415 protein-coding genes, 4 tRNA genes, 1 other RNA gene, 9 pseudogenes, 1 CRISPR repeat array and 2 riboswitches (1 of these 432 running past the window's edge) are annotated in these 454100 nt (G+C 73.1%); of the genes and pseudogenes, 207 read left to right on the top strand and 222 right to left on the bottom strand.

What is annotated here, in order from left to right; all coding sequences use genetic code 11:
• Positions 1-82 carry the 3' portion of a DUF7691 family protein gene (locus tag J7W19_RS07855; RefSeq protein ID WP_004949738.1) on the top strand. Its footprint begins 575 nt before the window's first position, so 82 of the gene's 657 nt are visible here — the last part of the coding sequence; the start codon falls outside the window, past its left edge; its stop codon occupies positions 80-82.
• A gap of 294 nt (positions 83-376) precedes the next feature.
• Here the strand turns inward: J7W19_RS07855 and J7W19_RS07860 are convergent, their stop codons facing one another.
• Positions 377-2377 (bottom strand): flavin monoamine oxidase family protein, encoded by a 2001-nt coding sequence (locus J7W19_RS07860; protein ID WP_004949736.1) that lies wholly within the window; start codon positions 2375-2377, stop codon positions 377-379.
• Positions 2378-2583: 206 nt separating this feature from the next.
• Between J7W19_RS07860 and J7W19_RS07865 the strand changes: the two genes are divergently transcribed.
• Both J7W19_RS07865 and J7W19_RS07870 read left to right on the top strand, forming a co-directional pair.
• Positions 2584-3825: a helix-turn-helix transcriptional regulator gene (locus tag J7W19_RS07865; protein WP_004949734.1), complete on the top strand. Its 1242-nt coding sequence runs from the start codon at positions 2584-2586 to the stop codon at positions 3823-3825.
• Between the two features lie 125 nt (positions 3826-3950).
• Complete coding sequence (locus tag J7W19_RS07870; RefSeq protein ID WP_004949732.1) at positions 3951-4352, top strand: hypothetical protein; 402 nt, start codon at positions 3951-3953, stop codon at positions 4350-4352.
• Between the two features lie 310 nt (positions 4353-4662).
• Positions 4663-5179: direct repeats of the CRISPR family, unit length 28 nt; unit sequence GGGCCACCCCCGCGTGCGCGGGGAGCAC.
• A gap of 109 nt (positions 5180-5288) precedes the next feature.
• Here the strand turns inward: J7W19_RS07870 and J7W19_RS07875 are convergent.
• The 15 genes from J7W19_RS07875 to hisI form a co-directional block, all read right to left on the bottom strand.
• The gene (locus J7W19_RS07875) at positions 5289-5858 is read right to left on the bottom strand and encodes an AMIN-like domain-containing (lipo)protein (protein WP_004949731.1); all 570 of its coding nucleotides are present in this window, start codon (positions 5856-5858) and stop codon (positions 5289-5291) included.
• Between the two features lie 181 nt (positions 5859-6039).
• Entirely contained in the window at positions 6040-7500 is a 1461-nt protein-coding gene (locus J7W19_RS07880) for a glutamate synthase subunit beta (protein WP_004949729.1), read from the bottom strand.
• Positions 7493-12031 carry a glutamate synthase large subunit gene (gene gltB, locus J7W19_RS07885; protein ID WP_004949727.1) on the bottom strand — a complete coding sequence of 1513 codons (4539 nt, stop codon included), beginning with the start codon at positions 12029-12031 and terminating at the stop codon, positions 7493-7495. Before gltB ends, J7W19_RS07880 begins: the two co-directional genes overlap by 8 nt.
• Before the next feature lie 294 nt (positions 12032-12325).
• Complete coding sequence (locus J7W19_RS07890; RefSeq protein ID WP_004949726.1) at positions 12326-13057, bottom strand: VIT1/CCC1 transporter family protein; 732 nt, start codon at positions 13055-13057, stop codon at positions 12326-12328.
• A 375-nt stretch (positions 13058-13432) separates the two neighbouring features.
• Complete coding sequence (gene lgt, locus J7W19_RS07895; RefSeq protein ID WP_004949723.1) at positions 13433-14362, bottom strand: prolipoprotein diacylglyceryl transferase; 930 nt, start codon at positions 14360-14362, stop codon at positions 13433-13435.
• A 108-nt stretch (positions 14363-14470) separates the two neighbouring features.
• Positions 14471-15259 (bottom strand): thioredoxin domain-containing protein, encoded by a 789-nt coding sequence (locus J7W19_RS07900; RefSeq protein WP_004949722.1) that lies wholly within the window; start codon positions 15257-15259, stop codon positions 14471-14473.
• 127 nt (positions 15260-15386) lie between these two features.
• Complete coding sequence (trpA, locus tag J7W19_RS07905) at positions 15387-16205, bottom strand: tryptophan synthase subunit alpha (protein WP_004949719.1); 819 nt, start codon at positions 16203-16205, stop codon at positions 15387-15389.
• Positions 16202-17485, bottom strand: a complete 1284-nt coding sequence (gene trpB / locus J7W19_RS07910) for a tryptophan synthase subunit beta (protein WP_004949717.1) — start codon at positions 17483-17485, stop codon at positions 16202-16204. The genes trpA and trpB overlap by 4 nt, the downstream gene beginning before the upstream one ends.
• 72 nt (positions 17486-17557) lie before the next feature.
• Entirely contained in the window at positions 17558-17707 is a 150-nt protein-coding gene (gene trpM / locus J7W19_RS33775) for a tryptophan biosynthesis modulator TrpM (protein ID WP_411848829.1), read from the bottom strand.
• Between the two features lie 7 nt (positions 17708-17714).
• Positions 17715-18524, bottom strand: coding sequence for an indole-3-glycerol phosphate synthase TrpC (gene trpC, locus J7W19_RS07915; protein WP_004949715.1), 810 nt, complete (start codon positions 18522-18524; stop codon positions 17715-17717).
• A 136-nt stretch (positions 18525-18660) separates the two neighbouring features.
• Positions 18661-19182, bottom strand: coding sequence for a DUF2752 domain-containing protein (locus J7W19_RS07920; RefSeq protein WP_004949713.1), 522 nt, complete (start codon positions 19180-19182; stop codon positions 18661-18663).
• 126 nt (positions 19183-19308) lie between these two features.
• A complete protein-coding gene (locus J7W19_RS07925; RefSeq protein WP_004949711.1) occupies positions 19309-19551 on the bottom strand; it encodes an HGxxPAAW family protein in 243 nt (80 codons plus the stop codon).
• Positions 19552-19694: 143 nt separating this feature from the next.
• Entirely contained in the window at positions 19695-20345 is a 651-nt protein-coding gene (locus J7W19_RS07930) for a TIGR02234 family membrane protein (RefSeq protein ID WP_004949709.1), read from the bottom strand.
• A gap of 43 nt (positions 20346-20388) precedes the next feature.
• Positions 20389-21939: an anthranilate synthase component I gene (locus J7W19_RS07935; RefSeq protein WP_004949706.1), complete on the bottom strand. Its 1551-nt coding sequence runs from the start codon at positions 21937-21939 to the stop codon at positions 20389-20391.
• Between the two features lie 11 nt (positions 21940-21950).
• Positions 21951-22376 (bottom strand): phosphoribosyl-AMP cyclohydrolase, encoded by a 426-nt coding sequence (gene hisI, locus J7W19_RS07940; RefSeq protein WP_004949704.1) that lies wholly within the window; start codon positions 22374-22376, stop codon positions 21951-21953.
• 64 nt (positions 22377-22440) lie between these two features.
• On the opposite strand from hisI, the gene J7W19_RS07945 reads away from it, so the two are divergent.
• Both J7W19_RS07945 and J7W19_RS07950 read left to right on the top strand, forming a co-directional pair.
• The gene (locus J7W19_RS07945; protein WP_158688806.1) at positions 22441-23352 is read left to right on the top strand and encodes a hypothetical protein; all 912 of its coding nucleotides are present in this window, start codon (positions 22441-22443) and stop codon (positions 23350-23352) included.
• 53 nt (positions 23353-23405) lie between these two features.
• Complete coding sequence (locus tag J7W19_RS07950; protein WP_004949698.1) at positions 23406-24038, top strand: TIGR03085 family metal-binding protein; 633 nt, start codon at positions 23406-23408, stop codon at positions 24036-24038.
• A gap of 207 nt (positions 24039-24245) precedes the next feature.
• On the opposite strand, the gene hisF is transcribed toward J7W19_RS07950, so the two are convergent.
• The 8 genes from hisF to hisD are packed head-to-tail and all read right to left on the bottom strand — an operon-like array spanning position 24246 to position 29938.
• Positions 24246-25001 (bottom strand): imidazole glycerol phosphate synthase subunit HisF, encoded by a 756-nt coding sequence (gene hisF / locus J7W19_RS07955; RefSeq protein ID WP_004955311.1) that lies wholly within the window; start codon positions 24999-25001, stop codon positions 24246-24248.
• Positions 24998-25402: a RidA family protein gene (locus J7W19_RS07960; RefSeq protein WP_040892702.1), complete on the bottom strand. Its 405-nt coding sequence runs from the start codon at positions 25400-25402 to the stop codon at positions 24998-25000. The genes hisF and J7W19_RS07960 overlap by 4 nt, the downstream gene beginning before the upstream one ends.
• On the bottom strand, positions 25399-26124 hold the full coding sequence (gene priA, locus J7W19_RS07965; RefSeq protein WP_004955317.1) for a bifunctional 1-(5-phosphoribosyl)-5-((5-phosphoribosylamino)methylideneamino)imidazole-4-carboxamide isomerase/phosphoribosylanthranilate isomerase PriA: 726 nt from the start codon (positions 26122-26124) through the stop codon (positions 25399-25401). The genes J7W19_RS07960 and priA overlap by 4 nt, the downstream gene beginning before the upstream one ends.
• On the bottom strand, positions 26121-26759 hold the full coding sequence (gene hisH, locus J7W19_RS07970; RefSeq protein ID WP_152264295.1) for an imidazole glycerol phosphate synthase subunit HisH: 639 nt from the start codon (positions 26757-26759) through the stop codon (positions 26121-26123). The genes priA and hisH overlap by 4 nt, the downstream gene beginning before the upstream one ends.
• The gene (locus tag J7W19_RS07975; protein ID WP_004955321.1) at positions 26756-26923 is read right to left on the bottom strand and encodes a hypothetical protein; all 168 of its coding nucleotides are present in this window, start codon (positions 26921-26923) and stop codon (positions 26756-26758) included. The genes hisH and J7W19_RS07975 overlap by 4 nt, the downstream gene beginning before the upstream one ends.
• The gene (gene hisB / locus J7W19_RS07980; protein ID WP_004955323.1) at positions 26920-27516 is read right to left on the bottom strand and encodes an imidazoleglycerol-phosphate dehydratase HisB; all 597 of its coding nucleotides are present in this window, start codon (positions 27514-27516) and stop codon (positions 26920-26922) included. Before hisB ends, J7W19_RS07975 begins: the two co-directional genes overlap by 4 nt.
• Entirely contained in the window at positions 27513-28616 is a 1104-nt protein-coding gene (locus tag J7W19_RS07985) for a histidinol-phosphate transaminase (RefSeq protein WP_004955325.1), read from the bottom strand. The genes hisB and J7W19_RS07985 overlap by 4 nt, the downstream gene beginning before the upstream one ends.
• The gene (hisD, locus tag J7W19_RS07990) at positions 28613-29938 is read right to left on the bottom strand and encodes a histidinol dehydrogenase (protein ID WP_004955326.1); all 1326 of its coding nucleotides are present in this window, start codon (positions 29936-29938) and stop codon (positions 28613-28615) included. The genes J7W19_RS07985 and hisD overlap by 4 nt, the downstream gene beginning before the upstream one ends.
• A 254-nt stretch (positions 29939-30192) precedes the next feature.
• Here hisD and J7W19_RS07995 point away from each other — a divergent pair, with 254 nt between their 5' ends.
• The 3 genes from J7W19_RS07995 to ybaK all read left to right on the top strand — a co-directional run bounded on the left by J7W19_RS07995 (position 30193) and on the right by ybaK (position 33142).
• Complete coding sequence (locus J7W19_RS07995) at positions 30193-31794, top strand: hypothetical protein (RefSeq protein WP_004955328.1); 1602 nt, start codon at positions 30193-30195, stop codon at positions 31792-31794.
• A gap of 73 nt (positions 31795-31867) precedes the next feature.
• Positions 31868-32605 (top strand): LON peptidase substrate-binding domain-containing protein, encoded by a 738-nt coding sequence (locus tag J7W19_RS08000; protein ID WP_004955331.1) that lies wholly within the window; start codon positions 31868-31870, stop codon positions 32603-32605.
• A 27-nt stretch (positions 32606-32632) separates the two neighbouring features.
• Positions 32633-33142, top strand: a complete 510-nt coding sequence (gene ybaK, locus J7W19_RS08005; RefSeq protein ID WP_004955334.1) for a Cys-tRNA(Pro) deacylase — start codon at positions 32633-32635, stop codon at positions 33140-33142.
• A gap of 386 nt (positions 33143-33528) precedes the next feature.
• On the opposite strand, the gene J7W19_RS08010 is transcribed toward ybaK, so the two are convergent.
• The 4 genes from J7W19_RS08010 to J7W19_RS08025 all read right to left on the bottom strand — a co-directional run bounded on the left by J7W19_RS08010 (position 33529) and on the right by J7W19_RS08025 (position 37691).
• Positions 33529-34152 carry a hypothetical protein gene (locus J7W19_RS08010; RefSeq protein ID WP_004953660.1) on the bottom strand — a complete coding sequence of 208 codons (624 nt, stop codon included), beginning with the start codon at positions 34150-34152 and terminating at the stop codon, positions 33529-33531.
• Positions 34153-34229: 77 nt separating this feature from the next.
• Positions 34230-35066 (bottom strand): ABC transporter permease, encoded by an 837-nt coding sequence (locus J7W19_RS08015; protein ID WP_040892353.1) that lies wholly within the window; start codon positions 35064-35066, stop codon positions 34230-34232.
• A 67-nt stretch (positions 35067-35133) separates the two neighbouring features.
• Entirely contained in the window at positions 35134-36105 is a 972-nt protein-coding gene (locus tag J7W19_RS08020) for an ABC transporter ATP-binding protein (protein WP_040892354.1), read from the bottom strand.
• Positions 36106-36410: 305 nt separating this feature from the next.
• Entirely contained in the window at positions 36411-37691 is a 1281-nt protein-coding gene (locus J7W19_RS08025) for an NYN domain-containing protein (RefSeq protein ID WP_004953652.1), read from the bottom strand.
• A 283-nt stretch (positions 37692-37974) separates the two neighbouring features.
• Between J7W19_RS08025 and J7W19_RS08030 the strand changes: the two genes are divergently transcribed.
• Positions 37975-38136, top strand: coding sequence for a hypothetical protein (locus J7W19_RS08030; protein WP_004953650.1), 162 nt, complete (start codon positions 37975-37977; stop codon positions 38134-38136).
• A 108-nt stretch (positions 38137-38244) separates the two neighbouring features.
• Here the strand turns inward: J7W19_RS08030 and dnaE are convergent, their stop codons facing one another.
• A complete protein-coding gene (dnaE, locus tag J7W19_RS08035) occupies positions 38245-41784 on the bottom strand; it encodes a DNA polymerase III subunit alpha (RefSeq protein WP_004953648.1) in 3540 nt (1179 codons plus the stop codon).
• Between the two features lie 215 nt (positions 41785-41999).
• On the opposite strand from dnaE, the gene J7W19_RS08040 reads away from it, so the two are divergent.
• The 5 genes from J7W19_RS08040 to J7W19_RS08060 all read left to right on the top strand — a co-directional run bounded on the left by J7W19_RS08040 (position 42000) and on the right by J7W19_RS08060 (position 47714).
• Positions 42000-42722 carry a hypothetical protein gene (locus tag J7W19_RS08040; protein WP_004953645.1) on the top strand — a complete coding sequence of 241 codons (723 nt, stop codon included), beginning with the start codon at positions 42000-42002 and terminating at the stop codon, positions 42720-42722.
• 39 nt (positions 42723-42761) lie between these two features.
• Positions 42762-43595: a thioredoxin domain-containing protein gene (locus tag J7W19_RS08045; protein WP_004953642.1), complete on the top strand. Its 834-nt coding sequence runs from the start codon at positions 42762-42764 to the stop codon at positions 43593-43595.
• Between the two features lie 66 nt (positions 43596-43661).
• On the top strand, positions 43662-44339 hold the full coding sequence (locus J7W19_RS08050) for a hypothetical protein (RefSeq protein ID WP_040892351.1): 678 nt from the start codon (positions 43662-43664) through the stop codon (positions 44337-44339).
• 42 nt (positions 44340-44381) lie between these two features.
• Positions 44382-45215: a thioredoxin domain-containing protein gene (locus tag J7W19_RS08055; RefSeq protein WP_004953638.1), complete on the top strand. Its 834-nt coding sequence runs from the start codon at positions 44382-44384 to the stop codon at positions 45213-45215.
• An 840-nt stretch (positions 45216-46055) separates the two neighbouring features.
• Positions 46056-47714 carry an alkaline phosphatase D family protein gene (locus J7W19_RS08060; protein WP_004953636.1) on the top strand — a complete coding sequence of 553 codons (1659 nt, stop codon included), beginning with the start codon at positions 46056-46058 and terminating at the stop codon, positions 47712-47714.
• Positions 47715-47798: 84 nt separating this feature from the next.
• Here the strand turns inward: J7W19_RS08060 and J7W19_RS08065 are convergent, their stop codons facing one another.
• Entirely contained in the window at positions 47799-48380 is a 582-nt protein-coding gene (locus J7W19_RS08065; protein WP_004954846.1) for a dienelactone hydrolase family protein, read from the bottom strand.
• Between the two features lie 105 nt (positions 48381-48485).
• On the opposite strand from J7W19_RS08065, the gene J7W19_RS08070 reads away from it, so the two are divergent.
• On the top strand, positions 48486-49589 hold the full coding sequence (locus tag J7W19_RS08070; RefSeq protein WP_004954849.1) for a mechanosensitive ion channel family protein: 1104 nt from the start codon (positions 48486-48488) through the stop codon (positions 49587-49589).
• Between the two features lie 24 nt (positions 49590-49613).
• Here the strand turns inward: J7W19_RS08070 and J7W19_RS08075 are convergent, their stop codons facing one another.
• From J7W19_RS08075 to J7W19_RS33430, 5 genes are all read right to left on the bottom strand, one after another.
• A complete protein-coding gene (locus tag J7W19_RS08075; protein ID WP_004954850.1) occupies positions 49614-51206 on the bottom strand; it encodes a Na+/H+ antiporter in 1593 nt (530 codons plus the stop codon).
• A 114-nt stretch (positions 51207-51320) separates the two neighbouring features.
• A complete protein-coding gene (locus J7W19_RS08080) occupies positions 51321-51803 on the bottom strand; it encodes a GNAT family N-acetyltransferase (protein ID WP_004954853.1) in 483 nt (160 codons plus the stop codon).
• Positions 51800-52741, bottom strand: a complete 942-nt coding sequence (locus tag J7W19_RS08085; RefSeq protein WP_004954855.1) for an RluA family pseudouridine synthase — start codon at positions 52739-52741, stop codon at positions 51800-51802. The genes J7W19_RS08080 and J7W19_RS08085 overlap by 4 nt, the downstream gene beginning before the upstream one ends.
• A gap of 69 nt (positions 52742-52810) precedes the next feature.
• Positions 52811-53392 carry a signal peptidase II gene (gene lspA / locus J7W19_RS08090; protein ID WP_004954859.1) on the bottom strand — a complete coding sequence of 194 codons (582 nt, stop codon included), beginning with the start codon at positions 53390-53392 and terminating at the stop codon, positions 52811-52813.
• 126 nt (positions 53393-53518) lie between these two features.
• Complete coding sequence (locus J7W19_RS33430) at positions 53519-55198, bottom strand: TraR/DksA family transcriptional regulator (RefSeq protein WP_078588274.1); 1680 nt, start codon at positions 55196-55198, stop codon at positions 53519-53521.
• 594 nt (positions 55199-55792) lie between these two features.
• Between J7W19_RS33430 and ileS the strand changes: the two genes are divergently transcribed.
• Entirely contained in the window at positions 55793-58939 is a 3147-nt protein-coding gene (ileS, locus tag J7W19_RS08100; RefSeq protein ID WP_004954867.1) for an isoleucine--tRNA ligase, read from the top strand.
• A 412-nt stretch (positions 58940-59351) separates the two neighbouring features.
• Here the strand turns inward: ileS and J7W19_RS08105 are convergent, their stop codons facing one another.
• The 16 genes from J7W19_RS08105 to rsmH form a co-directional block, all read right to left on the bottom strand.
• The gene (locus tag J7W19_RS08105; RefSeq protein WP_004955826.1) at positions 59352-60548 is read right to left on the bottom strand and encodes a DivIVA domain-containing protein; all 1197 of its coding nucleotides are present in this window, start codon (positions 60546-60548) and stop codon (positions 59352-59354) included.
• Positions 60549-60609: 61 nt separating this feature from the next.
• Positions 60610-60894 carry a YggT family protein gene (locus J7W19_RS08110; protein WP_004955828.1) on the bottom strand — a complete coding sequence of 95 codons (285 nt, stop codon included), beginning with the start codon at positions 60892-60894 and terminating at the stop codon, positions 60610-60612.
• 72 nt (positions 60895-60966) lie between these two features.
• Positions 60967-61578 carry a cell division protein SepF gene (locus J7W19_RS08115; protein ID WP_004955830.1) on the bottom strand — a complete coding sequence of 204 codons (612 nt, stop codon included), beginning with the start codon at positions 61576-61578 and terminating at the stop codon, positions 60967-60969.
• A 118-nt stretch (positions 61579-61696) separates the two neighbouring features.
• Positions 61697-62428, bottom strand: coding sequence for a YggS family pyridoxal phosphate-dependent enzyme (locus J7W19_RS08120; RefSeq protein ID WP_004955831.1), 732 nt, complete (start codon positions 62426-62428; stop codon positions 61697-61699).
• On the bottom strand, positions 62425-63177 hold the full coding sequence (gene pgeF / locus J7W19_RS08125; RefSeq protein WP_004955833.1) for a peptidoglycan editing factor PgeF: 753 nt from the start codon (positions 63175-63177) through the stop codon (positions 62425-62427). Before pgeF ends, J7W19_RS08120 begins: the two co-directional genes overlap by 4 nt.
• Positions 63178-63239: 62 nt before the next feature.
• Complete coding sequence (ftsZ, locus tag J7W19_RS08130) at positions 63240-64478, bottom strand: cell division protein FtsZ (RefSeq protein WP_004955836.1); 1239 nt, start codon at positions 64476-64478, stop codon at positions 63240-63242.
• Positions 64479-64718: 240 nt separating this feature from the next.
• Positions 64719-65609 carry a cell division protein FtsQ/DivIB gene (locus tag J7W19_RS08135; RefSeq protein WP_210455309.1) on the bottom strand — a complete coding sequence of 297 codons (891 nt, stop codon included), beginning with the start codon at positions 65607-65609 and terminating at the stop codon, positions 64719-64721.
• A gap of 24 nt (positions 65610-65633) precedes the next feature.
• On the bottom strand, positions 65634-66725 hold the full coding sequence (gene murG / locus J7W19_RS08140) for an undecaprenyldiphospho-muramoylpentapeptide beta-N-acetylglucosaminyltransferase (RefSeq protein ID WP_004952663.1): 1092 nt from the start codon (positions 66723-66725) through the stop codon (positions 65634-65636).
• 6 nt (positions 66726-66731) lie between these two features.
• Entirely contained in the window at positions 66732-68141 is a 1410-nt protein-coding gene (ftsW, locus tag J7W19_RS08145) for a putative lipid II flippase FtsW (RefSeq protein WP_004952661.1), read from the bottom strand.
• 58 nt (positions 68142-68199) lie between these two features.
• Entirely contained in the window at positions 68200-69666 is a 1467-nt protein-coding gene (gene murD / locus J7W19_RS08150; RefSeq protein ID WP_051072736.1) for a UDP-N-acetylmuramoyl-L-alanine--D-glutamate ligase, read from the bottom strand.
• Complete coding sequence (mraY, locus tag J7W19_RS08155; protein WP_004952655.1) at positions 69648-70712, bottom strand: phospho-N-acetylmuramoyl-pentapeptide-transferase; 1065 nt, start codon at positions 70710-70712, stop codon at positions 69648-69650. Before mraY ends, murD begins: the two co-directional genes overlap by 19 nt.
• Positions 70709-72133: a UDP-N-acetylmuramoyl-tripeptide--D-alanyl-D-alanine ligase gene (locus J7W19_RS08160; protein WP_004952652.1), complete on the bottom strand. Its 1425-nt coding sequence runs from the start codon at positions 72131-72133 to the stop codon at positions 70709-70711. Before J7W19_RS08160 ends, mraY begins: the two co-directional genes overlap by 4 nt.
• 65 nt (positions 72134-72198) lie before the next feature.
• Positions 72199-73932: a UDP-N-acetylmuramoyl-L-alanyl-D-glutamate--2,6-diaminopimelate ligase gene (locus tag J7W19_RS08165; protein WP_078588235.1), complete on the bottom strand. Its 1734-nt coding sequence runs from the start codon at positions 73930-73932 to the stop codon at positions 72199-72201.
• 37 nt (positions 73933-73969) lie between these two features.
• A complete protein-coding gene (locus J7W19_RS08170; protein ID WP_004952648.1) occupies positions 73970-75874 on the bottom strand; it encodes a peptidoglycan D,D-transpeptidase FtsI family protein in 1905 nt (634 codons plus the stop codon).
• A 4-nt stretch (positions 75875-75878) separates the two neighbouring features.
• Positions 75879-76463: an FtsB family cell division protein gene (locus J7W19_RS32805; RefSeq protein WP_004952645.1), complete on the bottom strand. Its 585-nt coding sequence runs from the start codon at positions 76461-76463 to the stop codon at positions 75879-75881.
• Positions 76460-77428 carry a 16S rRNA (cytosine(1402)-N(4))-methyltransferase RsmH gene (gene rsmH, locus J7W19_RS08180; protein ID WP_004952641.1) on the bottom strand — a complete coding sequence of 323 codons (969 nt, stop codon included), beginning with the start codon at positions 77426-77428 and terminating at the stop codon, positions 76460-76462. The genes J7W19_RS32805 and rsmH overlap by 4 nt, the downstream gene beginning before the upstream one ends.
• A gap of 425 nt (positions 77429-77853) precedes the next feature.
• On the opposite strand from rsmH, the gene J7W19_RS08185 reads away from it, so the two are divergent.
• The 4 genes from J7W19_RS08185 to J7W19_RS08200 all read left to right on the top strand — a co-directional run bounded on the left by J7W19_RS08185 (position 77854) and on the right by J7W19_RS08200 (position 83645).
• Entirely contained in the window at positions 77854-78405 is a 552-nt protein-coding gene (locus J7W19_RS08185) for a beta-class carbonic anhydrase (RefSeq protein ID WP_004952639.1), read from the top strand.
• 176 nt (positions 78406-78581) lie between these two features.
• Complete coding sequence (locus J7W19_RS08190) at positions 78582-79586, top strand: AAA family ATPase (RefSeq protein ID WP_004952635.1); 1005 nt, start codon at positions 78582-78584, stop codon at positions 79584-79586.
• Positions 79583-80974, top strand: a complete 1392-nt coding sequence (locus J7W19_RS08195; RefSeq protein ID WP_004952633.1) for a DUF58 domain-containing protein — start codon at positions 79583-79585, stop codon at positions 80972-80974. Before J7W19_RS08190 ends, J7W19_RS08195 begins: the two co-directional genes overlap by 4 nt.
• A gap of 316 nt (positions 80975-81290) precedes the next feature.
• Positions 81291-83645 (top strand): transglutaminaseTgpA domain-containing protein, encoded by a 2355-nt coding sequence (locus J7W19_RS08200; protein WP_004952630.1) that lies wholly within the window; start codon positions 81291-81293, stop codon positions 83643-83645.
• Positions 83646-83895: 250 nt separating this feature from the next.
• On the opposite strand, the gene J7W19_RS08205 is transcribed toward J7W19_RS08200, so the two are convergent.
• From J7W19_RS08205 to J7W19_RS08215, 3 genes are all read right to left on the bottom strand, one after another.
• The gene (locus J7W19_RS08205; RefSeq protein WP_004946555.1) at positions 83896-84309 is read right to left on the bottom strand and encodes a DUF3040 domain-containing protein; all 414 of its coding nucleotides are present in this window, start codon (positions 84307-84309) and stop codon (positions 83896-83898) included.
• Between the two features lie 246 nt (positions 84310-84555).
• Positions 84556-85362 carry a methyltransferase gene (locus J7W19_RS08210; RefSeq protein WP_004946557.1) on the bottom strand — a complete coding sequence of 269 codons (807 nt, stop codon included), beginning with the start codon at positions 85360-85362 and terminating at the stop codon, positions 84556-84558.
• Positions 85363-85498: 136 nt separating this feature from the next.
• Entirely contained in the window at positions 85499-86020 is a 522-nt protein-coding gene (locus tag J7W19_RS08215; protein WP_004946558.1) for an SAV_6107 family HEPN domain-containing protein, read from the bottom strand.
• A 228-nt stretch (positions 86021-86248) separates the two neighbouring features.
• On the opposite strand from J7W19_RS08215, the gene J7W19_RS08220 reads away from it, so the two are divergent.
• The 5 genes from J7W19_RS08220 (at position 86249) to J7W19_RS08240 (ending at position 92076) form a co-directional block, all read left to right on the top strand.
• A complete protein-coding gene (locus J7W19_RS08220; protein ID WP_004946561.1) occupies positions 86249-86977 on the top strand; it encodes an ATP-binding cassette domain-containing protein in 729 nt (242 codons plus the stop codon).
• Positions 86949-89084: a YhgE/Pip domain-containing protein gene (locus J7W19_RS08225; protein WP_004946565.1), complete on the top strand. Its 2136-nt coding sequence runs from the start codon at positions 86949-86951 to the stop codon at positions 89082-89084. The genes J7W19_RS08220 and J7W19_RS08225 overlap by 29 nt, the downstream gene beginning before the upstream one ends.
• A 62-nt stretch (positions 89085-89146) precedes the next feature.
• A complete protein-coding gene (locus J7W19_RS08230) occupies positions 89147-89761 on the top strand; it encodes a TetR/AcrR family transcriptional regulator (RefSeq protein WP_004946568.1) in 615 nt (204 codons plus the stop codon).
• Between the two features lie 193 nt (positions 89762-89954).
• Positions 89955-90566 (top strand): DUF4126 domain-containing protein, encoded by a 612-nt coding sequence (locus J7W19_RS08235; RefSeq protein WP_004946572.1) that lies wholly within the window; start codon positions 89955-89957, stop codon positions 90564-90566.
• Positions 90567-90615: 49 nt separating this feature from the next.
• On the top strand, positions 90616-92076 hold the full coding sequence (locus J7W19_RS08240) for a phytoene desaturase family protein (RefSeq protein ID WP_040890320.1): 1461 nt from the start codon (positions 90616-90618) through the stop codon (positions 92074-92076).
• 216 nt (positions 92077-92292) lie between these two features.
• On the opposite strand, the gene J7W19_RS08245 is transcribed toward J7W19_RS08240, so the two are convergent.
• Both J7W19_RS08245 and metF read right to left on the bottom strand, forming a co-directional pair.
• The gene (locus tag J7W19_RS08245; RefSeq protein ID WP_004946578.1) at positions 92293-93171 is read right to left on the bottom strand and encodes a hypothetical protein; all 879 of its coding nucleotides are present in this window, start codon (positions 93169-93171) and stop codon (positions 92293-92295) included.
• Positions 93172-93211: 40 nt separating this feature from the next.
• Positions 93212-94129, bottom strand: coding sequence for a methylenetetrahydrofolate reductase [NAD(P)H] (gene metF, locus J7W19_RS08250; RefSeq protein WP_051072631.1), 918 nt, complete (start codon positions 94127-94129; stop codon positions 93212-93214).
• A gap of 476 nt (positions 94130-94605) precedes the next feature.
• Here metF and J7W19_RS08255 point away from each other — a divergent pair, with 476 nt between their 5' ends.
• Genes J7W19_RS08255 through J7W19_RS08275 form a run of 6 tightly spaced genes read left to right on the top strand, consistent with a single transcriptional unit; the run spans position 94606 to position 99153 of the window.
• Positions 94606-94716, top strand: coding sequence for a keywimysin-related RiPP (locus J7W19_RS08255; RefSeq protein ID WP_106429645.1), 111 nt, complete (start codon positions 94606-94608; stop codon positions 94714-94716).
• A gap of 24 nt (positions 94717-94740) precedes the next feature.
• Positions 94741-95817 (top strand): asparagine synthase-related protein, encoded by a 1077-nt coding sequence (locus tag J7W19_RS33630; protein WP_275450989.1) that lies wholly within the window; start codon positions 94741-94743, stop codon positions 95815-95817.
• Between the two features lie 5 nt (positions 95818-95822).
• Complete coding sequence (locus J7W19_RS33635) at positions 95823-96614, top strand: asparagine synthase-related protein (RefSeq protein ID WP_275450990.1); 792 nt, start codon at positions 95823-95825, stop codon at positions 96612-96614.
• Positions 96615-96671: 57 nt separating this feature from the next.
• Complete coding sequence (locus J7W19_RS08265) at positions 96672-96926, top strand: lasso peptide biosynthesis PqqD family chaperone (protein ID WP_004946593.1); 255 nt, start codon at positions 96672-96674, stop codon at positions 96924-96926.
• The gene (locus J7W19_RS08270; RefSeq protein ID WP_004946594.1) at positions 96923-97369 is read left to right on the top strand and encodes a lasso peptide biosynthesis B2 protein; all 447 of its coding nucleotides are present in this window, start codon (positions 96923-96925) and stop codon (positions 97367-97369) included. The genes J7W19_RS08265 and J7W19_RS08270 overlap by 4 nt, the downstream gene beginning before the upstream one ends.
• Positions 97366-99153 (top strand): ABC transporter ATP-binding protein, encoded by a 1788-nt coding sequence (locus J7W19_RS08275; RefSeq protein ID WP_004946595.1) that lies wholly within the window; start codon positions 97366-97368, stop codon positions 99151-99153. Before J7W19_RS08270 ends, J7W19_RS08275 begins: the two co-directional genes overlap by 4 nt.
• Positions 99154-99170: 17 nt before the next feature.
• On the opposite strand, the gene J7W19_RS08280 is transcribed toward J7W19_RS08275, so the two are convergent.
• The 4 genes from J7W19_RS08280 to J7W19_RS08295 all read right to left on the bottom strand — a co-directional run bounded on the left by J7W19_RS08280 (position 99171) and on the right by J7W19_RS08295 (position 102177).
• Complete coding sequence (locus J7W19_RS08280) at positions 99171-99650, bottom strand: hypothetical protein (protein ID WP_004946599.1); 480 nt, start codon at positions 99648-99650, stop codon at positions 99171-99173.
• Positions 99651-99720: 70 nt separating this feature from the next.
• Positions 99721-100398 (bottom strand): thiamine phosphate synthase, encoded by a 678-nt coding sequence (thiE, locus tag J7W19_RS08285; RefSeq protein ID WP_004946602.1) that lies wholly within the window; start codon positions 100396-100398, stop codon positions 99721-99723.
• Positions 100399-100476: 78 nt separating this feature from the next.
• On the bottom strand, positions 100477-100842 hold the full coding sequence (locus tag J7W19_RS08290; RefSeq protein WP_004946605.1) for an Rv2175c family DNA-binding protein: 366 nt from the start codon (positions 100840-100842) through the stop codon (positions 100477-100479).
• Between the two features lie 165 nt (positions 100843-101007).
• Positions 101008-102177: an NAD(P)/FAD-dependent oxidoreductase gene (locus J7W19_RS08295; RefSeq protein WP_233478246.1), complete on the bottom strand. Its 1170-nt coding sequence runs from the start codon at positions 102175-102177 to the stop codon at positions 101008-101010.
• A gap of 245 nt (positions 102178-102422) precedes the next feature.
• Positions 102423-102535: riboswitch (TPP riboswitch) on the top strand.
• Here J7W19_RS08295 and thiO point away from each other — a divergent pair.
• The 5 genes from thiO (at position 102533) to J7W19_RS08320 (ending at position 107889) form a co-directional block, all read left to right on the top strand.
• Positions 102533-103729 (top strand): glycine oxidase ThiO, encoded by a 1197-nt coding sequence (thiO, locus tag J7W19_RS08300; RefSeq protein ID WP_004946610.1) that lies wholly within the window; start codon positions 102533-102535, stop codon positions 103727-103729. (Overlaps the previous riboswitch by 3 nt.)
• Complete coding sequence (gene thiS / locus J7W19_RS08305) at positions 103726-103947, top strand: sulfur carrier protein ThiS (protein WP_004946612.1); 222 nt, start codon at positions 103726-103728, stop codon at positions 103945-103947. The genes thiO and thiS overlap by 4 nt, the downstream gene beginning before the upstream one ends.
• A gap of 1 nt (position 103948) precedes the next feature.
• A complete protein-coding gene (locus tag J7W19_RS08310; protein WP_004946614.1) occupies positions 103949-104752 on the top strand; it encodes a thiazole synthase in 804 nt (267 codons plus the stop codon).
• A 294-nt stretch (positions 104753-105046) separates the two neighbouring features.
• Positions 105047-107011, top strand: coding sequence for a Stk1 family PASTA domain-containing Ser/Thr kinase (gene pknB / locus J7W19_RS08315; protein ID WP_004946616.1), 1965 nt, complete (start codon positions 105047-105049; stop codon positions 107009-107011).
• The gene (locus tag J7W19_RS08320) at positions 107011-107889 is read left to right on the top strand and encodes a deoxyribonuclease IV (protein ID WP_004946618.1); all 879 of its coding nucleotides are present in this window, start codon (positions 107011-107013) and stop codon (positions 107887-107889) included. Before pknB ends, J7W19_RS08320 begins: the two co-directional genes overlap by 1 nt.
• Positions 107890-108122: 233 nt before the next feature.
• Here the strand turns inward: J7W19_RS08320 and J7W19_RS08325 are convergent, their stop codons facing one another.
• The gene (locus J7W19_RS08325; RefSeq protein ID WP_004949496.1) at positions 108123-108755 is read right to left on the bottom strand and encodes a sulfite oxidase-like oxidoreductase; all 633 of its coding nucleotides are present in this window, start codon (positions 108753-108755) and stop codon (positions 108123-108125) included.
• 155 nt (positions 108756-108910) lie between these two features.
• Between J7W19_RS08325 and bfr the strand changes: the two genes are divergently transcribed.
• On the top strand, positions 108911-109402 hold the full coding sequence (bfr, locus tag J7W19_RS08330; RefSeq protein WP_004949494.1) for a bacterioferritin: 492 nt from the start codon (positions 108911-108913) through the stop codon (positions 109400-109402).
• Positions 109403-109426: 24 nt separating this feature from the next.
• Here bfr and J7W19_RS08335 read toward each other — a convergent pair whose 3' ends face one another.
• Together J7W19_RS08335 and J7W19_RS08340 are read right to left on the bottom strand one after the other, a co-directional pair.
• The gene (locus tag J7W19_RS08335; protein ID WP_004949490.1) at positions 109427-109726 is read right to left on the bottom strand and encodes a (2Fe-2S)-binding protein; all 300 of its coding nucleotides are present in this window, start codon (positions 109724-109726) and stop codon (positions 109427-109429) included.
• A 171-nt stretch (positions 109727-109897) separates the two neighbouring features.
• The gene (locus tag J7W19_RS08340; protein WP_004949488.1) at positions 109898-111247 is read right to left on the bottom strand and encodes a class II 3-deoxy-7-phosphoheptulonate synthase; all 1350 of its coding nucleotides are present in this window, start codon (positions 111245-111247) and stop codon (positions 109898-109900) included.
• A gap of 101 nt (positions 111248-111348) precedes the next feature.
• Here J7W19_RS08340 and J7W19_RS33780 point away from each other — a divergent pair, with 101 nt between their 5' ends.
• On the top strand, positions 111349-111405 hold the full coding sequence (locus J7W19_RS33780) for a trp operon leader peptide (RefSeq protein WP_223766914.1): 57 nt from the start codon (positions 111349-111351) through the stop codon (positions 111403-111405).
• A gap of 96 nt (positions 111406-111501) precedes the next feature.
• Positions 111502-113463 carry a phenazine-specific anthranilate synthase component I gene (locus J7W19_RS08350; RefSeq protein WP_004949486.1) on the top strand — a complete coding sequence of 654 codons (1962 nt, stop codon included), beginning with the start codon at positions 111502-111504 and terminating at the stop codon, positions 113461-113463.
• A 171-nt stretch (positions 113464-113634) separates the two neighbouring features.
• Here the strand turns inward: J7W19_RS08350 and J7W19_RS08355 are convergent, their stop codons facing one another.
• The 4 genes from J7W19_RS08355 to J7W19_RS08370 all read right to left on the bottom strand — a co-directional run bounded on the left by J7W19_RS08355 (position 113635) and on the right by J7W19_RS08370 (position 117503).
• Entirely contained in the window at positions 113635-114669 is a 1035-nt protein-coding gene (locus J7W19_RS08355; protein ID WP_004949483.1) for a 6-phosphofructokinase, read from the bottom strand.
• 55 nt (positions 114670-114724) lie between these two features.
• On the bottom strand, positions 114725-115414 hold the full coding sequence (locus J7W19_RS08360) for a response regulator (RefSeq protein ID WP_004949480.1): 690 nt from the start codon (positions 115412-115414) through the stop codon (positions 114725-114727).
• Entirely contained in the window at positions 115414-116658 is a 1245-nt protein-coding gene (gene macS, locus J7W19_RS08365) for a MacS family sensor histidine kinase (RefSeq protein WP_004949477.1), read from the bottom strand. The genes J7W19_RS08360 and macS overlap by 1 nt, the downstream gene beginning before the upstream one ends.
• A 74-nt stretch (positions 116659-116732) precedes the next feature.
• The gene (locus tag J7W19_RS08370; protein ID WP_004949475.1) at positions 116733-117503 is read right to left on the bottom strand and encodes a lysophospholipid acyltransferase family protein; all 771 of its coding nucleotides are present in this window, start codon (positions 117501-117503) and stop codon (positions 116733-116735) included.
• 159 nt (positions 117504-117662) lie between these two features.
• On the opposite strand from J7W19_RS08370, the gene J7W19_RS08375 reads away from it, so the two are divergent.
• The gene (locus J7W19_RS08375; protein WP_004949471.1) at positions 117663-118460 is read left to right on the top strand and encodes an alpha/beta hydrolase; all 798 of its coding nucleotides are present in this window, start codon (positions 117663-117665) and stop codon (positions 118458-118460) included.
• On the top strand, positions 118453-118992 hold the full coding sequence (locus J7W19_RS08380; RefSeq protein WP_004949469.1) for a hypothetical protein: 540 nt from the start codon (positions 118453-118455) through the stop codon (positions 118990-118992). The genes J7W19_RS08375 and J7W19_RS08380 overlap by 8 nt, the downstream gene beginning before the upstream one ends.
• A 171-nt stretch (positions 118993-119163) precedes the next feature.
• Here the strand turns inward: J7W19_RS08380 and J7W19_RS08385 are convergent, their stop codons facing one another.
• The 6 genes from J7W19_RS08385 to J7W19_RS08410 all read right to left on the bottom strand — a co-directional run bounded on the left by J7W19_RS08385 (position 119164) and on the right by J7W19_RS08410 (position 124261).
• Entirely contained in the window at positions 119164-119916 is a 753-nt protein-coding gene (locus J7W19_RS08385) for an endonuclease/exonuclease/phosphatase family protein (protein ID WP_004949467.1), read from the bottom strand.
• Between the two features lie 89 nt (positions 119917-120005).
• On the bottom strand, positions 120006-120947 hold the full coding sequence (locus tag J7W19_RS08390; RefSeq protein ID WP_004949465.1) for an ROK family glucokinase: 942 nt from the start codon (positions 120945-120947) through the stop codon (positions 120006-120008).
• 115 nt (positions 120948-121062) lie between these two features.
• The gene (locus tag J7W19_RS08395; protein ID WP_004949462.1) at positions 121063-121551 is read right to left on the bottom strand and encodes a DUF5304 family protein; all 489 of its coding nucleotides are present in this window, start codon (positions 121549-121551) and stop codon (positions 121063-121065) included.
• Between the two features lie 124 nt (positions 121552-121675).
• Positions 121676-122911: an ArsA family ATPase gene (locus J7W19_RS08400; protein ID WP_004949459.1), complete on the bottom strand. Its 1236-nt coding sequence runs from the start codon at positions 122909-122911 to the stop codon at positions 121676-121678.
• A 35-nt stretch (positions 122912-122946) separates the two neighbouring features.
• Positions 122947-123396 (bottom strand): SRPBCC family protein, encoded by a 450-nt coding sequence (locus tag J7W19_RS08405; protein WP_004949456.1) that lies wholly within the window; start codon positions 123394-123396, stop codon positions 122947-122949.
• An 85-nt stretch (positions 123397-123481) separates the two neighbouring features.
• Positions 123482-124261, bottom strand: a complete 780-nt coding sequence (locus tag J7W19_RS08410; RefSeq protein WP_078588142.1) for a metallophosphoesterase family protein — start codon at positions 124259-124261, stop codon at positions 123482-123484.
• A 278-nt stretch (positions 124262-124539) separates the two neighbouring features.
• Here J7W19_RS08410 and J7W19_RS08415 point away from each other — a divergent pair, with 278 nt between their 5' ends.
• Positions 124540-126336 (top strand): AMP-dependent synthetase/ligase, encoded by a 1797-nt coding sequence (locus tag J7W19_RS08415; protein ID WP_004949451.1) that lies wholly within the window; start codon positions 124540-124542, stop codon positions 126334-126336.
• A gap of 210 nt (positions 126337-126546) precedes the next feature.
• Here J7W19_RS08415 and J7W19_RS08420 read toward each other — a convergent pair whose 3' ends face one another.
• Complete coding sequence (locus J7W19_RS08420) at positions 126547-127893, bottom strand: glycosyltransferase family 87 protein (RefSeq protein WP_004949449.1); 1347 nt, start codon at positions 127891-127893, stop codon at positions 126547-126549.
• Between the two features lie 306 nt (positions 127894-128199).
• Between J7W19_RS08420 and J7W19_RS08425 the strand changes: the two genes are divergently transcribed.
• Together J7W19_RS08425 and J7W19_RS08430 are read left to right on the top strand one after the other, a co-directional pair.
• Positions 128200-129342 (top strand): glycosyltransferase family 4 protein, encoded by a 1143-nt coding sequence (locus J7W19_RS08425; protein ID WP_004949446.1) that lies wholly within the window; start codon positions 128200-128202, stop codon positions 129340-129342.
• A gap of 157 nt (positions 129343-129499) precedes the next feature.
• Positions 129500-130405, top strand: a complete 906-nt coding sequence (locus J7W19_RS08430) for a hypothetical protein (RefSeq protein ID WP_004949444.1) — start codon at positions 129500-129502, stop codon at positions 130403-130405.
• Positions 130406-130428: 23 nt separating this feature from the next.
• Here J7W19_RS08430 and J7W19_RS08435 read toward each other — a convergent pair whose 3' ends face one another.
• Positions 130429-130668: a hypothetical protein gene (locus J7W19_RS08435; RefSeq protein ID WP_004949443.1), complete on the bottom strand. Its 240-nt coding sequence runs from the start codon at positions 130666-130668 to the stop codon at positions 130429-130431.
• The gene (locus J7W19_RS08440; RefSeq protein ID WP_004949440.1) at positions 130665-130907 is read right to left on the bottom strand and encodes a hypothetical protein; all 243 of its coding nucleotides are present in this window, start codon (positions 130905-130907) and stop codon (positions 130665-130667) included. The genes J7W19_RS08435 and J7W19_RS08440 overlap by 4 nt, the downstream gene beginning before the upstream one ends.
• Positions 130908-131040: 133 nt before the next feature.
• Between J7W19_RS08440 and J7W19_RS08445 the strand changes: the two genes are divergently transcribed.
• From J7W19_RS08445 to J7W19_RS08455, 3 genes and pseudogenes are all read left to right on the top strand, one after another.
• Entirely contained in the window at positions 131041-131985 is a 945-nt protein-coding gene (locus J7W19_RS08445; RefSeq protein WP_004949437.1) for a helix-turn-helix domain-containing protein, read from the top strand.
• Positions 131948-132061: pseudogene (locus J7W19_RS33640) on the top strand (DUF397 domain-containing protein); the annotation flags it as partial. The gene J7W19_RS08445 and the pseudogene J7W19_RS33640, both read left to right, overlap by 38 nt.
• A gap of 11 nt (positions 132062-132072) precedes the next feature.
• Positions 132073-132279 (top strand): DUF397 domain-containing protein, encoded by a 207-nt coding sequence (locus tag J7W19_RS08455; protein WP_004949435.1) that lies wholly within the window; start codon positions 132073-132075, stop codon positions 132277-132279.
• Here J7W19_RS08455 and J7W19_RS08460 read toward each other — a convergent pair.
• The gene (locus J7W19_RS08460; RefSeq protein ID WP_004949433.1) at positions 132270-133376 is read right to left on the bottom strand and encodes a type III polyketide synthase; all 1107 of its coding nucleotides are present in this window, start codon (positions 133374-133376) and stop codon (positions 132270-132272) included. The genes J7W19_RS08455 and J7W19_RS08460 overlap by 10 nt on opposite strands.
• A gap of 214 nt (positions 133377-133590) precedes the next feature.
• On the opposite strand from J7W19_RS08460, the gene J7W19_RS08465 reads away from it, so the two are divergent.
• Positions 133591-134142: a hypothetical protein gene (locus J7W19_RS08465; protein ID WP_004949431.1), complete on the top strand. Its 552-nt coding sequence runs from the start codon at positions 133591-133593 to the stop codon at positions 134140-134142.
• Between the two features lie 106 nt (positions 134143-134248).
• Here J7W19_RS08465 and J7W19_RS08470 read toward each other — a convergent pair whose 3' ends face one another.
• The 4 genes from J7W19_RS08470 to J7W19_RS08485 form a co-directional block, all read right to left on the bottom strand.
• Complete coding sequence (locus J7W19_RS08470) at positions 134249-135514, bottom strand: hypothetical protein (protein ID WP_004949429.1); 1266 nt, start codon at positions 135512-135514, stop codon at positions 134249-134251.
• Between the two features lie 94 nt (positions 135515-135608).
• Positions 135609-136733 carry a C40 family peptidase gene (locus J7W19_RS08475; RefSeq protein ID WP_004949427.1) on the bottom strand — a complete coding sequence of 375 codons (1125 nt, stop codon included), beginning with the start codon at positions 136731-136733 and terminating at the stop codon, positions 135609-135611.
• A 318-nt stretch (positions 136734-137051) separates the two neighbouring features.
• Positions 137052-138164: a C40 family peptidase gene (locus tag J7W19_RS08480; protein WP_040891207.1), complete on the bottom strand. Its 1113-nt coding sequence runs from the start codon at positions 138162-138164 to the stop codon at positions 137052-137054.
• 314 nt (positions 138165-138478) lie between these two features.
• Positions 138479-139849, bottom strand: a complete 1371-nt coding sequence (locus J7W19_RS08485; RefSeq protein WP_086025262.1) for an NYN domain-containing protein — start codon at positions 139847-139849, stop codon at positions 138479-138481.
• A 320-nt stretch (positions 139850-140169) separates the two neighbouring features.
• Between J7W19_RS08485 and J7W19_RS08490 the strand changes: the two genes are divergently transcribed.
• Entirely contained in the window at positions 140170-140901 is a 732-nt protein-coding gene (locus J7W19_RS08490) for a rhomboid family intramembrane serine protease (RefSeq protein ID WP_040891205.1), read from the top strand.
• Positions 140898-141179, top strand: coding sequence for an Lrp/AsnC family transcriptional regulator (locus J7W19_RS08495; protein WP_004949419.1), 282 nt, complete (start codon positions 140898-140900; stop codon positions 141177-141179). Before J7W19_RS08490 ends, J7W19_RS08495 begins: the two co-directional genes overlap by 4 nt.
• Positions 141180-141435: 256 nt before the next feature.
• On the opposite strand, the gene J7W19_RS08500 is transcribed toward J7W19_RS08495, so the two are convergent.
• The 6 genes from J7W19_RS08500 to ctaE all read right to left on the bottom strand — a co-directional run bounded on the left by J7W19_RS08500 (position 141436) and on the right by ctaE (position 148543).
• Positions 141436-142746 carry an aminotransferase class V-fold PLP-dependent enzyme gene (locus J7W19_RS08500; RefSeq protein WP_004956447.1) on the bottom strand — a complete coding sequence of 437 codons (1311 nt, stop codon included), beginning with the start codon at positions 142744-142746 and terminating at the stop codon, positions 141436-141438.
• 155 nt (positions 142747-142901) lie between these two features.
• Positions 142902-143019: riboswitch (SAM riboswitch) on the bottom strand.
• A 114-nt stretch (positions 143020-143133) separates the two neighbouring features.
• Positions 143134-144201, bottom strand: a complete 1068-nt coding sequence (gene trpD, locus J7W19_RS08505; RefSeq protein ID WP_152264353.1) for an anthranilate phosphoribosyltransferase — start codon at positions 144199-144201, stop codon at positions 143134-143136.
• Positions 144202-144355: 154 nt separating this feature from the next.
• Entirely contained in the window at positions 144356-145996 is a 1641-nt protein-coding gene (gene qcrB / locus J7W19_RS08510; protein ID WP_004954076.1) for a cytochrome bc1 complex cytochrome b subunit, read from the bottom strand.
• Positions 145993-147048, bottom strand: coding sequence for a cytochrome bc1 complex Rieske iron-sulfur subunit (gene qcrA / locus J7W19_RS08515; protein ID WP_040892440.1), 1056 nt, complete (start codon positions 147046-147048; stop codon positions 145993-145995). The genes qcrB and qcrA overlap by 4 nt, the downstream gene beginning before the upstream one ends.
• Positions 147045-147854 carry a cytochrome bc1 complex diheme cytochrome c subunit gene (gene qcrC / locus J7W19_RS08520; protein ID WP_004954080.1) on the bottom strand — a complete coding sequence of 270 codons (810 nt, stop codon included), beginning with the start codon at positions 147852-147854 and terminating at the stop codon, positions 147045-147047. The genes qcrA and qcrC overlap by 4 nt, the downstream gene beginning before the upstream one ends.
• A gap of 68 nt (positions 147855-147922) precedes the next feature.
• Positions 147923-148543, bottom strand: coding sequence for an aa3-type cytochrome oxidase subunit III (ctaE, locus tag J7W19_RS08525; RefSeq protein ID WP_004954082.1), 621 nt, complete (start codon positions 148541-148543; stop codon positions 147923-147925).
• Between the two features lie 330 nt (positions 148544-148873).
• Between ctaE and J7W19_RS08530 the strand changes: the two genes are divergently transcribed.
• Complete coding sequence (locus tag J7W19_RS08530) at positions 148874-149287, top strand: hypothetical protein (RefSeq protein WP_004954085.1); 414 nt, start codon at positions 148874-148876, stop codon at positions 149285-149287.
• Position 149288: 1 nt separating this feature from the next.
• On the opposite strand, the gene J7W19_RS08535 is transcribed toward J7W19_RS08530, so the two are convergent.
• From J7W19_RS08535 to ctaC, 4 genes are all read right to left on the bottom strand, one after another.
• Positions 149289-150533: a L,D-transpeptidase gene (locus J7W19_RS08535; RefSeq protein ID WP_040892442.1), complete on the bottom strand. Its 1245-nt coding sequence runs from the start codon at positions 150531-150533 to the stop codon at positions 149289-149291.
• Positions 150534-150659: 126 nt separating this feature from the next.
• Positions 150660-151058, bottom strand: coding sequence for a cytochrome c oxidase subunit 4 (locus J7W19_RS08540; RefSeq protein ID WP_004954088.1), 399 nt, complete (start codon positions 151056-151058; stop codon positions 150660-150662).
• Positions 151055-152776 (bottom strand): aa3-type cytochrome oxidase subunit I, encoded by a 1722-nt coding sequence (gene ctaD, locus J7W19_RS08545; RefSeq protein WP_004954090.1) that lies wholly within the window; start codon positions 152774-152776, stop codon positions 151055-151057. Before ctaD ends, J7W19_RS08540 begins: the two co-directional genes overlap by 4 nt.
• Positions 152773-153738 carry an aa3-type cytochrome oxidase subunit II gene (gene ctaC, locus J7W19_RS08550; RefSeq protein WP_004954092.1) on the bottom strand — a complete coding sequence of 322 codons (966 nt, stop codon included), beginning with the start codon at positions 153736-153738 and terminating at the stop codon, positions 152773-152775. The genes ctaD and ctaC overlap by 4 nt, the downstream gene beginning before the upstream one ends.
• Before the next feature lie 263 nt (positions 153739-154001).
• On the opposite strand from ctaC, the gene J7W19_RS08555 reads away from it, so the two are divergent.
• On the top strand, positions 154002-155384 hold the full coding sequence (locus J7W19_RS08555; RefSeq protein ID WP_004954094.1) for a cysteine desulfurase/sulfurtransferase TusA family protein: 1383 nt from the start codon (positions 154002-154004) through the stop codon (positions 155382-155384).
• 252 nt (positions 155385-155636) lie between these two features.
• Here the strand turns inward: J7W19_RS08555 and J7W19_RS08560 are convergent, their stop codons facing one another.
• Positions 155637-156614: a carbohydrate kinase family protein gene (locus J7W19_RS08560; protein ID WP_004954097.1), complete on the bottom strand. Its 978-nt coding sequence runs from the start codon at positions 156612-156614 to the stop codon at positions 155637-155639.
• Between the two features lie 193 nt (positions 156615-156807).
• Between J7W19_RS08560 and J7W19_RS08565 the strand changes: the two genes are divergently transcribed.
• Complete coding sequence (locus tag J7W19_RS08565) at positions 156808-157044, top strand: hypothetical protein (RefSeq protein ID WP_152264358.1); 237 nt, start codon at positions 156808-156810, stop codon at positions 157042-157044.
• A gap of 122 nt (positions 157045-157166) precedes the next feature.
• Positions 157167-158693 (top strand): hypothetical protein, encoded by a 1527-nt coding sequence (locus tag J7W19_RS08570; protein ID WP_004946542.1) that lies wholly within the window; start codon positions 157167-157169, stop codon positions 158691-158693.
• A 117-nt stretch (positions 158694-158810) separates the two neighbouring features.
• On the opposite strand, the gene erpA is transcribed toward J7W19_RS08570, so the two are convergent.
• Positions 158811-159167 carry an iron-sulfur cluster insertion protein ErpA gene (gene erpA, locus J7W19_RS08575; RefSeq protein ID WP_004946545.1) on the bottom strand — a complete coding sequence of 119 codons (357 nt, stop codon included), beginning with the start codon at positions 159165-159167 and terminating at the stop codon, positions 158811-158813.
• A 253-nt stretch (positions 159168-159420) separates the two neighbouring features.
• Between erpA and nadA the strand changes: the two genes are divergently transcribed.
• Positions 159421-160608 (top strand): quinolinate synthase NadA, encoded by a 1188-nt coding sequence (nadA, locus tag J7W19_RS08580; protein WP_004946549.1) that lies wholly within the window; start codon positions 159421-159423, stop codon positions 160606-160608.
• Positions 160609-160770: 162 nt separating this feature from the next.
• Here the strand turns inward: nadA and J7W19_RS08585 are convergent, their stop codons facing one another.
• The 4 genes from J7W19_RS08585 to J7W19_RS08600 form a co-directional block, all read right to left on the bottom strand.
• A complete protein-coding gene (locus tag J7W19_RS08585; RefSeq protein WP_004946551.1) occupies positions 160771-161469 on the bottom strand; it encodes a response regulator in 699 nt (232 codons plus the stop codon).
• 5 nt (positions 161470-161474) lie between these two features.
• The gene (locus J7W19_RS08590; RefSeq protein WP_004946553.1) at positions 161475-162734 is read right to left on the bottom strand and encodes a sensor histidine kinase; all 1260 of its coding nucleotides are present in this window, start codon (positions 162732-162734) and stop codon (positions 161475-161477) included.
• Positions 162735-162998: 264 nt separating this feature from the next.
• Positions 162999-163277 carry a PspA-associated protein PspAA gene (gene pspAA / locus J7W19_RS08595; RefSeq protein WP_004943206.1) on the bottom strand — a complete coding sequence of 93 codons (279 nt, stop codon included), beginning with the start codon at positions 163275-163277 and terminating at the stop codon, positions 162999-163001.
• Positions 163278-163305: 28 nt separating this feature from the next.
• On the bottom strand, positions 163306-164091 hold the full coding sequence (locus tag J7W19_RS08600; RefSeq protein ID WP_040889344.1) for a PspA/IM30 family protein: 786 nt from the start codon (positions 164089-164091) through the stop codon (positions 163306-163308).
• Positions 164092-164415: 324 nt separating this feature from the next.
• Here J7W19_RS08600 and J7W19_RS08605 point away from each other — a divergent pair, with 324 nt between their 5' ends.
• Both J7W19_RS08605 and J7W19_RS08610 read left to right on the top strand, forming a co-directional pair.
• Positions 164416-165021, top strand: coding sequence for a DUF3043 domain-containing protein (locus tag J7W19_RS08605; protein ID WP_004943201.1), 606 nt, complete (start codon positions 164416-164418; stop codon positions 165019-165021).
• Positions 165022-165476: 455 nt separating this feature from the next.
• The gene (locus tag J7W19_RS08610; protein WP_040889351.1) at positions 165477-166178 is read left to right on the top strand and encodes a class I SAM-dependent methyltransferase; all 702 of its coding nucleotides are present in this window, start codon (positions 165477-165479) and stop codon (positions 166176-166178) included.
• Between the two features lie 97 nt (positions 166179-166275).
• Here J7W19_RS08610 and J7W19_RS08615 read toward each other — a convergent pair whose 3' ends face one another.
• Complete coding sequence (locus tag J7W19_RS08615; protein ID WP_004943195.1) at positions 166276-166491, bottom strand: hypothetical protein; 216 nt, start codon at positions 166489-166491, stop codon at positions 166276-166278.
• 127 nt (positions 166492-166618) lie between these two features.
• Between J7W19_RS08615 and J7W19_RS08620 the strand changes: the two genes are divergently transcribed.
• From J7W19_RS08620 to J7W19_RS08635, 4 genes are all read left to right on the top strand, one after another.
• Positions 166619-167815, top strand: a complete 1197-nt coding sequence (locus tag J7W19_RS08620) for a bifunctional adenosylcobinamide kinase/adenosylcobinamide-phosphate guanylyltransferase (protein ID WP_004943192.1) — start codon at positions 166619-166621, stop codon at positions 167813-167815.
• Between the two features lie 264 nt (positions 167816-168079).
• On the top strand, positions 168080-169126 hold the full coding sequence (gene cobT / locus J7W19_RS08625) for a nicotinate-nucleotide--dimethylbenzimidazole phosphoribosyltransferase (protein WP_004943190.1): 1047 nt from the start codon (positions 168080-168082) through the stop codon (positions 169124-169126).
• 137 nt (positions 169127-169263) lie between these two features.
• On the top strand, positions 169264-171015 hold the full coding sequence (locus J7W19_RS08630; protein ID WP_040889343.1) for a phosphatidylglycerol lysyltransferase domain-containing protein: 1752 nt from the start codon (positions 169264-169266) through the stop codon (positions 171013-171015).
• On the top strand, positions 171012-171743 hold the full coding sequence (locus tag J7W19_RS08635) for a hypothetical protein (RefSeq protein WP_004943181.1): 732 nt from the start codon (positions 171012-171014) through the stop codon (positions 171741-171743). Before J7W19_RS08630 ends, J7W19_RS08635 begins: the two co-directional genes overlap by 4 nt.
• On the opposite strand, the gene J7W19_RS08640 is transcribed toward J7W19_RS08635, so the two are convergent.
• Positions 171710-172447 carry a hypothetical protein gene (locus J7W19_RS08640; RefSeq protein ID WP_152264361.1) on the bottom strand — a complete coding sequence of 246 codons (738 nt, stop codon included), beginning with the start codon at positions 172445-172447 and terminating at the stop codon, positions 171710-171712. The genes J7W19_RS08635 and J7W19_RS08640 overlap by 34 nt on opposite strands.
• Positions 172448-172579: 132 nt before the next feature.
• On the opposite strand from J7W19_RS08640, the gene J7W19_RS08645 reads away from it, so the two are divergent.
• The 6 genes from J7W19_RS08645 to J7W19_RS08670 all read left to right on the top strand — a co-directional run bounded on the left by J7W19_RS08645 (position 172580) and on the right by J7W19_RS08670 (position 180533).
• A complete protein-coding gene (locus J7W19_RS08645; RefSeq protein WP_004955786.1) occupies positions 172580-173386 on the top strand; it encodes an adenosylcobinamide-GDP ribazoletransferase in 807 nt (268 codons plus the stop codon).
• Positions 173387-173535: 149 nt separating this feature from the next.
• On the top strand, positions 173536-175062 hold the full coding sequence (locus J7W19_RS08650; RefSeq protein WP_004955785.1) for a leucyl aminopeptidase: 1527 nt from the start codon (positions 173536-173538) through the stop codon (positions 175060-175062).
• A 326-nt stretch (positions 175063-175388) separates the two neighbouring features.
• Entirely contained in the window at positions 175389-176777 is a 1389-nt protein-coding gene (gene lpdA / locus J7W19_RS08655) for a dihydrolipoyl dehydrogenase (protein ID WP_004955782.1), read from the top strand.
• 48 nt (positions 176778-176825) lie between these two features.
• Complete coding sequence (sucB, locus tag J7W19_RS08660) at positions 176826-178598, top strand: 2-oxoglutarate dehydrogenase, E2 component, dihydrolipoamide succinyltransferase (protein WP_040892782.1); 1773 nt, start codon at positions 176826-176828, stop codon at positions 178596-178598.
• A 116-nt stretch (positions 178599-178714) separates the two neighbouring features.
• Complete coding sequence (locus tag J7W19_RS08665) at positions 178715-179347, top strand: GntR family transcriptional regulator (RefSeq protein ID WP_004956427.1); 633 nt, start codon at positions 178715-178717, stop codon at positions 179345-179347.
• A gap of 202 nt (positions 179348-179549) precedes the next feature.
• On the top strand, positions 179550-180533 hold the full coding sequence (locus J7W19_RS08670) for a helix-turn-helix transcriptional regulator (RefSeq protein WP_004956428.1): 984 nt from the start codon (positions 179550-179552) through the stop codon (positions 180531-180533).
• A 235-nt stretch (positions 180534-180768) separates the two neighbouring features.
• Here J7W19_RS08670 and J7W19_RS08675 read toward each other — a convergent pair whose 3' ends face one another.
• Positions 180769-181698 (bottom strand): SDR family oxidoreductase, encoded by a 930-nt coding sequence (locus J7W19_RS08675; protein ID WP_004955048.1) that lies wholly within the window; start codon positions 181696-181698, stop codon positions 180769-180771.
• Positions 181699-181854: 156 nt separating this feature from the next.
• Between J7W19_RS08675 and J7W19_RS08680 the strand changes: the two genes are divergently transcribed.
• From J7W19_RS08680 to J7W19_RS08690, 3 genes are all read left to right on the top strand, one after another.
• Complete coding sequence (locus tag J7W19_RS08680) at positions 181855-182373, top strand: DUF4240 domain-containing protein (RefSeq protein ID WP_004955051.1); 519 nt, start codon at positions 181855-181857, stop codon at positions 182371-182373.
• Positions 182374-182456: 83 nt separating this feature from the next.
• Positions 182457-183371 (top strand): TIGR01777 family oxidoreductase, encoded by a 915-nt coding sequence (locus J7W19_RS08685; RefSeq protein WP_004955055.1) that lies wholly within the window; start codon positions 182457-182459, stop codon positions 183369-183371.
• A 168-nt stretch (positions 183372-183539) separates the two neighbouring features.
• Positions 183540-184880 carry an NAD(P)/FAD-dependent oxidoreductase gene (locus tag J7W19_RS08690; protein WP_004955056.1) on the top strand — a complete coding sequence of 447 codons (1341 nt, stop codon included), beginning with the start codon at positions 183540-183542 and terminating at the stop codon, positions 184878-184880.
• Positions 184881-185046: 166 nt separating this feature from the next.
• Here the strand turns inward: J7W19_RS08690 and J7W19_RS08695 are convergent, their stop codons facing one another.
• Positions 185047-186582: a hypothetical protein gene (locus J7W19_RS08695; protein WP_004955059.1), complete on the bottom strand. Its 1536-nt coding sequence runs from the start codon at positions 186580-186582 to the stop codon at positions 185047-185049.
• Between the two features lie 300 nt (positions 186583-186882).
• Here J7W19_RS08695 and lipB point away from each other — a divergent pair, with 300 nt between their 5' ends.
• The 4 genes from lipB to J7W19_RS08715 all read left to right on the top strand — a co-directional run bounded on the left by lipB (position 186883) and on the right by J7W19_RS08715 (position 190278).
• A complete protein-coding gene (lipB, locus tag J7W19_RS08700; RefSeq protein ID WP_004955061.1) occupies positions 186883-187665 on the top strand; it encodes a lipoyl(octanoyl) transferase LipB in 783 nt (260 codons plus the stop codon).
• A gap of 206 nt (positions 187666-187871) precedes the next feature.
• Entirely contained in the window at positions 187872-188810 is a 939-nt protein-coding gene (gene lipA / locus J7W19_RS08705; RefSeq protein ID WP_004955063.1) for a lipoyl synthase, read from the top strand.
• 448 nt (positions 188811-189258) lie between these two features.
• Positions 189259-189519, top strand: a complete 261-nt coding sequence (locus J7W19_RS08710) for an SCO2195 family GlnR-regulated protein (RefSeq protein ID WP_004955066.1) — start codon at positions 189259-189261, stop codon at positions 189517-189519.
• 78 nt (positions 189520-189597) lie between these two features.
• Positions 189598-190278 (top strand): DUF4191 domain-containing protein, encoded by a 681-nt coding sequence (locus J7W19_RS08715; protein ID WP_004955068.1) that lies wholly within the window; start codon positions 189598-189600, stop codon positions 190276-190278.
• Between the two features lie 108 nt (positions 190279-190386).
• Here the strand turns inward: J7W19_RS08715 and J7W19_RS08720 are convergent, their stop codons facing one another.
• Complete coding sequence (locus J7W19_RS08720) at positions 190387-190854, bottom strand: RDD family protein (protein ID WP_078588021.1); 468 nt, start codon at positions 190852-190854, stop codon at positions 190387-190389.
• Positions 190855-191052: 198 nt separating this feature from the next.
• On the opposite strand from J7W19_RS08720, the gene glnA (J7W19_RS08725) reads away from it, so the two are divergent.
• Together glnA (J7W19_RS08725) and J7W19_RS08730 are read left to right on the top strand one after the other, a co-directional pair.
• A complete protein-coding gene (gene glnA, locus J7W19_RS08725) occupies positions 191053-192462 on the top strand; it encodes a type I glutamate--ammonia ligase (protein ID WP_004944775.1) in 1410 nt (469 codons plus the stop codon).
• Positions 192463-192714: 252 nt separating this feature from the next.
• A complete protein-coding gene (locus J7W19_RS08730; protein WP_004944773.1) occupies positions 192715-193263 on the top strand; it encodes a PH domain-containing protein in 549 nt (182 codons plus the stop codon).
• 218 nt (positions 193264-193481) lie between these two features.
• On the opposite strand, the gene J7W19_RS08735 is transcribed toward J7W19_RS08730, so the two are convergent.
• The 4 genes from J7W19_RS08735 to J7W19_RS08750 all read right to left on the bottom strand — a co-directional run bounded on the left by J7W19_RS08735 (position 193482) and on the right by J7W19_RS08750 (position 197882).
• Positions 193482-194867: a phosphatase PAP2 family protein gene (locus J7W19_RS08735; RefSeq protein WP_040889753.1), complete on the bottom strand. Its 1386-nt coding sequence runs from the start codon at positions 194865-194867 to the stop codon at positions 193482-193484.
• 194 nt (positions 194868-195061) lie between these two features.
• Positions 195062-195808 (bottom strand): transglycosylase SLT domain-containing protein, encoded by a 747-nt coding sequence (locus J7W19_RS08740; protein WP_210455312.1) that lies wholly within the window; start codon positions 195806-195808, stop codon positions 195062-195064.
• 330 nt (positions 195809-196138) lie between these two features.
• Positions 196139-197098, bottom strand: coding sequence for an NADP-dependent oxidoreductase (locus J7W19_RS08745; RefSeq protein WP_004955913.1), 960 nt, complete (start codon positions 197096-197098; stop codon positions 196139-196141).
• Between the two features lie 13 nt (positions 197099-197111).
• Positions 197112-197882, bottom strand: coding sequence for an SDR family NAD(P)-dependent oxidoreductase (locus J7W19_RS08750; RefSeq protein ID WP_004955911.1), 771 nt, complete (start codon positions 197880-197882; stop codon positions 197112-197114).
• A gap of 204 nt (positions 197883-198086) precedes the next feature.
• Between J7W19_RS08750 and J7W19_RS08755 the strand changes: the two genes are divergently transcribed.
• From J7W19_RS08755 to J7W19_RS08765, 3 genes are all read left to right on the top strand, one after another.
• On the top strand, positions 198087-199040 hold the full coding sequence (locus J7W19_RS08755) for a phosphatase PAP2 family protein (protein ID WP_004955909.1): 954 nt from the start codon (positions 198087-198089) through the stop codon (positions 199038-199040).
• A gap of 86 nt (positions 199041-199126) precedes the next feature.
• Positions 199127-200179 carry a S66 family peptidase gene (locus J7W19_RS08760; protein ID WP_004955907.1) on the top strand — a complete coding sequence of 351 codons (1053 nt, stop codon included), beginning with the start codon at positions 199127-199129 and terminating at the stop codon, positions 200177-200179.
• Between the two features lie 370 nt (positions 200180-200549).
• Positions 200550-201200, top strand: a complete 651-nt coding sequence (locus tag J7W19_RS08765; RefSeq protein ID WP_004955906.1) for a winged helix-turn-helix domain-containing protein — start codon at positions 200550-200552, stop codon at positions 201198-201200.
• Here J7W19_RS08765 and J7W19_RS08770 read toward each other — a convergent pair.
• A complete protein-coding gene (locus J7W19_RS08770) occupies positions 201170-203431 on the bottom strand; it encodes an MMPL family transporter (protein WP_210455314.1) in 2262 nt (753 codons plus the stop codon). The two genes, J7W19_RS08765 and J7W19_RS08770, sit on opposite strands and share 31 nt — an antisense overlap.
• Positions 203432-203645: 214 nt before the next feature.
• Here J7W19_RS08770 and J7W19_RS08775 point away from each other — a divergent pair, with 214 nt between their 5' ends.
• From J7W19_RS08775 to J7W19_RS08800, 6 genes are all read left to right on the top strand, one after another.
• Positions 203646-204911: a sensor histidine kinase gene (locus tag J7W19_RS08775; RefSeq protein WP_040892641.1), complete on the top strand. Its 1266-nt coding sequence runs from the start codon at positions 203646-203648 to the stop codon at positions 204909-204911.
• Positions 204912-205039: 128 nt separating this feature from the next.
• The gene (locus J7W19_RS08780; protein ID WP_004954998.1) at positions 205040-205468 is read left to right on the top strand and encodes a cupin domain-containing protein; all 429 of its coding nucleotides are present in this window, start codon (positions 205040-205042) and stop codon (positions 205466-205468) included.
• Between the two features lie 86 nt (positions 205469-205554).
• A complete protein-coding gene (locus J7W19_RS08785; protein ID WP_004954995.1) occupies positions 205555-206202 on the top strand; it encodes a LuxR C-terminal-related transcriptional regulator in 648 nt (215 codons plus the stop codon).
• 409 nt (positions 206203-206611) lie between these two features.
• Positions 206612-207106 carry a hypothetical protein gene (locus J7W19_RS08790; RefSeq protein WP_004954993.1) on the top strand — a complete coding sequence of 165 codons (495 nt, stop codon included), beginning with the start codon at positions 206612-206614 and terminating at the stop codon, positions 207104-207106.
• 291 nt (positions 207107-207397) lie between these two features.
• Positions 207398-208192 (top strand): tyrosine-protein phosphatase, encoded by a 795-nt coding sequence (locus tag J7W19_RS08795; protein WP_004954990.1) that lies wholly within the window; start codon positions 207398-207400, stop codon positions 208190-208192.
• Between the two features lie 463 nt (positions 208193-208655).
• Positions 208656-210644 carry a hypothetical protein gene (locus J7W19_RS08800; protein ID WP_004954988.1) on the top strand — a complete coding sequence of 663 codons (1989 nt, stop codon included), beginning with the start codon at positions 208656-208658 and terminating at the stop codon, positions 210642-210644.
• Between the two features lie 25 nt (positions 210645-210669).
• Here J7W19_RS08800 and J7W19_RS08805 read toward each other — a convergent pair whose 3' ends face one another.
• Positions 210670-211329 (bottom strand): TetR/AcrR family transcriptional regulator, encoded by a 660-nt coding sequence (locus tag J7W19_RS08805; protein WP_040892640.1) that lies wholly within the window; start codon positions 211327-211329, stop codon positions 210670-210672.
• A 168-nt stretch (positions 211330-211497) separates the two neighbouring features.
• A pseudogene (locus J7W19_RS08810) lies at positions 211498-212853 on the bottom strand (alpha-amylase); the annotation flags it as partial.
• Positions 212854-213131: 278 nt separating this feature from the next.
• On the opposite strand from J7W19_RS08810, the gene J7W19_RS08815 reads away from it, so the two are divergent.
• The 6 genes from J7W19_RS08815 (at position 213132) to J7W19_RS08840 (ending at position 220351) form a co-directional block, all read left to right on the top strand.
• A complete protein-coding gene (locus J7W19_RS08815) occupies positions 213132-214436 on the top strand; it encodes an extracellular solute-binding protein (protein WP_004956000.1) in 1305 nt (434 codons plus the stop codon).
• Positions 214437-214527: 91 nt separating this feature from the next.
• Positions 214528-215409, top strand: a complete 882-nt coding sequence (locus J7W19_RS08820) for a carbohydrate ABC transporter permease (protein ID WP_078588296.1) — start codon at positions 214528-214530, stop codon at positions 215407-215409.
• Positions 215406-216251, top strand: a complete 846-nt coding sequence (locus J7W19_RS08825) for a sugar ABC transporter permease (protein ID WP_004955996.1) — start codon at positions 215406-215408, stop codon at positions 216249-216251. Before J7W19_RS08820 ends, J7W19_RS08825 begins: the two co-directional genes overlap by 4 nt.
• A 271-nt stretch (positions 216252-216522) precedes the next feature.
• Positions 216523-218166, top strand: a complete 1644-nt coding sequence (locus tag J7W19_RS08830; protein ID WP_004938576.1) for a glycoside hydrolase family 13 protein — start codon at positions 216523-216525, stop codon at positions 218164-218166.
• 148 nt (positions 218167-218314) lie between these two features.
• Positions 218315-219460, top strand: coding sequence for a LacI family DNA-binding transcriptional regulator (locus J7W19_RS08835; protein WP_004938579.1), 1146 nt, complete (start codon positions 218315-218317; stop codon positions 219458-219460).
• Positions 219461-219502: 42 nt separating this feature from the next.
• Positions 219503-220351, top strand: coding sequence for a phosphatase PAP2 family protein (locus J7W19_RS08840; protein ID WP_040887515.1), 849 nt, complete (start codon positions 219503-219505; stop codon positions 220349-220351).
• A gap of 203 nt (positions 220352-220554) precedes the next feature.
• Here J7W19_RS08840 and J7W19_RS08845 read toward each other — a convergent pair whose 3' ends face one another.
• Positions 220555-223611, bottom strand: a complete 3057-nt coding sequence (locus J7W19_RS08845; RefSeq protein WP_040887517.1) for a bifunctional [glutamine synthetase] adenylyltransferase/[glutamine synthetase]-adenylyl-L-tyrosine phosphorylase — start codon at positions 223609-223611, stop codon at positions 220555-220557.
• Between the two features lie 203 nt (positions 223612-223814).
• On the opposite strand from J7W19_RS08845, the gene J7W19_RS08850 reads away from it, so the two are divergent.
• On the top strand, positions 223815-224654 hold the full coding sequence (locus J7W19_RS08850; protein WP_004938588.1) for a DUF5753 domain-containing protein: 840 nt from the start codon (positions 223815-223817) through the stop codon (positions 224652-224654).
• A 256-nt stretch (positions 224655-224910) separates the two neighbouring features.
• On the opposite strand, the pseudogene J7W19_RS08855 reads toward J7W19_RS08850, so the two are convergent.
• Together J7W19_RS08855 and J7W19_RS08860 are read right to left on the bottom strand one after the other, a co-directional pair.
• Positions 224911-225114: pseudogene (locus J7W19_RS08855) on the bottom strand (glutamine synthetase); the annotation flags it as partial.
• Between the two features lie 40 nt (positions 225115-225154).
• Complete coding sequence (locus J7W19_RS08860; RefSeq protein WP_004938594.1) at positions 225155-226444, bottom strand: helix-turn-helix transcriptional regulator; 1290 nt, start codon at positions 226442-226444, stop codon at positions 225155-225157.
• 192 nt (positions 226445-226636) lie between these two features.
• Between J7W19_RS08860 and J7W19_RS08865 the strand changes: the two genes are divergently transcribed.
• Together J7W19_RS08865 and J7W19_RS08870 are read left to right on the top strand one after the other, a co-directional pair.
• Positions 226637-227083, top strand: a complete 447-nt coding sequence (locus J7W19_RS08865) for a glycine-rich domain-containing protein (protein ID WP_004938598.1) — start codon at positions 226637-226639, stop codon at positions 227081-227083.
• A 153-nt stretch (positions 227084-227236) separates the two neighbouring features.
• Positions 227237-227908 (top strand): class I SAM-dependent methyltransferase, encoded by a 672-nt coding sequence (locus tag J7W19_RS08870; RefSeq protein ID WP_004938601.1) that lies wholly within the window; start codon positions 227237-227239, stop codon positions 227906-227908.
• 416 nt (positions 227909-228324) lie between these two features.
• On the opposite strand, the gene glnA (J7W19_RS08875) is transcribed toward J7W19_RS08870, so the two are convergent.
• Entirely contained in the window at positions 228325-229686 is a 1362-nt protein-coding gene (gene glnA / locus J7W19_RS08875) for a type I glutamate--ammonia ligase (RefSeq protein WP_004938603.1), read from the bottom strand.
• A 331-nt stretch (positions 229687-230017) separates the two neighbouring features.
• Here glnA (J7W19_RS08875) and J7W19_RS08880 point away from each other — a divergent pair, with 331 nt between their 5' ends.
• The gene (locus J7W19_RS08880; RefSeq protein ID WP_004938606.1) at positions 230018-230863 is read left to right on the top strand and encodes a helix-turn-helix transcriptional regulator; all 846 of its coding nucleotides are present in this window, start codon (positions 230018-230020) and stop codon (positions 230861-230863) included.
• Here J7W19_RS08880 and J7W19_RS08885 read toward each other — a convergent pair.
• Positions 230841-231194 (bottom strand): MerR family transcriptional regulator, encoded by a 354-nt coding sequence (locus J7W19_RS08885; RefSeq protein ID WP_004938609.1) that lies wholly within the window; start codon positions 231192-231194, stop codon positions 230841-230843. The two genes, J7W19_RS08880 and J7W19_RS08885, sit on opposite strands and share 23 nt — an antisense overlap.
• Positions 231195-231268: 74 nt before the next feature.
• Between J7W19_RS08885 and J7W19_RS08890 the strand changes: the two genes are divergently transcribed.
• The 3 genes and pseudogenes from J7W19_RS08890 to J7W19_RS33785 form a co-directional block, all read left to right on the top strand.
• Entirely contained in the window at positions 231269-232195 is a 927-nt protein-coding gene (locus J7W19_RS08890; protein WP_004938630.1) for an aldo/keto reductase, read from the top strand.
• Entirely contained in the window at positions 232192-232614 is a 423-nt protein-coding gene (locus J7W19_RS08895) for a nitroreductase/quinone reductase family protein (RefSeq protein WP_004938632.1), read from the top strand. Before J7W19_RS08890 ends, J7W19_RS08895 begins: the two co-directional genes overlap by 4 nt.
• Before the next feature lie 10 nt (positions 232615-232624).
• A pseudogene (locus J7W19_RS33785) lies at positions 232625-232813 on the top strand (TetR/AcrR family transcriptional regulator); the annotation flags it as partial.
• A gap of 101 nt (positions 232814-232914) precedes the next feature.
• On the opposite strand, the gene J7W19_RS08905 reads toward J7W19_RS33785, so the two are convergent.
• From J7W19_RS08905 to J7W19_RS08930, 6 genes are all read right to left on the bottom strand, one after another.
• Positions 232915-233313: a cupin domain-containing protein gene (locus J7W19_RS08905; RefSeq protein ID WP_004938636.1), complete on the bottom strand. Its 399-nt coding sequence runs from the start codon at positions 233311-233313 to the stop codon at positions 232915-232917.
• A gap of 22 nt (positions 233314-233335) precedes the next feature.
• Positions 233336-234559 carry a glycosyltransferase gene (locus tag J7W19_RS08910; RefSeq protein WP_004938638.1) on the bottom strand — a complete coding sequence of 408 codons (1224 nt, stop codon included), beginning with the start codon at positions 234557-234559 and terminating at the stop codon, positions 233336-233338.
• On the bottom strand, positions 234556-235344 hold the full coding sequence (locus J7W19_RS08915; RefSeq protein ID WP_004938640.1) for a MerR family transcriptional regulator: 789 nt from the start codon (positions 235342-235344) through the stop codon (positions 234556-234558). Before J7W19_RS08915 ends, J7W19_RS08910 begins: the two co-directional genes overlap by 4 nt.
• An 80-nt stretch (positions 235345-235424) precedes the next feature.
• On the bottom strand, positions 235425-236051 hold the full coding sequence (locus J7W19_RS33440; RefSeq protein WP_040887519.1) for a hypothetical protein: 627 nt from the start codon (positions 236049-236051) through the stop codon (positions 235425-235427).
• Between the two features lie 19 nt (positions 236052-236070).
• A complete protein-coding gene (locus J7W19_RS08925; RefSeq protein ID WP_233478080.1) occupies positions 236071-236823 on the bottom strand; it encodes a hypothetical protein in 753 nt (250 codons plus the stop codon).
• 269 nt (positions 236824-237092) lie between these two features.
• Complete coding sequence (locus J7W19_RS08930) at positions 237093-237551, bottom strand: NUDIX domain-containing protein (protein WP_004938647.1); 459 nt, start codon at positions 237549-237551, stop codon at positions 237093-237095.
• A gap of 326 nt (positions 237552-237877) precedes the next feature.
• Here J7W19_RS08930 and J7W19_RS08935 point away from each other — a divergent pair, with 326 nt between their 5' ends.
• Both J7W19_RS08935 and J7W19_RS08940 read left to right on the top strand, forming a co-directional pair.
• Complete coding sequence (locus J7W19_RS08935; RefSeq protein ID WP_004938648.1) at positions 237878-239140, top strand: hypothetical protein; 1263 nt, start codon at positions 237878-237880, stop codon at positions 239138-239140.
• Positions 239137-239691, top strand: a complete 555-nt coding sequence (locus tag J7W19_RS08940; RefSeq protein WP_004938649.1) for a GNAT family N-acetyltransferase — start codon at positions 239137-239139, stop codon at positions 239689-239691. Before J7W19_RS08935 ends, J7W19_RS08940 begins: the two co-directional genes overlap by 4 nt.
• Positions 239692-239723: 32 nt before the next feature.
• Here the strand turns inward: J7W19_RS08940 and J7W19_RS08945 are convergent, their stop codons facing one another.
• Complete coding sequence (locus J7W19_RS08945) at positions 239724-240626, bottom strand: alpha/beta fold hydrolase (RefSeq protein ID WP_004938651.1); 903 nt, start codon at positions 240624-240626, stop codon at positions 239724-239726.
• A 112-nt stretch (positions 240627-240738) separates the two neighbouring features.
• On the bottom strand, positions 240739-242223 hold the full coding sequence (locus tag J7W19_RS08950; protein ID WP_004938652.1) for an APC family permease: 1485 nt from the start codon (positions 242221-242223) through the stop codon (positions 240739-240741).
• Between the two features lie 182 nt (positions 242224-242405).
• On the opposite strand from J7W19_RS08950, the gene J7W19_RS08955 reads away from it, so the two are divergent.
• The 3 genes from J7W19_RS08955 (at position 242406) to J7W19_RS08965 (ending at position 246836) form a co-directional block, all read left to right on the top strand.
• A complete protein-coding gene (locus tag J7W19_RS08955; RefSeq protein WP_078587613.1) occupies positions 242406-243281 on the top strand; it encodes a hypothetical protein in 876 nt (291 codons plus the stop codon).
• Between the two features lie 123 nt (positions 243282-243404).
• Positions 243405-245009 carry a multicopper oxidase family protein gene (locus tag J7W19_RS08960; protein ID WP_004938656.1) on the top strand — a complete coding sequence of 535 codons (1605 nt, stop codon included), beginning with the start codon at positions 243405-243407 and terminating at the stop codon, positions 245007-245009.
• Positions 245010-245081: 72 nt separating this feature from the next.
• On the top strand, positions 245082-246836 hold the full coding sequence (locus tag J7W19_RS08965; RefSeq protein WP_004938657.1) for an NAD+ synthase: 1755 nt from the start codon (positions 245082-245084) through the stop codon (positions 246834-246836).
• On the opposite strand, the gene J7W19_RS08970 is transcribed toward J7W19_RS08965, so the two are convergent.
• The 3 genes from J7W19_RS08970 to J7W19_RS08980 all read right to left on the bottom strand — a co-directional run bounded on the left by J7W19_RS08970 (position 246808) and on the right by J7W19_RS08980 (position 247738).
• Complete coding sequence (locus tag J7W19_RS08970; protein ID WP_004938659.1) at positions 246808-247041, bottom strand: DUF2277 domain-containing protein; 234 nt, start codon at positions 247039-247041, stop codon at positions 246808-246810. The two genes, J7W19_RS08965 and J7W19_RS08970, sit on opposite strands and share 29 nt — an antisense overlap.
• A 297-nt stretch (positions 247042-247338) precedes the next feature.
• A complete protein-coding gene (locus J7W19_RS08975) occupies positions 247339-247560 on the bottom strand; it encodes a hypothetical protein (RefSeq protein WP_004938672.1) in 222 nt (73 codons plus the stop codon).
• Complete coding sequence (locus J7W19_RS08980) at positions 247553-247738, bottom strand: hypothetical protein (protein ID WP_004938674.1); 186 nt, start codon at positions 247736-247738, stop codon at positions 247553-247555. The genes J7W19_RS08975 and J7W19_RS08980 overlap by 8 nt, the downstream gene beginning before the upstream one ends.
• A gap of 151 nt (positions 247739-247889) precedes the next feature.
• Between J7W19_RS08980 and J7W19_RS08985 the strand changes: the two genes are divergently transcribed.
• Positions 247890-248717, top strand: a complete 828-nt coding sequence (locus J7W19_RS08985) for a helix-turn-helix domain-containing protein (protein WP_040887521.1) — start codon at positions 247890-247892, stop codon at positions 248715-248717.
• The gene (locus J7W19_RS08990) at positions 248714-248929 is read left to right on the top strand and encodes a DUF397 domain-containing protein (protein WP_004938685.1); all 216 of its coding nucleotides are present in this window, start codon (positions 248714-248716) and stop codon (positions 248927-248929) included. The genes J7W19_RS08985 and J7W19_RS08990 overlap by 4 nt, the downstream gene beginning before the upstream one ends.
• A 27-nt stretch (positions 248930-248956) precedes the next feature.
• On the opposite strand, the gene J7W19_RS08995 is transcribed toward J7W19_RS08990, so the two are convergent.
• From J7W19_RS08995 to J7W19_RS09010, 4 genes are all read right to left on the bottom strand, one after another.
• On the bottom strand, positions 248957-249508 hold the full coding sequence (locus tag J7W19_RS08995) for a hypothetical protein (RefSeq protein WP_004938698.1): 552 nt from the start codon (positions 249506-249508) through the stop codon (positions 248957-248959).
• Between the two features lie 271 nt (positions 249509-249779).
• Positions 249780-250805, bottom strand: coding sequence for an endonuclease/exonuclease/phosphatase family protein (locus J7W19_RS09000; protein WP_004938701.1), 1026 nt, complete (start codon positions 250803-250805; stop codon positions 249780-249782).
• A gap of 210 nt (positions 250806-251015) precedes the next feature.
• A complete protein-coding gene (locus J7W19_RS09005) occupies positions 251016-251633 on the bottom strand; it encodes a TetR/AcrR family transcriptional regulator C-terminal ligand-binding domain-containing protein (RefSeq protein WP_004938705.1) in 618 nt (205 codons plus the stop codon).
• Entirely contained in the window at positions 251630-253246 is a 1617-nt protein-coding gene (locus J7W19_RS09010; RefSeq protein ID WP_040887523.1) for an MFS transporter, read from the bottom strand. Before J7W19_RS09010 ends, J7W19_RS09005 begins: the two co-directional genes overlap by 4 nt.
• Before the next feature lie 208 nt (positions 253247-253454).
• On the opposite strand from J7W19_RS09010, the gene panB reads away from it, so the two are divergent.
• The 3 genes from panB to J7W19_RS09025 all read left to right on the top strand — a co-directional run bounded on the left by panB (position 253455) and on the right by J7W19_RS09025 (position 256309).
• Positions 253455-254342, top strand: a complete 888-nt coding sequence (gene panB, locus J7W19_RS09015; RefSeq protein ID WP_004938712.1) for a 3-methyl-2-oxobutanoate hydroxymethyltransferase — start codon at positions 253455-253457, stop codon at positions 254340-254342.
• A 111-nt stretch (positions 254343-254453) separates the two neighbouring features.
• Positions 254454-255488, top strand: a complete 1035-nt coding sequence (locus J7W19_RS09020; RefSeq protein ID WP_004938713.1) for an ATP-binding cassette domain-containing protein — start codon at positions 254454-254456, stop codon at positions 255486-255488.
• Positions 255485-256309, top strand: a complete 825-nt coding sequence (locus tag J7W19_RS09025; protein WP_004938716.1) for an ABC transporter permease — start codon at positions 255485-255487, stop codon at positions 256307-256309. Before J7W19_RS09020 ends, J7W19_RS09025 begins: the two co-directional genes overlap by 4 nt.
• 198 nt (positions 256310-256507) lie before the next feature.
• Here J7W19_RS09025 and J7W19_RS09030 read toward each other — a convergent pair whose 3' ends face one another.
• Entirely contained in the window at positions 256508-260380 is a 3873-nt protein-coding gene (locus J7W19_RS09030; RefSeq protein ID WP_004938720.1) for an AfsR/SARP family transcriptional regulator, read from the bottom strand.
• Between the two features lie 127 nt (positions 260381-260507).
• Between J7W19_RS09030 and J7W19_RS09035 the strand changes: the two genes are divergently transcribed.
• Positions 260508-261329: a site-2 protease family protein gene (locus tag J7W19_RS09035; protein WP_004938725.1), complete on the top strand. Its 822-nt coding sequence runs from the start codon at positions 260508-260510 to the stop codon at positions 261327-261329.
• A 22-nt stretch (positions 261330-261351) separates the two neighbouring features.
• Here the strand turns inward: J7W19_RS09035 and J7W19_RS09040 are convergent, their stop codons facing one another.
• On the bottom strand, positions 261352-261549 hold the full coding sequence (locus J7W19_RS09040; protein ID WP_040887525.1) for a hypothetical protein: 198 nt from the start codon (positions 261547-261549) through the stop codon (positions 261352-261354).
• Positions 261550-261696: 147 nt separating this feature from the next.
• A complete protein-coding gene (gene npdG / locus J7W19_RS09045) occupies positions 261697-262401 on the bottom strand; it encodes an NADPH-dependent F420 reductase (protein ID WP_040887527.1) in 705 nt (234 codons plus the stop codon).
• A 420-nt stretch (positions 262402-262821) separates the two neighbouring features.
• Between npdG and J7W19_RS09050 the strand changes: the two genes are divergently transcribed.
• Positions 262822-263472: a hypothetical protein gene (locus tag J7W19_RS09050; protein ID WP_004938737.1), complete on the top strand. Its 651-nt coding sequence runs from the start codon at positions 262822-262824 to the stop codon at positions 263470-263472.
• Between the two features lie 336 nt (positions 263473-263808).
• A complete protein-coding gene (locus tag J7W19_RS09055; RefSeq protein WP_004938740.1) occupies positions 263809-265170 on the top strand; it encodes an MFS transporter in 1362 nt (453 codons plus the stop codon).
• Positions 265171-265203: 33 nt separating this feature from the next.
• On the opposite strand, the gene J7W19_RS09060 is transcribed toward J7W19_RS09055, so the two are convergent.
• Positions 265204-265623, bottom strand: coding sequence for an SRPBCC family protein (locus J7W19_RS09060; protein WP_004938743.1), 420 nt, complete (start codon positions 265621-265623; stop codon positions 265204-265206).
• Positions 265624-265923: 300 nt separating this feature from the next.
• Positions 265924-266160 carry a hypothetical protein gene (locus J7W19_RS09065; RefSeq protein ID WP_004938746.1) on the bottom strand — a complete coding sequence of 79 codons (237 nt, stop codon included), beginning with the start codon at positions 266158-266160 and terminating at the stop codon, positions 265924-265926.
• Positions 266161-266257: 97 nt separating this feature from the next.
• Here J7W19_RS09065 and map point away from each other — a divergent pair, with 97 nt between their 5' ends.
• The 3 genes from map to J7W19_RS09080 all read left to right on the top strand — a co-directional run bounded on the left by map (position 266258) and on the right by J7W19_RS09080 (position 268969).
• Positions 266258-267115 (top strand): type I methionyl aminopeptidase, encoded by an 858-nt coding sequence (map, locus tag J7W19_RS09070; protein ID WP_004938748.1) that lies wholly within the window; start codon positions 266258-266260, stop codon positions 267113-267115.
• 548 nt (positions 267116-267663) lie between these two features.
• Positions 267664-268029, top strand: a complete 366-nt coding sequence (locus J7W19_RS09075; protein ID WP_004938756.1) for a beta/gamma crystallin domain-containing protein — start codon at positions 267664-267666, stop codon at positions 268027-268029.
• 268 nt (positions 268030-268297) lie between these two features.
• Positions 268298-268969: a biliverdin-producing heme oxygenase gene (locus J7W19_RS09080; protein ID WP_004938758.1), complete on the top strand. Its 672-nt coding sequence runs from the start codon at positions 268298-268300 to the stop codon at positions 268967-268969.
• Between the two features lie 32 nt (positions 268970-269001).
• Here the strand turns inward: J7W19_RS09080 and J7W19_RS09085 are convergent, their stop codons facing one another.
• Positions 269002-269571 carry a PH domain-containing protein gene (locus J7W19_RS09085; protein ID WP_004938762.1) on the bottom strand — a complete coding sequence of 190 codons (570 nt, stop codon included), beginning with the start codon at positions 269569-269571 and terminating at the stop codon, positions 269002-269004.
• A gap of 495 nt (positions 269572-270066) precedes the next feature.
• Between J7W19_RS09085 and J7W19_RS09090 the strand changes: the two genes are divergently transcribed.
• The gene (locus tag J7W19_RS09090; RefSeq protein WP_051072450.1) at positions 270067-271176 is read left to right on the top strand and encodes a PucR family transcriptional regulator; all 1110 of its coding nucleotides are present in this window, start codon (positions 270067-270069) and stop codon (positions 271174-271176) included.
• Positions 271177-271398: 222 nt separating this feature from the next.
• Here J7W19_RS09090 and J7W19_RS09095 read toward each other — a convergent pair whose 3' ends face one another.
• Positions 271399-272061 (bottom strand): PhzF family phenazine biosynthesis protein, encoded by a 663-nt coding sequence (locus J7W19_RS09095; RefSeq protein ID WP_040887586.1) that lies wholly within the window; start codon positions 272059-272061, stop codon positions 271399-271401.
• 169 nt (positions 272062-272230) lie between these two features.
• On the opposite strand from J7W19_RS09095, the gene J7W19_RS09100 reads away from it, so the two are divergent.
• Positions 272231-273337, top strand: coding sequence for a hypothetical protein (locus J7W19_RS09100; protein WP_004938773.1), 1107 nt, complete (start codon positions 272231-272233; stop codon positions 273335-273337).
• Positions 273338-273439: 102 nt separating this feature from the next.
• Entirely contained in the window at positions 273440-273913 is a 474-nt protein-coding gene (locus tag J7W19_RS09105) for a hypothetical protein (RefSeq protein WP_004938776.1), read from the top strand.
• Between the two features lie 5 nt (positions 273914-273918).
• Here J7W19_RS09105 and J7W19_RS09110 read toward each other — a convergent pair whose 3' ends face one another.
• Positions 273919-274482 carry an HdeD family acid-resistance protein gene (locus J7W19_RS09110; protein ID WP_063825735.1) on the bottom strand — a complete coding sequence of 188 codons (564 nt, stop codon included), beginning with the start codon at positions 274480-274482 and terminating at the stop codon, positions 273919-273921.
• A 267-nt stretch (positions 274483-274749) separates the two neighbouring features.
• On the bottom strand, positions 274750-275706 hold the full coding sequence (locus J7W19_RS09115; RefSeq protein ID WP_004938782.1) for an oxidoreductase: 957 nt from the start codon (positions 275704-275706) through the stop codon (positions 274750-274752).
• A gap of 80 nt (positions 275707-275786) precedes the next feature.
• On the opposite strand from J7W19_RS09115, the gene J7W19_RS09120 reads away from it, so the two are divergent.
• Positions 275787-276431, top strand: coding sequence for an acyl-CoA-like ligand-binding transcription factor (locus J7W19_RS09120; protein WP_004938786.1), 645 nt, complete (start codon positions 275787-275789; stop codon positions 276429-276431).
• A 56-nt stretch (positions 276432-276487) separates the two neighbouring features.
• Here the strand turns inward: J7W19_RS09120 and J7W19_RS33790 are convergent.
• Positions 276488-276742 (bottom strand): annotated as a pseudogene (locus J7W19_RS33790) (DUF6255 family natural product biosynthesis protein); the annotation flags it as partial.
• The gene (locus J7W19_RS09125; protein WP_051072451.1) at positions 276715-277554 is read right to left on the bottom strand and encodes an ATP-binding protein; all 840 of its coding nucleotides are present in this window, start codon (positions 277552-277554) and stop codon (positions 276715-276717) included. The gene J7W19_RS09125 and the pseudogene J7W19_RS33790, both read right to left, overlap by 28 nt.
• Before the next feature lie 199 nt (positions 277555-277753).
• Between J7W19_RS09125 and J7W19_RS09130 the strand changes: the two genes are divergently transcribed.
• Together J7W19_RS09130 and J7W19_RS09135 are read left to right on the top strand one after the other, a co-directional pair.
• Positions 277754-278608 (top strand): helix-turn-helix domain-containing protein, encoded by an 855-nt coding sequence (locus tag J7W19_RS09130; RefSeq protein WP_004938792.1) that lies wholly within the window; start codon positions 277754-277756, stop codon positions 278606-278608.
• Between the two features lie 78 nt (positions 278609-278686).
• Positions 278687-278905, top strand: coding sequence for a DUF397 domain-containing protein (locus tag J7W19_RS09135; protein ID WP_063825737.1), 219 nt, complete (start codon positions 278687-278689; stop codon positions 278903-278905).
• A 60-nt stretch (positions 278906-278965) separates the two neighbouring features.
• Here J7W19_RS09135 and J7W19_RS09140 read toward each other — a convergent pair whose 3' ends face one another.
• Both J7W19_RS09140 and J7W19_RS09145 read right to left on the bottom strand, forming a co-directional pair.
• Positions 278966-279439 carry a GNAT family N-acetyltransferase gene (locus J7W19_RS09140; RefSeq protein ID WP_004938798.1) on the bottom strand — a complete coding sequence of 158 codons (474 nt, stop codon included), beginning with the start codon at positions 279437-279439 and terminating at the stop codon, positions 278966-278968.
• A 180-nt stretch (positions 279440-279619) separates the two neighbouring features.
• Positions 279620-280495: a sigma-70 family RNA polymerase sigma factor gene (locus tag J7W19_RS09145; RefSeq protein ID WP_004938800.1), complete on the bottom strand. Its 876-nt coding sequence runs from the start codon at positions 280493-280495 to the stop codon at positions 279620-279622.
• 86 nt (positions 280496-280581) lie between these two features.
• On the opposite strand from J7W19_RS09145, the gene J7W19_RS09150 reads away from it, so the two are divergent.
• Entirely contained in the window at positions 280582-281040 is a 459-nt protein-coding gene (locus J7W19_RS09150; protein WP_004938804.1) for a carboxymuconolactone decarboxylase family protein, read from the top strand.
• A gap of 162 nt (positions 281041-281202) precedes the next feature.
• Here the strand turns inward: J7W19_RS09150 and J7W19_RS09155 are convergent, their stop codons facing one another.
• The 3 genes from J7W19_RS09155 to J7W19_RS09165 all read right to left on the bottom strand — a co-directional run bounded on the left by J7W19_RS09155 (position 281203) and on the right by J7W19_RS09165 (position 283033).
• Positions 281203-281967: a class I SAM-dependent methyltransferase gene (locus J7W19_RS09155; RefSeq protein ID WP_004938805.1), complete on the bottom strand. Its 765-nt coding sequence runs from the start codon at positions 281965-281967 to the stop codon at positions 281203-281205.
• Positions 281968-282244: 277 nt separating this feature from the next.
• Positions 282245-282595, bottom strand: coding sequence for a hypothetical protein (locus J7W19_RS09160; protein WP_004938808.1), 351 nt, complete (start codon positions 282593-282595; stop codon positions 282245-282247).
• A gap of 246 nt (positions 282596-282841) precedes the next feature.
• Positions 282842-283033 (bottom strand): hypothetical protein, encoded by a 192-nt coding sequence (locus tag J7W19_RS09165; protein WP_004938811.1) that lies wholly within the window; start codon positions 283031-283033, stop codon positions 282842-282844.
• Positions 283034-283222: 189 nt separating this feature from the next.
• On the opposite strand from J7W19_RS09165, the gene J7W19_RS09170 reads away from it, so the two are divergent.
• The 3 genes from J7W19_RS09170 (at position 283223) to J7W19_RS09180 (ending at position 284945) form a co-directional block, all read left to right on the top strand.
• Entirely contained in the window at positions 283223-283738 is a 516-nt protein-coding gene (locus tag J7W19_RS09170; protein WP_158688716.1) for a hypothetical protein, read from the top strand.
• A 146-nt stretch (positions 283739-283884) separates the two neighbouring features.
• Positions 283885-284295, top strand: a complete 411-nt coding sequence (locus tag J7W19_RS09175; protein WP_004938814.1) for an Imm10 family immunity protein — start codon at positions 283885-283887, stop codon at positions 284293-284295.
• A gap of 254 nt (positions 284296-284549) precedes the next feature.
• Positions 284550-284945, top strand: a complete 396-nt coding sequence (locus tag J7W19_RS09180) for a spore germination protein GerW family protein (RefSeq protein ID WP_004938818.1) — start codon at positions 284550-284552, stop codon at positions 284943-284945.
• Positions 284946-284983: 38 nt separating this feature from the next.
• On the opposite strand, the gene J7W19_RS09185 is transcribed toward J7W19_RS09180, so the two are convergent.
• Positions 284984-285751: an HAD hydrolase family protein gene (locus J7W19_RS09185; protein ID WP_004938820.1), complete on the bottom strand. Its 768-nt coding sequence runs from the start codon at positions 285749-285751 to the stop codon at positions 284984-284986.
• Positions 285752-286331: 580 nt separating this feature from the next.
• Between J7W19_RS09185 and J7W19_RS09190 the strand changes: the two genes are divergently transcribed.
• The 3 genes from J7W19_RS09190 to J7W19_RS09200 all read left to right on the top strand — a co-directional run bounded on the left by J7W19_RS09190 (position 286332) and on the right by J7W19_RS09200 (position 292259).
• The gene (locus J7W19_RS09190) at positions 286332-286730 is read left to right on the top strand and encodes a CU044_2847 family protein (RefSeq protein ID WP_004938823.1); all 399 of its coding nucleotides are present in this window, start codon (positions 286332-286334) and stop codon (positions 286728-286730) included.
• A 32-nt stretch (positions 286731-286762) separates the two neighbouring features.
• On the top strand, positions 286763-291109 hold the full coding sequence (locus J7W19_RS09195) for a serine protease (RefSeq protein WP_004938827.1): 4347 nt from the start codon (positions 286763-286765) through the stop codon (positions 291107-291109).
• A 139-nt stretch (positions 291110-291248) separates the two neighbouring features.
• Positions 291249-292259 (top strand): alpha/beta hydrolase fold domain-containing protein, encoded by a 1011-nt coding sequence (locus tag J7W19_RS09200; RefSeq protein WP_004938830.1) that lies wholly within the window; start codon positions 291249-291251, stop codon positions 292257-292259.
• 40 nt (positions 292260-292299) lie between these two features.
• Here J7W19_RS09200 and J7W19_RS09205 read toward each other — a convergent pair whose 3' ends face one another.
• The gene (locus J7W19_RS09205; RefSeq protein ID WP_004938832.1) at positions 292300-293544 is read right to left on the bottom strand and encodes an MFS transporter; all 1245 of its coding nucleotides are present in this window, start codon (positions 293542-293544) and stop codon (positions 292300-292302) included.
• Positions 293545-293680: 136 nt separating this feature from the next.
• Between J7W19_RS09205 and J7W19_RS09210 the strand changes: the two genes are divergently transcribed.
• Together J7W19_RS09210 and J7W19_RS09215 are read left to right on the top strand one after the other, a co-directional pair.
• On the top strand, positions 293681-294616 hold the full coding sequence (locus J7W19_RS09210; RefSeq protein ID WP_004938835.1) for a LysR family transcriptional regulator: 936 nt from the start codon (positions 293681-293683) through the stop codon (positions 294614-294616).
• Positions 294617-294839: 223 nt separating this feature from the next.
• The gene (locus tag J7W19_RS09215) at positions 294840-295229 is read left to right on the top strand and encodes a VOC family protein (RefSeq protein ID WP_004938839.1); all 390 of its coding nucleotides are present in this window, start codon (positions 294840-294842) and stop codon (positions 295227-295229) included.
• 171 nt (positions 295230-295400) lie between these two features.
• Here the strand turns inward: J7W19_RS09215 and J7W19_RS09220 are convergent, their stop codons facing one another.
• Positions 295401-296375 (bottom strand): GlxA family transcriptional regulator, encoded by a 975-nt coding sequence (locus J7W19_RS09220; RefSeq protein WP_004938842.1) that lies wholly within the window; start codon positions 296373-296375, stop codon positions 295401-295403.
• A gap of 99 nt (positions 296376-296474) precedes the next feature.
• Between J7W19_RS09220 and J7W19_RS09225 the strand changes: the two genes are divergently transcribed.
• A complete protein-coding gene (locus tag J7W19_RS09225) occupies positions 296475-297506 on the top strand; it encodes an NADP-dependent oxidoreductase (protein WP_004938845.1) in 1032 nt (343 codons plus the stop codon).
• Positions 297507-297623: 117 nt separating this feature from the next.
• On the top strand, positions 297624-299033 hold the full coding sequence (locus J7W19_RS09230) for an MFS transporter (RefSeq protein WP_004938849.1): 1410 nt from the start codon (positions 297624-297626) through the stop codon (positions 299031-299033).
• Between the two features lie 167 nt (positions 299034-299200).
• Here the strand turns inward: J7W19_RS09230 and J7W19_RS09235 are convergent, their stop codons facing one another.
• Positions 299201-299554: a beta/gamma crystallin domain-containing protein gene (locus J7W19_RS09235; protein ID WP_040887532.1), complete on the bottom strand. Its 354-nt coding sequence runs from the start codon at positions 299552-299554 to the stop codon at positions 299201-299203.
• Between the two features lie 423 nt (positions 299555-299977).
• Between J7W19_RS09235 and J7W19_RS09240 the strand changes: the two genes are divergently transcribed.
• Positions 299978-300307 carry a hypothetical protein gene (locus J7W19_RS09240; protein WP_004938857.1) on the top strand — a complete coding sequence of 110 codons (330 nt, stop codon included), beginning with the start codon at positions 299978-299980 and terminating at the stop codon, positions 300305-300307.
• Positions 300308-300373: 66 nt separating this feature from the next.
• Here the strand turns inward: J7W19_RS09240 and J7W19_RS09245 are convergent, their stop codons facing one another.
• The 3 genes from J7W19_RS09245 to J7W19_RS09255 form a co-directional block, all read right to left on the bottom strand.
• Complete coding sequence (locus tag J7W19_RS09245; protein WP_106429489.1) at positions 300374-300754, bottom strand: hypothetical protein; 381 nt, start codon at positions 300752-300754, stop codon at positions 300374-300376.
• 192 nt (positions 300755-300946) lie between these two features.
• Positions 300947-301777, bottom strand: a complete 831-nt coding sequence (gene nadE, locus J7W19_RS09250; RefSeq protein WP_004938865.1) for an ammonia-dependent NAD(+) synthetase — start codon at positions 301775-301777, stop codon at positions 300947-300949.
• A gap of 130 nt (positions 301778-301907) precedes the next feature.
• The gene (locus J7W19_RS09255) at positions 301908-303884 is read right to left on the bottom strand and encodes an HtaA domain-containing protein (protein WP_004938868.1); all 1977 of its coding nucleotides are present in this window, start codon (positions 303882-303884) and stop codon (positions 301908-301910) included.
• 631 nt (positions 303885-304515) lie between these two features.
• Between J7W19_RS09255 and efeO the strand changes: the two genes are divergently transcribed.
• The 4 genes from efeO (at position 304516) to J7W19_RS09275 (ending at position 309100) form a co-directional block, all read left to right on the top strand.
• Positions 304516-305652, top strand: a complete 1137-nt coding sequence (gene efeO, locus J7W19_RS09260) for an iron uptake system protein EfeO (protein WP_004938870.1) — start codon at positions 304516-304518, stop codon at positions 305650-305652.
• Positions 305653-305781: 129 nt separating this feature from the next.
• Positions 305782-307143 carry an iron uptake transporter deferrochelatase/peroxidase subunit gene (gene efeB / locus J7W19_RS09265; RefSeq protein ID WP_078587625.1) on the top strand — a complete coding sequence of 454 codons (1362 nt, stop codon included), beginning with the start codon at positions 305782-305784 and terminating at the stop codon, positions 307141-307143.
• Between the two features lie 27 nt (positions 307144-307170).
• Positions 307171-308220: an iron uptake transporter permease EfeU gene (efeU, locus tag J7W19_RS09270; RefSeq protein WP_004938877.1), complete on the top strand. Its 1050-nt coding sequence runs from the start codon at positions 307171-307173 to the stop codon at positions 308218-308220.
• On the top strand, positions 308123-309100 hold the full coding sequence (locus J7W19_RS09275) for a hypothetical protein (protein WP_004938882.1): 978 nt from the start codon (positions 308123-308125) through the stop codon (positions 309098-309100). Before efeU ends, J7W19_RS09275 begins: the two co-directional genes overlap by 98 nt.
• 174 nt (positions 309101-309274) lie before the next feature.
• On the opposite strand, the gene J7W19_RS09280 is transcribed toward J7W19_RS09275, so the two are convergent.
• On the bottom strand, positions 309275-310006 hold the full coding sequence (locus J7W19_RS09280) for a bifunctional DNA primase/polymerase (protein WP_004938886.1): 732 nt from the start codon (positions 310004-310006) through the stop codon (positions 309275-309277).
• Between the two features lie 152 nt (positions 310007-310158).
• Complete coding sequence (locus tag J7W19_RS09285; protein ID WP_004938887.1) at positions 310159-310764, bottom strand: TetR/AcrR family transcriptional regulator; 606 nt, start codon at positions 310762-310764, stop codon at positions 310159-310161.
• A 159-nt stretch (positions 310765-310923) separates the two neighbouring features.
• Between J7W19_RS09285 and J7W19_RS09290 the strand changes: the two genes are divergently transcribed.
• A complete protein-coding gene (locus J7W19_RS09290) occupies positions 310924-311100 on the top strand; it encodes a DUF6243 family protein (protein WP_154080459.1) in 177 nt (58 codons plus the stop codon).
• Positions 311101-311258: 158 nt separating this feature from the next.
• Positions 311259-312038, top strand: coding sequence for a dimethylargininase (ddaH, locus tag J7W19_RS09295; RefSeq protein WP_004938893.1), 780 nt, complete (start codon positions 311259-311261; stop codon positions 312036-312038).
• Between the two features lie 150 nt (positions 312039-312188).
• Here the strand turns inward: ddaH and J7W19_RS09300 are convergent, their stop codons facing one another.
• Together J7W19_RS09300 and J7W19_RS09305 are read right to left on the bottom strand one after the other, a co-directional pair.
• Positions 312189-313217: a small ribosomal subunit Rsm22 family protein gene (locus J7W19_RS09300; protein ID WP_004955262.1), complete on the bottom strand. Its 1029-nt coding sequence runs from the start codon at positions 313215-313217 to the stop codon at positions 312189-312191.
• 142 nt (positions 313218-313359) lie between these two features.
• A complete protein-coding gene (locus tag J7W19_RS09305) occupies positions 313360-314697 on the bottom strand; it encodes a multidrug effflux MFS transporter (protein ID WP_004955259.1) in 1338 nt (445 codons plus the stop codon).
• Positions 314698-314956: 259 nt separating this feature from the next.
• Here J7W19_RS09305 and J7W19_RS09310 point away from each other — a divergent pair, with 259 nt between their 5' ends.
• The 3 genes from J7W19_RS09310 (at position 314957) to J7W19_RS09320 (ending at position 317301) form a co-directional block, all read left to right on the top strand.
• Positions 314957-315595 carry a hypothetical protein gene (locus tag J7W19_RS09310; RefSeq protein ID WP_004955255.1) on the top strand — a complete coding sequence of 213 codons (639 nt, stop codon included), beginning with the start codon at positions 314957-314959 and terminating at the stop codon, positions 315593-315595.
• 207 nt (positions 315596-315802) lie between these two features.
• Positions 315803-316228 carry a hypothetical protein gene (locus J7W19_RS09315; protein WP_004955252.1) on the top strand — a complete coding sequence of 142 codons (426 nt, stop codon included), beginning with the start codon at positions 315803-315805 and terminating at the stop codon, positions 316226-316228.
• A gap of 155 nt (positions 316229-316383) precedes the next feature.
• Positions 316384-317301: a PhzF family phenazine biosynthesis protein gene (locus tag J7W19_RS09320; protein ID WP_004955250.1), complete on the top strand. Its 918-nt coding sequence runs from the start codon at positions 316384-316386 to the stop codon at positions 317299-317301.
• Between the two features lie 239 nt (positions 317302-317540).
• Here J7W19_RS09320 and J7W19_RS09325 read toward each other — a convergent pair.
• Positions 317541-317687: pseudogene (locus J7W19_RS09325) on the bottom strand (DUF1330 domain-containing protein); the annotation flags it as partial.
• Positions 317688-317751: 64 nt separating this feature from the next.
• On the bottom strand, positions 317752-318684 hold the full coding sequence (locus J7W19_RS09330) for a CPBP family intramembrane glutamic endopeptidase (protein ID WP_233478083.1): 933 nt from the start codon (positions 318682-318684) through the stop codon (positions 317752-317754).
• A 201-nt stretch (positions 318685-318885) separates the two neighbouring features.
• On the opposite strand from J7W19_RS09330, the gene J7W19_RS09335 reads away from it, so the two are divergent.
• Positions 318886-319365 (top strand): DUF3592 domain-containing protein, encoded by a 480-nt coding sequence (locus J7W19_RS09335; protein ID WP_004955245.1) that lies wholly within the window; start codon positions 318886-318888, stop codon positions 319363-319365.
• Here J7W19_RS09335 and J7W19_RS09340 read toward each other — a convergent pair.
• Positions 319352-320386: a zinc-dependent alcohol dehydrogenase family protein gene (locus J7W19_RS09340; protein ID WP_004955242.1), complete on the bottom strand. Its 1035-nt coding sequence runs from the start codon at positions 320384-320386 to the stop codon at positions 319352-319354. The genes J7W19_RS09335 and J7W19_RS09340 overlap by 14 nt on opposite strands.
• Before the next feature lie 112 nt (positions 320387-320498).
• Here J7W19_RS09340 and J7W19_RS09345 point away from each other — a divergent pair, with 112 nt between their 5' ends.
• Positions 320499-321218: a TetR/AcrR family transcriptional regulator gene (locus J7W19_RS09345; RefSeq protein ID WP_004955238.1), complete on the top strand. Its 720-nt coding sequence runs from the start codon at positions 320499-320501 to the stop codon at positions 321216-321218.
• A 187-nt stretch (positions 321219-321405) separates the two neighbouring features.
• Here J7W19_RS09345 and J7W19_RS09350 read toward each other — a convergent pair whose 3' ends face one another.
• Both J7W19_RS09350 and J7W19_RS09355 read right to left on the bottom strand, forming a co-directional pair.
• Positions 321406-322065 (bottom strand): MFS transporter, encoded by a 660-nt coding sequence (locus tag J7W19_RS09350; RefSeq protein WP_051072793.1) that lies wholly within the window; start codon positions 322063-322065, stop codon positions 321406-321408.
• Positions 322066-322242: 177 nt separating this feature from the next.
• On the bottom strand, positions 322243-322677 hold the full coding sequence (locus tag J7W19_RS09355) for a phosphatase domain-containing protein (RefSeq protein WP_004956201.1): 435 nt from the start codon (positions 322675-322677) through the stop codon (positions 322243-322245).
• A gap of 1115 nt (positions 322678-323792) precedes the next feature.
• Here J7W19_RS09355 and J7W19_RS09360 point away from each other — a divergent pair.
• On the top strand, positions 323793-324359 hold the full coding sequence (locus tag J7W19_RS09360) for a CbrC family protein (protein ID WP_004956198.1): 567 nt from the start codon (positions 323793-323795) through the stop codon (positions 324357-324359).
• A 618-nt stretch (positions 324360-324977) separates the two neighbouring features.
• Here the strand turns inward: J7W19_RS09360 and J7W19_RS33445 are convergent.
• Together J7W19_RS33445 and J7W19_RS09370 are read right to left on the bottom strand one after the other, a co-directional pair.
• Complete coding sequence (locus J7W19_RS33445; RefSeq protein WP_210455316.1) at positions 324978-329420, bottom strand: hypothetical protein; 4443 nt, start codon at positions 329418-329420, stop codon at positions 324978-324980.
• A gap of 4 nt (positions 329421-329424) precedes the next feature.
• The gene (locus tag J7W19_RS09370; protein WP_004951250.1) at positions 329425-333405 is read right to left on the bottom strand and encodes a hypothetical protein; all 3981 of its coding nucleotides are present in this window, start codon (positions 333403-333405) and stop codon (positions 329425-329427) included.
• A 239-nt stretch (positions 333406-333644) separates the two neighbouring features.
• Between J7W19_RS09370 and J7W19_RS09375 the strand changes: the two genes are divergently transcribed.
• On the top strand, positions 333645-333980 hold the full coding sequence (locus J7W19_RS09375) for a hypothetical protein (RefSeq protein WP_004951252.1): 336 nt from the start codon (positions 333645-333647) through the stop codon (positions 333978-333980).
• A 77-nt stretch (positions 333981-334057) separates the two neighbouring features.
• On the opposite strand, the gene yaaA is transcribed toward J7W19_RS09375, so the two are convergent.
• The gene (gene yaaA / locus J7W19_RS09380; protein WP_004951258.1) at positions 334058-334855 is read right to left on the bottom strand and encodes a peroxide stress protein YaaA; all 798 of its coding nucleotides are present in this window, start codon (positions 334853-334855) and stop codon (positions 334058-334060) included.
• 112 nt (positions 334856-334967) lie between these two features.
• Here yaaA and J7W19_RS09385 point away from each other — a divergent pair, with 112 nt between their 5' ends.
• The 6 genes from J7W19_RS09385 (at position 334968) to J7W19_RS09405 (ending at position 339124) form a co-directional block, all read left to right on the top strand.
• Positions 334968-336434 (top strand): RNB domain-containing ribonuclease, encoded by a 1467-nt coding sequence (locus J7W19_RS09385; protein WP_040891735.1) that lies wholly within the window; start codon positions 334968-334970, stop codon positions 336432-336434.
• A 55-nt stretch (positions 336435-336489) separates the two neighbouring features.
• An RNA gene (rnpB, locus tag J7W19_RS09390) (RNase P RNA component class A) lies at positions 336490-336893 on the top strand.
• 304 nt (positions 336894-337197) lie between these two features.
• Positions 337198-337404 carry a hypothetical protein gene (locus J7W19_RS32830; RefSeq protein ID WP_004951262.1) on the top strand — a complete coding sequence of 69 codons (207 nt, stop codon included), beginning with the start codon at positions 337198-337200 and terminating at the stop codon, positions 337402-337404.
• Positions 337388-337915 (top strand): DUF6879 family protein, encoded by a 528-nt coding sequence (locus J7W19_RS09395; RefSeq protein ID WP_004951263.1) that lies wholly within the window; start codon positions 337388-337390, stop codon positions 337913-337915. Before J7W19_RS32830 ends, J7W19_RS09395 begins: the two co-directional genes overlap by 17 nt.
• Positions 337899-338732, top strand: coding sequence for a helix-turn-helix domain-containing protein (locus tag J7W19_RS09400; protein WP_040891738.1), 834 nt, complete (start codon positions 337899-337901; stop codon positions 338730-338732). The genes J7W19_RS09395 and J7W19_RS09400 overlap by 17 nt, the downstream gene beginning before the upstream one ends.
• Before the next feature lie 62 nt (positions 338733-338794).
• The gene (locus J7W19_RS09405) at positions 338795-339124 is read left to right on the top strand and encodes a hypothetical protein (RefSeq protein ID WP_004951268.1); all 330 of its coding nucleotides are present in this window, start codon (positions 338795-338797) and stop codon (positions 339122-339124) included.
• 28 nt (positions 339125-339152) lie between these two features.
• Here the strand turns inward: J7W19_RS09405 and J7W19_RS09410 are convergent, their stop codons facing one another.
• A complete protein-coding gene (locus J7W19_RS09410) occupies positions 339153-339914 on the bottom strand; it encodes an alpha/beta fold hydrolase (RefSeq protein ID WP_004951270.1) in 762 nt (253 codons plus the stop codon).
• Between the two features lie 182 nt (positions 339915-340096).
• Here J7W19_RS09410 and J7W19_RS32835 point away from each other — a divergent pair, with 182 nt between their 5' ends.
• Positions 340097-340657, top strand: coding sequence for a hypothetical protein (locus J7W19_RS32835; protein WP_004951272.1), 561 nt, complete (start codon positions 340097-340099; stop codon positions 340655-340657).
• Here the strand turns inward: J7W19_RS32835 and J7W19_RS09420 are convergent.
• The 4 genes from J7W19_RS09420 to J7W19_RS09435 all read right to left on the bottom strand — a co-directional run bounded on the left by J7W19_RS09420 (position 340600) and on the right by J7W19_RS09435 (position 344669).
• Entirely contained in the window at positions 340600-341826 is a 1227-nt protein-coding gene (locus J7W19_RS09420; RefSeq protein WP_004951275.1) for a bifunctional RNase H/acid phosphatase, read from the bottom strand. The two genes, J7W19_RS32835 and J7W19_RS09420, sit on opposite strands and share 58 nt — an antisense overlap.
• Before the next feature lie 7 nt (positions 341827-341833).
• Positions 341834-342577, bottom strand: a complete 744-nt coding sequence (locus J7W19_RS09425; protein WP_040891741.1) for a zinc ribbon domain-containing protein — start codon at positions 342575-342577, stop codon at positions 341834-341836.
• A 13-nt stretch (positions 342578-342590) separates the two neighbouring features.
• The gene (locus tag J7W19_RS09430) at positions 342591-343445 is read right to left on the bottom strand and encodes a Nif3-like dinuclear metal center hexameric protein (protein ID WP_004951281.1); all 855 of its coding nucleotides are present in this window, start codon (positions 343443-343445) and stop codon (positions 342591-342593) included.
• Between the two features lie 186 nt (positions 343446-343631).
• On the bottom strand, positions 343632-344669 hold the full coding sequence (locus tag J7W19_RS09435; protein ID WP_004951283.1) for an ABC transporter substrate-binding protein: 1038 nt from the start codon (positions 344667-344669) through the stop codon (positions 343632-343634).
• A 255-nt stretch (positions 344670-344924) separates the two neighbouring features.
• On the opposite strand from J7W19_RS09435, the gene J7W19_RS09440 reads away from it, so the two are divergent.
• Together J7W19_RS09440 and J7W19_RS09445 are read left to right on the top strand one after the other, a co-directional pair.
• On the top strand, positions 344925-346097 hold the full coding sequence (locus tag J7W19_RS09440; RefSeq protein ID WP_040891743.1) for a hypothetical protein: 1173 nt from the start codon (positions 344925-344927) through the stop codon (positions 346095-346097).
• 572 nt (positions 346098-346669) lie between these two features.
• Positions 346670-346828: a hypothetical protein gene (locus J7W19_RS09445; RefSeq protein WP_004951288.1), complete on the top strand. Its 159-nt coding sequence runs from the start codon at positions 346670-346672 to the stop codon at positions 346826-346828.
• A gap of 157 nt (positions 346829-346985) precedes the next feature.
• On the opposite strand, the gene J7W19_RS09450 is transcribed toward J7W19_RS09445, so the two are convergent.
• The gene (locus J7W19_RS09450) at positions 346986-347852 is read right to left on the bottom strand and encodes a MaoC/PaaZ C-terminal domain-containing protein (RefSeq protein ID WP_004951292.1); all 867 of its coding nucleotides are present in this window, start codon (positions 347850-347852) and stop codon (positions 346986-346988) included.
• Positions 347853-348120: 268 nt separating this feature from the next.
• Between J7W19_RS09450 and J7W19_RS09455 the strand changes: the two genes are divergently transcribed.
• The 5 genes from J7W19_RS09455 (at position 348121) to J7W19_RS09475 (ending at position 353018) form a co-directional block, all read left to right on the top strand.
• The gene (locus J7W19_RS09455; protein WP_004951295.1) at positions 348121-349374 is read left to right on the top strand and encodes a sensor histidine kinase; all 1254 of its coding nucleotides are present in this window, start codon (positions 348121-348123) and stop codon (positions 349372-349374) included.
• A complete protein-coding gene (locus J7W19_RS09460; protein ID WP_004951297.1) occupies positions 349371-349976 on the top strand; it encodes a response regulator transcription factor in 606 nt (201 codons plus the stop codon). Before J7W19_RS09455 ends, J7W19_RS09460 begins: the two co-directional genes overlap by 4 nt.
• Before the next feature lie 334 nt (positions 349977-350310).
• Positions 350311-350907 (top strand): class I SAM-dependent methyltransferase, encoded by a 597-nt coding sequence (locus tag J7W19_RS09465; protein WP_004953117.1) that lies wholly within the window; start codon positions 350311-350313, stop codon positions 350905-350907.
• A 23-nt stretch (positions 350908-350930) separates the two neighbouring features.
• Complete coding sequence (locus J7W19_RS09470) at positions 350931-351944, top strand: N-acetylmuramoyl-L-alanine amidase (protein ID WP_004953116.1); 1014 nt, start codon at positions 350931-350933, stop codon at positions 351942-351944.
• Positions 351945-352145: 201 nt separating this feature from the next.
• On the top strand, positions 352146-353018 hold the full coding sequence (locus J7W19_RS09475) for a hypothetical protein (protein ID WP_201768262.1): 873 nt from the start codon (positions 352146-352148) through the stop codon (positions 353016-353018).
• A gap of 76 nt (positions 353019-353094) precedes the next feature.
• Here J7W19_RS09475 and J7W19_RS09480 read toward each other — a convergent pair whose 3' ends face one another.
• The 5 genes from J7W19_RS09480 to J7W19_RS09500 form a co-directional block, all read right to left on the bottom strand.
• Positions 353095-354585: a M1 family metallopeptidase gene (locus J7W19_RS09480; RefSeq protein ID WP_004953112.1), complete on the bottom strand. Its 1491-nt coding sequence runs from the start codon at positions 354583-354585 to the stop codon at positions 353095-353097.
• Between the two features lie 67 nt (positions 354586-354652).
• Positions 354653-355201 carry a hypothetical protein gene (locus tag J7W19_RS09485; protein WP_004953110.1) on the bottom strand — a complete coding sequence of 183 codons (549 nt, stop codon included), beginning with the start codon at positions 355199-355201 and terminating at the stop codon, positions 354653-354655.
• A 260-nt stretch (positions 355202-355461) separates the two neighbouring features.
• Positions 355462-356559 (bottom strand): prenyltransferase/squalene oxidase repeat-containing protein, encoded by a 1098-nt coding sequence (locus J7W19_RS09490; protein ID WP_004953108.1) that lies wholly within the window; start codon positions 356557-356559, stop codon positions 355462-355464.
• The gene (locus J7W19_RS09495; protein ID WP_004953106.1) at positions 356556-357347 is read right to left on the bottom strand and encodes a class I SAM-dependent methyltransferase; all 792 of its coding nucleotides are present in this window, start codon (positions 357345-357347) and stop codon (positions 356556-356558) included. Before J7W19_RS09495 ends, J7W19_RS09490 begins: the two co-directional genes overlap by 4 nt.
• Before the next feature lie 413 nt (positions 357348-357760).
• On the bottom strand, positions 357761-359137 hold the full coding sequence (locus J7W19_RS09500; protein ID WP_004953104.1) for a glycosyltransferase family 4 protein: 1377 nt from the start codon (positions 359135-359137) through the stop codon (positions 357761-357763).
• Between the two features lie 364 nt (positions 359138-359501).
• On the opposite strand from J7W19_RS09500, the gene J7W19_RS09505 reads away from it, so the two are divergent.
• The 6 genes and pseudogenes from J7W19_RS09505 to J7W19_RS09530 form a co-directional block, all read left to right on the top strand.
• Positions 359502-360116 (top strand): TetR family transcriptional regulator, encoded by a 615-nt coding sequence (locus J7W19_RS09505; RefSeq protein WP_004953102.1) that lies wholly within the window; start codon positions 359502-359504, stop codon positions 360114-360116.
• Positions 360117-360296: 180 nt separating this feature from the next.
• Positions 360297-361595, top strand: coding sequence for a prenyltransferase/squalene oxidase repeat-containing protein (locus J7W19_RS09510; RefSeq protein WP_078588244.1), 1299 nt, complete (start codon positions 360297-360299; stop codon positions 361593-361595).
• On the top strand, positions 361592-362272 hold the full coding sequence (locus tag J7W19_RS09515; protein WP_004953098.1) for an SCO2322 family protein: 681 nt from the start codon (positions 361592-361594) through the stop codon (positions 362270-362272). The genes J7W19_RS09510 and J7W19_RS09515 overlap by 4 nt, the downstream gene beginning before the upstream one ends.
• Positions 362242-363325 (top strand): annotated as a pseudogene (locus J7W19_RS09520) (CbiQ family ECF transporter T component); the annotation flags it as partial. The gene J7W19_RS09515 and the pseudogene J7W19_RS09520, both read left to right, overlap by 31 nt.
• 412 nt (positions 363326-363737) lie before the next feature.
• Positions 363738-365858, top strand: a complete 2121-nt coding sequence (locus tag J7W19_RS09525; protein ID WP_004953095.1) for an ABC transporter ATP-binding protein — start codon at positions 363738-363740, stop codon at positions 365856-365858.
• A pseudogene (locus J7W19_RS09530) lies at positions 365855-366694 on the top strand (ECF transporter S component); the annotation flags it as partial. The gene J7W19_RS09525 and the pseudogene J7W19_RS09530, both read left to right, overlap by 4 nt.
• 801 nt (positions 366695-367495) lie before the next feature.
• Here J7W19_RS09530 and J7W19_RS09535 read toward each other — a convergent pair.
• Positions 367496-368008 carry a GNAT family N-acetyltransferase gene (locus J7W19_RS09535; protein ID WP_004952571.1) on the bottom strand — a complete coding sequence of 171 codons (513 nt, stop codon included), beginning with the start codon at positions 368006-368008 and terminating at the stop codon, positions 367496-367498.
• 242 nt (positions 368009-368250) lie between these two features.
• On the opposite strand from J7W19_RS09535, the gene J7W19_RS09540 reads away from it, so the two are divergent.
• Entirely contained in the window at positions 368251-368670 is a 420-nt protein-coding gene (locus J7W19_RS09540) for an aggregation-promoting factor C-terminal-like domain-containing protein (protein WP_004952568.1), read from the top strand.
• A gap of 269 nt (positions 368671-368939) precedes the next feature.
• Here the strand turns inward: J7W19_RS09540 and J7W19_RS09545 are convergent, their stop codons facing one another.
• The 3 genes from J7W19_RS09545 to J7W19_RS09555 form a co-directional block, all read right to left on the bottom strand.
• Positions 368940-369365 carry an ankyrin repeat domain-containing protein gene (locus J7W19_RS09545; RefSeq protein WP_040892104.1) on the bottom strand — a complete coding sequence of 142 codons (426 nt, stop codon included), beginning with the start codon at positions 369363-369365 and terminating at the stop codon, positions 368940-368942.
• A gap of 61 nt (positions 369366-369426) precedes the next feature.
• Entirely contained in the window at positions 369427-369789 is a 363-nt protein-coding gene (locus J7W19_RS09550; protein WP_004952563.1) for a DUF6086 family protein, read from the bottom strand.
• Entirely contained in the window at positions 369786-373589 is a 3804-nt protein-coding gene (locus J7W19_RS09555; protein WP_158688829.1) for a hypothetical protein, read from the bottom strand. Before J7W19_RS09555 ends, J7W19_RS09550 begins: the two co-directional genes overlap by 4 nt.
• Positions 373590-374060: 471 nt before the next feature.
• Between J7W19_RS09555 and J7W19_RS09560 the strand changes: the two genes are divergently transcribed.
• From J7W19_RS09560 to J7W19_RS09575, 4 genes are all read left to right on the top strand, one after another.
• Positions 374061-374771, top strand: coding sequence for a LuxR C-terminal-related transcriptional regulator (locus J7W19_RS09560; protein WP_004952557.1), 711 nt, complete (start codon positions 374061-374063; stop codon positions 374769-374771).
• A gap of 269 nt (positions 374772-375040) precedes the next feature.
• The gene (locus J7W19_RS09565) at positions 375041-375673 is read left to right on the top strand and encodes a DUF6230 family protein (protein ID WP_040892088.1); all 633 of its coding nucleotides are present in this window, start codon (positions 375041-375043) and stop codon (positions 375671-375673) included.
• A 1-nt stretch (position 375674) separates the two neighbouring features.
• Positions 375675-376241: a DUF6114 domain-containing protein gene (locus J7W19_RS32840; protein WP_004952551.1), complete on the top strand. Its 567-nt coding sequence runs from the start codon at positions 375675-375677 to the stop codon at positions 376239-376241.
• Positions 376238-376966, top strand: a complete 729-nt coding sequence (locus J7W19_RS09575) for a hypothetical protein (protein ID WP_004952548.1) — start codon at positions 376238-376240, stop codon at positions 376964-376966. Before J7W19_RS32840 ends, J7W19_RS09575 begins: the two co-directional genes overlap by 4 nt.
• Positions 376967-377068: 102 nt before the next feature.
• On the opposite strand, the pseudogene J7W19_RS09580 reads toward J7W19_RS09575, so the two are convergent.
• Both J7W19_RS09580 and J7W19_RS09585 read right to left on the bottom strand, forming a co-directional pair.
• Positions 377069-377511 (bottom strand): annotated as a pseudogene (locus tag J7W19_RS09580) (nuclear transport factor 2 family protein).
• A 267-nt stretch (positions 377512-377778) separates the two neighbouring features.
• Positions 377779-379809, bottom strand: a complete 2031-nt coding sequence (locus J7W19_RS09585) for a bifunctional glycosyltransferase 87/phosphatase PAP2 family protein (RefSeq protein ID WP_004952543.1) — start codon at positions 379807-379809, stop codon at positions 377779-377781.
• Positions 379810-380302: 493 nt separating this feature from the next.
• Between J7W19_RS09585 and J7W19_RS09590 the strand changes: the two genes are divergently transcribed.
• Positions 380303-380872, top strand: coding sequence for a GNAT family N-acetyltransferase (locus J7W19_RS09590; protein ID WP_004952540.1), 570 nt, complete (start codon positions 380303-380305; stop codon positions 380870-380872).
• A 9-nt stretch (positions 380873-380881) separates the two neighbouring features.
• Here the strand turns inward: J7W19_RS09590 and J7W19_RS09595 are convergent, their stop codons facing one another.
• The 3 genes from J7W19_RS09595 to J7W19_RS09605 all read right to left on the bottom strand — a co-directional run bounded on the left by J7W19_RS09595 (position 380882) and on the right by J7W19_RS09605 (position 385296).
• The gene (locus J7W19_RS09595) at positions 380882-382993 is read right to left on the bottom strand and encodes an MFS transporter (protein WP_004952538.1); all 2112 of its coding nucleotides are present in this window, start codon (positions 382991-382993) and stop codon (positions 380882-380884) included.
• A 268-nt stretch (positions 382994-383261) separates the two neighbouring features.
• Positions 383262-384485, bottom strand: a complete 1224-nt coding sequence (locus J7W19_RS09600; protein WP_004952535.1) for an alpha/beta hydrolase family protein — start codon at positions 384483-384485, stop codon at positions 383262-383264.
• A gap of 265 nt (positions 384486-384750) precedes the next feature.
• On the bottom strand, positions 384751-385296 hold the full coding sequence (locus tag J7W19_RS09605) for a GNAT family N-acetyltransferase (RefSeq protein ID WP_004951885.1): 546 nt from the start codon (positions 385294-385296) through the stop codon (positions 384751-384753).
• 159 nt (positions 385297-385455) lie between these two features.
• On the opposite strand from J7W19_RS09605, the gene J7W19_RS09610 reads away from it, so the two are divergent.
• The gene (locus J7W19_RS09610) at positions 385456-386163 is read left to right on the top strand and encodes a hypothetical protein (RefSeq protein ID WP_004951882.1); all 708 of its coding nucleotides are present in this window, start codon (positions 385456-385458) and stop codon (positions 386161-386163) included.
• A 30-nt stretch (positions 386164-386193) separates the two neighbouring features.
• Positions 386194-386871 carry an HAD-IA family hydrolase gene (locus J7W19_RS09615; RefSeq protein ID WP_004951879.1) on the top strand — a complete coding sequence of 226 codons (678 nt, stop codon included), beginning with the start codon at positions 386194-386196 and terminating at the stop codon, positions 386869-386871.
• Positions 386872-387117: 246 nt separating this feature from the next.
• Here the strand turns inward: J7W19_RS09615 and J7W19_RS09620 are convergent, their stop codons facing one another.
• The 3 genes from J7W19_RS09620 to J7W19_RS09630 all read right to left on the bottom strand — a co-directional run bounded on the left by J7W19_RS09620 (position 387118) and on the right by J7W19_RS09630 (position 389372).
• The gene (locus tag J7W19_RS09620; RefSeq protein WP_004951877.1) at positions 387118-387591 is read right to left on the bottom strand and encodes a carboxymuconolactone decarboxylase family protein; all 474 of its coding nucleotides are present in this window, start codon (positions 387589-387591) and stop codon (positions 387118-387120) included.
• 125 nt (positions 387592-387716) lie between these two features.
• Positions 387717-388517, bottom strand: a complete 801-nt coding sequence (locus tag J7W19_RS09625) for a hypothetical protein (RefSeq protein ID WP_004951874.1) — start codon at positions 388515-388517, stop codon at positions 387717-387719.
• Positions 388518-388613: 96 nt separating this feature from the next.
• Entirely contained in the window at positions 388614-389372 is a 759-nt protein-coding gene (locus tag J7W19_RS09630) for a GntR family transcriptional regulator (protein ID WP_004951870.1), read from the bottom strand.
• A 358-nt stretch (positions 389373-389730) separates the two neighbouring features.
• On the opposite strand from J7W19_RS09630, the gene J7W19_RS09635 reads away from it, so the two are divergent.
• Complete coding sequence (locus tag J7W19_RS09635) at positions 389731-390024, top strand: DUF6255 family natural product biosynthesis protein (RefSeq protein ID WP_004951867.1); 294 nt, start codon at positions 389731-389733, stop codon at positions 390022-390024.
• 32 nt (positions 390025-390056) lie between these two features.
• On the opposite strand, the gene J7W19_RS09640 is transcribed toward J7W19_RS09635, so the two are convergent.
• Positions 390057-390638, bottom strand: coding sequence for a TMEM165/GDT1 family protein (locus J7W19_RS09640; protein WP_004951864.1), 582 nt, complete (start codon positions 390636-390638; stop codon positions 390057-390059).
• A 494-nt stretch (positions 390639-391132) separates the two neighbouring features.
• Here J7W19_RS09640 and J7W19_RS09645 point away from each other — a divergent pair, with 494 nt between their 5' ends.
• Both J7W19_RS09645 and J7W19_RS09650 read left to right on the top strand, forming a co-directional pair.
• Positions 391133-391603 (top strand): DoxX family protein, encoded by a 471-nt coding sequence (locus tag J7W19_RS09645; RefSeq protein WP_004951860.1) that lies wholly within the window; start codon positions 391133-391135, stop codon positions 391601-391603.
• Positions 391604-391790: 187 nt separating this feature from the next.
• The gene (locus tag J7W19_RS09650; RefSeq protein ID WP_040891890.1) at positions 391791-392423 is read left to right on the top strand and encodes a DedA family protein; all 633 of its coding nucleotides are present in this window, start codon (positions 391791-391793) and stop codon (positions 392421-392423) included.
• A 124-nt stretch (positions 392424-392547) separates the two neighbouring features.
• Here the strand turns inward: J7W19_RS09650 and snpA are convergent, their stop codons facing one another.
• The gene (gene snpA, locus J7W19_RS09655) at positions 392548-393249 is read right to left on the bottom strand and encodes a snapalysin (RefSeq protein ID WP_004951853.1); all 702 of its coding nucleotides are present in this window, start codon (positions 393247-393249) and stop codon (positions 392548-392550) included.
• 417 nt (positions 393250-393666) lie between these two features.
• Between snpA and J7W19_RS09660 the strand changes: the two genes are divergently transcribed.
• Complete coding sequence (locus J7W19_RS09660; RefSeq protein WP_051072725.1) at positions 393667-394794, top strand: LysR family transcriptional regulator; 1128 nt, start codon at positions 393667-393669, stop codon at positions 394792-394794.
• 475 nt (positions 394795-395269) lie between these two features.
• Here the strand turns inward: J7W19_RS09660 and J7W19_RS09665 are convergent, their stop codons facing one another.
• On the bottom strand, positions 395270-395695 hold the full coding sequence (locus J7W19_RS09665; RefSeq protein ID WP_004951847.1) for a hypothetical protein: 426 nt from the start codon (positions 395693-395695) through the stop codon (positions 395270-395272).
• Positions 395696-395980: 285 nt separating this feature from the next.
• On the opposite strand from J7W19_RS09665, the gene J7W19_RS09670 reads away from it, so the two are divergent.
• Positions 395981-397213, top strand: a complete 1233-nt coding sequence (locus tag J7W19_RS09670; protein WP_004951844.1) for a serine hydrolase domain-containing protein — start codon at positions 395981-395983, stop codon at positions 397211-397213.
• A gap of 36 nt (positions 397214-397249) precedes the next feature.
• Here J7W19_RS09670 and J7W19_RS09675 read toward each other — a convergent pair whose 3' ends face one another.
• From J7W19_RS09675 to J7W19_RS09695, 5 genes are all read right to left on the bottom strand, one after another.
• Positions 397250-397930, bottom strand: a complete 681-nt coding sequence (locus J7W19_RS09675; protein WP_004951840.1) for a histidine phosphatase family protein — start codon at positions 397928-397930, stop codon at positions 397250-397252.
• A gap of 231 nt (positions 397931-398161) precedes the next feature.
• The gene (locus J7W19_RS09680) at positions 398162-399301 is read right to left on the bottom strand and encodes a gluconolaconase (RefSeq protein ID WP_210455319.1); all 1140 of its coding nucleotides are present in this window, start codon (positions 399299-399301) and stop codon (positions 398162-398164) included.
• A 255-nt stretch (positions 399302-399556) separates the two neighbouring features.
• Positions 399557-399781, bottom strand: a complete 225-nt coding sequence (locus J7W19_RS09685; RefSeq protein WP_004951834.1) for a hypothetical protein — start codon at positions 399779-399781, stop codon at positions 399557-399559.
• A 175-nt stretch (positions 399782-399956) separates the two neighbouring features.
• The gene (locus J7W19_RS09690; protein ID WP_004951831.1) at positions 399957-400139 is read right to left on the bottom strand and encodes a hypothetical protein; all 183 of its coding nucleotides are present in this window, start codon (positions 400137-400139) and stop codon (positions 399957-399959) included.
• A 115-nt stretch (positions 400140-400254) separates the two neighbouring features.
• Positions 400255-400944, bottom strand: a complete 690-nt coding sequence (locus tag J7W19_RS09695; protein WP_004951827.1) for a hypothetical protein — start codon at positions 400942-400944, stop codon at positions 400255-400257.
• A gap of 126 nt (positions 400945-401070) precedes the next feature.
• On the opposite strand from J7W19_RS09695, the gene J7W19_RS09700 reads away from it, so the two are divergent.
• The gene (locus tag J7W19_RS09700; RefSeq protein WP_004951824.1) at positions 401071-402150 is read left to right on the top strand and encodes a hypothetical protein; all 1080 of its coding nucleotides are present in this window, start codon (positions 401071-401073) and stop codon (positions 402148-402150) included.
• An 88-nt stretch (positions 402151-402238) separates the two neighbouring features.
• Here J7W19_RS09700 and J7W19_RS09705 read toward each other — a convergent pair whose 3' ends face one another.
• Entirely contained in the window at positions 402239-402433 is a 195-nt protein-coding gene (locus tag J7W19_RS09705; RefSeq protein WP_004951821.1) for a hypothetical protein, read from the bottom strand.
• A gap of 207 nt (positions 402434-402640) precedes the next feature.
• On the opposite strand from J7W19_RS09705, the gene J7W19_RS09710 reads away from it, so the two are divergent.
• Positions 402641-403471, top strand: a complete 831-nt coding sequence (locus J7W19_RS09710) for a S1 family peptidase (protein ID WP_004951817.1) — start codon at positions 402641-402643, stop codon at positions 403469-403471.
• Between the two features lie 111 nt (positions 403472-403582).
• On the opposite strand, the gene J7W19_RS09715 is transcribed toward J7W19_RS09710, so the two are convergent.
• Positions 403583-403654: transfer RNA gene (locus J7W19_RS09715), tRNA-Val, on the bottom strand.
• Positions 403655-403897: 243 nt separating this feature from the next.
• Here J7W19_RS09715 and J7W19_RS09720 point away from each other — a divergent pair.
• From J7W19_RS09720 to J7W19_RS09735, 4 genes are all read left to right on the top strand, one after another.
• Positions 403898-404680: a DUF4097 family beta strand repeat-containing protein gene (locus J7W19_RS09720; RefSeq protein WP_004951815.1), complete on the top strand. Its 783-nt coding sequence runs from the start codon at positions 403898-403900 to the stop codon at positions 404678-404680.
• A gap of 277 nt (positions 404681-404957) precedes the next feature.
• The gene (locus J7W19_RS09725; protein ID WP_040891894.1) at positions 404958-406352 is read left to right on the top strand and encodes a hypothetical protein; all 1395 of its coding nucleotides are present in this window, start codon (positions 404958-404960) and stop codon (positions 406350-406352) included.
• A gap of 683 nt (positions 406353-407035) precedes the next feature.
• Positions 407036-408238 carry an IS110 family RNA-guided transposase gene (locus J7W19_RS09730; protein WP_004956478.1) on the top strand — a complete coding sequence of 401 codons (1203 nt, stop codon included), beginning with the start codon at positions 407036-407038 and terminating at the stop codon, positions 408236-408238.
• Positions 408239-408353: 115 nt separating this feature from the next.
• Positions 408354-408587 (top strand): FmdB family zinc ribbon protein, encoded by a 234-nt coding sequence (locus J7W19_RS09735; RefSeq protein WP_004946697.1) that lies wholly within the window; start codon positions 408354-408356, stop codon positions 408585-408587.
• Between the two features lie 96 nt (positions 408588-408683).
• Here J7W19_RS09735 and J7W19_RS09740 read toward each other — a convergent pair whose 3' ends face one another.
• The 4 genes from J7W19_RS09740 to J7W19_RS09755 all read right to left on the bottom strand — a co-directional run bounded on the left by J7W19_RS09740 (position 408684) and on the right by J7W19_RS09755 (position 414086).
• Entirely contained in the window at positions 408684-409349 is a 666-nt protein-coding gene (locus J7W19_RS09740) for an O-methyltransferase (protein WP_004946699.1), read from the bottom strand.
• Between the two features lie 209 nt (positions 409350-409558).
• Positions 409559-410365: a hypothetical protein gene (locus tag J7W19_RS09745; protein ID WP_004946703.1), complete on the bottom strand. Its 807-nt coding sequence runs from the start codon at positions 410363-410365 to the stop codon at positions 409559-409561.
• A gap of 26 nt (positions 410366-410391) precedes the next feature.
• A complete protein-coding gene (locus J7W19_RS09750) occupies positions 410392-412869 on the bottom strand; it encodes a phosphoribosyltransferase (RefSeq protein WP_004946707.1) in 2478 nt (825 codons plus the stop codon).
• On the bottom strand, positions 412869-414086 hold the full coding sequence (locus tag J7W19_RS09755; RefSeq protein ID WP_051072633.1) for an HpcH/HpaI aldolase/citrate lyase family protein: 1218 nt from the start codon (positions 414084-414086) through the stop codon (positions 412869-412871). Before J7W19_RS09755 ends, J7W19_RS09750 begins: the two co-directional genes overlap by 1 nt.
• Positions 414087-414353: 267 nt before the next feature.
• Between J7W19_RS09755 and J7W19_RS09760 the strand changes: the two genes are divergently transcribed.
• Complete coding sequence (locus J7W19_RS09760) at positions 414354-415442, top strand: TerD family protein (RefSeq protein ID WP_004946710.1); 1089 nt, start codon at positions 414354-414356, stop codon at positions 415440-415442.
• 81 nt (positions 415443-415523) lie between these two features.
• Here the strand turns inward: J7W19_RS09760 and J7W19_RS09765 are convergent, their stop codons facing one another.
• The 6 genes from J7W19_RS09765 to J7W19_RS09790 all read right to left on the bottom strand — a co-directional run bounded on the left by J7W19_RS09765 (position 415524) and on the right by J7W19_RS09790 (position 420154).
• Positions 415524-416258 (bottom strand): TerD family protein, encoded by a 735-nt coding sequence (locus tag J7W19_RS09765; RefSeq protein WP_004946715.1) that lies wholly within the window; start codon positions 416256-416258, stop codon positions 415524-415526.
• Between the two features lie 123 nt (positions 416259-416381).
• Positions 416382-417518 carry a DUF475 domain-containing protein gene (locus tag J7W19_RS09770; protein WP_004946720.1) on the bottom strand — a complete coding sequence of 379 codons (1137 nt, stop codon included), beginning with the start codon at positions 417516-417518 and terminating at the stop codon, positions 416382-416384.
• Between the two features lie 185 nt (positions 417519-417703).
• Entirely contained in the window at positions 417704-418279 is a 576-nt protein-coding gene (locus J7W19_RS09775) for a TerD family protein (protein ID WP_004946723.1), read from the bottom strand.
• A 144-nt stretch (positions 418280-418423) separates the two neighbouring features.
• Entirely contained in the window at positions 418424-418999 is a 576-nt protein-coding gene (locus J7W19_RS09780; protein ID WP_004946728.1) for a TerD family protein, read from the bottom strand.
• Between the two features lie 115 nt (positions 419000-419114).
• Positions 419115-419573 carry a peroxiredoxin gene (locus tag J7W19_RS09785; RefSeq protein ID WP_004946731.1) on the bottom strand — a complete coding sequence of 153 codons (459 nt, stop codon included), beginning with the start codon at positions 419571-419573 and terminating at the stop codon, positions 419115-419117.
• Between the two features lie 152 nt (positions 419574-419725).
• Complete coding sequence (locus J7W19_RS09790) at positions 419726-420154, bottom strand: DUF3052 domain-containing protein (RefSeq protein WP_004946734.1); 429 nt, start codon at positions 420152-420154, stop codon at positions 419726-419728.
• A 470-nt stretch (positions 420155-420624) separates the two neighbouring features.
• On the opposite strand from J7W19_RS09790, the gene aceE reads away from it, so the two are divergent.
• Positions 420625-423357 (top strand): pyruvate dehydrogenase (acetyl-transferring), homodimeric type, encoded by a 2733-nt coding sequence (gene aceE / locus J7W19_RS09795; RefSeq protein WP_004946736.1) that lies wholly within the window; start codon positions 420625-420627, stop codon positions 423355-423357.
• A 101-nt stretch (positions 423358-423458) separates the two neighbouring features.
• Here aceE and J7W19_RS09800 read toward each other — a convergent pair whose 3' ends face one another.
• A complete protein-coding gene (locus J7W19_RS09800; RefSeq protein WP_040890347.1) occupies positions 423459-425054 on the bottom strand; it encodes an MFS transporter in 1596 nt (531 codons plus the stop codon).
• A gap of 116 nt (positions 425055-425170) precedes the next feature.
• On the opposite strand from J7W19_RS09800, the gene J7W19_RS09805 reads away from it, so the two are divergent.
• The 5 genes from J7W19_RS09805 (at position 425171) to J7W19_RS09825 (ending at position 430324) form a co-directional block, all read left to right on the top strand.
• Entirely contained in the window at positions 425171-425857 is a 687-nt protein-coding gene (locus J7W19_RS09805; RefSeq protein WP_004946741.1) for a TetR family transcriptional regulator, read from the top strand.
• A gap of 153 nt (positions 425858-426010) precedes the next feature.
• Positions 426011-427240, top strand: a complete 1230-nt coding sequence (locus J7W19_RS09810; RefSeq protein WP_004946745.1) for an alpha/beta hydrolase — start codon at positions 426011-426013, stop codon at positions 427238-427240.
• A 62-nt stretch (positions 427241-427302) separates the two neighbouring features.
• Positions 427303-428172: a DUF4429 domain-containing protein gene (locus tag J7W19_RS09815; RefSeq protein ID WP_004946746.1), complete on the top strand. Its 870-nt coding sequence runs from the start codon at positions 427303-427305 to the stop codon at positions 428170-428172.
• 236 nt (positions 428173-428408) lie between these two features.
• Positions 428409-429650, top strand: a complete 1242-nt coding sequence (locus tag J7W19_RS09820) for a sensor histidine kinase (RefSeq protein ID WP_004946751.1) — start codon at positions 428409-428411, stop codon at positions 429648-429650.
• The gene (locus J7W19_RS09825; protein WP_004946755.1) at positions 429647-430324 is read left to right on the top strand and encodes a response regulator; all 678 of its coding nucleotides are present in this window, start codon (positions 429647-429649) and stop codon (positions 430322-430324) included. The genes J7W19_RS09820 and J7W19_RS09825 overlap by 4 nt, the downstream gene beginning before the upstream one ends.
• Here the strand turns inward: J7W19_RS09825 and J7W19_RS09830 are convergent.
• Positions 430288-430761 carry a MerR family transcriptional regulator gene (locus tag J7W19_RS09830; RefSeq protein WP_004946758.1) on the bottom strand — a complete coding sequence of 158 codons (474 nt, stop codon included), beginning with the start codon at positions 430759-430761 and terminating at the stop codon, positions 430288-430290. The genes J7W19_RS09825 and J7W19_RS09830 overlap by 37 nt on opposite strands.
• A 140-nt stretch (positions 430762-430901) precedes the next feature.
• Between J7W19_RS09830 and J7W19_RS09835 the strand changes: the two genes are divergently transcribed.
• A complete protein-coding gene (locus tag J7W19_RS09835) occupies positions 430902-431729 on the top strand; it encodes a serine hydrolase domain-containing protein (protein WP_004946761.1) in 828 nt (275 codons plus the stop codon).
• Positions 431730-431802: 73 nt separating this feature from the next.
• On the opposite strand, the gene J7W19_RS09840 is transcribed toward J7W19_RS09835, so the two are convergent.
• A complete protein-coding gene (locus J7W19_RS09840; RefSeq protein ID WP_004946763.1) occupies positions 431803-432573 on the bottom strand; it encodes a pirin family protein in 771 nt (256 codons plus the stop codon).
• A gap of 57 nt (positions 432574-432630) precedes the next feature.
• On the opposite strand from J7W19_RS09840, the gene J7W19_RS09845 reads away from it, so the two are divergent.
• The 5 genes from J7W19_RS09845 (at position 432631) to fabF (ending at position 437568) form a co-directional block, all read left to right on the top strand.
• Positions 432631-433806: a PucR family transcriptional regulator gene (locus J7W19_RS09845; protein WP_004946766.1), complete on the top strand. Its 1176-nt coding sequence runs from the start codon at positions 432631-432633 to the stop codon at positions 433804-433806.
• 98 nt (positions 433807-433904) lie between these two features.
• Positions 433905-434852 carry an ACP S-malonyltransferase gene (locus tag J7W19_RS09850; protein WP_004946768.1) on the top strand — a complete coding sequence of 316 codons (948 nt, stop codon included), beginning with the start codon at positions 433905-433907 and terminating at the stop codon, positions 434850-434852.
• A gap of 12 nt (positions 434853-434864) precedes the next feature.
• Positions 434865-435881 (top strand): ketoacyl-ACP synthase III, encoded by a 1017-nt coding sequence (locus J7W19_RS09855; RefSeq protein WP_004946770.1) that lies wholly within the window; start codon positions 434865-434867, stop codon positions 435879-435881.
• 108 nt (positions 435882-435989) lie between these two features.
• Positions 435990-436238, top strand: a complete 249-nt coding sequence (locus J7W19_RS09860) for an acyl carrier protein (RefSeq protein ID WP_004946773.1) — start codon at positions 435990-435992, stop codon at positions 436236-436238.
• Positions 436239-436305: 67 nt separating this feature from the next.
• Positions 436306-437568: a beta-ketoacyl-ACP synthase II gene (fabF, locus tag J7W19_RS09865; RefSeq protein ID WP_004946776.1), complete on the top strand. Its 1263-nt coding sequence runs from the start codon at positions 436306-436308 to the stop codon at positions 437566-437568.
• 60 nt (positions 437569-437628) lie between these two features.
• On the opposite strand, the gene J7W19_RS09870 is transcribed toward fabF, so the two are convergent.
• Both J7W19_RS09870 and J7W19_RS09875 read right to left on the bottom strand, forming a co-directional pair.
• Positions 437629-438519 (bottom strand): NAD(P)-dependent oxidoreductase, encoded by an 891-nt coding sequence (locus tag J7W19_RS09870; protein ID WP_004946778.1) that lies wholly within the window; start codon positions 438517-438519, stop codon positions 437629-437631.
• A gap of 46 nt (positions 438520-438565) precedes the next feature.
• Positions 438566-439060 carry a DUF3145 domain-containing protein gene (locus J7W19_RS09875; protein ID WP_004946784.1) on the bottom strand — a complete coding sequence of 165 codons (495 nt, stop codon included), beginning with the start codon at positions 439058-439060 and terminating at the stop codon, positions 438566-438568.
• 320 nt (positions 439061-439380) lie between these two features.
• Between J7W19_RS09875 and J7W19_RS09880 the strand changes: the two genes are divergently transcribed.
• Positions 439381-440274, top strand: coding sequence for an SGNH/GDSL hydrolase family protein (locus J7W19_RS09880; RefSeq protein WP_004946786.1), 894 nt, complete (start codon positions 439381-439383; stop codon positions 440272-440274).
• A 127-nt stretch (positions 440275-440401) separates the two neighbouring features.
• Here J7W19_RS09880 and J7W19_RS09885 read toward each other — a convergent pair whose 3' ends face one another.
• Complete coding sequence (locus tag J7W19_RS09885; protein WP_004946788.1) at positions 440402-441205, bottom strand: MgtC/SapB family protein; 804 nt, start codon at positions 441203-441205, stop codon at positions 440402-440404.
• 109 nt (positions 441206-441314) lie between these two features.
• Between J7W19_RS09885 and J7W19_RS09890 the strand changes: the two genes are divergently transcribed.
• Both J7W19_RS09890 and J7W19_RS09895 read left to right on the top strand, forming a co-directional pair.
• Positions 441315-442610 (top strand): pyroglutamyl-peptidase I, encoded by a 1296-nt coding sequence (locus J7W19_RS09890; RefSeq protein ID WP_004946792.1) that lies wholly within the window; start codon positions 441315-441317, stop codon positions 442608-442610.
• 10 nt (positions 442611-442620) lie between these two features.
• Entirely contained in the window at positions 442621-443358 is a 738-nt protein-coding gene (locus J7W19_RS09895; protein ID WP_004946796.1) for a carbon-nitrogen hydrolase family protein, read from the top strand.
• A gap of 25 nt (positions 443359-443383) precedes the next feature.
• Here the strand turns inward: J7W19_RS09895 and J7W19_RS09900 are convergent, their stop codons facing one another.
• Positions 443384-443812 carry an organic hydroperoxide resistance protein gene (locus tag J7W19_RS09900; protein ID WP_004946798.1) on the bottom strand — a complete coding sequence of 143 codons (429 nt, stop codon included), beginning with the start codon at positions 443810-443812 and terminating at the stop codon, positions 443384-443386.
• Between the two features lie 29 nt (positions 443813-443841).
• Positions 443842-444864, bottom strand: a complete 1023-nt coding sequence (locus tag J7W19_RS09905) for an NADP-dependent oxidoreductase (RefSeq protein WP_004946801.1) — start codon at positions 444862-444864, stop codon at positions 443842-443844.
• Between the two features lie 87 nt (positions 444865-444951).
• On the opposite strand from J7W19_RS09905, the gene J7W19_RS09910 reads away from it, so the two are divergent.
• The 4 genes from J7W19_RS09910 to J7W19_RS09925 all read left to right on the top strand — a co-directional run bounded on the left by J7W19_RS09910 (position 444952) and on the right by J7W19_RS09925 (position 447522).
• The gene (locus J7W19_RS09910; protein WP_004946803.1) at positions 444952-445416 is read left to right on the top strand and encodes a MarR family winged helix-turn-helix transcriptional regulator; all 465 of its coding nucleotides are present in this window, start codon (positions 444952-444954) and stop codon (positions 445414-445416) included.
• Positions 445417-445463: 47 nt separating this feature from the next.
• Positions 445464-446042, top strand: a complete 579-nt coding sequence (locus tag J7W19_RS09915) for a hypothetical protein (RefSeq protein ID WP_004946806.1) — start codon at positions 445464-445466, stop codon at positions 446040-446042.
• A 124-nt stretch (positions 446043-446166) separates the two neighbouring features.
• Complete coding sequence (locus J7W19_RS09920) at positions 446167-446769, top strand: sortase domain-containing protein (protein WP_004946811.1); 603 nt, start codon at positions 446167-446169, stop codon at positions 446767-446769.
• Between the two features lie 24 nt (positions 446770-446793).
• Complete coding sequence (locus J7W19_RS09925; RefSeq protein ID WP_004946812.1) at positions 446794-447522, top strand: YoaK family protein; 729 nt, start codon at positions 446794-446796, stop codon at positions 447520-447522.
• Here the strand turns inward: J7W19_RS09925 and J7W19_RS09930 are convergent.
• The 3 genes from J7W19_RS09930 to trxA all read right to left on the bottom strand — a co-directional run bounded on the left by J7W19_RS09930 (position 447497) and on the right by trxA (position 449049).
• On the bottom strand, positions 447497-447922 hold the full coding sequence (locus tag J7W19_RS09930) for an OsmC family protein (RefSeq protein WP_004946818.1): 426 nt from the start codon (positions 447920-447922) through the stop codon (positions 447497-447499). The two genes, J7W19_RS09925 and J7W19_RS09930, sit on opposite strands and share 26 nt — an antisense overlap.
• 109 nt (positions 447923-448031) lie before the next feature.
• Positions 448032-448670, bottom strand: coding sequence for a histidine phosphatase family protein (locus tag J7W19_RS09935; RefSeq protein ID WP_004946822.1), 639 nt, complete (start codon positions 448668-448670; stop codon positions 448032-448034).
• The gene (gene trxA / locus J7W19_RS09940; protein WP_004946825.1) at positions 448663-449049 is read right to left on the bottom strand and encodes a thioredoxin; all 387 of its coding nucleotides are present in this window, start codon (positions 449047-449049) and stop codon (positions 448663-448665) included. The genes J7W19_RS09935 and trxA overlap by 8 nt, the downstream gene beginning before the upstream one ends.
• Before the next feature lie 179 nt (positions 449050-449228).
• Between trxA and J7W19_RS09945 the strand changes: the two genes are divergently transcribed.
• The gene (locus tag J7W19_RS09945; RefSeq protein WP_004946827.1) at positions 449229-450281 is read left to right on the top strand and encodes a DUF1259 domain-containing protein; all 1053 of its coding nucleotides are present in this window, start codon (positions 449229-449231) and stop codon (positions 450279-450281) included.
• Between the two features lie 100 nt (positions 450282-450381).
• Here the strand turns inward: J7W19_RS09945 and J7W19_RS09950 are convergent.
• The 3 genes from J7W19_RS09950 to J7W19_RS09960 form a co-directional block, all read right to left on the bottom strand.
• Positions 450382-450455: transfer RNA gene (locus tag J7W19_RS09950), tRNA-Ile, on the bottom strand.
• Positions 450456-450648: 193 nt separating this feature from the next.
• Positions 450649-450724 (bottom strand) — tRNA-Asn (locus J7W19_RS09955).
• 5 nt (positions 450725-450729) lie between these two features.
• A tRNA-Asn gene (locus tag J7W19_RS09960) sits at positions 450730-450802 on the bottom strand.
• A gap of 207 nt (positions 450803-451009) precedes the next feature.
• Between J7W19_RS09960 and J7W19_RS09965 the strand changes: the two genes are divergently transcribed.
• Positions 451010-451297: a hypothetical protein gene (locus J7W19_RS09965; protein ID WP_004946830.1), complete on the top strand. Its 288-nt coding sequence runs from the start codon at positions 451010-451012 to the stop codon at positions 451295-451297.
• Positions 451298-451339: 42 nt separating this feature from the next.
• The gene (locus J7W19_RS09970) at positions 451340-452770 is read left to right on the top strand and encodes an FGGY family carbohydrate kinase (RefSeq protein WP_004946834.1); all 1431 of its coding nucleotides are present in this window, start codon (positions 451340-451342) and stop codon (positions 452768-452770) included.
• Positions 452771-452772: 2 nt separating this feature from the next.
• Here J7W19_RS09970 and J7W19_RS09975 read toward each other — a convergent pair whose 3' ends face one another.
• A complete protein-coding gene (locus J7W19_RS09975) occupies positions 452773-453912 on the bottom strand; it encodes an RNA polymerase sigma factor (protein WP_004946837.1) in 1140 nt (379 codons plus the stop codon).
• Between the last annotated feature and the right edge of the window lie 188 nt (positions 453913-454100).

Below are 454100 nucleotides of genomic sequence, written 5' to 3' on the forward strand. Positions count from 1 at the left end.
AGAACACGACAACTGGATATGGGCCCGTGAGCGGCTCGACTGGTACACCCAGGACACCCTCTTCTTCTCCATCAAGGGCTGATCCAGGGTGCGTTCGACCGGGGGCGTGCCGTCGCTGCTGACGAGCAGGGCGTCGTAGGGGTACCGGCGGGGCTTGGGGTACGACGGCCCGTACGGTTTCCGTACAGTTTCCGCGTCCGGGCAGAGCAGCCACAGGGCGTTGCCCCGGGCGTCGACGGTGGTCGCCAGGACGGTCCCGGCGTCGTACGGGCCGGGCAGCGTCGCGTGCGGGCGGAGGGCGGTGTTCCGCAAGAACTCACCTCGGGGGCGGCGGGCGGCAGGGGCTGCCGTGATCCCAGCCGCCCGCGCCCCCCCTTCAGGCGAGGTGCGCCTCCAGCGCCGCCCGGACGCCGGATTCGACGGCGCCCTCGATCCAGGACGGTTTGACGGATGTGTGGTCCCCCGCGAAGTGCAGCGGGCCCTCGGGTTCCCGAATGGCGCCGAGCAGTTCCGTGTGCTGGCCGGGCAGGAGGACGGACGCCTCGCCGTACGCGTACGGGTCGCGCAGCCAGCTCTGGGTGCGGCCGGCGCCGGTGTAGAAGACCTCGACGCGCTGTCCGTAGACCTGTTGCAGCCCGCAGAGGGCGTGCGGGTAGCGGGCCTCGTCGTCGAGGGAGTCCCAGCGCGAGGCGTCGTCGGCCCAGCAGTAGACGGCGAGGACGACGCCGCCCTCGCTGCCGGGTACGGGATGGGAGGGGTTGAACATGAACCGGTTGGGGTTGTCGGAGACCGACCCGCCGCCCACGATGTGCGCCGCCTCGGGCTGGTCGCGCCCCTCCCAGTAGTTGGCGGCGTAGTGGGCGCGCTGGGCCTGGCTGATGTGGCCGTGCGGGACGGAGGGGTGGGTGCCGAGGAGACTGCCGTCGGCGGGCGCCTTGCCGTCCCGGTACGCGGCGTACAGCCCCGGCCGCACGTCCTCCAGCTCCCGCTTCCAGTCCTCCTCGGTGAACTCCCACCAGCGCCGGCTGAATTCGAGCAGCACCTTGGTGGCGCTGTCGTAGTGCAGCTCGGTGACGGCGCGCCGTTTGCCGTACGACATCAGCGGGCTGACCTGCACGTGGCGCAGCCCCGTGAACGGCACGGTGACGATCGCGAGGTCGCCGGTGAACTGCTCGCGGACGACCTTGCCGTCCCGGCCCTCCGACACGGTGTCGATCCACACGTGCGGGCCGCCCTCGCGGACGTGTGTCGCCCGGTCGGCTCCCGTCCGGTCCGGCGACCAGTACTCGATGCGCGTCGCCCGCCGGTCGAGCCGCAGCACGTCGTCGACCTTCTTCAACAGCGCGTCGGGCAGCGACGCGGTGCCGCCGACCAGCTCCCAGAACGCCGTGTCCGGGCTGATCAGCGACTGGCTGATGAAGCTGTGCACGAACGACAGCGGCAGCCGGGACGTGAGATTCTCCAGCGTCCCGACGAGATCGAGGGTGCGCTCGTCGAACCCGGCCTCCTCCGTGAGGAACCGGTACATCGACCAGTCACCGTACTTCTGGATGACCCGGGCCCACCCCTTCACCCGCTCGGGCATCGGCTTGTCGACCCGCTTACCGTCGGCCCCGGCAGTGCTGAACTCGTCGCGGACGGGGTCGAGCACGCGCCGCAGGATGACGGACGACGGCGTGTCCCACAGCTCCCGGGGAACGCCGAACGACCGGTTGACCTTCCGAGGATCCTTGACGTAGTCGGCACGCCGTACCCGCACCCCGTTGACGTGCAGCCAGGCATGATTGACGGGCTTGCCCTGCCCGTCCACGTCCACGAGGTAGAAGGGCCGGCGCTTCACCCCGAGCCCGTCGATCAGGCTCATCACGAGCGGGTGACTGCCCGGGATGCGCATGGCCCCGGCCTCGGCGTACTGCCGGGGGTCCGCGAACGGCTGCACCGCGTGCTCGTGCCCACCCTTACGGAACGTCTTGATCCGCCCGCCGACCCGGTTCCCGTTGGCCTCCAGCAGCGTCACGTGGTGCCCGGCCCGCTTCAGCAGCCAAGCCGCCACCAGCCCGGCCGGCCCGGCGCCCACGACGAGCACCTTCCGCCCCGCCTTCTTCCCGGTGCGCGGCAGCCCGTCGTCAAGGATCTTCTTGTACTCGGGGACCAGCGGCCGGTCGTGCTCGTCGACCACGAGCAGGGCTCTTGCCACTTCCAAGCACGTGTCCCAGTCGGCGGTGGACTTGGCGGGCACGGCGGCTTCCGCCGGTACGGCGGCGGGCACACCGAGCGCGGCGACGGCAGCGGTGGCCGCACCGGCGGCGACGGCGAACTGTCGTCGCGAGACGGCCGGTTGGCCGTCGGGGGCGTCAAGGGCGGGGAGTTCATCCATGCGTCCTGCATAGGGCTCGCCGCAAGGGATATGACCGTCTGATCAACACCCCTCACCTGAACGTGCGAGCGCACAGGCGCCCGCCACCCTCCCGCGCGCCCCGCGAGTGCAACTTGTCTTTGCCATAGGGGGTTTGCGGGCCTCGGCCGCGACCTTGCGCGGCACGCGGCACCCCCTACGCTGACGCTGGGAAGGATGGTGAGCCCATGTCCTCAGGTCTGGCCGACAACGTGAGGAAGTACCGGCGTGCTGCCGGTCTGAGCCAGGAGGGCTTGGCCGAGTCGGCCGACCTCTCGCTGAGCACGGTGCGCAAGGTGGAACAGGGCGGGGACGCCCGCGTCGAGACGCTGCACGCCATGGCCCGCGCGCTGGGCGTGACCACGTCCGCCCTCTTCGCGACGGAGGCGCCGAAACCCGTGCTCGGCCCGTCGGACGAGGCGAACCGGCGCTACCTGCTGGAGTTGCGCAAGGCGCTGATGCCCGCCGTCGGCCTGACGGTCCGGGCACCCGGACCGGCCGAAGCCGGCGAGCTCTCGGCACTGCGCCGAGGCGTCCAGGAAGGACACGCGCTGTACTGGGCGGACCAGTACGGAGCGGTGGCGAAGCGCCTCCCGAAGCTGCTGCGGAGCTCCGAGGCGGCGGTCGCCTGCCTGGAGGGCGAGGAGCAGCGCCAGGCCGTGGAGGTGCGGTGCCATACGCTCCTGCTCACCGGCAAGTACCTCACGCAGGTGCGGCAGTACGACATGGCCTACCACGCTCTCGTGGAAGCGATTCGCATCGCCCGCGAGGACGACAGGACGCAGCTCGCGGCGACGGGCGTCGTGGGGCTGTGCTGGCTCCTGCTGCGGCAGGACCGCTTCGACGAGTGCGAGGAGCTCGCGGCGCTCACGGCGCAGGAAATCGAGCCGCGCATGTCGGAGGCGTCTCCGGCCCGCCTCGCCGTGTGGGGCGAACTCTGGCTCCGCGTGGCATCGGCGTCCATCCGCAACAACCGGCCCGACGTGGCCCGGGAGGCCCGCCGGATGGCCGGCACGGCCTCCAGCGCGCTGGGCTCCGAGAGGATGTCGTTCCCCGATCACTGGGCCGGATTCGGTCCCGTGACCACGGAGGTGAAGGCAGTGGAGGACCTCTCCCTGATGGGTGACGCGCGCGGCGTCCTCCGCCGGACCGACGAGGGCGTCCTCAGCTCCCGGGCCGCCGCCCACCTCGGCAGGCCCGACCCCGCCAACTGGGGCCGCCACCGCCTGGACGTGGCCCGCGCCCACGTCCTGCTCAAGTCCCACCAGGACGCGATGAACGAGTTGACGCAGCTCCGCCGCGCGTCGGGCGCCTGGCTGACCCACCAGCCCATGGCCCGCTACATCATGAGCGACATCCTCAAGACCCGTAAGCGCACGCTCACCCAGGACATGCGCGACATGGCCGCCCACCTGGGGGTCGCCGGGTAACCACCACGGAACGGAGTACATCCCGCGGCTCCTTCCGCGAAGTGCCCCGCCAGACCCATGGTGCCGGGGACGAGCCGCCCATACGGTCCCCTCGTCGATCCGGACGCGACGAGAAAGGACCGCAGGTGACACACAGGACCGACGAGGAACGGCAACGACGCCATGCCCTCGCCGACGCCGCATACGGGCACACGACCGCCCGGGTCCTGCCCTGGACGACGGAGGACGCGAAACCGTGCCTCCTGCTCACGGACACCCGGTCGGGGCACGTGTCCCGACTGGCCGACGGCGTGGAGTCGCTCCGCCTCGCCGCAGCCGCGGACCTTCTGGCACACGCCCAGGAGATCCTGGACGACCCGTCGGCCCCGGAGGCCGAACTCCGCTGCGCAGCAGCCCTCTTGTGTGAATGTCTGCGCGACGCCCTGGAGGTAGCGGAAAGCCGCGGCTCCCGCTTGCGGCCCCCGCCCACCACATCGACCCCCGAGCCCGCACGAGAGCACACCGACTCGGGGAGCCCCGCATGCTGATGCCCCGCCCCCACGTCCCCCTCCGCCCCTTGATCCCCCTCCCCCACTCCTCCGGCCCACGAGCGATGCCCGCCCCGGTCCCGGGCTGCCAGGTCTGCGCCCACCTGGACACCAAACGCCGCCCGGAAGCGAACCCGGATGACCCGGGCCGGGCCGTACGCCTGTCGGGGGCGTATTTGGCCCACCACCAGCTGCGGCACCCGTGAAAGTTCACCATCGGGCCACCTCGCGTGCGCGGAATCGTGACGGTATCCCGCCCCCGCTTGCGCGGTAGCACCGCACCTCAACCGGCACCACCGGGTCCGCCCACGGGCCACCCCCGCGTGCGCGGGGAACACGTCGCCGCGGACGTCCTGATGCTGAGGCTCATCGGGCCACCCCCGCGTGCGCGGGGAGCACACGGACACCGACGCGGATTTCGTCCGGGAGTCCGGGCCATCCCCCGCGTGCGCGGGGAGCACCACGTTGTCCTCCACGAACATGGTCGTGGTCTCGGGCCACCCCCGCGTGCGCGGGGAGCACCGACGCTATCAGCGGGCCGACCACCACCGGCGGGGGCCACCCCCGCGTGCGCGGGGAGCACACCGAATCGTCCGAGGTCGACGGCTCGGCGTGGGGGCCACCCCCGCGTGCGCGGGGAGCACGAGGCCCGCTCGCCGATCCACTCCAGGTGACCGGGGCCACCCCCGCGTGCGCGGGGAGCACGGCCGCTCACCGCTGAAAACAATGTCGCTGACCGGGCCACCCCCGCGTGCGCGGGGAGCACACCGACATCGCGGTCGTCGGCATGGCGGGGCGCGGGCCACCCCCGCGTGCGCGGGGAGCACACTTCGCCACCTGCGGTTTTACCCGGGCTGACCCGGATTTTCATTCACTTCCCGAGAGTCCGGCGAAGCCGCCACAGCACCCACCCCGTCGCGCCCACCACACCCCACCTCACCAGCTATGCGCCACATCCACCACCAACTTGTCCCCCACCTGCTCCACCTTGAACGGCAGCCGGGCCCGTACCCCCACAGCCACCTGAGTCTGCCCCTCAAAACTCGCGCCGAACTTCGTGTCCTGGAAGGTGCGGTAGCCGGTGAGGTCGACGCCCGGCAGCGGCTGGCGGCCGCGGCCAGGGTAAGTGCGCTGCCCCGTGCTCGCGTCGTAGCTCGGGGCGTTGACGTACACCTGAAGGATCGCGCCGCCCTTGACCGGTATCAGGTCGCCCGAGCCGTCCTGGCGGAACTCGTTCACGTACCCGACCCGGTACCCCAGCCCGGACGCCGCGCTTCCCAGGTCGAAGACGATGCGGTCGTAACACTCGTGGCTGCCGGTGCGGATGTTCTTCAGCGCACGGTACTCGTGCCCCTCCGACGACTTGTCCGCGCTGCCCCAGCCCGTCGGGCACGCAGGCCCGGCGGTGGTCCCGGCAGGCGCCGCGTTCGCCATTCCCGCCGTGCCGGTCAGGCCGATGCCCGCCGCCAGCACCAGGACCGTGGCCGCTGTCGTCAGCCGTCGCATGTCGTGCCTCCCATGAGAGCCGTTGTCGATCAGACACATGCGATACGACCACCGCACAACGCACCGACGCCAGCACCGGCACCCCTTTCGGCCACGGCCCACCGCCAACTCGGCGTAAACGCGACGTCCGTGCCCCCGGCCGACATCGGGAGCACGGACGTCACGATCAGCAACAAGCGCCTCAGACCGCCAGCGCCCGGTCCGTAGGCCGGATCGGCGCCGGCAGCGTGCTCGCCCCCGTCAGGTAGCGGTCGACGGCGCGTGCCGCCGAGCGGCCCTCCGCGATCGCCCAGACGATCAGCGACTGGCCACGCCCCGCGTCGCCGGCCACGAAGACGCCCGGCACGTTCGTCGCGTACGAGCCGTCACGGGCGATGTTCCCGCGCTCGTCCAAGGCCAGGCCGAGCTGGTCCACGAGACCATTCGCGCGGTCCGTCCCCGTGAAGCCCATCGCCAGCGTCACCAGCTGCGCCGGGATACGACGCTCGGTCCCCGGCTTCTGCTCCAGCCTGCCGTCCTTGAACTCCACCTCCACCAGGTGCAGCCACTGGACGTGACCGTCCTCGTCGCCCTCGAAGTGGGTCGTGGACACGGAGTAGACCCGCTCCCCGCCCTCCTCGTGCGCCGAGGTGACCTTGTACAGCATCGGGAACGTCGGCCACGGCTGCCCCGCCGACCGCTCCTCCCCCGGCCGCGGCATGATCTCCAGCTGCGTCACCGACAGGGCGCCCTGCCGGTGGGCGGTCCCGACACAGTCCGCACCCGTGTCACCCCCGCCGATCACCACCACGTGCTTGCCCTCCGCCGTGATGGTGGGCGCCACGTAGTCGCCCTCCTGCACCTTGTTGGCGACCGGCAGGTACTCCATCGCGAAGTGGATCCCGCGCAACTCCCGCCCGGGAACCGGCAGATCGCGCGACGTCGTCGCTCCCGCCGCCACGACGACCGCGTCGTACCTCCCGCGCAGCTTCGCCGCGTCGACGTCGCGCCCGATCTCGACCTCCGTGCGGAACTTCGTCCCCTCGGCCCGCATCTGCTCGATGCGCCGGTTGATGTGCCGCTTCTCCATCTTGAACTCGGGGATGCCATACCGCAGCAGTCCGCCGATCCGGTCCGCGCGCTCGTACACCGCGACCGTGTGACCCGCCCGGGTCAACTGCTGGGCTGCCGCGAGCCCGGCCGGGCCGGAGCCGATGACGGCGACCGTCTTGCCCGACAACCGCTCCGGCGGCTGCGGGGTGACGTCACCGGCCTCCCACGCCTTGTCGACGATCGTCACCTCGACGTTCTTGATGGTGACGGGCTGCTGGTTGATGCCCAGTACACACGCCGACTCGCACGGCGCCGGGCACAACCGCCCCGTGAACTCGGGGAAGTTGTTCGTCGCATGCAGCCGCTCGCTCGCCGCCCGCCAGTCGCCGCGCCACGCGTAGTCGTTCCACTCGGGGATGAGGTTCCCCAGCGGACAGCCGTTGTGGCAGAACGGAATGCCGCAGTCCATGCACCGGCCGGCCTGCTTGCTGATGATCGGCAGCAGCGCCCCGGGGACGTACACCTCGTTCCAGTCGCGGACGCGCTCCTCGACGGGACGGGTGCGGGCGACCTCGCGCCCGGTGGTCAGGAAGCCCTTCGGATCAGCCATGGGTCGCCGCCTCCATCATCTTCTCGTGGGTCTCGGTCTCGGAGAGACCGGCTCGCTCGGCGGCGTCCTTGGCGGCGAGCACTGCCTGGTACGTGGGCGGGACGACCTTGCGGAAGCGCGCCACCGCCGCGTCCCAGTCGGCGAGGAGGCCGGCCGCGACAGTGGATCCCGTCTCCTCCTGGTGGCGGCGCACCACGCCGTGCAGCCACCGCGCGTCGGCGGCGTCCAAAGCCCCGACCGCACCGGCCAGTTCCTTGTTGACGTTGCGCGGGTCGAGGTCGACGACGTAGGCGACACCACCCGACATGCCGGCCGCGAAGTTCCGTCCCGTCGGCCCGAGGACGACGGCCCGTCCGCCCGTCATGTACTCGCAGCCGTGGTCGCCGACGCCCTCCGACACGACGACCGCACCCGAGTTGCGGACGCAGAACCGCTCCCCGACCGCGCCCCGCAGGAACATCTCCCCGCCCGTGGCGCCATAGGCGAGCGTGTTGCCGGCGATGGTGGAGTACTCGGCGAGGTGGTCGGCGGCCCGGTCCGGCCGGACGACGATCCGGCCGCCGGACAGCCCCTTGCCGACGTAGTCGTTGGCGTCGCCCTCCAGCCGCAGGGTGACGCCGCGCGGCAGGAAGGCGCCGAACGACTGCCCGGCGGAACCGGTGAACGTGATGTCGATGGTGTCGTCGGGCAGCCCGGCGCCGCCGTACCGCTTGGTCACCTCGTGGCCGAGCATGGTGCCGACGGTCCGGTTGATGTTGCGGACGGGCACCTGGGCGCGCACCGGCTGCGCCTCCTCGGCGCCCACCGTGTCCAGCGCGTCGGCGGCCAGCTTGATCAGCTGGTTGTCGAGCGCCTTGGCCAGGCCGTGGTCCTGCGGGACGGCGTGGTGCCGGACGGCGCCCGCGGGCAGTTCGGGGACGTGGAACAGCGGGGCGAGGTCCAGCCCCTGCGCCTTCCAGTGGTCCACGGCCCGCCCGGTGTCGAGGAGTTCGGCGTGCCCGACGGCCTCCTCCAGCGTCCGGAAGCCCAGCTCGGCGAGCAGCTCCCGCACCTCCTCCGCGATGAACTCGAAGAAGTTGACGACGAACTCGGCCTTGCCCGCGAACCGTTCGCGCAGCACCGGGTTCTGCGTGGCGATGCCGACCGGGCAGGTGTCCAGGTGGCAGACGCGCATCATGACGCACCCGGAGACGACGAGCGGCGCGGTCGCGAAGCCGAACTCCTCCGCCCCGAGCAGCGCCGCGATGACGACGTCCCGCCCGGTCTTCAGCTGCCCGTCGGCCTGGACGACGATCCGGTCGCGCAACCCGTTGAGCAGCAGCGTCTGCTGGGCTTCGGCGAGGCCGAGTTCCCAGGGGCCGCCCGCGTGCTTGAGCGACGTCAGTGGCGAGGCGCCCGTCCCCCCGTCGTGTCCGGAGATCAGGACGACATCGGCGTGCGCCTTGGACACGCCCGCCGCGACCGTCCCGACGCCCACTTCCGACACCAGCTTCACATGGATGCGGGCGGCCGGGTTGGCGTTCTTCAGGTCGTGGATGAGCTGGGCGAGGTCCTCGATGGAGTAGATGTCGTGGTGCGGCGGCGGGGAGATGAGGCCGACGCCCGGCGTCGAGTGCCGCGTCTTCGCGACCCACGGGTACACCTTGTGGCCGGGCAGCTGGCCGCCCTCGCCGGGCTTGGCGCCCTGCGCCATCTTGATCTGGATGTCGTCGGCGTTGACCAGGTACTCGCTGGTCACCCCGAACCGCCCGGACGCGACCTGCTTGATGGCGCTGCGCCGCGCCGGGTCGTACAGCCGCTCCGGGTCCTCGCCGCCCTCGCCGGTGTTGGACTTGCCGCCCAGCCGGTTCATGGCGATAGCCAGCGTCTCGTGGGCCTCCTGGGAGATGGACCCGTACGACATCGCGCCGGTCGAGAACCGCTTGACGATCTCGCTCACCGGCTCGACCTCGTCCAGCGGCACGGGCTTCCGGTCGCTCGCGAACGCGAACAGCCCGCGGAGCGTCATCAGCCGCTCCGACTGCTCGTTCACCCGGTCGGTGTACTGCTTGAAGATGTCGTAGCGCCGGGTGCGGGTGGCGTGCTGGAGCCGGAAGACGGTGTCCGGGTCGAACAGGTGCGGCTCGCCCTCCCGCCGCCACTGGTACTCGCCGCCGATCTCCAGCCGCCGGTGGGTGGCGGGGACGCCGGTGGCGGGGTACGCCTTGGCGTGCCGGGCGGCGACCTCGCGGGCGATCACGTCCAGGCCGACCCCACCGATCTTGGTGGGGGTGCCGTGGAAGTAGGTGTCGACGAACGCCTCGTCGAGCCCGACGGCCTCGAAGACCTGGGCGCCGCGGTAGGAGGCGACGGTGGAGATGCCCATCTTGGACATCACCTTGAGCACGCCCTTGCCCAGTGCCTTGATGAGGTTGCGGATGGCGTCCTCGGGCGCGATGCCGCTGAGGAACGTGCCGGCGCGGACCAGGTCCTCGACGGACTCCATGGCGAGGTACGGGTTGACGGCCGCCGCGCCGTAACCGATGAGCAGCGCGACGTGGTGCACCTCGCGGACGTCCCCGGCCTCGACCAGCAGGCCCACGTGGGTGCGCTGCTTGGTGCGGATGAGGTGGTGGTGGATGGCCGAGGTGAGCAGCAGTGACGGGATGGGGGCGTGTTCGGCGTCGGAGTGCCGGTCGGAGAGGACGATCAGCCGGGCGCCGCCGGCGATGGCCGCGTCGGCCTCCGCGCACATCGCCTCCAGCCGCGCGGCCAGCGCCTCGCCGCCGCCGGAGACCCGGTACAGACCGGACAGGGTGGCGGCCTTGAGGCCGGGCAGGTCGCCGTCGGCGTTGATGTGGATGAGCTTGGCCAGCTCGTCGTTGTCGATGACGGGGAACGGCAGGGTGACGCTGCGACAGGACGCGGCCGTCGGCTCCAGCAGGTTGCCCTGCGGGCCGAGCGAGGAGACCAGCGAGGTGACCAGCTCTTCCCGGATGGCGTCCAGCGGCGGGTTGGTGACCTGGGCGAACAGCTGGGTGAAGTAGTCGAAGAGCAGCCGCGGGCGCGCGGAGAGCGCGGCGATCGGCGAGTCCGTGCCCATCGAACCGATCGGCTCCGCACCGGAGCCGGCCATCGGCGCGAGGATGACGCGCAGTTCCTCCTCCGTGTAGCCGAAGGTCTGCTGGCGGCGGGTGACGGAGGCGTGGGTGTGCACGATGTGCTCGCGCTCGGGGAGGTCCTTGAGCTCGATCAGCCCGGCCTCCAGCCACTCCTGGTACGGCTGCTCGGCGGCGAGGCCGGCCTTGATCTCGTCGTCCTCGATGATGCGGTGGCCGGCCGTGTCGACCAGGAACATCTTCCCCGGCTGGAGGCGGCCCTTGCGGACGACCCGGGCGGGGTCGATGTCCAGGACGCCGACCTCGGAGGAGAGGACGACCAGCCCGTCGTCGGTGACCCAGTACCGGCCGGGACGCAGCCCGTTGCGGTCGAGAACGGCGCCGACGAGGGTGCCGTCGGTGAAGGTGACGCAGGCCGGTCCGTCCCAGGGCTCCATCAGCGTGGAGTGGTACTGGTAGAAGGCGCGCCGGGCCGGGTCCATGGAGGCGTGGTGCTCCCATGCCTCGGGGATCATCATCAGCACGCTGTGCGGCAGCGAACGCCCGCCCAGGTGCAGCAGTTCCAGCACCTCGTCGAAGGAGGCGGAGTCGGACGCGTCCGGGGTGCAGACCGGGAACGTCCGCTCCAGGCTGCCTTCCGTCCCGAACAGCCCGGACGCCAGCTGCGATTCGCGGGCGCGCATCCAGTTGCGGTTGCCGTTGACGGTGTTGATCTCACCGTTGTGGGCGACGAACCGGTACGGGTGGGCGAGCGGCCAGCTGGGGAACGTGTTGGTGGAGAAGCGGGAGTGGACCAGCGCGATGGCCGTGGCGAACCGGCGGTCGGACAGGTCCGGGAAGAAGGGCTCCAACTGGCCGGTGGTCAGCATGCCCTTGTAGACGATCGTGCGGGCGGAGAGCGACGGGAAGTAGACGCCGGCCTCGCGCTCGGCGCGCTTGCGCAGTACGAACGCCTTGCGGTCGAGGGCGATCCCGCTGCTCTCTCCGTCGGCCACGAACAGCTGCCGGAACTCCGGCATGGTGGCGCGGGCCGCGCTGCCGAGCAGCTCGGGGGCGACGGGGACGGTACGCCAGCCGAGGACGGTCAGTCCTTCCTCGGCGGCGATCGTCTCGATGCGCGAGACGCCCTCGCCCCCGGTGGGCAGGAACGCGATGCCGACGGCGTACGCGCCCGGCTCCGGGAGGGCGAAGTCCACGGCCTCGCGGAGGAAGGCGTCCGGGACCTGGAGCAGGATGCCGGCGCCGTCGCCCGAGTCCGGCTCGGAGCCGGTGGCGCCGCGGTGCTCCAGGTTGCGCAGGACGGTGAGCGCCTGTTCCACCAGGGCGTGGCTCGCCTCGCCGGTCAGTGTCGCGACAAAGCCGACGCCGCAGGCGTCGTGCTCATGGCGGGGGTCGTACATCCCCTGCTGAGCGGGGTGGGATGCAGAACGCATCGGCGCTCCCGTCGTCTTGGCAGTCATGGCGGTGCATGTGCCGAGGGACGACGCTGGCCCTCCGCGAAATTTGGTGCAGGTTACATGATGACCCGCTTCTCGCACAGTGGAAGATGGATTCCACTATGTGGACAACACGGCAGGTTTGACGAGATCCACGAGGGTGGAGCGCACACTGCGCGGGCCGCACTGCCCACGGGCGCTTGTGAAGATGTGCCCTGTTGCCGAAGGGTTGAAACCGCGCGGAAACCCGCTCGTGACGCGTGTTCGTTATGCGGTGACCCGCATAGAGCATCACCCGACAGCGGTCCCGAAGGCAATACCCAGGAGATACGTCACACCGGCCGCCGCCCCGCCCAGCAGCAGCTGCCGCAGCCCGCTGAACCACCAGCTGCGCGCCGTCACCCGGGCGACGACCGCACCGCACGCGAACAGCCCCAGCAGCGCCAGCAGCACCGCGGGCCACAGCTGCGTGGCGCCCAGCAGATACGGGAGGACGGGCAGCAGCGCGCCCAGCGCGAACGAGCCGAACGAGGCGAGGGCCGCCGTCATCGGCGAGGGCAGGTCGGAGGGGTCGATGCCCAGCTCCTCCCGGGCGTGGATCTCCAGCGCCTGCTCCGGGTCCTTCGACAGCTGCCGCGCCACCTCCCGCGCGAGCGCCGGCTCCACTCCGCGCGACTCGTAGAGCGCGGCCAGCTCCTCCAGCTCGTCGGTCGGGTGTTTCCGCAGCTCACGCCGCTCGATGTCCAGCTCCGCGAGGACCAGCTCACGCTGCGACGCGACGGAGGTGTACTCCCCCACCGCCATCGAGAACGCGCCCGCCGCGAGCCCGGCGAGCCCCGTGATCACCAGCGTCTTCGAGGACGCCTCCCCGCCCGCGACGCCCGTCAGCAGCGCGAGGTTCGACACGAGCCCGTCCATGGCCCCGAACACGGCCGGGCGCAGCCAGCCGCCGTTCACATCGCGGTGCGTGTGGTTGTCGCGGTGGGCTATGTGCGTCGCCGCGGCGGTGTCGAGGACGGCCATGGTGAGTTGCTCCTTCGCCGGGGGGGCGGGCCTTGCGCCCTGATCCCTACCGGTTCGAAGGTACGCGCGAGTGGCATGTCCGCGCTAGCAAGGAAGGCCGAACTTACCTCGCTGACCTGCGGGTTTGTGCCTGGCCCCGGTCCCGCCCTTTCGCCGTTTCCTGGGGCTGCCGCCCCAGACCCCCTTTTCGCGGCTCCGCCGCTCGTCCTCAAACGCCGGACGGGCTGAAGTGTGCGCCCGGGCGCGAAATCCAGCCCGTCCGGCGTTTGAGGACAACCGCGCGGAGCGCGGTTTCAGGGGGTGCGGGGGCCGGCCCCCGCAAGAAACGGGAAGGGGCGGGACAGGGGCAACCCCCATCCCGCCCCAGCCCACCGCTCAGAGCTTCTTGGCCGTCTCAGGCCCACCCGCAGACTTCGGAGCATCCGCCGGCTTCGCCGGAGAAGCGTCCTTCACGTCCGAACCGGACTCGTCCGGCGCCGCGTCGGAGACGCCCGGCTCCACCACGGCCTCCCGCCCGGGAACCTTCCGAGCGGAGACGACCATGTACACCACCGCCGCGATGAACACCAGGATCGACGTCCACCCGTTGAGCCGCAGCCCCAGCACATGATGCGCGTCGTCCACCCGCAGGTACTCCGTCCAGAAGCGCCCCACCGTGTAAGCCGCGACGTACAGCGCGAACGCCCGCCCGTGCCCCAGCTTGAAGCGCCGGTCGGCCCAGATCACCAGGGCTGCGACGCCGAGGCACCACAGCGACTCGTACAGGAACGTCGGGTGGTACGTACCCGCGACCCGCCCGATCCCGGGGTCCGCGTCGATCTTCAGCGCCCACGGCAGATCCGTCGGCTTCCCGTAGAGCTCCTGGTTGAACCAGTTGCCCCACCGGCCGATCGCCTGGGCCACCGCGATGCCGGGGGCGACGGCGTCCGCCCAGGCGGGCAGCGGGATGCCGCGCCGGCGGCAGCCGATCCAGGCGCCGACCGCACCCAGCGCCACCGCGCCCCAGATGCCGAGCCCGCCCTCCCAGATCTTGAAGGAGTCGACCCAGTTCCGGCCCTCGCCGAAGTACAGCTCGTAGTCGGTGATCACGTGGTAGAGCCGGCCGCCGACGAGGCCGAAGGGCACGGCCCAGACGGCGATGTCGGCGACGGTCCCGGCCCGGCCGCCGCGCGCGACCCAGCGTCGGTTGCCGAGCCAGACGGCGGCGAAGACGCCGATGATGATGCAGAAGGCATAGCCGCGCAGCGGGACCGGCCCCAGGTGGAGGACGCCGGTCGACGGGCTGGGAATGTATGCGAGATTCATGGCACCACCGACGCTACCCTGCCGGGGCGCGCGACCGGCAACCCACCCGGGACAACAGCTGCGTAACGGGCCCCGTGCCCCGCACGCAGCGCGAGCCCCCGAACCGCCTCAGTGCTTCTTCTTGGCGGCGGCCACCACCATCTCCCGCAGCTTCGCCGGGGTCAGCGGATGCGCGGGGTCCCCGTAGACGCTCTTCCCGTCGAGCAGCACCGTCGGGGTCGCCTTGTAGGCGCCCTTCCGGAACGCCTCGTGCGCCTGCTTCACCCAGCTGTCGTGCGTGCCGTCGTCCACGCACTTCTGGAAACCGGGGGTGTTCAGCCCGGGCACCTGCCCGGCCAGCTCGTACAGCCGGGAGGTCTCGGCGAAGGCGTCCTTCGTCTCGGGCGGCTGGTTCTTGTAGAGGACGTCGTGGAACGCGGCGAACTTGCCGACGTCCTGCGCGCACGCCGCCGCGTTGGCGGCCCGGAGCGAGCCCGTGCCGCCCAGGTTCCGGTCGATGAGGGTGACGATGTGGTACTCGGTCTTGAGCTTGCCCTCCTGTTCCAGGTCACGCACGGTCTCCCGGTACGCGTTCTCGAACAGGCCGCAGGCCGGGCAGCGGAAGTCCTCGTAGACGGTGAGGGTGGCCTTGGCGGCCTTCTTGCCGACCGGGATGGTGGAGCCGTCCTTGCCGAGGGCCCCCTGCGGCGGCAGCGGCGGGCCGGCCGCCTCGTCCTTCTTCTCCCCGCCCGTGTTCGCGACCACGGCCGCGACCCCGGCGCCGGTCCCCAGCACCCCCACCACCGCCAGCCCCGCGATCAACGCCCGTTTGCGCTTGGCGCGGGCGGCGTCCTTCTCGCGCTGTTCCTGCAGCCGCTCGCGGGCGCTGCGCTTTCCCTCGCTGTGCTTCTCGTTCACGTCCCCGTACAACGAACCGGGGGTGCGCCCCAGCGCACCCCCGGTCCCAGGTTCCTTCGAACGGATTACCCGGCCTGGTCCGTCCCGGGATCACGCCCCAGGACCACGCCCAGGGCCGCGCCCGGGGTCAGCCCCGCTTGCGGACGCCGTCCGCCAGCTCCCCGGCCAGTTCCCGCACCGCCGCCAGCCCGGCCGCCTCGTCCGGGGCGTCCAGCAGCCGCTTGACGAACGCCGAGCCGACGATCACCCCGTCCGCGAACCCGGCGACCTCGGCGGCCTGCGCCGCGTCGGAGACGCCGAGCCCGACGCAGACGGGCAGCGCGGTGCCGGTGGCGCGGGTGCGCTCGACCAGTTCCTTGGCCTGGGCGCCGACGGACGCGCGGGTTCCGGTGACGCCCATCAGCGAGGCCGCGTAGACGAAGCCGCTGCCCGCCGCGGTGATCGTGGCGAGCCGCTCGTCCTTGCTGCTCGGCGCGACGACGAAGACCGTCGCCAGCCCGTGCTTGCCCGCGTGCTCGCGCCACAGGTCCGACTCCTGCACGGGCAGGTCGGGCAGGATGCAGCCGGCGCCGCCCGCCTCGGCCAGCTCGGCGGTGAAGCGCTCCACGCCGTAGCGGTCGATGGGGTTCCAGTACGTCATGACGAGCACGGGCTTGCCGGTGGCCGCGTGGGCCTCCCGGACCGTCCGCATGACGTCCGCGATCCGGACGCCGCCCTTCAGGGCGATGTCGTCGGCGGTCTGGATGACGGGGCCGTCGAGGACGGGGTCGCTGTGCGGCAGCCCCACCTCCACCACGTCCGCGCCGCCGTCGAAGACGGCCTTGATCGCCGCGATGCCGCCGTCCACGGTCGGGAAGCCGGCCGGGAGGTAGGCGATGAGCGCGGCGCGGTCCTCGGCCTTCGCGGCGGCGAGGGTGTCGGCCAACAGCTGTACGTTCCCGCTCACTTGGCGTCCCCCTCGATCTCTGCGGTGTCGGTGCGGTCGGCGGCCACCTCGGCGTCGGTGTCGTAGAGGCCGAAGTAGCGGGCGGCGGTGTCCATGTCCTTGTCGCCGCGGCCGGACAGGTTGACGACGATCAGGCCGTCCTCGCCCAGTTCCCGGCCGACCTCCAGGGCCCCGGCGAGCGCGTGGGCGCTCTCGATGGCCGGGATGATGCCCTCGGTGCGGGACAGCAGGCGCAGCGCCCGCATCGCGGCGTCGTCGGTGACCGCGCGGTACTCGCCGCGGCCGGAGTCCTTGAGGTAGGCGTGCTCCGGTCCGACGCCGGGGTAGTCCAGGCCGGCCGAGATGGAGTACGGCTCGGTGATCTGCCCCTCGTCGTCCTGGAGGACGTAGGACCGGGAGCCGTGCAGGATGCCCGGTTCGCCCGCGGTCAGGGTGGCCGCGTGCTCGCCGGTCTCGACGCCGTGCCCGGCCGGCTCGCAGCCGATGAGCCGGACGCCCGCGTCGGGGATGAACGCGTGGAACAGGCCGATGGCGTTGGAGCCGCCGCCGACGCAGGCGACGGCCGCGTCGGGCAGCCGCCCGGCGCGCTCCAGGATCTGCCGGCGGGCCTCGACGCCGATGACCCGGTGGAAGTCGCGGACCATGGCGGGGAAGGGGTGCGGCCCGGCGACCGTACCGAAGAGGTAGTGCGTGTGGTCGACGTTGGCGACCCAGTCGCGGAACGCCTCGTTGATGGCGTCCTTCAGGGTGCGGCTGCCGGACTTGACGGCGATGACCTCGGCGCCGAGCATCCGCATCCGGGCGACGTTGAGGGCCTGCCGCTCGGTGTCGACCTCGCCCATGTAGATGGTGCAGTCGAGGCCGAAGAGGGCGCAGGCGGTGGCCGTGGCGACGCCGTGCTGGCCGGCGCCGGTCTCCGCGATGACGCGCGTCTTGCCCATCCGCTGGGTGAGCAGGGCCTGGCCCAGCACGTTGTTGATCTTGTGGGAACCGGTGTGGTTGAGGTCCTCGCGCTTGAGAAACACCCGGGCGCCGCCCGCGTGTTCGGCGAACCGCGGCACCTCGGTGAGGGAGCTGGGCCGCCCGGTGTAATTGACCATCAGGTCGTCGAGCTCGGCGGCGAACGACGGGTCGGACTTGGCCTTCTCGTAGGCGACGGCGACCTCGTCCACGGCGGCGACCAACGCCTCGGGGATGAAGGTGCCGCCGAAGGCGCCGAAGTAGCCCGCCGCGCTGGGCACCTGGCCCGCGGGGTCGGGAACGAAGAACTCAGAGGACACGGAGGTACTCCTGTGACAGATGAGGCGGCGGGCAGGGGGAAGGCACCCCGCGCTCGCCGAAGGGACCGACTGCTACGGAGCGGTCCCGCGCCATCGGCGCCCGTTGATCTGTCCGGGCTCGCACCCGATGTGGTAGCGGACGCGGCGTCCGCGCACCCGCCGCGCGGGCGCGCGGCAGCCCCGGGGGCGGCACCCCCGGGCCAGGCGCGCGTACGCGGTCATGCCGTCCTCAGCTCCTGCCGTGCCGCAGGGCCGGGTGGGCGCCGGCGGCGACCAGGTCGGCGACGGCCGCCTTGGGGTCGCGGCCGGTCACCAGGGACTCGCCGACGAGCACCGCGTCGGCGCCGTCGTTGGCGTAGGCGATGAGGTCGTGCGGGCCGCGCACACCGGACTCGGCGATCTTGACGATGCCGTCCGGGATCTCGGGGGCGACCCGGGCGAAGGTGCCGCGGTCGACCTCCAGCGTCCTCAGGTCGCGCGCGTTGACGCCGATGACGCGGGCGCCGGCGGCCACCGCCCGCTCGACCTCCTCCTCGTCGTGCACCTCGACCAGCGGGGTGAGCCCGATGGACTCGGCCCGCTCGATCAGGGAGACCAGGGCCTCCTGCTCCAGGGCGGCGACGATCAGCAGCGCGAGGTCGGCGCCGTAGGCGCGAGCCTCCCACAGCTGGTAGGCGGTGACGATGAAGTCCTTGCGCAGGACCGGGATGTCGACCTTGGCGCGGACGGCCTCCAGGTCGGCGAGCGAGCCGCCGAAGCGGCGCTGCTCGGTCAGCACACTGATGACGGAGGCACCACCGGCCTCGTAGTCGGCGGCCAGCCCGGCGGGGTCGGCGATGGCGGCCAGCGCGCCCTTGGACGGGCTGGAGCGCTTGACCTCGCAGATCACGGCGACGTTCTCACCGCGGAGGGCGGCGGCGCCGTCCCTGGCCTGCGGGGCCTTCGCGGCCCGCTCCTTGAGCTCGTCGAGGCTGACGCGCGCCTGCCGCTCCGCGAGGTCGGCACGGACTCCGTCGATGATCTCGTCGAGCACACTCACGCGAGCGGCCCCCTTCCGGGCTCGGATGATCTGGGCTGATGCGGTTCGTACTCGTCCCACCAGCACACTGTGATGGTACTTGCCGCCGGCCGCGGGTCGCGCATCCGGTTGACGGCGGCGTCGCGGGCGCCGGGTGTCACGGCGTGAGGAAGTCCCCGCAGGGCAGGTTCCGCACCACGGTGAACGCCAGCACCAGCAGGCCGACCCCCCACCAGTGCGCCGGCCGCAGGGCCAGCGGCATCCCGCCGTCGCGGCGCACCGCGCGGACGCACCAGACCGCCCAGAGGACGGCGAAGACGGCGTAGCCCGGGACGGCGAGGGCGTTGGCGCGCAGGGCGGCGGCGAGGTCGCCGTGCAGCAGGGCGTGCAGCCCGCGCAGGCCGCCGCAGGCGGGGCAGAGCAGGCCGGTGTGGCGCAGCAGCGGGCAGACGGGGTAGTGGCCGGGCTCGTTCGGGTCCACCGCCGCGACCAGGGCCGCCGCCGCGCCGAGCCCGGCGGCGACGCCCAGCGGCGCGCCCAGCCGGCGGAGAGACGGGCGGCGGGGGGACGGACGGCGGACGGGCGGCGCGGCGTCCCGGCCGGGGGCGAAGCCGGGCCGCCGGCCTGGTCCCGGGCCTGATCCCGGACGCGGCCCCGGACCGGAAGCGGGCTCCCTCACGCCGCCAGTGTCCGCCGGAACGCGCGAAGGCGCGGCTCGGGACGCCCGTACGGATGATCAGGACGATCGGTACGGGTTCCGGGCCGCGCCTTCGCGCGAGGGCGGTACGGGTACGGGGACCGCCGGTCAGCCGTTCTGCGGCTGCGCCTCGGCCTTGGGCCGCGAGCCCATCTTGGGGGCCTGGCCGAGGCCCATGAGGCGCATGATGCCGCCGACGACCGCGCCGAGCAGGATGACGCCGACACCGGCCCAGAAACCGACCGGCTTGGCCATCACGATGAACGCGCTGGCGACGCAGAAGCCGATGAAGGAAATGATGACACCGGTCCAGGCGGCCGGGGTCTGTCCGTGGTGTACCTGACCCGACATGACTTGACTCCTCGTTGCTGGGGGTCGCCGAATCGCGCCTGCGGGCGGCGCATGACCCTCGCGGTCATTGTCCCTGACGGCCCGTGACCGTCTCGACGTGGGGTGGGCGTGGGCGAGCGGGCTCCGGGACCGCCCGGCGGCGGCTACCGGGGCGCGGTGTCGCCGGTGGGGTCCTCCCCCCGGTCGAGGGCCTTCCAGATCTCCTCGGGCCGCTCGGGGTCCGGCGCGCGGCGCGGCCGACGGGGGCGCGGGCTGCCGTCGCGCTCGTACCGGCCGCCCATGGCGGGCCAGTGCCGGCCGTAGCGCAGCGCGAGCAGCCCGGCGAGCAGCAGCAGGACGCCGCCGGCCAGGGCCACCCACGGCCAGGGGGTGTGGCTGACGTGCTCGACGGCGGCGCTGGACAGGCCGGTGGTCCTGGCGGCCTTCTCCTCCAGGGCCCCCGTGTCGGAGGCGCCGGTGACGGAGCCCACGACGACGCCCGCGCCGCAGAGCGCCAGCACCGCGGCGACCAGCGTCCGGCCGGCCCGGCGCACGGCGAAGACGGCGACGAGCGCGGCCAGGCCGACGATGGCGAGGGCACCGGGCAGGCCGGTGACGTCCTGGCCGGTGGCCTGCTCGCGGGCCGCGTCGCGGACGCCCGCCGCCGTGCCCTCGACCCAGGTCCGGCCGCCGGCGAGCAGCACGAGCGCGGCGCCGGCCGCCGTGAGGAACAGGGCGGCGCCGACGCTGCGCCGGGCGCTCCGGCCGGGGGCGGGCTCGGTGCGGGTGCGGGGGTGGGGTACGGCTGCGCTCACGCTTCCACTATCCCCTGCGCCGGTGCGGGCCGCGCAGCCGGGGTCACGCCGGTGCCCCCGGGCGGGTGAGCCGGGCGGCGCCGTGCACGGCCCGCAGTACGGCGGCGGCCTTGTTGCGGCACTCGGTGTCCTCGGCGACCGGGTCGGAGTCGGCGACGACGCCCGCGCCCGCCTGGACGTAGGCGGTGCCGTCCCGCAGGACGGCGGTGCGGATGGCGATGGCGGTGTCGGAGTCCCCGGCGAAGTCCAGGTAGCCGACGCAGCCGCCGTACAGGCCGCGGCGGGACGGTTCGAGCTCCTCGATGATCTGCATGGCCCGGGGCTTGGGCGCGCCGGAGAGGGTGCCGGCCGGGAAGCAGGCGGTGAGCACGTCGAACGCCGTCCGGCCGGGCGCGAGACGGCCGGTGACGGTGGAGACGATGTGCATGACGTGGCTGTAGCGCTCGATCGACATGAAGTCGACGACCTCGACGCTGCCCGGCTCGCAGACCCGGCCCAGGTCGTTGCGGCCGAGGTCGACGAGCATCAGGTGCTCGGCGCGCTCCTTGGGGTCGGCGAGGAGTTCCTCGGCGAGGGCGGCGTCGGCCTGCGGGGTGGCGCCGCGCGGGCGGGTGCCCGCGATGGGGTGGACCATGGCCCGCCCGTCCTCGACCTTCACCAGCGCCTCGGGGCTGGAGCCGACGACCTGGAAGCCGTCGAACTGGAAGAGGTACATGTACGGGCTGGGGTTGGTCGCCCGCAGCACCCGGTAGACGTCCAGCGCGGACGCCTCGCACGGCGTCTCGAACCGCTGCGAGGGCACCACCTGGAACGCCTCGCCCGCCCGGATGCGCTCCTTGATGTCCTCGACGGCCGCCTGGTAGTCGGCGCCGCCCCAGCGGGCGGTGAACTCCGGCAGTTCGGCGGAGGGCAGCACGGTGGGGTGCGTGGGGACGGGCCGGTGCAGATCGGCGGTCATCGCGTCGAGGCGGGCGACGGCGTCCGCGTACGCCTCGTCGACGCCCGTCTCCAGGTCGTTGTGGTTGATCGCGTTGGCGATCAGCAGGACCGTGCCGTTCCAGTGGTCGAGGACGGCGAGGTCCGAGGTGAGCAGCATGGTGAGCTCGGGCAGCCCGAGGCCGTCGCCCTCCCCGTGCCGGTCGCCGATCTTCTCCAGGCGGCGGACGACGTCGTAGCCCAGGTAGCCGACCATGCCGCCGGTGAAGGGCGGCAGCCCGGCGCCCTCGATGAGGTCGCGCGGGGTGTGCAGCGCCTCGACGGTCGCCCGCAGGGTGCGCAGCGGGTCGCCGTCGGTGGGGACGCCGACGGGCGGGGTGCCCAGCCAGTGGGTCTCGCCGTCCCGCGCCGTGAGGGTGGCGGCGCTGCGCACGCCGATGAACGAGTAGCGCGACCAGCTCCGGCCCTGTTCCGCGGACTCCAGCAGGAACGTGCCCGGCCGCTCGGCGGCGAGCTTGCGGTAGAGGGCGACGGGGGTGTCGCCGTCGGCCAGGAAGCGCCGGGTGACCGGGATGACCCGGCGGTCCTTGGCCAGCGCGCGGAAGGTGTCGGCGTCGGGGATCTGAGCGGGCCCCGGAGCGATGGAGGTGGCAGCCATGGCAGCGGAGCCTACTGGCCCAGCGGCAGGTCTCCGGCGTCGAAACAGGTGCGCGTCCCGGTGTGGCACGCCGGACCGGTCTGGTCGACCTTGACGAGGAGGGTGTCGCCGTCGCAGTCCAGGGCCACGGACTTGACGTGCTGGACGTGGCCGGAGGTGTCGCCCTTGACCCAGTACTCGCTCCGGCTGCGGCTCCAGTAGGTGCACCGGCCGGTGGTGAGGGTGCGGTGCAGCGCCTCGTCGTCCATCCAGCCGAGCATCAGCACCTCGCCGGTGTCGTACTGCTGGGCGACGGCCGGCACCAGGCCCTCGGCGGTGCGCTTGAGGCGCGCGGCGACGGCGGGATCGAGCGCGGTGCTGCCGGGGACGGCGGGGCGGGAGGAGCGAGAGGAGCCGGTGGGGCCGGACTCGGAACTGGAAAGGGGCTTGCCGGTCATGGAGCCATTGTGCCGCTCTTGGACCGGTCGCATGGATGTCCGAGGGATACGGCATGCTTCCGTCATGACATCACCGCCTCCTCCCCCTCCCTCCAACCCGCCGCAGCCGCCCGGGGGCGGCGGCGGCTTCGGACCGCCGTCGGGCTTCGGGCCGCCGCCCGAGCAGCCCCCGCCCTACGGCGACGGACAGCAGGGCCCCGGCGGGCAGCCCCCGTACGGCGGGCAGCCGCCCTACGGCGGGCAGCCGCCCTACGGCGGCCAGTCCCCGTACGGGCAGGGCCCGCAGCCGTACGGCCAGAACCAGCCGCCCGGATACGGCCCTTACGGAGCGCAGCCCGGCATGAATCCGCCGCCCTCGGGGGGCGGCGGAGCGAAGGTCGCCGGCATCGTGGTGTGCGCGGTGCTGGTGCTCGGCCTGATCGTGGGCGGCGTCATCTTCGCCACCAAGGACTCGGGTGGCGACGACAAACCGTCCGCGAAGGGCTCGTCCTCCCCCAGCACCTCGTCGAGCGAGGCCCCGACGTACAGACCGTCGCCGCTGCCGACGCTCCCGCACATACCCCTGCCCCCGACGAGTTCCGCCGAGCCGTCGCCCTCCGGCTCGTCGTCGATCGTGGTCCCCATGGTCGTCGTCAAGCCCGGCGAGTGCTTCGACCACCCGGCGATGACCCCGTCCGTCACCCGCGTCGAGAAGAAGTCCTGCGACGGCAGCCACGACGGCGAGGCGATCACCAACCGGACGCTGAGCAACGGCCTGCTGACCGAGTCGGAGATCCAGGAGAAGGCCCGCGGCCTGTGCAAGCCGGACGCCGAGCGGCGGCTGCGCGCCGTGAACGACGGCCGCCTGTACTACTACTTCGCCCTCTACCCCAACGAGCGGACGTACCTGCTGACCGGTGAGCGCCGGGTCACCTGCTGGATCGCCCGCAGCGACAAGCCGGGCGGCGCCAAGCTGACCGCCCCCCTGCCCGAGTAGCCGGCGGGCGCGGCGCCATGGCACGGCGGCGGCGCCGACCGTAGGCTGCCGCCATGTCGACCCACGCACAGCGCGAACGCCTGCTTCTCGCGGATCTGTTGGAGACCGCGGGTCCGAACGCCCCGACGCTCTGCCAGGGGTGGAGCGCCCGCGATCTCGCGGCCCACGTCGTGGTGCGCGAACGCCGCTCGGACGCCGCGGCGGGCGCCCTGTTCAAACCACTGGCCGCCCGCCTGGAACGGGTCCAGGCCGAGTTCGCCGCCAAGCCCTACGAGGAGCTGATCCAGCTCATCCGGACCGGGCCGCCGCGCACCTCGCCGTTCGCCCTCAAGCAGATCGACGAGGCGGCGAACACGGTCGAGTTCTACGTCCACACCGAGGACGTGCGCCGCGCCCAGCCCGACTGGACGCCGCGCGAACTCGATCCCGTCTTCGCCGACGCGCTCTGGGCCCGCCTGGAGAAGATGGCCCGCGTCCTGGGCCGCAAGGCGCCCGTCGGCGTCGTCCTCCGCCGCCCGGACGGCCGCACGGCGGTGGGGAACCGGGGCGTTCCCGTGGTGACGGTCACCGGTGAGCCCGGTGAGCTGACCCTCTTCGCCTTCGGACGGCAGTCCGCCGCGCGGGTGGAGCTGGAGGGCGACGAGGTCGCCAAGGCGAAGCTGCTGGCGGCGCGTCTGGGGTTGTGAGAGTGCCCCAGTCCCGCCCTTTCACCGTTTCTTGCGGGGGCAAGCCCCCGCACCCCCTGAAACCGCGCTCCGCGCGGTTGTCCTCAAACGCCGGACGGGCTGAATATCAGCCCGTCCGGCGCTTGAGGACGAGCGGCGAAGCCGCGAAAGGGGGGTCTGGGGGCGCAGCCCCCAGGAAACGGCGAAAGGGCGGGACCGGGGCAAACCTCACCGCACGGGATGCCCCGCATCCCGCAACGCCCCCTTGACCTCCCCGATCCGCAGATCACCGAAGTGGAAGACGGAAGCCGCGAGCACCGCGTCAGCGCCCGCGGCCACCGCAGGAGCGAAATCGGCAAGCTTGCCCGCGCCCCCACTGGCGATGACCGGCACGGACACATGCCGCCGCACAGCGGCGATCATCTCCGTGTCGTACCCGTCCTTCGTCCCGTCGGCGTCCATCGAGTTGAGCAGGATCTCCCCCGCCCCCAGCTCCGCCGCCCGATGCGCCCACTCGACCGCGTCGAGCCCGGTCCCCCGCCGCCCACCATGGGTGGTGACCTCGAAGGACCCGGACGGAGTCCGCCGCGCGTCGACGGACAGCACGAGGACCTGCCGCCCGAAGCGCTCGGCGATCTCCCGTACGAGGTCCGGCCGCTCGATGGCGGCGGTGTTCACACCCACCTTGTCGGCCCCGGCCCGCAGCAGCTTGTCGACGTCGTCGGCGGTCCGCACGCCGCCGCCCACGGTCAGCGGGATGAAGACCTGCTCGGCGGTCCGCCGGACCACGTCGTACGTGGTCTCGCGGTTGCCGGAAGAGGCGGTGATGTCGAGGAAGGTGAGCTCGTCGGCGCCCTCCCGCCCGTACACGCGGGCCATCTCGACGGGGTCGCCCGCGTCGCGCAGGTTCTGGAAGTTGACCCCCTTGACGACGCGGCCGTTGTCCACGTCCAGGCAGGGGATGACTCGGACCGCGAGGGTCACGCCGATGCTCCTCTGAATGCTTCTACTTCTACTTCGACCAGGACGCGCGAGTCGACGAAGCCGGACACCACGACCATGGTCGCGGCGGGCCGGATCCCGTCGAAGAGCTCCTTGTGGGCGCGGCCGACCGCGTCCACGTCCCGCGCGTGGGTCAGGTACATCCGGGTGCGGACGACGGACTCGGGGCCGAGGCCGAACTCCTCCAGCGCGGCGAGGGCGTTGGAGAAGGCCGCCCGGGCCTGCTCGTACGGGTCGCCCTCGCCGACCAGGACGCCGTCCACCAGCGGCATGGTCCCGGCGACGTGCACCCGGTCCCCGGCCGCCACGGCGCGCGCGAAGCCGATCGTCGCTTCCCAGGGACTGTCTGTCTGTACGCGTCGCGGGGCCGGGGTCTCACTCATACGGACACTGCCTCCAGGGCCTCTTCCAAGGTGAACGCCTTCGCGTAGAGGGCCTTGCCCACGATCGCGCCTTCGACACCCTCCGGTACCAGACTGGCGATGGCCCGCAGGTCGTCAAGGGAGGAGACGCCGCCGGAGGCGACGACGGGCTTGTCGGTGGCGGCGCAGACGTTCTTCAGCAGTTCCAGGTTGGGGCCCTGGAGGGTGCCGTCCTTGGCGATGTCGGTGACGACGTAGCGGGCGCAGCCCTCGGAGTCGAGGCGGGCCAGCGTCTCGTAGAGGTCGCCGCCGTCGCGCGTCCAGCCGCGTCCGCGCAGCGTGGTGCCGCGCACGTCGAGGCCGACGGCGATCTTGTCGCCGTGCTCGGCGATGACGCGGGCCACCCACTCGGGGGTCTCCAGCGCGGCGGTGCCCAGGTTGACGCGGGTGCAGCCGGTGGCGAGGGCGGCGGCCAGCGAGGCGTCGTCGCGGATGCCGCCGGAGAGCTCGACCTTGATGTCCATGGCCCGGACGACCTCGGCGATCTGTGCCCGGTTGTCACCGGTGCCGAACGCCGCGTCCAGGTCGACGAGGTGGAGCCACTCGGCACCGGCCTGCTGCCAGGCCCGCGCGGCGGCCAGCGGGTCGCCGTACGAGGTCTCGGAGCCCGACTCGCCATGGACGAGGCGCACGGCCTGGCCGTCGCGGACGTCGACGGCGGGGAGGAGTTCGAGCGTGGTCACAGGGTTCCGATCCAGTTGGTGAGGAGCTGGGATCCGGCGTCGCCGGACTTCTCGGGGTGGAACTGGGTGGCCCACAGGGGCCCGTTCTCGACGGCCGCGACGAACGGCTCGCCGTGCTCGGCCCAGGTCACCAGGGGCGGCTTGATGGCCTCGTTGGTGACTTCGAGGCTCCAGTCGCGGACGGCGTAGGAGTGCACGAAGTAGTAGCGGGTGTCCGCGTCGAGGCCGGCGAAGAGGGCGGAGCCCTCGGCGGGGGTGACGGTGTTCCACCCCATGTGCGGCACGACCGGGGCCTTGAGCGGCTCGACCGTGCCGGGCCACTCGTCCAGGCCGTCGGTCTCGACGCCGTGCTCGACGCCCCGGGCGAAGAGGACCTGCATGCCGACGCAGATGCCCATCACGGGCCGGCCGCCGGACAGCCGCCGGTCGACGATCCAGTCGCCGCGCGCCGCGCGCAGCCCGCTCATGCAGGCGGCGAACGCGCCGACGCCGGGGACGAGGAGGCCGTCGGCGTTCATGGCCCGGTCGAAGTCCCGGGTGATCTCGACGTCGGCGCCGACGTGCGCGAGGGCCCGCTCGGCCGACCGGACGTTGCCGAACCCGTAGTCGAAGACGACGACTTTCTTGGCGCTCATGACCACAGGCTTTCGATCCGCATCACACCGGCGGTCAGCGCCATCGCGGCACCGATGCCGAGCAGCACGATGACGCCCTTGGGCATCCCCTGCTTGGCGAAGGAGATGATCCCGCCGACCAGGAAGAGCCCGACCAGGATCAGGGCGGTGGACATGCCGTTCACAGCGCCCCCTTGGTGGACGGGAGGATCCCGGCCGCGCGCGGGTCGCGCTCGCACGCGTACCGCAGCGCCCGCGCCAGCGCCTTGAACTGGCACTCCACGATGTGGTGCGCGTTGCGCCCGTACGGCACGTGGACGTGCAGCGCGATCTGCGCCTGGGCGACGAAGGACTCCAGTATGTGCCGGGTCATCGTCGTGTCGTAGGTGCCGATCATCGGCGCGATGTTCTCGGGCTCGGTGTGCACCAGGTACGGGCGGCCGGAGAGGTCGACGGTCACCTGGGCCAGCGACTCGTCCAGCGGGACCGTGCAGTTGCCGAACCGGTAGATGCCCACCTTGTCGCCGAGCGCCTGCCGGAAGGCGGCGCCCAGCGCGAGGGCGGTGTCCTCGATGGTGTGGTGGGTGTCGATGTGCAGGTCGCCGTCGGTCTTGACGGTGAGGTCGAACAGCCCGTGCCGGCCGAGCTGGTCGAGCATGTGGTCGTAGAAGCCGACGCCCGTCGACACGTCGACCTGCCCGGTCCCGTCGAGGTCTATCTCGACCAGGACGGACGTCTCCTTGGTGGTCCGCTCGACGCGACCCACGCGGTGGTTCATCGGTTCTCCTTCATGACGGCGCGCACCGCGTCCAGGAACGCGTCGTTCTCCTCGGGGGTGCCCGCGGTGACCCGCAGCCGGCCGGGCACGCCGTTGTCCCGGACCAGGACGCCCCGGTCGAGAATGGCCTGCCAGGCGGCGTGGGCGTCCTCGAACACCCCGAACTGGACGAAGTTCGCGTCGGACGCGGTGACCTCGCAGCCCATCGCCCGCAGCTCGGTGACCAGGCGGTCGCGTTCGGACTTCAGCCGCTCGACGTAGCCGAGCAGGGTGTCGGTGTGCTCCAGCGCCGCGAGGGCGGTCGCCTGGGTGACGGACGAGAGGTGGTACGGCAGCCGGACGAGCTGCACGGCGTCCACCACCGCCGGGTCGGCGGCGAGGTAGCCCAGCCGCAGCCCGGCCGCGCCGAACGCCTTGGACATCGTCCGCGAGACGACCAGGTGCGGCCGGCCCGCGAGCAGCGGCAGCAGCGACGGGTGGTGGCTGAACTCGCCGTACGCCTCGTCGACGACGACCATCGACGGCTTGGCCGCCTGCGCGGCGTCGTACAGCCGCAGCACGGTCTCCGCGTCGACGGCGGTGCCGGTGGGGTTGTTGGGCGAGCAGACGAAGACCACGTCGGGGCGGTGCTCGGCGATGGCCTCGACCGCCGCGTCCACGTCGATGGTGAAGTCGTCCCGGCGCGGCCCGGCGAGCCAGCCGGTGCCGGTGCCCCGGGAGATCAGCGCGTGCATCGAGTACGAGGGCTCGAAGCCCATCGCCGTGCGGCCGGGCCCGCCGAAGGTCTGCAGCAGCTGCTGGAGCACCTCGTTGGAGCCGTTGGCCGCCCACACGTTGGCGCACGCGACCTCGTGCCCGCCGGTGCGGCTGAGGTACGCGGCCAGGGCGGTGCGCAGCTCGACCGCGTCCCGGTCGGGGTAGCGGTTGAGGTCCCGGGCGGCCTCGGCGACGCGCTCGGCGATCCGGGCGACCAGGGCCTCGGGCAGCGGGTAGGGGTTCTCGTTGGTGTTCAGCCGGACGGGGACGTCGAGCTGCGGCGCGCCGTACGGGGACTTGCCGCGCAGTTCGTCCCGGATGGGGAGTTCGTCGATGCCGGTCACGCGCTCTTACCGGGAACCTTCCAGTCGAACCTCGCCTTGAGCGCCGCGCCGTGCGCCGGCAGGTCCTCCGCCTCCGCCAGCGTCACCACGTGGTGGGTGACGTCGGCGAGCGCGTCGCGGCTGTAGTCGACGACGTGGATGCCGCGCAGGAAGGACTGCACGGACAGGCCGGAGGAGTGGCAGGCGCAGCCGCCGGTGGGCAGGACGTGGTTGGAGCCGGCGCAGTAGTCGCCGAGCGAGACGGGCGCGTACGGGCCGACGAAGACCGCGCCGGCGTTGCGGACCCGGGCGGCGACGGCGGAGGCGTCGGCGGTCTGGATCTCCAGGTGCTCGGCGGCGTAGGCGTCGACGACCTTGAGGCCCGCCTCGATGTCGTCGACGAGGACGATGCCGGACTGCCGGCCGGCCAGCGCCTCGGTGATCCGCTCCGCGTGCTTGGTCGCCGCGACCTGGGTCTTCAGCTCGGCCTCGACGGCCTCGGCGAGCGCCTCGGAGGGCGTGACGAGGACGGCGGCGGCCAGCGTGTCGTGCTCGGCCTGGCTGATCAGGTCGGCGGCGACGTGCGCCGCGTCGGCGGTGTCGTCGGCCAGGATCGCGATCTCGGTCGGGCCGGCCTCGGCGTCGATGCCGATCCGGCCCTTGAGCAGCCGCTTGGCGGCGGCGACCCAGATGTTGCCGGGGCCGGTGACGAGCTGGGCGGGCCGGCACTCGTCGGTGCCGTAGGCGAACATGGCGATCGCCTGCGCGCCGCCGGCCGCGTACACCTCGTCCACGCCGAGCAGGGCGCAGGCGGCGAGGATGGTCGGGTGCGGCAGGCCGTCGAACGCGGCCTGCGGCGGCGAGGAGACGGCGAGCGAGGAGACGCCGGCCTCCTGCGCGGGCACGACGTTCATCACGACGGACGAGGGGTAGACGGCGTTGCCGCCCGGCACGTACAGGCCGACGCGCTCGACGGGCACCCAGCGCTCGGTGACCGTGCCGCCGGGGACGACGGTGACGGTCTTGTCGGTGCGGCGCTGCTCGCGGTGGACGAGGCGGGCGCGGCGGATGGACTCCTCCAGGGCGGCGCGGACCGCCGGGTCCAGCTCCGCCAGGGCGCGCTCGATCGCCTCGGGCGCGACGCGCACCCGGTCGATGGTGACGCCGTCGAACTTCTCCGCGTAGTCGATCAGTGCCGCCGTCCCGCGATGATGCACGTCCTCGCAGATGGGCCGCACCTTCTCCAGGGCGGCCTCGACGTCGAGTTCGGCTCGGGGCAGCAGGTCGCGGTCGATGACGCCGTCGGTGACGGCTCCGCCGCGCAGATCGATTCGGGAGATCACATGGCCAATTGTCTCAGACCCGTCCCGCCGCACGGCTCTCCGTACCACCCAGTGATACGCCGGCCGGGAATGGATCTTCACTCCACGGCACCCGCCGCCCGGGCCCGGCCGGGGTGCTTGACGGACGCCCGTCAAAGTCGTCGCACGCTGCGTGTTCAAGGGGTCACCCACCGGGAATCGAGCCAGTACGCGGGGCCGACGCCACGGGGGTGACAGGCGCCGGGCGCCGCCCGAGCGTGAGAAGGGAGGGGACCGTGACCGCGTCACCCGACGGAGATCCGCCCCTTGGCCTGGAGCTCACCCCCGCCGAACTGGGCATGTGGCGGGCGTTCCGCTCCGGCACCACCCATGACCTGCGCACCCCGCACCCGGAGCGGAACGACCCCGAGGGCCCGTACACCTGGGGCCCCGAACGCAGCGTGCGGGCCCAGGTGATCGCGCTGCTGCTGCTCGACGGCCCGCCCGCGTTACCCGGCCGGGTGCCGGCCCTCAAGCTCAACGGTGTGCAGATCACCGGGCTGCTGGACCTGTCCGGCGGCACGGTCGTCCCCTACGTGGAGTTGCAGAACTGCCGCTTCGAGCAGCAGGTGCTGCTGCCCGAGTGCCGGTTCACCACCCTGCGGCTGGTCGGCTGCACCCTGCCCCGGCTGGAGGCCGCCCGGCTGCACACCGAGGGCGACCTGCACCTGCCGCGCTGCGTCGTCCGGCGCGGGATCCGGCTCAGCGACGCCCGGGTCGGCACCGACCTGCTGCTCAACCAGGCCGTGGTCCGCCGCGACCGGCGCGGGGTGTGCATCGCCGCCGACGGCCTCACCGTCGGCCAGGACCTCCAGGCGGAGCTGGCCCGGGCGTACGGGGAGCTGAGCCTGCGCGGCGCGAAGATAGGCGCCTCGCTCAGCCTGCGCGGCACCACCCTCAGCAACCCCTTCGGGCGGCGGGCGCTCAACGCCCCGCAGCTCACCGTCGAACGCACCGTCTACCTCACCCCCGCCGCCGAGGACGGCCCGGTGGTGTCCGGTGCCACGCCCCCGTACGGGATCTCCCCGACCGGTCCCGTGTACGGGACGCGGCTGCGGAACTTCAGCTGCGAGGGCGGGCTGCGGCTGGACGACGGGCGGTTCGGGGACGCGCTCGACCTCAGCGGGGCGCGGCTGGCGCTCTCCGACGGCCAGGAGGTCTCGCTGCGCCGCATCCAGACGCCGGAGCTGCGCTTCCTCGGGCAGCGCCCCGAACACGGGCGGGTGGTGCTGTCGGGCGCCCGGGTCGTCAACCTCGTCGACCGGTGGGAGAGCTGGCCGGGGCCGGGCGGGCTGGTGATGGCCGGGTTCTCGTACGAGACGCTGATACCGCACGGCTCGTTCCCGCTGCCCCGGCGGCTGGAGTGGGTGTCCGCCGCGACGCCGGAGTACGCGCCCGAGCCCTACGAGTGCCTGGCCGCCTCGCTGCGGGACAGTGGCGAGGACACCGACGCCCGGGCGGTGCTGCTCGCCAAGCAGCGGCGGCGCCGCGAGACGCTGCCGCTCGCCGGGAAGGCGTGGGGGTACCTCCAGGACTGGACGGTGGCCTACGGCTACCGCCCCGGGCGGGCGGCGCTCTGGATGGCCGTGCTGTGGGCCCTGGGCACCCTGTGGTTCGCCCGGCATCCGCTGCCGCCGGTCAAGCCCGAGGAGTCGCCCACCTGGAACGCCGCGCTCTACACCCTCGACCTGCTGCTGCCCGTCGTCGACCTCGGCCAGGGCCAGGCGTGGAAGACCGAGGGGGCCGGGCAGTGGCTGGCCACGGCGCTGGTGCTGATCGGCTGGGTGCTGGCGACGACGGTCGCGGCGGGTGCGTCGCGGCTGCTGCGGCGGCAGTGACGGAGGCCGGGGGCCGGGCGGCGGGAAGCCGGGAGAAGCGCCGCCACCCCCGCAGGGCCTAGGCTTACCGGCTGTGACCACCGCGCGCCTCCCGATCTTCCCCCTCAACTCGGTGCTGTTCCCGGGCCTCGTCCTGCCTCTGAACGTCTTCGAGCAGCGGTACCGCGCGATGATGCGCCACCTCGCGGAACTGCCCGACGACGCCCCGCGCCGGTTCGGCGTCGTGGCCATCCGCGACGGCTTCGAGGTGGCGCACAGCGCCCCCGGCCTGCCGGACGGGACCCGTCCGGAACCGGGCCCGGCGACGGGCTTCGGCCCGGACCCGCTGGCCGCGTTCCACACCGTCGGCTGCGTGGCGGACGCCGCGACGTTGCGAGAGCGCCCGGACGGCACGTACGAGGTGCTGGCCACCGGGACGACCCGGTTCCGGCTGCTGTCGGTCGACGCCTCCGGCCCGTTCCTCACCGGGGAGACGGAGGAGCTGGAGGAACGTCCCGGCGAGGGGGCCGGAGCGCTGGCCTCCGGGGTGCTGCGGGCCTTCCGCGCCTACCAGAAGCGGCTGGCGGGGGCCAGCGAACGGACCCTGGCCGGCCGGCAGGACATCCCCGAGGAGCCGTCCGTGCTCTCGTACCTGGTCGCCTCGGCCGCCATGCTCGACGTCCCCGCCAAGCAACGGCTCCTCCAGGCCCCCGACACCGCGTCCCGGCTGGCGGACGAACTGCGGCTGCTGCGCACCGAGACGGCCTTGATCGGTAAGCTCCCCTCGCTGCCCGCGGTGGACTTCACCCGGCGGCCGACGAGTCCCAACTGACCCCCAACCGAGCGGAGGCGACGGGCTGTGGCGAAGAAGGCCGCGGGGAAGGCCGCGGGCAAGTCGGGTGGCACCCCCGCCATAGTCGCCCTGGAAAAGGCCGGCGCCCGGTTCTCCCTGCACGCCTACACCCACGACCCCGCGTCGGCGTCCTACGGCGAGGAGGCCGCCGACGCCCTGGGCGTGGACCCCGCCCGCGTCTTCAAGACCCTGGTCGCGGAGGTGGACGGCGCTTTGACGGTCGCCGTCGTCCCCGTCAGCGGTTCCCTCGACCTCAAGGCCCTCGCCGCGGCGCTCGGCGGCAAGCGCGCCGCGATGGCCGACCCGGCGGCGGCGGAACGCGCCACGGGGTACGTCCGCGGCGGCATCTCACCGCTGGGCCAACGGAAGCGGCTGCCTACGGCGGTCGACGCGTCCGCTCTCGCGCATCCCACGATTCATGTGTCGGCGGGCCGGCGGGGGCTGGAGGTGGAGCTGGAGCCGGGGGTGTTGGTGGAGTTGACCGGGGCGAAGGTGGCGGAGATCGCGCGGGGGTGAGGGTGGGTGGGGGGTGCCCCGGTCCCGCCCTTTCACCGTTTCCTGGGAGCTACGCCCCCAGACCCCCTTATCGCGGCTCCGCCGCTCGTCCTCAAACTCCCCCAGAGGGGGCACCCCCAACGGGCTGAGTTCAGCCCGTCCGGCGTTTGAGGACAACCGCGCGGAGCGCGGTTTCGGGGGTGCGGGGGCTCGCCCCCGCAAGAAACGGTGAAAGGGCGGGACCGGGGCAACTCCCCCTAGACGCCGACGCCCCACCGCGCTACGACAGAAGCGCGACGCGTCACCGACCCGCTCCCGAAAGGGCCCGCATGTCCAAGCGCACCCGCAAGCGCAAGTGGCGTCTCAAGAAGAACCGAGCGAACCACGGCCGCCGGCCGGCCTGAAGCTCAGCGAGAGGACCCCCCGGACCGGGCACCCGCCTCCCACGGCGGGCCCGGCTCCGGATCCCGCGGCCCGAACGCCGCGGTAAGCAGCAGGTGGACGGCCATCGCCGCGATCGGAAACGCCAGCAGCATCCCCTTCGCCCCCAACCGCAACGGCGCGTCGAAGACGATCCCCTTGCCGACGGACCGCGCGTGGGCCGCCACATCCGAGGCCGGCCCCATATAGACCCCCAGCCGCCAGGCGAGCACCGACGCCAGCAGGGAGCCCACCGCCAGGGCGGCGACGAGGCCGATCCCGCCGGTCCGCCGGAAGAGGAACACCAGGCCCCCGGCCACCGCACCGAACCCCAGGCCCAGCAGGGCGAACGTGCCGTCGGCGCCGATCGCCTGCTCGCCCTCCGAGTTCTTCAGGAACACCGCGTGGCCGTCGGAGATCAGCGGCACGTGCGGCGCCAGCCACACCCACAGCAGCCCGAACAGCGCCCCGGAGAGGGTCACGGCCGCGGCCACGACGCCCGCGGCGGGCAGTTCGGCGCGCACCGCGTCGAGGAGGGCGGCCCGGCCGCCGCGGCTCTCGTAGGAGGTGCGGGGCGTCGGCTGGTCGTCGGGGGTCAGTGGTGCGGTCACCCCGACATCGTGCCAGGTCGAGGCGGCGCCGTCGGCGGCAGGACGGGCAGCGCGGCGCGTCCTCCGGTCGCGGCCCGTCACCGTACGGCCGCCCGGCGGTACGCCCAGGTGGCGACGGCCAGCGAGACCACGCCGACGGCCGCGCAGACGCCGAGGTCGGCGGCGACCCGCAGCCAGTCGGGGTGCGCGTCGAAACTGCGGGCGAACGCCTCCACGCCGTAGGTGGACGGCAGCAGGTCGCGGGCGAGGGCGATCGGCGCGGGCATGTGCGAGGCGGGCAGCACGCCGAGCAGCAGCGCCGCCGACATCCCGAGCTGCCCCAGGAGCGTCGCGAGTTCCTGCCGGGGCGCGAGCAGCCCGAGGGCGGCGCCCAGCCCGGCCAGCGCGGCCCCGGACAGCGGGATGACGCCCGCCAGCACCCACAGATGGGCCAGCGGCAGCTTGAACAGCACGCTCCCGACGACGGCGGTGACGGCCGTCCCGGGCACGGTGAACGAGGCGTAGGCGCCCGCCGCCCCCAGCACGACCGCGGCGGGCGGCACCGGCAGCGTCGCGTAGTGGTCGAGCCCGCCGCTGGCGCGCAACTGCCCGAAGTACTGGGCCAGCAGGTTCAGCGCGACGAACGCGACCACCAGCACGCTGGAGCCGGCCACGACGGCCCGCGCCTCGTCGCCGCCGTCCACGACCCCGCGCATCAGGATCATGATGCCGACGGACTGGAACGTCGCCACGAACAGCAGCGGGATCCGCGCCACCCGGGCGCGGGAGAGCTGCGCCCGGTAGACGGCCGACAGCGCGGGCAGCAGCCGCGCGCGCGGCGCCAGCGGCGCGGGCTCCCCGCCCACGGGCCGGGGCCGGACCGCACCCCGCTCCCGTACCTTCCCGGACACCGCTTCTGCGGACACAGCACTCACGCGGAACGACTCCTGTTCGGTACGGGCGGTACGGGCCGCACGGCGGCGGACGTTCTGCGGGCCCTCGTCACCCCTTCACCAGACCTTCCGCACGGCCGCCCAGCGCGAGGTACACATCCTCCAGGCTGGGCGTGGCGAGCGTGAAATCGTCGAGCGCGGCGAACGCGGGGCCGCCGGTGACGGCGGCGACGGCCGCCCGCGCCTCGGCGTGGCCGAGCCGCAGCGACCAGCGGCGGCCGGTCTCGGTGGCGATGTCGCGGAGCGCCGCGACCTCGGGGACGTCGAGCGGCGGCACGTCGCGCCAGACGAGGTCGAGCCGCACCTCGTCCGCGACGAGTTCCTTGAGCCCGGCCGGGGTGTCGCAGGCGATGATCCGCCCGCGCTCCAGCACGGCGACCCGGTCCAGGACGGTCTCGGCCTCGATGACGTTGTGGGTGACGAGCAGGACGGTCGCGCCGCGCTCGGCGCGCCGCCGGTCGACGGCGGCCCAGACGGCGCGCCGGGCGACCGGGTCCATGCCCGTGGTCGGCTCGTCCAGGACCAGCAGCGGGCGGTCGCCGACCAGGGTGGCGGCGAAGCAGGCGAGGCGGCGCTGGCCGCCGGAGAGCTTCTTCAGCGGCCGCGCGGCGAGCGGCCCCAGCCCGAGCTCGTCGAGCACCGCGTCCCGCTCGGCCCGCGCCGCCCTCAGCCCCAGCCCGCGCAGCCGCCCGGTCGTCTCGGCGGCCAGCGCCACCGTCAGCTCGTCGAGCGCGCTCGACTGCTGCCCGAGGTAGCCGACGAGCCGCGCCGCGCGGTCCGGATACCGCACGAGGTCGTGCCCCAGCATCTCGACGCTGCCCCGGTCGGGGCGGAGGAGGCCGGTGAGCTGACGGACGAGGGTGGTCTTGCCGGCGCCGTTGGGCCCGAGCAGCCCGAAGATCTCGCCGCGGTGGACGTCGAGGTCGATGCCGTCGCTGGCGCGGACCTCCTGTTCGGCCGGCCTTCCGCGACGACCGCGAGCGGCGGCGTACGTCTTCACCAGACCGCGCACGGAGCACACCACCGGCTCTCCGGCGTGCCCTGCCGCCTGCTTCACGCCCATCCTCACGAGCTATGAGGGTACGCGTACGGCGGGCGACGGCTGCGACGGGGGTGCAGGGGGTGTTGCCCCGGTCCCGCCCTTTCACCGTTTCCTGGGGGCTGCGCCCCCAGACCCCCCTTTCGCGGCTTCGCCGCTCGTCCTCAAACGCCGGACGGGCTGATATAGCCCGTCCGGCGTTTGAGGACAGCGCCCGCAGGGCGCTTCGGGGGTGCGGGGGCGGAGCCCCTGCAAGAAACGGCGAAAGGGCGGGACCGGGGCACCCCCTAATCACCCGCAGGCGCATGCTCCGCCGCCGTCCGCGCATCGATCTCGCGCCAGAACCCGGCGCGAATCGCATACCGATCCCGCTCATCGATCTGATCGTCCTTGTGCGCCAGCAGCCCGAACCGCGCCGCGTACCGCAGCAACTCCCCATCGATCCGATGCGGAATCCGCGGGTACTCCGTCGACAGATGCTGGAGGTGCACGGAGTCGGTGATCCGCTCGGTCCACCGCCGGGCGAACACCTGACCGACCTCGAAGGGGTCGCCCCCCACCGTGGTGATGTCCTCCTCCCGGTCGGCCCACCGCTGCTCCGCACTGGTGAGCTGGGCGAGCGTCGGCAGCGCGGCGATCTCGGGAGGCTCCCCGGAGCCGCCGCCGGACCCCCGGTCGACCAGCCCCCGGTCGGAGGACCAGCGCAGGGTCGCGTTGGGGTGCCCGAGGGCGGGCGGCGCCGACACGGCCGCCCCGGCGGCGGGCCCCTTGCCGAGGACGGCGAGGTCCTTGGGCGTGGGCACGGTCCGGGTGCCGGCGGCCTCCCCCCGCTCGCCGGCGGCTGCGGCGGCGGGCACGGGCGCGGGCCGCACCCCGTTCCGTACGGGCTCCCGCCCCTCGGCGGCCGTGGCCGGGGCCCCCACCCGCTCCCCCGCCGAACCGCTCTCGGGCAGCGGCGCGGAGAGGATCGCCGCGATCTCCGGCTCGGCGGTGGGCGCGGGCGCGCAGGGCCCGGTGAGCTCGCGGGCGCGGACGGCGCGGGTGATCCACGTACGGTCGAGGACGCGGCGCTCGTCGGCCTCGGCGACGAGGTCCTCGGACTGGTTGTAGTCGCCGTCGGCGGCCTGGACGGCCCAGAGGTGGACGGCGACGCCGTGTTCCTTGGCGGACATCAGGCCGGGCAGCAGATCGCCGTCGCCGGTGACCAGGACGATGTCGGAGCAGGCCCGGTTGCGGGCGAGTTCGGTGAGTTCGGCGTGCATGGCCGCGTCGACGCCCTTCTGGGCCCAGCGGCCGTCGGTGCGGGTGAGGGCGCCGAGCCGGACAGTGACCCGGGGCATCACGCGCAGCCGCCGGTGCTCGGGCTGGGGCACCCGGTCGGGTGCGCCGTCGAACCAGTAGATCCGCAGCAGGGGGCGTTGGGTGTCGTCCTCGGCGCGTTCGCGCAGGCCCTGGATGAGGGTGGTGTGGTCGACGGTGATGCGGGACCGGGCGGGCTCCCCGGCCAGCAGGCTGGCGGCGGCGCCCAGCAGGTACCCGGCGTCCACCAGGACGACGCAGCGGTCCACGGTGCACCTTCTCTCCGTATGTCCAGCATGTCCGGCATGTCGAGTGATGCGGTCGCCCCCGGCACGGCAGTGCCCCGGTTGTCACACGGCTTTCCCAGGAGTCTGCCCGACCGCACGGGGGTTATCAGTCCGAACTGGATCATCGGCGTGGCGGATACGGGGTGCGGCCGAGAAGTACCCCTGTCACACATGGTTATGGACCGAAATGCGGGTTTCGTCCGCGCGTGCCAGGGTGTTGTGCGGAGACACCGGGGGGCATCCGGAGTGGAGGCGAACAACGGCCATGGCCAAGAACAAGAAGCAGGACCGGAGTCAGCAGAAGGCGGCGCAGGCCGAGCGCGGCCAGCAGCAGGCGCAGAAATCGTCCATGGAGGCCCAGTCGACGCGGGTGACGCCGGCGGACGTCGCCCACAAGAGCCGCCAGAAGCGTTTCGGCCACAACTGACCGGCGCCCCGACGCACGTGAGGGCGCGCCCGCGGGAAGCGGGCGCGCCCTCCGTCGCGTACGACCGTCAGCCGTCGTGTACGACCCTCAGCCCTTCGCGTACGACCCTCAGCCCGCCAGGCAGGACGGCCCGAGGAGCTGCTTCAGGTCGCCGAACAGGGCGGGGTCGGGATTGACCCGGTGCCGGTCCAGCCGCAGCACGGTGGTCTTCCGCGCGCCCTGGAGCTTGATGCGCACCTCGGTGGAGCCGCGGTGGTGGGTGAGCACCTGGCCGAGCCGTTCGACCAGCGGCGGGGTGACCTTCACCGTCGGGATGGAGATGATCACGGGGGCGTTCGTCCCCGCGTTGGACAGGTCGGGGACCATCAGCTCCATGGCGACCAGCCGCGGGATGTCCTCCCGCTTGTCCAGCCGGCCCTTGACGAAGACGACGGCGTCCTCGACGAGCTGGGTGGAGACCAGCTGGTAGGTGGCGGGGAAGAACATGCAGTCGATGGAACCGGCCAGGTCCTCGACGGTGGCGATGGCCCAGGCGTTGCCCTGCTTGGTCATCTTCCGCTGGAGGCCGGAGATGATGCCGCCGATGGTGACGATCGCGCCGTCGGAGTAGTCGCCGCCGGTGAGCTGGCTGATCCCGGCGTCGGCCTTGTCGTTGAGGACGTGCTCGATGCCGAAGAGCGGGTGGTCGGAGACGTAGAGGCCGAGCATCTCGCGCTCCTGCGCGAGGAGGTACGACTTCTCCCACTCGACGTCGGAGAACTCCACGTCCAGCCCGAAGCCGGGCTCGCCGCTCTCCTCCTCGCCCATGCCGCCGAAGAGGTCGAACTGCCCCTCGGCCTCCTTGCGCTTGACCTGCACCACGTTGTCGATCATCGGCTCGTAGTGCGCGGTGAGGCCCTTGCGGGTGTGCCCCATCTCGTCGAACGCACCGGCCTTGATCAGCGATTCGACGGTGCGCTTGTTGCAGACGACCGCCTCGACCTTGTCCAGGAAGTCGGGGAACGAGGTGTACTTCCCCTTGGACTTGCGGCAGCGGATGATCGAGTCGACGACGTTGGCACCGACGTTCCGGACGGCGGTGAGGCCGAAGAGGATCACGTCGTCACCCTGGGCGGCGAAGTTGGCCTCGGACTCGTTGACGTTCGGCGGGAGCACCTTGATGCCCATGCGGCGGCACTCGTTGAGGTACGTCGCGGACTTGTCCTTGTCGTCCTTGACGGAGGTGAGCAGCGCCGCCATGTACTCGGCCGGGTGGTTGGCCTTGAGGTAGGCGGTCCAGTAGGACACCAGGCCGTACGCGGCGGAGTGCGCCTTGTTGAACGCGTAGCCGGCGAACGGGACCAGCACGTCCCAGAGCGCCTGGATGGCCTCGTCGGAGTAGCCCTTCTCCCGCGCGCCCTTCTGGAAGAGGACGAAGTTCTTCGCCAGTTCCTCGGGCTTCTTCTTGCCCATGACGCGGCGGAGGATGTCGGCCTCGCCGAGCGAGTACCCGGCGATGATCTGGGCGGCCTTCTGCACCTGCTCCTGGTAGACGATCAGGCCGTAGGTGACCGCCAGCACCTCCTGGAGCGGCTCCTCCAGCTCCGGGTGGATCGGGGTGATCTCCTGCTGGCCGTTCTTCCGGAGCGCGTAGTTGGTGTGCGAGTTCATGCCCATCGGGCCCGGCCGGTACAGGGCGGACACGGCGGAGATGTCTTCGAAGTTGTCGGGCTTCATCAGCCGCAGCAGGGACCGCATGGGCCCGCCGTCGAACTGGAAGACGCCGAGGGTGTCACCGCGCTGGAGCAGCTCGAAGGTCGTGGGGTCGTCGAGCGGGAGGCTCAGGAGATCGATGTCGATCCCCTTGTTGGCCTTCACCATCTTGACGGCGTCGTCCATGATCGTCAGGTTGCGCAGGCCCAGGAAGTCCATCTTCAGCAGGCCGAGCGACTCACAGCTCGGGTAGTCCCACTGGGTGATGGTGACGCCGTCGGAGTGCCTGACCCAGACCGGGACGTGGTCGGTGATCGTCTCGCTGGACATGATCACGCCGGCCGCGTGCACACCCATCTGGCGGACCAGGCCCTCGACGCCCATCGCGGTGTCGATGACCTTCTTGACGTCCGGCTCGTTCTCGTACATCGCCCGGACCTCGCCCGCCTCGCTGTAGCGGGGGTGGTTGGGGTCGGTGATGCCGGAGAGCGGGATGCCCTTGCCGAGCACGTCGGCGGGCATGGCCTTGGTGATGCGGTCGCCCATGGCGTACGGGTAGCCGAGGACGCGGGCCGAGTCCTTGATCGCGTTCTTGGCCTTGATGGTGCCGTAGGTGCCGATCATGGCGACCTTGTCGGCGCCGTACTTCTCGGTGACGTACCGGATCACCTCGGAGCGCCGACGCTCGTCGAAGTCGATGTCGACATCGGGCATCGAGATGCGCTCGGGGTTGAGGAACCGCTCGAAGATCAGGCCGTGCGGGATGGGGTCGAGGTCGGTGATGCCCAGGGCGTACGCGACGATCGAGCCGGCCGCGGAGCCACGGCCGGGGCCGACGGCGATGCCCTGCTTCTTGGCCCACATGATGAAGTCGGCGACCACGAGGAAGTAGCCCGGGAAGCCCATCGAGATGATCGTGTCCATCTCGTACTCGACCTGCTTCATGCGGTCCTCGGGGATGCCGCCCGGGAAGCGGCGGTGCATGCCCCGCATGGTCTCCTCGCGGAACCAGGTGACCTCGGTGTAGCCCTCGGGGATGTCGAACTTGGGCATGAGGTTCTTGGCCTTGAACATGCCCTCGGTGTTGATCTGCTCCGCGACCAGGCGGGTGTTGGCGCAGCCCTCCTGCCAGGCGTCCGAGGAGTCGATGGCGTACATCTCCTCCGTGGACTTCAGGTAGTAGCCCGAGCCGTCGAACCGGAAGCGGTCCGGGTCGGAGAGGTTCTTGCCGGTCTGAATGCAGAGCAGGGCGTCGTGGGCCGCGGCCTCGTGCGCGTACGTGTAGTGGGAGTCGTTGGTGACCAGCGGGGGGATACCGAGCTTCTTGCCGATCTCCAGCAGGCCGTCGCGGACCCGGCGCTCGATCTCGATGCCGTGGTCCATCAGCTCCAGGAAGTACCGGCCCTCGCCGAAGATGTCCTTGTAGTCCGACGCGGCCTTGATGGCCTCGTCGAACTGGCCGAGGCGGAGCCGGGTCTGCACCTCGCCCGAGGGGCAGCCGGTGGAGGCGATCAGGCCCTCGGACCACTGGGAGATGGTCTCCTTGTCCATCCGCGGCCACTTGGTCAGCCAGCCCTCGGCGTACGCGTCGGAGGACAGCCGGAAGAGGTTGTGCAGGCCGGTGACGTCCGCCGCCCAGATCGTCTTGTGCGTGTAACCACCCGAACCGGACACGTCGTCGCGCTTCTGGTGCGGCTGGCCCCACTGGATGCGCCGCTTGTTCCGCCGGGACTCGGGCGCGACGTACGCCTCGATGCCGATGATCGGCGTGATCTCGGCCTTCTTCGCCTGGTGGAAGAAGTCGTAGGCGCCGTGCAGGTTGCCGTGGTCGGACATGGCGATGTGCGTCATGCCCATGTCCTTGCAGGCGGCGAACATGTCCTTCAGCCGCGCGGCGCCGTCCAGCAGCGAGTACTGGGTGTGGACGTGCAGGTGCGTGAAGGGCGGCTTGCTCACGGTGGAGGACCTCCGGCGGAACGGATGGGGGCGGGTGAGGAACACAGGGAACGGGGGACTCGGCAGTCTTGAAGGTTACCGGCCCGCCTCGGACGCCACGGCGGGCCCGGGGAGCCACCCGCGCCCCGAGCGACACCCCGAACGGACATTCGAGAGCCACCCGCGTGAATCGCCCTTTAGGCAGCGCTTACCGCAGAACGTGCCAGACTCGCCATATGGACATATCGGCGGCACCGGCACGGGCCCTGCGAGCGGCCCTGTTCACGGCGCTGTGCGTGCTGCTGTCCACGTCCTCCCACGTCCTGCTGTCCGGCCGGCGGCTCCCCGTGACCGTCGTGGTCGCGGTCGCGGCGGGCGTCTACGCCGCGGCCTGGGCGCTGTACGGGCGCGGGCGGGGGGACGGCCGGGGAAGGGGGTACGGGCGCGAGCGGAGGTACGGCCGCGAAAGGGCGTACGGCCGGGGCAGGGCGTACGGCCGCGAAAAGGGATACGTGCGCACCGCCGCCCTCCTCGTCCCCCTGGAGCTGGCCGCCTCCACCGCCTTCACCACAGGCCAGCACACCTGCTACGACCCCGCCGACCGCCCCCTGCCCGGCGCCCTCAGCCTGATCTGCGGCGGGGGCGGGGTGGGCGGCCCGCTGGCCCGGGTCGCCGGCCCCGGCACCGCCCCCTGGCTGCTGCTCGCCGGGCACCTCGCGGCCGGTCTGCTGGCCGCCGCCTGGCTCGCGCGCGGCGAGGCGGCGTTCGGCCGGCTGGTACGCGCCGCCGGCGCCGCCGCCTTCCGCCCGCTGCGCCTGGCCACGGCCCGCACCACCCCCGCCGCGCGGGTGCCCGCTCCCGCGCGCCCCGTCCCGTACGTCCACCGCCCGGGCGCACGCCCCCTGCTCCTCCACTCCGTCATCCGCCGCGGCCCCCCGGTCCAGGCCGCCCCCGCCTGACCGGAAACCCCCCGCAGCCACACACGGAGAAGCAGCATCATGAGCAAGCGCAACAACTGGGAGAACAAGCAGTCCGCCCGCGAGCGGCTGCGCGCCGAACGCGAGCAGCAGGCGAAGAAGGACCGGACCCGCCGCCAGCTCCTCGTCGGCGGCGCGACCGTCGGCGTCCTGGCCGTCGCGGCCGGCATCGTCGTGGCCGTGACGCAGCTCGGCGGCGACGGCAAGGACTCCGCGTGGGAGGCCGCCGCCAAGAAGACCCTCGTCAAACCGGCCAACACCGCGGGCGACAAGGGCACCGAGATCGTGATCGGCGACAAGAACGCCAAGCACACCCTGGAGATCTACCAGGACATGCGCTGCCCGGTCTGCTCGGTCTTCGAGCAGAACGTCGGCGACACCGTCGACAAGGACGTCAAAGCCGGCACCTTCAAGGTCAGGTACCACATCGGCGCCTTCCTCGACCGCGGCCTGGGCGGCACCGGCGCCAAGAACGCGCTCAGCGCCGTCGGCGCGGCCCTCGACGTCAGCCCCGAGGCGTTCTCCGCCTACAACAAGGCCCTCTACTCCAAGGCCAACCACCCCGTGGAGACCAAGGACGCCTTCGCGAACGACGACACCCTGCTGAAGATCGCGCAGCAGGTGCCGGCCCTGAAGGGCAACGCCAAGTTCGAGAAGAACGTCAAGGACGGCACCTTCGACAAGTGGGCGCTGGAGATGTCCGACGAGTTCGACAGCCACAAGGACGTGACGGGGACGCCGACGCTCAAGCTGGACGGCGAGAAACTGACGGTGGACACCCCCCAGGGCAAGGGCGCTCCGATGACCGCCGAGCAGTTCCGGCAGGCGGTCGACGCGCGGCTCAAGCAGGGCTGAACCCCCGCGGGATGATGCCGAATCTTGACACGACAATTACGGCGTGTCATGGCACACTTCCCGGTTATGAAGGGGACGGGAGTTCGGTTGCGGGCGCTGCGCGCCGCGCTGTTCACCGCCGTGTGCGTCACCCTGTCGGCCGCCTCCCACGTCCTCCTCTCCCGGATGCCGCTCCCGGTCCCGACGGTCGCCGCCCTGTCGGCCGCCTTCTTCGCCCTGGCCTACGCCCTGGCCGGCCGTGAGCGCGGCTACGGGCACATAGCCGCCCTCCTCGTCCCGCTGGAGCTGGCCGCCGACACGGTCTTCACCACCGGCCAGCACGCCTGCTACGGCGCGGCGGGCGGCCCGGTCGCCGGCCCGCTCCGCTCGATGGGCATCGACCTGGTCTGCCGCGGCGGCGACGTCGGCACCCCCCTCGCCCACCTCACGGCGGGCCAGAGCCCACCACCGGAGGCCCTGGACTCGGCACTCCCGTGGCTGCTGCTGGCCTGCCACATCGCCGTGGGCCTGCTGGCCGCGGCCTGGCTGCGCCGCGGCGAGGTGGCCGTGGCCCGGCTACTGGGCGCGGCGGCCGCGGCCGCCTTCCGCCCCCTGCTGCTGGTGGCCGCCGCGCTGGGCGCCGCCCCGCGGCCCCGCCCCCGCGGCCTCCAGCCCGCCCGGGACACCCTCCCGGCCCCGGCGCTGCCCCTGCTCGTCCACTCCGTCGTACGGCGCGGACCGCCCCGCTCCCCGGCTCTCGCCTGAGCAACGCGGTCCCCACCCCCGTACTTCCACGGAGCAGACATCATGAGCAACCGGAACAACGCCCAGAACAAGCAGGCCGCCCGCGAGCGGCTGCGCGCCGAGCGCGAGCGCCAGGCCAAGAAGGACAAGACCAAGCGCCAACTCGTCGTCGCGGGCTCCCTCGTCGTCGTCCTGGCCATCGCCGGCGGCGTCGGGTTCGCCGTCAGCAAGATGAACGACAGCGAGGACGGCCAGTGGAAGGCCGCCGCCGACAAGACGCTCGTCAAGCCGGCCAACACCGCGGGCGAGAACGGCACCGAGGTCGTCCTCGGCGACAAGAACGCCAAGGAGACCCTCACGGTCTACGAGGACCCGCGCTGCCCGGTCTGCGCCACCTTCGAGCAGAACTCGGGGAAGAAGCTGCGCCAGGACGTCAAGGACGGCCGCTACAAGGTGCGCTTCGTTCTGGCCAACTTCATCGACGACGTCCCCGCGATCAAGGGCACCGGTTCCAAGAACGCCGTGAGCGCCCTCGGCGCCGCCCTCAACGTGAGCCCGGAGGCGTTCTTCGACTACAAGGAGACCCTGTACTCCACGGCCAACCACCCGGAGGAGACGGACGACGCCTTCGCCGACGACCAGAAGCTCCTCGACCTCGCCCAGCAGGTGCCCGCCCTCAAGGGCAACAAGAAGTTCGAGAACAGCGTCAAGGACCACACCTTCGACCGCTGGGCCCTGGAGATCGGCAAGCTGATGGGTGAGGACGGGATCAAGGGCACCCCCGCGCTGGTCCACAACAAGAAGCAGCTGTACGTGCCCGGTTCGGAGAACCCCCCGCTCAAGGAGCAGGACTTCACTGCGGTGATCGACGCGGAATTCGGCGCGAAGAAGAAGTAGCACGCCTGCGGGTGGACACGATCGGAGCGTCCACCCGCATCGCCGGCGGCACCAGTGGAAAACACGTGCGGGTGGGCACGACCTCCATGGCCGAGCCCACCCGCAACGCAAAGGTTTTCAACGCTCTCACGAACTCACGGAAACCGTATCGACCTCAAGGGCGAATTCAGGAACCGCAGTACATCGTCACAGTCGAACGGTCACCCCGGGGCGACACCTGAAGCCACTCCGCCCACCTCTGACCGTCCCGGTAGACCCACTGCAGCCAGGAGTACTTCCACCCGTCCGGCTTGACTTCGCTGATCGGACTGCACCAGCCATTGGTCGGCATGGCGCTGGCGGAAGGCGCCACGGCCACTCCGACGCCTGCGGCAAGCAAAGTCGCGAATGCCCCACCTATTACCCGACGACGCAGCGATGTTTTCACAACGCCCCCTTTTTCTCGAACGTTTTCCCCAACGCCGCACACACTAAGGGGATTTCCACCTCGGAACACGGGTGGCCCTGGTAACAGCCGATTGCCTTCGAAGAACATGACGGACTGCCGGCCGGCACCTTGACGCCGCCGTTCTCCTCCCCGGATCCGTCGGCCCGCACGGCCGGGCCGGATGACCGCGGAGCCGTCCGCCTCTTGTGCCACCTCCGGCCGGTACGACGCCCGCCGCCCGGGCGGACGGCCCGCCGTCCACCCCGTGGATCAGCGCGGAATTCGACGTGAAGACGAAGTGGCCACGCAGGGAGGGACGGACGAACTCCTGACGAGACGTCCGCTCATGCGTGCGAACGGCGTTAAAGTTATCGCCCGTGAACCCACGTCCCCCGATATCCCGCCGTGCAGCCGTGACCGGTGCGGCGGCCACCGCCGCGCTGCTGCCCCTCGCCGTCGCCCCGGCCGCCCGGGCGGCCACCGCCGCTCCCGCCGCGGCCCGTGCCGAGACGGCGACGGCCCCCGCCTTCCTGCACGGCGTCGCCTCCGGCGACCCGCTGCCCGACGGCATCCTGCTGTGGACCCGGGTCACCCCGGTCCCGGAGGCCGTCCCCGGTTCCGGGCTGGGCCCGGCCGTCCAGGTGAGCTGGCAGGTCGCCGAGGACGCCGGGTTCGGCCGGGTCGTCGCCTCCGGCACGGTCACCGCGTCCGCCGCCGGCGACCACACGGTCAAGGCGGACGTGCGCGGACTGCGCCCCGGCACCGACTACTTCTTCCGGTTCACCGTCACCGGCGGTCCGGACACCGGCGGCTCGGCCGAGGTCCACTCCCCCACCGGCCGGACGCGCACCGCGCCCGCCCCCGACACCCAGGCGGACGGCCTCCGCTTCGGCGTGGTCTCCTGCGCCAACTGGGAGTCTGGCCACTTCTCCGCCTACCGCCACCTCGCCGCCCGCCGCGACCTCGACGCGGTGCTGCACCTCGGCGACTACCTCTACGAGTACAAGTCGGGCGAGTACCCGGCAGCCAAGTACGTCGTGCGCCCGCACGAGCCCAGACACGAGATCGTCACGCTCGCCGACTACCGCACCCGGCACGGCCGTTACAAGACCGACCCGGACCTCCAGGCCCTGCACGCGGCGCTGCCGTTCGTCGCCATCTGGGACGACCACGAGTTCGCCGACAACGCCTGGTCCGGCGGCGCCGTCAACCACACGCCGGGCGCCGAGGGCACCTGGGCCGACCGCGTCGCGGCGGCCAAGAAGGCGTACTTCGAGTGGATGCCGGTACGCCCCTCCATCGAGGGCACCACCTACCGTCGGCTCCGCTTCGGCCGCCTCGCCGACCTGCACCTGCTGGACCTGCGCTCGTTCCGCTCGGAGCAGGTCAAGGCGGGCAGCGGCGCGGTCGACGACCCCTCCCGCACCCTCACCGGCCGCGCCCAGCTCGACTGGCTGAAGGACGGCCTGGCCGCCTCCGACACCACCTGGCGGCTCGTCGGCAACCCGGTGATGATGTCCCCGCTGGCGTTCGGCGCCATGCCGGCCCACCTCCTCAAGCCGCTCGCCAAGCTGCTGGGCCTGCCCGAGGAGGGCATCGCCGCCAACACCGACCAGTGGGACGGCTACACCCACGACCGCCGTGAACTCCTCGGCCACCTCACCGGCCACGGCATCCGCAACACCGTCTTCCTCACCGGTGACATCCACATGGCGTGGGCCAACGACGTCCCGGAGACGGCCGCGACGTACCCCGTCTCCCGCTCCGTGGCCACCGAGTTCGTCGTCACCTCGGTCACCGCCGACAACCTCGACGACACCCTCCACGTCCTCCCCCACACGGTCTCCCTCCCGGCCGTCGCCGCCATCAAGGCCGCCAACCGGCACGTGAAGTGGGTCGACATGGACTCCCACGGCTACGGCGTCCTCGACATCACCGCCGAGCGCGCGCAGATGGACTACTACGTCCTCTCCGACAAGCGCGACCCGAAGGCGACGTCGTCGTGGGAACGGTCGTACCGCACGCTGTCCGGGAGCCAGCGGGTGGAACGGGTGAAGGCACCGGTGCGCTGAGCGCGGTTTCGGGGGTGCGGGGGCTCCGCCCCCGCAAGAAACGGTGAATGGGGGTGCCCCCTCTGGGGGAGGGGCAGGGGCCTCCTACAGCTCCGACAGGAACGCGAGCGCCACCCGCCAAGCCCGCTCCGACGCCTCCGCGTCGAAATCGTCCAGGTCCGGGTCCGTGAACAAGTGCCCCGCCCCCTGATACCGGTGCACCTCCACCTCCGCCCCCGCCCGCCCCATCCGCAGATACCAGGCGTTCAGCCAGTCATGCGGCTCGAACGGATCCGGATCCGCCACATGCAGCTGCACCGGCAGCTCGTCCACCGCCGCGTCCTCCGCCAGATCCGACGTCCCGTGGAAGAGCAGCAGCCCCCGCGCCTTCTCGTCCCCCAGCGCCAGGTTCTGCGCGATCGACCCGCCCAGTGAGAACCCCGCGTACACGAGCCCCCGCTCGGAAAGCGGCGCCACCGCCGTGATCGCCCGCCGCAGCAGCTCCTCCCGCCCGATCTCGTCCTTGATGGCCATGCCGTCCTCGACGGTGTCCGCCGTCCGCCCGTCGTAGAGGTCGGGCACGTGCACCTCGTACCCCGCGCCGCGCAGCCGCTCGGCGGCCGCGTGTACGGCCGGTCGCAGACCGTAGGCCGAATGGAACAGGACGATCGTGGTAGGAGACGGCACCGGAGTCACTTCCTTGCAGGGCTGGATCGCGTGGCCTCCATCGTGCCAGCTACGGTCGAAAGGAGGAGCGCGCGCCCGGCAGGACGCCGGAAGGAGCTGGTGCTCATGGAGGACGTACTGCGGCCTCTAGCGGTCCTCGGCGCCGCCCTGGTCATCACCGTCGTGGTGGGCTGGGCCGCCGACAAAACGGTTCGCCGGATCGCCGAACGGCATCCGGAAGCCCCCTTGTGGCGCCTGCTGCGCCGCTGCCGGATGCCCCTGCGACTGGTGCTGTGCACGGCCCTGCTGCGCGGCGGCTACGAGTCGGCCGAGCTGTCCGAGAAGCACGAGGCCCTGCTGACCAGGCTGCTCACCCTGGTACTCATCGGGGCCTGCGCCTGGCTCGCGACCCGGGTGGCCACGGCCGTCGTCGAGTCGGCGTACGCGCGCTACGCCGCCGGCAGCCGCGACCCGGCCCGGATGCGCCGGGTCCGCACCCAGGTGACGCTGATCCGCCGCATCGTCACGGCGGCCGTCTGCGTCGTCGCGGTGGCGGCGATGCTGCTGACCTTCCCCGGCATGCGGACGGTCGGCACGTCCGTCCTCGCCTCCGCCGGTCTGATCGGCATCGTCGCCGGTGTGGCCGCCCAGTCCACGCTCGGCAACCTCTTCGCGGGGCTGCAGATAGCGTTCGGCGACATGGTGCGCATCGGCGACACCGTGGTGGTGAACGGCGAGTGGGGCACGGTCGAGGAGATAACCCTCACCTACCTGGTGGTCACCACCTGGGACGAACGCCGCATCACCATGCCGGTCTCGTACTTCACCAGCCGCCCCTTCGAGAACTGGTCGCGCGGCAATCCCCGGATGACCGGCACCGTCTTCTTCCACCTGGACCACTCCGCCCCCATCGACCTCATGCGGGAACGGCTGCACGAGGTGGTGAAGGGAGCCCGGGAGTGGGACGGCCGGGCCTGGAGCCTCGTCGTCACGGACACCACCCCCACCACCATCCAGGTACGGGCCCTGGTGACCGCCAAGGACTCCGACGACATCTGGACGCTCCGCTGCGTCGTCCGCGAGCAGCTGATCGAGTGGCTGCGCCGGAAGCACCCGTACGCGCTGCCGCGCATCAGCACCGCGCCCGCGCCGGGCCCGGCCGAGACCCCGGACCGCCGGCAGACACCGCCCACGTCGGGCGACATCGGCCCGGGCCCGGGCCCGGTCTGAGGACCCGCCGGCCGCGAGACCGGGTCACATCCCCCGCAACGACCTCATGTCCAGCTGCCGCAACACCCGGTCCACCACCTCCGGATCCATCCACGGCTCGCTCCGCGCGTCGAGCACCGCGTGCCGCGCCGCCGAGAGCAGCTCGGCCTGGATGCGCTGGATGGTGCGCAGCCGCTGGACCCGCTGCGTGTGCGCCTCGCGGCGCTCCTCGTCGACCATCTCGGGGCTGATGCGGGCGCCGACGTCGTAGGCGCGCCGGTGGAGCATCTCCCGCAGGTCCTCGGAGAGCTCCTCCTCCTGTTCGATCTCCAGCAGCCGGTGCCGGGCCGCCTTGGCGGCGCGGATGGCGAGCTGCCGCTCCAGCTCCCGGGTCCAGTCGGTGTCCGCGCGCACGCCGAGCAGCTCGACCAGCCAGGGCAGCGTCAGCCCCTGGACGACGAGGGTGCCGATGATGACGGCGAAGGCGATGAAGAGGATCTCGTCCCGGGCCGGGAAGGCCGACTTGTCCTGCGTGGTCAGCGGAATGGCCAGGGCGAGCGCCGCCGAGGCCACACCGCGCATCCCGGACCACCACATCACCAGGGTCTCCCGCCAGCTGGTGAGGATCTCCTCGTCGACGTCGCGGCCCTTGTGCAGCCGCTTGGCCAGCCAGGCGGCGGGCAGCAGCCACGCCAGCCGTACGACGATCACGACGGCGAGGACGGCGCCCCCGATGCCGAGCATCTCGGCCCAGCGGCCCGAGGCGGTTTCGACGGCGTTGTGCAGTTCGAGGCCGACGAGGCCGAAGGCGACGCCGGTGACGAGGGTGTCGACGACCTCCCAGAAGGTGTGCCCGGCCAGCCGCCCCAGGACGTCGTCCGCGTCGCTCGCGAACTCGGCGAGGAAGAGCGCGGTGGTCAGCACCGCGAGCACCCCGGAGCCCTTGAACTCCTCCGCGAGGACGTACGAGACGAACGGCACCAGCAGCGTGAGCCCGATCTGGAGGGTCGCGTCGCCGAGGACGTCCATCAGCCGCTTGGCCCCCCAGCCGAGCAGCAGGCCGACGGCGAGCGCCACCACGGCGGAGAACACCAGTTCGCCGATGGCCCGCGGCACCGAGAAGCTGCCGCTGACGGCCGCGGCGACGGCCACGTGGTAGAGCACGATGGCGGTCACGTCGTTGAAGAGGCCCTCGCCCTCCAGGATCGACACCAGGCGGCGCGGCAGCCCTATCGAGCCGGCGACGGCCGTGGCGGCGACGGGGTCGGGCGGGGCGACGAGCGCGCCCAGGGCCACGGCCGCGGCGAGCGAGATCCCCGGCACGATCGCGTGGGCCACGGCCGCGACGGCCGAGGTGGTGACGAAGACCAGCGCGACGGCGAGCAGGAAGATCGGCCGCTTGTTGGCCGCGAACTGCCGCCAGGAGGTGCGCTGCGCGGACGCGTAGAGCAGGGGCGGCAGGACCAGCGGGAGGATGAACTCCGGCGGGACGTCGATGTTCGGTACGAACGGCAGCAGGGCGAGGACGATGCCGCCCAGCGTCATCAGCACCGGGGAGGGCAGGCCGAGCCGGTCACCCAGCGGCACCGTGACGAGCGCCCCGAGCAGCAGCACGAACAGCAGGGCCAGCTGGTCCACGAGTGCCCTCCGGGGCGCATGGGGGAACAGTCGTTCACCCCAGCGTGCCATGAAGCGGCTCGTCAGGCGGCCCCGGGGGTCCCGCGGCGGCCCGCGCGGAGAACGGCGCGGAGGTCAGAGCGCCTTGCTCATCGCCCGGTGCGGAATCCCGCTGCCCTCGTCGAACTCCGGCCCGTACGCCGCGTACCCCAGCCGCTCGTAGAAGCCCAGCGCGTGCGTCTGCGCCTCCAGGTAGACGCGGGTGAGCCCCAGCCGCCTGGCCTCCTCCTCCACGGCCCGGACCAGGGTGGCGCCCAGCCCGGTGCCGCGCGCGGCCCGGCCCACGGCCAGCCGGCCGAGGACGGCCGTGAGGTCGTCCGCCACGCCCGCGTGGGCGTACTTCCGGCGGGCGGGCTCGCCGTGCAGGAAGCGGACGGTGCCGACGGGTCCGGACGGGCCCGTGGCCAGCAGGTGGACGGCGTGGACGTCATAGGCGTCCAGCTCCTCCGCCTCGGGGATGTTCTGCTCCCCCACGAACACCTCGCGGCGCACCGCGAAGCAGTCCTCCAGCTCCCCCGGCCCGGCGACGACCCGCACCTGGGCGGGGATGCCGCTCACGAACTCTCGGCGCGCACGGTCTCCAGGGCACGCCGCAGGTCCTCGGGGTACTCGCTGGCGAACTCCACCCAGCGCCCGTCCGCCGGGTGCTCGAAGCCGAGCCGGACGGCGTGCAGCCACTGGCGGGTGAGCTTCAGCCGCTTGGCGAGCGTCGGGTCGGCGCCGTACGTCAGGTCGCCGACGCAGGGGTGCCGGTGCGCGGACATGTGCACGCGGATCTGGTGGGTGCGGCCGGTCTCCAGCTTCACGTCGAGGAGGCTGGCGGCGCGGAACGCCTCGATGAGGTCGTAGTGGGTCACGGAGGGCTTGCCCTCGGCGGTCACGGCCCACTTGTAGTCGTGGTTGGGGTGCCGGCCGATGGGCGCGTCGATGGTGCCGCTCATCGGGTCCGGGTGGCCCTGGACGAGCGTGTGGTACCGCTTGTCGACCGTGCGCTCGCGGAACTGCTGCTTGAGCAGGGTGTAGGCGCGCTCGGACTTGGCGACGACCATCAGCCCCGAGGTGCCGACGTCCAGCCGGTGCACGATGCCCTGGCGCTCGGCCGCGCCCGAGGTGGAGATCCGGTAGCCGGCGGCGGCCAGGCCGCCGATGACGGTGGGGCCGGTCCAGCCGGGGCTGGGGTGCGCGGCGACGCCGACCGGCTTGACGACGACGACGATGTCCTCGTCGTCGTGGACGATCTCCATGCCCTCGACGGGCTCCGCGACGATCCGCACCGGCGCGGGCGGCGCGGGCATCTCGACCTCCAGCCAGGCGCCGCCGCTGACGCGGTCGGACTTGCCGGCCTCGGCCCCGTCCAGCTGGACCTTGCCCGCGGCGGCGAGCTCGGCCGCCTTGGTGCGGGAGAACCCGAACATACGTGCGATGGCGGCGTCGACGCGCTCGCCCTCCAGGCCGTCGGGTACGGGCAGGGCGCGGATCTCGGGAATCGTGCTCACCCGTCGAGTATGCCGGACGGGTGAGCCGGCGCCGTACGACAGCCCTCGGGCGGACCCTCGGCGCCGGGCTCAGTCCTGGTGAACGGTCCCGTCCGGATCCAGCCCCCGGAAGGACAGGATCACGATCAGGAAACCGCCGCAGACGATCGCCGAGTCGGCGAGGTTGAAGACGGCGAAGTGGGCGGGGGCGATGAAGTCCACCACCCCGCCCTCGAACCCGCCGGGCGAGCGGAACAGCCGGTCGGTGAGGTTGCCCAGCGCGCCGCCCAGCAGCAGGCCCAGCGCGATCGCCCAGGGCAGGCTGTACAGCTTCCGCGCGATCCGGGCGATCACCAGGATCACCGCCGAGGCGATGATCGTGAAGACGATGGTCATCGTTTCCCCGAGGCTGAACGCGGCCCCGCGGTTGCGGATCACGTCCAACTGCAGCCAGGTGCCGAACACCTCGATCGGATCGTGGTGCTCCAGCTTCGCCACCACGAGCATCTTGCTGGACAGGTCGAGGAGATAGGCGAACGCGGCGACCGAGAACAGCGCCACGAGCCGGCGCCCGCCCCGTGCCGCGCCGCCGTCGCCGCCCGTCGTCCCGCCGGTCACGTCGGTGCCCTCCGGCGTACCGGTGGGCCGTCCGGCCTGCTCCGCCTCTGTCACGTGAGTCCTTCGCTTCCGCGCGTCACCCACCACCGGTCATGGCAGTGCCGCGCACCGCTGTGTCTGATGGGCTCCGGGTGCACTGCCCGGATGAGGACGAGGGTACGGCACACCACCCGCGCCGGGTCAGCGACGTTCCTGGCGCTGCTTGCACTCGACACACAGCGTGGCCCGGGGAAACGCCTGCATCCTGGCCTTGCCGATCGGCCTGCCGCAGCTCTCGCAGAGGCCGTACGTACCGGCGTCCAACCGGACGAGCGCCCGCTCGGTCTGGTCGAGCATCTCGCGGGCGTTGGCGGCGAGGGCGAGCTCGTGCTCGCGCGCGATGTTCTTCGTCCCGGTGTCGGCCTGGTCGTCCCCCGCACCGTCCCCGGAGTCCCGCATCAGCCCGCTGACCGCCTCCTCCGCCGACCGGATCTCCGCCCGCAGCCGCGCCACCTCGCTCTCCAGCACGGCCCGCGCCTCGTCCACCTCCGCCCGCGACCAGGGTTCCTCCCCCGGCCGCACGGCCAGCTCGCCGGGCGCGGCGGCGCCGTCCGCCCGCGCCCCCGGCACCTTCGCCGCGTCCGGCACCTCGCCCACGGTCTTCTTCGCAGCCACGGTTCCGACTCCCGTCTCCTCGCTGGTACCCGCCGGCGCGTCCCCCGCGACGACGATGCCCTCTCCCACGGCCCCCGCCTTCACCGGAGCGGCCTTCCGCGCCTCGGCCGGGGCGGGCCGCCCCGACAACCGCGTCCGATGCGGCGACGCGACGCTCTTCGCGGGCACGCCCTCCCCGACCCCACGCTCCCGCGCACCACCCGCCGCCTCGGCCGCCGACGCCTTCGCAGCGGGCGCCTTCGCGGGCGAAGATCCGGCCTTCTCGGCGGAGGCCACGGCCTTCTTCCCCGCCGCGGCCTTCCCGCCGACGCCGGCCCACGCGGCGGACGCCGCTCCCTTCCCCGACGCTTCCTCGGCCGGAGGAACGGCTTTCTTCCCGACGGCCCCCTTGGCCACCGCGGCGGACGTCGCCGCGCCGCCGGACGCCCGCTCGGCCGGAGGCGCGGCCCTCTTCCCTGCGGCTCCCATGGCCGCCGCGGCGGATCTCGCCCCGTCGCCGGACGCCCGCTCGGCCGGAGGAACGGCCCTCTTCCCCGCGGCCTTCCCGGCCGTCCCCTCCCCGGCCGTGCCCGTGCCGGAGGCCGCCTTCTTCGCCGCCGCCTTGCGGGCCGGGGGCGCGGATTCCCCGGCCGAAGCCTTCTTCGCCGGAGGCGTCGCCTTCTTGGCCGCCTTCTTGGCCGCCCCCTCCGCCGCCTTCTTCGTGGCCGCGGTCTTCGCTGCCGCCTTCTTGGTCGCGGACTTCTTCGCGGCGGTCTTCTTCGCAGCGGTACTCCCGGCCGGCCCCGCCTTGGCGGCAGCCTTCTTCGCCGCCGCCCGCTCCGAAGGGGCTCCCGCTCCGGCCCCGGCCTTCACCGTCTTCTTCCCAGCGGCGGACTCGGCTGTGGTCACCTTCGCGGCGGCCTTCTTCCCCACTGTCTTCCCCACTGTCTTCCCCGCTGTCTTCACCGCCGCCCCCTCCTCCGGCGCCGTCCCGGCCGCCCGCTTCACGGGAGCCGTCTTGGCGGGCGCAGCCGCCGCCTTCCCCGCCGCGCCCCGGGCCGCCGCCTGCTCGGGCCCCGGCGCACCCTTGGCGGTGGCCTTCGAGGCCGTCTTCTTGGCGGGCGCCTTCCCGGCCGGGCCCGTCTTCACCGGAGCCCGCCTCGCCGCGGCCTTCTTCGCCGGAGCGGCTTTCGCCGCGGCCTTCTTCGTCCCGGCCGCTCCCGCCATCACAGCCGCCCCCTACGCCGAACGGACCGCACCCGGCGGGCCCCACCCCGTCCCACCCGGCCGGCAGGCCCCCGCGCCGCGGTCCCTGTCGAGGACATCTCCGCCATGACCGCGACCCCTTCACATTTTATGATCTTGCGCGCGAATCGTGCGGGAACGATAAATCGGCTCGGAGCACGCGGCAACGGGGCACGCCGGTGCCGACCCGTGTGCCCCGCGCCCGGCCCTGTAACCCGCGGGGCGCGTCCCACCCGGCGCGGGACGGAATATCCGGTCGGCCCGCCCCGCCCGCGCCCCGTACACTGGGCGCAGCGAAAGGCGTGGATGGGACGAGTAGCGCCGCACGCAGCCACCAGCGATCCGGGGACGGTGCGAGCCCGGAGGTGTGCGCGGTGTGAAGATCACCCCGGAGCCGCCGGAGGAAAGCCAGGGCATGCGGCACGCCCCGGGCGAGTAGAACCGGCATCGCGACCCCAATGAGGGGGCCACGGGCACCTGCCCGCGGCCAAGGAGGGTGGTACCGCGGGAGTACGGACAACGGCTCTCGTCCCTCCGACGGACAGCGCACAACCGTCCAGCCGGAGGTAGCCACCGATGAGTCCCGCGCCCCAGTACCGCTCCGTACCCGCCCAGGTCGACCTGCCCGCGCTCGAGCGCGCCGTGCTCGACTTCTGGCAGGAGCAGAAGATCTTCGCCCGCACCCTGGCCCAGTCCGAGGGCCGGCCCGAGTGGGTCTTCTACGAGGGCCCGCCGACCGCCAACGGCATGCCGGGCGCGCACCACATCGAGGCCCGCGTCTTCAAGGACGTCTTCCCCCGCTTCCGCACCATGCAGGGCTACCACGTGGGCCGCAAGGCCGGCTGGGACTGCCACGGCCTGCCCGTCGAGCTCGCCGTCGAGAAGGAGCTGGGCTTCTCCGGCAAGCAGGACATCGAGGCGTACGGCATCGCCGAGTTCAACGCCAAGTGCCGCGAGTCCGTGACCCGGCACACCGACGCGTTCAGCGAGCTCACCACCCGCATGGGCTACTGGGTGGACCTGGACGACGCCTACCGCACCATGGACCCGGACTACGTCCAGTCCGTCTGGTGGTCGCTGAAGGAGATCTTCGACAAGGGCCTGCTGGTCCAGGACCACCGCGTGGCCCCCTGGTGCCCCCGCTGCGGCACCGGCCTGTCCGACCACGAGCTGGCGCAGGGCTACGAGACGGTCGTCGACCCGTCCGTCTTCGTCCGCTTCCCGCTCACCTCCGGCCCGCTCGCCGGCGAGGCCGCCCTGCTCGTCTGGACGACGACGCCGTGGACGCTGGTCTCCAACACGGCCGCCGCCGCGCACCCGGACGTCACCTACGTCGTCGCGACGGACGGCACCGAGAAGCTGGTCGTCGCCGAGCCGCTGCTGGAGAAGGCCCTCGGCGAGGGCTGGACGGCCACGGACCAGCGCTTCACCGGCCGCGAGATGGAGCGCTGGACGTACCGCCGCCCGTTCGACCTGGTCGAGTTCCCGGACGCCGCCCACTACGTCGTCAACGCCGAGTACGTGACGACGGAGGACGGCACCGGCATCGTCCACCAGGCCCCGGCCTTCGGTGAGGACGACCTCCGCACCTGCCGCGCCTACGGCCTGCCGGTGGTCAACCCGGTCCGCGCCGACGGCACGTTCGAGGAGGACCTGCCGCTCGTCGGCGGCCAGTTCTTCAAGAAGGCCGACGAGGCCCTCACCGCCGACCTCGACGCGCGCGGCCTCCTCTTCAAGCACGTGGCGTACGAGCACAGCTACCCGCACTGCTGGCGCTGCCACACCGCGCTCCTCTACTACGCGCAGCCGTCCTGGTACATCCGCACCACGGCGGTCAAGGACAGGCTGCTCGCGGAGAACGAGAAGACCAACTGGTTCCCGGACTCGGTCAAGCACGGCCGCTTCGGCGACTGGCTGAACAACAACATCGACTGGGCGCTCTCCCGCAACCGCTACTGGGGCACCCCGCTGCCCATCTGGCGCTGCGAGGACGACCACCTCACCTGCGTCGGCTCCCTCGCCGAGCTCACCGAGCTCACCGGCACCGACCAGAGCGGCCTCGACCCGCACCGCCCGTACATCGACGACGTCACCTTCCCCTGCACCGCCGAGGGCTGCGCGCACACCGCCGTCCGGGTGCCGGAGGTCATCGACGCCTGGTACGACTCGGGCTCCATGCCGTTCGCCCAGTGGGGCTACCCGTACAAGAACAAGGAGCTCTTCGAGAAGCGCTACCCGGCGCAGTTCATCTCGGAGGCCATCGACCAGACCCGCGGCTGGTTCTACACCCTGATGGCCGTCGGCACGCTCGTCTTCGACAAGTCGTCGTACGAGAACGTCGTCTGCCTGGGCCACATCCTCGCCGAGGACGGCCGGAAGATGTCCAAGCACCTGGGCAACATCCTCCAGCCGATCCCCCTGATGGACCAGCACGGCGCGGACGCGGTCCGCTGGTTCATGGCGGCCGGCGGCTCCCCGTGGGCGGCCCGCCGCGTGGGCCACGGCACGATCCAGGAGGTCGTCCGCAAGACGCTCCTCACCTACTGGAACACGGTCGCCTTCCAGGCCCTCTACGCCCGTACCGCCGGCTGGGCCCCGTCGGCCGCCGACCCGGCCCCGGCCGACCGCCCGCTGCTGGACCGCTGGCTGCTCGGCGAGCTCAACACGCTCACCGACCAGGTCACGCAGGCCCTGGAGGCGTACGACACCCAGCGCGCCGGCAAGCTGCTGTCCGCGTTCGTCGACGACCTGTCCAACTGGTACGTCCGCCGTTCGCGCCGCCGCTTCTGGCAGGGCGACGCGGCCGCGCTGCGCACCCTGCACGAGGTCGTCGAGACGGTCACCCGCCTGATGGCCCCGCTCGTCCCCTTCATCACCGAGCGCGTCTGGCAGGACCTGGTCGTCCCGGTCGACCCTGAGGCCCCGGAGTCGGTGCACCTGTCCACCTGGCCGGTCGTGGACACGTCCCTCATCGACCCGGAGCTGTCGCGCCAGATGCTCCTGGTCCGCCGCCTGGTCGAACTGGGCCGCGCCACGCGCGCCGAGTCCGGCGTCAAGACGCGCCAGCCGCTGTCCCGCGCGCTCGTCGCGGCGGCCGGCTTCGAGACGCTCGGCGAGGAGCTGCGCGCCCAGATCGCCGAAGAACTCAACGTCTCCTCCCTCGCCTCCCTCTCCGAGGTGGGCGGCTCCCTGGTCGACACCACCGCGAAGGCCAACTTCCGCGCCCTCGGCAAGCGGTTCGGCAAGGGCGTCCAGGCCGTGGCCAAGGCGATCGCCGCGGCGGACGCGGCGGCGCTCTCCCTGGCCCTGCGCGAGGGCAACGCGTCGGTGGAGGTCGACGGCGAGACCGTCGCCCTCACCCCCGACGAGGTGATCATCACCGAGACGCCGCGCGAGGGCTGGTCCGTCGCCTCCGACTCCGGCGCCACGGTCGCCCTCGACCTGGAGATCACCCCGGAGCTGCGGCGCGCGGGCCTGGCCCGCGACGCGATCCGCCTGATCCAGGAGGCCCGCAAGAACTCCGGCTTGGACGTGGCCGACCGTATCGCCCTGCGCTGGCACTCGGATGACGAGGAGGTCCGGACGGCCCTGACCGACCACGCCTCCCTCATCGCGGACGAGGTCCTGGCGACGGACTTCGCTTCCGGCGAGGCGGACGCTTCGTACGGCGCCCCGTTCACGGACGAGCCCCTGTCCCTGACCTTCCGCCTGCGCAAGGCGTAGTCAGTCCCCAGCCCCGCCCCTTCCCGTTTCTTGCGGGGAGGGGCCCCGCACCCCCCGAAACCGCGCTCCGCGCGGTTGTCCTCAATCGCCGGACGGGCTATATCAGCCCGTCCGGCGATTGAGGACGAGCGGCGAAGCCGCGACAAGCGGGGTCTGGGGCGGCAGCCCCAGGAAACGGCGAAAGGGCGGGACCGGGGCCCCACCCTCTCAACCAAAGCGAACGCGCCGGAGCGGGACGGAATCGAACCGCCGTCATCCTAGATGCCATCGAGGCGTTCCACCTACTGAACTACACACCCCGGCGCTGCCGATCAGCATACAAGCACACGACAACGGGCCGGGCCCCGGGGATATCCCCGGGGCCCGGCCCGTTGGTGATTGTCCGACGACACCCGCTACCGGGCGCAGCCCGTCAGTTGTCGTCCTCGTCGATGAGGAACCCACGCATCGGCGAAGGCGCCTGCATCGGCTGCGGCCCCTGCGGCCGCACCGGAGCCATCGGCTGCGTCATCGCGGGCGACATCTGCTGCTGCCCGCCGTACGACGGGTTGCCCGACGACTGGCCGTGGCCGCCGCCCATGGACGAGTTGCCGCCCATGCTGTGACCGCCCATGCCCGCACCGGCCGATGCCATGGACCCGCTCATCGAGGGGGCCGGCGGCAGCGACGGGGCGCCGGTGGCGCGCGGCGGGGCGAGCGAGTCGTCCGCCTGGTTCTCCAGCTGGCGCAGCTGGCTCTCCAGGTAGGACTTCAGCCGCGTGCGGTACTCGCGTTCGAAGCCGCGCAGGTCCTCGACCTTGCGCTCCAGCGTGGCGCGGGCGGACTCCAGGGAGCCCATGGCCACGCGGTGCTTCTCCTGCGCGTCCCGCTCCAGCGCGTCGGCCTTGGCGCGGGCGTCCCGCTCCAGGCCCTCGGCGCGGCTGCGGGCCTCGCCGACGATCTTGTTGGCCTCGGAGCGGGCCTCCGCGATCGCCTGATCGGCCGTCTGCTGCGCGAGCGAGAGCACACGCGCGGCGCTGTCGCCGCCCGGGCCCTGACCCGGCTGGGGCATCTGGGGGCCGGGGCCGCCCATCGGACCGCCCTGACCCATCGGACCGGGACCGCCCTGCCCCATCGGACCGCCCTGACCCATCGGGCCGGGGCCGCCCTGACCCATGGGACCGCCCATGGGTCCACCCATCGGGCCGCCCTGGCCCATGGGGTTCTGTCCCATGGGACCCGCGCCGTGCGGGCCCTGGGGACCGTGGCCGTGTCCGCCCGGCCCGGCCGGCAGCTGCGGGGCACCGCCCGGAAGCTGCGGCGGGCCGCCCATCTGCTGCTGGTTCGGCGGCACCGGCTGCGGGCCGGATATGGCGGCGGGCACCGGAGCCCCGGGACCTGGTCGTTGGTCCTGCGGCTCGGGCTTGCGCATGTTCTGCTGCTGGTTCTGCGCCGCGGCTCGGGTCGCTGCCGCCAGCTTGGCGCGCAGGTCCTCGTTCTCCCGGAGCAGGCGGGTCAGTTCTGCCTCGACCTCGTCGAGAAAGGCATCGACCTCGTCCTCGTCATAGCCTTCTCGCAGACGGACGGTCGTGAACTGCTTGTTCCGCACGTCCTCGGGGCTCAGCGGCATCTCTTCTTCACCTCAACGTAGTCGTCGGCAATCGGCAAGACCGTATCGTTCACAGCCGCGTTCACAGCCGCTCCACGACGGTGATCAGGATGTAGACGATGATCATCAGTACGAAGAAGGACAGGTCGAGCGCCACGCCCCCGAGACGCAGCGGCGGGATGAACCGCCGCAGAAGCTTGAGTGGCGGATCGGTGACAGTGTAGGTGGCCTCAAGGACGACCACCATCGCCTTACCGGGTTGCCACGAGCGGGCGAACTGGAAGACGTAATCCATCACCAATCGGAAGATGAGCACGATGAGGAAGACGTACAGCGCGATGTAGACCACCTGCCGTGCGATGTCCATCCTCGCGCTTCCCTCTCCCCTTGTGCCCGGCCTATTGACCGTCTCTCACCGGCATTGCCTGATTGTGCGTCTCTAGCTCTGGTTGAAGAACCCGCCCTCTGCGATGCGGGCCTTGTCCTCCGCCGTGACATCGACGTTAGCAGGAGACAGCAGGAACACCTTCTGCGTCACCCGTTCGATGCTGCCGTGGAGGCCGAAGACCAGACCCGCGGCGAAGTCGACAAGTCGCTTCGCGTCGGTGTCGTCCATCTCGGTCAGATTCATGATCACCGGGGTGCCTTCACGGAAGTGTTCCCCGATGGTACGGGCCTCGTTGTAGGTCCGAGGGTGCAATGTCGTGATGCGGTAAGGCTCCCGCTCGGACACGACTTTGGGCATGATCACCGGTGCGTTCTTCTCCAGGGAGTGGCGTTCGGGTGTGATGGACGACACGGGGGCGATTCGGGCGGGTCGTCCCGTTTCCGCTGTCAGCGGAGCCGGTTCGCGCTGCGCCGGGGGCTGGGCGACCCGTACCGGTTCGTCCGGTTGCGTCTGCTGAGCCTGGTGTTGCTGGTGCTGCTGCCGGCGCCGGTCGGGCTCCGGCTCGGGCTCGAACTCGTCATCGGGATCGAATCCCCGGCCGTCGTACCCATCGTCCTCCACGAGGCCGAGGTAGACCGCCATCTTGCGCATCGCGCCGGCCATTCTCTGCGTCCTCCGCTCTGTGGTGGATCGGCTCCTCAACGGCGCTGGATCCACTTGGTCCGCCCGCCTTTTGACGGGAATGACCATATTTTGTGCTGTGGTCCGACTCTTGGCGACGTTACCCGAGGCCGGGTCGGTCTCCGAGTACCGCTGTGCCGACGCGTACATGTGTCGCACCCGCCGCCACGGCGTCCTCCAGATCCGCGCTCATTCCCGCGGACACCATGTTCGCAGCCGGATGCGCCGCGCGCAGGTCCGTTGCGATTTCCCGCAGCCGCTCGAAGGCCGCCCGGGGCCGGCCCGCGTACGGTCCGGCCAGCGGAGCGACCGTCATCAGCCCCGCCGGGCGCAGCCCCTCGGCCTCGGCCAGGGCGTCGGCGAGGGCCGCCACCCCGTCCGGCGCGACGCCGCCGCGGCCGGCGCCGTCGCCCGTCTCCGCGTCCAGGGCCACCTGGATCAGACAGCCGATTTCCCGTCCGGGGCCCCGGCCTTTCCGTACCGCGGCGGCGGAAAGCGCGGTGACCAGCCTCATCCGGTCAATGGAGTGCACCACGTCGGCATAATTCACCACGCTTTTCACTTTGTTTGTCTGCAATTGACCGACGAAGTGCCAGGTGAGCGGCAGATCCGCGCATTCCGCGGCTTTCGGCGCCGCGTCCTGGTCGCGGTTCTCGGCGACGTGACGGACCCCCAGTTCCGCGAGCAGCCGGACGTCGCTCGCGGGATAGGTCTTGGTGACCACGATCAGGGTGACCTCGTCACGCTTTCGGCCCGCCGCCGTACAGGCGTCGGCGATACGTTCCTCCACCCGGGCGAGGTTGTCGGCCAATTGCGTCCTGCGGTCCGTCATCGACCGGACTCCCCTTCCCCGGCGCGGTCGTCGCCGAGCCACACATAACTGGCGAGCCGCCCGGTCACGCGGTCGCGCCGGTAGGAGAAGTGGTCCGCCGATTCCATCGTGCAAACGTCCGACTGCCCCGCGAGGCTGACGCCCATTCGGGCGAGTTGCGCCCGGACGCCCGCGGCCACGTCCACGGCCGGGGTGCCCCACCGGGTGGTGGCCCACGCCTCGGGCACCGCCGCGGTGACGTCGGCCCGCATGGCCTCCGGCACCTCGTAGCAGCCGCCGCACACCGACGGGCCGATCCAGGCGAGTGTCCGGGCCGGGTCGGCGCCGAGTCCGGTCATCGCCTCGACCACCGCGGGCACCACCCCGGCGACCAGGCCGGGCCGGCCGGCGTGGGCCGCGCCCGCGATCCCGGCGACCGGGTCGGCCAGCAGGACGGGGGTGCAGTCGGCGGTGAGCACCGCCAGGGCGAGCCCCCGGCGGTCCGTCACCACCGCGTCCACCGCGGGGATCTCGTCGTCGGGGCCCCACGGTCCGTCGACCACGGCCACGTCCCGGCCGTGCACCTGGTGCATCCAGACGACCGCCGCCGGGTCGATGCCCAGCGCACGGGCCGCCCGCTCGCGGTTGGCCCGGACCGCGGCCGGGTCGTCGCCGACCGCGCCGCCCAGGTTGAGCTCCGCATACGGAGCGGCGCTCACCCCGCCCCACCGGTCGGTGAAGGCGAAGTGCGCGCCGCTCGCGTGTGCCACGTGTGGCCGTCCCCGGGTGTCCGGGGCCGGGTTTCCTATCACCGGGGTCACGTCCTGCCCGGTCACTTCAGGAAGTCGGGAACGTCCAGTTCCTCGGCGGTCGAGTCCTGGTACGGACGGGCCGGCGGCACCTGCGGGGAGGCGACCGGGGGCGGCGGGACCTCGGCGACCGGCACCGGGTCCGGGACCGGCTCCTCGGTCCGCGGGGTCACGTTGCCGAGCCCGCCGAACGAGGGGCGGACCGGCTCGGCCGGCCGCTCGGTACGGCTCACGGCCGGCGCCGGCGCGGCGGGGGTCTCCTCGCGGCCGTAGGAGGAGCCGAGCACCTTGTCGCGGCTGCCCTTGGCCGGCGGCTGGCCGCCGTCGAAGCCGGCGGCGATGACGGTGACGCGAACCTCGTCGCCGAGGGCGTCGTCGATGACGGCGCCGAAGATGATGTTCGCCTCGGGGTGGGCCGCCTCGCTGACCAGCTGGGCCGCCTCGTTGATCTCGAAGAGACCGAGGTCGGAGCCGCCGGAGATGGAGAGCAGGACGCCGCGGGCGCCGTCGATGGACGCCTCCAGCAGCGGCGAGGAGATGGCCATCTCGGCCGCGGCCACCGCGCGGTCGTCGCCGCGCGCCGAGCCGATGCCCATCAGGGCGGAACCGGCCTCCGACATCACGGACTTGACGTCCGCGAAGTCCAGGTTGATGAGGCCGGGGGTGGTGATGAGGTCGGTGATGCCCTGGACGCCCGACAGCAGCACCTGGTCCGCCGACTTGAACGCGTCGAGCACGCTCACCTGGCGGTCGGAGATGGACAGCAGCCGGTCGTTCGGGATGACGATGAGGGTGTCGACCTCGTCGCGGAGGCTGGCGATGCCGTCCTCGGCCTGGTTGGCCCGGCGGCGGCCCTCGAAGGTGAACGGGCGGGTGACCACACCGATCGTCAGGGCGCCCAGCGAGCGGGCGATGTTGGCGACGACGGGCGCGCCGCCGGTGCCGGTGCCGCCGCCCTCGCCCGCGGTGACGAAGACCATGTCGGCCCCCTTGAGGACCTCCTCGATCTCCTCGCGGTGGTCCTCGGCGGCCTTGCGGCCGACGTCCGGGTTCGCGCCGGCGCCGAGACCCCGGGTGAGCTCCCGGCCGACGTCGAGCTTGACGTCGGCGTCGCTCATCAGCAGGGCCTGTGCATCGGTGTTGATCGCGATGAACTCGACGCCCTTGAGACCGACCTCGATCATCCGGTTGATGGCGTTGACGCCACCGCCGCCGATACCGACGACCTTGATGACTGCGAGGTAGTTCTGCGGTGCTGCCACGTCGAAGGCCTCTCGCCTCGAGTTACGTATGCCTGGGGGACGGTTCGCAATGCCAACCCGAACCCTAACGTTGAAGTTTAGGGTTACCCGTGCCACTGTTCCCTGGGTTCTCGGAACAGGACACTAAGTCGACAAGTGGCGCGTGTTCAACGAACACGCCGAACCTCCCGTTTTTCTTTTCACCCTATGTGATCACCCATAGGCGTAGCCAACCAGGGTGCTGCCGGCCACCGGCCGCCGTCAACTCCCCGACGCCGCAGGGGCGCCCGGGGCGCTCACGTCGAAGTGGTCCGCCCCGCGCGCCGCCTTCATCAGGGCGGTGAGCGAACGGGCCTTCGCGTCACCCCGTTCGCCACTGCCCCAGACGACGGTCCGACCACCCGTCAGCTCCATGATGATCGAATCGTATGAGCGTACCCGGATCACGCGGGTGTCGCGGCGGACGTCGGCCGGGAGCGCGGCGGCGGCGCGCACGCCCTCGCGTTCGAGACGGGGGCGCCCGAAGCGGCGGGTGCTCGGGGCGTCCGCCGGGGCCTCCATCACCAGCCGCGGCACCTTGGCGGGCGGCCGGTCGACTGTGGCGAACCGCACTCCGGAGCCGTCGATCTCGACGAACTTGCCGTCCTTCTCGACGATGGCGCGCGGCTGGCGCTCCGTCACCTCGACGGCGACGCCGTGCGGCCAGTCCCGGGAGACGTCGACGGACTCGATCCGGGGCAGCCGCCGGCGCAGCCGGTCGGCGACGGCGTCGGTGTCGACGGAGATCAGCGGGTCGCCGAGCGGGACGGCCGCGGCCTCGCGCACCTCGGCGGCGGAGAGCACCTCGACGCCGTCCACGTCCACGTGGGTGGCGCGCAGCCAGCCGGAACCATAGAGGAGCCAGCCGGCGCCGGCGCCGGCGAGGGCCACCGCGAGGGTCCAGAGGATCAGGCGAGAGCGGCGGGGCAGCAGGCGGCGGAGGCCCGTGCGGGCCCCCGCCGTTCCGGCGGACTTGGGCTTTCCAGCCGCTTTCCCGCCTTTTTTCCCGCCTTTGCCCGCACCTTTGGGAGCCTGGGAGGAGCCGGCCGGCGACTTCCGCTTCGGCTTACGGTTCCGTTCGTCACCGCGCCGGGCGGTCGTCGGTCCGGCCACGCTTCCCAGCCTCCTGCCGCGACGTCAGCCCCTGCGGGCGGCGATCGCCTCGTAGACCATGCCGACGAGCAGCTCGTCGGCGTCCCGGCGGCCGAACTCGGCGGCGGCGCGGGACATGTCGTACAGCCGCTGCGGGTCGGCGAGGACCGGGAGCACGTTGTGGTGGATCCACTCCGGGCTCAGCTCGGCGTCGTCGACCAGCAGTCCGCCGCCCGCCTTGACCACCGGCTGGGCGTTGAGCCGCTGTTCGCCGTTGCCGATGGGCAGCGGGACGTAGGCGGCGGGGAGCCCGACGGCGGAGAGTTCGGCGACGGTCATCGCGCCCGCGCGGCAGAGCATCATGTCGGCCGCGGCGTACGCGAGGTCCATGCGGTCCACATACGATACCGGGATGTAAGGCGGCATTCCGGGCATGTTGTCCACATGCGGCACGTCGTTCTTCGGACCGACCGCGTGCAGGATCTGGATGCCCGAGCGCTGCAGCGACGGGGCGACCGCCTGGACGACCTCGTTCAGCCGGCGGGCGCCCTGGGAGCCGCCCGACACCAGCAGGGTCGGCATGTTCGGCTCCAGGCCGAACGCGGCGCGGGCCTCCCAGCGCAGGGCCGCCCGGTCCAGGGTGGCGATCGTGCGGCGCAGCGGGATGCCCACGTAACGGGCGTTGCGCAGCTTGCTGTCCGGGGTGGACACCGCGACGCCGGCCGCGTAGCGCGAGCCGATCTTGTTGGCCAGGCCGGGGCGGGCGTTGGCCTCGTGGACGATGATCGGCACGCCGAGCCGCTTGGCGGCCAGGTAGCCGGGGAGCGCCACATAGCCGCCGAAGCCGACCACGCAGTCGGCCTTGGTGCGCTCCAGGATCTGCTCGGCGGCCTTGATGGTGCCGCGCAGCCGCCCGGGCACGGTGATCAGCTCGGGCGTGGGCTTGCGGGGCAGCGGCACCGCCGGGATCAGCCCCAGTTCGTAGCCCCGCTCGGGCACGAGCCGGGTCTCCAGCCCGCGCTCCGTGCCGAGCGCCGTGATCCCCACGGTCGGGTCCTGCCTGCGCAGGGCGTCCGCGAGGGCGAGCGCGGGCTCGATGTGGCCGGCGGTCCCCCCGCCGGCGAGTACGACATGCACCGAAATTCACCGCTCTCCGGACGGCCGCTTCTTGACGCGCCGTCTCATCGTCTTCCATCTCACCCCAGGCTGCCGCATGGCCAGCGCCGCCCGCGCACCGGGTTCGTCGCGCGCGAAGGCGATCAGGAGCCCGATGGCGAACATGGTCGGCAGCAGGGCGGACCCTCCGTAGGAGAACAGCGGGAGCGGCACACCGGCGATCGGCAGCAGGCCGAGCACCGCACCGATGTTCACCACGGCCTGGGCCGTGATCCAGGTGGTCACCGCTCCCGCGGCGTACCTCACGAAGGGGTCCTCCGTGCGTCCGGCCACGCGGATACCCGCATAGCCTAGAGCCGCGAAGAGGGCGAGGACCGACAGCGTCCCCGCCAGGCCCAGCTCCTCACCGGTGATCGCGAAGATGAAGTCGGTGTGGGGCTCGGGCAGTTCGCCCCATTTTTCGACGCTCGCGCCCAGTCCGGCACCGAACCAACCGCCGTTGGCCAGCGCGTAGATCCCGTGCACGGCCTGCCAGCACTGGTCGTTGGCGCCCGGGTCGGTGGCGCCGATGCAGTCCAGCCGGGACATCCGGTTGGCGCTGGTCTTGATGAACAGGACGGCGAGCGCTCCTGTGACACCGATCACCCCGGCGAACAGCCGGGTGGGGGCGCCGGCCACCCAGAGCAGGCCGAAGAGGACGAAGGTGAGCACCACGGTGGTGCCCATGTCGCCGCCGACCATGATCAGGCCGAGCAGCACGAAGGTGACGGGCACCAGCGGCACCAGGAGGTGCTTCCACTGGGTGAGCAGCTTCTTGTGCTGCTTGCGGGCCAGCAGGTCGGCGCCCCAGAGCACCAGGGCCAGCTTGGCGAACTCGCTGGGCTGGGCCTGGAAGGGGCCGCCGAGGGAGATCCAGTTGGTGTTGCCGTTGATGGTCTCGCCGATGCCGGGCACCTGGACCAGGACGAGCAGGAAGGCGGACACGGCGAGCAGCGGGTAGGCGAGCGCCCGCAGCACCTTCACCGGCAGCCGGGCGGCCACCAGCAGCAGGGCGGTGCCGATGGCGGCGGCGAGGAGCTGCTTGCGGAAGAAGTAGGTGGGGGCCAGCCCGTTCTGGAGGGCCTTGATCTGGGAGGCCGAGTAGACCATCACCAGGCCCAGCACGGTGATCAGCAGCGAGCCGCCGAGGATCAGGTAGTACGCCGTCAGGGGCCGGTCCCAGGCGCGGCGGGCGCGGGCGTGCAGGGCGCGCAGCCCGCCCTGGCCGCCGGGGAGCCGGCCGCGCGGCGGGCCGCCCGTTCCCGGGCCCCTGCCCGCCGTCCCGCGGGCCGGGGCGGCGCCGGACGGGCGGGCGGGCCGGGAGCGCGCGGAGGGCCCGCGCAGGGCCGTCCAGGCGCCGGGCGGCCCCGCGGTGGCGTGGACGTGGTCGGCGTGCATCCGGGTCCCCTCCGCTGCTGTTCCGGGCCGCCCGGCCCGCGGCGCGGGGCCGTGGCGGCTAGTTCTCCGTGGCGCGGCCGGCGGCGGGTTCCCCGGGCCCGGCCTGGTCGGCCAGCTCCCGGACCGCCGCCGCGAACGCCTCGCCCCGCTCGCCGTAGTGGGTGAACATGTCCATCGACGCGCAGGCCGGGGCCAGCAGGACCGTGTCGCCGGGCGCGGCGAGCCGGGCCGCCTCCCGGACGGCCTCGGCCATCGCCCCAGTGTCGGTCCGGTCGAGGTCCACCACCGGGACATCCGGGGCGTGTCGTGCCAGCGCCTCCTTGATCAGGGCCCGGTCGGCCCCGAGCAGGACGGCGCCGCGCAGCCGCCCGGCGGCGCCGGCGGCCAGCTCGTCGAAGGTCGCGCCCTTGGCGAGGCCGCCCGCGATCCACACCACGGACCCGTAGGCGGCCAGGGACGCCTCGGCGGCGTGGGTGTTGGTGGCCTTGGAGTCGTCCACGTACGCCACCCCGGCCACGTCGGCGACGTGGGCGATGCGGTGGGCGTCCGGCCGGAAGGCGCGCAGGCCGTCGCGGACGGCCTTGGGCTCCACGCCGAAGGCGCGCGCCAGGGCGGCGGCGGCCAGGGCGTTGGCGATGTTGTGCGGCGCCGGCGGGTGGATGTCGGAGACCTCGGCGAGCTCCTGGGCGTTGCGCTGCCGGTCGGCGACGAACGCCCGGTCGACGAGGATGCCGTCGACCACGCCGAGTTCCGAGAGGCCGGGGGCGCCGAGGGTGAAGCCGATGGCGCGGCAGCCCTCCTCGACGTCGGCGTCGCGGACCAGCTGCTCGGTGCGCGGGTCGGCGGTGTTGTAGACGCAGGCGACCCGGTTGCCCTCGAAGACCCGGCCCTTGTCGGCGGCGTACGCCTTCATGGAGCCGTGCCAGTCGAGGTGGTCGGGGGCCAGGTTGAGGACGGCCGCGGAGTGGGCGCGCAGCGAGGGCGCCCAGTGCAGCTGGTAGCTGGAGAGCTCGACGGCGAGGACGTCGTAGGGCTCCTGGGAGAGCACCACGTCGACGATGGGGGTGCCGATGTTGCCGACGGCGGCGGTGCGCAGGCCGGCGGCCTCCAGGATGGAGGCGAGCATCCGGACGGTCGTCGTCTTGCCGTTGGTGCCGGTGACGGCGAGCCACGGGGGCGCGCCCTCGCCGCGCAGCCGCCAGGCGATCTCGACGTCGCCGACGACATCGACGCCGGCCTCGGCGGCGGCGGTGAACAGCGGGCTGTCCGGGCGCCAGCCGGGCGAGGTGACGACGAGGTCGGTGCCCTCGGGGAGGGTGTCGGCGTCGTTCAGCCGTACGGTGACGGCGTCGCCGAGGCCGGCCGCGCGCTCGCGCAGGGCCTCGCCGTCGCCGCCGTCGACGACGGTGACCCGGGCGCCGAGGCCGGCCAGGGCGCGGGCGGCGCTGACGCCGCTCACGCCGAGGCCGGCGACGGTGATGTGCTTGCCGTGGAATTCCGAGGTGGTCACTTGATGGCCAGCCATCCCGCGTAGAAGATTCCGAGGCCGACGGCCACGCACAGGCCCTGGATAATCCAGAAGCGGACCACCACGAGGACTTCGCTCCACCCCTTGAGTTCGAAGTGGTGCTGGAGCGGGGCCATCCGGAAGACGCGCTTGCCGGTGAGGCGGAACGAGCCGACCTGGATCACCACGGACATGGTGATGAGGACGAACAGACCGCCGAGCACGGCGATGAGCAGCTCGGTGCGGGAGCAGATGGCCAGGCCCGCGAGCGCGCCGCCGAGGGCGAGCGAGCCGGTGTCACCCATGAAGATCTTGGCCGGCGAGGTGTTCCACCAGAGGAAGCCGAAACAGGAGCCCATCAGCGCGGAGGCCACGACGGCGAGGTCGAGTGGGTCCCTGACCTCGTAACAGGCGGCGCCCGCGGTCAGCGGGTTGCCGCAGGACTGGCCGTGCTGCCAGGTGCCGATGAACACGTACGCGCCGAAGACCATCACCGAGGCGCCGGTGGCGAGGCCGTCGAGGCCGTCGGTGAGGTTCACGCCGTTCGACATCGCGAGGATCATGAACAGCGCCCAGACCACGAAGATCACCGGGCCCAGCGCCCAGCCGAAGTCCTGGGTGAACGACAGCCGGGTGGAGGCCGGGGTCTGGCCGCGGGTGTCGGCGAACTGCAGGGCCAGCACCGCGAAGGCGATGCCGACGATCAGCTGGCCGGCCATCTTGGCCTTGGCCCGCAGACCGAGGCTGCGCTGCTTGACGATCTTGATGTAGTCGTCGAGGAAGCCGACCAGGCCCATGCCGGCGGTGAGGAACAGCACCAGCAGACCGGAGGTGGTCGGCTTGCTGCTGGTCGCCACCTTGGTGACGGCGTAGGCGACCAGGGTGGCCAGAATGAAGGCGATGCCGCCCATGGTGGGCGTGCCCTTCTTCCCGGCGTGGCCGCGCGGGCCGTCGTCCCGGATGAACTGGCCGTAGCCCTTGCGGGCGAGGAACTTGATCAGCAGCGGGGTGCCGATCAGCGTCAGGAAGAGTCCGACGACTCCCGCGACAAGGATCTGGTTCATCGACCGGTGACCTCGCCCTCACCCGCGAGCAACTGTTCCGCGACCCGTTCCAGCCCGACCGACCGGGACCCCTTCACCAGGACGACGTCCCCCGGACGCAGCTCGCTGCGCAGCAGGTCGACCGCCGCCCGCACGTCGGACACGTGCACCGACTCCTCACCCCACGAACCCTCGTTGTAGGCGCCCATGCACAGCCAGGCCGCTTCCCTGTCCCCGACTGCCACGAGCTTGCTGACGTTGAGCCGGACGGCCAGCCGTCCGACCGCGTCGTGCTCGGCGAGCGACTCCTCGCCGAGCTCCGCCATTCGGCCGAGCACCGCCCACGTGCGGCCCCCCCGCGCCCTGGCGGTCTCGCCCATGGCGGCCAGCGCGCGGAGCGCGGCCTTCATGGACTCGGGGTTCGCGTTGTAGGCGTCGTTGACGATCGTCACGCCGTCCGCGCGCTCGGTGACCTCCATCCGCCAGCGGGAGAGCTGGCCCGCCTCGGAGAGCGCGGAGGCGATCTCCTGCACGGGCATGCCCAGCTCGTGGGCGACGGCGGCGGCGGCGAGCGCGTTCGACACGTGGTGCTCACCGTACAGCCGCATGGTCACCTCGGCGCACCCGGTGGGGGTGTGCAGCGTGAAGGCGGGCCGGCCGTCCGGGGTGAGGCGGACGTCCGCGGCCCGGACGTCGGCGTCGGCGGCCTCGCCGAACAGCACCGTACGGGCCTTGGTGCGCGCGGTCATGGCGCGGACCAGCGGATCGTCGGCGTTGAGCACGGCGACGCCGCCCTCGGCCGCCGCCGGCAGGGACTCGACCAGCTCGCCCTTGGCCAGCGCGATCTGTTCGCGTCCGCCGAACTCGCCGATGTGCGCGGTGCCGACGTTGAGCACGAGGCCGATGCGCGGCGGGGTGAGCTCGGCGAGGTAGCGGATGTGGCCGACGCCGCGGGCGCCCATCTCCAGGACGAGGTGGCGGGTCTCCTCGGTGGCGCGCAGGGCGGTCACCGGGAGGCCGATCTCGTTGTTGAGGTTGCCGGCCGGGCAGACCGTCGGGCCCAGGCGGCCCAGGAGCTGCCCGATGAGGTCCTTGGTGCTGGTCTTCCCGGCGGAGCCGGTCAGGCCGACGACGGTGGCGCCCAGGCGCTCCACGACGGCGCGGGCCAGGGCCCCGAGGGCTGCGACGACGTCCGGGACGACGATGGCGGGTACGCCGACGGGCCGGGTGGCCAGTACGGCGACCGCCCCGGCCTCGATGGCGCGTCCGGCGTAGTCGTGGCCGTCGACGTGCTCCCCGGCGAAGGCCGCGAACAGGCCGCCGGGGACCACCTCACGGGAGTCGTAGACGACCGGGCCGGTGGCCAGGGCGTCCGGGTCCGGTATGTCGTGCTGCCGCCCGCCGACGAGGGCGGTGATCTCGGCGAGGGACAGGGGGATCACCTGGGGTCACCTCCGGCCGTTCGGTCGGGCTGCCAAGGGGAGGGTTGTGCGCGCATGGCGGTCTGTCATCCCTGGTCGTTCCGGTGCTTGGTGACCGCGTGGGTACCGGCGCCGCGCTCGATGGCCTCGCGCAGTACCCGGCGGTCGTCGAAGGGGCGTACCACTCCGGCGATGTCCTGGCCCTGCTCGTGGCCCTTGCCCAGGACGAGGACGGTGTCTCCGGGCTCGGCGCGGGCGACGGCGGCGGCGATGGCGGCGGCGCGGTCCTCCATGAGCAGGACGGCGCCGCGCTCGGCGGCGGGCACCTCGGCGGCGCCCGCGAGCATGGTGGCGAGGATCGCGAGGGGATCCTCGGAGCGGGGGTTGTCGGAGGTCAGGACGGCGGTGTCGGCGAGCCGGGCCAGCGCGGCGCCCATCGGGGCGCGCTTGGTGGTGTCCCGGTCGCCGCCGCAGCCGAGGACGGCGTGGATGCGGCCCGGGGTGACCTTGCGCAGGGCGCGGAGAACCGATTCGACGGCGTCCGTCTTGTGGGCGTAGTCGACGACGGCGAGGTAGCCCTGCCCTGCGTCGACGCGCTCCAGCCGGCCGGGGACGCCGGCGACGGCGGCGACGCCGTCCGCGGCGGTCTTCGGGTCGGCGCCGGCGGCGACCAGCGCCACCACGGCGGCCAGCGCGTTGGCGACGTTGAACGGGCCGGCGAGCGGCGAACGGGCGGGCACCGAGATGCCGTCGGGGCCCTCGATGGTGAACGTGGAGTCGAACAGGCCGCTCTCGACGTCCACCGCGCGCCAGTCGGCGTCCGGGCTGCCCGCGGCGGAGAAGGTGACGACGGGGACCTCGGACTCGCCCTCGGCGAGCCGGCGGCCGTACGCGTCGTCGAGGTTGACCACGCCGAGGCGGCTGCGCTCCTTGGTGAACAGCTCGGCCTTGGCCCGGAAGTAGTCCTCCATGTCGGAGTGGAACTCCATGTGCTCCGGGCTGAGGTTGTTGAAGACGGCGACGTCGAAGACGCAGCCGTCCACCCGGCCGAGCACCAGGGCGTGGCTGGAGACCTCCATGGCCACCGAGTGGACGCCCTTCTCGCGCATCACGGCGAACAGCGCCTGGAGGTCGGTGGCCTCGGGGGTGGTGCGCTCGGACTTGATCCGCTCGTCGCCGATGCGGGACTCGACGGTGCCGATCAGGCCGGTGAGGGCCGCCGGGCGGTCGTCGGAGGCACGGGAGCGCTCCCAGGCGCGCAGTCCGCCCTCGATGAGGTAGGCGGTGGTGGTCTTGCCGGAGGTGCCCGTGATGCCGATGCGCAGCAGGTCCCGGCCGGGCTCGCCGTAGACGGCGGCGGCGAGGGCGCCCATCCGGCCGCGCGGGTCGTCGACGACCAGGACCGGCAGGCCGGTGGCGGCGGCGCGCTCGGCGCCCGCCGGGTCGGTCAGCACGGCCGCGGCGCCGAGCTTCGCCGCCTGCTCGCTGAAGGCGGCGCCGTGGAACCGGGCGCCGGGCAGGGCCGCGTAGAGGTCGCCGGGGCGGACCGCACGGGAGTCGTGCGTGATGCCGGTGACCCCTGCCTCGGGGGCTCCCGCGCCCTCGGGGGCGCGGACGCCCAGCTGACCGGCGAGCTCGGTGAGCGGCACCGGCCGGACCCGGGTGGGGCGGGGCGCTCCCGGAGTGGTGGGTTCCGGGGTGGTGGCTGGGGACTGATCAGCGTGGGGCACGGCGGTGAGCGTACCGGGCGCACCCGGCCCGTCGCGAAGCGAGGGGCGCGCCGGGCCGCGGTTCCCGGGTCCGGACGTGCCGTGCGTCACAGTCGGCACGGCCCGGTGGCGCGGCGCGGCGGCACGCTCAGTACTCCACGGGCAGCCGCGGCGGCCCGCTGCCGGAGGGCGGCACCTGGAGCGTCTTCAGCGCGAAGGACATGACCTGCTGGAACACCGGTCCGCAGATCTGGCCGCCGAAGTAGCTGCCCCGGGTGGGGTTCTGGATGGCGCAGTAGACGGTGACCCGGGGCTGGTCGGCGGGGGCGAAGCCGGCGAAGGAGGCGGTGTAGCCGTGGTAGCGGCCGGTGCGCGGATCCACCCGGTTGGACGTGCCCGTCTTGCCGGCCACCCGGTAGCCGGGGATCTTCGCCTTGGTCCCGGTGCCGTCCCGGTCGTCGACGACCGACTCCAGCATCTCCGACAGCTGCTTGGCGGTCTTCTCGCTGACCACCCGGGTGCGGGGCGGGGCGGGCGCCGGGATGTAGCGCCCGTCGGGGCCCTTGGTGCCGCGCACCAGCGTCGGCCGGACGCGTTCGCCGCCGCCGGCGATGGTCGAGTAGACCGAGGCGGCCTGGACGGCGTTGAGGGACAGGCCCTGGCCGAACGGGACGGTGTAGCGCTGGGAGGCGCTCCACTCGCGCGCCGGGGCGAGGATGCCCGGCGTCTCGCCCGGGAAGCCCAGGCCGGTGGGCTGCCCGAGGCCGAACTTCCGCAGGTACGAGTAGAGGACGGCGCCCGACTCCTCGGGGGTCTTGCCGAGCTGCTCGCTGGCCAGGATGGTGCCGATGTTGCTGGACTTGGCGAGCACCCCGTTGAGGGTGAGGTGCCAGGTGGCGTGGTCGATGTCGTCGGCGAACGCCCGGTCGGCGCGCGGCAGCCGGTTGGGGACCTCCACCCGGGTGCCGGGGGTGGCGACGCCCTCCTCCAGCACGGCCGCCATGGTCATCACCTTGTTGACGCTGCCGGGCTCGTAGGCGTCCTGGAGCGCGGCGTTGCCCAGCGCGGCGCGGTCGGCGTGGGCGAGGTCGTTGGGGTTGTAGCCGGGGGCGTTGGCCATGGCCAGGATCTCGCCGCTGCGGGAGTCCTGGACGACGACGTAGCCGCGGTCGGCGGCGGACGCGCGGACCTGGGCGGCGATGGCGCTCTGGGCGGCCCACTGGATGTCCCGGTCGATGGTCAGCTCGACGTCCGAGCCGGGGACGGCGGCCTGCTCCTTGAGGTCGCCGGTGGGCACCTGCCGGCCGCCGGACTGGGCGTAGACCCGTTTGCCGTCCTTGCCCGCGAGCGCGGTGTTGAGCTGGGCCTCCAGCCCGCCGCCGCCCTTGCCGTCGGCGTTGACGAAGCCCAGTATCCCGGCGGCGAGGTCGCCGTTGGGGTACACGCGCTTGCTGTGCGCCTCGCGGTTGACGCCGGTGAGCAGGTTGAGGGCGCCGTGCTTGCCGCGGACACGGGCGGCCTTCCCCTGCTTGAGCTCCCGGATGCGGTCCCAGACCTGGGGCGGCTGCTGCCGGGCCAGGACGACGTACTTGGAGGCCGGGTTGGCGGTGAGCTTCTCCTCCACCTCGTCGACGGGCCCGCCCAGGACCGGGGCCAGCAGCCGGGCGGCCTTGTGGGCGGCGTCGCGGAGGCCGGTGCGCTCGGGGGTGAGCAGGTCGGGGGCGGCGGTGATGTCGTAGGCGTCGACGGTGGTGGCCAGGTCCACGCCGTTGCGGTCGGTGATGGCACCGCGCTCGGCGGCCAGGGTGACGGGGATGTAGCGGTTGACGTTGGCGCGGGCCGCGTAGGCGTCGGCGTCGACGGCCTGCACCTGGAGCAGCCGCACCGTGAACACCAGCAGCACCAGGGTGAGGCCGAGCCCGATCAGCCGGAGCCGGGGCCTGGGGCTGCCCAGGCGGAGCGGACGGGAGCCGACGCGGGGGCGCGCCGGGCGGGCCGCGGGGCGGGCGGGCCCGGGAACCGGGCGGCGGGGCTGCTGCCTGGGCGCCGTCACGACGTCACCTGCCTGGGAGTCCGGGGAGGGAGGGCACAGAAGGTGGTGTAGGTGCTGTGGATGCCGTAGGTGCCGCGGGTGCCGGCGAGGGGGCCGGTTCGGCCGCCGGTGGCGCCGGGGCCGGCACGGGGGACGGTACGGGCGCGGGTACCGGCGCGGGCGCGGGCGGCCGGTACGCGGCCGGGTCCGCCCCGTCGGCATCGGGAGTCCCACCGGCCTCCGGCGCCGGGGCGGGAACCCCGCTGACCGTCCCGTCGGGGTTGAGGAAGGCCGGGCTGCCGCCGGGGACCATGCCCAGCTCGCGGGCCCGGCGCTCCAGCGCGTCCGGGGCGGCGAGCTGGTCGACCTCCTGCTGCAGGGCCTGCTGCCGGTCGGTCAGCTCGGTGGTCTTCCGCTGGAGCCTGGTCAGCTCGAACGAGCCCTGGTTCAGCGCGGAGTTGAGCAGCAGCAGGCCGATCAGCCCGGAGCCGAGCAGCACCACGACCAGCAGCACGAAGGGGGTGCGCCGCGCGCCGCCGGTCCCGACCGGCAGCAGCCGGCCGAGCCGGATCCCGCCGGCGGTGCCCCGGGTGCGCGCGGTGGCCGTCACGGCGCGTCCGTCACGTCCTCGCGGATGCGCTCGGCTCCGCGCAGCCGGGCGGGGGCGGCCCGCCGGTTCTCGGCGATCTCCTGCTCGGTGGGCAGTTCGGCGCCGCGGGTGAGCAGCTTCAGCCGCGGCTGGTAGCGCTCGGGGACGACGGGCAGGCCGGGGGGCGCGGTGGTGGCGGCGCCCGCCGCGAAGACCTGCTTGACGATGCGGTCCTCCAGCGACTGGTAGGAGAGCACCGCGATCCGGCCGCCCACGGCGAGCGCCTTGACGGCGGCCGGAATGGCCCGCTCCACGCTGGCCAGTTCGCCGTTGACCTCGATGCGCAGCGCCTGGAAGGTGCGCTTGGCGGGGTTGCCGCCGGTCCGCTTGGCGGCCTGCGGCAGCGCGTCGCGGATGAGCTCGACCAGCCGGGCGCTGCGGGTGAAGGGCTCCTTCTCGCGCTCCCGGACGACCGCCTCGACGATCCGCCGGGCCTGCTTCTCCTCGCCGTACGCCCGCAGGATGCGGACGAGTTCGCCCGGCGGGTAGGTGTTGAGGACCTCGGCCGCGCTGATGCCCTTCGTCTGGTCCATGCGCATGTCGAGCGGCGCGTCCTGCGCGTAGGCGAAGCCGCGGTCGGCCTCGTCGAGCTGCATGGAGGAGACGCCGAGGTCGAACAGGACGCCCTGCACGCGCGGGATGCCCAGCCGCTCCAGCACCTCGGGCAGCTCGTGGTAGACGGCCCGCACGAGGGTGGCGCGCTCCCCGAAGGGGGCCAGCCGCTCGCCGGCCAGGGCGAGGGCGGTGGGGTCGCGGTCGAGGGCGACGAGCCGGGCCTCCGGGAAGGTGGTGAGCAGCGCCTCGCTGTGCCCCCCGGCGCCCAGCGTGCAGTCGACGACGACGGCACCGGGCTCGGTGAGGGCGGGGGCGAGCATGTCCAGGCAGCGCTGGAGCATGACGGGGACGTGACGCGCGTTGCTGCTCATGCGCCCTTCTGGGAGTGCGGTGCGGCGCGGGGCGCGCGCACCGCCGGGTCCCCGCCCGCTCGAAGGGGATGCGCCGCCCGGCCCGGCGCCGGCGGGCGGCACGGGACGGCCGGGGAGCGGGAGGAGGCCGAGGGGTACGGGCACATCGCGCACGGGCGGGTTTCCGGATTTCCTGGTACGGCTGGGTCGCTGGCGTTCCGGCGGTTCGGGGAGCGGCTCGCCTCCCACTTCGCGCCACTTTAGTCCACTCGTCCCGCCGGTCAATCAACCGGCCAGCGCGCCGGAGGACGGGCCGCGGCGGCCGGCTCACCCGGACGGCCGCACGCCCCTCCGGGCTGTGGCTTGTCTCACAGATGGCCGCGTTGACGGCGTTTGCCCGGCTCTTCGGGGGGCCGACGGGCCGGTAGCCGACTACCTTCGTGCACATGTCGATATCCGCGTCTCCGCCCCCCAGCACCTCCGGCGCCGACGGCGGCCACTCCACGGTCACGGACCGTCTCGTGGCGGCCAACGCGCGCTACGCCGCCGAGTTCACCGATCCGGGCATGGACGCCCGGCCGGTCCTCAAGGTCGCGGTCGTCGCCTGCATGGACGCCCGCATCGACCTGCACGCCGCGCTCGGCCTGGAGCTCGGCGACTGCCACACCATCCGCAACGCCGGCGGTGTCGTCACCGACGACATCATCCGGTCCCTGACCATCAGCCAGCGCGCGCTGGGTACCCGTTCGGTGGTCCTCATCCACCACACGGGCTGCGGCCTGCTGAACCTGACGGAGGACTTCCGGCACGAGATCGAGGAGGAGGTCGGGCAGCGGCCGCCGTGGGCCGTGGAGGCGTTCCGCGACCTGGACCAGGACGTCCGGCAGTCCATGCAGCGGGTGCGCACCTCCCCGTTCCTGCTGCACAAGGACGACGTCCGCGGGTTCGTCTTCGACGTGACCACCGGACTGCTGCGGGAGATCGACCCGCGGTCCTGACCGAACGGGAGAGCCCGCCCGCGCTGCCGCCGTGCCGCGCGGGCGGTGAGAATGCGTGAAGGAACCGCCGTCCCGCCCGCCTCGCGCGGGCGGGGCGCCGGCGGGGTTGGGGAGGGGCCGTTCCCGGTGGGGGGACGGGATCCCGTGAACGTGTGGACGGGCCGAGGAGGGCCGGGGTGACGACCTTTGACGAACGAGCGGGCCTGAGCGATCTGACGAGTACGGCGGAGCGGGTGCGCGCCTCCGTCGAGGCCGTGATCGAGGGCAAGCCGGAGGTCGTCAGGACCGCGCTGACCGTGCTGCTGGCCGAGGGCCACCTGCTCATCGAGGACGTGCCGGGGGTGGGCAAGACCATGCTCGCCAAGGCGCTGGCCCGCTCGGTCGACTGCTCGGTGCGGCGCATCCAGTTCACGCCGGACCTGCTGCCGTCCGACATCACCGGCGTCAGCGTCTTCGACCAGGAGCGGCGGGAGTTCGAGTTCAGACCGGGGGCGATCTTCGCGCAGATCGTCATCGGCGACGAGATCAACCGGGCCTCCCCGAAGACCCAGTCGGCCCTGCTGGAGTCGATGGAGGAGCGCCAGGTCACGGCCGACGGCCTGACCCACGAACTGCCCAGCCCCTTCATGGTGGTGGCCACCCAGAACCCGGTCGAGATGGAGGGCACCTACCCGCTGCCGGAGGCGCAGCGCGACCGGTTCATGGCCCGGGTCTCCATGGGCTACCCCAGCCCCGAGGCCGAACTGCGGATGCTGGACCTGCACGGCGGCACCTCGCCGCTGGACGACCTCCAGCCGGCCGCGCACGCCCACGACATCGTCAAGCTGGTCGAGACCGTCCGGGCCGTGCACGTCGCCGAACCGGTGCGGCGGTACGCGGTGGACCTGGTCAACGGCACCCGGCACCACCCCGAGCTGCGGCTCGGCGCGTCGCCGCGCGGCACCCTGCACCTGCTGCGCGCCGCGAAGGCCACGGCGGCGCTGGCCGGCCGCGACTACACGCTGCCCGACGACGTCCGGGCGATGGCCGTCGCCGTGCTGGCGCACCGGCTGCTGCCGACCGCGCAGGCGCAGCTGAGCAGACGCACCCCGGAGCAGATCGTCCTGGACATCCTGCGGCTCACCCCCGTCCCCGTCCCGGAGCAGGCCGCCCCGCGGCCCCCGGAGGCGCGACGGCCGTGACGGAGCACCCGTACCCCCCGGAGGGACCGGCCGACGGCGACGGCGGCGGGCTGCGGGCGGCGTTCGGGGGGCTGACCACGCGCGGCCGGTCCTTCCTGGCCGCCGGGGCCGCCGCCGTCGTCTGCTCCTACGTCCTGGGCCAGGAGGGCCTGCTGAGGGTGGGGCTGCTGCTGGCCGTCCTGCCGGTGGTGTGCGTCCTGGTGCTGCACCGCACCCGGCACCGGATCACCGGCGACCGCGTGCTGTCCCCCGCCCGGGTGATCGCCGGGCAGGAGGCGCAGGTGCGGCTGCGCGTCGCCAACGTCTCCCGGGTGCCCACCGGCGTGCTGCTGGTCGAGGACCAGGTGCCCTGGGTGCTCGGCCCGCACCCGCGGTTCACCCTGGACCGGATGCAGGCGGGCGGCCACCGCGAGGTGGCCTACCGGGTCCGGGCCGACCTGCGCGGCCGCTACCCGCTGGGGCCGCTGCGGCTGCGGCTGACCGACCCGTTCGGCATGTGCGAGGTCAGCCGCGGGTTCGGCGGCCACGCGCTGCTCACGGCCGTCCCGTACTGCGAGCCGCTGCCGCAGTTGCGGCTGTCCGGCGACGCGGCCGGGCGCGGCGACGGCAGCCTGCGCACGCTCGCCCTCGCGGGCGACGACGACGTCATCCCGCGCGCCTACCGGCACGGCGACGACGTGCGCCGCGTCAACTGGCGGGCCACCGCCCGGACCGGCGAGCTGATGGTGCGCCGGGAGGAGCAGCAGCGGCGGGCGCAGGCCACGGTGCTGCTCGACACCCGGGGCGTCGCCTACGCCGGGGCCGGGCCGGGCGCGCCGTTCGAACGGGCGGTGGCGGCGGCCGCGTCCGTCGCCGTCCACCTGCTGCAACTGGGCTTCACCGTGCGGCTGCTGACCGACACCGGCGCCTGGCTCTCCGGCCCCGAGGGCGTCGGCGGGCGGGCCGGCGGGGCGGGCCTCGACCCGGCGGACGCGGCCGGGACGCTGCTGGACGCGCTCGCGGTCGTGGACCACTCGGAGGGCCTGGACCTGTCCGCCGCCCACGACGCGCTGCGCGGTGACACCGGGGGGCTGCTCGTGGCGTTCGTCGGCGGGCTCACCGACCAGGAGGCCGCGCGCGTCGCCGCCCTGCGCCGGCGCGGCACCACGGCGCTCGCGTTCCTCCTCGACCCGGTCGCCTGGCCGGGCGCCCCCCTGGGCCACCCGAACGCCTTTGTCCCGCTCCGCACCCTCCACGCCGCCGGCTGGACGGCCCTGGCCATGACCCCGCACCTCCCGTTCCCTGCCCTGTGGCAGCTCGCGGGGACACCGGCGGGACGGGGCGGGAGCGCGGCGGGCGTCCCCGGGTACGGGGGGCCGGGGGGACCGGGACCGGGGGGATGGGCGTGAGCGGAGCACGGGACACCGGCGGCCCGGGGACGGCCCGGCGCGGCGCGGGCCGCGGGGCGGGCGGGACGGTCCCGGCGCCTGCCTGTCGCCGGTGCGCGGCAGGGCCGGTGCCGGGCGGCACGCGGGAGACCGGCGGCGTCCCCGGACGGTCGGAAGCGGTGTGGGGTCGGGGTCGGTCGGGGGCGGCCCGGACCTGGGCGGTGCCGAGCCGGCCGGGGACCGCCCGGGCCGGGGCGTACGGGTGGGAGCGGTGCCGGGTGGGGACGGCCGGGGCCGGAAGGCGCGGGTCGTGTCGGCGGGAACGGGGAGGACGGGTATGAGCGGCGGTATACGGGCCGCCCTGTGCGCCGTGGTGGCCACGGTGGGGGCCGCCTGCGCGATGGTGCCGCTGGTGGACGGGGCCGGCTGGCTCGTCCAGGCGGCGGCGCTGCTCGCGGTGCAGGCCGCGGCCGGGGTGGCGGTCCGGCGGTTCGTGTCGGCCCGGCCGCTCGCGACCGTCGCGGAGGCGCTCACCGGGCTGCTGCTGCTCACCCTGGTCTTCGCCCGCGGCCACGCCGTCGCCGGGCTGCTGCCGGGCCCCGCGGCGTTCGAGGAGTTCTCCCGGCTGCTGAACCAGGGCGCGGACGACATCGGGCGGTACGCGATACCGGCGCCCGCGTCGCCGGGCATCCGGTTGATGCTGGTCGGCGGCGTACTGGTGATCGGCCTGGTCGTGGACCTGCTGGCGGTCGCCTACCGGAGCGCGGCGACCGCCGGGCTGCCGCTGCTGGCGCTGTACTCGGTCGGGGCCGGGCTGGCCCAGGGCGGCCGGGACTGGCTGTGGTTCCTGGCCGGCGCGGGCGGCTACCTGCTGCTGCTCCTCGCGGAGAGCCGGGAGCGCCTGGGCCGCCACGGGTTCGGCGGCCAGGCCGGGGCCGAACCCGTCGCGGGAGGGCCGGTCGGCGGCGCGTTCGCGGACGCGTTCGGCAGCGCGTTCGCGCCCGGCCGCACCGGCCGCCGCATCGGCGTGCTCGCACTCGGGGTGGCCGTGGCCGTCCCGGCGGTGCTGCCCGCGATCGGCGGCGGCCTGCTGGCGCCGCGCGGCCGGGACGCGGGCCAGGAACGCGAGGGCGGCACGATCTCCGCGGTCAACCCGCTGGTCTCGCTCCGGGACAGCCTCAACCAGCGGGAGAACCGCGAACTCCTCCGCTACCGCACTTCCTCCGAGGCGCCGCAGGACCTGTACCTGCGGATCGTCGCGCTCGACCGGTTCGACGGCGCCACCTGGCGCACCTCGGAGCGGCGCGTCGTCGACGTCCCGGACCGGCTGCCCGCGCCCCAGGGCCTCTCCCCCGACGTGCGCACGGTCCGGGTGAACACCTCGGTCGCCGCCGCCGAGGGCTACGGGCAGGACTACCTGCCGCTGCCCTACCCGGCGGACTCGGTGCGCGTCAGCGGCCAGTGGCGGTACGAGCCGGAGGGCCGGACCCTGGTCGGCGACCACGGGCAGACCACCCGCGGGCTGCGCTACCAGGTGTCCACCCTGGCCCCCCAGCCGACCGCCGAGCAGCTCGCCAACGCGCCCCGGCCGCCCGAGGCGCTGCACCGCGAGTACACCAAGGTGCCGTCGACGCTGCCCGCGGTGGTCGCGGAGCGGGCGCGGCAGGTCACCGAGGGCGCGCGCAGCGACTACGAGCGGGCGGTACGGCTGCAGGAGTGGTTCGCGGTCGGCGGCGGGTTCACCTACGACACCGACGTGCGGACGGGCGGCGACGACGAGGCCGTCGCGCGGTTCCTGGAGGAGAAGCGGGGCTTCTGCGTCCACTTCTCCTTCTCGATGGCGGCGATGGCGCGGACGCTGGGCATCCCGGCCCGGGTCGCGGTCGGCTTCACCGCCGGCGACCGGCAGGAGGACGGCTCCATGTCCGTGGGCTCCAAGGACGCCCACGCCTGGCCGGAGCTGTACTTCGAGGGCGCGGGCTGGACCCGCTTCGAGCCGACGCCCAGCCGCGGCAGCCGGCCGGTGTACACCGTCGAGCAGCCCGCCCCCGGGGCCTCGCCGGGCGCCCCGGCGCCCACCCCGGACCACTCCGCCGCGCCCCGGCCGACGCCGACGGCGGGCGCGGACTGCCCCGGGCGGCCGGAGGGCGGCCGGTGCCCCGACCCGTCGCGGACGGGCTCCCCCGCGCTCTCCTCCGACGCTCCCGGTCCGGACTCCGGTGTCCCGGTCGTCCCGCTGGTGGCGGCGGGCGCCGCCCTGCTCGCGGCCCTGCTGGCCGCTCCCCCGCTGCTGCGCACCCGCATCCGGGCCCGGCGGCTCGGCGGCCCGGAGCCGCGGACCCCGGAGGAGGCGGCCGGCCGCACGCTGGCCGCCTGGCGGGAGCTGCTGGACACGGCCTGGGACTACGGGATCCCGCCCGACGCGGCGCGGACGCCTCGGGGGGCGGTGGAGCGGATCGTCCGGGACGGCTCGCTCTCGGCCGGTGCCGCTTCGGCGGCGGGGCGGGTGGCCGATGCGGTGGAGCTGGCGCTCTACGCTCCACGGCCCGCGCTTGCCGATGTGCCTTCGGGTGAGGTGGCCCTGGTGCGGGCCGGGCTCCGGGCCGAGGCCGGCCGGGCCGCGCGGCTGCGGGCGTTCTTCGCGCCGGCGTCGCTGGGGCGGTCCCTGCGGGGGGTTCGCCTGCGGCGGTAGGTGCCCCGGCCCCGCCCTTTCACCGTTCCTTGCGGGGGCAAGCCCCCGCACCCCCGCAACCGCGCTCCGCGCGGTTGTCCTCAAACGCCGGACAGGCTGGATATCGCGCCCGGGCGCGGAAATCAGCCCGTCCGGCGTTTGAGGACGAGCGGCGAAGCCGCGAAAAGGGGGGTCTGGGGCCGCAGCCCCCAGGAAACGGCGAAGGGGCGGGACCGGGGCACACCCCGTCCCGCCCCGAAAGCCCGGCGCGTCAGCGCCCCTGCTCGTCGCGCCGCCGCTGCCAGCGCTGTTCGATGCGGTCCATCATGGAGCGGCGCTGCCGCATCTGGCGGCGGGCGGCCAGGCCGCCGCCGCTCATGGGCCCCGCGCCTCGCTGCGGGCCGCCGCCGGGACGTGGCGCCTTGCGCCACCCCGTCACCACCAGCACCGCACACCCCAGCATGACGAGGAAACCCACCACGCTGATCCAGATCCACTGGGCGACCATTCCGGCCATGAGGAGCGCGATGCCCACCAGGAAGCCCGCGATCGCCTGGTAGACCCGTCGCCGGGTGTACGTGCGCAGGCCGCTGCCTTCGAGCGCTGTGGCGAACTTGGGATCTTCGGCGTACAGCGCTCGCTCCATCTGCTCGAGCATGCGCTGCTCGTGCTCCGAGAGCGGCACGGAGTCCTCCTACTCGTCGGTCGCGGGGGGCGACCGGGGTGCGACCCTTTCAGGATAGGCAGGGAATCGCCCCCGTGAAACCCGCCCCTCTGCGCCAATTCGCCCCACCGGACCCGGTGTGGCGGTCGGTGTTGTGGTGATGACGTCGGGACGTTCATTCCCTGCCCGCCGACCCGTCATGCCGGACCGTGTCTACCGATCATACGGGGCGAACGGGCTGATCGGGCCGGCCCGTGCGGCCCCGGTTCAGCGCCGTTCGGCCAGGACGTGGAGCTGGGTGGCCACCGCGTGGAAGGCGGGCAGGGCCGCCGCCTCGGCCTCCAGGCGGGCCAGGGCATCCCGGGCGCCGGGCTGGGCGTCCACGAGCACGCCGGGGACCAGGTCGGCGAAGACGCGGACGCCGTGCACGGCGGTGACGTCCAGGCCGGCGCCGGCGACCAGCTCCGACAGCTGGTCGGCGGTGAAGCGGCGCGGTACGGGGTCGCCGGCGCCCCAGTGCCCCGCGGGGTCGGTGAGGGCCTGCCGGGCCTCGGCGAAGTGGCCGGCGAGGGCGCGGGCGAGGACCGCCCCGCCGAGGCCGGCGGCGAGCAGGCTGAGCACGCCGGAGGGGCGCAGGGCGGCGGCGACGGCCCGCAGGCCCTCGGCGGGGTCGTCCACGTACTCCAGGACGCCGTGGCAGAGGACGGCGTCGTACGCGCCGCGGCCGACCACGTCGAACAGGTTCTGGGTGTCGCCCTGGACCCCGCGCACCCGGTCGGCGACGCCGGCCTCGGCGGCCCGGCGCTCCAGCGCGAACAGCGCGTTGGGGCTGGGGTCCACGACGGTGACCCGGTGACCGAGGCGGGCGGCCTCGACGGCGAACTGGCCGCTGCCGCCGCCCGCGTCCAGGACCTCCAGTCCGGCACCGGCACCGCCGCCGGTACCCCCGCCGGCACTCTGACCGACCGCAGCCCGCCGGTCGAGGGCGTCCCGCAGGACCTCCCAGACCACGGCGGTACGCAGGGACGCACGGGGGCGCGATGGGGTCTCCCCACCCAGGGAAGGCTCGGACACGGCGGGTGGCTCCTCGGCGCGGGTGGCGGCACCGCCGGTGCGGCGGTGGCGGATGACGGTCGTCGGCGGTCCCAGCCTAATGGGCCGGGTCCCGGCCGCCCGCACGCCGCTCCCCCGTGGGCCGCGGCGGGCCCGGTCACCCGCCGTTCACCCCCACCCCGCCGCGGCCGGGGGCGGGTTGCGCGGGGAGCCGGGGCTGGAGGACCAGCCCCCGTTCGACGAGCCGCAGGAACATCGCCGCCGCGCGCAGCAGCTCGTCGGCCTCCCGTTCGTTCGCCGCCGACGCTATCCCGGCCTCGGCCCGGGCCCGGCGGGCGGCCCCGGCGGCGAACAGGGCGCTCCACTCCGCGAGTTCGGGAACGGCCTCGGGCAGGACCTCCCAGGCGCTGCGGATCCGGTGCCGCCGGCCGGCCGTGGTCTCCGGCCGGCCCCGGGCGGCGAGCACGGCGGCGGCGGTGCGCAGCGCGGCGAGGTGGGCGGTGGCGAACCGCTCGTGCGGGGCGTCGAGGGCGGCGGCCTCCACCAGGGCCCGCCGGGCCTGGGCGAGGTGCTCGGCGGCGGCGGGCGGCGCGACGGCGTGGGCGGGCGGGGGTACGTCCCAGACGCCCGGGGCGGCCGGGCGCGGGGAAGGGCGGACGTCGTTCCTGCTGCGGGCCATGACGAACCTCCTTCGTCGGGGCGGTCCGGGCGGATGCCCGTACCACCGTCTGCCCTTATCGTCCTGCACCCCACTGACAATCGGCCTGACCTGCAAGGACATTGGGAATGCCACCCCGCCGGCGGGGGCAGGGGAAGGGTGCGCCATACTTTTTGCACTGACTGGTCAGTGCAAGTGCAGGACGCTCACGCAAGCCGCACCACCGCCACGTCACCTGGAGGCCGTCGTATGGACCGCACCTCGCTCGGGGCCGCCGTCGCGGCCCGCGGACTCGGCGTCGCCGGGCCCCGCGGCTGGACGTTCCGCGCCGTGGACGTCGCCGCCGCCCCCGGCGACCTCGTCGCCGTCGAAGGCCCGTCCGGCTCGGGCCGTACCTGTCTTCTGCTCACGCTCACCGGAAGAATGCGCCCCACCGCCGGGACGGCCGAGGTCGGCGGCCTGCCGCTGCCCCGCCGGATGGCCGCTGTCCGCCGGATCACGGCGCTCGCCCAGATCGCCGGCGTCTGCGAACCGGAGGGCGCGCTGAGCGTCGGGGAGCACCTGCGGGAACGGGTGCTGCTGTGCCGCCGGTTCACCGGTGGCCCCCGCGCGCTGTTCCGTCCTCCGGCCGAGGCCGCCGAGCGCGCCGAGGCGGCCCTCGCGACCGTCGGCCTCGACCCGGACGCGCTGCCCGCCGGCCCCCGTACCCTCGCCCGCGACCTCGGCCGGCCGGAGTCGCTGCGGCTGTCCCTCGCCCTGGCCCTGATCGGCGGCCCGCGCCTGATCGCCGTCGACGACGCCGACCTCAAACTCGGCCCCGCCGACCGCGCGGACGCCTGGGCGCTGCTGCGGTCCGTCGCGGCGTCCGGCCCCACCGTGCTCGCCGTCTGCGGCGAGGCGCCGGAGGACGCCGACGCCGTCGTCACCACCCACGGGAAGGAGACGGCGGATGCGTTCGCCGCGGCTGGCCGCGCTTGAGCTCAGGAAGTTCGGCAGGGGCGCCCTGCCGCGCGCCGCGCTCGTCGCGCTGCTGCTCCTCCCGCTGCTCTACGGGGCCCTGTACCTCTGGTCGTTCTGGGACCCCTACGGGCGGCTCGACAAGGTACCCGTGGCGCTGGTGAACGCCGACCGGGGCGCCACCGTGGACGGCAAGCGGCTCACCGCCGGCGACTCCATCGTCGACGGCCTGCGCGACAGCAGGACGTTCCGGTGGCGGGAGACCGGTGCCGAGGAGGCCCGGAAGGGCCTGGAGGACGGCACGTACTACCTGTCGCTCACCATCCCCGCCGACTTCAGCCGGCGGATCGCCTCCAGCGCCGGGGACTCCCCGGAGACCGGGGCGCTCCAGGTCCGGACGAACGACGCCAACAACTACATCGTCGGCTCCATATCCCGCACCGTCTTCTCCGAGGTCCGCGCCGCCGCCTCGCGCAAGGCGTCCCGCTCCTTCTACGACCGGATCTTCGTCTCCTTCTCCACCCTGCACGGGAAGACCCAGGAGGCCGCCGAGGGCGCGGACAAGCTGGGCGACGGCATCGGCACCGCCCGCAAGGGCGCAGGCGACCTCAAGGACGGCCTGGACAAGGCCGCGGAGGGCAGCGGGCGGCTGCGGAGCGGCGTCGGCGAACTGTACGGCGGCGCCGGGAAGCTGGACGACGCCTCGGGGCGACTCGCCGACGGCGCGGGCAAGGTGGCGGCCGGCACCCGGAAGCTCGCCGACCGGGTCAACGGCGCGGCGGCGAGCCCGGACGCCCGCTACGTGAAGGAGCACGCCCGCGAGATCGGCGAGGACGCCCGCAAGGTGGCCGCCGAGGCGCGGACGCTCCGCCGGCACCTGGACGACCTGCCGTCCGCCGCCACCACCGCGAAGCTCGCCCGGGGCAGCGCGGCCGGCGCCGAGGTGCTCGGCGACTCCTACGCCGAGCTCTGCGAACGGGCCGCCGAACCCCCGGCGTTCTGCCCGAAGCTGCGCAAGGCGCTGTTCGCCGCCCGGCAGTCCGCCCTGGGCGCCCGCGAGCTCGACACCCTCGTACAGAACCGGAACGGCGAACTCGACGCGTTCCCGGCCAAACTGGACGCCCTCCGCTCCGGCGCCGAGAAGCTGCGCGACAAGGCGCCCACGCTGGCGTCCGAGATCGACGCCGCCGTCCGCGACGTCAACGCCCTCGACTCCGGCGCCCACCGCGTCGCCGACGGCGCGGGGAAGCTGCACGACGGCGCCGGGAAGCTGCGCGACGGCCTCGGCACCGCGAGCAAGGGCGCCGCCGGCCTCGACGACGGGCTCGGGAAGCTGCGCGACGGCGCCGACAGGCTCCAGGGCGGCATGGTCAAGCTCTCCGACGGCTCGTCCAAGCTGGCCGGCGGGCTGCACGACGGTGCCAAGCGGATCCCCGACTACGGCAAGGACGAGCGCGACGCCCGGACCGGCGTCATGGCCGACCCGGTCGGACTCGCCTCCCGCGCCACCCACAAGGCGCCCAACTACGGCACCGGCTTCGCCCCGTACTTCATCCCGCTCTCCCTCTGGGTCGGCGCGATGGTGGCCTACATGCTGTTCCCGCCGCTCAACCGGCGCGCCCTGGCCGCGGGTGCCCCGGCCTGGCGGACCGCCCTCGCGGGCTGGCTGCCGGTCGTCGCGGTCGGGGTGCTCCAGGCCGCCGCGCTGCTGGCCGTCCTGTGCTGGGGGCTGGGCCTGCACCTGGCCCGCGCGGCGGGCACGATCGGCTTCCTGTGCCTGGTGACGGCGTCCTTCGCCGCGATCGTGCAGTGGCTCAACGCCCGCTTCGGCCCGGCCGGCCGGATCCTCGTCCTGATGCTGCTGATGCTCCAGCTGACGTCGGCGGGCGGCACCTACCCGGTGCAGACCAGCCCCGGCTTCTTCAACGCGCTGCACCCCTTCCTGCCCATGAGCTACGTGGTCGACGGGCTGCGCCACCTCATCACCGGCGGCGATCCGGCGGCCGTGTGGCGGGCCTGTGCCGTGCTGGCCGCGTTCGCCGCGGGCGCCCTGGCGCTCACCGCGTGGACGGCCCGGCGCCGGCAGGTGTGGACGGTACGGGACCTGCATCCGGAGCTGAGCCTGTGAGGCCCGTGCGTCCCGTGGGGCCCGTACCGGAGGACACGGTGCGTACAGGGAGAATCACCCGCATGGACAGCAGCAGTACGCGCCGCGGCAGAACCCGGCGCCGCCTCTTCGAGGCGGCCGTCACCCTCATCGCCGAACAGGGCTTCTCCTCCACCACCGTCGACGAGATCGCCGAACGCGCCGGGGTGGCCAAGGGCACCGTCTACTACAACTTCGCGAGCAAGACGGTCCTCTTCGAGGAGCTCCTGCGGGACGGCATCGAGCTGCTGACCGTCTCCCTCCGGCAGGCCGCGGACGACACGGCGGCCCGCGGCGGCGGCCGGGTGGACGCGCTCGACGCGATGGTGCGGGCGGGCCTGGACTTCATCGCCCGCTACCCGGCGCTGATGCAGCTGTACGTCGCGGAGCTGTGGCGCACCAACCGGGCCTGGCAGTCGACGCTGATGCAGGTGCGGCAGAAGGCGATCGCCGTGATCGAGGGGGTGCTGGCAGAGGCCGTCGCCGAGGGCGAGCTGAGCCCGGAGATCGACGTTCCGCTGACGGCGTCGGCGCTGTTCGGGATGGTGCTGGTGGCCGCGCTGGACTGGCAGTCGTTCCAGCCGGAGCGGTCGGTGGAGGAGGTGCACGCGGCGCTGTCGCGGCTGCTCCAGGGGCGCGTGGGCGGGCACGCCTGCTAGCCGGCGGGTGACGGGCGCCCGGCCCCGCGCGCGGCGCCCGTTCCGCCGCCCCGTGCCGGCGGTGCGGGCGCCGCGCTCCCCCACGGCCCCACTCTTCCGCCCGCCGGGGCGGGGGCTCATCCGTACCGCTACTCACCCCGTACTCAACCCGAGGCGTCCGGCGGGCTGAGTACGCCCGCCTACGATCGTCCCCATGTCCGTACTCCCCATGGTGTTCACCAGCGGCTGGGCGAGCGGGATCAACGCCTACGCGGTGGTCCTGCTGCTCGGCCTGTTCGGCAGGGCCGGCGTCGGCGGCGACGTGCCCGAGGCGCTGCAGCGTCCCGAGGTGCTGATCGTCGCCGGTGTGCTGTTCCTCTGCGAGGCCGTCGCCGACAAGATCCCGTACGTGGACACGGTGTGGGACGCCGTCCACACCCTGGTCCGGCCCGCCTGCGGAGCGATGGTCGGGGCGCTGCTGGCCGGGCAGAGCGGCGGTTCGCTCTCGGAGGCGGCCTATGGGGCACTGGGCGGGACGACGGCGCTGGTGATGCACCTGGTGAAGATGAGCACGCGGATGGCGGTCAACACCTCGCCGGAGCCGCTGAGCAACATCCTGCTGAGCGCCGCGGAGGATCTGGGCGTCGCCGCCCTCGTGGTCTTCGCCCTGTTCCACCCGGCGGTCGCCGCGGGCATCGCGGGGACGCTGCTGGTCCTGGGGATCGGGACGGTGGTGGTCCTGTGGCGCCGGGTGCGCGCGTTCTGGCGACGGCGCAAGGAGCGGAAGGCGGCGCGGCGGGAGGGGCGCGCGACGGCCCCGGCGTAGGCGGAGGCGGCCCCCGGCGGCGTTTCCGGTTCCGGATAGGGTCGGCCGCATGGCACGAATTGCGGTGATCGGCGCCGGCATGGGCGCCATGGCGGCTGCCGCCCGGCTGGCCGTCGCCGGCCACACGGTGACGGTGTACGAGCGCGGCGAGACCCACGGCGGAGGCGTCGGGCGGTTCGCCCGGGACGGCTTCGTCTTCGACACGGGACCGCAGCTGCTGCACCTGCCCGCCGTCTACCGCGACCTCTTCGTCAAGACCGGCAAGGAGTCCCTGGAGCAGAGCGTCGGCCTCACCCAGGTGGACCCGGCGAGCGCCCATCTCTTCGCCGACGGGACGGCGTTCGCGCTGCCCAACGCCTCGCGCGCGGGCGTCGTCCGGGCGCTGGACGAGGCGGTGGGCACGGGCGCGGGCGAGCGCTGGAGCGAGTTGGTCAACCGGGCCCGGGAGGCGTGGGACGCGACGCGGCGCCCGCTGCTGGAGGAACCGCTGAGCGCGGACCCCGCGGAGCGGGCGGCCCTGGCCCGCGACGCGTACCCGGCCCGGCGCGGCCTCTTCCGGCGCAGCGCGCCGGCCACCCTCGCGGCCGTCGCCGCCCGGGAACTGCGCGACCCCCGGCTCACCGCCCTGCTGGAGAGCCACGCGCTGGCCTACGGCCTCGACCCGCGCACCGCGCCGGCGAGCGCGACCGTCCTGCCGTACCTGGAGCAGACCTTCGGCAGCTGGTACGTGGCCGGCGGGCTGCGCGGCCTCGCCGACGCGCTGCACCGGCGGTGCGTGGCCCGGCGGGTGGAGTTCCGGTTCGGCGCCGAAGTGGCCGGTGTGGTCGAGGAGGACGGCCGCGCGGCGGGCGTCCGGCTCGCGGACGGGACGGTCGAGGAGGCGGCGTTCGTCGTCACCGGCGCCCCGGACGCGGCTTCCGCGCCGTCGTCCCCCGGCCGGTTCACCGTCTTCCTCGCCCTGCGCGGGGAGCGGCCGGCGGGGGTCGCGCACCGCACGGTCGTCCACGCGGCGTCGCGGGAACGCGAGTTGGCGGGCGTCTTCGACGCCGCCGGCCCTGATTACGCCCCGACGGTCACCGTCCTCCGCCCCGACGACCCGGCCGTCCGGCCCGACGCCGGGCACGAGGCGATCACCCTGACGGCGACGGTCGCTCCGCACGGCCGCGTCGACTGGGCGGACGCCGAGGTCGTCACCGCGTTCGCCGACCGGATGCTCCTGGCCGCCGAGGCGGCCGTTCCCGGGCTGGCGGAGCGGGTGGTGTGGCGGGAGGTGCGGACGCCGGCCGATACGGAGCGGGTCACGGGGGCTCCGGGCGGGGGCGTGCCCGCGCCCGCGTTGAGCGGGGGTGGGGGTGCGTTCCTTTTCCCCGGCAACGCGGCCGAGTTGACCGGGTTGTACCGGGTGGGTGGGTTTGCCCATCCGGGGGGTGGGCTGGCGCACGCGGGGATGTCGGGGGCGTTGGTGGCGGGGTTGATCGTGGAGGGGGAAGGGTTTCGGGGTTCGCAGTGAGGGTGCCCCGGCCCCACCCTTTCACCGTTTCTTGCAGGGGCTCCGCCCCCGCACCCCCGAAACCGCGCTCCGCGCGGTTGTCCTCAAACGCCGGACGGGCTGGAGTGGGCACCCCATTCAGCCCGTCCGGCGTTTGAGGACGAGCGGCGAAGCCGCGAAAGCGGGGTCTGGGGCGCAGCCCCAGGAAACGGCGAAAGGGAGGGACCGGGGCACCCCTCAATACCCGTACCCCTGCGGCGGAGCCGGCGGCACCTGCCCCTCGCCACCGCCCTGCCGCTGCTGCGGCACCCACACCCCACCCGGCGGGGTGTCCATGTCGTACTGCCCGTACTGACCGTACTGCTGACCCTGCTGCTGGCCGTACTGCTGCGGATAGGCACCTTGCTGCCCGTACGCGTCGTACGGCTGCTCGTACCCCGGCGCCGGCTGCACGCCGGCCCCGGCCCCGATGTACGGATCGGAGTACGCCGGGTACTGCTCCTGGCCCTGGCCGTAGCCGTATCCGCCGCCGCCGAACACGGAAGCCGCCTCCTCGACGACCGGGAAGGCCGCCGTGTCGCCGGGCCCCGGCGCCGCGGGCCCGGGCATCCCGTGCTCGTCGGTCGGCTGCTGGGGCACCGTCGGCATCATGGCCGTCGCCGCGCCCGCCTCCGCCGCCGTCAGCCGCTTGCGGCCGGCGCCCGGGGTGCCGGGGGCGGGAGGCGCGTCGGACGCGGCCGGGGCCGCGGTCGCGCCGCGCTCGGGGCGGCCGCGCCGGCGCCCGCCGCCGCCCCGGGAGGCGGAGCGGGAACGAGAACCGGGAGCCGGACCGGAAGCGGCCGGCCCGGCCTCGTCCCGGCCCTTGCGCCGCAGCGCCCAGCCCGCGGAGAAGCCGCGCCGGAACGACAGCGTGACGTAGACCTGTCCGATCGCGAACGCGACGGCGCCGACGGCGATGACGGCCACGGACGGGATGACGACACCGGCCACCACCCCGAGGAAGCCGGTGAACGCGAGCAGCCGCCACCGCAGCCGGGCCTTGTACTGAAACAGCACTTCGCCGAGCAGCCACAGCCCGACGACGCCGAACGCGATGTAGAGGACCGTCCAGCCCATGAATCGCCCCTCCAGTCCGGCCGCCGCGACCGGCGGGCCGTCAGGACCGCTGGTGCAGTCCCAGGTTCTCGTAGATTTCCAAGGTGGCCGTGGAGTGGTTCAGGGTAATGAAGTGCAGCCCCGGAGTCTCCTCGGCCATCAACCGGGCACACAGCTCCGTCGCGTACTCGATCCCGATCGAGCGTACAGCCGCCGGATCGTCCTCCACCGCGCGGATCCGCTCCGCGAGGTCCGCGGGGAAGGCGGCGTTGCTGAGCTGCGCGAACCGTTCGATCTGCCGGACGTTGGTGACGGGCATGATCTCGGGGATGATCGGGGTCTCGCAGCCGGCGGCGTGGACCCGGTCGCGGAGCCGCAGGTAGTCGTCGGCGTGGAAGAACATCTGGGTGATGGCGAAGTCGGCGCCCGCCCGGCACTTGTCGACGAAGTGGCGGACGTCGGTGTCCCAGTCGGTGGAGCGCGGGTGCATCTCGGGGAAGGCCGCGACGCCCACGCAGAAGTCGCCGGACTCCTTGATGAGCCGCACCAGTTCGACGGCGTAGTGCAGCCCCTGGGGGTGACGCACCCACTCCCCGGTGGGGTCGCCGGGCGGGTCGCCGCGCAGGGCGAGCATGTTGCGGATGCCGACGTCCGCGTACTGGCCGATGACGTTGCGCAGTTCGGCCACGGAGTGGTTGACGGCGGTGAGGTGGGCGACGGGGGTGAGGGTGGTGTCGGTCGCGATGCGCTCGGTCGCCCGTACGGTGCCCTCGCGGGAGGAGCCGCCGGCGCCGTAGGTCACGGAGACGAAGGTCGGCGCGACCGCTTCGATCCGCCGGATGGCGTTCCAGAGCGTCCGTTCCCCCTTCTCGGTCTTCGGGGCCGCGAACTCGAAGGAGTACGAACGCTCGCCGGACGCGAGCAGGTCACGCACGGTACGGGCGTGATCCGTCCTGGTGGAGGCAGTGCCTAGGGCCATACCGGTCAAGTTAACCAGCGTGGCGACGATCTTCCCAAGCGGTGTCCACGATCTGGCCGTTTCCCGGCCCCGGGTGTCCGGTACACCCTTCTCCGAACCTTCCCCAAACACCGACTTTCCGGATTTTCCCGGACCGGCGGGCGAGATTCCGGATTCCCGTCCAGACGAATTCGCGTCCGCTCTTCGAAGAGAATACCCCCGCGGGAATGACTCGCGAAGCCGCACCCACTTTCCCTTTCTTTCACGACCGACACATTCCGTCCCAGTGACCGACGCACGGGCCACACCGCACTCCCGATTCGGCCATGATTATCTGACTTGAAATGCGATGAATCGTTTTGGCGTGCCTAGTATGGCCATACGCCCTACGGCCGAACCGGATACCGACCCGCTGCCGGGGCGCCTCTCTCCAAGGGAGCACGGCCGGCCGGACGGATTTCGGGGCGAAAAAGGGTACTCCCATCAAAGGAGACGTCATGAAGAAGACGTACGAAGCTCCCACCCTGGTCAAGCGCGGCACCTTCCGGGCCAAGACCGGCCTGCTCCGCACCTCGGGCAACGACCGTCTGATCCTCAGCAAGAACTGACGACGGCCGGAGACAGAGGGCTGAATGCCTACGCCTCGCGAGGCGGGGGGAGCGGGCCCGGGCGCCGCGTCCTTCGTGGTCCTTCCGGACTGCGACGACGCGCTCACCGCGGCCCGCTCCCTCATCCGCCAGGACACCCGGGACAGCCAGGACATCCAAGACATCCAGGCCCCTCACTACACCCGGACCATCCCCCACCCCTCCGGCCGGCCCTGGATCGCCGGCCGCTGGCACGACGAGGACGTCACCGCCGTACGGGCCGGCCGGGCCGCCCTGGCGGTCATCGGCTGCTGCCCCGTCCGGCCCGAGGAACTCCGCCGACGGGCGGAGGCGCTGCGCGACCTGACCGCCCTGGACGCCCTGGCCCGGGCCCTGCCCGGCCGCTTCCACCTGGTGGCCGCGCTGGACGGTGCCGTCCGCGTCCAGGGCACGGCGTCCGGTCTCCGGCTCGTCCACCGCGCCACCGTCGGCGGCGTCGAGGTGGCCGCGAGCGACGCCCTGCCGCTGGCCCGCGCCCTGGACTCCACGCCCGACGAGGAGGAGCTGGCCGTCCGCCTGCTGTGGCCGGTCCCGCACCCCCTCTTCGCCACGTCGCCCTGGCGCGGCGTCACCGCCGTCCCCGCCGAGGACGCCCTGTACGTGTCCCGCGACGGGCGTACCGTCCGGCACTCCCGCTGGTGGACGCCGCCCGAGCCGGTGCGCTCGATGGCCGGCGGCGCGCCCCTCGTGCGCCAGGCGCTCACCGAGGCCGTGGCGGCCCGCACCCACCGGGGCTCCACGGTCAGCTGCGACCTGTCCGGCGGGCTGGACTCCACCTCCGTCTGCTTCCTGGCCGCGGCCTCCCCGGCCCGGGTGATCGCGAGCACCTGGCCGGGGCGCGACCCCGCCGACAGCGACCTGGCCTGGGCCCGCCGCGCCGCCCGCCACCTGCCGCACGTCGAGCACGTGGTGTGGGACGCGGACGAGTCGCCGCTCGTCTACACCGACCTGCTGGACATCGACGAGCCGATGGACGAGCCGACCATCGGCGTGATGGACCGGGCCCGCGTGCGCTGCACCACCTCCCGGAGCTCGCCCGCCGCGGCAGTTCGACGCACCTGACGGGCATCGGCGGCGACCACGTCGCCTGGTGTTCGGAGGGCTACTACCACCGGCTGCTGCGGACGCGCCCGTGGTTCGCGCTGCGGCAGTTGCGCGGCTTCCGCACCCTCTACCAGTGGCCGCTCGCGCCGGCCGTGCGCACGCTCGCCGACTCCCGCCCCTACGGCCGCTGGCTGGCGGGCACGGCGGCGCGGCTGCGCGATCCGCTCCCGCCCGGCGTGGAGGGGGCGCTGGGCTGGGGCACCGCGCCCCGGCTGTTCCCCTGGGTCACCCCCGAGGCCGCCGAGGCCGCCCGGCGGGCCCTGCTCCGGGCCGCCGCGACCGCCGAGCCGCTCCACCGCGACCGCGGGCTCCACCAGGACCTGGAGCAGATCCGGATCTGCACCCGGATCGTCCGCCAGTGGGACCTGATGGCCGCGCGGACGGGCCTGCCGACGGCGTCGCCGTTCTTCGACGACCGGGTGATCGAGGCGTGCCTGGCCGTCGACCCGCGCGCCCGCGTCACCCCCTGGGCGTACAAGCCGCTGCTGGGGGCGGCGATGCGCGGGATCGTCCCGGACGCCTGCCTGGCCCGCACCGACAAGGCGCACGCCTCGATGGACGCCTCGAACGGCCTGCGGGAGCACCGGGGCGACCTGGTGAAGCTCTGGGAGGACTCGTCGCTGGCCCGGCTGGGGCTGGTCGACGCGGGCGAGCTGACCGCCCTCGCCCAGCGGCCCGCCACGCCCGGCCTGGGCGACGCGATCCTCTACTCCACGATCGGCTGCGAGGTGTGGCTCCGGACCCTCGCCCGCTGACCGCCCACCGGATCGACCGCGGACGACGGCGTCCGCAGGACAGGAAGGGAAGGCTCCATGGCACTGCGGTTCGCCCCGGACGTCGCCACCGCGGAGACGGAGTACGGCACGGTCCTGCTCGACCAGCGCAAGGGCCGCTACTGGGAGCTCAACCCCACCGGCACGCTCGTCGTCCGCACGCTGCTGGACGGCGGCGGGGAGGCGGACGCGGTGGAGGCGCTCGTCGGCGCGTTCGCCGTGGACCGGGAGCGGGCCGCCGCGGACGTCGCCGCGCTGGTCGCGCTGTTGCGGGACGCGGGGCTGGCCGCATGACCACGCCCAGCGCCCTGGTCCGGCCGTCGGACGTGCCGTTCCCCCGGCGGCTGGCCGCCCGGCTCGCCCTGGCCGTCGCCTTCCCGCTGGCCCTGCTGCCGCCGCACCGGCTCCGCGCGGTCCTCGCCGTGCTCCGCCGGGGTGCCGCCCCCGCCTCGTACGAGCGGGCCGGCGCGGCGCGGCGCGCGGTGTGCGCGGTCAGCCTGTACTGCGCGGGGCCGCGCGGCTGCCTGCCGCGGTCGCTGGGCACGGCGCTGCTGTGCCGGTTCGGCGGCTGCTGGCCGACGTGGTGCACCGGCGTGCGCAAGGTGCCGCCGTTCAGCGCGCACGCCTGGGTGGAGGCGGAGGGCCGGCCGGTGGACGAGGGGGTGCCGGACGACTACTTCGGCCGGCTGCTCACCGTGGCCCCCGGCCCGTCGCCCCGGAAGCGGCCGCTGCCGTGACGCCGGCCGGGACCGGACGGCGGGACGGGCCGGGCGCGGTCCGCACGGTTTTCCGGCTCACCGCCGGCCACCGCGCGGCGCTGACCACCGCCATCGTCCTCACCCTGGTGGGGTCGGCGCTGGGGCTGGCGCAGCCGCTGCTCGCCCAGCGGATCGTGGACGCGAGCGCGGACGGCCGGCCGCTGTGGCCGCTGGTGTTCCTGGCCGTGCTGTTCGCGGCCGAGGCCGGCACGGCGTCGGTGGGCCGCTTCCTCCAGGAGCGGATGGGCGAGGGCGTCGTCCGCGGGCTGCGCCACCGGCTGACCGGCCGGCTGCTGCGGCTGGAGATGCGGGAGTACGAGCACCACAGGACCGGCGACCTCGTCTCCCGCGTCACCGTCGACACCACCGTCCTGCGCGAGGTCCTCTCCCAGGCGCTGGTGGACCTGGTCACCGGTTCGCTGGCGTCGGCGGGGGCGGTGGCCCTGATGCTCTGGCTCGACCCGCTGCTGCTGCTCCTGGTCGCCCTCACGGTGGCGGCGGCGGCCGCGGTCGTGACCGGTGTCCTCAGCGGGCTCCGCACGGCCTCCGAACGGACGCAGCACGCCGTCGGGGCCATCGCGGCCGACCTCGAACGGGCCCTGGGCGCCCTGCCGATGGTCCGGGTGCACCGGGCGGAGGAGCGGGAGGCGGCCCGGATCGGGGAGCGGGTGGACGCGGCGTACGGCGCGGGGGTCCGCACCGCGCGGCTGGCGGCGGTGATGAGCCCGGCGGTCGAACTGGCCGTCCACGGCTCGTTCCTGCTCGTCCTGGTCATCGGCGGGCTGCGGGTGGACGGGCGCACGCACAGCCTCGGCGACCTGGTCGCCTTCCTGCTGTACGCCAGTTATCTGGTGGTGCCGCTGTCGTCGGTGTTCCACGCGGCGGGGCTGCTCCAGCGGGGCGTGGGGGCGCTCGGGCGGGTGGAGGAGGCGCTCGCGCTTCCGGTGGAACCGGCGGGGGCGGAGCCGCCCGGCCCGGACGAGCCGTGCGCACCCGCTCCCTCCCCCGTCTCTCCTGCCCCGTCCTCCCCGCCCGTCCTGGCCCTGGAGGACGTCCGGTTCGGCTACCGCCCCGGCCGGCCGGTGCTGCGCGGCGTCTCGCTGGAGGTGCCGCCGCACCGGCAGGTCGCGCTGGTGGGCAGGTCGGGGGCGGGGAAGAGCACGGTCTTCGCGCTGGCCGCCCGCTTCTACGAACCGGACGCCGGCCGGCTGCTGTTCGACGGCCGCCCGGCCGCCGGGATGACCCGCGCCGAGTGCCGGGCGCGCATCGCCGTCGTCGACCAGAACACCCACGTCGTCCACGGGTCCCTGTGGGACAACATCACCTACACCGCACCGGGGGCGAGCCGGGCCGAGGTGCGGCGGGTGGTCGAACTCGCCCGGCTCGACGAGGTGGTGGACCGGCTGCCGGGCGGGCTCGACGGGCCGGTCGGGGAGCGGGGCGCCTCCCTGTCGGGCGGCGAGCGGCAGCGGGTCGCCCTGGCCCGGGCGCTGCTCACCCGCCCCGCGCTGCTGCTGCTGGACGAACCCACGTCCCAGCTCGACGCGGTCAACGAGCTGGCGCTGGGGCGGGTGATGCGGGAGATCACCGAGGAGTGCGCGCTGCTGGTGATCGCCCACCGGCTGTCCACCGTGCAGAACGCCGACCGCATCGTCGTCCTGCACGAGGGCCGGGCCGTCGCCTCCGGCCGGCACGAGGACCTGCTGTCCGGCTGTGCCGCCTACCGCGAGCTGGCGGCGGCACAGATGCTGCGGACGGGCTGAGGGCGGGGCCGAGAGGGTCAGCCGCCGAGCTTCGGCAGGCCGGGCAGCTTGGCGCCGCCGCTCTGCCGCGCGAAGGTCTCCTTCGGCCCGCCCTCCCAGGAGACGACCATGGAGGTGGCGTCGGACTTCTCGATGATTCCCCTCGTGCGCTTGTCGCCGCCGTCCGAGCACTTGAGGGTGAGGGACTTCCCGCTGACGGTGCCGGAGCAGGTGCGCTTGCCGCCGTCGGACGCCAGGGCCGCCTGCCCGGCGACGATCGTCAGGGCGACCGGTCCCTCGGCGGACTGCGCCAGGTAGGCGCCCCCGGGAGAGCTGATGAGCTTGTCCTCGGCCCCGGCGCCCTTCGCGCCCTCGCTCGGAGCGGCGGACTGCCCCGCCGACCGCGCCGGCTTGGCCTCGTCCTTCTTGCCGTCCTTGTCGTCGCTCCCGCTGGAGCACCCCGTCATCAGCACAGCGGCGATGAGAGCCGCCCCCGTGATCTGTGCCGCCTTGCGCACTGCGCGTTCTCCTTCGTCGTGTTCGTCGCCGTCCATGATTGAACGCGGACACGACAACCTACCGGAGGCGTCAGTCGCGCTCGCGGATCCGGCGGGCCAGCCGGGCCGCCGCGTCACCGGGGTCGTCGGCCTCGGTGAGGGCGCGGACGACGACGACGCGCCGGGCCCCGGCGTCCAGGACCTCGTCGAGGTTGCGCTCGTCGATGCCGCCGATGGCGAACCACGGCCGCTCGGGCCGCAGCGCGGCGGTGTGCCGCACCAGGGACAGGCCGGGCGCGGGGCGGCCGGGCTTGGTGGGAGTGGGCCAGCAGGGGCCGGTGCAGAAGTAGTCCACGCCCGGTTCGCGCATCGCCGCCTCGGCCTCGGCCTCGCTGTGCGTGGAGCGGCCGATCAGCACGTCGTCGCCGAGGACGGCGCGCGCGGCGGGCACGGGCAGGTCGCCCTGGCCCAGGTGCAGGACGTCGGAGCGGATGGCGTGGGCGACGTCGGCGCGGTCGTTCACCGCGAGCAGCCGGCCGTGCCGGCGGGCGGCGTCGGCCAGGACGGCCAGGTGCTCCAGCTCCTCACCGGCCTCCATGCCCTTGTCGCGGAGCTGCACGACGTCCACACCGCCGGCGAGGACGGCGTCCAGGAACTCCGGCAGGTCGCCCTGGCGCTTGCGGGCGTCGGTGCACAGGTACAGCCGGGCGCCGGCGAGGGCCTCCCGGGCCGTCGGGGCGTGCGGGAGCGTACGGGCGGTGGCGGACATCGGGTTTCCCCCCGGGGTCGGCGGTGCGCGGACGGGACGGGCCCGCCCGCGCACCGCGGGCTGTTCACTGCGGAACGGTCAGACGGCGAGCGCCTGGGCGCGCCGCTTCACCTCCGTGCCGCGATTCTCCCGCAGCGCCTGCGCGGGCGTGCCCGGCAGGGTGGGGTCCGGAGTGAACAGCCACTCCAGCATCTCCTCGTCGGTGAACCCGTCGTCCTTGAGCAGCGTCAGGGTCCCGGCCAGGCCCTTCACCACCTTGCCCTCGCCGATGAAGGCGGCGGGCACCTGCAGCACCCGGTTCTCCCCGCGGCGCACGGCGATCAGCTGGCCCTCCTTCACCAACTGCCGTACGCGCGTCACCTCCACGTCGAGCATCTCGGCGATGTCGGGGAGGGTGAGCCACTCGGAGACGAGGGCATCGATCTTCGTGTCAATCTCGGTCACGGGACAAGCGTGCCATCCTCCACGGACAGCCGGTACCCGGGGACACCCGGGGGTGTCGCCCCTCCAGCCCGTCCGGCGTTTGAGGACAACCGCGCGGAGCGCGGTTTCAGGGGGTCCGGGGGGCTTGCCCCCCGGGAAACGGCGAAAGGGCGGGACCGGGGCCCCTCACCCCACCGCCGACTTCAGCGGCACCGCCGGATCGGCCACCCGCTCCCGGTCCACCACCGCCCCCTTCTCGATCAGCTTCCGCCCCTGCGCCAGATCCCGCGGCCGTCCCACCGCCAGCACCGCCACCAGCACCCCGCCCCGCAACCAGCACACCGTCCACGCGGCCCCCGCCGGATCCCCCCGCCACACCAGCTCGTCGGCGGCGGCATGATGCCCCGCGTACTGCACGAACCGCCCGAACTGCTCGGACCAGAAGTAGGGCACCGGGTCGTAGACCGGCCCCTCGGCCGGCCCGTGCACGATGTTCGCGGCGACGGTCTTCGGCCCCTGGAGGGCGTTGTCCCAGTGGTGGACGAGGAGCCGTTCGCCGTACCGCGCGGAGGGGAAGGAGGCGCAGTCCCCGACCGCGTACACGTCCGGGACGGACGTCCGCAGCCGGTCGTCGGTGACGACGGAGCGGTCCGCCGCGAGTTCGACGCCCGAGCCGGCCAGCCAGCCGGTGGCGGGCCGCGCGCCGATGCCCACGACGACGGCGTCGGCGGTGAGCCGGGTGCCGTCGGCCAGCAGCACGGCGCCGGGCTCCAGGGCGGCCACCCGGGCGCCGGTGAGCAGCCGGGCGCCGCTCTGCCCGTACCAGTCGGCCATGTGCGCGGCGACCTCGGCGGGCAGCGCGCCGGCCAGCGGGCGGTCGGCGGCCTCGACGACGGTCACCCGGCAGCCGGCCTCGCGGGCGGCGGTGGCGAACTCGGCGCCGATCCAGCCGGCCCCGACGGCGACCACGTCGCCCTTCCGCTCCAGCAGCGGACGCAGCCGCTCCGCGTCGTCCAGGGTGCGCAGCAGATGCACGCCGGGCAGGTCCTCGGCACCGGGCAGCCGGACCGGCTCGGCGCCGGTGGCCACCACCAGGACGTCGTACGGAACCGGGCCGCCCGGCGTGTCCACCTCGTGGTCGGCGGGCCGCAGCCCGGTGACCTCGAGACCGAGCCGGAGCTCGATGTCCAGCGACGCGAAGTCGACCTCGAAGGCGGACCCGTCCGCCTTGCCGAGCAGCACCGCCTTGGACAGCGGCGGCCGGTCGTAGGGCGGATGGGGTTCGGCGCCGAGCAGGGTGATCGTGCCCTCCCAGCCCTGCTCGCGGAGGGCGACGGCGGTCTGCACACCGGCCATGCCGGCGCCGGCGACGACGACGCGCCGCCGCGCCGCGCCCCCGGCCGTCTGCTCGGACCGCTCGGCGGCCGTACCACTGCGGGTGTTCGTCTGCTCACTCACCCGATCACTGTAGGCGGGCGGACGAGGTCTCCCGGAGCACCGTGCGGCGAGACCTCCGACACAACACGGCCGCGCCGCGCGCCCCCGGACCGGTCCCCGCCGCCTTCCGCCGCGTTCGCGGCCCGTACTAGGGTGGCCGGTGCACAAGCACTCGCGGGAGCCCGGACGGACCGGGCTGAGAGGGAGGCTGGACGGCCTCCGACCGTACGAACCTGATCCGGGTCATGCCGGCGAAGGGAGGGGCTGGACGCCCATGCACGCGTCTACGCGCACCGGACCGTACGACGTCCTGGTGATCGGCGGCGGGATCATCGGCCTGGTGACCGCCTGGCGGGCCGCCCAGCGGGGCCTGCGGACCGCCGTCGCCGACCCGTCGCCCGGCGGCGGGGCCGCCCTGGTGGCGGCCGGGATGCTGGCCGCCGTCACCGAACTGCACTACGGCGAGCAGGCGCTGCTCGCCCTCAACCTGGCCTCGGCCCGCCGCTACCCCGACTTCACGGCCGAGTTGGAGGAGGCGAGCGGCCGGGACACCGGCTATCGCGCCTGCGGCACCCTCGCCGTCGCCCTCGACGCCGACGACCGCGCCCACCTGCGCGAACTCGGCGCGTTCCAGCGGCGCTGCGGGCTGGAGGCGGAGTGGCTGACCGGCCGCGAGTGCCGCCGCCTGGAACCGATGCTCGCCCCGGGCGTCCAGGGCGGCCTGCGGGTGGACGGTGACCACCAGACCGACCCCCGGCGGCTGGCCGCCGCCCTGCTGACCGCCTGCGAACGCGCCGGCGTGACCCTGCGCCGCGCGGCCGTCGCCCGGGTGCTGCTCGACGGCGACCGGGCCGCGGGCGCCGAACTCGCCGACGGGGAGCGGATCGCCGCCGGCCAGACCGTGCTGGCGGCCGGCAGCCACAGCGCCCGGGTGGCCGGGCTGCCCGACGCCGTCCTGCCGCCGGTCCGCCCGGTGAAGGGCCAGACCCTGCGGCTGCGGATCCCCGAGGCGTACCGGCCGTTCCTCTCCCGCACCGTCCGCGCGGTCGTCCGCGGCAACCCCGTCTACCTGGTCCCCCGGGAGAACGGCGAGCTGGTGATCGGCGCGACCACCGAGGAGCTCGGCTGGGACACCACCGTCACCGCCGGCGGCGTCTACGAACTGCTGCGCGACGCGCACGAGCTGGTGCCCGGCCTCACCGAACTGCCGCTCGCCGAGACGTCCGCCGGGCTGCGGCCCGGCTCCCCCGACAACGCGCCCCTCCTCGGCCCGACGGACCTGCCCGGCCTCCACCTGGCCACCGGCCACCACCGCAACGGCGTCCTGCTGACCCCGCTCACCGGGGACGTCATGGCCGAAGCGCTCACCACCGGGCGGCTGCCCGAGGAGGCCCGCCCGTTCACCCCCCGCCGGTTCGCCGCCCCGGCCGGCCCCCGCCCGGCCTCCCCCGTTCAGGAGCCCTCCGCATGACCGACGTCCACACCGTCCACGTCAACGGCGAGCGGCGCGCCGTCCCGTCCGGGACGACCCTCGCCACGCTCGTCGCCGGCCTCACCGGCCGCCCCGACTCCCCGGGCGGCGTGGCCGCCGCCGTCAACGAGGCCGTCGTCCCGCGCGGCCGCTGGGCGGACACGCCCCTGCGCGACGGCGACCGCGTCGAGGTCCTCACCGCGGTGCAGGGAGGCTGACGTGGCGGACGACGTGCTCACCATCGCCGGCACCCCGTTCACCTCCCGCCTGATCATGGGAACGGGCGGGGCGCCCAGCCTCGACGTCCTGGAACGGGCCCTGCTCGCCTCCGGCACCGAACTGACCACCGTCGCCATGCGCCGCCTCGACCCGGCGGTCCGCGGCTCGGTCCTGTCGGTCCTGGAGCGGCACGGCATCCGGGTACTGCCCAACACCGCCGGCTGCTTCACCGCCGGCGAGGCCGTCCTCACCGCCCGGCTGGCCCGCGAGGCGCTGGGCACCGACTGGGTGAAGCTGGAGGTCATCGCCGACGAGCGGACCCTGCTGCCCGACCCGATCGAGCTGCTCGACGCGGCGGAGATCCTCGTCGACGACGGCTTCACCGTTCTCCCCTACACCAACGACGACCCGGTCCTCGCCCGCCGCCTGGAAGACGTCGGCTGCGCCGCGATCATGCCGCTGGGCTCCCCCATCGGCTCCGGCCTCGGCATCCGCAACCCGCACAACTTCCAGCTCATCACCGAGCGGGCGAAGGTCCCGGTGATCCTGGACGCGGGCGCGGGCACGGCGTCGGACGCGGCGCTCGCCATGGAGCTCGGCTGCGCGGCGGTGATGCTCGCGTCGGCGGTGACGCGCGCCCAGGAGCCGGTGCTGATGGCGGAGGCGATGCGCCACGCGGTCGAGGCGGGGCGCCTCGCGCACCGGGCGGGACGGATCCCGCGCCGCCATTTCGCGGAGGCGTCGTCGCCGACGGCGGGTATGGCGGTGTTGGATCCGGAACGGCCGGCGTTCAGCGCGCGCTGAGGGGGTGGAGCCCCGGCCCCGCCCTTTCTCCGTTTCTTGCGGGGGCCAGCCCCCGCACCCCCGAAACCGCGCTCCGCGCGGTTGTCCTCAAACGCCGGACAGGCTGATATTCAGCCCGTCCGGCGTTTGAGGACGAGCGGCGGAGCCGCGAAAGGGGGGTCTGGGGGCGCAGCCCCCAGGAATCGGCGAAGGGGCGGGCCAGGGGCAACCCCAATGTCACCGTTCCGCACCCGTAGCTCCGGACGGCCCCACGAAAGCACAGCCGACCGTCGATCACTCGTAGACTCGTCAACCGTGGATACGACCCTGCCGGACCCCCTCGTCGACCGGCTGCTCGACGGCCGCTACCGCATTCAGGCGCGGGTGGCCGCAGGCGGCATGGCCACGGTGTACCGGGCTCTGGACACCCGGCTCGACCGGGTGCTCGCCGTGAAGGTGATGCACCCCGCCCTCGCCGCGGACAAGGTCTTCGTCGAACGCTTCATCCGGGAGGCCAAGTCCGCGGCCCGCCTGGACCACCCGAACGTGGTGAGCGTCTACGACCAGGGGACGGACGGCGGGTACGTCTACCTCGCGATGGAGTACGTGGCCGGCTGCACCCTGCGGGACGTGCTGCGCGAGCGGGGCGCGCTCCAGCCGAGGGCGGCGCTGGACATCGCGGAGCCGGTGCTGGCCGCGCTGGGCGCCGCCCACCGCGCGGGCCTGGTGCACCGCGACATGAAGCCGGAGAACGTGCTGATCGGCGACGACGGCAGGGTGAAGGTCGCCGACTTCGGCCTCGCCCGCACCGTGGGCACCAACAGCGCCACCAATACCGGCTCCATCCTGGGTACGGTCTCCTACCTCGCCCCCGAGCAGATCGAGCACGGCACGGCGGACACCCGCACCGACGTCTACGCCTGCGGCGTCGTCCTCTACGAGATGCTCACCGGCGTCAAGCCGCACAGCGGCGCCAGCCCGGCCCAGATCCTCTACCAGCACCTGCACCGGGACGTGCCGCCGCCGTCGCAGGAGGTCCCGGGGCTGGCCCCGGAGCTGGACGACCTGGTGACCGTGGCCACCGCCCGCGATCCGGAGCTGCGCCCGTCGGACGCGGTCGGCATGCTGGGCCTGGTCCGGGCCGCCCGCGCGACCCTGACCCGCGAGCAGCTGGACGCCCGGCCGCCGCTGGCCGCGGGTCCGGCCGTGGCGGGCGACGACGAGGAGGCGACGAGCGTCCTGCCGCGCCCGGTCACCGCGCAGCCGCTGCCCCCGGCGGAGGCGCCCGAGCCGGACCCGATGGACATGACGGCGCGGTTCGACGGCCCGCCCGAGCCCCCGCCGCCGCCCGCTCCCCCGGCCCGCCCCCGGCGCTTCGCCGCCCTGCGGCGGCGGCCGCGGCGCGCGGTGCTGGTCGTGGCCGGTGTGCTGCTGGCGCTGCTGGCCGGGACGGGCGTCTGGTACATCAACGCCGGGCAGTTCACCTCCGTCCCGGCGGTGCTGGACCTCACCCAGGCGCAGGCGGAGAAGAAGCTGGACAAGGCGGGGCTCAAGGTCCGCGTCCAGCCCGAGTTCAGCGACACCGTCGAGCGCGGCCACGTGATGTCGACCGACCCCAAGCCCGGCGAGCGCATCCGGAACACCGGCCGGGTGACCGTCGTCGTCTCCCGCGGCCCGGAGCGGGCCGAGGTCCCCAACGTCGTCGGCATGCGGCTGGACGACGCGAAGAAACGGATCACCCAGGCGGGCCTGACGGTCGGCGACGTCCGGACGCAGTTCAGCGACGAGACCCCGCAGGGCGAGGTCCTCTCCAGCGACCCCCGCGGCGGGGACGAGCGCCGCCCCGACTCCCCGGTGTCGCTGATCGTCAGCAAGGGCGAGCCGGTGGAGGTGCCGGACGTGTCCGGCCTGTCGCCCGACGACGCCCAGTCCACGCTGAGCGACGCGGGCCTGCGGATCAGGGTCTCGGACGCGCAGGTGTACTCCGACCGGGAGAAGGGCGACGTCGCCGAGCAGTCCCCCGCCCGGGGCGTGCAGGTGGCCAAGGGCGACACCGTGACCGTCACCCTGTCCAAGGGCAAGGAGATGCTCACCGTCCCGGACGTCACCGGCCGCAGCGAGGCCGACGCCAAGCGGATCCTGACCTCCGCCGGCTTCCAGGTCCGGGTGGACCGGCCGTTCTTCTTCCCCAAGGACTCCGTGGAGAGCCAGTCCGTCCGGGCCGGCGACAAGGCCGCCCGCGGCGACACGGTCACCATCCGCCTCAAGGGAGCACTGTGATGTCCGGCGCTGTGACGGCGGGCATACCCCGCAACCCCGTCGGCGGTCACGTCCCGGTGGCCGGCGGGCTGGCCCGCACCGGCCTGCCGTACGCCCGCGAGATCGGCGCCGAGGCCGTGCAGGTCTTCGTCGCCAACCCGCGCGGCTGGGCGACCCCGCCCGGCAGCCCGCCGCAGGACGAGGAGTTCCGCGCGGGCTGCGCGGCGGCCGGACTGCCGGTGTACGTCCACGCGCCGTACCTGATCAACTTCGGTTCCCACACGGAGGCGACCGCCGAACGGTCCGTGGACTCCCTCCGCCACTCCCTCCGCCGAGGCCGCCGGATCGGAGCCCGCGGCGTCGTCGTCCACACCGGCTCCGCCACCGGCGGCCGCCCGCGCGCCGAGGCCCTGGCCCAGGTGGGCGAACGCCTGCTGCCGCTCCTCGACGAGCTGACGCACGACGACGACCCCCGCCTCCTCCTGGAGCCCACGGCCGGCCAGGGCGCGTCCCTCTGCTCCTGGATCGCCGACCTGGGCCCCTACTTCGACGTCCTCGACCACCACCCGAAGCTCGGCGTCTGCCTCGACACGTGCCACTTGTTCGCGGCCGGCCACGATCTCGCCGCTCCCGGCGGCATGAAGGCGGCCCTCGACGAACTCGTCTCGGTCGTGGGGCCGGGGCGGCTCGGCCTCATCCACGCGAACGACTCGAAGGACGTGGTCGGGGCGCACAAGGACCGGCACGAGAACATCGGGGCCGGGCACATCGGGGCGGCCCCGTTCGCCGACCTGTTCTCCCACCCTGAGACGGCGGGCGTCCCGCTGACGATCGAGACGCCGGGCGGGAAGGACGGGCACGCGGCGGATGTGGCACGGCTGAAGGGGTTGCGGGGCTGAGCCCCGCTGAGGGGGTGCCCCGGTCCCGCCCTTTCACCGTTTCTTGCGGGGGCGAGCCCCCGCACCCCCTGAAACCGCGCTCCGCGCGGTTGTCCTCAAGCGCCGGACGGGCTGAAACCAGCCCGTCCGGCGCTTGAGGACGAGCGGCGAAGCCGCGAAAAGGGGGGTCTGGGGCGCAGCCCCAGGAATCGGCGAAGGGGCGGGACCGGGGCACAGCCCCCCGCAGGGGCCCCCTAAAGCTCGGGCCCGTCCCCCGGTACCTCCTGGTACGAATACCGCTGCTCCCGCCACGGATCCCCCACATTGTGGTACCCGCGCTCCTCCCAGAACCCCCGCCGGTCCGCGGTCATGTACTCCACCCCGCGGACCCACTTCGGCCCCTTCCACGCGTACAGGTGCGGCACCGCGAGCCGCACCGGGAACCCGTGCTCGGCGGTGAGCAGCTCACCGTCCTTGTGCGTGGCGAAGATCGAGCGCTCGGAGGCGAAGTCGGAGAGGCGCAGGTTGGAGCTGTAGCCGTACTCGGCCCAGACCATGACGTGGGTGACGTCGGGCGCGGGCGGCGCGAGTTCGAGGATCGTACGGGTGGCGACGCCGCCCCACTCGGCGTCGAGGACGCTGTACTTGGTGACGCAGTGCAGGTCGGCGACGACCGTCGTGTACGGCAGGGCCGAGAACTCCTCGTGCGTCCAGCAGTGCTTGTCGCCGTCGGCGGTCGCGCCGAAGACCCGGAACTCCCACCGTTCCGGCCGGAACCGCGGCACGGGCCCGTAGTGGGTCACCGGCCAGCCACGCTGGAGGCGCTGCCCCGGAGGCAGCTGGAGATGCTCCCCTTCGCGGCTTTCCGACTGACCCGACTGACCCATGCCTCCATGGTGTCAGACACCGGCGCGTGAGGATGACCGGGGGCCACCCCCTATCCGGACAACTCCCACTAAGTGTGCACTTACTGGACGGTCCGGGAGGCCGGTGCGAAGATGCGCGCATCCTGCCGGTCCTGAGCTTGGAAGGAGCCCGCGCGATGCAGGGCGACCCGGAGATCATCGAATTCCTCAACGAACAGCTGACGGGCGAGCTGACCGCCATCAACCAGTACTTCCTGCACGCGAAGATGCAGGAGCACCACGGCTGGACCAAGATCGCGGAGCACACGCGGGCCGAGTCGTTCGACGAGATGCGGCACGCCGAGGTCCTCACGGACCGGATCATCTTCCTGGAGGGGCTGCCCAACTACCAGCGGCTGTTCCACGTCCGCGTCGGACAGACGATCACCGAGATGTTCCAGGCCGACCGGCAGGTCGAGGTGGAGGCCATCGACCGGCTGCGGCGCGGGGTGGAGGTGATGCGGGCCAAGGGCGACATCACGTCGGCCAACATCTTCGAGTCGATCCTCGCGGACGAGGAGGACCACATCGACTACCTCGACACCCAGCTGGAGCTGATCGAGAAGCTGGGCGAGCCGCTGTACCTGGCGCAGTACATCGAGCAGTCGAGCGGCGAGGCGTCGCACTGAGCCGCCCGGCCCGCCGGGCCCCGGCTAGGCCGCGCGGACGATCCCGTTCGCGGGCGGCACCACCGGTGGCGCGGGCGGGATGGACGGGACGGAAGGGACCGGCCCGTTCGCCTCGGCGCCCAGCGGATCACGGGAGCCCTGGTCCACCAGTTCCCGCCGCGGGCAGGCACCGCGCCCCAGCAGGGCCTGGATGCGCCGCACACAGCTCCCGCAGTCCGTGCCCGCCTTGCAGGCCGACGCGATCTGCCGGGGTGTGCACGCGCCGTTGTCCGCGTGCTCACGCACCTGCTGCTCCGTGATGCCGAAGCACGAGCAGACGTACACGCGGTCACCGCCTCGCCGGGAGAAGTGGATCGAAGGAGAAGATCCAAAAGGTAGGTAACCCTTACCTTACCCGTCCCGCTCGGGCGGCGACAACGCACGGCAGCGCGCGGAGACGCAGAAGGGGCGCGGATCACAGATCCGCGCCCCTCGCGTATGCCGGCTCATCGGGCCTTACTGGTCCCGGTACATCTCCGCGACCAGGAAAGCCAGGTCCAGCGACTGGCTGCGGTTCAGCCGCGGGTCGCAGGCCGTCTCGTACCGCTGGTGGAGGTCGTCGACGAAGATCTCGTCGCCACCGCCCACGCACTCGGTGACGTCGTCGCCGGTGAGCTCGACGTGGATGCCGCCCGGGTGGGTGCCGAGCGCCTTGTGGACCTCGAAGAAGCCCTTGACCTCGTCCAGCACGTCGTCGAAACGGCGGGTCTTGTGGCCCGAGGCCGCCTCGAAGGTGTTGCCGTGCATCGGGTCGGAGACCCACGCCACCTGGGCGCCGGACGCCGTGACCTTCTCCACCAGGGTGGGCAGCTTGTCGCGGATCTTGTCCGCGCCCATCCGGGTGATGAAGGTCAGCCGGCCCGGCTCGCGCTCCGGGTCGAGCCGTTCGATGAGGGTCAGGGCCTCCTCGGGCGTGGTCGTCGGACCCAGCTTCACCCCGATCGGGTTGCGGATCTTCGACGCGAACTCGATGTGCGCCCCGTCCAGCTGCCGGGTGCGCTCGCCGATCCACACCATGTGGCCCGACACGTCGTAGAGCCGGCCGGTCCGCGAGTCGACGCGGGTGAGCGCCGACTCGTAGTCCAGGATCAGCGCCTCGTGGGAGGCGTAGAACTCGACCGTCTTGAACTCCTCCGGGTCCACCCCGCAGGCGTTCATGAAGTTCATCGCCCGGTCGATCTCCCGTGCCAGCTGCTCGTAGCGCTGGCCGGAGGGCGAGGAGCGGACGAAGTCCTGGTTCCAGGCGTGCACCTGGCGCAGGTCCGCGTAGCCGCCGGTGGTGAAGGCGCGCACCAGGTTCAGCGTGGACGCCGACGCCTGGTACATCCGCTTCAGCCGCTGCGGGTCCGGGGTCCGGGCCTCGGGCGTGAAGGCGAAGCCGTTGACCGAGTCGCCCCGGTAGGTCGGCAGGGTGACGCCGTCCCGGGTCTCGGTCGGCTTGGAGCGCGGCTTGCTGTACTGGCCGGCGATCCGGCCGACCTTGACGACCGGCACGGAACCGGCGTACGTCAGCACCGCCCCCATCTGGAGCAGCGTCTTGAGCTTGTTGCGGATCTGGTCCGCGCCGACCGCGTCGAACGCCTCGGCGCAGTCGCCGCCCTGGAGCAGGAACGCCTCGCCCCGGGCCACGGCGGCCAGACGCTGACGCAGCTGGTCGCACTCACCGGCGAAGACGAGGGGCGGATAGGACTCGAGCTCGGCGATCACATCGCGCAGAGCCTCGGAGTCCGGCCAGTCAGGCTGCTGCGCCGCGGGCAGGGAGCGCCAGGTGTTGCCACCGGCGTGGATTTCAGCGTTCACGGTCACCCTCCCCACATTACGGGGTGCGGGCGCCCGTCCATCCGGACGACCGGACTCTGAGACGAAGAACTCCGCCATCCGGTAAGCCGTGCGGTAAGGTGCGCCGCATGTACGCGCACAGCAACCAGAACTGGTGGTGGACCGCTCATCCGGCGGCCCACTGACTGCGCGTACCCACACCGACGCGAGGCCGCCCGAGGGGCGGCCTCCGGCGTTTCCGGGCCCGGGCCGTTCCTCCCCCACCGGAAGGAACCCGTCCCGTGCCCGACACGACCGCGACTCTCTTGACCCGGCTCACCGCCCCGGGCCACCCGCCGTTCGCCCTGCTCCACCGCCGCGCCCCGGGCCTGGCCGGCGACACCGTCGAACTGCTCACCGGCCCCGTCACGGAGGCCGCGCGCCTGGCCGACATCGCGCTGCCGGACGGCCCGCCCGCGCCGGGCGCTCCGGCGCACGACGCGCTGGCCCTCGTCCCGTTCCGGCAGCTGCGCGAGCGCGGCTTCGAGGTCCACGACGACGGGACGCCGCTGCTCGTCCTGTACCCCGAGGAGACGTACGCGCTGCCGCTCGCGGACGTCCTCGCCGCGCTGCCCGCGCACGAGGTGCGGGTGGAGGGCGGCGCGTTCGACGTCGGCGACGAGGAGTACGCGCGGATCGTCGAGCGGGTCGTCCGGGACGAGATCGGCACCGGCGAGGGGGCGGACTTCGTCGTCCGCCGCACCTTCGAGGGGGAGGTCCACGGCTTCACGGCGTCCGACGCGCTCGCCCTCTTCCGCCGGCTGCTGTCCGGCGAGCGCGGCGCGTACTGGACGTACGTCGTGCACACCGGCGACCGGACGCTGGTCGGGGCGAGCCCCGAGGTCCATGTGCGGATGTCCGGTGGCACGGTGGTGATGAACCCGATCAGCGGCACCTACCGCTACCCCGCCGAGGGGCCGTCCGCCGAGGGGCTGCTCGCCTTCCTCCACGACCGCAAGGAGGTGGAGGAGCTGTCCATGGTCGTGGACGAGGAGCTGAAGATGATGTGCACCGTCGGCGACCGGGGCGGCGTGGTGATCGGCCCGCGGCTGCGGGAGATGGCCCACCTCGCGCACACCGAGTACGAACTGCGGGGACGGTCGTCGCTGGACGTACGGGAGGTGCTGAAGGAGACGATGTTCGCGGCGACGGTCACCGGGTCGCCGGTGGAGAACGCCTGCCGCGTCATCCGCCGCCACGAGACCGGCGGACGCGGCTACTACGCGGGCGCGCTCGCCCTCATCGGCCGCGACGCGGCCGGCGCCCGCACCCTGGACTCGCCCATCCTCATCCGCACCGCCGACATCGACCGGCGCGGCCGGCTGCGGCTCTCCGTCGGCGCCACCCTCGTCCGGCACTCCGACCCGCGCGGCGAGGTGGCCGAGACGCACGCGAAGGCGGCGGCCGTCCTGGCGGCACTCGGCGTCCGGCCGGGTGGCGGACGCCCGGTCGCCGGTGTTTCCGCCCGGCTCGCCGACGACCCGCGGGTCCGGGCGGCGCTCGACGCGCGGCGGGCCGACCTGGCGCCGTTCTGGCTGCGGATGCGGGACCCCGTCGCGGGCACGGCCTCCGGGCACGCGCTCGTCGTCGACGCCGAGGACACGTTCACGGCGATGCTCGCCCACCTGCTCCGGGCCTCCGGCCTCGCCGTCACCGTCCGCCGCTTCGACGAGCCCGGCCTGCGCGAGGCGGCCCTCGCCCACGAGGGCCCGGTCGTCCTGGGCCCCGGCCCCGGCGACCCGTCCGCCGCCGACCCCCGTATGCGCCTGCTGCGCGCGCTGACCGCCGACCTCCTCGCCGGCCACCGGCACGGCGTCCTCGGCGTCTGCCTCGGCCATGAACTCATCGCCGCCGAGCTGGGGTTGGACATCGTCCGGAAGACCGTGCCCTTCCAGGGCGCCCAGGAGCGGATCGACTTCTTCGGGGTGCCGGAGACGGTGGGCTTCTACAACACCTTCACGGCGCGCTGCGACGCCGCCGCCGCGGCGGAGCTGGCGGCGCACGGCGTCGAGGTCGCGGTGCACGCCATGACCCGCGAGGTCCACGCCCTGCGCGGGCCCGGCTTCGCGGGGGTGCAGTTCCATCCGGAGTCGGTGCTGACGCTGGATGGTGTGGGGGTGGTGGGGCGGCTGCTGGCCGCGGTGGGTGTGCCCCAGTCCCGCCCCTTCGCCGATTCCCGGGGGCAAGCCCCCCGGACCCCCTGATCGCGGCTCCGCCGCTCGTCCTCAAACGCCGGACGGGCTGAATTCAGCCCGTCCGGCGTTTGAGGACTGGGGGTACCCCCTCTGGGGGAGCCCGCAGGGTGCTGCGGGGGTGCGGGGGCGGAGCCCCTGCAAGAAACGGCGAAAGGGCGGGACCGGGGCAACCCCCCGGCGTCAGCCGAAAAGCACCCGCACCTCCTCATACCGCTCAGCCGGCACCGTCTTCAAACAAGCCGTCGCCTCAGCCAGAGGCACCCGCACGATCTCCGTCCCCCGAAGCGCCACCATCCGCCCGAACTCCCCCTCTCGCACCGCGGCGATCGCGTGCAGCCCGAACCGCGTCGCCAGCCACCGGTCGAACGCGCTGGGCGTCCCGCCCCGCTGGATGTGCCCCAGCACCGTGGTCCGCGCCTCCTTCCCGGTCCGCCGCTCGATCTCCTTGGCGAGCCACTCCCCCACCCCGGACAGCCGGACGTGCCCGAACGAATCGAGCCCGGCGGAGGCGTCCTTCAGGACGAGGTCCCCATCAACCGGCATGGCCCCCTCCGCCACCACCACGATGGGCGCGTAACTGGCCCGGAAGCGCGACGTCACCCACCCGCAGACCTCGTCGAGGTCGAACCGCCGCTCGGGGATGAGGATGACGTTGGCGCCGCCGGCGAGGCCGGAGTGGAGGGCGATCCAGCCCGCGTGCCGGCCCATGACCTCGACGACGAGGACGCGCATATGGGATTCGGCGGTGGTGTGCAGCCGGTCGATGGCCTCGGTGGCGATGTTGACGGCGGTGTCGAAGCCGAAGGTGTAGTCGGTGGCGGCGAGGTCGTTGTCGATGGTCTTGGGGACGCCGACGCACGGGATGCCGTGCTGTTCCCAGAGGCGGGCGGCGACGCCGAGGGTGTCCTCGCCGCCGATGGCGATGAGGGCGTCGACGCCGAGGGCGGCCAGGTTCTCGCGGATCCTGCGGACGCCGTCGCGCTCCTTGAAGGGGTTGGTCCGCGAGGAGCCGAGCACGGTACCGCCGCGGGGCAGGATGCCGCGCACGGCCGGGATGTCGAGGGGGACGGCGGCGCCGGTCAGCGGCCCGCGCCAGCCGTCCCTGAAGCCGGTGAACTCGTACTGGTGGTCCTGGACGCCCTTGCGGACGACGGCCCGGATGACCGCGTTGAGCCCGGGGCAGTCGCCCCCGCCGGTCAGCACTCCGACGCGCATGACGCACACCTTCCCTCCAGCCGGGACGACCGCCCGGCCGCGGGAGACCGGCGGCTCAGGCGTCGTCGAGACCTCGCTCTATGGCGTAGCGGACGAGCTCCACCCGGTTGTGCAGCTGGAGCTTGCCCAAGGTGTTCTGCACATGGTTCTGCACCGTCCGGTGGGAAATAACCAGCCGTTCGGCGATCTGCTTGTACGACAGGCCCTTGGCGACGAGCCGGAGCACCTGGGTCTCGCGGTCGGTGAGCCGGGGCGCCTCCGGGGCGGACGAACCGGGGGCGGGCGCCGCGGGGGCTGGTTCGGCGGCGAGGCGCCGGTACTCGCCGAGGACGAGTCCGGCCAGGCCGGGGGTGAAGACGGGGTCGCCGGCGGCGGTGCTGCGGACGGCGGCGAGCAGTTCCTCCGTACTGGCGGACTTGACCAGGTAGCCGGTGGCGCCGGACTTCACGGCCTCCAGGACGTCGGCGTGCTCGCCGCTCGCGGAGAGGACGAGGACGCGCAGCGCGGGGTTCTCGCCGACGAGCTCCTTGCAGACGGCGACGCCGGGCAGGCCGGGCAGGTTGAGGTCGAGGACGAGCACGTCGGGGGCGGCGGCCCGGGCGCGCCGGACGGCCTGGGGGCCGTCGCCCGCGGTGGCGACCACGTCGAACCCGGCGGCGGCGAGGTCCCGGGCGACGGCGTCGCGCCACATCGGGTGGTCGTCGACCACCATCACCTTCACGGCCTGTTCCGCGGCGACCGTCATCACACCTCACTCTTTCGCTGGACACGTGGGACCGTCAGTTCGACCTCCGTGCCCTGTCCGGGCACCGAGACCAGTTCCGCCGTGCCCCCGAGGTCGCGGAGGCGCCCGCGGATGGACAGGGCGACGCCCATGCGCCCCTCCCGTTCCGCGTCGGCCAGCCGGCCCTCGGGGATGCCGGGCCCGTCGTCGCGCACGCTGACGATCACCTGGCCGGGTTCGTCCTCGACGAGGATCCAGGCCCGGGCGTCCTCGCCCGCGTGCCGTTCGACGTTGTCCAGGGCGGCGCCGACGGCCGCGGCGAGCTCGGCGGCGGCGGCCGACTCCAGCAGGACGGGCGTGCCGGGCGCGGCGAAGGTCACCGCGGGACCGGCGTAGGGGGCGAGGAGGGCCCGCAGGTCGCAGGGGCCTTCGGGGGCGCGGGCGGCGGGGGCGGGCGGCGGCTCGGCCGGGCCGTCGGCGGGCCGGGCCCCCGACGAGCCCTGCGACCGGCGCGGCGGCACCAGGCCGCCGGCGACCAGGGTGCGCAGCGCGATCTCCTGCTCGCCGGCCATCCGGCCGAGCTCGGCGGCCTCGCCGCCGAGGGCGGCGCCGCGGCGCTGGACCATGGCCAGCACCTGGAGGACGCTGTCGTGGATGTCCCGGGCGAGCCGTTCGCGCTCGCGGTTGGCCGCCTCGATCCGCAGCGCGCGGGCGAGGGTGCGCTCGCTGACGCGGGCGACCTCGACGACGTAGCCGATGGCGATGCTGGCGACCCAGACGAGCAGGACGTCGTGGAGGGTGTCGCGGGGCAGTCCCTCGCGTTCGACGGCGTTGGCGAGGGCGACGAGGGTGGCGGCGCCGGCCGCCCACCGCCAGCCGCCCTTGATGGCGCAGCCGAGCACCGCGCCCGCCGTCCAGACGGACGGGAGGGTGGCGGCACCGTCCTCGATCCGGAACCGGGTGTCCAGCACACCGGTGAGGAGGATGCCGCTCAGCGCGACGGCGAGGTCGGCGACGAGGAAGCGGCGGGTACAGCGTTCGGCGGAGGAGACGCGGTTCCAGGTGACCAGCGTCCACAGGGTGAGTACGCCCATGTAGAGCGCGGCGCCGAGCGGGTGGGCGTACTCGTGGTACGCCGGGACGAAGAGGACGAGCGCGTAGCAGAGGGTGACGAGCCGGTATCCGGTGAGCGCCCGCCACAGCGGCAGCTCCACCGACATGCGTACCCGGCCGTCCGAACGCCCCGTACCGCCGCCGTCCGTCATCCCCCGCCCGCTCCGTCCGTCCCCGTCCGCTCCCGTTTCCGGGCCCCGGCCGCGCGCCCCGCTGCGGCTGCCCGCTACTCGCTCCCGCGCCGCTTCCGCTTCTCCCCCGGCTGGTCGAGACCGGCGGCCTTGGCGGCCTTCTCGGCCTCCTTCTCCTCCTCGGCCTTCTTCTTCGCGGCCTCCGCGATCTGCCGCTTGGCGGCCGTCGCGTAGATGTCCACGTACTCCTGGCCGGAGAGCTTCATGATCTCGTACATGACCTCGTCGGTCACCGAGCGGAGGATGAAGCGGTCGCCGTCCATGCCGTGGTAGCGGCTGAAGTCCAGCGGCTTGCCGATCCGGATGCCGGGCCGCATCAGCTTGGGCACCACCTTGCCGGGCGGCTGGATCTTCTCGGTGTCGATCATCGCGACGGGGATCACCGGCGCCCCGGTGGCCAGCGCCACCCGGGCCAGGCCGCCCGGCTTGCCCCGGTAGAGGCGGCCGTCGGGGGACCGGGTGCCCTCGGGGTAGATGCCGAAGAGCTCACCGCGCTCCAGCACCTCGATGCCGCTCTTGATGGCCGCCTCGCCCGCGCCGCGGGCGCCGGAGCGGTCCACCGGGAGCTGGCCGACGCCCTTGAAGAAGGCGGCCGTCAGCTTCCCCTTGACCCCGGGGGAGGTGAAGTACTCCTGCTTCGCGATGAACGTGATCTTCCGCGGCAGGACCGCGGGCAGGAAGAAGGAGTCCGAGAACGACAGGTGGTTGCTCGCGAGGATCGCGGGCCCCTCGGCGGGCACGTTCTCCAAACCCTCCACCCAGGGCCGGAAGGCAAGCTTCAGCGACCCGCCGATGGACAGCTTCATAGCGCCGTAGAACAACCGAGAACCTCCTGTGTGTGACGAGGAGACCTTAACCCGCCTACCCGCCGTGCGGCGCTCCGCGTAGGCTGAGGGACAGACCCTGTCCTTCCGCGGCCGCCGCGCGTCGTGCCCGCGGTCACGCTCCATCGATCGGAGATCCCGGTGCCGCTCCTCCCCGGCGCCGAGCCGTTCCGCCATGACGGCGGAGAGGTCGGCGTGCTCGTCTGCCACGGCTTCACCGGTTCCCCGCAGTCCGTACGGCCCTGGGCCGACCACCTCGCCGAGCGCGGTCTGACCGTCTCGCTCCCCCTGCTGCCGGGGCACGGCACCCGCTGGCAGGACATGCAGATCACCGGCTGGCAGGACTGGTACGCCGAGGTCGACCGCGAACTGCGGGCCCTGCGCGAGCGCTGCGCGCAGGTCTTCGTCTGCGGGCTGTCCATGGGCGGCGCGCTGGCCCTGCGGCTCGCGGCCCGGCACGGTGACGCGGTCTCCGGCGTCGCCGTCGTCAACCCCGCCAACAAGGTGCACGGCCTCGGCGTCAAGGCGCTGCCGCTGCTCCGCCACCTGGTGCCGACCACGGCCGGCATCGCCAGCGACATCGCCAAGCCCGGCTGCCGGGAGGTGGGATACGACCGGGTCCCGCTGCACGCCGCCTACTCCTTCCACCGCTTCCTCCAGCTCGTGGACCGCGAACTGCCCCAGGTGACGCAGCCCTTGCTGCTGATGCACAGCCCGGAGGACCACGTCGTCCCGCCGGCCGACTCCGCCCGCATCCTGGCCCGGGTCTCCTCCCGGGACGTCACGGAGCGGCTCCTGGAGCGCAGTTACCACGTGGCCACCCTGGACCACGACGCCCCCGCGGTGTTCGAGGACACGCACGCGTTCATCACCCGTCTCACCCGGCAGGGGAACACCACGGAGGGCACCGCCCCACAGGGAACGGCCTCCCGTGGCTGAGCGCGACGCGGGCCACGACCGCGACGACAGCCGCGACCCGCTGGACGAGGACGCCGCCTGGGCGGAACTCGTCGCGGCCTACGGCGAGCAGCCCGACCCGGAGAAGGGCCGCTGGCCCGCGACGGGCGACGACGAGGGCCCCGCGCCGACGGCGGCCCCCGCGGCGACGGAACCGCCTCCCGCACCCGACGCGCCCGCCCGCCCCGGCGGCTTCATCGTCTACGCCCCCGGCGTCGGCCCCCGCGACACCCCCGCCCCCGACCCCCTGGACGAGGACGACGACGAGGGCCACTTCATCCCCCCGGAACCCCCACCACTGCCGACCGGCGACGTCACGTCCCGCTTCGCCTGGATCGCCGTCCTCGGCGGCCCGTTGCTGCTCCTGATCATGGTGCTGCTGCGCCAGGAACTGACGTGGTGGATCACCACCCTGGGCATCGGCGGCTTCCTGGGCGGCTTCGCCACGCTTGTGCTGCGCATGCGGGACGGGGACGAGGACGAGGACGATCCAGGGCGGGGCGCGGTGGTCTGAGCCCCGGCCCCGCCCCTTCGCCGTTTCTTGCAGGGGCTGCCGCCCCCGCACCCCCAACGGGCTGACCATTCAGCCCGTCCGGCGTTTGAGGACGAGCGGCGAAGCCGCGACAAGCGGGGTCTGGGGCGCAGCCCCAGGAAACGGTGAAAGGGCGGGACCGGGGCGCACCCCCTACGCCGGCTCCGCCGGCACCCGGAGTGCCGCCAGCACCGGCAAGTGATCGGTCGCGGCCCGCAGGTCCGCTTCCGAAACCCCGGGCAACCCCATCGGCACCCCGCACCCCAAAACCTCAACCCCCGCCGTGGCGAACACCGCGTCGATCCGCTGCAACGGATCCCCCAGCCGCGTCGTATGCTCCCGCCCCCACGGCTTCACGGCCCACCCGTCCTGCAACTCCCCCGCCAGCAGCCCGAACGTGCGCCCGTCGGGCCGGTCGTTCAGGTCCCCGGCGACGACACCGTGCGGCACTCCGAGCGCGGCCAGCCGCGACAGCAGCAACCGGCCCTGCGCGTACCGCTCCTCGTCCCGGATGCTCAGGTGGCAGCTGACGACGCCCAGCCGGGCCCGTCCGAACCGCAGGACGGCGGTCGCGAGCCCCCGCTGGTGCAGCCCGGGCGTGCGCGGCAGCAGCACGTCCTCGGTACGTTCCACGTGCGGCCGGAGCGTGGAGAGGATCATCGGCCCGGAGGCGGTGGCGCCTCCCGTCACGTACACCAGGCCGGACGCGCGGGCGAGCCGCGCCGCCGCCTTGCGCCAGCGGAAGAACCGCGGCGCTTCCTGCACGCAGACGACATCGGGGGCGCAGGCCCGGATCACCCGGGCCAGCGCCCCCACGTCGTCCCGCATGGAGCGGATGTTGTAGCTGAGCACGCGGACCACGGAGGCGTCCGCTTCGGTCGAGGATTCCGGCAGGTCCGCGAGCATGAGCCCTCCGCTGAGGCTGAAGTCGATCCGTTCCTCTTCAGATGATCAAGCTCTGCGGACCCTATCGCGCGGGCCCCGACGCCCCGCCGTCAGCCCTGGCGGGCCAGGTCCGCGGCGCCCACCAGACCCGCCTTGCCGCCGAGCTGCGCGGCGAGCACCTGCGCGTGCGGGCGCCACTTGCCGCCGACGAGCCAGCGGCGGAAGGACTTGCGGATGGGGTCGAGGACCAGGTCGCCCTCGTCCGAGAGGCCGCCGCCGACGATGAACGCCGACGGGTCGAACAGCGACGCCAGGTCGGCGAGGCCGGCGCCGACCCAGCGGGCCAGCTCGCGGAAGGAGTCGACGGCCACCGGGTCGCCCTGCCGGGCGGCCAGGCTGATGTGCTTGCCCTCGATGCCCTCGGGGGTGCCGTCGCCGAGGCCCAGCAGGACCGTGGCGTTCTCGGGGGTGGCGTGGGCGCGCTGGCGGGCGTAGCGGACCAGGGCGCGGCCGGACGCGTACTGCTCCCAGCAGCCCTGGCTGCCGCAGCCGCAGAGCAGGCCGTCGGGGACGGTCCGGATGTGGCCGAACTCGGCGGCGACGCCGAAGCGGCCCCGGCGCAGCTTGTTGCCGATGATGATGCCGCCGCCCAGGCCGGTGCCCAGGGTGATGCAGATGACGTCGTCGTGGCCCTGGCCGGCGCCGAAGCGGTACTCGCCCCAGGCGGCGGCGTTGGCGTCGTTCTCGACGACGACGGGGAGGCCGACGCGCTGCTCGACCTTGTCCTTGAGTGCCTCGTGCCGCCAGTTGATGTTGGGGGCGAAGAGCACGGTGGCCCGCTTGTCGTCCACGTAGCCGGCGGCGCCGATGCCGACGGCCTCCACCTCGTGGTCGGCGCTGACGGTGCGCACCGCGTCGGCGATGGCGTCGATGACCCCTTCGGGAGTGTCCGGGGTCGGCACCTTGCATGTCGCGAGGATCGAACCCTCTTCGTCCACCACTCCGGCCGCGATCTTCGTGCCGCCGATGTCGACGCCGATGGTGAGTCCCATGTGTCCCTCAGTTTTTCGCTCGATCCCCGCCGCGACCAACCGTACCGGAGCCGGGGAGCGCCCCGGCCCGTGGCGGTCGCCGGACGGGGGACGGCAGGCCAGGGCGAGGGGGGCGTCAGTCGAGGTCGATGCGCTCGGTGCCGCCCGCGGCCTCGCCGCCGTCGCCCTTGCCGCCGCCGTCGCGGCCCGCGGCCGGGCCGTCGCCCGCCGGGCGGTCCTCGGCGGCGCTCCGCGTCCACCGCTGCTCCTGGCCCTTGACGGCGGCCCGGTAGGCGGCCATCAGCTCGGAGCCGGCCGAGGCGAGGTGGTCGAAGACGTCCGGGTTGCGTTCGATGACGGGCTCGACGACGGCCTTGGCCCGCTCGACGACCTGCTGCACGGCACCCTGGGCGGCGGCGCCGGCGAGCGGCAGCTGGAAGGACGCGACCTTGTCGGCGACCGCCTCGACGAGCCGGCGCAGCTCCTCGGCGGCGGAGCCGGGTGCCTCCCCGGACCGCTCCCGCCTGCGGGCGCGCTCCTCGGCGAGGTCCTCGGCGCAGGCCGCCTCCCAGGCGTCGGGGTCGGGTCCCGTCGGGGAGGCGGGGCGCTCGGTGGCATCGTTCACGACGGACTCCTGGGGCAGGCTCTTTCCTTCGACGGTACCCGAAGGTGGACCCGCCGTTCCGGGCGCTGCGCACACCCGTAGGGGTGTCCGGGCGGCCCCCCCCGGGACCCGTACGGGATCCCCCCTACCGCCCCGTCCGCGGCCAGAGCTCCGGGTCCGGCGTGAAGCGGACGCACAGCGCCCCGTCGCGCAGCCCCGCGCCGGAGACCGTGCACCGGCGGAGGGCGGACGGCAGGGGCAGCGCGCGGCGGAACGGGCCGACGGCGACGATGAGTTCGTCGCCCCGCCGGACCAGGCCGATCCGGTCGCGTTCGGCGCCGGGCAGCGGCAGCCGCCAGACGAGCAGGTTGTCCTCGGCCAGCCGGTCCTCGACGGTGGGGACGGGCGCCGGCGGCGGAGGGGGTACGGGCCCGACGGCCGCGGCCGGCCCGTCGAGGCCGCCGGGACCGGCGGAGCCGTCGATGCCCAGCGGATCCCGCCCGAAGTGCGGCAGCTCGACGACGGGCACGGCGCCGTACTCCTCGTACAGCCCCTTCAGCGCGGTCCGCTGCGCCTCCGCCCGTCCCGCCTGCCAGGGGTCGTCGCCGTCCGGCAGCAGCCGGTTGGCGACGAGGGCGCCGAGCCGGCAGCCGTGCAGGGCCAGGCCGGCGCGGACGGTGCGCAGGGCGTCGGCGGTGAGCGGGCCGGGTTCCGCGACCAGGTGGACCGTGGTGCCCTCGGCGTCGAGGACGTCCTGGACGGCGGCCAGTTCCGCGTCCCAGCGCCCGGCGAGTTCGTAGAGCCGCTGGGCGGGCATCGGCACCCCGGCGAGCTGGGCGAGGACCGGGCGCAGCGCGCGGGCGGCCTGCCGCTCGGGCGGCAGCAGCCGGCGCAGGTAGCGGCGGAGCTGCCCGGGCAGGGCGAGCAGGCGGACGGTGTCGTGCCCGGGGGGCATGTCGACGACGACCAGTTCCCAGCGCTCACCGGCACCGTGCGCGGCGCGCAGGGCGGCGAGCAGGGCGAGCGGCTCGGCCCCCGGGAGTTCGGTGAACTCCTCGGGGTCGAGGGGCGCGGCGCCCAGCAGGTCGAAGAGGGCGGCGCCGCGTTCCTGGAGTTCGCCGGCGAGGGCGGTGAAGTGCTCACCGGTGGCGATCCGGGCGGCCCACAGCCCGGGCGCGGCCTCGACGGGCGGGCCGAAGGGCCGGCGCGCGTCGCCGCCGCCGTCCGGCAGCGGGGTGCCGAGGACGGCGCCGGGCACCGGGCCGGGGTCGCCGGTCAGCAGCAGGACGCGCCGGCCGGCGCGGGCCGCGGCCAGCGCGGTGGCCGCGGCGACGGTGGTACGGCCCGCGCCTCCGGGACCGGTGACGAGGACCGTGCGCACGGGTGGAGCCTCCAGGGCGGAAGGGGAAGGTCGGGTCAGGAAGCGGCGACGGTCTCGACGCGCTGCTTCAGCCCGGCGAGGGCGCGGTCGATGATGACCTTCTCCGCCTTGCGCTTGATCATCCCGAGCATGGGGATCTTGACGTCGACGGTGAGCATGTACGTCGCCTCGGTGTGCCGCCCGCCCGCCACCGGCTTCAGGCTGTACGAGCCGTCGAGCTGGCGCAGCATGGCCGACTTCACCAGGGACCAGGAGACGGTGTGCTCGTCCGGCCAGCTGTAGGCGAGGGTGTGGTCGTCCTTGATCGCACCCGCGTCGAGCACCAGGCGCACCTTGGCGGCGCGGCCCCGCTCGTCCCGCTCCAGCACCTCGGCCTGCTTCACCTCGCCCGTCCACGCCGGGTAGCGGTCGAAGTCGGCGATCACCGCCATGACCTCGGCGGGGGTCGCCTCGATCGTGATGCTCGAGCTGGTGTGTTCCGCCATCGCTGTGGCTCCTCCGTGCCGGTCCGGCCGACTGTCTGCGCTGCTTCCGCGCTGTCTGCCGCTGAAGGCTACCTCTCCCGGCGTGTCACCACTCCATGGCCCAGGGTGTACCGGTGGAGGCGAAGTGCCCGACGTTGACGCATTCGGTCACGCCGACGCGCATCCGGCGGGCGAGCGGCTGGTGGACGTGGCCGAAGAGCGCGTACCGGGGACGGGTGGCGCGGATCGCCTCCAGGAGGGCGGAGCTGCCGCGCTCGAAGCGCCGGGCGACCGTGTCGTAGCAGAGTTCGGGCACGTCAGGGGGGATGTGGGTGCAGAGGACGTCGACTTCGCCGAGCGCTTCGACCTTGGCCGCGTACGCCTCGTCGTCGATCTCGTAAGGGGTGCGCATGGGCGTCCGCAGGCCACCTCCGACGAAGCCGAAGACGCGCCCTCCGATCTCGACGCGTTCGCCGTCGAGGACGGTGGTGCCGGGGCGGGCGAATTCCGGCCAGAGCGGCGGGAGGTCGACGTTGCCGAAGGTGGCGTAGGTGGGGGTGGGGAAGGCGGCGAAGAGTTCGGCGTACTGCTTGCGCACCGCCCGCTCGATGGCGGGGAGGCGGTCGACGCCGTCCCAGAGGCCGCGGGTGAAGGCGCGGGCCTCGTCGAAGCGGCGGGCGGTGCGCAGCTCGACCAGGCGGGCGGTGTTCTCGGCGCCGAAGAGGTCGGCGAAGATGCCGCGCGAGTGGTCGGCGTAGTCGATGAAGAGGACGAGGTCGCCGAGGCAGATCAGGGCGTCGGCGCCGTCGCCCGCCCGGGCCAGGTCACGGGCGTTTCCGTGCACGTCGCTGACCACATGGACCCTGGTGCTCCCGGTACCTCGCATGAGCAGCACCCTAGGTCGCGTCCCGGCCCCACGGAAGGGGCGTGGGAGGGCCGCGACCTGCGGTTACTTCCGGGTCACCGAAGGGAGGGGCTAGGGTGCCGGGAGCGGTCCCGCGGCATGTGACGCACAGAACATCTGGGCGTGACCCTCTATTCGAAACCAGTACTGGTGGGTAACGTCCGGGCCGTCCTTCACCGTGCCCGTAATACATGGACCGCAGCCGACGCAGCGCCCCTCGACGACGCGGCGGCGCCGGCGCCCGACGAGGAGCAGCAGTCTTGCGCGAGTTCAGCCTTCCGGCCCTCTATGAGGTCCCAGCGGACGGAAACCTGACGGATCTCATCCGCCGGAACGCTTCGCTCCACCCAGATGTCGCGGTCATAGGGCGCAAGGTCGAGGGCCGCTGGCAGGACGTCACCGCGGTCGAGTTCCTGGCGGAGGTGCGCGCCGCCGCCAAGGGCCTGATGGCCTCGGGCGTCAAGCCGGGCGACCGCGTCGGGCTGCTCTCCCGCACCCGCTACGAGTGGGCGCTGCTGGACTTCGCCATCTGGAGCGCGGGCGGCGTCACCGTCCCCGTGTACGAGACGAGCTCCCCCGAGCAGATCGAGTGGATCCTCGGCGACTCCGGGGCCGTGGCCTGCCTGGTGGAGACGGACGCGCACGAGGCGGCCGTCGCCTCCGTCCGGGAGTCGCTGCCGGACCTGAAGCACGTCTGGAAGATCGAGGGCGGCGCGGTGGAGACCCTGCGCACCGCCGGCGCGGACCTGACCGACGAGGAGGTGGACGAGCGCAGCACACTGGCCGACGCCGACACCCCCGCCACCATCGTCTACACCTCGGGCACCACCGGCCGCCCCAAGGGCTGCGTGCTCACCCACCGCAGCTTCTTCGCCGAGTGCGGCAACGCGGTGGAGCGCCTCAAGCCCCTCTTCCGCACCGGCGACTCCTCCGTCCTCCTCTTCCTCCCCGCCGCGCACGTCTTCGGCCGGCTGGTCGAGGTGGCCGCGCTGATGGCTCCCATCCGGCTGGGCATGGTCAGCGACATCAAGAACCTGACCGACGACCTGGCGGGCTTCCGCCCCACGTTGATCCTCGGCGTGCCGCGCGTCTTCGAGAAGGTCTACAACGGCGCCCGCGCCAAGGCCCAGGCGGACGGCAAGGGCAAGATCTTCGACAAGGCGGCGGACACCGCCATCGCCTACAGCCGCGCCATGGACACCCCGTCCGGCCCCGGCTTCGGCCTCAAGCTCAAGCACAAGGTCTTCGACCGCCTCGTCTACGGCAAGCTCCGCGCGGTCCTCGGCGGCCGGGCCACCCACGCCATCTCCGGCGGCGCCCCGCTCGGCGAACGCCTCGGCCACTTCTACCGCGGCATCGGCTTCACCGTCCTGGAGGGCTACGGCCTGACGGAGTCCTGCGCCGCCACCGCCTTCAACCCCTGGGACCGCCCGAAGATCGGCACAGTCGGCCAGCCGCTCCCCGGCTCCGTCATCCGCATCGCCGACGACGGCGAGGTCATGCTGCACGGCGAGCACCTCTTCACCGGCTACTGGAACAACGAGAAGGCCACCGCCGAGGCCCTGGAGGACGGCTGGTTCCACACCGGCGACCTCGGCACCCTCGACGAGGACGGCTACCTCAGCATCACCGGCCGCAAGAAGGAGATCCTGGTGACCGCGGGCGGCAAGAACGTCGCCCCCGCCGTCATCGAGGACCGCATCCGCGCCCACGCCCTCATCGCCGAGTGCATGGTCGTCGGCGACGGCCGCCCCTTCGTCGGCGCCCTCGTCACCCTCGACGAGGACTTCCTCCCCCGCTGGCTCGAACGCCACGACAAGCCCGCCGGCCTCACGGCCGCCGACCTCGCCGACGACCCCGACCTGCTCGCCGACGTCCAGAAGGCCGTCGACGACGGCAACGCGGCGGTGTCGAAGGCGGAGTCGGTACGCAAGTTCCGCATCCTGCCGGGGCAGTTCACGGAGGAGTCGGGGCATGTGACGCCGTCGCTGAAGCTGAAGCGGAATGTGGTGGCGAAGGACTTCGCGCACGAGATCGAGGCGATCTATCACGGGTGAGGGGGGTGTGCCCCGGCCCCGCCCTTTCGCCGTTTCCTGGGGCTGCGCCCCAGACCCCCCTTTTCACGGCTTCGCCGCTCGTCCTCAAACGCCGGACGGGCTGAATATCAGCCCGTCCGGCGATTGAGGACAACCGCGCGGAGCGCGGTTTCAGGGGGTGCGGGGGCCTGCCCCCGCAAGAAACGGTGAAAGGGCGGGACCGGGGCACCCTCACCCCGACACGAGCTCCGACGCCCGCTCAGCCGGAGGCTCCGGCTCCCCAGCCGCCACCGGCGGCACACTCACCGTGGCCCGCCACAACCGCCGGCAGGCGATCACCGTCGCCGCCACCAGCAAAGCGTTGCGCAACGTCAGCGTCGCCACCCCCAACTTGTCGCTGGCGATGACATGTTGGAACCAGATCGGAAACTCCAACTGCGTCAGCGGCGCGGCGAGCAACACCAGCACGATCGGCAACCCCTGCCGCGTCGTCCGAACGGTCGCGCAGACGGCCGCGAGCCCGATCAGCCACACCACGTACTGCGGACTGATCACCCGGCTCGTCGTCGTGAACAGCAGCACCGCGGTGAAGGCCGCGTCCGACGGCGTGCACGCCTCGAACCTCCGCGCCCGCACCCGCCACAGCAGCAACCACCCGAAGGCCACCAGGCTCAGCCCGAGGGCCAGCGCGCTCACCGCGTGCACATGCCGTCCGAGGAACTCGACGGACCCGTAGTGCAGCCGAGCCCGCCCGTGCCACCCGAAGTGCCGGGCCAGATGGAACACCATCGACCCCAGCGACTCCACCTCGGTCCCCCGGTCCCGCTGGAACGTCAGGAAGGCCAGCGCCCCCGGCATCGCGGCGGCGAACAGCATCAGCAGCACGACGCCGGACACCAGCGCAGACGTCCAGGCGGACCGCGTCCGGCCCCCGCGCGGCACCCCGACCAGCAGCAGCACGGGCCAGACCTTCAGCAGCGCCCCGAATCCGGCGAGCGCCCCCGCGAGCCGTGTCCGGCGGCCGAGGGCGAGCAGCCCGGCGACGGCGACGGCGGTCACCATCACGTCGTAGCGCGCGTAGACGATCGGCCCGAGCAGCGGCACCCCGAGCACCCACACCCACACGCCCCGCACGCTGCGCCGCCCGCCCCGGACGGCGTACAGCAGCATGCCGAGGACCGCCGCGTCCGCCACCCAGCAGACCAGGAAGAAGGCGTGCGCGTAGTCGAGGAACGGCAGCAGCCCCGGGGAGAGGACGGCGAGGGCGGCGGCGGGCGGGTACTGCCAGGTGACGTCGTCGTACGGGAAGACGCCGGTCGAGAAGACCCCGTACCAGCGCCGGTAGATCACCTCGATGTCGATGCCGACGTCCGAGCCGGGCATGTCCAGCACCCGGAACACGCACAGCAGCAGGACGGTCCGGGTGAGGACCCACACCGTGAGCAGGAGCGGCAGCCGTGAGCCCCTGTCGGACAGGAACGGCAGCCGTGAGCCCCTGTCGGAAGTGTCCTCACCGGGGTCGGAGGAGCCCTTGCCGGAAGAGCTCTTGCCGGAGGAGCCCGTACCGGAGCCCGCCATCGTCCACCTCGTCCCGTCGGGGCACCACGCGCCGTGATGGTGCCGTCACTGGAAGGCATGATGCCCGTCCGGCGGCCGGTCCTCGGTGACGTGCGGGGTCGTGGCGCCATTGCCGCCCGATCGCCGACGCTCCCCCGCACGTGCCCGTGCCGAGCCCGTGGGGCCGGTCCGGGCATCGCCCGGCCGCCGCCCCGGCACACCGGGCGGGTACTGTCACACACGCCACCGCCCCCATGACACCCGCGCCATACGACCTCGGGCGGCCGGGGAAGCGACGGAGAAGCGACGGAGAAGCGAACGACCGGTATGCACAAGACCCTGATCGTCACCAACGACTTCCCGCCCCGCCCCGGCGGCATCCAGGCGTTCCTGCACAACATGGCGCTGCGGCTGGACCCGGCGGACATCGTCGTCTACGCGTCGACGTGGAAGCGGAGCCGCGAGGGCGTCGCGGCCACCGCCCGGTTCGACGCCGAGCAGCCGTTCCGCGTCGTCCGCGACCGGACGACGATGCTGCTGCCCACGCCCCGGGTGACCCGCCGCGCGGCCGGGCTGCTGCGGGAACACGGCTGCTCCTCGGTCTGGTTCGGCGCGGCGGCCCCGCTGGGCCTGATGGCCCCGGCGCTGCGGGCGGCGGGCGCGCGGCGGATCGTCGCCACCAGCCACGGGCACGAGGCGGGCTGGGCGCAGCTGCCCGCCGCGCGGCAGTTGCTGCGACGCATCGGCGAGGGCACCGACACGATCACCTATCTGGGTGAGTACACACGCTCCCGCATCGCCTCCGCCCTCACCCGCGAGGCGGCGTCCCGCATGGTCCAACTCCCGCCCGGCGTCGACGAGAAGACCTTCCACCCGGAATCGGGCGGCGCCGCGGTCCGGGCCCGGCTCGGCCTCACCGACCGCCCGGTGGTCGTCTGCGTCTCCCGGCTGGTCCCGCGCAAGGGCCAGGACACCCTGATCCGCGCCCTGCCCGCCGTCCTCGCCCGCGTCCCGGACGCCGTCCTGCTCATCGTCGGCGGCGGCCCGTACGCCGCCGACCTGCGCAAGCTCGCCGAGGAGACGGGCGTCGCCGCGTCCGTCCGGTTCACCGGCCCGGTCGAGTGGGACGAACTCCCGGCCCACTACGGCGCCGGCGACGTCTTCGCCATGCCCTGCCGCACCCGGCGCGGCGGCCTGGACGTCGAGGGGCTCGGCATCGTCTACCTGGAGGCGTCGGCGACGGGCCTGCCGGTCGTCGCCGGCGACTCGGGCGGCGCCCCGGACGCGGTGCTGGAGGGCGAGACGGGGTTCGTGGTGCGCGGCGAGTCGGCCGCCGAGACGGCGGACCGCGTCACGACGCTCCTCCTCGACCCGGAGCTGCGCGCCCGCATGGGGGCGCGGGGCCGCGCCTGGGTGGAGGAGCGCTGGCGCTGGGTCCTGCTGGCGGAGCGGCTTCAGGAACTGCTGTGAGGCCCGGCCCGGGGGCCGTCGGGACGCTGCGCCCCCCGGGCCGTCCGGCGGGGCGGGCGCGATCAGCCCGTCGCGCCTCCGCGCGGGATCACTCCGTTCGCCGGGCGGGGGATCACCGGAAACGGTACGGGGCCCGTACCCCCATAGGATCCCCGCCGTGGAAAAGATCACGACGGAGATCGATTACGGCCGCTTCGGGGAACGCCTGGAGGTGGCCCGGCGGGTGGCGGCGACGGAACCGGCCGGCAGCGCCGCCCGCTGGGAGCTGCTGCGCGCGTTCCAGGAGGAGTGGGGGTACGAGCCGACCGGCGGCGCCCGCTGGGAGCGCGACGAGCCGGACGCGCACAAGGAGTACGTGACCGGCCTGCGCCCCGCCGCGCCCGAGGGCGAGCCCGAGCCGGACGACGTCGACCGCCTCCTCCCCATACCCGCCGCCCTGGACGAGTGGTGGGACCTGCCGTTCAACTCCTTCGCCGACCGCTGGCGCCTCTACTGGACCAACCCGGTCTGGCCGCCCACCGTCCGCCCCGACCCGACGGGGTACGGCGTCGCCGGCGGCCTGCCGCGCGACAACCCGTTCACCGGCCCGGACGAGGACCCTCGCGTCTGCGTGCTGATGGCCGAGGACCAGTTCTGCAACGAGTGGGGCTACCCGGCGGCCCGCGCCCACCTCGTCGACCCGCCGGTCCTGGTGACCGTCGAGGACCGCGAGTGGACCCTCCAGAGCCATTCCGTCTCGGAGTTCTTCCTCGCGCTGGCGGCCGTCCGCCTCCCCGACCACTACGGCTGGACGGTGGAGGAACCCGAACTGACCCCGGAGTCCACGGCCCGCCTCCGCGAGGTGCTGCGCCCGATGGGCCTGCTGCCCTGGCGCGAACTGGGCGCCCGTACGGAGTTCCTGGGCGGCCCGGACGTCATCGCCCTCCACAACACCGGCTACGGCGACACGGAACTCGCCTTCTACGGCCGCACCGAGGCGGCACTGCACCGCCTCGCCACGGCGCTGGGCACGGACTGGTCGGAGGAGATCGCGGAACCGGAGGCCCACCGCGGGGAATCCTGAGGCACCGGATCGGGCGTGCGGGATCAGACCCGCCGCTCCGGCCGCCGGTGCGGATACTGCCCTTGATGCCCGGCCCGCCTCCGCCGGTACACCTCCGCCGCCTCCGCGTCCCCGCGCTGCCGGGCCGCGGACTCGGCGGCGGTGTACCACCGGCACATCCCGCACTCGTGCGGCGCGGGGTTCGCCAACGGCCCGCTGCCGTGCGGCGTCGGCGGCAGGGGCGGCGGGTCCCACATGGGCGGCGGGAACGACCGCGGGCTCACGCGTCGTCCTCCCGGTTGCCGCCGGTGACGGCGAACGCCCAGCCCGGCACACCCGCCCGCTCCCGCTCCTCCAACGTCGCCGGCCGCACCCGCCCCGGCTCGGCCTCCCACTCCCGCCCACCCCCGGGCGGCCGCAACCGCACCTTCGGCCCCCAGTGGCCCGTCACCTGCCCGACCTTCCCCCGCCGCGTGTCCGTCAGCCACGCGCCGGGCCGGTAGGCGGCCTTCGACTGCTCCATGTGTTCGACCCTTCATGGTGTTCCGCTCTGCGCGAGCGGGCATCAACCGTGAGGCTTAGACTCCACCTCCACGGCCCGCCTGAACAGGTCGTTCTGGATTCCAAAGGCAGTTGGAATAAGGGGAGTTGAACATATGCTCGACCGTTCGCCCGGCGAACCGATCTCCCCCGCCCGCGAGTTCGGCGAGGAGATCAAGGCCGCCCGCGAGGCACGCGGCTGGACCCAGGAGCAGCTCGCCGAGGCACTGCACTGCGGCCAGCCGTACGTCAGCAAGGTCGAACGCGGCGAGCAGCTCGCGTCGGCGGCCTTCGCGATCCAGTGCGACCGCGTCTTCGGCACGCCGGGCACGTACGCACGCATGCGACAGCGGGCGGCGGACGCGGGGTCGCCGACGTGGCTGATCCCATACCTGCAGTTGGAGCGCCAGTCGGTTTCCGTCTGCGACTACTCGCCTGGCGTGATCGCGGGCATCCTGCAAACTCCTCGATACGCCGAGGCCGTGTTCCGGGCAACCCGCCCCGACGACTCGGCGGACCACATCCGGCAGCGTGTCGACGACCGCATGCGGCGCAGAGAAGTCTTCGAATCGCCCGAACCGCCGAACTTCTGGGTCATCGTGCACGAGGCGACGTTGTGGTCCGCTACGGGCGGTCCACATGTCATGCGGGAACAGCTGCGACATCTCGCAGCGCTTGCCGAACATCCACGCATCACGGTGCAGGTTTTTCCGCTCAGCGGTACTCCGGCCAGAAAGACACCGTTCATCCTGCTGCGCCAACGAGACGGAACCGAAGTGCTTTTCGCCGAGAGCTACGTCAAGGGCCACGTGTACGACTCACCCGTGGTCGTCACCGAAGCACGTACGACGTACGAGAGACTGCGTGCGAACGCCCTGTCCCTCCCCGACTCCCTGTCCCTGATTCAGCACGTCATGGAGGCGTACGACGATGAAACGCGCACCAGACCTCACCCGAGCCATATGGATAAAGTCCAGCCACAGCGAGGGAAACGGCGGAACCTGCGTCGAATGGGCCCCCGCGTACACCTCATCCGGCGTCGTCCCGATACGGGACAGTAAATGCCCGACCGGGCAAGCGCTGGCCTTTCCCGCCTCCGCCTGGTCCTCCTTCATCACAAGCATCAAGTCACTCTGAGCAGGGGGCCCATGATGAACACCACTGCCGACCTCACCCCCACAACGTGGAAAAAGTCGACCTACTGCGAGGGGAACGGCGGCGAATGCCTCGAATGGGCACCCGCGTACGCCCCGTCCGGAATCACCCCCGTCCGCGACAGTAAGCACCCGGCCAAGCGAGCCCTGTTCTTCCCGGCCCCCGCCTGGTCCGCGTTCGTCGCGAGCGTTCAGGAGTGACGGGACTCCGGCCAGCGCAGCAGCGCCAGTTCCGTGGTGAGCCCCGGGCCCAGGGCGAGCAGCAGGCCGTGTGAGCCGGGGGCGGGCGGGCCGGCGGGGGCGGTCAGGGTGCGGTGCAGGACGTCCAGGACGGCGGCGGAGGAGATGTTGCCGCGGGCGGCCAGCGAGGCGCGGCTGTGGGCGAAGGCGCCGGCCGGCGGGGTGAGGGAGCGTTCCAGGGCTGCGAGTACCTTCAGGCCGCCGGGGTGGCAGATCCAGACGGTGATGTCCGCGGTGGTCAGCCGGTGCCGGGCCAGGAAGTCGCGCACTTCGCCGGGCAGGTGCTTCTCGGCGGCGTCCGGGACGTCGGGGGCCAGGAAGACCGCGAACCCGTCGGTCCCCAGGCGCATGCCCATCAGATGCTCGGTGCCCGGGTGCAGGCAACTGCGGGTGGCGACCAACTCGGGCCCCGCGACCCGCTCCGCCCGTCGGGCGCCGAGGAGCACGACGGCCGCCCCGCCGTCGCCGAACAGGCCGGTGGCCACCAGGTTGTCCACCGAGGTGCCGGTGCGCTGGAAGTTGAGCGAGCACAGCTCGACGGAGACCAGGACGGCGACCTGGTCGGGGTGGCCGCGCAGATGGTCGCGCGCCCGCGCCAGCCCGGCGGCGCCGCCCGCGCAGCCCAGGCCGAACAGGGGCATCCGGACCACGTCCCGTGGGAGGCCCACGCGCCGGACGAGTCCGGCGTCGAACGACGGGACCGACGCGCCGGTGGTCGTGGTCGTGACGATGGCCCCGACCTCGTCGGGGGCGACCCGCGCCGCCCGGAGGGCGCGGTCCAGGGCCCGCTGCCCGACGTCACCGGCCACGGCGGCCCAGGTCCGGTTGAACGCGGTGAAGTCGCGCGGCTCGCGGTACTCGGCCAGCGGCAGGGACAGGTTGCGGTGCTCGATGCCGGAGTGGGCCGCGAGGCCGACGAACTTGCGGCGCACCGCCGCGTCGGCGCCCAGGAAGGCGTCGGCGAACACGGCGACGATCTCCGCCTGTCGGTGCCGGTAGGGCGGCGCGGCCACCGTCACGGAGGCCACCCGGGGCGCCGTCGAGCGCGCGTCACTCATCGGCAACTCCCTTGGCGGTCCGGCCCCGTGACGGTCCACGGTGACGCCGCCGGGCCGCTCCGGGGCAGGGCGTGCGGCGGGCGCGAGAGCGCGCACCGGGGCGTGAGGAGCCGGTGTCACCTCTGACCGTCCGAGGAAGCGGTGCGGCCGACGATGCCAGGGGGTATCCAAGCCGCGTCGGGACACCGTGGTTCGGGCTACGAAGGGACGCATCGTGATCGGCAGCCGTGGCGCGGGAATCACCCTGGCCTCTCTCACCCTGCTGACGTCAGCCGCCGCCGGCGTCCCCGCGGCCCAGGCCGGGGAGCACCCGCGGGAACGAGAACGCACCGCCATGGACTGCACGGGCCAGGAGAACATCACCTACGGACCGGGGCTCGGCCTGTCGTCCGCCGCCTCCGCCAAGGTCTCCGTCGACGGGACGTACCACTGCACGGACGCCTCGGGCCACGGCAGCACGGCCACGTACCACACCGAGGGCGAGACCGGGGGCGGCTGCCTCCTCCTCTCCTGGAACCACTCCAAGGAGGTCCTGCGCCGCTCGGACGGCACGACGACCGTCATCCGCTACGAGGCCGGCCCCTCGGTCCGCGTCGCGGGCCTCAACACCGCCTTCCTCAGGGGCGAGGTCATCGCCGGCCGCGGCAGGGGCGCCACAGCGGAGAAGACCATCCAGACCCTCCCGGCCACCCTCCCCACGGACTGCGCGATCGGCCCCGGCATCCGCCACACCACCGGCCTGACCCACCTCCGCATCCGCCCATGAGCACCGCGTACGCGAGACCGGCCGGGGGCTCGGGGCGTGCGTTCCCGGGGCTTCGGTCCCGGCGCGATCGACGGCCGGTTCGTCGCTCGGCCCGTCGGCGGACGCCTCAGCGCAGTACCTTCCGCACGTACCCCCGCCACTCCGCCGTGAGTTCCCGCTCCCCCGTCCCCAGGACCTCTCGCGCCGCCTTCTCCACCGAGCCCGTGCCGGCCGCCCGGTAGAAGGCGACGAGTTTCCGTTCGCCCCACCGTTCCGCCACCATCCGGCAGGCGAGCCAGGCGCCCTCGTAGGCGCGGGCCAGGCGGTCGGCGCCGCCGGTGAAACGGAAGTCGGCGTCGGCGGGGAGGCGGTCCGGGGGGCGGCCGGCGGTGACCGCGCGGGTCAGTTCGGGGGCGATCGCGGCCGGGGCGCGGTCGGCGGTGCGGTAGGCGACCCAGTCGGCGAAGCCCTCGGAGAGCCACATGGGAGTGGTGTCGGTGGTACGGGCGCGGGTGGCGACGTGGGTGGCCTCGTGGGTGAGGACGGCCCGGCGGCCGAACGGGCTGAGGGCGCCGTACGCCTCGGGGTTGACGACGATCCGCCCGGCGGGGACGGGACCGCCGCCGCCCTTCTCCCCCGCCGTGGTGGTCACCGCGGCGATGCCCCGGTAGTCGGAGGGCGGCGCGCCGAGCAGGGCGCCCATCCGCTCCAGCGAGGCCGGCATCTCGACGACGAGCCGCCCGGGACGGCCGTCGTCCGGCCAGGCGGCGGCCACGGCGGGCACCGCCGCGTCGGCCAGGCCGGACAGGGCCCGCAGCGCGGCCGGTTCCCGGCCCGCGCCGAGGACGAGGCTGTGCCGGCCCCGGACGGCGGTGACCCGGCCCTGTTCCCAGAGCTGGCGGTCGCCGGACGCGGTGTCGTCCCCCGCCACGTACCAGCGCCCGGAGCGCCGGACGGCCGTCAGCCGGACCGGGACGGAGACCGGCGCGGCGTCGTAACCGGCCAGCCGGTAACGGAGTTCGGCCTCGGCGGCGACCCGGTGGCCGTCGCCGGGGACGGGGGTGGAGCCGCCGGTGCGGACGGCGCCGTACTCCCAGGAGGCGAGCGGCACGTCGGCGAGGTTGGCGAAGACCTGGCGCCGGCGGTCCCGGTAGGCGCGCTCGCCGGGATCGACGGCGGCGAGGTACGCGCCCTCGTCGCGGTCGCGCAGGGCCTTCGCCCAGCCGTCGAGCAGGCGCCGTACGGCGTCGGTGTCGCGGACGGCCGCGCCGTCGACGGGCCCGGCCCCGCAGCCGGTGAGGGCCGGCAGGGCGATCAGTACGACGGCCAGGAAGCGCAGCGCCGCCCGGCGTCCGCCGCGCGGTCGTGTCGTGGGGCCGTCCATGGCCCGCATCGTACGAGCCGGCCGGACGGTCACCCCGGGCGGGGCGAGGGGAAGGGGCGGCGGGGCCACGCGCGGTGAGCGGGGCGAGCCGGGCGAGCACCCCTCACGGCCGCGTGATCGACGAGATCGGCATCATGTCCGCCCGGTCGTACCGCACCCGCGCCCCCGGGTACGGCGCGTGCACCACCTGTCCGTCGCCGACGTACATGCCGACGTGGCTCGCGTCGTCCCGGTAGATGACGAGGTCGCCGGGGCGGGCCTCGGAGAGCGGGACGTGCCGGCCGGCGTTCCGCTGGGCCTGGGAGGTGCGCGGCAGGCCGACGCCCGCCCGGCCGTAGGCCCACTGCGTCAGCCCGGAGCAGTCGAACGCGAACGGGCCGCTCGCGCCCCATGCGTAGGGGGAGCCGACGGCCGAACGGGCGGCCCGCGCGGCGGCGGCCCCGCGCGCGGAACCGGCGTCGGAGAACCCGGAGTCCCCGCCCGACGCCGGGTACGGCGGGGGCCCCGAGAACAGGAAGCCGGCCCGGGACCCGCCCGCCGAGCGCGAGGCGCGGGCGTACCGGGCCCGTTCGCCGTCCGGCAGGGTGTTGAGGAGCCGGCGGGCGGCGGCGAGCCTGCCCTCGACCTCGTGCTTGTGGCGGGCGACGGCCCGGCGGCTGTCCTCCAGTTCGGCGAGGGCCCGAGCGGCCTCCAGCCGCTCCTGGCCGAGCGCGCGCTGGGCGGCGAGCAGGGCGTGCAGCCGTTCGGTCTGCCGGCCGGTGACGCGTGCGAGGGCGGAGGCCCGGTCGAGGTAGCGGTCGGGCTCGGAGGAGAGCAGCAGGCGGAGGGCGGGGTCCACGAGACCGTCGCGGTACTGGGCGGCGGCGACCGTCCCGAGGGCGTTGCGCATCCGGTTGACCGTCTCCTGGCCGCGGGCGACCCGGTCGGCGGCCTGCTCGACCTTCCGCCGCAGGGCGCCGGCCCGTTCGCCGGCGGCGTTGTACTGCTCGGTGGCCCGCTCGGCCTGCCGGTAGAGCCGGTCCAGCCGCTCCCTCACCGAGCCGGACGAACCGAACGAACCGGCGCCCCCGGCACCCCCCGCGGCACCGGCGGGGTCGGCGGGGCCGCCGGGACGGGCGGCGGCGGACGGCGAGAACGCGGCCGCCGCGGTGGCCACGGCGGCGGACAGGACGGTGACCCGGACGGTCCGGGCGAGACCGGAGGGCGTGGATCGGCGGTGGGACGCCACGTGCTGCCGTACTCCCTTCGCTCGCGCGGCCCCCTGCCGGCCCCCTGCCGCCCGGGTGGGCGGACGACTGCGGGGGCACCGCGCCGGCGGCAGACAGTAGCGGCTCGCTCACTCTCCGTTCAAAGACCGCTACGGAGTGTGGAATCCGGGCGCGTCCTCGGAGAACGCCGGACGCCCCGCCCAAGACGCAGGTCATGGGCGGGGCGTCGAAGCCTCCGCGGGCGGTGCGACACCACCCGAACGGGTGGATTGGCAGGGCCGAACGGCTTAACGGTGGAACCGAAGGGCAGTCGGGTAAGGCGGCCACTCCGCGCCCGGTCAGCCCACGCGCACGCCGAACTGGAACGGCATGTTGCTCATCGCCTCGTAGCGGACGACGGTGCCGGTGCGCGGCGCGTGCAGCACCTGCCCGTTGCCGGCGTACAGGCCCACGTGGTGCATGTCGCCGTAGAAGATGACCAGGTCGCCGGGCTGGAGCTGGCTCTGGTCGTAGATCCGGGTGCCGTCGTTGGCCTGCGCCTCCGACGTGCGGTCGAGCGTGACGCCGGCCTGGGCGTAGGCCCAGGAGGTCAGCCCGGAGCAGTCGAAGGAGCTCGGGCCGGTCGCGCCCCAGACGTACGGGGACCCTATCTTCGACTGCGCGGCGGCGAGCGCGGCGCCCGCCCGGCCGGAGCCCGGGACGGCCTTGCCGCCGTTGCCGGTCTGCCCCGAACCGCCGTCCTTCGAGCCGCCCTTGGAGCCGTTCGCGCCCGAGCCGTCCTCGCCCGAGCCCGCCTTGGCGGCGGCCTTGGCGGCCTCCTCCTTCTCGGCGGCGGCGATCGCGGCGCGCTCCTTCTCCGTCAGGGAGTTGAGGACGTCCTGCGCCTCGGCGAGCTTGCCCTGCACCTCGGCCTTGCGCTCGCCCAGCGCCTTGCGGGTGGACTCCAGGTCGGCGAGCTTGCCCGCGGCCTCCTCGCGCTGCTGCTTCAGGGCGCGCTGCTTGGTGGCGATCTGCCGGAGCGCCTCCGCCTGCTTGGCACTGACCTGGTTGAGCGTGGACGCCCGCTCCAGGTAGGTGTCTGGGTCGGAGGAGAGCAGCAGTTGGAGGGAGGGGTCCACCGAGCCGGAGCGGTACTGGGCGGTGGCCACCGCGCCGAGCCCGTCGCGGAGCTTGTTGACCTCCTCCTGGCCGCGCGCGACGCGGTCCTGGAGTTCGCCGGCCTCCTTCTCGAGCTTCTCCTGCCGCTGCTTGGCCCCGTTGTACTTCTCGGTGGCCTGCTCCGCCTGCTCGTAGAGCCGGTCGACCTTCTCCTTGGCCTCGCTGCGGGTCGGCTTGGCGCCCGGGTCGGCGGAGGCCGCCTGGGCGGAGAGGGCGACGGCTGCGGCGGCGGTCGCGGTGAGGACGGTCACCCGAGTACGGCTCGGCTGTTTGGGACGACGGTGGGACGCCACGGAGTCGAGCTCCTTTTCTCCTCGGCCGCCGCGGGCGCGCTGGCGCGCGGTTGGGCACGGCGGGACACTTCACGTCATCCGGACTGGATGATCACCGCGCGAAGGTTCGAGGCCAGACCTTAGTGACCTCATATGATCGGTTCAAATCCCCTGAGGGAAATCGTTGCTCAGCTTTCACGTTGTTGACGTGGGGGGGTGCCCCGGTCCCGCCCTTTCACCGTTTCCTGGGCGCTGCGCCCCCAGACCCCCGCTTTCGCGGCTCCGCCGCTCGTCCTCAAACGCCGGACGGGCTGACCCTTCAGCGGGACCGGGGCTCAGGTCCGCGCCAGCCGCCGCAGCAGCAACGCCGAAGCCACCGGCCGAGCCCCCACCTTGGCGACCCCGTCGGCCACCTCCCGGTCGGTGGACACGACCACCACGGGCCGCCCGGGCGGCTCGGCCCGGACAAGCTGACGGATCAGCTCGTCCGCCGTCACCCCGGGCTTGCTGAAGAGCACCCGCACCCCGCGCGGCGGCGCGAGCAGCACCGGGGCGGCCAGTTCGGCGCCGTCGAAGACGCACGTCATCTCGGCGCCGGTCTGGGCGGCGAGCATGGACAGACCGCCGAGCAGCCGCAGCCGCTGCTTGTCCAACGGCATCGTCGGATAGCCGGTCTTGGTGACGTTGTAGCCGTCGACCACCAGATGCGCCTGCGGCAGGGCGAGCAGTTGGTCCAGCAGGGCGGGATCGGTCTCGGACAGGGCGCGCGCCGCGATGTCCTTGGGCGTCATCCGCCCGGGCTCCACCGCGTCCACGAGGTCGGCGGGGTGCACGGAGGTGGGGGGCAGGGCCAGTTCGCGGCGCAGCCCCTGGGCGGCGTCGAGGACGGTGTCGAGCAGCAGCCGCAGCCGCATGTCCTCGACGCTGCGCCCCTCGCGGACCGCCCGGCGGCTCGCTTCCAGGGCGGACTCGGCCTCCGCGAGCCGGGCCTTGACGCGCCGGGTCTCGCCCAGGGCGGCGGCCAGTTCGGCGGCGGCCTCGGTACGCAGCGACTCCAGCTCGGCGTGCGCCTTGCGGAGCGCCGCCTCGCCGCGGCGTACGTCGTTGAGGGCGCTGCGCAGCTTGCGGTGCAGGCCCTCGCCCTCCTTGCGGACGGCCTCCAGCTCGGCGCGGGCCCGGTCGGCCTCGGTACGGGCCTCGTCGCGCACCCGGGCGAGCTCCTCGCGGAGCTGCCGCAGTTCGCGCTGGGCCTCCTCGCCGGCCCGTTCGGCGCTGGCCCGCTGTGCCTCCTCGCCGGCGGCGGTGACCAGCTTCACCCAGCCCGGCGGGCGCAGCACGAAGGCCATGGCCGCGACGTCCTCGGGGTCGGCGGCGGCGGGCGGCGAACCGGCCTCCAGGGCGCGGGCCAGCTCGGAGCCGGTCTCCCGCAGCCGGGCGGAGATCCGCTGCCGGAACGCGGTGTCCGTCTCGACGGCCGCGGCCATGGCGTTGCCCGCGAACTTGGCCCGGCGCGCGGGGGTGAACCGGGCGTACTGGCGGAGCTGCGCGGGGAGTTCGGCGACCGTCAGTCCGCCGAACGCGTCGGCGACGAGTCCGATGACACGGCGCCGGATGCCCTCGGGCAACGGGCGGTCGAGCACCTCGCCGACGCCGTCGGCCCGGCCGTCGTCGTCACCGGCCGTCTCCTCGCCGTCCGTGTGCTCCACCACGCGTGTCCGCTCCGTTCCTCAGCTCGTCCCCGGACGGTCCACCGGCCCGGTCTCCGGCCCCGCTTCCCGTCCCGCCCCGGCCGGACGGCTCACGCGGGGGCGTGGGGGGTGCCCGCACGGGGTGCGGCGCCACCGGGCGGTGGCGGTCGGCCGGGGAACGTCCATGGTGCCGTCCGTCCTGTTCGTGGCGTGCGGGGTGCGGGGCGTTCGTCGTAACCCTACGGCCTGCCCGCCCCGTGGCGGGTTGGGACCGGCACGAGCCGGAGCGACCGGCGAGGCTCTCCGTACCGCTTGCCCTGGTACGCCATGATCTGCCCATGATCGTAAAGGCAGTGCGGCGGGACCGGCCCCGCACCCCCTGGGTCACCCGTACCGTTCTGGCCACCTGCTGCGCGGTCTTCCTGATCGGTCCGGCGTCCGGCCTCGATCCCTCGTACGGCACCGGCGCCGACCTGATCGCCGCGCAGACCGCCTACTTCGAGCGGTGGGGCGTGGTGCCGGACGAGCTCTGGCACGGGCTGCCGGGGTCGCTCGCCACCCCGTTCACCGCCCTGTTCGTGCACGGCAACTGGCTGCATCTGCTCGGCAACATGCTCTTCCTCCACGTCTTCGGGGCGATGACCGAGGAGCGCATGGGCCGCCTCTCGTTCGCCCTGTGCTACGTCACCACCGGCTTCCTCGCCCTGCTCGGCTACGCCGCCGTGCACGCCGGATCCGCCCAGTCGCTGGTCGGCGCCTCCGGGGCGATCTCCGGGATCCTCGGGGCCTTCCTGCATCTCTTCCCCCGAGCCCGGGTGACCAGCCTCTTCCCGTTCCTCTTCTTCCTCCCGCTGCGCTTCCCCGCCTGGGCCGTCCTCCTCTTCTGGTTCGCCCTCCAGTGGCCCGGCGTCGGCGCCCCCGACGACCGCCCCGGAGTCGCCTACCTCGCCCACGTCATGGGCTTCGCCCTCGGCTTCGGCTTCGCATGGGTGTGCCGGGAACGGCCGGTTAGAGTGAAATCCCCCGTGAACGACGCGGCCGGGTCCACCGAAGGAGACAAACCGACGTGATCACCTCGATCGTGCTCATCAAGACCGACGTGGACCGGATCCCCGAGATCGCCGAACAGATCGCGGCGCTGGAGGGGGTGAGCGAGGTGTTCTCCGTGACCGGGGCGTACGACCTCATCGCGATGGTGCGGGTGGCTCGGCACGATGATCTGGCGGAGGTCATTCCGGGGCGGATCAGCAAGGTGCCCGGGGTGGCGTCGACCGAGACGCACATCGCGTTCCGCACGTATTCGCAGCATGATCTGGAGGCGGCGTTCGCGATCGGGCTGGACAGCTAGGCGCTCACGCGGGGCGCCTGCGGCGGGGGGATGCCCCGGTCCCACCCCTTCGCCGCTTCCTGGGGCTGCGCCCCAGACCCCCTTTTTCGCGGCTTCGCCGCTCGTCCTCAAACTCCCCCAGAGGGGGCACCCCCAACGGGCTGAATAGGGCGCCCACTCCAGCCTGTCCGGCGTTTGAGGACAACCGCGCGGAGCGCGGTTGCGGGGGTGGGGGGGCTCGCCCCCGCAAGAAACGGTGAAAGGGCGGGGCCGGGGCTCAAACCCCGCGCCGCACCAACTCCCCCACCGCCCGCACAAACCGCTCGATGTGCTCATCCGGCGTCCCAACGCCAAAGCTCACCCGCACGGCCGAGCCCTCCGCAAGGAGAGCCCGCACCAACGGATGCGCGCAGAAGAGACCGTCGCGCACCCCGATCCCGTACTCCGCCGAGAGCGCCGCGGCGAACGCCGAACTCTCCCACCCGTCCACGACGAACGACACCACCCCCACCCGCGGCGCGTCCTCCCCGAACAGGGACAGCACCCGGACCCCCGGCACCGCGGCGAGCCCCTCCCGAAGGCGCCTGAGCAGCACATCCTCCCGGGCGGCGAGTCGCTCGAAACCGGCCTCGCTCAGCGCGCGGCACGCGGAGGCGACGGCGTGCGCGCCGATCACGTTGGGGGACCCGGCCTCGTGCCGCGCGACGGTGTCGAACCACTCGACGGCGGGCGCGCCGGACGCGTCCCGCCGCACGCTGCGCGTCGCGCCGCCGCCCGCGAGGTACGGCTCGGCCGCCCGCAGCCAGTCCGCGCGCCCCGCCAACACCCCCGCGCCGAACGGCGCGTACAGCTTGTGGCCGGAGAAGGCGACCCAGTCGACGTCGAGTTCGGCGATGTCCACCGCGCGGTGCGGCGCGAGCTGTGCCGCGTCGAGGACGATACGGGCGCCGTGCGCGTGCGCGGCGGCGGCGAGTTCACGGACGGGCCAGACCTCGCCGGTCACGTTGGACGCGCCCGTCACGCACACCAGCGCGGGACCGTACGGCTCCCGCGCGGCCAGCGCCCGTTCCAGCGTCTCGACGGTCTGCGCGTGGCTGCGCGGCGCGTCCAGCCAGGTGACGGGCGTCTCGCCGGTCTCGGCACGGCGGGCCCAGGGCAGCAGGGCGGCGTGGTGCTCGGTCTCGAAGACGAACACCCGGGTGCCGGCGGGCAGGGCGGCGGCGAGGAGGTTGAGCGAGTCGGTGGTGGACCGGGTGAAGACCACCTGGTCGTCGGGGCGGCAGCCGAGGAATGCGGCGACGGTCGCGCGGCTGTTCTCGAACAGCTCGGTGGAGAGCTGCGAAAGGTACCCGGCCCCCCGGTGCACGCTGCCGTAGTACGGCGCGTAGGCGGCGACGTCGTCCCACACCCGCTGCAGGGCGGGCGCGCTCGCCGCGTAGTCGAGGGCGGCGTAGGGGACTTCGCCACCGCCGGCGACGGGGACGCGGACGTCCCGGCCGAGGACGGGCAGCGGCAGGGACGGCGCGGGGGCGGAGGCAGGGGCGGAGACGACGGCGGTGGGGGCGGGGACCGAAACGGCGGAGGACATGGCGAACTCCCGTGGCAGGCAGGCGAGATCACTGCGCGGCGGCACGGCGGCGCAGGAGAAGGGGAACGTGCGGGCGCGGAGAAGGGGCTCTCGGCCCTAGCGCATTCGCTGGATCACGGAAGGAACTCCCTCGACGACCAGGATCCCTGGCGAGGGATCCGCGCTTGCCGCAGACCTCGCTGCCTGCGGCCCGGTCATCACCCGGGGCACCCCGCCACGGACGGAGGGTTGCCGGACAGCGGGCCGGGGCCTGTGTCGCTGTCACTCGTGACCTGGCGGCGAGTATGGCATAACGGATCACGGCGGGGAAAGCGTGGTCCGTGATACGGACGGCTGACGTCCGGAGGGTGGTGCCCCGGTCCCTCTGGGGGAGGGACCGGGGCACCCTCACCCCCCGTTGCTCACCCGCACCCACCGCTCCAACGTCCCCCGCGCAGCGCCGGAGTCGATCGACTCCGCCGCCCGCGCCATCCCCGCCGCGATCCGCACCGCGAGCGGCTCGTCGGACGGCTCCAGAGCCGCCAGCGCCGCCGCCGAGTTCAGCAGCACCGCGTCCCGCACGGGACCGGTCTCGCCCGCCAGCACCCGTCGCGCCACATCCGCGTTGTACGACGCGTCGGCGCCCCGCAGTGCCTCCACCGGCACCAGCTCGATGCCCACGTCCCGCGGATCGAAGTGCTCCTCCCGCACCACACCATCCCGTACGACCCACACCCGCGACGTGGCCGTGGTCGTCAGCTCGTCCAGCCCGTCGTCGCCCCGGAACACCAGCGCCGACGACCCCCGTTCGGCGAGGACACCGGCCAGGATCGGCGCCATCCGCGCGTCGGCGACACCGGTGGCCTGGGCCCGGACGCGGGCCGGGTTGGTGAGCGGGCCGAGGACGTTGAACGTCGTCCGGACGCCGAGTTCGCGGCGGGCGGCGGCGACGTGCCGCAGCGCGGGGTGGAACTTCACGGCGAAGCAGAAGGTGATGCCGGCCTCGCGGGCCACCTCCACCACCCGCTCCGGGGAGAGGTCCAGGTTGACGCCGAGCTTCTCCAGGACGTCGGAGGCGCCGCTCGCGGAGGACGCGGCCCGGTTGCCGTGCTTGACGACCTTCACGCCCGTCCCGGCCACGACGATCGACGACATCGTCGAGATGTTCACCGTCTTGGCGCCGTCGCCGCCGGTGCCGACGATGTCCACGCTGGGGCCGGGCACCTCGATGAGGTTGGCGTGCGCGTACATGGCCCGTACCAGGCCGGAGATCTCGGCGACCGTCTCGCCCTTGGCCCGCAGGGCCACGGCGAAGCCGGCGATCTGGGCGTCGGTGGCGGCCCCGCGCATGATGCGGTCCATGGCCCAGGCGGTGTCGTCCGCGCCCAGGTCCCGTCCGCCGAGCAGCGCCTCCAGGATGCCGGGCCAGGACCGGGACACCGTGCCGTCGCCGCCTGCCGGGGTCGCAACGTTCATGGTCCACGCTCCTGGTGGTCGATCCGGGGCCCTGTCCTCGCAGGGCACGTGCCCAGCCTAACCAGGTCCCGGGACGGCGAAGAGCCCCGTCCATGCCGTGGACGGGGCTCCTGCCGTGGCGATCAGCTGTGATCAGTATCCGGTGATCAGGGGATCAGTGGTGGCCGTGGCCGCTCGTGATCTCCTGGTACTCCTCCGCCGTGGCCTTGGGGACGAACTTGTCCTCCCCGTACATGCTCTTGGAGAGCCGGACCTTCATCTTCTGGCCCATGGACGCCTTGCGCGCGACGCCGTTCTTGTCGACCTCGGGCTCCAGCTCCAGCGGCTTCGGCTGCTCGTGCGCGGTGAGCGTGTGCAGCTGCTCCTGCGTGAGCGGCTCGTGGACCTCCACGAACTCACCGTGCGGCAGGCGCTTGATGATGCCGGACTCGCGGCCGTGCAGGACCTTCTCCCGGTCGCGCCGCTGGAGACCCATGCAGATCCGGCGGGTGGCGATGAACGACAGCACCGGAACCACGAAGAAGCCGATGCGGACGAACCAGGTGATCGCGTTGAGCGACAGGTGGAAGTGGGTGGCCCACAGGTCGTTTCCACCGCCGACCAGCATCACGAAGTACGCGGCGATCCAGGCGACGCCGAAGGCGGTGCGCGTCGGAGCGTTGCGCGGACGGTCCAGCAGGTGGTGCTCCCGCTTGTCGCCGGTCGCCCAGGCCTCCAGGAACGGCCAGAAGGCGATGGCGAAGAGCACCAGCGGGAAGATGACCAGCGGAATGAACACGCCCAGGACCAGGGTGTGGCCCCAGATGTTGATCTCCCAGCCCGGCATGACGCGGATCAGACCCTCGGCGAAGCCCATGTACCAGTCGGGCTGGGCGCCGGTGGACACCTGGTCCGGCCGGTAGGGGCCGATCTCCCAGATGGGGTTGATCGTGGCGATCGCCGCGATGGCCGCGATGGCACCGAAGACGAGGAAGAAGAAGCCTCCCGCCTTGGCCATGTAGACCGGCAGCAGCGGCATGCCGACGACGTTCTTCTCGGTGCGGCCCGGACCCGGGTACTGGGTGTGCTTGTGGTAGATGACCAGGATCAGGTGGGCCACCACGAGACCGAGCATGATGCCCGGCAGCAGCAGGATGTGGACCGAGTAGAACCGGGCCACGAAGTCCCCGCCGGGGAACTCCCCGCCGAACACGAACATCGACAGGTAGGTGCCGATGACCGGGACGGACAGGATCGCGCCGTCCACGAAGCGCACACCGGTGCCGGAGAGCAGGTCGTCCGGCAGCGAGTAGCCGGTGAAACCGGTGAACATGCCGAGGAAGAACAGCAGGAAGCCGAACATCCAGTTGATCTCACGCGGCTTGCGGAACGCACCCGTGAAGAACACGCGCATCATGTGCACGAACATGCCGGCGAGGAAGATCAGCGCGGCCCAGTGGTGGATCTGCCGGATGAGCAGACCACCGCGGACGTCGAAGCTGATGTGCAGCGTCGAGGAGAACGCCTCGGACATCCGCTGTCCCTGGAGCGGGACGTAGGAGCCGTGGTAGACGACCTCGTTCATGCTCGGGTGGAAGAACAGCGTCAGATACACACCCGTGAGGATGATGATCAGGAAGCTGTAGAGGCAGACCTCGCCCAGCATGAAGGACCAGTGGTCCGGGAAGATCTTCCGCATGTTGGCCTTGGCCAGGCTGTAGATGCCCAGCCGGCCGTCGGCCCAGTCGGCGACCCGCTCACCCGCGGGTGCCTTGCGGCCGGGCTTGCCGGCCGCGTTCGTCTCTGCAGTACTCATCCGCGCTCCCAGAAGGCAGGACCGACGGGCTCGGCGAAGTCGCCCATCGCCTCGAGGTAGCCCTTGTCATTGACCTTGATCCGCAGCTGCGGAAGGGCGTGCCCGGCCGGACCGAAGACCACGCGACCGCCGTCGGAGAGGTCGAAGGTGGACTGGTGGCACGGGCAGAGCACGTGGTGGGTCTGCTGCTCGTAGAGGCTGATCGGGCAGCCCACGTGCGTGCAGATCTTGGAGAACGCGACGATGCCGTCGACCGACCAGTCCAGTTCCTTCTTGTCCTTGATGTCCTCCGGGCGGAGCCGGACGATCATCAGGGCCGCCTTGGCGATCTGGACCTGGAAGTCGTGGTCCTCCTCCGACATGCCCTGCGGCATGGCGAAGGTGAGGGAGCCGACCTGGACGTCCTCGGGACGCAGGGGCTGCATCGTGTTCTGGTTGACCAGCAGCTTGCCGGCCGCCCACTTGGACTTGCGGAGCTTGGTGCCCGGCTTGGGGCCCAGGCCGCCGAAGAGGAAGAGGGCGGAGAGCGGCATCAGCGCCAGGGCGCCGAACATCGTGTTGCGGATCAGCGGACGGCGGCCCATCGCCGACTCTTTGGCACCCTCGGCGAAGTCGGCCATGACCTTGGCCTTGACCTCGGGGGACGCCTCGATCGGGTGGCGCTCGTCGATGCGCTCCTCGTCGGACATCAGGGTGCGGGCCCAGTGGACCGCGCCCGCGCCGATGCAGAACAGGGCCACGCCGAGGGTGAGACCCAGCGTGAAGTTCATGGCGCTGATGTGACCGAGCGGGAACACATAGATGTTCTTGTCGATCGGGATGGCCAGGTAGGCGGCGATGAAACCGACCGTGGCCAGCATGGACAGCGTGAACATGAACGCCACGGCGCGCTCGGAGCGCTTGGCGGCCCGCTCGTCGATGTCCTGTACGCGGTGCTCGTGCGGCGGCAGGCCCGGGTCGGCGAAGGGGTCGCCCTTGACCGTCACCGCGCCCTCGCGCGTGTCGCCCTGCTTGCTCGGCAGGGTCTCTTCTGGAATGTCTTGGCTACTCATGACTTCTTGGCCTTTGCGGTCCGGGCGGCGACCCAGATGGCGAGGGCGATCAGCGCGCCGAGGCCGAAGATCCACCCGAACAGACCCTCACTGACCGGGCCGAGCCCGCCCAGGTTGAGGCCGCCCGGGCTCTCCGACTTGCTGGTGTTGACCTCGTCGAGGTACGCGATGATGTCCTTCTTGTTCTTCTGGGACATCGTGGTGTCGGGGAAGGACGGCATGTTCTGCGGGCCGGTCTGCATGGCCTCGTAGATGTGCTTGGGGTCGACGTCCTCCAGGCTGGGCGCGAACTTGCCGTTCGACAGCGCGCCGCCCTTGCCCGTGAAGTTGTGGCACTGGGCGCAGTTCGTACGGAACAGTTCGCCGCCCTTGGCGATGTCGCCGCCGTCGGGGCTGTACTGGTCCTTCGAGGGAACCGACGGACCCGCGCCGAGCGAGGCGATGTACGCGGCGAGCTGGTCGGTCTGCGCCTGCGTGTACACCGGCTTCTTGCGGGGCGCCTGGGCGCCCTGCTGCTGCATCGGCATACGACCGGTGCGGACCTGGAAGTCCACGGCCGCGGAACCCACGCCGACCAGGCTCGGCCCGTCGGAGGTGCCCTGAGCGCCGGTGCCGTGGCAGCTGGCACAGCCGACGGAGTAGAGCTTCTTGCCCTCCTCGATGGCCAGGGACTGGGCGGTGTCATCGGCCTTGGCCGACTCGGCCGGCGCGAAAGCGGCGTACAGCCCCCCGGTGACCGCCAGCGCGAAGAGTAGGACGACGACCGCCGCCAGCGGATGGCGTCGTCGTGCGGAGAGCTTTTTCACGGATTACCCCGGTGTCAGGATCTTCTGCGTCGATGCTGGACTGTTGGTCCGGTGCGGGACGGGACCGATTACTTGATCAAGTAGATCGTGGCGAAGAGGCCGATCCACACCACGTCGACGAAGTGCCAGTAGTAGGAGACGACGATGGCCGCCGTCGCCTGGTGGTGGGTGAACCTCTTGGCCGCGTACGTCCTGCCCAGGACCAGCAGGAAGGCGATGAGTCCGCCCGTCACGTGCAGGCCGTGGAAGCCGGTCGTCAGGTAGAAGGCCGAGCCGTACGCGTCGGAAGACAGCGAGAGGCCCGCCTCCTTGACCAGGTCGGTGTACTCGAAGATCTGGCCACCGATGAAGATGGCACCCATCACGAAGGTGATCACGAACCAGGTGCGCAGCTTCTTCACGTCACCGCGCTCGGCCGCGAACACGCCGAGCTGACACGTGAGCGAGGAGAGCACCAGGATCGTGGTGTTCCCCGCCGAGAACGGGACGTTCAGATGCGACGCCATGTCCGACCAGTGGTCGGTGCCGGTCACCGAACGCAGGGTGAAGTACATCGCGAAGAGGGCCGCGAAGAACATCAGCTCGGAACTCAGCCAGATGATGGTTCCGACGCTGGTGAGGTTCGGTCGGTTGACCGAGGGGTGCGCGTGCCCGGTATCTACTGCTGTTGCTGTCGCCACGACCGACATTATGTCGGTCGCTTATCTCGCGCTCACTCCGGGGGGTGCCGTTCGGTGTGTCAAGGACGTGTGCCCTGCTCGTACGGCCGAATCCGACAGTCACCCGACAAGCGCCGAGTCGTCCCCCGAAGGGGGGAAGGAGTCCTTCCGCAGGGCTTCCGCGGGGCTCCCGGGCCGGTGGTGACGGGCCGTCGGCGCCGGTGCGGAGCGGGGTCGGCGGTCACCGCGGTGATCGCGCCCTCCTCGGCGGCCCCTCCCGCGGAGTAGCATCCGCGCCAGCGGTCCCCTCGTTCCACAGCTGTGCCCGAGACACCCGATGTCATGAGCGTGGAGGTAACGATGCAGCCGACGGCCACGGTGCTGGTCTACAGCGACGACGCGCGCACCCGCGAACAGGTGCGGCTGGCCGGCGGCCGGCGCCCGGCGGCGGACCTGCCGCCGGTGGAGTACCTGGAGTGCGCCACCCTCCCGGCCGTGCTGCGGACGCTGGCGGAACACCGCGTGGACGTCTGCGTCCTGGACGGCGAGACGGCCCCCGCGGGCGGGATGGGCGTCTGCCGGCAGCTGAAGGACGAGGTGTTCCGGTGCCCGCCGGTGCTGCTGCTGATGGGCCGCCCGCAGGACGCCTGGCTGGCCACCTGGAGCCGGGCGGACGCGGCGGTGACGCACCCGGTGGACCCGGTGGCCTTCGCCGCCGCGCTGGCCGGGCTGCTGCGCGACCGGGCGGGGGCGCACGCCACCGCGGACGCCTGAGTCAGACGCGGGGCCGCAGCCGGGCCGCGTCGGCCGGGGTGGCCCCCTCGCGCGTCCCGGCGGCCAGGGCGCTGCCCTTGCGCCAGTCCTCCCACGAGAGGTTCCAGTCGCCGAAGCCGTTGTCGAAGGGCGTCATGGTGGCGCCCGCGCTGCCGACGACCTTGACGATGTCCCCCACCCGGACGGTGTCGAAGAACCATTTGGCGTTCTCGGTGGACATGCCGGTGCAGCCGTGGCTGACGTTGTCGGCGCCCTGCGAGCCGACGGACCAGGGCGCGGCGTGCACGTATTCGCCGCTCCAGGTCACCCGGGTGGCCCAGTAGACGGGCAGGTCGTAGGAGTCGGCACTGCCCTCGGCGATGCCGATGGTGTCCCCGCGCATCCGTACGAATGATTCCTGGCCGAGGATCACCTTGACCCCGTTGCGGGTGTCGTAGCCGGGCTTGCCGGTGGTGACCGGGATGGAGCGGATCTCCTGGCCGTTCTTCAGGACGGTCATGTAGTGCCCGGCGGCGTCGGTGACGGCCTCCACCCGGTCGCCCGTGTCGAGGTGCAGCGGCTTGGACGGGCCGCCGTACATGCCGCCGCCGACCTTGATGCCGTCGAGGGTGGCGTGGACGTCGATGGACGCGTGGGCGGGCCAGTAGTCCTTGGGGCGGTAGTGCAGCACCCGGTTGTTCACCCAGTACCAGGAGCCCTGGACGGCGGGGCGCGAGTCCACCCGCAGGGTGCGTTCGACGACGGCCCGCGCGGCGGGGGTCTGGACGGGGGTGCTGAGTTCGGCGGTGATGGGCTGTCCGACGCCGTAGGTGCCGGTCTTGGGGCCGAACGTGACCGTCAGCAGCCGGGTGGCCGGGCCGGTGTCGAAACCGATCGTACGGCGGCCCTGGGCCCCGTCCTCGTCCTCGGTGCTCACCCGGACCGTGTAGTGCGCGCCGGCCGCGAGGGAGCCGGTGCTGCGCCAGTGCGAGCCGTCGGGGGCCAGTTCGCCGCCCACGTAGCGGCCCGCGGCGTCGGTGGCGATGACGTCGGTGATGCGGTCGTCGCCGGTGGCCGTCACTTCGAGGGGCACGCTCGGGTCGACCTTGCGGCCGTCCTCGGCGCCCTTCAGCACGACCTGGCCGGCGGCGTCGTAGGGCGCGTCGGCCAGCGGGTTGGACGAGCTGCACCCGGCGATCCCCAGCGCCAGGGGGACCAGCAGCAGCGCGCCGCCGAGCACCGTGCGGCGTCGAGGAGAGTGGCTCATGGTCACACCGTAGGAAGAATCGCCTCCTTCGGCCCCCGGGGAGGGGCAAACGGGTGGGCTGAGACGCCGAAGGCCGGGCCCCGCACACCGAGTGGTGTGCGGGGCCCGGCCCGTGCGACGGGGAACCTACTGGTTCTGGTTCTCGCCGCGGTAGAACTCGAACACCCAGCCGAAGAGGCCGACCGCGATCAGGGGGGCGGAGAAGTACATCAGCCACCAGCCGATCGCGATGGACGCGAAGGCGAGGGCGCCACCGACCGCCAGGGACAGCGGCTGCCAGCTGTGCGGGGCGAAGAAGCCCAGCTCACCGGCGTCGTCCGCGACGTCCGCGTTCTTGTTGTCCTGCGCCCCGGCGTCCACCCGGCGCGCGGTGAACGCCAGGTAGTAGCCGACCATGATGCACAGGCCGAAGGCGAGGAACAGCGCGGTCGTGCCCGCCGGCTCCTTCGACCACACGCCGTAGACGACGGCCATGGCCAGGATGAAGACGGAGAGCCAGATGAACATCCGGCCTTGGATCTTCACTTGCCGGCCTCCTTGCCACCCACGAGGGCCTTGTCAGCGAGGTTCTCCTCGAGCTCCAGCGCCGCGATCTCCGGGTGGTGCAGGTCGAACGCCGGGGATTCGGAGCGGATGCGCGGCAGCGTGAGGAAGTTGTGCCGCGGCGGCGGGCAGGAGGTCGCCCACTCCAGCGAGCGGCCGTAGCCCCACGGGTCGTCGACCTCGACCTTCTTGCCGTACTTGGCGGTCTTCCAGACGTTGTAGAAGAACGGCAGGATCGACAGGCCGAGCAGGAACGAGCTGATGGTGGAGATGGTGTTCAGCGTGGTCCAGCCGTCGGCCGCCAGGTAGTCGGCGTACCGGCGGGGCATGCCCTCCGCGCCCAGCCAGTGCTGGACGAGGAACGTGCCGTGGAAGCCCACGAACAGCGTCCAGAAGGTGATCTTGCCGAGCCGCTCGTCCAGCATCTTGCCGGTGAACTTCGGCCACCAGAAGTGGAATCCGGCGAACATCGCGAACACCACGGTGCCGAAGATGACGTAGTGGAAGTGCGCGACGACGAAGTACGAGTCGGAGACGTGGAAGTCCATCGGCGGCGAGGCCAGGATGACGCCGGTCAGACCACCGAAGGTGAAGGTGATCAGGAAGCCGATCGCCCAGAGCATCGGGGTCTCGAAGGACAGCGAGCCCTTCCACATGGTGCCGATCCAGTTGAAGAACTTCACACCGGTCGGGACCGCGATCAGGAAGGTCATGAAGGAGAAGAACGGCAGCAGCACACCGCCGGTCACGTACATGTGGTGCGCCCACACCGTCACCGAGAGGCCGGCGATGGAGATGGTGGCCGCGATCAGACCCCAGTAACCGAACATCGGCTTGCGGGAGAAGACCGGGATGACCTCGGAGATGATGCCGAAGAACGGCAGGGCGATGATGTAGACCTCGGGGTGGCCGAAGAACCAGAAGAGGTGCTGCCACAGCAGGGCGCCGCCGTTGGCCGCGTCGAAGATGTGGGCCCCGAACTTGCGGTCCGCCTCCAGCGCGAAGAGCGCGGCGGCCAGCACCGGGAAGGCCAGCAGGACCAGGACACCGGTCAGCAGGACGTTCCAGGTGAAGATCGGCATACGGAACATCGTCATGCCGGGCGCGCGCATGCAGATGATGGTGGTGATGAAGTTGACCGAGCCGAGGATCGTACCGAAGCCGGAGAAGGCCAGACCCATGATCCACAGGTCACCGCCGACACCCGGGGAGTGGGCGGCGTCGGTCAGCGGCGCGTAGGCGAACCAGCCGAAGTCGGCCGCACCCTGCGGGGTGAGGAAGCCGGCCACGGCGATCAGCGAGCCGAACAGGTACAGCCAGTAGGCGAACATGTTCAGTCGCGGGAACGCCACGTCGGGCGCGCCGATCTGGAGCGGCATGATCCAGTTCGCGAAGCCGGCGAACAGCGGCGTCGCGAACATCAGCAGCATGATCGTGCCGTGCATCGTGAACGCCTGGTTGAACTGCTCGTTCGACATGATCTGCGTGCCGGGGCGAGCGAGTTCGGCGCGCATCAGCAGCGCCATGACGCCGCCGATGCAGAAGAACACGAACGACGTGACCAGGTACAGGGTCCCGATCGTCTTGTGGTCGGTGGTGGTCAGCCACTTGATCACCTGGTTGCCTGGCGCCTTGGCGCGAACAGGCGGTGCTGCCGGGGCTGATGCGGCGGCACCCTGGGGTTCGTTGAGGATGCTCACTTGTTCTTGGTCTCCGCGTTCTTCGCGTGATCCGTCTGCGCGATGCCCGCCGGCAGGTAGCCGGTCTGACCCTTCTCGGCCAGCTCCTTGAGGTGCTTCTGGTACCGCTCAGGAGAGACGACCTTGACGTTGAAGAGCATCCGCGAGTGGTCCTGCCCACAGAGCTCGGCGCACTTGCCCCGGAAGGTGCCCTCCCGGTTGGGGGTCACCGTGAAGCTGTTGGTGTGGCCCGGGATGACGTCCTGCTTCATCAGGAACGGCAGCACCCAGAAGGAGTGGTTGACGTCGCGGGAGGTGAGGACGAACTCGACCGTCTCCCCCTTGGGCAGCCACAGCGTGGGGCCGGGCATGCCGTTCTGCGGGTTCCGCGTGCCCGGGATGCCGGTGTCGTAGACGCCCGCCGCGTCCGCCGGGGCCTTCTTCAGGAACCGGTCGGGGATGGCGTCGAGCTCCTTGATGTCGCGCAGCGCCTTGCCCGGCTTCTGGCCCTGGGCGGTCTCCATGTAGTTGAAGGCCCAGTTCCACTGGAAGCCGATCACGTTCACGACGTGCTTCGGCTTGTCGGGGTTGGCGATGAGCTTGTTCTCGTCACGGGCCGTGAAGTAGAAGAGCACCGAGACGATGAGGATCGGGACCACGGTGTACAGCGCCTCGAGAGGCATGTTGTACCGGGTCTGGGTAGGAACCTCGATCTTGCTCCGGCTGCGCCGGTGGAAGATGACGCTCCAGAGGATCAGGCCCCACACCAGGACACCGACCGCGAGGGCCGCGGCCCACGAGCCCTGCCACAGGGAGAGGATCCGCGGCGCCTCCTCCGTGACGGGAGTGGGCATTCCGAGGCGGGGAAAGTCCTTCGATGTGCAACCGGTGGCGGTCGCCAGAACAGCGCCCGCGGCCAGCGCCTGCAGCAGCTTCCGCCGCACCGGGCGCCGCGACGAGCGGTCGGAGCCGTTGGGACTCACGTAGCGCCTTCCCGAGAGTCTCGCCCGCGCGGCCGGCTGCGGCCGTCTCGGTCGGTCGCCGGCCCGCTGCGGGCAGGGTTTGGATGTTTATGCGGACCAAACCCTACTGGACGCTATTTGGGGTCGCGCGGGGAGGGTGCCCAACGCGCCGGGGGGCCGGTCCACAACTCACCGAAGGGATGGAACCACCGGCTCCGGGCGGGATCTGGGAGGCCGTCAGCCCAGGCCCGCGCGGGGGCGCGGCGCGCGCTAGGTTCGGTGACGTGCCCTACTTCGACGCCGCCTCCGCCGCTCCCCCGCACCCCGTCGCCCGTCAGGCGCTGCTCGCCGCCCTCGACGAGGGCTGGGCCGACCCCGCCCGGCTCCACCGGGAGGGCCGGCGGGCCCGGTTGCTGCTCGACGCGGCCCGGGAGACCGCGGCCGAGGCGGTCGGCTGCCGCCCGGACGAACTTTCCTTCACCCCTTCGGGTACCCGCGCGCTGCACGACGGCATCGCCGGCGCGCTCGGCGGCCGCCGCCGGACCGGCCGCCATCTGGTGGTGTCCTCGGTCGAGCACTCCGCCGTCCTCCACGCGGCCGACGCCCTGGAGGCGGACGGCGGGAGCGTCACCCGGGTGGGTGTGGACCGGACCGGTCTCGTCGACCCCGCCGAGTACGCGGCGGCGCTGCGCCCCGACACCGCGCTGGCCGCCCTCCAGTCGGCCAACCACGAGACCGGCACGGAGCAGCCGCTGGCCGAGGTCGCGGCGGTGTGCCGGGCCGCGGGGGTGCCGCTGCTGGTGGACGCGGCGCAGTCGCTCGGCTGGGGGCCGGTCCCGGAGGGCTGGTCGCTCCTCACGGCCAGCGCGCACAAGTGGGGCGGCCCGGCGGGCGTCGGCTTGCTGGCCGTCCGCAAGGGCACGCGCTTCTCGCCGCGCGGCCCGGTGGACGAACGGGAGGGGGGCCGCGCGCCCGGCTTCCCCGACCTGCCCGCGATCGTCGCGGCGGCGGCCTCGCTGCGGGCGGTACGGGCGGAGGCCGACGCGGAGGCGGCCCGGCTGCGCGCCCTCGTCGACCGCGTCCGCGCCCGCGTCCCCGCCCTGGTCCCCGACGTGGAGGTCGTCGGCCACCCCGCCCGGCGCCTGCCGCACATCGTCACCTTCTCCTGCCTCTACGTCGACGGCGAGGCCCTCCTCCACGCCCTCGACCGCGAGGGCTTCTCCGTCTCCTCCGGCTCCTCCTGCACGTCCAGCACGCTGGAACCGAGCCATGTGCTGCGGGCGATGGGGGTGCTGTCGGAAGGGAATGTGCGGGTTTCGCTGCCGCGGGGTGCTCTCGCGACTGACGTCGAGCGGTTCCTGGAGGTATTGCCCGGGGTGGTGGACGGGGTCCGACGACACCTCGGGGCGCCTCCGGTAGCACCGGCCCCCGCTGCCGGGGAGGCGGAGGTCGTCGTGGACGCGCTCGGGAAGCGGTGTCCGATCCCCGTGATCGAGCTGGCGAAGGTGTTCGACCGGGTGCCGGTCGGGGGGTTGGTGACCGTGCTGTCGGATGACGAGGCCGCGCGGCTGGATGTTCCTGCGTGGTGCGATATGCGGGGGCAGGAGTATGTGGGGGAACGGGTGGTGGAGGGTGGGGTGGGGTATACGGTGCGGCGGGTTTCGTAGGGGGGTGTGCCCCGGTCCCGCCCTTTCACCGTTTCCTGGGGCTGCGCCCCAGCCCCCCTTCGCGGCTCCGCCGCTCGTCCTCAAACTCCCCCAGAGGGGGCACCCCCAACGGGCTGATTTCAGCCCGTCCGGCGTTTGAGGACAACCGCGCGGAGCGCGGTTTCGGGGGCGCGGGGGCGCAGCCCCTGCAAGAAACGGTGAAATGGGGGTGCCCCCTCTGGGGGAGGGACCGGGGCACAGCCCCCGCAGGGGTCAGCCGGCCAGGCGCGCCTGGACCTCCGCAGCGGCCTCGTGGCCGTAAGCCTTCGCGAACCGCTCCATGAAGTGCCCCCGCCGCAGCTCGTACTCCTGAGTACCCAGCGTCTCGATCACGAGCGTGGCCAGCATGCAGCCGAGCTGAGCGGACCGCTCAAGGGAGAGCTCCCAGGTCAGCCCCGCGAGGAAGCCCGCGCGGAACGCGTCGCCGACGCCCGTCGGGTCGACCTTCGCCTGCTCCTCCGCGCAGCCGACCTCGATCGTCGGCTCGCCGATCCGCTCGATGCGCACCCCGCGGGAGCCGAGGGTGGTGACGCGGGTGCCGACCTTGGCGAGGATCTCGTCGCCGGTCCAGCCGGTCTTGGACTCGATCAGGGCCTTCTCGTACTCGTTGGTGAACAGGTACGTGGCGCCCTCGACGAGCTGCCGGATGTCGTCGCCGTCCATGCGGGCGAGCTGCTGGGAGGGGTCGGCGGCGAAGGGGATGCCGCGGGTGCGGCACTCCTCCGTGTGGCGGAGCATCGCCTCGGGGTCGTCGGCGCCGATCAGCACCAGGTCGAGGCCGCCGACGCGGTCGGCGACCGGCTGGAGCTCGATGAGGCGGGCCTCGCTCATGGCGCCGGTGTAGAAGGACGCGATCTGGTTGTGGTCGGTGTCCGTGGTGCAGACGAAACGCGCGGTGTGCAGGACCTCGGAGATGTGCACCGACTCCGTGTCGACGCCGTGCCGGTCCAGCCAGGCGCGGTAGTCGGCGAAGTCCTCGCCCGCCGCGCCGACGAGGATGGGGCGCAGGCCCAGGACGCCCATGCCGAAGCAGATGTTGGGGGCGACGCCGCCGCGGCGGACGTCGAGTTCGTCGACGAGGAAGGACAGGGAGACCGTGTGCAGCTGGTCCGCCACGAGCTGGTCGGCGAATCGGCCGGGGAACGTCATCAGGTGGTCGGTGGCGATGGAGCCGGTGACAGCGATACGCACGGCGAATCTGCTCCTTGCGGGGCGAGGTGGTGAAGGGCGATGGCGCTACGGGAGAAAGCGGGTCGAACAGTAAAAGGCCGTACCACGCTATCGGCTCCCGCTCGGGACGCCAGTCCCGATCTCGCCACGAGCGGCTGAATTTACCTGATGACCGGCCTTTCTCCGTGGCCGTGACGGTCAGTACGGTGCCGGTATGGCGACTCATGTGAAGCACGTCACCCCGGCCGTTCCGCCCGGCGCGGAGACCGCCGCCGACGGTGACACCCTCGCCGCGCTGCGCCGGGACTGCGCCGGGATGCTGCCGCACTGGCGGGTCCCGGCGCCCGACGACGTCCCCGGCGAGGCGCCCGCGGCGCGGCCGCCGCACGGGGTGTCGGTGCCGGAGCGGACGGTGCGGCTGCTGCGCGGTATGTCCGAGTACGGCGACTGAGCCCACCACGCCGCCCGGCCCCGCCGTGGAACCGCCCGCTCCCCCGCTCCGTCCCACCGGCGCCTCACCCCGGCCGGGGCGGGGACCGGGACACCGGTGGAGCGGAGCGAAGGAGCGATGCGGTGGGCACCGAGGGCGACACCTCCGGCAAGCGGCGGCGGAAGTACTCGCCGCCGGTGGTCGCGTCGGTCGCGGCGGCCGTGCTGCTGGCCGGTGGCGGCGGCGCGTACTGGGCGGCGACGGCGGGCGGCGGTTCGTCCGGGCCGGCCGCGGAGGAGCGGGCGGTCCCCCCGCCGCCGCTGGCGCTGGACGACGACGGGGGCGCCGGCGCCGGCGGTTCGAGCGGGCCGCCGCCGGGCATCGCGGTGGGCGAGCCGGACCCGAACGGCGGCGGCACCCGCTACCGGGTCGAGGGGAAGCTGCCCGACGGCCCGGCCCGGGCCCCCGTGTACACGGCGGGCCGGGCGCCGACCGCCGCCGACGTGGCGGCGCTGGCCCGGGCGCTGGGGGTCAAGGGCGAGCCGCGGAAGGCGGACGGCGTCTGGACCGTCGGGTCGGGGGCCGAGCCGACGCTCCAGGTGGGGGCGGACGCGCCGGGCGACTGGACGTACGCGCTGCACGGGATCCCCGGCGGGAAGCCGTGCGTCCACCCGCCGGGCGCCGGGCCGGAGAAGGACCGCTCGGACGACGCTCCCGCCTGTCCGTCCTTCCGGGACTCCCATGACCGGCCCGGCGGTTCCGATCCGGCGGCGGCCCGGCCGGTGTCGGAGGACCGGGCGCGGGCGGCGGCCCGGCCGGTCCTCGCGGCCCTGGGACTGGGCGACGCGAAGGTGGACGCGAGCCGGGTGTTCGGCGCCGTGCGCACGGTCGCGGCCGATCCCGTGCTGGGCGGGCTGCCCACGTACGGCCGGCAGACGGTTCTGCGGGTCGGCGCGGACGGCCGGGTGACGGACGGCGCGGGCGCGGTGGTGACGCCGGTGAAGGGCGCGGAGTATCCGCTGGTCGGCGCCGCGCGGGCGCTCGACGAGCTCAACCGGCGGGCCGGGAAGGCCGGCGTGCGGATCGGGGGCTGTGCGACACCGGTGCCGGCGGACGAGGGCGCGGGGAGCAGCCCGGGGGCCGCCGCCTCGGGCCCGGGCTCCCCGCCCTGCGCGGGCGGGACGCTGCCGCGCGCCTCGGTGCCGATACGCGGGGCCACGTTCGCGCTGGCCGCGCGGTCGGTGGGAGGCCGTCCGGCGCTGGTGCCGTCGTGGCTGTTCGAGGCGGCGGTGCCGGGCGGCGGGAAGGCGACGGTGACGGTCGTCGAGCCGGCGGTGGACCCGAAGTACCTGACCTCCGCGCGGGGCACGCGGCCGGCCCCGGGCGGCGGGCCGGGGCGGGCGGTCCCGGCCCAGGTGACGTCGTACAGCGCCGACGGGACGCGGCTCACCCTGCACTTCTGGGGCGGGGTGTGCAGCGACTACGCGGCGTCCGCATCGGCCCAGTCGACGGCGGCGGTGACGGTGAAGGTCACGGGCGTCGAGCGGGAGCCCGGGCGGCCGTGTGTGCTGATGGCCCGGCGGTTCGACCGGAAGGTGGCGCTGGACCGGCCGCTGGACGGGCGGAAGGTGGTGGACGTGGTGACGGGCGAGCCGGTGCCGCGGGGCTGACGCCGCCCGGACACGCGGAAGGCGGGCACCCCTTCGCGAGGGGTGCCCGCCTTCCGTACGCGGTGCCGGTGGCCCGTGCGCGGTGCCGATGCGGCCCGTACGCCGTGCCGGTGACCGTCAGCTGAAGGAGTCGCCGCAGGCGCAGGAGCCCGTGGCGTTGGGGTTGTCGATCGTGAAGCCCTGCTTCTCGATGGTGTCGACGAAGTCGATGGAGGCGCCGCCCAGGTACGGGGCGCTCATCCGGTCGGTGACGACCTTGACGCCGTCGAAGTCCTTCACGACATCGCCGTCGAGCGAGCGCTCGTCGAAGAAGAGCTGGTAGCGCAGGCCGGAGCAGCCGCCGGGCTGGACGGCGACGCGCAGCGCGAGGTCGTCCCGGCCTTCCTGCTCCAGCAGGCTCTTGACCTTCGCTGCCGCGGCGTCGGACAGGAGGATGCCGTCGCTCACAGTGGTCTTCTCGTCCTGAACGGACATCTGCTTCACTCCCGGGTTTTATGCGGACTGCTTGCCCTCGGCTGAACCGACGGAGCCCGGGATTCATTCCGGGTCCGGCCGTGTGTTCCTGGCTTTCATGCTCGCACATCCGCTGCGCGCCCGGGAATGCGTCACATCGACGCAATGGGCATCGTCAAAGTGACACGAAGCAGTTATGATAGATAGCGTCAAATTGACGACAAGGCCGGTGCAGCTCAGTCCGGTCGTCCGCAGAACAGAAAGGGTGCGTGTCGTGACCACCGCCCAGTCCCTGGATTTCCAGGACCCCGCCCCGTCGCCCCTCGCCCTGCTGCTGCTCGGCCGCGAGTCCGACCCGCGCAGCGAGCGCGGCGTGGAGTGCCCCGGCGACCTGCCCGCGCCCTCCGACCCGGACCTGGTGGAGCGGGCGCGCGCCGCGAAGGCGAAGCTGGGTGACCGGGTCTTCGTCCTCGGCCACCACTACCAGCGCGACGAGGTGATCGAGTTCGCGGACGTCACCGGCGACTCCTTCAAGCTCGCCCGGGACGCGGCGGCCCGGCCCGACGCGGAGTACATCGTCTTCTGCGGCGTGCACTTCATGGCCGAGTCGGCGGACATCCTCACCACCGACGCCCAGCAGGTCGTCCTGCCGGACCTGGCCGCCGGCTGCTCGATGGCCGACATGGCCACCGCCGAGCAGGTCGCCGAGTGCTGGGACGTGCTCACCGAGGCGGGCGTGGCCGAGACCACCGTCCCCGTCTCGTACATGAACTCCTCCGCCGACATCAAGGCGTTCACCGGCAAGCACGGCGGCACCATCTGCACCTCCTCCAACGCGGAGCGGGCACTGAACTGGGCGTTCGAGCAGGGCGAGAAGGTCCTCTTCCTCCCGGACCAGCACCTCGGCCGCAACACCGCCGTCCGCGACCTCGGCATGTCCCTCGACGACTGCGTCCTCTACAACCCGCACAAGCCCAACGGCGGCCTCACCGCCGAGGAGCTGCGCGGCGCGAAGATGATCCTCTGGCGCGGCCACTGCTCCGTCCACGGCCGCTTCTCGCTGGACTCCGTCCGCGAGGTGCGCGAGCGCATACCCGGCGTCAACGTGCTCGTCCACCCCGAGTGCAAGCACGAGGTCGTGGCCGCCGCCGACTACGTCGGCTCGACGGAGTACATCATCAAGACCCTGGAGGCCGCCCCGGCCGGGTCGAAGTGGGCCATCGGCACGGAACTCAACCTCGTACGGCGGCTGGCGAACCGTTTCGCGGCGGACGGCAAGGAGATCGTCTTCCTGGACCGGACGGTGTGCTTCTGCTCGACCATGAACCGGATCGATCTGCCGCATCTGGTGTGGACGCTGGAGTCGCTCGCCGAGGGGAAGGTCGTGAACCGGATCGAGGTGGATCCGGAGGTGGCGGCGTTCTCGAAGCTGGCGCTGGAGCGGATGCTGGCGCTGCCGTAGGCAGCGGTCTTCCGGGTTTTCGCGGCTTCGCCGCTCGTCCTCAAGCGCCGGACGGGCTGATTTCAGCCCGTCCGGCGATTGAGGACAACCGCGCGGAGCGCGGTTTCGGGGGTGCGGGGGCGGAGCCCCCGCAAGAAACGGTGAAAGGGCGGGGGCCGGGGCTCACTCCGCCCGGGGCCGCACCAGCCCCGTCTCGTAAGCGATCACCACGAGCTGCGCCCGGTCCCGCGCCCCCAACTTCGCCATCGCCCGATTGACGTGCGTCTTCACCGTCAGCGGGCTGACAGCGAGCCGCTCCCCTATCTCGTCGTTCGACAGCCCGCCGGCCACCTGCACCAGCACCTCCCGCTCCCGCCCGGTCAGCGCGTCCAGCGCCTCCGCCCCCCGCCGGGCCGGTCCCCCGCCGTAGGAGCCGCCTCCCTGGGCGAGGAACGTGGCGATCAGCCCCTTCGTCGCCGTCGGCGACAGCAGCGCCTCGCCCGCCGCGGCGATGCGGATGGCGGCGAGCAGTTCCTCGGGCTCGGCGCCCTTGCCGAGGAAGCCGGAGGCGCCGGCGTGCAGGGACTGCACCACGTACTCGTCGACCTCGAAGGTCGTGAGCATCACCACGCGTACCCCGTCGAGCGTCGGGTCCGAGCAGATCTCCCGGGTGGCGGCGAGGCCGTCGACGCCGGGCATCCGGATGTCCATGAGCACCACGTCGGGGCGCACCTCGCGGGCCAGGCGCACCGCCTCGGCGCCGTCCGCCGCCTCGCCGACCACGCGCATGCCGGGTTCCGAGTCGACGAGCACGCGGAAGGCGCTGCGCAGCAGGGCCTGGTCGTCGGCGAGGAGAACGCTGATGGGGGACTCGTCCGTCATGGGGGTCAGCGTAGGCGCCGGGCGCAGCTGGGGACGGGCAGCCGGACGCGGACCCGGAAGCCGGCCGTCCCCTGCCGGGGCCCGGTCTCGATCGTGCCGCCGAGCGCGGTCACCCGCTCCCGCATGCCGACGAGCCCGTGCCCGCCGCCGGCCGTGCCGCCGTCGCCCGGCACCCCGTCCTCGGGGCCGTCGTCCAGGACGGTGAGCACCAGGCTCCCGGGGGCCCGCAGGATGACGACCTCGGCGCGGGCCCCGGGCCCGGCGTGCTTGTGCACATTGGTCAGCGCCTCCTGGAGGACCCGGTACGCGGTGAGGTCCACGGCGGCCGGCAGCGCGCCGGCGACGGACGCGGCGGGGTCCTCGTCGCCGGCCGCCGGCGCGTCGGCCGGGGCGCCGGTCACGGTGACGGCCACCCGCAGTCCGGCCCGGGTGAAACCGTCCACGAGCTGGTCGAAGGCGCCCATGCCGGGGGCCGGCTCGGTGGGCGCCTCCGAGTCGCCGTACTGGCGCAACAGGCCGACCGTGGACCGGAGTTCGTCCAGCGCGGACCGGCTGGCCTCCCGGACGTGGGCCAGGGCCTGCTTCGCCTGGTCCGGACGGCTGTCCATGACGTGCGAGGCCACCCCGGCCTGGACGTTGACCAACGCGATGTGGTGGGCGACGACGTCGTGCAGCTCGCGGGCGATGCGCAGCCGCTCCTCGGCGACCCGGCGGCGCGCCTCCTCCTCCCGGGAGCGCTCGGCGCGCAGCGCCCGCTCCTCGATCGCCGCGATGTAGGCCCGCCTGCTGCGGACCGCGTCCCCCGCGGCGGCGGCCATGCCGGCCCAGGCGAGCATCCCCACGTTCTCCTGGGAGTACCAGGGCGGCGGGCCCAGCAGCATCACCGCGCCGGTGAGGGCGGTGATCGTCACCGCGGCGATGCGGAGGGCCGCGGCGCGCTCGGTGCGGGAGACGACGGTGTAGAGCGCCACGACCGCCGACAGCGCGACCTGGATGCGCGGCACCCCGTCCGCGGCGTCCGCGGCACCCACCGCGGTGAGGACGGACGTCACCACCAGGACCGTGCGCGGCGCCCGGCGCCGGACGGCGAGGGCCGCGGCGGCGAGGACGGCGCAGGCGACGAAGAGGGGGGAGAGGGGGTGGGCCGCCACCCGGTGGCCGACGAAGACGGTGCCGATCATCAGGGCGAGGACGATCGCGGCCACGACCGCGTCGGCGGCCGTCGGGTGGGCGCGGAGCGGGCCGCGGACGGCGGGGGTGGTCATCACGGTTCCCTCGGGGCGGGAGGCGACTGGGGGCGCCTGCGGCGGGCTGGTGCCCCGGTCCCACCCTTTCACCGTTTCTTGCGGGGGCGAGCCCCCGCACCCCCGAGCGCGCCTGCGGCGCGCGTCCTCAAACGCCGGACGGGCTGGATTTCCAGCCCGTCCGGCGTTTGAGGACAACCGCGCGGAGCGCGGTTTCGGGGGGCTGGGGGCTCGCCCCCAGGAAACGGCGAAGGGGCGGGGCCGGGGCACAGCCCCCCGCAGGGGTCACCCAGGAATCAGCCCGTCGTCACTGAGCATCTCGCGGACCTCCGCGAGCGACGCGTCCGGCGCGGGCAGGATCAACTCGGAAGGCTCCAGGGCGTCGTCCGGCAGCGGACTGCCCATCCGCCGCACGGCGTCGAGGAGAGCGCCGAGCGTCCGGCGGAAACCGGCCTCGTCCCCGCTCTCCATCTCCTCGAGCAGCTCGTCGTCCAGCGCGTTGAGTTCGGCGAAGTGGCTGTCGGCCAGCTTCCACTGGCCCTCCCCCATGATGCGAACGATCACGGCGCCTCCTCTCGTTCCGCGGCCCGCGTCAGCGCTTGTGGAAGTCGGGCCGGTCCTGCGGCTGGGCGGACTGCGACGAGGCGCCGCCCTCGATGGCCGGCTTGGCGCTGCCGCCGGAGAGTTCGGCCTTCATCCGCTGGAGCTCCAGCTCGACGTCCGAGCCGCTGGACAGGCGGTCCAGCTCGGCCGTGATGTCGTCCTTCGCCATGCCCGTGGGGTCGTCGAGGGCGCCGGAGGCGAGGAGCTCGTCGATGGCGCCGGCCCGGGCCTGGAGCTGGGCCGTCTTGTCCTCGGCGCGCTGGATGGCCATGCCGACGTCGCCCATCTCCTCCGAGATGCCGGAGAACGCCTCGCCGATGCGGGTCTGGGCCTGGGCGGCGGTGTAGGTGGCCTTGATGGTCTCCTTCTTGGTGCGGAAGGCGTCGACCTTGGCCTGGAGCCGCTGGGAGGCGAGCGTGAGCTTCTCCTCCTCGCCCTGGAGCGTCCGGTGCTGCGTCTCCAGGTCGCTGACCTGCTGCTGGAGGGCGGACCGCCGGGTCAGGGCCTCACGCGCGAGGTCCTCGCGGCCGAGGGCGAGCGCCTTGCGGCCCTGCTCCTCCAGCTTGGCGGACTGCCCCTGGAGCTGGGTGAGCTGGAGCTCCAGGCGCTTGCGGGAGGTGGCCACGTCGGCCACGCCCCGGCGCACCTTCTGCAGCAGCTCGACCTGCTTCTGGTACGAGTAGTCGAGGGTCTCGCGCGGATCCTCGGCCCGGTCCAGGGCCTTGTTGGCCTTCGCGCGGAAAATCATCCCCATACGCTTCATGACACCGCTCATGGGCCTCGCGCGCCCCCTTCTGACCGACTAGCTCGGGCTTCGGCTCCATCACACCTACAGAACCCACAGTACGGGGCCTGTCCCCATTACCGCACTGTCCGGACCCGGATGCGCTCCTCCTGCAGGACGATCAGGGGGGCGCCTTCCTCCGGCAGGAGGAGGAGACCGCCCACCGGGTGGGGTCCGGGGCGTCCCGGGGAACTCCTGGTGGGCGTCGGGCCGGGCCCGCACGGCCCCCGGGGCGGGGCGTCCCGCGGAGGCCATCCTGGGATCATTCCCCAGAACGCTGGGGTCCACCCCCGGGACCCCGTACCCTTGGGTCCCGTGTTCCGAAGCCGTTCGAAGGAAGAGCAGTCCGCCAAGGCCGCCGACGCCAAGGTGACCGCGGACCAGCCCCAGCAGCCCCGTCATCCGGAGGCCCCCAAGGGCCGCCCCACGCCCAAGCGCAGCGAGGCCGCGGCCCAGCGCCGCAGCCTGGCCAGTACGCCGGCCAACCGCAAGGAGGCCACGAAGCGCCAGCGTGAGGCCCGCCGTGCCGACATGGCCAGGCAGCGCGAGGCGCTGGCCAACGGCGACGAGCGGTTCCTGCCCGTCCGTGACAAGGGGCCCGTCCGCCGCTACGTGCGCGACTTCGTGGACTCCCGGTTCACCGTCATGGAGTTCTTCCTGCCGCTCGCGGTGGCCATCCTCGTCCTGAGCATGTTCAACCGCGGGACGTTCCAGCAGTACGTGCTGCTGGCGTGGATGGTCGTCATCCTGGTGATCGTCGTGAACTCGGTGATCCTCGCGGTCGGCCTGCGCAAGGGGCTCAAGGAGCGCTTCGCCGGCGAGAACACCCGGGGTGCCGTCCCCTACGCGCTGATGCGCTCCCTGCAGATGCGGCGGCTGCGGCTGCCCAAGCCGAAGGTCGCGCGCGGGGAGAAGCCCTGAGCGGCTCCCCGTGGGGCCCGGCCGGCACGCTGTCGGACGGGCCCGGAGTGGTACCGGGGCCGTCCGACAGCATGCCGGTCGGCCCCACGCCCGGGGCGGAGTCCCGGGCGCCGGCGTACGCCGTCGGCCCCCGCTCCGGCGCGCGGCCGGCCGAGTACGCCGGGGCGGCCCACGGGACGTACCCCGCGGCCCCCGACGGGGTGTTCGGGGCGGCGCCCGTGATGGCTCCCGAACCGGGCCCGGGGTACCTCCCGGAACCCCGCCACGGCGGTGGCGCGTGGACCGGATCGTCGCCCGACGCGGCGTGGGCCGGAAGCGCGGCTCCCGGGTACGCCGTGTCCGCCGCGCCGGCCGGTCCGCCACCGGGGCCCGCCCATCCGCCGCCCGCCGTCCACGCCGTGGAGGTCGCCGATGAGGGCCTGTGGGAAGGCTTGCGGAACACCGTCCGGCACGAGATGGTCGCCCGGCAGATCGACGAGCAGATGGCCGCCCGCTTCCCGGCCGGACAGCGCCTGCGCGTCCTGGACGTCGGCCTCGCCCACGGCACCCAGGCGCTGCGACTCGCCCGCGCCGGGCACGAGGTGACCGCCCTGGAGTCCGACCCGGCGACCGTGGCCGCCGTCCGCAGGGTGCTCGCCGCCGGGCCCGCGGAGGTCCGGGACCGCGTCCGCCTGCTGGAGGGCGACGGCCGGGACACCGGCGCGCACTTCACGCCGGGCGCCTTCGACCTCGTCCTCTGCCACGGCGTGCTGATGTACGTGCCGGAGCCCGACCCCCTGCTGGCCGGGCTCGCCCGCGTCCTGGCCCCCGGCGGCCTGCTGTCGCTGCTCGTCCGCAACGCCGACGCGCTGGCCCTGCGGCCCGGCCTGGCCGGCGACTGGGACCGGGCGCTCGCCGCCTTCGACTCCCCCTACGACACCGACCGCACCGGCGTCCCCGTCCGGGCCGACCGGCGCGAGGCCCTGGCCGCCACCCTGGCCGGCATCGGCGCCCCGCTGCGCGCCTGGTACGGAGTCCGCGTCTTCACCGACCCGCCGTCCTGCCCCCGGCCCGCCGATCTCGACCGCCTGCTGGCCGCGGAGGACCGGGCCGGCCGGACGGACCCGTACCGGGCGGTGGCGGCGCTGCTGCACCTGTGCGGGGTGCGGGGCGGGTAGCCCCGGGTGGCGGGCCGTGCGGCACGGACGTCTCGGCCGGGCGGCGCCGGAAGGGGCTCCGCCCGCAGGCCGCCGGCCGGCCGCGCGGCGCGCTCCGTCAGCTCTCCGCCGCCGCGCGGAGGCTCATCGGGGACTCGTAGATCTCCTGGCCGTCCTCGAACAGGCGTACCTGTTCCACGCCGCCCTCCAGCAGCGCCCGCCACTCCTCGCCGAGCCAGGACTCCGCGTCCCCCTGCGTCGAGAACTCCTCCGGCTCGACGGCCGGGGCCGTCTCCGTCCCGTCCGCCTTCTCGAACCGCCACACCCACGCCATGCCAGCCTCCAAAGGCTCGTGGTTCGCTGCCGGAACGCAGCCTAACCCCCTGCCCGGGGCACGGTCCCGGGGCGGGAAAGGGTGATCCCGGCGCGCCCGCCGTGCGCGGACGCGAGACGATCGTGGCGTGGAACTGACTCTGCTCGGCACCGGGGCCCCCGAAGGGCTGCCGCGCCCCGGCTGCCCCTGCGCCGCCTGCGCCACCGCCGTGGGCGAGGACGCCCGGGCGGCGACCGCCCTGCTCGTCGACGGCGAACTGCTGCTCGATCTCACGCCCGGGCCCGCGTTCGCGGCCGCGCGGGCGGGCCGGAGCGTCGCCGGGGTGCGGCAGGTGCTGCTCTCCCACCCGCACGACGGCCCGGCCGTCGAGCTGCCGCCCGGCCTGCCCGCGCCGGTGCGGGTGCCGGACGGCCGCGACCTGTCGGTGATCAGCGGGCACCGGGTACGGGCGGTGGCCCTGGACGCGCCGGGCACGGGCTACGAGGTGACGGGCCCCGACGGCGACCGCCTGCTCTACCTGCCGCCCGGCGGCGCCCCTGCCGGGCTCACCGCCGCGGCCGGCCCGTACGACATCGTCCTGCTCGACGTCGTGGACCGGCCGGACGCGTTGGCCCGGCTGCGCGAGACGGGCGCGGTCACCGCGACCACGGACGTGATCGCCGTCCACCTCGGCCACGAGGTGCCGCCGGGGCGGGAGTTGCGACGCCGGCTGGCCGCGGCCGGGGCGCGGGCCGTCCCGGACGGCAGCACGCTCACCGTCGGCGACTACCACGCCGTCCCGGACGTGCCCCGGCGCACGCTCGTCCTCGGCGGGGCGCGCTCGGGGAAGTCCGTGGAGGCGGAGCGGCGGCTGGAGTCGTTCCCCGACGTCCTCTACGTCGCCACCGGCGGCACCCGGAACGGCGACGCCGACTGGGCGGCCCGCGTCGCCCTCCACCGCGAGCGCCGCCCGTCCTCCTGGCGCACGGCCGAGACCTGCGACCTCGTCCCCCTCCTCGCCGCCGACGGCCCGCCGCTGCTGATCGACTGCCTCTCCCTGTGGCTCACCCACGCCATGGACTCCGTCTCGGCGTGGGACGACGCGGCGTGGGCGAACGGGGGGTCCACGGCGTTGGCGCAGCGGGTCGCCTCGCTCGTCCGCGCGGTGCGGGAGACGCGGCGGACCGTTGTCGCCGTCAGCAACGAGGTCGGGTCCGGAGTGGTGCCCGCGACCGCCTCGGGGCGGCGGTTCCGGGATGAGTTGGGGAGGCTGAACGCGGCGTGGGCGGCGGAGTGTGAGCATGTGTTGTTGGTGGTGGCGGGGGCGGCGGTGCGGTTGCGGTAGGGAGGGGGTGTTGCCCCGGTCCCTCCCCCAGAGGGGGACCCCCCTTCGCCGTTTCCCGGGGCTGCGCCCCGGACCCCCTTTCGCGGCTCCGCCGCTCGTCCTCAAACGCCGGACGGGCTGGAAACCAGCCCGTCCGGCGTTTGAGGACAGCGCGCGAAGCGTGCTTCGGGGGTCCGGGGGCTTGCCCCCGGGAATCGGCGAAGGGGCGGGACCGGGGCACCGCACCCCCCATCCCCCGCCCCGCGCAGCGGTAGTGTGTCGCGGATGAGCGGTCTGAATCTTGACGAGTTCGCCACGCTGATCGAGCGCCCCGACCCCGACACCCGCCGCGAAGCGGAAGAGCGGCGCGAACGGCTGGCCCCCCGCCCGGGCGCCTTCGGCCGCCTGGACGAGCTCGGCGAGTGGCTCGCCGCCGCGCAGGGCGGGGTGCCGGTGAAGCCGGTGGAGCGGCCGAAGGCGATCCTGTTCGCGGGCGACCACGGCGTCGCCTCGCTCGGCGTCTCCGCCGGCCCCGCCGAGGGCGCGTACGCGCTCGTGCGCGCCACCCTCGACGGGGAGAGCGCCCCGGCCGTCCTGGCCCGCGGGTCCGGCGTGGAGCTGCGGATCGTCGACATGGCGCTGGACTGCGACCCGGAGCTGCTGCCGGCGGACGTCACCCGGCACCGGGTGCGCCGCGGCTCGGGCCGGATCGACATCGAGGACGCGCTGACCGCGGAGGAGGCGGAGCGGGCGTTCCGGGCCGGGATGGCGATCGCCGACGAGGAGGCCGACTCCGGCACGGACCTCGTCGTCCTCGGCGACCTGAGCGTGGGCGGCACGACCGCCGCGGGCGCGCTGATCGGCGCGCTGTGCGGGACGGACGCGTCGGTGGTGACCGGCCGGGGCGGCGCGGGCATCGACGACCTGGCGTGGATGCGCAAGTGCGCGGCGATCCGCGACGCGCTGCGCCGGGCCCGGCCCGTCCTCGGCGACCAGCTCCAGTTGCTGGCGACGACCGGCGGCGCGGACCTGACGGCGATCACCGGGTTCCTGCTGCAGAGCGCGGTGCGCCGGACGCCGGTGATCCTGGACGGCGTGGTGTCCGCGGCGTGCGCCCTCGTCGCGCAGCGTGTCGCCTTCCGTGCCCCGGACTGGTGGCTGGCCGGGCAGAGCAGCGGTGATCCGGCCCAGGCGAAGGCGCTCGACCGGATCGCGCTCAACCCGCTGCTCGATCACGGCGTCACACTGGGCGAGGGAACGGGGGCGCTGCTCGCTCTGCCACTGGTGCGGGCCGCGGCGTCCCTGGCGGCGGAGCTTCCCGTACGTTCCTGAGGCCGGCGCGGAGCCGACACGGGGCCGACACGGACCTGAGGGTCTCGACAACGGTCACCGGCAGCGGAAACGTGGGGGCCACGCCGTCCCTCACGTCCCCTCGCCCACCGTTCAGCCGCCTTTTCGGGAGAGTCCGCTTGACTCCGGATGACGAGGCGCGTCGCGGGCCCTGGCCCCGGCGCGCCGCAGCCTTCGCCGTGTGGTACCTGCGTGTCGCCGCCTTCGTCAATCTGCTCAGCGCGGTCTGGGTGTCCTTCGGGGCCAGCATCCGGCGGCACAGCGTGGACGACTACTTCACGCCGTACCTGCTGGAGGCCAGCTTCACCTCGGCGGTGGTGTCGCTGTTCATGGCGGTCACCCTGCGCCGCCGCAAGCGGGCCGCGTGGATCCTCAACCTGGCGCTGGCCGGGGTGCTCCTGCTGCTGCTGGCGCTGCTGATGTGGCTCCCGGAGTTCCGGGCGCACGGCCAGAACTGGTTCTCGGTGGCGATCACGGCGCTGTTCGTGGCCGCGCTGGTGGTGGGCCGGCGGGAGTTCTACGCGATCGGCGACCGGTCCAACCCCAAGCTGGCGGCGGCGGTCGCGGCCGGGGGCCTGCTGGTCTGCTCGCTGATCGCGGCGTTCCTGGTGACGGTGACCAACCAGGCGGGGGACGCGTACCGGTCCACGTTCTGGGAGCGCTGGCGGTACGGCGTGCGGCGGCTGGTCTTCCTGGCGAGCGACGACAGCCCGTTCCCGGCGATCGACACTCCGGACTGGGTCAACGTCACCATCAACGTGATGAGCACGGTGCTGCTGGTGCTGGTGGTGTGGGCGGCGTTCCGCTCCCGCCGGGCCACCGACCCGCTGACGCCGGAGGACGAGGCGCGGCTGCGGGCGCTGCTCGACAAGTACGGCGACCGGGACTCGCTGGGCTACTTCGCGCTGCGCCGCGAGAAGAGCGTGGTGTGGTCGCCGTCCGGGAAGGCGGCGGTCACCTACCGGGTGGTCGGCGGGGTCTCGCTGGCGTCGGGCGATCCGCTCGGCGACCCCGAGGCGTGGCCGGGGGCGATCGAGCCCTGGCTGGCCGAGGCCCGGGCGCACGGCTGGATCCCGGCCGTGATGGGCGCGAGCGAGGAGGGCGGCACCGTCTACGCCCGGCACGGCATGGACGCCCTCGAACTCGGTGACGAGGCGATCGTCGACACCGCGGAGTTCACCCTGGAGGGCCGGGCCATGCGGACCGTCCGCCAGGCGTTCAACCGGGTCAAGCGGGCCGGGTACACGGTCCGCATCCGGCGGCACGAGGACATCCCCGAGGAGGAGATGGCCGAGCTGCTGCGGCGCGCGGACGACTGGCGCGACGGGGCGACCGAGCGCGGCTTCTCGATGGCCCTGGGCCGGCTGGGCGACCCGGACGACGGCCGCTGCGTGATGCTGGAGTGCCACGACGGGAAGGGGGAGCTGCGGGCGCTGCTGAGCTTCGTCCCGTGGGGGCCCAAGGGGCTGTCGCTCGACCTGATGCGCCGGGACCGGGAGTCCGAGAACGGCCTGATGGAGTTCATGGTGATCGAGCTCCTCCAGCGGGCGAGGGAGCTGCGCATCTCCCAGGTCTCGCTGAACTTCGCGATGTTCCGCTCGGTCTTCGAGCGCGGCTCCCGGCTCGGCGCGGGGCCGGTGCTGCGGGCCTGGCGCTCGCTGCTCAGCTTCTTCTCCCGCTGGTGGCAGATCGAGTCGCTGTACCGCGCGAATGCGAAGTACCGGCCGATCTGGGAGCCTCGTTTCATGCTGTTCGAGAAGAGCAGTGACCTGCTGCGGATCGGCATCGCCAGTGCCCGCGCGGAGGGCTTCCTGGAGGCCCCGGGCCTGCCGAAGTGGCTGAACCGCAAGCATCTGGAGAGCCGGCGATGAACCGTGCGGCGCTCCGACGCGCCGCGCGCACCGAATGGGGACCGCTTCTCACCCGGGTCGACGAGGCGTTCGCCCGCGACCGGCTCCGCGCCATCCCGCTGACGCTCTCGGCGGTCGCCCTCATCTGCGTCTTCCAGCTGGTGCAGAACCAGTCGTGGGGCTACCACCCCGTCCAGGCGGTGGGCTCGGTACGGGCCGAGGTGCCCTGGTGGCTGGCGCTGCTGCGGACGCCGCTGTCGCTGTACGTCCCGGCGCTCGACCTGCCGGTCTGGGGGTCGCTCGCCCAGGTCCTGATCGTCTTCGGGGTCGCCGAGATCTGCCTGGGCCGGCTGCGGACGCTGGGCATCGCCTACGCCGCCACGCTGGCCGGGACGATGTACGCGCGGCTGGCCATCGCCCTGGGCCCGGGCTTCTGGGGGCTGCCGCCGCACGCGGCCAAGGTGGTCGACACCGGTCCGTCGGCGGCCGTGGTGGGGCTGGCGGTGTACGTGTCCTGGCGCTACCGGGCCTGGATCACCTGCGGGGTGGTGGTGCTGGCGATGGTGGCCGAGGTGGCCGTCAAGCCGAATCTGGCGGGCAAGGAGCACATCGCGGCCGTCGTGGCGACGCTGGTGCTGAGCGCGGCGGACGAGGTGCGCAGGCGGCGCCGCAAGCCGCGGGACGACCGCTTCCGGGGCGGGCCGGGAAGCGGGGATCAGCGGTCGGGGGCGCCGGCGACGAGATCGTGAAGCCGGTTGCGGACGGCGTTCCAGCGGGCGTCGTGCCGGTAGGCCCGTACCCGGGCCCGGCGGCGGGCGCGCGGGCGGTTGCGGTAGAAACGGCGGGCCCACGGCGAGCCGGGCCGGGCCAGCCGCACCGCGCCGATCAGCGCCACCAGCGGGACGACCGCGCCGATGAGGGCTATCCGCGGCTTGCCCTTGGCCAGGGCGAACAGCGCGATCAGGAAGTTGATCAGTATGTTCGAGACGAGGATGCTGCGGCTGCGCAGTTCCTCGGGGGTCAGCTCGTTCACCCCGAAGGGGGAGAACCCGAAGAGGACCAGGGCGACCAGGGCCGCCGTCAGTACGACGATCTCCACGCTCTTGCGGCCCTGTTCGGTCCAGTAGACGTCGTCGAGGTGCAGGATCAGCGCGAACTCGTCCAGCACCAGCCCGGCGCCGGCGCCGAAGAGGACCGCCGCGATCAGCGCGCCCAGTCCGTGCCGGCCGGCCGCCACCGCGCCGAAGCCGCCGATTACCATCAGCACCACGCCGGGGACGACATGGTGGACGTGCAGACCGCCGGGGCGGATGTTGCGGAAGGGGCCCTTGCCCGCGCGGATCAGCCGGGTGATCACCCGGGTGACGAGGAACGTCAGCACGAACGCGGCCAGGGCCGCCAGCAGCGGCAGCTTGCCCGGCTCGACGATATTGCGGTCAAGCCAGTGTTCCATCGGACTCCCGCACTTCCGAACTCCGCCCTGACGTGCAGTTTATCGACAACCGGGCACGCTCCCCCGTTCCTCCGCGGGCCCCGCGCCACCGCCGCCCGGGCCGCCCGTCACCGCCGGGATACCCTGCCCGCGATGACCGACACTCCCGCTTCCGGCGCCCCCCGCGCGACCGCCGGCGACGCCCTGCGGTTCGCCTTCGGCACCTTGACCGTACTGCCCGTCCGCCTCACCCGCTGGGACCGCCCGGCGGCGCGCGGGGGCATGCTCGCCGCCCCGCTCGCCGGCCTCGTCGTCGGCGCCTGCGCCGGTGCGACGGGCCGGCTCCTGCTGCTCCTCGGCGCGAGCCCCCTCGTCGCGGCGGTGGCCGCCGCCGCGGTGCCCGCGGTCCTCACCCGGGGGCTGCACCTGGACGGGCTGGCCGACGTGGCCGACGGGCTGGGCAGCGGCAAGCCCGCCGAGGACGCGCTGCGGATCATGAAGCAGTCGGACATCGGCCCGTTCGGCGTCGTCGCCCTGGTGTTCGTGCTGCTCGGCCAGGTCGCCGCGCTCGCCGGGGCGTACGCCGCCGGCGGGGCGCACGGCGCCCTCGCCGCCCTCGTGGCGGCCCTCGCCGCGCGCTGCGCCCTCACCCTCGCCGCCCGCCGCGGCGTCCCCGCGGCCCGCCCGGGCGGGCTCGGCGCCGCCGTCGCCGGGGTGGTGCCCGTCCCCGCCGCCCTGGCGGTGACCGCCGCGGCCTGCTGCGCGGCGGCCGGCGCCGGCGCGCTCCTCGGGCCGGGCGCCGCGCTGCGCGCCGGGGCCGCCGTACCGCTCGCGGTCGTGGCGGCCGAACTCCTCCTGCGCCACTGCCGGCGCCGCTTCGGCGGGGTCACCGGGGACGTCTTCGGGGCCCTGGCGGAGACCGCGGCCACCACCGCGTTGATCGTCGCGACCCTGGGCTGAACGACCGCGCGGGGATAGGCTCGTGCCCGCCCGAAGGCCCGGAACCCGGCGGCGCACGCGCGGCGCATACGATGCGCGGTGGCGGCCGGCACGGCCTCGCTGTGCTTCCAAGCCGTGGAAACTCAACGGAAGTAGGGACACCCACCACCGTGACTGCTCTCACTCTCAGCACCTCCGGCGCGGCGACGCTGCGCGCGGACGCCCTCGTCGTCGGTGTCGCCAAGGGCCCGAAGGGACCCGTCCTCGCGCCCGGCGCCGAAGCCGTCGACCAGGCCTTCGACGGCAAGCTGGCGGCCGTCCTGGAGACCCTCGGCGCCTCCGGCGAGGAGGGCGAGGTCACCAAGCTCCCGGCCCCGGCGGGCGTCAAGGCCGCCGTCGTGGTCGCCGCCGGCCTCGGCGGCGTCCCCGCCAAGGGCGACGGCTACGAGGGTGAGGCGCTGCGCCGCGCCGCGGGCGCCGCCGCCCGTGCCCTCACCGGGACGAAGAAGGCGGCCTTCGCGCTGCCCGTGGCGGACGCGGACGACGCCGCGGCCATCGGCGAGGGCGCCCTGCTGGGCGCGTACGCCTTCACCGCCTTCCGCAGCGACGGCGGCGGCAAGGGCGCGTCGAAGAAGGGCGAGCCGCTGGCGGAGGCCGTAATCCTCGGCGGCAAGCCGCGCGACAAGGCGTTCAAGGCCGCCGTCGAGCGCGCCACCGTGGTGGCCGCCGAGGTCAACCGCGCCCGCGACCTGATCAACACCCCGTCGAACGCCCTCCACCCGGCCGCGTTCGCCGCCCTCGCCCAGGAGGCCGCCAAGGAGCACGGCCTCGCGATCGAGGTGCTGGACGAGAAGGCGCTGGTCAAGGGCGGTTACGGCGGTCTGATGGGGGTCGGCCAGGGCTCGGCCAACCCGCCTCGGCTGGTCCGCCTCGGCTACACCCACCCGGAGGCGGAGAAGACCCTCGCCCTGGTCGGCAAGGGCATCACCTACGACTCGGGCGGCATCTCGCTCAAGCCGGCCGGCCACAACGAGACCATGAAGTGCGACATGAGCGGCGCCGCCGCCGTGTTCGCCGCCGTGCTGGCCGCCGCCAAGCTGGGCCTGCGCGTCAACGTCACCGGCTGGCTGGCCCTCGCGGAGAACATGCCGTCCGGCACCGCCACCCGTCCGGGCGATGTGCTGACCATGTACAGCGGCAAGACCGTCGAGGTCCTCAACACCGACGCCGAGGGCCGGCTGGTGCTCGCCGACGCCCTGACCCGGGCGTCGGAGGAGAACCCGGACGCGATCGTGGACGTCGCCACCCTGACGGGGGCCATGGTCCTCGCCCTGGGCGACCGCACCTTCGGTGTCATGGCCAACGACGACGCGTTCCGCACCGCCGTCCACGAGATCGCGGAGGCGGCCGGCGAGCAGGCGTGGCCCATGCCGATGCCCGCCGAGCTGCGCAAGACCATGGACTCCCCGGTCGCGGACATCGCCAACATGGGCGTCCGCAACGGCGGCGGCCTGATCGCCGGCCTGTTCCTCCAGGAGTTCGTGGGCGAGGGCATCACCTGGGCGCACCTGGACATCGCGGGCCCGGCCTTCCACGAGAGCGCCCCTTACGGGTACACCCCCAAGGGCGGCACCGGCTCCGCCGTCCGTACGCTCGTCCGGCTGGCCGAGCACACCGCCGAGGGCGACCTGGGCTGAGCCCCGGGCCCGCGTCGGCCCCCTTCGCGAAACCGCCGCGCGGCCCCGGGAATGCGTCCGGGGCCGCGCGGCGTTCGCTCAGGACGAACGCCCCGTGTCATCGCGCCGGCGGACATCTCTACGCGCGAGTAACCCCTCGAAGGTGACGCATCAGTCGCCCCTCAGCCCGGCCCGGCGTCCCGCCGTCCGTCAACAAGTGCGAAGATGTTGTCTCGGCAGGACAGGGCCCCCAGTAATCACAGGGCCGAAGCAAAAGCGGCCGAACGACAGCCGCCGCCCGGTCATCGACGACCGGCAACGGCGTACCCATGCATGGAGGACGTGACGTGGCGAACGACGCCAGCACCGTTTTCGACCTAGTGATCCTCGGAGGCGGTAGCGGCGGTTACGCCGCTGCCCTGCGTGGAGCGCAGCTGGGTCTCGACGTCGCCCTGATCGAGAAGGACAAGCTGGGCGGCACCTGCCTGCACCGCGGCTGCATCCCCACCAAGGCTCTGCTGCACGCCGGCGAGGTCGCCGACTCCGCCCGCGAGAGCGAGCAGTTCGGCGTCAAGGCGTCCTTCGAGGGCATCGACATCGCGGGCGTCCACAAGTACAAGGACGACGTGATCTCGGGCCTGTACAAGGGCCTCCAGGGCCTGGTCGCCTCGCGCAAGGTCACCTACATCACCGGCGAGGGCCGCCTGTCCTCCCCCACGTCCGTCGACGTGAACGGGCAGCGCGTCGAGGGCCGCCACGTCCTGCTGGCGACCGGCTCCGTGCCGAAGTCGCTGCCGGGCCTGACCATCGACGGCAACCGCGTGATCTCCTCGGACCACGCGCTGGTCCTGGACCGCGTCCCGAAGTCCGCGATCGTGCTGGGCGGCGGCGTCATCGGCGTCGAGTTCGCCTCCGCGTGGAAGTCCTTCGGCACCGACGTCACCATCGTCGAGGCGCTCCCCCACCTCGTCCCGGTCGAGGACGAGAACAGCTCCAAGCTGCTGGAGCGCGCCTTCCGCAAGCGCGGCATCAACTTCTCCCTGGGCTCCCGCTTCTCCGGCGTGGAGTACACCGCCGACGGTGTGAAGGTCTCGCTGGAGAACGGCAAGACCTTCGAGGCCGAGCTGCTGCTCGTCGCCGTCGGCCGCGGCCCGGTCTCCCAGGGCCTGGGCTACGAGGAGGCCGGGGTCGCCATGGACCGCGGCTACGTCCTCGTGGACGAGTACATGCGGACCAACGTGCCGACCATCTCGGCCGTCGGCGACCTGGTCCCGACCCTCCAGCTCGCGCACGTCGGCTTCGCCGAGGGCATCCTGGTGGCGGAGCGGCTGGCCGGGCTCAAGCCCGTCCCGGTCGACTACGACGGCGTGCCGCGCGTCACGTACTGCCACCCGGAGGTCGCCTCCGTCGGTATCACCGAGGCGAAGGCCAAGGAGCTGTACGGCGCCGACAAGGTCGTCGCCCTGAAGTACAACCTCGCGGGCAACGGCAAGAGCAAGATCCTCAAGACCGCGGGCGAGATCAAGCTCGTCCAGGTCAAGGACGGTGCCGTGGTCGGCGTCCACATGGTCGGCGACCGCATGGGCGAGCAGGTCGGTGAGGCCCAGCTGATCTACAACTGGGAGGCCCTGCCCGCCGAGGTCGCGCAGCTCATCCACGCGCACCCGACGCAGAACGAGGCCCTCGGCGAGGCCCACCTGGCCCTGGCCGGCAAGCCGCTGCACTCGCACGACTGAGTCCCGAGCGCACCACCATCCGCACTACTCGTAAGGAGCAACCGCACCATGGCGGTTTCCGTAACCCTGCCGGCGCTCGGCGAGAGCGTGTCCGAGGGCACCGTCACTCGCTGGCTCAAGGCCGAAGGTGACCGCGTGGAGGTCGACGAGCCGCTGCTCGAGGTCTCCACCGACAAGGTCGACACCGAGATCCCGGCGCCCGCGTCCGGCATCCTCGCCTCCATCAAGGTGGCCGAGGACGAGACGGTGGAGGTCGGCTCCGAGCTGGCCATCATCGACGACGGCTCCGGCGCCCCCGCCGCCGCCGCGGCCCCGGCCGCCGCCGAGGCGCCCGCCGCCGAGCCCGCCCCGGCGCCCGCCGCCGAGGCCCCTGCCGCTCCGGCCGCCCCGGCCGAGGCCCCCGCCGCCGCTGCCCCGGCCGCCGGCGCCACCGGTACCGACGTCGTGCTGCCCGCGCTGGGCGAGTCGGTCACCGAGGGCACCGTCACCCGCTGGCTGAAGGAGGTCGGCGAGGAGGTCTCCGAGGACGAGCCGCTGCTCGAGGTCTCGACCGACAAGGTCGACACCGAGATCCCGGCCCCCGCCTCCGGCGTCCTGCTGGAGATCGTCGTCGGCGAGGACGAGGTCGCCGAGGTCGGCGCCAAGCTCGCCGTGATCGGTGCCCCGGGTGCCGCTCCGGCCCCCGCCGCCGCCCCTGCCCCGGCTGCCCCGGCCGCCGCTCCGGCTGCCCCGGCCGCTCCCGCGGCTCCGGCTGCCCCCGCGGCCCCCGCTCCGGCTCCGGCTCCGGCCGCCGCTCCGGCCCCGGCCCCGCAGGCCCCGGCCGCTCCGGCTCCGGCTCCGGCCCCGGCCGCCCCCGCGGCTCCGGCCGCCCAGGCCCCGGCCGCCGCCGTGGCCAACGCCGAGGGCGCCTACGTGACCCCGCTCGTCCGCAAGCTCGCCGCCGAGAGCGGCGTCGACCTCGCGGGCGTCCAGGGCACCGGCGTCGGTGGCCGCATCCGCAAGCAGGACGTCCTGGCCGCCGCCGAGGCCGCCAAGGCCGCGCCGGCCCCGGCCGCCGCGCCCGCCGCCGCTCCCAAGGCCCCGGCCCTGGAGGCGTCCCCGCTGCGCGGTCAGACGGTCAAGATGCCGCGCATGCGCAAGGTCATCGCCGACAACATGATGAAGGCGCTGCACGGCCAGGCCCAGCTCAGCTCCGTGATCGAGGTGGACATCACCAAGATCATGCGGATGCGCGCCAAGGCCAAGGACGGCTTCGCCGCCCGCGAGGGCGTCAAGCTCTCCCCGATGCCGTTCTTCGTCAAGGCCGCCGTCCAGGCGCTGAAGGCCCACCCGGTCATCAACGCCCGGATCAACGAGGACGAGGGCACCATCACCTACTTCGACTCCGAGAACGTCGGCATCGCCGTCGACTCGGAGAAGGGCCTGATGACCCCGGTCATCAAGGGTGCGGGTGACCTCAACATCGCGGGCATCGCCAAGAAGACGGCGGAGCTGGCGGGCAAGGTCCGCACGGGCAAGATCAGCCCGGACGAGATGTCCGGCGCGACCTTCACGATCAGCAACACCGGCTCGCGCGGTGCGCTGTTCGACACGGTCATCGTGCCCCCGAACCAGGTCGCGATCCTGGGCATCGGCGCCACGGTGAAGCGCCCGGTCGTCATCGAGACCGCCGAGGGCACGAACATCGGCGTCCGCGACATGACGTACGTGACGCTCTCCTACGACCACCGCCTGGTGGACGGTGCCGACGCGGCCCGCTACCTGACGACGGTCAAGGCGATCCTGGAGGCCGCCGAGTTCGAGACCGAGATCGGTCTCTGATCCCGGCTCCCGCCCAGGGCGCGGCCCCGGCTCCGTACTCCGGTACGGGCCGGGGCCGCGCCGTTTCACCCACCGGGATAATGGCCGGGCGAACGTCCGGCCGCCGAGGAGCGCCCATGTCACCACCCGCCGTCCCCGTCGTGCACTCCCTGCGCGAGCAGATCCGCGAGCACATCCTGGAGGGGATCGTCAACGGCCGGTGGCAGCCGGGCGAGCGCATCGTCGAACGCCGGATCGCCTCGGAGCTGCTGGTCAGCCAGACACCGGTGCGCGAGGCGCTGCGCGAGCTGGAGTCGCTGCGGCTGATCGAGTCGTCCCCGAACAAGGGCGTCCGGGTCCGCGAGCTGACCGCCGCCGACCTCAAGGAGAGCTACCCGGTCCGCGCGGGACTGGAGCAGGTCGCCGCCGAACTGGCGGCCGAGGCGCTGGCCGAGGACGCGTCGGCGCTCGACCGGGAGGTCGAGCCGCTGTACGAGGCGGACCGCCGCGGCGACCGGGAGGCCCAGGTGCGACACACCGTGGCCTTCCACCGGGAGATCGTGCTGGCCTCCGGGAACTCCGTCCTCCTGCACACCTGGGAGTCGCTGGGCATCGAGGTGTGGACGACGCTCTCCATCCGCTGGCTGAGCCCGCGGCCGACGGCGCACGCGGACGACCACGCGGAGCTGGTGGCGGCGTTCCGGCGGCGGGATCCGCGGATCGGGGAGCTGCTGCGGACCCACGTGCTGGGCTGCGCACCGCAAATCTGACGGAGCACCCCGGTCCGGTTGATCGATCATCGATCAGGGCGTATCGTCTCCGCGGAGCCGCGCCGCGCGCCCTGTCCTGTGTCGCGGAGCGGCTCAGGGGTGACGACAGGTCCTCGTCCGTCGACCGATGCCCTGGCTGGGCGTACGGGTACCTGTCGTCGTCCCCTGATCCCGGGGGTGCCGATGACGGCATCATGGGCGCATGCGAGCGGCCCGCCTGATCAAACTCGTCCTGCTGCTGCAGTCCCGCGCGTCCATGACGGGCGCCGAACTGGCCCGGCGGCTGGAGGTCTCCGAGCGCACCGTCGCCCGGGACGTCCTCGCCCTCTCCGAGGCCGGCGTCCCCGTCTACGCCGACCGGGGCCGCACCGGCGGCTACCGCCTCGTCGGGGGCTACCGCACCCGGCTGACCGGTCTCGGCCGCACCGAGGCCGAAGCCCTCTTCCTCTCCGGCGTGCCGACCGCCCTCCGCGCGATGGGCCTCGCCGACGCCGCCTCCGCCGCCCGCCTCAAGGTCTCCGCGGCGCTCCTCCCCGAACTCGGCGACGCCCCGGCGACCGCCGCCCAGCGCTTCCACCTCGACGCGCCCGGCTGGTGGCAGCCGGCCGACCCGCCCCCGCTGCTGCCCGCCACGGCCGACGCCGTCTGGGACGACCGCCCCCTGACCGTCCGCTACCGCCGCCGCGACGGCGCGGAGGTGGAACGGGACCTGGAACCGTACGGCCTCGTCCTCAAGGCGGGCGTCTGGTACCTGATCGCTTACGTCGCCGAGCCCCGCCCCGGCCACCGCGTCTACCGCGTGGACCGCTTCACGGCCGCCACGGCGGGTACGGGGCACTTCGACCGCGACGAAGCCTTCGACCTGCCGGCCTTCTGGGAGGAGCAGGCCGCGCTGTTCGCGCGTTCGCTGCTGCGCGAGACCGTCGTCCTGCGGCTGTCCCCGGAGGGCGCGCGCCGGCTGCCGTACGTCGCGGACCGGCGGGCGGGGCGGGATGCGGTCTCGGCGGCGGGGCCGCCGGATGCGGCGGGGTGGGTCACGGTGCGGCTACCCGTCGAGTCGCTCGATGTCGCCCAGGAGCAGCTCTCGGCCCTCGGGCCGGAGGCGGAGGTGCTGGAGCCCGCGGAGTTGCGGGGGCGGTTCGCGGAGGCGGCGCGGAGGAGTGCGGGGTTGTACGGGGTGGGGTGAGGAGGCCCCGGTCCCGCCCCTTCGCCGATTCCTGGGGCTGCGCCCCAGACCCCGCTTTTCGCGGCTCCGCCGCTCGTCCTCAAACGCCGGACGGGCTTGATTTTCGCGCCCGGGCGCACGATTCAGCCCGTCCGGCGTTTGAGGACAACCGCGCGGAGCGCGGTTTCGGGGGCTGGGGGCTCGCCCCCAGGAATCGGCGAAGGGGCGGGACCGGGGCACAGCCCGCCGCAGGCGCCTACCGGTACGCCTCCGCCGTCCCCTCCTTCCCCCCGTACACGACGTCCAGGAAGTACCCCCGCGCGTCCGGCCGCGACCCGTCCACATCCGTCACCCCATAGTGAGCGGCCAACTGCCCGCTGAAGAGCGACTGCCCGTTCCACCGCCCCCGCTCCGGGTCGGAGGCCAGCGCGGCCACCGCCCGCCCGATGTAGGCCGGCGACTCCGCGACAGCGAAGTGCGGCTCCTTGGCGACCGCGTCCCGCCAGTTCGCCTCGGTCACCCCGAAATGCTCGAGCATCTCCTCGGAGCGCAGGAACCCCGGGCTGACGCACACGGCCGTCCCGCCGTGCGGCTCCAGCTCCTGGGCGAGCGCCCACGTCATCCGGATCGGCCCCCACTTGGCCAGGTCGAAGACCATGTTCTCCCGGTACCGGGCGTTGTTGAACTCCTCCGTCCCGTCCGTGATCTCCACGACGAGCCCGCCCGGCCGCCGGATGAGCAGCGGCAGCGCGCAGTGGCTGGTGATGAGGTGCGCGTCCTGGGCGAGGCGCAGCATCCGCAGCGCCCGTTCCAGCTTCAGGTCCCAGACCCGGGTCTCGAACTCCAGCAGGTGGTCGCCGCCCCAGACGTCGTTGACGAGCACGTCGAGGCGGCCGTGGTCCCGGTCGACGCGTGCGACGAGCGCCCTGACCTCCTCGATCTCCAGGTGGTCGACCCGGACGGCGATGCCGGTGCCGCCGGCGGCCGTGACCAGTTCGGCCGTCTCCTCGATGGTCTCGGGCCGGCCGACCTCGCTGCGGTGTTCGCGCGTGGTGCGGCCGGTCGCGTAGACCACGGCACCGGCCCGGCCGAGTTCGATCGCCATGGCCCGGCCCGCTCCCCGCGTGGCGCCCGCGACCAGTGCGACCTTGCCGTCGAGCGGCCTCGTTCCGGCGTTCACGTTCATGTCGCCCTTTCCGTTCCGTCCCCGTCGGCGCGGCGTCCGCCGCGCGAGGAGGATGGTGCCAGGAATACCAGACACCTGCTGTCGTATTTTCCGGCGGCCGCGCGAGAACCCCCTCCGCGTGCGTTCCGGCAGGCCAGGGCGGATGCTGTTGCCGTGATGGACGAGACGGAGTTCTGGCTGCTGATCGACGAGACGCGGGCCGAGGCCGGCGGCGATCCCGAGGACCACGCCGATCTGCTGGTCGAGCGGCTGATGCGGCTCGACCCGGACCGCGTCACGGACTTCGCCCGGCACTTCGAGGTGCGCTACAACCGCGCCTACCAGTGGGACCTGTGGGGCGCCGCGACCGTGCTGCTGGGCGGGGCGTCGGAGGACGCCTTCGACTACTTCCGCTGCTGGCTGATCGGCCAGGGCCGGCACGTCTTCGAGGGCGCGCTGCACGATCCGGACCGTCTCGCCGAGCTGCTCGACGACTTCGACGAGGAGACGGACGGGGACGGCGAGGACCTCGGTTACGCGGCCGAGGAGGCGTACGAGCAGCTCACCGGCGCCGAACTGCCCGACCTCGCCCTCCCTCCCGCGCCCGCCGAGCCGCAGGGGACCCCGCTGGACCTGGCGGACGAGGACGCGCTGGCCGAACGCTTCCCCGCGCTGTGGGAACGCTTCCGGTCATGACGGCCCTCCGATCCGCCCCAGCGGGGCGTGGACCCGGAACACCTGGGAAAGGTGTGACGGGACGCCACGGAAAGGTGTGACCCATGCGCATCGCCCTCACCGGCTCGACCGGCCTCATCGGCACGGCGCTCATCCGCTCGCTGGAGGCGGACGGCCACCGCGTCACACGGTTCGTACGCCGCGCGCCCCGGGGCGAGGACGAGGCCGCGTGGGACCCGAAACGGCAGCGGGTGGACACCCGCGCGCTGGCCGGCTGCGACGCGGTGGTGCACCTCGCGGGCGCCGGCGTGGGCGCGCACCGCTGGACGGAGGCGTACAAGCGGGAGATCCGGGAGAGCCGGGTGCTGGGCACGACGGCGGTCGCCGAGGCCGTCGCGTGCCTCGACACCCCGCCGCGGGTGCTGGTGAGCGCGAGCGCCACCGGCTTCTACGGCGACGCGGGCGACCGCGTCCTCGACGAGGACTCCCCGCCGGGCCGCGGTTTCCTGGCCGGGGTCTGCCAGGAGTGGGAGGCGGCCACGGCCCCCGCCACCGAGGCGGGCGTACGGACGGTGCTGATCCGGACGGGGCTGGTGGTGAGCCGGAGCGGTGGCGCCTGGGGCCGGATGTTCCCGCTGTTCCGGCTGGGGCTCGGCGGGCCCCTCGGCAACGGCCGCCAGTACTGGAGCTTCATCTCCCTGCGCGACCACATCGCCGCCGTGCGCCATCTGCTGGACACCCCGGAACTGTCCGGTCCGGTGAACCTGACCGCGCCCGAACCGGTCACCAACCGCGAGGTGGCCCGCACGATGGGGCGCGTGCTGCGCCGTCCCGCGCTGCTCCCCGCGCCTGCCCCGGCGCTCCGGCTGGTGCTGGGGGAGCTCGCCTCGGACGTGCTGTCCAGCCAACGGGCCGTGCCCAGACGGTTGCTGGACTCGGGCTTCCGCTTCGCGCACCCGGACGTCGAGAGCGCCGTCCGCGCGGCACTCACCCCCCAGGGCCGCGCTTCCGGCCGATGATTGACCGCCCCGAAACCGTAACCGTGCGACCGCCGTGCGACCGTGCTCTATCCGTGCGCGACTGTTATTGACCGGAATTCTCTCTACGGTCGAGGCGAACTCGCGCATCGCGCCAGCCGGTTGGGGGCATCACGCCCCCGAGCGAGCGGACCGACCCCGGGAGGCCACGTGGCCAGCAGCGCACGCCACACCGCACACCACGCCGATGTCGTCATCGTCGGAGCCGGCCTCGCCGGGCTCTCGGCAGCACACCAACTGACCTGCGCCGGCGTCGGCGTCACCGTCCTGGAGGCCGCGGACCGGCCGGGCGGCCGGATGACGACGGACCGGATCGACGGCTTCCGGCTGGACCGTTCCGGCCAGCTGCTCAACACCGCCTTCCCCGACCTGCGGCGCACCCCCGGTCTCGGCGCCCTCGCCCTGCGGCCGTTCCTGCCGGGCGTCCTGGTCCACGCCGACGGCCGCAACCACCGGATCGGCGGCGAGGCGCGCGGCGCGAAGAGCGCGAAGAGGGCGTTCACCACCGCCCGGGCGCTGGCCACGGCCACCCGCGCCTCCCGGGCCACCGGCCTCGACCAGGCCCGGCTCGACGCGGCGCTCGCCCGGCTCGCCACGCTGCCCACCGACCGGCTGCTGGCCCGCCCGGACCGCCCGACGGCCGCCACCCTCGCCGGCCGCGGGCTGCCGGCCCGTACGATCGAGGGCTTCCTCCGCCCGCTGCTGGCCTCCCTGCTGTCCGACCCCGAACTCACCACGTCCAGCCGCTGCGCCGACCTGGTCCTGCGCGGCTTCGCCCGCGGCCGGCTCTGCCTCCCGGCGGGCGGCGCGGGCACGGTGGCCGAGTTGCTGGCGGGGCTGCTGCCGCCGGGGACGGTCCGGACGGGGGTCCGGGCGACCTCCGCGGACATCACCTCCGTCACGACCGCCGACCACGGCGAGATCGGCTGCCGCTCGGTGATCGTCGCCACCGGCGCCCGGGCCGCTGCCGACCTGCTGCCCGGCCTCCGGCTGCCCGGTTTCCACCCGGTGACGGTGCTTCACCACACGGCCGCCGAGGCCCCGCCCTGCGACGCCGCCCTGATCGTGACGGGCGGCCGGGGCGGCCCCGTCGCCCACACCACCGTCGCCAGCGAGGTAGACCCCGAGCGGGCCCCCGCGGGCCGCGTCCTCATCACCTCCACCGTCCTCGGCCGCGCGGCGGGCACCCCCGTGCCCGAACTCGACCGCACGGCACGGGCGCAACTGGCCCGGGTGTACGGCCTCGCCCCCGACGACTTCGAGCTGCTGACCGCCCACCACGACGCGGACGCCGTACCGGCCATGCCGGCGCCGCACGATGTGCGGCGGCCCGTGCGGTTGCTGTCGGGGCTGTACGTGTGCGGGGACCACCGCGACACGAGCACGGTCCAGGGGGCGCTGTTCTCGGGCCGGCGGGCGGCGCACGCGCTCCTGCGGGACCTGGGGATCCGCCCGGAACAGGACGACGCGCAGGCGCTGCGGGTGGCGTAGGGGCCCGGTATCCCGGTTTCCCGCGCCGGACGGGCTGATCATTCAGCCCGTCCGGCGTTTGAGGACGAGCGGCGAAGCCGCGATCAAAGGGGGGCTGGGGGCTTGCCCCCAGGAATCGGCGAAGGTGGGGGTACCCCCTCTGGGGGAGGGACTGGGGCACACCCCCCTACAACACCGCCACCTTCTCCCGATAAGCCCGAACCGCCGCCGCGTCCCGATAAGGATCGAGCCGCCGCTCGAACTCCCGCACATACTCCACGGCCCGAACGGACCGCATCTCGGCCGCCGCCTGCGCCGCCTCCACCCCCAGCGCGCAAGCCTGCTCCAGCTCCCCGAGCCCCAGCCGCGCGGCGGCCAGCACCACCCGGCAGAAGAGCCTGCTCCGCGCGTACGCCGGAGCCCGGAGTTGCAGTGATCGCTCCGCATGCTGGGCCGCCGCCCGCCACTGCTGGAGATCGCGGTGGCAGTGCGCGAACTCGTCCGCCAGCTCCGCCTCGTCGAAGAAGCGGATCCAGTACGGCACGTCGTCCGAGGGCCGGGCCGTCTCCAGCGCCCGTTCGGCGCGGGCGAGCGAGGCCGAGCAGGCCCGTACCTCGCCGAGCACCGCGTGCCCGCGCGCCTCCACCGCGTGCAGCAGCGACTGCACGACGGGGGGTGCCCCGGACCCGACGCCCTGCTGGGCGACGCGGGCGAGCTGCACTGCCTCCCGGCCGTGGCCGAGGTAGACGGCCTGGCGGCTCATGGTCACCAGGACATAGCTGCCGTACGCCCGGTCGCCCGCGGCCTGCGCCAGGCGCAGCGCCTGGACGTAGTACCGCTGGGCGAGGCCGTGGGCGGCGATGTCGTACGAGGTCCACCCGGCGAGCCGGGTGAGGTCCGCGGCGGCGCCGAACAGCCGGCGTCCCGTGGTCTCGCCGTACGTGCCGCGCAGCATCGGCTCGGCCTCGTGCTCCAGGTAGCGGACGAGCGCCTGCCGCGCGTGCCCGCCGCCGTACGCGTGGTCGAGCGTGCGGAAGAGCTCGCCGACGGAGCGCAGGGCCGCGATGTCGCCCATGGAGACGCGGCTCCCGGGCGCCCGTTCGGCGCGCTGCCGGGGGACCAGCGTCCGGCCCGTCGGTCTCTCGCCGACCCGGCCGCCGCCCTCGCCCGGCGGCGGGGGCCCGCCCGTACCCGGCCCCTGGGCGCCGGGGGCGCCCGGTGCGCCGGATGCGCCGGGGGGCCCGGCGGCCCCGGGGGGCGGGGCGGGTGTCCGGGCCACCCGGTCGTCGGCGCGTCCGATCAGCCAGTCGCGGCTGGGCACCACCAGCCCCGCGGGCGTGAACGCGATTTTCCGCAGCTCCGTGTGGCTGCCGGAGTCCTTGCGCCACAAGCCGCTCACGATGTCAATGGCCTCCGCCGGCGACGCGGCGAATTCCAGCCCCGCGTACACCGGCGCACACGCGTCGAGCCCGAGGTCCTGTGCGGACAGCCGCCGTCCCAGCCGCCGGGTGAAGACCTCGGCGATCAACGCCGGTGTCGTGCCGCGCGGCTGCTGGCCGCGGAGCCACCGGGTGACGGAGGTCTTGTCGTAGCGCAGGTCGAGGCCGTGCTCCAGCCCTAATTGATCGACGCGACGTGCGAGCCCCGCGTTGGAGAAGCCGGCCTCCGCGATGAGCGCGGCTAGCTGGCGGTTGGGAATGCGCTGTGGGGGTCGTTCCGTCATCAACCTGCCCGGTCTCCCTGATCGCCATTCTGGGAACGGCGTGAATTTAGCGGTCTCCGCCGCCCTGAACGCCACCTTCGCCCCGCATTCATCCGATCGTGTGAGGACAGATCAGAGACAGATCAAATAGGCACGGAAAAGCGCCGCCAGACGATCTTGTAAGGGGCTCGACCGCAGCCCATTCGGAGGCCGCCGTACAGTGGCTTGGGCACGGCGTACGCGTCCGGGACGTTCGCGCCCGCCGGTGCCAGGGGTCCGGGACGGACCCGCGAGTACGGGAAGACGGGAACAGGAGCTGCCGTGAGTGAGCTGCGCTTTGTCCATCTGGGCTTCGGGGCGGACGCCGTCGAGTACCAGGACGCGTGGCAGGAGCAGCGCCGCGTGCACGCGGCCCGGTTCGCGGACGAGATCCCGGACACCTGCCTGATGGTGGAGCACCCGGCGGTCTACACGGCCGGACGGCGCACGGAGGACAGCGAGCGCCCCCTGGACGGGACGCCGGTCGTCGACGTGGACCGCGGCGGCAAGATCACCTGGCACGGTCCGGGCCAGCTCGTCGGCTACCCGATCCTCAAGCTCCCGCGCCCGGTGGACGTCATCGCCCACGTCCGCCGCCTGGAGGAAGCCCTGATCCGGGCCTGCGCGGAGTTCGGCCTCGCCACCACCCGGGTCGAGGGCCGCAGCGGCGTCTGGGTCCTCGGCGAGGCCCGCGAGCGGGTCGGGACCGGCGGCCTCCAGCTCGACCTGGCGGCCCCCCGCCCGCCCGTCGACGAGTTCGACCCGCGCCTCAGCGGCCCCGAGTACGCCCCCTCCAACGCCGGGCAGCGCGGCGAGGACCGCAAGCTCGCCGCGATCGGCATCCGCATCGCCAAGGGCGTCACCATGCACGGCTTCGCCCTGAACTGCGACCCCGACAACACCTGGTTCGACCGCATCGTGCCGTGCGGCATCCGGGACGCCGGAGTGACGTCTCTCTCGAACGAGCTGGGCCGGCGGATCACCGTCCGCGAGGCGCTGCCCGTCGTCGAGAAGCACCTGCGCGAGGTCCTGGAGGCGGCGGAGCCGCTGCCGCGGGCGGTCTAGCGACGGCCTGACGGGGTGGGCGGCGGCCGGTTTCGGCCACTCGGCGCCCCCTGGCCCGGGCCGGCGGGCCCCCGCCGCCGGGGCCTCCGCCCCGCACCCCTCCGGGAATGCCATCGCCGTCTCGCCGGTTCCCCGGGCGTAAGAACATCAGAACGAACGGGCGTACCCTGGTGTCCGCCGAAGAATCGAAGTCATAGGGAGCCGGAGTGTCCGCTGTCGCACCCGACGGACGCAAGATGCTGCGCCTTGAGGTCCGGAACGCCCAGACCCCCATCGAGCGCAAGCCCGAATGGATCAAGACCCGGGCGAAGATGGGCCCCGAGTACACCGAGCTCCAGGGTCTGGTGAAGCGCGAGGGCCTGCACACGGTGTGCCAGGAAGCGGGCTGTCCCAACATCTACGAGTGCTGGGAGGACCGCGAGGCGACGTTCCTCATCGGCGGCGACCAGTGCACCCGGCGCTGCGACTTCTGCCAGATCGACACCGGCAAGCCGCAGGCCCTGGACCGCGACGAGCCGCGCCGCGTGGCCGAATCCGTGCGGTCGATGGAGCTCAAGTACGCGACGATCACCGGCGTGGCCCGCGACGACCTGGAGGACGGCGGCGCCTGGCTGTACGCCGAGACCGTCCGCCAGATCCACGGCCTGATGCCGGACACCGGCGTCGAGCTGCTGATCCCCGACTTCAACGCCAAGCCCGACCAGCTGGCCGAGGTCTTCTCGTCCCGCCCCGAGGTGCTGGCGCACAACGTCGAGACGGTTCCCCGGATCTTCAAGCGCATCCGTCCCGGCTTCCGCTACGAGCGCTCGCTGGAGGTCATCACCAAGGCCCGCGAGGCCGGCCTGGTGACGAAGTCCAACCTGATCCTCGGCATGGGCGAGGAGCGCGAGGAGATCACCCAGGCCCTCCGCGACCTCCACGAGGCGGGTTGCGAACTCATCACGATCACCCAGTACCTGCGCCCGTCGCCGCGCCACCACCCGGTGGAGCGGTGGGTCAAGCCGCAGGAGTTCGTGGAGCTCCAGCAGGAGGCCGAGGAGATCGGCTACGCCGGCGTGATGTCGGGCCCGCTGGTCCGCTCGTCGTACCGGGCGGGGCGGCTGTACCGCCAGGCGATCGAGAAGCGGAGCGAAGCCGCAGCGTAGGTCGGGGGGGCGTCCGAGGAACGAGGGCGGCCACCCGGCCGAAGCGGAGGCGCCGCGAAGCTCGACCGACCAGAGGTGCGAAGCGGAGCGAAGCCGCAGCGTAGGTCGGGGGGCCGTCCGAGGAACGAGGGCGGCCACCCGGCCGAAGCGGAGGCGCCGCGAAGCTCGACCGCACGGAGGTGTGAAGCGGAGCGAAGCCGCGGCGTAAGCGCCGAACGTCCCGCCGGACGTCGTGTGACACGGCCCGGACGGTGCCCCGAGGGGCCCGTCCGGGCCGCGTCAACATTTCATAGACTTTGACCACTCGGACACGCGCCGGTAACACCGTTCGGTAACGATGTGCGCACGAACAGTCGTACGCCCACCGGATTTGTGCGCGGCCACAAACCGCGCACAGAGCACCGCCGCTCCCCCACCTCTCACCCATCCGCCCACGAGAGGACACGACATGCAGGCCGCGCCCGCCCGCACGACGACGGCGACCGCCGCGCACGCCTTCTCCGCCCTGCCTTCCACGCTCGCCGTCCGGCCGCCCTCGGTGACGGGCGCGCTGCTGGCCCTGGAGCGCCTGCTGCTGCGCGGCGGCCAGCGCACCGCCCGCCGGAACGCGTGGACCGCCGTCCTGGAGGACCGCCGCCGGGCGAAGGACCGGCGCGAGGCCCAGCACCTCCTGGAAGCCGCGGCCGACCCCGGCCCGCGGGCCAGGTAGACGGCCCGGTCGCAGGCCGGGTGAGCGGCCCGCAGGCCACGTGAGCCGGCGGCCCCCGGGACACGTAAACTTCGCCATATGGCGAGGAAGGAAACATCCGAGAACCCCGGGCGACTGAAGCAGATCGCCCTGACCTACAAGATGACCAAGAAGGTCGATTCGAAGGTCGGTCTTGTCGTCGCGGGCGTGGGCATTGTCACCTTCGGTGTCCTCCTCGCCATCGGCTTCTGGATCGACCACCCGATCTACCTGGGCATCCTGGGCTTCCTGCTGGCCTTCCTCGCGATGGCGATCGTCTTCGGCCGCCGTGCCGAGCGTGCCGCCTTCGGGCAGATGGAGGGCCAGCCGGGCGCCGCGGCGGCGGTGCTGGACAACATCGGCCGCGGCTGGACGACGACGCCCGCGGTCGCGATGAACCGCAACCAGGACGTCGTCCACCGCTCGGTCGGCAAGGCCGGCATCGTCCTGGTCGGCGAGGGCAACCCGAACCGGCTGAAGAGCCTGCTGGCCGCCGAGAAGAAGCGGATGGCGCGCATCGTCGCGGACGTGCCGGTGCACGACATCGTCGTGGGCACCGGTGAGGGCCAGGTGCCGTTGAAGAAGCTGCGCACCACCCTGCTGAAGCTTCCCCGGGTGCTGCCGGGCGCGCAGGTGACGGTCGTGAACGACCGGCTGCGGGCGCTGGGCGACCTGATGAGCAACATGCCGATCCCGAAGGGTCCGATGCCGAAGGGCATGCGGATGCCGAAGGGCCGCTGACGCCGCTGACACGACCGCTGCGAAAGGCGCGGACGGAGAGTGAGTGAGGGCGGGGCGGGACCGACACGGTCCCGCCCCGCCCTCACTCCGTTGTCCTGGCGCGGTCTCTCAGATCCGCACCTGAACCGCCTTGGCGAGCCGGTCGTGCAGCCCGCGGGTGTCCCGGTCCCAGATGACGGCCGGGATGACGATCACGAGGAGCACGCTGCGCAGCAGGGCCTTCGGGAAGGTCAGCCGGTCACCGGCCTCCCCGATGACCCGGATGCGGAGCAGCCGCTTCCCGGGGGTGAAGCCGACCGTGCCCACGGTCAGCACGCTGAGCAGGAAGAAGACCAGCAGCGCCCAGTTGCCGGCCCGGTGCATCTCCCCCCGGGCGAAGAGGCCGTAGGCGATGAGCATGCTCAGGCCCCAGTCGATGAAGATCGCGGCGAACCGCCGTCCGAGCGGGGCGACGGAGCCCGGCCCGTGCTCCGGCAGCCCGAGCTGTTCCCCGCGATAGCCGAAGTCGATGCCCATCTGCTCCGCCGCCGCGCGGGGTCCGGAGAGCCACGAGCCGATTGCCTGCCTTTTGTCCACCAGTCCACGGTACTGGGCAGGCTTGCGATCACCGGCGGCCGGGTAGGCGTCGGAACCGAATCGATGATCATTTCGCGGCGCTCCGGTTAACCTCGGCGAAACAAATGGGTCATGCTTGGGAAATCCGGTCTCTCTAGGGTCGGCCGCAGCACCACCGAAGCAATCCCCGACCGCTGGCGGCCGGGCTAGGAGGGTTGGATGTTCCAGAACGGCGACGACGCCAAGAAGTTCATCAAGGACGAGGACGTCAAGTTCGTCGATGTCCGTTTCTGTGACCTGCCGGGTGTGATGCAGCACTTCACCATTCCGGCGGCGGCGTTCGACCCCCAGGAGGAGCTGGCCTTCGACGGCTCGTCGATCCGCGGATTCCAGGCCATCCACGAGTCCGACATGGCCCTGCGCGCCGACCTGTCCACGGCGCGCGTGGACCCGTTCCGCCGGGACAAGACCCTCAACATCAACTTCTTCATCCACGACCCGATCACCGGTGAGCAGTACAGCCGCGACCCGCGGAACGTGGCGAAGAAGGCCGAGGCGTACCTCGCGTCCACCGGCATCGCGGACACCGCGTTCTTCGGCCCCGAGGCCGAGTTCTACGTCTTCGACAACGTCCGTTTCGAGACGTCCGCGAACCAGTCCTTCTACCACATCGACTCCGAGGCGGGCGCCTGGAACACCGGTGCGGTGGAGAACAACCGCGGTTACAAGGTCCGCTACAAGGGCGGCTACTTCCCGGCCCCGCCGGTCGACCACTTCGCCGACCTGCGCGCCGAGATCTCCCTGGAGCTGGACAAGGCCGGCCTCCAGGTCGAGCGCCAGCACCACGAGGTGGGCACCGCCGGCCAGGCGGAGATCAACTACAAGTTCAACACCCTCCTCGCCGCCGCCGACGACCTGATGCTCTTCAAGTACATCGTGAAGAACGTCGCCTGGCGCAACGGCAAGACCGCCACCTTCATGCCCAAGCCGATCTTCGGCGACAACGGCTCCGGCATGCACGTCCACCAGTCCCTGTGGAACGGCGGCGAGCCCCTCTTCTACGACGAGCAGGGCTACGCGGGCCTGTCCGACACCGCCCGCTACTACATCGGCGGCATCCTCAAGCACGCCCCGTCGCTGCTGGCCTTCACCAACCCGACGGTGAACTCGTACCACCGCCTGGTCCCCGGCTTCGAGGCCCCGGTCAACCTGGTCTACTCGCAGCGCAACCGCTCCGCCGCGATGCGCATCCCGATCACGGGCTCCAACCCGAAGGCCAAGCGCGTCGAGTTCCGCGCCCCGGACCCGTCCTCGAACCCGTACCTCGCCTTCTCGGCCCTCCTCCTGGCCGGCCTCGACGGCGTCAAGAACAAGATCGAGCCCGCCGAGCCGATCGACAAGGACCTCTACGAGCTCGCCCCCGACGAGCACGCCAACGTCCCCCAGGTCCCCACCTCCCTCCCCGCCGTCCTCGAAGCCCTCGAGGCCGACAACGAGTACCTCCAGGCCGGCGGCGTCTTCACGTCCGACCTGATCGAGACCTGGATCGACTACAAGCGCACCAACGAAATCGCCCCGATGCAGCTCCGCCCGCACCCGCACGAGTTCGAGCTGTACTTCGACCTGTAAGAAGCCGGCCTGACAGCGAGGGCCGTTACCCCATAGCCGGGTATCGGCCCTCGCTGCTTGCTCGGGTTCCTTGTGACAGGACACGTCGTCGACCCGCGGCGATTGTGATCACAGGCCGCTTGCCTCATGCCGCGTACGGGTCCCCGACGCTGCCCCGCCGCCGGACAGGAGCGGCCCTGTCCCGTATGCCCGTTCGCCCGCGGACGCGACGGTGGGACGGATAGCATCCCGCCCACAACAGAAGGGGTGGGAATGCGCAAGTACAACGTCCGTCCGGACATCGACGCAGCGGCCGAGAAAATCGCCCCCGCGATCGGATCGCGGAGGGAGATCGAGCAACTGCCCTCGGTTCTTTGGGAAGACGAGACGGTCGACATGCTCGCCAGCGGCGCGTACGGCAACGGGATCGGCCTGGTGGCCCTGACGAACCTACGGCTGGTGTTCTTTAAGCACGGGATCATGTCGCAAAGGCTAGAGGACTTCCCACTCGGCAACATCTCGTCGGTGCAGTGGTCGGCTGGCCTGCTCATGGGCACTCTGTCGGTGTTCGCGTCGGGTAACCGCGCGGACATCAAACAGGTTCCAAAGCCCCACGGTGAGGCGTTGTCGGGCCGGTTGCGGATGCTGATCGCCTCGCCGCAGGCGCCGGTCACCCCCACGGTGCCTGTACCCGCCGTAGTGCCGACTGGCGTGCAAGATGTGGCTTCACGCCTGGCGACGTTGGATCAGCTGCGGGTGGCGGGCGCGATCACGGATGCGGAGTACCAGGAGCGGCGGGCCGCGATCCTGGCGAGCATTTGAACGTGGTCCCGGCGGAGGACCGGCCCGGAGACGGGGCAAGCCTGGTCGACCGGGGCCAGCAGGGCCAGCAGGGCCCGAGCATTATGGGGTCTGCGACGCCACCGGCGTCCCGTCGACCGTGACTCCGAACAGCGGCTCAACGACATGACCGCGCACGACGAGGGCCGCTCCCCGTTCTGGGGAGCGGCCCTCGTCGTTGCTGTGGTGGGACCGGGCGGTCAGACCGGTTCGGGCTGCGGCTCTGGGCGTTGGGGTTCCGCCGCGGGTTTCGGGTCCGGGAGTGGGGTGAGGGGGTTCGCTTCCCACTGTCTGGTGATGCGGAGGTAGCTGTAGATGACCGAGAGGGTGGTCAGGATGAGGAGGGGGCCGAAGAGCCAGGGGCTTTCGGCCATCTCGACCGGGAGGAAGCGGTAGGCCAGCAGGAAGGCGGTGAAGACCGTCGTGCCGTAGGCGATGAACAGGATGCCCTTGCGGTCCGGGCCGCGGTCGTAGAGGCGCATGCCCGCCTCGATGGTGAGCGCGAAGACCACGCCGGCGATGACGTCCGAGCCGTAGTGGTAGCCGAAGCCCAGGGTGGCGCTGATGGTGGCGACCAGCCAGAACGCGCCGCCGTAGCGGACCCAGCGGGGGCCCTTGCGGGAGTGGATGAAGATCGCGGTGGCCCAGGCCGTGTGGAGGCTGGGCATGCAGTTGCGCGGGGTGAGGTCGTCGTAGGTGAACGCGTGCGGGATGCCGATGGACGGCGGGGTGTGCGGCCAGATGTTGGCCGTCGCCCACTCCACGCCGCCGGTGCCGGAGGCGCCGGGGCCGTAGGCGAAGACCGGGCCGACGACCGGGAAGAGCATGTAGATGCCCGGCCCGAGGAGGCCGATCACCAGGAAGGTGCGGACCAGGTGGTGGCGCGGGAAGCGGCGCTCGGCGGCCACGTTGCGGAGCTGGTAGAGCGCGAAGATGATCGCGGCGACCGCGAGGTGCGCGTAGACCAGGTCGAGGACGTGCGGGCCGATCGGCTCGGCGGCCTTGAGGATGCGGCCGGCCGCCCACGACGGGTTGCCGAGGGCGTGGTCGGCGGTCGCCACGTACTGGTCGAGCACCTTCGGGCGGGTCTTCCACGTGATCATGAGCCAGGAGTCGCCGACCTTGCGGCCGGCCACCAGCAGCAGGCCCAGTCCGACGCCCTTGAGCAGCAGGGTGCGTTCCCGGCCGGTGCGGCGGGTGAGCGCGATGACCGCGACGCCCAGCATCACCCACAGCGCGCCGTTGCCGAAGTAACGGCCGTCGGTCACCTTGACGTCGGCCGCCCACCGCCCCAGGACGAAGAGGAGGTCGATGCCGACCGCCCAGGCCGCCGCGATGAGCCGTTGCCGCCAGGTGAGCACCACCATCGTCAGCGCCAGACCGGCGTACAGCGGGCCCGGCTTGGGCGGGAAGACCAGTTCCTTCGCCTGGGTGACCAGCGGGCCCGGCTCGCCGCCGACGCGGCGCGCGACGATCTCCAGCACGATGAAGAACGCGAGCGTCACCACGCCCGCCACGGTCCACAGGATCACCCGTGGTTGCCGCCACGCGGCGAGCTTGTCTCTGCTGCTTATTCGCGCGAACACTCAGGACACTATAGACGTCAACTGTTGCGATGATTTGGTCGGATCTGTGGCGTTCCGGTGCGGTCGGCCACTCTCCGTGACGGGTGGTGCGTGACCTAGGGCGATGGCGGCGCCCGTGGGGCGGATGAGCCGGAGGGCGGCGGCATCCGGTTTCCGGTGCCGCCGCCCTCCGGCGGTTCGTTTTTCGCTCTCCGTCAGTAGGCGGAGTTCACGTTGTCCATCGAGCCGTACTTGTCGGCCGCGTAATTGCAGGACGCGACGATGTTGGCCACCGGGTCGTAGATGTCCCAGGACGTGCCCTCGACGTGGTACGCCTTGAACGTCGGGTCGATGATCTGCAGCAGACCCTTCGACGGCACACCGTTCACGGCGTTGACGTCCCAGTCGTTGATCGCGTGCGGGTTACCGGTCGACTCCCGCATGATGTTCCGCTTCACACCGTCATAGGAAGCCGGGATGCCCTTGGCCTTCATGATGTCCAGCGCCTGGGCGATCCAGCCCTCCAGGTCATTGCCGTACGCCTTCGGCGCCGGAGCGGCCGGAGCGGCGGGCTTGCTCAGCGGCTTGCGGGTGGTGGAACGGTTCGCGGCCTGCTTCTCGGCGCGGTCCTTGTCGGCCTTGGCCTTGGCATCCGCCTTCGCCTTCGCGTCGGCCTTCGCCTTCGCGTCCGCCTCGGCCTTGGTCTTGGCAGTGTGCTTGGCCGCGGCGGCCTCGACCCGGGCCTGCTCGGCCGCCTTGTCGGCGGCGTCCTTCCGCTCGGCGTCCTGCGCCTGACCGAAAGCCTCCGCGCTCCAGGCGACCGGCTTCACCGGCGCCGGAGCGGCCACCGCGTGCGAGGCCGCACCGAACGCGACAGCGGCGGCACCGGCGGCGGTCAGCGCCGCGGCGGAGAACTTGTGGGCCTTGGTCAGACGGGTATAGCCGGAGTGGGTGGAACGCATGAGAAGGAATGAACCTTTCGCATCGGGAAACCGCACGGGCCTGGACCGGCGCAGAGAAAAGCGCCGTTCTCGGTCGGACGGCGCCGTGCGGTCCACCCATTCTTAGCGGCGGTCGAAAACCCCGACAAGCACTGTGACCTACTCCCCCACGTCGTTATCAGCGCACCACTCCAACGAATTCCGCGGGGATTATGGGAGCGCACAGCACTAAAGAGATCCGTATGTGACCGGGGCCCTATGCGCGGCCTCACAGCAGTCGCTCCGCGTCGTCACCGCCCCCTCACGGAGAGGTGCGCGAAAAGGGTGTGGAACGGCCCCGGTCTCAAAGCGTCAGTCCATTACCAGCACCAGCTTCCCCGCCCGGCCGCCCCTCTCGCCCGCCGCGTGGGCCGTGGCGGCCTCGGACAGGGGGTGGGTGGCGGCGATCACCGGGCGGAGGCGGCCGGTCGACGCCAGGTCGGCCAGGGCGTTCATGCCGGCGTGGTCCGCCTCCACGATCATCACCTCGCCACGGACCCCCGCCGCACGGGCCGCCGCGGCCAGTTCCTCCGTGCCGTGGGGCTGGAGGGAGACGAGGGTGCCGCCGGGGCGGAGGAGGGGGAGGGAGCGGGTGCGGTAGTCGCCGCCTATGGGGTCGAGGACGACGTCGAGCCCGGCGAGCCCGGCCGCGAAGTCCGTCCGCCGGTAGTCGATCAGCTCGTCCGCGCCCAGGTCGCGCAGGAGGGCGTGGTGGGCGCCGCGCGCCGTGCCGGTCACGTGCGCGCCGCGGGCCTTGGCGATCTGGACGGCCAGGTGGCCGACGCCCCCGGCGGCCGCGTGGACGAGCACCCGGTCGCCGGGGCCGACACCGGCGACGTCCACCAGCGCCTGCCAGGCGGTCAGGCCCGCGAGGGGGAGGGCGGCCGCGTGGACGTGGTCCAGGGCCGCCGGTTTGCGGGCGAACGCGCGGGTCGGGCCGACCGCGTACTCCGCGTGCGCCCCCACCCCGTACGGGTGCGGCAGCATGCCGAAGACCTCGTCGCCGGGCCGGAACAGGGTGACGCCGAGGCCGGTCGCCACGACCGTCCCGGAGACGTCCCAGCCCAGGACGAAGGGCGGCTCGCCGAGGAAGGCCGGGGCCGCCCGGTGCTTCCAGTCGGTGGGGTTGAGGCCCGAGGCCCGAACCCGGACCAGGATCCGGCCGGGTCCCGGCGCCGGGACGGGGAGCCGGACCTCCTTCAGGACCTCAGGGCCGCCGAAGGCGTCCTGGCTGATCGCCCGCATGGTGGCGGGGAGGGCGCTCGTGTTCATGCCGGCACCCCCGTCAGCGCCGCGGGAGCGAGCCGACGAGGCCGCCGTCGACGATCAGGTCCTGGCCGGTGATGTACGCGGCGTCGTCCGAGGCCAGGAAGGCCACCGCCGCCGCGATGTCCTCCGGCCGCCCGAGGGTGCCGAGCGGCACGTCGGCGGCGTTGCGGGCATGCTGGGCGGGGTCGGTGACGGACTCCCGGTACATGTCGGTGTCGATGTAGCCGGCGCTGACGGAGTTGACGCGGATGCCGCGCGGCGCGAAATCGGCGCCGAGCGTGCGGGCCAGGTTGTGCACGGCCGCCTTGCCCGCGGAGTAGACGGAGGCCACGGCCATGCCGCGGTGCAGGGTCCAGGAGGCGTTGAGGACCACCGCGCTTCCCTCGCGCAGGAGCGGCAGTGCTTTCAGCACGGTGTGGAAGACGCCCTTCACGTTGACGTCCAGCATGAGGTCGACGTCGGCCTCGGTCAGCTCCGCGGCGGGCTTGAAGATGCCGACGCCCGCGTTGGCGAAGACCGCGTCCAGCCCGCCGCGCCACGACTCCACGCGGCGCATCAGCGCGTCGAGGGCGGCCGGGGAGGCGGCGTCGGCGCGGACGGCCAGGACGCGGTCCGGGTCCCCGCCGAGGGCTTCGCCGAGATCCTCGGCCGCGGCCTTGAGACGGGCGTCGTCCCGGCCGGTGATGGCCACGTACGCGCCCTCGTCGAGGAGGCGCCGGGCCGTGGCGAGGCCGATGCCGCTGGTACCGCCGGTGATCAGGACCGTCTTGTCGGTGAAACGATTCATGCCTCAGATCGTCGGATCGCGGGCAAGGGTGTGGGGAGCGTGTGCCGAACCTGTTGTCGGCACCACCACGCTCGCGCCGTCCGCCACCACCCGGTCGGCTCGCCGGGCTGGAACCTTCCCCTTCCCGGGGTCGTCTCCAGTCCCCGAGGCGCTCGCACAGGATGAAGGGATCCCAGCGGTGACCGCAGTTCTTCGGGGATCGTCGTGAGCCGCGGGCGCGGCCGCCGTGCCGGGATCCCGGCCGGGGCCGCCCTGCTCGGGCTCGTCGTGCTGGCGGTGCTGGTGCTCCGGCACGGCAAGGGCGGCTTCGCGGTCGACGCGGACGTCCGCGCGTGGGCGCTCGCCCACCGGCCGGCCGTCGGCGTCGCCACCGCCCGTGCGGTCACCGCCACCGGCACCGGCCCCTTCCCCTACCTGCTGGCCCTCCTCGCCGGGTGGCTCGCCGTGCGCGGCGGACGGCGGAAGGTGTGGGCGGCGGGCGTGGCGGTGGCCGTCCTCGGCTGCGGGCAGGCCGTCCGGTACGGGGTGCTGGAGTCCGTCGCCCGGCCCCGGCCGCCCGTCGACGGCTGGGCGACGCACGCCGACGGCTGGTCGTTCCCGTCCGGCCACACCTCCACCTCGGCCATCGCCGCGGGCCTGGTCGCCGCCGCCGTCCTGCTCCGCTCCCGCCGGGCCGCCGGGCCCGTGGTGGCGGTGGCCGGGTGCTGGGCGGTGGCGGTGGGGCTGAGCCGCGCGTATCTCGGCGTGCACTGGTTCACCGACGTCATCGGCGGCTGGCTGTTCGCCACGGCCTGGCTGGGTGCCTGCGCCTGGGCCGCCCTCCGCTTCCTCCCCGGCACGCGGTACGGGGCCGCCCTCGGCGAGCGTCGGAGGAAGAAGGAAGGCGAGGGCGGCGGCAAGGGAAGCGGGCGTGGTGGTGACGACGGTGGGGGTGACGACGGTGGGGGTGACGATGGTGGTGGTGACGACGGTGGTGGTCCCGCCGGTTCGTCGAGGGCGCTCCGTCGTGCTCACCCCACCGGCACCTCCGGCTCCACCAGCCCTTCCGGCTTCACTAGCCCTTCCGGCTCCACCAGCCCTTCCGGCTCCACCGGCCCTTCCGGCTTCACCAGCCCCACCGGCCCTTCCAGCACATCCCGCGCTTCCGGTTCCGCCTGAAGGTCCCAAGTCCCCAGCGGCTCACCCGAATCCGCTCCCCCTAAACCGAAAGCGCACCAGCCCCGCCCGCCCCTAAGGTGACCCGCATGCGCCCCCATCCCCCGTTCACGTACCCGTCGAAGCCCCGCCCCGGTGACCGTGTCGCCGTCGTGTCCCCTTCGTCCGGGCTGCCCGGGCTCCTCCCCCTCCCCTTCGAACTCGGACTGCGGCGGTTGCGGGAGGGGTTCGGGCTGGTGCCGGTGGAGTATCCGACGACCAGGAAGATGGGGGCGTCGCCGCGCGAGCGGGCGGACGATCTGCACGCCGCCTTCGCGGATCCGGACATCACCGCGGTGTTCAGCAGCATCGGCGGCGACGACCAGCTCACCGTCCTCCCCCACCTGGACCGGGACCTGGTCCGGGCGCACCCCAAGCCCTTCTTCGGCTACAGCGACAACACCAACCTCCACGCCTGGCTGTGGAATTCCGGCATCGTGAGCTACCACGGCGCGAGCGTGATGGTCGAGCTGGGCCGGCCCGGGGCCCTGCACCCCGTGACCGCGGCCTCGCTGCGGGCGGCACTGTTCACCTCCGGGCCGTACGAGCTGGTCGAGGCGCGGGAGTTCAACGAGATCGACCGGCCCTGGGACGACCCCGAGACGTTCCTGAGCGCGCCCCCGACGCGCCCCTGTCAGGGGTGGACCTGGCGGAACCCCGACCGGGTGGTGGAGGGCGTCTCCTGGGGCGGCAACATCGAGATCCTGTCCTGGCTGCTCATGGCCGACCGGGAGATCCGCGAGCCGTCGGCGTACGACGGATGCGTGTTCTTCCTGGAGACCTCGGAGGAACAGCCGCGCCCCGCCGACGTGTACGGGATCCTGCGCTCCCTGGGCGAGCGGGAGATCCTGCGCCGCTTCCCCGCCGTCCTGGTGGGCCGGGCGAAGGGCTGGTCGCTGGACCGGCGACGTAGCCCCGAGGAGGCGGACGGCTACCGGCAGGCGCTCCGGACGGCGGTGGGGCGCGCGCTCGACGAGTACGCCCCCGACGTGCCGGCCGTCTTCGACGTCGACCTCGGGCACACCGACCCGCAGCAGGTGATCCCCTACGGGGGCACGGTCCGGGTGGACGGGCCGGCGCGGCGGATCACGGTGACGTACTGACGCCGGGGGGGCGGCCGGGGAGACTTCCCGGCTCCCCGCCCCGGCTCCCCGACACCTCCCCCGCCCGGCACCCCCCCCCCGCGTTCCTGGTCACATGCCCGGAACGGGCCTGCTCCCCCGCCCGCGGCCATGCTTCAATAGGGGCATGGCCAGCCACCGGAACATCGCGAAGGGTCGCAGCGACCTCGAGCCCTTCTGGCCGTCCCGTCAGCACCACGACTTCGACCGAGTGTGTTGTCGCGCGTGTCCTTCCGCGCAGGCCCACTCCCCTCGCTGACCCCGTCGAAGTCAGCCGCCGGCACCATTGCCGGCCAACGGCCCGCGCTCCAGCACGTCTCTTCGACGTCCCCCGCGCGAAAGAGCTGAGCTCATGTCGAACCTCCGTACGCTGACCACCGCTGCGACCCCGACCCCCTCCCCCCTCCATCCCGTTCGCCCCACCCATCCCGCCCACCCCGCCGCCTCCTCCCTCCCCGCCCAGCGCCACCGTCTCCGCGCCGTCGCTCCCGACGAGGCGCCGCCGGTCGCCGACCTGCTGCACCCGGGGGCGACCTGGCTGCCCGCGCCGCAGGAGGCGCTGCCGGTGCTGCCGGGCCGGCCGCCGATGGTCGGCTACCTGGTGCTCGTACCGGCCGAGCGGCAGCCCGTCGGCGGTACCGGCGGTACCGGCGCCGCCCCTGGGACCGCCGGGGAGCCGGCCCGGAACGCCCCCGCCGCCGGCCGGGGCGACGGCCTGGTGAGCATCGATCCCGAGCAGCGCATCGCCCGCGTCGCGGGTCGGCCGCTGGACCTCACTTACCTGGAGTTCGAGCTGCTGGCCCATCTGGTGGCCCACCCCCACCGGGTGCACACCCGCGACCAGTTGGTGACCACCGTGTGGGGTTACGGGCACGTGGGCGACGGCCGTACGGTCGACGTCCACGTGGCCAGGCTCCGCCGCAAGATGGGGGCGGAGCACCGGTCGTCGATCGTCACCGTGCGCCGCGTCGGCTACAAGTACGCGCCCCCGGCGTCCATCTGACGCCGCGTCGGCTCATCACCCCTCCTCGGCGAGCGCGTCCGCCAGCCGCGCTCGCCGAGGAGGGCCAGCACCGCCGGCAGCAGCACCATCCGCACCACCGTGGCGTCCAGCAGGACGGCGACCGCAAGGCCCACGCCCATCTGCTGCATGTCCTGCATCGACAGGGTGGCGAAGACCGCGAAGACGGCGACCATGATGGCGGCGGCGCCGGTGACGGCGCCGGCCGTCGAGCGGACGCCGTCCCGGATGGCCTCCTGCGCGCCGAGCCCGGCCAGCCGGGCCTCGCGGATCCGCGAGACGACGAAGACGTGGTAGTCCATCGACAGTCCGAAGAGGACGACGAGCACGAACAGCGGCAGCCACGCCTCGACCGCCCCGGCGCTCTCCACGCCCAGCCACGACGCGCCCCAGCCGTGCTGGAAGACGGCGGTGAGCACCCCGTACGCGGCGGCCACGGACAGCAGGTTCAGCAGCACCGTGGCCGCCGCCACGGGCCAGGACCGGAACGAGGCGAGCATCAGCAGGAACGTCACGGCGGTGATGAACAGGAAGACCGGCACGATGCCGTCGCCGAGCCGGTCGGTGAAGTCGGCGGAGGACGCGAGCGGCCCGGTGACCCTGGCCTCGCGGGCCACGGGCTCCAGGGTGCGCGGCACCAGGTCGTCCCGGAGCGTGTCCAGGGCGCGCCGGGCGGCCCGGTCCGTACCCCCGCCGTCACCGGAGCCCGCCAACGGCACCAGGATCTCGGTCACGTGCTGCCGCGGGTGCGGCGTGACGGTGACGTCCTTCCCGAACCGTCCGCTCTCCGCCACCCGCCGCCCGAACTCCGCGACGGCCGCGGTGAACCGGGGCGAGGTGACGTCGTCCGCCCGGACCACGACCTTGGCGGGGGCGGGCCCGCCCGGGAAGGCGGCGGTGATCCGCTCGTACGAGGTGCGCAGCGGCGCGTCGGAGGGCATCTGCCGGTCCAGGCCGAGCTGTTCGGTCCGCATGCCGAGGGCGGGCAGGGCGAGGACGAGGAGGACGGCGGTCGCCGCGACGGCCATCAGCCCGGGGCGGCCGAGGACGGGCCGGAGCACCGCGCCGGAGATCCGCCCGGCGGGACGCGGGCGGGCCCGCCGGCCGCGCGGCAGCGGCAGCCGGCCCTTGGCGACCCGGTCGCCCAGCCAGGAGAGCAGCGCGGGCAGGACGGTGACGGAGCCGGCCATCGCGATGAACACCACGAGGATGGTGGCGAGCGCGAACCCTTCGAAGAGCATCAGCCCGGAGAGGAACATCCCGGCCATCGCGACCATCACGGTGAGCCCGGAGACGAGGACGGCCCGGCCGCTGGTGGCGGCGGCGATGCGCAGCGCGGTCCCGGGGTCGCGTCCGGCGGCCCGTTCGTCGCGTTCGCGCCGCAGGTAGAAGAGGCAGTAGTCGACGCCGACGGCGAGGCCGATGAGCAGCATCACGGAGCCGGTCGTCGGGGACACGTGCAGGGCGTGGCTGGCGAGGGCGAGCAGGCCGTTGGCGGCGATGAACGCGGTGACGGCGAGGCCGACGGGCAGCAGGGCGGCGACCACCGCGCCGAAGACGACGAGCAGGATGCCGAGGGCGAGGGGGACGGCCGTCCACTCGGCGGTGGCGAAGTCGTCGCCGAGCACGTCGTCGAGCCACTTCCCGGCGACGGCCTCGCCGTACTCGTCGAAGACCAGGCCGGGGTGGGCCTTCCGGGCCGCCGCGACCGCGTCGGTGACGGGCCCCACCCGCTCCCCGGCCGTCGCCGGGTCGCCCTTGACGGCGAACCGGATCAGGGCGGCACGGCCGTCGGCGGACGGAACCGGCGGCTTGCGGCCGGTGGTGACGCCGGTGGCGTCGAGGGCCCGGCCGAGGCCGTCGGCGGCGGCCCGCCAGTCGCCCGGCGCCCGCCCGGAGACCATGACCGTCTCGCCGGCGGGCTCCTCGATGCCCGCGTCGGCGAGGATCCGCTCGGCCCGGGCGGAATCCCCGGCGCCCTGTTCGGCGGTGGTCATCTCGGCCGTGCCCGCCATGCCGCCGAGCACGGACGCCAGCACGACGAGCAGCAGCCAGCCGAGGACGGCGGTCCGGCGGTGCCGGGCGCTCCACAGCCCCAGCCTGGCGGCCGTGTTGAGGCGCGGGGCGGGGCCGGGCGGGGGTGCGGGGCGGGACGCCGTCGGGGAGCCGGTTACGGCCCGGGGCGCCGGCCCGGGGTTCGTGGGGATCGTCATGTCCCCGACGCTAGGAACGGAAGCCGCGCCTCCCCAGCCGTCCCGCACCCCTGTCGGCGGGAGGGAAGGCCAGGTGAGAGGGTGTTGCCAGGTACACCCCCGGTCCGCCGCCTGCACCCCGTGACCGGGCGTCCGTCGGAGCGGCAGACTGGGGGCCGATCCGGGGACGACCGCCCCGGACGGGATCACGGAACGACGGGGGAACGGACAACCCATGAGGATCAGCAGAGCTTTCAGCGCCCTCGCGAGGGCCACGGGACTCGCGTGGTCGGGGCTGGTGGGGTCGATCCTCGTCTACACCTACGTGGTGACGTCGCTCTGCCTGGTCCCCGTCGGGATCGGCGTCCTCACCACCCCGCACGCCATGAAGGTCCTGCGGGCCTACGCGGACCGGCGCAGGGCGCGGGCCCTGGAGTGGGCGGACATCCGGATCCCCAGCCCGTACCAGCCGCTGCCCACGCGCGGCGGCTTCGTGGGGCAGGCCGAGCGCACCCAGGCGCTGCTGCGCGACCCGGCCACCTGGCGCGACATCCAGTGGCTGCTGGTCGACATGGTCGCCGGCTTCTTCCTCGCCGTGCTGCCGTCCGCGCTCGTCCTCTACCTGCCGTGGGGCCTCGTCCTGGCCGCCGGCGTGTGGAAGCCGATCGTCGAGGCCGGCGGCAACGTGTGGTTCACCTTCCTGCCCATCAGCGACCAGAACACGGCCAATATGGCCGCCGCCCTGGGCGCGGTGTACGCGGTCCTCGGCGTCGCCTTCGCCCCGGCCCTGCTGCGCGCCGACTTCCGGCTGGCCCGCACGCTCCTGCGGCCCACGCCGCAGCGGGAGATGGCGCTGCGCATCGAGCACCTGACGGAGACCCGGCACGACGCCGTGGACAGCTCCGCCGCCGAACTCCGGCGCATCGAGCGGGACCTGCACGACGGCGCGCAGGCGCGGCTGGTCGCCATGGGCATGAGCCTGGGCACCGTCGAGGCGCTGATCGAGAAGGACCCGGAGCAGGCCAAGCGGCTGCTCGCCGCCGCCCGCGCGGACTCCGCCGAGGCCCTGACCGAGCTGCGCGACCTGGTCCGCGGCATCCACCCGCCGGTGCTGGCCGAACGCGGCCTCGGGGACGCCGTCCGGGCCTTGGCGCTGCGGCTGCCGCTGCCCGTCGAGACGGCGGTGGACCTGCCGGGCCGGGCGCCCGAACCGATCGAGTCGGCCGCGTACTTCGCGGTGAGCGAGCTGCTCACCAACGCCGTCAAGCACTCCGGCGCCCGGATGATCCGGATCGACCTGTACCACGCCGACGGGATGCTGCGGGCCGCCGTCGGCGACGACGGCCACGGGGGTGCCGACGTCTCCGGCGGCACCGGGCTGCTGGGGGTCGAGCGGCGGCTCGGGGCGTTCGACGGGGTGCTGGCGGTCAGCAGCCCGCCGGGCGGGCCGACGCTGGTCACGATCGAGATCCCGTGCGCTCTGACGGCGGCGGCCGGCTGAGGGGGCGTCTCCGGGGTCCCGGGGGTGGCTGACACCTCATTCGTCCATCCGTGAAACGCCCGCCCCGCCCGTACCGCCCGTCGCATCGCCGGGCGGCGGCGGGGCCGGCGCGGTGGCACAGTGGACGCATGCCGGAGACCTCGCCCCTGGTGGCCCTCTACGGACTGCGCCCGCACGAGGAGGGCGGCTGGTTCCGCGAGACCTGGCGGACCTCCCGCGCCGCCGTGCCCGACGGCTATCCCGGGCCGCGGCCGTTCGCGACGGCGATCCTCTACCTGCTGCACCCGGGCGAGCGCTCCCGCCGGCACCGGGTGCGCTCCGACGAGCTGTGGCTGTGGCACCGCGGCGGCCCGCTGCGGATGCGTCTGGAGGGCACCGGCGACGAGGGGGACGCCGAACGGCTCCTCGGGCCGGTGGCCGAGGCCGGGCAGTGGCCGCAGGCGCTGGTCCCGGGCGGGGTGTGGCAGTCGGCCGAGCCCGCCGGCGACGAACCGGTGCTGGTCTCCTGCGTGGTGGCCCCCGGCTTCGACCACGCGGACTTCACCCTGGATCCGTGACCGGAGCGGGGCGGGCCGCCGATGGGCGACCATAGTGCGACCGGGCCCACGGGGGGCACGGGCCTGATCATCACCGTGGAGCCGTTGTGCGCGTCGTCATCGCCGAAGACCTCTTCCTGCTGCGCGACGGGCTGGTGAGGTTGCTGGAAGCGTACGACTTCGAGGTCGTCGCCGCGGTGGAGAGCGGCCCCGACCTGAGCCGGGCGCTGTCCGAGCTGCGACCGGACGTGGCGGTGGTGGACGTCCGGCTGCCTCCGTCGTTCACCGACGAGGGCCTGCAGTGCGCGCTGGCCGCGCGCAGGGCCGTCCCCGGGCAGCCGGTGCTGGTGCTGTCGCAGCACGTGGAGCAGTTGTACGCGCAGGAGCTGCTGGCCGACGGCACCGGCGGGGTCGGCTATCTGCTCAAGGACCGGGTCTTCGACGCGGAGCAGTTCGTGGACGCGGTACGGCGGGTGGCCGGTGGCGGTACGGCGATGGACCCGCAGGTCATCTCCCAGCTGCTGACCCGGCGTTCGCAGGACGCGCCGATGGGCCGGCTGACGCCGCGCGAGCGCGAGGTGATCGAGCTGATGGCCGAGGGCCGGTCGAACACGGCCATCGCGGAGCGGCTCGTCATCACCGAGCGGGCGGTGGCCAAGCACACCTCCAACATCTTCGGGAAGCTGGGGCTCGCCCCCTCCGACGACGACAACCGGCGGGTGCTGGCGGTGCTGGCGTATCTGGACCGGGGGTGAGGCGGGGCGCGGCGATACGGGGTGGTGGTGCGGCGGGGGCGCCCACCCTGCGCGTACCCGGCGCGCGTCCCGTACGCCGTGCGCATCCCCGCACCGCGCGCCCTTTGAGGCTTCCGAAACTCACTGTTGCCGGTGTGCATCCTGGTGCTATCGTCAACGGCGCTGCGCAGCAAGGGACTTCCACTCATAAAGAAGGAAGTCTTCCGCTTTTTCCGACCGTTACCCGATCTGCACGCCACGTACGGCACGCACACGGTCCCGCCGCTCCGGCGGCCGGTGACCCTGAACCCGGTCCGGCCCTTCCATCCCCCCACCCACGCACCGGACGCGCCGCCGGCTCCAGGTCGGTCTCCTTCGCCCTGCCCGACCGGCAGGGGTCAGACGTTCACGGATCAGGAGAGCACCCGTCATGCGACTGTCCATGAAAACCGCCGTCATCGCCTCCACCGCCCTGCTCGGCCTGGGCGCCGCCGCTCCCGCCATCGCGGCCCAGGAGTGCGCCGTCAAGCAGTCCGCCACGGCGCAGTACGACTGCGGCCAGTTCGGCGTGCTGAACATCAGCCTGGAGGGGTCCGCCGAGAACGGCGTCGGCTCCCTCTACCTCAGCAACGACCAGCACCTCTTCCCGGTGGACATCCCGGCCGACTCCACCTCCACGTCGCTCACCCTGCAGCGCCCCGACGGCAGCACGGTGACCTTCTCCGGCACCTCGAACCCGGCCATCCCGGCCAACACCAAGGTGACCGTCGGCCCGCTGAAGGCCCAGGTCAAGGCGGGCGACAAGCTCGACTCGTACATCCCGGCGGCGGGCAGCCCCGACGTCTCGGCGAGACTGTCCATCCTGGGTGTCAACAACACCTGCAAGGCGGTCACCAAGCAGACGCCCGGCCCGTTCAGCTTCTGAGCCCACCGGGCGGCGCGGCCGTCAACCGCGCGGGGTGCGGGGCATCGTACGGCCCCGCACCCCGCGTCCGCCCTCTCCCGAGGCCGTACGGAGTACGCGCGTCCGGCCCGGGAGGGGGCGTCCGGCTTTTCCGCCGCATCGCGGCAGGGCGCCCGCACCTCCCCGCGCCCCCGTGACGCGACCCTCGCACGGTGGTGCCGTCGCGGGCTCGGCTACCGTTCTCCACAATAAAAGTGGAAAGCGGAAAAACGCCCGCGACAGTGCGAAGGCCGACAAGAGGGAGACGCGCGCATGCCGCAGTTCGACGCCTCGACCATCATCAACCTCCGCGACCTCGGCGGCATCGCGCTCGTGGGCAACTCCGCCGTCCGGCCCGGCCTGCTGCTGCGGTCCGGCCAGCTCGACCGGCACGACCCGGCCGCGGACCCGGCCGTCGCCGCGCTCGGCATCCGCACGGTGGTCGACCTCCGCAGCGAGAACGAGCGCCGCGAGCACCCGGACCGGCTGCCGCGCGGTGCCCGGCTGATCGTCGCCGACGTCCTCGCCGAGGGGACGCTCCCGGGCGGCGCCGCGATGCCCGCGCGCATCGAGTCGGTGCTCGGCAGCCCGGCCGCCGCGGACGAACGCCTCGGGGGCGGCAAGGCGGAGAAGCTGATGTGCGAGTCGTACCGCGCGTTCGTCACCTCCGAGGCCGCCTGCCGCGCCTACGGCCGGCTGTTCACCACCCTCGCCGAACCGGACTGCGGGCCGCTGCTGTTCCACTGCACGGCGGGCAAGGACCGCACCGGCTGGGCCGCGACGGTCCTCCTGCTGCTGCTCGGCGCCTCCCGGGAGACCGCGGAGGAGGAGTACCTGGCGGTCGCCCCCGCGGTGCGGGCCGCCTTCGCCCCGATCACGGACCGCTTCGCCGAGGCCGGCGGCGACCCCGAGATCGCCTCCGCCGTCTTCGGCGTCCGCCCGGCGTACCTGGCGGCGGCGCTGGAGGAGGTACGGCGGCTGTACGGGACGGTCGAGGGCTACGTACGGATCGGCCTGGGCGTCCCGGACGCGGCCGTGAACCGGATCCGCGCACGGTACGTGGCGTAGGCGCGGGGTGCTTGCGGCGTAGGCGCGGGGTGCTTGCGGCGTAGGCGCGGGGTGCTTGCGGCGTAGGCGCGGCACCGCGCGGGGCACGGGGCGGACGGACCCTCGGGGCGGGCGGACGCGCGCGAGGCGGAGAGCCACGCGCGGCGCATGGACGTGAAGGCGCGCGTGTGTCGGGACCTGGCGCCCCCGCCCGGGCACTCCGCGCGCAGGGCGCCGCGTGCGACGGGCGGGCGCGCCGCCACGCGGGGCGTACGAGTGTGTGGGCGCGCGCCTCTTGAGACCTGGTGGCCCCGGGGCGCTCACGCCCCGAAAGCGCCGCCCCGCGCAGGCGCGCGCGTCGCCGCCGAGGGTGTTCGGGCCCGTCGCGGGGCGCCGACGCTCCTCCCCCGGCCGGGTGGCGCACCCGTGCGCCGTCGCTCGGCGGGGTGAGGTGACCATCCCACCATTCACTCGTTCTACCGACGTGGAGCAGCAAGCGACAGCCCCCCGGCCCCCCGCCGGTCACCCCAGCGCCCCCGACCCCCTCAGTCCCCTCGACATCGAGCAGGCCGAGGCGGCGATCGTCGAGCACTACCCCCGTCTGGTGCGGCTGGGCTACCTCGTACTCCCCGCCGGTCTCGGCCGCAACCGGAGGGTGCTCACGGCGCACGCGCTGGTGCAGCGGTCCCTGCCGCGCAACCGGGTGAGCCTCGTCGAGTGCGCCCCGGACGCCGTCCCGGGCCCGCGCGGACCGGAGGAGCGGCGGAACGACGACCCCGGTTACGCCTACGTCCGGCTGCGAGTCGTGCGCGGCGCGCTGGCGGCGGGCCGGCCGCGCGGCCGGCTGTGGCCGCCGCGGCCCGGGCTGCTGCCGCCACCGCTGCCGCAGGTGTGGGGCCTGCGCCTGTTCCCCCGCTCGGGAGGCGCCGACGAACTGGCCCTGGACCAGGCGCTCGGCCGCCTCTCGCCGCCCGCCCGGGCCGCGTTCGTGCTGCGCGCCCTGGAGCTGCCGTCCGACCGGGAGGTCCGGGCGCTGCTGGCGGCGGCCGGGGTGGCCGAGCCGGGCGCGGCCCTCGCCGAGGCGGCGGCGGTCCGGGTGCCGGCGGGGTCCCGCGACGGTTCGCTGCTGGAGTCGGCGGAGTTCGACGCCTGCTCGCTCCAGGCCCGTCCCACCGACCTGATGCGCCGCCGCCAGCACCTGCGCGCCGCGGCGGCGGCCCTCGCGGCGGCCGTCGTCTGCGGCGGGCTGCTCGCCGTACCGGGCGGCGGCTGGGGGCCCGACGGCGCCGCGGCCCCGGCGTACGCCCGGAACGCCGCCGCCGAACAGGCCCTGGACCCGGGGCGGTTGACGCGCGCCCCCGCCGACGCCTGGCGCCGCGCCGACCGCCCGGGCTTCGCCTCCTGGCCCGCCCGCGGCGACCGTACGGACGACGAGGCGCTGCTCCGCCGGGCGCTGTCCGTCTGGGCCCGCCCGGGGAGCACGGTCCAGGTGACCGCCACCCCCGGCACCCCGGCCGGTCCCGCACCCGGCCCGCCGCAGCTGCTGTACGCGGGCGCGGTGGACTCGGCGGTGGTCGTCCTGCTCTACGACGGCCTGCGCGTCGTCCGGTACGCCGAGCCGAGGAACGGCGACGCCACGGCCGCCGCCCTGGACTTCGCGCGGACGGACGCGGCGGACGAGGACGCGGCGACGGCCGTCGTCCTCGGCCGCACCGACGGCAACGTCCGCTACCTGACGGCCCCTTGGGTCTCCTCGGCGGCCGTCCGCGACCTCCTCGACCCGGCCGGGGCCGCCCAGCCGCTGCACCGGGGCGCGGACGGGGTGACGGACCCGACGGCCGGTCCTGCGGCGGCGGGCGACTGCCGGTCCTGGCCGGTGCTCCAGCTGGGCGGCCGGCTGGCGACGGACCTCGGGGAGCTCGTCCCCGCGCGGCTCACGAGCGGGGCGCCCGCTTCCGGCGCCGCGGGGCCGGACCGGACGGCGGCCGGGGCCGCCGAGCGCGCCGTCTGGGCGCACACCGCCTGCCTGCTGCCGAGCCTGCGCTCGCAGGGCGTACGGTCCGTCAACGCCTGGGAGTTCGCCCGGCAGCCGCTGCCCGGCGGGGCCGGTGTCGCGGAGTGGCTGTGCACCCGCGCGGAGACCTGGCGCGGGGCGGGCGGGCGCGCGGTCGCCGGGTTCCTGACGCCCGGCGGCCGGCCCGGCGCCCAGGCGGCCGTCGTCGCCCGCGCCGAGGACACCCCGGCCTGCGGCGCCCGCCAACCGCACGTCCTGGCGGGCGCGTTGTGGAAGTCGCCCGGCGGGAACCGGTACGCGCTGGCGGCGGGCAGCCCGGACGTCGTCTCGATCACCGCGACGGGCGGGGTGCGCGGCACCGGGGCCGGTCCGCTGCTCGCCCTCCCGGCCGGGCAGGGCGCGGTCGCCCGGCTGGCCGGGCGGACGCGGGACGGGAAGCGGGTGGCCGCGTTGAAGTGAGGCCGGTTCCCCGACCGGCACCGCTTCAGAGGGCGGCCAGTGCCGTCGCCGCCTCGGTGAACGGGCCGTCCGCCGGCTCCTCGGCCACGATCCGCCGCAGGACGGCCGCCATCCCGTCGTCGTGCGCCGCGCCCACCGCCGTCAGCGCCACGAACGAGTGCACGAGCTGCGACTCCAGTTCCGCGCGCGGGATCCGGCGGCCGTCCGGCCACCAGCGGGCCGCCGTCTCCGCGACCGAGATCCACGACCGCAGGACCACCTCCAGGCGGGGGCCCGGCGTCTCGACGCCCAGGTGCGCCAGCAGTTGGCCGTACGCCGCGTCACGCACCTCGTCGATCAGGTCCGGGTGCGCGCGGAGCAGCGTGAAACGGCCGGCGCCATGCGCCTCGACGAAGTCGAGGAACCGGCCGGCGACGGCCAGCAGCCCCTCGCCCGGCGGGAGTTGCTCTGACGCCGTGAGGAGCTCGGTGAGGTCGTCCGCCGCGCGGCGCAGGGTCGCCTCGTAGAGGCTCCGCTTGCCCGCGAAGTAGTGGTAGACGAGGGGGCGGGAGATGCCGGCCGCCGCGGCGATGTCGTCGAGGGAGACATCCTCGGGGGGCCGTTCGCTGAACAGGTCGAGGGCTACGGTGATCAGTTGCCGGCGGCGCTGTTCCACGTCCATTCTGCGGGGCGGCCGGGGGTTCATGGGGGCATCCTAAGCGGTCGGTTGGGGGTGGGGGGTGGGTGCCCCGGTCCCGCCCCTTCGCCGTTTCCTGGGGCTGCGCCCCAGACCCCGCTTGTCGCGGCTTCGCCGCTCGTCCTCAAACGCCGGACGGGCTGAACAGCCAGCCCATCCAGGGCACCCCACTCACCGCCGCGCCCCCACGTGCAACACCAGCGCCGTATCCGCCGCCACGGACGCCGTAAACCGTCCGTCCCGCCCCACGTGCACCCGCCGTCCGCTCAGGACATCACGGTAATCACCGGCCGGCAGCGCCGTGGCGAAGGTACGGGCGACGGCACCGCGACCACGGTTGATGACCACAAACCCCTTCGCACCCCGCCCGAAAGCGACCGCGTCCGCCCCGTCGTCCCACCACCGCACCACACCAGCCCCCCGCACCGCCGCCCGGAACCCGACCATCCCCGCCGTCTCCCGCCGCCGGTGCTCGTACGTCCACCCGTCCCCCGGCGCCCCCGCGTCGCGGTCGGTGAAGGCGTATCCGGAGTGGACGTCGGGCGAGCCGTACGGCCAGGCCAGCATGGCGACGTTGGCCAGCGCGTACGCGGGGCCCGTGGTGCGGTTGAGGGTGCTGCCGTCGCGTTCCGTGTCCCAGTTGTCGACGAAGACGGACGCCTTGCCGCCGGGCACCCAGCCGCGTGCCTCGCCGAAGGTCCGCAGTTCGGCCAAGTGCCCCTGGCCGGGCGTCATGACGCGCTTGAGCTCGCGGGCGTAGCGGAACTCCTGGACGTCGCCCGTGCCGAGGTACTCCTCCGGCCGGACGGCCTCCCCGGCGCCGTAGATGGTCTCCTGCTTCCAGTAGACGTCCGGTGTGCGCAGCCGCGCCTTGACGGCCGCGAGGTCGGCGGCCGGGATGTGCTTGGCGGCGTCGATCCGGAAGCCGTCCGCGCCGAGCGCGAGCAGGTCGTCGAGGTGGCGGGCGAGCCGGTCGCGGACCGTCTCGCTGCCGGTGTCCAGGTCGGCGAGGCCGACGAGTTCGCAGTTCTGGACGTCGTCCCGGCTGGTGTAGTCGGAGATGGGCCGACGGCAGCGGTGGAAGTCGCGGTCCCCGTACGTACCGGGGTAGTCGTACTTGGTGTACGCCGTGCCGCCGGTACCCGTACCGGAGCCGGCGGACATGTGGTTGAGCACCGCGTCCACGACGACCTTCACCCCGGCCCGGTGGCAGGCGGACGCCATGTGCGCGAAGGAGGCCCGGTCGCCGAGCCGGCCGGCGATGCGGTAGCCGACGGGCTGGTACGAGGTCCACCACTGCGGGCCCCGGATGTGCTCCTGGGGCGGTGAGACCTGGACGTAGCCGTACCCGGCGGGACCGAGGGCGGCGCCGCACTCGCGGGCCACGTCGTCGTACCGCCACTGGAACAGGACGGCGGTGACGTCCCGTCCGCCCGGCGCGGCGGCCCGCGCCTCGGGCGCGGGGACCACGGCCCCGGCCAGCAGGGCGAGGGCGGCGGCCAGGGCGCGCCGGAGGGCGGTGGTGCGCGGCATGACGGCTCCCGGGGTGGCGGGTGGCGGATGGCTGAACGCGCGCGAGGGCTGCGAGGCGGCTGCAAGCGCGTTGCAAGAAGGCGGCAACCCGGCCGCGCCCCGAGACCGTACGAGCCCCACCCGCCCCGGTCAACCCCTCAGGACACGGTCCGGTGACGGCGCGGAAATCCCCGCTTTCCCTCCTTGCAAGGTCTTTCGCAAGAGATTGCAGCCTGTTAGCTTCCTCCTCAGCTCGGGCCGCCCGCTCCAGGATCGGCCCTCGTGAAGAGGAGAACCGGATGCGAAGAGGCATATCGGTCGCCGCCGTCGTCGGTGTGCTGGCCCTGACCGCGACCGCCTGTGGTGGCGACGGCGGTGGCGGGGGGAGCGACGGGTCCAAGGCGGCCAAGGATCCGGGCAGTGTGAGCGGGACGGTCACCTGGTGGGACACGTCGGACGCGACCAACGAGGCGCCCGCGTTCAAGAAGCTGGTGAAGGACTTCGAGGCCAAGTACCCGAAGATCAAGGTCGATTACGTCAACGTGCCGTTCGACCAGGCGCAGCAGAAGTTCAAGACGGCCGCGTCCACCGGCAAGGGCGCCCCGGACGTGCTCCGTTCGGACGTCGGCTGGACGCCGGGATTCGCGCAGCTCGGCTACCTCAAGGACCTCACCGGCACCCCGGCGCTGGACAAGACGGACGACTTCCTCGAAGGGCCGCTGAAGAACGCGGCGTACGAGGGCAAGACGTACGGCGTCCCGCAGGTCACCGACACCCTCGGGCTGCTCTACAACAAGGACCTCTTCAAGAAGGCGGGCGTGGACAAGCCGCCGGCCACCTGGCAGGAGGTCAAGGACGCGGCCAAGAAGGTCAAGGAGAAGGCGGGCGCGGACGGCATCGGTCTCAGCCCGGACAGCTACTACTCGCTGCCGTTCCTCTACGGCGAGAAGAGCGACATGGTCGACGCGGCGGCCAAGAAGATCACCATCTCCGACGCGGCGTCCCGCAAGGGCATCGAGACCGCCGTCGACCTGGTGAAGTCCGGCGCGGCGCCCAAGCCGGCGGGCACCGACGGGTACAACGCGCTGAAGACGGACTTCAAGAACGGCAAGCTGGCGATGCTGATCGACGGTCCCTGGGCGACCAAGGAGCTGTTCGGCGGCGAGGCGTTCAAGAACAAGGACAACCTGGGCATCGCGGCGGTGCCGGCGGGGTCGACCGGGGTGGCGGGGGCTCCGGTGGGCGGACACAACCTGGTGGTCTACGCCGGTTCGGGGAACTTCGACGCGTCGTACCTCTTCACGCGGTTCATGACGGACGCCGAGCACCAGACGGAGATCTCGAAGTCCATCGGGCTGCTGCCGACGCGCAAGTCGGCCTACACGCCGGAGGTGCTGGCCGACCCGGTCCGCAAGTCCTTCCACGAGGCGCTGGCCACGGCGCACCCGCGCCCGCCGATCCCGCAGGGCGGCGACCTGTTCACCGTCTGGCTCCAGCACTACACCCGGATCCTGACGCTCAAGGAGGAGCCGCAGGCGGGTCTGGACGCCACGGCCAAGGAGTGGAAGTCCGCCCTCCTCAAGGACTACGCGGTCCAGGAGTAATGCCGTGACCGCTGCCGTGACCACGACCGCGCGCCCCCGCCTGGTGACACGCGCCCGCCGGTCCTTCGACACCCACTGGTACGCCTGGGCGATGGTGCTGCCGGTGGTCGTCGTCCTCGCCGTCCTCGTCGGATACCCGCTGGGCCGAGGCATCTACCTGTCGCTCACCGACGCCAACGAGGCCAACGTGGGCCGGACGATCGGCGTCAACCACATCCCGTCGACGTACGAGTTCGTCGGGCTGGACAACTACTGGAAGGTGCTCTCCGGCCAGGAGGGCCACTTCTACGGCCGGCTCGGCTGGACCGTCGTCTGGACGGCCGCCTGCGTCTTCCTGCACTACGCGATCGGCCTCGGGCTGGCCCTGCTGCTCAACCGCAGGATGCGCTTCCGGGCGCTGTACCGGGTGCTGCTGATCCTGCCGTGGGCGGTGCCGGCGTTCGTCGCCACCTTCTCGTGGCGGCTGATGTTCAACGAGAAGTACGGCGTGCTCAACGCGATGCTGGAGAAGCTGGGCGTGGGCGCGGTGGACTGGCTCGGCGACAGCACGCTGCAGAAGATGTCGGCCGTCGCGGTCAACGTGTGGCTGGGCGTGCCGTTCATGATGGTCGCGATCCTCGGCGGGCTGCAGTCCATCCCGGCCGAGCTGCACGAGGCGGCCGAGATGGACGGCGCCTCGCCCTGGCAGCGGTTCCGGCACGTGACCCTGCCCGGGCTGCGGCCGGTGAGCGGGACGGTGATCCTGCTGGGCACCATCTGGACGTTCAACATGTTCCAGGTCATCTACCTGCTGATCGGGCAGGGCGCGAGCTCCGAGAGCGAGATCCTCGTGACGTACTCCTACCGGCTGGCCTTCCAGGGCATCCGGGACTACGCGGGCTCGGCGACGTACGGGATCCTCATCCTCTCGCTGCTGCTGGTGTTCGCCGTGTTCTACCGCAGGCTGCTGGCCCGGCAGGAGGAGGCGCGATGACCCGGAAGGCCCGTGCGCGCGGGGAGCGCTCCCGGGGCGCGTCCGTCGCCCTGCACGCGACGCTGGTCGTGGCCTCGCTGGTGTCCCTCTTCCCCGTCCTCTTCATCGTCTTCGTGTCGCTGCGGGGGCGGGACGGCTGGCAGGAGCCCACCCGGTTCTCGGGGTTCGGGTTCGGGAACTACAGCCACATCTTCCACGAGACCAAGTTCCTGACCTGGTTCGGGAATTCGGTGATCGTGGCGCTGGGGGCGACCGTCGTCGGCGTGCTGATCGCGGCGACCGCCGGGTACGCGGTGTCGCGGCTGCGGTTCCCGGGCAGCCGGCCGCTGATGTGGACGTTCCTGGTGGTGCAGATGTTCCCGATGGCGGTGCTGATCGTGCCGCTCTACAACATCCTCGGGCAGTTGAAGCTGCTGGACTCCTACGGCGGGCTGATCCTCACCTACTGCTCGATCTCCGTGCCGTTCTGCGCCTGGATGCTCAAGGGCTACTTCGACTCCATACCTGCCGAGATCGACGAGGCCGGGCGGGTCGACGGGCTCACCCCCTTCGGTACGTTCTGGCGGCTCATCCTGCCGCTGGCCCGGCCCGGCCTGGCCGTCACCGGCTTCTACTCCTTCATCACCGCCTGGGGTGAGGTGGCCTTCGCCAGTCAGTTCATGAGCAGCGAGGAGCACTACACCTTGGCGGTGGGGCTTCAGACGTTCGTGGGGCAGCAGAAGGCCGAGTGGGGGCTGATGACGGCTGCCGCCGTGCTGATCACCGTGCCGGCGGGGCTGGCGTTCTTCTTCGCCCAGCGGCACTTGGTCGCCGGGCTGACGGCCGGCGGTACGAAGGGGTAGCCCTTCGGGCGGGGGTTGTGCCCCGGTCCCGCCCTTTCGCCGTTTCCTGGGGGCAAGCCCCCAGACCCCCCTTTTTCGCGGCTTCGCCGCTCGTCCTCAAGCGCCGGACGGGCTGATACAGCCCGTCCGGCGTTTGAGGACAACCGCGCGGAGCGCGGTTTCGGGGGTGCGGGGGCTTGCCCGCGCAAGAAACGGCGAAAGGGCGGGTCCGGGGCACCAGCCCGCCGCAGGCGCCCCACCACCACCTTCCCCTCCACCCGATAGGACCTCCATGACCCAGAAGAACCTCGCACCCACCCCCACCACACCCCCCACCCCGTCCGGCACGGACGAGTGGTGGCGCCAAGCCGTCATCTACCAGATCTACGTCCGCTCCTTCGCCGACAGCGACGGCGACGGCATCGGCGACCTGCGCGGAGCCAGGCAGCGGCTGCCGTACCTGGCGGAGCTGGGCGTGGACGCGGTGTGGCTGACGCCGTTCTACGCGTCGCCGCAGGCGGACGGCGGGTACGACGTGGCGGACTACCGGGCGGTCGACCCGCTGTTCGGCGACCTCCAGGACGCGGACGACCTCGTCCGCGAAGCGCACCGCCTCGGCCTGCGCGTCATCGTGGACATCGTGCCCAACCACACCTCCGACCGGCACGCCTGGTTCCGGGAGGCGCTGGCGGCCGGGCCGGGGAGCCGGGCGCGGGCGCGCTACCACTTCCGTCCCGGCCGGGGAACGAACGGCGAGCTGCCGCCGAACGACTGGGAGTCCGTGTTCGGCGGCCCGGCCTGGACCCGCACCGCGAACCCCGACGGCACGCCCGGCGAGTGGTACCTCCACCTGTTCGCCCCCGAGCAGCCGGACCTCGACTGGGACGACCCCGAGGTGCGCGCGGAGTTCGAGTCCGTGCTCCGCTTCTGGCTGGACCTCGGCGTGGACGGCTTCCGCATCGACGTGGCGCACGGCATGGTCAAGGCACCCGGCCTGCCCGACATCGGGCGAAAAGAACAGGCCAAACTCATCGGTGCCCAGGTACTGCCGTTCTTCGACCAGGACGGCGTCCACGAGATCCACCGCTCCTGGCGCCGGCTGCTGGACTCCTACCCCGGCAACCGGATCGGCGTGGCGGAGGCATGGGCGCCGACCTCCGAGCGGCTGGCCCTGTACGTCCGCCCGGACGAGCTGCACCAGGCGTTCAACTTCCAGTTCCTGACGTGCGCCTGGGGCGCGGCGCCGATGCGCGAGGTGATCGACGCGTCACTCGCCGCCACCCACTCCGTCGGCGCGCCCACCACCTGGGTCCTCTCCAACCACGACGTGGTGCGGCACGCCACCCGCTACGGCGGCGGCGAGCGGGGGACCCGCCGGGCCCGCGCCGCCGCGCTGCTGATGCTGGCGCTGCCGGGATCCGCCTACGTCTACCAGGGCGAGGAACTCGGGCTGCCGGAGGTCGTGGACCTGCCGGACGAGGTACGCCAGGACCCGGCGTTCTTCCGGGGGGACGGCCAGGACGGCACCCGTGACGGCTGCCGGGTACCGCTCCCGTGGTCGGGCGAGGAGGCCCCGTACGGCTTCGGGCCGGGCTCCGGGGCGGAGGGCAGCTGGCTGCCGCAGCCCGCGGAGTGGCGGACGCTGTCGGTGGAGGCGCAGTCCGGCGACCCCCGCTCGACGCTGGAGCTCTACCGCTCCGCGCTCGCCCTGCGGCGCGCCCTGCCCGGGCTCGGCGCCGGGGAGATGACGTGGCTGGCGGCGCCGGAGGGCGTGCTGGCGTTCTCCCGGCCGGGGTTCGTCTGCACCCTCAACACCCTCCCGGAAGAAGTGGAACTGACAGTTCCGGGGCGTCCGGTGCTCGCCACCGCGGCCCTGGAGTTCCACGGCGGAGCCGCCCGGCTGCCCGCGGAAACCTGCGTCTGGTGGGAAGTCTGAGATGGCGTCCGGTGGAAAGCGCGGGACGGCGGCGGCCGGCGGAAAGCGCGGGACGGCAGCCGGCGGTAAGCCCCGGACCGCGTCCGGCGGGAGGCCGGGAACGGCCGCCGGTGGGAAGTCCGGGACGCGACCGGTACAGTCACCTCCCGTGACCGCACGGCTGGCCGATATCGCAGCCCAGGCGGGTGTCAGCGAAGCAACCGTCAGCCGCGTCCTCAACGGCAAGCCGGGGGTGGCCGCCTCCACCCGCCAGTCCGTGCTGGCCGCGCTCGACGTGCTCGGCTACGAACGGCCGGTGCGGCTGCGGCAGCGCAGCGCCGGCCTGGTCGGGCTGATCACCCCCGAGCTGGAGAACCCCATCTTCCCGGCCTTCGCCCAGGTGATAGGGCAGGCCCTGACGCGTCAGGGCTACACGCCCGTACTGGCCACCCAGACCCCCGGCGGCTCCACCGAGGACGAGCTGACCGAGATGCTGGTGGAACGCGGGGTCGCCGGGATCATCTTCGTCTCCGGCCTGCACGCCGACACCTCCGCCGACATGCAGCGCTACGAGCGGCTGCGGGCGCAAGGCGTCCCGTTCGTGCTGATCAACGGTTTCTCGGCGCAGGTGAGGGCGCCGTTCGTGTCCCCCGACGACCGGGCCGCGATGCGGCTCGCCGTCACCCATTTGGCGGAGCTGGGCCACCGCAGGATCGGCCTGGCCCTCGGCCCGCGCCGGTACGTGCCGGTCCAACGGAAGATCGAGGGGTTCCTGCGGAGCGTGGAGGACCAGCTCGGCCTGGCCGCCGGCGACGCCGCGGAACTGATCGAGCACTCCCTGTTCACCCTGGAGGGTGGCCAGGCGGCCGCCGCCGCGCTCCTCGAACGCGGCTGTACGGCCGTGGTGTGCGCCAGCGACATGATGGCGCTGGGCGCGGTCCGCGCGGTCCGCAGGGCGGGCCTGGACGTCCCCCGCGACGTCTCCGTCGTCGGTTTCGACGACTCCCCGCTGATCGCCTTCACCGACCCGCCGCTGACCACGATCCGCCAGCCCGTCCGGCCCATGGGCCAGGCGGCGGTGCGGGCCCTGCTGGAGGAGATCGGCGGGACGCCCGCGCCGCACAGCGAGTTCGTGTTCCTGCCGGAGCTGGTCGTCCGCGGCTCGACGGGCTCGGCTCCGGCCGCGCGGAGCGGCGCCCCGGGCACCACCGTCGCGGGCACCACCGCCGCGGACACCGCCGTCCCGGGCACCGCCGTCCCGGGCGCCCGTACGACGTCCGCGCGCCCGGCCGAAAGCGCGCCAAACCCGACTTGAGGTCGATCTGCGCTCCTGCGGACTCTGGCACACTGTGGGCCTATGGGTGAAGCGACAGCAAGGACCCTGGAAGGCCGCACGGCTCCCCCGCCGCCCAACGGGGAAAGCGGGGACAGGCCGCCCGCGGACCGGCCGTCGCGGCGCGGGCCGCGCACGCCGCGCCGCCCGCGGCTGTGGTTCGAGGTGCTGCTCATCGCCATCGGCTACTGGACCTACTCCCTGGTCCGCAACGCCGTTCCGGAACAGCGGGCCGACGCGCAGCGCAACGCCGACTGGGTCTGGTCCACCGAGCAGACCCTCCACATCGCCGTGGAGCACACCGTCAACAAGGCCGTGAACTCGGTGACGTGGCTCATCGTCGGCATGAACTACTACTACGCCACCCTGCACTTCGTGCTCACCATCGGCGTGCTCGTCTGGCTCTACCGCCGGCACCCCGGCCGCTACGGCGCCGCCCGCCTCGCCCTCTTCGCCACCACCGCCGTCGCCCTCCTCGGCTACTACCTGTATCCCCTCGCACCCCCACGGCTCATGGACGGCGGCCCCGGCTTCGTCGACACCGTCCTCGTCCACCACACCTGGGGATCCATGGCCTCCGGCAACCTCGCCGACGTCTCCAACCAGTACGCGGCGATGCCGTCCATGCACATCGGGTGGTCCCTGTGGTGCGGCGTCACCATCGCGCTGCTGGCCCGGTGGATGTGGGTGCGGATCCTCGGCGCCCTGTACCCGGTGGCGACGCTCGCCGTCATCGTGTCGACGGCCAACCACTTCTGGCTGGACGCGGTCGGGGGGCTGCTGTGCCTCGCCTTCGGGTTCGCGGTGTCGTACTCGTGGTACCGGGCGTTCCCGTACCGGCTGGCGCGGCAGGTGGCTTCGGCTTCGCGGTGAGGGTGCCCCTTACGGGGCAAGCCCCCGCACCCCGGAAACCGCGCTCCGCGCGGTTGTCCTCAAACGCCGGACGGGCTGGATAGCGCCCCCGGGCGCACCACTCAGCCCGTCCGGCGCTTGAGGACGAGCGGCGAAGCCGCGATCAGGGGGTCTGGGGCGCAGCCCCAGGAATCGGCGAAGGGGCGGGACCGGGGCACACCCCCCTACCCCCCGTAAAACCGCTCCTCGACCACGGCCCGAGCCCGCCGAGTAACCCGCCGGTAATCGTCAAGCATGTCCCCGACGTGCCCCGGCTCGTACCCCAGATACCGCCCCACCGCCGCCAACTCCCGAGGATCACCCGGAAACGTATCCCCGGGCCTCCCCCGCACCAACATCACCGCATTCCGCACACACGTCGCGAGCACCCACGCCTCGTCGAGGATCCGCGCCTCGTCGGCGTCCAGGAAGCCCGCGGCGTGGGCGGCCGACAGCGCCTCCCGGGTACGCGTCGTCCGCAGCCGCGGCTCCGCATGCCCATGCCGCATCTGCAACAGCTGGACGGTCCACTCCACATCGGAAAGCCCCCCACGCCCCAGCTTGGTGTGGGTGGTCCGATCGGCTCCCCGGGGCAGCCGCTCCGTCTCCATCCGCGCCTTGAGCCGCCGGATCTCCCGGACGGCGTCCTCGGACAGCCCTTCCGCCGGATACCGCAAAGGATCGATCATCTCGACGAACCGCCGCCCGAGGTCCGCGTCACCGGCGACCGGCTCCGCCCGCAGCAGCGCCTGGCTCTCCCAGACCAGCGACCACCGCCGGTAGTACGCCGCGTAGGAAGCGAGACTGCGCACCAGCGGCCCCGACTTCCCCTCCGGCCGCAGATCCGCGTCGATCAGCAACGGCGGGTCCGTCGTCGGCAGTTGCAGCAGCCGCCGCATCTCGTTCGCGACGGCGAAGGCGGCCTTGGCGGCCTCTTCGTCGCCGACGCCCTCCCGGGGCTCGTGCACGAGCAGGACGTCCGCGTCGGACCCGTACCCCTGCTCGCGCCCCCCGAAGCGGCCCATGCCGATGACGGCGAACCGCGTGGGCAGGGTGTCGCCCCACTCCGCGCGGACGGCGGCGCGCAGGGCCCCCGCCAACGCGGCGGCGTTCAGGTCGGAGACGGCCCGGCCGACGAGGTCGCAGCGGGCGCCGTGGTCGCGCGACCCGTTTTCCGGCGCGGGCGCGCCCGGGCGTCCGTAGGCGCCCACGATGTCGGCCGCGGCGGTACGGAACAGCTCCCGCCGCCGCACCCCCCGCACCGCGACGATCGCCTTCTCCGCGTCCTCGGCCCGGCCGACGGCCGCCAGCGTCTCCTGCTCCAGCGCCTCGCGGTCGCGCGGTCGCAGCCCTTCCGGGGCGCCGAGCAGGGCGACCGCCTCGGGGGCGCGCAGCAGCAGGTCGGGGGCGAGCCGCCCGGCGGACAGGACGCGGGCGAGGTTCTCCGCGGCGGCGCCCTCGTCGCGCAGCAGCCGCAGGTACCAGGGTGTCTTGCCCAACGCGTCGGAGACCTTGTGGAAGTTGAGCAGTCCCGCGTCGGGGTCGGAGGAGTCCGCGAACCAGCCCAGCAGCACGGGCAGCAGCGTACGCTGGATCGCCGCCTTCCGGGTCACTCCCGAGGCAAGCGCCTCCAGATGGCGGAGCGCGGCGGCGGGGTCCGCGTACCCCAGCGCGCCCAGGCGCTGCCCGGCGGCCTTCGGACTGAGCCGGATCTCGCCCGGTTCGAGCTGGGCGACGGCGTCCAGCAGCGGCCGGTAGAACAGCTTCTCGTGCAACCGGCGCACCTCGCGGGCGTGCCGCCGCCACTCCTTGCCCAGTTCGGCGACGGGTTCCGTCCGGAAACCCAGCGACCGTCCCAGCCGCCGCTGTTCGGCCTCGCTCTCGGGCACGAGGTGCGTACGCCGCAGCCGGTGCAGCTGGATGCGGTGTTCCATGGCGCGCAGGAAGCGGTAGGCGGCGTCCAGCGCGGCGGCGTCGGCCCGTCCCACGTACCCGCCGGCGGCGAGCGCGGCCAGCGCGTCCAAGGTGCCGCCGCTGCGCAGCGTGGCGTCGCTGCGGCCGTGCACGAGCTGGAGCAACTGGACGGCGAACTCGACGTCCCGCAGCCCGCCGGGCCCGAGTTTGAGCTCGCGGTCGAGCCGGTCGGCGGGGATGGAGGCGACGACGCGGCGGCGCATCTGCTGCACGTCGGGGACGAAGTTCTCGCGCTCGGCGGCCTGCCAGACGAGCGGCGACACGGCGTCCGCGTACTCCTGCCCGAGCCCGGGGTCGCCGGCCACCGGCCGGGCCTTGAGCAGCGCCTGGAACTCCCAGGTCTTCGCCCACCGCTGGTAGTACGCGAGGTGGCTGCTGAGCGTGCGCACCAGGGGCCCGTTGCGGCCCTCGGGGCGGAGGTTGGCGTCGACGGGCCAGATGGTGCCCTCGGGGGTGATGTCCGAGCAGACCCGCATCATGCGGGAGGCGAGCCGGGTGGCGGCCCGGAGCGCGGTCCCCTCCGGGGTGTCGCCGCGCGGTTCGGCGACGAAGACGACGTCCACGTCCGACACGTAGTTGAGTTCGTGGCCGCCGCACTTGCCCATGCCGATGACGGCGAGCCGGCAGGCCGCCGCGTCGTCGGGGTGCTCGTCGGTGGCGATGGCGAGGGCGGCGCGGAGGGTGGCGGTGGCCAGGTCGGCGAGTTCGGCGGCGGTCTCGGCGACGTCGGTGGTGCCGGTGACGTCCCGGGCGGCGACGGTGAGCAGGCAGCGCCGGTAGGCGGCGCGCAGCGCGTCGGACGGCACGAGTCCGGCCTCCCGGCCGGCCGCGGCCCCCTCGGCGAGGGCGCGCTCGAACTCGGCCGTTCCGGGATGGAGATCGGCCCGCTCGAACGTGACGAGCGCGTGCCAGTCGCCCGGGTGCCGGGCGAGGTGATCGGCGAGCGCCTCGGACGCGCCGAGCACGCCCAGCAGCCGGTCGCGCAGGGGTTTCGCGCTGACGACGGTGTCCAGCAGCTCCTGCCGTTCGGCCGCCCCGCGCTTCGCCTCCAGCGCCTCGGCCAGCCGGACGAGGCCGAGCAGCGCGAGATCGGGGTCGGCGGTCGCGCCCAGCGCGTCCAGGAACACGGGATCGTCGCGCAGCGCCGCCAGCCCGTCGGCGTCGTCGAGCAGCCGCTCGGCGGCGGCCGGATCGACGAACCCGCTCCGCACGAGCCTGGTGTACGTGCTACCGCGCCGGCTCTCGGGCCGCCCGTCCGGCACTGTCATCCCATCGCCCCATCGCCTCCAGCTGACCATGCCCGGTCAAGGCCCGATCTCCAGCGTATCGACAGCGGCGCCGGGGTGAGAGGCGGCACCCACCCCCGATCGGGGCCGAAACCCCGGTTCCCGCCCCGGGCCGTCGCCGTGCCTGCCACGCTGCCGACCAGCACCGCGGGGACGCCGGTGGCCGGTACGTGGAGGTGGCGCGAATGAGTGACGAGAACGGGTGGGAGCTCGACCCCGACGACGAGTCCGTGGTGCTGGTCGCCGCGGTGGGACGGCAGCTGAAGCTGTGGCGGGAGGCGGCGGGAATGGACGCGGCGGCACTGGCGGCGGCCCTCGGCTACGGCAGGGAACTGATCTACAAGGTGGAGCGGGGCGAGCGCGTCCCCCAGCCGCGCTTCCTGGAGAAGGCGGACGAGTTGCTGGGGGCGGGCGGGAAGCTCGCCGCCATGCGGGAGGACCTGACGGAGGCGCGCTACCTGAAAAAGGTCCGGGACATCGCGAAGCTGGAGCGGGACGCCGTCGAGCTGTGGGCGTACGACAACTCCGTCATCGACGGACTCCTCCAGACGGAGGCTTACGCACGGGCGGTGTACACCAACCGCCGCCCGCCGTTCGCCCAGGACGAGATCGAACGGCGCGTGGCCGCGCGGATGGCTCGGCAGAAGACCGTCACGGCTTCGGCGCGACACCCCTCCTTCAGCTTCGTGCTGTGCGAGGCGACGCTGCGCCGCACCATCGGGGGCGGAACGGCCATGCGGCAGCAGCTCCGCCACCTGCTGGAGATCGGCCGACGGCCGAACGTGGAGCTCCAAGTCCTGCCCCTGCGCAGCGAGGAGAACTGCGGCCTCGACGGGCCGTTCAGACTGCTGAAGCTCACGAACGGCACGATGGTGGGACTGTACGGGGTGCAACTCTTCAGCCGCGTGGTCACCGACGCGAAGGAGCTCCAAGTCCTGGACCTGCGCTACCGAGCCGCCCGGGCGCAGGCGCTCGGACCGCAGGAGTCCCTGGTCTTTGTCGAGAAGGTACTGGGGGAAACATGACCCTCGGGTCTTCCGGAGAGGATAGAGCGGCGATGAGGAAGTGAAGGAAAACGCCGTCGCTCCACAGGAACGATGCAGGTCACGAAGTGTGGTCCCCGCGCACGCGGGGATAGTCCGCGCCGGGCGGTGACTTCGCGGGCCAACGTGGGGCCCACAGCGCGCAGCGACACCCCCGGCACCACTACCTGGGCCCGCAGCTACCAACCGCGAGCCCCGCCACACCCCTTGAGGCGAGAACCCCCGCCCGCCCCCCGACCTAAAGAACCGGCAGCATCTTCCTCGGCTCGAACGCCGTGACCTCCGACCGGTACTCCTCCCACTCCTGCTTCTTGTTGCGCAGGAAGAAGTCGAAGACGTGCTCGCCCAGCGTCTCCGCGACCAGTTCGCTCCGCTCCATCAGCTCGATCGCCTCGCCGAGGTTCTGGGGCAGGGATTCGATGCCCATGGCGCGACGTTCTCGTTCGACAGCAAGACCGTGGCTTCGAACGACACAGTGAGCGCTACCGGGCGGGCAGCCCGATGCCCGCAGCAAGTTCCCGCCACCCAGCCGTGTGGGGGTGCCGGTTGACCAGATCAACAGCGACGCGGCGGATCGCCGGCCGGTCCGTAACCTCGGCCGGGGAAGTACGCAGGGCCTCCAGCAGGGCGTCGGCGGTCTGCTGGGGCTTGCCCCACTGCCACCAGGCGCGGGCCAGGTCGGTGTGCATGCGGGCCCTCCGCTCGGCCGTCGGGAACTGCCCCGGGCGCAGCTCACGGCCGACGTGGAGGGCTGCGCCGGCGTCCCCGAGGGCCCAGTGGACGCCGACTTCATAGAGGGTGACGGCGGCCGGGCTGATGGAGAAGGCGGCTCCCGTCGGCGGGATGTGCGGCAGGCGGCGGGCCGCGCGCGAGGCTTCGGAGATCAGGGCGAGGGCCTGGTCGCGGTGACCGGCCCGAGCGGCGGTGTACGAGGTGGTGCACAGCATCTGCGCGTACGCCATGCTCTGCGCCCGGGTGGACAGGCCGGTCCGCTCGACGGCGGCCAAGGCACTGTCCACGAGGCGCTGGGCGGCGTCCGGCCGGCCTTGGTGCCGCAGGACGATGCTCAGCTCGCGGGACGCGGCGGCGGTGGCGATCGGGTCGCCGGAGAGGTCCGCGTAGGTGATGGCCCGGTCGGCGGTGATCCGGGATCGCTCGTAGTGGCCGATCTTCGTCAGCACGCGCGAGGCCAGCGAGTAGCAGGACGACAGGGTCGCGTACGTGGCCTCCGTGCGGGCGGCGGTTGCGGCGCGGGCGTCGGCCAGGAGCGCGGGCAGTGCTTCGAGGAGCTGGGCGTGGCGGCCGGCGTCGAACAGGCCGTGGGCGCGGGCCAGGCGCGGGGCGACGGAGGCCGGAGGGCTGTGCGGTTCGGGTGGAGCGGCGAGCGCCTCGTCGATGCCGGCCAGGAGCTGGAGGGGGACGGCGGTTCCGGCAGCGGCGAGCAGTGAGCGGCGGCGCAACGGGTCCTCCTCGGCATGACGCTGACCGGACGGCGCCACTGTAGTGGGCGCCCCCGGCCCGAGGCCGACGGTCGCGGCCAGAACATCTGTCGGTAACCCCACCTCGCGGGCGGCGCGCCGCAGCAGCCCGATGTCGGGGGTGCCGCTGCGTTCCAGGCGGGAGACCGTGGAGGCCGAGCAGCCCACCCGGCGGCCGAGGTCGGCTTGCCGCCACCCGAGATGGACCCGTCCGAGCCGGATGAGCGCGCCGGCTCGGCGGTGGCCGATCAGGGCGACGGCTTCGGGGGTTCTCCACAGCGCATCGGTGTTCACCACACCTCCAGCGGGCGCAGGACCGGCGCGCCAACCGTACGTGCGGGCCCGGCGGCCGTCGAGAGCGCGTGCAGCATCTGCACACCGTGTGCGACCAGCGGCAATCGATCACCACGGGCCCGCGGCCGGCGGTGTACTGGGGGCACGCCCCCGGCTCGCGGGGCGGCAGGTCCGAGCAGCAGGGAGGACAGTATGGCAACGGCAGTCGAGGCCAGGCCGAAGGTCCGTGATCCTCGGGACTACGTCAAGCCCGAGGTGTGGGAGCGGGAGATCCAGCTGCTGATGCGGGACTACCCCTTCGACGAGGTGTACGCGAACAGGCTCTTTCACGCGGCCGTCTCATACCTGATCACGGCGATGGAGAAGTGGGGGCAGAAGCTGGAGATGTGCTGCGGCCGGACCGTGGACATCGCCGTTCACACCTTCATCCTGGACACCCGCAATTACCGCGAGTTCTGCCACGAGCACTTCCAGGGCCGGTTCCTGGAGCACATCCCCGAGATCGCGTTCAAGTACGACGGGTCGGTCGAACGCACCGCGAAGATCATCGCCGAGAACGGGTTCGAGGTGGACTGGAAGCTCTGGGAGGCGGACTACGCCAAGTGCGGGCCGTGCGCCCCGGGCACCAGCTGCCACTGAGCGGAGCGGAACGGTCAGGCCCGGGGGCGCCGCGAGCGTCCCCTGGCCCCTTCGTGGGCCGAGCGGGCGGAGTTCGGCGAACACGCCTCGGCGGCGGGGCGGCGCCGGTACGGTGGCGAACTCACGTGGCCCGCCGTTCCCGCGAGGAGCCCCATGCCCCGCCCGCCCCTCACCCCCGCCGAATACTGGGACCTCTACAAGCCCCACCGCGGCGAGGGCGACCAGCCGGCCCCGCCCGTCGGCCCGTTCGAATGGACGCAGTTCCCCGGTCACGGGCCCGGCCCCGAACTCCTCGGCACGCCCCGCACCGTCCTGGAACTCGGGCCGGGAGAAGGCACCGACGCTGTCTACCTCGCCCGCCGCAGCGCCCAGGTGACCGCCGTGGACTTCTCCGCCCACCAGATCGAACGGGCCCGACGCTGGTGGGCGGACGAGCCTGGCGTCACCTTCGTCCACGCCGACGTGTGCCACTTCCTGATCACCGAGGCCACCGAGTACGACGCGATCTACTCCATGTGGGGCGCGGTCTGGTTCACCGACCCCGACCGGCTCCTGCCGCTGGTCGCCAAGCGGCTCACCGCCGGCGGTGTCTTCGTCTTCAGCCACGCCGAGCCCACCCCCGATGTGTACGGGCCCCAGCAGATGCGCGGCAAGTGGCTGGAAGGACGCGAGCGCGAACTGACCGTCCTGCGCTGGCAGTACGCCCCCCATATGTGGGCTGACCTGCTGAAGCGCCACGGCTTCGACGACGTCGACGCCCGAATCCTCCCGCCGCCGGGCGACGAGGCCCTGGGCACGCTGCTCGTGCGCGCCTCAGTGGGCTGAAGGGTCCCTGCCCTTTGCGGTTATCACGAAGAGAAGAGGCCCCGGCGGGTACTGCCGACGGGACCTCTTGACGCCTTACCGATCTTTCGGCGCTTGTTCAAGCCGGTTCTCCCTCTCCGGCTCCGATGATCCCGCGGGCGAGCACCGCCCCGCCGGTGTCCGCCTTCCCGGCGGCCCGCAGGGACGGTTCCTCCTCTTCAACGGCCGTGCGGCGGTCGTCGGCTACGGCCTCGGCCTCGGCCCGTCAAGGCCATCGCCCAAGAGCCCGCCGAGGACGTACGACAGGTGGAGCTGGAGCGCCTCGACCAACTGTATGAGCGCGCGGTCAAGAGCGGCCCCCGCACACGCGGGGACATTCCGGCAGCAGTACCTGAGCCCACAACCAAAACGCGGAAAACCCCGCCCGCCCCGCCGGGCTAAAGCACCGGCAGCATCTTCCGGAGCTCGAACGCCGTGACCTCCGACCGGTACTCCTCCCACTCCTGCTTCTTGTTGCGCAGGAAGAAGTCGAAGACGTGCTCACCCAGCGTCTCCGCGACCAGTTCGCTGCGCTCCATCAGCTCGATGGCCTCACCGAGGTTCTGCGGGAGGGGCTCGATGCCCATCGCGCGCCGCTCCGCGTCGGAGAGGGCCCAGACGTCGTCGTCGGCGCCGGCGGGAAGTTCGTAGCCCTGCTCGATGCCCTTGAGGCCGGCGGCCAGCAGGACCGCGTACGTCAGGTACGGGTTGGCGCCGGAGTCGATGGAGCGGACCTCGACGCGCGTCGAGCCGGTCTTGCCGGGCTTGTACATGGGGACGCGGATGAGGGCGGAGCGGTTGTTGTGGCCCCAGCAGATGTAGGACGGGGCCTCGCCGCCCGCGCCGGCGGTGCGCTTCGAGCCGCCCCAGATGCGCTTGTAGGAGTTGACCCACTGGTTGGTGACGGCGGAGGTCTCGGCCGCGTGCCGGAGGAGGCCGGCGATGAAGGAGCGGCCGACCTTGGAGAGCTGGTACTCGGCGCCGGACTCGTGGAAGGCGTTGCGGTCGCCCTCGAAGAGGGAGAGGTGGGTGTGCATGCCCGAGCCGGGGTACTCGGAGAACGGCTTCGGCATGAAGGTGGCGTGCACGCCCTGCTCCAGCGCGACCTGCTTCATCACCAGGCGGAAGGTCATGATGTTGTCGGCCGTGGAGAGCGCGTCGGCGTACCGCAGGTCGATCTCCTGCTGGCCGGGGGCGCCCTCGTGGTGGCTGAACTCGACCGAGATGCCCATGGATTCGAGCATGGTGATGGCCTGGCGGCGGAAGTCCATGCCCACGTTCTGCGGGGTGTGGTCGAAGTAGCCGGAGGAGTCGGCGGGCACCGGGCGGGTGCCGTCCACCGGCTTGTCCTTGAGCAGGAAGAACTCGATCTCGGGGTGGGTGTAGAAGGTGAAGCCGAGGTCGGAGGTCTTGGCGAGGATCCGCTTGAGGACGTAGCGGGGGTCCGCGTACGACGGGGAGCCGTCCGGCATCAGGATGTCGCAGAACATCCGGGCGGTGCCGGGGGCCTCGGCGCGCCAGGGGAGGATCTGGAAGGTGCCCGGATCCGGCTTGGCGATCATGTCGGATTCGTACACACGAGCGAATCCCTCGATCGCGGAGCCGTCGAATCCGATGCCCTCGTCGAACGCCTGCTCAAGCTCCGCCGGGGCGACGGCGACCGACTTCAGGTAGCCGAGCACATCGGTGAACCACAGCCGCACAAAGCGGATGTCGCGCTCCTCGAGGGTGCGGAGCACGAACTCCTGCTGCTTATCCATAGCTACCAATCCTCGCTGGTCAGGCCGTCCGCTCCCGGCCGCGGGGCAGGCCGGGGGCACATCAGCATCCCACCACACGATTTCGGACGCGTTGCGCACGGGCGTCCCGCGGTGGTCGGTTCCATTGTGGGTGCCGCCGGGAGCGGACGCAGGGGGTGGGGCCCGCCACCGGTGCCGAACGCGACGGAAGGGGCGCCCCGGCACTCGCCCCGGCACTCGCCGCGAAACCCGTCCCGGCACCCGCCCGGCACCCGCCCGGCACCCGCGGCGACCGGGCCCGCCGCCCGTATATCCGTTCGTCTCCCGGTGATCCTCTCTGTACGCTCCTCGCGTGCCGAGCACCGGGGGAACGGGCCGTTCACGGTTCACGGCGTGGCGCCCGGGCGTCGGGGGCGTCGCGGAGGTGCTGCACGCCCGCTTCTTCGAGCACGCGTACCCGATGCACACCCACGACACGTGGTCGCTGCTCATCGTCGACGCCGGCATGGTCCGCTACGACCTCGAACACGATGAGCACGGGGCACTCCACGACCAGGTGACGCTGCTGCCCCCGCACGTACCGCACAGCGGCTCCCCGGCGACGCCCGGCGGCTTCCGCAAGCGGGTGCTGTACCTCGGCGCGGACGTGCTGGGCGAGCGGCACATCGGCGCCGCGGTGGACCGGCCGACGCTGGCCGACCCCCTGCTGCGCGACCGCGTCCACCGGTTGCACACGGCCCTGGCCGAACCCGGCGGGGAGCTGGAGGCGGAGAGCCGGCTGGCGTTCGTCGCCGAGCGGCTGGTGCGCCACCTGGACCTGCGGTCCGCGCCCCGGCCCGCGCCGGGCGGACGGGACGCGGCCGTCCTCGCGGACCGGCTGCGGCAACTGCTCGACGCCCGCGTCGTGGAGGGGCTGACGCTGCGGGAGGCGGCGGCCCGGCTGCACGCCCATCCGACGCACCTGGTGCGGACGTTCAGCCGGGCGTACGGCATCGCCCCGCACCAGTACCTCATCGCGCGCCGCGTCGACCGGGCGCGCCGGATGCTGCTGGACGGGGTGCCGCCGCACACGGCGGCGGTGGCGGCCGGGTTCTACGACCAGTCGCACCTGACGCGGCACTTCAAGCGGATCGTGGGGGTGGCTCCGGGGCGGTACGCGGCGGGGGCCGCCGTCCTCAGCCGACAGCGGCCTCGGTGACCGCGAGGATCGCCGCCAGCCCGGCCCGGTTCTCCTCCAGCTCGGCGATGCGCTCCTCCATGCCGCGCAGTTGCTCCCGGAGCCGGTCGCTCACGCACGGGTGCACGAACAGCCCGTCCCCCTCCACACAGGGCAGCACCTCGCGGATGACGCGCGTGGGCAGCCCCGCGTCGAGCAGCGCCCGGATCCGGCGGACCGCCAGCGGCGCCTCCGGACCGTACGAGCGGTGGCCGCCGGGCGTGCGGACGGGGGTGAGCAGCTCCTGCTCCTCGTAGTAGCGCAGCAGGCGGACGCTGACCCCGGTGGCCGCCGACAGTTCTCCGATCTTCATGGACGGTGATCCCCCTCACAGTGCCGGGTTCCGGCTTGAAGCTCACACATGTGTGAGCTTCTAACTTCTCCGGCATGCAGCAGAACACAGCGCACACCACGGCCACCACCCACCCCCTCACTCACACCATCGGCGACGATCTCGTCGTGCCGCGCATGGGCTACGGCGCCATGCGCCTCGCCGGCCACCCGGACGAGCGGCGCGGCTTCACGGCCCCGATCTGGACGGCCCCCACCGACCGCGCGGAGACCGTCGCGCTGCTCCGGCGCGCCGTCGAGCTGGGGATCCGCTTCTTCGACACGGCGGACGCGTACGCGCTGGGCGAGAACGAGAAGGTGGTCGCCGAGGCGCTCCGCCCGTTCGCGGGCGAGGTCGTAATCGCCACCAAGGTGGGCGTGGTCCGGCCCTCCCCGACCGAGTGGGTCACCCACGGCCACCCCGCCTACCTGCGGCAACAGGCCGAACTGAGCCTGCGCCGGCTCGGCACCGACCGCATCGACCTGCTCCAGCTGCACCGGATCGACCCCGCGTACCCGCTGGCCGACCAGGTCGGCGCCCTGAAGCTGCTCCAGGACGAGGGGAAGGTCCGGCACATCGGGCTGTCGGAGGTGACCGTCGAGCAGATACGGGAGGCGTCCGGCATCGTCCCCGTCCGGACCGTCCAGAACGTCTACAACCTCGGCGAGCGCGGCCACGACCCCGTCGTCGACCACGCGGCCGCGCACGGGATCGCGTTCCTGCCCTTCTGGCCCCTCGCGATGGGCGACCACGCCGGGCCGGACGGCCCGGTGACGGTGGTGGCGGCCGTGGCGCGGGAGCTCGGGGCGACCCCGGCGCAGACGGCCCTGGCGTGGATGCTGCACCGCTCGCCGACGGTGATCCCGATCCCCGGCACCTCGTCCCCCGAGCACCTGGCGGAGAACCGGGAGGCGCTGGACCTGCGCCTCACCGCCGAGCAGTACACCCGCATCGACCGGGCCACGACCCCGGCCGCGTCATGAACGCCAACCCCTTCAACCTGCGGGTGATCGAGGAGTTCCGCGCCAACGGGGGCGCGGTGGGCGGCGAGTTCGCCGGCACGCCGCTGCTCCTGCTCACCACCCGGGGCGCCCGCAGCGGCGAACTCCGCACCACGCCCCTGGTGTACCTGCCGGACGCCGACGGCCGCCCGCACGTCTTCGCCCTCAACGGCGGCGCGCCGGTGGCCCCCGCCTGGTACCACAACCTCCGCGCCCACCCGGAGTCGCTCCGCGTCGAGCTGGGCGGCGACGCCTTCCCCGCGCGGGCGGTGGAGGTGACGGACCCGGCGGAGTACGAGGAGCTGTGGCGGCGGCAGACCGCGGCCGAGCCGAAGTTCGCCGCGTTCCGGGAACGGGCGGGACGGGCGATCCCGGTGGTGCGGCTGGAGCGCCGGGGGTAGCGCGGGGTACGCGGTCGCGTCCGCCTTCGTCGGCCTGGAACTGTACGAGGGCGTGGACGCCGACGGCGCCCTGCGCGCGCTGGACGCGCTGGACCAGCTCTCCGGGCTGGTGGCCGTACTGGAGGGCCTGGGCCCGGTCGCCCAACGGGCGGTCCGCGCCCGCCTGCGGCGCGGGGCGGGGGGCCGGGGACGGGCGTGACACGAGGGCGTTCCGCGGCGGGCGTGACGCCGGAAGGCAAGGGTACGGACGTGACGCGGAGCGCCCGCCGCCCCCGAACCCTCGGCCGGCCTCAGCCGACCTCAGGCGCCCTCGGACACCCCGTCCTCACCGCTCCCGTCCTCCACCCGGTACCCCGGCACGGACGGCCACCGCACCGTCAGCACCACCGACTCCTCCTCGGCGCGCCAGGAGTGGTCCACCCCCTCGCCCCACACCACGTAGTCGCCCTGCTCGCTCAGCAGCACGCTGCGGCCCGGGAGTTCGACCCGGAAGCGGCCGCTGATGAGCACCAGCAGGGCGGTGCGGGCCTCGCCGGTGACCCAGCGGGCGCGCTCGTCGCCGGGCGGGTGGACGCCCCACTTGATCTCGACCGCCTCGCTGTGGCGGGGGTCGGAGACGTCCTTGAAGTGACCGAGCAGCCAGCCCCGGTCGAGGGCCGCGTCCTTGCCCGCGTTGCCCACGTACACCGTGTCGTTCATGGTTCGCGACCGTATCAGCAGGTCAGGGGCGGTCTTCCAGGGCCGCCACGATCTCGGCCGCCCGGCCCGCGCCGTCCTCCCGCGCGACCCGGTCCGCCAGCCGGCGGGCCGCGTCCGCGTACGGCCGTTCCGTCACCGCCCGGCCCAGCGCGTCGGCCAGGCCCTCCGCCGTGAGCCTCCGGAAGGGGACGGCGGCCGGGGCGGCGCCCAGGGCGACCAGGCGAGCGGCCCAGAAGGGCTGGTCCGCCATGACCGGAACCGGGACGGACGGGACGCCCGCGCGCAGTGTGGCGGCCGTGGTGCCCGCGCCCGCGTGGTGGACGACGGCGGCCACGCGCGGGAACAGCAGCTCGTGGGGCACGTCCCCGATCGTCAGGACGTCGTCCGCGTCGGCGGCCAGTCCCGCGCCGCCGGACTGCAGGACGCCGCGGAGGCCCGCGCGGCGCAGCGCGTCCACGACGCGGGCGCTCAGCCGCTCGCGGTCGCCGGCGGGCATGCTGCCGAAGCCGACGAAGGCCGGTGGCGGGCCGGCGGCCAGGAAGTCCTCCAGGACGGCCGGGAGCCGGTCGGTGTCCCGGTGCGGCCACCAGGTCCCCGTCACGGTGTGGCGCGGGTGCCAGTCCGCCGGGCGCGGCACCAGGGCCTCGCTGAAGCCGTACAGCACCGGGCGGCCCGTCTCCTCCTGCCGGCGGCGGACGGCGGCCTGCTCGGCCGGCGGCAGGCCGAGTTCCGCCCGCAGCGCCCGGGCGGCGCCGGCGAAGACGCGGTCCGTCACCCGCAGCGAGAACCGGCCGACGGCCCGGTTCCCCCACCGGCCCAGCGTGCGGGTGCCGCTCACGACGGGCGGGAAGTCGCCGGTCGGGGCGTTGGGCTGGAGGTGGGCGTCCAGGCTGCGGATGCCGGTGGCCTCGGCCACGTGCCAGCCGAGCGGTGCGGTGGTGGCGGAGAACAGCAGCAGGTCCGCACCGCCCCCGGCTCCGGTGACGGCCTCCGCCATCCCCTGCCCCAGCCGGGTGGCGAACGCGGCCGCGGCGCCCATCAGTTGACGCTTCCCGTCGACCTGCCCCCCGATGCGCGGGTCGGCCGGGAGCGGGCGGAACGCGAGACCGGCGGCGCGTACCAGCGGCGCGTGGAGCTCGTCCGCGGCCACGGTGACGTCGTGGCCCTCCGCGCGCAGCCGGGCGCCGAGGCCGGTGTAGGGGGCGACGTCGCCGCGCGAACCGGCCGCGGTGATCAGGATCCTCACCGTGCCTCCTCCTCGACCCCGTGCCGGGCGGCGTTGGCGCGGACGGCCGTCCGCACGTACGCGGCCAGGCCCGGCCGCTGCTCGGACGGCGGCACCAGCAGGGCGAACGCGCGCGGGTCGGCGGCGAAGTCGTCGGCGACGCGGACGTGCGTCTCGGGCGGGCAGGACATGAACCACCGGCCGAGGTGTCCCCGGTGCGCCTCGGCCAGATCCATGGCCCGCTCGCCGTCCGCCGGTTCACCGGCGTCGAAGACGGCCCGCAACTCCCGCCGCCAGGCGGTCAGTTCGCTCATGATGCAGCGCCAGTCGTCCTTGCTGTGGGCGGCGGCGCTGGCGAGGGACTGCCGGTGCTTGTCGCTGTCGCGCCACTTGAGGGCGGCCTCGGTGGCGTAGCTCAGGTCGAAGGCCACCTCGCCGAACACGTCGAAGCGCTCGCCCGGCGTCAGCGCGACCCCGGTCTCCTGCACCTCCATCGCCCGCTCGGCGACCTCCACCAGCCGCCGCAGCCGGCCGATCTGCTCGCTGAGCAGCTTGTGCCGGGCGCGCAGCTGGTCGAGCGCGTTGGCGTGCGGGTCCTCCAGGATGGCGGCGATCTCCTCCAGGGAGAAGCCGAGTTCCCGGTAGAAGAGGATCTGCTGGAGGCGGGCCAGGTCGGCCTCTCCGTAGAGGCGGTAGCCGGCCGCGCTGCGCTCACTGGGGGTGAGCAGCCCGGTGCGGTCGTAGTGGTGGAGGGTTCGCACGGTGACGCCGGCGAAGCCCGAGACCTGTCCGACGGTGTACGTCATGGGGTCCTGCCTTTCGTCGCGCCCCAGCCTGCGGCCTGACGTGAGGTGAGGGTCAAGCGGGGACCCTGTGACGTAGCACGTCAGAAGGGCAGCCCGACGATCCCCCACCCCCGCGCGTGCGCCTCCCGCACCACTTCCGCCCACTCGCGCAGGAGGACGGCGAACTCGTCGTGGTCGGCGATCCACCGGCCGGGGGCGTCGGCGTGGGCGGTGTGCGGCCCCTTGAGCCCGTCGAGCAGCGGCTCGGCGACGGCCCAGGCGGCGGCGAGGACGGGGACGGTCTCGGGCGGGCAGGCGACAAGCAGCCCGGTGCCGCGGCCCGCGAGGAGCTCCCGCACCCCCGGCGCGTCCGCCCCCGTCCCCGCCGGCGGAACGGCCATGTCGTACGGGTCCCAGAACAGCCCCGCCAGAAACACGTCCAACGCCGCCCGCAACTCCGGCACGGCCTGTTCCCGGACGTCCTCCCACCGCTCCCCGGCCCAGAAGTGCGCCTTGAACGAACCGCTCGTGGAGCGGAACTCGTACAGCGCGGACCACTCCGCCACCTCGCCCGGAAACCGCACCCACCCATCGGGCAGCTCGGCGAAGAACTCGGCGTCACACTCGTCGGGGTAAGCGGCGTCCACCAGCCGCTCCCACCGCTCCCCGGGCGCGAACACCGCGAGCCGCTCCCAGTCGACGACCAGCACACTGATATCAAGCCCCACGCGCTTCCACCTTGCCTGGCTACCTCCGCGAACGTGCAGGGTAACCGGGGTTCAAGAAGAGAGCGGCAAACGAGCGGGGTCCATGCCTACGGTCGAGCCAAGCGGAAAGCCCTGCGAGGGACCCGGACAGCATGGCCCTCAGCAGGGCCGCGTGCAGTCCGGCCGCCTCACCGCGCCCGACGTCGGCGAGGAATCGGACGTATCGAGCGTTGACCGACTCCTGGTACGCCTTCATGGATTCCAGAAAGATCGCCGCCGGCTCCGCGGGGGCGTGGGCGGCACGGTACGCGGGCCGGGCGAGCGCGGCCATGTCGGCGGTGGTGAGCGTGCCCGTCATGTCCCGGAACACATACGCGGACATCCCCTCCGCCCGAACGATGGCCAAGCGGCGGGCGATCCGCCGGGTGACGGCGCGCGCTTCGCGGTCGCACGCACCCTCCATGATGACGCCGAGATTGCGGGTGTTCGGCGATCCGGCGAGGTCGGGCGCGGAATAGGTACGTCCGTCGTGGCGGCGGAAGTTCACCCCATACTGCGTTCGTACGATCTCGTCACCCCTGAGGCGGTAACTGCGGAACGAGCCATAGTGCAGGCAGTCGTGCGCGTACGCGCGCAGCAGATCGAGGGCGGCCAGCTCCGGGTCTTCGGGTGTACCCGACGCCAGAGGCCCGGACACCGTGATCAAAGCCCGCATGTGCAGGTGCCGGTAGCCCTGGTCCGGGTGGTGGAACCCGCCGTAGGCTCCCTCCCGCTCGGAGCGGACTCCGGCCATGACGCGATCGAGCGGAAGCAGCCGACGGAGGCCGAGACCGGCGTACCGTGGCCGGAGCAGGGCCAGGCCGGCTCGGAAGGGGCGGGCGTCCAGCCCGGCCTCGCTCCAATCGGTCAGGACTCGGGACAGCGGCCGGAACGTCACCTGCGGATGCCGACGGGCGAGACCGTCCGGGTCGCAGCGCAGCTCGGCCAGCCTGGCGGCCAGCCTTACCGCGTCGGCCTCGCCGGACAGGTGCTCGTTGGGAGCCAGCAGCCGGGGAATGCCGGTCAGCCGAGGGGCGCCGACCCGAGGATCAGTGCTCGGTGTGACTCCTGCACCCCTTCCGGCAGCCCGTCCGGAGAGAACCATCGCGCCTCCAGGATCTCAAAGGAATCGATCTTGAGTTCGCCACCGACCAGAGACGCTTCGTACGCGACCTCGATCCGCAGCTTGTATCCACTCTTGACGTGGACGAGCGAGCCGGCCTTGACCTCCAGGCCGGTCTCCTCACGCACCTCACGAACGACGGTCGAGCCGAACTCCTCGCCCTTGACCGCATAGCCGGTCGGCAGCCCCCACTGCCGGCCCTCGGGCCACAGCCGGTGGCGCAGCAACAGGACGCGCCCCGCGTCGTCACGGACGACGCCGGTCACGCCCACCATGAATTTCGCGTGCGCGAGCCAGAGGACCCGCCACTGCATCGGACCTCGGATGATGCGCCACAGGCGGGCGATCAGTCGCTTCATAACGTCTCACTCCTGGTGGAATCGGCGAGTTGCGCCGTACGCGCGGCCCACTGTCCAACGGCGTCGGCCGGGCCGTGACACGGTCGCTTCGCCAGATCGCCTGCGCCCCGGACGCGGCGGTCGCGACGCCGTGATGCGCCTCCGACCGCACATTGACCGCCGGCCTCACCTGCCGCGCTTCTTCGCACACCACCAGTGCAGCGGCCCGGACGGCCCTGCGGGCGAAGGACGACCGGACGTTCAGGCGGACTTTTTGGCACTCGCCACCACGGCCGAGCCGCTACGGTGACGGACACACGGCAGCGGCACGGACGACGGGCAGGCTCGTGAGCGAACTGGCACAGCTGCGACGCGCAGCCGGGTACACCCAGGAAACGTTCGTCACGGTCTTCGCCCGAGAAGCCGCGCGCCTGGGCGTCAGCGCGTCCATCAGCGTGCGACAAGTGCGGCGGTGGGAAAGGGAGTCTCCCCCGCCCCTGCCCCACCCGGTCCAACAAGCCGTGCTCGAAGCGGTATTCGGCATGCCCCTGGCCGAGATGGGCTTCGAGGTGCCCCTGTATCGCATGACGGTCGCCTCGCCGATCGGCGACGCTGAAGGGGTGAAGCGCAGGACGTTCGTCGCCGACGCCGGACTGCTCGCCGGCGCGGCGCTCGTCGGCACGCGGGCAGGCCCTCGGATGGGCGCGGCCGACGTCGCCCGGGTGCGTGCCGCCCTCGACGACCTGTATCGGACCGACCACACCTCGGGCAGCATGCCGGCCATGACGCGGGCCGACGCGATCGAGGGCGAGATCACGACCGCACTGGGAACGGCCTCCTATACGAGCCGCGTCGGCCGGGATCTCCAGACCATACTCGCCGAGTTGCACGGCCACCGCGCTTGGTACGGCTACGACGGCGGGCGTATCGGCCGGGGACGTACCGCCTGTATGGAGGCTCTGTCAGCGGCACAACTCGTCGACGATCCGCTGTTGCAGGTCTCCGTTCTGGAGACCCTTGTTCTCCTGGCGATCAAGGCGCAGAGGACGTGGGAGGCGGCGAGCGCGGTGGAGCATGCCTACCGCCTGGCCGGTCGCGCGGGTGCCGGTCACACGGTGCATCTCGTGATCTCGCTCCGGGAAGCCAACGTGGCGATCCACACGGGCAACCTGTCCGCGGCGCGGCGCGCCCTCAGCCGAGCCGTCAGTCATCAAGGACGCGCGGACACCGATCCCGACGTGCCTCAGTGGGCACGGTTCGCCGGTCCGTTCGAGATCGACTACGCGACGGCGAACCTGTATGTGCGGGCCGGGCAGCCCAAGCACGCCGTTCCGTTCCTCCTCGCCGCCGTACGCGGCATCGACCGTGACCTGGCTCGAAACAGCGCCTCATACCGGGTCAGACTCGCCTGCGTCCTTCTGGCGGCCGGCGAAGTCGACGAAGCGTGCGAGGAGATGCGAGCCGTTCTCGATACGTACGGCGGCATCGCGTCCCCGCGGCTGTCGGGCCGGATCCGACAGTTCGCGCGGGCCGTCGCGCGAGTCGACACCGCCGGGGCACGGGAGTGCGGCGAACGCATCCGGGAGAACGACCTGGGAGATGTCACATGACGCGGCAGGGGACCGTCACGGTCGAGAGCATGGACGGGCCGACGGCCGCGTGGGCCGAGGGCGCGTTCCGTTTGGTCTACGCGGAAGCGTTCGCCGAGCCTCCGTACGACGAGACCGAGACTGATGTCGCGGGTGCGTTCCGCCGTTTCCGCTCTCAAACACGCAAGCGCGCTTTCCGGGCCGCTCTCGCCCGTACCGGCGACGGTGAACCCGTCGGCATGGCGTTCGGCCACCCGCTCGGCCCCACGACGGGGTGGTGGGATCAGCTGACGGAGCCCGTCTGCCAGGACATGCGCCGCGAGGACGGACGCCGGACGTTCGGGCTCATGGAACTGGCGGTACGCGGCCCATGGCGCCGCCAGGGCGTCGCCCGCCGGCTGCACGAAGCACTGCTCGTCAACGCGGAAGCCGAGCGCGTGCTGCTCAACGTTCACCCGGGGAGCCGGGCGGCGCAGACGGCCTACCGGGCGTGGGGATACCGAAAGGTCGGGCAGGCACGCCCATGGGAAGGGGCGGAGCTCCATGACGTGATGCTGCTCGATCTGAAGTGACCGTCCGGGACGGGCGGATGGGTGCGGCCGCCTCACCAGGGCGCGGGCCCGCCCGTCGGGACAGTGGACGGGTGGAAGCGGGGCGCCTCCAGGACCGCTCCCGCCACCGCCTCCGGGCGGTCGTACATGAGGAGGTGGCCGGCCGGGGCGATGGTGGTGAAGTGGGCGTCGAGGAGGGTGGCCAGGGCGCGTTGGCGGGTGAGGCGGCGGCGTTCGAGGCGGGAGTCGGTGCCGGTGGAGGCGGCCAGGACGTGGGTGGGGACGGGCGGCAGGGGGTGGGCCGCGCGGAGGTGTTCCAGTTCGGCGGCCACGTCGAAGTAGCGGGCGTTCTCCATGAGGAGGGCGCGTGCCACGCGGCCCGTGCCGTACGTGCGGCGGACGAGCTCGGCGGGGACGGGGTCGGCGCGTTCGACGGACGAGGCGCGGACGGCCAGCCGGCGCAGGGCCGGGCCGAGGGCGCGCGGCAGGCCGGCGGTGGCGAAGGCGTGGCCGCGCGCCCGGGCGACGGCGGTGCGCAGGGCGCGGGCGGGGAGCGGGCGGGCGTTCTCCTCGACGCTGGTGTCGACGAGGACGAGGCCGGCCGTGCGCTCCGGGTGCAGCCGGGCGAACGCCTCGGCGTGGAAGCCCGCGAGGGAGTGGCCGACGACCGTCGCCGGGCCGGGCAGGCCGAGGGCGTCCAGGACGCCGGCGATCCGCGCGGCCTCGCCCTCGGCGGTGGGCGGCTCGGTCTGCGGGGCGCTGAAGCCGAGGCCGGGCCGGTCGAAGCGGACGACCGTGCGGTGCGGGGTGAGCAGGGGGACGACGGGATCCCAGTCGAACCAGCCCATGCCCAGCCCCGGGCTCAGCACGCACGCCGGCCCCGAACCCTCGCTGAGAACGTGCAGGGCCGTGCCGCCGATCCGCAGCATCCGGCCCGGTGGCCGGCCTTCGCTCATCCTCGTCCGCCCCTCGTCGGCGCTCACGTTGGCGGGGAGGAACGGCGGCGCCTGCCGCCCCTCCCCGTCGGGAAACGGCGGACGGGCGGCGAGGGTTCCGGAAGGCGGGGGTTCAGTCCGCGTCGGGCGCCGCCCAGTGCGGCCTGCGGAACGCCAGGAAGGCGAGCGGCGCCAGGAAGCCGATGGTCAGCAGCCCGCCGCCGACGATCAGCAGGTACCGCCAGAGCGGCTGCCCGCCGAACTGCTCCGGCGGCACGAACCCGATGCACATCGCCGCCAGCGAGGCCGCGAACCCGACGCCCGCGACGAGCCGGACGGCCGGGACGCGGAAGCCGCGCGGCCGGTCCGGCTGGAGCCGCCGCAGCCGCACCACGGCCGCGAACATCAGCAGGTAGACGACCAGGTAGATCTGCGTGGTGATCACCGAGAAGATCCAGTACGCGCTGGAGACGTCCGGCAGGAACGCGTAGAGCAGCGCGATGACGGTCGTCAGCACCCCTTGCGCGACGAGGATGTTGCGCGGCACGCCGTTCCGGTTGAGCTTCTGGAGGACCGGCGGCAGATAGCCCTCCTGCCGGGCGACGAGCAGCAGCCCGCTCGACGGCCCCGCGAGCCAGGTGAGCATGCCGCCGAGCGCGGCGGCGACCAGCAGCACGCCGGTGACCTTGGTCAGCCAGCCGACCCCGAAGTGGTCGAAGAAGCCCTGGAACGCCTGCATCACACCGGCCGTGAGGCTCAGGTCCTCGCCGGGCATCACCCAGCTGACCGCCAGCGCGGGCAGGATGAAGATCAGCAGGACGAGCCCGGTGGCCAGGCCCATCGCGCGCGGGAACTGGCGGCCCGGCTCGCGCAGCGACGCGACGTGCACGCCGTTCATCTCCATGCCCGCGTAGGAGAGGAAGTTGCCGACGATGAGGACGAGGCTCGCGACGCCGGTCCACGGTGGCAGCACATGGCCGCCGTCCATGGGCGCGGCGGACGGGTTGCCCTGGCCGAGGAAGACCAGGCCGAGGACGACGAGGACGACGCCCGGCAGCAGCGTGCCGATCACCAGGCCGATGCTCGACAGCCCGGCGACGGCCTTGGTGCCGCGCGCGGAGATCAGGACGCCGGACCAGTAGACGACGACGATCACGAGCGCCACGTACAGGCCGTTGTCGGCGAGGGACGGGTCGACGATGTACGCGAAGGTGCTGGCCACGTACGCGAGCAGGCTCGGGTAGTAGGCGATGGTCATCGCGAACTGGCACCAGACGGCGAGGAAGCCCAGCGGCTTCGACAGCCCCTCGCTCACCCAGCGGTAGACGCCGCCCGTCCAGCCGGACGCGAGTTCGGCCGAGACCAGCGCGGTCGGCAGCAGGAAGACGACGGCGGGGAGGAGGTAGAGGAAGACCGCGGCGAGGCCGTAGAGGGCCATGGAGGGCGCGGGGCGGAGGTTGGCCACCGAGGCGGTGGTCATCAGGGCGAGGGTCGTCCAGGAGATGAACTGCCGTCGGCCGGTGGTGACGGCGCTTTCGGCGAGTGTCCCGCCTTCCGTGGCGGCGGGGGCACGGTCGACGGGGGGACGTTCGTCCCTGACCTGTTCCGAGAGGGGCATGAGAGGGAGGAGCGTCCTTCGGGGCAAAGCAATCGATCGGTTTCGTCCATCATCGGGCAGAGGGCCCGTTCTGCGCACATCCGCTCGATGGGACGTGCGTGCGGGCCGCCTGTCGGTGCGCATACCCCGCGGGGGTAGGGTGCGGGGCGTACGGGGGATCGTTCCGGCTCGGGGAGGGCGCGATGCGCGGGCAAGTGGGCTCCGGCGGCGCCTGGCCCGGCCGACTGCTGCTCCTCGCGGCGCTGCTGCTCGGCATCGTCACCATGCACACCCTGGGACACCCGACGGGGCACGGGCCGGTCGGGCACGGGCCCGTCGAGTACGGGCCGGTCGGGCACGGGCGAGCGGGGCACGGGCAGGCGGAGCACGATCCCGTGGCGGCCCTCCAGGCGCGCCATGGCGGCGGAGCGCCCGCGGCGGTCGCACGCGAGACCGGCGTGACCGGCGAGACCGGGCCCGGCCCTCGTGCGGCGGCCTTCACGCACACGCACACGCACGGGCACGGCGCCCCGGCCATGGGCGACCGGTCGGCTCCCGGCACGACGGATCCCCACCCGACCGCCCTCGGCACGGCCGGCCTCAGCGCGACGGATCTCAGCACGACCGCCCTCGGCACGGCCGGCTCCGGCCCGCCGCTTCACCGGACGGCGTACGGCGACCGGTCCGCACCCACGACGGCCGACCCGGCAACCGGACCGACGGCCGGACCGGCAACCGACCCGACGGCCGACCCGACGGTCGACCCGACGGTCGACCCGACGGCCGACCCGGCAACCGACCCGACGGCCGGACCAGCCGTCGAGCCGGCAGCCGGGCCGCCGGCCCCTCCCGCCCCCTCGCCCCACCGCTCCCCCTCCCTCGACCCCTCCTCCGTCTGCCTCGCCGTCCTCGTCGGCGCCGGCTGGGCGGTCGTCCTGTTGCTGGCACTGGCCGTCCTCCGCCGTCCGGTGGCTGTCGGCGGCGCCGTGGCGCGGGCTCTGGCGGTCGTCACCCTGCGGCCCATCCCGCCGCCGCCCCGCCGGAAGGCCCTCGCCCGGTTGTCGGTGCTGCGCGTATAGGAGCGCGCCCGCGCTCGTGCGCGTACGCGGCTGTGCACACACGTCCATGCACACCCGTACACGCACCAGCGCGCGCATGCGTCCGCAGACATCACCGACGACACCTACAGGGGTTCCCTCACCATGCGCACCACCACGCGCCGCGCCGTCCTCGGCGCCGGCCTCGCCTCCGCCGCCGGCGGACTGCTCACCGCGTGCTCGGGCTCAGGCTCGGGCGCGCAGTCCACGAAGCCCGTCGCCTACGTCGCCCCGGACGGCAAGGAGGTGGCCGCCGCCGAGGCGCGGCGGCACCGCGCCGGCGGCTCGGTCCGGGAGGTGCGGCTGACCGCCGCCCGGACCACGCTCGACCTCGGCGGCCGTGAGGTCACCAGCTGGGCGTACGGCGACGCCCTGCCGGGCCGGGAGGTCCGTCTCACCGCGGGCGACACGCTCGCGCTCACCCTCGCCAACCACCTCCCCGAGGCGACGTCCCTGCACTGGCACGGACTCGCCCTGCGCAACGACATGGACGGCGTCCCGGGCGTCACCCAGCGGCCCGTCCGCCCGGGCGGGTCGTTCACGTACCGCTTCGCGGTGGACCGCCCGGGTACGTACTGGTTCCACCCGCACTCCGGCACGCAGCAGGACCGCGGCCTGTACGCGCCACTGATCGTCGAGGATCCCAAGGAGCCGCTGGCGTACGACAAGGAGTGGGTCGTCGTGCTCGACGACTGGGTGGACGGGGTCGACGGCAGCACCCCGGACGCCGTCCTCGCGGAGCTCGCCAAGGGCATGAGCGGGGGCCACGGCGGCATGAACCACGACGGAAGCGGCGGCGGCAGCCACGACGGAAGCGGCGGAATGGGCGGCATGCACCACATGGCCGCCGTCGAGCCCGCCGCCGACAGCCAGGGCGACGGGCCGTCCCGCATGCTCATGGGCGCCACCAGCCCCGTCCTCGGCGGCGACGCGGGCGACGTCGCGTACCCGTACTACCTGGTCAACGGCCGGACGCCGGACGCCCCGCAGACCTTCACGGCGAAGCCGGGCGACCGGATCCGGATCCGGATCGTCAACGCGGGCGGCGACACCGCGTTCCGCGTCGCGCTCGGCGGCCACCGCATGACCGTCACCCACACGGACGGTTTCCCGGTCGAGCGCGTGGAGACGGAGTCGCTGCTGCTGGGCATGGGTGAGCGGTACGACGTGCTGGTGACGGCCGGCGACGGCGTCTTCCCGCTCACCGCGCTCGCGGAGGGCAAGAAGCGGACCGCCCTGGCGCTGCTGCGCACCGGCGGCGGCGCGGCGCCGGCCGCGGACGTCCGCCCGGCCGAGCTGGACCGCACACCGCTCACGGCGGGCCGGCTGAAGGCGGCCGAGCCCGTACGCCTGAAGGACCGCCGTCCGGACCGCACGCTCACCTTCGAGCTGACGGGTTCGATGGAGCGCTACGACTGGGCGCTGAACGGGCGGCGGTACACGCCATCGGAGCGCTACCCGGTGGCGGCGGGCGAGCGGGTGCGGCTGGCGTTCGTCAACCGCAGCGCGATGTGGCACCCGATGCACCTGCACGGCCACACGTTCGCGCTGCCGGGCGGCGGGCCGCGCAAGGACACGGCGGTCGTGCTGCCGGGGCAGCGGCTGGAGGCGGACTTCGACGCGGACAACCCCGGGCTGTGGATGCTCCACTGCCACAACGTGTACCACGCGGAGTCGGGGATGATGACGCTGCTGGGTTACCGCAAGTAGCCCCCAAGGGGCCGCCCCCGGGTGGCCCCTTTCACCCCGCCATTGCGTCAGGAAGACGATTAGACTGACGGCGTGGCTCGACTCCGTCTCGCACTGAACCAGATCGACTCCACCGTCGGCGATCTCGCCGGGAACGCGGAGTCGGTCCTCCGCTGGGCCCGCCACTCCGCCGAACAGGGCGCCCACCTCGCGGTCTTCCCCGAGATGGCGCTGACCGGCTACCCCGTCGAGGACCTGGCCCTCCGCTCGTCCTTCGTGGACGCGAGCCGGGAGGAGCTGCGCGCCCTCGCCGCCCGGCTCGCCGACGAGGGCCTCGGCGAGTTGCCCGTCCTCGTCGGCTACCTGGACCGCTGCGAGGAGGCCCGCCCCCGGCTGGGCCGCCCGGCGGGCGCGCCGCTCAACGCGGCGGCGGTGCTGTACGGCGGCCGGGCGGTGCTCACGTTCGCCAAGCACCACCTGCCCAACTACGGGGTGTTCGACGAGTTCCGGTACTTCGTGCCGGGCGACACGCTGCCCGTCATCCGGGTGCGCGGCGTGGACGTGGCGCTGGCCATCTGCGAGGACCTCTGGCAGGAGGGCGGCCGGGTGCCCGCCGCCCGCGCCGCCGGGGCCGGACTGCTGGTCTCGGTCAACGCCTCGCCGTACGAGCGGGAGAAGGACGACACCCGGCTGGAACTGGTCCGCAAGCGCGCCCAGGAGGCCGGCTGCACCACCGCGTACCTCGCCATGACCGGCGGGCAGGACGACCTCGTCTTCGACGGCGACTCCATCGTCGTCGACCGGGACGGCCGCGTGATCGCGCGGGGGCCGCAGTTCGAGGAGACGTGCCTGGTCCTGGACCTCGACCTGCCGGCGGCCCCGGCCGCCGCGCCCTCCGGCACCGTGGACGACGGCCTGCGGATCGACCACGTCACGCTCTCCGCCGACCCGGCCCCGCCCGCGGAACCGGTGGTGCCGGGCACGGTCGCCGAGCACCTGGACGACGACGCCGAGGTCTACCAGGCCCTGGTGACCGGCCTCCGCGCGTACGTCGTCAAGAACGGCTTCCGCAGCGTCCTCATCGGCCTCTCCGGCGGCATCGACTCCGCCCTCGTCGCGGCCATCGCCTGCGACGCGGTCGGGGCCGCGAACGTGTACGGCGTCGCCATGCCGTCCCGCTACTCCTCCGCGCACTCGATCGCCGACGCCGAGGAGCTGGCCCGGCGCACCGGTCTCAACTTCCGTACGGTGCCGATCGCCCCGATGTTCGACGCCTACATGGGTGCCCTCGGGCTGACCGGCCTCGCCGAGGAGAACCTCCAGTCGCGGCTGCGCGGCACGATGCTGATGGCCATCTCCAACCAGGAAGGTCACATCGTGCTCGCGCCCGGCAACAAGTCCGAGCTGGCGTGCGGCTATTCGACCCTCTACGGCGACTCGGTCGGCGCGTACGGCCCGATCAAGGACGTCTACAAGACGGGCATCTTCCGCCTCGCGAAGTGGCGCAACCGCCACGCCGAGGAGCGCGGCGAGACCCCGCCCATCCCCGAGAACTCCATCACCAAGCCGCCCAGCGCCGAACTCCGCCCCGGCCAGGTCGACACCGACTCCCTCCCCGACTACCCCGTCCTCGACCGCATCCTGGAGCTGTACGTCGACCGGGACCGGGGGTACGCGCGGATCGTCGCCGAGGGCTTCGACGAGGAGCTGGTGGCGCGGGTCCTGCGCCTGGTCGACACCGCGGAGTACAAGCGGCGCCAGTACCCGCCGGGCACGAAGATCTCCCCGAAGGGCTTCGGCAAGGACCGCCGCCTCCCGATCACGAACCGCTGGCGCGAGCGGACCTGACGCCCCGCACTTCGAGGCCGTCCAGCAGGCGGGCCGTCGCCTCCGCCACGGCGTCGACGGCCTCGTCGAAGACGGCCTTGTTGTGCGCCGCCGGCGCCCGGAAGCCGGAGACCTTGCGGACGTACTGGAGGGCGGCGGCGCGGATGTCGTCCTCGCCGGGGTCGGGGGTGATCGGGGGGCGGAGGGTCTTGATGCTGCGGCACATGCTTCCAGTGTGCGCCTGCGGCGGGCTGGTGCCCCGGACCCGCCCCTTCGCCGATTCCTGGGGGCAAGCCCCCAGACCCCCTTTGTCGCGGCTTCGCCGCTCGTCCTCAAACGCCGGACGGTCTGAATGACACCTCTGCCCCTCCATGATTCCGGCGAACGTGCTCCGCCTTGTTGCCGGCGTACTGCTCCCGCTGCCGCTCGGCGGTGGCGCGCTCCCACCGGTCCGGGGCGGCGCTCACCCGTGCCTCGGCCCTCCCGATCACGGTGTCCCACCACTGGCACGCCTCGCACGCCGTCACCACGGGCGCCCCTCCCGGTTCAGCTCGCTGACGCGGGCGCGCAGCTTGTCGGTGGCGGTGGCCCGCCGGTACCGCACCGGCCGCCAGGTCCGCCCGCCGGCGAGGGGACGGAGGGTGATCCGCCGGGTGTCCTGGTCCCAGCCGACGACGATCCCGAACCGGTCGAGTTCGACGTCGAGGATGAGTTCCAGCGGTTGGGGGATCCAGTCGTCAACCACGATGCACCTCTTCCCCGTGCCGCAGTCCCTCCCGACGCAGCAGCTCCACGCGCTTCCAGTCACCCGCGCGCTCGGCGGCGTACCGCGCGTCGCCGATCCGCGCGCACGCGACACACGGCACGCACGGATTGGGCACGAGCGCGGGCCGCGCCCCCACCCAGAAGGACATGTGCGTCATACGTTCGAACCTCCGTGTGTTCGCGGCCAGTTGGCCGGGCATCACCTTGGGGGATCCACGGTGGCGGTACGGCTAGAGTGCGCGCTACCCGCTGATGTCCCGACATGAAGCCGGGAGAACGAATCCCCTCAAAAGGTGTGGAGTTGGTGCAGTGCCCGCAAGGTCCAAGGAGCTGACGCCCGACAGGTCGGCCAGGCATCTTTTCGGAGCGCGGTTGCGGCGATGCCGGGACCAAGCAGGACTGTCACTCGAAAAACTGGCGATCATCGTCAACAGCAGTCGAAGCAACTTGAGCCGGGTGGAAAACGCCGAGGTCATGCCCCCACCGGAACTACCGGCCTTGCTTGATGCGGCTTTTGGTACGGATGGGATCTTCCAAGAGCTGTACGTGCTGGCGGTGAAGGAACTGCATCCGGAGCCGTTCAAGCGGCGAATGGCGCTGGAGGCGCGCGCCCGGCGCATCCGCGAGGTGGCCGTGCAAATCGTCCCCGGTCTTCTTCAGACGGAGCAGTACGCCCGCGAGCAGTTCAAGGCCCACGACCTGCGGGCGACTCCGGAACGGGTCGAGGAGCTGGTGACCGCACGTATGCACCGGCAAGCCATACTGCGCGGCAAGCCGGACGCGGATTTGGGCTGGATCCTTGACGAGGCCGTGATCCGGCGGGGCTTCGGCGGCCCCGAGGTCATGCGGGAGCAGCTGGAAAGGCTGATCGCACTGACATGTACGCCGACGACCACTCTGCAGGTGCTCCCCTTCAGCGCGGGCGGATACGCGCTCATGGGCGGAGCTCTGACACTCCTTACTCTTGAGGACGGGGAGGAAGTGGCGTTCGAAGAAGCCATCACCACAGGGACGATGCTCGAAGATCAGGTATCGGCGGATCGACACCGTCGATCGTACGATCTGCTCAGCGCATGCGCGCTGTCGCCTGGCGACTCGGCGCGATTCATCACGTCCGTCATGGAGGATCTTCAATGAGCCCCACCCCTGATCTGCGCTCGGTGTGGATCAAATCCAGCTACAGCGGCAACGGCGGCGGAAGTTGCGTCGAATGGGCCCCCGCACACGCCCCGTCCGGCACCATCCCCGTCCGGGACAGCAAGCGCCCCACCGGCCCCATACTGCACCTCCCCACCACCGCCTTCGCGGACCTCGTGTCCGCTCTCAAGGACGGCGCACTCGGCTCCTAGCGCCATGACCGCGTGGGTCCCGATCGGTCAGGATCGCGGAGGCCGGCGCTCCGAGCGGCCCGGACGGGTCCACTGGCGGCCCGCCCACTCGCACTCCGGGATCGCGCCTTCCCAGTCGTCGGTGCACCGGTCGGCCCAGGCCCGGCCCACCATGACCGGACGGGTGGCCGGGCCGCCGGCGGTCTCCTGCACCCGCAGGACCAGACCGAGTGCGTCGGCCCCGGGGTTTCCTCGCGGGCCGTAGGACACCTCGGTCACCCCACACCGGTGAGCGTGCAAGAGGAACCGCTCCAGATCGTCCGGAATGCACGAGGTCAACTCTCGCCCCCAGAGCAATATTCGCGGCCCGTGGACCGCGTCGGCCGCGACGCAGAACAGCCGGCCGTCCGTGAAGTAGGCGGAGACGGCGGGCTTCTCCGGCTCCGTGCCGAACTCCACGCCCAGGATCCCGGGAAACGACGGGTCAGCCCGGAACCGTCGCAACTCGGCCATGCCCGGCAGCCCCGCGGTGACCTCCGCGAGGGGCGTGCCGAAACTCAACGGCCCGACGCCTTCCAAAGGCACCAGTTCCCAGTCCACCCGCCTGCGCCTTTTCACAGCACTCCGATACTCTGCCGCCGCTCACCGATTCGCCCGTTCCCCGCAACCGCCTTCGCGGACCTCGTGTCCGCCCTCAAGGGAGGCGCTTTCAGCCCGTTGGGGGTACCCCCTCTGGGGGAACTTGAGGACGAGCGGCGAAGCCGCGAAAGGGGGGTCTGGGGGCGCAGCCCCCAGGAAACTGGGGGCACCTCCCAGCGGTAGCTGGGGGAGAAAGGGCGGGTCCGGGGCACCACCCCGCCGCAGGCGTACCTCAGAGCTTCACCCGCGCCGCCACCGGCAAATGATCGCTCCCCGTCTCGGGCAGCGTCCAAGCCGACCGAGGGTCGACTCCCCGCACCATGATCTGGTCGATCCGCGCCATCGGGAAGCTCGCCGGCCAGCTGAACCCGAACCCGTCCCCCGCGGCCCCCTGCGCCGACCGCAGTTGCGACGTGACGGGGGCCAACGACCGGTCGTTCATCGTCCCGTTGAGGTCGCCGAGCAGGATCGTCTTCTTCAGCGGTTCGGCGGCGATGGCGTGCCCCAGCGCCGCGGCGCTGTTGTCGCGCTGTCCGGCCGTGAAACCGGCGTTGAACTTGACGCGCACGGACGGCAGGTGGGCGACGTACACCGCGACGGGACCCCGCGGCGTCTCGACCGTGGCGCGCAGCGCACGCGTCCAGCCCATGCGGATGTCGACGGGACGCGCGTCGCTCAGGGGGTACTTGCTCCAGAGGCCGACCGTTCCCTGTACCGAGTGGTAGCGGTACGAGCCCGCGAGGGCCCGCTCGTAGCGGGAGGCGTCGCTCAGTTCCTCCAGGGCGATCACGTCCGCGCCGGAGGCGATGAGGGACCGCGCGGTGCCGGCCGGGTCGGGGTTCTCGGCGTTCACGTTGTGGCTGACGACGGTGAAGTCGCCGCCGGACGCGGACTTGTCGGTGAGGAGGCCGCCGAAGAGGTTGATCCAGGCGACGGCCGGCAGCAGGACGGCGATCAGCGCGCTCGCCGAGCGCCGCAGCAGCGCGAGGACCAGCAGGACCGGGACGAGCAGCCCCAGCCACGGCAGGAAGGTTTCGGTGAGGCTGCCGAGGTTGCCGACGCGGTTGGGGACGCTGGAGTGCAGCAGCATCAGCAGGCCCAGCACCAGCGCCAGGACCGCGATCACCAGTCCGCGCCGCCAGATCCCCGGGCCGCGCCACTCGCCCAGCCAGTCGCCCACGCGGCGCCGGACCCCGGAGCCGGCCCGCTCCAGGCCGACTCCCTCACGGCCCGTCTCCTGCATGTGCGCCTGCGGCATCCGCATGTCCTCACTCGGTCTCGCTGTGTCCCGTCACCCGACGATAGGTGATCGACGGTCCGTCGTGATCACCGCGGGAGGGCTGTCCCGGCCCCGCCGGAAGGGGGGCTTCGCGGAGGAGGACGGCCCGTCGGGCCGGGCGGGTTCCTGGGGACGGGTCCATGGGGGCGTCCTGTGACACAACGGGCACATTCGGGCTCCGGCAAACCCTCAAGGCCGTACGCCGTCCAGCACCGTGTCCACGATCCCCTCCGCCAGCCCCGCCGGCAGTTCCTTCCACTCGTGCAGCACCGCCCGCACCAGCATCGGGCTGACGAAGAGGTCGATGAGCAGGTCCACGTCCACGTCCGGGCGGATCTCCCCGGCCGCCGCGCCCCGCCGCAGCACCGCCCGGAACGACTCCCGCCGGGCCGCGACGACCGTCTCGTGGTACTCCCGCCACACCCGCGGCTGCGCCTGCACCTGGCCGACGACGGTCCGCATCACCGCGGACGAGCGCTTGGCCAGGCCGCGCCGGCGCAGGAACTCCAGCAGCGCGATCAGATCGTCGCGGACGGAGACGCCGGGGAGCTCGGGCGCGTCCTCCTCCAGGGAGCGCAGCACGTCGAGCATCAGCGCCTCCTTGCCGGCCCAGCGCCGGTAGACCGTCGCCTTGCCGACGCCGGCCTCGCGGGCGATCCGTTCCATGGACAGCTCGCCGACGGTGACGCCGCCCTCCAGGAGCCGCAGCACGGTCTCGATCACGGCGGTGTCCACGGCGGCGCTGCGCGGCCGCCCGCGCTGCTGTACGGGCAGCGGGGCGCCGGCGTCCCGCGCCGGGCCGCTCACCTGCGGGCCTCCGCCTGTTGTCGCTCGGCGGGACGGCCGGGGCCCGGGGTGGGCGGGGCCGCGTTCTTGCCCGGCAGGAAGACGCCGGCGACCAGCGCGCCCAGCGCCGCGACCCCGGCCGCGCCCAGCGCCGTCATGTGCATGGCGTGCAGGAACGCGTCCTGAGCGGGGCCGACGAGGTCCCGTCCGGCCGGTCCCAGCCGGCCGGCCAGGCCCAGGGTGGCCTCTATCGACTCGCCTGCCGCGTGCCGGGTGGCCGCGGACAGGCCGGGGACGCCGTCCAGGTGCGCGGAGATGCCGTCGCGGTAGGTGGTGGAGAGCACCGAGCCCAGGACGGCCACGCCGAGGGCGCCGCCGACCTGCCGGAAGGTGTTGTTCACGGCCGATCCCGAACCGGCCTTCTCGCGCGGCAGCGACTGCATGATCGAGACGGTGGCGGGCGGCATGACGTGCGCCATCGCGGTGCCCTGGAGGAAGAACAGCACCTCCAGCATCCAGATCGGGGTGTCGGCGTCCAGCAGCACGAAGCCGGACATCGTGCAGGCGACCAGCACCATCCCGGCGCAGCAGACGGCCCGGGCGCCGAACCGGGCGACGACGAGCCGGGCGCGCGGCGCGAAGAACATCTGCGCGGCGGCCAGCGGGAGCAGCAGCAGACCGCTCTGCAGCGGGCTGTAGCCGCGCACGCTCTGGGTGTAGAAGACGGTGAAGAAGGTGACGCCCATCAGCCCGAAGAAGACCAGGCCGATCGAGGCCACCGCCGCCGAGAACTGCGGCTTGCGGAAGTACCGCATGTCCAGGGCGGGATGGGCGCTGCGCCGCTCGTGCAGGACGAAGAGGACGAGGACGAGCAGTCCGCCGCCGGCCGTGCCGAAGACCTCGGGGTCGGTGAAGTCGGCGAGCTGGCCGCCCTTGATGATGCCGTAGACCAGCAGGACCAGGCCGACGACGGACAGCAGCACGCCGAGCGGGTCGAGGCGGCCGGGCGAGGGGTCCTTGGAGTCGGGGACGAGCACCACCATCGCGATGACGGCGACGATCACGATCGGCACGTTCACCAGGAAGACCGAGCCCCACCAGAAGTGGTCCATGAGCAGGCCGCCGGTGATCGGCCCGATGGCGATGGCGAGTCCGACGGCGCCGGCCCATATGCCGACGGCCTTGGGCTGCTCGTCGCGCTCGAAGACGTTCATGATGATGGCGAGGGTCGCGGGCATCACGAAGGCGCCGCCGAAGCCCATCACCGCGCGGAACGAGATGAGTTCGCCGGGCGAGCCCGAGGTGGCCGACAGCACCGAGCCGATACCGAAGACGACCATGCCGAAGAGGAGCACCTTCTTGCGCCCCAGCCGGTCGCCCAGCAGGCCGGCGGTGAAGAGGATGCCGGCGAAGACCAGGGTGTAGGAGTTGATCGCCCACTCCAGCTGGCTCTGGGTCGCCCCGAGGCCGGTGGGCGCGGGTGAGGCGATGGTCTTCATCGCCACGTTGAGGATCGAGTTGTCGAGGACGACGACGAGCAGGCTGAACAGCAGGACGGCGAGGATCGCCCACCGCCGTTTGTGCACGGCCTCGGATACCTGGCGCACCGGCGCTTCACCGGCAGGGGATGTCATACCTCCCACCGTAGACCGCTTTCCGAGACGGCACCGTCTCGTATTGCGGAGGTTTTGCCCGCAGGGCAAGCCGTGGCCCCGGCGTGAGCCCTCTGTTACCCCGAGTGTCACCCCCGGCGCCTTCCTCGCACCCGCGCCGCGTGTCAGCATGGAGGGGATCCGGAGACGCCGCAAGGGCGCTTCGAGACGACACACAGGAGCCACCGCCATGACGCATGCCGTGACATCACCGACAACGGCCGACAGCAGCACGCCGGGCGCCGCGCCCGGCAAGGCGCTGTACGGCGGGACGGGATCCCGGCGCATCACTGTCCGTGACATCGCCGCCGCGAAGGGGCGCGGCGAGAAGTGGCCCATGCTGACCGCCTACGACGCGATGACCGCCTCCGTCTTCGACGAGGCGGGCATCCCCGTGCTGCTGGTGGGCGACTCGATGGGCAACTGCCACCTCGGCTACGAGTCCACGGTGCCGGTCACCATGGACGAGATCACCCTGCTCTCCGCCGCCGTGGTGCGCGGCACCAAGCGCGCCCTGATCGTCGGCGACCTGCCGTTCGGCGCGTACCAGGAGGGCGCGGTGCAGGCGCTGCGCAACGCGACCCGGCTGGTGAAGGAGGCGGGCGTCGGCGCGGTCAAGCTGGAGGGCGGCGAGCGCTCGGCGCACCAGATCGAGCTGCTGGTCCAGGCCGGCATCCCGGTCATGGCCCACATCGGCCTCACCCCGCAGTCCGTCAACGCCTTCGGCGGCTACCCGGTGCAGGGCCGGGGCGAGGAGGCGGCCCAGCAGCTCCTCCGCGACGCCAAGGCGGTACAGGACGCGGGCGCCTTCGCCGTCGTCCTGGAGCTGGTCCCGGCCGAGCTGGCGGCCGAGGTCACCCGCATCCTGCACATCCCGACGGTCGGCATCGGGGCGGGCGCGGAGTGCGACGCCCAGGTGCTGGTCTGGACGGACATGGCGGGCATGACGTCCGGCCGGGTGCCGCGCTTCGTCAAGCGGTACGCGGACCTGCGCGAGGTCCTGGGCGGCGCGGCCCGGGAGTTCGCGGAGGACGTGGTCGGCGGGGCGTACCCGGCGGAGGAGCACTCCTTCCACTGACCGGGCCGCGCACCTGAGCCGGCGGGGCGCCGACACGGCCGGGCAGGCCGTGCCGGCGTCCTGTCGGGCGGATGTCGGCCCGTTGTCAGTGGGGCCTGTCAGCCTCTTCCCATGACACGAAACGACATCCCCGAAGACCGCGGCAACGCCGTGGAGGTCCGAGGGCTGGTCAAGCACTACGGCGAGACCAGGGCCCTGGACGGGGTCGACCTGGACGTCCGCGAGGGCACCGTCCTCGGCGTCCTCGGACCCAACGGCGCGGGCAAGACGACGCTGGTACGCGTCCTGTCCACGCTGATACAGCCCGACTCCGGCACGGCCCGCGTCGCCGGTTACGACGTCCTCTCTCAGCCCCGGCAGCTCCGCCGGGTGATCGGCCTGACCGGCCAGTACGCCTCGGTGGACGAGAAGCTTTCCGGAATCGACAACCTGTACATGATCGGCCGGCTGCTGGACCTGTCCCGCAAGGAGGCCCGGCGCCGCGCGGACGAGCTGCTGGAGCGCTTCTCCCTCACCGAGGCGGCGAAGCGGCCCTCCGGGCAGTACTCGGGCGGCATGCGCCGCCGGCTGGACCTGGCCGCCTCGATGATCGGCCGGCCCGCCGTGCTCTACCTCGACGAACCCACCACCGGCCTCGACCCGCGCACCCGCAACGAGGTCTGGGCCGAGGTGCAGTCCCTGGTGCGGGACGGCGCCACGGTGCTGCTCACCACCCAGTACATGGAGGAGGCCGAGCAGCTGGCGAGCGAGCTCACCGTCATCGACCGCGGCAAGGTCATCGCCGGCGGCCGGGTGGACGAGCTCAAGGCCAAGGTCGGCGGCCGGACGCTGCAGATCCGCCCGGCCGACCGGTCCGAACTGCCGCGCATGGTCGGCGCGGTGGCCCAGGCCGGGCTCGACGGCATCGCCGGCGCCACCATGGACGAGGCCGAGGGCCTGGTCAACGTCCCGATCGTGAGCGACGAGCAACTGACCGCCGTCATCGGCATGCTGAGCGCGCGCGGCTTCGCGCTCGCCGGCATCAACACCCATCTCCCCAGCCTGGACGAGGTCTTCCTGGCCATCACCGGCCAGAAGACGTCCCTCACCGACGACGCCCCGCGCACCGGCGCCGACACCGACGCCCTTCAGGAGGCCGCCGCATGACCACCGCGACGATCGGCGCGCCCGTGGCGGCGCCCGCCGGCGAGGGGCGGATCCCCCTCCGCTCCCACCTCCGGCACATCGGCGCCCTGGTGCGCCGCAACGCCCTGCAGATCAAGCAGGACCCGGAGTCGATGTTCGACGCCCTGGCGATGCCGATCATCTTCACGCTGATGTTCGTCTACGTCTTCGGCGGCGCGATGTTCGGCCCCGGGCAGCAGGAGGCGTACGTCAACTACCTGGTGCCCGGCCTGATGGCGATGACCGGCCTCAACATCGCGATGGCGGTGGGCTCGGGCGTCAACGAGGACTTCCGCAAGGGCGTCATGGACCGCTTCCGGACCATGCCCATCGCCCGTTCCTCGGTGCTCATAGCCAAGATCGTCACGGAGATCGGCCGGCTGCTGGTGGCCGTGGCGGTCCAGCTCGCCATCGGCTTCGCCCTCGGGCTGGACGTCAAGACCTCGGTGTTCCACCTGCTGGGCGCGGTCGCGCTGAGCGTGGTGTTCGGCTCCGCCCTGATGTGGATCTTCATCCTGATCGGTCTGACGATGAAGACCGCGCAGGCGGTGCAGGGCATGGGCATGCTCGTCCTGATGCCGCTCCAGTTCGCCAGCTCGATCTTCGCCAAGCCCACCACCATGCCGGGCTGGCTGCGGGCCTTCACCGAGTACAACCCGCTGGCCAACCTCGCCGACGCCTCCCGCAACCTGGTCATCGGCGGCCCGGTGGCCCACTCGGTCTGGCTGACGCTGGCCTGGTCGGTGGGGATCACGGCGGTCACCGCACCGCTGGCGGTCCGCCGCTTCCGCAACAAGACCTGACGGCGGTGGCACGGTGTCCTCGGCCGGACGGGCCGCACCGGGCGGGCGCGTTCCGGACGGGTCCGCACCGGACGGACCCGTATCGGGCGGATCCGCACCGGACGGGGCCCCGCCCGCCGGGTCCGGCCGACACGGGCCCGTCCGATACGGGCCCGTCCGACCGACGGAAGTCCGCCGACAGGAGCCCGTCCTCCGGGCTCACACCAACGCGGCGGCCTCCTCCATGGTGAGGCGGCCGCCCTCGGCGTACGCCCGTTCGTACGCCTCCTCGCCCAGGGCGGTCCGGGCGACGGCCGTCGTCCGCTCCCGCAGCTCCCGTTCGACGGACGCCTCGTACAGCCCGGCCGGGCGCAGGGCGGCGACCGCGCCCAGCAGCCGGGCCGCCGCCGCGACGTGCTCGGGGCCCGGCAGCGCGGAGTGGGCGAAGGCGGCGTTGAGCAGCATGTGCACGGGCAGGTGCGCGGCGACGAGGGCGGTCAGCGGATCGTCGGCCGCGGTGAGCGCGGCCCGCAGCCTGGGCAGCGCGTCGGCCGGCCTGCCCTGGAGGACGTCGAGCCAGCCGAGCACGCTCTCGAGCATGGTGGCGAACAGCGGGATGGAACGGTCCCGCAGCTCCCCGTGCAGCGTCTCGAAGATCTCCCGCGCCTCGGCATGGCCGCCGTTGCGGGCGATCCGGATGCCGAGCGAGATCCGGATGAAGTAGGCGGCGTCGGGGTTCAGCGGCTCGGCCTCCTCCAGCGCCTCCCGCAGCAGCCGCTCGCCCTCCGCACCGTCGATCTCCCCGGACTCGGTGAGCACTTCGGCCAGCCGGCATCTGAGCATGGGGAGCTGGGCGCTCGACCCCAGGACGCGGGCGTTGTCCAGCGCCTCGCGGTAGTCCCGCGCGGCCTCCGCGAACGCGCCCCGGCGCTCGTGGCTCTCGGCACGGCCGGACAGCGCCTCGGCCACCCCCCAGGCGTCCCCGATCCGGCGGAACAGCTCCAGGCTCTCGTCGGCGTCCTGCAGCCCCAGGTCGGCGCGGCCGGGTATCTCGTTGAGGAGCTTGGCCCGCTGCTGCAGGTGGAAGGCCAGCTCCCACTCGTAGCCGAGCTCGCGGCACATCTCGACACCGGTGTCCAGGTTGCGGTAGATGCTCTCCACGTCGCCGATGAACAGCCGGACGAAGTACCAGGCGAAGCCCGGGACACGGCAGTTCTGCGGCTGCCCCGGATCGTAGGCGGCGGCGACGCGGCGCATCCACGCCTGCGTATCCGTGTCCTCCATCGCCCGGAGGTCGTGCTCCCGGTTCGACAGCCAGACCAGCCGGACCCCGCGCCGGGCCTCCATCAGCAGCTCGGGCGACATCGGCGGCGGCGCGTCGATGCACCGCTCGTAGAGCGGCGGGGCCGGTTGCACGGGGTCGTCGAACGGGTCGGGGCCCAGGCCCATCACGGCCTGCGCCCAGGTGCTCCCGTCGACGCGGTGGTCGCGCAGCTGCCAGAACCAGCCGAGGGACAGCACCAGGCACAGCGCCTCCTGCTCGTCCCGCGCGGCGACGGCCCGGCGCAGCGCGGTGCGCAGGTTGTCGTGCTCGCGTTCCAGCCGGTCGAGCAGGACGCGCTGCTCCGGGCCGCGCAGCAGGGGCTCGGTGGTGCGGGCCAGCTCGCGGTAGTGGACGAGGTGCCGGCGCTCGACGGCGGCCCGTTCCCCGGCCTCGTCCAACCGCTCGGCCGCGTACTCCCCCACGGTCTCCAGCAGCCGGTACCGCATCTCCCCGTCGTCGGCGGGCGCGGCGACGACGAGCGACTTGTCGACGAGCGAGCCGACGAGCACGGCGACGTCCTCCACGGGGACCTCGTCACCGCCCCCGTCATCCTCGCCGTTCGCGCAGACCGCCTCCGCCGCCGCCAGGTCGCAGCCGCCCGCGAACACCGACAGCCGCCGCAGGACGGCGCGTTCGGGCGCGTCCAGCAGGTCCCAGGACCAGTCGACGACCGCGCGCAGGGTCTGCTGGCGCGGCAGGACCGTGCGACTGCCCGAGGTGAGCAGCCGGAAGCGGTCGTCCAGGCGGTCGGCGAGGCCGCGCGGGGTGAGCATCCGCAGCCGGGCGGCGGCGAGTTCGATGGCGAGCGGCAGACCGTCGAGCCGGTGGCAGATCTCGGCGCACGCTTCCGGATCGTCCTCGATCCGGAAGCCGGGCCGCGCGGCGGCGCCCCGGTCGGCGAGCAGCCGCAGCGCCACCGGGTCCGGCAGCGGCTCCACCGGCCGTACGGACTCGCCGGGCACGGCGAGCGGTTCGCGGCTGGTGGCGAGGACGGTCACGCCGGGGCAGTGCGCCAGCAGCGTCTCGGCGAGCCGGGCCGCGGCGTCGATCACGTGCTCGCAGTTGTCGAGGACGAGCAGCATCCGGCGCGGCCCGCACAGTTCGGCCAGCCGGACCAGCGGGTCGCCCGAGGTGGCGTCCGCGGCGGCCCGCAGCCCCTCGGCGGTGCCGCGCACCACGGTCTCGCGCCCGCCGAGGGAGGTGAGTACCGCCTCCGGCACGGTCGCGGGGTCGTCGACGGGCGCGAGCTCGGCGAGCCACACCCCGTCCGGCCAGGCCCCCGTCTCCCGCGCGACGGCCTCGGCGGCCTCCTGCGACAGCCGCGTCTTCCCGGCCCCGCCCGGCCCGAGCAGCGTGACGAGCCGGTGCCGCTCCAGGTCCCGGCGGATCACCAGGACGTCGTCCTCCCGCCCGACGAAGGAGGTGAGCCGGGCACGGAGATTGCCGCGCGGGGCGCGTCCGGCCGGGGCGGGGGTGGCGGCGGAACCTTCCGCCTCCGCCCCGGCCGGACGGCTCTGGACGCCGTGGCCTTGGCCGCCGTCGGCGTAGGGGCGCGGCGGGGGGTACGCGCCGGGTGCGCCGGGCTCGGAGTGCCTGGCAGGGCCCTCAGGCCCGGGGTGCGCGGCAGGCCCGGCTGGACCGGTCGTCCGGCCGGCCGGATGCCCTGCCCCGGCGGGCGCGGCCTCTCCGGCCGTCTCCGCGGCACCGGCCGTCTCGGCTGCCCCGGCCCACGGGCCCTGCCCGTCCGTCCCACCCTCCCGGGCACGGCCGTCACGACCGTCCGGAGCATCCTGACCGGCCCGACCAGCCTCACCGTCCTGACCGTCCCGACCGGCCTGGCCGTGCCGTCCCGCCGTCCCGCCCGCGTCCCGGGCGGCCGCCTCCCGTCCGGGGCCCCCGGGGTGGCCGCGCCACCCCGCCGTGGTCCCGGGGCCGTCCGCGGAGCCGGCCGTGTCGGTCGTCCGTCCCGGCGCGGGGTGCCCGGGCCGCCCGGAAGCCGCGCCCCCGGACGCCCCTGGCGTCCCGGACGCCCAGGAACCCCCCGCACCCCCGCCCCCCAGCAGCTCCGCGTGCAGAGCGCGCAGTTCCGGGCCCGGGTCCGTGCCGAGGCGGTCGGCGAGGGCCGCCCGGACGTCCTCGTAGGCGGCGAGCGCCTCCGCCGGGCGGCCCGCGGCGCGCAGGGCGCGCAGCCGCAGGGCCTGGAGCGGCTCGTCCAGGGGGTGGTCGGCGCAGAGCTCGGCCAGTTCGGGCAGGGCGGCGTCCGGGTCGCCGAGGGCGACGGACGCGGCGAGCCGGCCGCGCCGCGCGGCGAGGTGCCGGGCGTCCAGCCGGGCGGCGAGCGCCTCGTGGCCGGGCAGGTCGGACAGGGCGGGCCCGCGCCACAGGGCGAGCGCGTCGTCCAGCATCCCGGCCGCCTTCACCGGGTCGCCGTCCGCGAGCGCCCGCTCGCCCTCGTCGGCGAGGCGCTGGAAGCGGTGCAGGTCGACGTCGTCGGGCCGGGCGTTCAGCCGGTAGCCGCCGGCCACCGACTCCACCGCCCCGGCGCCGAGCGCCCGCCGCAGCCGCGCGACGAGCGCCTGGAGCGCGCCGGGCGCGTCCGCCGGCGGCTCGTCGACCCAGACGAGGTCGATGAGCGTGCCGGACGCGTGCCCCCGCCCGGGGTGCAGGGCGAGCGCCGCGAGCAGCGCGCGCAGCCGCGCGCCGCCGACGGCGACGGGCCGCCCGTCGTCGGTATGGGCCTGGGTGGTGCCGAGGATGCCGTAACGCACCGGGTCATTGTCCCCGCTCGGGCTCCACCGGCGTTACGACTTTCCGTCGCGACCAAGTACCGTCCTGCCGGTACACCCCCGCGCCGGGTCACCGGCCGACCCCCGCAGACCCCTGGAGCGCAGAACCATGGCATCCGACGCGACGCACGCCGAGCGGCGCGTGAGCCCCGTCTTCCTCGCCCTCGTCGCCGTGATGGCGGTGTCGATGTGGGCGGTGTGGACCGACTACGCGGCGAGCCCCGGCTTCGCCGTGTTCCTGTTCGTCGTCTCGGGCTGGGTCGTCTCGCTCTGCCTCCACGAGTACGCGCACGCGCGCACCGCCCTGCACGGCGGCGACATCACGGTCGGGGCGAAGGGGTACCTCACGCTCAACCCGCTCAAGTACACGCACGCCGTGCTGAGCGTCGTCCTCCCCGTGATCTTCGTGATCATGGGCGGGATCGGGCTCCCCGGCGGCGCGGTCTTCATCGAGCGGCACCGCGTCCACGGCCGCTGGAAGCACAGCCTGATCTCGGCGGCCGGGCCGCTGACGAACGTCCTGTTCGCGGTCGTCTGCGCGGCGCCGTTCTGGCTGGGCGCGCTCGACGGGGTGCCGGACACGTTCCGCTACGCGCTGGGCTTCATGGTGCTGCTCCAGGTCTCGGCCGCGCTCCTCAACCTGCTGCCCGTCCCGGGCATGGACGGCTACGGGATCGTGGAGCCGTGGCTGTCGCCGGGGGTGCGGCGGCAGGTGGAGCCGTTCGCGCCGTTCGGGTTCCTGGCGCTGTTCGGGTTCCTGATGATCCCCGCGGTCAACGACGCGTTCTTCGACCTGATCCACGCGGTGCTGCGGGTGCTGGGCGTCGAGGAGTGGGACGCGTACTGGGGACGGCGGCTGTTCCAGTTCTGGGACGCCCCCGAGAGCGTCCCGTCGCCGGCCGACCAGTGGCAGTGGATCCGCGTCGGCTGACCGGCGTCCGGGAACGGCGGCCTCACTCCGTGACGGCCGCCGCCCGCTCCGCCTCGCGGTCCATCTTGCGCTTGCGGATGTAGAACCACGCCATGTTGGAGGCGACGCCCGCCAGCAGGATCCAGACGACGCCGAGCCAGCTGCCCCGGGAGAACGAGACGACGGCCGCGGCCACCGCGAGGACGCAGACGGCGAGGGCGTAGAGGGCGAGGCGGGGCATGGGGAACGGCTCCTGTCCGGGGACGGGGAACGTGAACGGTGATCCGGCGCGAGTGCGTACGATCCCGGTCATTGTCCCCCATGCCCGTCAGCGGCCCACGGGCGCCCCGCCCCGGCCGACCGCGCGGAACGGCGGTGCGCCCGCCGGTCAGACGTCCGTGACCCGCAGCCCCGCGTGCGCCTTGTACCGCCGGTTGACGGAGATCAGGTTGGCGACCAGCGACTCCACCTGGTGCGCGTTGCGCAGCCGTCCCGCGAAGACGCCGCGCATCCCGGGAATGCGGGCGGCCAGCGCCTGGACGAGGTCGGTGTCGGCCCGCTTCTCACCGAGCACCATCACGTCGGTGTCGATCTCGTCGATCTCCGGGTCGGACAGCAGCACGGCGGACAGGTGGTGGAAGGCGGCCGTCACCCGGGACTCGGGCAGCAGGGCGGCGGCCTGCTGGGCGGCGCTGCCCTCCTCCGGCTTCAGCGCGTAGGCGCCCTGCTTGTCGAAGCCGAGCGGGTTGACACAGTCGATCACGAGCTTCCCCGCGAGCTCCTCGCGCAGCGCCTCCAGGGTCTTGCCGTGGCCCTCCCACGGCACGGCGACGATCACGATGTCGCTGCGCCGGGCGCACTCGGCGTTGTCGGCGCCCTCGACGCCGAGCCCCAGCTCGGCGGCGGCGGCCTCGGCGCGCTCGGCGGCGCGGGAACCGATGATCACCCGCTGGCCGGCCTTGGCCAGCCGGTAGGCGAGGCCGCGGCCCTGGTCACCGGTGCCGCCGAGGACGCCGACCACCAGGCCGGAGACGTCCGGAAGGTCCCAAGGGTCCTTGGCTGCGGGCTTTGTTGTGTCAGCGGAAGTCGTCATGACAGCGATACTGTCACGCCCGCGGCGAGCGGTACCGAGCGGCGCCGCGCGCCATGGCGGCAACACCGCGAGCCGCGTCGGGCAGGGCCGCGAGCACCGCACCCGGCAACGGCCGCGGGCGACGGCGGGGAGCGGCGAGGACGGCGGCGAGGAACGGCGCGGGCAGGGCACCGAGGAGCGGCACCGGCGGCACAGAGGAGGCGGCACCGGAGCAGCACGAGCGGCAGCGAGGAGCGCCGCCAGCGGTACCGCCGCAGCGCCGTCCGCCGCACTCGGCAGCGCTCAAGCCACTTCCACACCACCGGCCGCACCGCGCGCACCGCCGCGGAACGCGGCCGACGCACGCGGCCGGGTCACGAACGGGTGAGCCGGGCGGCTTCCCCGTTTTCCTCCCGGTTCGTCGCGGCAGGATGGTGAGTCATGAACGCTGTGCGTGTCGCGCTGTTGCGCGAAGTGCTCGACGGGACCGACTGGTTGCGGGACACGCGCCGTTTCGCGGGGACACTGCGCCGGTCGGCCCGGGCGCGCGGCGGTGGCCTGCTGCTCGTCGGGACGGCGGAGTACGAGCCCTGGCACCTCGCGGCGCACCTGGACGAGGAGGCGGCCCGCTCCGGCCGCCCCGAGCTGCACCCCACCCTCGTCCGCCACCGGGTGCCGCCGGGCGCCCCCGCGCACCTGGCGGCGGGCCTGGAGCGGCTGGACGGCGGCGCCGGGCTCGGCGGGGCGCTGCTGCTGGTGGTGCCGCAGACCGGGCCGCCGCCCGGGGAGGCGCTGCTGGAACGGGTGGACGGCGTACGGCGCGGCGGGACGACGGTCCTCGCGCTGGACGGCGGAGCGGCCGGCGGCGAGGAGCTGCGGACCCTCGCGCACGAGGTACTGCCGGCCCCCGCCGCCACCGGCTTGGACCTGGACATGGTCCAGCACCTGGTCAGCGCCGCCGCGGGCGAGGACGTCCCGCCCGGACGCCGCTTCCGCGACCGGCTCTCCCGGCTGGCCGCCCGGCTCACGGCACCGCCCCCCGAGCCGTACCCCGGGAAGCCGTCCGGGCCGTACCCCAGGGAGCCGTGGTGACCCGGCCGGCGCGGCGCCTCCGGGCGCGTAGGGCGCCTCCCGGCACTCGGGCCGCGCCTCCGCGCCGTCGCCCGGCCCGGCCTCCCGCGTGAGACCCGTCACGCACCGCCGCCGCGTCACCCACCACGCGCGCGGCCACCCCCCGCACCCCAGGGGCCGCGCGGCTCACCGCGAACTCCCGCCCTACCGGGGCCTCTTCGCGACATTCCGGGAATTCACCCACCTCCACCCTTTCCCCCCATTCCGCCCCCTCCGCTCCCTTTGGAGCTCGGGCCCCGCGCGGCGCCAGGGAAAAGCGTTTGCTCGTACCACTAAGGCCACGGACCATGGACCCCCGTGACCGAGCACGATCCCTCCCCCTCCCCGCCCGATCCCCTCCTCGCCGGGGCCCCTGCCCAGGCCCCCGCCCCGGGCCGGCTGCGGGCGCTGCTGCCCGACCTGACGCCCTGGCGCTCGTCGCGCGACTTCCGGCGGATGTGGATGGCCGGGCTCGTCACCGTCTTCGGCAGCTTCCTCACCTTCGTCGCGCTCCCGGTGCAGCTCAAGGAGCTCACCGGTTCGACGCTCGCCGTCGGCGCGATCGGCGCGGTGGAACTCGTCCCGCTGATCGTCTTCGGCCTCTGGGGCGGCGCCCTCGCCGACGCCCTCGACCGCCGCAAGCTGATCCTCTGGACCGAGGCCGGACTGGGGGTGCTGAGCGCCTTGTTGCTGCTCAACACCCTGCTGCCGCACCCGCTCGTCTGGCCGCTCTACCTGGTCGCCGGCCTGGTCAGCGCGCTCACCGGGCTCCAGCGCCCGGCCCTGCAGTCGATCGTCCCGCGCATCGTCGCGCACGAGCAACTGCCCGCCGCCATCGCGCTGAACACCATGCGCTGGCAGGTCGGCGCCATCGCGGGGCCGTCCCTCGCGGGCGTGATAATCGCCTTCGGCGGCCTCCAGTGGGCCTACGCCCTGGACGTCGCCTCCTACGCGATCTCGGTCCTGTTCACCATCGGCCTGGCCGCCTCCCCGCCCGCGCGCGACGCCGACAAGCCGTCCGTGCGCGGCATCCTGGAGGGCGCCCGCTACGCCTGGAGCCGCAAGGAACTGCTCGGCACCTACGCCGTCGACATGGCCGCGATGTTCTTCGCCTTCCCCAACGCGGTCTTCCCGTTCCTCGCCGACGACCTCCACGCCCGCTGGGCGCTCGGCCTGATGTACGCGGCGAGCGCGATCGGTTCGCTGCTGGTCAGCCTGACCAGCGGCTGGGTCTCCCGGGTGCACCGGCACGGCCGGATGGTCGTCGGCGCGGCCCTCGCCTGGGGCGCGGCGATGGCGCTGGCGGGGTGGATGGGCAACATCTGGCTGGTGCTGGTGATGCTGGCGCTGGCCGGCGCGGCGGACACGGTCAGCGGCCTGTTCCGGTCGGCCATGTGGGACCAGACCATCCCCGACGAACTGCGCGGCCGGCTCGCGGGCATCGAGCTGCTCTCGTACTCGGTGGGCCCGCAGCTCGGCCAGGTCCGCGCCGGCGGCATGGCCGCGCTCACCAACGTCCGCGCCTCCATCTGGGCGGGCGGCCTGGCCTGCGTCGCCTCGGTCGGCCTGCTGGCCATGGCGCTGCCGAAGCTCCTCTCCTACGACCAGCGCACCGACGAACACGCGGTCCGCATGCGCGAACGCCAGGCGCGCAAGCCGGAGGTGACGGAGGCGGCGTAGGCCCGGCCCGGCCCCGTCCGGTCCCGTACGGGATCAGGCGCTCACCGCCGTCTCCAGCAGCTCCTTGAGCCGCACCAGGTCGGCGACGACCATCGCGGCGTCCCGCTCGAACTCGGCGTCGGTGGTCCCCGGCTGCCGGCGGAGGGTGAACACGGCCTCGGTCCCCGCCCCGTCGGCGATCACGCGGAACGGGTTGTGGACGGTCTCCCCCGACGGGAGGGTGACGTCGTGGTCGAGCACCCCGAACGCGTTGAGGGGCGCGAACGAGACCACGACCCGGCCCATGGGCGAGGACTCCGCGACCCACTGCTCCCCGCGCTTCTCGATGGAACCGCCCAGTCCACGGGCCCACGCGGGCAGGTTGGCGGGGTCGGACGCGTAGGCGTAGACCTCGTCGACGGGCCGGTCGATGTGGACGCCGATGTGACGGCTTCGCTTCTCGGTACCTGTCATGACGGCGACGATAGGGGGGCGACGCCGTACTCCTGAACGGATCACCGGGAGAACGTCCGGGAGAACGTCAGATCGCCGCGGAGTATCGCCGCGGAGTGAAGCGACCGGCCACCCGCCGGGTGGCGACTCATCAGCGGAACGGCGGCTCAGCCCGGGACCGGCGGCTCACCCGCTGAGCGGCAGCTCGCCCCGGGAACGGCGGCCCGTTCGCGGAGCGGCAGCCCACCCGGGAGCAGCGGCTGGTTCGAGATGCGAGAAGCGACCGCCGCCCCCGCCGAGCCGCCGCTCACCCGCGAACCGTCACCCCTCCCCGCCCGCACCCCCGCCCCGCTCCCCGTCGTTCCAGCGCGGGTCCTGGCGCCACTCCTCCTCGCGCTCCCGTGCCGTCTCCATGGCGTGGGCCGCCTCCTCGCGGGTGGCGTAGGGGCCGAAGCGGTCGGCGGCGCGGCACTGCGGACCCTCCTCGACCGTGCCGTGTTTGAGGCAGTAGTACCACTCGCCCGGTTTGCCCGCCGGGCGCTTCTTGAACAGCGCCATGTCTCCTCCTTCGCCGGTTCCCTCGCCGGTTCCTTCGCCGGTCCGCGCGACCTCTCGCCCCCATGCTCCCCGACCGGCCGTGACTACACTCGCAGGCATGTCTGGCCAGTCACTTCTCGTCCCCGGGAAACTCTCTCCCGCCCGCCCCGTACCCGCGTCGATCCCGCGCCCCGAGTACGTCGGCAAGGAAGCGCCCACCCCGTACTCCGGCCCCGAGGTCCAGGACGCCGAAACGATCGAGCGGATGCGGATCGCGGGCCGCATCGCCGCGCAGGCGATGGAGGAGGCTGCCAAGCACATCGCGCCCGGTGTGACCACCGACGAGCTCGACCGGGTCGCGCACGAGTTCATGTGCGACCACGGCGCCTACCCCTCGACGCTCGGCTACCGCGGTTTCCCCAAGTCCCTCTGCTCCTCGGTCAACGAGGTCATCTGCCACGGCATCCCGGACTCGACCGTGCTGCGCGACGGCGACATCGTCAACCTCGACGTGACGGCCTACATCGGCGGCGTGCACGGCGACAACAACGCGACGTACCTCTGCGGCGACGTGGACGAGGAGTCGCGCCTGCTGGTGGAGCGCACCCGGGAGGCGCTGAACCGGGCGATCAAGGCGGTCAAGCCGGGCCGCCGCATCAACGTCATCGGCCGCGTCATCGAGTCCTACGCCAAGCGCTTCGGCTACGGCGTGGTCCGGGACTTCACCGGCCACGGCATCAACTCGTCCTTCCACTCCGGCCTGATCGTCCCGCACTACGACAGCCCGCACCACGACACCCTGATCCAGCCGGGGATGACGTTCACCATCGAGCCGATGCTGACGCTGGGCACGTACGAGTACGACATGTGGGACGACGGCTGGACGGTCGTCACCAAGGACCGGAAGCGGACGGCGCAGTTCGAGCACACCCTGGTGGTGACGGACACGGGCGCGGAGATCCTGACGCTGCCGTAGCCGTCCCGGCCCCGCGCACGGCCGGGGGTGTCTTTCCGGCCGCGCGCGGGGCCTGCGGTACCGGGGGGCGCGCTTCGGCGAGAGGGCGGACCGCCGGTCGTCGGCGCCGTTCCCGCGCCCCACGCACGATCCACTTCTTCATGTATCGGCCATTTAACTAACCGCTCCCGCTGGCCGGTTCTGTGGGGTCCACCAGCCGGAAGGACGCGGGACAGGCGGACACGGCACGTCCCGGGGAGACCTCCTCCACCCGGCAGGCCGCCCTCTGGCACGCCGACGGCGACGGGAAACGTGACCTCTCCCACAAACGGGCCCGCGAACGGGCCCCCATACGTCGCGACTTTCGGCCTCCGGGCGAGTGGCCGGAATTCCGCGCCGCCCTCTTTCGCGCGGCCAAGAATTCACATATTGCACGTCGGCTCTTTTCGCAGCCATATCGATGGCATAGGAAATTGGCCGGGAAGGCTGCTTTCGGGGAGCTTGTGGCGCGTGCGACGGTGGTGACGCCCACCCCACCATGAAGAGAGGGAAAGAGAATGAAGTTCCCCATGGGTCGTTCCCTTGGCGTGGCCGCGGCGGCCGTGGCCGCGCTGGCCGCCACCGCCCTGCCGGCCGTGGCCGCCACCGACGCGGCCGCCGCCGCCCCGATCAACCGCACGAACTGCAACCAGAACGACTACCTGGAAATACACAACAACAACGGCCGCGACACGCTTTGCTTCGCCAATGCCGGCGAGATGCCCGTCGCCATTTACGGCGTCAACTGGGTGGAGTCCGGGAACAACAGCGTGACCTTCCAGTTCCAGCGGAATGAGAGCGACCCGCGGATCGAGACCGTCACCCTCGGCAAGTGGAGCCAGTGGAACCCGGGTCAGCCCTACCTCCACAAGATCCTCTGGATCAAGATTCACTGACGCCCGGCGGTTCGAGTCGGTGACGTGAGTCGCCGATGCGAGCCGACGGTCGGATGAGGCGACAGGGATCCGGTGGCCGGCCGCCATCGGATCCCTGTCATGGGAGCGGCCACGGCGGTATCGTCTTCCCGACAGCGCGTCGGCAAAACGATTGACTTAGGCAAGCCTAACCACGGACAATCGACTCAGGGGACGCTTCGGTGTCCTCGTGGACCGGTTGTCCGTCGCTCGCCCGTCGCTCCCGTCCCCTCGTCACCGGAGGTCCGCCGTGGACTCGCCCGACACGAACCCGCTCACCCCGTTCTCGACGCTGATCCGCACCGCCTCGCACTCCCAGCACACCGAGGCCGAGAACTCGTCGTTCATGAGCGACCTGCTCGGCGGCCGGCTCGGCGTCACCGCCTACCGCCGCTACACCGAGCAGCTCTGGTTCGTCTACCGGGCCCTGGAGGCCGCCGCCCCGGCCCTCGCCGACGACCCCGTCGCGGGCCCCTTCATCCGCCCCGAACTGGCCCGCACCGCATGCCTGGAGCGCGACCTCGCGCACCTGGGCGGCCCCGGCTGGCGTACGGGCCTGACGCCCCTGCCCGCCACCGAGGCGTACGCCGCCCGCATCGAGGAGTGCGCCCGCGACTGGCCCGCCGGCTACGTCGCCCACCACTACACCCGCTACCTCGGCGACCTCTCCGGCGGCCAGGTCATCCGCGGCACCGCCGAGAAGAACTGGGGCTTCGACCGCAAGGGCGACGGCGTCCGCTTCTACGTCTTCGACGGCATCGGCAGCCCCACGGCCTTCAAGCGCCACTACCGCGAACTCCTCGACGCACTGCCGCTCGACGACCTGGAGAAGCAGCAGGTCGTCGCGGAGTGCAAGCGCGCCTTCGCGTTCAACACGGCGGTGTTCCGGCAGCTCGGCGAGGAGTTCCCGCTGAGCGCGTGAGCTGAACGAGGCACGGCCTCCGGCGGGCGGCCTCAGACTTGGAGGAAGGCGACGACCCCTGTGACAAGTATGATCACGATGCCCAGCAGGACCCCCGCCATCGTGGGCGACACCCGGTCCCGCTTCCGCAGTGGCGGCCGGAACCGGTCAGCCGGACTCGTGGAGAACTCCCACCAGTTGACGACCTGTCGGTAGGCCACGTCGAAGTCGGGGGCCGGGTAGAGGTAGCTGTGCTGGAGTGCGGGCAGGGAGCGGCGCCGGCCGTCCCCCAGCGTGATCCGGACCGTGGTCGACTTCTCCGCCCCCTTCCCGGTCTCGCGCACGTCGATCCACCGGATCTCGTGCCAGGGGTAGGTCCGGCCGCGTCCGAAACCCCAGCGGGTGGTGATGCCGGCCGCGCCGACCACCGTCTGGCAGCGGGCCGTGACGAAGACCCCGACGACAAGGAGCGCGGCGGTCATGGCGAGCATCCAGCGGAAGCCCACCGGGCCCAGCTTCTTGTACGCGAGGGCGAGTTCGCCCGTCAGGATCAGCACGATGAACACCAACCGCGTGCCGGTGGGGCGGTACCGGTCCTTGCCCCGAAAGACCAGTTCGTTCACCGCGCGTCCACCCCGTCCCGATTCCACGGGCTCGGAGAGCGCCGGGGCCGGGAACGTCCTCCCTGACGAGCGCGCGCGGATGAACAGCCGAGGCCGGAGACGTACATGAGCACTTCTTTCTTGCGGTCGTGCGTGAGCGCGGTCGCGCTCTGGTGTTTCCTCCCGTGCCCGCCCGGTCGGTGACAGCGGGGCGGTGAAGCGGGCGGGGGCCGGAAGCCGGGCCCTGGTGCCCGGTCCCGGCTCATTGCCGGGACCGGGCACCAGGGCCACCCCCGTTTCCCCCCGCGCCGATGATGACCTGCGACGATGCCGAAGCGCACTGCCGGAACCCGGCAATCTTCGGGCCCCGTTCCCTGCCGCACCCACCCCCACTCCGACGGAGCCCGGCGTTCCGGGACCGGGCCGTCAGGATCCCGCGGAGCGTCTGTCACCCTGATCCCTCGACCGGGCGCGTCAAGGAATCGTCAGGGGCGCGCCAAGAAAGCGGGAGGGTACGTGACACGGGAGGCATCACCCGGCACACGGGAGGAATCGCCCGACCACTACGTGACGGGCTACGCCGACATCGTCCTCGACGCCTCGGCCACCGGCCGCCGGCTCTGCCGGGAGGAACTGGACTCCCGGCGCGCGCTCGGGGAACGCGCCGCGCGCAGCCCGTACGGGTTGCGGACGCTGATCGGCGCGCACCTCTCCGCCACCCGCGCCCTCACGTCCGCCCTCCCCCTCGCCACGGGAAGCCGTGACGCGCGGACCGTCCTGGACGGCGTCCTCGCGGCGGCGGAACAAGCCGTCGACGCGTTCGCCGACGGCTACGAGCGGGCGCGGCGCCTCGCCGTACGCCAAGAAGAGGCGGCGCGCCGGGAGTTCATCGACGACCTGCTGCACGGGCGCGGCAACCTCGGGCGGCTCGCGGAGCGCGCCGAGCACGTCGGGCTGCGCCTCGCCCACACCCAGGCGGTCGCGGTGGCGGCCGGCCCCGAGCCGTTCGGCGACCTGCACCGCACCGCGCGGCAGGTGGAGGCCGCTCTCGGCGCGCGCTTCGACGAACGCCGCGTCCTGCTGGCGACCAAGTCCGGCCGACTGGTCTGCGTGGCCCCGGGCGACGGGCACGAGCTGCTGGACTTCTTCGCCGAGCGCGTCCTGGAGGCGACGGGCGGCCGGGGCCGGGTAGCCGTCGGCCGCCCCCAGCCGGGCCCGGGCGGCGTCGCCCGCTCCTACGAGGAGGCGCTCAACGCCCTCGACCTGGCGGAGCGGATGGCGCTGGCCGCGCCCGTACTGCGTGCCGAAGACCTGCTGGTCTTCCCGGTCCTCACCCGCGACCGGCAGGCGCTGGCCGATCTCGTCCGGTCCACCCTCGGGCCGCTCCGGCAGGCCCGGGGCGGGGCCGAGCCGCTGCTGGAGACGCTGAACGCCTATTTCGAGGCGGGCTGTACGGCCGCCGAGGCAGCCCGGCGCCTCTCCCTGAGCGTGCGCGCCCTCACCTACCGCCTGGAGCGCATCCACCGCTACACGGGCACCGACCCGGCCGACCCTCTGCACCGCTACACGCTCCAGACGGCGGTCATCGGGGCCCGGCTGCTGGGCTGGCCGGCCCAGGAGGTCTGAGCGGAGCCGCCGCAGTGGGAAGAAGGCGGCGGCGTACCGATGTCACCGCGCTGTGGGACGTCGACGCGGACACCGCATCCCCGAGCGGTCGGACGACGCGTCCGGGCCGGCGGCACGGCACCGGCCGCCGACGCGGCGCCCCGGCCGGGCCCGGGCCGCCGGCCCGGCCGGGCCCACGCCACCGGCCCACCCGGGCCCACGCCACCCCTCCCCCGCGCGCGGTCACATCACCCGCTCCCCCACCACCTCCGCCCGCCCGCCGACCTCGATCGTCCCGTCCGGCAGCGGGCGCGTGACGATGCGCGAGCCGACGCCCTGCCGGATGTCCAGGGCGCGGCCGAGTTCGGCGGTGAGGACGAGGGCGGCGGCGCCCGTCGCCTCGTCCTCGGCGATGGCGTCGCCACGGCGCGGGAAGGCCCGGGCGCGGACCCGGCCGGCCGCCTCGTCCTCCCAGGCCCAGGCGTACAGCCAGCCCTCCCCGGGCGGCGGCGCGGGCAGCGCGTCGACCTCCGCCACGGAGCCGTAGCGCTCCATGCGCCGCCCGGACGCCCACTCCGCCCGCCCCGCGATCCGGATGACGTCCCCGTCGCGCCGCACCGGCACCTCTCCGGCGGGCGGACGCAGCACGTCCGCTTCCGTGAGCAGCGAGGCGACGCCGATGAGCGGATGTCCGGCGAACGGCAACCGGACGCTGGGCGTCCAGATGTCGACGGTCCCGCGCTCCGCGTCGTCGACGAACACCGTCTCGCTGAAACCGAGTTCGGCGGCGAGCGCCGACCGCCGCTCCGGGCCGGGGACGGACGCGCCGTCCAGGACGACGCCGAGCGGGTTCCCGCCCCGGCCGTCGGCGCCGCGGAACACGCTGAGTATGTGGATGTGGATCATCTCGTCATTCAACAGCAGCACGGGTCCGCCGGAACGGCGGGAGACACATACCATCACGGGCCCGCCCGCCCTCCCCCGCCCGTCCGGCCTCACTGTCAGTGCCCTGTGACAGGATGCGAACGGGTCCGGGGAAGGTGGACCGCGGACTGTTGATCGGCGGGGGGTTGGGATGGGTGCGGGTACGGAGCCGGACAGCTCGTCCAGGTCCGACGAGGAGTGGGAGCGGTTCCTGCGCGAGTCGGTGGCGGGTGTCGCCGACGCCCCCAAGGAGCCGTCGGCGCGGGCCCGCGACGTGGCGAAGCGGCTGGCCGCGGAGCCCGGCCCCGCCCCGGACGGCTGGCGCGCCTACACGCCCGCGCGGCCCAAGCGGCGCACGGGCTGGTACGTGGCCGGGCTGCTGGCCTCGCTGGCGCTGCTGGCGGTGGCGATCGCGCCGGGGCGGATAGTGGACCTGTTCACCGGCACCGACTCCGCACCGTCGGCGGCCGAGACCGGCCGACCGGACCAGGCACCCCCTGCGGGTCCGGCCCAACGCCCCACCATGGACCGGCCGTTCCGCGGTTCGCCCGCGGCGAGCTGGGCGGACGGAGCGGCGGGCATCACCGTGCCGAAGGCCGGGGCGGTCGGCTGGATGAGCGCGGCCGAGGTCGAGCAGGCCCTCGCCCGCAGCCGGGACTTCCTCGTCGCGTCCAACCTGGACCGCGGGGTGCTGCGGGGCGAGCGCCCCGAGAAGGCGATCGCGCTGGTCAACCCGCATCAGAAGGACGTCCAGGACCTCCTGGGCACCGCTTTCCGAACCCCCGACGAGAAGAGCGACCCCCTCCTCCTCTTCAGCCGCTTCCAGCCCTCCCGCACCCGCCTGGTCGGCGACGTCGTGAAGACCCGGGGCCGGCTCACCTACCGGGAGGGCGAGCGCGGCGCGCTCCAGGTGACCGCCGACGTCACCTTCGTCTACCCGGCCGCCCGCGCGGACACGGGCGGCGACGACGCCCGCGACGGCGAGATAGTGCGCACGATCGTCCGGCGCGAGCTGGTCCTCAGCTGGGACGACCCCGCCAAGGTCAGCACCGAGCCGGGCACGTTCTCGGTCGTCTCGTACAAGTACGACATGACCAACGGCGGCTGCGGCGCCCTCACGGGCTACTTCACCCCGCCCTTCGGCACGGACCACCGGGCGGACAGAGCCGGCACGGAGGTCGACCCGTACGACCGCAGCACGCCGATCGGACGGGGCGAGCCCTCCAAGGACGGGTGCAGGAGGGCGACGCGGTCCTGAGGGCTGCCCGACGAGTCGCATCCGACCGACGGGACAGCCCCTGGTACTCCACCCGTAGATCCTGACCACGGACGCGGAGCCGCTCGCCGGTAGCCTGCCCGTATGGCTGAGACCTGGACCGAAGAGCAACTGATCACGGACGGTTTCGAGCGCGTGCACTGCGAGTCGGAGTGGTACGACGGCCCGCGCGCCGGCCTGGCCGACATCGACGGGAAGCCTCACTACTTCGAGAACCACGACTACGACCACACCGGCGAAGCCGACGAGTACCAGGTCTGGCCCGCGAGCGAGGCCGCGGTGAAGCTGGAACGCGAGCGGTGGGCGATCTTCGCCAGGTGGAACGAGCGCCACGAGGCCGGCGAGGTCGGCCCGGAAACCCATCCGGGCCACGGCGGCATCGACTCCCGCTACGACGAGTTGGAACTCCTGCTGGCACCCCACCGCCGACCGCCGAACGACGCAAGGCGACTCACGGGCGAGCTACGGTTCGCCGCCGGCACCCGCTACCGGGCCGAGGGACTCGACTACTGGATCCGGTGGCGTCCGAGCAGAGACCCGCAGCTCGACTCACTCTGAAACGATCAGCTGGAGAGAAGACGTTTCAAGGTCAGCGCGTGCATCACTTCCACCACGCCGACCACGATCAGCCAAATGCCCGTGAACACGGCGAGCGTGGTGATCGCGGAGAGCGGCCAGGCGATGACGATGCCACCGCCGACGGCCGCCAGGACGCCGAGGAAGATGCCCCAGCCGTTGGCGAGTTCGGCGCTGCTCACCGCCGTCGCGATGCCGTACAGCACCAGGCCGATGCCGATCCACAGGCTCAGCAGCAGTACGGAACCGCGCAGCGTGTTCCGGAAGCAGAACAGACCGAGCATGATCGACAACGCACCGGCGACGAGGTAGAGGACACGCATGCCGGTGGAGACGAACGTACCGAACGCCGTGATGATCTCCATGACGCCGCTGAGCACGAGAAAGATGCCGAACAGCACGCCCACCGCCATGAGTGTCTTGTGCGGCCAGGCCAGCGTCAGCACGCCGACCGCGAGGGCGGCCAGGCCCAGCACCAGTAGGGACACCCACGCCGCTTTGCCAAGTCTCTGCAGGTCGCGGGTGATACGCGGGACTTCGGAACCAGTCATAAGTGCATATTCGGCTTCTATGCCCGTTGGTGCACCCGCAGGAGTGACACTCCCCCCGAACGGTCGAGCCGAGTGGCCTGTACCGACGGCGCCGATGACAATGCCACCCCGGCGCGCGACCAGACGGCCGCCCCGGCCACCCAGGGCACGGCCCGGGGGGGCGAGCGGACGAGCCCGCGTCCAGCCGGGCGGCGGCGCGCACGGGCGCACGGGCGCATGGACGTGCACGGGCGCATAGGCGCGCACGGGCGCCGGCCCGCAGGCGGCTCACACCGGGGCCGGGAACGCGTACCGCACCCCCGTCGCCTCCTCCGACAGCTCCCACAGTCGGCGACCGGTGGCGGGGTCGGCGGCGGCCGGGGCGAGTTCGACCTCCGTCGGGGCGCCGCGCAGTTCGCCCTTGCCCGACGGGCCGATGAACAGGCCGCCCGCCAACCCGGGTTCGGTGGCGGCGTAGAGCTGGGGCAGAGCGCCCCGCTCGGGCGCCTGGGCGAGGAGCGCGTTGCCGACGCGGCCGAGGAGCAGGCGCTGCGCGGCGCTCGACGACTTCATCTGGAGGCCGGTGGCCGTGTACCCGGGGTGCGCGAGCAGGCTGCGCACCGGGCTCCCGGCCTCGGTCAGCCGGCGGTGCAGCTCGCACCCGAAGACCGCGTTGGCGAACTTCGACCGGTTGTAGGCGCCCATCGGTGAGTACCGGCGCTCGTCGGCGAGGTCGTCGAAGTCCAGACCCAGTCCCGCCTTGCGGTGGTTGACCGAGCTGACGGTGACGACGCGCGGGTCGCGCCCGGCGGCCAACAGGTCGAGCAGCAGTCCGGTGAGCGCGAAGTGGCCGAGGTGGTTGCAGGCGAACTGCGACTCGTGGCCGTACGGGGTGAGCGAGCGCGGCACCGCCATCACGCCCGCGTTGTTGACGAGGACGTCGAGCCGGTCGTGGTCGGCCCGCACCCCGTCGGCGAAGGCGCGGACCGAGTCGGGGTCGGCCAGGTCCAGGCGGCGCACCTCGGGCCGTACGCCTCCGGGCCGTCGCCCGGCGGTCGCGTCCATGGCCGCCCGTCGCCCCTTCTCCACGTCCCGCACCGCCAGGATCACGTGCCCGCCCCGGCGCACGAGCGCCCGGACGGTGGCGAGACCGAGCCCGCCGTTGGCTCCGGTGACGACGAACACCCGGCCGTCGAGGTCCGGGATCCGGTCGGCGGTCCACTGCCGCCGCTGTTCCTTGGTCATGTGACACACGCTGCCGCTCATGTCACTCGGTGTCAAGCATGTCGCTTGGTTCCACGCATGGCACGACGCCGTACGATGGCGTGGTGACCTCCCGCCCCCGCCCCGCGCCCGCGGCTCCCGCCACCGCCCCCGGCCCCAGCCTCGCCGAGCGCAAACGCCGGCTCGTCTCGGACGAACTGTCGGAGGCGGCACTGCAGTTGCTCGCCGCCAAGGGGTTCGACGCGGTGACGGTGGACGAGATCGGGGCCGCCGCCGGTGTCTCGAAGCGCACGTTCTTCCGCTACTTCGCGTCGAAGGAGGACGTCGTCGTCCGCTTCCTCGCCGACATGGGTACCGGCATCCACGCCGAACTCACGGCCCGTCCGGCCGACGAGCCGCCGTCCACGGCCCTCCGCCACGCCGTCTGGGTGCCGGTGGCCGCCTGCGCGGGCCACTCGGAACGGGCGCTGCGCGTGGTGCAGTTGATCCTGCGCACCCCCGCACTGCTGGCCCGCTTCCTGGAGCGGCAGGCCGAGTGGCGCGAGCACCTCGCCGCCGAACTCGGCCGCCGCCACGGCCTCGACCCCGAGTCCGACCTCTATCCGCGCATGGCCGCCGGAATGGCCCTCACCGCTTTCGACGCCGTCCTCCGGCGCTGGAGCGACAGCGAAGGCGCCGAGGACCCCGCCGACCTCCTCGACCGGGCGTTCGCAGTGATCACCCCGGCCCTCGACACCGTGGGCTGAGCGGCAGGCAGCCAGAACTCGGCGCTGCTGCGCCCCCAGCGGCTGAGGTGACGGATGGTGCGGGCCACGACGGTGGCGGCGGCACGGTCCGCCCGCGCGGCGTCCTCGGGTGAGGGCTGTACGACGGGCGGCAGCTCGCGGGGGCGCAGGGCGCCGTAGTCGGTGAACCGGCGCGTCCCGCACGTGCGGCAGCGCTCCTCGCCACCTGCCGATTCCCATCCGTCGAGGTGACGGCAGTGCCCGACGAGTCGCCCGACGGTTCGCTTCACGTCCCCGCCCCCCTTCACTTCGCGACCTGCGGGCCCGGGCACCGGAAGGCGCGGCTACGGCTGGGGCAGGCGAGCAGCATGAGCCGGACGATCCGTCCGTCGGCGGTCGACCACTGCAACGGCACCTTGCGTTCACCGTGGTCGAGTTCCCCCCGCGCGTACCCGACGAGCGACGGCGCCGGCACCCGCGCCACGGGCGGTTCGGCGGTGAGCCGCGCGTCCAGCCAGGCGAGGCAGGCGTCGGTGTCGGCGAGTCGGCCGACGTGCAGGGAGGCGGGTTTGCGCACCCAGGCGGCGGAGGCGGCGTTGATCGCGGGCGGCTTGGGGCAGTCGGGATCGGTCTCCTCGTCGCGCGTCGGGTTTTCGCCCCCGGCCCAGTAGAAGGCGTGCCAGTGCGACGGCGGCGCGGGCCGCTCGACGACCGGGGCCCGCCGCCCGCCCAGCGGCAACCGGCAGGTGACGACCTTCCCCCCGCCGGGTGACCGCTCCGCACTCCACGCCCCACCGGTGAGCCGATCGATGATCAGCAACCCCCGCCCCTCCTCGCACTCCAGCACCCCGTGCGCCACAGGCCACTTGACGGCGGGCAACGCGGAGGACCCGTCCCGCACCCTGATGTGCAGCACCCCGTCCCGCACGCGCAGGCTCAGCCCGCACTCCCCCTCCCCCACGTGCTTCACCACGTTCGCCAGCAACTCGCCGACGACCACGAGGCCGTCGTCCACGACGTCCTCCGCCAGCCCCCACCAGCGCAGTTGCAGCCGCACAAAGCTGCGTACCTGCGGCAGCTTGGTCGGGGTGGGGACGAGGGCGAGCGACATCTCGCACTTCAGGTCGTGCACAGGGAGGGTCATCGCAGCTCCAAGCGCGGGCAGCGCAACGCACCAGGACAGGGGCGGACTTCGGGTCACGCCGCGTGTGCGCTGTGTGATCGGTGCCATAGTGGACCGGCCGGTGGCCATGGGGCAACCTTGGCCGGGCGAGGAATAAAGTCCCAGCGAAACTTGGCATATGCCAGGCTGAAGCTGCCCGGGGATGGGCCATCATGCAGTCATGGATCAGAGGAGCATGCCCACGATGAGGAGCAGGCGGCTCGGCAACGAGCTCCGCGACCTCAGGAAGGCCAGCAAACTCAGCGCCGCACAAGTGGCCGAGCACCTCGGCTGCGGGCAGCCCAAGATCTCAAAAATCGAGAACGGCGAACGAGGTATCCGCCCTGCGGACCTGTGTGCACTGCTCGACTTGTACGGCGTCACCGACGACAAGTTCCGTGAGCGGATCAAACAGTTGGCACGCGACGTCTACAAGGTCGACTGGTGGACCGCTCAGGGACCGTTGATCCACGACACCCTCCGGGACTACCTCACCCTGGAATCGGATTCATCTCTCATCAGGGAGTACGAGCACCTGCTCGTTCCGGGCCTCCTCCAAAGCGAGGGGTACATGCGAGAGATCTTCTTTCCTGCACTACCCAAGGAACGTGCGGAGGCACTCATCGAAGCCCGACTGGCGCGCAAAAGACTCCTCGACGACCACTTGGGCTTCCGGCTGCGAGCCGTAATCGACGAGCCGGCCTTGCATCGAATGCCCGGAGGCCGAGCTGTGGCCGTGGAGCAACTGACGCACCTCGATGAGGTGTCGATCCGCCCCAACGTGACGATCCAAGTATTGCCACTCAAGGTGAGGCTGCCGTTGAACCAGTACGTCCCCTTTGGTCTCTATACCCTGCGCGGGACGAAATCCATAAACGTCGTATGGCTAGAGCACCTGGAAAGCGGAACGCTGCTGGAACAGAAGGAATCCGTCAAGGAGTACACGCAGGCATGGGAGGAGCTGACAGCAGCGGCCATGTCGCCGTCGGCGTCCCGGAAATTCATCCAAGGACTCATCGAGGAATACCAGAGATGACCGACCCATCCTCCCCACCCACACCCACACCCGCGTCTGGCGCCTCCGCGACACGCTTCGATAGCCGAGGAGATATCGGTGACTGACCCACAAGCCTGGAGTTGCCCCCCTCAGTCGGGCCCATGGCGCACGAGCACTTACACCGGCAGGGACAACAACTGCGTCGAATTCGGTGTGCACCCCCTGGGCCGGCGGGCCGTCCGCGACACCAAGGACCCCGCCCGCAAAACCACCCTCACCTTCCCCGCCCCTGCGTGGCAAGCATTCCTGAACGCCCTGTCGGGCGACGGGATCTGACCGGATGACCCCTGGCCTGGGCCGGGCCCCGAACACGCCTGCTCGCGCGAGAGCCGCCGCTTAGCGCGAGCGGCCCGGGGCCCAGCGAAGCGTCATATCGGGCAAGTGCTCCATGTTGCGCTCGCCGTCGGTGGTGTCGAAGACGGTGAAACCGTGGCGCTCGTAGAACGCGCGGGCGTCGGCGTTCTGCTGGAAGACGTGCAGGGACACCCCGTCGGGACTGTGCCGCCTGACCTCGTCGAGCAGCAGCGTGCCGATTCCCAGCCGCCGGAATTCCGGCCGCAGATAGAGGTGTTCGAGCACGTTACCGTCGAGGGCCGCGTAGCCGACGACCTCCGCATCGCGCACGGCGACCCAGATGCGGCATCGCTTGAGCACGACGTCACGGAACCACCGGGTCACCTCTTCGTGCCCGCGCTTCTGCGGAGGCAGGTACGGCATGGTCACCGAGCGGGAGGTCAGGTGGACGTGCGCGATCGCCGCCGCGTCGGCCTCGACCGCGCGTCGGATCCGCGTCCTGCCGTCATCACTCACGTCGGGAACCTACAAGGCGGCAGCGGCTCGATCCAGTGGCCGAACCCGGTGAACGCCGCCGGTCGCGGCACCAACCGCACACGCACGCCGCACGCCACACGACACACACGCCGCAGGACCGCTTCCCGCCCGCCGCGCGTCCGCGAGGGCGGACGGGGCCGACTTGACCACCCAGCGGACTCACGCCGGGCCCGGCAGGTCCATGAGCGCGAGTTCGGCCGGGTCGACCACGGCGGTGATCTCGGTGATGCGGCCGTCGGCGACGGTGAAGACGAGGAGGGAAAGCGGGGTGCCGTCCGCGCTCCAAGAAAGGACGCCGGGGCGGCCGTTGACGATCGCCGCATGTCCTCGCGCGGCGCTGCCGGCCACTCGGGCGCGGGTGGCGACTTCGGTGGCGCCGAGCGTCACGAACGTGCCGTTCGGAGCGTGGACGGTGAACTTCACCTCGGGGTGGAGAACCTGAAGCAGCTGCTCGAACCGGCCGTCGCGGGCTGCGGCCAGGAAGGCTCGGACCACCTCGCGTCGTTGTCGTCCGACGCCCGCCGGCTGCTGGGCCACCTGCACCTTCCTGCGGGCGCGGCTGGCGAGCATTTTGGTCGCGTCGGCGGATTTGCCGAGAATGGTGCCGATCTCCGCGAAGGGCACGGCGAACACGTCGTGCAGCACGAACGCCAGTCGTTCGCCAGGGCGCAGCGAGTCGATGACCGTGAGGAGCGCGAGGCCGACGGAGTCCCCGAGTGCCGTGAGGTCGTCCGGAGCGGGAGCGTCATCGAGCATCACGGTGTATTCGGGTAGCCGGTCGTCGAGGGAGACTTCCGGGCGCGTCCGGCCCGACCGCAGGACGTCGAGGCTGATGCGGCCGACCACGGTGGTCAGCCGGCCGCCGAGGTTGTCGATGGTGTCGGTGTCCTGGCGGGAGAGACGCAGCCACGCCTCCTGGACCACGTCTTCCGCGTCGGCATGTGATCCGAGCATGCGGTAGGCGACGGCGCGGAGCCGGTCACGGTGGGACTCGAAGGCATCGGCGATCGGGTCCGCGGGATGAGTGCCGGCCATGGTGTTACCTCCGTCGAAGCCGCTCCGTCATAGGGATGACGCGCACAGGCGCCGCGACGTAACCGGGCGAAGGAGAGCACCCCCGCATGGAGAACCGGCTCAAGAACAAGAACACGAACAACCCCGATGTGTGGACCGCGCTCCAGCACCTCCAGAAGGCGATCGCCGCCGGAGGCGTCGACCCGAAGCTGCTCGCGCTGGTCCATCTGCGCGTCAGCCAGATCAACAGCTGCTCGGCCTGCGTCTACGCCAGTGTCGCCGGCGGGAAGAAGGCCGGTGACACCGACGAGCGGCTGCACCACGTCGCGGCGTGGCGCGAAACGCCGTTCTACACCGACGCGGAACGCGCGGCACTGGCGCTGGCCGAGGCCGCCACCCGACTCCAGGACGACGCGCCGGGCGTCACCGACGAGATCTGGGAAGAGGCCAACGCCCACTTCACCGAGGAGCAGATCGGCGCCATCAACCTGGAGATCGCGCTGACCAACTTCTTCAACCGGATCAACCGCACCATCAAGGAACCGGCCGGCAGGACCTGGGGCTGAGCCCGGCAGTGGCTCTTACCCGCTGAGGCCGCGCCGGTGGGTAAGAGCCGCACGAGGCCGGGCGGGCGTGAAGCCCTGGTAGGAGTTCCGCCGAGATCACGTCGGCTCGAACCAGAACGCGCGCGTTCTCAACGGCCCTGGAAATGGCCTCCTCTGAGGACGTCAGCCGGTTGCCGGACGGGGCACCTCGACGACGAAGAACAAGAAGCAGGGTTTGGCCGATAGGTCGCGGAAACCGTCGGGGAAGAGTTCACGGGCGGCCGGGTCGGGCTGCGGCTCGCTGATGGTGGAGAGGCGGAAGCCGGCGGTGGTGAAGGCATCGGTCATCGCGTGCAGCGGCTTGCGCCAGAACTTCATCGGGACGGTCCGACCGCCGAACGTCCAGTCGAAGGTATAGCTGGTGGTCGCGAAGTAGTCGGGCCGGGGTTCCCGGATCGTGTAGGCGACAAACGGGTGGTCCACCGAAGCGATCAGCCGGCCGCCGGGCCTGAGCACCCGCCGCAGCTCGGCGAGGGTCGGCCCCCAGTCCTCCAGGTAGTGCAGGACGAGCGAAGAGACCACGTCATCGAACGCGCCGTCGCCGAAGGGCAGTCGGTCGCGGAGGTCGACCTGGCGCAGGTCCGCGTCGTCGCCGAGCCGTCGCCTGGCCAGCGCCAGCATCTTGGCGCTGGCGTCGATTCCGGTGACGACGGCGCCGCGGTCGCGCAGTGCCGCGGACAGCGGGCCGGATCCGCAACCGGCGTCCAGGATCCGGCGGCCGGCCACGTCTCCGGCGAGGTCCAGCATCGCGGGCCGGGCGTAGTACGCGTTGACGAGGCTGCGTTCGTTCTCCGCCGAGTACGCCTCGGCGAAAGCGTCGTAGTCGTTCACCCGGGCCGCGTCCGCGGACCGGGTGAGGCGCTCGGGCACATCGGATATGCGTTCCATCGTCGCAGCTTAAAGCTGCCCGGCGGGTCGGGTGGCCGGTCCACGTGGCCGTCGTTCGGGCCCGTGTGGGGCGCGGTGATCCGGCGGACGCGGAGTGGGCTCGGCCGGGGGCCGGAATCCTGCGGTCCGTCCAGGCGGCCGTGGTTGCGGCACGATTCCCGCGCCTCGGGGCCATCGGGCCGACCGCCGGCGCCGCCGAAGTCGCGGCGGCCGGCCCACGGGTTCCGATCGGGCGCGCCATGCCCGTAGGAACGAGGCCGAACGAACCGTCGACGTCCTACCCGGGAGCCGAGCCGAAGCGGACGCCCATGGCTTGGGCGCCCGTGGGCGCGTCCCATGTAGCGCCGACACCGACGAGTTCGCCCCATTGCCCGCCGCATGATCCGCTGGCGTAGAGGAAGGCCGTGTCGGTCGTGTCGTTGGCGAATTTCACCGCACCCCCGGTGAGCGCAAGGCAGGTGTCGCTGGGCGGGTCCTGGCCCCGGACGGTCTGCCCTGACGGTGTGACGTAGGTGTAGATGCCGGACGCCGCTTGCGTGCTGCCCGCCGTCGCCGTCAGCAGCGCGAGCGCCGACGCTCCCGCCAGGACGGCGTTCCCGAGCCCTCGCCGCCCCCGTAGTGACCTCATAAGCCCTCCCCTGTCAGGCCGAACCCGGCACCTCAGTGGACGAAGCCAGCACAGCGCAGCCCGTCGGTCCTGGACAGAGCACGGACAACGCTTCACCCATAACAGGGAGGGCGGGCGCTTGAGTTCGAGACGGCAGCGATGCACGGATCAGTGCTGACCCATCGGACACATCCGAGTAGCTACAAGAACCGCCGGGCGTTCGGCGCCACCGCGCACTGAGCCGCGCCGCACAGGACGGGTGACGGATCACCCGCCGGTCAGGGAGAGGTCCCCGGACCGCCGCGTGCCGCACCGGGCGCGTGCGCCGGAGCCGAAGGTGATCACGAGTGAGATGCCGTGTCCCTGCTTCTTCGCCCACCGTCCGCGGCAGAGGCGACTGCCGCCGACGTCGGCGGAGCACAGCCCGAAGGCGGACTCGCCCGTCTGTGGGAGGACCACCTGCGCGCATCGTTCCCCGACGGCTTCCGCGGTGTGGACCGGGCCCGGGCCAGGTGGGTTTGGGCGCACGGGCCAGGGCGGGTGGGGGGGCGGAGGTTTCTGCCCCCCACCGGCGGAACCGGGCCGGGGTGGTTCACCGCCGCCGGGCAGGCGGTCGACCCGCAGGAGGATCGGCTTTATCTTCGGCCGATGCGACGTAAGACGGAAGCCCGCGATCGTTCCTCACCGGACCGGCAGACCACGACGCCTGCGGGCCACGCGGCGCAGGCCGCGGTGGCCGAGGTGAGTGCCGTCGTGGCGCGGGGGTTCGACGCCACCGATCACATGGTCAACCTGGAGTTGACCACCATGCCGCTGACCGGCGGATTCCCACCCCGCCGGCCGCTGGAGCAGCTCGCGGCCACCTCCCTGCCCGGTACGCACATCCGCGCCGTCACCCCGGTCAAACCGCCATGGCGCTGGATCGAACTCCTCCACGGCAGCCTGGAAACGACGGCCCCCCACCCCCGGACGGACCGCCACAGCTCGCTTGCGGAAACGAGCGCGCTGCGGGTGGCCCAGGCCATTGAGCGGCACCTGGGCGCGGTGAGGATCGCGGCCCGGATCGGCCTCGTCCACGAGGCATCGAGTCCGGCCTGGCAGCACGCCTACGCCCTGGTCACGGCCACCCACCTCGCCGGACTCCTCGTCACCGTCGAAGACTGAGTCCCACCTGCCTCGACCGTGCGGGTCGCACGGGGGAATCCCTTCCGCAGGGGCTGCGGCCGGGCTGCGGGATCACAGCCCGCGACGTGGAGGGCGCTGGTCCGGTCGCCGCGCGTCCTGCCGGACGGCGGTGATACAACTGCGCCATGACATACCGGTTCACCGCTCGCGCCGCCGGAGCGGAGGTCGATCCCGACGGCTGCTTCATCGAGGCCGGGCTCACGGAGGGCGAGGACGGCGACGGCTTCGTCCTGCTGTTCATGCGGGGCGAGGAAGTCCCCGACGAGCAGGAGGTCGCCCTGGGAATGGACACGCACTGCCTGGTCACCGCCGGTCAGGGGACCGCGTACGGGTGCGTGCGCGCGGCCGTCATGGAGGGCGGTGTCCTGCGCGTCTCGCTGGACCCCGACGCGCTGGAGAGCCTCGGGCTGGACGACGCCGAGATCGAAGCAGTCATCGAGGCTCCGGCCGGGGACGTCGCCCGGTTCCGCGAGACCTTGTCCCACGTCCTCGCCTACGGGCGCGCGGACGCCCGGCCCGCGCGGGTGGTGCTCTGACACGGCCCCCGTGACCCTCGACGAGTCCCCCGATCGGTCCGCTCGCCTCAACCGCGGCGACGGACCAGACGGTCCCGCTCTCGGACGGCACCACTCACAAACGTGACGTGCGCGGCAACTCGCCTTTTCCCGATGGCTGGTTCAAGGCGGTCGCCGTGTGCCCGGCTCCCTGCTGCGCGACCGTTCCACACGCGGCCCTACCAGGCGTCCCCATATCCTCGGAACCGCCGTACCCGCCCACCCGGAGGTATCCGATGTCCAGCTCAGACACACCGGACCAGCCCGTTCCGCAGGCCGACGCGGCGGCCGCGGCCCTGATGGGTCGCCTGACCGAGCAGCTCGGTAGCCGGGCCTCGGTGACAGCCGTCTTCGGCACCCCCGTCACCAGCGACGGAATCACCGTCATTCCGGTCGCCGAAGTCGCCTTCGGATTCGCCGGGGGCACGGGCACCGGAGCCGGAGCCGCCCACACCGGCGGGGGCGGAGTCGGCACCCGCCCGCGCGGCTACATCGAGATCAAAGACGGCACCGCCGCCTACAGACCCCTCCGGTCCCCCTGGGTGAACGTCGCCATACCGCTCGCCGCCGCCCTGGCAGGAACCGCCGCGCCCCTGCTCGTTCGCCGCCTCGCCAAGCACCGTCCTCGCTGAACAGCCGCAGCGGCGAACCCGGCGGCAACTCACCCTCGTCAGGCGACAGGCGTCGCCGCGGCCAGTCGCGCGATCTCGGCGGCGACGGCGGCCGGGTCGGGGGTGACGGTGGTGTGGGCGACGCCGTCGAGGTCCGGGTGGGTGCCGACGCGGACGCCGTGCCGCGCGTTGCGCAGCAGGTCGAGGTCGTTGATGTCGTTGCCGAAGGCGTTGTAGTGGTCGATGCCCAGCGAGGTCAGGGCCTCCCACTTGTTCGTGGCGCCCGGGGCGAAGTCGATGAGCGCCTCGTCGAGGTGGTGGTTGACCGTCATCCCGAGTCGGCGGCCGGTCTCGGCGAGGGCGGGCATGTCGGTCGCGTCGACCACGAGGAACTTCACGACGGCGGGGAGGTCGGCGAGGTCGACGCGACGGGCGAGGCGGCCCTGGTCGACGCGGCCGAGGATCGGGTGGTCGGCGGGCCCGGTGTAGGCGTAGTCCCACGGGCCGTCGGCGAGGTAGCCCGCCCGGAACCGGTCGGCCGCGGCCAGCAGTCCGCCGAGGGCACCGGCCTCGAACGCGGCCCGCGCCCGGACCCGGCCGTCGACGGAGACGAGGCTGCCGTTCCCGCCGATCAGCGTGGCGTCGGGGAAGGCCCCGCCGAGGACGGGCAGAAGGTCGCGGACCGGCCGGGCCGAGGCGAACACCAGGTCATGACCGGCGCGTTGGCAGCTCTCGATGGCGGCGAGGATCCGGCCGTCGATCGTCCTCCCGTCGAAACAGAGCGTGCCGTCGACGTCGAAGACCGTGGTGCGGGCGCTGTTGATCACGACGGGATCGTATCGAGCCGGTGCGGCGGACGGCCCACCACCCACCGGCCCACCGGCCGCCGAGTCACCGGCAGGTGAGGGGCGTCAACCTCATCCGCGCGGCCGGCACCGGAACCGTCCACACCCTGCTGACCCTGCCACCGGGACAGAGCGGCTCGTACCTGGCCGTCGCCGCCTTCGACGCGGGAGCGCGCGCCCCCCTCACCGACGGGCCCGCCGCCCGCCCGCGACGGGTCGGCCGTCGTCGCGGCGTGCCGCACCCTCGTGCCCGAACTCCCCCAGCTCAGCGCGGCCGAGGCCGCCCTCCTCGACGAGTGGCTGCGCCGCTGATCCACCGCCTCCGATTGCCCGCTGCCCGGTGACGAGCCGCGCCACACGGGCGGAAGGACGCCGGGAGAGGCACCCGGAAAGACACCGGCAAAGCAGCAGAGTTCCACCATGCACATGACCGTCCGCGCGCTATCCTGCTTCGCACTCGCCACCGTCTCCCCCGGGAGGATCACGTGCGTCACCCCAAACCCGTTGTCATGGCCTTGACTTGGCCCACGAGGTCCGCGTTCCCTCACGGCGGTGAGCGGGGGTGAGCGAGCGTCGGCCTCCGCAGACCGTCGAAGTGCCCCTGAACGACGGCCAGGACATCGTCCGCGTGCAGGTGAGCGAGGTGGACGAGAGCCTGATGCGGGTGGGGCGCGGGGGGCGCGTCGCGGCGCGGGCCGAGCAGTCGCTCAGGGACATGATGGGCGTGATCCGCCCGGTGGCCGACGCGTTCGTCGGGAGGTGCGGCGAGATAGCACGGCCACCGGACGAGGCCACTCTGGAGTTCGGTGTGTCCGTGTCGGCCGACGCGAAGGTGGCGATCGCCAGTGTCGTGGCGGACGCGAACTTCGCCGTCCGGCTGACCTGGAACGGCAGGAGCGACGGGGATCCGACCCCGGCCCCCGCCCCGGCCCCCGCCCCGGCCCCCGGTCAGGCGGGCTGACGATGCGGGCCGGCGTCCGCGCGGAGGTCTAGATGGCCGGCGGAGGCGGAACGCACGGCACCCAGGAGCCGGAGTCGGTCCTCGTGTCGGCGGTCGTCCGGGTGCGCGGACCGGACGGCGCGATCGGTGGCACCGGCTTCCTCGTCGCCCCGGATCTGGTCCTCACCTGCGCGCACGTGGTCTCCGACGCGCTGGACCTGCCCCGGGACGCCGAGGTGCCGGCCGGGGCGGAGGTCACCGTCGACCTGCCGCTGGCCGACGGTACGGGGAACCCGGGTCCGCCGGGCCGGGCCGAGGTGCAGCACTGGGTGCCGATCCGCACCGACCAGACCGGCGACGTGTCCCTCCTGCGGCTGCGGGCCGCGCTCCCCGGCGCGCGTCCGCTGCCGATGGCCGACGCCGAGAGCGTGTGGGACCACAAGGCGCGGGTCGTCGGCTTCACGCACGACCACCCGGACGGGGTCTGGACGCTGGGCAGGCTCCGTGGACCGACCGGCCGCGGCTGGGTGCAGCTCTCCCGCGCGGACGGCCAGACGGCACACGTCCAGGGGGGTTTCAGCGGCAGCCCGGTCTGGGACGACGACCTGGGCTCGGCCGTCGGCCTGGTGGTGGCGGCCCAGCCGGTGCGCGAGGCACAGCAGGTCTTCGTGACGCGCACCCGGGCCCTGATCCGCGAGATCCCCGAACTGGCCGCCGTACTGAGCCCGCCGGCGCCCTTCCGCGGGCTCGCCACTTTCCAAGAGGCGGACGCCGGCGACTTCTTCGGCCGTGAGGCGGACGTAGCGGAGGTGGTTGCCGCCCTCCAGGGCGAGAGGCCCGGCGTCACGGTCTACGGCCCTTCCGGATGCGGCAAGTCGTCGCTCGCGCTCGCCGGCGTGGTGCCTGAGTTACGCCGGGCCGGCTACGAGGTGCTGGTGATCGACGCCGGGCGCATCACGTCTCCTGCGGCGGCCCTCGCCACGGAGCTGTACGAGGCGGTGCGGTCCGGGCGCTACGGCGCGGCACGGGCGGACGACGCCGATCGGGTGGAGGGCCGGCTGCGGCGGCTGGGCGTCGTGGACGCCTTCCACCGGACCACGGGCCGCCAGGCAGCCCGGCTGCTTGTCGTCCTCGACCAGGCCGAGGCACTGCTGAACCGGCCGGACGCCGAGCTCGCCGAGGCCGTGGACCTGCTGTTCCCCGAGCGCCCGGCCGCGGGGCTGCGCGTCCTGGCCACCCTCCGCGCCGACTTCATGGACGCCGCGCTGAGTCATGAGCGCCTGGGCCCCGCACTGCGGCGCGGGGCGACCCTGCCCCTCACCCCCATGACCCGCGACCAGCTGCGCGAGGTGATCACCGAACCGCTCAAGAGGATCCCGGCCGTCACCTACGACCCCGGGCTCGACCGGCGCATTCTGGACGACGCGGGGAGCGAGCCGGGAATCCTGCCTTTGCTGGGCTTCGTCCTCGCGGAGTTGTGGGACCGGCGGTCCGCCGGGCGGCTGCGGACGGCGGCGTACGAGGAACTGGGCGGGGTCTCCGGCGCGCTCGTCCACCACGCGAGGAAGGCGTGGGACGCATGCGTGTCCTCTGGACCCCCGAGCGGCTCCCCGGGCTCCCCGACCCCGTCAAGCTCCAGCGGCGCGCCGACTCCCCTTGACCGCAAGGAAGAGGAAGCGGTGGCCCGGCGGCTGCTCACCGGCCTCGTACGGCTGCTGCCGGGCGGCGAGGCCCCGGTGCGGCGCGTCCTGACGCGTGAGGAGGCGGGCGAGCGGCGCTGGCGGCTCGCGCGAGCGCTCGCCGAGCGGCGGCTGCTGGTCCTGTCCGGCGGCGACGGGCAGCCGGAGAGCGCGGAGCTGGCCCACGAGGCGCTGATCACGGCATGGCCCGCGCTGGCGGACCAGGTGCGGGCCGACGCCGGCTTCCTCGCGGGCCGGGCCGAGCTGCGGCACGACCTGGAGCGCTGGCGGACGGCGGGCGAGCCGACCGACCTGCTGCCGGATGCCCCGCACCTGGCCGCGCTGGAGGAGAGACTGGGCGGCCGCGATGACGAACTTTCCGCAGAGGAACGGGGCTTCCTGACGCGAGCCCGCCGCCGGCGGCGGACGCGGCGGGCGCGGCTGCGTGCGGCATGGGTCGCGACGGCCCTGGTCCTGGCCCTGATCGCCGGGCTGGGCGTGTTCCTTGTGCAGGAGAGGAAGGTGAGCGCGCAGCGAGAAGCCGCCGGCACGTCACGTACCCTCGCCGCGCAGTCCGAGGAGCTGAAGGAGGGCAATCCGGGGCAGGCGGCCCTGGCCGCGCTCGCCGCGTACGAAGTCGCTCCGACGCAGGAGGCCCGCAGCGCGCTGCTGCGCCGGTACGAGGAGCTCAGGGACGCGAAGTGGGTGCTGACCGGGAGCCAGGGGGACATCACCGCCACGGCCATGAGCGTGGACGGCGGGGTGACGCTGGTGACGACGGCGGCCTACCGCGCGACCCTGTTCATCCGCACGCCCGAGGGGCGGGTACGGCAGGAGAACCTGCGCCTCCCTGCCAACGTCGTGTCCCCCGTGGTCAGCCGCGACGGGCGGCGGATCGCCTATGTGCGCGGCGCGGACGGCGTCGTCGTCTGGCATGAGGTGACAGCGTCGGCGGACCGGCTGGTCGGGCCGGCGCACCCGCTCCGGGGGGCGCTCACCAACCGCTCCCTGGCCGTTCAGCTCGGCATGAGCATCAAGATCATGGACTTCTCCCCTGACGGACGCCGGCTGGTCGGGATCCCGGCCTCGTCGTCGTCGCTGCCGACGCAGGTGTGGGACCTGGGGACGGGACGGCCCACCCCGCTCCCGGAACGGGCCGCTCACCTCACGAACGTATGGTTCGGAGCGGACGAGCGCACCTTGGTCGCCGTCCAGAGCCGCACGACGGACCCGAAGGGCACGCTGGTGTCGATCGACATCGGCTCCGGCACGGTGCGTGAGCTGGCCAAGGACATCGACATCTCGGGATTCGGAGTGTCGGGAGACGGCAGTGTGGCCGTCGTCTGCCACCGGGAGAAGGCCGATCCGCCGTCGTTCGGGGTGGCCCGCTACCAGGCGGTACGCGTGGCGGACGGACGGGCGCTGCGCGGCTACTCCGCCGGGGCGGACACCACGTGCCATGACACCGCGATCAGCCGACGGGGCGAGCGCTATGCCGTGTACACCACGTCGGGCGGGTGGGCTCTCGTCGACACGGTTCCCCAACAGGGCGACCCCGTACGGTTTTCCGGCCCGGTGTCCACCAACGGCATGGCCTACCTACCCCTCCTGGGGACCGCCGACCGTCCCGTCCTCGTGTCCAGCGGCAAGAACGGGGTGACGGCATCGGCGCCGGCGAAGGACACCGGAGGGACCGCCTACGGTCTTCCGCACTTGCTGGGCGACGGGAGCGAGATGGTGGTCCGCGTGGGCGCCGACGGCAGGAGCCTCCGCGTCGTCGCGACGGAGGACGAATGGCGCGTCCTGGCGGAGGCGAAAGTCGGGACCGCCGCGACACCGCCGGACAAGGCCCAGGATCTCCAGGTCAACAAGGCGCAGACCCTGGTGGCGGATGTGTCGGACCGGAACCGGATCACGGTCCGGTCCCTGCCCTCGCTGCGCCGGGTGGCCGAATTCACCACGGCCCGGCTGCCGGCCGGGCAAGAGCGACCGGAGCTTCTCCAATTCCGCTTCCTCGACGACGAACGGCTCGTGACGGTCTCCGGAACGACCGTCGAGGAGTGGGACGCCCGGCGCGGCCGCCGCCTGTCGCGGCCGCTCGACCTGCGCGACCTGCGGCTGACGACCCAGGACCATCCGTTCTACGGCGTCGGCCGCCACCGCGAGCCGGGCTATGTGGCGGTCACCGTGGGCGGCCAACCGGACGTACACGCCGTCGATCTGCGCACGGGAAAGGAGAACCGCGACCTCCGTATCCGTCTCGGGGACGAACTCAACACGGCCGTGTTCCTGGCTGACTCCCGCTACTTGGCGGAGATGACCAAGGGTGGGATGGTGGAACTCTGGTCGGCGCCGCCGGGAAGCCGGCCGCGGAGAACGGTGGGCCCGATCGGGCCCTTGAGCCCGGACCAATGGGCGGCCGGCCTTTTCGGGCGGACCGGCTTCTTCCTGGCCAACGCGGCCTATGTGCGCTTCCTCCAGGCGGACGACCCGGAATTCCGGGACACGTACGAATTCACGCAGAAACAGATCTTCCTGGCGGCCGGCGACAGCGGAAAGGCACTGCTGCGGGGCGGCCGCGGAGGCGACATGAACCTGCTCCGCCTCGACCCCGCCCTCTGGAAGCGCCACCTGTGCGAGGTCCTCGGCCGTGACCTCACCGAAGACGAGCGGAGTGGCCTGCCTCCCGGGCTGCCCGCCCTGTGCCGGCCCACGGCGTGACGGGCGTGTGGCCGACGTGTTCGCGGAGCGCCGCCCGGGCGCCCCTGGACGCCCGGGCGGCGTGATGGGATGGCCGTATGAGTCTCAGACAGGCGTTCCCCCCACCCCGTACCGCGTCCCGCCCGAAGGCCGGAACGCCGTGAGCGCCCACCGGGAGCCGCCGGAGCCCGGCGCCGTCCCCTTCGACCCCGAACTGGCCACGGTGCTCGACTCCTTGAGCGAGGAGGCGAAGGAGCCGGTCACCCCGGAGAACCTCGCGGCCCGGCAGGCGCGGGACGCCGCCACCCGGCCGCGGCCGACGGTCGAGGAGTTGAGCGCGGGCGGCCTCTTCGAGGTGGCGGAGCTGTCCGTACCGGGACCGCCGGGCGGCCCGGACGTCACGCTGGTGAGCGCGCGGCCGGCGTCCGCCTCGGCCGGGCCCCTGCCGCTCCTCTACTACCTGCACGGCGGCGGGCTGATCGCGGGCAACGCGTGGTCCGTGCTCCCCCGCGTCCTCCGGGACTGGGCGCTTCCGCTGGGGCTGGCGGTCGTCTCGGCCGAGTACCGGCTGGCGCCCGGGGCGCGGTACCCGGAACCGCTGGAGGACTGCTACGCCGGTCTGGTCTGGGCGGCCGCGCACGCGGACGGACTCGGCGTCGACCCGGACCGCGTCGTCATCGGGGGCAAGAGCGCCGGCGGCGGTCTCGCCGCGGCCCTCGCCCTGCTGACCCGCGACCGCGGCGGCCCCCGGCCGCTGGGCCAGCTCCTGCTGTGCCCGATGCTCGACGACCGCGCCGCCACCTTCTCCGGCCGCCACCTGTCCGTCCCGGGGGCCCTGGACCGCACCTCCGGCGCCACGTCGTGGCGGGCCTACCTGGGCGACCTCCACGGCACCGCGGACGTCCCGCCGTACGCGGCCCCCGCCCGCGCCACGGACCTCTCCGGGCTCCCGCCGGCCTATGTCGACGCCGGATCGGCCGAGATGTTCCGCGACGAGTGCGTGGCCTACGCGAACGCCCTCTGGCAGGCGGGCGGCCGGGCCGAACTCCACGTCTGGCCCGGCGCGTACCACGGCTTCGACACCGTCGCCCCGCAGGCGGCGCTCAGCCGCGCCGCCCTCGCCGCCCGCACCGACTGGCTGCGGCGGCTCCTCGCCCGGCCGGGGCGGTGAGCACGACGGGAGCGACGGCCGACGGGGACGCTCCGCGCGGTCACGCGGCCGGTTCCGGCGCGGTTCGTGGTGTCACCCGGTCGCGGCGCGGGAGCAGCGGGGGCGTGGCCAGGATGAGCAGTCCGGCGACCGTCAGGGCGGTGCGCGGGCCGGTGGCGGTGGCGAGGAGGCCGCCGAGGGCGGTGCAGAGCGCGGTGGACGCCTGCTGGCCGACCGACCAGGCCGTCAGGGTGCGGGCGACGAGGTGCTTGGGGGTGCGTTCGAGCCGGTAGGTGGCGAGCACCGGGGTGTAGAGGCTCATGTTGACGACGATCGCCAGCTCCACGGCGATGACGGTGACCAGGCCGACGACACCGGGCCGGACGAAGGCCAGGCCGATCAGCCAGACGGCGCGCAGGGTGCCGGCGGTCCGGAAGACCGCGGGCCGGCCGAAGCGGGCCACGGCGCGGCGGGCCAGCCGCGAACCGACGAGGCCGCCGAGGCAGGGGAGGGCGAAGGCGAGGCCGTACTGCCAGGGCGGGAACTCCAGCCGCCGGAGGAGGAGTACGGCCAGCAGCGGCTCGGTGGCCATGATCAGACCCGAGACGAGGATCTGGTTGAGGTAGAGGGCCCGCAGGGCGGGGTCGCCGAGGAGGTGCCGCCAGCCGTCAAGCAACGCGCCCGCCCGGAGCGGCCGCGCACCGGCCGGTCGCGGTCGCGGGTCCTCCTCCCGGCCGCGGATCGCGGCGATGCCCAGCGCGGAGAGCAGATAGCTCAGGGCATCGGCCGCCACGGTCACGACCGGCCCGAACAGGCCGGTCGCGGCCCCGCCCAGCGGCGGCCCGACGGCGATGGAGCTCCAGTTCGTGGACTCGAAGCGGGCGTTGGCCACGAGCAGGTCGTCCGGCGGGACCAGGGCCTTCAAAAAGGCGCCACCGGCCGCGTTGAACGCGATCTTCGCCGCGGCCACCACGGCCGAGACCACGAGCAGGTGGACGAAACCGAGCAGCCCGAAGGCGTAGGCGACCGGGATCGTCGCCATGGCCGCGCACCGGACCAGGTCCATCGCGACCATGACCGGGCGTTTGCGCCGGAACTCCACCCACGGCGCGAGCGGCAGCGCGACCAGCGCGCCCATCGCGGGTCCGACGGCGGACAGCGCCGCCACCTCGGCGGGGCTCGCGTGCAACGCCAGCACGGCGATCAGCGGCAACGCCCCGAACCCCAGCCCGGACCCGTACGCGCTCACCGCGTACGCCGCCCAGAGCCGGCCGAAATCCCGGCCCAGCCGTCTCCTCCCGACCATGCCCAGCGCCCTCCCGACACGTCACCGCCACAAATCCGCGTTGTCCGGGACAGCCAAGCGAGCGCCACGGTGGCCGGTCAAACAACCATCTCCCTCATCCGGCACAACCTTTCGTTGTTCACTACGCTCGGCCGGCATGGACCTCGAAGCCGTACGCACCTTCGCCGCCGTCGTGGAAGCGGGCCAGTTCCAGAAGGCCGCCGCCGACCTGTCGGTCACCCAGCAGGCCGTCTCCAAGCGCATCGCCGCGCTGGAGCGCGACCTCGGCGTACGGCTGTTCACCCGCACGCCGCGCGGGGTCGAGCCGACCATCGACGGGCAGGCGTTCCTGCCCCACGCACGCGACCTGCTGCGCGTCGCCGAACGCGCGGTCGCGTCCGTGCGCACCGACCGCCGTCCCCTCCGCGTCGACGTGATCAACTCGCGCGGCGCGGCGTCCGGACTGCTGCGCGATTTCCACCGCGCGTACCCGGAGACCGAGCTCGACGTGGTGATGCTGCTCGACATCGAGACGGCCGTCGCCGCCCTCCGCTCCGGCGCGATCGACGCGACCTTCCGGGCCGTCGCCGCGCCCGGCCGGCCGTTCCCCGAGGACATCGCGTCCGTCCGGGTCCTCGACGAGCCGCTGGAGCTGCTCACCGGCCCCGACCACGCGCTGGCGGACGCCCGTTCGGTGCGCGTCGCGCGGCTCGCCGGGCACCGGATCTGGATGCCCGGGATCGTTCCCGGCAGCGAATGGGCCGCCTATTACGACGATCTCGTCGCCGAGTTCGGTCTGACGATCGAGGCGACCGGGCCCAACTTCGGCTCCGACGCGCTCCTCGACACCGTCGCCGACACCCCGGCCCTGGCCACCTTCATGGGCGGTCACACACGCCTCGTCTGGCCCGCGGGCCACGGCCTGCGCCGCATCCCCGTCACCGACCCCACACCCGTCTACCCCCACTCGCTCCTCTGGCACCGCGACAACCCCCACCCGGCCCTGCCCGCCCTCCGCGCCCACCTCGCCGGCGCGACGGCCGGACACGACGCGGCGGGGACATGGCGGCCGGACTGGGTGATTCCGCGCTGAACGGCGGCATTCGCCCCGGCGTCATTCGTCGCCCTGTGACCGGCCACGACCGTCCGGGAGCGGGGCGTCGGCCCACCGGGGACATCGCCCGAGCGGCCGGGGAGCCGGACGGCGTCCATACTGGGCACCGTCCGCGACGGTCGGCTGCCGGGCCGCCGGGCCGGCCGGGTGGCCGGGGCGACCAGCCCCCGTCCCGTTCCCCCTCCGCCCCCGGGAGCACGTCATGAGGATCTACCTGACCAGCGTTTTCGTCGACGACCAGGAGAAGGCCCACCGCTTCTACACCGACGTGCTGGGGTTCGTGACGAAGCACGACGTCCCGGTCGGCGGTACGGACCGGTGGCTGACCGTCGTCTCGCCGGAGAACCCCGACGGGACCGAACTCCTGCTCGAACCCTCCGGGCACCCCGCGGTGAGGCCGTACAGGGAGGCGCTGCTCGCGGACGGGATCCCGGCCATCGCCTTCGCGGTGGACGACGTCCGGGCCGAGTACGAGCGGCTGCGCGCGCTGGGGGCGCGGTTCACGCAGGAGCCGGTGGAGATGGGGCCGGAGGTGACGGCGGTGCTGGACGACACCTGCGGGAACCTGATCCAGCTCGCCCAGTCGGTGTAGAGACCGCCGCCTCGTTCCGGCAGCCGCCGCCTCGTCCGCGCACCCCGGCGGCCCGTTCGCGCGCCCGACACCCCTTTCGCGCGCCCCGGCTGCCCTGCCGTCCGCGCCGGGAAGCGGGTGCGCCTGGCGCGGACGGCCGGCAGCACCGCCCGTACCGCCCCCGTCGGCCGCTCAGCCCGCGGTCCGTCCCTGGAACGTACGGCGGTACGCGGCGGGCGAGACGCCGATGGCGGCGGCCAGGTGCTGGCGCAGCGACGAGGCGCTGCCGAACCCGGCCTGCTCGGCGACCCGGTCCACCGGCAGATCGCTGGACTCCAGCAGCCGGCGGGCGAGTTCGAGCCGCTGGGCGGTGAGCCACTGGCCGGGGGTCTGGCCGGTCTCGGCGAGGAACCGGCGGCTGAAGGTGCGCACGCTCATGCCCGCCTGGGCGGCCAACTCGCCCAGCCTGATGGGCCGGTGGAGCCGGCGGAGGGCCCACGCGCGGGCCGCGGCGGCATCGTTGCCGGTCGCGTCGGGGACGGGCCGGGCGATGTACTGGGCCTGTCCGCCGTCGCGCCAAGGAGGGACGACGCACAGGCGGGCGACCTGGTTGGCGATCTCGCTGCCGTGGTCGCGGCGGATCAGGTGCAGGCAGAGGTCCATACCGGCGGCGGCGCCGGCCGAGGTGAGTACGTCGCCGTCGTCCACGTAGAGCACATCGCGATCGAGCGCGGTCCGCGGGTACAGGCCGCGGAAGCGCTCGGCGTACGCCCAGTGCGTGGTGGCGGGCCGGTCGTCGAGCAGCCCGGCGGCGGCGAGCACGAAGGAGGCCGTGCAGATCGACACCAGGCGGGTGCCGGGCCGGACCCGGCCCAGGGCGGCGGCCACCGGCTCGGGGAGCGGGTCGGTGACGCGGGCCGGGTCGTCGACGGGCGCCACGATCAGGGTGTCGGCGGTGGCGATGACGCTCGCGTCGTGCTCGACGGCGATCGAGAAGTCCTCGCCGGTACGCACCGGCCGGCCGTCCGGGGTGCAGGTGAGGACCTCGTAGAGCCGTTCGCCGTCCGGACCGCGGGCGAGGCCGAACGCCTTGCCGGGGATGCCGAGTTCGAAGGGGACGACGCCCGGGAGGGCGAAGACGACGACGCGGTGCATGGCGGGGCGCATGGCCGGATTCTCTCACTTGTTGGCAATCTGGCCACTCGTTTCGCGGACCGGGCGGCATCAGGCTGTCGATCGATCGCGAACGAGAGGGGAGCTGATCCGATGACGGCGAGGATGACGGCCGTGGCCTTCGCGGAGCCGGGCGGGCCGGAGGTGCTGAAGGCCGTGGAACGGGAGCGGCCGGTACCCGGCCCGGCGGAGGTCCTGGTCAGGGTGCACGCGGCCGGCGTCAACCCGGTGGACTGGAAGACCCGGGCGGCCGGTGCCCTGTTCCTCCCCGGCGACGGCGTCGTGGGCTGGGACGTCTCGGGTGTGGTGGAGGCCGTCGGCCTCGGCGTGACGCTCTTCCGGCCGGGCGACGAGGTGTACGGCATGCCGGGCTTCCCCCGGATGGTCGGCGGCTACGCCGAGTACGTGGCCGCCCCGGCACGCCACTTCGCCCCCAAACCGGCCGGGCTCGACCATGTGCACGCGGCGGCCCTGCCGCTGGCCGCGCTCACGGCCTGGCAGGCCCTGGTGGACATGGCGGCCCTGAAGGCGGGGCAGCGCGTCCTGGTGCACGCCGCGGCGGGTGGCGTGGGGCACCTGGCGGTGCAGATCGCCAAGGCGTACGGCGCGTACGTCATCGGCACGGCCAGTGCGGGCAAGCACGCGTTCGTGCGGGGGCTGGGCGCGGACGAGGTGATCGACTACACGGCGGTCGACTTCGCCTCGGTGGTCTCCGACGTGGACGTGGTGATCGACCCGATCTCCGGGGACTACCAGGAGCGCTCGCTGTCGGTGCTGCGGGACGGTGGCACGCTGGTCACCCTCTCGGCCCGCCAGACCGAGGCGCTCACCTCGGCCGCGACCGCGCGCTCCATCCGGTCGGGCTTCATGCTGGTCGAGCCCGACCGGCGAGCACTGCTGGCCATCACGGAATTGGCCGCGAACGGCAGGCTGAGGGCGCACGTTGACGCCGTCTTCCCGCTGGCGGACGCCGCGAGGGCGCATGAGCTCGGTGAAACGGGAAGGACCACCGGGAAGTTGGTGCTCACCGTCGATCCGCTCGATCGGCGCGATGGGTTTGATGCGCTTGATGGACTTGATGGGCTTGATCCGCTCGATTCGCGACCGCCGCGGCCCGCCGGGTGAGCGCCTCACCCGATTCCTCCCGCGAGGCACCGGCGGGCATCGCCGGAACCCGTCGAACGTCTACCAAAGAGGTCACTCGTCGTGGCAAGCAGTCAGCAAACAGTCACCCCGCCGGCAGTGGCCGCGAAGGCCGGTGCCATTCCGTGGATGACGATGTCGGTCGTCTTGGCCGCCCTGTTCATGGCCGTCCTGGACTCCTTTATCGTCGTCGTCGCCGGCCCCTCGATCGAGGCGGATCTGCGTGCCTCCGCCGGCGACGTCCAGTGGGTCCTGGCCGGTTACCAGTTGAGTTACGCGGTTCTCATCATCACCGCCACTCGGCTGGCCGATCTGTACGGCCGCAAGCGGATGTTCCTTCTCGGGGTGGCCCTGTTCACTCTGGCGTCGGTCGCTTGCGCGCTGTCGCCGAATGCCGGAGCCCTTATCGCTTCGCGTGTCATTCAGGGGCTGGGGGCGGCCCTGATGGTTCCCCAGGTCTTCGCCTATGTCACGGTGCTTGTGCCCGCGGCGAGGCGGCACAGCGTGTACGGGGTGCTCGGTGTCGTCATGGGTATGGCCACCATCGGCGGTCAGCTCATCGGCGGACTGCTGATCGGCGCCGATCTCTTCGGCTCCGGCTGGCGCATGGTGTTCTGGGTGAACGTGCCGCTCGGAATCGCGCTGTTCCTGCTCGCCGTGCGCCATGTGCCGACGACCGGCTCGGCCGCCGCCCGCAGGCTGGACATCCCCGGCGTTCTGGCGCTCAGTGCGGCCCTGTTCCTCCTGGTGCTCCCGCTGATCCAGGGTCAGGAGGCGGGCTGGCCGTGGTGGGTCTGGGCGTGTTTCGCGGGCAGTGCCGCCGCGTTCGTCCTGTTCGCCGTGATCGAGAGGGGCGTCGAGCGGCGGGGCGGGGATCCGCTCGTACCGCCGGCGCTGTTCGGGCAGCGTTCGTTCTCGCTCGGGATCGTTCTCGTCCTCGCCCTGTACGCGCTGATCTACTCGTACTACCTGGTCCTGTCGATAACGATGCAGCAGGGTCTCGGTATGTCGGCGCTCGGTGCCGGACTCGTCTACGCGCCGGCGGCCACCGCGTTCTTCGTGTTCAGCATGGTGGCGAGCCGGACCATCCCGAAGTACGGCCGGCGCGTCCTGGAGATCGGCGCGGTGATCCTGGCCGGCGGTTATCTGTCGACGGGCCTGTTGCTGGTGTCCGGCCCCCGGATCACTCCGCTCCTGGTGATACCCACCCTTGTGCTGCAGAGCGTCGGCGGCGGACTGGTCATCACTCCGGCGCTCAACACCGTGCTGAGCCGCGTCCGGCCGGAGTCGGCCGGTGTCGCGTCGGGGGTCCTGTCCACGGCCCAGCAGTGCGGCGGGGCGCTGGGTGTCGCCGTGATCGGAGCGCTCTTCTTCGGTTCGTTCCATCCCGCGACGGCCGGCAGGGTCGCGGCCGCCGGCCATGCCTTCGCCGTCGCGTCCTTCGGAGTGTTCGCCATCGCCGTCGTCGCGGGCATCGTCGTCTTCCTGCTGCCCAAGAACCCGTCGTGACGTCATGAGTGTGCGGACGCGGTCGTGAAACACCCGTCTGACGCGGCCGATGCCGGCCATGGCCCGTAAAGGCATGGCCGGCATCGAGGGCGGCCCGGAGAACGCGAACCGCATTCCGCCGAAAGGCGACGGCATTCAATACTCCGGGCCGTCGATCCGCCTGCGGATCAGAGGATCTCAATGGAGTTGACCTTGGGCGGGCGGTTCGGGAAGGTGATTTCGTGCCAACGCTCGATTTTCACCGAGTCACCGTTGGCGTCGTTGTAGACCAGGTCGTTGTTGCCGGTGGAGATCTTGTCGACCCACCACCCGCCGAAGTCGGTCTTCCCGCGGTTGGCGTAGCAGTCCACGCTCTGCTTTCCGCCGCTGTGCGACCAGATCTTCAGGAAGTTCTCCCCGCCGCGGCAGGCGACATGGTCGATGGCGTAGGCATTGCCGGCCGGGACGACCGCGGTCAACGCGGCGGCGGCCGCGAAGGCCACGGCCGCGGAAGTCGCGGACTTTTTCACTTTCGACAGCACTGGCAGGCTCTCCTTCTTCGCATGACGAACCGGGAGTTCGCTGGATGCCGGACAAGCGTTTTCACGACGCCTTCCCTTGCGCAAGGCCGTCGCGTCATCTCGTCGCGCGCTTGCATATCGACGGTCCCCCGAGACGCCTGTACATAGCAACCTTCAATTTCCGCACTGACCGGAACCCACCCCTCCGCTGGCCGGATCGCTACGCCGACTCCGCCGTACCGCGACAGGACGCGGCGACGGAAGCGCCGCCGCCGACGGGCCGTTCGGCCTGTTCCACGCCCGGCTCGCACCTATCCACGCGGAGGGCCGCGCCGAGGCCCCGCGGCCGGAGGAGCGCGGAGGGACGACCGCCACCTGACCGACGTCGCGACAGGTCCCCCGGAGATCGGTACCGTCGGGCCGGTCGGCTACTTCGGCCTCACCATGGGCACCGCGATCGGCGTACCGCCGGCGGTGGCCGATCCGCGGATCACCGCCGCGGTGTTCGGCCTCTTCCGGGCCGACTCCCTGGCCGAGCCGGCCAGGGACCTCACCATCCCGATCGAGTTCGTCATGCAGCGGGACGACGAGCGCGTCCCGTGCGAGTCCGCTCTCACGCTGTTCGACGCCTTCGGCTCGCGGGACAAGACGCAGCGCGCCAACGCGGGCCGGCACAAGGAGGTGACCCGGTTCGAGGCCGACAGCGCGGTGCGTTTCCTCGCACGGCCTGGGCGGGGTCGTGGCGTCGCCGGTGCGGGTGGCGGTGTGAGGTGAGCGGTGTCGGCGTCCGGTCCGTCGGGCGGGCGGGCGCCGATACCGCGGTGTTTCCGGCGTTCCGGGTTACTTCAGCAGGGAGTTGACGGTGCTCGACAGGCCGGCGGTGGCGGACTGACCCGTGCTGTTCGCCGTGTCCTTGGCGCTCGTCACCGCCCCGGGCTCGGGCGTCGACGCCGAGGACGACTGCGCGGCGGACGCCTCCTCCGGCGTCATCGACGAGCCGCCGGACGCCTTGGGGTCGTACTGGTAGGTGTCGGTGACCTTGTGCTCCTGCGTCAGCTTCCCGGGAGCCGGCGACACCACCAGCACCGGGTACCCGTCGTCACCGTCGTGGTGGTGATGGTGGTGGTCGTCGGCCAGGGCGGCGGGGGCCAGGCCCAGCACCGCCGTTCCGACGGCGGCGGCCACCACCGTGGCCATGAGACGACTGCGCAGCGATGCCATGACGTTCACTCCACTCTCGTTGAAGGAACACGCCCGCTGCCGGCACATGGGCAACTCCCGTACCGGCAGCAGGATTCCCGCAGAGCATCGCATTCCCGCGCCACCCGGCACAGGTGCCAGCGGCGTACGGAACGGCGCCCCGCGCCTTGTCGCTTCGTAGGAAGAATCCAGGGCGCCGGGCGCGGCGTTCCCTCAGGGAGCGATGGGGAGTCGGCGCTTGTGGTCGGTCAGGCGGTAGCGGCGGACGATCGTGTCGAAGGCGCGCTCCCCGACCGGCTTGCCCTCCAGGAAGTCGTCGATGTCGTCGTACGTGACACCGAGCGCGTCCTCGTCGGCCTTGCCCGGGTCGAGGGTCTCCAGGTCGGCCGTGGGGGTCTTCCAGACCAGTTCGGCGGGGGCGCCCAGGGCGTCCGCGACGGCGCGTACCCGGCGCTTGGTGAGGCCGGTCAGCGGGACGAGGTCGGCGGCGCCGTCGCCGTACTTCGTGAAGAAGCCGGAGACCGCCTCGGCGGCGTGGTCGGTGCCGACGACCAGGCCCTCGTGCGCGCCCGCCACCGCGTACTGGGCGATCATGCGCTGCCGGGCCTTGATGTTGCCGTGCACGAAGTCCTGGTGGTGCGCGTCGCGGAAGCGGGTGCCGGCGGCGAGCGCGGCCTCCAGCGCGGCGTCGCCGGCGGGCTTGACGTCGACGGTCAGCACGTGGTCGGCGCGGATGAAGGAGAGGGCGAGCTGGGCGTCGTGCTCGTCGGCCTGGACGCCGTAAGGCAGCCGCATCGCGTAGAAGTGGGCCTCGTGGCCGGTGGCGCGGGCCCGCTCAACCGCGAGCTGGCAGAGCCGGCCGGCGGTGGTGGAGTCGACGCCCCCGCTGATGCCGAGGACGAGGGAGCGCAGGCCGGTGGAGGTCAGCCGCTCGGCGAGGAAGGCCACCCGGCGCTCGATCTCCCGCTCGGCGTCGAAGTCCTCGGCGACCTGGAGTTCCCGGGCTATCTCCTGCTGCAGGGCGATGGACGCCGGCTCGCTCACGTCTGCTCCTTGGTGCGTGCGGTTCGCGTGGTGCTGTCCCGCCACCCTACCCAGTGGGGATGCGAGAGCCCTGCCCTCGCCGCCGGCCGGCGGCGGGGGCAGGGCCTCTGCGCGGGTGGTCCGCCGGAGGTCAGCCGGTCAGCTTCGCCGACTTGCGACGCGCGGTCCAGACCGCCGCCCCGCCCGCGAGGACGAGCGCCGCGGCGCTGCCGACCAGGGGGCCGGTGGGGGTGTCGTTACCGGTGTGGGCGAGGGAGTCGTCCGTGCCGGTGCCGGTGCCCGTACCGGTCCCCGTGCCCGTACCCGACGAGTTGCCGGTGCCGCTCGTGCCGGTGCCGTCGGTGTTCGTGCCGGTCGAGTCGTCGTCGAGCCTGGCGTCCTTGTTGACCGCGATCTTCGCGGTCACCGGATCGAGGCCGTCACCCCTGTTGAGGGTGACACCCGAGAGGGCGAGGGCCTTCTTCCCGTCCTCGGTGAGAGCGGTCTGCACCATGTTGAGCGTGACGACGCCGTTGGTGGCCGCGAGGGAGTCCTTGTACAGGGAGAGGTCCGCCAGCGCGATCTCCTTGTCGGACAGGCCGGGGGCGGCCTTCCCGTCCTCCTTCCTGGTGACGTGGGCCAGCAGCTGCCCCTTGTTGCCGTCCGCGCTGATCCGGAACTTGGAGAGCGTGAGTTCCACGCTCTTGCCGTTCGGGTGGGCGGTGAAGCGCACCGTCCCCTTGAACGTGGCGTCGAGCTTGGGCTTCGCCGCGTCGTAGCTTCCCGTCGCCTTGGTGAAGCGGAAGCCGCCCGTGCTCTGCTGCTCGGCGCCGTCCGAGACCTCGATCTTCCCGCCGGACGACGTGCCGGTGACGGCGCCGCGGAACGCCTGCGAGACGCCCCAGTCCAGGCGGCCGTCGTAGACCGTGGAGTCCGCGGCCAGTTGCTTCGGCTGCTCGGTGCTGCTGCCGGTCGTCCCCGGCGTCTCCGAGCTCCCGGTGCCGCCCGTCGCCCCCGGGGACGCGGAGGAGCCGCCGGTCTCCTCGGCGCCTCCCTTCGGGTCGCCCGTCTCCGGAATGAGCGACTCCTCCTCCGGGCCCTCGACCTTGCCGTCGTCGACGCCCTCGGGCTTGGGCTCGGAGGACGGGGTCTCCTTCGGAGCGGGGGTCCCCTTCGCGTCGGAGGTCTTCTCCGGCTCAGGGGTCTTCTTCGTGTCGGACGGCTTCTTCGTGTCGGAGGTCTGCTTCGGCTCGGAGGGTTCCTTCGGCTTCGGCTCGGGCGTGGGCTTCTTGCTGGGTATCGGGGCGGGCTCGCGGTCGTCCGGGAGCGGGAGCGGTTCGCCCTGCTTCGCCGAGAGGGAGAGGCCGTCGAGGGACGCCCCGGCCTTGTAGACGGAGTGCTTCTTGTAGGTGAGCGCCTTGGCACCGTCGGCCGTCAGGGTCGCGGGGACCTTGGCGAGTGCCGGGACGTCGTTCTTGGCGCCGGCCTTGGCGTCGTTCCCGGCCTGCTCCTTGCTGTCCTTGGCGTCCTTGTCGGCCTTCCTTTCGGCCTTCTTGTCGCTCTTCTCCGCCTTGTCCGCCTTATCCGGCTCGGCGTCCTTCCCCGCCGGCTCCGCCTTCGCCAGGTCGAGCGTGGCGAGGGTGACGTCGTCGCGGGTTTTGCCGGACGTCGTGACGTCGGCGGTGACGCGGCCCTTCTCGCCCTCGCCGATCACCTTGAGGTCGCTGAACTTGACGTCCAGCCCCCAGTGCTTCTTCTTCCCCTCGCCCTTGGCGTGGCCCAGGAAGCGGACGCTGCCCTTGAAAGCGGTGGTGAAGGAGTGCTTCTCGCGGTCGTAGGTGCCCTTGCCGCCGGAGAAGGTGAAGGCACCGTTGCCGTCCGCCTGTTCGGCGCCGTCGGCGACGCGGATGGTGCCGTCGGCCTCCTCGCCCGTGACGTACTGGCGGAACGATTCCTTGACGCCCCAGGTGAGGGTGGCGTCCTTGAGCAGGAACCCGGTCGGCTGCTTGGCCGCCGCGTCCGGCTCCTCACCGGCGGCTCGGGCGGGCAGGGTGAGCACGGTGGCCCCGAGGGCGATCGCCGTGGCGACGGCGGCGGTGAACGCCGTCCGTCTCTGAGTTACGGCCATGTGTCAACTCTCCTTAGGGGTAGTGCGGCCGGTGCCTGCCGGCACATGAAAGGTAGTCAGTCGAATGGATGCGCGGAAAGCGGAAAAGGGTCCCTCGCACGGCACATGAGTCATCACACGAGTCGCCGGCCGCGTCGCGCGCACCACCGGACGACTCTCCCGCCCCTGTCCGAGGTGGCCGGATTCGTCCCCTATCCGCCCGGCGGCTCGCCGACGCCCGGCGGAGCCGGCCGCCCGGGTACGCACACCCGCACGGACCCCGGCGCGGGCACCGGCGCGCGCATCGGCTCACGTCCGGGCTCCGCGCCGCGACCACAGCGGCTCCCCCGCGCTCCCGCGAAGGGAAGCGCGGCACGGGACAGGAGGGAGGACACCCGGCCGCCCTGATCACGTCGGCCCCCGCCCGTAACAGAAGCGACCCGACGGACTCAAGTGATCGATCTGCCGAGCGGGGCGAGATTTTGCCGCATGAGAGCAGGATCACGTGCACTTTGGGGAACGACTCAGGCAAGCCTCAGATAAGTTAGGTCGGCCTTATTAGAGGCGCTTTTTCAGCCACACCTCCTCCCCTTGTGACGGAGATGTGACGAAAAGGCAGGTATTCCGACTTCCGAGCACGCCTGGAGCCCGTATGCGAGCCCTCCGCTCCTCCGCTGTCACCGTCGTCGCCACGGCGGCGGCCCTGGCCGTCGTCTCCGGCTGCGCAGAGAAGTCGGACGCCGGTGACTCCGACGCGATCAACGTGACCGCCTCCGACGACAAGTGCGAGGTCTCGAAGACCTCGTTCCCCGCCGGCCACGTGAAGATCAATATCCAGAACAAGGGCTCCAAGATCACCGAGGTGTACGTCTACGCCGCGGACGACCGGATCGTCACCGAGCGCGAGAACATCGGCCCGGGCACCAAGACCGAGATCACCGCGACGGTCAAGAAGGCCGGTGACTACGAGATCGCCTGCAAGCCCGGCATGAAGGGCGACGGAATCCGGCAGAAGATCACCGTCACCGGCGGCGACGGCAAGGAGAAGAAGACCGACCCGGCGCTCGACAAGGCCGTCGCGGAGTACCGCAAGTACGTCCAGGAGCAGGCCGACGCGACACTTCCGCTCGCGCAGAAGTTCGTCGACGCCGTCAAGGCGGGCGACCTCGACGCGGCGAAAAAGGCGTACGCCCCGTCGCGCCTCGGCTGGGAGCGGACCGAGCCCGTCGCCGAGTCCTTCGGTGACATCGACCCCAAGGTCGACGTCCGCGAGGACGGCCTGGAGAAGGGCCGGAAGTGGACCGGCTGGCACAAGCTGGAGAAGTCGCTCTGGGACGGCAAGAAGATCACTGACGAGGACAAGGCCCTCGCCGACCAGCTGATGAAGGACCTCCAGGGCTGGCAGAAGCGCGTCGGCACCGCCGAGATCACGCCGACCAGCATGGCGAACGGCGCCAAGGAGCTCCTCGACGAGGTCTACCGGAACAAGATCACCGGTGAGGAAGAGCGCTACAGCCACACCGACCTGATCGACTTCGACGGCAACGTGCAGGGCGCCGAGAAGGCGTACGAGCTGCTGAAGCCGGTCGCCGGCAAGCAGGACGCGGCGCTCGTCCAGGAACTGGACAAGCAGTTCGCGGCCGTGAAGAAGTCCCTCGACGACTACCGCGACGGGGACTCCTTCAAGTCCTACGACACGGTCGGCAAGGACGACCGCAAGAAGCTGTCCGACGTCGTCAACGCCCTCTCCGAGCCGCTGTCCAAGCTCGCCGGCGCCGTCGCGAAGTAATCGGGGGAACGTGCGATGAGCGACGTGAAGAAGAACGAGACGACTTCCGGCGACCGGGCCGAGAAGCCCACGGAAGCGAAGACGGACGCGAAGACGGGCCCGGAGGTGGGCCCGGAGGCGGACGTCACAATGGAAGCCGCGGCGGAAGCGAAGACCGAAGCGAAGACCGAGACCGCGGCCGCGGCCGGGGCCGAGACCGAAGCCAAGGCCGAAGCCAAGTCCGGGGCCGAGACCGAGGCGCACAGCCGCAGCCGCACCCCCTCCCGCCGTGCCCTCCTCGGCTGGGGCGGCGCCGGACTGGCGCTCGGTGCCGTCGCGGCCGGCGGTACGGCCGCGGCCCTGCGCCTCGGCGACGACGACAAGTCGCCGGCCGCCGCCGAGGGCGAGGCCGTGCCCTTCTACGGCCCCCACCAGGCCGGCATCGCCACGCCCGTCCAGGACCGGCTGCACTTCGCCGCCTTCGACGTGCGCACCGACGACCGCGAGCAGTTGATCAAGCTGCTGAAGGAGTGGACGGCCGCCGCCGCCCGGATGACCGCCGGTCACGAGGTCGGCGAGGGCGCCATCAGCGAGAACGACGAGCTGCCGCCGGACGACACCGGCGAGGCGCTGGGCCTCAAGCCGTCCCGGCTGACGCTCACCTTCGGCATCGGGCCCACCCTGTTCGAGAAGGACGGCAAGGACCGCTTCGGCCTCAAGGGCCGCCGTCCCAAGGCCCTGATCGACCTGCCGCCGTTCCCCGGCGACAACCTGGACCCGGCCCGCAGCGGCGGCGACCTCTGCGTCCAGGCGTGCGCGGACGACCCGCAGGTCGCGGTGCACGCGATCCGCAACCTGGCCCGCATAGGCATGGGCCGGGTGGCGATCCGCTGGTCGCAGCTCGGCTTCGGCAAGACGTCCTCGACGACGCCGGACGCCATGACGCCCCGCAACATGATGGGCTTCAAGGACGGCACCCGGAACATCGCGGGCACCGAGACCGACCGGCTCGACAAGTTCGTGTGGGTGGGCGAGAAGGACGCCGACGGCTGGATGGCCGGCGGCTCGTACCTCGTCGCCCGCCGGATCCGCATGCACATCGAGACCTGGGACCGCACCTCCCTGAAGGAGCAGGAGGACGTCTTCGGCCGCGACAAGGCCGAGGGCGCGCCGCAGGGCAAGCGGCGGGAGCGCGACGAACCCAACCTCCGGGTGCTGAAGCCCACCGCGCACGTCCGCCTCGCCCACCCCGACAGCAACGCGGGGGCGACCATCCTGCGCCGCGGCTACTCCTTCACGGACGGCACCGACGGCCTGGGCCGGCTCGACGCCGGACTGTTCTTCATCGCCTACCAGCGCGACGTCCGGGACGGCTTCGTGCCGATCCAGACCCGGCTGTCGCGTTCGGACGCCCTCAACGAGTACATCCAGCACGTGGGTTCGGCCGTCTTCGCCGTCCCGCCGGGCGTCCGCGACAAGGACGACTGGTGGGGCCGGACGCTGTTCGGCTGACGGCCCCGCATACGAAGGAGGCGCCGCGTGTTCGGCAACTACCTGATCGGCCTGCGCGAGGGACTGGAGGCCAGCCTGGTCGTCTGCATCCTCGTCGCCTACCTGGTCAAGAGCGGTCGCAGGGACGCCCTGCGGCCGGTCTGGCTCGGCATCACCGCGGCCGTGCTGCTCAGCATGGGCTTCGGCGCCGTGCTCCAGTACGGCTCGCAGACCATGACGTTCGAGGCGCAGGAGACGCTGGGCGGATCGCTGTCCGTCATCGCCGTGGGCCTGGTGACGTGGATGGTCTTCTGGATGCGGCGCACCGCGCGGCACCTGAAGAAGGAGCTGCACGGCAAGCTGGACGCGGCGCTGGCGATGGGCACCACCGCACTGGTGGTGACGGCGTTCCTGGCCGTGGGCCGGGAGGGCCTGGAGACCGCGCTGTTCATCTGGACGGCGGTGCAGGCCACCGACGACGGCGTACGGCCGCTGGTCGGCGCGCTGCTCGGGCTGCTCACGGCGGTGCTGCTGGGCTGGCTGTTCTACCGGGGCGCCCTGAAGATCAACCTGGCGAAGTTCTTCACCTGGACCGGCGGGATGCTGATCGTGGTGGCGGCGGGCGTGCTCGCGTACGGCTTCCACGACCTCCAGGAGGCCGACGTCCTGCCGGGGCTGGGCTCGAAGGCGTTCGACATCAGTGAGCAGGTGCCGGTCGACAGCTGGTACGGGACGCTGCTGAAGGGCGTCTTCAACTTCCAGCCGGACCCGACGAAGCTCCAGGTGTGGGTGTGGGCGCTGTACCTGGTCCCGACCCTGGTGCTGTTCTTCCGTCCCGGTCGCACCGGTAAGGTGGCGCCGTCCCGGGCAGCCACCGCTGCCAGCGCAGCCACCGAGGAGTCCAAGGCCGATGCGACGTCGGACGCGCCCGCGTCTTCCGCGCCTTCCGCGTCGTCTGCCGCGCCTTCTCCGTCGTCCGCCGTGGCCGGTGCCGTCCCGGGTGCTCCCGCTGCTCCTGCTGCCGGCGCTGCTGGCGGCGACCGGGTGCGTGACGGTGCACGGCGAGCGGGAGATCGTCCCGGCGGTGGAGAAGGCTGAGGCCGCCAAGGTCCTCGGCGACTTCACCGCCGGCTACACCAAGGCGTACCGCGCCCTCGACCCGGCCCTCGTGGACCGGGTCGAGACCGGCGCCCTCGCCGAGATCGGCCGCGCCGACGTGACCGCGCAGCGCAAGCTGCTGCCCAAGGGCAACCCGGGCTATCCGGCGCTGGAACTGCGCGACGCCCGGTTCTCCATCCCCAAGTCGGCCGGCTGGCCGAAGTTCTTCGTGGCCGACACCCTCAGCAACCGGGACGCCAACCGGTGGCTGGTGGTGTTCACGCGCGACAGCGCCAAGGACCCGTGGAAGGCCGCCTACCTGACGCTGCACGCGCCGGGCACGGTCCCCGCGTTCCGGACGGACGGCGACGGCTGGGCGGAGGCCGTTCCGGTACGGGCCGGCGAGCCGTCCGGGCTGGCGCTGGACCCCGACGCGGTCAGCGGCGCGTACACCGGCTTCCTGCGCACCGGCAAGGGCGACGTCTTCGCCCCCGACCTCGCCACCACCCAACTGCGCGCCGACCGCGCCAAGCTCGCGCGGACGCCCACGTTCTGGACCGACTGGATCGACACCCCCGAGCAGGGGCCCGGCTACCCCGCGCTCGCCCTGCGCACCACGGACGGCGGGGCCGTCGTCTTCTTCACCGCCCACCACCGCGAGAAGCGGACCATGGCCAAGGGCGTCCGTCCCGCCGTCACCGAGCAGCGGACGAAGTCCCTGCTGACCGGGCGGCTGTCGACGGCGATCACGTACACGCGGGTGTCGGAGTCGGCGGTGCGGGTGCCGGCGAAGGGGGCGGCGGGAGTGAAGGGGGCGACGGCGTCCCGGGTGCGGTTCCTGAACCGGATCGAGTCGCTGATCGCGGCGAAGGGCGAGTAGGGGCGAGTAGGGGCGCGGGCGAGTAAGCGCGAGCAGGGGTGAGGGGCGAGGGCGGGCGCCGGGGGATCCGGGCCCGGCCCGTCAGCGGTCCGGGCGGGGCCGGACAGGCCGGCGGTACGGCCCGGACGGGGCCGGCGGTACGGCCCGGACGGGGCCGGCGGTACGGCCGCCCGTTCAGCGGCCGATCGGCCAGGCCGCGTGGTGCTCGTGGTCCGGCCGGTCCCCCGCGTACTGCGCGCACGCGTCCGTCAGCGTCTCCAGCAGCGTCAGCGGATCCGGCAGCGGCCGTTCCGGTCCCAGCAGCCAGGCCACGTACGCGTCGTCGCCGGGGAGGCGGGAGGGCGGCAGGAGGACGTAGCTGCCGCGGCAGTGCCAGCGCAGGCCGGGGTGTTCGTCGAGGGTCTCGGGGTGGCAGTCGAGCTCGCAGGGCCACCACTCGTCCTCGTCGTCCGGGGTGCCGCGGGTGGCGGTGAAGAAGAGCATGCGGTCGGGGGCGACGGTGGCGACGGGCCCGACCTCGACGCCGGCGGCCGTGAGCCGGTCCAGCGCCTTGCGGCCGGCCTCGGCGGGGACGTCCAGGACGTCGTGGGCCATGCCGGTGGCGGTGACGAAGTTGGCCTCGGGCTGGGCCCGGAGCCATTTGGCGACCTTCTCCGGGTCGGTGGTGGCGAGGGTCTGCCAGGCGAAGGAGACGGGGTGCCGGCCCGGGGTGGGACAGCCGATGCGTTCGCACGAACACCCGTAGCCGGAGGGGTGGGCGGCCGGGGCCAGGGGGAACCCCGCGGCGGCCGCGGCCAGGAGCAGTTCCTCGCGGGCGGCACCGGTGGCCGCCCCCGCACCCGTATCGCCGCCCGCTCCGCTCCTGGGGCGGCGCAGCCACTGGGAGAATCTGCTCTTGCGTTCCATCTATCCCCTCACTTCGACCGCGGTCTCCGGTCAATGCTGCCACCATCCGGCGCCCGGCGTGACCGTCGGGCGCATCCGAGGGTGTGACACCTACCGCTCCGGCGGCCGGGCCGGGGCGCCGAGGGGCGTCGGCGGGGCCCGGCGGGCGGGATTCAGCGGGGGGTGAGCCCCCGCAGGGTGATCTCGACGACGCTGTCGGCGTAGGCGTGGGTGAGGGGCTGGGTGCGCAGCATCCAGCGGTGGGCGAGCGGGCCGACGAGCAGTTCGAGGGCGATGCGCGGGTCCACGTCCGGGTCGGCCTGCCCGGCCTCCTGGGCGGCGCGCAGCCGGGTGACGTAGAGCTGGAGCTGCGGTTCGAGCACCGCCCGGGTGAACTGGGCGCAGAGGTCCGGGTTGGCGATGCTCTCGGCGGCGAGGGCGCGTGAAGGGGCGTCGTAGCGCGGGCTGTTGAGTTCGTCGACGGTGGCGCGGAGGACGGTCTTGAGGTCGGCTTCCAGGTCGCCCGTGTCGGGCAGTTCGTGGTGCCCCTCGGCGGCGTCCTCGCCGAGGGCGACGAAGGCGTCCAGGAGGACGGCGGCCTTGGAGGGCCACCAGCGGTAGATCGTCTGCTTGCCGACGCCGGCCCGGGCGGCGATGGCCTCGATGGTGAGCCGCTGGTAGCCGGTCTCGCCGGTGAGTTCGAGGGCGGCTTCCAGGATCGCGCGACGGGAACGCTCGCTGCGGCGGTTGGCGTCGGGCGGGGTCTTGGTGGTGGCCATGGGGGCAGGGTAGCGGTTCGACGAGGCGAGACGTTCCGTCTCGTTGGGGGTTGACGGGGCGGGGTGGCGCGTGGCGTAATAACGGAGTCGTCGCGAGACGGAACGTCTCGTCTCGCAGAAACGGCGCCCAAGGACCGAAGACCGACGGAAGGAGCCCCCATGACCCGGGGAAACGGCAGGATGCTCGGTGTGGGCGGGACCCGCAGCAATCTCTCGCGCAAGGCACTGCGCGGCAACGCGTCCGGCGGGGCCGGCCGGGGCACCGACCCGCTCGCGCAGAAGCGGGAACTGCTGCGCGCGTTGCGGGAAGGAAGGAGCGGTACCACGGGGGCATGAAGGGCCGTGCGTAAACCACCCGTACGGTTCATGCGCGAACAGCGCCCAGCGTGGACGATTTGGGCACGTACGCTCGCCGCGTACGTGCCCAACACCACCGTGAGGAGCGCGACTTGCGTACCGCAGCACCACGGGCGGCGAGTCCCCGCCGTTATCTGATGTGCCCGCCCACCCACTTCAAGGTCACCTACTCGATCAACCCGTGGATGGACCCGGCCAAACCGGTCGATCTGCCGCTCGCCCTCACGCAGTGGGAAACCCTCCGCGACCGCTACCGGGCCCTCGGTCACACCGTGGAGGAGCTCGAACCCCGCCCGGAACTCCCCGACATGGTGTACGCGGCGAACGGCGCCACCGTCGTCGACGGCCGTGTCCTCGGCGCCCGCTTCGCCCACCCGCAGCGCGCGGCGGAGGCGGCGGTGCACGTGGAGTGGTTCCGCTCGCACGGCTACCCGGTGGTCCGCGAGCCCGAGCACATCAACGAGGGCGAGGGCGACTTCGCCGTCACCGACTCCTGGCTGCTCGCCGGCCGGGGCTTCCGCAGCAGTCCGCTGTCGCACCCCGAGGCCCAGGAGTTCTTCGGCCGTCCCGTCATCGGCCTGGACCTGATCGACCCCCGCTACTACCACCTCGACACGGCCCTGTGCGTCCTCGACGCGGCCACCGACGAGATCATGTACTACCCCGGCGCCTTCTCCCCCGGCAGCCGGGCCGTCCTGGAACGCCTCTTCCCCGACGCGCTCGTCGCCGACGCGGAGGACGCGGCGGCACTCGGCCTCAACGCGGTCAGCGACGGCCGCCACGTCCTCCTCCCCCAGGCGGCCGTCGGCCTCTTCGGCCCCCTGCGGGAACGCGGCTTCGAGCCGATCGGAATGGACCTGGGCGAGCTGCTGAAGGGGGGCGGCAGCGTGAAGTGCTGCACGCAGGAGTTGCGTTGAGGGGTGGGGGTGAGGTGGGGGGCGGTTTGGGGGCTGGGCGCCGCCGGGGCCGGGGCCAGGCCGGAAGGCCGGGTGCCGGGCCGCCCGGGGTGGCGGCGCGCCCCGGCGGGGTCGGCGGTCGCCGCCGACCCCCGTCGCCGGTCCCCGTCGTCACTCCTCGTCGCCCTCCGGCGGCCACGCGTCGCCCCAGTCCGTGTCGCGGGCGGCGCGGTAGAGGTCGCCGTGGCGCTTGGTGACCGTCTCGCGGCGCAGCCCGTCGTCGCGGGTGCACAGTTCCAGGAGGACCTGGCCCTTGCGGATCTGCGGGCGGCGTACGACGCGGGCGCGGGCGGCGGGGAGGCCGTCCGTGCCGCCCGTGGTCCGCACGGCCGCGACGTACGAGAACTTCTCGTCCTCGTACGCCAGCGAGCCGCCCTTGACCTGCCGGTGCAGGGAGGACCTGCTGACGCGGGCCGAGAAGTGGCACCAGTCCGCGCCCGGCTCTATCGGGCAGGCGGCGCTGTGCGGGCAGGGGGCGACGACCTCGAAGCCCGCCGCGATCAGCCGGTCGCGGGCCTCGATCACCCGGCGGTAGCCCTCCGGGGTGCCCGGTTCGACGATCACGGCGGCGCGGGCACGGGCGGCCTGGTCGACGACGGAACGCCGGGCGTCGTCGGTGAGTTCGCCGAGAACATACGAGACGGTGACGAGGTCGGTGCCGTCGGGGACGGCCGGGCCGCCGCCGATGACCTGCCGCTGCCAGCGCGCGGCGCGCAGCGCGGGCGAGGCGGCGGTGCCGGCGAGTTCGGCGCCCAAGGCGAGGGCGGGTTCCGCCCAGTCCAGGACGGTGGTCGTCCGCTCGCCCTCCGGCCAGGCCGCCGCGACGGCCCAGGTCGCCGCGCCCGTACCGCCGCCGAGGTCCACGTGCGAGCCGGGCGACCAGTCGGGCAGCCGGTCCCGGAACGCCTCCAGCGCGTGCCGGACGGCCTCGAAGGTCGCGGGCATGCGGTAGGCGGCGTAGGCGGCGACGTCGGAACGGTCGCGCAGGACCGGCGCGTCGGTCGGGGTCCGCCCCCGGTAGTTGGCGATCAGCCGCTCGACGGCCCGGGCGGCCTGCCGGGGCGGCAGACCGTCGAGCAGTCCGGCGAGCGCGGCGCGGAGGTTCTCGCCGGTCGGCGGCGTGTTCTCGGGGGCGTGCATTGGGTGGATTTTACGGGGTGGACGAGGACGGAACGGCGCTGCCCGCGCCACCGGCGCCCGGCCGTTCCCAGGGCGCGCAGCCGAGAGCGCGTACCCCGGCACTCGAACGCGGCCGACCCGCGCGACTCGGACGACCGGGCCACTACTCCGCGAGCCCGTCACCCGCCGAGCCGGTCGTACCCACCCTGTCCGCGCCCCCGCGCGGGCCGCGCCGCCGACACAGCAGGACGAAGCTGAGCACCGCCGCCACCGCGCAGGTGAGCTGGACGGCGGCCATCGGGACGGCCGTGTGCTCGCCGGCGATGCCGACGAGCGGGGAGGCGACGGCGCCGAGCAGATAGGTGGAGGTGCCGAGCAGGGCCGAGGCGGAGCCGGCCGCGTTGCCGGAGCGCATCAGGGCCTGGGCGTTGGTGTTGGGCATGGCCAGGCCCATGGCGGCCATCAGGACGAAAAGCCCGGTGGCGACCGCGGCCAGCCCCGGCTTGCCGAGGACGCCCGTCGTCATCACCAGCAGGGCCGCCGCGGCCAGGGTGATCACGGCGAGGCCCCAGCCGAGGGCCTTGTCCAGGCTGACGCGCCCGACCAGCACCTTGCCGTTGATCTGGCCGACGAGGACCAGGCCGACGGAGTTGAGGCCGAACAGCAGGCTGAACGTCTGCGGCGAGGCGCCGTAGATGTCCTGGACGACGAACGGCGACGCCGAGATGTAGGAGAAGAGGGCGGCGAAGGCGAAACCGCCGGAGAGCATGTAGCCGGTGAAGGCGCGGTCCGCGAGCAGGCCGCGCATCGCGCGCAGCGTCCCGCCGAGGCCGCCGGACTGCCGGCGGCCGGGCGGCAGGGTCTCGTCGAGGTAGCGGTACACGAGGAACGTCAGGGCGAGGCCGACGCCGGTGAGCACCACGAAGACGCCGCGCCAGTCCGTGAAGCGCAGCAGCTGCCCCCCGATGAGCGGTGCGACGACGGGGGCCACGCCCGATATCAGCATCAGGGTGGAGAAGAAACGGGCCATGGCCACGCCGTCGTACAGGTCGCGGACCACGGCGCGCGCGATCACGATGCCCGCCGCGCCGGCCAGCCCCTGGACCAGGCGGAACGCGATGAGCATGGGCGCGTTGGGGGCGACCGCGCAGAGGACGGTGGCGACGACGTAGAGGGCCATGCCGACGAGCAGCGGCCGGCGGCGGCCCCACTTGTCGCTCATCGGGCCGACGACGAGCTGGCCCAGCGCCATGCCCATGAGGCAGCCGGTGAGGGTGAGCTGGACGGTGGCCGCGGGACTTCTCAGGGAGTCCGTCACCTCGGGGAGCGCCGGCAGGTACATGTCCATGGACAGCGGGGCCACGGCCGTGAGCCCGCCCAGGGCGAGGGTGACGAACAGCCGGTTCCGACGGCCGGGCGGCGCCCCGGCCGGGGAGGATATGTGCCGGTCGGACGGGGCGCCCCCGGGCGCTTGGGCCGCGGCGGGTGCGGGCTCCTTCATGCATTACTCCATGGCTCGTACAGGTATCCCTCCATCGTGTCATGGACGCATCCCAACCCCGTTCCTTACAAGGGCGCACAGCAGCGGGGGCGCGCCCGCCCATGCGCCTCATACGCCTCCCGGAATGGCTGGTTCCGGGAGTAGCGTCCCGTCACGCTCGGCCCAAAGGCAGGCTTCGCGCAGGCGCGCAGGCTCACAGGCGCGCAAGGGGGCATCAGGCACGCGGACACCCGCCGGGGCCATACCGAGGGGGACGGACATGAGCGCCGGAGATCCACCACACCTGCCCGATCCACCGGGGACCCCGCTGTGGCGCCGCGTCTGGGCCTACTGGGTCACCGGCGGGCTGGCCATCGTGCTCGGGTCGCTCCTGCCGATCCTGCTCCAGGGACACTCCTCGAACGACAAGGCGGATCCGCCGACGCCCCCGCCGACGGGCGGCCCGACGAGCGGTCCGACGAGCGGCAGCCCTTGGACGCCCCCGGCCTCCGGCCCGACGACCCCGGCCCCCGGACCGGTGACCACTCCGCCCCAGCCGGTCTTCCCGCCGTACACGACGGCGCCCGCGACCCTACGGGTCTCGGCCAGTGTCACCAGCGTCCTGACCCAGGGATCGGCCGGCGTCGGCCTCACCAAGGTGCAGGTGAACGTCACGTTCAACGGCCTGAAGGGCCAGATCGCCTCCATCAGGTGGCATACGTACAACGACCTGACCAAGCAGTCCCTGAGCCTCGACAGCACCATCCGTTCGCCGGTCCTCAACTGGGACATCACCAACTGGCACCCCACCTTCGTCGTCGTCAACCCCGCCGTGCACTGGCAGCTCCAGGTGACGGCCTACGGGCCGGACGGCACCCAACTCGCCACGAACCACTCGAACTTCACGTTCTCCTCGTGACGGGGGCGGACGGTGAGGATGGTGGTACGCGATGGGGGGCGGGGGCTGAGTTTGGCGCGATTTGACCCTTGAGGGCACTTCCGTCGCGCACGCCGGAAAAGAGTTCGATGCACCACGCAACCGTCATCGCTCTTTTCCCGTATTCCCCAGTGAAGCCCCGCCATCGGGTCATCGAGACCCAACGGGTCCATCAGGGAGGAATACGCCATGAACCGTGCCTACCGCTTCGCCATAGCCGGTGCCCTCGCCGCCGGCCTCGCCGCCGGAGGCGCTGCCACCGCCTTCGCCGCACCGGCCCCCGCGCCCGCTCCCGTCGCGTCCGCCCCCGTCACCTCCGTGGCCACCGCCGCCCCGGCGGCCAAGCCCGCGCTCACCGCCCAGTCGAGCGTCGCCACGATCGGCGCGTGGCAGGAGTTCCGCGTCAGTGGCAAGGCCACCGGCATCAAGCCGGGCACCACGGTCGTCCTCCAGCAGAAGCAGGGTGCCAAGTGGGTCTCCCTGCCCGCGAAGGTCACCGTCAGCAAGAGCTCCACCTACTCCATGCGCGTCAAGCTCGGCATCAAGGGCAAGAACGCCCTGCGGGTGGCGGGCGGCGGCGCGGTCTCCGAGCCGATTTACGTCACCGTGCGCTGAGGCGACGCGCACGCCGTTCCCTCCGGGGCCCTGTACCGGCGGCCGGCCGGGCGGGACCTCCGGGGGGCGGTTACCCCGTACGGTCTGCGCACTGGGGCCGTGCACGCCCCGACACCACCGGAATAACCGGCCTCCTCCGCCCGGTTGGTGTGGCCATGACGATCACCGACGGCACCGCCGCCTCTTCCGCGTCCGCCGCCCCCACGGCCCCCGCCACCCCCACCGAGGTCCTGCGCTACACCGCCTTCTCCACCGACCCCGCGGGCGGCAACCCCGCCGGCGTCGTCCTGGACGCGGCCGGGCTGGACGACGCGGAGCTGCTGCGGATCGCCGCCGAAGTCGGTTACAGCGAGACCGCGTTCGTCACCGCGCCGCCCGAGGGCGCCGCCGAGCCGGACCGGTCGTTCACCCTCCGCTTCTTCAGCCCGCTGGCCGAGGTCTCCTTCTGCGGCCACGCCACCGTCGCCACCGCCGTGGCCCTGGCCGAGCGGCGCGGCCCCGGGGAGTTCGTCTTCGCCACCCGAGCGGGCACCGTCCCGGTCTCCGTCGCGGAACACGACGGCGTCCTGCGCGCCACCCTGACCTCGGTCGAGCCGCACACGGAGGAGGCCGCCGCCGAGGACGTCGCCGAGGCGCTGGCCGCCCTGGACTGGCCCGCCGCCGACCTCGACCCGGCCTTCCCGCCGCGCATCGCCTACGCCGGCGCCCGCCACCTCGTCCTCGGCGCGGCCACCCGGGAGCGGCTCGCCGCCCTGGACTACGACTTCGAGCGGCTGGCCGCCCTGATGCGGAAGCTGGACCTCACGACGGTGCAACTCGTGTGGCGTGAGAGCGAGTCGGTGTTCCACGTCCGCGACCCCTTCCCCGTCGGCGGTGTGGTCGAGGACCCCGCGACGGGCGCGGCGGCCGCCGCCCTCGGCGCGTACCTGCGGGAACGCGGCCTCGTCGGCGACGACGCGACGCTCACCCTGCACCAGGGCGACGACCTCGGACGTCCTGGTGTCCTGGAGGTCGTCCTCCGGCCGGGCGACCCGCGGGTGCGGGTGTCGGGGACGGCTACGCGGATGGGCTGAGGCGGATCGGTCGAGGCTGATCGGTTGCGGCGGATCCGCTGCGGCGGATCGGCTGGTACAGGCGGGCCGGTCGGCGCAGGGCCGTCGGCGCCGGACGGTCGGCATGGGACGGTCGGCATGGGACGGTCGGCATGGGACGGTCGGCATGGGACGGTCGGCATGGGACGGCTGGAGCGGGCCGGCCCGCGAGCCGACGGCCAGGGGGGTGCCGCCCGACGGCACCGCACCCGGCCGGGTGCCCGCACCCCCTCGACGGCCTCGGGAGTCCCACCCTTCACGAGGTAACGGCCGCCGTGGGCGCGGATGGACGGCTCGGCGGCCCGGTGGTACCGGCCGGCGGCCTCGGCGTCCGGCACGTCGGCTTCGACGATCACGTGGGCGGGCATGGGACTCTCCTCCGTCCGGTTCGTGCGGTGGTCCGGTTCAGGTGCTCCGGTTCGGATGCACCGGTCAGAGCCGGTCCGGAACGACCGGCCCGCTCGCACGGGCCCCCACGCCGGTCCCCGCCCCCGCTGCGTCCACCGGCCGGAGCCGCCCCGTCCGGGCCAGGAAGGCGACGAACGCGGCCATGACGATCCACCCGGGCCACCCGGTGAGCCCCATGTGCAGCGGATCGAGTGCGGCGTCCGGGTCGGCGAACTCCTTGACCATGCCCACGCTCAGGGAACTGACGAAGGCGTGGGCGACGACGGCGGGCACCACCGAGCCGGAGCGCAGCCGCAGCCAGGTGAAGACCGGCAGGACCAGCGTGCAGCTCACCACCATCGCGGGCACGGACACGTACCAGGACCGGCCGGGGTACTGCCCGCCCATGATCAGCGTGGGCAGGTGCCACAGGGCGAAGGCGGCGCCGGTCAGCAGGTACGCCCGGAGCGGGCGCGTCCGGTGGCCGTCCCGCAGCAGGCGCGGGAACAGGTAGCCCTGCCAGCCCAGTTCCTCGCCGAAGAACAGCGGCAACGACACCACCAGCCCCACCGACCCGCCGGCCAGCCAGCCGGTCACACTCCCGGCGTCCAACTCCCCGACGGGATACCGTCCGACGAGGGCTCCGAGGGCCAGTGCCGCCAGGGTGAGCCCGGCGGGCACAGCGGCGGCCGTCAGGCACTCCCGCACCGCACGCCCCCACGGCCTCGGCCACCTCAGCGCCAGCGCCTCCCACACCCGCCCGCCCCCACGCCGTCCGTACCGCACGGCGACGACCGCACCGAGCGCGGGCGCGAACATCGCGACGGCGATGCACACTTCCGCCAGCGCGCCCGTCGCCTCGCGGGCGTCACCCCGCCGGTACCCGGTCACCAGCAGCGGCAGCATGGCCAGCCACATACCGGCGTACGCCACCCCGAGATAGAGCCACAGGTCCCGCCGCCGACCGTCCGGTCGCACCCGCCCGGACCCCGCCGGCCGCGAACCCACCCGCCTGGAAAGGGGCGTTCCCCCCGTCGAATTCGTCATGCAGCCGACGCTACGAAGCGGCGCGCACCCCCGTAATCCGGCCGACTACGCCTCGGAGGTGCAGTTTTCTGCACCTCACACACCGGCACAGCCGCCCGGAAGGTTTCCCTCACGTCCGGCTAGTATCCGATCATGATGCTGGTGGGACTGGTGGTGTTCCTCTTCGTCTTTTCCGCATGCTTCTTCGTCGCATGGCTGCTCTGCTACCTGCCGTGGCGGCTCGCCCGCCGGACGGTGGAGGCCCACCGGCTGCGCGCCCACGGCCCCCGCGTGACGGGCCGGGTGGTCTCCGTTTGCACCGGTACGGACGACGACGGCGACCCGCGGTACTACCCTGTCGTCTCCTTCGCTCTCAAAAGCCCGCCGCACACCACCATCGAGGCGAGATCGGCGACCGGCTCACGACGCAGCTACACCCTGACCCCGGGAGAGAAGGCGGCGGTCTTCTACGCCCCCCAGAACCCGGAGAACGTCATGGCCGTCGGGCAGGACTCGGCCGGCGGCCCGTTGCGGTACGGGGTCCTCACGCTCCTCGCCGGAGCGCTCTGCGCCGGGGCGCTGCCCTTTGTGCTCATGTGGTGGTACACGTGGGTGAGGATCACGCTGAGGTAGCCCTCCGGGCCTCCCTCAACCCGTCCCCCAGCCCCACCGTGACCACGATCTTGCCCACTTGCCCGTTGCCCTCCAGATGGCGGTGGGCGTCGGCGATGGCGTGCAGCGGGAAGGTGCGGTCGATCAGCGGGGAGAGCGCGCCGGAGCGGAGGCCAGACTCGATGAAGGCGGTCGCGCGCCGCTTGCGGTCGTCGTGGTCGAGGACGGCGGGCAGGGCGAAGCCGTAGACGGCGAGCGGCCAGTGCGGGGGCAGAGGGGTGGGGCGTCCGTCGAGGGAGCCGTAGACGATCAGCATGCCGTCCCGGGCCACCGTCCCGGCGAGACGGCTGACTTCGGGTCCGCCCACCGCGTCGAAGACCACGCGGGCGCCCGCGCCGTCCGTCAACGCGTCCATCAGCGCGACGAGATCGTCCTCGTCCAGGGTGATCACCCGCGCGGCGCCGGCTTTGAGGAGCTGCTCCCTCTTGGCGACGGTGCGGGTGACGGCGATCGGGACGGCGCCGACGAGGTTCGCCACCTGGATCGCCGCGATGCCGACGCTGCTGGAGGCGGCGGTGATCAGTACCGTGTCGCCCGGGCGCAGTCCTCCGATCTCCACGAGGGCCCCGTACGCGGTGAGGTACGACAGCCAGGTCGCGGCCCCGGTGACCGCGTCCACCGACGGGTGTCGCCGGAACAACGTGCTCGCCGGGACGTTGACGCGCTCCGCGTAGACGCCGTAGGCGGACATCGCGCCCGCGGCCGTCGCCAGCACGGTCACCGGGTCGCCGGCGGCGAACCCCTCGACCTCCGGACCCACCTCCTCGATCACGCCCGCCGCCTCGGCGCCGATGCGGGACGCGGGCAGGTCGGGCGCGTAGTAGTACGCCCCCGCCCGGAACAGGGCCTCCGACCGGTTGAGGCCCATCGCCTCCACCCGGACGCGGACCTCGCCCGGCCCCGGTGCGCCGAGCTCCACTTCCTCGATCCGCAGCACCTCAGGGGCCCCGACCTCGTCGAACAGCACCGTTTTGGCCTTCATCGCCCCGCCCTTCGTCGCGCCCGCGGCGCCTCCGAACTGACACCGCACGTTTTCCGTGCACCGTTCAGTTTTCACTCAGTGCACTGTAATGCAGCGCTGTAAGGTGTCAAGCGTGACCCCACACACCCAGGGCAGACGGGCCCGGCTCCGCGCCCAGACCACGGCGGAGATCAAGGCGACGGCGCTCCGGCTGCTGTCCGAGGGCGGACCGGACGCCATCTCGCTGCGCGCCATCGCCCGCGAGATGGGCATGAGCGCCAGCGCCGTCTACAGCTACTTCGCCACCCGGGACGACCTGATCACCACGCTGATCAACGACGTCTACTCGGCGCTCGTCGACCGCGCGGAAGCCGCGCGCGACGCCTGCCCCGCCGACGACACGGCCAGCCGGATCCAGGCCTGGTGGCGGGCGCTGCGCGACTGGGCGCTCGCCGAGCCGGACGGTTTCCGGCTCGTCTACGGCGATCCGGTGGCCGGGTACGTCGCGCCGGCCGGCGGCCCGGCGCCCCGCCCCTCCAAGCGCGCCTGCCTGGGCCTCGTCGAACTCATCGCCGCCGCCTGGCCGCAGGCCGCGCCCCGGCAGCCGCCCGGCGACCACGCGTGGTCCGACTTCACGCCCGAGCTCGCCGAGGAGATCCGCGGGCACCTGCCGGACGTGTCCCCCGGCGCGGTCGCGCTGGCCTTCCGCGTCTGGGGCCGGATGTACGGACTGATCGGACTGGAGGTCTACGGCCACCTGCGCCCGAGCCTGACCGACCCCGGGGCGCTCTACGAGGCGGAGCTGCGCGATCTGGTCGTGTCGCTGGGGCTGGTGGCGCCGGAGCGACGCTGAGGCAGGCGGCGGTCGGGGGAGGAGGGGGCACCCGAAGGGGTCGCTCGGAGGGGCCGTTCGGAGGGGCCGTTCGGAGGGGTCACTCGCGCCCCGTCACTTCACTCCACCCTCCCCCGACCCGTCCCCCCACTCCCCCGCCCCCGGCCTCCGCCCCGCCACTTCGCTCCCGACCCGTCACTCCTCGCCCCTACCCCCGCTCCCGGCACAGCGCGACAGCGGCAGCCCCCGCCAGGGTCAGGCCGCCCGCCGCGAGTGCGGCGCGGCTCATGCCGAGCCCGGCCTCGTGGGCGGTCCCGCCACCGTGCGGGACGGCCGCCATGGCGGCGGCGATCAGGGCGACACCAACCGACGAACCGAGGTACCGCGCCGCGTTGCCGGCGGCGGATCCAAGGGACACCCGGTCGGCCGGTACGCTCCACACGGCCGGCCCGGCGAGCGCCGAGTTCACGACCCCGCTGCCGACACCGGCGACGACCAGGCCGGGCAGGAACCGCCACCACGACGCGTGCTCGCCGATGCCCGCGAGGGCGAGTTCGCCGGCGCCGCAGCCGGCCAGTCCGGCCGCCGCCTGGTGCCGGTCCGCCACCCGCCCCGCCAGCCGGCGGGCCTGCGGGGCGACGGCGAACGACAGCCCGGACCAGACGCCCAACAGGGCGGCGCCGCGCAGCGGCCCCATGCCGGACAGACTCTGGACGACCATCAGGACGTACGGCATCAGGCCGACCACACCGGCGCCGATCACCAGCGCGCCGACCGCGAAGGCGACGAACTCGGGCCGCCGCAGCAGCCCGAGGTCCGGCAGCGGCGCGGTGACACGCCGTTCGACGACCGCGAACGCCGCGAGCAACACCGCCAGGGGCAGAGCGCCGATCCCACACTGTGTGGGACGACCGGGTCAGCGAGGCGCTGCGGCGCAAGCCGCACCGACCTCTTCCCGGAGCACCCGGAAGCGGCGGTTCGGTCCGGCGGGATCGACGGGGCGTACGGAACGCGGGCCGGGGCGTAGGCCGGGCCCGCGCGCCTCTCAACTCCCGCCGAAGCGGCGGACGTAACGCTTCTGCCAGGGCGTCTCGACGGCGCGCGGGTCGTAGTGCCGCCGCACGTACGCCACCGCCTCCCCGGCCGGGACCCCGTCGAGCACCGCGAGGCACGCCAGCGCCGTGCCCGTCCTGCCGCGTCCGCCGCCGCAGGCCAGTTCCACCCGCTCGGCCGCAGCCCGTTCCCATGCCGCCCGGAACACCGTCCGGGCCCGCTCCCGGTCGGCCGGCAGCCGGAAGTCGGGCCAGCGCAACCACTCCGCCTCCCAGGCCACTCCGGGAGGCCGCTCCCCCAGCAGATACACGGCATACTCCGGAACCGGCCCGTCCGGCACCGGCCGCCGCAGCGCGCGCCCCCGCACCAGCCGCCTGGAGGGGAGGCGGAGGAGGCCAGGGGTGTTCTCGGGCCATGTGAGGTTCACGTGACCACCTTAAGTGGCGGCGTCCGCGCCGTCCGGCGGTCGACCGACCCATCCTCACGGGTGACCGAAAGGGCTGAACTCCCCATCGAAAGAGTGCGTTTATTGTCGCTTGCATCACGACAGCAGTGCACAGAGGGTGTGAGGTGCATCACTTTCACATACTCGCAAAGCGTGCTACCTGCACTCATGACGGGGCGTCACCCCCACCTCACGCCGATCGACATCTGACCGCTTGTCGAAATCGATCTTGAATAACGGGCAAGATGGACCCGTTGCAGCAGCGCAGGGGTGACGTAGATCTCAATCCTGCGGATCGGCTTGCGCTCTTGGTGACACTTGTACTGCGGAAGGGCGAGAGCCCCATCCCTGAGCCCGCGAAGCCGTGGGGATGAGGCCCTCTACCACCCACCGCAGCGGGGCCTCGGTCCTCACGGACCGGGGCCCTGTGCCGTGCGCAGGCGGATCACACCCAGTCCCACACCATCCTGAAGACGGCGTAGAGCGGACCGATCCAGCGGACCCGGCGGTAAAGCCGGTCCAACCTGCTGCCGCCGCGGTGACCCTCCGGACGTGTGGCCATCGGGCCACCCCCTTCCGGGGTCCAGCGTTCGTGGACCCCATGGAGTGCTCCACGAAGCCGTCGCTTCCCCGGAGGGGTGGTTGGTAACGCATCACCCTAGCGGTCGGAGTTGACGGTGGGACCCCACCACCGTCCAACCACAAGCGCCCACCAGGCCGCCCCAACAGGCACCGAGTGCCGCGATATTCACGCGTTCGATGGAACGGTCGCTCGAATCACGCTTCTCACCAGGGCGGTTACCGGCAGGCACGGTGATGCGGAGTGCCAGTTCCCCTGACGCCCGTCACCTAAATCACACTCCCCGCCCGGGTCTTGCCCGGCCGGCAACGTAACGCCCCAGTCCCCGCGACCGTCCCGAACGGCCGCCGGACCGGGCGGAGTCGATCTCCCGAAGGCCCGTTGTCAGTGGGGGGTGCCATGCTCTTCCCATGGACAACGACGTGCGGAGGAACGGGGGAACGGACGGCGTGGCAGCACGCCGCCCGGTCCCCCCGTCCCAGCGCGCGCCCGGCCAAGCAGCGTACGGAGAACGACCGTGGACGATCTCGTGAACGACACCGTGAGCACCGCCCTCCCCGTCTTCCCCTACCACCCCGACCCCCTGGCCACCGGCTCCGTCGCCCCCGACCCGCACACCGCCTGCGCGTGCTGCGGACGCGTTCGCGGCCATGTCTACGCGGGTCCGGTGTACACCGCGTCGGACGAGGATCTACGCGGCCGGCTCTGCCCCTGGTGCATAGCGGACGGCAGCGCCGCCGAGCGGTACGACGCCTCCTTCTGCGGGGTCGTGGCGGGCGATGTGCCCGAGGCCGTCCGGACGGCCGTGGACCGGCGCACCCCCGGCTTCACGGCCTGGCAGGAGTCGGTCTGGCTCTCCCATTGCGGGGACGCCGCCGCCTTCCTCGGCCCGGTCGGCAGCGCCGAGTTGGCCGCGTATCCGGACGCGCTCGACGCCCTGCGCCGCGAGGCCGTCGCCTGGCAGTGGTCCGCCGACGAGATCGAGCGCTACCTCGGCTCGTTCGACCGGGAGGGCCAGCCGACCGCCTACCTCTTCCGCTGCCGGGTGTGCGACGCGCACCTGGCCTACTCCGACTTCACATAGCCAGATGGATAGATGGCGTAGGTGACGGTGTCCATGAACGGATCGGCTTCCCGACGGCCACGGGCCCCCGGCCCTGTCGGGGTCTGCCCTCTCGGCCGACGCGGCCCGCTCGGCCGGCACGACTCTCCCGGCCGACGCGGCCGACGCGGCCCACTCGGCCGGCTCGGCCCCATCGGCCGACTCGCCGCCCGTCTCCAGGGCTCGCGCCGTCCCCTCCGACCGCGCGAGCCCCGAAGTCCAGTGTCCCGCCCGCCCCGTGCGGCGGCCGGCCGGCTCCGCCGGGCGGTCCGGGACGTCCAGGGCTTCCGGAGTGCCCTGGACTTCCGGGGGATTCTGGGCTTCCGGGGCGTCCAGGTCGGACGGACGGCGGCGGGTGCGGCGACGGTCGCGACGGTGGTGTACGAGTCGGGGGTACGGGGCCCGGTGGTGAAGCCGGTGGTGCGGGGGCCGGTGCGGGAGTCGGCGGTGCGGGAGCCGGTGGCCGACGGGTTTGCGCGGAGAGGGCCGGTCAGGCTCACGTCGGTCACAGGGCTCACGTCGGTCACTGGGCGCCCACCAGGCCCTCACCCCGTCCCGCCAAGGGTGCCGCCGGCCCCTCCCCCGCCCGGGCTCCCGCGGTCACTCGCGGAGGACGATCCGGCCCAGCGGCGTCACGAGCAGCCCGAACCGGTCCGCGTGGATCAGCCGGCGGGCCACCGGCACCGCCGTGCCGCCACTGGCGGGAGTCACCGTGCCCGTCGCCGTCGAGCTGTCCGTCGCGTAGACCTCGTGCTCCTCCACGACCAGCCGGTACTCCGAGAGCGGCAGCAGTTGCGGCGCCGGTGGCACCAGGTCGCCGGACCAGACGAACGAGGACCCCTTGGGGACGCAGGTGAGTTCGAGGACCGTGCCCGTCCCGGCCCAGTCCAGGTCGCCGCTGCCGACGGCCCGCCGCTCCACGGAGGCGAGGACGCGGCGGCTCGCCGCCATCGCGGCCTGACCGCTGCCGACCCGTTTGCCCAGGGCGTTCGGCGCGACCGGGCCGCTCAGCTCCAGCCGGACGGCGCCGGCGGACGTCATGGTCGCGGTGACCGTCCGGTCGGGCAGCAGTTGGAGGAAGTCCGCGGTCACGACCTTGGACAGGTGCAGCGGGTCCACGGAGTAGGGCTGGTAGCGGGCCAGGGCCAGGCGCAGGTACGGGAAGTAGGCCGTGGCACCGGCGGCCGGCCCGAGGTCGACGTCGATATCGCAGGTCCACAGCCGCAGTTCGTGATCGTAATCGGGGGCGAACGCGGCGACCGAGGCGGTCGCGGGCGCGCCGCCCACCGGTTCGGCGAGCACCCGCCCGTCGGCGGTGAGCGCGGCGCCCGGGAAGTTCGCCGGGGCGAGCCGGGGCGGGGCCGTCGGGTCGTCCCAGACCGGGTCGGTGGCGCAGCGGGTGACGAGTTCGTCGGGCAGCGGGGCCGCGGCACCCGGGCCACCGGTTCCGGTGCCGGGATCGAGGACGACGGCGAGGAGTTCGTCGTCGCCGGACGAGAACCAGGGGCGGCGCAGGTGCACCCGGAAGCCGGCGTGCCGGCGGGTGCGGGTCACCCGGTGCCGTTCGTGGTCGACGGTCTGCTCCCAGCGGACGGTGGGGACGAGGTGGCTGACGTCGGGCGGTTCGGGGCGGCGGGAGCTGGGGACGTGCCAGCCGTGTCCGTCGGGCCCCGCGCTCGCCGGGCCCTTGCGGGTGATCAGGTCGGTCCGGTCGGTGATGGCCGGGTGGAAGTACTCGCGGAACCGGGTGGTCGCGGTCGGCGTGTAGGTGACGGCGCGGTGCAGGGTGTCGCGGAACTCGTGGCGGAGGCCGAAGAGGGAGTGGTCGTCCTCGTAGCGTTCGAGGGTGAAGTGGCCGATGCGCGCGTGCCGTTCGGTGCGCTGGGGTGCGTCCTGGGCCACGTCGTCCGTCCACTCCTGCCAGCTCGCGTCGATGTCGACGCGTCCGGTGCTGCGGGCGTGGCTGTGGAGGCGTCCGGTGAAGGGAGTGAAGGTCTGCTCCGCCTCGCGGGGGAAGGTGAGCGGGCCGAGTTCCGGTGGGGCGAGCGGTTTCTCCACGGCGTGGACGAGGGTGAGTTCGACCCAGGGGGTGATCATCCAGTTCTCGCCGTCGGCCGCCGCGGCGGTCAGCTCGTCCTTCTTCGCCTGCGGCAGTCCGGTGGTCGGGTCCGGGTCGTTCCAGAGCTTGGAGGCGGTCAGCAGTTCCCAGGCGCGGAAGAGGGTGAGGTCGGCGGGGTCGAGGCGGCAGCTCATCCGGACGGTGGCGACGGTGGCCTTGGGCAGCCGGACGGTCAGTTCGCGCTCGAGGAGTCCGCTCCAGACGGGCGGCCCGTCCCCTTCGACGATCTTCAGTCGCAGCGGCCGGGCCTGCGGCCAGGGCCCGGGGAAGTCGTAGGTGGCGTTGGGCGGTGCCCCCGGCAGGCCGCGCAGGGAGACGCCCCGGGCCGGGACGTCCGGCAGGTACGGCAGCAGGAGCTGCGCGCCCCGGTGGACGACGTACTCGCCGGGCCGGAGGCCCTGCCCCCGGGGGACGGGGAGTTCGGTCGGCGGTTCGGTGTCGTGGACGTCGTGTTTCGCGACCTTGATCTCACCGAGGAGTTTGAGGTCGGTGGTGACGTCGGGGTTCTCGGGAAGGCTGACGACGGTGTCCAGGTAGCTGCCGGCCTCGCGGGACGCGGCGGTGAAGTAGCGGCGGCGGACCAGGTCCGCCTTGTCGGGCCCGAACACGGTGTCGTACATGCCGTGTTGCTCGGCCGTCTGGAGCGGGGTCTTGGGTGGGCTGACGTGCCGTTCGTCCCAGGCGCGGTAGCGGCGGTCCAGCCCGTCGACGGGCGATTCCGCCCGGTGGTCGGGGACCTGGGTGTTGCGCGTCGCCGCCCAGGCGTCGGGCGGCACCGGCGTCCCGTCGTCCCGCACGGTGCTGCGGATGACCAGCCGCGGTTCCGACTCGCCTTCCAGGAAGGGCCACCGGGGCACGAGCGCGGGCGGCGGCACGGGCTCCCAGCGCCGGTAGGTGACGGGCGCGGAGGCCGTGCCGTCGGGGGTGTCGGCGTCGAGGCCGGGACCGTTGCCGGCGAGGTCGCAGAGCCGGGCGCGCAGCCGGTACGTCCGCCCGAAACGCAGGGCGGGCAGCGACCCCTTGACCGGGCGGAACGCGGTGTCCAGCGGGAAGACCGGCGACACCTCGGGCGCGGGCACCCGGGGCCGGTCGTCCGGCCCGAGGGTCCGGCCGGGCGGCGGCGCGGCCAGACTCCAGCCGTGCCAGCCGCAGAGGGCCTGGTGGACGTAGAGCTGGTTGTCGTCCCTCTTGTCGTGGGTGACGGCGGTGGCCTTGACGTGTCCCTCGTCAGGGGCGACGGCCAGCGGCACGACGGGCTGCCCCGGGCGGCGGATCGCGTAGCGGCCGGTCCGCGCGCACAGCGGGCGCCAGACGGTGACGGGCGCGGCGGCCTCTCCGCCGGTCCCCGCCTCCGCCGCCTCCTCCGCCGCTTGTCCCTCCGCCGTGTGCTCCTCCGCCTCCGCCGGCTCCTCGACCACGCCCACGTCGACGCGGTAGCCGCGGACGAGGTCGGAGGCGTCGAGGACGGCGACGGCGGGCGTCTGGCCCGCCGGGCCGACGCCGGCCGTGTGCCGGGCGTCGGCCTCCATCCGGTCGGCGAGCTCCGCGTCCCGGCCCTCCCGGAAGACGGTGAGTCCGGCGCCGTGCAGGGCGGGCGGGGCCGTGCTGTCGGGGGCGGCGGACGCCTTGGGGTCGCTCATCGCGGCGAGCGCCTGGTCCACGATCCGGGAGAACTCCACGAACTTCATCGCGGCCCCGTCCACGTCCAGGTCGGTGACCAGGATCCCGTCCCCGCCGAGACGCAGCATCCGCCGTCCGTACGGGCCGTCGTCCGGGGCGTACGGCTCGAAGCGGCTCCCGGTGACGTAGCGCAGGTCCGTCCACGGCCGCAGGCCCTCGTCGTCGTTGAGCCGTCCCTGGTCCGCGGTGAACCGGACCCGCGCCTGCCAGCGGTCGGCGAGCCCGGGCGGCGGGGTGACCAGCAGGTCGACGGCGAGGCCGAAGCGGCGCAGGAGCTCCGGGTAGTCGGCGAGCAGGGCGCAGGCGGTGTGGAAGTCGACGTCGGGTGCCGTGGGCGGGGGTGGTGTGGGCACCTGGGGGCGGTCGTAGAAGCGGTACGCCTCCGCGAGGTTGTGGGCGGCGGCGTTGCCCCGGTAGGCGTCGCTGGTGCGGTCCATGAACCGGGGGCGGAACGGGTTGGCGGCGACGGCCGAGGGCCCGCCCGTGCCGTGTTCGAGCAGCTGGTCGAGACCGGGGTAGGAGGCGGCGACACCACGGGCCAGCTCCAGCAGGGGTGGGGGGAGCGGGGCCCGGAGGTCGCCGGTGGTCGGGTGGTCCCAGGTGGCGGGCGGCGCGACGGCGGCGCCCTCGGGCCCGGAGGCGGCGGCGCCCTCGGCCCCAGAGGCGGTGGCGCCCTCGGCCCCGGATGTCGTAGCGCCCTCGGCCCCGGAGGGGAAGGCTCCCTCACCCCCGGACGGAAAGACGCCTTCGCCGCCCGTCGGAAGGGTGCCCTCCCCGCCTGTCGGAAGGGTGCCCTCCCCGCCCGACGGGAAGGCCCGGCGGCGGGCGGTGGCCGTGGCGACGGCCTCGTAGAGGGTGCCGATCCGGTCGTGGACGTCCCGGGCGGGATAGGAGCGCAGGGTGGGCGGCACGGCCGCGGCGGCGGCGAAGGCGCCGGCGGGCGGGCGTACGGGGGAGGTGGTCGGGAACAGGGCCTTCCACAGTCCGCTGTCGGCGGGCGGGTAACGGTCCTGCCGGGGCGCGACGGGCACAGCGGTCCCGGGCCCGGTGGTGCCGGGCGCGCGGAACTCGATCCGCAGCGCGGCGATGTAATGCCCGAGGGTGTCGGGCCAGTCGTGGAAGGCGGGGAAGGCGTCGAGCGTGGTCCCCCCGGTGAGGCGGGGGCTGACCAGGACGGTGAGGCGGAGCCGGCCGTCGGCGGCGGTCCCGTCGGGCAGTACGGTCCACCGGATCGTCTCGGGCATGGCGTCAGCTCACTTCCGCGAAGGCGGTGCAGTACTCGTCGACCGGATCGCGCGGCAGCCCGGTCACCGGATCCGGATAGGGCTCCATCATCTGGGCGAACGTGGGGGGCCGGACGGCGTCGTCGGCCGCGGCGAGCGGGCTCGGGGAGTGTCCGGCGCCCACGAACCGCTTCTCGCATTCGATGGTGACCGACTGGGACCAGAACCCGATGTGGACGCTGATCGTGATCCGGGCCCGGCCGTAGACGGTTCCGCTGCCGCTGTCGTAGGTGAGTTCCAGGAGGAGTTCGATGGAGGCGGAGACGATACCGAGCACGTCGACCTCGCCGCGGGCGCGGAAGTAGCCGGTGATCCGGCATTCGGAGGTGGCGAGTTCGAGCCGGAAGTAGATGCCGGCCATCACGGACAGGCTTCCGCTCGCCACGCCGAGGTTCATGGAGACGGCGGCCCCGAACTCCAGGGCGGCCTCCAGGACGGCGACCTGCTTGGGCGTGATGACGATGCCGAAGAAGCCGCCGCCGCCGAGCAGGGACACGGTGAGCCGGAAGGGGGCCTGGCGGCTGCAGAAGGAGAAGCCGATCTCCAGCGGCCGGCCGATGAACGGGAGGTCCAGATAGGCGTCCAGGCGGATGTTCTCCAGGCTGAAGACGCCGATCGCGAGGCTGGGGAGGGGGATGCCGTAGCGGGCGGTGATGCCGGTCGACGTGACCTGGATGCCGGGCGGGTCGCTGAAGCCGTCGATGGGGATGAGCTGCCGCAGCGTCTCGACGAACGACAGCGGGCCGATGAACTCGACCTTCCGGAAGCCGACGTCGATGTCCGGCTTCTCGCCCGCGCGCATCCGGAAGCGGACGCGGTCGAAGGTCAGCCGCATGGCCTGGAAGGAAGGGATGAGGACGAGGTCGAACTTCTCCAGCGAGCACGTGACGTCGGCTCCGGAGGACACGTCCGGCCGCAGCGAGCCGCGGAGGTCGACGACGAGGGAGAGCCGCCCGACGGTCCGGGTGCCCTCGGTGTGCGGGACGAAGACCGGGTCGCCGGTGTCGGGCCAGGGCTTGATCTGCGGGCTCCACTCGATGCGGGTGCTGACCGTCTCGGGGAGCTTCAGACCGCGGGCGGCCTGCTGGAGCGCGTCGCGGAGGGACGGCAGTTGTCCGGCGGCGGTGGTCCAGGTGTCCACCTGTTCCCGGACCCGGGTGAGCAGCGTGCGGAGGCCGGGGTCGGCGGTGGTGGGGAGGGCGGTGAGGAGGTTGGTGAGGGCGGTGGAGAAGGCGGCGAAGGCGTCGTCGATCTGTTGCAGGGTGACGGGCGGGTCGGTGGCGGGCGTGACGGGCGACGACGGCGGGCCGGTGGCGGGTGTGGCGCGTGGTGGCGGCGGGCCGGCGGGAGGCGCGCCTGCCACGGGCGGCCCGGCACCCACCGTCGGACCGCCCGCCGGGCCGGCCGCCGGACCGCCCGCGCGATCGCCCGCCGGACCAGCCGTCGGGTCTCCCGTCGGACCGGCCCTCGGCGGCGCCCCAGCGGGCCCGGGTTCCGCCGGAGCACCGCCATCGCTCCCCGGCGGTGCGGCGGTGGGAAGCGAGGGGTGGGAGAGGTGTTCGGCGAGGTAGGCGGCGACGAGTTCGGCGAGCCGCCGGGCGGTGTCGGCCACCTGCCGGGCGGCGGGCGGCAGGCCGGGCGCGGCGTTGTCGGCCAGGTCGCGGACGCGGCGCAGGTCGCCGAGGAACCCGGTGACCGAACTGACGGTCTGGGTGATGAAGTTGGGGACGTGCAGGGCCGGCAGCGGATCGCCGGGGAGGATGTGGCGGATGACGTCGGCGAGGGAGAGGACCCCCAGGAAGTCGATGCCGAGGGTGCCGAAGAAGTCGGCGGGGTCGAACTCCCCGCCGGCGATGCGGTCCAGAGCCGTGGCGACGGGCCCGGTGCCGGAGACCGGGCCGGTCGCGCGGGACAGCCCCGCCACGTCGAAGCTGGGCGCGACGAGCGCGCCGGAGCGGTCGCGCCGGCTGTCGAAGTCCATGGTGAGCGCGGGGCCCCCGGTGTGCAGCAGGCTGAGGAAGACCTCCCCGGGGTTGCCCTTCCTGGCCCCCTGGGTCACCGCCGCGAAGCCGGACAGGGCGTACCGCTTCGCGTACGTCACGGGCACGGTGGCGGTCGCGTCGCCGGTCAGCGCGCCGACGGCGGGGACGGCGGCGGTGGCCCAGCTCAGCTGCGGGATGAAGTGTGCCTCGCCGGGCGCCGGATGGGCCGGGTCGGGGACGGCGAGGGCGGGCGGCGCGGCGGCGCCCCAGACGAGGTGGGCCACGTCGACACTCGTGTCGTCCGGCGTGACGGGTGGTGCCAGGGCCACGGACTGGCCGAGCAGCGCGGCGCTGGTGAAGGGGGACGGATCGGTGACGGCGGCGGCCCGGGAGCCGTCGGGCGCCGGCGCCGGCGGCTGGGACCGCCTGTTGTACTCGGCGAGCACTTCGGCGAGTTGCTCCCCCCGGCTCAGATGCTCGGGGACGAAGAGCAGCGGGGTGCGGAACTCGACGACCCGCCCCTGGTGGTCCACCGCCGTGGCCTTGAACAGGAACGGCTCCTCGGTGGCCGTCGCCGGGAAGAACCAGGTGGAGGTGGGCGGGTCGGGGAGGTGGACGAGGTTCGGCGTGACGAGGGTGTCCAGGCGGACGCTGGTGAACGGGAAGAGGAGGTTGGTGAGGTCGGCGGCCGGGTCGCCGTCCCTGGGCAGCGGCCGCCCCGGGTCGTAGGTGCGCAGGGGCTGCCGGACGAGCACGTAGAAGCGCTGGAAGAGGAAGGCGGTCCGCGGGTCCTTGAACTTCCGTTCCGTGACCTGCACCACGGCCGCGCGGTGCCCGAACGGGCACAGGTACCCCTCGTGCATCACCCGCACGTAGTGGTCCCGGCCGAGGGTGGTGTGCTGCCGCCAGTCCGACAGGTCGATGCCCGCGGGCCGTTCGGGCCACTGGCCCACGCTCTCCAGCCAGCCGCCGAGCGCCGACAGCATCAGCGTCCGGGCTCTCACCGGCACCGGCGTGAACGGCTTGCCCTCCACCGTGGACAGCCCGTCGCGCGCGGTGAGTTCGACGAGATCGGTGCGGTCTCCCGGGGTGAGCGGCAGCCGCGTCACCTCGGGAGCGGGCGTTCCCGGGTCTCGGTCGCGGTTCCACACGGCGCGGACCGTGCCCCCGCTCAGCCGGGTGTGCCACAGCGCCACCCGCTCGCCCGGCCCGGGTTCGTCCACCGCGTCCCGGTGGATCCAGCGGGCCTGCCGCGGGGGCGACAGCAGGAGCCTGTAGGGCAGTTCGATGCCGGTGCGGGGGCGGGTGGGGTCGGCGAGGGGGTTCTCGGGGGTACGGGGGCCGGGGGCGGCGTCGGACGCCTCGCCTCCGGAGGCGGTACCGGTGACCGCGGGCTCGGCGCCGGCCGCGGCGGCGAGGGTGGCGTCCACGCCGTACCGGGCGGTGAGCTGGGCGGTGGTGCGCAGCAGCCGTACGAGCGCGAGGGCCCGGACCGTCGGGTCGCCCTCGGCGCCCCCGCCCGTTTCCTCACCCGTTTCCTCGGCCGCTCCCCCGCCCGCTCCCACGCCGGGCGGCCGGACCGCGACCACCGCCACCGCCGGATCGGCCTCCCGGGCCGCGTCGACGACGCGCAACGGCAGCGCGCGCATGGCCGCCAGCAGCCCCGCCTCGGAGTACCCGACCACGTCCTGCGCCCCGACCTCGAAGACGAGGACGCTCCGCCCGCTGACGAGCGAGCCGACGGGCACGTCCCGCGGATCCGGGTCCGTCCCCTCCTCCAACAGCGCGTGCTCCGCGACGTGCTGCGGCCCCAGCGTCACGACGAGCAGTCCGTCCTGCTGCGGATCGGCGCGGATCAGCCGCCGACTCCCCGGCCGGTCATCGAACTTCAGCCCGACGAACCCGAAGTTCAGGTCCAACAGGTCGGTCCCGCGCAGTACCCGGATCGGTGCCGGAGTGCTCATGCCGCCCCCTAACAGCTGCCCATCCCCCTGGATACTCCTGTGGGAGCGGCAGGTGTATGACCCGAACGGGTGATGGCGGAACGCGGTACTCCGAATAGGTGATACCCGGACAGGGCCCTTCCCATCGGGAGGAAGGAGGCGAATTCTCCCCTCGAAGGGCGGACCGGGCAGCACGCACGCGGCGCCGGTGCCACCGGCTGCCGGAAACGGCACCCCCCGCCCACGAAGGGGGTACGACAATGTCCACATCCTCACGACGCCGGGCGGCGAGACCGGCCCTGGTCCTCGCGGCGGCCCTGGCCCTGACCACCGGCCTGGCCACCACCGCCCCGGCCGCCTCGGGCGAGTTCATCTACCAGAGCCGCGCCACCGGGTTCACCCGCACCTTCGTGGACCCGATGAACAACGTCTGTCTCTTCTTCGAGTTCGGCGCCAACAAGATGGTCAACAGCACGAACCGGACGGCCCGGGTGTACCTCAGCACCGTCTGCGGCGAAGGCGGTTCCGCGGACATCCCGAAGGGCGGTACGAAGACGGCCCTGCTCGACGACTTCCACAGCGTGAAGTTCCTGTAGCCGGCCGGGCCGGGGCCGTCACTCGGGTGACGGCCCCGGCCGACCCCGGCCGACCCCGCCCGCCGGCCCCGGGCCCCTCAGAGCTCGGTCACCACCACGTCCACCGCCCACGGCCGCCCCGCCTTCTCCGGAGCGCCGCCCTCCACCACGTACCCCAGGTCCCGCAGCGCCTCGACCAGCTCACCGGGACCACCCGGCTCCGCACCCGCGACCAGCAGATCCCGCACCATCCGCCCCTTGGTCGCCTTGTTGAAGTGGCTGACCACGGACCGCTTCTCGACCCCGTCCACCACCCGCGACTGCAGCACCCGCACCGTCACCGTGCGCTCCGCCACGCCCCCCTTCGGCTTCCAGGCCGTCGCGTAGGCGGCCGAGCGCAGGTCCAGGACGAGGCCCTCCCCCGCGGCGGCGGGCAACGCCTCCGCCATCGGCCCGCGCCAGAACGCGCCGAGCGGGCCCAGCCCCGGCAGCTTCACCCCCATCGAACAGCGGTAGGAGGGGATGGCGTCCCCGACGCCCACCGCACCCCACAGCCCGGAGAAGACCAGCAGCGACCGCTCGGCGGCGCGCCGGGCGGTCGGCGGGAGCGTGGTCAGGCCGAGCGCGTCGTAGAGGACGCCGGTGTAGATCTCGGCGGCGGGCCGGGTGCCGGCCGTCCGCAGCCCGGCGTTCTTGGCGACCTCCCCGCGCAGCCCCTGGCTCAGCCCCAGCACCTCGGCCGCCTTCTCCTCGTCGCCCGAGCACAGCTCCACCAGCTCGGCGAGCACGGCGTCCCGCGCGGCGGCGAGCCCCGGGAGGGCGAGGGCGCCGGTGTCCACCGGGGCCCCGGTCCCGCCGGTGGCCTTCCCCTCGGACGGCGGCAGCAGCACGAGCACGATCGGTTCTCCTTGGGTATCCGTGGGCATCCGTTCTTACGGCCCCGGCGAGCCTAACGCCGTACGCCACACTCACCGCGCCGCCCGCCCGGCCCGCCCCTACGCTCGGATCATGCCCCGCCGCACGATGCGGGTGACGGATGAGGACCGCGCCCCGCTGCAGAGAGCGCTGCGCGAGCTGCGCGAGCGGACGCACGCCCCCACCGGGTTCCCCGCGGACGTCCGGGCGGAGGCGGACCGTGCCGCGCGACGACGGCCCCGCGTCCCGCCGTACGACGCGACGGCGCTCCCCCTGTTCACGATCGACCCGCCCGGGGCGAAGGACCTCGACCAGGCCATGCACCTGGCCCGCCGCGCGAAGGGCGGCTACCGCCTCCACTACGCCATCGCCGACGTCGCGTCCTTCGTCACCCCCGGCGGCCCGCTGGACGCGGAGGCGCACCGCCGCGCGGTGACCGTCTACTACCCGGACACCCGCGTCCCCCTCCACCCCGCCGCCCTCTCCGAGGACGCGGCGAGCCTGCTGCCGGACCGCGACCGGCCCGCGCTGCTGTGGGAGTTCGACCTGGACGCGGACGGGGCCGTGTCCCGTACGGACCTGCGCCGGGCCCTCGTCCGCAGCCGCGCCCGGCTGGACTACGCGGGCGTCCAGCGGGCCCTCGACACCGGCACCGCCGACGAGCCGCTGGTCCTGCTCCGCGAGACGGGCCTGCTCCGGCAGGAGCGGGAGCGGGAACGCGGCGGCGTCTCGCTGGACGTCCCCGAGCAGGAGATCGTCCGGCAGGACGGCCGCTACGTCCTGGAGTACCGGACGCCACCGCCCGTGGAGGGCTGGAACGCGCAGCTCTCCCTGCTGACCGGCATGGCCGCCGCCGATCTGATGCTCGCGGCGGGCACCGGCGTCCTCCGCACTCTGCCGCCCGCGCCGGAGTCCGCCGTGGCGGCCCTGCGCCGGGCGGCCCGCGCACTGGGCGTGAACTGGCCGGACGACATGCCGTACGCCGTCGTCCTGCGAGCCCTGGACCCGGCGCACCCGCAGCACGCCGCGTTCCTCCAGGAGTGCACGACCCTGCTGCGCGGCGCGGGCTACGCCGTCTTCGACCGCGAACGCCCCGCCGAGCGCCCCCCGCCCGCCGACCCCGTCCACGCGGCCGTCGCCGCCCCCTACGCCCACTGCACGGCCCCGCTGCGCCGCCTGGCCGACCGCTACGCCCTGGAGTGCTGTGTGGCGGCGGTCGCCGGTTCGAGCCCCCCTGAGTGGGTGCGGACCGCCCTCGACGCCCTCCCGGCCGAGATGGCCGCCGGCTCCCGCCGGGCGGCCGAGGCGGAGCGCGAGTGCGTCGACCTGGTGGAGGCGGCGCTGCTCCGCGACCGCATCGGCGAGGTCTTCGACGCGTACGTGGTCGACGTGATCGACACCCGCCCGACCGCGGGCACGGTCCACCTCTACGAGCCCGCCGTCGTGGGCCACGTGGAGGGCGACCCCGACGGCCCGCCGCTCCACCTCGGCCACCGGACGCGCGTCCGCCTGATCGAGGCGAACCCGGGCCGCGACAAGGTCTGGTTCGCCCCGGCGTGACGCCCCGGCGTCCCCTCCTCCCCCGGCCGCCCGGTACCATGGTCGACACGGCGGACGAGCCGGCCGGGCGGCCGCGTGGGATCTTCGGATCCCCCGAGGAACGTCCGGGCTCCACACGGCAGGGTGGTGGGTAACGCCCACCCGGGGTGACCCGCGGGACAGTGCCACAGAAAACAGACCGCCGGGGATCTTCGGATTCCCGGTAAGGGTGAAACGGTGGTGTAAGAGACCACCAGCGCCTGGGGTGACCCAGGCGGCTAGGTAAACCCCACCCGGAGCAAGGTCAAGAGGGGCCGCCTTCACCGGCGGCCCTGCGCGGACGATCGAGGGCTGCCCGCCCGAGTCCGCGGGTAGACCGCACGAGCCTGCCGGCAACGGCAGGCCTAGATGGATGGCCGCCTCCCCCGGGCCCGCGAGGACCCGAGGAGACAGAACCCGGCGTACAGGCCGACTCGTCCGCCCCTCACCCCGTCTGACCTGCGGAAACAGGCACCGGCGGGGCTTCTTTTCGGGCCCTGGGGTTTTCCGGGGGTTTTCGGTCGACCGAAACCACTACGGCGCGCCAACCCGCGGGCGCGCCTTTCGAGGCTTTCACAGGGGGCGAAACGAACCGGAAGACAGTTCGGCAAACACTCGCCCGCACATCCGTCGGTGATCAACTACCCGACTTCCCGAATACCGGCGTTCTCGCGTGGACGGTTGCCGCACCTCACCCCTAGCGTCGTCCCAGCGCGGGGATGGACCCCGCCGAGAGGGGTGGACCATGGCGCGTGAGGGGCTGACGCGGCTCACGGGAACCGGCTCCGGGAACTGCAGCAAGAACGACTGCCCCAACGTCTACCGGACGGACACGGGCTCCATCGTCGTCCAAGGCGAACTGTCCGACGCTTTCACGCCTCCCCGGGGCGAAGGGCTCGTGGAGATTCCCGCGAGCGTACTGAAGGAGGCCGTCCGTGCTCTTGGATGGTGAGGAGTGGGAGGCCAGGTTTATCGGCTTCCGTAGTGAAGCCTGGCGGCTGGAGACCCTGCCGGTCTACCGGGTCCCGCAAGAAGAGGAAGAGATCCGGCAGTTCCTCGCGGGTGAGCGCATCGATCCTCACGCCTACTCGGACGAGTACACCGACGACCTCAAGCGGGTGCGCCGTGAGGGCAAGACGAAAGGTCGCGTGCACATCGTGACCCGTCCGCTCTCGGAGTACCTCCGGTACGAGTTCATGTACTACGAGCCCCACGTGTGGGCCGGTGAGGACATCCGCATCATGGATGTGACCGACAGGGAGAATCCGTTGGCCGACGTCCAGGACTTCTGGATGTTCGACCGGTCGGAAGTGGTGCTCATGCACTACGCATCCGACGGCACCCAGATCGGCCGGGAACTCTACGAAGGGGACCCGGAACCGTACAGGGAGTATCAACGGATAGCACTGGCGGAGTCGGTGCCCTTCGAGGAGTACGTGAAGGGCCTTGACATTCGACCCTGAGCGGCTGGGCCGGTCCAAGGCCGATTTGGCAGCCACGCTGAAGACGCTCCGCAAGCGAGCCGGACTTTCACAAGTTCGGCTCGCTCAGCGTTGCAACATGTCTCAAACCAAGGTCAGCAACATCGAGAGCGGAAAGGCAACCCCGAACCTTGTCGACGTCGAGCTGATCCTGCGGGCCCTCGACGCTCCCCCACAACTGGTCTCGGAGGTCTCAGCCCTTGCGCGGATCGCGAACACCGAATGGCAGGACGACCGGTCCCTGCTCCGCAGGGGGCTCGACAAACGGCAGAACGAACTGGCCTGCCTTGAGCGGTCGTCCCGGGAGTTCCGATATTTCCTGCCAACGATGATCACCGGCCTCCTGGCCACGCCGGAGTACGTGAGAGCAAGCGTCGCAGAGGTTCCGGGAGACCAGAGCAAGACCATCGCGAAGAAACTGGAACGCCAGACGGTCCTCTACGACAGGTCGAAGAGGTTCACCTTCGTCCTCACCGAGCAGGCCGTCAGATGGCCTCTCGTCCCACCCGCTGCCCTGGCCGTACAGATCGACCGCCTCGCGTCCTTGACGCACCTGCCGAACATTCGGCTTGGGGTCATCCCGATCGAGCCCGGGGTAAAACCGGGACCGCTGAGCGTGTTCACTGTTTACGACGACAGTATGGCCACCGTCGAGACGCCGACCGGAGTCCTCGTCTTCAGGGACAACAGAGACGTGTCCGCGTACCTGGACGAATTTGCCATACATAAGGCTCATGCCGTGTTCGACGAACAGGCCAGGGAAAAGCTCGCCGAATGGGCGAGCCTTTGCCGGTCATGATCTTTAATCGACTACTCGCATAAAACTGGACCTGCCCAGCCCGGCCTCACCACGATGTGCCCATGACCTCGGACATCGAATCAGCAGCACAGCAAGCCGCCGTCTTCATGGCGGGCAAGAGGAAAGCCGACGAGACGGCGTTCATGCTGGCCCAGGTACTGGCGATGATGGGCGTCAGGGTCGGCGACAGACGCTCGTGGCCGCAGCTCGCGGGGCGTGCCTCGCTTTCCGGGGAGCCGTCCGTGTACCTGGGGGCGGTGCCGATGGACACCGCCAAGCAGCTGCTCGGCGCCCTGATTTACGCCGAGTCGGCGAAGCGGTTCCGGTGGCGCGTGGCGCCGGTGGTCGGCGACGAGGTGTCCGGGCCCGCCCGTCGGGGGGAATCGCCCTGACGGGAGGGCAACTCCCGTGTTCTCGCGGTCAGTTGGTGCCCGCGATCTCGTCCAGCAGCGCCGCCAGGTCCGCGGGACGCGAGAGCATCGGCCAGTGGCCCGTCGGGAGGTGGCGGAGGTCCGACCGGGCCATCGGGGCGAAGGCCGGGTTGCCCGTGGCGGCCAGGGTGCGGACCTGGTCGGGGGTGAAGGTGCAGGTGATGATCGTGGTGGGGAGGTCCGCGGGGGTCGCCGGGTGGGTCAGGGAGCCGGTCACCGTGGCGAAGGGTTGGGGGGTCGCCAACCCGCGGAGGCGGGTGAGGTGGTCGATTGACAGGCCGGACAAGCCGGACAGGCCGGCCAGGTCGTCCGGGGTCGTCGCCGGGTCGAACGGCGGGGGCGGGAGGCGCCATCCGTCGCCCTCCTTCGCGACCCGCTCGCGCCACCCCTCCTGCGTCGTCGGGTCGTTGAAGTCGATGACCGCCATGCCCGCCGGCAGCGGGCCCGTGTCCACGTACACGAGGCGCGCGATCCGGTCCGGGATCCGGTCCGCCGCGCCCGCGACCGGCACGCACGCCCCGCTGTGCCCCACCAGCACCACGTCCCGGAGGTCGCCGTCCTCGATGACGCGGACGACGTCGTCGGTGTGGGTGTGGACGTCCACCTCCGGTGTCGCCTCGGCGGCCCGTTCGGCCAGGCCGGTCAGGGTGACCGGGTGGACGCGGTGTCCCGCCGTCCGCAGGGCCCGTGCCACGTCCTCCCAGGCCCACGCGCCCAGCCAGAACCCGGGGATGAGAACGATCTCCGCCATCGCCGCCGCCTCTTTCCTTTTCATTCCTTGCCGTCCACCGTGTTCGGCCGAGCGTAGGCGGGGTGGCGGACAGCCTGTGTCCTACATGCGCACGCGAATCCGCCGCGCGCCCTCGGGGCGTCAACTCGCCGCCGCGGCAGCGGTGATCATCGGGGTGGAACGGCGATAACCTGCCCCATGCCATGAACGAATTCGCTGACGAGGCACGCTCGCGCGTCGCACACCTGCTCAGGATGGCCAATACGGAGGACGACGAGGTGAGGGCGCGGCTCATCGCGTACGCGGACGCCACGCCCGAGCCGCCGATCATGGACCGGGCGGGGATCGTCACCACGGGCTGCGCCCGGTGCCGGGGGACGGCGTGGCGGCGGCAGGACAGGGACGGGCCGGTGTGGGTGTGCGGGTCCTGCGGGCATGTGGAGGGGGTGACGGTGGAGTGTCCGCACTGCGCGGTGGACATGGAGCCGCCGCCGCCCGGCGCGCCGGACCTGTGGCGCTGCCCCGAGTGCCCCCGCACGGCGGCCACCGGCGAGGGGCCGCGCGAGATCGAGGAGCGCGAACGGGAGCGTCAACGGCGGCTCGCCGGCGGGCTGTTGGGGCGGACCTTCGTCGGGAGCGGTGTCATACGGGGCGCCGATACCGGAAGCGGTGTCATACGGGGCGCCGCCGGCGGCGGCGCCCCGTCTCAGCGCAGGTGCGACGTGTCGTTCAGCAGCCGCAGCGACGTGTTCCCGTCCGCGTAGTACGCCACCGCCGACAGGGAGGCCGCCGACAGCTCCATCTTGAAGAGGGACTCCGGAGGGGCCCCGAGCGCCAGGCGGACCAGGGACTTGATCGGGGTCACGTGCGACACCAGCAGCACCGTCCGCCCCGCGTAGCGGGTGAGGAGGCGGTCGCGGGCGAGGGCGGCGCGGCGGGCGACGGCCGCGAAGCTCTCGCCGTCGCCGGTGGGGGCGGCCTTGGTGGAGGCGAGCCAGGCGTCGAGGTCGGCCGGGTAGCGGTCGCGGACCTCGGCGAACGTCAGCCCCTCCCAGGCGCCGAAGTCCGCCTCGCGCAGGCCCTCTTCGACGCGGACGTCGAGTCCGAGGCGGGCCGCCACCGCGCCCGCCGTCTCACGGCAGCGGCGCAGGGGTGAGCTGACGACGGCCTGGATCGTGCCGCGCGCGGCCAGCGCGGCGGCGACGGCCTCGGCCTGACGGCGGCCGGCGGGCGACAACTCGGGGTCGGAGCCGCCGCTTCCGGAGAATCGCTTCTGCGGGGTGAGCGCGGTCTCGCCGTGCCGGAGCAGGACGAACGTCGTCGGCGCCCCGAGATCGGCGGGCGCGGCCCAGCCGAGGGGCGCGGCCTTGGGCTCCCCGAGCGGTTCGGCGAGCGCTTCCCCGAGCGGTTCCACATGCGCCGGCCCGCCCGCCGTCCCGACCGGCGCCGGCTCCACCGGCGCCGCGGCGTCGGCGGCGCCCGTCACCGGCCGCGGCCGGCCCGAGGGCTCCCAGGCCAGGCCCTTCTTCCCCGCGTCCATGGCCTCGTTGGCGAGCCGGTCCGCGTGCTTGTTGCGCTCGCGCGGGATCCACTCGTAGCCGACCCGGTCCGCCGGGAAGACCAGCCGCGCCCGGGCGGCCAGCGGCCGCATATCCGGGTGCTTGATCTTCCAGCGGCCGGACATCTGCTCGACCACGAGCTTGGAGTCCATCCGCACGGTGATGTCCGCGTCCGGGTCGAGCGCCCGCGCAGCCTCCAGACCGGCGATGAGCCCCTTGTACTCGGCCACGTTGTTGGTGGCGGTGCCGATGTACTCGGCGGCCTCGGCGAGGACCTCGCCGGTCGCCGCGTCGAGCACGACCGCGCCGTACCCGGCGGGACCCGGGTTGCCCCGGGAGCCGCCGTCGGCCTCGACGACGAAGCGGTGGGCCATGTGCTGCCTACAGCCCCGACTCGGGGGTGCGGACCAGGATCCGGCGGCAGTTCTCGCAGCGGACGACGGCGTCCGCGGCGGCGGAACGCACCTCGTTGAGCTCGGTGATGTTCAGCTCCAGGCGGCAGCCCTCGCAGCGGCGCTGGTAGAGGCGGGCCGCGCCGACGCCGCCCTCCTTCTCGCGCAGCTTGTCGTAGAGCTTCAGCAGGTCGGCGGGGACGGAGTCGGCGACGATGCCGCGCTCCTTCGTCACCTTGACGGCCTCGGCGTCGATCTCGGCCAGGGCCTCGTCACGGCGGGCGACGGCCGCGTCGACCTTGCCCTGGACGGCCTCGACGCGGGAGGTCAGCTCGGTGACGCGCTCCTGGGCGGCCTCGCGGCGCTCCATGATCTCCAGGACGACGTCCTCCAGGTCGCCCTGGCGCTTGGCGAGGGAGGCGACCTCGTGCTGGAGGTTCTCCAGGTCCTTGGGGGTCATCCCGGCGCCGGAGTCGAGCCGCTGCTGGTCGCGGGCGGCGCGCTTGCGGACCTGGTCGACGTCCTGCTCGGCCTTGGCCTGCTCGCGGGCGGTGTCGCTCTCCTCGGTCTGCGCGGCGACGAGGAGGTCGCGGTGCTGGGCGAGGTCCCCTTCGAGGGCCTGGATCTCGGCGTGCTCGGGCAGCGACCGGCGCTTGTGGGCGAGCTGGCCGAGGCGGGTGTCGAGGGCCTGGAGATCCAGGAGGCGGATCTGGTCGGCGGGCGCGGCGTTCAGTTGGGGGCTCCTCTTACTGGTGATCGGAGTGATCGGTGGGGGCGGAGGACGCCGCGTGGGCGGTCCAGGGGTCGGTGACCAGGCGCGAGACGTGGGTGCGCAGGCCCCAGCCGTGCCGGTCGGAGATCTCGTCGAGCTGGGCGGCGGCCTGCTCGGTCCACGGCCACTCGGTGGCCCAGTGCGCGGCGTCGACGAGGGCGAGCGGGCTGTGCTGCCGCGCCTCGGAGACGGGGTGGTGCCGCAGGTCGGCGGTGACGTACGCGTCGACGCCGGCGGCCCGCACCTCGTCGAAGAGGGAGTCGCCGGAGCCGCCGCAGACGGCGACGGTACGGAGCACCTGCCGCGGGTCGCCGGCGACGCGGATGCCCTGCGCGGTGGCGGGCAGCCGGGCCGCGCAGCGCTCGCCGAACTCGGCGAGGGTCACCGGCGTGACCGGTTCGCAGATGCGGCCGAGGCCGCGGCGGCCGGTGGGGTCGGTGGGGTCCGGCACCAGGGGGCCGATGACCCGCAGGTCGAGGGCGCCGGCGAGGGCGTCGGAGACGCCGGGGTCGGCGCGGTCGGCGTTGGTGTGGGCGACGTGCAGCGCGATGTCGTTCTTGATCAGGGTGTGCACGGCGCGGCCCTTGAAGGTGCCGGCCGAGACCGTGGTCGTCCCGCGCAGGTAGAGGGGGTGGTGGGTGACGACCAGGTCGGCGCCGAGCTTCACGGCCTCGTCGACGACGTCCTGGACGGGGTCCACGGCGAAGAGGACCCGGCCGACGAGGGCGTCGGGGTCGCCGCAGACCGTACCGACGGCGTCCCACTGCTCGGCCCGCTCCGGGGGCCAGAGGGCGTCGAGGGCGGCGATGACTTCAGACAGTACGGGCACGGGGAAAGGCTACCTGGCTCCCGGGGGCGGGAGGCTTGCCTCCCGGTGGGCACCCCCAACGGGCCGGGACCGGAGGGGCACCCCCAACGGGCCGGGACCGGAGGGGCACCCCCAACGGGCCGGGACCGGAGGGGCACCCCCAACGGGCCGGGACCGGAGGGGCACCCCCAACGGGCCGGGTGTCCCCTACTTGACCAGGAAGCCCCGCAGATCGTCCAGCACGCTGTTCGCCGCCGTCACCCCGAGCCCCAGGTACCAGGTCTCGTCGCTGACGTCGCGGGCGCGGCCCTCCTTGACGGCCTTCAGGTTCTTCCACAGCGGGTTGTCGCGGGCGACGTCGCGCTTGGTGCGGTCGGGGTCGCCGTAGACGCCGGTGAAGATCCAGTCGGCGTCGGCCTGGTCGATCTTCTCGGGGCCGATCTGCACGGCGAGCTCGTCGACCTGCTGGTTCTTCGGCCGGGGCAGACCGGCGTCCTTCAGGACCGTGCCGATGAACGACTTCTGCGCGTACAGCCGGGTGAACTGCGGCATGTAGCGGACCATGCTGATGGTCGGCTTCTTCTCGCCGACGTCCTCGCCGAGCTTCTTCGCCTTCGCCTCGTACGCGGCGAGGTTGGCCTTGGCCTTCGCCGTCTCGTCGAGGGCGGCGGCGTTGAGGAGGTAGTTCTCCTTCCAGGTGAAGCCGGGGCGGACGGAGAAGACGGTCGGCGCGATCTTCGACAGGTCCTTGTAGTGCTTCTCCGCGCGGAGCTTGCTGCCGAGGATCAGGTCGGGGTGGAGGTTGTTGATCGCCTCCAGGTTGAGGCCGTTAATGGTGCCGACGCTCTTGGGGTCGCCGGCGTCCTTCCGCAGGTAGGACGGGATGCCGTCGCCGCCCTCGGCGGGCGCGTAGCCGACGGGCTTGATGCCGAGCGAGACGACGTTGTCCAGCTCGCCGACGTCCAGGACGACGACCCGCTTGGGCTTGGCCTTGATCTCGGTCTTCCCCAGGGCGTGGGTGACGGTGCGGGGGAACTGCCCGGCGGCGGCGTCGGTGCCCATCTTCCTGGTGAGGTCGGCGGCCTTGCCGAAGTCCTTGCCGCCCTGGGCCACGTCCTTCGACCCGGCGCCGCCGTCCTTCCCCTTGCCCCCCTCGCCGTCGGAGTCGGATCCGCAGGCCGCGAGCGAGAGCGCGGCGGCGAGGGCGAGGGCTGCGGCGGCCGTACCGCGGCGGCGGAGGGGCATGAGGACGCTCCTGGGGGTGTGGGGTGCCGGAGGCACCGGCCCGATGGTTAGGACAGCCTTACTTTAGAGGGTCCGGACGCCGCGCCACCAAGGGGGACGGACCAGCGCAAGAGCGCCGAGACCCCCGCAAGCACACCCACCCCACATCCCTCCGGCGAATCGGACAACCTCCACCCTTACGCGTGAAGCCGTCTCACTCGCAGGGTGGGGCCCCGGGCGCGAAAACTACGTTCTGTGCCGGAGGTGACGTTTCTCATGACGGTCTGTGCCCCCCAGAGCACTCCGGAGACCACTCCCCGGCGTGCGCCGATGGACTCCCGACGCCCGGCGTTCACCATCGCGGCCGACGGCTCGTACGCCGCGTGGCTCGCGCTCAGCCGGGCCACGGGCGGCTGGTTCCCGGAGCGCTGGACCCTCGACGGCCCGGAGCCGTACGCGGTCCCCCTGCCCGGTACCCAGCCCGAGGAACCGGACAGCGAGGTGCTGCCGCTCACCGACGGGCGGGTGCTCATCCGGCGCCGGGTGGCCGAGCGGTACGCCCTGTCGCTGCTCTACCCCACCGGCCCCGGCACCGGCGAACTGCCGCTCGGCGCGATCGAGTGCCCCTACCTGTCGCTGCTGCCGCCCGCGCCGGACGGCCTCTCCGCGTACGCCCTGGTGCACGGCGAGCGGACGACGACCCTGTGGCGCGTGTACGGCTCGCCCGCCGGGCCCGAGCTGCTGGCCCGGGTGCCCGGCCGCTGCTCCGGCGGCGCCTGGCTCGACCGGCCGGGCCGGCTCCTCGCCCTCGACCGCGAACTCGACGGGCTCACCAAGGCCGTCGTCGTCGACCTCGGCCGCGCCGGCGAGACGACGCCCCTGCTGCAGATCGCCGAGAAGAGCAACGACCGGCTGGTGCTCGCCGACCCCGACAGCGGCCTGCTCCTCGTCCGGTCGGACGCGCCCGGCGAGGAGCGGCTGGGCTGGGGGGTGCTCGGCTCGGCGCGGCCGGTCCGCTTCCCCGAGTGCCTGCGGCAGCCCGGCGCGGCGGTGACGCCGTTCGCCGTCCAGCCGGGGCAGACGCTGACCCCCGAGGCGTGCTCGGTGGCGTTCCGCGTCGACCGCGAGTCGGGCACGTCGGTCGGCGTCTGGCGGCCCGCGGAACGGCAGTTGCGCCAGTTCCCCGGCCCGCTCGGCTGGGTGGCCGGCGCCGGACTGTGGACGGCCGACGGGGAGCTGCGCCTGCCGTACGCGACCCCGCACGTCCCCTGCGGGCTGGCCCGGCTGCGCCTGCCCGACCCGGAGGGGGAAGGGGGAACGGGCGGCCCCCTGGGGGACCTGACGGAGCCCGGAGGCCCCTCGGCCCCCCGGCCGGTACCCCTCCAGCAGGCACCGCTCCGGCAGCCATCGCAGCCGCAGGTACCGCAGCCGCACGCCAGGGTGCCTTAGGGGAGGCGGGGGGGCGGGGCGGTGCGCGGCCGCACGCCTGGGTTCTTTCGCGGCGCGGCGGCCGGGTGCGGTGGGGCGGCGGTGACGCGGCAGCGGTGGCGCGGCGGTCGGATCCGGCGCGACGGCCGGGTCCGACACGACGGCCGGATCCAACACGACGGCCGGGTCCAACACGACGGCTGGGTCCAACACGACGGCTGGGTCCGACGCGGCGACGACACGGCGGCCGGGGCCGGTGCGACCGCGGTGACGCGGCAGCAGTGGCGGTGACGCGGCCACCGGGCGCCCCGGTCGGACCGGCGCTCCGGCCGGACGCTTTCGTGGGGACCCGGCGGGCGCCCGGGGGGTGGATCACGCGATCAAGGTCCCGTTAGACTTCGGGGCCGGGGGTTGCGCACGTGGTACCGGCGGAGCACCGCGGTGCGCCGAACGACCGCGCGTGGTACGGGCGTTGACCGTACCGGGGACGGCACCCACGGGTGCCTACGAGGACGGTGTCCACGGACGCCGGCCGACGCCGCGGCCCCCGACGCGCAGAGCACGCACCCACATCCCACGGAGTGACTCCCGACATGTCCGAAGCCCGAACCGACACGACCGAGGCGCGCCCCCTGGAGGCGTCCGCCCAGGCCGCAGCCGCCGGCTCCGGCAGGCACCGCGGCCCGGCGTCGTCCGACGACGCCGGCGGTCCCGCCCACGGCAAGCACCGGCGCACCGCCGAAGCCGCCTGACGAGCGGGTCCCGAGCGCAGCACGGCCCCGGCGGCGGGGCGGTCCGGAACCGGTCCGCCCGACCGCCGGGGCCGCGCCGTCTCCGGGCGCCGGGCGGCGGCCCGCCCTCAGACGTGCCCGCCCTCAGACGTGCTCGCCCTTCAGACGTGCTCGCCCTTCAGACGTGCTCGACGACCGTGTCGGCCAGCACCTCCGCGTCGTCCCGCTCCACGACCGTCACGGACACCTGGACCCGCCCGGGCCCGGGCGTACCGCGCCACATCCGCACCCGCAGCGTCTCCCCCGGGTAGACGACCCCGGCGAAGCGGGTGGCGTACGAGCGGACCCGGTCCGTCCGCCCCTCCAGGACCGTGTCCACGACCTCCTTGAGGGTCATCCCGTAGGTGCAGAGCCCGTGCAGGATCGGCCGGTGGAAGCCGGCGCGGGCGGCGAACTCGGGGTCGGCGTGCAGGGGGTTCCAGTCCCCCGACAGCCGGTAGAGCAGCGCCTGGTCCTCGCGGACGGCCCGCTCCACGGTCACGTCCGGGTCCCGGTCGGGGAGTCCGAGCCGCGCCGAGTCGCCGCGCTCGCCGCCGAAGCCGCCCTCCCCGCGGACGTAGATCCGCGCGTCACCGCGCCACAGCGGCCCGTCCACGTCGTCGACGTCGGTGCGCAGCACGATGACGGCCGCCTTGCCCTTGTCGTACACGGCGGCGACGCGCGAGGTCTGGGTGACGCCGTCGGCGCGGACGGGCAGCGGCCGGTGCAGGGTGATGTGGTGCCCGCCGTGCAGCACGCGGGCGAGGTCGACGTCGATGCCGGGCGTGGAGAGCCCGGCCGCGAGGGCCATCCCGCCGCCCGCCACGGTGGCGAAGGAGGGCAGGACGTGCAGCCCGCTCTCCAGGGTGTAGCGGAGCTCGGCGGGGTCGGTGGCGGGGACGCCCGCGCCGATGCCGAGGTGGTAGAGGATGACGTCCTTGTGGTCCCAGGAGAGGGAGACGGTCCGCGGTTCGGCGGCCGTGGCCTTGGCTGCGTCGATGGGCATGGAGAGGGACTCCTTCGCCGGCACGGTACATACGGACAACGGGGCGAGCGACAACGTACGGGGCGGGCAACGGGACGGCGGGGCAAGGGAACTGGCAGGCAACGAGAACACGTTCCACCAACCGGTCCCTTATAACCCCTCCGCCCGGCCGCCGGAAGGCCCCCGCCCCCGCCTCCGCAGCACGGCCCGCCCCGGGACAAATGTCACCGCCTTCCCCATACATCCGGCATCTGCGCAGGTCACAGTGGCGTTGCCTAGGATGCGACCCATGAAGCGCATGGGCGAGGAAATCGAACGGATGAAGGCGCCCGGGAGGAGGGCCTTCATCCCGTGGCTGTTCGCCCTCAGCGGCGACACCGTCCACATGCTCCTCGGCGACATGCCGCTGCCCTGGCTCGGCGGCCTCGGCGAACTGGCCTTCGTCGGCCTGTACCTGACCGCCGTGTTCAGCGCCCTCGACGAACGCCGGCGGTACACCCGCGTCCCCGTCCTCGCCCTGTCCGGGCTGGCCGTGCTCGCGTTCGCCCTCAACATCGGCTACCGCGACTACTGGCAGATGTGCTTCCCGCTGCTGTCCGTCGCCACCGGCATGGTGCTGCGCCACCGGCAGCGGCTGATGGGCATCGCCCTGGGCCTCCTCGGGCTGAGCTGCGGGCTGTCCTGGTTCGTCCGGCCCGACGACGACAGCGTGGGCAGCGTCGTCGCCGTCAGCTGGGGGACGGCCCTGGGCGGCCTGGTCGCGGCGGCCGTCCTCAACCTCTTCGAGGCCATCACCGTCCTCCGCGACACCCGCGAGGAACTGGCCCACGCCGCCGTCGAACGCGAACGCCTGCGCTTCTCCCGCGACCTGCACGACCTCCTCGGGCACACCATGTCCGTCATCGTCGTCAAGGCGGAGGCGGTACGCCGGCTCGGCCCCCGCAACCTCGAGGCCGCGCTCGGCCAGGCCGCCGACATCGAGGCGGTCGGCCGCCAGGCGCTCACCGAGATCCGCGAGGCGGTCACCGGCTACCGGGAGGGCAGCCTCACCACCGAGCTGGACAACGCCCGTTCGCTGCTCGACGCGTCCGGCATCACCGCCGAGATCCGGCAGTCCGGCCCGCCGCTCCCACCGCAGACCGGAGTGCTGCTGGGCTGGGTGGTACGCGAGGGAATCACCAACGTCGTCCGGCACAGCGGCGCCTCGCGCTGCGAGATAGAAGTGCGCGGCAAACCCGACCGGGTCCACCTGGAAATCACCGACAACGGCACGGGCGTAGGCTCGGGTGAGCCCTCGGCCGCGTCCACGGGCGGCAACGGCCTCAAGGGCCTCGCCGAGCGACTGGCCGCCGCCGGCGGCTCGCTGAGCGCCGCGCCCGACGGCCGGCGCGGCTTCCGGCTCGTGGCCGAACTGCCGGTGGACGACGAGCCGTACGCCAAATCCGGCGGAACCGGCGGCGACTCCGGCACCAACGGCGACAGCCACAGCGACAGCGATCAGACGACCGGCGACAGGCGCGGCGAGAAGGAGCGAGCGGCGTGATCAGGACACTGCTGGCCGAGGACCAGGGGATGATGCGGGGCGCGCTCGCGCTGCTGCTCGGTCTGGAGGACGACATCGAGGTCGTCGCCCAGGTCGGCAACGGCGACGAGATCGTGCCCACCGCCCTGGAGACGCGCCCCGACATCGCCCTCCTCGACATCGAACTGCCCGGCCGCAGCGGCCTCGACGCGGCGGCCGACCTCCGGCAGCGGCTGCCCGAGTGCCGGGTGCTGATACTCACCACCTTCGGGCGCCCCGGCTACCTCCGCCGCGCCATGGAGGCCGGCGCCTCCGGCTTCCTCGTCAAGGACGGCCCCGTCGAGGACCTCGCCGCCGCGATCCGGCGCGCGCTCGCCGGTGAACGCGTCATCGATCCGGCGCTGGCCGCGGCGGCGTTGAGCGCCGGACCGAACCCGCTGACGCAGCGGGAGCGGGACGTCCTCTCGGCCGCGGTGGACGGCGCGACGGTCGCAGACATCGCGGCCAGGGTCCACCTGTCGCCCGCGACCGTCCGGAACTACCTGTCGGCGGCGATCGGCAAGACGCAGACGCGCAACCGGATGGAGGCGGTGCGGGCGGCGCGCCAGAACGGGTGGTTGTAGGGTGCCCCGGTCCCGCCCCTTCGCCGATTCCTGGGGGCGAGCCCCCAGACCCCCTGAAACCGCGCTCCGCGCGGTTGTCCTCAAACTCCCCCAGAGGGGGTGCCCCCGGACGGGCTGAAGTGTGCGCCTGGGCGCGATATTCAGCCCGTCCGGCGATTGAGGACGAGCGGCGGAGCCGCGAAAGCGGGGTCTGGGGCGCAGCCCCAGGAATCGGCGAAGGGGCGGGACCGGGGCACCGCCCGCCGCAGGCGCCCCACCACCCACCGACCACCGAAGGACGACCGTGCCCCCCAAACCCCAAACCCTGACCGCCTTCGAAGAAGCAAAAGGCTTCATGCCCCTGGACGAGGGCCTCGCCCTCCACCAGGCCGCCGCATCCGCCGCCTCCGAACTCGGCCTCCCCCTCCTCGAAGTAGGCACCTACTGCGGCCGCTCCACCCTCCTCCTCGCCGACGCCGCCCGCGAGGCCGGGACGACGGTCGTGACCGTCGACCACCACCGCGGCAGCGAGGAGCAGCAGCCCGGCTGGGAGTACCACGACACGTCCCTGGTGGACGACGCCCCGGGCGTCGGCCGGATGGACACGCTGCCGACGTTCCGCCGGACGCTGTACCGGGCGGGCCTGGAGGACCACGTGGTCGCGGTCGTGGGCCGCTCGCCGCAGGTGGCCGCGTTGTGGGGGACGCCGCTGGGGCTGGTGTTCATCGACGGCGGGCACACGGACGAGCACGCGACCGCGGACTACGAGGGCTGGGCGCCGCACCTCGCGCAGGGCGGGCTGCTCGTCGTCCACGACGTGTTCCCGGACCCGGCGGACGGCGGCCAGGCCCCGTACCGGGTGTACATGAGGGCCCTGGAGTCGGGCGGGTTCACGGAGGTCTCCGTGACGGGGTCGATGCGGGTTCTGCGCCGGACGGGCCCCGCGATCTGACGGGCGGCGCTAGCATCGCCCGAGTGTCCTACGGCAGCTTTCCTCGTCACCCCGGCCGCCCCCGGCCCGCTCGGCCCGTCCGGCCCGCCCGCCGCGCCCGTCCGGCCGTCGCGGCCCTGACCGCCCTGCTGCTGGCGGCGGTCGCGGGGTGCGACGACGGTGACGGCCCGGCCGGTGACGCCAAGGCGTCCGCGCCGCCCGGCGGTTCCCCGTCCGCGTCGGCCGGCCGTGCTCCCGCTGCCGTACCGCCGTCGTCGCCGCCACGGGAGGCGAAGAAGGCACCGTCCTCGTCCGGCCCGTCCGACTCCCCGGAACCGCCGAAACCTTCCGCCCCACCCGCGGGCGAGGGGGGCGGCGACGGACCGCTCCGCGGGAAGGTCGTGGTGATCGACCCGGGGCACAACATCCACAACCAGCAGCACACGGCGGAGATCGACCGGTCCGTCGACATCGGCACCGGCCGCAAGGAGTGCGACACCACCGGCACCTCCACCAACTCCGGTTACGCGGAAGCGACGTTCAGTCTCGACGTCGCCCACCGCATCCGGTCGATCCTCCAGGCACAGGGCGCGACGGTCACCCTCACCCACGACGGCGACCGGCCGTTCGGCCCCTGCGTCGACGAACGGGCCGCCATCGGCAACAAGGCGCACGCCGACGCCGCGCTGTCCGTGCACGCGGACGGCGCCGCCCCCGGCCAGCGCGGCGTCCACGTCATCCTGCCCGCCAAGGTCAAGGGCGGCCGGGCGGACACCGCCCCGATCGCCGACCCCTCGAAGGAACTGGGCGAACGCGTCCTCGGCAAGTTCGTCCAGGCGACCGGAAGCATCCCGTCCAACTACGTCGGCCACAACACCGGCCTGGACGTCCGGAGCGACCTCGGCGGCCTCAACCTCTCCACCGTGCCGAAGGTGTTCATCGAGTGCGGCAACATGCGCGATCCGCAGGACGCCGCGCAACTCACCGACGACGGATGGCGACAGAAGGCGGCCCAGGGGATCGCCGACGGCATCCGGGACTTCGTCCTCAGCCGGTAGCGGGCCGCCGGCTCGTCAACCGGGCCGTATAACGGCAGGCCACGGGCGTGTCACGAGGTCGAAACGAAGAGGCGCCCCGGACACCGGGGCGATAGGTTCCCCCGTACGATGGGGGGCCGCGTTCGTCCGCGCCCTCCCGTCTCGCGTCCGGCGACAGCGACGAGACCGACCGACTCTGAAGGCACTGACAAAGGATCTCAGGTGAACTTCCGCTCCCTCACTAGAGGCGACGGCGTGGTGATCGGAGCAGCGGTGTTGCTGTTCATCGCGTCGTTCCTCACCTTCTACTCCATTGACTGCAGCGGCGGCCTGGAGTGCAGCGCCCTCAGGGACAAGTACGAGTACAACGGCTGGAAGAGCGACCTCTTCCCGGTGCTGCCCGCCATCTTCCTTTCCGGAGTCATCGCCGCCGCGCTGATCGTCGCCGCGCGTTTCCAGCCGGCCGACCGCAAGGTCGCCGGGATCGCGCTCGACCACTGGGGCACCGCGTTCGCCGTCTCCGCCGCCTGGTCGTCCCTGTGGGCGCTCGGCGGTGGCGGTGAGGGCCGCTCTGCCGGTGTCGGCCTGATCCTGGGCCTCATCGCCAACCTCGCGATGGCCGCAGCCGCTCTTCTCACCCAGAAGGTCCCCGCCCTGAAGGCCCCCCTCATGGGCGCCCCCACCCCCCAGGTCCAGTCCCCCTACGGCACCGGCGCGCACCCCGGTTACGGCTACCCGGGCCCGGGCGGTCCGGCCGCCGGCGGCTCCTTCGGGGGGCAGCCGTACGGCGCGCCGCAGCCGGCCGACCAGTCCGGTCCGCAGCAGGCGGCCGCGCAGCCGGCCGGCGGTACGGGCGGAGCTCCGGCGGGTGCGCAGGCTCCCTCCGCGGGCGGCTCGGACTTCGCGCCGTTCTGGTTCGCGGTGCCGGTGAACCGCCCGCTGTTCCCGGAGGACGGCGGCCAGACGCCGATCGCCGAGCTGGCGCCGGGCACCTGGTACCTGGCGGTGGACCAGCGCGGTGCGGCGCTCGTCGCACAGACGCAGGACGGCCGTCGCGGCGTCCTCCAGGACACCTCGGGCATCCAGCGCGGCTGACGCGCCCACGCCCCGTCGCATGCGAAGGCCCGCCGGACTCCCCGGCGGGCCTTCGCCGTTCCCCCGCCCCGGGGGTTCAGCGGTGGTCCGGCTTGCCTTCCTCGAAGAGCCAGGTGTCGAAGAGGCCGCCCAGGTCCCGGCCCGCCTTCCGCTCGCACAGCCGGATGAAGTCGTCGGTGCCGACGTTGCCGTAGCGGTGGTCGCGCACCCAGGTGCGGAGGATGTCGAAGAAGGTGGCGTCCCCGACGGTCTCGCGCAGCTTTTGCAGCACCATCGCGCCCCGGCCGTACACCGGCCGGCCGGATATCGTCGCGGCGGTGGGAGAGGCGGGCGGGAAGGACCAGATGGTCTCGTCGTCCTTGCCCCGGCTCTCCGGGTCCGTGCCGTCGTAGTAGGCGTCGAAGATCTGCCGTTCCGTGCGCCCCTTCTGCTGCTGCGCCTCCCACATCCACTCGGTGTACTGGGCGAAGCCCTCGTTGAGCCACATGTCGCGCCAGGTGCGCGGGGTGACGGAGTTGCCGAACCACTGGTGGGCCAGCTCATGGACGATGATCTTGTCCTTCGGCGGCTTCTCGTAGTACGGCTTGGTCTGGGTCTCCAGCGGATAGGTGATGTACGGGTTCCGGTCGATGACCGCGCCCGACGACCCGAAGGGGTACGGGCCGAACAGCTTCTCCTCCCACGCCAGCACCTTGGGCACCATCTCCTTCATGTGCTGCGCGGCCTCGTCCTCCCCGCCCGCGTAGGCGATGTACACCGGCACATCGCCCTTGCCCTCGCCCGCCGGGGCCGTCGTCTCCGTCACCTTGAACTCGCCGACCGCGACGCTCGCCACATAGCTCGCCATCGGCTCACCGCTGTGCCAGCGGAAGGTGGTCCGGTCGTTCCCGCCCTCGCCCTTCACCGTCTCCGAGCCCTTCGGCTCGCCGTTGGCGACGGCGGTGAAGCCCTTGGGGACGGTGACGGTGAAGTCGTACGTCGCCTTGTCGGACGGGTGGTGGTTGCCCGGGAACCAGGCCATCGAGCCCTCCGGCTCGCCGAGTCCGACCGCGCCGTGGTCCGTCTCGATCCAGCCCTCCAGGGAACCGTCGCGGTCGCGGACGGCCTTCGGCCGGCCCTGGTAGGCGATCTCCGTGCGGAACTCCCGGCCCTTGCCGAGCGGGTGCGCCGGCTCGACCCTGAGCTTGGTGCCGGAGCGGGAGGTCTTCGCGGGCTTCCCTTCGACCTTGGTGGACGTCACCTTGAGGCCCGTCAGGTCGAGGGTGAACGCGCTCAGCTCCTTCGTCGCGCGGGCGGTGATGACGGCGTCGCCGCGGAGGGCGTTGCCGTCGGGCCGGTAGTCGAGGGTCAGCCCGTAGTGCCGTACGTCGTAACCACTGTTGCCGAGGGTGGGGAAGACCGGGTCGCCGACGCCCGTCCCGCCCTCCTCCGGAGTCCCGCCACCCCCACCGCCCCCGCCGTCGCAGGCCGTGACGAGCGCGAGGACGAGGGCGAGGGCGAAGACGAGGGCGGCGGCCGGCGCCCGGTGCGGCACCGAGCGGGCAGCGGCTTCCGTCGTCCGGTTCATAGGCGCCATGCTGTCATCGGCCACCGGCCGGCCGGCAGGGTCGGCGACCCCGACGGGCGGCTATCGGTCAGCCCTTCTGGAGCTCGCTCGTCGACGGCACCTTGTCCGTGACGGGGGCCCCGGCGCTCTTGCCCGCGTCCTTGACCTTGTTGATGACGCTGTCGACGGAGTTGACGTCGCTGTCGGTGGCGTCGCCCTTGCGGAGCTTGGTGCCGAGCCCCTTGAGGGAGTCGATGCCGGCGTTGACGGGAGCCAGGGCCTTGGAGAGCGTCGGGTCGCCCTGGGCGTTGCGGGTCGCGGCCTTGAGCCGGTTGTAGGTGAAGACCCCGGCCAGGCCCGCCTTGACGAGGGCGCCCGTCCGGCCGTCCGCCCCCTTCTTGAACGCGCCGTTGCGGTACGGCTTGATGATCCACTGGTAGGCGGCGCCGGACGCGAGGCCGGCGTTGGCGACGAACCGGGTCTTGGCGAATTTCTGCTTCTCGATCGAGCTCGTCGGGCTCGCCTCGCCGGTCGACTTCTCCTTCTTGTCGCCGCCGCAGGCCGAACCGGCCAGCAACAGGCCGCAGACCAGCGGCAGGACGACAACGGTGCGGCGGGCACGGGCACGGTCGGACACGCTTGCCTCCGGGGCCGGCGGGCACGGTACGGCACCAGCGTGGCCCGCGCGGCGGCCCGACGCATCCGGACCGCATCGTTCGGGCTACCAGGTGCGGACGTACACGTCGGAAACGGGCCAGATACGGGCGGGGGAGACGGGCCTGGGGGCCGAGGGTGGGCCTCGGCCGTCGCCGGCTCCCCTCCCCCGCCCCCGCCCGTAAGGTCCCGTCGCCCGTAAGGTCCCGTCGCCCGAAAGCGCCGGTCAGCCGTCCGGGCCGGTCAGCCGCAGCAGTCCGGTTCCAGCCCGCGCGGCAGCCGTTCCCCGCCGAACACCGCCGTCGTCGCCTCGTCGCCGCCCAGCGCAGCCACCGCGAGCAGCAGCGAACCGGCCGTCCAGGTGGTGAGCTCCTCCGGCCACACGGCGTCGTCCTCGAAGACGTACCCGGTCCAGTACATGCCGTTGTCGGCGCGCAGGTGCTGGATCCAGCGGAGGATCTCAAGGGCCCGGTCCGACTCGCCCATCACCCAGAGGGCGAGGGCGAGTTCGCAGCTCTCGCCGCCGGTCACCCAGGGGTTCGGCAGGACGCAGCGCACCCCGAGGCCGGGGACGACGAAGCGGTCCCAGCCCTCGGCGATGCGCGCCGCCGCCTCAGGTCCGGTGATCGCGCCGCCGAGCACCGGGTAGTACCAGTCCATGGAGTAACGGCTTTTGTCCAGAAACCGCTCCGGGTGCCGGCGTATCGCGTGCGCCAGCAGCCCCGTGGCCAGCTCCCAGTCCGGCTGCGGCTCCTCGCGGTGCTCGGCGATGGCCAGGGCGCAGCGCAGCGCCTGGTGGATGGAGGACGAACCGGTGAGCAGGGCGTCGGTGACGTCGGCGCCGCCTCCCTCACCGTCCACCGCCTCCCGCTTCCAGCCGATCTGCCCGCCGGGCTGCTGGAGCGTGAGGACGAACTCGACGGCGGCGAAGACCGTCGGCCACATCCGGTCGAGGAAGGCGTCGTCGCCGGTGGAGAGGTAGTGGTGCCAGACGCCGACGGCGACGTACGCGACGAAGTTGGTCTCGCGGGCTCGGTCGGTGGGCTCCCGGTGGTCGCCGTCGGCGTACGCGGCGTACCAGGAGCCGTCGGGGTTCTGGTGCTCGGCGAGCCAGCGGTAGGCGGCCTCGGCGCGGCCGTGCTCGCCCGCGGTGTCCAGGGCCATGGCGGCCTCGACGTGGTCCCACGGGTCGAGGTGGTGGCCGCGGAACCAGGGTATGGCGCCGTCCTCGCGCTGGCCGGCGGCGATGCCGGCGACGGTCGCGTCGAGCTGTTCTGCGGTCAGGACGCCGGGGAGGACGAGGCGTTCGAGCCGGCCGGGGCGGCGGCTGTGGGTGGTCACGCGCGGTCCTCTGCGGACGCGGTGGCGGCCTCGGTGCCCGTCGCGGCGTCGGTTCCCGTCGCCGCGTCGGCCGGCAGGTGCGGCTTGGTGGCGTAGGCGACGAAGCTCTTGCCGATGACCGGGTTGAGGACCTGCTCGGCGATGCGCGTGGCCGCCGGCTTCTTCATGATGTCCCAGACCAGCAGCTTGTGGTACGCGCGGACGGGCAGCGCCTTGTCGTTGTCGACGCCGAAGGCGCACTTGAGCCACCAGTAGGGGCTGTGCAGGCCGTGCGCGTGGTGGGTGCCGTACGGCTTCAGCCCGGCCTCCTCCATCTTCCGCAGCAGCTCGTCGGCCTTGTAGATGCGGATGTGGCCGCCCTCGACCTCGTGGTAGGCGTCGCTGAGCGCCCAGCACACCTTCTCGGGGCCGTAGCGGGGCACGGTCACGGCGATCCGGCCGCCCGGCTTGAGGACGCGGACCATCTCGGCGAGCACGCCCTTGTCGTCGGGGATGTGCTCCATGACCTCGGAGATGATGACGACGTCGAAGCTGTCGTCGGGGAAGGGCAGGGCCAGGGCGTCGCCCTCCATGGCGGTGGCGGTGGCGCCGGCCGGGGCCTCGCCGGCCTCCTTCATGGCGGCGAACCACTTGGCGACCTCGCGGATCTCGTCCGCGTTGCGGTCGAGGGCGACCACCCGGGCGCCGCGCCGGTAGCACTCGAAGGCGTGCCGGCCCGCACCGCAGCCCAGGTCGAGGACGCGGTCGCCGGCGGCGAGCGGGAAGCGGGAGAAATCGACGGTCAGCACGGAGGTCTGCTTTCGTCCGACGGGGCAGGTCAGTGACGGTCGGCGCCCGGCCGGGCGGGCTGCCGCGCGGAAGCGGTGCCGCCCGGGGGCGGCGGGTGGTGGTGCGGGCGCCGCCCGGGGGCGGCGGTCGGCCGGTTTCCCCGGGAGCCGTCCGGCCGTTGGAGGCCGTCCGTCCCCTGGGGGTCGGCCCTGGAGTGAGCCGTTCCCTCAGGGCGGATGAGCGCCCTGGGGGCGGTTCACCCCTTGGGGGGGGGGCGGTCCAGCCCTTACGGGCGATCCAACCCTTGGGGGTGGTCCGGCCCTTGTGGGCCGATGCGCCCCCTTATGGGTCCGGTGGTCCTTGAGGATCACCTTTCCGCAAGGGACCGCTTCTCCCCCGGGGGACCGCCTCCCCCCAAGGGGCCCCCGGCCCCCTACGGGCGGGCCCGGGACGTCCGTACGGGCAGCGGGCCCGCGCCGCTCCGGGCCCGGGCTCTCGCTCGGGCGGCCCGCTCGATCGAGATCCGGTAGCGTTCGGCGGTCCCGATGGCCGCCTGCCGCCAGGTGAAGCGGGCGAGCACCCGTTCCCGGCCCGCGGCGCCGAGGCGGCGGCGCAGTTCCCCGTCGCCGAGGAGCCGCTTCAGGGCGCCGGCGAGGGCGTCGGCGTCGCCCGGCGGAACGGCGAGGCAGGTCTCGCCGTCGGCGCCGGCGACCTCGGGGATCGCCCCGCCGGTGGTGGCCACCAGCGGCGTCCCGGTGGCCATGGCCTCGGCGGCGGGCAGCGAGAAGCCCTCGTACAGCGACGGCACGCAGGCGACCTGGGCGCCGCGCACCAGGTTCACCAGCTCGGCGTCGCTGATGCCCTTGACGAACTCCACGGCGCCTTCCAGCCCGTACGTCTCGATGGCCCGGGCGACCGGCCCGTCGTCCGCGCGCCGGCCGACGACGACGAGGTGCGCGTCCGGGTTCTCCGTGCGCACCTTGGCCAGCGCCTCGACCAGGTGCACCAGGCCCTTGAGCGGGACGTCGGCGCTGGAGGTGGTGACGATCCGGCCGGGGATCACGGGGACGGACGGGTCGGGTGAGAAGAGGTCGGTGTCGGCGCCTATCGGCACCACGTGGACGCGCTCCGGGCGCACCCCGAGGTGGTCGACGATCTCCTGGCGGGAGGAGCCGGAGACGGTGACGATCGACGGCAGGCAGCGGGCCACCCGCTCCTGCATGCGGGTGAAGCCGTACCAGCGGCGGACGGAGAGCCGGCGCTTCCAGTCGTCCCCCGCGGCGTCCAGTTCCAGCCGCCGGTCCACGGTGACCGGGTGGTGGACGGTGGTGACCAGCGGGGCGCCGAGGTCGGCGAGGAGGCCGTAGCCGAGTGTCTGGTTGTCGTGGACGACGTCGAAGTCGCCGCGGCGGGCGGCCAGATGGCGCCGGGCGCGCAGCGAGAAGGTCAGCGGCTCGGGGAAGCCGCCGGTCCACATGGTGCCGACCTCCAGCGCGTCGACCCAGTCGCGGTACTCGCCGCGCTTGGGGGTGCGGAAGGGGTCGGGCTGCCGGTAGAGGTCCAGGCTGGGGAGTTCGGTGAGGGTGACGCCCTCGTCCAGGACGGGGTACGGCTGGGCGCCGATCACCTCGACGGAGTGGCCGAGCCGGGCCAGTTCGCGGGAGAGGTGGCGGACGTAGACGCCCTGGCCGCCGCAGAACGGGTTGCCCTTGTACGACAGCAGCGCGATGCGCAGCGGCGCGTCGTCCCCGGCCGGGGACACCGCGGGGAGCGGACGTGACCCGACTGCCTGGGCGGTCTCAGCGGTCACTCGCGGCCCCCATTCTTCCTGCGGTTCAGCGGGAGCGTAACCGCTCCCGATTCTCTAGAACAAGTTCCACTATCCGAACCGGCTTGCAAACCGGCAGAAAGCCCGACAAGTCCAGAACGTACCCGAGCCACCGGCGGGCGGCGATACGGACCGCTCCCGCCCGGGCCACAGCGCGCCCCCGACGCACTCTCGCGCGCCCCGGCAGGGTCGGGGCCACCCCCATCGCCTCTCACCCCGTCCGGCCGCGGACCTGGGGCGCGGGCCGCCCGGCCCGCTAATGTGGAACACGTTCCAGTGATTCGCGTCACTGAACCGCGCCCTGCCATCATGCTGGCGACCGCCCCCTGCAGAGGAACGCACCGACGTGGGACAGAAGACCGCAGACCCGAGAGCCGCCTCCGCCCCGGCCGCGCCGCTGACCCAGCGTCAGGAGGCGCGCCGGCGCAGCATCCTCGCCGCCACCACCCGGCTGGCGAGCCGCGGCGGCTTCGACGCGGTGCAGATGCGCGAGGTGGCCGAATCGTCGAACGTCGCCCTGGGCACGCTCTACCGCTACTTCCCCTCCAAGATCCACCTGCTGGTCGCCACCATGCAGGACCAGTTGGAGCAGCTCCACGAGACGCTGCGCAAACGCCCGCCCACCGAGACCGACCCGGCCGCCCGCGTCGCCGGCACCCTGATGCGCGCCTTCCGCGCCATGCAGCGCGAGCCGCACCTCGCCGACGCCATGGTCCGCGCCCTGACCTTCGCCGACCGCTCGGTCAGCGCCGAGGTGGACGCGGTCTCCCGGCTGACCACGGCGATCATCGTGGACGCGATGGACCTGCCGGTACCGCCCGGCCCGGAACAGCTGTCGGTGGTCCGGGTGATCGAGCACACCTGGCACTCGGCCCTGATCACCTGGCTGTCGGGGCGGGCGTCCATCGCCCAGGTGAAGATCGACATCGAGACGGTGTGCGGATTGATCGGGAGGCGGTGAGCGGCGCCGGGCGCGTCGGCGGGCCGGGCGGTGAGACGGCGGCGGGGGCCCTGCCCCCTGGACGGCAGCGTCCCGCACCGCCCCACGGCCCCGGCCCCCTTCCCCCGCCCGGTTAAAGTGGGCACAAATCGACAAGAGCGCCCACGCCGCCGCCGCGACCCCGAGAGGCACCCCACCCCCATGGCTCCCTCCCCCGCCGCCCGAGCCCGCAGGGCCACCCGTATCCGTCGGGGCGCCACGGTCCTGGCCGGTGTGGCCGTTCTGGGCGCCGCCGCGGCCCCGGCCGCCCTCGCCGACGCGTCGCCGTCGGCCGCCGCCCCCGGCCTCTACGGCAGCGCCGACCCGAAGTTCGACGGCGTCTTCCGGCAGTCGCTGGCGTTCCTCGCCCAGCACGCCACGGGGGTCACCCCGGCCAGGCCGGCGATCGACTGGCTGGCCGGGCAGCAGTGCGCGGACGGCGGGTTCCCGGGCTACCGGGCCGACACCGGGAAGCCGTGCGACACGGCCAAGGACGAGTTCCCCGACCAGACCGCCGCCGCCGTCCAGGCGCTCGCGGCGGTCGGCGGGCGCGGTGAGCAGGTCGAGAAGGGCCTGGCCTGGCTCAAGGGCCACCAGAACGGGGACGGCGGCTGGGGCATGACCCCGGGCGCCGAGAGCAACGCCAACTCCACGGCCGCCGCCGTCGGCGCGTTCGCCGCGGCCGGCCAGGACCCGGCGAAGGTCCGGTCCAAGGACGGCAAGAGCCCCTACGACGCGCTCCTCACCTTCCAGCTGGGCTGCGACGCGCCGGACGGTGACCGCGGCGCGTTCGCGTGGGCTCCGCAGAAGGGCAAGCTCAACGCCGACAACTTCGCGTCCGCCGCGGCCACCACGGGCGCCCTCGGCAAGGGCTACCTCGTCGAGCCGGCCGGCAAGGAGAACAAGCCGGTCCGGCCGCTCGCCTGCTCGGAGGGCGACGGCGGCGACAAGGCCAAGCCCAAGGACGCGCCGGCCGCCGCCGAGGCCGCCGCCGCGTACCTGGCGAAGAAGCTCGACGCCGGGCGCGGCCACCTGGAGGCGTCCATGCCCGGCGCCCCCAAGGGCCCCGACTACGGCACCACCGCCGACGCCGTCACCGCGCTCGCCGCCGGCGGCCACCGCGAGGCGGCCGGCAAGACGCTGGACTGGCTGAAGTCGGCCGACAGCAAGACCATGGCGTGGGCCGAGGGCGACAACGGCAAGGGCGACCCCGGCCGACTGGCCAAGCTGGTCCTCGCGGCCCGCGCGGCGGGCGCCGACCCGCGCGACTTCGGCGGCACCGACCTGGTGGAGAAGCTGAACGCGACCGGGCCCGCCCCCGAGTCCGTCGCCACGTCCGACGAGGAGAAGAAGGACGACAAGGACTCGTCCTCGGGCAACTGGTGGTTCGTGGCCGTCGCCTTCGTCGCCGCGGTCGGTGTGGGCTTCCTCTTCAGCAACCGCCGGAAGAAGCAGCGGTGACCGCTGCCCGCTCGCTCCACGCCGCCGCGGCCCTGCTGCTCGCCGGCCTGCTCGCGGTGCTCGCCGGAGTGACGGCCGCCACGCCCGCGCACGCGGCCGGCTACCGGTACTGGTCGTTCTGGCAGGCCGAGGGCAAGAGCGGGAGCCACGGCTGGACGTACGCCACCCAGGGCCCGTCCCAGGCCCGGCCCGGCGACGGCGAGACCGTCGGCTTCCGCTTCGCGGTCAGCGCGGACTCCTCCGACGCGGCGAAGCCGCGCACCGCACCGGACTTCGCCGCCGTCTGCGACCGGACGCCCGCCCGGGACGGCGGCAAGCGGATCGCCGTCGTCCTCGACTTCGGCACGCCCGCCGACGCCCCCGGCGGCGAGCGCCCGCCCGCGGCGCGGACCGCCTGCGCGCGGGTCGCGGACGACGCCACGGCCGCCGACGCGCTCGCGGCCGTCGCCAAGCCGCTGCGCTACGACTCGGCCGCCCTGCTGTGCGGCATCGAGGGCTACCCGCGGACGGGCTGCGGCGAGAAGGTGGACGCCACCGCGCCGAGGTCCGAGCGGCCCGAGGCCGAGCCGGGGGACCGTTCCGGCGGGCCTTCCGCCGGTCTGATCGGCGGTGTCGCGGCCGTCGTCGCGCTCGGCGGCGCCGCCGTGTGGCAGGCGCGTCGCCGGCGCGCGCGGTGACGCCGGCGCTGCACCCCGGCGCGTGGTGGCTCTGGGCGCTGGGGCTGGCCGCCGCCGCGTCCCGGACGACCAACCCCCTGCTGCTCGCGCTGCTGGTGGCCGTCGCCGGGTACGTGGTGGCGGCCCGGCGCACGGACGCGCCCTGGGCGCGCAGTTACGGGGCCTTCCTCAAGCTGGGGCTGGTGGTGATCGGCGTCCGGCTGCTGTTCGCGTTCTTCCTCGGCTCCCCGATCCCCGGCACCCACACCGTCGTCGTCCTCCCCGAGATCCCGCTCCCCGACTGGGCGCGGGGTGTGCGCCTCGGCGGCCGGGTGACGGCCGAGGGCCTGCTCTTCGCCCTGTACGACGCCCTGCGGCTGGCCGCCCTGCTGGTCTGCGTGGGCGCGGCCAACGCGCTCGCCAACCCGGCGCGGCTGCTGAAGTCCCTGCCCGGGGCGCTGTACGAGGCGGGGGTCGCGGTCGTCGTCGCCATGACGTTCGCGCCGAACCTCGTCGCGGACGTCCAACGGGTACGCGCCGCGCGGCGGTTGCGCGGCCGGCCGGACCGGGGCTTCGCCGGCCTGCTCCAGGTGGGGCTGCCGGTACTGGAGGGAGCCCTGGAACGTTCGGTGGCCCTGGCCGCGGCCATGGACGCGCGCGGCTACGGCCGTACGGCTCAGGTACCGCCCGCGGTCCGGCGCACCACGGCCGTCCTCACCCTCGGCGGCCTGCTGGGCGTGTGCGCCGGCACGTACGGGCTGCTGGCCGACGAGGGGGCCGGCTACGGCACGCCCCTGCTGCTGGCCGGCGTCGCCGCCGCGCTGGCCGGGCTGCGGCTGGGCGGCCGCCGCTCGGTCCGCACCCGCTACCGCCCGGACCGCTGGGACGCGGCGGCGTGGCTGGTCGCGGGCTCGGGCGCGGCGGTGACGGCCCTGATGGTCTGGGCCGGCACCACCACCCCGGAGTCCCTCCACCCCCCGGCCTTCCCCCTGACGTCCCCGACCCTCCCCCTGTGGCCCGCGGCCTCGATCCTCGTCGGCCTGCTCCCGGCACTGCCCCTGCCGGGACGGCGGGGCGGGCGGAGCCCGGGGCGCGGGGCGTCCGGCCGGGGCCGGCCCACGCCCGGACCGGATGCGTCCGGGTCGGACGGCCCCCGCCCGTCCGCCCGGGGCGCTGGGGTGTCACCGGCCGGGCGCGGCGGCGCGTTCCCACGTCGGGAGGGCCGCCCGGTGGGCCCGGACGGCCAGGACCGCCGGCCGGGTTCCGCCTCCGGACCGCCCGTGCCGGGGCCGGCACGCGGCGCGCCGGCCCCCGACCGGGCCCCGCACACCCCAAGCCGGCCGCGAGCGGCCCGCGGTCGTCCCGCGCCGCCGGACGGCACCGGAGGGAGCGCGTCCCCCGCCCCGGAGCCGTCCCGGGCGCGCCCGGCCGCCACACCCACCGCATCCGCCACACCCACCGCAGTACCCCGAAGGAGCCGCACCCGGTGATCCGCTTCGAGCAGGTGACGGTGACGTACCACGACGCCGCCGCGCCGACCCTCCGGGATCTCGATCTGACCGTTCCCGAAGGGGAGTTGTGCCTGCTGGTCGGGCCGTCCGGGGTCGGGAAGTCGACGCTGCTCGGTGCCGTGAGCGGGCTGGTGCCGCACTTCACCGGGGGGACGCTGCGCGGCCGGGTCACCGTCGACGGGCGGGACACCCGTACCCACCGGCCGCGTGAACTCGCCGACGTCGTCGGCACGGTGGGGCAGGACCCGCTCGCGCACTTCGTGACCGACACCGTCGAGGAGGAACTCGCTTACGGCATGGAGTCGTTGGGGATGCCCGCCGACACCATGCGCCGCCGCGTCGAGGAGACCCTCGACCTGCTCGGCCTCGCCGACCTCCGGGACCGCGCCCTGCGCACCCTCTCCGGCGGCCAGCAGCAGCGCGTGGCCATCGGCTCGGTGCTCACGACGCACCCCCGGGTGCTGGTGCTGGACGAGCCGACGTCCGCGCTCGACCCGGCCGCCGCCGAGGAGGTCCTCGCGGTGCTGCAACGGCTCGTCCACGACCTGGGCACCACCGTGCTGCTGGCCGAGCACCGGCTGGAACGGGTGGTGCAGTACGCGGACCGGGTGGTGCTGCTACCCGGGCCGGGCGAGCCGCCCGTCGTCGGCGGACCGGGCGAGGTGATGGCCGTCTCGCCCGTGCACCCGCCCGTCGTCGCCCTCGGCCGGCTCGCCGGCTGGACGCCGCCGCCGCTGACCGTGCGCGACGCCCGGCGCGCCGCGGCACCGCTCCGCGCGCGCCTCGCGGACGTACCGCCGCCTGCCGCTCCCGCCGCACCGGCCGCCGCCGCGGCGGCGGCGCCCCGCGGGCTGTTCCGCCGCTTCCGGCGCGCCGCACCGGCCGCGCCCCCGGCCGGCACCCCGGCCGCCGTTCCCGCCGCCGAGGTGACCGGCCTGGCCGTCCGGCACGGCCGGGTGGACGCCCTGCGCGGGCTGGACCTCACCGTCCGTCCGGGCGAGACGATCGCCCTCATGGGACGCAACGGCGCCGGCAAGTCCACGCTCCTGCGCACCCTCGTCGGCATGCACGAACCGGCCCGCGGCGCGGTCCGCACCGGCGGCGCCGCGCCGCACCGCACCGGCCCGCGCGAGCTGCTGCGGCACGTCGGGCTCGTCCCGCAGGAGCCCCGCGACCTGCTGTGCGCCGACACGGTCGGCGCCGAGTGCGCCGCCGCCGACCGCGACGCCTCCGCCGCGCCCGGCACCTGCCGCGACCTGGTCTCCGACCTGCTCCCCGGCGTCCCCGACGACGCCCACCCACGCGACCTGTCCGAGGGCCAGCGGCTCGCGCTCGCCCTCGCCGTCGTCCTCGCCGCCCGGCCGCCGCTGCTCCTCCTCGACGAGCCGACGCGCGGCCTGGACTACGCGGCGAAGGCGCGCCTGGTGGAGATCCTGCGCGGCCTGGCCGCCGAGGGCCACGCGATCGTCCTGGCCACCCACGACGTGGAACTGGCCGCCGAGCTCGCCCACCGCGTCGTCGTCCTGGCCGAGGGCGAGATCGTCGCCGACGGCCCGACGGCCGACGTCGTCGTCGCCTCCCCGGCCTTCGCACCGCAGGTGGCGAAGGTACTGGCACCGCTGCCGTGGCTGACGGTCGCGCAGGTGCGGGGGGCGCTGGGCGCGGCGGGGGCGGGGAAGGGCGGGTCGGGGACGGGCGCGCTGGGACCGAGCGCGTCGGAGACGGGCGCGTCGGGGACGGGCGCGCCGGAGACGGGCGCGCCGGAGACGGGCGCGCCGGAGACGGACGCGCCGGAGACGACTCCTACGGGATCGAACCCGTCGAGGCGGGGGGACCCGTCGGAAACGGACACATCAGGGGCGGCCCCCTCAGGGACGGGCTCTCGGAGGCAGGACACGCCGAGGACGGATCCGTCACGACCGGACTTGCCACGGCCGAACTCGTCACGACCGGACCCGTCACGACCGGACCCGTCACAGCCGAACCCCTCACGGCCGGACCTGCCACGGCCGGACCGCAACGGCCCGAACACGCCGGAGACGGAACCGTCGGGGCCGAGCTCCTCGGGGCCGGACCCGTCAGGAGTGCCCTCATGACGGCACCGGCTCGGCCGCGCGTGACGGCGCAGGCCCGTGCCGTCCGCCTCGGCCGCCGGTCCGCCGTGGCGCTGCTGCTCCTGACCGTCGCGGGCGTCATGGCGTTCGGCTGGCCGCTGCTGGCGGCCCCCGCGTCCGGGCTGGCGCACTCGGGCGACGCGCCCTGGCTGTTCGCGGCGCTGCTGCCGCTGCTCCTCGCCGTCGCCGTGGCGACCATCGCCGACACCGGCCTGGACGCCAAGGCCGTCGCCATGCTCGGCGTCCTCGCGGCGGTGGGCGCGGCGCTGCGCCCGCTGGGGGCGGGGACGGCCGGGATCGAACCGATGTTCTTCCTGATGGTGCTGGCGGGACGGGTGCTGGGGCCGGGCTTCGGGTTCGTCCTCGGGGCGCTGTCGATGTTCGCGTCGGCGCTGCTGACCGGCGGGGTCGGCCCGTGGATGCCGTTCCAGATGCTGGCCATGGGCTGGGTGTCGCTGGGCGCGGGCCTGCTGCCGGGCGCGGACCGGCTGCGGGGCCGCCGCGAGCTGCTGATGCTGGCGGCGTACGGCGCGGTGGCGTCGGTCGGCTACGGCACGGTCATGAACTTGCAGGGCTGGCCGTACATCGCCGGTCTGGGCACGGGCGTGTCCTTCGTCCCGGGCGACCCGCTGGGCGACAACCTGGCCCGCTTCGCCGCGTACTGCCTGACCACGTCCCTGGGCTGGGACCTGCCGCGCGCGGCGGTCACTCTGACCGCGACGCTCCTCCTGGGGCCGGCGGTACTCAAGGCACTACGGCGCGCGACGCGCCGGGCCGCGTTCGAGGCACCGGTGACGTTCGAGGCACCGGTGGGGCCCGAAGAGTCGGTGACGCCGAAGGGGCCGCTGTTTTCTGGGGAGCCGACGCCGTGCGAGGAGCCGACGCCGTGCGCCCGGCCGGCGCTGAGCGAACGGCCGGCGCTGAGCGAACGGCCGGCGCCGCCGGAAGGCCCGGCACGGCCCGAAAGCCCCGCCCCATCCGAGGGGCCCGCGCCATCCGAGGGGCCCGCGCCATCCGAAGGGCCGACGCCAGAAGGCGGCCCCACCCGGGGGCCGGCCGAACGGCCGACGCCGCCGGAAGGCCCGGCACTGCCCTAAGGCCCGGCACTGCCCGAAGGACCCGCGCCGTCCGAAAGTCCCGCGCCATCCGAAGGGCCGACGCCAGGAAGCGGCCCCACCCGGGGGCCAGGCGAACGGCCGACGCTGCGCGAACGGCCGGGGCCGCCGGAAGGCCCGGCACGGCCCGAAAGCCCCGCCCCATCCGAGGGGGCCGCGCCATCCGAGGGGGCCGCGCCGTCCGAAGGGCCGGCGCCGGGAAGCGGTCCCGCCCGGGGGCCGGGCAGCAGCACGTAGGACGGTCGGGCGGCAAAGCACCGGCGAGCCCGTCCGTCCGGCCAGCCGCACCGCAGGCCGGTCGGACGGCAAGGGCACAGGCAGGCCGCAGGCCGCGCCAGGCAAGCCGCGGGCCGCGGGTCGGCCGGGCGGCAGGGGCACAGGGACGCAGGGGCGCAGGGGCGCAGGACAGGCGACCGACAGGCTGCAGGCCGGGCAAGCCGCGAGGGCACCCGGCGAGCGGTCAGACAGCGGCCCACGCCGCGGCGGTCCCGCGCCGCGGCCGCCTCACGCCGTGGCCGCCTCCGCCACGGCCACCGCCTCCGCCGCCGTCAGGCCGAGCGGGAACACCAGTTCCGGGCGCTCCCACGTGATCCACGGCGGCGCCGCCGGCAAGGTCCCCATGGGTACGGCACCCACCGACCGGTAGAAGCCCTCGGCCGGCGGGTGCGAGACGACCCGCACCCAGGTCAGGCCGGCGGCCCGGGCCCGTTCCTTCATATGGGTCACCAGGGCCCGGCCCACACCGAGGCCCTGCGCCGCGTCGGCGACGAACAGCAGGTCCAGCTCGTGTGGGTCGAGGAGCAGCCCGTAGAAGCCCAGCAGCCCGCCGGGGCCGGCGGAGGGGTCATGGGCCGCGGCGACGTGGACCTCGTGCGCGAGGACGTAGTCCGGGCCGACCGTGTACCGCTCGACCATCGGCGCGTACCGGCCCTCGTACGCGCGGGAGCGACGCACCAGCCGGGTGAGCGCGGGCGCGTCGGATGCCTCGGCCCGCCGTATGGCGTAAGAGATGTTCATATGGCACGAGTATTACAAAGCCGTGAGGGCCCCCACGTGACCCGGCCCACAAACGACCCTCTTTCGTAACGGACTCCGCCGACTTCACGCGCCAGGTAGGCGAACGCCACCGCCCGCCTCCGCCCCGCCCTAGTAACCAGCGGTCGTTGCACCGCCCGGGAACCGTCCCGCAGGTTGGTCGGGCCGCCAGGGACCACACGGTCCGGCGGCGCTGTCCTGCCCCCGACGGAAGGTTCTCCTCCGTGACGTTCTCGACCATCAGCCGCCTCGCCTCCCGCAAGCTGACCGCCGGCGCCGGTGCCGCCGTGGCCCTGGCCGCCGCGGGTGCCGTCCTCGCCTCCGGTCCGGCCCAGGCCGCGACCGCCGCGCCGAAGGCCGCCGCGCAGGAGACCGCCCGGCAGATGATCAAGGATGAGGGCCAGTTCCAGTGCTTCAGCAACATCGTCGAGCACGAGAGCGGCTGGAACCCCACCGCGACCAACGCCTCCAGCGGTGCCTACGGCCTCGTCCAGGCCCTCCCGGCCTCGAAGATGGCCTCGGCCGGCGCCGACTGGCAGACCAACCCCGCCACCCAGATCAAGTGGGGCCTGGACTACATGAAGGAGCGCTACGGCAGCCCCTGTGGCGCCTGGTCCTACTGGCAGGCCCACCAGTCGTACTGACGGACCCGGTACGACAACGGCAGCGGCCGCCCTTCCCCGACGGGAACGGGCGGCCGCCGCCGTTCCGCGTTGAGGCCCCGCCCTCACCAAGGCCGCACGGGCCTCACCGTGCTCCCGTGGTCCGCCGGTCTCGCAGCGTCCCCCTCGCTCGCCGGCGCGCGGCTGGTGCCGTGGTACGGACCGCGGCTGATGTTCGCCGGTCTCGCGGTGGCGGCGCTCGCGATGACGGCGGGACGGGGACGGGCGCCCGCCGGCCGCGGCCGGTGACCCTACGCCCGGGGCCGCGCCCCCGACGCGATCAGGACCTGAACGGTCTCCTCGTGCCCCCCGTGCAGCGCCCAGTCGAGCGGCGCGAGGCCCGTGCCGCGCTCCTCCCGCAGACCGGGATCGGCGCCGTGCGCCAGGAGCAGTCGCACGGTCCCGACGTGCCCCCAGGACGCGGCGGCACACAGCGGCGTCCCCTCGGAGCCGGCCCCGGCGCTCTCCGCGTCGGGCCCGGCCCCGGCCTCCAACAGGAGGCGGACGAGCTCCGTGTGACCGTTGACGGCGGCGGCGTACAGCGCCGTCATCCCGTCGGCGTCGGCCGCCCGGGCATCCGCCCCGGCCCGCAACAGCGCCCGGACCTTGGCGGGTTCCTCACACATCACCGCCGAGACGAGCCACTTGCCCTGCTTCTTCCGCCGCCGTCGGTTCACGCGGGGAGGGTAGTCGGTCACGCGTGAACGGCCAACGGGGTTTCAGCGCCCGACCGTACGGTCAGGGCGCTACCAGGCGTAGGTGCATTCCTGAGACTTCGGCGAGGTACCGCCGCTCCCGTTCCGTCCGCCCTTCAACGGAGACGCCACAGCGTTCCAACATGAGGACGGAGATCGGGAGTACGCCGTCCAATAGCCGGTCGACGAGGTCGTCCTGGCGCTGCTCGCGGTAGGCCAGCACCGTCCTGACGAAATCCTCGAACGCGGGGACGTCGATCTGGTACAGCTCTCCCGGAATGGCGATCAGCCCTGTTGGGCATTCCAGAGCCGTACCGACGGTCTCCGCCATGCCCGCGTAGAGAGCACCCAGCCGGAGGTCCGGCATCCAGACGGTTTCATCACCGACGTCGAACAGGTAACTCAATCCGTCCACCTCAATCGTATGTCCACGTCCGGATGGAGCGCGCGGAACTCGTTGAGACGCAGCTCCACCTGCCTGCGGAGTTCGGGTGTCGTGCCGGACTTGACAAACCACATGCCGATGGGGGCCTTCTCGTACCCCTTGATGTACTGCCGGGCCCGGATGTACACGGACAGTTTCTTCCCTACCGTCTTGCCGGCCCAACTGACGGGATCGATATTCGGGTGCACGGCCGTCTTCTCTTCCCACAGCACCCCACCGTCTATCACGTCGATGTCGGTGATGGTGTCGCCCAAGTCGTTCGGGTTGTCTATCTTCGAGTTCCGGTCCCCCTCCTTCAGGTGGTACTTGCCGTCGGACCCAAGCTTGGCACGCGTTCCCTTGTGGGGGAACGTGACCTTGTTGGTACAGGGATTCGGATCGCCTGCAGGAAGGAAGGCAACGCTGTACGATCTTCGGCTCCTTGCGACCGCTGGGCACCCGGGCGTGCCAGGCTTCTCCGGAGCCGGCTTTTCCGCCTTCGCCCGCTCGACGATCCGGCGCATCCGGTCGGTCGTCTTCCGGCCCCACTCGGCCTTCTCAAAGAACCCGCTGATCCCGGTCGCAACGCGGTAGATCGCCTTGCCGATAGGCTTGATCTTGGCGATGAGCGTGAACCAGCCCGCGGCGTCGACCAGCCCCCACAGGCAACTCCCTATGTGCCGCTCGCCAAGGCAGCGCTTGACGTTGTTGACGCCGAGCACCTCGAGCAGGATCTCGCCGCCGTTTTCCCTGACCCAGTCGACAACACTCATGGAAGCGGCCCTGCGCGCTTCCCGGAAGTCGTCGACGCAGGTCTGGCCGCAAGCCTTCAGCAGGATCGCTTCGTCGTCAGTGCCCAGGTCAGGGCCGCCTCCGCCGGGGACGGGGAAGTTTCCGGCCTCCATGGCTTTCTTGCGTTCGGCTTCCAGACGCGCCCGTTCATCTGCCTCGGCACGAGTAGCGGCGTCGCTCGCCTTCTTCGCCTCGTCACGGGCATGAGAGGCCGAATCCTCGGCTGCCGTCGCATACTCATCGGCCCGTTCGGCTACGCCTCGGGCGGCGGATGCGTCACCTTCCGCGGCGTGAGCCGCCTTTCGCGCGCTTCCGGCGTCCTTCTCCGCCTCGTCGGCACTGCTGCGGGCTGCGGAAGCTTCGGACTCGGCTGTTCCCGCGGCCGCATTGGCAAGGTAGGCGTCCTTGTTCGCCTGCTCGTTGTACCGATTGGTGTTCGCCTCGGCTCGTTGCGCCGCCTCGGCCGCTGCCTTGGCCCGCGCCGCGTAAGTACGGGTTTCCGCAAGGTATCGCGCGGCACGCGCGGCGTCTTCCGCTGCCGCCGCCGCTGCCTCGGCCGCGAGTTTGGCGTCCTTGGCCGCCTTCACGGCGAGTTCCCTGGCCTCCTTGGCCGCGCGGGCCGCCTCCTCCGCCTTCGCTTGCGCCGCAGCCGCCTGCTGCTCGGCGAGCGGCTGGGACGTCTGCCCCACGATCACCGACAAGCCCGCCGACGAGTCCTTCTCCTGGTATGGGCCACCGAGCCCTATGGCCAGGGCCGCCGGCCGGGCCACCTCCGCCGCCGAGTCCCGGGCCGCCGCGGCGGCTTGCGCCGTCGCGTGGGCGTGCCCGGTCGCCTCGGCACTGGTGACGTTCGCCTGGCGAGCCTCAGACCGCGCCGACTCGGCCTCCTTGCGAGCCGTCTCCGCGGCTTCCGCTGCTTTCTTGGCCTCTTTCTCGGCAGTCCGCACATTCCGGGCCGCCTGTTCGGACGCCTCGATTGCCTCCGCAGCGGCGGCGTGTGCTGTCGCCAGCGCCGAGCGCGTCGTGGCGGCGTCGGAAGCGGCGGCGTCCGACGCGGCCCGGGACCTTTGCGCCGCGCCGGTCGCTTTGATGGCGTCTTCACGTGAGGCGACAGCAGCCGATGTCGCCTCATCAGCCTCATGGCGCGCCTTCGACGCGGCATCGGTCGCGTCTGCCGCATCAGCCTTTGCCTCGTCGGCCGCGGACCTGGCGTCCTTGGCGGCCTCGGTACCCTGCGCGGCGGCGGCCGCCGCTTCCAACGCCTTGGACCGGGCCTGGGCAGCAGCCTTCCGCTGCTCCGCAACCTCCGCGTCGTGCCGGGCCTGGCTCGCCCGGTCTTCCGCGTCCTCGGCCGCCCCGGCCTTCTCGGCCGCAGTGCTGCCGGCGCCGCGCGCACGGTCCAGCGCCTCCGCCGCCCGTGTCCGCTGCTCCTGGGCCCGCTTGTCGGCCCCCGCGGCCCGATTTCGCTGGGCGTCCGCGTCGGCGCGGTACTTCTTTGCGTTGTCCCGCTCGCGTTCGGCGACAGTCCGCTTCTCGGACGCGTCCTTCGCCGCGTCGCGCGCCGTCGTCTCGGCCTTCTCCGCCGTCGCCTTGGCGGCCTCGGCCTTCTCCATCGCGCCCTTCGCCTCGGCGGCCTGCCGGCCGGCCGAGTCCGCGGCCGCCTTGGCCTGCGCCGCGGCCTCCTGGGCCGCCGCCCGGTGGTACTCGGCCTGGACGGCGTGCGCCTGGGTCTCGGCGAGCGCCGCCAGCGTCTTGCTGTCCTTGACCGTGGCGTTGGTGGCGTGCGAGGCGGTCCGGGCGGACTTCGCCGCCGCCTCTGTGGCGGCGACGGAGGCCCGGGCGACCTGCGCGGCCTGCTGCGCGTATTCCAGACCCCGGCCGCGCGGCGCGCCGATGGCGTCGGCCGCCTTGGCGGCCTCGTCCTGGGCCGCGGCGACCTTGGCGCCCTCGCCCTTCGCCGCCGTGGCGGCCTGCTCGGCGCGCTTGGCCTCGGCGTCAGCCTTTCCCCTGGCGTCCTTCAGAATCGCATCGGCCTGCCTGAACACCGAGGCGTCGGGAACCTCTTGCTTCGCCTTGCGGCGGTCGTTCTGGTACTTCTGCCACTGCAGTACGGCATCGGCCACCCACGCCTGCCCCGACGCCTTCACCATGGCATCGGTGGCGCTCCGCATATGGCGTACCGACTGGATCTGAGCCTGCACTATGGCGGTACGGGCCTTCGCCTGTGCCGCCAGCTCCGACTGCCATTCCTGGTATGCGGCGGTGATGACAGGGCCCAGTACCCGGTACGCGTCGAAAGGCGTACCGACATCGCACCCGGCCCATTTGACCTTGGCGGCCTCGACCTCCGTGCGGAACTCGACGGTGCCGGGTTCCGGAGCGGCCTTCAGATACCCGCCATGTTCGATGAAAGCGCGGATGTCGCCGGGACCGTGAGCGTGCCCCAGCATGTCGAAGATCTTCCGGTCTTCCCCGCCCACCCCCTCTGCCACCTTTTTGGCCCGATCTTTGGCTGCTTGGGTGGCCTCGGGCAGCCTGTACCGAAAGGGGATGTCGTGGATCAGGTACTGACGGATCGGCTCGCCGAACTCCGGCGCGCGCCAGAGCTTTTCCGGGAGGAACCAGTACTTGTTCAACGGGTCCAGCGTCTTCGCCCAGTCCGTGTACTGGGTGTCCCATGCCTTCCAATAGGCACGGACTTCCTTCTCGTCTCGGTACTTCGCCTCGCCCAGCGGCCCGCCGTACGACCACAATCCTCTGTCGACAGCCTCGTGGAGCTTCCCTTCCGGCCCGTCCAGCAGGCCTGAGGCCACGGCCTTCGTCTCCACCTCGCCCCAGTTGAGCAACTGACCGGCCAGACACCGGTCATTGCGCGTCTGCCTGCCCAGTTGAGTGGAGTCGTCCGGCTCTTCCTCTCCCGCGACCCGCAAGCCGCGCGGAGAGGCCGGCTTGCGTGGTTCCAAGGGTGCGGCTTCCGCCGCGATGCTCAAAGTGAGTGACGTAACAGTGGCCAGCGCTACGCATCTGAGGGTGGTTGGCAACGCCTTCCACGTCTTGCCGCCACCTTCTCTCGGGTTCCGCGTCCTTGACGTCGTTCTGTGCATTCCGGACCTCTTCCGGGTCGCGCACCGACGGGAAATGGATCACAGCGCTCCTCCGCACATGAGCGAACGGCGCGGCCGTCGGCGCCGGCCTTGGAAGCCGTGCACCCGGCTGACGCCGCGTCATCGCAAGCGGGACGGAAGGAAGCGGCTGGATCCTCGCCCGTGCCGGCAGGCGCCGGTACCCCCAGGGGAGGGTCGCCACGCCTGCGATCGGTGGGGGACCCCACCCCATGGGAGGGGTGGTCACCGCCGGAGAGCGGCGACCAGGGCACGCGGCCGAGCAATCAGGACATCTTGGCCAAGCCCCGAGCGCCGTTACGCTCACCCGAGATCCCAAGTGGGGACCATGCGTCATTCATGGGGGTGGGGAACATCGCTCCGAAAGAGGCACCCAACACGGTCAACGTCCTGATAGCCGACGACGAAGCACTGCTGAGGACCGGCATCAGGCTCATCCTCGAAGCCGCTGCCGACCTTACGGCGCCAATGACCTGCACCATCGCGGAAGCGGTCTCGTCAGCCACACATCTGCGCCCGGACGTCGTGCTCCTCGGGATTCAGCCTCCCGCGGCAGTGGGTCTCAAGGTGCTCGGCCGCTTGCGCTCGCTGGAGACTCCGCCTCACGTGGCGGTGCTCTCCTCTCTCGACAGCGACAGCCATATCGGAGAAGTCCTCAGGCTTGGGGCGACCGGATTCCTGCTCAGAGACACCGATCCGGATGTACTGACGCGGTCGGTCAGGGCTCTGGCCACCGGGGCCGGCTGCCTGTCCGCGCCGATCGTCCGAAGACTGAGTCAAGGGTTCACTTCCGGAGATGCACCTGGCCACCTGGTGGGAAAGTTGAGAGCGCTTTCGGCCCGCGAACGTCAGACCCTGCACCTGCTCGGGCACGGGCACACGAACGCCGAGATCGGGAGGCAACTGAATATCAGCACGACCACTGTCAAGGATTACGTCAAGGCCGTACTTGCCAAGTTGGGTGTCACCAACCGAGTGCAAGCCGCCGTCATCGCCACCAGAACCGGAGCATGCGGCTGGCACGTTCACCCCAACTCCCATTGTTGTTGAGTGGAATAGCCGACCACCGCAGCCCTTGCCACTGTCCAGCGGCGGACTTACTCTCGGGTACACCTTGCGGGACGGCGAGTTCGTCCCCTGCGCGTCCGTCGTGTCGCGCCTGGCGCGGCGGACGCCTCACGGATCACACGCATCACGTACACCAGCACATACCAACGCACCTCGCACCTCTGCCACCACGCGGACACCGCGGCCGGCACGGGCACGCACGCAGGCACTCCGGCAGCGTTGTCGCACCGCCCACGGAGGGGACACGCAGCATGAAGGACGCACAGGGAAGACAGGTGACGGGCCGGGTCAGGTGGCGGAAGTTCGCCGTACTGGCCGTCCCCGGGTTCGCGGTCACGGGCGCGTTGGCCGTGGCGCTCGCGCAGGGCGCGCTGGCCGCCTCGTTCGCGGTGTCGGGGCAGGAGTTCAAGGTCTCGGCGAAGAGCATGACGGGCGAGGGCTTCGCGCAGTACGGCGGGCTGGACTACAACCTGCGCAACGGCGAGGACCACCCCTTCCCCGTGGCCGTGACCGCCCTGAAGAAGGCGAAGATCCAGGGGCTGTGCCAGTCCGTGGTGACGACCATCCCCGTCATCGGGACCTTCTCGCTGAACATCTCGGCGGGCAACGACCCGAACAAGCCGGTGGAGGCCAAGGACCTGGTCCTGGACGTCACCCAGCTGGAAGGCGACGCCGACTTCGACAACATCGAGATCGGCCGGGACGCCTCCACCCTGGACAAGGGGCCCACCACGGCGCAGGGCATGCAGGACCTGTTCGCGCAGCAGGCCGACAAGGTCACCATCAAGGACGTCAAACAGGTCGCGTACGCCACGACCGCCGCGAAGTTCAAACTCTCCGGCCTGAGCCTCAAACTCCACACGGGCAAGTCGGAGTGCTTCTGACGTGACGTCCGGCACCGAGGCACGCCGTCATCCCTGGCTGGCCTGGCGGACGTGGCGCAAGGGCCGCCCCTTCTGGGGCGGTCTGCTCAGCACCCTCGCCGGGGCCGAGATCTGCGCCATTCCGCTGGGGCCGCTGAAGATCATGCTGGTCCAGGGGATCACCGGCATCCTGTCGATCCTGATGGGACTGGTGATGATCATGATGGGGCTGAGCGCCTGGTTCGCCCCCTCCTACCGGATGTTCGCCGGGATCGTCACCGTCATGTGCGCCGCCGCCGCACTGGTCCTCTCCAACCTCGGCGGGTTCCTGCTGGGGACCCTGCTCGGGGTCATCGGCGGCAGCATGGTCTTCGCGTGGCAGCCACATCAGCCACAGCAACCGCACCGGCCGCCGGACGGACCGGAGGACGAGCCCGTCGAGCCGGTGGCGGGTGACCCGGCGGCGTCCCCGGCCACCCCTGCGACCCCATCCGCCGCACCCCCACGCGTCCCGCTCCGTAAATCCCTGCGCAAATCCCTCCGCGAAGTCCCCCAGGCACCTCCCCTCCCACCGAAGGAGCCGCAATGACCGCACCGCTCCCCCGCCTCCGCGCCCGCACCCTGTTCGCCGCCGGGGCCGGCTTATCCCTGACCGCCGCGCTCGCCCTCACCGGCGCCGGAACCGCCACGGCCGGGACCACGCCTTCCGGAACCGCCTCGACGGCCGACGCCGCCTCCACCACCGTCACCCCCGCCGGCCACTCCTTCACCGCGACGCTCAACGGGAAGGCGACGTTCAAGGCCGGTTCCGTCACCGTCACGTGTACGGTCTCCAGCTCCGCGCCCTCAACCGGCAGCGCCAACAACCGCGTCCCCGACGCCCCGGGCAACCACAACGCGTCCGGCCCGGTGAGCAACGACATCAACCCGCCCACGTTCAGCGGCTGCACGACCAGCATGCCGGGCGTGAGAGCCGCCGTGGAGACCTCCGGCACCTGGACCGTCGCCATGCAGAACGGCGACCCGATCGTCGCCACCCTCGGCATGCCCGCCGCGGGCTTCAAGCTCACCACGACCGGCCTGGCGTCCTGCACCGTCACGGCGGCACCCACCGGACCGGCGGACCTGCCGGCCGTGTTCACCAACGGCGACGCCGACAACCCGTCGCAGATCACCCTCACCAACGCCCCGGCGCCGGTGAAGGTCGAGGGCGGCTTCGGCTGCCCGACGGCCGCCAAGACGTCCGCGTTCAGCGCGGTCTACGACGTCACGGACGTGACCGACGCGTCGTCGCGCATCCTCGTCGGCGAGTGACCGGCGACTGACCGGCGACTCATCGACTGACCGGCGACCGGCCGGCGACCCACCGGCCGACCGGCGACTGATCAGCGCCCCCGGCGGCCCGCCCGAAAGCCGTCACCCCTCCTCCGGCCCCCGCCCGCCGCGCCCCCGTCGGCGGGCGGGGGCCGGCTCCACGCACGCCTCGGCGATCGCGGCGGTGTCCCAGTAGAACGGCCGTCCCGGGCGATCCGCCCGTCCCGCACCTCGATCGTCTGGACGATCGGGAACTCCAGCTCCCGCCCGGTCGCCCGGGCCCGGGCGCGGATACGGCTGTGGACGACGACCGTCTCGCCGTCGACGCCGAGGAACCGCTGGTCGAGGATGTCGAACCGCTCCCAGGCCAGGCTCATCGCCAGGAAGAACCGGGCCATGCCGTCATGCCGGTGCCAGGTCCCGCCGTACGGCAGGGAATCGGCCTGGTGCAGCACCACGTCATGGGCGAAGTAGCGGGCGAGGATGTCGAAGGAGGCGGCACCGGGGCCGCCGGCGGCGAGGTAACGGGACTCGGCCTCGTACATGCCCTTGAGGACGGTCAGGGGGTCGGCGGGGGACGTCGGGGCCGCCGCGCTCTCCGTACCCGCCGGACCCGCCGTTCCCGTCCCAGCCACCGTGGCCGCCGGGGCCGCCGTAGCCGTCGCGGATGTCACGGATGTCGCAGCCGTCGTGGATGTCGTCATGCCGCCAGCATCGTCCGGCCGGAACCGGGCCGCTGGCGGCGGTCGGACGTCGACCCTCGACGCCCGGGCACCCGGGCACCCGGGGCGGGGACGGCGAGCCCCCGCCCCTCAGACCCGCGCCGCGGGCGCCGGTTCCGGCGTGTCGCTTCCGCTGCGCGCGGCGGGGATCCGGGCGAGCGCCGTGCGGCCCGGCCCGGTCAGCGCGTACTGGATGCCGAACCCGCTGGCCACCACCAGCGCGCCGCCGCACGCGTCGAGGACGTAGTGGTTGGCCGTGCCGATGATCACCAGGAAGGTCATCATCGGGTAGACCATCCCCAACGCCTTCATCCACACCTTCGGCGCCACGACCGCGATCATGACACCGCACCACAGCGACCAGCCGATGTGCAGCGAGGGCATCGCCGCGTACTGGTTGGACAGGTCGGTGAGCGCGCCGAAGTCGGGATTGGACAGGTCCTGCGGGCCGTTCGCCGTGTCGATGAAGCCGCGGCCCGGCATCAGGCGCGGCGGCGCCAGCGGGTACGCCCAGAAGCCGACCAGCGCCAGCAGCGTGGCCAGGGCGAGGGCCGTGCGCGCCCACCGGTAGGTGGCCGGGCGGCGTACGTACAGGAAGGCCAGCAGGGATAGCGGCACCAGGAAGTGGAAGGTGCCGTAGTAGTAGTTCATGGTGTCCGTGAGCCAGCCGATGCCCGCCACGAAGTGGTTGAAGCCATGCTCGAAGTCGATGTGCAGGAACTCCTCGGCACCGATGATCTGCCGGCCGTGCGCCTCCGCGAGGGCCCGCTCCTCGGGAGCGCTCGCGCGGATGTACGAGTAGACGAAGTAGCCCACCCGTATCAGCATCAACTCCAGAAGCAGGTTCGGCCGGTTGAGCGGCCGCTTCCAGAACCTCAGCAGCGGCACCCACGCGAACCGGCCCCGCTGCGGCTCGGCGACCGGAGTCGGTGCGGGCCGGTCCCACATCGGTGATGTGCGGGTGAGGAACGGCACGGCGCAGGCGGCGGCGAGCGCGGCGAGCAGCGGCGCGTTGTCGCCGATCGGGACGAGGACGGGGTTGTCCGGGACGATGATCGTGTGGTTCAGCGTCATCACGAGCACCACGAGCACGGGCCACACCATCCGGTCCGCGCGCCGCTTGCCGACGCGTCCGGCGATGGCCAGCAGGATCCACAACTGCTGGTGCTGCCAGGCGGTGGGCGAGACGGCGACCGCGACGCAGCCGGTGATGGCCGTGGCGAGCAGCGGCTGCCCGTCGCGCGCGTAGTGCGCGGCCCGGCGCAGGCCGAGCACGGCGACGGCGGCGGCCAGCACGCCGTACAGCGCGATCTCCACCGGGCCGTGCAGGCCAAGGCGGAGCAGCAGGCCGTGCAGCGACTGGTTGGTCAGCCCGTCGGGCTTGTCGCCGAGGCCGGCGCCGGCGAGGTGGTGGACCCAGTACGTCCAGGAGTCGTCGGGCGCCACCGCCCAGGCCAGGGCGGTGGCCGCGGCGAACGTCGCGCCGGTGGTGACCGCCGCGCGGCGGCGGCCGGTCAGCCACAGCAGCGGGGCGAACAGGAGGACGGCCGGCTGCAGCGCCGCCGCGACGCCGACGAGGACGCCGCTCGCCCGCCCGGATCCCTGGGCCAACCTCGGTACGCAGCAGGCCAGAAGGACGAGGAGAACGGGGATGATGCTGGTCTGACCGAGGCTGAAGGTGCTGCGGACCGGCAGCGAGAGCACGGTCACGCTCACCGCGACGGGGGCGGCCAGCAGGGCGGTGCGGCGGGAGAGCGGCCCGGGCAGCGCACGGGCGGCGACCAGCGCGACGGCGACGACCAGCAGCAGGGTCGCGAGCGTCCAGCCGATGCCGAGGCTGCGCTCGGCGGCGCTGGTCAGCGGTCTGAGCACCAGGCCGCCCACCGGGGTGCCGGTGAACCGGTCGTCCTCGTAGAAGGAACCGCGCGTCCGCAGGACTCCGTGCTCCCCTATCCACGTGGCCAGGTCCGTGAACCTGCGGTCGGGCGGTCTCCGCAGCACCACCGCCGCCTGGCGCACCGCCAGGACCCCGGCGATCAGCCAGAGGGCTGCCAGCGCCACGACGGTCCGCGAACCCGCCCGCGGCGGGTCGCCCGCCCCGCTCCGCTCTGCTTCCACCACGCCTTGCCGCTCCTCCGGTCGCCCGTCTCGGTCACCCTCGTCCGGCTCTTTGAGACCTTACTGAGTCCTGCCGAACAGCCGCAGGTCGCCCCCAGGTCACCTCAAAGACGCCGAACGTGGCCGGAATGCGTCCCCCTAGGGGGCGCTTTGACCGCAAGGCCGGTCAATTCGGGCGGCGGGACGTCGGGGTGGGGCGTGGGAGGGGGGCGGGAAGGACGCGAAAGGGGAGTTGGAATCCGCCCACCGGTGCGAGGCTCGCCCGTACGGGTGCACCCTTACGCCGCCCACCCGGTGGTCCCGCCGGGGGTACGGGCCGGAGTACGGAGCGGGGGTTCGAGCCGGGTCCCGGCCCAGGGGTACGAGCCGGGAACCCGGCCCAGGGGTACGAGCCGGGAACCCGGCCCAGGGGTACGAGCCGGGAACCCGGCGCCGGGACGCGCCCGCCCCGGAAAACCCCGAGCGCCGCACCGGACCCGGCTGCCACCCTCCGTCCATGACGACCACGCGCCCCACGACAGGTACGCACGCCGACACGGACCCAAGCCGTCCCCCCACCCCCACCCCCCTCACCGTCACCCCGCACCCCGTCGCCTCCCCCGAGGCGGCGCTCGTCCTCCGCGCGTATCTGACCGACGTCGCGGACCGCTGGTACCTCCTGCACCACGGCCGCACCACCACCCCCGAGGAGGTCGAGCGGCACCTCGCGGAGGACCCCAGCGACGACCTGGTCCCGCCCGGCGGCGTCTTCCTCCTCGCCCGGCTCGGGGGCGAACCGGCAGGCTGCGCCGGGCTGCGGCGGCTCGACGCCCGGACCGCCGAGCTGAAGCGGATGTTCGTCCACCCCGAGCGGCGGGGCCGCGGGGTGGGGGCCGCGCTGCTCGCGGCCGTGGAGGCGACCGCGCGCGGCTGGGGCGCGGAACGGGTGGTGCTGGAGACGCGCCGCGACCTGACGGAGGCCCGGGCGCTGTACGCCCGGCACGGCTACACGGCCGTGGAGCCCTATGTGCACGGCCCCTACACGGAGGTGTGGCTGGGGAAGGCGCTGGACCGCGCGGACGGGTGAGGGCACCCCTCACGGATGCCGGTGGTCGGCCAGGTCGTGCGGCCGCTTCCCGTCCTGCGGCTGCTCCTCGTCCGATCCGCACAGCTCGGCGCACAGCTCGTGGACGAGCGCGTCGAGATCCGTCGGCCGGTCCGGGGTCCACCAGTCGCCGAGCAGTTCCGCAAGCGACTCCTCCCGTACCCGGAACAGCAGGTCGGCCTGGTCCCGGCCCGCGTCGGTGAGGAAGATCCGGAGCCCCTCGCGGCGCACCAGCCGGCCCGATTCGAGCTGCCGGACGGCGTCGGTGACGACGCGCAGCGGGACGTCGACGCGTTCGGCGAGGGCGGCCGGCTCGGCGTACCCGTTCCGCCGGGTGCGCAGCAGCAGCCAGCTCGCGGCGGGGTGCAGGTCGAGTCCGGCGCGCTCGGTGATGCGCTCGTAGATCCGCTTCCGGCCCTCGCGGCTGCCGAGCAGCGACAGGGCGCGGGCCACCTCGTCGCGCGAGGAGCGTTCGACGGGGTTGCTGGAGACGACCTCGCTCTGGTCGGGGGCGGTGACCCCGGCGCGCAGCGGTTCCTCGCGCAGGAACCAGGCGAGGGCGAAGGCGGCGAGTCCGGCGGGGACGGCGTAGAGGAAGACGTCGGTGATGGAGTCGGAGTACGCGGCGAGGACGCCGCTCTTGGCGGCGGCGGGCAGCCGGTCGACGGCCCGCGGGTCGGCGGTGAGCCTGCCGGGATCGAGTCCGGGCGGCAGCGGGACGCCGGCGAGGGCGTCGGTGACGCGGGGCGCGAGCTTGTTGCTGAAGATCGTGCCGAAGACGGAGACGCCGAACGACGCGCCGATGGACCGGAAGAAGGTGGCGCCGGAGGTGGCGACGCCGAGGTTCTCGTAGGCGACGGAGTTCTGCACGATGAGCACGAGCACCTGCATCACCAGGCCGAGCCCGAAACCGAACACGAAGAAGCACAGGCTCATCACGGTGGTGCTGGTGGACGGCCGGAACTGGTGCAGGAGCAGCAGCCCGACGCACATCACGGCGGTGCCGGCGATCGGGAAGACCTTGTAGCGGCCGGTGCGGCTGACGATCTGCCCGGAAGCGGTGGACGAGATCAGCATGCCGAGGACCATGGGCAGCATGTGGACGCCGGAGAGCGTCGGCGTGACGCCGTGCACGACCTGGAGGAACGTCGGCAGGTAGGTCATCGAGCCGAACATCGCGAAGCCGACGACGAAGCCGATCACCGAGCAGAGCGTGAAGGTGTGGTTCCGGAACAGCCCCAGGGGGAGCACCGGTTCGGCGGCCCGCCGCTCGACGAGGACGAACGGGACCAGCAGCAGCACGCCGAGCACCCCGAGCCCGATGATCTGCCAGGACGACCAGGGGTAGCTGACCCCGCCCAGCGAGGTCATCAGCACCAGGCAGGTGGCCACGCCCGCGATGAGGAAGGTGCCGAGGTAGTCGATGCGGTGCGGGGTGCGGCGGACGGGGATGTGCAGGACGGCCGCGATGACGGCGAGCGCGATGATGCCCACGGGGACGTTGATGTAGAACACCCAGCGCCAGCTGAGGTGGTCGACGAACAGTCCGCCGAGCAGCGGGCCGAGGACGCTCGTGCCGCCGAAGACCGCCCCGAACAGGCCCTGGTAGCGGCCCCGTTCACGCGGCGGGACGATGTCGCCGACGATCGCCATCGACAGCACCATGAGCCCGCCGCCGCCCAGGCCCTGGACGGCCCGGAAGGCGATCAGCTCCGGCATGTTCCGCGCGATGCCGCACAGCACCGAGCCGACCAGGAAGATCACGATGGCGGTCTGGAAGAGCTTCTTCCGGCCGTACTGGTCGCCGAGCTTGCCCCAGAGCGGGGTGGCCGCCGTGGAGGCGAGCATGTAGGCGGTGACCACCCAGGACAGGTGCTCCAGGCCGCCGAGGTCGCTGACGATCGTGGGCAGGGCGGTGGACACGATCGTCTGGTCGAGCGCCGCGAGCAGCATGCCCAGCAGCAGCGCCCCGATCGCGAGCCGGACGGTGCCGGTGGGGTGCTCGTCGCCGGGGGCGGGCGCCGCGACCGGCGCGGCGCCCGAGGCGTCCGGCTCGGTCGGGGTGTTCGGGGCGCCCGGGGTGCCCGGGGTCTCCTGGGACATGGCAGCGCCTCCTCGGGGACGGGGTCCGGGGTCGGACCGGATTCCGTGGTGCGGTCCGCTTCCGGCGCGTCGCCTTCCCATCGTCGTCCGGATGGCCGTCCGGGGCCCGCCGGGATACACCGTCACAGCCGCCCCACGGGCCCGTCGCGGCGCCGCTGACCTGGGGCGTTGGCGCGAATGGCGGGACTTTTTGTATCTTTGGGAAACAAAGTGGTTCCGCCCGCACTCCCTGACCGGCGGGCGGAACCGCTTGTTCTCTTGGCGGCCCCTACGGGTTCTGACGCATCGGGCCGCCGCCCTCCTCCCGCTTCAGGAACGCCACCTCCGGAAACTCCGCCGACGGGCCGTCGAGCAGCTTCCCGGGCGCGTTCCGCAGCTGCTTGTCGAAGAAGGCGACCAGATACGCCCGGGTGAGGGCGTTGGCACGGTCGCTGGACAGCGTGCCGAACGCGCCCGCCGCGTCTTCCGGCGGCACCCCCTCCGGCAGACCGACCTGGTCCGCGAGCCAGTGCATGTCCGTGAAGGTCATGTGGCCGCCCTTGGCCACGTCCAGCCAGCGCTTCCAGCCGGTCATGCGCTTCCAGGCGGGGCTCCAGGTGTCCATGGCCCCGCCGAGGTCGCCGGCGCGGGCCGCGCCGAGCAGCAGCACCGGCTTCTTGACGCCGTCGGCGGGCGGCTCGGTGAAGAAGTCGCCGTCCATGTCGGCGGCGGCGGCCACCCGGGCGTCCTGCCCGGCCGCCTCGACGGCGCTCGCACCGCCGATGGAGTGCCCGGCGACACCGATCCGGGAGCGGTCGATCCGCAGGCCGGGCACGGCCGGGGAGTCGGCGGTGAGCCGGTCGAGGACGAAGCGGAGGTCCTTGGCGCGGTTGCGCACCACCGCCGCGTTGTCGCGCTGCTCCGGACCGCAGATCGCGCACTGCTCGATCCGGCCGCCCGGGAACTCGACGGCGGCCTCGTAGGTGTGGTCCACCCCGGCCACCACATAGCCGCGGCTCGCCAGCTCCTCGGCGACGGAGGTGAGCGACGTCCGGCTCTGCCCGAACCCCGGCGACAGCACGACGAGCGGCCGGGCCCCGCCGGCCGCCGGCGCGGCGTCGGCGACGGCGTGTGTCCGCACGGTGCTCAGCTTGGCGTTGCCGTACAGCGCCTCGGAGAGCGCCGGGGAGACGTACGGCGCCGTGGCGCCGCGGCCGGACCGCGCCGGGTACCAGACCGAGACCATCAGCTCGCGCTTCCCGGCGGACGGCTTCCAGGGGTCCGTCCGGGCCTCGTCGACGAGGCGGAGGGTCTTCTCCCCGATCGCCTGCCGGACGGTGGGGGCGGGCACCTCGGGGGCGGCGGCTCCGGCGGGGGCCTTCGCGGCGGGGGTGGTCTTCGCGGGGGCGGTCTTCGCGGGGGTGGTCTTCGCGGCCGGGGCCGCGGCGGCGACGGCGGGTATCTGGGAGGCGCCGAGCGCGCCGAGCACGGCCGCGGCGGCGACCGCGCCCACGCGGCCACGCCTGTTGCGAACGGGACGACGTGCGGGATGACGCGCGGGCCGACGCGTGGAATGACCTGCGGGATTCTTCGACATGTTCGTCATGTTCGTCACGGTAGAAATCCCTTGGGGGGTGGACATCGCCCCGGGGGAGGAGGGCACGTCCCTTACGGGGCATACCAGGTGACGGGGCGTCAGCCGCGCGAACGATGTAAGGGCCACCAGTCGGCGGGGGTGCGGCGGGCGCCTTCGCGGCCGACGCGGGAGGGCCCCTTCGTCAACTCCCCGCCGCGTAACACCGAACGGCCACCTTCCGCCCCGGCCCCCATTCCTGTTCGACGGTGGCGAGCAGCCGCCAGCCGAGCCGCTCGTACAACGCCGCCGCCGCGACGTCGGAGGCCACCACGTCGAGTACCGGATGCGCGCCGCGCTCCCGCGCCTCCGCGACCGCCCGTGCCATCAACAGCGCCCCGATCCCGCGACCGCGCGCCGACGGAGCGACGAACAACCGGCCGACCACGGCGGTCGCGTCGGCACCCACCCCCGTACGAGCGCTCCACACCCCGGGCGCCGCGTCCCCCGCACCGCTCCGGGACAGCCCGACATGCCCGACGACGCGCCCGTCCGACTCCGCCACCCACGAGGCGACGAGCGACGCGGGAGTCAGCCAAGTCCCGGGAGCCTCAGGCCAGTTCACCGGATAGCCATCGCGCTCATGGGTCTCCGCCAGCACCCGCACGCACGCGCCGAGGTCGCGGTCCGTCCGCCGCCGCACACGAACGCGCGCCGGGACGTCCACGCGGGATCCGCTCTCGCTCTCCATCGCGGCATGCAAGCACAGCCCGCACCCCCGCGACCAGCGACTTCCACCCCGCCGTCATGGCCCTCTCCCCCGCCCGAGCGCCGTCTTCATCCTCCCGGCGGAGCCGGACCCTTCCCCGGGAGGAGCCGCCGCTCCCCGCCCGCGGAACAGCATGGGCCCATGCCCCTCACCGCGCCCCCCGCCCCCGGTCGCACCCCGTCCACCCCGCTCGCCCCACTCTCCCCGTCCGCTCCCGCGCGGCCCGCCGCCCCGCCGGCGTCCCGCCGGGCCGTACGCGCCGCCCGGGCCGCCGCGCTCTGCGTGCTGCCGTCGAGCCTGTGGCGGGTGGCACTGGCCGTGGGGGTCCCCGTCGGCTACGACGCCGACGTCCTGCGCGACCGGCTCCAGGTGCCCGGCTGGGGCACCCCCACGCTGCTGGGGCTGAGCCTGCTGGCCGAGGTGGTCGCGCTCCTCACCGTCGGACTGACGCGCCTGTGGGGCGAACGCGTACCGCGGTGGGTGCCGGTGTTCGGCGGACGCGCGGTACGCCCGGCCGTGGTGGCGGCCGTCGCGGGCACGGGCGCCGCGCTGCTGACACTGGTCTTCACGGTGCTGCCGGCCGCGCAACTCCTCATGGGCATGGCCGGCGAGGCCGACCCGCGCGGCCCCTGGCTCCTCCTGATGCGGCTCTGCTACGCGCCACTGCTCGCCTGGGGCCCGCTCACCGCCACGGTCGTGGTCGCGTACCACCGCCGCCACCGCACACGCGTGGGACCGCGCGTCCGAGCGGCCGCGGGCACGGCTGAGGCGCGCCCTTGGCGCACCCTTCCCTGTTTTGTATCGTGGAGGAACAAAGCGGAGCCGCTCGCCCGGGGGCGAGCCCGGTGACGCCCGCCCCACCCCCCGCAGGAGTGCAGCATGCCCAGGTCCGAGTCCATTGGTGCGATCAAGGCCGTACTCCTCGACATGGACGGCACCATCGTCAACTCCGACGCGGTCGTCGAGCGCTGCTGGCGCCGCTGGGCCGAGGAGCACGGACTGGACGCGGACGAGGCCCTGAAGGTGGTCCACGGCCGCCAGGGCTGGGCCACCATGGCCGTCCTGCTCCCCGACCGCCCCATGGAGCTCAACCACGAGGACAACCGGCGCATGCTGGAGGCCGAGACCGCCGACATGGACGGCGTGGTCCCCGTCGCCGGCGCCCCCGCCTTCATGAGCGCCCTCGCCGGGCTCCCGCACGCCCTCGTCACCTCCGCGGACCGGCCCCTCGCCGAGGCCCGCATGGCCGCCGCCGGGCTGCCGATGCCCGCCGTCCGCGTCACCGCCGAGAGCGTCGGCGCCAGCAAGCCCGATCCGGAGGGCTTCCTCAAGGCCGCCGCCGAGCTGGGCTTCGCCCCGCACGAGTGCGTCGTCTTCGAGGACTCGGGCGCGGGCATCGCCGCCGGCCGGGCGGCCGGCATGCGGGTGGTCGGCGTGGGCCCCCGCGCGGCGGCGCACGCCCCCGACGCGCACGTCCTGGACCTCACCGAGGTCCGCGTGGAGGCCACGGCGGACGGCGGCCTGACCCTCCACCTCGCGGCCGGCACCGACCGCTGACGCCCGGGCCGCGCGGCCCGGGCCCGACCGACGAACCGGCCCGACCGGTCAGGCGAACCGACTCGACCGGCCCGGACGCCCGACCCGGCAGGTCGGAAGAATGAACCCGGCCGGTCGGACGAATGAACCCGGCCGGTCAGGCGAGTCGGCCCGTACGGTCAGGCGCGGGATCCGAGCCGGTCGATCGAACCGCCCGAGCCGGTCAGGCGAACCATCCGGGCCGGTCAGGCGAACCGCCCGAGCCGGTCAGGCGAACTGCCCCGGCCGATAGCCCCCGGCAGGCTGCTGAATGATCACATTCATGCGGTTGAAGGCGTTGATGAGGCCGATGAGGAACACCAACCCGGCGAGCTGTCGCTCGTCGTAGTGCTTGGCGGCGTTCGCCCACACCTCGTCGGGCACCCCGCCGGCCGCGTCGGCGATGCGGGTGCCCTGCTCCGCCAGCTCCAGGGCGGCCCGCTCGGCGTCGGTGAAGACCGTGGCCTCCCGCCAGGCCGCGACCAGGTGCAGCCGGGTCGCGGTCTCCCCCGCGTGGGCGGCCTCCTTGACGTGCATGTCGAGGCAGAAGCCGCAGCCGTTGATCTGGCTGGCACGGATCTTCACCAGCTCCTGCGTGGCGGTCGGCAGCCCCGAATCCGTCACGACCTTGCCCGCCGCGACGAGGTGCTTCACGACCTCGGCGGCCTGCGGGTCGCCGAGAAGGTTGAGACGCGCGTTCATGGGGACTCCCGAGTCACATCGCTGTTCCGCTGTCACCTCTGAGACGGAACACCCCGCCGCGTTGTGACGGCCTGCCGAGTGACCCGCGTCTCACCGCCCGGCCCACCGCCCCGCAAGCCCGGCCGTCAGTGCGCCCAGGGAAGCCGCACCGCCTCGATCTCACGGTCGTTCAGCAGCGCGTCGATGAGCGACGGGGGCCCGGCCACCTTGGTGGCCCACAGGTCGTAGTCGGTGCACAGGACCCATGAACGATCCTCCGCCCAGAGGTTGGAGGGGCTGAAGTCGGCCTCGGAGTGGTCGTAGAGGGTCTCGGCGTCGCCGAGCCGGCCCGCCCGCACATGGAGGTTGTCGAAGTCGGCGGCTCCGAGCGTCAGCGGGTTGTAGTAGGCCAGGCAGCGGGTGTCCCGGCCCGCGGGACTGTGCCGGGCGAGGACGGTGGTCAACCGGTTCCAGGTCTCGCGGTCCAGGCTCCCCTCGGTGGGCGGGACCACGCTCAGCGGCCGGCTGCCGTTCTTCTTGGCCGACGGGAAGCAACTCAGGGAAGGCAGCAGCCCGTCGGGGACGACCGGGTCGCCGGTCCGCCGGGCGAGCTCGGCCCAGCGCAGCCGCCGCCACCCGGGGCCGGGGTGGCGGGCGCGGCCCAGCCCTCCTCCCGTGAGGGTGCCCATCACCTCGAGCTCGATGCCCGCGACAACGGCGGACGGATCGCTCTCCTCGGCCAGATGTGCCAGGTGGTACTCGTGGTACGACATCTCGACCGGCCCTCGCTCGTGCTCGTACATGGCGTTGAGCACCCACGCCGCGTCGGGCATCGCCGGGGGCATGAATCCGGTGATGCCGTCGCCGCACAGTTCCAGCAGCCAGTCGGTGGCCCCTGACGGCACGAGGGGCCACCGGCTCGTCATCAGCTTCGACTCCTCGGGCATACGTCCATCGTCCCAGGTGCGGCGCGCCCGCCCGTCCGCGCGAGGCGGAGCGGACGACCACCGCCGAGGGCAAGGAGAGGCGCCCGAGAAGTCGGCCTACCCTTCGAATTCGTACTCGAGGACGTAGGAGGCGGAATCGAGCGTCATCTCGTTGACCTCGACGGCCCTCCCCTCCGCGGTGAACGCGGTCCGGCAGATCAGGACCACCGGGGTGCCGGGCGCGAGATCGAGACGCTCCGCCTCCTCGCCGGAGGGCATACGGCTGCGGATCTCCTCCCTGAACCTGACCGGCCGATGGCCGAGTTCCGTGAGACGGGCGTACGTGCCGCCGGGCCCGGTGTCCTCGCTCTCGATGGAGGTACCGGCCACCAGTTCCGCCGGAAGGTACGAGACCGAGAAGAGCACCGGCTTGCCGTCGAGGACGTACCGGCGACTGCGGACCCGGACGGGCTCGCCCTCCGGCACCCCCAGCAGTTCGGCCACGGGCCCGGGAGCCGGACGCTCTGCGACCTCGAGCCGGTCGACGACGAGCGTGCGGTCCTCGATGTCCCCGGACCATATGGACCGGCCGGACCCCCAGCTCGCGGAACTGAGGCGCGGAACGCCCCTCCGCCGGATCGGACGGTACGAGCGGACGAAGACGCCCGCGCCCTTCCGGGCCTCCACGATGCCCTCGGTCTGCAGCACCCCGAGGGCCTGCCGTGCCGTCATGCGCGCGACCTGATAGGCGGCCATCAGGTCGTTCTCGCCCGGCAACCGGTCACCCGGCCCGTATTCGCCGTCCTGGATGGCCTGCCGCAGCGCGGCTGCGATGCGCTGGTACTTGGGCAGGCGGCGGGCGCCCTGATCGGCCATGGGGTGATCACCTCTTTCTCCACCGGACAGCGTAGAGGGCCGGGCCCGGCGACTTCGAGAAAGAGAAGTCTGCCCGCTTTCCCTTTCGGAGCACGGCTTCCCTTTCGTGGCACGGCGATTGACATCTCTAGAGGAAAGCGCTTCACTGATGTGGTCTCTAGAGATTCCTCTCCGGGCGTTCCGATGCATCTGGACAAGGGGTCCACGCGTGCGCGAAAAGACCTTCGGGACGGAAGTCCCTCCTCAAGTACACCGCGCTCAATTCCGGCGCGGATTGTCCCTGTTCGCACCTCCCGAGCGTCCGGCAACGGCGTCGCGGAGCCGCCCGGGGACCGGACCGCTCCCTACCGGAACCCGCATGAGCAGGCCCCTCGCCCCGACGCCACCTCTCAAGTGCCCGCACCCCGCCGCCGGCTGGACGGCGGCGGACGGCATGCGGACCTGCGGCGCGTGCGGCACGCGCAGGGTGGACGACTACCGGGCGCTCGCCCTCGCCCTTGAACTCCCGCAGCCCACGCAGCTGTTCGGGCCGACCGCCCGCTGTCGAGGCGCCATGACGGTCGCTCCGTACGACCCCGCCTCTGCCCGCCGCGCGGATCTGCTCAGGCGGGTACGGGAAGCGAACCGCTGGAGCGCCGAGCGGCGGCCGTGAGGGCGGGCGGCAGGCACGGGGCGGGACCGGCCTTACCCCGCCACCGCCTCGTACAGGCTGAATCCGGCCAGCGCCAGCATGACCAGCGCCGCGATGCGAGTGATCAGCGTCAGGGGCACGTACCGCATCAGGGTCCGGCCGCCCACGATGCCCAGGGCCGCCACGGCCCACAGGCCCAGGACCGCGCCGAGGCCGACCGAGACCGGGTCGTCGTAGCGGGCCGCGAGGTTGGCGGTCATGATCTGGGTGAGGTCGCCGAACTCGGCGACGAGGATGAGCATGAAGCCCGCGCCGGACACCTTCCAGAAGGACTGGTCGGCGGGCTTCCTGATCTCCTCCTCGTCCTCCTCCTTCTGGAACAGCAGCATCGCCGCACCGATCAGGAAGGCCGCGCCGACGATCGCCTGGAGCAGACGGTGCGGGAGCAGGGTGAGCAGGCTGCCGGCGGCGATCGCCAGGGCGACGTGGACGACGAAGGCGGCGGCGACGCCCGCGAAGACGTACGAGGCGCGGTAACGGGTGCCGAGCATGAGCGAGGCCAGGGCGGTCTTGTCCGGCAGCTCGGCCAGGAAGATCACGCCGAAGACCAGAGCGGTGACGGTGAGGCTGATCACGGATTTCCTCTTCGGTGGGGCCGCCGCACCGAAAGGGGCCCGCCCTGAGCTCCGGGGGATTCAGGGGTCGCTTCGGCACGGCAGCGTCATGGACACTGCGGCCGAAGGTCTCGCTGGCCGGCACCCCGCGGGTACGGCCTCCGGGCGCCGGCCGGGCCTGGGGCCCAGCAGTATGTCGACGGTCCGGCGAAGAGCTACTCCCCTTCTGCTCCCCTCAGGGTACGGGACGGGAGTGCCTGCCGTCGCCCCCTGCTTCCGCGGGGGCGGGTGGGACGAGCCGGACGAGCCATGGTGTCCGCGCCGGCCGGATCGAGCTCGCGTTCCACTTTCCGCGGCGCGCCGGAAGTCGCACGCTGTCAGGAGGGGGACCGTGCGGCCGGCGCACGACCGACGCGCTCGAAGCGAAATAAGAACTTGAACTTGCAAGTATCGTTAGGGGTACCTAACCTTTGGACCTCTCGTCGTATCCGTCCCCCGACACGAGGAGCAGTCCCATGCCCCCCACACCCACTCAGGCCGCCCCCCAGTCGGCCCCCGCGTCCCGTGGCTCCGCACCGCTCACGGAGCGCCTGGACGCGGCCCTGCCGTACGTCCTCTCGCTGTTCCGGATCGTCGTCGGCCTGCTGTTCGCCTGCCACGGCGCGGCCTCGCTCTTCGGCGTCCTCGGCGGCGCGGCCGGCACCCACGGCGGCACCATCGAGGCCGGCACCTGGCCCGGCTGGTACGCGGCCGTCATCCAGCTCGTCTGCGGTGTCCTGGTGATGCTCGGCATCGGCACCCGCGGCGCGGCGCTGATCGCCTCCGGCTCCATGGCGTACGCCTACTTCGACATGCACCAGAAGGTGGCGCTCTGGCCCATCCAGAACGGCGGCGAGGCCGCGGCGATGTTCTGCTGGGCGTTCCTGCTGCTCGTCTTCACCGGGCCGGGCGCCATCGCCGTCAGCCGGCTGTACTCCCGCCGCTGAGCATCCGGCGCCGCTGAGCACCCGGAGACCCCGTCGGGGGGCGCGCGATACGTACGTGATACGTACTACATCGCGCGCCCCCCTTCACTTGCCTCAGGAGTCCCAGGCGTACTCTGTACGGTTGTGAAGGCCGCTCCTGCCGCTCCCCTGCGACATCGCGGCGGGGGACCGTAACAGGAGATCGGACGTGTTGGATCAGCTGGGGGCGTTGGCCGACACCCCATGGATATACGTGATCGTCGCCGTATCGGTGCTGCTCGACGTCTTCCTGCCGGTGCTGCCGAGCGGGGTGCTCGTGATCACCGCGGCGACCGCGGCGGCCGGCTCCGCCGTGGGCACCCACGGCCATACGGCCCTTCCCGAGATGTTCGCCCTGGTGGCGTGCGCCGCGACGGCCTCGGTCGTCGGCGACCTGGTCGCCTACCGCGTCGCCTGGCGCGGCGGTGACCGCTTCGACCGCGCCATCGCCCGCTCGCGCCGCCTCACGGCCGCCCAGGAACGCCTCGGCACCGCGCTGCTGCGCGGCGGCGGCGCGCTGGTCGTCGTCGCCCGGTTCGCCCCCGCCGGCCGCTCGGTGGTCAGCCTGGGCGCGGGCGTCATGCACCGCAGGGTCCGGGAGTTCCTGCCCTGGTCCGCCCTCGCGGGCGTGACCTGGGCGCTGTACAGCGTGTTCCTGGGGTACTTCGGGGGTCAGTGGCTCGGTGCGACGTGGATCGGCACGGCCGTCTCCGTCTTCGCCCTGTTCCTCGCCGGCGCGGGCGCGGCCTTCCTCGTCCGCCGCCCGCACGAGCCGGAAGCGGCGGCGGCGGAAGCCGGCTGAGGGCTGACGGCCGACACGGCTTACGCCCGGGGCGACGATCCCCGTACCGGACGGAATCGAACGGCCCGGTCCCCCGCCGGGGACCGGGCCGTTCGGCGTTCCGCGCCGTCTGTCGAACGGCCCGTCAGTAGATCTTCTTCAGCGCGCCCTGCTTGTCGAACGCGCTCAGCCCGTTGCGCCACAGCGAGTCCACCCGGCTGCGCTCGTTGGCGTTCGGGTAGCGGTTGGTGCAGGACGGGCCGGGGCCGCCGCCGGACATCAGCTCGCTGCACGGGCCCGAGTAGTGGTCCGGCAAGCCGAGGACGTGGCCGGTCTCATGGGCGGTGACGCGCACCGAGTCGTACTGCTGGTTCTGCTGGTAGTCGAGGAAGACGTACCCGCGGCCGTGGCCGTCGGTGCTCGCGTACGAGCCGCGCGAGTCGTTGCCCTCGTAGTACCGGAAGTCCGCGTTGGAGCCCGCCTGGAGGCGGACGTTCCGGACGGAGCTGTTCCATATCTGCGCGCTCTGCGCTATCTGGTTCGCGAAGCTGGGCGCCTGGCGGGCGTCATACGTCACCGTGACCGTGCGCAGCCCGGGCGACGCCGCCTGCTTGGCCTTCGCCGACTTCATGACGGCCTCGAAGAACGCCTTGTTGTTGGCTTCTTCCTGGGCCGAGCCGACGTACGACGATCTCGTCATGCCCTGCCCGGCCTGGGACGCCGGGGTGGCCGCGGTCGCCGGGACGGCCGCCGTGGCGGCGGCGAGGGCGAGCCCGAGGGTCGCCGCGGCGACCAGGGCCGAGCGCTGTGTGGAGCGCTTGAGGGAACGCTGCATGGAGTGGTTCATGTGGGGGACTCCATTTCCTGCGGTACGCCGCCGGCCGCGCGGGTGGGACGCACGGCCGGGTGACGGACCGGTGAAGTGTCTGGTCCCGCAGAGTGTCTGCCGAGCCATCGGCGGCCGGGATGATGCCAACCCGCGATAGCTCCGGCCAATCACCCCGGCCGCTCCCGACCGCCCGACCGGTCACTCGCCCACGTCACGCCCGGTGGCTCGTCCGAGCCCCGCCCGGTCTCCCGCCTCACCGCGGGCCCTCCCGAACACACCGTTCCGCTTCAACCCCCGGCGTATCAAAAGCCCTTCGCACACCATCCGCACCACCCATCGCGCCTCCACACCACCACCCCCGCACCGACGCGCGGTTGACGAGCCGTTCACAGACCTGCCCGAGAATGTGCCTGGTGTGGCCAAGGGGGCGCGGTTATGCTCCGGACCGTGGAGCTTGAGGTCAGGCACCTCCGTGCGCTGTGCGCCATAGCCGACACCGGGAGCGTACGGAAGGCCGCATTACAGCTGGGCATGACCCAGCCCTCGCTCACCACCCAGCTCAGGCGCATCGAGGGAGCGATCGGCGGGGTGCTGTTCACCCGCGGGCAGACGGGCAGCCGCCCCACGCCCCTCGGCCATTCCGTGCTGTCCCGCGCCCGCCCGATCGTGGCCGAGATGACCGCCCTGGTGATGGCCGCGCGGGACGCCGCCTGCGGCATGGGCGGCCTGTGCCTGCGCCTCGGCAGCGTGGGCGGCCCGACCGTGGCCGCCTGGCTGCGCCGCGTCCACCGCCGGCTGCCGGGCAGGGACACCACGATCCACATAGAGGTCTCGTCGGCCGCGCTGATCCAGCTGCTCGCCACCAACCAGCTCGACGTCGCCCTCGTCCAGGAGCCGGCCGGCTTCCCGCTGCACCTGCCGCCCGGACTGGAGCGGCGCGTCGTCGTCGACTGCGAGCCCCGGTTCGTCGCGCTGGCCGCCGGACATCCCGTCGCCGCGCTCGGCTGCGTGGCGCTGCCCGAACTGGCCGACGACTCCTGGATCGTCGATCCGACCGCCGACCACGACTGCGCCGCCCTCCGCCGCGCCCTCTCGACGGCCGGCCTCAACCCGCGGCTGCTCCAGGTCCGCGACACCGCCACCGCCGCCGACCTCGTCGCCTCCGGCGAGGCCGTCCGCCTCTGCCAGCCCACCGCCGAGCCGACGGACGGCACGGTCGTCCGCCCGCTCCTCGGGGACCCGCTCACGGCCCGGCTGTCCCTCGTGTCACGGACGGGCGCCCTGTCCATCACCGAGATCGACGCACTGTACGAGGATGTGGCGTACGCGTACGAGGAGTTGGCGCGCGGCAGCGCGGCGTACCGCGCGTGGCGTGAGCGACGTGGCGAGATCCGGCCGCCGGGGGCGTACGGCGCCCCGCACGCCCCCTCCCCCGTGCCCCCTGCGGATCACACGTCTCCCGCGCCCCCCGCTCCGCCCCCGCCGCACACCGTCCTCCGCGCGCCGGCCGTCCGGCTGTCACCCACCGGAGCCACACAGGAACACCGGCACCTCTCCGCCTGAGGCCGCCCGGGTGAGTCCGGGCGGATTCCCGGATGGGGACGCCCGGCGGTGGGCAGTTCCCCTTCACTCGGGCGGACCCGACCACCCGCCCGGACGTGAGGAGCCCGGGACGCGAAGAGCCCCGGACGCGAGGAACCCCGGGCCCGGGGAGCCCCGGACACAAGGAGCCTCGGACACACGGAGCCTCGGACACGAGGAGCACCTCCCATGTCGCCTGGACCAACGACAAGAGCGGATCCGGTCACATGTGACGGCAGGCGGCGACTCGTTCGGCGCGGTCCCGACCGCGCCCCGGGAACGTCGCGGTGACCTGGACAACGCCCGGTCGCGCACCGGCACTTGCCGCACGGCGGCCCACGAAGCGTCCGCGCCCGCCCGGGGAACGGCGGTCCCCCCGGCAGGCCGGACCGGGCGGGCGATGGCGGATGTCCTCACCGCCACCGCCCGCCCCCTCACCGCATCCCCTTCTCTCCCCTCACCCGAGAAGCAGCGCCTCCGCCCGCTCCATCATCCGAGGGCTCTCGAACGTCAACCGCCCCACGTGCACCCCGTCCGACCCGTACGCCGGTTCCTTGAGGACGGCGCTCCGCGCGACCTCCAGCGTCCAGGGCTCGCCGTGCGCGACGAGCCCGTCGACCGGCGGCATGACGCTCATGCTCCAGCCCGCGCCGAGCAGCCACCTCCCGTAGGCGTCGGTCTCGTTGGCGGTGCTGGGCGGGAGGTGGCGGGCCGCGAGCTCCCACAGCGAGGCCGCGGCCGGGGACGTGCCCGGCACCGGCACGGTGGCCACCACCGCCATCGACCCGTGCCTGGCGTACGCCAGCACACACCGGGCGTCCGGCCACTGGGCCGTGAAACGCGCCATGATCACCCGGTCCGAGCCGGTGATGCGCCTGGCCATGCCGGTTTCCTCCCCTTCCGCCGGTGCCCCCGCCGGCCTTGCCTCGTGCAGCCAACAGCCGCTCGTGCAACCAACAGTCGTGGTACGTACGGGGTCACGGGTGCGGCCGAGGTCACCCGTACCCCACGCGTTCACCCGTATGTCCACCTCTCCACGACGACGGCGGCGCCCGGGGAGGGTGGTGCCAGGTACACCCCGCCCCCGGTGTCCAGGCCCATGGTCCGCCCGGAACCCCGGTGATGAGATCGGTACGACAAGACAACGCGAGTGCGAGGAGAACGGACCATGCGGGTGCGCGGACGCGATCGGCGACCGAACCGGCGGAGCGGCAGGGCCGTCCTGGCCGGTGGCGCGGTCGCCGCGGTGGCGGCCCTGCTGACGGGCCTCACCCCGGCCACGCCGTCACAGGCCGCCGCCCCCAACGGCCTCGAGGGACAGACGAGGACGCTGGACAAGGACGTTCGCGCCCTCCGGTCGGCGGGCGGCGACGTCCGGGTACTCGCCGAGGTGGACACGGGCCGCGGCGTGCTCCGGTCGCGCGCGGGCGGCGGCTCGGCGCCGACGCCCTGGGACGCCCGCTTCCGGATCGCGAGCACCACGAAGACGTTCACCTCCGTCGTCGTCCTCCAACTGGCGGCCGAGGGCAAGCTGTCGCTCGACGACACCGTCGAGAAGTGGCTCCCCGGCGTCGTCAAAGGCCAGGGCAACGACGGTTCGCGGATCACCGTACGCGATCTGCTCCGGCAGACGAGCGGGCTGTTCGACTACGTCAGGGACCCGGAGCTCGGACGGGCCCTCGCCGAGGGCTTCGACAAGATCCGCTACGACACGACGCCCGCCGCGCAGTGGGTGGCCGTCGCCATGCGCCACCGGCCGCTCTTCACCCCGGACCACGCGCACCCGCGCTGGGCGTACTCCAACACCAACTACCTCCTCGCCGGCATGATCGCCGAGAAGGCGGGCGGCCTGGGCTGGCGCGAGCAGGTCGAGCACCGCATCATCGCCCCGCTGGGCCTGCGCGACACGTCCGTACCGGGCGCCAACCCGTACCTCCCCGGCCCGCACGCCCGCGTCACCCTCCGCACCCCCGACGGCAAGGTGACGGACGTCACCGACCACAGCATCCAGCACACGGCCGACTCCGGAGTGGTCAGCACCACCGCCGACCTCCGCACCTTCTTCCGCGCCCTGGCCGGCGGCAAACTCCTGCCGCCCGCCCAACTGCGGGAGATGCGGCGGACGGTGGCACGGACCGGTGACACGGACGACCTCGCGCAGTGGCCCGACGGCGGGTACGGGCTGGGCGTGCGCTGGACCCCGCTCAGCTGCGGCGGCGGCTACTGGCACCACGAGGGCGACGGCTTCGGCTCGTACACCCGCACCGGCGTGACCCCGGATGGCCGCCGCTCCGTCGCCGTCTCCATCACCAGCGACGGCGGCACCCCCGACCTCGTCCGTCTCAACAAGGCGGCACGAAAGCTGGCCGACGACGCGCTGTGCGGACGCGCAGAGCGCTGAGCCGGACAGGAGAACGGGCCCGATACGAGCCCCCGCTCAGCCCACCGGGCGCACCCCGAACTCCACCCGCCGCAGCCCGGAGCCACCGTCGGCGACCCACCGCGACACCGAGGCGTTCGGCACCGGCCACGGCTGAGCGGGCGTCTCGCCGCCGAGCACGTGGCGCAGCGCCACCACGACCGCGTCGTGCGCCACGAGCAGCACCCGCCGCCCGGGCGGGACGGCGGCGGGGTCGCGCAGCAGGGCGCGGACGCGGGCGGCGACGTCGGACAGCGACTCGCCGCCGGGCGGCCGGTACGTCCACTCGCCGGCCCGTTCGCGGCGCAGCGCCTCACCCGGGTCGCGGGCGCGGATCGCGTTGGCGTCGTGTCCCTCGAAGACGCCCATCTCCCGGTCGCGCAGCCGCTCGTCGAGGACCGGCGGGGGCAGGGGCGGCCGGCAGCCGAGCCGTCCGGCCGCGTCCGCCATCGCCGCCCACGTCTGCCGGGCCCGGACGTACGGGGAGACGACGACGGCGTCCGGGACCGCCCGGGCCAGCCACCGGCCGAGCCCGGCCGCCTGCTCGCGACCGAGCGCGGTCAGCGGTACGAGGGGGTCGGCACCGGGCGGCAGCACGGCGGGCGTACCGGTGGCGCGGGCCCGGTCGAAGAGCACGTTGGCCGTGCTCTGGCCGTGCCGGACGGCGATCAGCTCGGCGGGGAGGGCGGGTTCTGCCACGGGCGGGCTCCTGAGGAGGGACGGCCTCCGGCGGCGGGGCGGGCCTGCGGGACGATCCTCCGGCGGCGGGACGGCCGGAGCGGCGGACGGCTACGAGGTGGGACGGTTACGAACGCGCCCTGGTTCCGGCCGCGTCGGGCGCTGCGACGTGGGTGTACGAGCCGGCGGGAGGCGGCCTCGTAAGAGCGGTCGGCCCTGACGCCCTCGTAGGAGCGGGCGGCCCCGGCGCCCTCATGTCCCGGGCGGCGGGACCACCTTGCCGACGCCGCCCAGGGCCTCGGTCGCGCTTTTGGTGATCCGCCACAACCGGCCCTGCTGGTTGCTGACGTAGATCCGGCCGCCGGCGGCGTCCAGGGCGAGGCCCTTGCACCACTCCAGCCCGACGGCGGCGACGATTTCCGCCAGCCCCTTCTGCAGAAACCTCCGCCCCGGATCGGACATGTCGAAGTTGTCCTTCCCGTCGGCCACTTCGCCCAGCGGCCACGCGATGACCTGGCAGTATTCGTTCTGCGTCTGCGGCGGAGCGCACCTGACCTGCACCGGCTGCTCGTAATACAGGGCGACCAGGCCGCCGAAGGTGACGGGGATGTCGTAGGAGAACCTCCTGACCTGGCGCCGCGTCGTGGCCACGACGTCCACCCGGCTGCCCACCGGCACGGTGACCGACGAGGTGTGTTTCCAGGCGGTGGTCAGCGAACCGCTCACGGAAGCTGTGATCCCGAGCATCAACTGCGCCGACAGTTCCCCGGTGCCGGTGGCGGAGCCCGACGCCGTCGTCGTGCTCGTCCCCTGGCTCTGGGTCTCGTTGTCGACGCCGATGTTGTCCTTGCTGTTCTTCAGCGTGGACTTCACGGACTTGTTCAACGCCATGCTCTTCTGCAACTGCGCCTGCACCGCCGCGGAGGTCTTCGCTCCGAAGGTCAGCTGCACGGTCCCTTGGAGCGACCAGCTGATGGTGTTCGAGATCGAGAATTCGACCGTGTCCGTCGCGGTGAACTTGACGGGGTCGGTGGCGTTGACATACGTCTGCTTGGAGATCACGTCGGGGGGAGGCTGCTCGATACCGCTCTCCTCTTCGACGAGCGGCACGCCCAGATTGAGGTAGGCCCGCCAGCCGCGTTGGCGCGCCGTGTCCTGCCCGGCCGGAAATCCCTCGTACCGCACGTCGTTCAGGGAGAACCCGACCGGGCAGATCTCCTTTTCCCCGTCCTTGACCTTCCTCTTCAGGCTGGGCAGGTTCCGCTCCAGCATGGAACGCGCCTTCGCCAGGATTTCGAGTTCCTCCTGGTTCTGCGTCGTCAAGGGATGTCGCATAAAGACATCGCCGAGATAGGCTCGCCCTACCGGATTCCTGCAACTGGGCTCTGCCATCGCTTTCCGGCTCCTCTCGCCGCACGTCTCCCGCCGCGCTTCGGCAGGACCGGGGCGAGGGAGGAGGGAAAGCCCGGGAAGACCGTCGCGCGCGCCGACACCGCCGATTCCGGTTCCCAGGCACCGGTTCCAGGGTCACATCCGCGACGGCGGCTGTCGCGCCGACGGGATCACGCGGGTGATCCATGACGGGGTGATCCACGACGGGGTGATCCACGCGCAGGGCGATCGGCGATCGGCGATCCGGGCCCGGGCTCAGCGCCCGCGCCGCCACCGCAGCGGGCCGGCGGCCAGCCACTCCGCGCGCATCCGCTCGTACTCCCGGCGCTCGGTGGAGGTGAGCGCGCGCCCCCGCCGTTCGGTCAGGAAGGCGCGGATGGCGCGGTTGATCTCCTCAGCGCGCGAGGCCCGCCGGACGGGCTGGTGGGCGGACTGGCGAGCGGGCTGAGGGACGGGCTGTCGGGAGGGGACCGGGGACATGCCGACAGGCTAAGGGGGCCCACTGACAAACGACCCATGATCCAGGCAGAGTTCAGATGAAGCTCATCAAATCCTCATCAACCGGGGCACGCGGACCGGCACAGCGGCCGTACCCACCCCCGCGTGCCGCGGTCCGACCGCATACCCGCAGGGGTCCTCACCCGCCCCCTCCGCGTCACGCCGCCGTGCAGTACCGCCCCCGCCCCCGGGTGGCCGCGAGCCACTCGGTCCGCAGTCGGGCGTACTCCTGCCGCTCGTCGCCGGTCAGCGCGCGGCTGCTGCGCGCGGCCAGGAAGCTGCGGATGGCGTGGTTGATCTCCTCGGGGCATGCGGGACCTGCGGTCCGGGTGTGGGACATGCGCCCAGATTACGAACGCACAGGAACCACCGCATCCGAATAACGCCGGGCACGCGGCCCGCATGGACCACCAAACCACCGGCCACTGCCCAGCGCCCGCCGGTACGATCGCCGATCACCGATCCCCGATGACCGCCACCGCGAAGGCCAACCTCCGCTCGACCCACGGCGCCTTGACGCGGAAGTCGACCCCCTCCGACCGCATCACCTCCTCACCCCCGGCCGTCCAGAGCAGGGTCCGGTCGCGGCGGGGCGCGTCACCGCCCTCGGCGCCGAGGGAGAGCACCGAGTCGACGACGCCGCCGACGATCCTCCCGGCGGCGTGGGCGGCGGCGTCCTGCCGGGAGAGGGCGGCCCACTTGTTGCGTCCGACGATCTCGGGCCGCCCGGGCTGCTCGACGCGCCAGGTGTGCCGCGACAGCCTCCGCGCGGGCGGCACCCGCCGGACGCGCCCGACCTCCCGCCCGGCCGCGTCCCGTACCACGTAGCGCCGTTCGCCACCGTCGGCCCGGCCGTCAGCACCCTCACGTACGACCGTGCACAGAACGCGCAGCATCTCCCGGTCCTCGTACAGCACGCTGGTGTCCGGGTCGGGGGCGGCGATCAGTGCGCACGGCGGGAAGATCCGTCCCGCCCCCTCCCGCCGGGGCACGCGGACGGCCCTGGGCCCGAACACCGTACGGCCGCCCTTCGCACGCTCCCGTTCCACCCCGCCGACGGTGAACGTGGTGACGCCCCGCCAGTCGAGAACCGACGGCAGCGGCTCCCCTCCCCGCCCGTCCCGCGTCGCTCTTCCGAAAACCATCCCCCGACCCTAAACGGCCCGGTTCCCGGGACGCGTGCGGGCACAGTCGCCTCTCCCGCGGTCGATATTCGGTCGCCCGGCAAACCGGCGAACCGCCATAATCCGGCGCGGGAGGGAAAGAAGTACATGTCCGAGGTGTTCGTCTGCGCAGGGTGCGACGCCGTGCTGACCGCCCCCGTGTCGCGGGTCGCGCTGCCCGTCCACGCCCGCTCCTCCTTCGGGCACGACCTGCTCCCCGTGCTCATGGAGTCCGGTACGTACGCCGTGGACCGCGAGCCGGCGGGTCCGCCGTGGCGGCTCTGGGACGAGGTGGGGCCGGAGCGGGCGGCGGCCCGGGGCGTGTACGCGCCGGTGCACTCCCTGCCGTACGGACCGGCCGGCGCGATCGTCATCGCGCCGGGCGACTGCCGGGGCACCGCCCTCATCCCCGGACGGACCGAAGGCTACTGCTGCGGGCTGACGGGAGCGGACGGGCCCAACCTCGCCTGCGAGCGCTGCGGCCGGGAAGTCGCGACCCTCCAGGACGACTGCTCGCTGTGGCGGGCGGTCCGGTTCCTCGAACACGCCGTACGCCGACGCCCGTCCGGGACCGCCCACCCGGTGCCCGATGAGCCAACCCCGCTGTACGACCGACCGGGCACGCCGCCCGTCCACCCGACCGGGAACTGGGACCCCTGCTGGGAGATAGCGGCCGGCGCCGCCCTGGCCCACCTGCTGGCCGCTTCGGGCGGCGGCCCCGTGGCCCTTCCTCGCGGCCTCCTCACGGACATGTTCGGCCGCGTACTCGGCGCCTTCCTCCCACCGCCCGCCCTCAACGCCCCTGTGAAGCGGGTGGCGTTGGCCGGCCCGGACCTGCCCGCTCCCGGCGCCGACATCGCCGTGGTCCCCCTGCACCCGAGAACAGGCGAGCCCTGTCCCCCGCCCCCGCCCGACCACGCGGACACGACACCGGCGACCGTCCCCCTGCCCGCCGACATCTGGACGTACCTGGCCTTCTCGAACAACCGCCGGCTCGTCCCGGCGCCCGGCACCCTCCCCGTCGAAGCCCTGCGCGACGACCCCCTGCCCCCGCACCCCTGGCTCCCCTTCCGCCCGGACCCGCACAGCTTCCTCGCCACCCTGGCCCGGCTGCCGGCCGTCCGCCGGCCGTGGCTGCGCGCCATCCACGACCGGGTGCGGGCGAAACCGTACGAGTCACCCTTCTAGGGCTGCCCGGCGAAGCACGGGAGGGCGGGGATCGTCCTGGCGTGCGACGGCGAGGAGCCGGCCCGACGGCTCGCCGGACGCGGGGTGCTCACCGCGGAGGTCCGTGCGACGAACCGCCGGCCACCCCGCTGCGGCGCCGTATCGCGTCCACCCACCGGGCCCGCAACTCCTCGTACACCCGCCGCTCGGCCGTGGTCAGGGGACGGTCGCGGTCGGCGAGGAACGCGCGGATGGCGCGGTTGATCTCCTCGGCGGGGCACGACGACTCCGAGGCGGCAGGCATGCCCTTCAGCCTAGCCAAGACCCCCGCGCCGGAGCCCGAGGACGAAGACGGTCACCGGCCCCTGCGGACCTCCCCCGCCGCGGAGGGGGCCGGCCCCACCCGCGACCGGCCCGCTGCCCGCATGGTTCGGCCAGGCCCCGGACAGCGAGCCTGAACACACACGGATCACCACGGATCCACCAGGTGAAACCAGATAGGGAAGCCTCTGTGTCCAGCCTCAAACGGTCGCGCCGCCGTACCGCCCGCACCGCCGCCGTCGGCGCTCTCGCCGCCGCGGCCTGCGCCACCGTCATGACCGGTGGCGCCGGAGCCATCGTCAACGGGTCCGACGCCACGGAGCGTTACCCGTTCATGGCGGTCATTCCGATATCGGCCCCGGAGGCCGGCCTGACCGACGGGAACTGCGGGGCGTCGCTCATCGACCGGCAGTGGGTGCTGACGGCGGCCCACTGCGTACGGGGCGAGGGCATCGAGCCGGCCGGCACCGTGCGCATCGGCAGCGGCCACCGCAAGTCCGGCGGCACCGTCCGCAGGATCGACCGGACCTTCGTCCACCCCGGCTACGCGAACGGCGACGACAAGGCCGCCAACAGGAACGACATCGCGCTGATCCGCCTGGACCGCCCGGTCACCGAACGGCCCATCGAGATCGCCGGGCAGCCGGGGCCGCCCGGCACACCGACCCGGCTCCTGGGCTTCGGCACCACCGTCGAGGGCGAGTACGCGTTCCCGGACCGGTTGCAGCAACTGGACGCCCGCCGGGGCGCCGCATCCGAATGCGCACCCGGCTACGCGGACCGGACCCGCCTCTGCACCATCAGCACCGTCCCCCGGGCCATGGCCTGCCACGGCGACTCCGGCGGACCGCAGATCCGCCGGGACCGGCACGGCCGCTGGCAACTGATCGGCGTCACCTCGTGCCCCGGCACCCCGAACGTCCCCTGCACCCAGGGCCCCGGCCTCTACACCAGCGCCCCCGCCTACACCCACTGGATCGCCCACACCATGAGAACCAACAGCCCGGACTCGCCCTCCTGAGGACGCCCGAGGACGGGGAAGCCCGGTACACAAGCGGCAGGAAACGACAAAGGCCCAGAGCGGAGACTGCTCCGACCTGGGCCTTCATGCCGTTGACGCTGACAGCGCCGGTGGGCACAGACGGATTTGAACCGCCGACATCCGCTTTGTAAGAGCGGCGCTCTACCGCTGAGCTATGCGCCCGCAATGAAAGGACAGCCTACATGTCCCCGGTGGCCGCCCCGCAAACCCGTACGGCCGGGGGCCCGGGCCCGGGGGTTATCCCCACCCCCGGTCCGGCGGAGCGCGGGATGCCGGGTGGTGGGTGGGGGGCCGTAGCGTGGCGGGGCCGGGGTGGGGTCCAGGGGGGCCGGCCGGGCGCGTGGCGTGCATCGTGCGGCGCGCGGGGTTGCCGGCACTCAGGTCACGCAGGACACGGAGATCACTATGGTTCGACTCGCCCGTTCCACCCGGCTCGCCCGCCTCGCTCTGCTCACCGGCGGGGTGGTGGTCGCCGGGATGACGGTCGCCGGGTGCGGGTCGGTGGACCTGTCGGAGGTGGAGCCGGAGCGGCAGACGTTCGCGATCACCGGGCGGACGCTGACCGTCGACACGGACAACTCGGAGATCGAACTGGTGCCGGGGGACGGGCGGGACGTCAAGGTGACCCGCTGGTTCGACGGGTGGTCGGTGGGCGGGTCCGTGAAGACGACCTGGGCGATGGAGAAGGGCGACGTCCTCAAGCTGCGGCAGAACTGCGACGGGATCAGCGTCCACTGCGAGGGGAAGCACCGCGTCGAGGTCCCGCGCGGGGTGCGGGTGATCGTCAAGGACGAGAACGGCGGGGTCACCTCCCGGGGGATCAAGGGAGACCTGCGGCTCGAGTCGAAGAACGGCGACATCGACGTCCACGGCGCCGACGGGCGGCTCGATCTGAGCTCCGACAACGGCGACCTCCGCGCGGAGGACGGCATAGCCTCCCGCCTCGTCTCCGCCCGCTCCAAGAACGGGGACATCGCCGTCCGGCCGGCCCGCGTCCCCGAGCGGGTGAGCGGTGAGAGCACGAACGGCGACGTCACGGTGCGGGTGCCCGCCGGTTCGTACCGCGTCGACGCGAGCAGCCGCTTCGGCCGTGCGCGCGTCGGCGTCCCCCGCGACGGGGCGAGCCCGCACGTCGTCGCCGCGCACAGCAGGAGCGGCGACGTCACCGTGCGGACGGCGGAGAAGTGAGCGGAGGCATGAGCGGAGGCATGAGCGGAGGCAAGCGAACGGAGGTCGGCGGGCGGAGGAGCGAGCCCGTGCGGTGGCGCCCGACCTGAGCGGCCACCGTCCTGTGTGATCGTCCCCGGCGGGTGGGACAATGGCCTCCGGGCCTGGGGCGATCAACGGGAGAGGCAGAGGGCACGTGACGGCTACCTTCGCGCAGTCCGTACGACCGGCCGGTCGGCTTGCCATACCCGAGGGTTCGGAGGGGCCCGCGGGGTCCGGGCCGGCACCCGCCGACGCCATCACGGCCACCCCCACGGCCGCCCCCGACGCCCCCGCCACCCGCGTCCGCTCCGCGCTGCGCGACGCCGCCGCCCTCGTCCTCCTCCCGTTGCCCCTGCTCGCCGCCGCCGTCACCGTCACCGCCGCTGCGGCCCCGGCCGCGTTCGCCGGCGGCGGGACGCGGCGCTGGGGCTGGGGCCGGGGCGACGCGCAGCGGGCCGAGGCGCAGGCCGCGAAGGACGCCGCGGCCACGGCGTTCTACGAGCTGGACACGGCCCAGCGGGACCTGCGGATCTCCCTGGAGACGATCGCCGCGGTGGACTCCTCGCCCGCCGGCCGGCGCGCCGCCCAGGAGTTCGCGGCGCTGGGCGCCCGCATCGACGAGGTGTCGGGCGCGTACATCACCGCCGTCGACGCCCACGACCTGGACCGCGAGGACCTCGACTCCTCCGCCGCCGCCCGGGCCCGTACCGACCTGAACCGGGCGAAGGACGAGCTCGTCCGCGTCAAGGCGGACCTGGACCGGTTCGCGCAGGGGCTCGGGCCGCTGCTGGCCGCCGCCGAGGCGGAGCTGGCCCGGCTGGCGCCCGCCGTCGAACGGGCCCGGCAGGCGCTGCTCGCGGCGACCGAGGCCCTGGACGCGACCCGGGCCGCCGGGCTGCGGGCCGACGACCTGGCCGCCCGGCTCGCCGCGCTCTCCCCGGAGCTGACCAAGCTCAACCAGGGCGCCGGGCAGCACGGCGTGGCGGAGACCATCGGCCGCGCGGAACGGGTCCTGCGCGAGGCGGACGCGATCCGCGAGGCCGCCGCGCAACTGCCGCAGCGCGCCGCCGAGATCGACAAGCGGCTGGTGTCGCTGCGCACCCGCGCCCAGGCGATCGCCACTCGCGCCACACAGGTGGCACCGGTCCTCAGCGAGCTGCGCCGGCGCTACAGCGCCGCCTGCTGGCAGGACCTCCAGCAGGTGCCCGAGGAGGCCCGGCAGGCCGTGGCGCGGGCGGAGGCCAAGCTCGCCGAGGCGCGCACGGCCCGCGACGAGCAGCGGTGGCCGGACGCCACCGCCCTGCTGTCGACCGTCCGCGCGCTCCTGACGACGACCGACGCGTCCGTCTCGGCCGCCGGTGACCGGCTCCGCCGCCTGGACGAGGTCTCCGCCGACCGCCAACAGGAGGTCGAGCGCACCCGGTTCGCCATCCGCGACGCCCAGCGCCTCGCCATGGCCGGCCGCAGCACCCCGGACCCCCGCCACGCGGCGCCCCTGGACGAGGCCGTGGCCCGCCTGGACCGCGCGGTGGCCGGCCTGGAGGGCCGCCACCCCGACTGGTGGCGCTTCCTGACGGAGACGGAGGCCGTACGGCAGTCGGTCGCGGCCGTGGTCCAGACGATCCGCGAGGAACGCGGCGCGGGCCGCTGACCGACGGCGCGGGACGGAGCGCGGGCCGCTGCCCCAGCGGTGCGGGACGGACGTCGGCACGGGACGGCCGTCGGCGCCTTGGGTGTGCAGCGGCGCGGGACGAACGGCAGCGCGGAACGGACGGCGGCGCCAGGGCGTGCAGCGGCGCGGGACGTGCGGCAACACGGGACGTGGGGCGGCGCAGGCCCGACAGCAACGCGGGACGTGCAGCGGCGCGGAACGGACGGCAGCGCGGAACGGACGGCGGCGCCAGGACGTGCAGCGGCGCGGGACGTGCGGCAACGCAGGCCGGACAGCAACGCGGGACGTGCGGCGGCGCAGCCCCGACAGCAACCCGGGACGTGCGAACGGCCACACGGACCGCTGGCCGGCGGCGCTCGAAGCCGCGGCCGATCCGGAGGCCCGGCGGCCCGGCGGCCCGCCCCGTTATGTTCTCCCTGGTCCTGCAAGAGGGCCGCTGGCCTCCGGGCCCGGCATGACTGTTGCCCCCTGTCGAAGTCGATGACCTGGGGGGTGGTGTCACCGGGCCCGAGGGGTGCCGTCGGAGACGCTGATGAGAGGCCCGACCACCGCCTGATCAGGCGCAATGCCCGATCGTTCGCGGGCGGCAGGTCTGCATAACGTGGATGCGCGAGAACGGCCCCGACGCACAGGCCGGCACCGCAACGACGAGTGGGGGCACGGTGATCGACACCGAAGACGTGGGCGTCTTCCTCGGCCTGGACGTCGGCAAGAGCGCCCATCACGGCCACGGGCTCACCCCGGCCGGCAAGAAAGTCTTCGACAAACAACTGCCCAACAACGAACCCAGACTGCGGGCCGTCTTCGACAAGCTCGCCGCGAAGTTCGGCACCGTCCTGGTGATCGTGGACCAGCCCGCCTCCATCGGAGCCCTTCCTCTGACAGTCGCCCGCGACACCGGCTGCAAGGTCGCCTACCTGCCCGGACTCGCGATGCGGCGGATCGCCGACCTCTACCCGGGCGAGGCGAAGACCGACGCGAAGGACGCCGCGGTGATCGCGGACGCCGCCCGCACGATGGCGCACACCCTGCGCTCGCTGGAGCTGACGGATGAGGTCACCGCCGAGCTCACCGTGCTGGTGGGTTTCGACCAGGATCTCGCCGCCGAGGCCACGCGCACCTCCAACCGGATCCGCGGCCTGCTCACCCAGTTCCACCCGTCCCTGGAACGAGTCCTCGGGCCCCGGCTCGACCACCAGGCCGTCACCTGGCTGCTCGAACGCTACGGCTCCCCGCAGGCCCTGCGGAAAGCCGGACGCCGCAGGCTCGTCGAGCTGGTGCGACCCAAGGCCCCGCGCATGGCCGAGCGGCTGATCAACGAGGTCTTCGACGCACTCGACGAACAAACCGTCGTCGTTCCCGGGACCGGCACCCTCGACGTCGTGCTCCCGTCCCTGGCCCGCTCCCTGGCCGCCGTCCACGAACAGCGCCGGGCGTTGGAAGCCCAGATCAGCACCCTGCTGGAGGCCCACCCTCTTTCAAAGGTCCTGACCTCGATGCCGGGGATCGCGGTCAGGACCGCCGCCACCTTGCTGGTCACCGTCGGCGACGGCACCAGCTTCCCCACCGCCGCCCACCTCGCCTCCTACGCCGGCCTCGCCCCCGCCACGAAGCAGTCGGGCACCTCGATCCACGGCGAACACGCGCCCAGAGGCGGCAACCGCCAGCTCAAACGCGCGATGTTCTTATCCGCCTTCGCCGCCCTGCACGACCACTCCTCCCGCACCTACTACGACAAGTGCCGGGCCAGAGGGAAGACCCACACACAGGCCCTTCTCCGCCTCGCTCGGCACCGCATCAGCGTGCTCTTCGCGATGCTCCGCGACGGCACCTTCTACGAACCCCGAACCCCCCGCCTCGCTTGACGAAAGACATAGAGGCACCCCCCGGACGCCCTCCGGTCGGGGACCTCCCCTCGTCGTGAGGCCCGACGGCCATGAAGCCGTCCGCCTACGAAGCCCTCTGGTTATGCTGCCTGACATGCCTCGCTACGAATACCGCTGCAAAGCCTGTGGTGCCACCTTCGAGCTGCGCCGGCCCATGGCGCAGTCGTCCGCGCCGGCCATGTGCCCTCAAGGGCACGTGGACAGCGTGAAGTTGCTCTCCACCGTCGCGGTGACCGGTGCGGCGTCCGCCGGGGCGTCGTCCGGGCCCTCCCGTGAAAGCGGGGGCGGAGGAGGCGGCGGGTGCTGCGGGGGCGGCTGCTGCGGCTGACCGTCGGGACACCACGGCAGACCGGAGCGCGACCGCGGCCGTACGCGGCAGGACGCGCGGGCCGACGCGGCCCGCGCACCCGCGCACCCGCCCGCGTCAGTCGTTCCTCTTCCGCGCCAGCGTCAGACCGTCCGCCACCGTGAGCATGACCGCCTCCATCCGCCGGTCCGCCGCCACATGGTCGTTGAACGCCTTGACGCCCTCGCCCGCCGGCGACGCCCCGGGGTCGACGACCTCGCCGTGGAAGAAGACGTTGTCGGCCACGATCAGGCCGCCGGGACGCAGCCGGGGGACGACCTCCTCCCAGTAGTCGACGTAGTGCTCCTTGTCCGCGTCGAGGAAGACGAGGTCGAGGTGCGGCTCGGCGGGGAGGGCGCGGACGGACTCCAGGCCGTCGCCCAGGCGCAGTTCGACGCGGTCGGCGACGCCGGCCTTGGCCCATGCCTCGCGGGCGTGGGCCGTCCACTCCTCCGAGATGTCGAGGGCGATCAGTCTGCCGCCGGGGGGCAGCGCCTGGGCCATGGAGAGCGCGGACAGGCCGGTGAAGGTGCCGATCTCCAGGATGTCGCGGGCGCCGGTCAGGCGGACCAGGAAGGCGAGCAGCGGAGCCTGCTCCTCCGCGACCTGGAGGTGGGCGCTCTCGGGCAGCAGCGAGCGGGTGGTCTCGACCAGGGCGCGCTGTACGGGGTCGAGCGGCGGATTGTGGTCGATCATGTACTCGTAGAGCTCGGAAGTGAGCGGACTGCTCTTGGACTCGGTCACGCGAGGCTCCTCGGTTCGCTGACGCCGCACGGCGACGCGGCGCCCCGGCGGTCACCGGGCCACTGAACCGTCGACGGCACAGAGGGAAGGGCATCGACGCCGCGGGACTCCCGCGCCCGTTGATGCCTCAACGAACGTTAGTTGTCAGCGGGTTTCGGGAAACAGCCGCTTATCAGACATTCCGTCCCCGCTCCGCAAGCGATCGGTCCTCACACCCCCACCGCCTCCGCGAACGCCCGCGCGATCTCCTCCCCCGCCGCGACACCGGCCGTCTCGAGACCGGTGACGTGCGGCGCCCCCCACCCCGTCTCGGCCAGCTCGCCATGGCCCGGGCGCCAGCCGCGGTCGGCGGCCAGCAGCAGGTCGGCGTCGAGCAGGGAGTCGCCGGCCGACAGGACGCACGTGGCGCCGGTGCGGCGCGCGACCTCGGCGACCGCCGCGCTCTTGGTGACGGGCCGCGGGACGGCGTAGATCTTGCGGCCCTGGAGCGAGACGTTCCAGCCGCGCTCGCCGGCCCACTCGGTGAGTTCCTTGACCCATGCGACGGGCAGCCGCTCCCGGTCGACGACCATGTAGGCGAACAGGTCCTCGGCGGTCCGCTCGCGCAGCAGCCACGCCGGGTCGGCCGTCGCCACCAGGCGCGCCCGCACCTCGTCGAGCGTCGCGCACTCGGCGGCGACGGCCCGCCGCACCCGCTCCCGCCAGCCGGTGTCCGGCTCGCCGTCGACGAGGATCTCGCCGCCGTTGGCGCAGACCGCGAACCGGGGTACGGGCCCGGGCAGCCGGATCCGGCCGTACTGCGCCCGCGTCCGCGTGGTGGCGGGCACGAACGCGCCGGTCCGGGCGAGGCCGTCGAGCAGCGCCGCGGCCGCCTCCGTCACATAGGACAGCGGCTTCCCCTCGTACACCTCCACGCACAGCAGCCGCGGCGCCCGCGCGTCGTCCGCGCCGAGGCGGAGGGCGGCGGCGGAGTAGATGAGCGTGCGGTCGAGGTCGCTGGCGACGAGCGTGTCCACCGAGGGGAGATTCACAGGGTTCACCTTCACGAGGACCGCACCGCCCGCCCGTCGGTTCCCGTCGCACCGCGGGTGTACCGCGGGTGGATGAGCCCGACGCAGCTGTACGGCAGCCCCTCGACCTCCTCCACCGGCACCCCGCGCTGGGCGGCCAGCAGCCGGACGTGGTCGAGGTCCGCGCCCGCGCCGCGCTCGGCGAGGATCCTCCAGGGGACCCGGCGCAGCAGGACGCGGGTGGTCTCGCCGACACCCGGCTTGACCAGGTTCACGTCGTGGATGCCGTACTCCTCGCTGATCCGCTCCACCGCCGCCCAGCCCCGCCAGGTCGGCGCGCGGTCGGCGCCCGCGAGTTCCTTGGCGTCGCGGGCGACGTCGTCCTCGACGTCCGCGAACCGGGCGGCGACCGTGTCGAGGAAGGCGCGGGAGACATCGGCGTCCGCCAGCTCCCGGTAGAACTTGGCGCCGTGGAAGTCGCCCGGGCCGACGAGGTCGGCGCGCAGCACCGTCCGCGAGATCAGGCCGGAGACCGTCGAGTTGAGGCAGGCGGACGGGATGAGGAAGTCGTCCCGGGTGCCGTACGTCTCCACGCAGTGGCCGGGGTCGGCGAGGACGGCGAGCCGCGGGTCGAACTCCGTTCCCCGCAGCGCCTGTTCCAGCTCCCGCGTGACCGCGCCCTTGCCCGTCCAGCCGTCGGCGAAGACGACGTCGGACGGGTCGTGGTGGTCGGCGAGCCAGCGCAGCGCCGCCGTGTCGATGCCCCGGCCGCGGACGATGGACACGGCGTAGTGCGGCAGGTCCAGACCGTGCGCGTGCCGCGCCCAGCGGCGCATCAGGACGCCGACGGGGGTGCCGGCGCGGGCCAGCGAGACCAGCACCGGACGCGGCGACCGCTCCGCGAGGACGGTCTCGGTGACCGCCCCCACGGCACGGGCGAGCCGGCCGGCGGACGACTCCAACGCGGCGGCGTACAGGGCCTGGTAGCGCTCGGACGGCTGGTACTCGACGGGCAGCGACTCCGCGTAGTGCGCGCCGCCGTTCTGGATCGCCTCCTCCCGCTCCTCGATGGGCGCTTCGAGCGCGACGGCCGAGAGGTCCTGGAGCAGCCAGCCGACGTCCTCCGGCGCGTAGGAGGAGAAGGAGGGGCCGCGCAGCGGCTCCCCGGCGGCGCGGTGGGAGGGGATCACGGCCAGCAGGACCTTCCGGGTGTGCGCGGCGAGCCGGTCCAGGAGGCCGCCGGGGGCGTGCAGGGCGGGGGTGTCGCCCGTCGAGTCGGTGACGACGACGACGGCGTCGAAGCCGGCGCCGGCGACGTTGTAGGCGTATCGGTCGGCGGGGCCGTCGGTGCTCCCGCCGGCGGGAGCGCCGGGCGAGGCACCGGCCGGGGAGGCGCCCGGTACGGCGGACCCGTCCGGTGCCACCGGCGCGGCCGGCACGTCGTGCGCCGGGAAGACGATCCGGGTGCGGATCGCGTACCCGGGGTCGTCCACGGCCACCACGGGCGACCGGGTCGTGGTGGAGAACAGCACCTCCGTGCCCGCCAGGCGCTCCTCCAGCGCCCCCGCGAGCCGCAGCGGCGCGTACATCAGCTCCTCGGTCCCCAGCACGAGGACGCGCCGCGGCGCGCCCCCGCCCTCGGGCAGCGCCTCCGCGATCCGCCCGGCCATGCGCGGCAGCGCGGCCTCCAGCCGGTCGCGGTGCGCGGGGGTGAAGCCGTGCCGGCCGCCGTCGGGCAGGCCGGCCGGCCAGCCGAGGCCGATCCGGACCGCTCCCGCGCCGGCGCTCCCGCCGGTCGGGGCGCCGCCCGCCGGAACCTCCCACTCCGCCACCAGCTCCTGCCCCCGCCGGAGCACCCCCTCCGGCAGCGACACCGTCCCCGACGCGAGGGCGACGACGTCCACCCGCGCGCCGATCTCCGCCGCGAAGGCGTCCAGCGCGGCCCGCTCCTCCGCCGGTCGGAGGTCGACGAGGGCGACGACGACGTACCGGGCGCGCGGGCGGCGGCCGTGCAGGGCGGCGATCGTATTGCGGATCGTCCGGCCGGTGGAGAGCTCGTCGTCGACGAGCACCAGCGGCCCGTCGCCCGCGAGGAACCGCGGGTCCTCGGGGAGCAGCAGGTGGGACGTGGCGTGGCTGTGCTCCTCCTCGAAGCCGCCGGCCGGAGCGACGCCGCGCACCGGGCGGCGCGTGGAGTGCAGGTACGGGACGGGGCCGAGCCCGTCGGCGACCGAGTGGCCGAGGCCGGTGGCGGTCTCGGCGTAGCCGAGGACGACCGCACGGGCGGCCCGCTCCTCGCCCAGCAGCGCCCGCACCCGGCGGCCGAGGTCCAGACCCACGCCGTACACGACGGACGGCCGCTGCGGCACGTGCTTGCCGAGTACGCGCGAGACGAGCAGGTGCGCCCGCTTGGGGTTGCGGCGCAGGGCCAGGCCGAGCAGCCCGGGCAGCTCCGCGTCGCCCTCCAGCCGTACGCCGAGCCGCTCGGTCACCCACTGGCCCGACCACATCAGAACGCCACTCCCTCTCGTCCGGCCCGTCCGGCTCCTCCGGCCCGCGCCGTCACCGTCGGCACGCTCGCCCCCAGCAGCTCCACGAAACCGACATCCTCTCGTGCCACACCGAACACCTCGGCCCGCAACAGAATCCTTTCCGCCCAAGCCCGGTGCGGCTTCACCTCGTTCATCTTGTTGGTGTAGGCGGAACGCAGCACTCCGCCGCCTCCGTCCACGGACCGCAGGATGTCCTGGGCGTCGCCGAACTCCTCGTGGCTGACCACGGAGAGCGCGTGCACCGGGGCGACGTGCGAGGGGTGGATGCAGGTCTTGCCCTGGAGGCCGTTGGCGCGGTCGAGTTCGATCTCGCGCAGCAGGCCGTCCATGTCGTGCTCGATCAGGGCGGAGCGCAGCGCCTCCGCGGGCCCGGCGAACGGGCTGCGGCGCAGCTGCGGCTTGAACATCCGCTGGTGCTGCCGGAAGTACTCCCACACCGGCCCGGTCACGGTGAAGCCGCTGCCGTCCGCGCGGCCGAGCACGTTGACGACGTCGGCGATGACGGAGGCGACGAGCTGGACGTCGTAGGCGGTCATGTCGGGCGCGCGGCGCAGCCCGTACGCTGAGCAGAAGTCGGTCACGCCCAGCCGCAGGGCCAGCACCCGGTCGCGGTACTTGGAGACGGCGCGGGCGATCCCGCCGAGCGTCTCGGTCCTGGTCTCCAGGTGCAGCAGCTCCGGGGACTCCAGGACGGGCATGGCGAACAGCCGCTGCCCGTGCGCCGCTTCGGCCTCGGCGAGCGCTTCCAGGAAGGGCAGGCCCCGGTCCTCGGTGAACTTGGGCAGGACGAAGCCGGAGAGCAGCCGCCGGGCGGGGCCGAAGCGGCGCATGAGATCGGTGATCTGCCCGGGGCGGCGGACGCGGACGAACAGCAGCGGCACCCGGTCCGCGGGGGCGGCGGCCAGCTCCGCGAACTGCCGGACCAGGTTCTCCTCCGCCTCGGCCACCTCACCGTCCGCGATGGAGTCCTCCAGGCACAGGACCATGGACACGACACCCTGTCCGGCCTGCTTGACGACGTCCCGGGCCAGCGCGGGCCGGGTGGCGGGGCTGTAGAGGGTGGCGCCGAGGGCGACGGCGAGCGTACGGGCCGGGGAGTCGACGCCGAACTCGGCCGGCTCCCGGTGGAACAACCCGTTCCGGACCTCGGGCGCGAGGTGTCCAAAATGCCGCATCTTTCTCCCCGTTGTGCCGCGCCGTCCCGCCGGGCCGTCCAGTCGACGAGCGTGGCCGATTATCGTACGTCCGGGAACGGGTCAAGAGTTCCCCAAAAGCCGGAGGAATCTCGTCTCCTCCACCACACCATGTGCCCCCACGGCGTCCGCGCACCCGCCCCGCGCCCCGGGCGCTCCCCCGGCTCCCCGGCTTCACCCCGGCCGCGCTCCGGCCGGGGGCGGGGCCCGCGTTGTCCGCGGCCCGCGCGGGAGGGCAGGATTGCGGACATGACGCACGCGATGCTGAAGGGATCGAACATCCCGCTGGAGGCCCCGGCCGTACGGGCGGTGCTGCGCTGGACCCCCGGTGCCGGCGTCCCCGACGTGGACGTCTCCGCCCTGCTCCTGGGCGCCGACGACCGCGTGCGTTCGGACGAGGACTTCGTCTTCTACAACCAGCCGCGCCACCCCTCGGGCCTGGTCCGCCACCTGCCCAAGAAGCGGCTGCACGAGGGCCTGACCGACACCGTCGAGGCCGACCTCGCCCCGCTGGACGGCTCGGTACGCCGGGTGGTGATCGCCGCCTCCGCCGACGGCGGGACGTTCGGCCTGGTCAAGGACCTGTGCCTGCTGCTGTACGACGCCTCGGCCGCGACCCCCGCGAACGCCGCCCCCGGCGACACCGCCGCCCTCGGCCCCCTCGTCGCCCGCTTCGACGTCCGGCCCGAGACGGGCGACGAGACGGCGATGATCTGCGGCGAGCTCTACCGCCGCGGCGAGGGCTGGAAGTTCCGCGCCCTCGGGCAGGGCTATGCGACGGGGCTGGTCGGGCTGGCCACGGAGTACGGCATCTCCGTCGAGGACGAGGAGGAGCCCGAGGCCGCGACGGGCCGGGACACGACCGGCACCGGCACCGGTGACCACCCGAACGGCGGCTCCCCGGGCCGCCACCCCGAGCCCATACATCCGGCGCCCGCCCGGCCGACCCCCTCCGCCGCTCCGGCGCCCACTCCCGCGGACCAGGCGACGCCGGTCACCGCACCGGCCCCGCCCGTCACCGCCGACGCGCCCACCACGGCCGTCCCGCGCCCGCCCGTACCGGCGTACGGCTACCCGCCGCCGCCCGGCGTCCCCCCGACCGTCCCGCCGGCCCCCTCGGCCCCTCCGGCGTACGGCTATCCGCAGTACCCCGCCGCCCAGCCGTCCTACGGCTACCCCCAGCAGTCTCAGCAGCCCTCACACCCGCACCACCAGTCGCAGCAGCCCTCGCAGTCCTTCCAGGACGCCCAGGCCGACTACCCGCTCCCCCCGCCGGCGGCCCCCGACCCGGCGTTCCGGCTGCCGCCCCAGGGCCCGCAGTTCCTGCCGGGCCGCTAGCCGCGGACCACAGCGGATACCGCACCGACGGACGGGCGGCGACGCACTCCACCGCCGCCCGCCGCCCTCACACCACAGCCCTCACACCTTCGACTTGTACCCCCGCCCCCACTGGAGCCCCCACCCGTACAGCCGGTCCAGCTCCGACTGGAACCCGTACACGTACCGCATCTCCCGCCGGACGACGATCTCCTTCTTGTCGTTCTCGATCAGGACGACGGCGCACGACCGGGCCTCCGGCGCGCGCTCGTGGAGCGAGACCTCGAGCCGGGGGCCGTTGCCGGGATACAGCGTCACCGTCGCCTGGGTACGGTCGAACGCCGGGGTGCCGTCATAGATGTAGACGAAGATCAGCAGTCGCTTGATCTCATCCCGGTGGTCCATGTTGATGTAGATGGTCTCCCCCGAGCCGGAGCCGAACCGGTCGTCGCCGCTGAGCTGGACGTACGGTGGGGAGTTGATGCTGCCCAGTATGTTTCCGAGCGGCTGCACTACGCCTTTCGCCCCGTCCCACAGCTCGTACATGCAGGCGAGATCCAGGTCCACACTGACCATCGCCGGGCCCTGCGCCTGCACCATCTCCGGGGTGAACTTGCGGAAAGGGTGCCGCATCCCGCCGCGGGCCGGCTTCTCGTGGATGACCGTGGTGCGCATCTGCCACGACAGGTTGACCCGCATGTTGCCGCTGACCGCGCCGTTCTTGGTCAGCGAGTAGACCGGATGGCGTTTGGTCAGCTCGACCGCGCCCGACGCGCTGTGCGGGGCGTCGAACTGCCAGGCCGCGCCGCGCCCCCAGTTGCCGAACAGCTTGTCCATTACCGTCATCTGCTACCCCCACCCCTCGCGGTCCGGTTCCCGCCCCGGAAACCGGTGAGCGGGACGGCCGTGAGGTGATCTCACCGCCGCCCCGCTCAGAGGGTTCCCGCACAAGTGCCGGGGTCACACCCCGGATGCGACCTCCTGACGGCTTCCGTCGCCGTCACCGGCCGCGGTCTCCTTGCGGTTGCGCGCCACCGAGGACCAGAACGAGAGGCCGATCAGCGCCACACCGATGAGGCCGGTGACGACCTCGGGGACGTCGTACTTGATCGTGGCCAGCAGGATCAGGGCGAGCGTGCCGATCGCGTAGTGCGCGCCGTGCTCCAGGTAGACGTAGTCGTCCAGCGTCCCCTTGCGGACCAGGAAGACCGTCAGGGAGCGGATGTACATCGCACCGATGCCGAGGCCCAGCGCCATCACGAAGATGTCGTTGGTGATGGCGAAGGCGCCGATGACCCCGTCGAAGGAGAAGGAGGCGTCGATGACCTCCAGGTAGAGGAACATGAAGAACGCGGCCTTGCCGGCCAGCCCGACGACCGAGCCGCCGCTCTTCTTCTCCGCCGGAGCGGACTCCTCCGCCTCGTCCTCGTCCTCCTCCAGGCGGTCCTCGAAGAAGCCCGAGATACCGCCGACGACCAGGTACGTCACCAGTCCGCCGACACCGGCCAGCAGCACCGTGGCGGCCTTGTCGATCGTGCCGTCCCCGCCGTGCACCGGGACGGAGGTGGCCACGGTGGTGGCCACGATGATCAGCACCACCAGGGAGACGATGACCGACAGGCCCTCGACCTTGCCCAGCTTGGCGAGGAACCGCTCCACCGGGCCCAGCCACCGTATGTCCCGGTCCTCGAAGACGAAGTCGAGGAAGATCATCAGCAGGAACATCCCGCCGAACGCGGCGATCGCCGGGTGGGCGCTGGTGACGAGCTGCTCATAGCGGTGGTGATCGTTGATCGCCACGTCGACGGCCTCGATGGGCCCGAGTTTGGCGGTGATGGCCACGATGACCACCGGGAACACCAGCCGCATGCCGAAGACGGCGATGAGGATGCCCAGGGTCAGGAACATCTTCTGCCAGAAGGCGTTCATCTTCCGGAGGATGCCGGCGTTGATGACCGCGTTGTCGAACGAGAGCGAGATCTCCAGGACGGACAGGATCGCGACGAGCGCCAGCCCTTTCCACCCCCAGAGCACGCCGGCCAAGGCAAAGCCGGCCGCCGTGATGGCGAACGACCAACCAAAGGTTTTCAGGAGCACTGGCTACCCAATCCTTCGCTGCGATGCTGTCCGCGCTGTACGCGGCTTTACTAAACGTTGACCACGCAGTCTAGAGGGCCCGCCCCGCAGCCGGGAGGGCCGACCTTCCGGCGCACGCGGCGCCGCCCGGTGCCACCAGGGCTCCCGTGACAACGCCGCGTGCTCCCGTGCCTACCGGGCGCCGGTCACGAGACGTTGACCCCGAAGTCCAGGGCGATCCCCCGCAGGCCCGACGCATACCCCTGTCCGACCGCGCGGAACTTCCACTCCCCGCCGTAGCGGTACACCTCGCCGAAGATCATCGCCGTCTCGCTGGAGGCGTCCTCGCTCAGGTCGTAGCGGGCCAGCTCGGAGCCGTCCGCCTGGTTGACCACGCGGATGTAGGCGTTGCTGACCTGGCCGAAGTTCTGGCCGCGGAGGTCGGCCTCGTGGATGGAGACCGGGAACACGATCTTGTCGCAGGCCGCCGGGACCTTGGCGAGGTCGACCAGGATGGTCTCGTCGTCGCCGTCACCCTCACCGGTGAGGTTGTCTCCGGTGTGCTCGACCGAACCCTCGGGGCTCTTGAGGTTGTTGTAGAAGACGAAGTACTCGTCGCCGAGCACCCGCCCGGAGGCGCACAGCAGGGCGCTGGCGTCCAGGTCGAAGTCCGCGCCGGTGGTGGTGCGGGCGTCCCAGCCCAGACCGACCACGATGGCGGTCAGGTTCGGCGCGTGCTTGGAGAGGGAGACATTGCCTCCCTTGGCGAGCGTGACACCCATGGTCCTGTTCCTCCCCGAGTTGAACGTAGGTCGCCGCGCACGTCCGGCGCCGTACTCCCGGACTGCCCAGTACGGGCTGCCTGAACACGGGAGTACGGCGCCGGAGGTGAGCCGCTGTGGCCGCTTGGGCGGCCGTGCCGTCGGTCAGACGTTGACGCCGAAGTCCTGCGCGATGCCGCGCAGGCCCGAGGCGTAACCCTGGCCGATGGCGCGGAACTTCCACTCCGCACCGTTGCGGTACAGCTCGCCGAAGACCATGGCGGTCTCGGTCGAGGCGTCCTCGCTCAGGTCGTAGCGGGCCAGCTCGGTGTTGTCGGCCTGGTTGACGACGCGGATGTACGCGTTCCGCACCTGGCCGAAGCTCTGCTGGCGGCTCTCGGCGTCGTAGATGGACACCGGGAACACGATCTTGTGCACATCGGCGGGGACGGCGGCCAGGTTGACCTTGATGACCTCGTCGTCGCCCTCGCCCTCACCGGTCAGGTTGTCACCGGTGTGCTCGACCGAACCGTCGGGGCTCTTCAGGTTGTTGAAGAACACGAAGTTCTGGTCGTTGGCGACCTTGCCCTGGTCGTTGGTGAGCAGCGCACTGGCGTCCAGGTCGAAATCCGTACCGGTGGTGGTACGGGCGTCCCAGCCGAGACCGACGATGACCGCGGTCAGGTTCGGGGCTGCCTTGGTCAGCGAGACGTTGCCGCCCTTGCTGAGACTGACTCCCACGAGTCCTCCATTGGTTCGAGGGGCCCGGCCGGCCGGCCCTGCCCCCGGTTGTGCGATGGCATCCGGTGAACGTGTGGATCCTAGTGACCGGTTCCCACCGATTACAGGGTCTTGTTCAGAGTGCGGCCAGTTCCCGGGTGTACTCGTTCAGGTCGCGCGCGTCGGGCAGTCCGTTGACGATCGTCCAGCGGACGACACCCTGCTTGTCGATGATGAAGGTGCCGCGCAGCGCGCAGCCCTTCTCCTCGTCGAAGACGCCGTAGGCGCGGCTGACCTCGCCGTGCGGCCAGAAGTCGGAGAGCAGCGGGTAGTCGAGCTTCTCCTGCTCGGCGAAGACGCGCAGCGAGAACGGCGCGTCGTTGGAGACGGCGAGCAGCTGGACGTCGTCGTTGACGAAGTGCGGCAGCTCGTCGCGGAGGGCGCAGAGCTCGCCGGTGCAGACGCCGGTGAAGGCGAACGGGTAGAAGAGCAGGACGACGTTCTTCTCGCCGCGGAAGTCGGAGAGGCGGACGGTCTCGCCGTGCTGGTTCTTCAGCGCGAAGTCCGGGGCCTCGGTGCCGACGTCGATCGCCATGGTCGCATCCCTCTCTCGGCGGGCCGGCCCGGGGCCCGCGGGTGCGCGGCCCCGCCGCCGGCGCGGGTAGGCGGCCAGTCTGTCACTGCCGTCCCGGGGGAACGCACGGCGCCCCCGGCAGCGGGCTGCCGGGGGCGCGGTGGGGCTCGGTGCTAGCGCTTGGACTTGGGCGCGCTCAGGCGCGTGCCGCTCCAGTCCTTGGCCACGCTGATGCTCTTGGTCTGGGAGAGACCGGCGGTCTGCGAGGCGTCCTGGATGTCGCTGGGCTCGATGTAGCCGTCCCGCCCGGTCTTGGGCGTCAGCAGCCAGATGTCGCCGCCCTCGTCGAGCAGACCGATGGCATCCACCAGCGCGTCCGTGAGGTCTCCGTCCTCATCCCGGAACCACAGCAGGACGACGTCGGCCACGTCGTCGTAGTCCTCGTCCACGAGGTCCTGGCCGATGAGGGACTCGATACCTTCACGGAGATCGTGGTCGACGTCGTCGTCGTAACCGATCTCCTGGACCACCTGTCCGGGCTCGAAACCCAGCCTTCCGGCGGGGTTGGTCCGCTCCTCCGCGTGGTCCGCGGTCGCGCTCACGGATTGCCTCCTGTCATCTTTCGAGAATGCTGTTGTGCCTCCCGCGTACGCGAGGCATTGGGCGTAGTCCACACGTGCCGGACGGATCGCGCAAGTACCCGCTCAGCGATCCCTCCCAAACGTTGACGTCTTGTGGCAACTCCCACCATGAGGCAGCAGCGGGGAGTGATTCACACCACAGCGTTGCGCCGGGTTTGCGAAGTTACTCCCTGGGATTGCGGCGGTCGGGGCCGAACGGCCGTACGCGAGGGACCCCCATAGGGGGCGTATGGTTGCGATTTGGCCGCCGCGTGGCGGCCACCCTCCGACGCTTCGTCTACCGAGTGGTGGTTACCGCCCAGTAGAGATGACGTTTCCGTCGCAGCGGTCCACGATGGGAGCCGGCGCGACATAAGCGAAGACAGTATGTGACCCCGTGCGCCGCAACGATGCGTGCAGAGCACGACACACCCGAACAGCGAAGGAACAGCGTGGCTTCCGGATCCGATCGCAACCCGATCATCATTGGCGGTCTTCCCAGCCAGGTCCCGGACTTCGATCCCGAAGAGACCCAGGAGTGGCTCGACTCGCTCGACGCGGCCGTCGACGAGCGGGGCCGGGAACGTGCCCGCTACCTCATGCTTCGCCTGATCGAGCGGGCGCGCGAGAAGCGTGTGGCCGTGCCCGAGATGCGCAGCACGGACTACGTCAACACCATCGCGACCAAGGACGAGCCGTTCTTCCCCGGTAACGAGGAGATCGAGCGCAAGATCCTCAACGCGACCCGGTGGAACGCGGCCGTCATGGTCTCCCGCGCCCAGCGCCCGGGGATCGGCGTCGGCGGTCACATCGCCACGTTCGCCTCCTCCGCCTCCCTCTACGACGTGGGCTTCAACCACTTCTTCCGGGGCAAGGACGAGGGCGACGGCGGCGACCAGATCTTCTTCCAGGGCCACGCCTCGCCGGGTGTCTACGCCCGCGCCTTCCTGCTGGACCGCCTCTCCGAGCAGCAGCTCGACGCCTTCCGCCAGGAGAAGTCGAAGGCCCCCTACGGCCTGTCGTCGTACCCGCACCCGCGCCTGATGCCGGACTTCTGGGAGTTCCCGACCGTCTCCATGGGCCTCGGCCCGCTGGGCGCGATCTACCAGGCCCGGATGAACCGCTACATGGAGTCGCGCGGCATCGCCGACACCTCCAAGTCGCACGTCTGGGCGTTCCTGGGCGACGGCGAGATGGACGAGCCCGAGTCGCTCGGCCAGCTGTCCCTGGCCGCGCGTGAGGGCCTGGACAACCTGACCTTCGTCGTCAACTGCAACCTGCAGCGCCTCGACGGCCCGGTGCGCGGCAACGGCAAGATCATGCAGGAGCTGGAGTCGCAGTTCCGCGGCGCCGGCTGGAACGTGATCAAGCTGGTGTGGGACCGCTCCTGGGACCCGCTGCTGGCCCAGGACCGCGACGGCATCCTGGTCAACAAGCTGAACAGCACCCCCGACGGCCAGTTCCAGACGTACGCCACCGAGACCGGCGCGTACATCCGCGAGCACTTCTTCGGCGACGACCACCGTCTCCGCAAGATGGTCGAGGGCATGACCGACGACCAGATCCTGCACCTGGGCCGCGGTGGTCACGACCACAAGAAGATCTACGCGGCGTACGCGGCGGCCAAGGCCCACAAGGGCCAGCCGACCGTGATCCTGGCGCAGACGGTCAAGGGCTGGACGCTCGGCCCGAACTTCGAGGGCCGCAACGCGACCCACCAGATGAAGAAGCTGACGGTCGAGGACCTCAAGCGCTTCCGCGACCGCCTCCACATCCCGATCGCCGACAAGGAGCTGGAGTCCGGCCTGCCGCCGTACTACCACCCGGGCCGGGACTCGGAGGAGATCCAGTACATGCACGACCGCCGCAAGGCGCTCGGCGGCTACGTCCCCACCCGTGTGGACCGCTCGAAGCCGCTGAACCTGCCCGGCGACAAGGCGTACGCGCCGATCAAGAAGGGCTCCGGCCAGCAGTCGATCGCCACCACCATGGCGTTCGTCCGCCTGCTCAAGGACCTGATGCGGGACAAGGAGATCGGCAAGCGCTTCGTGCCGATCGCCCCGGACGAGTACCGCACCTTCGGCATGGACTCGCTGTTCCCGTCGGCGAAGATCTACAACCCGCTGGGCCAGCAGTACGAGGCCGTGGACCGCGAGCTGCTGCTCGCGTACAAGGAGTCCCCGACCGGCCAGATGCTGCACGACGGCATCTCCGAGGCGGGCTGCACCGCGTCGCTGATCGCGGCCGGTTCCGCGTACGCCACGCACGGCGAGCCGCTGATCCCGATCTACGTCTTCTACTCGATGTTCGGGTTCCAGCGCACCGGTGACCAGTTCTGGCAGATGGCCGACCAGCTCGCGCGCGGTTTCGTCCTGGGCGCGACCGCCGGCCGGACCACCCTGACGGGTGAGGGCCTCCAGCACGCGGACGGCCACTCGCACCTGCTGGCCTCCACCAACCCGGCCGTCGTCGCGTACGACCCGGCGTTCGGCTACGAGATCGCGCACATCGTGCAGGACGGTCTGCGGAGGATGTACGGCGAGAACGCCGAGGACATCTTCTACTACCTCACCGTCTACAACGAGCCGATCCAGCACCCGGCCGAGCCGGAGAACGTGGACGCCGAGGGCATCCTCAAGGGTCTGTACCGCTACAAGGCGGGCGAGGCCGGCGCCATCCCGGCGCAGATCCTCGCCTCCGGCGTGGCCGTGCCGTGGGCCGTCGAGGCCCAGCGGATCCTCGCCGAGGAGTGGAACGTCAAGGCGGACGTCTGGTCGGCGACCTCCTGGAACGAGCTGCGCCGCGACGCCATCGCCGTGGAGGAGCACAACCTGCTCCACCCGGAGGAGGAGCAGCGCGTCCCGTACGTGACGAAGAAGCTCGCCGGTGCCGAGGGTCCGAAGGTGGCCGTGTCCGACTGGATGCGTGCCGTTCCCGACCAGATCGCGCGCTGGGTGCCGGGCACGTACCAGTCGCTGGGTGCCGACGGCTTCGGCTTCGCGGACACCCGTGGCGCGGCCCGTCGCTTCTTCCACATCGACGCGCAGTCGATCGTCCTGGGCGTGCTCACCGAGCTCGCCAAGGAGGGCAAGATCGACCGCTCGGCGCTGAAGCAGGCGATCGACCGCTACCAGCTGCTCGACGTGGCGGCGGCCGACCCGGGCGCCGCGGGCGGCGACGCGTAAGCGCCGTCCGTCAGGACAGGTGAAGGGGCCCCGGCCGGTGAGAACCGGCCGGGGCCCCTTCGCTCGTTCGGGCTATTCGCGCGGACGGGAGCGCACGGCGGTCAGATGTGCGCGGCGCCCTGGGCGGCCTCGGCGTTCTCGCCGCGCCGGGTGAGCAGGGCGAGCAGCGCGGCGGCGACGGCGACGCAGCCGGCGACGACGAACGAGATGCTCATCCCGGAGACGAAGGTCTCGTGCGCGGCCCCGGTGATCTTCGCGGCGACCTCCGGCGGGGTGCCCTTGGGCACCGGCGGGACGCCGACCTCGACCACGGCGGAGGCCGCGTCCTTCTGTTCCTTCGTCAGCGGCGGCAGACCGGCGTCGGCCCACTTCTCCGGCAGCTTGTGCCCGACGCGCGAGGCCATGACGGCACCCAGGACGGCCGTGCCCAGGGTGCCGCCGACCTGCATCGAGCCCTGCTGGAGGCCGCCGGCCAGGCCCGCGTGCTCCAGGGGCGCGTTGCCCACGATCACCTCGGTGGCGCCGACCATGACCGGGGCCAGGCCGATGCCGAAGAGGGCGAACCAGACGGACATCAGGCCGGTGCCGGAGTCCACCTTCAGGGCGGACATCCCGAAGCAGGCCACGGCGGTGCACACCATGCCCACGAACAGCGGGATCCGGGGCCCGATCCGCCCGATCAGCGCACCGGCCGCCGGCGACGCGACGATCATCATCCCGGTCAGCGGCAACAGGTGCAGGCCCGCGTCCACCGGCGTCATCCCGTGCACGTTCTGCAGGTAGAAGGTGACGTAGAAGAGACCGCCCATGAAGGAGAAGGCCATCAGGACCATCAGGGCGGCACCGGCGGAGAACGGCACGGACCGGAACAGCTTCATCGGCAGCAGGGGTTCGCGGACCCGGTTCTGCCAGAGGACGAAGACGACGAAGCCCAGCAGCGCCGCCCCCAGGAAGATCAGCGTCTTGGCGTCGCCCCACTGCCACTTGGGCGCCTTGATCAGGGCCCAGACGAGGCAGAACATCGCGCCGGAGAGCAGCGCGATGCCGAGGAAGTCGAAGGAGCGGGGGGCGTTCTCGGCCCGGTGGTCCTTGAGGATGATCAGCCCCAGAACCAGTCCGAGCGCGCCCACCGGCACGTTGATGAAGAAGACGGACTGCCAGTTCACGTGCTCGACCAGCAGCCCGCCGACGATCGGCCCGCCCGCGGTGGACGCGCCGATGACCATGCCCCAGAGGCCGATGGCCATGTTGAGCTTGTCGGACGGGAAGGTCGCCCGCAGCATGCCGAGCGCGGCCGGCATCAGCAGCGCGCCGCAGAGGCCCTGGAGCACCCGGAAGGCGACGACCATCGACACGCTTCCGGACAGGGCGATGAGTCCCGAGGCGGCGGCGAATCCGGTGGTACCGATGAGGAAGATCAGGCGGTGCCCGAAGCGGTCGCCCAGCTTTCCGGCCGTGATCAGCGCGACCGCGAGGGCGAGGAGGTAGGCGTTGGTGATCCATTGGACGTCGGCGAGCGAAGCGTCCAGGTCCTTCTGGATGGCCGGGTTGGCGATGGCGACGATCGTGCCGTCGAGCGCGACCATCATCACGCCTATCGCGACCGTCACAAGAGTCAGCCAGGGATGTCCCCGCAGTCCACTCCGGGGCCCGAGGTCCGGCGGCGTCGCGTCCGCGACGGTGGTCTGAGACGTCATACACCGAGATTATGGCAGGTGCTGACAATTGACAAACAGCACCATGAGTCGTTATCTGACAACTTGTCCAGAGCACTATTCTGACCAGCGGAAACACCGAGCAGAGGCAGGGATCCATGCAGGCGATCGACGGCGTGGCGGAGCGTGAGGCGCTCCCCGGACTGCGGGAACGCAAGAAGCAGCGGACACGGAACGCCCTCACCCGGCACGCCCTGGAGCTGTTCGCCCGCCAGGGGTACGACGGCACCACCGTCGACGAGATCGCCGAGGCCGCCGACGTCTCCCAGCGCACCTTCTTCCGCTACTTCGCCAACAAGGAGGAGGTCGCGCTCGCCCTCCAGGAGGTCGAGGAGGCCGTCGCGCTCGCCGCCCTGGCGAACCGCCCGCCGGAGGAACCACCGCTCACGGCGATGTGCCGGGCGGCCATGGCCACCTGGGACGCGATGGGTCCCGCCATCGTGGCCGTCGTCCCGCTCGAACTGCACCTGGCCACCCAGCGCATGATCGAGTCGACCCCGCAGCTGCTGGCCGCCCGGCTGCGCCGCCTCGGCCACTTCGAGGACCGGCTGGCGGCCGAGATCGCCCGCCGCGAGGGCGTCGACCTGGCCGCCGACCCGCGGCCGCGGGTCCTGGTGGCCGCGTGCAGCGGGGTGCTGCGGGCCGCGTCGCGGGTCTGGGGCGAGAAGGAGGACGGCGACCTGGACGATCTGCTCCGCCTGGTCACGGACTACCTCGGACTGCTCGGCCCGGCCCTGACCGGCACCTGGCGGAACCCCGCGGAGGCCGGGCCGGACCCCAGGTGACCGACGGAACGGACGCCAGGTGACCGACGGGCCGTCAGCTCGCGGCGAGGCCGAGTGAGGCAACGCACGTATGTCCAGCGTCACTCGCGATCAAACGTGAACCGCGTCACTGTCTTGGCGCAGGCGCCGTCCCGTCTCCTAGGGTGGTCCGCGGTGACTTCCTTCCCGGAGCTCGGCTCTCCCTCCTCGCCGTGGACGAACACGGCCACGGTCTGGCGCGCGCTGCTCGCGCTCACCGTGGTCTTCGTCATGCTCGCCACGACCGGCTGGACCGCCGTCCGCGGCCGCGGCGCGACGGCCGACCCACGCCGCGCGGCACTGACCGCCTGGCTGCACGGCAGCGTCGCCGGGCACCCGCTCCCGTCCCCCTACGCGGACCCGGGCGTGCTCGGACGCTTCTTCGCCTCGCTCCCCGGCGCCGACCGCACCCGGCTCGCCGACCGCTACCCCCTCGTCGTCGGCAACCTCAACGGCGCCCCGCTGTCCCTCCGCTACCGCGCCAACCGGACGGCGCTCGCCCAGGCCCGTACGGTCGAGGAGCACCGCACCCACGACAGCGGCCTCACCCCGGCCGGCCGCTACGAGGCCAAGCGGCGCATGCACCGCTTCGACTCGCTGCTCTCCCACGACCGGCAGATCCTCGCCTTCGACCCGGGCGGCACCGGACGGGTCGCGGAGGTCCTCGGCGACCTCGAACGCGCCGAGCGGGTCTCCGTCGTCGTGCCCGGTGTCGATACGAACGTCCTCACGTTCGAGAAGAGCGGACGTCCGTACGCCGCCCCCGCCGGGATGGCCGACGCCCTCTACACCAGCGAGCGCAGCATCCGCCCCGCCGCCCGCACCGCCGTCATCGCCTGGGCCGACTACACCTCGCCCGCCGGCGTGGGGGTGGACGCGGCCACCGGCAAGCTCGCCGCCGAAGGCGCGCTGCGGCTCCGCGCCCTGGTGCGCGGACTGCCCGGCGGCTCCTCCGTCTCCCTCTTCTGCCACAGCTACGGCTCGGTGGTGTGCGGCGTCGCCGCCCGCGACCTCGACCCCCGGGTCACCGACATCGCCGTCGCCGGCAGCCCCGGCATGCGTGCCCGGCACGTCTCCGACCTGCACACCAGCGCCCGGATATGGGCCATGCGCGACGCCGACGACTGGATCAGGGACGTCCCGCACCTGGAGGTCGGCGGCCTCGGCCACGGGGCCGACCCCGTCTCCTCCGCCTTCGGCGCCCGCCTGCTCTCCGCCGCGGACGCCGACGGGCACGCCGGCTACTTCGAACCCGGCACCGTCAGCCTCGCCAACTTCGCCCGCCTCGGCACCGGGGACACCGGCGGAATCCGCTGCTCCCCCTCCGACACCGACTGCGCCGTCGGCACCACCGTCCCCCGCTGACGCATGACGCGCGTAGCTCCGGAGGGGGGACGCACGGGCGGGCGCCGCATACGATGACCCGCATGGGTGATGTGCTGGCCGGTTTCCACACCGTCTGGGAGTTCGACACCGACTCCGTGCTCATCCGCTTCGAACGGGGGATCCGGACACCGAAGCTGCTCCAGGCGCTCGGTGAACGGCGCATCCCCTACGAGGCGCTCGCGGCGGTCGAACAGGGTCCCGGCAGACGCGGCACGGTGGTGCTGCGCGCCGTGCCCCGGCCCGGCGCCGATCCGCTGATGGACGCCGCCGACGGCCAGCTCAAGGAAGGCACCGACCCCTACCGGCTGGTCCTCCCCGCCGAGCGGGCCACCCTCGCCGAGTACTACGCCGACGAGATACGCAGCCGGCTCGGCCCCGACGCGGCCGAGCCCGCGGAACGCCCGCTCGTCGTCGCCCCCGAGCCGCCGCGCTCCTTCAAGGCGTACGACGGCCGGGCCACCTTCGACGGCCGGACCGTCGCCTTCCGCTGGTTCTGGTCCGGCGCGACCTCCGCCAAATGGAAGGCCGGCGACCAGCGCTTCGCCGTCGGCGAACTCGCCGACGTCCAATGGCGCTCCCCCGACCTCATGGGCGGCCACCTCCGCCTCGTCCTCCGCGACCCGGAACGGCCCGCGCCCGGCCAGGCGGATCAGGATCCGGCGTCGGTGGTGTTCGGGATGGGGTACGGGCCGGTGCACGAGTCACTGCCGTTCGCGGCGGCGGTGCTGCAGTCGGTGCGGGCGTCGTCGCCCGTGCCGGTGGCGCCGCCTCCGTCCGCGTCCCCCGCCGCGCGGCCGGATCCCGGCGCGATCGCGGATCGGATCCGGCACCTCGGGGATCTGCATTCGGCGGGGTTGCTGACGGATGACGAATTCAGCGCGAAGAAGGCGGAGTTGCTGGCGGAGCTTTAGCCCTCCGGGCGGGGGTTTCCCGGCGAGAACCGCGCTCCGCGCGGTTGTCCTCAAACGCCGGACAGGCTGATTCGTGCTCGAGCTGGCACTTTCAGCCCGTCCGGCGTTTGAGGACGAGCGGCGAAGCCGCGACAAGCGGGGTCTGGGGCGGCAGCCCCAGGAAACGGCGAAAGGGTGGGACCGGGGCACCAGCCCGCCGCAGGCGCCGCCGCCCCGCCCCGTACTCTGGGCAAGCCATGCCCAAAGCCTCACTCCGCCGCCGCCTCCCCTACGCCTTCACAGCCCTCCTCACCGCGATCCTCCTCCCGGTCACGGCCACGCTCCTCCCGAACGACTACGGCGTACACCCCGGCCTGGCCCTGCTCTACGCCACCCTGGAGGCCGGCCCCCTCCTCCTCGCCGTCCGCAGACCCCTCCTCGCCTGGGCGATCACCCTCACCACCGGCACGGTCTGCGCCCTGACCGTCCCCCCGGACGCGTCGCCGCACGGCGTCTGGCCCTGGCCCCCCACCCTCCTCATCGGCCTCCTCCCGATGATGTTCTTCCTGGGCCTGCGCGCCCGCCCCCGCACGATGCTGGCGGTCTGGGCCGTCTACACGGCCGTGAGCTACGGCTTCGACACGGCCGACCCGCAGCGCAGCAACGGCAGCTGGCTGGTCGTGACGCTGCTCGGCGGCACGCTGCTGCTGCTCGGCGCGGCCCTCCAGCGGAGCGACCGGGCCGAGCGCGCCCTGGACGAGCAGGCGACGATCAGCGAGGCCGAGCGGGCCCGCCGCACGCTGCTGGAGGAGCGCGCGCGGATCGCCCGCGAGCTGCACGACGTCGTCGCCCACCACATGTCGGTGATCACCGTGCAGGCGGACAGCGCCCCCTACCGCATCGCCGGGCTGCCGCCGGAGGCCACCGAGGAGTTCGGCACGATCGCCGCCACCGCGCGCGAGTCGCTGAGCGAGATGCGCCGGCTGCTGGGCGTGCTGCGCAGCGAGGACGCGGGGCAGGGCGGCGGGGAGCGGGCCCCGCAGCCCGGCGTGGACCGGATCGGGCAACTGGTCGAGGCGACGGTACGGGCCGGGCAGCCGGTGGAGCTGACCGTCGAGCGGGAGGCGCTGCCGGAGCAACTGCCGCAGGCCGTGGACCTGTCCGCGTACCGCATCGTCCAGGAGGCCCTGGCCAACGCCGTGCGGCACGCGCCGGGCGCCGACACCCGCGTCTCGGTCGCGGCGGACGCCGAGGGGCTGACCGTCCTCGTCGTCAACGCGCCCGCCGACCGCCCGCACGTCCCCCTGGAGACCACCGGCACCGGCCACGGTCTGGTGGGCATGCGCGAGCGCGTCCGCCTGGTCGGCGGCACCCTCGACACCGGCCCCCTGCCGGACGGCGGCTTCCGGGTGGCGGCCCGGCTGCCGTACGCGGCGGAGGCGCCGAATCCCGCCACCGAACCGACAGCGCCGACAGAGAAGGAATCCCCGGCCGCATGACCATCAAGGTGATCATCGTCGACGACCAGGCGATGGTGCGGGCGGGCTTCGCCGCCCTGCTCGCCGCCCAGCCGGACATCGACGTGGTCGGGGACGCCCCCGACGGCGTCCGGGGCGTGGAGCTGAGCCGCACCGTCCACCCGGACGTGGTGCTGATGGACGTCCGCATGCCGGAGATGGACGGCCTGGAGGCGGCCCGCCGCCTCCTCGATCCTCCGCCCGGCGTCGTCCACCGCCCCAAGGTGCTGATGCTGACCACCTTCGACGTGGACGACTACGTCTACGAGGCGCTGCGCGCCGGTGCCTCCGGCTTCCTCCTCAAGGACGCGCCCCCGGCCGACCTCATCTCGGCGGTCCGGGTGGTGGCGGCGGGCGAGGCGCTGCTCGCGCCGTCGGTGACCCGTCGGCTCATCGCGGACTTCGCCCGGCAGCGGCCCGCCCCGCGCCGCGACCGCTCACTGCGGCTGAAGGGCCTGACGCCGCGGGAGACGGAGGTGCTGGAGCTGATCGCCCGCGGGCTGTCCAACCAGGAGATCGCCGGGTCCCTGGTGCTGGCGGAGCAGACGGTGAAGACGCACATCGGGCGGGTGCTGGCCAAGCTGGGGCTGCGCGACCGGGCCCAGGCGGTGATCTTCGCCTATGAGTCGGGCCTGGTGAAGCCGGGGGCGGCGTAGCGCTCCTCGTTGGCCCGCCGGGCCTCCGCGTACCGGTCGATCTTCTGGTCCAGGACGTCGAGCGTGCTTCTGAGCTCGGCCATCCGCCGCCGGACGTCCTCGCGGTGCGCGCTCAGCAGTCGTTCGCGCTCGGCCACCGTCGCCTCGCCCTCGCGGACGAGTTCGGCGTAGCGGACCATGTCCGCCACCGGCATCCCGGTCAGCCGCAGCTTGCCGACCAGGTCCAGCCAGTCCAGGTCGCGGTCGGTGTAGCGGCGCTGGCCGGTGTGGGAGCGGTCGACGTGCGGCATCAGACCGATCCGCTCGTACCAGCGCAGGGTGTGGGCGGACAGCCCGGTGTACGCGGCCACCTCTCCGATCGTGTAGCGGCCGCGGCCCCGGACGGGGCGCCCGGTCCCGGCCGGCGTTTCTGCCGGTGTGGTGTCGATGACGGTCATACGGTGGCTCCCCCTCGTGTCCCGACGGTCCCTTCCGGCACCCTGTTCACTCCTGGGCAACGCCGAAGCGGTGCCCGGCACTCCGCGTCCCCGGATCCTTGACGGAATCTTGGACCGGCGGGGCGGGTTAGGCTCGACCCATGGAGAGCCTGCAGAGCCTGCGGAAGATCGAGAACTGGCCGGTGCCGACCGCGGCGGCGGCCGTCGTACGGGCCGACGGGACGGTGGCCGGTACCCACGGACCGACCGCACACCGCTTCGCCCTGGCCTCGGTCACCAAACCGCTCGCCGCCTACGCCGCGCTCGTCGCCGTCGAGGAGGGCGCGATCGAGCTCGACGAGCCCGCCGGGCCGGTCGGCTCCACGGTCCGTCACCTCCTCGCCCACACCTCAGGACTGGCCTTCGACGAGCACCGCCCGGCGGCCGAGCCCGGCACCCGGCGGCTCTACTCCAACGCCGGCTTCGAGGTCCTCGGCGACCACATCGCCAAGGCGACGGACATCCCGTTCGCCGAGTACCTCCGCCAGGCGGTCCTCGAACCCCTCGGCATGACCGCCACCGACCTCCCCGGCTCCCCCGCCAAGGACGGCGTCTCGACGGTGGACGACCTCGTCCGCTTCGCGGCGGAGTTGCAGGCGCCGCGGCTGCTCTCCCGGGAGACGCTGGCCGAGGCGACGACGGTCGTCTTCCCCGGCGTGACCGGCGTCCTGCCCGGCTACGGGCATCAGCGGCCCAACGACTGGGGGTTGGGCTTCGAGCTGCGGGACGGCAAGTCGCCGCACTGGACGGGTTCCCTCAACTCGCCGCGCACGTACGGCCACTTCGGGCAGTCCGGGACGTTCCTGTGGGTCGACCCGGCGGCCGGCGCGGCGTGCGTGGCCCTGACGGACCGGGACTTCGGGGCGTGGGCGGTGGAGGTGTGGCCGGCGTTGTCGGACGCGGTGCTCGCCGAACTCGGCGGGAAGTAGCCCCGGTCCCGCCCTTTCACCGTTTCCTGGGGCTGCGCCCCAGACCCCCTGATCGCGGCTTCGCCGCTCGTCCTCAAGCGCCGGACGGGCTGGTCTTCAGCCCGTCCGGCGTTTGAGGACAGCGCCCGGAGGGCGCTTCGGGGGTGCGGGGGCTGGCTCCCGCAAGAAACGGAGAAAGGGCGGGACCGGGGCACCACACCAAGACCTCAGCCCCTCCCCCCACCGCAACCACATCCAACCTCGAAGCATCACGCACCCGAGCCGCGTCCCCCACCCCCACCTCGTACTCCCCGATCCGCACAACCCCCCGCACCACGTGCGCATACAGCCACTCCCCCACAGGCAAGGCGAGCCGCTCGCCACCCCGCGGCCGCAGCACGTGCAGCACCGCACCGGGCACGGCACACACCACCCCGTCACGCACGGACCGCGCCACCTCATAGGACGGCGCACCACCGCCCTCGACCGGGTCGAGCCACATCTGAACGAACCGCAGGGGCACACCCCCCGCATTGCGCTCCACATGCCGCACCCCGGCCCCCGCACTCAGCCACTGCACATCACCAGGGCGAACCGTCACGACATGCCCGGCCGAGTCCTCGTGCGTCAGCTCCCCCTCCACCACCCACGTGACGATCTCCACATCCCGGTGCGGGTGCTCGTCGAACCCCGCGCCCGGTGCGAGCAGCTCCTCGTTGCAGGCGATCAGGGGGCCGAAGCGCACGTTGTCGGGGTCGTAGAAACCGGAGAAGGAGAAAGCGTGGCGGGTCTCGATGCCCGCCTCCGGGGCCCCGCCCACGTACCGTTCGCCCGCCCGCCGCACCTGGATCCGCGCCTCGATCATCGGGCTACGGTAGCCCGGCCGCCCCGTGGCGCACCCGAATAGGGCAGGCTTGTCCCCGTGCCTGAATCCGCCGCTCACCCACCGCATCCGCACAGCGCCACCCTGCGCAACCTGGAGAAGTCGTCCGGGACCCTGGCCGCCGCCGCCATCGCCCGGATGGACGCGCAGCTTCCGTGGTACCGGGCGATGCCCCCGGAGAACCGTTCGTGGATCGGGCTGGTGGCCCAGGCCGGTATCGCGGCCTTCACGGAGTGGTTCCGGCATCCGGAGACCCCCCAGGCGATCAGCACGGACGTCTTCGGGACCGCGCCCCGCGAGCTGACCCGGGCGATCACATTGCGCCAGACCGTGGAGATGGTCCGGACGACGATCGAGGTCATGGAGTCGGCGATCGACGAGGTCGCCGCGCCGGGCGACGAGTCCGCCCTCCGCGAGGCGCTGCTCGTCTACGCCCGGGAGATCGCCTTCGCCACCGCGCAGGTGTACGCCCAGGCCGCCGAGGCGCGGGGCGCCTGGGACGCGCGGCTGGAGTCGCTGGTGGTCAACGCCGTGCTGTCGGGTGAGGCGGACGAGGGGGTGCTGTCCCGCGCCGCGGCGCTCGGCTGGAATTCGCCGGCGCATGTCGCGGTGGTGCTGGGGACGGCGCCGAACGGCGACAGCGAGCTGACCGTGGAGGCCATCCGACGGGCGTCCCGGCACGCCAAGCTCCAGGTGCTGACCGGGGTGCTGGGCACCCGCCTGGTGGTGATCGCCGGGGGCAGCGACAACCCGCTGCAGGCGGCGAAGGCGCTGATCGGGCCGTTCGCCGCCGGGCCGGTGGTGGCCGGTCCCGTCGTCCCCGACCTGCTGGCGGCGACCCGCTCCGCGCAGGCCGCCGCCGCCGGCCTGAAGGCGTGCGCGGCCTGGCCGGACGCCCCCCGCCCGGTGCTCGCCGACGATCTCCTGCCGGAGCGGGCGATGGCCGGTGATCCTGTGGCGCGCGTGCAGTTGGTGGAGGAGATCTACAGACCGCTGGAGGAGGCGGGTTCGGCGCTGCTGGAGACGCTGAGCGTCTACCTGGAGCAGGCGAGCAGCCTGGAGGGCGCGGCACGGATGCTGTTCGTCCACCCAAACACCGTGCGGTACCGGCTCCGACGTGTGACGGACGTCACCGGATGGTCACCCTCCGATGTCCGCTCGGCCTTCACCCTCCGCATCGCGCTGATCCTGGGGCGTCTGGCCGACACGGAGTGACGCCCGTACGCTTTTGTGGAACGCAAACAATTCCCCTGACGGTTCTTCGTCCCTGTCCCCACGGGTGGCCGAACCCGTCCACGAGAGAGAGTGTGAGGGTGCTCGTACTCGTCGCTCCCGGCCAGGGCGCTCAGACGCCCGGCTTCCTGACCCCCTGGCTCGACCTTCCCGGTGTCGCCGACCGCCTGCGGGGCTGGTCGGAGGCCATCGACCTGGACCTCGTCCACTACGGCACGGTTGCCGGCGAGGAGGAGATCCGGGACACCGCCGTCGCCCAGCCGCTGCTGGTCGCCGCCGCTCTGGTGTCCGCGGGTCAGCTCTTCCCCACCGGTGACGACGTCGCCCGGCAGGTGGGCGCCACCGCCGGGCACAGCGTCGGCGAGCTCGCCGCGGCCGCCCTGGCGGGCGTGCTGTCCGAGCGGGACGCGCTGCTGCTCGTCCGCAAGCGGGGCCTGGCGATGGCCGAGGCCGCCGCCGTCACCGAGACGGGCATGTCGGCGCTGCTGGGCGGGGAGGCCGACGTCGTCCTCCCGCATCTGGAGAAGCTCGGCCTGACCCCGGCGAACGTCAACGGCGCCGGTCAGATCGTCGCCGCCGGTACCATGGAACAGCTGGCGGCGCTCGCCGCGGACAAGCCCGAGGGCACCCGCCGCGTCGTACCGCTGAAGGTCGCGGGCGCCTTCCACACCGAGCACATGGCCCCGGCGGTCTCCGTCCTGGAGGCCGCGGCCCGCGAGCTGGAGCCGGCCGGTCCGCGCACCCGCTACGTCTCGAACCGCGACGGAGCGGTGGTGACGGACGCCGCCGAGGTTCTGGCGCGCCTGGTCGGCCAGGTGGCCAACCCGGTCCGCTGGGACCTGTGCATGGAGACCTTCAAGGAGCTGGGTGTCACGGCGATCATCGAAGCGGCCCCCGGCGGCACCCTGACGGGCATCGCCAAGCGCGCCCTGCCCGGTGTGAAGACGCTGGCCCTCAAGACGCCGGCCGATCTGGACGCCGCCCGCGAGCTGATCGCCGAGCACGCCGCCGACGCTTCGGCCGCGTAAGGAGCCCCGGACATGACTGCCAAGATCAAGCCTGCCAAGGGCGCGCCGTACGCGCGCATCATGGGCGTCGGTGGCTACCGCCCGGTGCGCGTGGTGCCCAACGAGGAGATCCTCAAGCGCATCGACTCGTCGGACGAGTGGATCCGCTCCCGCTCCGGCATCGCCACCCGGCACTGGGCCGGCCCCGAGGAGACGGTGGCCACCATGTCGGTGGAGGCCGCGGGCAAGGCCATCGCCGCCGCCGGGATCACCCCGGAGCAGATCGGTGCCGTGCTGGTCTCGACGGTGTCGCACTTCAAGCAGACCCCGGCCATCGCGACCGAGATCGCCCACCGGATCGGCGCCGGCAAGCCGGCCGCCTTCGACATCTCCGCCGGCTGCGCGGGCTTCGGCTACGGCCTGACCATGGCCAAGGCCCTGGTCACGGACGGCTCGGCCGAGTACGTGCTGGTCATCGGCGTCGAGCGGCTGTCGGACCTGACGGATCTCGACGACCGTTCCACCGCGTTCCTGTTCGGCGACGGCGCCGGTGCCGTGGTCGTGGGACCGGCGCAGGAGCCGGCCATCGGCCCGACGGTGTGGGGCTCGGAGGGCGACAAGGCGGAGACCATCCGGCAGAACCTGCCGTGGGACGTCTACCGCGAGAGCAGCGAGGTCCGTACCGAGGTCCGCTTCCCGGCCATCACGCAGGAGGGCCAGGCGGTGTTCCGCTGGGCCGTCTTCGAGATGGCGAAGATCGCCCAGCAGGCGCTGGACGAGGCCGGCATCACCGCCGACGACCTGGACGTCTTCATTCCGCACCAGGCGAACATGCGGATCATCGACTCGATGGTCAAAACGCTGAAGCTGCCGGAGAATGTCGTGGTCGCCCGGGACGTGGAGACCACCGGGAACACCTCGGCGGCCTCCATTCCGCTGGCCATGGAGCGCCTCCTGGCCACCGGGGCGGCGAAGAGCGGCGACACCGCGCTGCTCATCGGCTTCGGGGCGGGTCTCGTGTTCGCCGCGACGGTCGTTACCCTCCCCTAGGCGAGATCCGCCCGGAACGGCACCAGCCGACCACGGCGCGGGAGCTCTCCACAGCAGTTCCCTGAGCAGTTTTTCCAGATCCACCGCACAATTAAAAGGAGCGCCACCATGGCCGCCACGCAGGAAGAGATCCTCGAGGGCCTCGCCGAGATCGTCAACGAGATCGCCGGCATCCCGGTCGAGGACGTCAAGCTGGACAAGTCCTTCACCGACGACCTGGACGTCGACTCGCTCTCCATGGTCGAGGTCGTCGTCGCCGCCGAGGAGCGCTTCGACGTGAAGATCCCCGACGAGGACGTCAAGAACCTCAAGACGGTCGGTGACGCGGCCGGCTACATCGCCAAGCACCAGGCCTGATCCCGCGTTCGTCGCCACCCCGGCGGGTGGCGTTTCCAGCACTTCTATTCGTGGAGACAGAATTCCTGTGAACTCGACCAATCGCACCGTGGTCGTCACCGGTATCGGCGCAACCACACCGCTGGGTGGCGACAGCGCGTCTACCTGGGAAGGGCTGCTCGCCGGTCGCTCCGGCGTGAAGCCCCTGGAGGGCGAGCGGTTCGCCGACCTCCCGGTCCGGATCGCCGCCACGGCCGCGGTGGACCCGTCCGAGGTCCTGCCCCGCCCCCTCACCCGCAAGCTCGACCGGTCGGCGCAGTTCGCGCTGATCGCGGCCCGTGAGGCGTGGGCCGACGCGGGCTACACCGCCCGGGCCGGCGAGGACGCGGCCATCGCCCCCGAGCGGCTGGGCGCGGTCATCGCCTCCGGCATCGGCGGCGTGCAGACCCTGCTCGACCAGTACGACGTGCTCAAGGAGAAGGGCGCCCGCCGCGTCTCCCCGCACACCGTGCCGATGCTGATGCCCAACAGCCCGTCCGCCAACGTCGGCCTGGAGGTGAACGCCCAGGCGGGCGTGCACACCCCGGTCAGCGCCTGCGCGTCCGGCGCCGAGGCCATCGGCTACGCCGTGGAGATGATCCGCACCGGCCGCGCCGACGTGGTCGTCGCGGGCGGCACCGAGGCGGCCATCCACCCGCTGCCCGTCGCGGCCTTCGCCAGCATGATGGCGATGTCCAAGAACAACGACGAGCCGCAGAAGGCGTCGCGCCCCTACGACAAGGCCCGTGACGGCTTCGTCCTGGGCGAGGGCGCCGGCGTGATCGTCCTGGAGTCGGCCGAGCACGCGGCCCGCCGCGGTGCCCGCGTCTACTGCGAGCTGCTGGGCCAGGGCCTGTCCGCGGACAGCCACCACATCGCCCAGCCCGAGCCCACCGGCCGGGGCATCGCCGCGGCGCTGCAGGGCCTGCTGGAGTCCAGCGACCTCAAGCCGTCCGAGGTGACGCACCTCAACGCGCACGCCACCTCGACCCCGCAGGGCGACCTCGCGGAGATCAAGGCGCTGCGCAAGGTCCTGGGCGACGACCTCGACCACGTCGCGGTCTCCGCCACCAAGTCGATGACCGGCCACCTGCTGGGCGGCGCCGGCGGCATCGAGACGGTCGCGACCGTCCTGGCCCTGTACCACCGCACGGCCCCGCCGACCATCAACATCGACGAGCTGGACGACGAGATCGACGCGGACATCGTCCGCGACAAGCCCCGCAAGCTGCCCGAGGGCACCATCGCGGCGATCAACAACTCGTTCGGCTTCGGCGGCCACAACGTGGTGCTGGCGCTGCGCACGGTCTGACGCCCGCCTGACGCACGAGGGCCCGCCTGGTCGTTCACCGACCGGGCGGGCCCTCGGCGTTCACCCCTCCCGCGGTTCCTCGAAGCTCGCGAAGTACGAGGCCGCCATGTCCTCGTCCCCGTGCCCCTGCTCGACCGCCCGCCGGAAGCGCTCCGCGCCCGCCGCGGCGACGTCGAGCCGTACACCGGCCCGCTCCCCCGCGGCCACGATGAGCCGGGCGTCCTTCTCGGCGGTGGTGGTGGCGAAGCTCGGCGGGGTGAGGCCGCCGTCGAGCAGCAGGGCGGATTTGGCCCGCAGGTAGCCCATGTCCAGCGGGCCGCCCTCGACGGCCGCCAGGAAGTCCCGGGCGTCCACGCCCAGCCCCGCGGCGAGCGCCAGCGCCTCGGCGGTGCCGTGCGTGACGGTGAGCACCCAGCTGTTGAGCACCAGTTTGAGCCGGGAGGCGCTGCCCCCGGCGCCCTCCTCGCCCGTCCACACCGTGCGCGAACCCACGGCGTCCAGGACGGGGGCGAGCGCGGGGCGGACGGCCACGGGTCCCGCGGCGAGCACGGTGAGCTCGCCCTTCTCGGCCGGCGCCCGGGTGCCCAGGACGGGAGCGTCCACGAAGACGAGGCCGTGCTCCTCGGCGAGGGCCGCGAAGTCGTCGAGGACGTCGAGGCCGGCGGTGGTCGACTGGAGCCAGACCGCGCCCGGCCGCAGCCCGGGGGCGGCCCTGCGCATGGTGTCCAGGACGGCCGCGCCGTCGTACAGCACGGTCAGGACGGTGCCGGCGTCACGGACGGCCTCGGCGGGGGTCTCCGCGACCCGGATCCCGTCGGCGGCGAGTGGTTCGGCCTTGGCGCGGCTGCGATTCCAGGCCCGGACGTCGAGGCCGGCGCGGGCGAGGTTGCGGGCCATGGCGGCGCCCATGATGCCGGTGCCGAGGACGGCGACCGAAGTGGTGTCGTTCATGCCCGTACCGTACGAGCCGGAGTGCGCTCGAAGGCAAGCATCCCGCTCAGACCACCTGGTGCAGCCACCGCACCGGAGCGCCCTCGCCCGCGTGCCGGAAGGGTTCCAGTTCGTCGTCCCAGGGCTTGCCGAGGAGGGCCGCGATCTCGGTGGGCAGGTCGGTCTCGCCGCGCTGGGCGCGGTTGAGGGCGGCGCGGAGGCGGTCCTCGGGGACCAGGATGTCGCCGTGGATGCCGGTGACCGCGTGGAAGATGCCGAGGTCGGGGGTGGAGCTGTAGCGCTCGCCCTCGGTGCCGGGGGCGGGGTCGGCGGTGACCTCGAAGCGGAGGAGGTGCCAGCCGCGGAGGGCGGAGGCGAGGCGGGAGGCGGTGCCGGGGCGGCCCTGCCAGGAGAACTCGGTGCGCCAGGTGCCGGGGGCGGCGGGCTGCCGGATCCAGTCGAGGGTGGCGCGGGCGCCGAGCACCCCTTCGACGGCCCATTCGACGTGCGGGCAGAGTGCGCGCGGTGCGGAGTGCACGTAGAGAACGCCACGTGACGTCACCGGGACCTCCAGTGCGGTTCGAGGTTGCCTTCCCCAGGGGCCTCGCGTCCGTACCGGTCCCGCCCGGGGCGGCACCGGGCGTTCGTCCCCATGGCCCCTCCCGCACCAGCTCGCGAGGTTACCAACAGTAAACACCATAGGGGGCAATTTTCCGGAAAGGGACAGGATGTGACGTGTTGTGATCCGGCGCAGTGGTGGTGCGGACAGGACCGGTAAGGCCCCGGTCACTCCCGGGAGGAACCCCGCGCGCGGTCGGGATGCCGGCCGGTTGACGTACCGTCGGTGCAGGAAACCTGTCACCCGGCCGGAGGGGGAAGACGATGCGCACCAGCACCGACCGCCCGTCGCGTACCGCCGCCGCGGCGCTGACGGCGGTGGCGGCGCTCACCGCGGGGCTGCTCACCGCGGGCTGCGACGACCGGGCCCCCGGCGCCGCCGCCGAGCGCCCGGCGGCGAAGCCCAGAGCGAGCGCGGGGCCCGTCTGGAACACCCGGCCCGACTCGCTGGCCTCGCTGGGTGACTCGATCACCCGGGGTTTCGACGCCTGCCGGCTGCTCAAGGACTGCCCGGAGGTCTCCTGGGCCACCGGCACCGAGGTGGACAGCCTCGCGGCCCGGCTGCTGCCCTCGCCGCAGACGCGGAGCTGGAACTTCGCGCGCACCGGCGCACGGATGGCCGACCTCCCCCGCCAGGTCGCCGCGGCCGTCCCGCACCGGCCGCAACTGGTGACGGTGCTGCTCGGGGCGAACGACGCCTGCCGGGCCGACGTGGCCGAGATGACGTCGGTGAAGGACTTCCGGGCCGACTTCGAGAAGTCGCTCAAGGAGCTCCGCCGGTCGCTGCCGAAGACGCAGGTGTACGTGGCGAGCGTCCCCGACCTCAAACGGCTGTGGTCGGAGGGGAGCAAGAGCCCGCTGGGCAAGCAGGTGTGGAAGCTGGGGATCTGTCCGTCGATGCTGCGGGACTCCGAGCTGGTGGACGCCCCCACCCGGGAGCGGCGGGAGAAGGTGGACCGGCGGGTGAAGGAGTACAACGCCGTCCTGGAGGACGTCTGCCGCCGGGACCTGCTGTGCCGCTACGACGGGGGGTCGGTGCACTCCTACGGCTTCACCGGCGCGGACCTGAGCCACTGGGACTGGTTCCACCCCAACAAGGAGGGCCAGCGGCAGCTCGCCGAGCTCGCCTACCGGAGGATCACGACGGCGGGCCGCTGACGCCCGGCCCGTACGGCGGGACGGGGGCGGGGTCCGTCAGGTGACCCCGCCCCCGCCCGTTCCGCACGGTAGCGGAAGATCGCCGTTCGGCGGGCCAACTCGCCTGCCCCGTAAACATGTTCGCCCGTCACTCGGTGCTGTCGCGGTGGGCGCGCAGCCCGACGTCGAGGACGCCCTCCCAGTCGGTCAGCTCCTCGACGAGCGGGTGCGCGGGCTTCCGTCCCTCCAGCCCCAGCACCACCTCCGCCTCCCGGCCCTTCCCCTTGCCCTTGCCGCTCTCGCCCTCCCGGGCCTCGGAGTGGATGTGCACGTCCGTGACCCGGAACCCCTGGCTGGTGCACAGCTCCAGGACCCGGCCCAGCACCCCGCGGCGGGTCCGGTAGGAGAGCAGCAGCTCGAACCGCTCGACCGTGGGGACGGCCGTCAGCCGGCGGGTGAGCAGCGGGAAGCCGCGGACGACCAGGAAGTGCACCACCGCCGCCGCGGCGGCCAGCAGCGGCAGGCCGCCGCCGCAGGCCATGCCGACGGCGCAGGTCAGCCAGATGGTCGCGGCGGTGGTCAGGCCGCGGACCGCGTCCCGGCGGACGAAGATCAGGCCGCCGCCGATGAAACCGATGCCGGAGACGATCTGCGCGGCGACCCGCGAGCCGTCGAATCCCGTGCCGGCCAGCCCGTTCGCCGGGCCGAATCCGTGCAGGGAGACCTCCACGAAGAGGGCGCTGCCCACCCCGACGAGGGTGTGGGTGCGCAACCCCGCGCTCTTCTGCTGGAGTTCGCGTTCCAGACCGATGAGGGAGGAGAGGAGCAGGGCGAGGCCCAGCTCGGTGAACTGCCGGGCGCCCTGGCCGCCTCCGATGCCGAACAGCGCGCCGGCCCGGGGGAGACCGAGGGATATGAGGGGGTGTACTCCGATGAACTCGGCTGTGTTCATGCGTCATTGTGGCGTGAAAGCAGTGCTTCAGGGGCCGGAATCCATCGGTGGAACACATGATATGACCGCCCCTTCCGCGATGTGGACAACGCTGATTTCATACGACCCCATGAGACCCACCACGCTCGCATCGCGTCTCCCGGGCGCCGTCCTCGTCGCCTCCGCGCTGGTCCTCGCGCCCCTCGCCGGCCTCGCCGTCCCGGCCGCCGCCGCCCCCGCGTCCGTACCACCGGCCCAGACCCAGGAGGAGGGCCGGCTGGACGGCCGGGCGCCCCAGGAGATCCTGCGGCGCTCCGGCTTCGACGGGGCCGCCGGCGCGTTCGCCGGGGCGCTGGCGCGCGCCCGGACGCCCGGGCAGGCCGAGCGGGCCGCGGCCGACGCCGGGCACCGGCTGTGGCGGAAGGCCGTGGCCCGGGCCCAGGGCCGCGGCCCCGCGACCGGCGACCTGGCGCGCGACGACGACCGGCCGCTGTACTGGGCCCGGCTGAGCCTGATCCGTGAACTCCGGCGCTGGAAGCCCGCGTTCGCGCTGTCCGACACCCGGCGGGCGGCCCTGCTGGACACGCTGGAACGCGGCTCGCGCGGCCAGGACTCGCTCGACTTCCCGGCCGGCCCCCGGGTCAAGCGGGTGCTGGTCACCGGGTTCGACCCGTTCCAGCTCGACGGCGACATCCGGCGCTCCAACCCGTCGGGCGCGGCGGCGCTCGCCCTGGACGGCACGGTGATCGACACCCCGTCCGGCCCGGCCCGGGTGGAGGCGGCCGTCTTCCCGGTGCGCTGGGAGGACTTCGCGCGGGGCACGGTGGAGCGGACGCTGCTCCCCCACTTCCGGCCGGGGCCGCGCCGGGTGGACCTGTTCACCACCATCAGCCAGGGGCGCCCGGGCCGCTTCGACGTCGAGCGGACCAACGGCGCCTGGCGCGGCGGCAGCACGGACAACGAACGGCTCCAGGGCGGCCCGGGGATGGTGCCGATACCGGCCGGGATCCCCACCGTCCGCCCGCAGCCGCAGTGGACGCGGACCTCGCTGCCGTACGCCGCGCTGACCGCGGCGGCCACCGGCCCGTTCCCGGTGCACGACAACACCGAGATCACCGAGGTCCCGGCGGGCTCGGACACGCCCGTCGTCCGCCCGGACGGGCCGACGCCCGGCTCGGCGGCCCGCGCGGGCGGCGGGGGCGACTACCTGTCCAACGAGATCGCCTACCGGGCGACGCTGCTGCGCGACGCGACGCGGCTGACGGTGCCGGGCGGCCATCTGCACACGCCGGTGCTGCGGTTCGGCGCGGACAACGGCTCGCCGGACGGCCGCGTCACGGACCCGGAGTTCGAGCGCGCCAGGCAGCAGATCACCGCGCAGGTCAGGGCGCTGCTCGGGGTGGCCGCGGGGACCCTGCGGCGGTGATGATGGGCGCATGATCATCGCTAGTGCGCAGTTCACCGCCCGGCCGTGCGACGTCGGGGCCAATGTGGCCACCATGGCCGGGCTGGTCCGCGAGGCGGCCGGGAAGGGCGCCGCCCTGGTCGCCTTCCCGGAGCTGGCCGTCACGGGTTACGAGTTGGCCGCGATCGCCGCCGACCCCGGCCGGCTCGCCCTGGAGCCGGACGACGCCCGGCTCGGCCCGCTCCGCGAGGCGTGCCGGGAGACCGGCACCGCGGCCGTCGTCAACTGCCCCGGAACGCCCCGGGAGGCCGGGTCCGGGCCGACGATCAGCGCGTTCGGGTACGGGCCCGACGGCGCGCCGCTCGTCCGCTACGACAAGCGGCACGTGACGGAGAAGGAGGCCGCCGCCGGTTTCGCGGCCGGCACCGAGGACGGCGGCCGGTTCGTCCTGGACGGCGTCCGGATCGGCCTCGCGATCTGCTACGACGTCGACTTCCCCGACATCGCCGCCCGCGCGGCGGCGGACGGCTGCGCGCTGTTGGTGGCCACGTCGCTGTACGGCAGCGACGGCGGCCGGGAGGAGCGGGACCGGCTGTTCCCGGCGCTGGCCCGGGACCACGGGCTGTATGTGCTGCTCGCCAACCACGTGGGTCCGGCGGGCGGTTACGTCGGCTGCGGCGGCAGCGGGGTGTGGGGGCCGGACGGCGTCCTCCTCGCCGGGGCGCCGGAGGCGGCGCCGGGCGTGGTGACGGCGGACGTGCCGCTCTGACGGCGTCCGGCCTCCCGCGCGGGCGTCAGCGGACGGAGAGGGTGACCTCGATGTTGCCGCGGGTGGCGTTGGAGTACGGGCAGACCTGGTGCGCCTTCTCGACCAGGGCGAGGGCGGTGGCCTCGTCCACGTTCGGGATGTGCGCGGACAGGGCCACCTTGAGGCCGAAGCCGCCCTCCGGGGTCTTGCCGATGCCGACCTCGGCGGTGACGGTCGAGCCGGAGATGTCGGCCTTCTCCTGGCGGGCGACGACGCCCAGCGCGCCCTGGAAGCAGGCGCTGAAGCCGGCGGCGAAGAGCTGCTCGGGGTTGGTGCCGGCGCCGCTGCCGCCCAGCTCCCTGGGCGGGTTGACGACGACGTCGAGCTTGCCGTCGTCGCTGGCGACGCGGCCGTCCCGGCCGTTCTCTGCGGTGGCGACGGCGGTGTAGGCGACGTCGACGGGCTGGATGCTCATGGGGTGCTCCTGAAGGGGGAAGAGGGGGTTCAGTCCGTGAGGGAAACGATCATCTTGCCGGTGTTCTCGCCGCGCAGCATGCCGAGGAAGGCGTCGGCGGTGTTCTCGATGCCGTGCACCACGGTCTCGTCCCGCTTGAGGGCGCCGGACCGGATCCAGCCGCCGACCTCCTCGAAGAACTGCGGCCGCAGGTGGGCGTGGTCCATGACGATCATGCCCTGGAGCCGCAGCCGGTTCTGGATCATCAGGCCGAGGTTGCGCGGGCCGGGGGCCGGCTCGGTGGCGTTGTACTGGGAGATCGCGCCGCAGATGGTGACGCGGCCGTGCAGCCTGAGGGCGCCGATGGCCGCCTCCAGGTGCTCGCCGCCGACGTTGTCGAAGTAGACGTCGATGCCGTCGGGCGCGGCCTTGGCGAGCTGCTCGGCAACCGGTCCGTTCTTGTAGTTGAAGGCGGCGTCGAAGCCGTACTCCTCGACGAGGCGGCGGACCTTCTCGTCCGAGCCGGCGCTGCCGATGACCCGGGAGGCGCCCTTCAGCCTGGCGATCTGCCCGACCTGGCTGCCGACGGCGCCGGCCGCGCCGGAGACGAAGACGGCGTCGCCCTCCTTGAAGGAGGCGACCTCCAGCAGACCGGCGTAGGCGGTCAGGCCCGGCATGCCGAGCGCGCCGAGGTAGGCGGAGAGCGGTACGTCACCGGCGTCGGCCTTGACGGCGTACTTGGCGTCGAGGACGGCGTGCTCGCGCCAGCCGAGGTCGTGCAGGACGAGGTCGCCGGCGGCGAAGCCCTCGGCCCGGGAGGCGACGACCTCGCCGACCGCGCCGCCGGTCATCGGCTTGTCCAGCGCGAAGGGCTCGACGTAGGTCTTCCTGCCGGTCATCCGGCCGCGCATGTACGGGTCCACCGACAGGTGCAGGTTGCGGACCGCGATCTGGCCCTCGGCGGGCTCGGCGAGCGGGATCTCGCGGAGGTCGAAGTCTGCGGGGGTGGGGGTGCCCTTGGGGTGGGTGACCAGGTGCCAGGCGCGGGTGGTGCCGGGGAGGGGTGCGGACATCGGGAGGACCTCCTGGTTGTTTCAGTTGCTGAAACAATAGTTGACCTAGATATTTTAGGTTGTCAAGCAAATGGGTACTCTTCTTCCATGGCCCCGCCGACACCCCGCCCCGACCCCGTGACGATCGAGGTCGTCGAGCTCATCGCGACCGTCGTCGCGCGCTACCACGAGGAGTACGACGAGGCCGCCGGCCGGCACGCCCTCACCGGCGCCCAGGCCCGGCTCCTCGCCCTGCTGTCCCGGGAACCGCTGCCCATGCGCCGGATCGCCCGCAAGCTCAAGTGCGAGCCGTCCAACGTCACCGGCATCGTCGACCGTCTCGCCGCCCGCGGCCTGGTCGAGCGCCGCCCCGACCCGGCCGACCGCCGCGTCAAGCTGGCCGCCGTCACCGAGGACGGCCGGGAGACCGCGCGGCGGCTGCGGGAGGAGCTGGGCTTCGCCCGGGAGCCGCTGGCCGGGCTCTCCGCGGACGAGCGGGGGCAGCTGCGCGACCTGCTGCGGCGGGTGGTGGGCGGGATCCCGGACGGGGAGGACGCGTCCGAACCCCACTGAGACGGGAACGCCCCCGCCGCTTCCGGCCCCACGGCACGATGGACCCCATGGACCCCACGGACACCGCGCCCTTCACCCCGCTGGACTTCCAGCTCGTCCTCCTGCGCCGGATGGCCGACCACCAGCCCGGCCTGGTCGAGGACGCCCTGCGGCGGCTGGACACCGGCCGCGCCGCCATGCGGGAGGCCAACCGGCGCTGGCAGGCCATGCTGCGCTCGCCACGGCGGCGCGGCGCCGGGGCCCGCTACCGGTCCGTCCTCGGCCCGCCCGAGAGCGTCACCGAGCGCCGGATCGGCGACCTCACCATGGAGGCCGCGGCGTGGCCACTGCCGCTCTGGCCCGACCTGCGGTTCGAGGTGCTCACCGCGCCCGGCGGCGCGGTCTGGAACGAGTGGCTGGTCCGGGCGCCCGGCGCCGCCTCCCCCGAACCGCGCACCGTCGAGGAGCTGCGGCCCTGGTCGTGCACGGTGGACGAGGTGGCCCGCGCGTTCGCCCCGGCCCGTCCGATGGAGGGCACCGCGCCGACCCGCTGGCAGCTCGCCTTCACCGCCCCCGACGCCACCGGCGAGCGGCGGGAGCACGTGGCGGAGTTCACCTGGGGACTCCTCCAGCGGCTGGTGCGCTGACACCGCCGCCTCCTCCTTTCGGACGAGGCGGGCGCGGCCGGACCGGCCGTTTACCCGAAGCGGTCCCCCGCCCGGCCTCCGTAGCGTGGGCGTGTCCCCTGCCCCCGTCCCCAACGGAACCCCCATGGCTCCCTCCCACCGCTCCGCCCTGGCCCGGACCGCGCTGGTCCTGGCCGCCCTGGTGCTGCCGGTGGCCCTGCTGACCGGGCTGACCGGCTGCTCCTGGGGCGGGATCGACAACTCCAAGGCCATCGGCACCCCCGCCTCCCCCGACGAGCCGCAGCGGGTGCGGATCCCCTCCCTCGGCGTGGACAGCCCGCTGATCCGCCTCGGCACCGACCACGACACCGGCCGCCCGGTGCGGCAGCCGCCGAAGGACCACAGCGACACCGCGGGCTGGTGCACCGGCAGCGCCCTGCCCGGCCGCCCCGGCACCGCCGTCCTCGTCGGACACCGGGACGGCGGCGAAGCAAACGGCGTCTTCCGCGAGCTCGGCACCCTGCGCGAGGGCGCGGCGGTGGAGGTCGAGCGCGGCGACGGAAAGGTGCTGCGCTTCACGGTGACGGCCGTCCGCACCCTCGACGGCGACGCGGCGTTCGCCACCCGGAAGGAGCACCCCACCGCCCCCGCGGAGCGCGCCCTGCGGCTCATCGCCTGCGCGGGCGACGACCCGGGCGAGGGGTCCGGACACCGCTTCCTCGTCGTCGACACACTCCTGCGATCATGACGGCCCGGCGCCGACCATGAGGGCGTGACGCCCCGGCCCCTGCTCGCCGCGCTGCTCGCGCTCACCGTGGTGGGCGGGGCGCTCGACGCCGTCAGCTATCTGGGCCTGGGCCACGTCTTCACGGCCAACATGACCGGCAACGTCGTCATCCTCGGCTTCTCCGCCGCCGGGGCGGCCGGATTCTCGGCCCCCGCGTCGTCGCTGGCCCTGGGCGGCTTCCTGTTCGGGGCGCTGCTCGGCGGCCGGTTCGGGACGGCGATGGCGGGCCGCTCCCGGCGGCTGTGGCTGAGCGGAGCGCTGACGGCGGAGGCGCTCCTCACCGGCGGCGCGGCGGCCCTGGCGGCCGGCGTCCCGGGAGGTCTCCCCGGCGGTCTCCCCCAGGACGAGGCCCGCCGCTTCGCCATGATCACCGTGCTCGCCGTGGCGATGGGGGTGCGGGTCGCGACCGTCCGCGCGCTGGCCGTGCCGGACATGATGACGACGATCCTCACCCGCGTCCTCACCGGCATCGCCGCCGACTCCCGGCTCGCCGGCGGCTCCGACACCCGGCTCGGCCGACGGCTGGGCTCGGTGCTGGCCATGGCCCTCGGGGCGCTGGCCGGCGGCTGGCTGCTGATCCACCACGGCCCGGTGTGGCCGCTGGCCCTGGCGGCCGGCGCGGTGGCGCTGCTCGCCGCCGGCTGCCTGGCGGCCGGCGCCGGACGCGGGCCCGGCGCCGGCCCGGACGTCAGGCGAGCTCGGCGGAGAGGGTGATCGTCGTCCCGGCGAGCGCCTGGCTGACCGGGCAGTTCTTCTTGGCGTCCTCGGCCGCCGCGGTGAAGCCCTCCTCGTCCAGGCCGGGCACCTCGCCGCGGACCCAGAGGTGGATGCCGGTGATGCCCTCACCCGGCTGGAAGGTGACGTCGGCCTTGGTCTCCAGGCGGGTGGGCGGGGTGCCCGCGCCGGTCAGGCCGTGCGAGAGGGCCATGCTGAAGCAGCTGGAGTGGGCGGCGGCGATCAGCTCCTCGGGGCTGGTCTTGCCGTTGGCCTGCTCGGCGCGGGACGGCCAGGAGACCGGCTGCGAGCCGATGCCGGACGAGTCGAAGGTGACGGTGCCGCTGCCGGTGAGCAGCTCGCCCTCCCAGACGGTGTGCGCGGTGCGGGTGGTGGCCATGGCGGTCCTCCAGGGATTCCAGGGATGTGACGGGTGCCGGGGCGCCGGGGCCCCGGCCGGGCGATCGGACGGTACGGCCGTACGGCCATCGGGGCGACACCCCGTCCGATCATCCGGTTCCGTTCCCCGGCCGACCGGCTCCGACACGCCCGTCCGGGGCCGGTGTGTTCCAGGCCACCAGGGCCGGCCGGCCGTGCTCGGTGCCGATCCGGCTGACGGTCGCGGTGTCCAGCCGGAACAGCGCGCCCGCCGCGGGCGGCAGGCCGAGCCGACGGGCCGTCAGCACCCGCAGGAAGTGCGCGTGGGCGACGAGGACCACGTCCCCGTCGTCCCCCTCCAGCCACGGCGCGATCCGCGCCAGCACCCGGTCCGCACGGGCGCCCACCTCGGCGGGCGACTCCCCCGGGTGCCCGTCCGGGCCGGGGACCACGCCGTCGGCGAAGAGGAACCAGTCCGGCCGCTCCTTCTGGATCTCGGCGGTGGTGATCCCCTCGTAACCGCCGTAGTCCCACTCCCGCAGGTCGGGTTCGACCCGTATGTCCCGCAGTCCGGCCAGTTCCGCGGTGCGCAGAGCGCGGGCGCGCGGGCTGGCCAGGACGTGTGCCACCGGGCGCTCGGCGAGCAGCGGGCGGAGCGCCGCCGCCTGCCGTTCGCCGCGGGCGGTCAGGGGCAGGTCGGTCCAGCTGGTGTGGCGGCCGTCGCGGCTCCACTCGGTCTCGCCGTGCCGGACGAGGAGGAGCTCACTCACCGTCCCGCCCGCTCTCCTTCTGCTCGCGTGCCACCGCGGCGCGCACCTCGTCCATGTCGAGGGCGCGGGCCTGCCGGATGACGTCCTCCAGCGCGGCCTCGGGGAGCGCCCCGGGCTGGGCGTAGACGGCGATGTTGTCGCGGACGACCATCAGGGTGGGGATCGACGTGATCTGGAAGGCGGCGGCCAGCTCCGGCTGCGCCTCGGTGTCGATCTTGCCGAACAGCAGGTCCTCGTGGCGCCCGGCCGCCCGCTCGAAGACGGGGGCGAACTGCCGGCAGGGGCCGCACCAGGCGGCCCAGAAGTCGATCAGGACGAAGCCGTGCTCCGAGACCGTCCCGTCGAAGTTCTCCTTGGTGAGCTCCACGGTGCTGCCCATATGCCTTCTCCCGCTTCCGTCGGCCGGCCCGGTTCCGGACCCGGCAGCCCCAACCCCGTACCGGCGCGCGCTATTCCGCGGTGCGCGCCACCCCCCGCCGCAGCCACCGGATGGCCTACAGCCGCCTCCGCGGTGAACCGGTGTGACCGTGGTTACATCATCGCCGGAGGTGCTTTTGTATGACCGGCGACAGACCGCAGAGCGGTGGCAGAACCGACGACGAGCAGGTCCGTACACCGACGCCCCAGGCGTCACGGCGCCTGGTGCTGGCGGCCGGCGCCGCCCTGGCGCCGATACTGGCCGGCGCCGGCCCGGCCAGGGCCGCGACCACCGCGCCGGAGCGGACGACCCCCGATCCGTGCGGCGGGCGCCACGCGCTGGTGCACCCGGCGACCACCAGCGAGGCCGACTGGGAGGACGTCGTCGACGTCCTCCAGCACCGGGGCCGGCTGGCCGGGAACCAGGTCTACCGCATGGGCTTCCTCCGCCAGGACCTGAAGGTCACCTCGTACGGCTACTCCATCACCCCGGCCCTGGGCGTCGGGTCGTTCGTCTCCTTCCTCCGCTACGAGGACGGCAAGACGATGCTGATGGGCGACATGGCGGTCACCGAGCGGGAGATGCAGCGCGTCATCGACATCCTCGACGCGCACGGCATCGCCCAGACCGCCATCCACAAGCACCTTCTGACGCACGATCCGGCGGTCTGGTGGATGCACATCCACGGGATGCACGACGACGCCACCTATCTGGCCGGGGCGCTCCGCTCGGCCCTGGGCGCCACCGGCACCCCGCCCGGCAACGGAGTGCCCGAGAAGAAGCGGCTCGACCTGGACACCGCGGGCATCGACCGGGCGCTCGGCGCGCAGGGCGACACCGAGGGCGACATCTACAAGGTCGTCTTCGCCCGCAACGAGACCGTCGTCGACCACGACCGGGTGCTGCCCCGGATGACCGGCTCGACCACCGCGATCTCCTTCCAGCCGGTCGGGAAGCGCAAGGCGATCGTCAACGGCGACTTCGTGATCCTCGCCCACGAGGTGCAGCACGTGATCAGGGCGCTGCGGCGCGGCGGGATCGACGTCGTCTCGATCCACAGCCACATGCTGACGGACGACCCGCGCCTGTTCTTCCTGCACTTCTGGGGCGTCGGCGACGGCGTCCGGCTGGCCCGCGCGCTGCGTGCCGCGGTGGAGCGGACGAACGTGTCGGCGGCGGTGGCCCTCGGCTGAGGACGGCGCGGGGAACGAAACGGGGCCGCCTCGCGAGCGTGGCGGCCCTGGGGCCTGCGGGACGGCGGGCTGGATCGTTTATTCGAACGGATCGCTCGTGTGGGGCGGGTGGGACTCGAACCCACGACCGACGGATTATGAGTCCGCTGCTCTAACCGGCTGAGCTACCGCCCCGTTCACGGCGCGTCGCGCACATCTGTGCGCGCCGTCTGCCGCAGCATAGCCGCTCATACGATCTGTTGCCCCGGTGGGGGCACATCGTGTGACCAGCCTGACCTTGAGGACTGCGGGCGGGGCGGGATGGTTCCCGGCCGGGGGGAAATCCCGGCATGAAAAAAGGACCCCACGGGGGGGGTCCTCTTCCGGGTGGCTCCTCCGACTGGACTCGAACCAGTAACCTGCCGGTTAACAGCCGGCTGCTCTGCCAATTGAGCTACAGAGGATCGCGCTCCCCCGACTGGACTCGAACCAGTAACCTGCCGGTTAACAGCCGGCTGCTCTGCCAATTGAGCTACAGGGGATCATCGCGTGCCTCGAATGCATCTTCGTCCGGTCTCCCGGGCGGCGTGCGCTCGCTGCGAGACATACATTAGCGCAAGCAGGGGGGTGCTCCGCCAATCGGTATCCCCGGAGTGACCTCCGGGCACGCAGGGTAGGCGGCGGGCACAGCCCGGCAGGGGCCCGCGAGGCCGCGGGTTCCACGGGATCCGAGGGAAGGATGGGGTGTGATGCGCTACCGGCTGACGTTCATCGCCGGCGCCGCCGTCGGCTATGTGCTCGGCGCGCGGGCGGGCCGCGAGCGGTACGAGGAGCTGCGCAAGGGGGCACGGCGGATCGCGCAGAACCCGGCCGTGCGGAACACCGCGGAGACGGCCGCGGTGAACGGCAGGGCCCTGGCCGGCCGCGCCCTCGACAAGATGGGCGACCGGGTCCCCGGCCCGGTGAAGGACCGGGTCCGCTCACTGCGCGAACAGCGGAGCCCCGACGAGGACGAGTGGGGCACCAGCAACACCTGACCGGATGCGGGCGGGCGGTGGCGGTTTGGCATCATCCTCCGCATGGGCATAGTCGCGGGGCTGGACAGTTCGACCGAGAGCACACGGATCGTCGTCTGCGACGCGGACACGGGCGCCGTGCTCCGGCAGGGGTACGCGCCACACCCCCCGTCCGCCGCCGAGGGTGATCCCCAGGCGTGGCTGATCTCCCTCGGCGAGGCCGCCGCCGGCGGGCTGCTGGAGGGCGTCCAGGCCATCGGCGTCTCGGCGCAGCAGCACGGGCTGCTCACCCTGGACGCCGGCGGGGTGCTCGTCCGCCCCGCGCTGCTGGGCAACGACAAGCGGGCGCAGCCGGCCGCCGCCGACCTCACCGACGCGCTGGGCGGCCGGGCCGCCTGGGCGGAGGCCGTCGGCACCGTCCCGCAGTCCGCCATGGCGATCGCCAAGCTCCGCTGGCTGGCCCGGAACGAGCCCGAGTCGGCCACCCGCACCGCCATGCTGCTCCAGCCGCACGAGTGGCTGGTGTGGCAGCTGCTGGGCCGTCCGGCGCGCCGGACCACCGACCGCGGAGCCGCGTCGGCCACCGGCTACTGGTCGGCCGCCACCGGTCAGTGGCGCCCCGACCTGGTCGAACTCGCGCTGGGCCACCCCGCGGCGCTCCCCGACGTCCTCGCGCCCGCCGAACCCGCCGGGCACACCCCCGAGGGCCTGCTGATCTCCGCGGGCACCGGCGAGACCATGGCCGCCGCCTTCGGCCTCGGCGTGGGCCCCGGCGACGCGGTGATCTCGCTGGGCGCCTCCGGCTCCGTCTTCGCCGTCCACCACCAGGCGCTGACCGACCCGTCCGGCACCATCACGTCGTTCGCCGACGCCACCGGCATGCAGCTGCCCGTCGTCCACACCCTCAACGCCGTCCGGGTGCTGCGCGGCACGGCCGAGCTGCTGGGCCTGGACCTGGCCGGGCTGTCGGAGCGGGCGCTGCTCTCGTCCTGGGGCTCGTACGGGCTGGTGATGCTGCCGTACCTGGAGGGCGAGCGCACCCCGCACCTGCCGCACACCGCCGGGACGCTGGCCGGGCTGCGGCGGGAGAGCATGAAGCCCGAACACCTGGCGCGGGCCGCCTTCGAGGGGATGCTGTGCGGACTCGCGGACGCGCTGGACGTACTGCGCGGGCGCGGCGTCGTGGTGCGCCGGGTCTTCCTGCTGGGCGCGGCGGCGGAGCTGCCGGCCGTGCAGGCGCTGGCCCCCGCGCTGTTCGGGGCGCAGGTCGTCGTCCCCCAGCCCGCCGACTACGCGGCCCTGGGCGCGGCCCGGCAGGCCGCCTGGGCGCTGGGGGTGCAGCACGGGATGCTGTCCCCGCAGGAGCCGCCGCGCTGGCCGCAGGGCGCCGGGCAGGTGTTCGAGCCGGGCGAGGAGCTGCCCTCGGGGCAGGCGGTGCGGCAGCAGTACGCGACCGTGCGCGAGCAGACGCATCCGGGGGCGTTCACGCAGTAGCGTCAGTCGAGGTAGCCGCGGAGCTGGTCGGCGAAGGCGTGGTCCCGGAGCTTGTTGAGGGTCTTGGACTCGATCTGCCGGATCCGCTCCCGGGTGACGCCGAATATCCGGCCGATCTCCTCCAGCGTCCGCGGCCTGCCGTCCACCAGCCCGTAGCGCAGCTGCACGACCTTGCGCTCGCGCTCGCCCAGCGTGGACAGCACGGCCTCCAGGTGCTCGCGCAGCAGCAGGAAGGCGGCGGACTCGACGGGTGACGCGGCGTCCCCGTCCTCGATGAGGTCGCCGAGCGCGACGTCGTCCTCCTCGCCCACCGGCGCGTGCAGCGAGACCGGCTCCTGGGCCAGCCGCAGCACCTCGCTGACCCGCTCCTCGGAGAGGTCGAGGTACGCGGCGACCTCCTCCGCCGTCGGCTCGCTGCCGCGCTCCTGGAGCATGCGGCGCTGCACCCGGACGACGCGGTTGATCAGCTCGACGACGTGCACCGGGACGCGGATCGTCCGCGCCTGGTCGGCCAGGGCCCGGGACATGGCCTGACGGATCCACCACGTCGCGTACGTCGAGAACTTGTAGCCCCGCGCGTAGTCGAACTTCTCGACCGCCCTGATGAGACCGAGGTTGCCCTCCTGGACGAGGTCGAGCATGGTCAGGCCGCGGCCGATGTAGCGCTTGGCGACGGAGACGACCAGGCGCAGGTTGGCCTCGATCAGACGGCGCTTGGCCATCCGGCCCAGGACGACGAGGCGGTCGAGGTCGAGCGCCAGACAGGTGTCGAGGTCGGGGTCGTTCGACAGCTTCTCCTCGGCGAACAGCCCGGCCTCGACCCGGCGGGCCAGCTCCACCTCCTCGGCCGCGGTGAGCAGCGGGATCCGGCCGATCTCGCGGAGGTACTGGCGGAAGAGGTCGGAGGAGGGGCCGTTGGTGTCGGCGGCGCGGCGGTCGCGTTCCCGCTCCCGCAGCGGCTCCGGCTGCTCCGGCTCGTCGGCCAGGGTCTCGGGCGGTGGCGGTCCGGGCTGCCGCGGAACGGCCCCTACGGGGTCGGCCAGGGCCTCGGGGAGGGTAGGGGTCCGGGTCTGCACGGGGGCGACCTCCAGGGTGATCGCTGCGTTTGGCAGAGTCTCGGCCGCGGCGGCGGCGCCGCCCACCAGTGTGGGGCACGACGTGGCTCCGCCACGAGGGTCGTGCGGCCACTTTCTGTGGTCGGAGGGTGACCCTGCGGGGGCTGTGCCCCGGTCCCGCCCTTCCACCGTTCCCTGGGGCTGCGCCCCAGACCCCCTTGTCGCGGCTTCGCCGCTCGTCCTCAAACGCCGGACGGGCTGAATATCAGCCCGTC

This window comes from Streptomyces mobaraensis NBRC 13819 = DSM 40847 (assembly GCF_017916255.1).
In the GTDB taxonomy this organism is placed as follows: Bacteria; Actinomycetota; Actinomycetes; order Streptomycetales; family Streptomycetaceae; genus Streptomyces; species Streptomyces mobaraensis.

Coding starts and splice junctions, on each gene's coding strand:
- J7W19_RS08200 (WP_004952630.1), top strand. CDS start 81,291: ATGAGCGGCGGTATACGGGCCGCCCTGTGCGCCGTGGTGGCCACGGTG.
- J7W19_RS08590 (WP_004946553.1), bottom strand. CDS start 162,734: ATGACCACCCCCGCCGTCCGCGGCCCGCTCCGCGCCCACCCGACGGCC.
- J7W19_RS08470 (WP_004949429.1), bottom strand. CDS start 135,514: ATGCGGGCCATGGACGGCCCCACGACACGACCGCGCGGCGGACGCCGG.
- J7W19_RS09060 (WP_004938743.1), bottom strand. CDS start 265,623: ATGACAGGTACCGAGAAGCGAAGCCGTCACATCGGCGTCCACATCGAC.
- J7W19_RS08385 (WP_004949467.1), bottom strand. CDS start 119,916: ATGCTCGCGGACCTGCCGGAATCCTCGACCGAAGCGGACGCCTCCGTG.
- J7W19_RS08215 (WP_004946558.1), bottom strand. CDS start 86,020: ATGGCCCGCAGCAGGAACGACGTCCGCCCTTCCCCGCGCCCGGCCGCC.
- J7W19_RS09040 (WP_040887525.1), bottom strand. CDS start 261,549: ATGCCCCGCCTCGCCCTCTACGCCCTCGCCGTCTGCGTCCTCGCGGTG.
- J7W19_RS09665 (WP_004951847.1), bottom strand. CDS start 395,695: ATGGCCAGGCGCATCACCGGCTCGGACCGGGTGATCATGGCGCGTTTC.
- bfr (WP_004949494.1), top strand. CDS start 108,911: ATGCAGGGCGACCCGGAGATCATCGAATTCCTCAACGAACAGCTGACG.
- J7W19_RS09965 (WP_004946830.1), top strand. CDS start 451,010: ATGCGCTACCGGCTGACGTTCATCGCCGGCGCCGCCGTCGGCTATGTG.
- J7W19_RS09785 (WP_004946731.1), bottom strand. CDS start 419,573: ATGGCGATCGACGTCGGCACCGAGGCCCCGGACTTCGCGCTGAAGAAC.
- J7W19_RS08615 (WP_004943195.1), bottom strand. CDS start 166,491: ATGGCGTGGGTGTGGCGGTTCGAGAAGGCGGACGGGACGGAGACGGCC.
- J7W19_RS08355 (WP_004949483.1), bottom strand. CDS start 114,669: ATGCGCGTCGGAGTGCTGACCGGCGGGGGCGACTGCCCCGGGCTCAAC.
- J7W19_RS08790 (WP_004954993.1), top strand. CDS start 206,612: ATGCGACTGTCCATGAAAACCGCCGTCATCGCCTCCACCGCCCTGCTC.
- J7W19_RS09105 (WP_004938776.1), top strand. CDS start 273,440: ATGGCTGAGACCTGGACCGAAGAGCAACTGATCACGGACGGTTTCGAG.
- J7W19_RS08765 (WP_004955906.1), top strand. CDS start 200,550: ATGTCGAACCTCCGTACGCTGACCACCGCTGCGACCCCGACCCCCTCC.
- J7W19_RS09445 (WP_004951288.1), top strand. CDS start 346,670: ATGTCCGAAGCCCGAACCGACACGACCGAGGCGCGCCCCCTGGAGGCG.
- J7W19_RS08955 (WP_078587613.1), top strand. CDS start 242,406: ATGCGCGGGCAAGTGGGCTCCGGCGGCGCCTGGCCCGGCCGACTGCTG.
- J7W19_RS09480 (WP_004953112.1), bottom strand. CDS start 354,585: ATGAACCGGACGACGGAAGCCGCTGCCCGCTCGGTGCCGCACCGGGCG.
- J7W19_RS09610 (WP_004951882.1), top strand. CDS start 385,456: ATGCCCCTCACCGCGCCCCCCGCCCCCGGTCGCACCCCGTCCACCCCG.
- glnA (WP_004944775.1), top strand. CDS start 191,053: ATGTTCCAGAACGGCGACGACGCCAAGAAGTTCATCAAGGACGAGGAC.
- J7W19_RS08565 (WP_152264358.1), top strand. CDS start 156,808: ATGGCGACTCATGTGAAGCACGTCACCCCGGCCGTTCCGCCCGGCGCG.
- J7W19_RS08030 (WP_004953650.1), top strand. CDS start 37,975: ATGGCCAAGAACAAGAAGCAGGACCGGAGTCAGCAGAAGGCGGCGCAG.
- J7W19_RS09840 (WP_004946763.1), bottom strand. CDS start 432,573: ATGATCGAGGCGCGGATCCAGGTGCGGCGGGCGGGCGAACGGTACGTG.
- efeB (WP_078587625.1), top strand. CDS start 305,782: ATGGAAGCCGCGGCGGAAGCGAAGACCGAAGCGAAGACCGAGACCGCG.
- J7W19_RS08925 (WP_233478080.1), bottom strand. CDS start 236,823: ATGGCCGGAGTCCGCTCCGAGCGGGAGGGAGCCTACGGCGGGTTCCAC.
- J7W19_RS08825 (WP_004955996.1), top strand. CDS start 215,406: ATGACCCGGAAGGCCCGTGCGCGCGGGGAGCGCTCCCGGGGCGCGTCC.
- J7W19_RS08695 (WP_004955059.1), bottom strand. CDS start 186,582: ATGACGGAACGACCCCCACAGCGCATTCCCAACCGCCAGCTAGCCGCG.
- J7W19_RS09035 (WP_004938725.1), top strand. CDS start 260,508: ATGGCATCCGACGCGACGCACGCCGAGCGGCGCGTGAGCCCCGTCTTC.
- J7W19_RS09050 (WP_004938737.1), top strand. CDS start 262,822: ATGAACGCTGTGCGTGTCGCGCTGTTGCGCGAAGTGCTCGACGGGACC.
- J7W19_RS09240 (WP_004938857.1), top strand. CDS start 299,978: ATGGGCACCGCGATCGGCGTACCGCCGGCGGTGGCCGATCCGCGGATC.
- J7W19_RS08425 (WP_004949446.1), top strand. CDS start 128,200: ATGCACAAGACCCTGATCGTCACCAACGACTTCCCGCCCCGCCCCGGC.
- J7W19_RS08245 (WP_004946578.1), bottom strand. CDS start 93,171: ATGGGCTGGACGGTCCTCTACATCGCGTTCGGCGTCGTCGGGCTGTGG.
- J7W19_RS09385 (WP_040891735.1), top strand. CDS start 334,968: ATGCCCCGCCGCACGATGCGGGTGACGGATGAGGACCGCGCCCCGCTG.
- J7W19_RS09835 (WP_004946761.1), top strand. CDS start 430,902: ATGGAGAGCCTGCAGAGCCTGCGGAAGATCGAGAACTGGCCGGTGCCG.
- J7W19_RS08070 (WP_004954849.1), top strand. CDS start 48,486: ATGGAGGACGTACTGCGGCCTCTAGCGGTCCTCGGCGCCGCCCTGGTC.
- macS (WP_004949477.1), bottom strand. CDS start 116,658: ATGACGGACGGCGGCGGTACGGGGCGTTCGGACGGCCGGGTACGCATG.
- J7W19_RS09455 (WP_004951295.1), top strand. CDS start 348,121: ATGAAGCGCATGGGCGAGGAAATCGAACGGATGAAGGCGCCCGGGAGG.
- J7W19_RS08945 (WP_004938651.1), bottom strand. CDS start 240,626: ATGAGCGAAGGCCGGCCACCGGGCCGGATGCTGCGGATCGGCGGCACG.
- J7W19_RS07935 (WP_004949706.1), bottom strand. CDS start 21,939: ATGGCTGCCACCTCCATCGCTCCGGGGCCCGCTCAGATCCCCGACGCC.
- J7W19_RS09315 (WP_004955252.1), top strand. CDS start 315,803: ATGAACCGTGCCTACCGCTTCGCCATAGCCGGTGCCCTCGCCGCCGGC.
- J7W19_RS08840 (WP_040887515.1), top strand. CDS start 219,503: ATGGGTGAAGCGACAGCAAGGACCCTGGAAGGCCGCACGGCTCCCCCG.
- J7W19_RS08610 (WP_040889351.1), top strand. CDS start 165,477: ATGGTCGCCCGGCAGATCGACGAGCAGATGGCCGCCCGCTTCCCGGCC.
- J7W19_RS09685 (WP_004951834.1), bottom strand. CDS start 399,781: ATGTCCCCGGTCCCCTCCCGACAGCCCGTCCCTCAGCCCGCTCGCCAG.
- J7W19_RS08715 (WP_004955068.1), top strand. CDS start 189,598: ATGGCGAGGAAGGAAACATCCGAGAACCCCGGGCGACTGAAGCAGATC.
- J7W19_RS08865 (WP_004938598.1), top strand. CDS start 226,637: ATGGCAACGGCAGTCGAGGCCAGGCCGAAGGTCCGTGATCCTCGGGAC.
- J7W19_RS09625 (WP_004951874.1), bottom strand. CDS start 388,517: ATGCCCGAGGAGTCGAAGCTGATGACGAGCCGGTGGCCCCTCGTGCCG.
- J7W19_RS09915 (WP_004946806.1), top strand. CDS start 445,464: ATGGACCCCACGGACACCGCGCCCTTCACCCCGCTGGACTTCCAGCTC.
- J7W19_RS09220 (WP_004938842.1), bottom strand. CDS start 296,375: ATGCGCCCCGCCATGCACCGCGTCGTCGTCTTCGCCCTCCCGGGCGTC.
- J7W19_RS09465 (WP_004953117.1), top strand. CDS start 350,311: ATGCCCCTGGACGAGGGCCTCGCCCTCCACCAGGCCGCCGCATCCGCC.
- trxA (WP_004946825.1), bottom strand. CDS start 449,049: ATGGGCAGCACCGTGGAGCTCACCAAGGAGAACTTCGACGGGACGGTC.
- J7W19_RS09590 (WP_004952540.1), top strand. CDS start 380,303: ATGACGACCACGCGCCCCACGACAGGTACGCACGCCGACACGGACCCA.
- J7W19_RS08050 (WP_040892351.1), top strand. CDS start 43,662: ATGAAGGGGACGGGAGTTCGGTTGCGGGCGCTGCGCGCCGCGCTGTTC.
- J7W19_RS08055 (WP_004953638.1), top strand. CDS start 44,382: ATGAGCAACCGGAACAACGCCCAGAACAAGCAGGCCGCCCGCGAGCGG.
- J7W19_RS09870 (WP_004946778.1), bottom strand. CDS start 438,519: ATGAACGACACCACTTCGGTCGCCGTCCTCGGCACCGGCATCATGGGC.
- J7W19_RS08780 (WP_004954998.1), top strand. CDS start 205,040: ATGCCGGAGACCTCGCCCCTGGTGGCCCTCTACGGACTGCGCCCGCAC.
- J7W19_RS08360 (WP_004949480.1), bottom strand. CDS start 115,414: ATGACGGTCGCCGCGGAACAGGCCGTGAAGGTGATGGTGGTCGACGAC.
- J7W19_RS08410 (WP_078588142.1), bottom strand. CDS start 124,261: ATGCGAGGTACCGGGAGCACCAGGGTCCATGTGGTCAGCGACGTGCAC.
- J7W19_RS09320 (WP_004955250.1), top strand. CDS start 316,384: ATGACGATCACCGACGGCACCGCCGCCTCTTCCGCGTCCGCCGCCCCC.
- J7W19_RS09755 (WP_051072633.1), bottom strand. CDS start 414,086: ATGCGGCATTTTGGACACCTCGCGCCCGAGGTCCGGAACGGGTTGTTC.
- J7W19_RS08490 (WP_040891205.1), top strand. CDS start 140,170: ATGATCGTAAAGGCAGTGCGGCGGGACCGGCCCCGCACCCCCTGGGTC.
- J7W19_RS08405 (WP_004949456.1), bottom strand. CDS start 123,396: ATGGCGGAACACACCAGCTCGAGCATCACGATCGAGGCGACCCCCGCC.
- J7W19_RS07925 (WP_004949711.1), bottom strand. CDS start 19,551: ATGTCGGGTCAGGTACACCACGGACAGACCCCGGCCGCCTGGACCGGT.
- J7W19_RS09310 (WP_004955255.1), top strand. CDS start 314,957: ATGAGCGCCGGAGATCCACCACACCTGCCCGATCCACCGGGGACCCCG.
- J7W19_RS33445 (WP_210455316.1), bottom strand. CDS start 329,420: ATGCCCGAGACGATCCGGTGGACCGTACTGCCCGACGGGACCGCCGCC.
- J7W19_RS09155 (WP_004938805.1), bottom strand. CDS start 281,967: ATGGAACGCATATCCGATGTGCCCGAGCGCCTCACCCGGTCCGCGGAC.
- J7W19_RS08455 (WP_004949435.1), top strand. CDS start 132,073: ATGATGAACACCACTGCCGACCTCACCCCCACAACGTGGAAAAAGTCG.
- J7W19_RS09125 (WP_051072451.1), bottom strand. CDS start 277,554: ATGACCCTCCCTGTGCACGACCTGAAGTGCGAGATGTCGCTCGCCCTC.
- J7W19_RS08325 (WP_004949496.1), bottom strand. CDS start 108,755: ATGGGTCAGTCGGGTCAGTCGGAAAGCCGCGAAGGGGAGCATCTCCAG.
- J7W19_RS09895 (WP_004946796.1), top strand. CDS start 442,621: ATGATCATCGCTAGTGCGCAGTTCACCGCCCGGCCGTGCGACGTCGGG.
- J7W19_RS09805 (WP_004946741.1), top strand. CDS start 425,171: ATGCAGGCGATCGACGGCGTGGCGGAGCGTGAGGCGCTCCCCGGACTG.
- J7W19_RS08115 (WP_004955830.1), bottom strand. CDS start 61,578: ATGGCCGGCGCGATGCGCAAGATGGCGGTCTACCTCGGCCTCGTGGAG.
- J7W19_RS09205 (WP_004938832.1), bottom strand. CDS start 293,544: ATGGTCGGGAGGAGACGGCTGGGCCGGGATTTCGGCCGGCTCTGGGCG.
- J7W19_RS33630 (WP_275450989.1), top strand. CDS start 94,741: ATGCCTACGCCTCGCGAGGCGGGGGGAGCGGGCCCGGGCGCCGCGTCC.
- J7W19_RS08120 (WP_004955831.1), bottom strand. CDS start 62,428: ATGACGGACCGCAGGACGCAATTGGCCGACAACCTCGCCCGGGTGGAG.
- J7W19_RS07960 (WP_040892702.1), bottom strand. CDS start 25,402: ATGAGTGAGACCCCGGCCCCGCGACGCGTACAGACAGACAGTCCCTGG.
- J7W19_RS09010 (WP_040887523.1), bottom strand. CDS start 253,246: ATGACATCCCCTGCCGGTGAAGCGCCGGTGCGCCAGGTATCCGAGGCC.
- J7W19_RS09450 (WP_004951292.1), bottom strand. CDS start 347,852: ATGCCCATCGACGCAGCCAAGGCCACGGCCGCCGAACCGCGGACCGTC.
- J7W19_RS09335 (WP_004955245.1), top strand. CDS start 318,886: ATGATGCTGGTGGGACTGGTGGTGTTCCTCTTCGTCTTTTCCGCATGC.
- mraY (WP_004952655.1), bottom strand. CDS start 70,712: ATGAACCAGATCCTTGTCGCGGGAGTCGTCGGACTCTTCCTGACGCTG.
- J7W19_RS08805 (WP_040892640.1), bottom strand. CDS start 211,329: ATGAACCCCCGGCCGCCCCGCAGAATGGACGTGGAACAGCGCCGCCGG.
- J7W19_RS09605 (WP_004951885.1), bottom strand. CDS start 385,296: ATGGAGAGCGAGAGCGGATCCCGCGTGGACGTCCCGGCGCGCGTTCGT.
- J7W19_RS09195 (WP_004938827.1), top strand. CDS start 286,763: ATGGCCGGCGGAGGCGGAACGCACGGCACCCAGGAGCCGGAGTCGGTC.
- hisH (WP_152264295.1), bottom strand. CDS start 26,759: ATGAGCGCCAAGAAAGTCGTCGTCTTCGACTACGGGTTCGGCAACGTC.
- J7W19_RS08645 (WP_004955786.1), top strand. CDS start 172,580: ATGACCGACACTCCCGCTTCCGGCGCCCCCCGCGCGACCGCCGGCGAC.
- J7W19_RS08530 (WP_004954085.1), top strand. CDS start 148,874: ATGCAGCCGACGGCCACGGTGCTGGTCTACAGCGACGACGCGCGCACC.
- J7W19_RS09535 (WP_004952571.1), bottom strand. CDS start 368,008: ATGAACATCTCTTACGCCATACGGCGGGCCGAGGCATCCGACGCGCCC.
- rsmH (WP_004952641.1), bottom strand. CDS start 77,428: ATGAGCAGCAACGCGCGTCACGTCCCCGTCATGCTCCAGCGCTGCCTG.
- J7W19_RS08990 (WP_004938685.1), top strand. CDS start 248,714: ATGAGCCCCACCCCTGATCTGCGCTCGGTGTGGATCAAATCCAGCTAC.
- J7W19_RS09720 (WP_004951815.1), top strand. CDS start 403,898: ATGGTTCGACTCGCCCGTTCCACCCGGCTCGCCCGCCTCGCTCTGCTC.
- glnA (WP_004938603.1), bottom strand. CDS start 229,686: ATGGATAAGCAGCAGGAGTTCGTGCTCCGCACCCTCGAGGAGCGCGAC.
- J7W19_RS09860 (WP_004946773.1), top strand. CDS start 435,990: ATGGCCGCCACGCAGGAAGAGATCCTCGAGGGCCTCGCCGAGATCGTC.
- metF (WP_051072631.1), bottom strand. CDS start 94,129: ATGGCCCTAGGCACTGCCTCCACCAGGACGGATCACGCCCGTACCGTG.
- J7W19_RS08235 (WP_004946572.1), top strand. CDS start 89,955: ATGTCCGTACTCCCCATGGTGTTCACCAGCGGCTGGGCGAGCGGGATC.
- J7W19_RS09620 (WP_004951877.1), bottom strand. CDS start 387,591: ATGAACGCGCGTCTCAACCTTCTCGGCGACCCGCAGGCCGCCGAGGTC.
- J7W19_RS09075 (WP_004938756.1), top strand. CDS start 267,664: ATGGGTCGTTCCCTTGGCGTGGCCGCGGCGGCCGTGGCCGCGCTGGCC.
- J7W19_RS08950 (WP_004938652.1), bottom strand. CDS start 242,223: ATGCCCCTCTCGGAACAGGTCAGGGACGAACGTCCCCCCGTCGACCGT.
- J7W19_RS08225 (WP_004946565.1), top strand. CDS start 86,949: ATGCGTTCGCCGCGGCTGGCCGCGCTTGAGCTCAGGAAGTTCGGCAGG.
- map (WP_004938748.1), top strand. CDS start 266,258: ATGTCTGGCCAGTCACTTCTCGTCCCCGGGAAACTCTCTCCCGCCCGC.
- J7W19_RS09775 (WP_004946723.1), bottom strand. CDS start 418,279: ATGGGTGTCACGCTCGCCAAGGGAGGCAATGTCTCCCTCTCCAAGCAC.
- J7W19_RS09095 (WP_040887586.1), bottom strand. CDS start 272,061: ATGATCCACATCCACATACTCAGCGTGTTCCGCGGCGCCGACGGCCGG.
- J7W19_RS09145 (WP_004938800.1), bottom strand. CDS start 280,495: ATGGCCGGCACTCATCCCGCGGACCCGATCGCCGATGCCTTCGAGTCC.
- J7W19_RS09370 (WP_004951250.1), bottom strand. CDS start 333,405: ATGAGCACTCCGGCACCGATCCGGGTACTGCGCGGGACCGACCTGTTG.
- J7W19_RS08220 (WP_004946561.1), top strand. CDS start 86,249: ATGGACCGCACCTCGCTCGGGGCCGCCGTCGCGGCCCGCGGACTCGGC.
- J7W19_RS08895 (WP_004938632.1), top strand. CDS start 232,192: ATGAACGCCAACCCCTTCAACCTGCGGGTGATCGAGGAGTTCCGCGCC.
- J7W19_RS33430 (WP_078588274.1), bottom strand. CDS start 55,198: ATGGCGGGAGCGGCCGGGACGAAGAAGGCCGCGGCGAAAGCCGCTCCG.
- J7W19_RS08685 (WP_004955055.1), top strand. CDS start 182,457: ATGCGCATCGCCCTCACCGGCTCGACCGGCCTCATCGGCACGGCGCTC.
- J7W19_RS08255 (WP_106429645.1), top strand. CDS start 94,606: ATGAAGAAGACGTACGAAGCTCCCACCCTGGTCAAGCGCGGCACCTTC.
- gltB (WP_004949727.1), bottom strand. CDS start 12,031: ATGCGTTCTGCATCCCACCCCGCTCAGCAGGGGATGTACGACCCCCGC.
- J7W19_RS09825 (WP_004946755.1), top strand. CDS start 429,647: ATGACCATCAAGGTGATCATCGTCGACGACCAGGCGATGGTGCGGGCG.
- J7W19_RS08230 (WP_004946568.1), top strand. CDS start 89,147: ATGGACAGCAGCAGTACGCGCCGCGGCAGAACCCGGCGCCGCCTCTTC.
- J7W19_RS08820 (WP_078588296.1), top strand. CDS start 214,528: ATGGTGCTGCCGGTGGTCGTCGTCCTCGCCGTCCTCGTCGGATACCCG.
- J7W19_RS08535 (WP_040892442.1), bottom strand. CDS start 150,533: ATGAGCCACTCTCCTCGACGCCGCACGGTGCTCGGCGGCGCGCTGCTG.
- J7W19_RS08885 (WP_004938609.1), bottom strand. CDS start 231,194: ATGAAGATCGGAGAACTGTCGGCGGCCACCGGGGTCAGCGTCCGCCTG.
- ctaE (WP_004954082.1), bottom strand. CDS start 148,543: ATGTCGGTCGTGGCGACAGCAACAGCAGTAGATACCGGGCACGCGCAC.
- J7W19_RS09290 (WP_154080459.1), top strand. CDS start 310,924: ATGACCCGGGGAAACGGCAGGATGCTCGGTGTGGGCGGGACCCGCAGC.
- J7W19_RS08045 (WP_004953642.1), top strand. CDS start 42,762: ATGAGCAAGCGCAACAACTGGGAGAACAAGCAGTCCGCCCGCGAGCGG.
- trpD (WP_152264353.1), bottom strand. CDS start 144,201: ATGAACGTTGCGACCCCGGCAGGCGGCGACGGCACGGTGTCCCGGTCC.
- J7W19_RS09020 (WP_004938713.1), top strand. CDS start 254,454: ATGACACGAAACGACATCCCCGAAGACCGCGGCAACGCCGTGGAGGTC.
- J7W19_RS09150 (WP_004938804.1), top strand. CDS start 280,582: ATGGAGAACCGGCTCAAGAACAAGAACACGAACAACCCCGATGTGTGG.
- J7W19_RS07880 (WP_004949729.1), bottom strand. CDS start 7,500: ATGGCTGATCCGAAGGGCTTCCTGACCACCGGGCGCGAGGTCGCCCGC.
- J7W19_RS08915 (WP_004938640.1), bottom strand. CDS start 235,344: ATGACGTACACCGTCGGACAGGTCTCGGGCTTCGCCGGCGTCACCGTG.
- J7W19_RS08370 (WP_004949475.1), bottom strand. CDS start 117,503: ATGAAGCTGTCCATCGGCGGGTCGCTGAAGCTTGCCTTCCGGCCCTGG.
- J7W19_RS08870 (WP_004938601.1), top strand. CDS start 227,237: ATGCCCCGCCCGCCCCTCACCCCCGCCGAATACTGGGACCTCTACAAG.
- J7W19_RS09920 (WP_004946811.1), top strand. CDS start 446,167: ATGGCTCCCTCCCACCGCTCCGCCCTGGCCCGGACCGCGCTGGTCCTG.
- J7W19_RS09705 (WP_004951821.1), bottom strand. CDS start 402,433: ATGCCTGCCGCCTCGGAGTCGTCGTGCCCCGCCGAGGAGATCAACCGC.
- sucB (WP_040892782.1), top strand. CDS start 176,826: ATGGCGGTTTCCGTAACCCTGCCGGCGCTCGGCGAGAGCGTGTCCGAG.
- J7W19_RS09930 (WP_004946818.1), bottom strand. CDS start 447,922: ATGGCCACCACCCGCACCGCGCACACCGTCTGGGAGGGCGAGCTGCTC.
- J7W19_RS08640 (WP_152264361.1), bottom strand. CDS start 172,447: ATGGAACACTGGCTTGACCGCAATATCGTCGAGCCGGGCAAGCTGCCG.
- thiE (WP_004946602.1), bottom strand. CDS start 100,398: ATGTCCGCCACCGCCCGTACGCTCCCGCACGCCCCGACGGCCCGGGAG.
- J7W19_RS08930 (WP_004938647.1), bottom strand. CDS start 237,551: ATGAAGCGACTGATCGCCCGCCTGTGGCGCATCATCCGAGGTCCGATG.
- J7W19_RS07860 (WP_004949736.1), bottom strand. CDS start 2,377: ATGGATGAACTCCCCGCCCTTGACGCCCCCGACGGCCAACCGGCCGTC.
- J7W19_RS09285 (WP_004938887.1), bottom strand. CDS start 310,764: ATGGCCACCACCAAGACCCCGCCCGACGCCAACCGCCGCAGCGAGCGT.
- J7W19_RS08850 (WP_004938588.1), top strand. CDS start 223,815: ATGAGTGACGAGAACGGGTGGGAGCTCGACCCCGACGACGAGTCCGTG.
- J7W19_RS08675 (WP_004955048.1), bottom strand. CDS start 181,698: ATGAACGTGAACGCCGGAACGAGGCCGCTCGACGGCAAGGTCGCACTG.
- J7W19_RS09900 (WP_004946798.1), bottom strand. CDS start 443,812: ATGAGCATCCAGCCCGTCGACGTCGCCTACACCGCCGTCGCCACCGCA.
- J7W19_RS09115 (WP_004938782.1), bottom strand. CDS start 275,706: ATGACCAAGGAACAGCGGCGGCAGTGGACCGCCGACCGGATCCCGGAC.
- J7W19_RS07875 (WP_004949731.1), bottom strand. CDS start 5,858: ATGCGACGGCTGACGACAGCGGCCACGGTCCTGGTGCTGGCGGCGGGC.
- J7W19_RS08730 (WP_004944773.1), top strand. CDS start 192,715: ATGCGCAAGTACAACGTCCGTCCGGACATCGACGCAGCGGCCGAGAAA.
- J7W19_RS09885 (WP_004946788.1), bottom strand. CDS start 441,205: ATGAACACAGCCGAGTTCATCGGAGTACACCCCCTCATATCCCTCGGT.
- J7W19_RS09375 (WP_004951252.1), top strand. CDS start 333,645: ATGTCCACATCCTCACGACGCCGGGCGGCGAGACCGGCCCTGGTCCTC.
- J7W19_RS09800 (WP_040890347.1), bottom strand. CDS start 425,054: ATGACGTCTCAGACCACCGTCGCGGACGCGACGCCGCCGGACCTCGGG.
- J7W19_RS09595 (WP_004952538.1), bottom strand. CDS start 382,993: ATGTCCCAGGAGACCCCGGGCACCCCGGGCGCCCCGAACACCCCGACC.
- J7W19_RS08445 (WP_004949437.1), top strand. CDS start 131,041: ATGCTCGACCGTTCGCCCGGCGAACCGATCTCCCCCGCCCGCGAGTTC.
- npdG (WP_040887527.1), bottom strand. CDS start 262,401: ATGACGACTTCCGCTGACACAACAAAGCCCGCAGCCAAGGACCCTTGG.
- murD (WP_051072736.1), bottom strand. CDS start 69,666: ATGGCTGGCCATCAAGTGACCACCTCGGAATTCCACGGCAAGCACATC.
- J7W19_RS08940 (WP_004938649.1), top strand. CDS start 239,137: ATGACGCGGCAGGGGACCGTCACGGTCGAGAGCATGGACGGGCCGACG.
- J7W19_RS09110 (WP_063825735.1), bottom strand. CDS start 274,482: ATGACTGGTTCCGAAGTCCCGCGTATCACCCGCGACCTGCAGAGACTT.
- J7W19_RS07890 (WP_004949726.1), bottom strand. CDS start 13,057: ATGGCCGTCCTCGACACCGCCGCGGCGACGCACATAGCCCACCGCGAC.
- J7W19_RS08770 (WP_210455314.1), bottom strand. CDS start 203,431: ATGACGATCCCCACGAACCCCGGGCCGGCGCCCCGGGCCGTAACCGGC.
- J7W19_RS09670 (WP_004951844.1), top strand. CDS start 395,981: ATGCGGGTGCGCGGACGCGATCGGCGACCGAACCGGCGGAGCGGCAGG.
- J7W19_RS08265 (WP_004946593.1), top strand. CDS start 96,672: ATGGCACTGCGGTTCGCCCCGGACGTCGCCACCGCGGAGACGGAGTAC.
- J7W19_RS08670 (WP_004956428.1), top strand. CDS start 179,550: ATGCGAGCGGCCCGCCTGATCAAACTCGTCCTGCTGCTGCAGTCCCGC.
- J7W19_RS08830 (WP_004938576.1), top strand. CDS start 216,523: ATGACCCAGAAGAACCTCGCACCCACCCCCACCACACCCCCCACCCCG.
- J7W19_RS09225 (WP_004938845.1), top strand. CDS start 296,475: ATGACGGCGAGGATGACGGCCGTGGCCTTCGCGGAGCCGGGCGGGCCG.
- J7W19_RS09025 (WP_004938716.1), top strand. CDS start 255,485: ATGACCACCGCGACGATCGGCGCGCCCGTGGCGGCGCCCGCCGGCGAG.
- J7W19_RS09245 (WP_106429489.1), bottom strand. CDS start 300,754: ATGGCATCGCTGCGCAGTCGTCTCATGGCCACGGTGGTGGCCGCCGCC.
- qcrB (WP_004954076.1), bottom strand. CDS start 145,996: ATGAGTACTGCAGAGACGAACGCGGCCGGCAAGCCCGGCCGCAAGGCA.
- snpA (WP_004951853.1), bottom strand. CDS start 393,249: ATGAACCACTCCATGCAGCGTTCCCTCAAGCGCTCCACACAGCGCTCG.
- J7W19_RS08500 (WP_004956447.1), bottom strand. CDS start 142,746: ATGTCCTCCGCCGTTTCGGTCCCCGCCCCCACCGCCGTCGTCTCCGCC.
- J7W19_RS08635 (WP_004943181.1), top strand. CDS start 171,012: ATGAACCGTGCGGCGCTCCGACGCGCCGCGCGCACCGAATGGGGACCG.
- J7W19_RS09410 (WP_004951270.1), bottom strand. CDS start 339,914: ATGGCGGAGATCGTTCTCATCCCCGGGTTCTGGCTGGGCGCGTGGGCC.
- J7W19_RS09170 (WP_158688716.1), top strand. CDS start 283,223: ATGCGACGTAAGACGGAAGCCCGCGATCGTTCCTCACCGGACCGGCAG.
- J7W19_RS08680 (WP_004955051.1), top strand. CDS start 181,855: ATGGACGAGACGGAGTTCTGGCTGCTGATCGACGAGACGCGGGCCGAG.
- J7W19_RS09305 (WP_004955259.1), bottom strand. CDS start 314,697: ATGAAGGAGCCCGCACCCGCCGCGGCCCAAGCGCCCGGGGGCGCCCCG.
- J7W19_RS08815 (WP_004956000.1), top strand. CDS start 213,132: ATGCGAAGAGGCATATCGGTCGCCGCCGTCGTCGGTGTGCTGGCCCTG.
- efeO (WP_004938870.1), top strand. CDS start 304,516: ATGCGAGCCCTCCGCTCCTCCGCTGTCACCGTCGTCGCCACGGCGGCG.
- J7W19_RS09000 (WP_004938701.1), bottom strand. CDS start 250,805: ATGCCGCAGGCGCACATGCAGGAGACGGGCCGTGAGGGAGTCGGCCTG.
- ddaH (WP_004938893.1), top strand. CDS start 311,259: ATGTGCCCGCCCACCCACTTCAAGGTCACCTACTCGATCAACCCGTGG.
- J7W19_RS09210 (WP_004938835.1), top strand. CDS start 293,681: ATGGACCTCGAAGCCGTACGCACCTTCGCCGCCGTCGTGGAAGCGGGC.
- J7W19_RS08460 (WP_004949433.1), bottom strand. CDS start 133,376: ATGAGTGACGCGCGCTCGACGGCGCCCCGGGTGGCCTCCGTGACGGTG.
- J7W19_RS09690 (WP_004951831.1), bottom strand. CDS start 400,139: ATGTCCCACACCCGGACCGCAGGTCCCGCATGCCCCGAGGAGATCAAC.
- J7W19_RS09215 (WP_004938839.1), top strand. CDS start 294,840: ATGAGGATCTACCTGACCAGCGTTTTCGTCGACGACCAGGAGAAGGCC.
- J7W19_RS08110 (WP_004955828.1), bottom strand. CDS start 60,894: ATGGACATCGCACGGCAGGTGGTCTACATCGCGCTGTACGTCTTCCTC.
- J7W19_RS09510 (WP_078588244.1), top strand. CDS start 360,297: ATGGCTCCCTCCCCCGCCGCCCGAGCCCGCAGGGCCACCCGTATCCGT.
- J7W19_RS09945 (WP_004946827.1), top strand. CDS start 449,229: ATGACCGGCGACAGACCGCAGAGCGGTGGCAGAACCGACGACGAGCAG.
- J7W19_RS09735 (WP_004946697.1), top strand. CDS start 408,354: ATGCCTCGCTACGAATACCGCTGCAAAGCCTGTGGTGCCACCTTCGAG.
- J7W19_RS08390 (WP_004949465.1), bottom strand. CDS start 120,947: ATGGGACTCACCATCGGCGTCGACATCGGCGGCACGAAGATCGCGGCC.
- hisI (WP_004949704.1), bottom strand. CDS start 22,376: ATGACCGGCAAGCCCCTTTCCAGTTCCGAGTCCGGCCCCACCGGCTCC.
- J7W19_RS09435 (WP_004951283.1), bottom strand. CDS start 344,669: ATGCCCCTCCGCCGCCGCGGTACGGCCGCCGCAGCCCTCGCCCTCGCC.
- J7W19_RS08890 (WP_004938630.1), top strand. CDS start 231,269: ATGCAGCAGAACACAGCGCACACCACGGCCACCACCCACCCCCTCACT.
- J7W19_RS09905 (WP_004946801.1), bottom strand. CDS start 444,864: ATGTCCGCACCCCTCCCCGGCACCACCCGCGCCTGGCACCTGGTCACC.
- J7W19_RS09065 (WP_004938746.1), bottom strand. CDS start 266,160: ATGGCGCTGTTCAAGAAGCGCCCGGCGGGCAAACCGGGCGAGTGGTAC.
- J7W19_RS09695 (WP_004951827.1), bottom strand. CDS start 400,944: ATGGTTTTCGGAAGAGCGACGCGGGACGGGCGGGGAGGGGAGCCGCTG.
- J7W19_RS09820 (WP_004946751.1), top strand. CDS start 428,409: ATGCCCAAAGCCTCACTCCGCCGCCGCCTCCCCTACGCCTTCACAGCC.
- J7W19_RS09565 (WP_040892088.1), top strand. CDS start 375,041: ATGAAGGACGCACAGGGAAGACAGGTGACGGGCCGGGTCAGGTGGCGG.
- erpA (WP_004946545.1), bottom strand. CDS start 159,167: ATGTCCGTTCAGGACGAGAAGACCACTGTGAGCGACGGCATCCTCCTG.
- J7W19_RS08795 (WP_004954990.1), top strand. CDS start 207,398: ATGCCGCAGTTCGACGCCTCGACCATCATCAACCTCCGCGACCTCGGC.
- ileS (WP_004954867.1), top strand. CDS start 55,793: ATGAGTCCCGCGCCCCAGTACCGCTCCGTACCCGCCCAGGTCGACCTG.
- J7W19_RS09910 (WP_004946803.1), top strand. CDS start 444,952: ATGGCCCCGCCGACACCCCGCCCCGACCCCGTGACGATCGAGGTCGTC.
- panB (WP_004938712.1), top strand. CDS start 253,455: ATGACGCATGCCGTGACATCACCGACAACGGCCGACAGCAGCACGCCG.
- J7W19_RS09750 (WP_004946707.1), bottom strand. CDS start 412,869: ATGTGGTCGGGCCAGTGGGTGACCGAGCGGCTCGGCGTACGGCTGGAG.
- J7W19_RS08295 (WP_233478246.1), bottom strand. CDS start 102,177: ATGGCCGGTGTGCAGACCGCCGTCGCCCTCCGCGAGCAGGGCTGGGAG.
- J7W19_RS09680 (WP_210455319.1), bottom strand. CDS start 399,301: ATGGCAGAGCCCAGTTGCAGGAATCCGGTAGGGCGAGCCTATCTCGGC.
- J7W19_RS09855 (WP_004946770.1), top strand. CDS start 434,865: ATGACTGCCAAGATCAAGCCTGCCAAGGGCGCGCCGTACGCGCGCATC.
- J7W19_RS08960 (WP_004938656.1), top strand. CDS start 243,405: ATGCGCACCACCACGCGCCGCGCCGTCCTCGGCGCCGGCCTCGCCTCC.
- J7W19_RS09420 (WP_004951275.1), bottom strand. CDS start 341,826: ATGGCCCACCGCTTCGTCGTCGAGGCCGACGGCGGCTCCCGGGGCAAC.
- J7W19_RS09405 (WP_004951268.1), top strand. CDS start 338,795: ATGACCTCGGACATCGAATCAGCAGCACAGCAAGCCGCCGTCTTCATG.
- J7W19_RS08320 (WP_004946618.1), top strand. CDS start 107,011: ATGTCCGGCGCTGTGACGGCGGGCATACCCCGCAACCCCGTCGGCGGT.
- J7W19_RS09130 (WP_004938792.1), top strand. CDS start 277,754: ATGGATCAGAGGAGCATGCCCACGATGAGGAGCAGGCGGCTCGGCAAC.
- thiS (WP_004946612.1), top strand. CDS start 103,726: ATGACCGACGTCCACACCGTCCACGTCAACGGCGAGCGGCGCGCCGTC.
- J7W19_RS09280 (WP_004938886.1), bottom strand. CDS start 310,006: ATGGAACGCAAGAGCAGATTCTCCCAGTGGCTGCGCCGCCCCAGGAGC.
- J7W19_RS09615 (WP_004951879.1), top strand. CDS start 386,194: ATGCCCAGGTCCGAGTCCATTGGTGCGATCAAGGCCGTACTCCTCGAC.
- ftsW (WP_004952661.1), bottom strand. CDS start 68,141: ATGCACGCCGACCACGTCCACGCCACCGCGGGGCCGCCCGGCGCCTGG.
- J7W19_RS08105 (WP_004955826.1), bottom strand. CDS start 60,548: ATGCCGCTGAGCCCCGAGGACGTGCGGAACAAGCAGTTCACGACCGTC.
- J7W19_RS08970 (WP_004938659.1), bottom strand. CDS start 247,041: ATGTGCCGCAGCATCAAGACCCTCCGCCCCCCGATCACCCCCGACCCC.
- J7W19_RS09300 (WP_004955262.1), bottom strand. CDS start 313,217: ATGCACGCCCCCGAGAACACGCCGCCGACCGGCGAGAACCTCCGCGCC.
- J7W19_RS08710 (WP_004955066.1), top strand. CDS start 189,259: ATGCAGGCCGCGCCCGCCCGCACGACGACGGCGACCGCCGCGCACGCC.
- J7W19_RS09175 (WP_004938814.1), top strand. CDS start 283,885: ATGACATACCGGTTCACCGCTCGCGCCGCCGGAGCGGAGGTCGATCCC.
- J7W19_RS08040 (WP_004953645.1), top strand. CDS start 42,000: ATGGACATATCGGCGGCACCGGCACGGGCCCTGCGAGCGGCCCTGTTC.
- J7W19_RS07865 (WP_004949734.1), top strand. CDS start 2,584: ATGTCCTCAGGTCTGGCCGACAACGTGAGGAAGTACCGGCGTGCTGCC.
- J7W19_RS08440 (WP_004949440.1), bottom strand. CDS start 130,907: ATGGAGCAGTCGAAGGCCGCCTACCGGCCCGGCGCGTGGCTGACGGAC.
- J7W19_RS08240 (WP_040890320.1), top strand. CDS start 90,616: ATGGCACGAATTGCGGTGATCGGCGCCGGCATGGGCGCCATGGCGGCT.
- J7W19_RS08185 (WP_004952639.1), top strand. CDS start 77,854: ATGTCGATATCCGCGTCTCCGCCCCCCAGCACCTCCGGCGCCGACGGC.
- J7W19_RS08845 (WP_040887517.1), bottom strand. CDS start 223,611: ATGACAGTGCCGGACGGGCGGCCCGAGAGCCGGCGCGGTAGCACGTAC.
- J7W19_RS08270 (WP_004946594.1), top strand. CDS start 96,923: ATGACCACGCCCAGCGCCCTGGTCCGGCCGTCGGACGTGCCGTTCCCC.
- J7W19_RS08585 (WP_004946551.1), bottom strand. CDS start 161,469: ATGACGGACGAGTCCCCCATCAGCGTTCTCCTCGCCGACGACCAGGCC.
- lgt (WP_004949723.1), bottom strand. CDS start 14,362: ATGAATCTCGCATACATTCCCAGCCCGTCGACCGGCGTCCTCCACCTG.
- J7W19_RS09575 (WP_004952548.1), top strand. CDS start 376,238: ATGACCGCACCGCTCCCCCGCCTCCGCGCCCGCACCCTGTTCGCCGCC.
- J7W19_RS08420 (WP_004949449.1), bottom strand. CDS start 127,893: ATGGCGGGCTCCGGTACGGGCTCCTCCGGCAAGAGCTCTTCCGGCAAG.
- J7W19_RS09830 (WP_004946758.1), bottom strand. CDS start 430,761: ATGACCGTCATCGACACCACACCGGCAGAAACGCCGGCCGGGACCGGG.
- J7W19_RS32830 (WP_004951262.1), top strand. CDS start 337,198: ATGGCGCGTGAGGGGCTGACGCGGCTCACGGGAACCGGCTCCGGGAAC.
- qcrA (WP_040892440.1), bottom strand. CDS start 147,048: ATGAGTAGCCAAGACATTCCAGAAGAGACCCTGCCGAGCAAGCAGGGC.
- J7W19_RS08665 (WP_004956427.1), top strand. CDS start 178,715: ATGTCACCACCCGCCGTCCCCGTCGTGCACTCCCTGCGCGAGCAGATC.
- J7W19_RS09160 (WP_004938808.1), bottom strand. CDS start 282,595: ATGAGGTCACTACGGGGGCGGCGAGGGCTCGGGAACGCCGTCCTGGCG.
- J7W19_RS09440 (WP_040891743.1), top strand. CDS start 344,925: ATGACGGTCTGTGCCCCCCAGAGCACTCCGGAGACCACTCCCCGGCGT.
- J7W19_RS09765 (WP_004946715.1), bottom strand. CDS start 416,258: ATGGACAAGCTGTTCGGCAACTGGGGGCGCGGCGCGGCCTGGCAGTTC.
- J7W19_RS08905 (WP_004938636.1), bottom strand. CDS start 233,313: ATGAACGACACGGTGTACGTGGGCAACGCGGGCAAGGACGCGGCCCTC.
- J7W19_RS09255 (WP_004938868.1), bottom strand. CDS start 303,884: ATGGCCGTAACTCAGAGACGGACGGCGTTCACCGCCGCCGTCGCCACG.
- J7W19_RS09630 (WP_004951870.1), bottom strand. CDS start 389,372: ATGGCCGATCAGGGCGCCCGCCGCCTGCCCAAGTACCAGCGCATCGCA.
- J7W19_RS08600 (WP_040889344.1), bottom strand. CDS start 164,091: ATGAGCGGTGTCATGAAGCGTATGGGGATGATTTTCCGCGCGAAGGCC.
- J7W19_RS09700 (WP_004951824.1), top strand. CDS start 401,071: ATGTCCGAGGTGTTCGTCTGCGCAGGGTGCGACGCCGTGCTGACCGCC.
- J7W19_RS09890 (WP_004946792.1), top strand. CDS start 441,315: ATGAGACCCACCACGCTCGCATCGCGTCTCCCGGGCGCCGTCCTCGTC.
- J7W19_RS08760 (WP_004955907.1), top strand. CDS start 199,127: ATGCGCCCCCATCCCCCGTTCACGTACCCGTCGAAGCCCCGCCCCGGT.
- J7W19_RS09760 (WP_004946710.1), top strand. CDS start 414,354: ATGACGCACGCGATGCTGAAGGGATCGAACATCCCGCTGGAGGCCCCG.
- hisB (WP_004955323.1), bottom strand. CDS start 27,516: ATGAACCACCGCGTGGGTCGCGTCGAGCGGACCACCAAGGAGACGTCC.
- J7W19_RS09815 (WP_004946746.1), top strand. CDS start 427,303: ATGGGTGATGTGCTGGCCGGTTTCCACACCGTCTGGGAGTTCGACACC.
- J7W19_RS09340 (WP_004955242.1), bottom strand. CDS start 320,386: ATGAAGGCCAAAACGGTGCTGTTCGACGAGGTCGGGGCCCCTGAGGTG.
- J7W19_RS09880 (WP_004946786.1), top strand. CDS start 439,381: ATGCGCACCAGCACCGACCGCCCGTCGCGTACCGCCGCCGCGGCGCTG.
- thiO (WP_004946610.1), top strand. CDS start 102,533: ATGCACGCGTCTACGCGCACCGGACCGTACGACGTCCTGGTGATCGGC.
- J7W19_RS09970 (WP_004946834.1), top strand. CDS start 451,340: ATGGGCATAGTCGCGGGGCTGGACAGTTCGACCGAGAGCACACGGATC.
- J7W19_RS08775 (WP_040892641.1), top strand. CDS start 203,646: ATGAGGATCAGCAGAGCTTTCAGCGCCCTCGCGAGGGCCACGGGACTC.
- J7W19_RS08740 (WP_210455312.1), bottom strand. CDS start 195,808: ATGCGTTCCACCCACTCCGGCTATACCCGTCTGACCAAGGCCCACAAG.
- trpM (WP_411848829.1), bottom strand. CDS start 17,707: ATGACCGCGTACGCGCGCCTGGCCCGGGGGTGCCGCCCCCGGGGCTGC.
- J7W19_RS09100 (WP_004938773.1), top strand. CDS start 272,231: ATGGGTGCGGGTACGGAGCCGGACAGCTCGTCCAGGTCCGACGAGGAG.
- J7W19_RS07945 (WP_158688806.1), top strand. CDS start 22,441: ATGACATCACCGCCTCCTCCCCCTCCCTCCAACCCGCCGCAGCCGCCC.
- cobT (WP_004943190.1), top strand. CDS start 168,080: ATGAGCGGTCTGAATCTTGACGAGTTCGCCACGCTGATCGAGCGCCCC.
- J7W19_RS09560 (WP_004952557.1), top strand. CDS start 374,061: ATGGGGGTGGGGAACATCGCTCCGAAAGAGGCACCCAACACGGTCAAC.
- J7W19_RS32835 (WP_004951272.1), top strand. CDS start 340,097: ATGAACGAATTCGCTGACGAGGCACGCTCGCGCGTCGCACACCTGCTC.
- J7W19_RS09635 (WP_004951867.1), top strand. CDS start 389,731: ATGAGCAGGCCCCTCGCCCCGACGCCACCTCTCAAGTGCCCGCACCCC.
- J7W19_RS08980 (WP_004938674.1), bottom strand. CDS start 247,738: ATGACGCACATGTCCTTCTGGGTGGGGGCGCGGCCCGCGCTCGTGCCC.
- J7W19_RS08750 (WP_004955911.1), bottom strand. CDS start 197,882: ATGAATCGTTTCACCGACAAGACGGTCCTGATCACCGGCGGTACCAGC.
- J7W19_RS08745 (WP_004955913.1), bottom strand. CDS start 197,098: ATGAACACGAGCGCCCTCCCCGCCACCATGCGGGCGATCAGCCAGGAC.
- J7W19_RS07950 (WP_004949698.1), top strand. CDS start 23,406: ATGTCGACCCACGCACAGCGCGAACGCCTGCTTCTCGCGGATCTGTTG.
- J7W19_RS09660 (WP_051072725.1), top strand. CDS start 393,667: ATGCTCCGGACCGTGGAGCTTGAGGTCAGGCACCTCCGTGCGCTGTGC.
- J7W19_RS09645 (WP_004951860.1), top strand. CDS start 391,133: ATGCCCCCCACACCCACTCAGGCCGCCCCCCAGTCGGCCCCCGCGTCC.
- J7W19_RS09180 (WP_004938818.1), top strand. CDS start 284,550: ATGTCCAGCTCAGACACACCGGACCAGCCCGTTCCGCAGGCCGACGCG.